Annotated in this window: 379 protein-coding genes and 8 pseudogenes (1 of these 387 cut by a window edge); 199 read left to right on the forward strand and 188 right to left on the reverse strand. The window is 63.3% G+C overall.

Annotated features, from left to right (window positions below; all coding sequences use genetic code 11):
- Nucleotides 1-95: the beginning of a LacI family DNA-binding transcriptional regulator gene (locus O6X71_RS04620; RefSeq protein ID WP_353464668.1), read on the reverse strand. The gene continues 922 nt to the left of window position 1, outside the view; the window shows 95 of its 1017 coding nt (coding positions 1-95); its start codon is at nucleotides 93-95; its stop codon lies beyond the left edge, outside the window.
- Between the two features lie 200 nt (nucleotides 96-295).
- On the opposite strand from O6X71_RS04620, the gene O6X71_RS04625 reads away from it, so the two are divergent.
- From O6X71_RS04625 to O6X71_RS04650, 6 genes are read left to right on the forward strand one after another with little or no spacing between them, the layout of a single operon-like run.
- On the forward strand, nucleotides 296-3247 hold the full coding sequence (locus O6X71_RS04625) for a TonB-dependent receptor (RefSeq protein WP_353464669.1): 2952 nt from the start codon (nucleotides 296-298) through the stop codon (nucleotides 3245-3247).
- 44 nt (nucleotides 3248-3291) lie between these two features.
- Nucleotides 3292-4845, forward strand: a complete 1554-nt coding sequence (locus O6X71_RS04630) for a tryptophan halogenase family protein (protein ID WP_353464670.1) — start codon at nucleotides 3292-3294, stop codon at nucleotides 4843-4845.
- The gene (locus O6X71_RS04635; RefSeq protein ID WP_353464671.1) at nucleotides 4842-6644 is read left to right on the forward strand and encodes an alpha-amylase family glycosyl hydrolase; all 1803 of its coding nucleotides are present in this window, start codon (nucleotides 4842-4844) and stop codon (nucleotides 6642-6644) included. Before O6X71_RS04630 ends, O6X71_RS04635 begins: the two co-directional genes overlap by 4 nt.
- Nucleotides 6644-8257, forward strand: a complete 1614-nt coding sequence (locus O6X71_RS04640; RefSeq protein WP_353464672.1) for an alpha-amylase family glycosyl hydrolase — start codon at nucleotides 6644-6646, stop codon at nucleotides 8255-8257. The genes O6X71_RS04635 and O6X71_RS04640 overlap by 1 nt, the downstream gene beginning before the upstream one ends.
- Nucleotides 8254-9786: a tryptophan halogenase family protein gene (locus O6X71_RS04645; RefSeq protein WP_353464673.1), complete on the forward strand. Its 1533-nt coding sequence runs from the start codon at nucleotides 8254-8256 to the stop codon at nucleotides 9784-9786. The genes O6X71_RS04640 and O6X71_RS04645 overlap by 4 nt, the downstream gene beginning before the upstream one ends.
- A complete protein-coding gene (locus O6X71_RS04650; protein ID WP_353464674.1) occupies nucleotides 9783-12263 on the forward strand; it encodes a TIM-barrel domain-containing protein in 2481 nt (826 codons plus the stop codon). The genes O6X71_RS04645 and O6X71_RS04650 overlap by 4 nt, the downstream gene beginning before the upstream one ends.
- 342 nt (nucleotides 12264-12605) lie before the next feature.
- Here O6X71_RS04650 and O6X71_RS04655 read toward each other — a convergent pair whose 3' ends face one another.
- Nucleotides 12606-12809 carry a DUF5818 domain-containing protein gene (locus O6X71_RS04655; RefSeq protein ID WP_353464675.1) on the reverse strand — a complete coding sequence of 68 codons (204 nt, stop codon included), beginning with the start codon at nucleotides 12807-12809 and terminating at the stop codon, nucleotides 12606-12608.
- 585 nt (nucleotides 12810-13394) lie between these two features.
- Between O6X71_RS04655 and O6X71_RS04660 the strand changes: the two genes are divergently transcribed.
- The 4 genes from O6X71_RS04660 (at nucleotide 13395) to O6X71_RS04675 (ending at nucleotide 19447) form a co-directional block, all read left to right on the forward strand.
- Nucleotides 13395-14411 (forward strand): aldo/keto reductase, encoded by a 1017-nt coding sequence (locus tag O6X71_RS04660; RefSeq protein ID WP_353464676.1) that lies wholly within the window; start codon nucleotides 13395-13397, stop codon nucleotides 14409-14411.
- A 330-nt stretch (nucleotides 14412-14741) separates the two neighbouring features.
- On the forward strand, nucleotides 14742-17261 hold the full coding sequence (locus O6X71_RS04665; RefSeq protein ID WP_353464677.1) for a TonB-dependent receptor: 2520 nt from the start codon (nucleotides 14742-14744) through the stop codon (nucleotides 17259-17261).
- Between the two features lie 8 nt (nucleotides 17262-17269).
- Entirely contained in the window at nucleotides 17270-18439 is a 1170-nt protein-coding gene (locus O6X71_RS04670; RefSeq protein ID WP_435368443.1) for a YdcF family protein, read from the forward strand.
- Nucleotides 18440-18457: 18 nt separating this feature from the next.
- Nucleotides 18458-19447, forward strand: a complete 990-nt coding sequence (locus O6X71_RS04675) for a nuclease (protein ID WP_353464678.1) — start codon at nucleotides 18458-18460, stop codon at nucleotides 19445-19447.
- A 64-nt stretch (nucleotides 19448-19511) separates the two neighbouring features.
- On the opposite strand, the gene O6X71_RS04680 is transcribed toward O6X71_RS04675, so the two are convergent.
- From O6X71_RS04680 to O6X71_RS04690, 3 genes are all read right to left on the reverse strand, one after another.
- Nucleotides 19512-21077, reverse strand: a complete 1566-nt coding sequence (locus O6X71_RS04680; protein ID WP_353464679.1) for an alkaline phosphatase D family protein — start codon at nucleotides 21075-21077, stop codon at nucleotides 19512-19514.
- A gap of 135 nt (nucleotides 21078-21212) precedes the next feature.
- Nucleotides 21213-22187, reverse strand: coding sequence for a FecR family protein (locus O6X71_RS04685; RefSeq protein WP_353464680.1), 975 nt, complete (start codon nucleotides 22185-22187; stop codon nucleotides 21213-21215).
- The gene (locus O6X71_RS04690; protein ID WP_353464681.1) at nucleotides 22184-22723 is read right to left on the reverse strand and encodes an RNA polymerase sigma factor; all 540 of its coding nucleotides are present in this window, start codon (nucleotides 22721-22723) and stop codon (nucleotides 22184-22186) included. The genes O6X71_RS04685 and O6X71_RS04690 overlap by 4 nt, the downstream gene beginning before the upstream one ends.
- Nucleotides 22724-22990: 267 nt before the next feature.
- Here O6X71_RS04690 and O6X71_RS04695 point away from each other — a divergent pair, with 267 nt between their 5' ends.
- A complete protein-coding gene (locus tag O6X71_RS04695; protein ID WP_353464682.1) occupies nucleotides 22991-25954 on the forward strand; it encodes a TonB-dependent receptor in 2964 nt (987 codons plus the stop codon).
- A gap of 132 nt (nucleotides 25955-26086) precedes the next feature.
- On the opposite strand, the gene O6X71_RS04700 is transcribed toward O6X71_RS04695, so the two are convergent.
- From O6X71_RS04700 to O6X71_RS04720, 5 genes and pseudogenes are all read right to left on the reverse strand, one after another.
- Entirely contained in the window at nucleotides 26087-27721 is a 1635-nt protein-coding gene (locus tag O6X71_RS04700) for a hypothetical protein (RefSeq protein ID WP_353464685.1), read from the reverse strand.
- On the reverse strand, nucleotides 27718-29424 hold the full coding sequence (locus O6X71_RS04705; RefSeq protein WP_353465065.1) for an Hsp70 family protein: 1707 nt from the start codon (nucleotides 29422-29424) through the stop codon (nucleotides 27718-27720). The genes O6X71_RS04700 and O6X71_RS04705 overlap by 4 nt, the downstream gene beginning before the upstream one ends.
- A gap of 115 nt (nucleotides 29425-29539) precedes the next feature.
- Nucleotides 29540-30313, reverse strand: coding sequence for a hypothetical protein (locus O6X71_RS04710; protein ID WP_353464686.1), 774 nt, complete (start codon nucleotides 30311-30313; stop codon nucleotides 29540-29542).
- Nucleotides 30314-30664: 351 nt separating this feature from the next.
- A pseudogene (locus tag O6X71_RS04715) lies at nucleotides 30665-30769 on the reverse strand (VIT1/CCC1 transporter family protein); the annotation flags it as partial.
- 1 nt (nucleotide 30770) lies between these two features.
- On the reverse strand, nucleotides 30771-31421 hold the full coding sequence (locus O6X71_RS04720) for a BON domain-containing protein (protein WP_353464687.1): 651 nt from the start codon (nucleotides 31419-31421) through the stop codon (nucleotides 30771-30773).
- Between the two features lie 171 nt (nucleotides 31422-31592).
- On the opposite strand from O6X71_RS04720, the gene O6X71_RS04725 reads away from it, so the two are divergent.
- The 4 genes from O6X71_RS04725 to O6X71_RS04740 all read left to right on the forward strand — a co-directional run bounded on the left by O6X71_RS04725 (nucleotide 31593) and on the right by O6X71_RS04740 (nucleotide 35361).
- A complete protein-coding gene (locus O6X71_RS04725; RefSeq protein WP_353464688.1) occupies nucleotides 31593-32411 on the forward strand; it encodes a universal stress protein in 819 nt (272 codons plus the stop codon).
- A gap of 225 nt (nucleotides 32412-32636) precedes the next feature.
- On the forward strand, nucleotides 32637-34250 hold the full coding sequence (locus tag O6X71_RS04730; protein ID WP_353464689.1) for a PAS domain-containing sensor histidine kinase: 1614 nt from the start codon (nucleotides 32637-32639) through the stop codon (nucleotides 34248-34250).
- Nucleotides 34243-34875: a response regulator transcription factor gene (locus O6X71_RS04735; RefSeq protein ID WP_353464690.1), complete on the forward strand. Its 633-nt coding sequence runs from the start codon at nucleotides 34243-34245 to the stop codon at nucleotides 34873-34875. The genes O6X71_RS04730 and O6X71_RS04735 overlap by 8 nt, the downstream gene beginning before the upstream one ends.
- Nucleotides 34876-34944: 69 nt before the next feature.
- The gene (locus O6X71_RS04740; RefSeq protein ID WP_353464691.1) at nucleotides 34945-35361 is read left to right on the forward strand and encodes a histidine kinase; all 417 of its coding nucleotides are present in this window, start codon (nucleotides 34945-34947) and stop codon (nucleotides 35359-35361) included.
- 72 nt (nucleotides 35362-35433) lie between these two features.
- On the opposite strand, the gene O6X71_RS04745 is transcribed toward O6X71_RS04740, so the two are convergent.
- The 5 genes from O6X71_RS04745 to O6X71_RS04765 all read right to left on the reverse strand — a co-directional run bounded on the left by O6X71_RS04745 (nucleotide 35434) and on the right by O6X71_RS04765 (nucleotide 41000).
- Nucleotides 35434-35718, reverse strand: a complete 285-nt coding sequence (locus O6X71_RS04745; protein WP_353464692.1) for a hypothetical protein — start codon at nucleotides 35716-35718, stop codon at nucleotides 35434-35436.
- Between the two features lie 128 nt (nucleotides 35719-35846).
- Nucleotides 35847-36884 carry an acetate/propionate family kinase gene (locus O6X71_RS04750; protein WP_353464693.1) on the reverse strand — a complete coding sequence of 346 codons (1038 nt, stop codon included), beginning with the start codon at nucleotides 36882-36884 and terminating at the stop codon, nucleotides 35847-35849.
- The gene (locus tag O6X71_RS04755) at nucleotides 36872-39256 is read right to left on the reverse strand and encodes a phosphoketolase family protein (protein WP_353464694.1); all 2385 of its coding nucleotides are present in this window, start codon (nucleotides 39254-39256) and stop codon (nucleotides 36872-36874) included. The genes O6X71_RS04750 and O6X71_RS04755 overlap by 13 nt, the downstream gene beginning before the upstream one ends.
- 2 nt (nucleotides 39257-39258) lie before the next feature.
- Entirely contained in the window at nucleotides 39259-40290 is a 1032-nt protein-coding gene (gene adhP / locus O6X71_RS04760; RefSeq protein ID WP_353464695.1) for an alcohol dehydrogenase AdhP, read from the reverse strand.
- A gap of 26 nt (nucleotides 40291-40316) precedes the next feature.
- Nucleotides 40317-41000: an NAD(P)H-dependent oxidoreductase gene (locus tag O6X71_RS04765; protein ID WP_353464696.1), complete on the reverse strand. Its 684-nt coding sequence runs from the start codon at nucleotides 40998-41000 to the stop codon at nucleotides 40317-40319.
- 404 nt (nucleotides 41001-41404) lie between these two features.
- Between O6X71_RS04765 and O6X71_RS04770 the strand changes: the two genes are divergently transcribed.
- From O6X71_RS04770 to O6X71_RS04805, 8 genes are all read left to right on the forward strand, one after another.
- Nucleotides 41405-41770 (forward strand): hypothetical protein, encoded by a 366-nt coding sequence (locus O6X71_RS04770; protein WP_353464697.1) that lies wholly within the window; start codon nucleotides 41405-41407, stop codon nucleotides 41768-41770.
- Between the two features lie 98 nt (nucleotides 41771-41868).
- Entirely contained in the window at nucleotides 41869-43302 is a 1434-nt protein-coding gene (locus tag O6X71_RS04775; RefSeq protein ID WP_353464698.1) for a mechanosensitive ion channel, read from the forward strand.
- 34 nt (nucleotides 43303-43336) lie between these two features.
- On the forward strand, nucleotides 43337-43621 hold the full coding sequence (locus O6X71_RS04780) for a CsbD family protein (protein WP_353464699.1): 285 nt from the start codon (nucleotides 43337-43339) through the stop codon (nucleotides 43619-43621).
- Nucleotides 43622-43811: 190 nt separating this feature from the next.
- Nucleotides 43812-44600: an aquaporin Z gene (gene aqpZ / locus O6X71_RS04785; RefSeq protein WP_353465066.1), complete on the forward strand. Its 789-nt coding sequence runs from the start codon at nucleotides 43812-43814 to the stop codon at nucleotides 44598-44600.
- A 282-nt stretch (nucleotides 44601-44882) separates the two neighbouring features.
- Complete coding sequence (locus O6X71_RS04790) at nucleotides 44883-46013, forward strand: LuxR C-terminal-related transcriptional regulator (protein ID WP_353464700.1); 1131 nt, start codon at nucleotides 44883-44885, stop codon at nucleotides 46011-46013.
- A gap of 183 nt (nucleotides 46014-46196) precedes the next feature.
- Nucleotides 46197-46379 (forward strand): hypothetical protein, encoded by a 183-nt coding sequence (locus O6X71_RS04795; protein ID WP_353464701.1) that lies wholly within the window; start codon nucleotides 46197-46199, stop codon nucleotides 46377-46379.
- 18 nt (nucleotides 46380-46397) lie between these two features.
- Nucleotides 46398-46541, forward strand: a complete 144-nt coding sequence (locus tag O6X71_RS04800) for an entericidin A/B family lipoprotein (RefSeq protein ID WP_353464703.1) — start codon at nucleotides 46398-46400, stop codon at nucleotides 46539-46541.
- 152 nt (nucleotides 46542-46693) lie between these two features.
- Nucleotides 46694-46846 carry a hypothetical protein gene (locus O6X71_RS04805; RefSeq protein ID WP_353464704.1) on the forward strand — a complete coding sequence of 51 codons (153 nt, stop codon included), beginning with the start codon at nucleotides 46694-46696 and terminating at the stop codon, nucleotides 46844-46846.
- Nucleotides 46847-46872: 26 nt separating this feature from the next.
- On the opposite strand, the gene O6X71_RS04810 is transcribed toward O6X71_RS04805, so the two are convergent.
- Together O6X71_RS04810 and O6X71_RS04815 are read right to left on the reverse strand one after the other, a co-directional pair.
- The gene (locus O6X71_RS04810) at nucleotides 46873-47808 is read right to left on the reverse strand and encodes an NAD(P)/FAD-dependent oxidoreductase (RefSeq protein WP_353464705.1); all 936 of its coding nucleotides are present in this window, start codon (nucleotides 47806-47808) and stop codon (nucleotides 46873-46875) included.
- Nucleotides 47809-47895: 87 nt separating this feature from the next.
- Nucleotides 47896-47970 carry a hypothetical protein gene (locus O6X71_RS04815; protein WP_353465067.1) on the reverse strand — a complete coding sequence of 25 codons (75 nt, stop codon included), beginning with the start codon at nucleotides 47968-47970 and terminating at the stop codon, nucleotides 47896-47898.
- Here O6X71_RS04815 and O6X71_RS04820 point away from each other — a divergent pair.
- Nucleotides 47963-48445: a hypothetical protein gene (locus O6X71_RS04820; protein ID WP_353464706.1), complete on the forward strand. Its 483-nt coding sequence runs from the start codon at nucleotides 47963-47965 to the stop codon at nucleotides 48443-48445. The two genes, O6X71_RS04815 and O6X71_RS04820, sit on opposite strands and share 8 nt — an antisense overlap.
- A gap of 463 nt (nucleotides 48446-48908) precedes the next feature.
- Here the strand turns inward: O6X71_RS04820 and O6X71_RS04825 are convergent, their stop codons facing one another.
- On the reverse strand, nucleotides 48909-49118 hold the full coding sequence (locus O6X71_RS04825) for a hypothetical protein (RefSeq protein WP_353464707.1): 210 nt from the start codon (nucleotides 49116-49118) through the stop codon (nucleotides 48909-48911).
- Between the two features lie 203 nt (nucleotides 49119-49321).
- A complete protein-coding gene (locus O6X71_RS04830) occupies nucleotides 49322-50086 on the reverse strand; it encodes a hypothetical protein (protein WP_353464708.1) in 765 nt (254 codons plus the stop codon).
- Between the two features lie 401 nt (nucleotides 50087-50487).
- Between O6X71_RS04830 and O6X71_RS04835 the strand changes: the two genes are divergently transcribed.
- Nucleotides 50488-50676, forward strand: a complete 189-nt coding sequence (locus O6X71_RS04835) for a hypothetical protein (RefSeq protein WP_353464710.1) — start codon at nucleotides 50488-50490, stop codon at nucleotides 50674-50676.
- Between the two features lie 273 nt (nucleotides 50677-50949).
- Here O6X71_RS04835 and O6X71_RS04840 read toward each other — a convergent pair whose 3' ends face one another.
- The 5 genes from O6X71_RS04840 to O6X71_RS04860 form a co-directional block, all read right to left on the reverse strand.
- Nucleotides 50950-53088, reverse strand: coding sequence for a TonB-dependent receptor (locus O6X71_RS04840; protein ID WP_353464711.1), 2139 nt, complete (start codon nucleotides 53086-53088; stop codon nucleotides 50950-50952).
- Nucleotides 53089-53258: 170 nt separating this feature from the next.
- Complete coding sequence (locus O6X71_RS04845) at nucleotides 53259-54233, reverse strand: ABC transporter substrate-binding protein (protein ID WP_353464713.1); 975 nt, start codon at nucleotides 54231-54233, stop codon at nucleotides 53259-53261.
- Nucleotides 54230-55066, reverse strand: a complete 837-nt coding sequence (locus tag O6X71_RS04850) for a class II aldolase/adducin family protein (protein WP_353464714.1) — start codon at nucleotides 55064-55066, stop codon at nucleotides 54230-54232. Before O6X71_RS04850 ends, O6X71_RS04845 begins: the two co-directional genes overlap by 4 nt.
- Nucleotides 55067-55077: 11 nt before the next feature.
- Nucleotides 55078-56016 carry an NAD(P)-dependent oxidoreductase gene (locus tag O6X71_RS04855; RefSeq protein ID WP_353464715.1) on the reverse strand — a complete coding sequence of 313 codons (939 nt, stop codon included), beginning with the start codon at nucleotides 56014-56016 and terminating at the stop codon, nucleotides 55078-55080.
- Nucleotides 56013-57179, reverse strand: coding sequence for an acyl-CoA dehydrogenase family protein (locus O6X71_RS04860; RefSeq protein WP_353464716.1), 1167 nt, complete (start codon nucleotides 57177-57179; stop codon nucleotides 56013-56015). Before O6X71_RS04860 ends, O6X71_RS04855 begins: the two co-directional genes overlap by 4 nt.
- 207 nt (nucleotides 57180-57386) lie before the next feature.
- Between O6X71_RS04860 and O6X71_RS04865 the strand changes: the two genes are divergently transcribed.
- The 10 genes from O6X71_RS04865 (at nucleotide 57387) to O6X71_RS04910 (ending at nucleotide 64356) form a co-directional block, all read left to right on the forward strand.
- Nucleotides 57387-58232, forward strand: coding sequence for a LysR substrate-binding domain-containing protein (locus O6X71_RS04865; protein WP_353464718.1), 846 nt, complete (start codon nucleotides 57387-57389; stop codon nucleotides 58230-58232).
- Nucleotides 58233-58408: 176 nt separating this feature from the next.
- Entirely contained in the window at nucleotides 58409-59209 is an 801-nt protein-coding gene (locus tag O6X71_RS04870) for an ABC transporter permease (RefSeq protein ID WP_353464719.1), read from the forward strand.
- A 3-nt stretch (nucleotides 59210-59212) separates the two neighbouring features.
- A complete protein-coding gene (locus O6X71_RS04875) occupies nucleotides 59213-59968 on the forward strand; it encodes an ABC transporter ATP-binding protein (protein ID WP_353464720.1) in 756 nt (251 codons plus the stop codon).
- A complete protein-coding gene (locus tag O6X71_RS04880; protein WP_353464721.1) occupies nucleotides 59968-60582 on the forward strand; it encodes a cysteine dioxygenase in 615 nt (204 codons plus the stop codon). The genes O6X71_RS04875 and O6X71_RS04880 overlap by 1 nt, the downstream gene beginning before the upstream one ends.
- Nucleotides 60579-61814, forward strand: coding sequence for a rhodanese-like domain-containing protein (locus O6X71_RS04885; protein WP_353464722.1), 1236 nt, complete (start codon nucleotides 60579-60581; stop codon nucleotides 61812-61814). The genes O6X71_RS04880 and O6X71_RS04885 overlap by 4 nt, the downstream gene beginning before the upstream one ends.
- Nucleotides 61815-61842: 28 nt before the next feature.
- Nucleotides 61843-62946: an LLM class flavin-dependent oxidoreductase gene (locus O6X71_RS04890; protein WP_353464723.1), complete on the forward strand. Its 1104-nt coding sequence runs from the start codon at nucleotides 61843-61845 to the stop codon at nucleotides 62944-62946.
- Entirely contained in the window at nucleotides 62946-63539 is a 594-nt protein-coding gene (locus tag O6X71_RS04895) for an ABC transporter substrate-binding protein (RefSeq protein WP_353464724.1), read from the forward strand. Before O6X71_RS04890 ends, O6X71_RS04895 begins: the two co-directional genes overlap by 1 nt.
- Nucleotides 63536-63787, forward strand: a complete 252-nt coding sequence (locus O6X71_RS04900; RefSeq protein WP_353464725.1) for a hypothetical protein — start codon at nucleotides 63536-63538, stop codon at nucleotides 63785-63787. The genes O6X71_RS04895 and O6X71_RS04900 overlap by 4 nt, the downstream gene beginning before the upstream one ends.
- A 12-nt stretch (nucleotides 63788-63799) precedes the next feature.
- Nucleotides 63800-64189 carry a hypothetical protein gene (locus O6X71_RS04905; RefSeq protein ID WP_353464726.1) on the forward strand — a complete coding sequence of 130 codons (390 nt, stop codon included), beginning with the start codon at nucleotides 63800-63802 and terminating at the stop codon, nucleotides 64187-64189.
- Nucleotides 64186-64356, forward strand: coding sequence for a hypothetical protein (locus tag O6X71_RS04910; RefSeq protein ID WP_353464727.1), 171 nt, complete (start codon nucleotides 64186-64188; stop codon nucleotides 64354-64356). Before O6X71_RS04905 ends, O6X71_RS04910 begins: the two co-directional genes overlap by 4 nt.
- Before the next feature lie 128 nt (nucleotides 64357-64484).
- Here the strand turns inward: O6X71_RS04910 and O6X71_RS04915 are convergent, their stop codons facing one another.
- From O6X71_RS04915 to O6X71_RS04935, 5 genes are all read right to left on the reverse strand, one after another.
- Complete coding sequence (locus O6X71_RS04915) at nucleotides 64485-65054, reverse strand: hypothetical protein (RefSeq protein ID WP_353464728.1); 570 nt, start codon at nucleotides 65052-65054, stop codon at nucleotides 64485-64487.
- Nucleotides 65055-65786: 732 nt separating this feature from the next.
- A complete protein-coding gene (locus O6X71_RS04920; RefSeq protein ID WP_353465068.1) occupies nucleotides 65787-66434 on the reverse strand; it encodes an alginate export family protein in 648 nt (215 codons plus the stop codon).
- Entirely contained in the window at nucleotides 66409-66744 is a 336-nt protein-coding gene (locus O6X71_RS04925; RefSeq protein ID WP_353464729.1) for a hypothetical protein, read from the reverse strand. Before O6X71_RS04925 ends, O6X71_RS04920 begins: the two co-directional genes overlap by 26 nt.
- A 93-nt stretch (nucleotides 66745-66837) precedes the next feature.
- A complete protein-coding gene (locus tag O6X71_RS04930; RefSeq protein WP_353464730.1) occupies nucleotides 66838-67029 on the reverse strand; it encodes a hypothetical protein in 192 nt (63 codons plus the stop codon).
- A 1017-nt stretch (nucleotides 67030-68046) separates the two neighbouring features.
- Nucleotides 68047-68622, reverse strand: a complete 576-nt coding sequence (locus tag O6X71_RS04935; protein ID WP_353464731.1) for a TetR/AcrR family transcriptional regulator — start codon at nucleotides 68620-68622, stop codon at nucleotides 68047-68049.
- Nucleotides 68623-68687: 65 nt separating this feature from the next.
- Here O6X71_RS04935 and O6X71_RS04940 point away from each other — a divergent pair, with 65 nt between their 5' ends.
- Nucleotides 68688-69377: a DUF1349 domain-containing protein gene (locus tag O6X71_RS04940; protein WP_353464732.1), complete on the forward strand. Its 690-nt coding sequence runs from the start codon at nucleotides 68688-68690 to the stop codon at nucleotides 69375-69377.
- A 2-nt stretch (nucleotides 69378-69379) separates the two neighbouring features.
- On the forward strand, nucleotides 69380-69952 hold the full coding sequence (locus O6X71_RS04945; protein ID WP_353464733.1) for a sugar O-acetyltransferase: 573 nt from the start codon (nucleotides 69380-69382) through the stop codon (nucleotides 69950-69952).
- Nucleotides 69953-69962: 10 nt separating this feature from the next.
- Here O6X71_RS04945 and O6X71_RS04950 read toward each other — a convergent pair whose 3' ends face one another.
- Complete coding sequence (locus O6X71_RS04950; RefSeq protein WP_353464734.1) at nucleotides 69963-70826, reverse strand: SDR family oxidoreductase; 864 nt, start codon at nucleotides 70824-70826, stop codon at nucleotides 69963-69965.
- A gap of 89 nt (nucleotides 70827-70915) precedes the next feature.
- On the opposite strand from O6X71_RS04950, the gene O6X71_RS04955 reads away from it, so the two are divergent.
- Both O6X71_RS04955 and O6X71_RS04960 read left to right on the forward strand, forming a co-directional pair.
- Nucleotides 70916-71302 (forward strand): winged helix-turn-helix transcriptional regulator, encoded by a 387-nt coding sequence (locus O6X71_RS04955; protein WP_353464736.1) that lies wholly within the window; start codon nucleotides 70916-70918, stop codon nucleotides 71300-71302.
- 59 nt (nucleotides 71303-71361) lie between these two features.
- Nucleotides 71362-71658: a YciI family protein gene (locus O6X71_RS04960; RefSeq protein WP_353464737.1), complete on the forward strand. Its 297-nt coding sequence runs from the start codon at nucleotides 71362-71364 to the stop codon at nucleotides 71656-71658.
- 92 nt (nucleotides 71659-71750) lie between these two features.
- Here the strand turns inward: O6X71_RS04960 and O6X71_RS04965 are convergent, their stop codons facing one another.
- From O6X71_RS04965 to O6X71_RS05005, 10 genes and pseudogenes are all read right to left on the reverse strand, one after another.
- Complete coding sequence (locus tag O6X71_RS04965) at nucleotides 71751-71933, reverse strand: hypothetical protein (RefSeq protein WP_353464738.1); 183 nt, start codon at nucleotides 71931-71933, stop codon at nucleotides 71751-71753.
- Nucleotides 71915-72040 carry a hypothetical protein gene (locus O6X71_RS04970; protein ID WP_353464740.1) on the reverse strand — a complete coding sequence of 42 codons (126 nt, stop codon included), beginning with the start codon at nucleotides 72038-72040 and terminating at the stop codon, nucleotides 71915-71917. Before O6X71_RS04970 ends, O6X71_RS04965 begins: the two co-directional genes overlap by 19 nt.
- 263 nt (nucleotides 72041-72303) lie before the next feature.
- Nucleotides 72304-72678, reverse strand: a complete 375-nt coding sequence (locus O6X71_RS04975; protein ID WP_353465069.1) for a phytanoyl-CoA dioxygenase family protein — start codon at nucleotides 72676-72678, stop codon at nucleotides 72304-72306.
- A 180-nt stretch (nucleotides 72679-72858) separates the two neighbouring features.
- Nucleotides 72859-73347, reverse strand: a complete 489-nt coding sequence (locus tag O6X71_RS04980) for a hypothetical protein (protein WP_353465070.1) — start codon at nucleotides 73345-73347, stop codon at nucleotides 72859-72861.
- A gap of 138 nt (nucleotides 73348-73485) precedes the next feature.
- Nucleotides 73486-73920, reverse strand: a pseudogene (locus tag O6X71_RS04985) (RNA 3'-terminal phosphate cyclase).
- Nucleotides 73921-73953: 33 nt separating this feature from the next.
- Nucleotides 73954-74621 (reverse strand): annotated as a pseudogene (locus O6X71_RS04990) (RtcB family protein).
- On the reverse strand, nucleotides 74531-74761 hold the full coding sequence (locus O6X71_RS20935) for a hypothetical protein (protein WP_435368444.1): 231 nt from the start codon (nucleotides 74759-74761) through the stop codon (nucleotides 74531-74533). The pseudogene O6X71_RS04990 and the gene O6X71_RS20935 overlap by 91 nt, the downstream one beginning before the upstream one ends.
- A gap of 321 nt (nucleotides 74762-75082) precedes the next feature.
- Nucleotides 75083-77425 carry a TonB-dependent receptor gene (locus tag O6X71_RS04995; RefSeq protein WP_353464741.1) on the reverse strand — a complete coding sequence of 781 codons (2343 nt, stop codon included), beginning with the start codon at nucleotides 77423-77425 and terminating at the stop codon, nucleotides 75083-75085.
- Between the two features lie 10 nt (nucleotides 77426-77435).
- A complete protein-coding gene (locus tag O6X71_RS05000) occupies nucleotides 77436-78410 on the reverse strand; it encodes a FecR family protein (RefSeq protein WP_353464742.1) in 975 nt (324 codons plus the stop codon).
- Complete coding sequence (locus tag O6X71_RS05005; protein WP_353464743.1) at nucleotides 78400-78918, reverse strand: RNA polymerase sigma factor; 519 nt, start codon at nucleotides 78916-78918, stop codon at nucleotides 78400-78402. The genes O6X71_RS05000 and O6X71_RS05005 overlap by 11 nt, the downstream gene beginning before the upstream one ends.
- A gap of 579 nt (nucleotides 78919-79497) precedes the next feature.
- Between O6X71_RS05005 and O6X71_RS05010 the strand changes: the two genes are divergently transcribed.
- The 8 genes from O6X71_RS05010 (at nucleotide 79498) to O6X71_RS05045 (ending at nucleotide 91377) form a co-directional block, all read left to right on the forward strand.
- The gene (locus tag O6X71_RS05010; RefSeq protein ID WP_353464744.1) at nucleotides 79498-80382 is read left to right on the forward strand and encodes a MipA/OmpV family protein; all 885 of its coding nucleotides are present in this window, start codon (nucleotides 79498-79500) and stop codon (nucleotides 80380-80382) included.
- A 1-nt stretch (nucleotide 80383) separates the two neighbouring features.
- Nucleotides 80384-80881, forward strand: coding sequence for a hypothetical protein (locus O6X71_RS05015; RefSeq protein ID WP_353464745.1), 498 nt, complete (start codon nucleotides 80384-80386; stop codon nucleotides 80879-80881).
- Between the two features lie 986 nt (nucleotides 80882-81867).
- Nucleotides 81868-84855, forward strand: coding sequence for a TonB-dependent receptor (locus O6X71_RS05020; protein WP_353464746.1), 2988 nt, complete (start codon nucleotides 81868-81870; stop codon nucleotides 84853-84855).
- A 171-nt stretch (nucleotides 84856-85026) separates the two neighbouring features.
- The gene (locus tag O6X71_RS05025) at nucleotides 85027-88068 is read left to right on the forward strand and encodes a sugar-binding domain-containing protein (RefSeq protein ID WP_353464747.1); all 3042 of its coding nucleotides are present in this window, start codon (nucleotides 85027-85029) and stop codon (nucleotides 88066-88068) included.
- Nucleotides 88069-88978: 910 nt separating this feature from the next.
- Nucleotides 88979-89818: a hydroxypyruvate isomerase family protein gene (locus O6X71_RS05030; protein WP_353464748.1), complete on the forward strand. Its 840-nt coding sequence runs from the start codon at nucleotides 88979-88981 to the stop codon at nucleotides 89816-89818.
- 33 nt (nucleotides 89819-89851) lie between these two features.
- Nucleotides 89852-89974, forward strand: a complete 123-nt coding sequence (locus O6X71_RS05035) for a hypothetical protein (RefSeq protein ID WP_353464749.1) — start codon at nucleotides 89852-89854, stop codon at nucleotides 89972-89974.
- Nucleotides 89971-90168: a hypothetical protein gene (locus O6X71_RS05040; protein WP_353464750.1), complete on the forward strand. Its 198-nt coding sequence runs from the start codon at nucleotides 89971-89973 to the stop codon at nucleotides 90166-90168. Before O6X71_RS05035 ends, O6X71_RS05040 begins: the two co-directional genes overlap by 4 nt.
- A gap of 615 nt (nucleotides 90169-90783) precedes the next feature.
- Nucleotides 90784-91377 (forward strand): hypothetical protein, encoded by a 594-nt coding sequence (locus O6X71_RS05045; protein WP_353464751.1) that lies wholly within the window; start codon nucleotides 90784-90786, stop codon nucleotides 91375-91377.
- A 612-nt stretch (nucleotides 91378-91989) separates the two neighbouring features.
- Here the strand turns inward: O6X71_RS05045 and O6X71_RS05050 are convergent.
- Nucleotides 91990-93006, reverse strand: a complete 1017-nt coding sequence (locus O6X71_RS05050) for an LLM class flavin-dependent oxidoreductase (RefSeq protein ID WP_353464752.1) — start codon at nucleotides 93004-93006, stop codon at nucleotides 91990-91992.
- 216 nt (nucleotides 93007-93222) lie between these two features.
- Nucleotides 93223-93444 (reverse strand): hypothetical protein, encoded by a 222-nt coding sequence (locus O6X71_RS05055; RefSeq protein WP_353464753.1) that lies wholly within the window; start codon nucleotides 93442-93444, stop codon nucleotides 93223-93225.
- Between the two features lie 633 nt (nucleotides 93445-94077).
- On the opposite strand from O6X71_RS05055, the gene O6X71_RS05060 reads away from it, so the two are divergent.
- Nucleotides 94078-94533: an SRPBCC domain-containing protein gene (locus tag O6X71_RS05060; RefSeq protein ID WP_353464754.1), complete on the forward strand. Its 456-nt coding sequence runs from the start codon at nucleotides 94078-94080 to the stop codon at nucleotides 94531-94533.
- A gap of 48 nt (nucleotides 94534-94581) precedes the next feature.
- Here the strand turns inward: O6X71_RS05060 and O6X71_RS05065 are convergent, their stop codons facing one another.
- Nucleotides 94582-95502: a LysR family transcriptional regulator gene (locus tag O6X71_RS05065; RefSeq protein WP_353464755.1), complete on the reverse strand. Its 921-nt coding sequence runs from the start codon at nucleotides 95500-95502 to the stop codon at nucleotides 94582-94584.
- Between the two features lie 206 nt (nucleotides 95503-95708).
- Between O6X71_RS05065 and O6X71_RS05070 the strand changes: the two genes are divergently transcribed.
- From O6X71_RS05070 to O6X71_RS05085, 4 genes are all read left to right on the forward strand, one after another.
- Nucleotides 95709-96443, forward strand: coding sequence for an SDR family NAD(P)-dependent oxidoreductase (locus O6X71_RS05070; protein WP_353464756.1), 735 nt, complete (start codon nucleotides 95709-95711; stop codon nucleotides 96441-96443).
- Between the two features lie 63 nt (nucleotides 96444-96506).
- Complete coding sequence (locus O6X71_RS05075) at nucleotides 96507-97274, forward strand: SDR family NAD(P)-dependent oxidoreductase (protein WP_353464757.1); 768 nt, start codon at nucleotides 96507-96509, stop codon at nucleotides 97272-97274.
- Nucleotides 97275-97300: 26 nt separating this feature from the next.
- Nucleotides 97301-97900, forward strand: coding sequence for an NADPH-dependent F420 reductase (locus O6X71_RS05080; RefSeq protein WP_353464758.1), 600 nt, complete (start codon nucleotides 97301-97303; stop codon nucleotides 97898-97900).
- A gap of 30 nt (nucleotides 97901-97930) precedes the next feature.
- Nucleotides 97931-98272, forward strand: a complete 342-nt coding sequence (locus O6X71_RS05085; protein WP_353464759.1) for a nuclear transport factor 2 family protein — start codon at nucleotides 97931-97933, stop codon at nucleotides 98270-98272.
- Between the two features lie 2 nt (nucleotides 98273-98274).
- On the opposite strand, the gene O6X71_RS05090 is transcribed toward O6X71_RS05085, so the two are convergent.
- Together O6X71_RS05090 and O6X71_RS05095 are read right to left on the reverse strand one after the other, a co-directional pair.
- Entirely contained in the window at nucleotides 98275-98502 is a 228-nt protein-coding gene (locus O6X71_RS05090) for a hypothetical protein (RefSeq protein ID WP_353464760.1), read from the reverse strand.
- A gap of 197 nt (nucleotides 98503-98699) precedes the next feature.
- Nucleotides 98700-99374, reverse strand: a complete 675-nt coding sequence (locus O6X71_RS05095) for an outer membrane protein (RefSeq protein WP_353464761.1) — start codon at nucleotides 99372-99374, stop codon at nucleotides 98700-98702.
- Between the two features lie 176 nt (nucleotides 99375-99550).
- Here O6X71_RS05095 and O6X71_RS05100 point away from each other — a divergent pair, with 176 nt between their 5' ends.
- From O6X71_RS05100 to O6X71_RS05115, 4 genes are all read left to right on the forward strand, one after another.
- A complete protein-coding gene (locus O6X71_RS05100; RefSeq protein WP_353464762.1) occupies nucleotides 99551-100246 on the forward strand; it encodes a response regulator in 696 nt (231 codons plus the stop codon).
- The gene (locus O6X71_RS05105; RefSeq protein WP_353464763.1) at nucleotides 100231-101376 is read left to right on the forward strand and encodes a sensor histidine kinase; all 1146 of its coding nucleotides are present in this window, start codon (nucleotides 100231-100233) and stop codon (nucleotides 101374-101376) included. Before O6X71_RS05100 ends, O6X71_RS05105 begins: the two co-directional genes overlap by 16 nt.
- A gap of 145 nt (nucleotides 101377-101521) precedes the next feature.
- Complete coding sequence (locus tag O6X71_RS05110; protein WP_353464764.1) at nucleotides 101522-101950, forward strand: DUF2147 domain-containing protein; 429 nt, start codon at nucleotides 101522-101524, stop codon at nucleotides 101948-101950.
- A 24-nt stretch (nucleotides 101951-101974) separates the two neighbouring features.
- Entirely contained in the window at nucleotides 101975-102799 is an 825-nt protein-coding gene (locus tag O6X71_RS05115; RefSeq protein ID WP_353464765.1) for a TauD/TfdA dioxygenase family protein, read from the forward strand.
- A gap of 189 nt (nucleotides 102800-102988) precedes the next feature.
- On the opposite strand, the gene O6X71_RS05120 is transcribed toward O6X71_RS05115, so the two are convergent.
- The 5 genes from O6X71_RS05120 to O6X71_RS05140 all read right to left on the reverse strand — a co-directional run bounded on the left by O6X71_RS05120 (nucleotide 102989) and on the right by O6X71_RS05140 (nucleotide 111486).
- Entirely contained in the window at nucleotides 102989-104620 is a 1632-nt protein-coding gene (locus O6X71_RS05120; protein WP_353464766.1) for an FAD-dependent oxidoreductase, read from the reverse strand.
- An 11-nt stretch (nucleotides 104621-104631) separates the two neighbouring features.
- On the reverse strand, nucleotides 104632-107613 hold the full coding sequence (locus O6X71_RS05125) for a TonB-dependent receptor (RefSeq protein WP_353464767.1): 2982 nt from the start codon (nucleotides 107611-107613) through the stop codon (nucleotides 104632-104634).
- Nucleotides 107614-107688: 75 nt separating this feature from the next.
- Entirely contained in the window at nucleotides 107689-108633 is a 945-nt protein-coding gene (locus O6X71_RS05130; RefSeq protein ID WP_353464768.1) for a FecR domain-containing protein, read from the reverse strand.
- A complete protein-coding gene (locus O6X71_RS05135) occupies nucleotides 108617-109171 on the reverse strand; it encodes an RNA polymerase sigma factor (protein ID WP_353464769.1) in 555 nt (184 codons plus the stop codon). Before O6X71_RS05135 ends, O6X71_RS05130 begins: the two co-directional genes overlap by 17 nt.
- Nucleotides 109172-109326: 155 nt before the next feature.
- Nucleotides 109327-111486, reverse strand: coding sequence for a TonB-dependent receptor domain-containing protein (locus O6X71_RS05140; RefSeq protein WP_353464770.1), 2160 nt, complete (start codon nucleotides 111484-111486; stop codon nucleotides 109327-109329).
- Nucleotides 111487-111575: 89 nt separating this feature from the next.
- Between O6X71_RS05140 and O6X71_RS05145 the strand changes: the two genes are divergently transcribed.
- From O6X71_RS05145 to O6X71_RS05160, 4 genes are all read left to right on the forward strand, one after another.
- On the forward strand, nucleotides 111576-112370 hold the full coding sequence (locus O6X71_RS05145) for a response regulator transcription factor (protein ID WP_353464771.1): 795 nt from the start codon (nucleotides 111576-111578) through the stop codon (nucleotides 112368-112370).
- Nucleotides 112370-113683: an ATP-binding protein gene (locus tag O6X71_RS05150; protein ID WP_353464772.1), complete on the forward strand. Its 1314-nt coding sequence runs from the start codon at nucleotides 112370-112372 to the stop codon at nucleotides 113681-113683. Before O6X71_RS05145 ends, O6X71_RS05150 begins: the two co-directional genes overlap by 1 nt.
- A gap of 296 nt (nucleotides 113684-113979) precedes the next feature.
- Nucleotides 113980-114198, forward strand: coding sequence for a hypothetical protein (locus tag O6X71_RS05155; protein WP_353464773.1), 219 nt, complete (start codon nucleotides 113980-113982; stop codon nucleotides 114196-114198).
- 119 nt (nucleotides 114199-114317) lie between these two features.
- Nucleotides 114318-115352, forward strand: coding sequence for a potassium channel family protein (locus O6X71_RS05160; RefSeq protein ID WP_353464774.1), 1035 nt, complete (start codon nucleotides 114318-114320; stop codon nucleotides 115350-115352).
- Nucleotides 115353-115428: 76 nt separating this feature from the next.
- On the opposite strand, the gene O6X71_RS05165 is transcribed toward O6X71_RS05160, so the two are convergent.
- Together O6X71_RS05165 and O6X71_RS05170 are read right to left on the reverse strand one after the other, a co-directional pair.
- The gene (locus O6X71_RS05165; RefSeq protein WP_353464775.1) at nucleotides 115429-115968 is read right to left on the reverse strand and encodes a TIGR02594 family protein; all 540 of its coding nucleotides are present in this window, start codon (nucleotides 115966-115968) and stop codon (nucleotides 115429-115431) included.
- A gap of 25 nt (nucleotides 115969-115993) precedes the next feature.
- Nucleotides 115994-116554, reverse strand: coding sequence for a GDSL-type esterase/lipase family protein (locus O6X71_RS05170; protein ID WP_353464776.1), 561 nt, complete (start codon nucleotides 116552-116554; stop codon nucleotides 115994-115996).
- Nucleotides 116555-116650: 96 nt separating this feature from the next.
- Here O6X71_RS05170 and O6X71_RS05175 point away from each other — a divergent pair, with 96 nt between their 5' ends.
- On the forward strand, nucleotides 116651-117187 hold the full coding sequence (locus O6X71_RS05175) for a metallophosphoesterase family protein (protein WP_353464777.1): 537 nt from the start codon (nucleotides 116651-116653) through the stop codon (nucleotides 117185-117187).
- Here O6X71_RS05175 and O6X71_RS05180 read toward each other — a convergent pair.
- From O6X71_RS05180 to O6X71_RS05190, 3 genes are read right to left on the reverse strand one after another with little or no spacing between them, the layout of a single operon-like run.
- A complete protein-coding gene (locus O6X71_RS05180; protein WP_353464778.1) occupies nucleotides 117184-117945 on the reverse strand; it encodes a sterol desaturase family protein in 762 nt (253 codons plus the stop codon). The genes O6X71_RS05175 and O6X71_RS05180 overlap by 4 nt on opposite strands.
- On the reverse strand, nucleotides 117942-118724 hold the full coding sequence (locus O6X71_RS05185) for a fatty acid desaturase (RefSeq protein ID WP_353464779.1): 783 nt from the start codon (nucleotides 118722-118724) through the stop codon (nucleotides 117942-117944). Before O6X71_RS05185 ends, O6X71_RS05180 begins: the two co-directional genes overlap by 4 nt.
- Nucleotides 118721-119212, reverse strand: a complete 492-nt coding sequence (locus O6X71_RS05190; RefSeq protein ID WP_274705218.1) for a sterol desaturase family protein — start codon at nucleotides 119210-119212, stop codon at nucleotides 118721-118723. Before O6X71_RS05190 ends, O6X71_RS05185 begins: the two co-directional genes overlap by 4 nt.
- A 249-nt stretch (nucleotides 119213-119461) precedes the next feature.
- Here O6X71_RS05190 and O6X71_RS05195 point away from each other — a divergent pair, with 249 nt between their 5' ends.
- Nucleotides 119462-120424: a phosphatase PAP2 family protein gene (locus O6X71_RS05195; protein WP_353464780.1), complete on the forward strand. Its 963-nt coding sequence runs from the start codon at nucleotides 119462-119464 to the stop codon at nucleotides 120422-120424.
- Here the strand turns inward: O6X71_RS05195 and O6X71_RS05200 are convergent.
- Nucleotides 120372-121679: a glycosyltransferase gene (locus O6X71_RS05200; protein WP_353464781.1), complete on the reverse strand. Its 1308-nt coding sequence runs from the start codon at nucleotides 121677-121679 to the stop codon at nucleotides 120372-120374. The two genes, O6X71_RS05195 and O6X71_RS05200, sit on opposite strands and share 53 nt — an antisense overlap.
- A 222-nt stretch (nucleotides 121680-121901) precedes the next feature.
- Between O6X71_RS05200 and O6X71_RS05205 the strand changes: the two genes are divergently transcribed.
- The 13 genes from O6X71_RS05205 to O6X71_RS05265 all read left to right on the forward strand — a co-directional run bounded on the left by O6X71_RS05205 (nucleotide 121902) and on the right by O6X71_RS05265 (nucleotide 142346).
- Nucleotides 121902-122267 carry a DUF4440 domain-containing protein gene (locus O6X71_RS05205; RefSeq protein ID WP_353464782.1) on the forward strand — a complete coding sequence of 122 codons (366 nt, stop codon included), beginning with the start codon at nucleotides 121902-121904 and terminating at the stop codon, nucleotides 122265-122267.
- A 301-nt stretch (nucleotides 122268-122568) separates the two neighbouring features.
- Nucleotides 122569-126594: a Pls/PosA family non-ribosomal peptide synthetase gene (locus tag O6X71_RS05210; protein ID WP_353464784.1), complete on the forward strand. Its 4026-nt coding sequence runs from the start codon at nucleotides 122569-122571 to the stop codon at nucleotides 126592-126594.
- A complete protein-coding gene (locus O6X71_RS05215; protein ID WP_353464785.1) occupies nucleotides 126591-127190 on the forward strand; it encodes a 4'-phosphopantetheinyl transferase family protein in 600 nt (199 codons plus the stop codon). The genes O6X71_RS05210 and O6X71_RS05215 overlap by 4 nt, the downstream gene beginning before the upstream one ends.
- The gene (locus O6X71_RS05220) at nucleotides 127187-127723 is read left to right on the forward strand and encodes a GNAT family N-acetyltransferase (protein ID WP_353464786.1); all 537 of its coding nucleotides are present in this window, start codon (nucleotides 127187-127189) and stop codon (nucleotides 127721-127723) included. The genes O6X71_RS05215 and O6X71_RS05220 overlap by 4 nt, the downstream gene beginning before the upstream one ends.
- A 198-nt stretch (nucleotides 127724-127921) precedes the next feature.
- Complete coding sequence (locus O6X71_RS05225; protein ID WP_136190876.1) at nucleotides 127922-128494, forward strand: sigma-70 family RNA polymerase sigma factor; 573 nt, start codon at nucleotides 127922-127924, stop codon at nucleotides 128492-128494.
- Nucleotides 128467-129408, forward strand: coding sequence for a FecR family protein (locus tag O6X71_RS05230; RefSeq protein ID WP_353464787.1), 942 nt, complete (start codon nucleotides 128467-128469; stop codon nucleotides 129406-129408). The genes O6X71_RS05225 and O6X71_RS05230 overlap by 28 nt, the downstream gene beginning before the upstream one ends.
- A 55-nt stretch (nucleotides 129409-129463) precedes the next feature.
- Nucleotides 129464-132202, forward strand: coding sequence for a TonB-dependent receptor (locus O6X71_RS05235; RefSeq protein WP_353464788.1), 2739 nt, complete (start codon nucleotides 129464-129466; stop codon nucleotides 132200-132202).
- A 98-nt stretch (nucleotides 132203-132300) separates the two neighbouring features.
- On the forward strand, nucleotides 132301-133836 hold the full coding sequence (locus tag O6X71_RS05240; RefSeq protein ID WP_353464789.1) for an alkaline phosphatase D family protein: 1536 nt from the start codon (nucleotides 132301-132303) through the stop codon (nucleotides 133834-133836).
- Between the two features lie 87 nt (nucleotides 133837-133923).
- Nucleotides 133924-136521, forward strand: coding sequence for a TonB-dependent receptor (locus O6X71_RS05245; RefSeq protein WP_353464790.1), 2598 nt, complete (start codon nucleotides 133924-133926; stop codon nucleotides 136519-136521).
- Nucleotides 136521-137339: a hypothetical protein gene (locus O6X71_RS05250; protein ID WP_353464791.1), complete on the forward strand. Its 819-nt coding sequence runs from the start codon at nucleotides 136521-136523 to the stop codon at nucleotides 137337-137339. Before O6X71_RS05245 ends, O6X71_RS05250 begins: the two co-directional genes overlap by 1 nt.
- A 593-nt stretch (nucleotides 137340-137932) precedes the next feature.
- Complete coding sequence (locus O6X71_RS05255) at nucleotides 137933-139399, forward strand: FAD/NAD(P)-binding protein (protein ID WP_353465071.1); 1467 nt, start codon at nucleotides 137933-137935, stop codon at nucleotides 139397-139399.
- On the forward strand, nucleotides 139396-140328 hold the full coding sequence (locus O6X71_RS05260; protein ID WP_353464792.1) for an AEC family transporter: 933 nt from the start codon (nucleotides 139396-139398) through the stop codon (nucleotides 140326-140328). Before O6X71_RS05255 ends, O6X71_RS05260 begins: the two co-directional genes overlap by 4 nt.
- Nucleotides 140329-140732: 404 nt before the next feature.
- Nucleotides 140733-142346 carry a family 43 glycosylhydrolase gene (locus O6X71_RS05265; protein WP_353465072.1) on the forward strand — a complete coding sequence of 538 codons (1614 nt, stop codon included), beginning with the start codon at nucleotides 140733-140735 and terminating at the stop codon, nucleotides 142344-142346.
- A 16-nt stretch (nucleotides 142347-142362) separates the two neighbouring features.
- On the opposite strand, the gene O6X71_RS05270 is transcribed toward O6X71_RS05265, so the two are convergent.
- The 8 genes from O6X71_RS05270 to O6X71_RS05305 form a co-directional block, all read right to left on the reverse strand.
- The gene (locus O6X71_RS05270) at nucleotides 142363-143355 is read right to left on the reverse strand and encodes an alpha/beta hydrolase (protein ID WP_353464793.1); all 993 of its coding nucleotides are present in this window, start codon (nucleotides 143353-143355) and stop codon (nucleotides 142363-142365) included.
- Nucleotides 143356-143434: 79 nt separating this feature from the next.
- Nucleotides 143435-146437, reverse strand: coding sequence for a TonB-dependent receptor (locus O6X71_RS05275; RefSeq protein ID WP_353464794.1), 3003 nt, complete (start codon nucleotides 146435-146437; stop codon nucleotides 143435-143437).
- A 666-nt stretch (nucleotides 146438-147103) separates the two neighbouring features.
- Complete coding sequence (locus O6X71_RS05280; RefSeq protein WP_353464795.1) at nucleotides 147104-148663, reverse strand: carboxylesterase/lipase family protein; 1560 nt, start codon at nucleotides 148661-148663, stop codon at nucleotides 147104-147106.
- Entirely contained in the window at nucleotides 148650-149657 is a 1008-nt protein-coding gene (locus O6X71_RS05285) for a sugar kinase (RefSeq protein ID WP_353464796.1), read from the reverse strand. Before O6X71_RS05285 ends, O6X71_RS05280 begins: the two co-directional genes overlap by 14 nt.
- Nucleotides 149658-149799: 142 nt before the next feature.
- Nucleotides 149800-150570, reverse strand: a complete 771-nt coding sequence (gene kduD / locus O6X71_RS05290) for a 2-dehydro-3-deoxy-D-gluconate 5-dehydrogenase KduD (RefSeq protein ID WP_353464797.1) — start codon at nucleotides 150568-150570, stop codon at nucleotides 149800-149802.
- A 130-nt stretch (nucleotides 150571-150700) separates the two neighbouring features.
- Complete coding sequence (gene kduI / locus O6X71_RS05295; RefSeq protein ID WP_353464798.1) at nucleotides 150701-151543, reverse strand: 5-dehydro-4-deoxy-D-glucuronate isomerase; 843 nt, start codon at nucleotides 151541-151543, stop codon at nucleotides 150701-150703.
- A 12-nt stretch (nucleotides 151544-151555) separates the two neighbouring features.
- Complete coding sequence (uxaC, locus tag O6X71_RS05300) at nucleotides 151556-152998, reverse strand: glucuronate isomerase (RefSeq protein WP_353464799.1); 1443 nt, start codon at nucleotides 152996-152998, stop codon at nucleotides 151556-151558.
- Nucleotides 152999-153088: 90 nt separating this feature from the next.
- Nucleotides 153089-154126 (reverse strand): LacI family DNA-binding transcriptional regulator, encoded by a 1038-nt coding sequence (locus O6X71_RS05305; RefSeq protein WP_353464800.1) that lies wholly within the window; start codon nucleotides 154124-154126, stop codon nucleotides 153089-153091.
- 98 nt (nucleotides 154127-154224) lie between these two features.
- Here O6X71_RS05305 and O6X71_RS05310 point away from each other — a divergent pair, with 98 nt between their 5' ends.
- From O6X71_RS05310 to O6X71_RS05335, 6 genes are all read left to right on the forward strand, one after another.
- A complete protein-coding gene (locus O6X71_RS05310; RefSeq protein WP_353464801.1) occupies nucleotides 154225-155715 on the forward strand; it encodes a UxaA family hydrolase in 1491 nt (496 codons plus the stop codon).
- A complete protein-coding gene (locus tag O6X71_RS20940) occupies nucleotides 155712-156608 on the forward strand; it encodes a hypothetical protein (protein WP_435368445.1) in 897 nt (298 codons plus the stop codon). Before O6X71_RS05310 ends, O6X71_RS20940 begins: the two co-directional genes overlap by 4 nt.
- The gene (locus O6X71_RS05320; protein WP_435368454.1) at nucleotides 156581-157153 is read left to right on the forward strand and encodes a hypothetical protein; all 573 of its coding nucleotides are present in this window, start codon (nucleotides 156581-156583) and stop codon (nucleotides 157151-157153) included. Before O6X71_RS20940 ends, O6X71_RS05320 begins: the two co-directional genes overlap by 28 nt.
- Before the next feature lie 73 nt (nucleotides 157154-157226).
- Complete coding sequence (locus O6X71_RS05325) at nucleotides 157227-158021, forward strand: 2-keto-4-pentenoate hydratase (RefSeq protein WP_353464804.1); 795 nt, start codon at nucleotides 157227-157229, stop codon at nucleotides 158019-158021.
- Between the two features lie 24 nt (nucleotides 158022-158045).
- Nucleotides 158046-159365, forward strand: coding sequence for an MFS transporter (locus O6X71_RS05330; protein ID WP_353464805.1), 1320 nt, complete (start codon nucleotides 158046-158048; stop codon nucleotides 159363-159365).
- Nucleotides 159366-159510: 145 nt separating this feature from the next.
- Nucleotides 159511-163296: a LamG-like jellyroll fold domain-containing protein gene (locus O6X71_RS05335; protein WP_353465073.1), complete on the forward strand. Its 3786-nt coding sequence runs from the start codon at nucleotides 159511-159513 to the stop codon at nucleotides 163294-163296.
- A gap of 207 nt (nucleotides 163297-163503) precedes the next feature.
- Here O6X71_RS05335 and O6X71_RS05340 read toward each other — a convergent pair whose 3' ends face one another.
- Nucleotides 163504-163989, reverse strand: coding sequence for a hypothetical protein (locus tag O6X71_RS05340; protein ID WP_353465085.1), 486 nt, complete (start codon nucleotides 163987-163989; stop codon nucleotides 163504-163506).
- On the opposite strand from O6X71_RS05340, the gene O6X71_RS05345 reads away from it, so the two are divergent.
- Nucleotides 163900-164901 (forward strand): DUF885 family protein, encoded by a 1002-nt coding sequence (locus tag O6X71_RS05345; RefSeq protein ID WP_353465074.1) that lies wholly within the window; start codon nucleotides 163900-163902, stop codon nucleotides 164899-164901. The two genes, O6X71_RS05340 and O6X71_RS05345, sit on opposite strands and share 90 nt — an antisense overlap.
- A gap of 333 nt (nucleotides 164902-165234) precedes the next feature.
- Nucleotides 165235-165726, forward strand: a complete 492-nt coding sequence (locus O6X71_RS05350) for a recombinase family protein (protein ID WP_353465075.1) — start codon at nucleotides 165235-165237, stop codon at nucleotides 165724-165726.
- A gap of 260 nt (nucleotides 165727-165986) precedes the next feature.
- Here the strand turns inward: O6X71_RS05350 and O6X71_RS05355 are convergent, their stop codons facing one another.
- Both O6X71_RS05355 and O6X71_RS05360 read right to left on the reverse strand, forming a co-directional pair.
- On the reverse strand, nucleotides 165987-166253 hold the full coding sequence (locus tag O6X71_RS05355) for a hypothetical protein (protein ID WP_353464806.1): 267 nt from the start codon (nucleotides 166251-166253) through the stop codon (nucleotides 165987-165989).
- Nucleotides 166254-166317: 64 nt separating this feature from the next.
- Nucleotides 166318-166904 (reverse strand): annotated as a pseudogene (locus O6X71_RS05360) (ferritin-like domain-containing protein).
- 74 nt (nucleotides 166905-166978) lie between these two features.
- On the opposite strand from O6X71_RS05360, the gene O6X71_RS05365 reads away from it, so the two are divergent.
- Both O6X71_RS05365 and O6X71_RS05370 read left to right on the forward strand, forming a co-directional pair.
- The gene (locus tag O6X71_RS05365; RefSeq protein WP_353464807.1) at nucleotides 166979-167266 is read left to right on the forward strand and encodes a hypothetical protein; all 288 of its coding nucleotides are present in this window, start codon (nucleotides 166979-166981) and stop codon (nucleotides 167264-167266) included.
- A 5-nt stretch (nucleotides 167267-167271) separates the two neighbouring features.
- Nucleotides 167272-167562, forward strand: a complete 291-nt coding sequence (locus O6X71_RS05370) for a hypothetical protein (protein WP_353464808.1) — start codon at nucleotides 167272-167274, stop codon at nucleotides 167560-167562.
- Nucleotides 167563-167663: 101 nt separating this feature from the next.
- Here the strand turns inward: O6X71_RS05370 and O6X71_RS05375 are convergent, their stop codons facing one another.
- Nucleotides 167664-167816, reverse strand: a complete 153-nt coding sequence (locus tag O6X71_RS05375; protein WP_353464809.1) for a hypothetical protein — start codon at nucleotides 167814-167816, stop codon at nucleotides 167664-167666.
- Between the two features lie 360 nt (nucleotides 167817-168176).
- Nucleotides 168177-168461 (reverse strand): hypothetical protein, encoded by a 285-nt coding sequence (locus O6X71_RS05380; protein ID WP_353464810.1) that lies wholly within the window; start codon nucleotides 168459-168461, stop codon nucleotides 168177-168179.
- A 102-nt stretch (nucleotides 168462-168563) separates the two neighbouring features.
- On the opposite strand from O6X71_RS05380, the gene O6X71_RS05385 reads away from it, so the two are divergent.
- Nucleotides 168564-168845, forward strand: a complete 282-nt coding sequence (locus O6X71_RS05385; RefSeq protein WP_353464811.1) for a hypothetical protein — start codon at nucleotides 168564-168566, stop codon at nucleotides 168843-168845.
- 20 nt (nucleotides 168846-168865) lie between these two features.
- On the opposite strand, the gene O6X71_RS05390 is transcribed toward O6X71_RS05385, so the two are convergent.
- The 3 genes from O6X71_RS05390 to dctA form a co-directional block, all read right to left on the reverse strand.
- Nucleotides 168866-170365, reverse strand: a complete 1500-nt coding sequence (locus O6X71_RS05390; RefSeq protein WP_353464812.1) for an alginate export family protein — start codon at nucleotides 170363-170365, stop codon at nucleotides 168866-168868.
- Between the two features lie 94 nt (nucleotides 170366-170459).
- Nucleotides 170460-171623, reverse strand: a complete 1164-nt coding sequence (locus tag O6X71_RS05395; RefSeq protein WP_353464813.1) for a mandelate racemase/muconate lactonizing enzyme family protein — start codon at nucleotides 171621-171623, stop codon at nucleotides 170460-170462.
- Nucleotides 171624-171656: 33 nt separating this feature from the next.
- Nucleotides 171657-172973 carry a C4-dicarboxylate transporter DctA gene (dctA, locus tag O6X71_RS05400; protein ID WP_353464814.1) on the reverse strand — a complete coding sequence of 439 codons (1317 nt, stop codon included), beginning with the start codon at nucleotides 172971-172973 and terminating at the stop codon, nucleotides 171657-171659.
- A gap of 163 nt (nucleotides 172974-173136) precedes the next feature.
- On the opposite strand from dctA, the gene O6X71_RS05405 reads away from it, so the two are divergent.
- On the forward strand, nucleotides 173137-174075 hold the full coding sequence (locus O6X71_RS05405; RefSeq protein WP_353464815.1) for a LysR family transcriptional regulator: 939 nt from the start codon (nucleotides 173137-173139) through the stop codon (nucleotides 174073-174075).
- Here O6X71_RS05405 and O6X71_RS05410 read toward each other — a convergent pair.
- The 3 genes from O6X71_RS05410 to O6X71_RS05420 all read right to left on the reverse strand — a co-directional run bounded on the left by O6X71_RS05410 (nucleotide 174056) and on the right by O6X71_RS05420 (nucleotide 176945).
- Nucleotides 174056-174799 carry an NADPH-dependent F420 reductase gene (locus tag O6X71_RS05410; protein WP_353464816.1) on the reverse strand — a complete coding sequence of 248 codons (744 nt, stop codon included), beginning with the start codon at nucleotides 174797-174799 and terminating at the stop codon, nucleotides 174056-174058. The genes O6X71_RS05405 and O6X71_RS05410 overlap by 20 nt on opposite strands.
- A 68-nt stretch (nucleotides 174800-174867) precedes the next feature.
- Nucleotides 174868-175584, reverse strand: coding sequence for a nitroreductase (locus O6X71_RS05415; RefSeq protein ID WP_353464817.1), 717 nt, complete (start codon nucleotides 175582-175584; stop codon nucleotides 174868-174870).
- 53 nt (nucleotides 175585-175637) lie between these two features.
- Nucleotides 175638-176945 carry an NtaA/DmoA family FMN-dependent monooxygenase gene (locus O6X71_RS05420; RefSeq protein ID WP_353464818.1) on the reverse strand — a complete coding sequence of 436 codons (1308 nt, stop codon included), beginning with the start codon at nucleotides 176943-176945 and terminating at the stop codon, nucleotides 175638-175640.
- Nucleotides 176946-177083: 138 nt separating this feature from the next.
- Here O6X71_RS05420 and O6X71_RS05425 point away from each other — a divergent pair, with 138 nt between their 5' ends.
- The 4 genes from O6X71_RS05425 (at nucleotide 177084) to O6X71_RS05440 (ending at nucleotide 179777) form a co-directional block, all read left to right on the forward strand.
- Nucleotides 177084-177689 carry a TetR/AcrR family transcriptional regulator gene (locus O6X71_RS05425; protein WP_353464819.1) on the forward strand — a complete coding sequence of 202 codons (606 nt, stop codon included), beginning with the start codon at nucleotides 177084-177086 and terminating at the stop codon, nucleotides 177687-177689.
- Nucleotides 177690-178081: 392 nt separating this feature from the next.
- Complete coding sequence (locus tag O6X71_RS05430) at nucleotides 178082-178504, forward strand: hypothetical protein (RefSeq protein WP_353464820.1); 423 nt, start codon at nucleotides 178082-178084, stop codon at nucleotides 178502-178504.
- A complete protein-coding gene (locus tag O6X71_RS05435) occupies nucleotides 178501-179349 on the forward strand; it encodes a hypothetical protein (protein ID WP_353464821.1) in 849 nt (282 codons plus the stop codon). The genes O6X71_RS05430 and O6X71_RS05435 overlap by 4 nt, the downstream gene beginning before the upstream one ends.
- A gap of 26 nt (nucleotides 179350-179375) precedes the next feature.
- Nucleotides 179376-179777 carry a hypothetical protein gene (locus O6X71_RS05440; protein WP_353464822.1) on the forward strand — a complete coding sequence of 134 codons (402 nt, stop codon included), beginning with the start codon at nucleotides 179376-179378 and terminating at the stop codon, nucleotides 179775-179777.
- Nucleotides 179778-179990: 213 nt separating this feature from the next.
- On the opposite strand, the gene O6X71_RS05445 is transcribed toward O6X71_RS05440, so the two are convergent.
- Nucleotides 179991-180419, reverse strand: coding sequence for an FAD-dependent oxidoreductase (locus tag O6X71_RS05445; RefSeq protein WP_353464823.1), 429 nt, complete (start codon nucleotides 180417-180419; stop codon nucleotides 179991-179993).
- Nucleotides 180420-180759: 340 nt separating this feature from the next.
- On the opposite strand from O6X71_RS05445, the gene O6X71_RS05450 reads away from it, so the two are divergent.
- Both O6X71_RS05450 and O6X71_RS05455 read left to right on the forward strand, forming a co-directional pair.
- Entirely contained in the window at nucleotides 180760-181749 is a 990-nt protein-coding gene (locus O6X71_RS05450) for an amidohydrolase family protein (RefSeq protein ID WP_353464825.1), read from the forward strand.
- Nucleotides 181750-181769: 20 nt separating this feature from the next.
- On the forward strand, nucleotides 181770-183191 hold the full coding sequence (locus O6X71_RS05455) for a M20/M25/M40 family metallo-hydrolase (RefSeq protein WP_353464826.1): 1422 nt from the start codon (nucleotides 181770-181772) through the stop codon (nucleotides 183189-183191).
- Between the two features lie 3 nt (nucleotides 183192-183194).
- Here O6X71_RS05455 and O6X71_RS05460 read toward each other — a convergent pair whose 3' ends face one another.
- Nucleotides 183195-183365: a DUF4880 domain-containing protein gene (locus O6X71_RS05460; RefSeq protein ID WP_353465076.1), complete on the reverse strand. Its 171-nt coding sequence runs from the start codon at nucleotides 183363-183365 to the stop codon at nucleotides 183195-183197.
- A 17-nt stretch (nucleotides 183366-183382) separates the two neighbouring features.
- Nucleotides 183383-183589: pseudogene (locus O6X71_RS05465) on the reverse strand (sigma factor-like helix-turn-helix DNA-binding protein); the annotation flags it as partial.
- A 264-nt stretch (nucleotides 183590-183853) separates the two neighbouring features.
- Here O6X71_RS05465 and O6X71_RS05470 point away from each other — a divergent pair.
- On the forward strand, nucleotides 183854-185944 hold the full coding sequence (locus O6X71_RS05470; RefSeq protein WP_353464827.1) for an epoxide hydrolase family protein: 2091 nt from the start codon (nucleotides 183854-183856) through the stop codon (nucleotides 185942-185944).
- Between the two features lie 205 nt (nucleotides 185945-186149).
- On the opposite strand, the gene O6X71_RS05475 is transcribed toward O6X71_RS05470, so the two are convergent.
- The 10 genes from O6X71_RS05475 to O6X71_RS05520 form a co-directional block, all read right to left on the reverse strand.
- The gene (locus tag O6X71_RS05475) at nucleotides 186150-186455 is read right to left on the reverse strand and encodes a cytochrome o ubiquinol oxidase subunit IV (RefSeq protein ID WP_353464828.1); all 306 of its coding nucleotides are present in this window, start codon (nucleotides 186453-186455) and stop codon (nucleotides 186150-186152) included.
- Nucleotides 186452-187078, reverse strand: coding sequence for a cytochrome c oxidase subunit 3 (locus O6X71_RS05480; protein ID WP_353464829.1), 627 nt, complete (start codon nucleotides 187076-187078; stop codon nucleotides 186452-186454). The genes O6X71_RS05475 and O6X71_RS05480 overlap by 4 nt, the downstream gene beginning before the upstream one ends.
- Nucleotides 187075-189174 carry a cbb3-type cytochrome c oxidase subunit I gene (locus tag O6X71_RS05485; RefSeq protein WP_353464830.1) on the reverse strand — a complete coding sequence of 700 codons (2100 nt, stop codon included), beginning with the start codon at nucleotides 189172-189174 and terminating at the stop codon, nucleotides 187075-187077. The genes O6X71_RS05480 and O6X71_RS05485 overlap by 4 nt, the downstream gene beginning before the upstream one ends.
- Nucleotides 189171-190067: a cytochrome ubiquinol oxidase subunit II gene (locus tag O6X71_RS05490; protein WP_353464831.1), complete on the reverse strand. Its 897-nt coding sequence runs from the start codon at nucleotides 190065-190067 to the stop codon at nucleotides 189171-189173. Before O6X71_RS05490 ends, O6X71_RS05485 begins: the two co-directional genes overlap by 4 nt.
- 127 nt (nucleotides 190068-190194) lie before the next feature.
- A complete protein-coding gene (locus O6X71_RS05495; RefSeq protein WP_353464832.1) occupies nucleotides 190195-190524 on the reverse strand; it encodes a hypothetical protein in 330 nt (109 codons plus the stop codon).
- Nucleotides 190525-190692: 168 nt separating this feature from the next.
- Nucleotides 190693-191034, reverse strand: coding sequence for a hypothetical protein (locus tag O6X71_RS05500; protein WP_353464833.1), 342 nt, complete (start codon nucleotides 191032-191034; stop codon nucleotides 190693-190695).
- A 307-nt stretch (nucleotides 191035-191341) separates the two neighbouring features.
- Nucleotides 191342-193894: a DNA ligase D gene (ligD, locus tag O6X71_RS05505; protein ID WP_353464834.1), complete on the reverse strand. Its 2553-nt coding sequence runs from the start codon at nucleotides 193892-193894 to the stop codon at nucleotides 191342-191344.
- The gene (locus O6X71_RS05510; protein WP_353464835.1) at nucleotides 193891-194067 is read right to left on the reverse strand and encodes a hypothetical protein; all 177 of its coding nucleotides are present in this window, start codon (nucleotides 194065-194067) and stop codon (nucleotides 193891-193893) included. The genes ligD and O6X71_RS05510 overlap by 4 nt, the downstream gene beginning before the upstream one ends.
- Complete coding sequence (locus O6X71_RS05515; RefSeq protein ID WP_353464836.1) at nucleotides 194067-194498, reverse strand: DUF1810 family protein; 432 nt, start codon at nucleotides 194496-194498, stop codon at nucleotides 194067-194069. The genes O6X71_RS05510 and O6X71_RS05515 overlap by 1 nt, the downstream gene beginning before the upstream one ends.
- Nucleotides 194499-194540: 42 nt before the next feature.
- Nucleotides 194541-194822 (reverse strand): GNAT family N-acetyltransferase, encoded by a 282-nt coding sequence (locus O6X71_RS05520; RefSeq protein WP_353464837.1) that lies wholly within the window; start codon nucleotides 194820-194822, stop codon nucleotides 194541-194543.
- A 261-nt stretch (nucleotides 194823-195083) separates the two neighbouring features.
- Here O6X71_RS05520 and O6X71_RS05525 point away from each other — a divergent pair, with 261 nt between their 5' ends.
- A complete protein-coding gene (locus O6X71_RS05525; RefSeq protein ID WP_353464838.1) occupies nucleotides 195084-197060 on the forward strand; it encodes a ferritin-like domain-containing protein in 1977 nt (658 codons plus the stop codon).
- A 73-nt stretch (nucleotides 197061-197133) separates the two neighbouring features.
- Here the strand turns inward: O6X71_RS05525 and O6X71_RS05530 are convergent, their stop codons facing one another.
- Nucleotides 197134-197769 carry a response regulator transcription factor gene (locus O6X71_RS05530; RefSeq protein WP_353464839.1) on the reverse strand — a complete coding sequence of 212 codons (636 nt, stop codon included), beginning with the start codon at nucleotides 197767-197769 and terminating at the stop codon, nucleotides 197134-197136.
- Nucleotides 197766-200837, reverse strand: a complete 3072-nt coding sequence (locus O6X71_RS05535; RefSeq protein ID WP_353464840.1) for a sensor histidine kinase — start codon at nucleotides 200835-200837, stop codon at nucleotides 197766-197768. Before O6X71_RS05535 ends, O6X71_RS05530 begins: the two co-directional genes overlap by 4 nt.
- Before the next feature lie 287 nt (nucleotides 200838-201124).
- Here O6X71_RS05535 and O6X71_RS05540 point away from each other — a divergent pair, with 287 nt between their 5' ends.
- The 5 genes from O6X71_RS05540 (at nucleotide 201125) to O6X71_RS05560 (ending at nucleotide 203507) form a co-directional block, all read left to right on the forward strand.
- Nucleotides 201125-201487, forward strand: coding sequence for a hypothetical protein (locus tag O6X71_RS05540; RefSeq protein ID WP_353464841.1), 363 nt, complete (start codon nucleotides 201125-201127; stop codon nucleotides 201485-201487).
- Nucleotides 201488-201849: 362 nt separating this feature from the next.
- On the forward strand, nucleotides 201850-202107 hold the full coding sequence (locus O6X71_RS05545) for a hypothetical protein (protein WP_353464842.1): 258 nt from the start codon (nucleotides 201850-201852) through the stop codon (nucleotides 202105-202107).
- 95 nt (nucleotides 202108-202202) lie between these two features.
- Nucleotides 202203-202355, forward strand: coding sequence for a hypothetical protein (locus tag O6X71_RS05550; protein WP_353464843.1), 153 nt, complete (start codon nucleotides 202203-202205; stop codon nucleotides 202353-202355).
- A 119-nt stretch (nucleotides 202356-202474) separates the two neighbouring features.
- Nucleotides 202475-202999, forward strand: a complete 525-nt coding sequence (locus O6X71_RS05555; RefSeq protein WP_353464844.1) for a DUF6438 domain-containing protein — start codon at nucleotides 202475-202477, stop codon at nucleotides 202997-202999.
- A 109-nt stretch (nucleotides 203000-203108) separates the two neighbouring features.
- Complete coding sequence (locus O6X71_RS05560; RefSeq protein WP_353464845.1) at nucleotides 203109-203507, forward strand: DoxX family protein; 399 nt, start codon at nucleotides 203109-203111, stop codon at nucleotides 203505-203507.
- 48 nt (nucleotides 203508-203555) lie between these two features.
- Here the strand turns inward: O6X71_RS05560 and O6X71_RS05565 are convergent, their stop codons facing one another.
- Nucleotides 203556-204035, reverse strand: a complete 480-nt coding sequence (locus O6X71_RS05565; RefSeq protein ID WP_333996595.1) for an Rrf2 family transcriptional regulator — start codon at nucleotides 204033-204035, stop codon at nucleotides 203556-203558.
- Between the two features lie 358 nt (nucleotides 204036-204393).
- On the opposite strand from O6X71_RS05565, the gene hmpA (O6X71_RS05570) reads away from it, so the two are divergent.
- Complete coding sequence (hmpA, locus tag O6X71_RS05570; RefSeq protein WP_353465077.1) at nucleotides 204394-205608, forward strand: NO-inducible flavohemoprotein; 1215 nt, start codon at nucleotides 204394-204396, stop codon at nucleotides 205606-205608.
- A gap of 267 nt (nucleotides 205609-205875) precedes the next feature.
- On the opposite strand, the gene O6X71_RS05575 is transcribed toward hmpA (O6X71_RS05570), so the two are convergent.
- The 10 genes from O6X71_RS05575 to O6X71_RS05620 form a co-directional block, all read right to left on the reverse strand.
- Nucleotides 205876-206400, reverse strand: a complete 525-nt coding sequence (locus O6X71_RS05575; RefSeq protein WP_353464846.1) for a GNAT family N-acetyltransferase — start codon at nucleotides 206398-206400, stop codon at nucleotides 205876-205878.
- A 42-nt stretch (nucleotides 206401-206442) separates the two neighbouring features.
- Complete coding sequence (locus O6X71_RS05580; protein ID WP_353464847.1) at nucleotides 206443-207486, reverse strand: LLM class flavin-dependent oxidoreductase; 1044 nt, start codon at nucleotides 207484-207486, stop codon at nucleotides 206443-206445.
- A 77-nt stretch (nucleotides 207487-207563) separates the two neighbouring features.
- Nucleotides 207564-207905: a UBP-type zinc finger domain-containing protein gene (locus O6X71_RS05585; protein ID WP_353464849.1), complete on the reverse strand. Its 342-nt coding sequence runs from the start codon at nucleotides 207903-207905 to the stop codon at nucleotides 207564-207566.
- A gap of 9 nt (nucleotides 207906-207914) precedes the next feature.
- Complete coding sequence (locus O6X71_RS05590) at nucleotides 207915-208682, reverse strand: SDR family oxidoreductase (RefSeq protein ID WP_353464850.1); 768 nt, start codon at nucleotides 208680-208682, stop codon at nucleotides 207915-207917.
- Nucleotides 208683-208767: 85 nt separating this feature from the next.
- Entirely contained in the window at nucleotides 208768-209421 is a 654-nt protein-coding gene (locus tag O6X71_RS05595; RefSeq protein ID WP_353465078.1) for a DsbA family oxidoreductase, read from the reverse strand.
- 81 nt (nucleotides 209422-209502) lie between these two features.
- Entirely contained in the window at nucleotides 209503-210699 is a 1197-nt protein-coding gene (locus O6X71_RS05600) for a bifunctional alpha/beta hydrolase/OsmC family protein (protein ID WP_353464851.1), read from the reverse strand.
- Between the two features lie 25 nt (nucleotides 210700-210724).
- The gene (locus tag O6X71_RS05605) at nucleotides 210725-211636 is read right to left on the reverse strand and encodes a pirin family protein (protein WP_353464853.1); all 912 of its coding nucleotides are present in this window, start codon (nucleotides 211634-211636) and stop codon (nucleotides 210725-210727) included.
- Between the two features lie 20 nt (nucleotides 211637-211656).
- Nucleotides 211657-212451, reverse strand: a complete 795-nt coding sequence (locus O6X71_RS05610) for an SDR family oxidoreductase (RefSeq protein WP_353464854.1) — start codon at nucleotides 212449-212451, stop codon at nucleotides 211657-211659.
- 115 nt (nucleotides 212452-212566) lie between these two features.
- Nucleotides 212567-213004, reverse strand: coding sequence for a cupin domain-containing protein (locus O6X71_RS05615; protein WP_353464855.1), 438 nt, complete (start codon nucleotides 213002-213004; stop codon nucleotides 212567-212569).
- A gap of 461 nt (nucleotides 213005-213465) precedes the next feature.
- On the reverse strand, nucleotides 213466-214443 hold the full coding sequence (locus tag O6X71_RS05620) for an oxidoreductase (RefSeq protein WP_353464856.1): 978 nt from the start codon (nucleotides 214441-214443) through the stop codon (nucleotides 213466-213468).
- 101 nt (nucleotides 214444-214544) lie between these two features.
- Here O6X71_RS05620 and O6X71_RS05625 point away from each other — a divergent pair, with 101 nt between their 5' ends.
- From O6X71_RS05625 to O6X71_RS05640, 4 genes are all read left to right on the forward strand, one after another.
- Nucleotides 214545-215459 (forward strand): AraC family transcriptional regulator, encoded by a 915-nt coding sequence (locus O6X71_RS05625; protein WP_353464857.1) that lies wholly within the window; start codon nucleotides 214545-214547, stop codon nucleotides 215457-215459.
- 295 nt (nucleotides 215460-215754) lie between these two features.
- Entirely contained in the window at nucleotides 215755-216387 is a 633-nt protein-coding gene (locus O6X71_RS05630; RefSeq protein WP_353464859.1) for an NADPH-dependent FMN reductase, read from the forward strand.
- A 59-nt stretch (nucleotides 216388-216446) separates the two neighbouring features.
- Nucleotides 216447-217085 carry an FMN-dependent NADH-azoreductase gene (locus tag O6X71_RS05635; RefSeq protein ID WP_353464860.1) on the forward strand — a complete coding sequence of 213 codons (639 nt, stop codon included), beginning with the start codon at nucleotides 216447-216449 and terminating at the stop codon, nucleotides 217083-217085.
- Between the two features lie 175 nt (nucleotides 217086-217260).
- On the forward strand, nucleotides 217261-217488 hold the full coding sequence (locus O6X71_RS05640; RefSeq protein WP_353464861.1) for a hexameric tyrosine-coordinated heme protein: 228 nt from the start codon (nucleotides 217261-217263) through the stop codon (nucleotides 217486-217488).
- Nucleotides 217489-217556: 68 nt separating this feature from the next.
- Here O6X71_RS05640 and O6X71_RS05645 read toward each other — a convergent pair whose 3' ends face one another.
- Nucleotides 217557-218330, reverse strand: a complete 774-nt coding sequence (locus O6X71_RS05645) for an SDR family NAD(P)-dependent oxidoreductase (RefSeq protein ID WP_353464862.1) — start codon at nucleotides 218328-218330, stop codon at nucleotides 217557-217559.
- Between the two features lie 114 nt (nucleotides 218331-218444).
- Between O6X71_RS05645 and O6X71_RS05650 the strand changes: the two genes are divergently transcribed.
- Nucleotides 218445-219404: a LysR family transcriptional regulator gene (locus O6X71_RS05650; RefSeq protein ID WP_353464863.1), complete on the forward strand. Its 960-nt coding sequence runs from the start codon at nucleotides 218445-218447 to the stop codon at nucleotides 219402-219404.
- A 177-nt stretch (nucleotides 219405-219581) separates the two neighbouring features.
- Here the strand turns inward: O6X71_RS05650 and O6X71_RS05655 are convergent, their stop codons facing one another.
- The 5 genes from O6X71_RS05655 to O6X71_RS05675 all read right to left on the reverse strand — a co-directional run bounded on the left by O6X71_RS05655 (nucleotide 219582) and on the right by O6X71_RS05675 (nucleotide 222527).
- Complete coding sequence (locus O6X71_RS05655) at nucleotides 219582-220034, reverse strand: carboxymuconolactone decarboxylase family protein (protein ID WP_353464864.1); 453 nt, start codon at nucleotides 220032-220034, stop codon at nucleotides 219582-219584.
- Between the two features lie 94 nt (nucleotides 220035-220128).
- Nucleotides 220129-220713: a glutathione binding-like protein gene (locus O6X71_RS05660; RefSeq protein ID WP_353464865.1), complete on the reverse strand. Its 585-nt coding sequence runs from the start codon at nucleotides 220711-220713 to the stop codon at nucleotides 220129-220131.
- Between the two features lie 59 nt (nucleotides 220714-220772).
- Nucleotides 220773-221237 (reverse strand): carboxymuconolactone decarboxylase family protein, encoded by a 465-nt coding sequence (locus O6X71_RS05665; protein WP_353464866.1) that lies wholly within the window; start codon nucleotides 221235-221237, stop codon nucleotides 220773-220775.
- 35 nt (nucleotides 221238-221272) lie between these two features.
- Nucleotides 221273-221683: a hypothetical protein gene (locus O6X71_RS05670; RefSeq protein WP_353464867.1), complete on the reverse strand. Its 411-nt coding sequence runs from the start codon at nucleotides 221681-221683 to the stop codon at nucleotides 221273-221275.
- An 82-nt stretch (nucleotides 221684-221765) separates the two neighbouring features.
- Nucleotides 221766-222527, reverse strand: coding sequence for an SDR family oxidoreductase (locus O6X71_RS05675; RefSeq protein WP_353464868.1), 762 nt, complete (start codon nucleotides 222525-222527; stop codon nucleotides 221766-221768).
- A gap of 311 nt (nucleotides 222528-222838) precedes the next feature.
- Here O6X71_RS05675 and O6X71_RS05680 point away from each other — a divergent pair, with 311 nt between their 5' ends.
- From O6X71_RS05680 to O6X71_RS05705, 6 genes are all read left to right on the forward strand, one after another.
- Nucleotides 222839-223570, forward strand: a complete 732-nt coding sequence (locus tag O6X71_RS05680; RefSeq protein ID WP_353464869.1) for an NADPH-dependent FMN reductase — start codon at nucleotides 222839-222841, stop codon at nucleotides 223568-223570.
- The gene (locus tag O6X71_RS05685; RefSeq protein WP_353464870.1) at nucleotides 223567-223905 is read left to right on the forward strand and encodes a hypothetical protein; all 339 of its coding nucleotides are present in this window, start codon (nucleotides 223567-223569) and stop codon (nucleotides 223903-223905) included. The genes O6X71_RS05680 and O6X71_RS05685 overlap by 4 nt, the downstream gene beginning before the upstream one ends.
- Complete coding sequence (locus O6X71_RS05690; protein WP_353464871.1) at nucleotides 223902-224873, forward strand: NAD(P)-dependent oxidoreductase; 972 nt, start codon at nucleotides 223902-223904, stop codon at nucleotides 224871-224873. The genes O6X71_RS05685 and O6X71_RS05690 overlap by 4 nt, the downstream gene beginning before the upstream one ends.
- 113 nt (nucleotides 224874-224986) lie before the next feature.
- The gene (locus O6X71_RS05695) at nucleotides 224987-225802 is read left to right on the forward strand and encodes an arylamine N-acetyltransferase family protein (protein WP_353464872.1); all 816 of its coding nucleotides are present in this window, start codon (nucleotides 224987-224989) and stop codon (nucleotides 225800-225802) included.
- A 286-nt stretch (nucleotides 225803-226088) separates the two neighbouring features.
- Nucleotides 226089-227024, forward strand: coding sequence for an SDR family oxidoreductase (locus O6X71_RS05700; RefSeq protein WP_353464873.1), 936 nt, complete (start codon nucleotides 226089-226091; stop codon nucleotides 227022-227024).
- Between the two features lie 43 nt (nucleotides 227025-227067).
- A complete protein-coding gene (locus O6X71_RS05705; protein WP_353464874.1) occupies nucleotides 227068-227724 on the forward strand; it encodes a TetR/AcrR family transcriptional regulator in 657 nt (218 codons plus the stop codon).
- A gap of 207 nt (nucleotides 227725-227931) precedes the next feature.
- Here O6X71_RS05705 and O6X71_RS05710 read toward each other — a convergent pair whose 3' ends face one another.
- Nucleotides 227932-228621, reverse strand: coding sequence for an alternative oxidase (locus tag O6X71_RS05710; RefSeq protein ID WP_353465079.1), 690 nt, complete (start codon nucleotides 228619-228621; stop codon nucleotides 227932-227934).
- Between the two features lie 565 nt (nucleotides 228622-229186).
- Between O6X71_RS05710 and O6X71_RS05715 the strand changes: the two genes are divergently transcribed.
- A complete protein-coding gene (locus O6X71_RS05715; RefSeq protein WP_353464875.1) occupies nucleotides 229187-229639 on the forward strand; it encodes a group III truncated hemoglobin in 453 nt (150 codons plus the stop codon).
- Nucleotides 229640-229723: 84 nt separating this feature from the next.
- Here the strand turns inward: O6X71_RS05715 and O6X71_RS05720 are convergent, their stop codons facing one another.
- The 5 genes from O6X71_RS05720 to O6X71_RS05740 form a co-directional block, all read right to left on the reverse strand.
- Complete coding sequence (locus tag O6X71_RS05720; protein WP_353464877.1) at nucleotides 229724-230941, reverse strand: condensation domain-containing protein; 1218 nt, start codon at nucleotides 230939-230941, stop codon at nucleotides 229724-229726.
- Nucleotides 230942-231134: 193 nt separating this feature from the next.
- Complete coding sequence (gene hmpA / locus O6X71_RS05725) at nucleotides 231135-232349, reverse strand: NO-inducible flavohemoprotein (protein ID WP_353464878.1); 1215 nt, start codon at nucleotides 232347-232349, stop codon at nucleotides 231135-231137.
- A 71-nt stretch (nucleotides 232350-232420) separates the two neighbouring features.
- Entirely contained in the window at nucleotides 232421-233392 is a 972-nt protein-coding gene (locus tag O6X71_RS05730; RefSeq protein ID WP_353464879.1) for a catalase family peroxidase, read from the reverse strand.
- The gene (locus tag O6X71_RS05735; protein ID WP_353464880.1) at nucleotides 233389-233967 is read right to left on the reverse strand and encodes a DUF1971 domain-containing protein; all 579 of its coding nucleotides are present in this window, start codon (nucleotides 233965-233967) and stop codon (nucleotides 233389-233391) included. Before O6X71_RS05735 ends, O6X71_RS05730 begins: the two co-directional genes overlap by 4 nt.
- 47 nt (nucleotides 233968-234014) lie before the next feature.
- A complete protein-coding gene (locus O6X71_RS05740; RefSeq protein ID WP_353464881.1) occupies nucleotides 234015-234284 on the reverse strand; it encodes a hypothetical protein in 270 nt (89 codons plus the stop codon).
- Between the two features lie 238 nt (nucleotides 234285-234522).
- Here O6X71_RS05740 and O6X71_RS05745 point away from each other — a divergent pair, with 238 nt between their 5' ends.
- From O6X71_RS05745 to O6X71_RS05780, 8 genes are all read left to right on the forward strand, one after another.
- A complete protein-coding gene (locus O6X71_RS05745) occupies nucleotides 234523-235473 on the forward strand; it encodes an SDR family oxidoreductase (RefSeq protein WP_353464882.1) in 951 nt (316 codons plus the stop codon).
- A 285-nt stretch (nucleotides 235474-235758) separates the two neighbouring features.
- Entirely contained in the window at nucleotides 235759-236601 is an 843-nt protein-coding gene (locus O6X71_RS05750) for an alpha/beta fold hydrolase (RefSeq protein ID WP_353464883.1), read from the forward strand.
- A 478-nt stretch (nucleotides 236602-237079) separates the two neighbouring features.
- Nucleotides 237080-238525 carry a PLP-dependent aminotransferase family protein gene (locus O6X71_RS05755; RefSeq protein ID WP_353464884.1) on the forward strand — a complete coding sequence of 482 codons (1446 nt, stop codon included), beginning with the start codon at nucleotides 237080-237082 and terminating at the stop codon, nucleotides 238523-238525.
- 328 nt (nucleotides 238526-238853) lie between these two features.
- On the forward strand, nucleotides 238854-240614 hold the full coding sequence (locus tag O6X71_RS05760; RefSeq protein ID WP_353464885.1) for a PAS domain-containing sensor histidine kinase: 1761 nt from the start codon (nucleotides 238854-238856) through the stop codon (nucleotides 240612-240614).
- Nucleotides 240615-240756: 142 nt separating this feature from the next.
- On the forward strand, nucleotides 240757-241404 hold the full coding sequence (locus O6X71_RS05765; RefSeq protein WP_353464886.1) for a response regulator transcription factor: 648 nt from the start codon (nucleotides 240757-240759) through the stop codon (nucleotides 241402-241404).
- Between the two features lie 276 nt (nucleotides 241405-241680).
- Nucleotides 241681-242430: an ATP-binding protein gene (locus O6X71_RS05770; protein WP_353464887.1), complete on the forward strand. Its 750-nt coding sequence runs from the start codon at nucleotides 241681-241683 to the stop codon at nucleotides 242428-242430.
- Between the two features lie 182 nt (nucleotides 242431-242612).
- The gene (locus O6X71_RS05775) at nucleotides 242613-243824 is read left to right on the forward strand and encodes an MFS transporter (protein ID WP_353464888.1); all 1212 of its coding nucleotides are present in this window, start codon (nucleotides 242613-242615) and stop codon (nucleotides 243822-243824) included.
- Nucleotides 243825-244349: 525 nt separating this feature from the next.
- Nucleotides 244350-245933, forward strand: coding sequence for a Na+/H+ antiporter (locus tag O6X71_RS05780; RefSeq protein ID WP_353464889.1), 1584 nt, complete (start codon nucleotides 244350-244352; stop codon nucleotides 245931-245933).
- Between the two features lie 83 nt (nucleotides 245934-246016).
- Here the strand turns inward: O6X71_RS05780 and O6X71_RS05785 are convergent, their stop codons facing one another.
- The gene (locus tag O6X71_RS05785; protein WP_353464890.1) at nucleotides 246017-246553 is read right to left on the reverse strand and encodes an RrF2 family transcriptional regulator; all 537 of its coding nucleotides are present in this window, start codon (nucleotides 246551-246553) and stop codon (nucleotides 246017-246019) included.
- A gap of 203 nt (nucleotides 246554-246756) precedes the next feature.
- Between O6X71_RS05785 and O6X71_RS05790 the strand changes: the two genes are divergently transcribed.
- A complete protein-coding gene (locus tag O6X71_RS05790; protein WP_353464891.1) occupies nucleotides 246757-248178 on the forward strand; it encodes a PLP-dependent aminotransferase family protein in 1422 nt (473 codons plus the stop codon).
- A gap of 47 nt (nucleotides 248179-248225) precedes the next feature.
- Nucleotides 248226-248864 (forward strand): FMN-dependent NADH-azoreductase, encoded by a 639-nt coding sequence (locus O6X71_RS05795; protein WP_353464892.1) that lies wholly within the window; start codon nucleotides 248226-248228, stop codon nucleotides 248862-248864.
- Between the two features lie 131 nt (nucleotides 248865-248995).
- On the opposite strand, the gene O6X71_RS05800 is transcribed toward O6X71_RS05795, so the two are convergent.
- Nucleotides 248996-250744: a PAS domain-containing sensor histidine kinase gene (locus tag O6X71_RS05800; RefSeq protein ID WP_353464893.1), complete on the reverse strand. Its 1749-nt coding sequence runs from the start codon at nucleotides 250742-250744 to the stop codon at nucleotides 248996-248998.
- A 22-nt stretch (nucleotides 250745-250766) separates the two neighbouring features.
- Nucleotides 250767-251156: a response regulator transcription factor gene (locus O6X71_RS05805; RefSeq protein WP_353447593.1), complete on the reverse strand. Its 390-nt coding sequence runs from the start codon at nucleotides 251154-251156 to the stop codon at nucleotides 250767-250769.
- A gap of 457 nt (nucleotides 251157-251613) precedes the next feature.
- On the opposite strand from O6X71_RS05805, the gene O6X71_RS05810 reads away from it, so the two are divergent.
- The 4 genes from O6X71_RS05810 (at nucleotide 251614) to O6X71_RS05825 (ending at nucleotide 256974) form a co-directional block, all read left to right on the forward strand.
- Nucleotides 251614-253383 (forward strand): ATP-binding protein, encoded by a 1770-nt coding sequence (locus tag O6X71_RS05810; RefSeq protein ID WP_353464894.1) that lies wholly within the window; start codon nucleotides 251614-251616, stop codon nucleotides 253381-253383.
- A gap of 319 nt (nucleotides 253384-253702) precedes the next feature.
- Complete coding sequence (locus O6X71_RS05815; protein ID WP_353447591.1) at nucleotides 253703-254617, forward strand: MBL fold metallo-hydrolase; 915 nt, start codon at nucleotides 253703-253705, stop codon at nucleotides 254615-254617.
- A gap of 358 nt (nucleotides 254618-254975) precedes the next feature.
- The gene (locus O6X71_RS05820) at nucleotides 254976-256238 is read left to right on the forward strand and encodes an NADH:flavin oxidoreductase/NADH oxidase family protein (protein ID WP_353464895.1); all 1263 of its coding nucleotides are present in this window, start codon (nucleotides 254976-254978) and stop codon (nucleotides 256236-256238) included.
- 109 nt (nucleotides 256239-256347) lie between these two features.
- On the forward strand, nucleotides 256348-256974 hold the full coding sequence (locus O6X71_RS05825; RefSeq protein WP_353464897.1) for a TetR/AcrR family transcriptional regulator: 627 nt from the start codon (nucleotides 256348-256350) through the stop codon (nucleotides 256972-256974).
- Between the two features lie 97 nt (nucleotides 256975-257071).
- Here O6X71_RS05825 and O6X71_RS05830 read toward each other — a convergent pair whose 3' ends face one another.
- From O6X71_RS05830 to O6X71_RS05885, 12 genes and pseudogenes are all read right to left on the reverse strand, one after another.
- Complete coding sequence (locus tag O6X71_RS05830; protein WP_353464898.1) at nucleotides 257072-257380, reverse strand: hypothetical protein; 309 nt, start codon at nucleotides 257378-257380, stop codon at nucleotides 257072-257074.
- A gap of 54 nt (nucleotides 257381-257434) precedes the next feature.
- On the reverse strand, nucleotides 257435-258037 hold the full coding sequence (locus tag O6X71_RS05835) for a plasmid pRiA4b ORF-3 family protein (RefSeq protein WP_353464899.1): 603 nt from the start codon (nucleotides 258035-258037) through the stop codon (nucleotides 257435-257437).
- Nucleotides 258034-259576: pseudogene (tnpC, locus tag O6X71_RS05840) on the reverse strand (IS66 family transposase). Before tnpC ends, O6X71_RS05835 begins: the two are co-directional and overlap by 4 nt.
- A gap of 61 nt (nucleotides 259577-259637) precedes the next feature.
- Nucleotides 259638-259985, reverse strand: coding sequence for an IS66 family insertion sequence element accessory protein TnpB (gene tnpB / locus O6X71_RS05845; RefSeq protein ID WP_056457044.1), 348 nt, complete (start codon nucleotides 259983-259985; stop codon nucleotides 259638-259640).
- Nucleotides 259982-260356, reverse strand: coding sequence for an IS66-like element accessory protein TnpA (gene tnpA, locus O6X71_RS05850; protein WP_353464901.1), 375 nt, complete (start codon nucleotides 260354-260356; stop codon nucleotides 259982-259984). The genes tnpB and tnpA overlap by 4 nt, the downstream gene beginning before the upstream one ends.
- Nucleotides 260357-260821: 465 nt before the next feature.
- The gene (locus O6X71_RS05855) at nucleotides 260822-261106 is read right to left on the reverse strand and encodes a hypothetical protein (protein WP_353464902.1); all 285 of its coding nucleotides are present in this window, start codon (nucleotides 261104-261106) and stop codon (nucleotides 260822-260824) included.
- Between the two features lie 314 nt (nucleotides 261107-261420).
- Nucleotides 261421-262152: a hypothetical protein gene (locus O6X71_RS05860; protein WP_353464903.1), complete on the reverse strand. Its 732-nt coding sequence runs from the start codon at nucleotides 262150-262152 to the stop codon at nucleotides 261421-261423.
- A gap of 46 nt (nucleotides 262153-262198) precedes the next feature.
- On the reverse strand, nucleotides 262199-263542 hold the full coding sequence (locus O6X71_RS05865) for an McrC family protein (protein WP_353464904.1): 1344 nt from the start codon (nucleotides 263540-263542) through the stop codon (nucleotides 262199-262201).
- A complete protein-coding gene (locus O6X71_RS05870) occupies nucleotides 263539-264165 on the reverse strand; it encodes an McrB family protein (RefSeq protein ID WP_353464905.1) in 627 nt (208 codons plus the stop codon). Before O6X71_RS05870 ends, O6X71_RS05865 begins: the two co-directional genes overlap by 4 nt.
- 242 nt (nucleotides 264166-264407) lie before the next feature.
- On the reverse strand, nucleotides 264408-265829 hold the full coding sequence (locus O6X71_RS05875) for a hypothetical protein (protein WP_353464906.1): 1422 nt from the start codon (nucleotides 265827-265829) through the stop codon (nucleotides 264408-264410).
- Between the two features lie 43 nt (nucleotides 265830-265872).
- Nucleotides 265873-267558 carry a hypothetical protein gene (locus O6X71_RS05880; RefSeq protein WP_353464907.1) on the reverse strand — a complete coding sequence of 562 codons (1686 nt, stop codon included), beginning with the start codon at nucleotides 267556-267558 and terminating at the stop codon, nucleotides 265873-265875.
- Nucleotides 267559-267661: 103 nt separating this feature from the next.
- A protein-coding gene (locus tag O6X71_RS05885; RefSeq protein ID WP_353464908.1) for an IS5 family transposase occupies nucleotides 267662-268419 on the reverse strand; the annotation gives its coding sequence in 2 pieces (ribosomal slippage) (nucleotides 267662-268086 and nucleotides 268086-268419; 759 coding nt in all).
- A 430-nt stretch (nucleotides 268420-268849) separates the two neighbouring features.
- Here O6X71_RS05885 and O6X71_RS05890 point away from each other — a divergent pair.
- The 4 genes from O6X71_RS05890 (at nucleotide 268850) to O6X71_RS05905 (ending at nucleotide 273186) form a co-directional block, all read left to right on the forward strand.
- Nucleotides 268850-269023, forward strand: a complete 174-nt coding sequence (locus tag O6X71_RS05890; protein WP_353464909.1) for a DUF465 domain-containing protein — start codon at nucleotides 268850-268852, stop codon at nucleotides 269021-269023.
- A 92-nt stretch (nucleotides 269024-269115) separates the two neighbouring features.
- Entirely contained in the window at nucleotides 269116-269565 is a 450-nt protein-coding gene (locus tag O6X71_RS05895) for a hypothetical protein (protein WP_353464910.1), read from the forward strand.
- Nucleotides 269562-270305, forward strand: coding sequence for a TorF family putative porin (locus tag O6X71_RS05900; RefSeq protein WP_353464911.1), 744 nt, complete (start codon nucleotides 269562-269564; stop codon nucleotides 270303-270305). Before O6X71_RS05895 ends, O6X71_RS05900 begins: the two co-directional genes overlap by 4 nt.
- A 1240-nt stretch (nucleotides 270306-271545) precedes the next feature.
- Nucleotides 271546-273186, forward strand: coding sequence for a Na+/H+ antiporter (locus O6X71_RS05905; protein WP_353464912.1), 1641 nt, complete (start codon nucleotides 271546-271548; stop codon nucleotides 273184-273186).
- 46 nt (nucleotides 273187-273232) lie between these two features.
- Here O6X71_RS05905 and nhaA read toward each other — a convergent pair whose 3' ends face one another.
- The 4 genes from nhaA to O6X71_RS05925 all read right to left on the reverse strand — a co-directional run bounded on the left by nhaA (nucleotide 273233) and on the right by O6X71_RS05925 (nucleotide 279359).
- The gene (gene nhaA, locus O6X71_RS05910; RefSeq protein ID WP_353464914.1) at nucleotides 273233-274639 is read right to left on the reverse strand and encodes a Na+/H+ antiporter NhaA; all 1407 of its coding nucleotides are present in this window, start codon (nucleotides 274637-274639) and stop codon (nucleotides 273233-273235) included.
- Between the two features lie 465 nt (nucleotides 274640-275104).
- Nucleotides 275105-276997, reverse strand: coding sequence for a BCCT family transporter (locus O6X71_RS05915; RefSeq protein ID WP_353464915.1), 1893 nt, complete (start codon nucleotides 276995-276997; stop codon nucleotides 275105-275107).
- A gap of 293 nt (nucleotides 276998-277290) precedes the next feature.
- Nucleotides 277291-278685 (reverse strand): sensor histidine kinase, encoded by a 1395-nt coding sequence (locus O6X71_RS05920; RefSeq protein ID WP_353464916.1) that lies wholly within the window; start codon nucleotides 278683-278685, stop codon nucleotides 277291-277293.
- Entirely contained in the window at nucleotides 278682-279359 is a 678-nt protein-coding gene (locus O6X71_RS05925; protein ID WP_353464917.1) for a response regulator transcription factor, read from the reverse strand. The genes O6X71_RS05920 and O6X71_RS05925 overlap by 4 nt, the downstream gene beginning before the upstream one ends.
- 164 nt (nucleotides 279360-279523) lie before the next feature.
- On the opposite strand from O6X71_RS05925, the gene O6X71_RS05930 reads away from it, so the two are divergent.
- The 3 genes from O6X71_RS05930 to O6X71_RS05940 are packed head-to-tail and all read left to right on the forward strand — an operon-like array spanning nucleotide 279524 to nucleotide 282573.
- Complete coding sequence (locus tag O6X71_RS05930) at nucleotides 279524-280768, forward strand: glycosyltransferase family 4 protein (RefSeq protein WP_353464918.1); 1245 nt, start codon at nucleotides 279524-279526, stop codon at nucleotides 280766-280768.
- A 5-nt stretch (nucleotides 280769-280773) separates the two neighbouring features.
- Nucleotides 280774-281766, forward strand: coding sequence for a lysylphosphatidylglycerol synthase domain-containing protein (locus O6X71_RS05935; protein WP_132833832.1), 993 nt, complete (start codon nucleotides 280774-280776; stop codon nucleotides 281764-281766).
- A 54-nt stretch (nucleotides 281767-281820) separates the two neighbouring features.
- Nucleotides 281821-282573: a hypothetical protein gene (locus O6X71_RS05940; RefSeq protein ID WP_353464919.1), complete on the forward strand. Its 753-nt coding sequence runs from the start codon at nucleotides 281821-281823 to the stop codon at nucleotides 282571-282573.
- On the opposite strand, the gene O6X71_RS05945 is transcribed toward O6X71_RS05940, so the two are convergent.
- Complete coding sequence (locus O6X71_RS05945) at nucleotides 282550-284340, reverse strand: chloride channel protein (protein ID WP_353464920.1); 1791 nt, start codon at nucleotides 284338-284340, stop codon at nucleotides 282550-282552. The two genes, O6X71_RS05940 and O6X71_RS05945, sit on opposite strands and share 24 nt — an antisense overlap.
- Before the next feature lie 76 nt (nucleotides 284341-284416).
- Between O6X71_RS05945 and O6X71_RS05950 the strand changes: the two genes are divergently transcribed.
- Both O6X71_RS05950 and O6X71_RS05955 read left to right on the forward strand, forming a co-directional pair.
- Nucleotides 284417-284827: a MarR family winged helix-turn-helix transcriptional regulator gene (locus O6X71_RS05950; protein ID WP_056059962.1), complete on the forward strand. Its 411-nt coding sequence runs from the start codon at nucleotides 284417-284419 to the stop codon at nucleotides 284825-284827.
- 45 nt (nucleotides 284828-284872) lie between these two features.
- A complete protein-coding gene (locus O6X71_RS05955) occupies nucleotides 284873-286480 on the forward strand; it encodes an MFS transporter (RefSeq protein ID WP_244187229.1) in 1608 nt (535 codons plus the stop codon).
- 355 nt (nucleotides 286481-286835) lie between these two features.
- Here the strand turns inward: O6X71_RS05955 and O6X71_RS05960 are convergent, their stop codons facing one another.
- The 5 genes from O6X71_RS05960 to O6X71_RS05980 form a co-directional block, all read right to left on the reverse strand.
- A complete protein-coding gene (locus O6X71_RS05960) occupies nucleotides 286836-288335 on the reverse strand; it encodes a tryptophan halogenase family protein (RefSeq protein ID WP_277984122.1) in 1500 nt (499 codons plus the stop codon).
- The gene (locus tag O6X71_RS05965) at nucleotides 288332-289366 is read right to left on the reverse strand and encodes a cupin-like domain-containing protein (protein WP_120298877.1); all 1035 of its coding nucleotides are present in this window, start codon (nucleotides 289364-289366) and stop codon (nucleotides 288332-288334) included. Before O6X71_RS05965 ends, O6X71_RS05960 begins: the two co-directional genes overlap by 4 nt.
- Complete coding sequence (locus O6X71_RS05970) at nucleotides 289359-290060, reverse strand: SapC family protein (RefSeq protein WP_120298879.1); 702 nt, start codon at nucleotides 290058-290060, stop codon at nucleotides 289359-289361. The genes O6X71_RS05965 and O6X71_RS05970 overlap by 8 nt, the downstream gene beginning before the upstream one ends.
- Before the next feature lie 55 nt (nucleotides 290061-290115).
- Nucleotides 290116-293388, reverse strand: coding sequence for a TonB-dependent receptor (locus tag O6X71_RS05975; RefSeq protein WP_277984124.1), 3273 nt, complete (start codon nucleotides 293386-293388; stop codon nucleotides 290116-290118).
- A gap of 137 nt (nucleotides 293389-293525) precedes the next feature.
- Nucleotides 293526-295847, reverse strand: coding sequence for a glycoside hydrolase family 3 C-terminal domain-containing protein (locus O6X71_RS05980; RefSeq protein WP_353464921.1), 2322 nt, complete (start codon nucleotides 295845-295847; stop codon nucleotides 293526-293528).
- Between the two features lie 134 nt (nucleotides 295848-295981).
- Here O6X71_RS05980 and O6X71_RS05985 point away from each other — a divergent pair, with 134 nt between their 5' ends.
- The 9 genes from O6X71_RS05985 (at nucleotide 295982) to cobA (ending at nucleotide 308413) form a co-directional block, all read left to right on the forward strand.
- Nucleotides 295982-297223: an MFS transporter gene (locus O6X71_RS05985; RefSeq protein ID WP_353464922.1), complete on the forward strand. Its 1242-nt coding sequence runs from the start codon at nucleotides 295982-295984 to the stop codon at nucleotides 297221-297223.
- Nucleotides 297224-297230: 7 nt separating this feature from the next.
- Nucleotides 297231-298247, forward strand: a complete 1017-nt coding sequence (locus O6X71_RS05990) for a LacI family DNA-binding transcriptional regulator (protein WP_120298889.1) — start codon at nucleotides 297231-297233, stop codon at nucleotides 298245-298247.
- Between the two features lie 223 nt (nucleotides 298248-298470).
- Nucleotides 298471-299049 (forward strand): ANTAR domain-containing response regulator, encoded by a 579-nt coding sequence (locus tag O6X71_RS05995; RefSeq protein ID WP_055876699.1) that lies wholly within the window; start codon nucleotides 298471-298473, stop codon nucleotides 299047-299049.
- Nucleotides 299049-300263 (forward strand): CmpA/NrtA family ABC transporter substrate-binding protein, encoded by a 1215-nt coding sequence (locus O6X71_RS06000; RefSeq protein ID WP_353464923.1) that lies wholly within the window; start codon nucleotides 299049-299051, stop codon nucleotides 300261-300263. The genes O6X71_RS05995 and O6X71_RS06000 overlap by 1 nt, the downstream gene beginning before the upstream one ends.
- 374 nt (nucleotides 300264-300637) lie before the next feature.
- Nucleotides 300638-302020, forward strand: a complete 1383-nt coding sequence (locus O6X71_RS06005; RefSeq protein WP_353464924.1) for an MFS transporter — start codon at nucleotides 300638-300640, stop codon at nucleotides 302018-302020.
- Nucleotides 302021-302058: 38 nt separating this feature from the next.
- On the forward strand, nucleotides 302059-304560 hold the full coding sequence (gene nirB / locus O6X71_RS06010; RefSeq protein ID WP_353464926.1) for a nitrite reductase large subunit NirB: 2502 nt from the start codon (nucleotides 302059-302061) through the stop codon (nucleotides 304558-304560).
- Nucleotides 304557-304895 (forward strand): nitrite reductase small subunit NirD, encoded by a 339-nt coding sequence (gene nirD, locus O6X71_RS06015; protein WP_200910655.1) that lies wholly within the window; start codon nucleotides 304557-304559, stop codon nucleotides 304893-304895. The genes nirB and nirD overlap by 4 nt, the downstream gene beginning before the upstream one ends.
- Before the next feature lie 115 nt (nucleotides 304896-305010).
- The gene (locus tag O6X71_RS06020; RefSeq protein ID WP_353464927.1) at nucleotides 305011-307605 is read left to right on the forward strand and encodes a molybdopterin-dependent oxidoreductase; all 2595 of its coding nucleotides are present in this window, start codon (nucleotides 305011-305013) and stop codon (nucleotides 307603-307605) included.
- Nucleotides 307595-308413, forward strand: coding sequence for a uroporphyrinogen-III C-methyltransferase (cobA, locus tag O6X71_RS06025; RefSeq protein ID WP_353464929.1), 819 nt, complete (start codon nucleotides 307595-307597; stop codon nucleotides 308411-308413). Before O6X71_RS06020 ends, cobA begins: the two co-directional genes overlap by 11 nt.
- 269 nt (nucleotides 308414-308682) lie before the next feature.
- Here the strand turns inward: cobA and O6X71_RS06030 are convergent.
- The 4 genes and pseudogenes from O6X71_RS06030 to O6X71_RS06045 all read right to left on the reverse strand — a co-directional run.
- A pseudogene (locus O6X71_RS06030) lies at nucleotides 308683-308864 on the reverse strand (cysteine--tRNA ligase); the annotation flags it as partial.
- 142 nt (nucleotides 308865-309006) lie between these two features.
- Nucleotides 309007-309981 (reverse strand): hypothetical protein, encoded by a 975-nt coding sequence (locus tag O6X71_RS06035; protein WP_353464930.1) that lies wholly within the window; start codon nucleotides 309979-309981, stop codon nucleotides 309007-309009.
- 381 nt (nucleotides 309982-310362) lie between these two features.
- On the reverse strand, nucleotides 310363-312282 hold the full coding sequence (locus tag O6X71_RS06040; protein WP_353464931.1) for a peptidase M61: 1920 nt from the start codon (nucleotides 312280-312282) through the stop codon (nucleotides 310363-310365).
- A 23-nt stretch (nucleotides 312283-312305) separates the two neighbouring features.
- Nucleotides 312306-313253: an NAD-dependent epimerase/dehydratase family protein gene (locus O6X71_RS06045; RefSeq protein ID WP_353464932.1), complete on the reverse strand. Its 948-nt coding sequence runs from the start codon at nucleotides 313251-313253 to the stop codon at nucleotides 312306-312308.
- 89 nt (nucleotides 313254-313342) lie between these two features.
- Between O6X71_RS06045 and O6X71_RS06050 the strand changes: the two genes are divergently transcribed.
- Nucleotides 313343-314227 carry a LysR family transcriptional regulator gene (locus O6X71_RS06050; RefSeq protein ID WP_353464933.1) on the forward strand — a complete coding sequence of 295 codons (885 nt, stop codon included), beginning with the start codon at nucleotides 313343-313345 and terminating at the stop codon, nucleotides 314225-314227.
- A 412-nt stretch (nucleotides 314228-314639) separates the two neighbouring features.
- Here the strand turns inward: O6X71_RS06050 and O6X71_RS06055 are convergent, their stop codons facing one another.
- Entirely contained in the window at nucleotides 314640-315533 is an 894-nt protein-coding gene (locus O6X71_RS06055; RefSeq protein ID WP_192239663.1) for a LysR family transcriptional regulator, read from the reverse strand.
- Nucleotides 315534-315635: 102 nt separating this feature from the next.
- Between O6X71_RS06055 and O6X71_RS06060 the strand changes: the two genes are divergently transcribed.
- From O6X71_RS06060 to O6X71_RS06070, 3 genes are read left to right on the forward strand one after another with little or no spacing between them, the layout of a single operon-like run.
- Nucleotides 315636-316274 (forward strand): NADPH-dependent F420 reductase, encoded by a 639-nt coding sequence (locus tag O6X71_RS06060; protein ID WP_353464934.1) that lies wholly within the window; start codon nucleotides 315636-315638, stop codon nucleotides 316272-316274.
- A 40-nt stretch (nucleotides 316275-316314) separates the two neighbouring features.
- Nucleotides 316315-316815 (forward strand): SRPBCC family protein, encoded by a 501-nt coding sequence (locus O6X71_RS06065; protein WP_192239665.1) that lies wholly within the window; start codon nucleotides 316315-316317, stop codon nucleotides 316813-316815.
- A gap of 46 nt (nucleotides 316816-316861) precedes the next feature.
- Nucleotides 316862-317635, forward strand: a complete 774-nt coding sequence (locus O6X71_RS06070; protein ID WP_353464935.1) for an SDR family oxidoreductase — start codon at nucleotides 316862-316864, stop codon at nucleotides 317633-317635.
- Here O6X71_RS06070 and O6X71_RS06075 read toward each other — a convergent pair.
- The 3 genes from O6X71_RS06075 to O6X71_RS06085 all read right to left on the reverse strand — a co-directional run bounded on the left by O6X71_RS06075 (nucleotide 317615) and on the right by O6X71_RS06085 (nucleotide 319979).
- Nucleotides 317615-317836, reverse strand: a complete 222-nt coding sequence (locus tag O6X71_RS06075) for a hypothetical protein (RefSeq protein ID WP_353464936.1) — start codon at nucleotides 317834-317836, stop codon at nucleotides 317615-317617. The genes O6X71_RS06070 and O6X71_RS06075 overlap by 21 nt on opposite strands.
- A 227-nt stretch (nucleotides 317837-318063) precedes the next feature.
- A complete protein-coding gene (locus tag O6X71_RS06080; protein ID WP_353464937.1) occupies nucleotides 318064-319215 on the reverse strand; it encodes an ester cyclase in 1152 nt (383 codons plus the stop codon).
- Complete coding sequence (locus O6X71_RS06085; RefSeq protein ID WP_353464938.1) at nucleotides 319212-319979, reverse strand: alpha/beta fold hydrolase; 768 nt, start codon at nucleotides 319977-319979, stop codon at nucleotides 319212-319214. The genes O6X71_RS06080 and O6X71_RS06085 overlap by 4 nt, the downstream gene beginning before the upstream one ends.
- 105 nt (nucleotides 319980-320084) lie before the next feature.
- Here O6X71_RS06085 and O6X71_RS06090 point away from each other — a divergent pair, with 105 nt between their 5' ends.
- Nucleotides 320085-321116: a cupin domain-containing protein gene (locus tag O6X71_RS06090; RefSeq protein WP_353464939.1), complete on the forward strand. Its 1032-nt coding sequence runs from the start codon at nucleotides 320085-320087 to the stop codon at nucleotides 321114-321116.
- A 162-nt stretch (nucleotides 321117-321278) separates the two neighbouring features.
- Here O6X71_RS06090 and hisD (O6X71_RS06095) read toward each other — a convergent pair whose 3' ends face one another.
- Entirely contained in the window at nucleotides 321279-322583 is a 1305-nt protein-coding gene (gene hisD, locus O6X71_RS06095) for a histidinol dehydrogenase (protein ID WP_353464940.1), read from the reverse strand.
- Nucleotides 322584-322675: 92 nt separating this feature from the next.
- Here hisD (O6X71_RS06095) and O6X71_RS06100 point away from each other — a divergent pair, with 92 nt between their 5' ends.
- From O6X71_RS06100 to O6X71_RS06110, 3 genes are all read left to right on the forward strand, one after another.
- Nucleotides 322676-323734 (forward strand): LacI family DNA-binding transcriptional regulator, encoded by a 1059-nt coding sequence (locus tag O6X71_RS06100; RefSeq protein WP_353464941.1) that lies wholly within the window; start codon nucleotides 322676-322678, stop codon nucleotides 323732-323734.
- A 314-nt stretch (nucleotides 323735-324048) separates the two neighbouring features.
- Nucleotides 324049-326730, forward strand: coding sequence for a TonB-dependent receptor (locus tag O6X71_RS06105; RefSeq protein WP_353464942.1), 2682 nt, complete (start codon nucleotides 324049-324051; stop codon nucleotides 326728-326730).
- A 34-nt stretch (nucleotides 326731-326764) separates the two neighbouring features.
- Nucleotides 326765-328015 carry an MFS transporter gene (locus tag O6X71_RS06110; protein ID WP_353464943.1) on the forward strand — a complete coding sequence of 417 codons (1251 nt, stop codon included), beginning with the start codon at nucleotides 326765-326767 and terminating at the stop codon, nucleotides 328013-328015.
- Nucleotides 328016-328048: 33 nt separating this feature from the next.
- On the opposite strand, the gene O6X71_RS06115 is transcribed toward O6X71_RS06110, so the two are convergent.
- The 8 genes from O6X71_RS06115 to O6X71_RS06150 form a co-directional block, all read right to left on the reverse strand.
- The gene (locus tag O6X71_RS06115) at nucleotides 328049-329794 is read right to left on the reverse strand and encodes a glycoside hydrolase family 13 protein (RefSeq protein WP_353464944.1); all 1746 of its coding nucleotides are present in this window, start codon (nucleotides 329792-329794) and stop codon (nucleotides 328049-328051) included.
- Between the two features lie 62 nt (nucleotides 329795-329856).
- Entirely contained in the window at nucleotides 329857-330744 is an 888-nt protein-coding gene (locus O6X71_RS06120) for an EamA family transporter (protein ID WP_353464945.1), read from the reverse strand.
- Nucleotides 330744-331490 (reverse strand): HpcH/HpaI aldolase family protein, encoded by a 747-nt coding sequence (locus O6X71_RS06125; RefSeq protein WP_353464946.1) that lies wholly within the window; start codon nucleotides 331488-331490, stop codon nucleotides 330744-330746. Before O6X71_RS06125 ends, O6X71_RS06120 begins: the two co-directional genes overlap by 1 nt.
- Entirely contained in the window at nucleotides 331487-332638 is a 1152-nt protein-coding gene (locus tag O6X71_RS06130; RefSeq protein WP_353464947.1) for a cobalamin-independent methionine synthase II family protein, read from the reverse strand. The genes O6X71_RS06125 and O6X71_RS06130 overlap by 4 nt, the downstream gene beginning before the upstream one ends.
- Nucleotides 332639-332683: 45 nt before the next feature.
- Nucleotides 332684-333448 (reverse strand): SDR family NAD(P)-dependent oxidoreductase, encoded by a 765-nt coding sequence (locus tag O6X71_RS06135; protein WP_353464948.1) that lies wholly within the window; start codon nucleotides 333446-333448, stop codon nucleotides 332684-332686.
- Complete coding sequence (gene hisD, locus O6X71_RS06140) at nucleotides 333445-334767, reverse strand: histidinol dehydrogenase (RefSeq protein ID WP_353464949.1); 1323 nt, start codon at nucleotides 334765-334767, stop codon at nucleotides 333445-333447. Before hisD (O6X71_RS06140) ends, O6X71_RS06135 begins: the two co-directional genes overlap by 4 nt.
- Nucleotides 334768-335204: 437 nt before the next feature.
- Complete coding sequence (locus O6X71_RS06145) at nucleotides 335205-335978, reverse strand: oxidoreductase (protein WP_192191437.1); 774 nt, start codon at nucleotides 335976-335978, stop codon at nucleotides 335205-335207.
- Entirely contained in the window at nucleotides 335975-336304 is a 330-nt protein-coding gene (locus O6X71_RS06150; protein ID WP_353464950.1) for a nuclear transport factor 2 family protein, read from the reverse strand. Before O6X71_RS06150 ends, O6X71_RS06145 begins: the two co-directional genes overlap by 4 nt.
- A 116-nt stretch (nucleotides 336305-336420) precedes the next feature.
- Between O6X71_RS06150 and O6X71_RS06155 the strand changes: the two genes are divergently transcribed.
- A complete protein-coding gene (locus O6X71_RS06155; RefSeq protein ID WP_353464951.1) occupies nucleotides 336421-337326 on the forward strand; it encodes a LysR family transcriptional regulator in 906 nt (301 codons plus the stop codon).
- Between the two features lie 116 nt (nucleotides 337327-337442).
- On the opposite strand, the gene O6X71_RS06160 is transcribed toward O6X71_RS06155, so the two are convergent.
- Together O6X71_RS06160 and O6X71_RS06165 are read right to left on the reverse strand one after the other, a co-directional pair.
- Entirely contained in the window at nucleotides 337443-337730 is a 288-nt protein-coding gene (locus O6X71_RS06160; protein ID WP_353464952.1) for a DUF1330 domain-containing protein, read from the reverse strand.
- 223 nt (nucleotides 337731-337953) lie between these two features.
- The gene (locus tag O6X71_RS06165; protein WP_353464953.1) at nucleotides 337954-338922 is read right to left on the reverse strand and encodes a zinc-dependent alcohol dehydrogenase family protein; all 969 of its coding nucleotides are present in this window, start codon (nucleotides 338920-338922) and stop codon (nucleotides 337954-337956) included.
- Nucleotides 338923-339111: 189 nt separating this feature from the next.
- On the opposite strand from O6X71_RS06165, the gene O6X71_RS06170 reads away from it, so the two are divergent.
- Nucleotides 339112-339741, forward strand: a complete 630-nt coding sequence (locus tag O6X71_RS06170) for a TetR/AcrR family transcriptional regulator (protein WP_056678353.1) — start codon at nucleotides 339112-339114, stop codon at nucleotides 339739-339741.
- Here O6X71_RS06170 and O6X71_RS06175 read toward each other — a convergent pair.
- Entirely contained in the window at nucleotides 339738-340133 is a 396-nt protein-coding gene (locus O6X71_RS06175; protein ID WP_056678355.1) for a tautomerase family protein, read from the reverse strand. The genes O6X71_RS06170 and O6X71_RS06175 overlap by 4 nt on opposite strands.
- Nucleotides 340134-340467: 334 nt before the next feature.
- Between O6X71_RS06175 and O6X71_RS06180 the strand changes: the two genes are divergently transcribed.
- Nucleotides 340468-341457 carry a zinc-dependent alcohol dehydrogenase family protein gene (locus O6X71_RS06180; protein WP_353464954.1) on the forward strand — a complete coding sequence of 330 codons (990 nt, stop codon included), beginning with the start codon at nucleotides 340468-340470 and terminating at the stop codon, nucleotides 341455-341457.
- 644 nt (nucleotides 341458-342101) lie between these two features.
- Here the strand turns inward: O6X71_RS06180 and O6X71_RS06185 are convergent.
- Together O6X71_RS06185 and O6X71_RS06190 are read right to left on the reverse strand one after the other, a co-directional pair.
- Entirely contained in the window at nucleotides 342102-343799 is a 1698-nt protein-coding gene (locus tag O6X71_RS06185) for a peptidase M61 (protein ID WP_353464956.1), read from the reverse strand.
- 192 nt (nucleotides 343800-343991) lie between these two features.
- On the reverse strand, nucleotides 343992-344468 hold the full coding sequence (locus O6X71_RS06190) for an Lrp/AsnC family transcriptional regulator (protein ID WP_353464957.1): 477 nt from the start codon (nucleotides 344466-344468) through the stop codon (nucleotides 343992-343994).
- Nucleotides 344469-344609: 141 nt separating this feature from the next.
- Here O6X71_RS06190 and O6X71_RS06195 point away from each other — a divergent pair, with 141 nt between their 5' ends.
- Both O6X71_RS06195 and O6X71_RS06200 read left to right on the forward strand, forming a co-directional pair.
- Nucleotides 344610-345563: an ornithine cyclodeaminase family protein gene (locus tag O6X71_RS06195; protein WP_353464958.1), complete on the forward strand. Its 954-nt coding sequence runs from the start codon at nucleotides 344610-344612 to the stop codon at nucleotides 345561-345563.
- Nucleotides 345563-347647, forward strand: coding sequence for an amidohydrolase family protein (locus O6X71_RS06200; RefSeq protein WP_353464960.1), 2085 nt, complete (start codon nucleotides 345563-345565; stop codon nucleotides 347645-347647). Before O6X71_RS06195 ends, O6X71_RS06200 begins: the two co-directional genes overlap by 1 nt.
- A gap of 6 nt (nucleotides 347648-347653) precedes the next feature.
- On the opposite strand, the gene O6X71_RS06205 is transcribed toward O6X71_RS06200, so the two are convergent.
- Nucleotides 347654-349171: a S10 family serine carboxypeptidase-like protein gene (locus O6X71_RS06205; protein ID WP_353464961.1), complete on the reverse strand. Its 1518-nt coding sequence runs from the start codon at nucleotides 349169-349171 to the stop codon at nucleotides 347654-347656.
- A gap of 38 nt (nucleotides 349172-349209) precedes the next feature.
- Nucleotides 349210-350445, reverse strand: coding sequence for an aminotransferase class V-fold PLP-dependent enzyme (locus tag O6X71_RS06210; protein WP_353464962.1), 1236 nt, complete (start codon nucleotides 350443-350445; stop codon nucleotides 349210-349212).
- 201 nt (nucleotides 350446-350646) lie between these two features.
- On the opposite strand from O6X71_RS06210, the gene O6X71_RS06215 reads away from it, so the two are divergent.
- The 8 genes from O6X71_RS06215 (at nucleotide 350647) to O6X71_RS06250 (ending at nucleotide 363613) form a co-directional block, all read left to right on the forward strand.
- Nucleotides 350647-352074 carry a S10 family serine carboxypeptidase-like protein gene (locus O6X71_RS06215; protein WP_353464963.1) on the forward strand — a complete coding sequence of 476 codons (1428 nt, stop codon included), beginning with the start codon at nucleotides 350647-350649 and terminating at the stop codon, nucleotides 352072-352074.
- A gap of 168 nt (nucleotides 352075-352242) precedes the next feature.
- On the forward strand, nucleotides 352243-355311 hold the full coding sequence (locus O6X71_RS06220; protein WP_353464964.1) for a TonB-dependent receptor domain-containing protein: 3069 nt from the start codon (nucleotides 352243-352245) through the stop codon (nucleotides 355309-355311).
- A gap of 76 nt (nucleotides 355312-355387) precedes the next feature.
- Nucleotides 355388-356605 (forward strand): pyridoxal phosphate-dependent aminotransferase, encoded by a 1218-nt coding sequence (locus O6X71_RS06225; RefSeq protein ID WP_353464965.1) that lies wholly within the window; start codon nucleotides 355388-355390, stop codon nucleotides 356603-356605.
- Nucleotides 356606-356607: 2 nt separating this feature from the next.
- Nucleotides 356608-358074: a S10 family serine carboxypeptidase-like protein gene (locus O6X71_RS06230; protein ID WP_353464966.1), complete on the forward strand. Its 1467-nt coding sequence runs from the start codon at nucleotides 356608-356610 to the stop codon at nucleotides 358072-358074.
- A complete protein-coding gene (locus O6X71_RS06235) occupies nucleotides 358071-359375 on the forward strand; it encodes an APC family permease (RefSeq protein ID WP_353464967.1) in 1305 nt (434 codons plus the stop codon). The genes O6X71_RS06230 and O6X71_RS06235 overlap by 4 nt, the downstream gene beginning before the upstream one ends.
- A gap of 536 nt (nucleotides 359376-359911) precedes the next feature.
- A complete protein-coding gene (locus tag O6X71_RS06240; RefSeq protein ID WP_353464968.1) occupies nucleotides 359912-361264 on the forward strand; it encodes an alpha/beta hydrolase in 1353 nt (450 codons plus the stop codon).
- Nucleotides 361261-362799 (forward strand): GMC family oxidoreductase, encoded by a 1539-nt coding sequence (locus O6X71_RS06245; protein ID WP_353464969.1) that lies wholly within the window; start codon nucleotides 361261-361263, stop codon nucleotides 362797-362799. Before O6X71_RS06240 ends, O6X71_RS06245 begins: the two co-directional genes overlap by 4 nt.
- Before the next feature lie 10 nt (nucleotides 362800-362809).
- Complete coding sequence (locus O6X71_RS06250) at nucleotides 362810-363613, forward strand: SDR family NAD(P)-dependent oxidoreductase (RefSeq protein ID WP_334001284.1); 804 nt, start codon at nucleotides 362810-362812, stop codon at nucleotides 363611-363613.
- A gap of 57 nt (nucleotides 363614-363670) precedes the next feature.
- On the opposite strand, the gene O6X71_RS06255 is transcribed toward O6X71_RS06250, so the two are convergent.
- The 5 genes from O6X71_RS06255 to O6X71_RS06275 all read right to left on the reverse strand — a co-directional run bounded on the left by O6X71_RS06255 (nucleotide 363671) and on the right by O6X71_RS06275 (nucleotide 368356).
- Nucleotides 363671-363895 carry a DUF2171 domain-containing protein gene (locus O6X71_RS06255; RefSeq protein WP_334001285.1) on the reverse strand — a complete coding sequence of 75 codons (225 nt, stop codon included), beginning with the start codon at nucleotides 363893-363895 and terminating at the stop codon, nucleotides 363671-363673.
- A 263-nt stretch (nucleotides 363896-364158) separates the two neighbouring features.
- Nucleotides 364159-365052, reverse strand: coding sequence for an SDR family oxidoreductase (locus O6X71_RS06260; protein WP_353464970.1), 894 nt, complete (start codon nucleotides 365050-365052; stop codon nucleotides 364159-364161).
- A 28-nt stretch (nucleotides 365053-365080) separates the two neighbouring features.
- The gene (locus O6X71_RS06265) at nucleotides 365081-366901 is read right to left on the reverse strand and encodes a glycoside hydrolase family 15 protein (RefSeq protein ID WP_353465080.1); all 1821 of its coding nucleotides are present in this window, start codon (nucleotides 366899-366901) and stop codon (nucleotides 365081-365083) included.
- Between the two features lie 5 nt (nucleotides 366902-366906).
- Complete coding sequence (locus O6X71_RS06270) at nucleotides 366907-367908, reverse strand: SDR family oxidoreductase (RefSeq protein ID WP_353464971.1); 1002 nt, start codon at nucleotides 367906-367908, stop codon at nucleotides 366907-366909.
- Between the two features lie 232 nt (nucleotides 367909-368140).
- On the reverse strand, nucleotides 368141-368356 hold the full coding sequence (locus O6X71_RS06275) for a hypothetical protein (protein WP_353464972.1): 216 nt from the start codon (nucleotides 368354-368356) through the stop codon (nucleotides 368141-368143).
- Between the two features lie 54 nt (nucleotides 368357-368410).
- Here O6X71_RS06275 and O6X71_RS06280 point away from each other — a divergent pair, with 54 nt between their 5' ends.
- Entirely contained in the window at nucleotides 368411-369802 is a 1392-nt protein-coding gene (locus O6X71_RS06280) for a hypothetical protein (RefSeq protein ID WP_353464973.1), read from the forward strand.
- Between the two features lie 576 nt (nucleotides 369803-370378).
- Here the strand turns inward: O6X71_RS06280 and O6X71_RS06285 are convergent.
- The 5 genes from O6X71_RS06285 to O6X71_RS06305 all read right to left on the reverse strand — a co-directional run bounded on the left by O6X71_RS06285 (nucleotide 370379) and on the right by O6X71_RS06305 (nucleotide 377145).
- Nucleotides 370379-371734 carry a S41 family peptidase gene (locus O6X71_RS06285; RefSeq protein ID WP_353464974.1) on the reverse strand — a complete coding sequence of 452 codons (1356 nt, stop codon included), beginning with the start codon at nucleotides 371732-371734 and terminating at the stop codon, nucleotides 370379-370381.
- Nucleotides 371735-372048: 314 nt separating this feature from the next.
- On the reverse strand, nucleotides 372049-372513 hold the full coding sequence (locus O6X71_RS06290; RefSeq protein ID WP_353464975.1) for an NUDIX hydrolase: 465 nt from the start codon (nucleotides 372511-372513) through the stop codon (nucleotides 372049-372051).
- Between the two features lie 88 nt (nucleotides 372514-372601).
- Nucleotides 372602-375208 (reverse strand): TonB-dependent receptor domain-containing protein, encoded by a 2607-nt coding sequence (locus O6X71_RS06295; RefSeq protein ID WP_353465081.1) that lies wholly within the window; start codon nucleotides 375206-375208, stop codon nucleotides 372602-372604.
- A 290-nt stretch (nucleotides 375209-375498) separates the two neighbouring features.
- Nucleotides 375499-375822 carry a hypothetical protein gene (locus O6X71_RS06300; protein WP_353464976.1) on the reverse strand — a complete coding sequence of 108 codons (324 nt, stop codon included), beginning with the start codon at nucleotides 375820-375822 and terminating at the stop codon, nucleotides 375499-375501.
- A gap of 24 nt (nucleotides 375823-375846) precedes the next feature.
- On the reverse strand, nucleotides 375847-377145 hold the full coding sequence (locus O6X71_RS06305; protein ID WP_353464977.1) for a M16 family metallopeptidase: 1299 nt from the start codon (nucleotides 377143-377145) through the stop codon (nucleotides 375847-375849).
- Nucleotides 377146-377676: 531 nt separating this feature from the next.
- Between O6X71_RS06305 and O6X71_RS06310 the strand changes: the two genes are divergently transcribed.
- Nucleotides 377677-377814 carry a hypothetical protein gene (locus O6X71_RS06310; RefSeq protein WP_165895571.1) on the forward strand — a complete coding sequence of 46 codons (138 nt, stop codon included), beginning with the start codon at nucleotides 377677-377679 and terminating at the stop codon, nucleotides 377812-377814.
- A 122-nt stretch (nucleotides 377815-377936) separates the two neighbouring features.
- Here the strand turns inward: O6X71_RS06310 and O6X71_RS06315 are convergent, their stop codons facing one another.
- Entirely contained in the window at nucleotides 377937-379001 is a 1065-nt protein-coding gene (locus tag O6X71_RS06315; protein WP_353464978.1) for a serine hydrolase domain-containing protein, read from the reverse strand.
- A 207-nt stretch (nucleotides 379002-379208) separates the two neighbouring features.
- On the opposite strand from O6X71_RS06315, the gene O6X71_RS06320 reads away from it, so the two are divergent.
- The 6 genes from O6X71_RS06320 (at nucleotide 379209) to O6X71_RS06345 (ending at nucleotide 385462) form a co-directional block, all read left to right on the forward strand.
- The gene (locus O6X71_RS06320; RefSeq protein ID WP_353464979.1) at nucleotides 379209-380045 is read left to right on the forward strand and encodes a DUF5694 domain-containing protein; all 837 of its coding nucleotides are present in this window, start codon (nucleotides 379209-379211) and stop codon (nucleotides 380043-380045) included.
- On the forward strand, nucleotides 380042-381487 hold the full coding sequence (locus tag O6X71_RS06325; protein ID WP_353464980.1) for a hypothetical protein: 1446 nt from the start codon (nucleotides 380042-380044) through the stop codon (nucleotides 381485-381487). The genes O6X71_RS06320 and O6X71_RS06325 overlap by 4 nt, the downstream gene beginning before the upstream one ends.
- Before the next feature lie 14 nt (nucleotides 381488-381501).
- A complete protein-coding gene (locus O6X71_RS06330; protein WP_353464981.1) occupies nucleotides 381502-382431 on the forward strand; it encodes an aspartyl protease family protein in 930 nt (309 codons plus the stop codon).
- A 16-nt stretch (nucleotides 382432-382447) separates the two neighbouring features.
- Nucleotides 382448-383272 carry a retropepsin-like aspartic protease gene (locus O6X71_RS06335; protein ID WP_353465082.1) on the forward strand — a complete coding sequence of 275 codons (825 nt, stop codon included), beginning with the start codon at nucleotides 382448-382450 and terminating at the stop codon, nucleotides 383270-383272.
- A 52-nt stretch (nucleotides 383273-383324) separates the two neighbouring features.
- Nucleotides 383325-384134, forward strand: coding sequence for an AraC family transcriptional regulator (locus tag O6X71_RS06340; protein ID WP_353464982.1), 810 nt, complete (start codon nucleotides 383325-383327; stop codon nucleotides 384132-384134).
- A 104-nt stretch (nucleotides 384135-384238) separates the two neighbouring features.
- Nucleotides 384239-385462, forward strand: coding sequence for a S41 family peptidase (locus tag O6X71_RS06345; RefSeq protein WP_353464983.1), 1224 nt, complete (start codon nucleotides 384239-384241; stop codon nucleotides 385460-385462).
- 129 nt (nucleotides 385463-385591) lie between these two features.
- Here O6X71_RS06345 and O6X71_RS06350 read toward each other — a convergent pair whose 3' ends face one another.
- The 4 genes from O6X71_RS06350 to O6X71_RS06365 form a co-directional block, all read right to left on the reverse strand.
- Nucleotides 385592-386722 (reverse strand): serine hydrolase domain-containing protein, encoded by a 1131-nt coding sequence (locus O6X71_RS06350; protein ID WP_353464985.1) that lies wholly within the window; start codon nucleotides 386720-386722, stop codon nucleotides 385592-385594.
- Nucleotides 386723-386951: 229 nt separating this feature from the next.
- The gene (locus O6X71_RS06355; protein ID WP_353464986.1) at nucleotides 386952-387755 is read right to left on the reverse strand and encodes a hypothetical protein; all 804 of its coding nucleotides are present in this window, start codon (nucleotides 387753-387755) and stop codon (nucleotides 386952-386954) included.
- The gene (locus O6X71_RS06360) at nucleotides 387752-388249 is read right to left on the reverse strand and encodes a DUF2306 domain-containing protein (RefSeq protein ID WP_353464988.1); all 498 of its coding nucleotides are present in this window, start codon (nucleotides 388247-388249) and stop codon (nucleotides 387752-387754) included. Before O6X71_RS06360 ends, O6X71_RS06355 begins: the two co-directional genes overlap by 4 nt.
- Nucleotides 388250-388365: 116 nt before the next feature.
- Complete coding sequence (locus O6X71_RS06365) at nucleotides 388366-389091, reverse strand: LytTR family transcriptional regulator DNA-binding domain-containing protein (protein WP_353464989.1); 726 nt, start codon at nucleotides 389089-389091, stop codon at nucleotides 388366-388368.
- A 462-nt stretch (nucleotides 389092-389553) separates the two neighbouring features.
- Here O6X71_RS06365 and O6X71_RS06370 point away from each other — a divergent pair, with 462 nt between their 5' ends.
- The 11 genes from O6X71_RS06370 to O6X71_RS06420 all read left to right on the forward strand — a co-directional run bounded on the left by O6X71_RS06370 (nucleotide 389554) and on the right by O6X71_RS06420 (nucleotide 402302).
- Nucleotides 389554-390471, forward strand: a complete 918-nt coding sequence (locus tag O6X71_RS06370) for a DUF5694 domain-containing protein (protein WP_353464990.1) — start codon at nucleotides 389554-389556, stop codon at nucleotides 390469-390471.
- Nucleotides 390472-390781: 310 nt separating this feature from the next.
- Nucleotides 390782-391882 carry a histidine kinase dimerization/phosphoacceptor domain -containing protein gene (locus tag O6X71_RS06375; protein WP_353464991.1) on the forward strand — a complete coding sequence of 367 codons (1101 nt, stop codon included), beginning with the start codon at nucleotides 390782-390784 and terminating at the stop codon, nucleotides 391880-391882.
- Nucleotides 391883-391911: 29 nt separating this feature from the next.
- The gene (locus tag O6X71_RS06380) at nucleotides 391912-392346 is read left to right on the forward strand and encodes a response regulator (protein ID WP_332756711.1); all 435 of its coding nucleotides are present in this window, start codon (nucleotides 391912-391914) and stop codon (nucleotides 392344-392346) included.
- A 259-nt stretch (nucleotides 392347-392605) separates the two neighbouring features.
- On the forward strand, nucleotides 392606-393955 hold the full coding sequence (locus O6X71_RS06385; protein ID WP_435368446.1) for a PAS domain-containing protein: 1350 nt from the start codon (nucleotides 392606-392608) through the stop codon (nucleotides 393953-393955).
- A gap of 91 nt (nucleotides 393956-394046) precedes the next feature.
- Nucleotides 394047-394397, forward strand: a complete 351-nt coding sequence (locus O6X71_RS06390; RefSeq protein WP_093401120.1) for a response regulator — start codon at nucleotides 394047-394049, stop codon at nucleotides 394395-394397.
- A 137-nt stretch (nucleotides 394398-394534) separates the two neighbouring features.
- Nucleotides 394535-395416: an MBL fold metallo-hydrolase gene (locus O6X71_RS06395; RefSeq protein ID WP_353464993.1), complete on the forward strand. Its 882-nt coding sequence runs from the start codon at nucleotides 394535-394537 to the stop codon at nucleotides 395414-395416.
- A 90-nt stretch (nucleotides 395417-395506) separates the two neighbouring features.
- A complete protein-coding gene (locus O6X71_RS06400; protein ID WP_353464994.1) occupies nucleotides 395507-396382 on the forward strand; it encodes an SDR family oxidoreductase in 876 nt (291 codons plus the stop codon).
- Nucleotides 396383-396730: 348 nt separating this feature from the next.
- On the forward strand, nucleotides 396731-398242 hold the full coding sequence (locus tag O6X71_RS06405; RefSeq protein ID WP_353464995.1) for an FAD-dependent oxidoreductase: 1512 nt from the start codon (nucleotides 396731-396733) through the stop codon (nucleotides 398240-398242).
- Nucleotides 398227-399570 (forward strand): alpha/beta hydrolase, encoded by a 1344-nt coding sequence (locus tag O6X71_RS06410; RefSeq protein WP_353464996.1) that lies wholly within the window; start codon nucleotides 398227-398229, stop codon nucleotides 399568-399570. The genes O6X71_RS06405 and O6X71_RS06410 overlap by 16 nt, the downstream gene beginning before the upstream one ends.
- On the forward strand, nucleotides 399567-401114 hold the full coding sequence (locus tag O6X71_RS06415) for a GMC family oxidoreductase (RefSeq protein WP_235527830.1): 1548 nt from the start codon (nucleotides 399567-399569) through the stop codon (nucleotides 401112-401114). Before O6X71_RS06410 ends, O6X71_RS06415 begins: the two co-directional genes overlap by 4 nt.
- Before the next feature lie 141 nt (nucleotides 401115-401255).
- Nucleotides 401256-402302, forward strand: coding sequence for an IS110 family transposase (locus O6X71_RS06420; RefSeq protein WP_353464997.1), 1047 nt, complete (start codon nucleotides 401256-401258; stop codon nucleotides 402300-402302).
- A 304-nt stretch (nucleotides 402303-402606) separates the two neighbouring features.
- On the opposite strand, the gene O6X71_RS06425 is transcribed toward O6X71_RS06420, so the two are convergent.
- On the reverse strand, nucleotides 402607-403818 hold the full coding sequence (locus O6X71_RS06425; protein ID WP_353464998.1) for a sacsin N-terminal ATP-binding-like domain-containing protein: 1212 nt from the start codon (nucleotides 403816-403818) through the stop codon (nucleotides 402607-402609).
- A gap of 453 nt (nucleotides 403819-404271) precedes the next feature.
- Between O6X71_RS06425 and O6X71_RS06430 the strand changes: the two genes are divergently transcribed.
- Nucleotides 404272-404454 (forward strand): hypothetical protein, encoded by a 183-nt coding sequence (locus tag O6X71_RS06430; protein ID WP_353465000.1) that lies wholly within the window; start codon nucleotides 404272-404274, stop codon nucleotides 404452-404454.
- On the opposite strand, the gene O6X71_RS20945 is transcribed toward O6X71_RS06430, so the two are convergent.
- The 4 genes from O6X71_RS20945 to O6X71_RS06450 form a co-directional block, all read right to left on the reverse strand.
- Nucleotides 404444-404770, reverse strand: coding sequence for a hypothetical protein (locus O6X71_RS20945; protein ID WP_435368447.1), 327 nt, complete (start codon nucleotides 404768-404770; stop codon nucleotides 404444-404446). The two genes, O6X71_RS06430 and O6X71_RS20945, sit on opposite strands and share 11 nt — an antisense overlap.
- A 957-nt stretch (nucleotides 404771-405727) precedes the next feature.
- Nucleotides 405728-407779 carry a TonB-dependent receptor plug domain-containing protein gene (locus tag O6X71_RS06440; RefSeq protein ID WP_353465001.1) on the reverse strand — a complete coding sequence of 684 codons (2052 nt, stop codon included), beginning with the start codon at nucleotides 407777-407779 and terminating at the stop codon, nucleotides 405728-405730.
- Nucleotides 407780-407781: 2 nt separating this feature from the next.
- A complete protein-coding gene (locus tag O6X71_RS06445) occupies nucleotides 407782-408111 on the reverse strand; it encodes a YfiR/HmsC family protein (protein ID WP_353465002.1) in 330 nt (109 codons plus the stop codon).
- Between the two features lie 347 nt (nucleotides 408112-408458).
- On the reverse strand, nucleotides 408459-410393 hold the full coding sequence (locus O6X71_RS06450; RefSeq protein ID WP_162236998.1) for a putative bifunctional diguanylate cyclase/phosphodiesterase: 1935 nt from the start codon (nucleotides 410391-410393) through the stop codon (nucleotides 408459-408461).
- 722 nt (nucleotides 410394-411115) lie between these two features.
- Between O6X71_RS06450 and O6X71_RS06455 the strand changes: the two genes are divergently transcribed.
- Nucleotides 411116-411622 carry a MucR family transcriptional regulator gene (locus O6X71_RS06455; protein ID WP_056413502.1) on the forward strand — a complete coding sequence of 169 codons (507 nt, stop codon included), beginning with the start codon at nucleotides 411116-411118 and terminating at the stop codon, nucleotides 411620-411622.
- A gap of 144 nt (nucleotides 411623-411766) precedes the next feature.
- Here the strand turns inward: O6X71_RS06455 and O6X71_RS06460 are convergent.
- Nucleotides 411767-412332: pseudogene (locus O6X71_RS06460) on the reverse strand (recombinase family protein).
- 419 nt (nucleotides 412333-412751) lie between these two features.
- On the opposite strand from O6X71_RS06460, the gene O6X71_RS06465 reads away from it, so the two are divergent.
- The 4 genes from O6X71_RS06465 (at nucleotide 412752) to O6X71_RS06480 (ending at nucleotide 416384) form a co-directional block, all read left to right on the forward strand.
- Nucleotides 412752-413843 (forward strand): TonB family protein, encoded by a 1092-nt coding sequence (locus O6X71_RS06465; RefSeq protein WP_107956066.1) that lies wholly within the window; start codon nucleotides 412752-412754, stop codon nucleotides 413841-413843.
- A gap of 159 nt (nucleotides 413844-414002) precedes the next feature.
- A complete protein-coding gene (locus tag O6X71_RS06470; RefSeq protein ID WP_353465003.1) occupies nucleotides 414003-414491 on the forward strand; it encodes a MarR family winged helix-turn-helix transcriptional regulator in 489 nt (162 codons plus the stop codon).
- A 3-nt stretch (nucleotides 414492-414494) separates the two neighbouring features.
- Entirely contained in the window at nucleotides 414495-415835 is a 1341-nt protein-coding gene (locus tag O6X71_RS06475; protein WP_353465004.1) for a S41 family peptidase, read from the forward strand.
- A 207-nt stretch (nucleotides 415836-416042) separates the two neighbouring features.
- Nucleotides 416043-416384 (forward strand): hypothetical protein, encoded by a 342-nt coding sequence (locus O6X71_RS06480; RefSeq protein WP_353465005.1) that lies wholly within the window; start codon nucleotides 416043-416045, stop codon nucleotides 416382-416384.
- Between the two features lie 502 nt (nucleotides 416385-416886).
- Here O6X71_RS06480 and O6X71_RS06485 read toward each other — a convergent pair.
- Nucleotides 416887-417273, reverse strand: a complete 387-nt coding sequence (locus tag O6X71_RS06485) for a hypothetical protein (protein WP_353465006.1) — start codon at nucleotides 417271-417273, stop codon at nucleotides 416887-416889.
- A gap of 333 nt (nucleotides 417274-417606) precedes the next feature.
- Between O6X71_RS06485 and O6X71_RS06490 the strand changes: the two genes are divergently transcribed.
- On the forward strand, nucleotides 417607-418434 hold the full coding sequence (locus O6X71_RS06490; protein WP_353465007.1) for a hypothetical protein: 828 nt from the start codon (nucleotides 417607-417609) through the stop codon (nucleotides 418432-418434).
- 63 nt (nucleotides 418435-418497) lie between these two features.
- Here O6X71_RS06490 and O6X71_RS06495 read toward each other — a convergent pair whose 3' ends face one another.
- Nucleotides 418498-419196, reverse strand: coding sequence for a LytTR family DNA-binding domain-containing protein (locus O6X71_RS06495; RefSeq protein WP_353465008.1), 699 nt, complete (start codon nucleotides 419194-419196; stop codon nucleotides 418498-418500).
- Nucleotides 419197-419426: 230 nt separating this feature from the next.
- Between O6X71_RS06495 and O6X71_RS06500 the strand changes: the two genes are divergently transcribed.
- Nucleotides 419427-421049: a DUF3108 domain-containing protein gene (locus tag O6X71_RS06500; RefSeq protein ID WP_353465010.1), complete on the forward strand. Its 1623-nt coding sequence runs from the start codon at nucleotides 419427-419429 to the stop codon at nucleotides 421047-421049.
- A gap of 96 nt (nucleotides 421050-421145) precedes the next feature.
- Here the strand turns inward: O6X71_RS06500 and O6X71_RS06505 are convergent, their stop codons facing one another.
- Complete coding sequence (locus O6X71_RS06505; RefSeq protein WP_353465012.1) at nucleotides 421146-421691, reverse strand: GNAT family N-acetyltransferase; 546 nt, start codon at nucleotides 421689-421691, stop codon at nucleotides 421146-421148.
- Between the two features lie 172 nt (nucleotides 421692-421863).
- Between O6X71_RS06505 and O6X71_RS06510 the strand changes: the two genes are divergently transcribed.
- The 3 genes from O6X71_RS06510 (at nucleotide 421864) to O6X71_RS06520 (ending at nucleotide 423659) form a co-directional block, all read left to right on the forward strand.
- Complete coding sequence (locus O6X71_RS06510) at nucleotides 421864-422364, forward strand: hypothetical protein (protein ID WP_353465013.1); 501 nt, start codon at nucleotides 421864-421866, stop codon at nucleotides 422362-422364.
- A 73-nt stretch (nucleotides 422365-422437) separates the two neighbouring features.
- Entirely contained in the window at nucleotides 422438-423148 is a 711-nt protein-coding gene (locus tag O6X71_RS06515; RefSeq protein WP_353465014.1) for a GNAT family N-acetyltransferase, read from the forward strand.
- 292 nt (nucleotides 423149-423440) lie between these two features.
- Nucleotides 423441-423659, forward strand: coding sequence for a hypothetical protein (locus tag O6X71_RS06520; RefSeq protein ID WP_353465015.1), 219 nt, complete (start codon nucleotides 423441-423443; stop codon nucleotides 423657-423659).
- An 89-nt stretch (nucleotides 423660-423748) separates the two neighbouring features.
- Here O6X71_RS06520 and O6X71_RS06525 read toward each other — a convergent pair whose 3' ends face one another.
- Nucleotides 423749-424069 carry a hypothetical protein gene (locus O6X71_RS06525; RefSeq protein ID WP_353465016.1) on the reverse strand — a complete coding sequence of 107 codons (321 nt, stop codon included), beginning with the start codon at nucleotides 424067-424069 and terminating at the stop codon, nucleotides 423749-423751.
- Nucleotides 424070-424401: 332 nt separating this feature from the next.
- Here O6X71_RS06525 and O6X71_RS06530 point away from each other — a divergent pair, with 332 nt between their 5' ends.
- The 3 genes from O6X71_RS06530 (at nucleotide 424402) to O6X71_RS06540 (ending at nucleotide 425851) form a co-directional block, all read left to right on the forward strand.
- Entirely contained in the window at nucleotides 424402-424560 is a 159-nt protein-coding gene (locus tag O6X71_RS06530; protein ID WP_334017630.1) for a hypothetical protein, read from the forward strand.
- A 620-nt stretch (nucleotides 424561-425180) separates the two neighbouring features.
- The gene (locus O6X71_RS06535; RefSeq protein WP_353465017.1) at nucleotides 425181-425453 is read left to right on the forward strand and encodes a hypothetical protein; all 273 of its coding nucleotides are present in this window, start codon (nucleotides 425181-425183) and stop codon (nucleotides 425451-425453) included.
- 53 nt (nucleotides 425454-425506) lie between these two features.
- A complete protein-coding gene (locus O6X71_RS06540; protein ID WP_353465018.1) occupies nucleotides 425507-425851 on the forward strand; it encodes a hypothetical protein in 345 nt (114 codons plus the stop codon).
- A 1005-nt stretch (nucleotides 425852-426856) separates the two neighbouring features.
- Here O6X71_RS06540 and O6X71_RS06545 read toward each other — a convergent pair.
- Complete coding sequence (locus O6X71_RS06545) at nucleotides 426857-427177, reverse strand: hypothetical protein (RefSeq protein ID WP_353465019.1); 321 nt, start codon at nucleotides 427175-427177, stop codon at nucleotides 426857-426859.
- Nucleotides 427178-427340: the final 163 nt, after the last annotated feature.

Below are 427340 nucleotides of genomic sequence, written 5' to 3' on the forward strand. Positions count from 1 at the left end.
TTGACCGACTTCGATCCGCGCAACGCACGCGACACGGTCGGTTGCGACACGCCCGCCAGTTGCGCGATGTCGAACGATGTCGGTCGGCGGCCCATCACCGGAACCTATGCGGACAAAAGTGGTCCAAAAGAGACAGGGTCTGCATGAACCAGTGAATACGTATGCCCGTCCCTTTTGCAACGCCCCCGCCCGAAATATAACAGTCCTGCGACAATCGACGCGAAAGCACGACGTCGAGGCTACCGACACAAGTTATTGAGGATGCGCGGGATCAGTCCCGCCCAAAGGGGTATTCATGAGCAATTTTGCACCGTGCCGCACGCGCGCCACGACCGGCGTTTCCGCGCATAGCCGCCTCGCGCTCCGCGTTAGCGCGACCGCGCTTGCCGCCGCACTGATCCTCCCGGGTCACGCAGCGTTCGCGCAGGCGACGCCGGGCACGGCAAATGCCAATCCGACCGCACCAGCGCAGGTCGACGCGGTCCCGACCGTCGCCGCACCGACCCCGCAGCCCGCCGATGCCGTGCCGCCCGCACCGCAGGAAGATGCCGCGGGCGGTGACGAGATCGTCGTCACCGGTATCCGCGCCGGCCTGGAATCCTCCGCCAAGATCAAGCGCCAGTCTGTGCTGATCGTCGACTCGATCTCGGCCGAAGACGTCGGCAAGCTGCCCGACGTGTCGATCGCGGACTCGCTCGCCCGCCTGCCCGGCGTCACCGCGCAACGCCTTGAAGGCCGCGACCAGCGCCTGTCGATCCGCGGTCTCGGCCCCGATTTCTCAACCACATTGCTCAACGGCCGCGAACAGGTGACGACCGGCGACAACCGCGGCGTCGAGTTCGACCAGTACCCGTCGGAATTCTTCAAGACTGTCAACGTCTACAAGTCGGCGGACGCATCGCTGATCGCCGCCGGCGTCGCCGGTACGGTCGACCTGCGCATGCTGCGACCGCTCGACCAGGCGCACCGCATCATCGCGGTCAGCGCGCGCGCGCAGATGAACGGCATCGACAAGCTGAACCCGGATGGCGATCGCTACGGCTATCGCGCGTCGGCGACCTATGTCGACAAGTTCGCCAACGATACGCTCGGTATCGCGATCGGCGTGTCGGCGACGCAGACGCCGTCGCAGGACGAGCGCTACAACGCGTGGGGCTATAGCGGCGCCGGCACCGCGGCCAGCCCGTTCCTGCTCAACGGCGCCAAGCCGTACGTCCAGTCGAACGAGCTGAAGCGCTACGGCGGCGTCGCGACGATCGAGTGGCAGCCGTCGGACAGCTTCCATTCGACGTTGGACGCGCTGTATTCGCACTTCGAGGAAACGCAGATCCTGCGCGGCATCGAGTTCCCGCTCGCAGGGCAGCTCGCGAGCGCCGGTACGGCTGGCGGAACAACCGCGACCGGGGTGACCGTCGCCGACGGCTTCGCGACGGGCGCGACGTTCGGCAACGTCTTCGCGGTGCAGCGCAACGACTATAACCAGCGCAAGGCGGACAATTTCTCGCTCGGCTGGAACAACGACCTCAAGCTGACCGAGACGGTTCACCTCAACGTCGATGCGAGCTGGAGCCGTGCCAAGCGCACCGACTTCCTGCTCGAGACCAACACCGGCACCGGCTTCGCCAAGAGCGGCGCGGCGGACACCGTCACCGTCAAGCAGAACGGCAACGGCACCTACACCTTCTCGCCGACGCTCGATTACACCAACACAAACATCTTCAAGCTGACCGATCCGCAAGGGTGGGGCAACAACGGCACGCAGCAGGTCGTCCAGTCGGGCTTCCTCAACCGGCCGAGCTTCAAGGACGATCTGAAGTCGCTCCGCGCGAGCCTGAACGGCGAGTTCTCCGACAGCGTCGTCAAGGGCTGGGAAGCCGGCGGCAACTACAGCCAGCGCAAGAAGACCAGCGCGTACACGTCGTACTTCCTGTGCCCGACCGGCGGCGGCACCAACTGCATCGTGGCGAGCAATTCGCCGCTGAGCGGCAACGTGCCGAGCGAAGCACTGCTCGGCTCTAACGTCGCGCTCGATTATCTCGGCATCCCGCAGATGCTGACGCTCGATCCGCTGTATCTCTACAATAATTCGCTCAACGCGGCGTTCGATGGCCGGCCCTCCGCGCTGGTGCGCGACAATGTCGTGCTCGAGAAGGTCTGGACCGGCTACGCCAAGGTCACGATCGACGGCCTGGTCGGCGACAAGCCGCTCAAGGGATCGATCGGTGCGCAGGTGGTGCATTCGGACCAGAGCTCGACCGGCCAGATTGCCAGCGTCGTCGGCGGCGCAGTGACGATCGCACCGGTGACGCAGTCGCTGAAATACACCAACTTCCTGCCGTCGGCGACGATGTCGGTTGAACTGATCCCGCTGGGCTTCGTCAAGGTCGGCGCCTCGCAGACGATGGTCCGTCCGCGTCTCGATCAGGAGCGCGTCACGCAGGATGTCGCGATCAACCTGACCAACATCGGCCAGACGCCCGCCGGGCTGTTCCCGGTGTTCACGTCGACCGGCGGCAACGTCAATCTGAAGCCGTACCAGTCGACCAACATCGATCTGTCGTTCGAGAAGTATTTCAACGGGGGCGGCTATGTCGCGCTCTCGGGTTACTTCAAGCACCTCACCGACTTCGTCGATCCAAACAACTCGCTGCCGTACGACTTCTCGGCGTTGCTGCCTGCGCTGACCGCGGCGCAGCAGGCGCAGGTGATCGCCGCGGGCCAGACGATCGGCAACGTCTCGTCGCCCGCCAATACCGGTCGCGGCGAAGTGCTGGGCGTCGAGGGTACGGTGTCGCTGCCGTTCAAGGCGATCACGTCCGCGCTAGACGGCTTTGGCATCTTCGCGAGCGGCAACTACACGCAGTCGACGATCAAGTATGGCAGCAACCCGACCGAGGCGATCACCCTGCCCGGCCTGTCCAAGTGGACCGGCAGCGGCACGATCTATTTCGAGAAATGGGGCTTCCAGGCGCGCGCCAACTATCGTTACCGCTCCAGCTTCCTCGCCGAGGTCGCGGGCCTGTCCGCCAACCCGACCTATCGCACCGCGCGATCGGAAGGGATCCTGGATGCGCAGATCGGCTATGAGTTCCAGAGCGGTCCGCTTGCGAACTTCGCGATCCTGGCGCAGGCGAAGAACCTGACCGACCGGCCGTTCGTGACCTACCAGAACGACGACCCGCGCCAGGTGATCGACTATCAGCGCTATGGTCGCGACTACTATGTCGGCATCACCTATAAGTTCTGATGTCGATGGCGGGGCGGTTGACGCCGCCCCGCATTTGCCCCGCGATGGCGGCACCTGACGGTTTCGAAGCGGGGACGCGGACGATGGCCAATCACCCTTTGCGTATCGTGATCGCCGGTGGCGGCACCGCCGGCTGGATGGCGGCGGCGACCTTCGCGCGGTTCCTGGAGACGGGATACGAGATCGACCTGATCGAGTCCGACGCGATCGGCACCGTCGGCGTCGGCGAGGCGACGATCCCGCAGATCCATCTGTTCAACGATGCTCTCGGGCTAGACGAGGACGCGTTCCTCCGCGCGACTGGGGGCACGTTCAAGCTCGGGATCGAGTTCGTCGACTGGTTCAAGCCGGGCCATCGCTACATGCATGCGTTCGGCGATATCGGTCGCGATGTCGGCTTGCTGCCGTTCCACCAATATTGGCTCCGCGCGCGGTCGCTCGGGCTGGCTGGCGATCTCGGTGCCTATTCGCTGAACACGCATGCGGCGCTTGCCGAGCGCATGCAGCGCGGCCCCGCCCGCACGTCGCGCGTGCTGCCGTCGATGCCGTACGCCTACCATTTCGATGCCGGACTCTATGCGCGGTACCTGCGGCGCTATTCCGAAACCCGCGGCGTCAACCGGATCGAGGGCAAGATCGTCCGCGTCGCGCGAGACGGCGAGAGCGGCGACGTCTCCGGCCTCGTGCTGGAGAACGGCACTACCGTCGCCGCCGACCTGTATATCGACTGCACCGGGTTTCGCGGGCTGCTGATCGAGGAGGCGCTCGGCACCGGGTACGAGGACTGGACGCACTGGCTGCCGTGCGACCGCGCGATCGCGGTACCGTCGGCGCGCAGCGAAAAGTTCACGCCGTACACGCGATCGACCGCGCATGCCGCCGGCTGGCAGTGGCGGATCCCGTTGCAGCATCGGACCGGTAACGGCGTGGTGTTCTCCAGCGCGCATATGAGCGAGGACGAGGCGACAGCGACCTTGCTCAGCGGACTCGATACGCCGGCGATGGCCGATCCGCGGACGATCGCGTTCCGCACCGGCCGGCGCAAGCGGATGTGGAACCGCAACGTCGTCGCGCTCGGGCTCGCCGCCGGGTTCATGGAACCGCTCGAATCGACCAGCATCCACCTGATCCAGTCGGCGATCGCGCGCCTTCTCAAGCTGTTGCCCGGCCGCGTCATCGCCGACGCCGATCGCACCGAGTTCAACCGCCAGAGCGACTTCGAATACGAACGTATCCGCGACTTCATCATCCTCCACTACAAGGCGACGGCGCGCGACGACACGCCGTTCTGGCGCCAGTGCCGCGACATGGCGGTGCCCGACACGCTCGCCGCGAAGATCGACCTGTGGCGCGGCAACGGACACATCGTCCGCGAGCATGAGGAGCTGTTCACCGAAGTCGGCTGGCTTCAGGTGCTGGCGGGACAAGGCATCATGCCGGCGGGCCACCACCCGCTGGCCGACGCGATATCGACGAGCGACCTGGGGGAATTCATGGACACGATCGACAAGCTGAACGCGCGCGAGGCGGGCCAGATGCAGGATCACGCCGCGTTCGTCGCGCAACATTGCGCGTCACCGGCAGGGCTCGGCGCATGAGCATTTCCGCCGCCATCCTGCTCGCGCTGTCCGGCGCGGCCGCCGCGCCGCCCGCCGACTATCGCGCGCGTGCGCCGCAGGACGAGGTCATCTATTTCGTCCTGCCCGACCGGTTCGAGAACGCCGATCCCTCCAACGATCGCGGTGGGATCGCCGGCGATCGGCTGAAGACCGGCTATGATCCGACCGCGAAGGGCTTCTATCACGGCGGCGACCTGAAGGGCCTGACCAAACGGCTCGACTATATCCAGCATCTCGGCGCGACCGCGATCTGGCTCGGACCGATCTTCAAGAACAAGGCGGTGCAGGGTTCCCAGGGCCACGAATCCGCTGGCTATCACGGATACTGGATCACCGACTTCACGCAGGTCGACCCGCATCTCGGCACCAACGCCGACATGACCGCCTTCGTCGACGCGGCCCACGCGCGCGGGATGAAGGTGTATATGGACATCATCATCAACCACACCGCAGACGTGATCCAGTACCGCGAATGCGCGGTCGGCATGCCCTGCCCGTACCGCGATCGCGCGACCTATCCGTACCAGCGCAAGGGCGGCGTCGGCGGCAAGGCGATCAATCCGGGGTTCGTCGGCGACGGTGTCCAGACCGTGGCGAACTTCGCCAGGCTGACGGACACGACCTATGCCTACACGCCGTACGTACCCGCCGCCGAGCGCAATATTAAGGTGCCGGCGTGGCTCAACGACCCGATCTATTACCATAATCGCGGCGACACGACTTTCATGAACGAGAGCTCGACGATGGGCGACTTCTCGGGGCTCGACGACGTGATGACGGAGAACCCGCGCGTCGTGAGCGGGATGATCGACATCTTCGGATCATGGGTCGACCGGTTCAAGGTCGACGGCTTCCGCATCGATACCGCGCGCCACGTGAACCCCCAATTCTGGGCGCAGTTCGTGCCGGCGATGCTGACGCGGGCGCAGGCGAACGGCATCCCGAACTTCCACATCTTCGGCGAGGTCTCCGACCACGAGATCCGCCCCGCGGTGCTCGCGCAGCATACGATCGTCGACAAGCTACCCGCGGTGCTAGACTTCGCGTTCCGCCAGGCGGTGGTCGAGACGGTCGCGGGTACGCGCGGCACCGATGCGTTCGAGGCGTTGTTCGACGGTGACGCGCTGTATGCAAAGGGGGTCGATACCGCGGCGATCCTGCCGACCTTCACCGGCAACCACGACGACGGCCGCTTCGCCACCTACGTGCGGAAGGCATTCCCGCAGGCGTCCGACGATGAGGTGCTGAAGCGAGTCCTGCTGTCGAACGCGATGCTGCTGACGTTGCGCGGCGTGCCGACGATCTATTCGGGTGACGAGCAGGGCTTCGTCGGCGACGGCAACGACCAGGACGCGCGGGAGGACATGTTCGCGTCGAAGGTGGCGATCTACAACGACAATCGCCTGCTCGGCACGACCAAGACGACCGCGACCGCGAGCTTCGGCGAGACCAATCCGCTGTTCCGCCAGATCGCCGAGCTGTCGAGGGTTCGCGTCGCGCATCCGGCGCTTACGCGTGGCCGGACGGTCATTCGCAGCCGTAGCGAAACGCCGGGCCTGCTCGCCGTTTCGCGCTTCGATCCGACGACGGGTGCGGAAACCCTGATGGCGTTCAACACCTCGGCCAAGCCGATCACACAGGCGGTGCAGGTCGAGACGGGTTCCACCCGCTTCACTACGCTCGCCGGCACATGCGCGCCCCGCGCTGCCGCCCCCGGCAGTGTCACACTAACCCTGCCCGCGTTCGGCTACGCCGTCTGCGCCGCGGAGACTCGTTGATGCCTGCACGATTGCCTGAGTCCGTTGCCGACCACCCGTGGTGGAAGGGTGCGACGATCTACCAGATCTATCCCCGTAGTTTCGCGGACTCGAACGACGACGGGATCGGCGACCTGCCGGGTATTACCGCGCATCTCGACTATGTCGCCAGCCTCGGCGTCGACGCGGTGTGGCTGTCGCCGTTCTTCACCTCGCCAATGAAGGATTTCGGCTACGACGTGTCGGATTACCGCGACGTTGATCCGATCTTCGGCACGCTCGCCGATTTCGACGCGCTGATCGCGCGCGCGCATGCGCTGGGCCTCAAGATCATCATCGACCAGGTCTATTCGCACACCTCGGAAGAGCATGACTGGTTCCGCCGGAGCCGCGCGTCGCGCAGCGGCGACAAGGCGGACTGGTATGTCTGGGCGGATGCCAAGCCCGACGGCACGCCGCCATCGAACTGGCAGTCGGTGTTCGGCGGCCCCGCCTGGACCTGGGACGCGCGACGCGGCCAATATTACATGCACAATTTCCTCAAGGACCAGCCGCAGCTCAATGGGCACAACCCCGCGGTGCAGGACGAGCTGATCGCAACCGCGCGGTTCTGGCTCGATCGCGGCGTCGACGGCTTCCGCCTCGATGCGATCAACTTCGCGATGCATGACCCGGCGCTGACCGACAATCCGCCCGCACCGGCGACCAATCGCGCACGCACGCGGTCGTTCGATTTCCAGCAGAAGCTGCACAACCAGAGCCATCCGGACATCGTCGGCTTCATCGAGCGGATCCGCGCGCTACTCGACGAATATGGCGCCGGGTTCACCGTGGCCGAAGTCGGCGGCGACGACAGCGACCGCGAGATGAAGCTGTTCACCGGCGGCAATGGCCGGCTCAACAGCGCGTACGGGTTCGACTTCCTGTACGCGGACCGTTTGACGCCCGAGCTGATCGTCGATGCGGTCGGCAACTGGCCCGATACGCCGGGTCTCGGCTGGCCGAGCTGGGCGTTCGAGAACCACGACGCGCCGCGCGCGGTGTCGCGCTGGACCACGCCCGACCAGCGCGAGGCGTTCGCGCGGATGAAGATCCTGCTGCTCGTCGCGCTGCGCGGCAACATCTTCCTGTACCAGGGCGAGGAGCTTGGCCTGACGCAGGTCGACATCGCGTTCGACGACCTCCTCGACCCGGAGGCGATCGCGAACTGGCCGCTCACCTTGTCCCGAGACGGCGCGCGTACGCCGATGCCGTGGATCGGCGCGGCGCCCGATCTCGGGTTCGGCAGCACCGAGCCTTGGCTGCCATTCGGCGAGGATCACCGCGCGATCGCGGTCGACGCGCAGGAGGCGGACGCCACATCGCTGCTGCATTGGACGCGGGCGCTGATCGCTGCGCGGAAAGCGCATCCGGCGTTGCGGTTGGGTAGCTTGCGGATCGTCCACAGCGACGACGCGGTGATCGCTTTCGAGCGTGAGTCCGAGAACGAAACGCTGCTCTGCGTGTTCAATCTCGGCGATGACGCGCGCGATTGGCCGACCGGCATCGCGACCGATGGCAACATGCTGTTCGCGACCGACGGCGCCGACACGACGACGCTGCCGCCGCTGTCCGGGCTGGTGTTGCGGCGGTGATCGACGGGCTCGGCCAGCACATCGTCATCCTCGGCGGGGGCACCGCCGGGTGGATGACTGCGTGCCTGATCGCGCATCGCTGGCGGGATCGCAGCGTCCGCGTGACGTTGGTCGAAAGCCCGGAGATCGGCATCGTCGGCGTCGGCGAAGGATCGACGCCGCAGTTGAAGCACTTCTTCGACACGCTCGGTATCGCCGAAGCCGAGTGGATGCCGGCGTGCGACGCGACCTACAAGCTTGGGATCGGCTTCGAGGGCTGGTCCGACCGCGCCGGGTACGAGCGCTATTTCCACCCCTTCCCCACCGCGCTCGACGGCCACACCGCGCCGCAGTTCTTCTACAACGCACGGGCAAGGCGGACCGGCCGCGATGTCGACGCGCACCCCGACCAATTCCTGCTCCCCGCCCGCCTGGCCGCAGCGCACTGCGCGCCGCAGCCAGCCGACAACTTCCCGTTCGAGGTCAGCTACGGCTATCATTTCGACGCGTACAAGGTCGGGGCGTTCCTCGCTGCGCACGCGATCGAGACGCTGGGCGTCGTCCATCTCCAGCGCCGTATCGTCAGCGTCGAGCGCACCCAATCCGGCAACGTCGCCGCGCTGATAGATACCGATGGCGAGCGTATCGCAGGCGACTCCTTCGTCGATGCCAGCGGGTTCCGCAGCACGATCTTTGGCGCGCTGGAAATGCCGTTCGTCAGCTACGCCGACGCACTGTTCAACGACCGCGCGGTAGTGATGCCGACCGCGCACGCGCCCGGCGCGCCGATCCCCAGCCAGACGCGCGCGACCGCGTTGTCGGCCGGCTGGGCGTGGCACATCCCGCTGACCAGCCGAAACGGCAACGGCTACGTCTACTCCAGTCGCCACCTGACCGAAGCACAGGCCGAAGCGGAGTTGCGCGCACAAATCGGCGTCGAGGCTGGCGAAGCGCGTCACCTCAGGATGCGCGTCGGCCGCGTCCGCGACAGCTGGTCGCACAACGCGCTCGCGGTCGGGCTCGCGCAAGGCTTTCTCGAACCGCTCGAGGCAACCGCGCTGCATCTCGTCATCGCCACCGTCGAAGCGTTCCTCGACATGGTCGATCAGGGCGGCGCTACCGACGCGGTCCGCACCGCGTTCAACACGCGCATCGCCGCACGCTACGACGGCGTCCGCGACTACATCGTCGCGCATTACCGGCTGAACCAGCGCCACGACGATCCGACCGGCTATTGGGCGGAAGCGCGCGGTATCGAAGCCCTATCCGACGACCTGAAGATGCTGATGTCGACCTGGTTCACCGGCGCGGACATGGTCGCGGCGATCGACCGCGCCGGGCTCGGCCGCTATTATTCCGCGATCAGCTGGCACTGCCTGTTCGCGGGCTACGGCACCTTTCCAGATGCCGTGCGGCTGATCCCGCCCGGCATCGACATCGATCCCATCGACCTACCGAAGATCGACGATTTCCTGACCCGTTGCGCATCGAATTTCGGGTCGCACGCCTCTCGCCTCCGCGCCGCCGCGGACCACAAGGATCACGTATGAAACGCATCGCCCTCCTGCTCGCCGCCACCGCTGGCCTGTGCAGTGTGCCCGTCCAAGCGCAGACGACCACGCTCGCCGCCCCCACGCTCACCCCGCGCAATGATGGTGTCGAGGTTCGTGCGGGCGCGACGACCATGCGGATCACCGCGATGACCGACGGCCTCGTCCGCGTGCGCGTCGCCAAGAACGGCGCGTTCGCCGAGGATGCGAGCTGGGCGGTGACGGCGGCGACCCGCAAGCAGACCGCAAAGGTGAGCGCAGCCCCCGACGGCTTCACTACCGCCAGCGTTCGTGTACGGATCGGTGCCGGCGGCGCGATCACCTTCGAGACGCTCGACGGCAAGATCATCTCCGCCGACGCCGCGCCGGTCGCGACCGACGGCAAGGCGTTCACGATCACGAAGACGCTGCCGATCGCCGAGCATTTCTACGGCCTCGGCGACAAGACGCAGGGGCTCGACCGGCGCGGCCACGGCTTCGTCGACTGGAACACCGACGCGTTCGGGTTCAGCAGCGCGGACGATCCGATCTACAAGTCGATTCCGTTCTTCATCGGGACCGGCGGTGCGGGCGGCAGCTACGGCATCCTGCTCGACAACACGTATCGCACCTGGTTCGACTTCGGCCACCGCGATGCCGAGACGCTCTCGTTCGGCGGCCCCGACGGTCCGATCGACTATTACTTCATCGCCGGTCCATCGATGGCCGAGGTCACGCGCCGCTATGCCGACCTGACGGGCCACGCGCCGCTCGCGCCGAAATGGGCGCTCGGCTATCAGCAGTCGCGCTACAGCTATGGCAGCGCCGACGAGGTTCGCCAGATCGCCGCCCGCCTGCGCAGCGATCGCGTACCGACCGACGTCATCTGGCTCGACATCGGCTATCAGGATCGCAACCGCCCCTTCACCACCGACGCCAAGACCTTCCCCGACCTTCCCAAGCTCGCCACCGAAATGAAGGCGGATGGGATCAAGCTAGTCGCGATCACAGACCTCCACATCGCCGCGGTCGAGCAGGGCTACGCGCCCTACCAGAGCGGGATGAAGGCCGACGCGTTCATCAAGAACGCCGATGGCAGCCCCTATGTCGCGCCAGTATGGCCCGGCCCGTCGGTGTTCCCCGACTTCACCAAGACCGCCGCGCGGACTTGGTGGGGGCAGCAGTATAAGGGGTTCCTCGACGCCGGGATCGCAGGATTCTGGAACGACATGAACGAGCCGGCGATCTTCGAGACGCCGACCAAGACGATGCCGCTCGACACCCGCCACCGCATCGACAGCGATGATTTCTCGGTCCGCATCACCGATCACCGCGAGGCGCACAACGTCTACGGCATGCTCAACACGCGCGCTACGTATGACGGCCTGCTCAAGCTGCGCCCCGACGAGCGCCCGTTCGTGATGACCCGTGCGAGCTATGCCGGCGGGCAGCGTTATGCGGTCACCTGGACCGGCGACAACAGCGCGACCTGGGATCACCTGAAGCTGTCGGTCCAGCAGATCATCAACCTCGGCCTGTCCGGCTTCGGCTACAGCGCCGCCGACGTCAGCGGCTTCGCAGGCGGCCCGAGCCCCGATCTGCTCACGCGCTGGACCGAGATCGGCGCGTTCACGCCGGTGTTCCGCAACCATTCGGCGACCGGCACGCCGCGCGTCGAGCCCTGGGTCGATGGCCCCGACCATCTCGCGATCCGCCGCCGCTTCATCGAGGAGCGTTATCGCCTGATGCCGTATTTCTACGCACTGGCGGACCAGAACGCGCGGTTCGGCGATCCGATCATGCGCCCGGTGTTCTACGATTACCCGGCCGCCGCGACCGCGTCGTGCGACCAGTCGATGGCGTTCACGCTCGGCAAGTCGCTGCTGATCGCGCCGCCGCCCAAGCCCGAGTCCCCGCAGACCTACGACGTCTGCCTCCCCGCGGGCGGCTGGTACGACTATTGGACCGGGCAGCGTGTCGGCACGCCAGAGCCCGCCGCCGCAGGTCCGATCCAGTCCGCGACGCAAGCCGTGCCGACCACGCGCACGCTGGGCGACCGCGTGACCGAGACGCCTCGGCTCGATCGCCTGCCCGTGTTCGTCCGCGCCGGCACGATCCTGCCCCGCCAGCCCCTGGTCCAGAGCACGAGCGAAACCCCGAACGGCCCGCTGCGGCTCGACGTCTATCCCGGCGCGGATTGCCAGGGCACGCTCTACGAGGATGACGGCCGCACGCTGGCGTACACCCGCCGCGGCTATTTTCGCCAGACGGTGCGCTGCACGATCACGCCGACCGGCCTGTCGATCGACTTCGCCACGCCCGAGGGTGGGTTCAAGCCTTGGTGGAAGACCATCGCGGTTACCGTCCACGGTCGGACCGGCACCGGCGTTGCCAACTTCAAGGGCAAGTCATTGGCAGTCGCCCTAAACGCGGAAGCTGGCACAGCGACCTTCGTCGTACCAACAACAACAACCGGTAGCGTGTTGCTAACTGAATAAAGCAAATCGGCCCCGAGCCTTGGCTTTTTAACAGTGACGAGTTTGCATCGTTTAATCTAAAGTCGATGCAGACTCGATCATGATGAAATGCAGAGACGACGGCTTCGTCTTTTTGTAGATAAGCTGAAACGCTTGCTATCGAACACCACCAACCAGTCCGCTCTCATGTGCCATCATTGGAAACAGCGCGGATTGGTTGGAGAGCGAATCCCTGCATCTGGTCATTCGCTTGGCTTGGAGTGTATTGATGCAAGCTACCCCGAGGTAACGTTGGTCAGGCCTGACTAAAACGGTTCTTGCGATCATCGACGGACGCATAATGCGATGGGTCGAAGCGACGGGTCAGGCGGGAGCAACGCCATCTGCATTCACGAGGTCTGCGCCAACCAGCGTACCGATCAGACGAACCCGCTTCTCGACCAGATCGACCGGCGTCCGATGAAGCTCAAGCTGATAGCGGCCACCCAGATCACGCCGCAGATAGAACGCGCCGCCATCACGCAGCAGCGTGCCGGTCTCGTCGACCCTGGAACCGATTATCGTCACACACTGATCCTCTTGTCGGGCATATGCCGCCAACCTGGAGCGGCGTTCCTTGCATTTCGTAATGATTGAAACAAGATAACGCCTGCTCCACACGAGAATATGCGGTCAGCAAGGCATATGCACAATTACTCGCGCTGGTCGGAATCGTGAATGCCTCACGTTGCTGCTCGCACCTCGTCCGGAAGACGGATAGATCGCCAGATACGTCGTATGAATCAGCGCGCCGCTCATGGCCGGGCGCGTCAGCCCGATCGCTGCCGCAACGCAAGGGTCGACTGGGGTATCGAGAACAGGTCGGCTAACGGCTTCTGCATTCAGACGCGGGAAACGCAAAATAATATGCTCGCGGAGACGAGCCCACCATCGTCCCGAAGCCGATATTGGACGTCCTTGGGCAGAATCTATGGCCTCGTCTACGTCGCCCGCAACCGGAAAGTGTCGCAACGGCTTCCGTCAAACGACAATTCCGACAAAGTCCCGCTGGTTGCAGATGCCGGCATCGCGCATACATCCCCACGACTGCTATAGGTTGCGCGCCGCCTCCCGCCCGGACTTGGGCTCAACTTCCCGAAAAGGACATCGATCATGGCCATCAACGATGTTCTCGCCGACAAGCTCGGCTTCGGTGCCGCACCGCTCGGCAACATGTTCCGCGACATCCCACAGGACGAGGCGCTGGCGACGGTCCAGGCGGCCTGGGATGACGGTATCCGCTATTACGACAACGCACCATTCTATGGCGCCGGTCTCGCCGAACTGAGGATGGGCGAGGCGCTCGCGGACAAACCGCGCAACGACTACGTCATCAGCACCAAAGTCGGCCGGGTCATCCTGGACGAATTCGAAGACGTCAGCGCACGGCAGCAGGGCGAAAAAGCCGGCGTGTTCGCGCACGGCCGCGCCAACACCGTGGTCAACGACTATTCCTACGACGCCACGTTGCGCTCGATCGAGGGTAGTCTCGAACGCCTGCGCACCGACCATATCGAGATCGCCTTCGTCCACGACCTTGCCCGCGATTTCTGGGGCGATGAATGGATCGGACGGTTCGAAGAGGCTCGCACGGGAGCTTTCCGCGCACTCGACCGCCTGCGCGACGAAGGCGTGATCAAGGCGTGGGGTCTCGGCGTCAATCTATGCGAACCGATCGAAACGTTGCTTGATCTGGAAGAGCCGCGACCGGACGCGTTTCTACTCGCCGGGCGCTACACCCTACTCGACCATAGCCGCGCGCTCCAGCGTGTCATGCCGTTGGTCGCCGAGCGCAACCTCGGTGTAGTCGTCGGTGGGCCGTACAGTTCGGGCGTGCTCGTCGGCGGCCCCAACTTCGAATATGCCCCAGCCACGCCCGCCATCCTCGACAAAGTAGCTCGGATCAAGACCATAGCGGATCGTCACGGCGTCACTATGAAAGCTGCCGGTCTTCAGTTCTCGCTGGCGAACCCGGCGGTAGCGGCCGTCATTCCTGGCGCGAGCCAGCCAAGCCGGATCGCCGAAGACCGGGCAGCGCTGACAGAAGTCATACCCTCTGCGTTCTGGCACGATCTCCGTCATGCCGGTCTGGTCGATCCCGCGGCGCCTCTTCCGGAAATGACTGACTAACGGGCCATGTTATCTGGATGAGTCGGCTAGTTACATGGCCGCGAACGTCAGCGTCATGATCAAGCCCGGATATGCGTCCGATGCCCTGGCGTCGCTGCCAAGGGCAGCACCAGTATCGCCGTCCCTTCCTGATAGGACGACGCGGCAGGGATCCGGATCGGCAGGTAGAGCGTGGAGCGAACTTTCACGGTCCGATGGTCGCCCGAGGTCGCGTTGCTTGGCCTAGAACGCGGCGAATTGGTATTTTTTTGGTTTTATAATTCAAGATGTAACATTGGCCCTCCAACGGGACTGGATTCTTGCTTTGCAAATCAGTTCCTGGGGGGACCAATGCTCAAATCCATTCTCGCAAGCGGCGCTGCGGTCGCTGCCTTGAGCGCAACGATCGCCGCGCCCGCCTATGCCCAAGCGGCCGACGCCGCCGCAGCGGCCGCAACCGATAAAGCCGCCGCCGCCGCTCCTGCTGCGGCCCCCGAGGAAACCAAAAGCGACATCATCGTCACCGGTTCGACGCGCGCGCAACGCCGCTTCGACGCGTCCTATGCGATCAACGTCCTCTCGCAGGCTGACATCGAGAAGATCGCACCGGTAAACTTTGCCGACCTCATCGGACAGTTGCCGGGCTTCCAGACCGAGATCACCGGCGGCGAAGTGCAGAACATCTACCGTATCCGCGGCCTGCCGAACGACGGCGGCTTCGTCAGTTTCCAGCAGGATGGCTTGCCGCTGTTCCATGAGAATGACGGCGTGTTCTTCCGCGGCGACGCGATCCTGAAGCCCGATCTGATGACCGAGCGAGTCGAAGTCGTTCGCGGCGGTCCCGCCCCCGTCTACGCAAGCTATTCGGGCGCGATCGTCAATGCGATCGAAGTGACGGGACGCGACGAGGTGCGCGGCAAGGCACAGGTCACGGTCGGCGATACCGGGCTCTACCGTGCAGACATCGTCCAGTCGGGGCCCCTCGGCGGCAAGACCTATTACGCGGTCGGCGGGTTCGTTCGCTATCACGATGGCTACCGTGACAACGGCTTTCCGAACGACAAGGGCGGCCAGTTCCGCGCCAACATCAAGCACGACCTGGACAACGGCTCGCTTCGGCTGAGCGTCAACTACGTCAACGATCACAACGTGTTCTATCTACCCATCCCGACCGCCGACCCGCGCAACCCGGCGGTCTCGCTCGATCGCTATATCGACTATTTCTCGGGCACGATGAACTCGCCAGCGCTGCGCAACGTCAACCTGCGCTACCGCGACGGTGCCGGCGTGGTCCAGAATGAGTCGAGCGACCTCGCCGACGGTCGCTATATGCGAATGATCAACATCGGTACGCAATATGATGCCGATTTCGACGGCTGGCTGGTCTCCGCCAAGGCCGGCTTCACGATGGGCAAGCTCGATTTCAACGCGTTCTACTCGACCACCAACCCGGTCGATGCGAACAGCTTTGCAACCGGCTATCGCGCCCGCGCGACAACTGCGTTCGGTCCGGTTGCGTCGCTCGGTTATGTGCTCGCCGGCACCAGCACGGTCTACGATCCCTACGCCGCCTCCGGCCTGGTCGTGCAGGGCCAGTACCGCGACATCCATTCGAAATTCTATTCGAACCAGGTCAACCTGTCGGTCGCCAAGAAGTTCGAGACCGGCTTCGGCAGCCACGATCTAAAGCTCGGCGTGTATGGCAGCCTCTACGGCGAGGATAGCCGGACGATCTATCAGAACTACCTGATCGAGGTGGCGGGCAAGCCACGTACGCTCGACCTGATCGCCTACAACGCCGCCGGAACGCGGATCGGGTCCGTTACGGATAACGGCGTACTCAACTACGCCGCGACGCTGACCCGCGGCAATTCCGATGCGAAGATGATCGCGCTCTTCGCCAACGACACCTGGGAGATACTCCCCGGCCTGCGGTTCGACGCGGGCGTCCGCCACGAGCGCTACAGCTACAAGGGCTATGCCGCGCTGACGGGACAAGCAAATCTTGGCAACGGCGCGACGCTGGCAGACGACACCACGCGTGCGTTTACCGGCAACATTATCAACCAGACGGGCAAGCCGCACGTCACCAACTGGACCGCGGGCGCCAACTACGACTTCAACCGGCATATAGGCGTGTACGGGCGCGCCTCGCATCTCGAGACGCCCCCGAGCGTGCAGACCGTGATGAGCATCAACCCGACCATCCTCACCACGATCGCCGATCAGTACGAAGCCGGGCTGAAGCTGGCGGCAGGCCGTTCGTACCTGTACGTCACGGGCTTCTATACCAATTTCGATCCGCTCAATGCGTCGTTCCTGGCGTTCGACCCGAGCACCGGACGCAACGACGTCAACATTCCCTTCATCGGCGAAGCGCAGGTCAAGGGCATCGAGTTCGACGGATCGCTCGCACTGACATCATGGTTCTCGCTTAACGGCGCGCTGACGATCAGCGATCCCAAATACAAGAACTTCCAGAGCTCGACCGGCGCCGATCCCGTCCAGGCCGAGGGCAAGCAGATCGTTCGCCAGCCGAAGATCTACGGCAACATCCGCCCAAGCTTCGACTTCGATCTCGGCGACAACGCGGTGTCGGTCTATGGTCGCTATACCTATATGGGGAAGCGCTTCGTCGACCTGTACAACAACACCGCACTGCCAGCCTATGGCACGACCGGCGCGGGCGTGACGGTGCGGCATGGCACGTGGCAGGTGCAGGTCGTCGGCGACAATCTGTTCAACGCGCACGGCCTGACCGAAGGCAACACGCGTACCGACCAGTTGAGCGGCCAGGGTAGTTCGGAGGCGATTTACGGCCGTCCGATCTTCGGTCGCAACGTCCGGCTCGTGGTCGGCAAATCCTGGTGAGATACGGCTTGGCCCTTGCCGCGGCGATCGTCGGCTTTGCGTGCGTACCGGCTAGCGCCGAGCCGGTGGTCGCGCAGGCAGTGGCCAAGCCGGTCGGCGACCGCGTCATTGGCGCTTTGTCGCACCAGCTATTCCCGCTGTTCGACGCGATCGGCGGAGATCCGGCGGCTGTCGAGCGGTTGAAAGCGAACCCTGCCGTTGCGGCAATGCTGGCGACCCGCGCCGGGCGGCGGACCGCCTGTGCCGACGACTTGACCTGCATCACGCAGGCGCTGGTCTGGACGCCGTCCGAGTCCGCAACTCTCGCCGAGGCAATCCCGAGGAGCATGTCGTCTGCCGACGACGGCGCCGCGGCGCAGGCCAAGCGCGAGATCGAGGGGATCAACGTCGTTCTCCGCACCTTCGGCCTGGGTCAGGTGCCGCGGTACCCACAGATCGACGGCACGGGGCCGATCGATCCGCTGGAGGCACGCGCACGATTGCAGGCCGCCGACTGGCTGTCGCGCACGCCGCGCGCGCGATCGGCCCAGGCGATCGACCCAAGTATGGACTTCGCACTGTCCTTGCTCGACGTCAGCGACCGAACCGATGCGATCGGCTTCGATCCACTGATCGGAGGCTTGAACGCCGCCGCCGTAAAGCGCGCGCGGTCGCTCGACTGGAAGCGGTGGCGGTTTAGCGCGATGATCGTCACCGGTGTTGGACCCGAGATGCCTGACACCGCGCTCAGCCCGTTCGGCAAATACCATGTCCGCCTCGCTGCGGATCGCTTCGCACGCGGCGACATCGCGCTGATCATCGTGACCGGCGGACGCGCGCATCCTCGTGCCACGCGCTTCACCGAAGCAGAGCAGATGCGCGCGGCGCTGATCGAGCGCTACGGCGTACCGGCAGACGCGATCGTCATCGAACCCTATGCCCGGCACACCACGACCAACCTGCGCAACGCGACCCGCCTGCTTGCCACTCTCGGCGCGCCGCTCGACAAGGACGCGCTGATCGTCTGCAATCCAGGACAGAGCGAGACGATCGCCAGCGCCGCGTTCGCGCAGCGCAACCTGGCCGAACTGGGCTACGTCCCTGGGCAAGTCGGTCGGCGATGGTCGCCAACCGAACTCGAGTTCCGGCCTTCACCACTATCTTTACGGGTCGACCCGCGCGATCCCCTCGACCCCTGATCCCGTCTGGAGCCTGTGATGCGCCCTGCCCTGTTCGCCACGATCGCCGTTCTTGCCGTGACCTGGATGCCCACGTCGGCGCAGGCCTGGGGCGGCACCGCGCACGCCGTCATCGACCGCGCGGCGATCGAGGCGATCCCCGACGATGGCCCGGTCTTCCTGCGACGCCATGTCGACTACATCGCCGGGTCGGCCTCGCTGCCGGACGCGTGGCGTGGGTCGTCCGAAAACTTCTCGAAGATCGAGGAGGATCCGAACCATGGCTGGTTCCGCGAGCAGTTCACCTTCCTGAAGCCGATCCCCCGATCGCGCTACGAATTCGTCATCGCGGTGTTCAAACAGCACGAGAAGATCAAGCACACCGATCCCGCAACCGCCGCACGGACCAACGTACGCTGGACCGGCACGCTCCCCTATGCGGCGATCGAGGCCTATGAGCGGATCGTCGTCTGCATGCGCGATGTCCGCGCTGCGCAGGCGACTGGTAGGGACGCTGCATTCGCCGAGCAGCATTGCGCCTTCGACGTCATCCGCCTCGGGCATTACATCGGCGACGGCGCGCAGCCTCTGCATGACTCGGTCAACAGCGACGGCTGGCGCGGGGCCAATCCCAAGGGGTACACGACCGACCGATCGATCCACGGTCGGTTCGAAAGCCGCTTCGTCGACGGAATGAAACTGACGTCGTCCGACATCACGCCGCGGATCGGGGCGCCAGGCCACCGCGATGGCGACATGTTCGACGCGATCCTCGCCTTTCTCGACAATGCCGGCAACAAGATGGAAAACGTCTACATCCTCGAAAAGCGGAACGGTTTCACCGATTTCGCCGACAAGGATGTGCGTGCGCTCGTCTACACGCAGACGACCGCTGGCGCGGCGATGCTCCGCGACATGCTATGCCGTGCCTGGAGCGAGAGCGCGACCAAACCCGCCGAGATACAACCTTCGCCGATCGATTTCGCGAACCCCCGGTTCAATCCTGAAACGGGCTCGGCGCCCGACTGATCGCAAGCAAACGGGCGATTATGGATGCCGCGTTGGCGTCGGTTTGCAGGGCGACCGCGGACCGTCAGCCCGGTTGTAAGCCGGGCTGCTTCGGATCCACCGCGAATGTCGCCAGCGTCGAGATCGCCCCGCCGGGCCGATCGACCTGGTCCATCACCTTGACCTCGGCGAGCCAGCTATCCGGCGTCACGGTGAAGAGTTGGTAGCCGCGTTGGTTGTTGAGCAGCGCTACGTTCGGATTGTTGTCCAGCGTCTGGGTTTCGCCCGCATAGTGCAGCCCGCCGGTGCCACCCGAGGAAATCGAGGTCGCGAGGAATTCCGTGGCAATCGCAGGGCCGCCGACGTCCTGCGCATCGCGTGGGACAGAGCCGACGACGTGCTGGTGAAGATCGCCGCTGCCGATCACGACGTTGGTCAGGCCGCGCCGAGCAACGCTGTCGACCAGCCGCTGACGGGACAGCGGGTAGCCGTTCCAGTTGTCCTTGCCGACGATGGGCGTCGTGGCGCCGTCCTTGCGCGCATCATAGGGCATGAAGAGAACCTGCTGCGCGATGAAGTTCCAGCGGGCACCGTTGGCCAGTCCCTGGTCGAGCCAGTGCTCCTGTACCGCCCCCAGCATCGTCCGCTCCGGCCGGTCGACGGGAACGCAGGCATCGAGCTCCGCGCGCGGCAGACCGGGGCGCTCGCAAAGCTGATCGCTGCGAGACGAGCGCGTATCGAGAACGTGCATCCGCGCGAGCGTACCGTAATCGAGCCGGCGATAGGCGTGCGCGCCGTTAGCTCCGGGCCGCTGCGCGCGCCGGACGGGTACATGCTCGTACCAGGCTTGCAGCGCCGCCGCCTTGCGGTGGGCGAATATCTCGGGCGGGTTGCCGTCCTTGTCGAATTCGCCCGCCCAATTATCGTCGATCTCGTGGTCGTCGAACGACATGATGAAGGCGACCGCGGCGTGCGCCGCCTGGAGATCGGGATCCGCCTTGTACTGGGCATAGCGGCGGCGATACGCGTCCAGCGTGTAGGTCTCCGCGCCGAGATGCTTGCGCGGGCTGGGCTCGGTACGCGCCGCCATCTCGTAGATATAGTCGCCATAGTGAAAGACCGCGTCGAGGTCGGGCTCACGCGCGACGTGCGCATAGGCGGTGAAGAAGCCGGTCTCGAAATCCTGGCAGCCCAGCATCGCAAGCCGCAACCGGTCTAGCGATGCGCCCGCTGCCGGCGCGGTCCGCGCGGTGCCGATCGGGCTGGCGCCGGCGCCGGCGACGAGGAAGCGGTACCAATAGGGGCGATGCGGCCGCAGCCCGTCGACCTCGACATGGACCGAGTGCGCCAGCGCCGCGTCCGCCACCGCCGCGCCGGTGCGGACGATCTTGCGGAAGCCGGGGTCCTCGGCGACCTCCCAGCGAAGCGGAACGTCGTGCGGCGGCATACCACCATCGGGGGTCTGCGGCTCGGGCGCCAACCGCGTCCAGATGACGAACCCGTCCGGCCACGGCTCGCCCGACGCGATCCCGAGCGTGAACGGATCGCGCGCGAACGTCGTCCGTGCCAGCAGGCGAGGCGCGCCCAATCCTCCCAGCAGCGATAGGGACAGACCGGCCTTGACCAGATTGCGGCGATCGAACTGAATCACGGCGGGCATACTCCCTTGCAGCAGGGCGCGGACTGCACGCCGGACCACGCCCGGCATCGCATCGCACCCTGTCATGCTCGGAAGACGGACCAGCCCGGCGAAACCCGACACGCAAAGCGGCCGGCAACGGTAATGTTAGTGGTCTTCTGCCCTGGCTCCGGGGCGAATGGAGATCGTCTTCGGACCATAAGCGACGTCGACATGATAGGCCGCCTGCACCGCCTGCAGCGCCCGGTCGGTATCGGCGATGTGGAAGCGGCCGCTGATCGGCAGCGCCTGCAAGCCGCGATCCTGCAACAGGATCGGCCGCGCCGAATAGCGCTGCACCTTGCCGATCAGCACGCCGAGCGGGATATCCGACGCTTCGAACCATCCGGACTTCCAATCGGGCGCGCCTTCCGCGATGCGCGGCTGCGCGACGACATGCCCGTCGACGACACGCGCGCCGTCTCCCTTGCGCACCACGAGATTAGCCGCGCCGTCCACGCCGACCTCCACCGCGCCGCGATATACCGACACCGCAGTCCGCGTCGGGCTTTGGCGGTCGACGTTGAACGCGGTGCCCAACACGCGCACCGACGTGGTGCCGCTGGTGACCCGGAACGCCCGGACACCTTCGTGGTGCACATCGAAGAACGCTTCGCCGCGCACCAGCGTCGCGGTGCGTTCCCATGGCAGGATGCGTACGCGAAGCTCGGTATCACTGCTCAGGTCCACCCGCGATCCGTCTGCCAGCACGACCGACCGGGCCTTGCCCTCGCCACTACGATAGGTGCTCGTCGACAGCATCGGCAGGAGCAGGACGATCGCGAGCAGCATCGCGCATGCGGCCGCCGCCAACCGGGGGGCCGTGGCCCACCGTCTGCGGATTCGAAGGTCTGGTTCGGGCGGAGCGTGAGCGGTGATCGGTGCTAGCTTGGCCTGACCGAGCGCTTCGACCAGCGCGTCCGATTGCCACAGCGCCTGGAGATCCGCAAAAACCTCGCGGTGGCGCGGCGACGCCGCCATCCAGGCATCGAAGTTCGGCCCCGCCGCCGCATCGAACGCAGGTTGGTTAAGCCGGTCGATCCAGCCAGCCGCCTCTTCCGCGATCTGGTTCTCGCGGCTCATCGCTCGCCGCCACGCATGACCGCGTTCCCCGGCATCGCCTTATGCAGGTCGGCAAGACCGCGGGTAATATGCTTTTCGACTGCCTTCGGGCTCAATCCCAGGTCCCTTGCTATCGCGGCACAGCTTTGCCCCTGCAATCGACGGCGGACAAGTACGTCGCGGCGCAGTGGTGGCATCGCCGCCAAGGCGTCGTTGAGGATCGCAAGCTCCTGACGGCCGACGAGCACCCGATCGGGCAACGGCGCCTGGCTGGCGGGCTCCTCCTCGCGTTCGGCGACGTATCTCTTGTCGCGGCGGTGATGATCGACCAGTAGGTTCGCGGCGATCCGAAAGCCCAACGCATAGATGCTCACCAGCTTTTGCAGGCGGCTTTGGTGCACCAGCCTCGACAGCGTCTCTTGCACGACATCCTCGGCGACGTCCGCGCGGTTCGTGCGCGCCCGCACATACCGGTTCAGCGTGGCGGCGATCGCACGCCAGTCCTCGGCCGGGGGTTCGCCCGCGAGTGTCTCGATGTGATGCGGCGACGCGGGCATGGACTATCCGGGATGTTCGTCCCGGCCATCTAGACTCCGTTTGTGACAATCTCGGACAGCATCATGAAGAGCGTGCGGACCAAGTATATTCAGAGGTTCGGACGCCTTGGTTAAGGCAACGATAGCCGCGCCGACATGTCATATAAATGAAACCAAATACTTTGTCGGGTTCTACGCGTATTTGTCGTCTTCCCCTCAAGCCATCCGGGGGAAACCATGTTCAACAAGCTCCGACTTTCAAATCTTCTGTTAAGCTCTGTCGCGTCATTGGCTTGCATTGCCACGCCGGCAACAGCACAAAGCGCGCAGTCTGCGCCGCGCCAGTTCACGTTCGACGTGCCGGCGCAGAGTCTCGGCGACGCACTACTGGCGTTTTCCCGGCGGACGGGGCTGCAACTGGCGTCCTCGCCAGCGCTGTTGAAAGGCGCGCGCAGCCAGCGCGTGCGCGGGCGGATGACCGCCGAGGCAGCACTCGAGCGGCTTACCGCGGGTAGCGCCCTCGACGGCAGGATCGTCGGCGGCACGGTGACGGTCGTGCGGCGCATGCCCTATGCCACGGCGGGGGCGAACACCCCTGCCGTGGCCTTCGGCTCTGCGGAGACACAGACGGCGACCGTACCGGTCTCGCTGGGTGAACGATCAACGGATGGCAGTACGGACATCGTCGTCACCGGGTACCGCGAGAGCATAGCCAAGGCGCAGCAGCTCAAGAAAGCCGCGACCGGTTCGCAGGACGTGATCCTGGCGCAGGACATCGCCGCATTTCCCGACCAGAACCTCGCGGAAGCGCTGCAACGCATTCCCGGCGTCGCGATCACGCGCGACAGCGGCGAAGGTCGTCAGATCTCGCTACGTGGCCTCGGCGCAGATTTTACGCGAACCCAGCTGAACGGCATGGAGGTACTCACCAACACCTCGTCGGGGCTCGACAGCCGGTCATCGGTCAGCCGCTCCCGCTCGTTCGACTACAGCATCTTCGCGTCCGAACTGTTCAACAAGGTCGTCGTCGAGAAATCCTATGCGGCCGAACAGGACGAGGGCGGCATCGGCGGCACCGTCGGGCTGCACACCGCCAAGCCCTTCGACTTCAACGGCCTTACCGTCGTGGCATCCGCCAAGGGGCAGTCGAACCAATATACCAAGACCGTCACGCCGCGGCTGGTCGGCCTCATCTCGGACCGGTGGGGCGATTTCGGGGTCCTCGCATCGGTGGCGTACAGCACCGCGGACACGGTCGAATTCGGCTATCGCAACTGGAACTGGTCGCAACTCAATTTCGGTGCCGCCAACGTCGGTCCGGGCGTCTCCGCGGCGGACCGGGCGGTGCTGGTCGGTGCGACCGGCGCCAACCGCGCATGGAACAGCCGCGCGCAGACCTATGCGACATTCTTCAACAAACGCGAACGCCTCGGCCTCACTACCGCGCTGCAATATCACCCGAACGACCGGACCGATCTGACTCTCGACGTCCTGTACGGCAGATTGACCAACGATCGCCGATCGGGCGTGATCGGGGCCGCGGGCACCAATGGTGTCGCCGCCAACAACGTCACCGGGACGCAGGTGCTGACCGGGGTGAGCTTCGACGAGTATAACGACATCGTCGGCGCGGCATTCGATCACGTCGACATGCGCACGGAATCGAAGGTTACGCGGGATCAGACGACTTTCTGGCAGGCCGCGCTGAACGGGCACACCGATCTGACTAGCAACCTTACCGTCAACTTTCTCGGCGGCTGGTCGCGATCGACGTTCAATTCGCACTATGCGCAGGTATATCTGGAGGCGGTCGACAAGAGCTATGCGTTCAGCGGCCTGAACACGGGATCGCCGCGAACCAGCTACGGCTTCGACATCGCCGATGCGTCGCAGTGGGATCTTCAAGGCCTGGAAACCCGCGCCGATCGCATCCGCAGCGAATTCTACAACAGCAAGGCGGAACTCGCCTGGACGGTCGGCTCGGGTTCGACGATCAAGGCGGGGGGCGGGTTCAAGCGCTTCACCAACGGCGGCTGGCAGCGCAAGGTGGCACCGAGCTACGAGGGCAAGCCCGGCGTGCCCGACGTCCCCACCAGCGTGCTGTCGGACAGCAGCCTGGCCCCCTATGTCATCGGCGACGTCGCGGGCACCTACGCGCTGCTGGGCCAGAGCTTGACCGTCGACGAGCGCAACACCGTCGCAGGCACCGCGTATGACCTGATCGAACAAACCTACGGCGCCTATCTGCAATACGACCTCGAAACGCAGCTCGGCAGCGTCGGCCTCCGCGCCAATCTGGGTGTGCGCTACTATCATACCGATCTCGGATCATCGGGTACCGCGCTGGTCGGCAGCGCGCTGGTTCCGGTCAACGTGACCAACCGTTACGACGGCTTCCTGCCCGCGGCCAACCTGGCGTTCGACCTCAGCCGGTCGCTTGTCTTTCGCATCAGCGGCAACCGCAATTTGAGCCGCCCCGCGCTCAGCGACATGCGCGCGGCAGGTACGCTGAACCTCGCCTCGTTCGGCGGTACGATCGCCGCGGGCAACCCCAACCTCGCACCGTTCATCGCCGATTCCGTCGAGGGGTCACTTGAATATTACGACGGCAAGCGCGGTTCGCTGGCGATCGGCGCGTTCTACAAGCACATGGACTCGTACATAACGTCGGAGACGCGATTGGTCGCGTACAACAGCACGGGGTATCCATCGTCACTACTGCCCGTCGGCGTCGACCCGTCGGTGCTGGTGAACTACACGCGGCCGATCAACGGTCCCGGCGCGTCGATCAAGGGCATCGAGATCGCCGCAAAACGGGACTTCGACTTCCTCCCCGCGCCGTTCGACAGGCTCGGCTTGCTCGGCAACGTCACCCTCGCCGAGGGATCGACCGATGTGTTCTACTCCGGCGTCGCGGTTCGCCTGCCGTTGCCGACGCTCTCGAAATTCTCGTCCAACGCGACGCTGTATTACGATACCGATCGCTGGGGCGTGCGAGGCTCCGTGGCGACCCGCTCGCGCTATCGCTGGGGCGACGGTGGCAACGGCAATATCGGCGAGTACATCAAGGGCACGACGAACCTGGACGCATCCGCCTATGTCAACGTCACGCGCCAGTTCAAGCTGTCACTGGACGTGATCAACATCACCGACGAACCGATCGTCCAATATGCGGACGGCACCGCCAAGCGGGTGATGACCAACACGGTAAGCGGGCGGACCGTGGCGTTTGGCGGGACGATGAGGTTCTAGCTCGGAGCGACAGCGGGCAAGTTTGGCGGAGACCTTAGATCTTCGTCGAGGCGTCGCAAAACCTGTCCGTCCTCGCAGACCATAATATCGGGGCGATCTGCTTGGATAGGGTCTCGAGCGCCGGCTTGTACCCTAGAAATGCCGCAGTATTTCGTTCCCTTGCTTGCCAGGGAGCGTCAACGCGGTCTCGCCCAGCGCGATCTTCGCCTTGCAGCGGGTCATTGCGTTGCCACCTTTGAGGACCGCCTTGACGAATTCGGCACGCGGCAGGCCGGAACGCTCGGCCGCCTTGTCGATCACGGTACCATCGACCTTGAAGGTATTGCCGAGAGGTTTGGCGGGAGGGTCACCATCGGTTTCCAGCAGCACGCGGGCGACGAGCGCGCTGCGACGCGCAGCGATATCCGGGGGTATCCGGCCCAGTGGCTCGGTGCCGTCCACGAAGAAGTCGTCGCACGCTTTCCAATCGTGACCACGGAGCAGCCGTGCCTTGTCCAGTCGCAAGGTCGCGATCTTGGCCAGCAGTTCATGCGGCGCGCGGTTCGAACCGGCGACGTAGCGATCGGACAATAGCCTGAACATGGTGTCGGCGAACGTTCTCGGATCGGTCGCGGTGTCGCGGGCCACCATCCAGTCAGCATGCAATTGTCCGTACAGCTTGGCATTTCCGCTGCGTATCTTCGCCATGGTCAGGTCGGTGCCGCCGAGCTGGGCAAGAACTGGATCGAGCGTTATCGCCGGACTAGCGTAGGCGGACGCCGATACGGTCGACGACGCTGGGGAGCGCGGCGATGTATCCGTGTCGTAGACCGCGCGCAGGATGAAGAACGCTACCGCACAAATGGCCCACACGGTTCGCCAGCTTAGCGTGAAGCGGGGCGCACGTTCCCAGAGCCCTACGCGGTACCAGTCCAGCTCCCGCTCCAAGCTCGGATGATGCGTGCGGATCTCGCGAAGGAGCCGCCATATCGTCGATCGGCGGACACCCCATCCTCTGCGGCTGGTTTCGGTGGCCGGCCTGCGCAACTCACGCCAAGCCCGATGCAGCGGATGCCTCCGGTTCTGCAACTCGGTCGCGAACGCGAGGGCATCCCGACGTTCGACGACTGCGGCGATCGCCGGCGACTGATCGATCCGCCCCCGACCAGCCAACCAGCCGAAATGCTCGATGACCTGCGTCAGGACCGGATCGGACCGTAACGGTGCCGACGCGATCACCTCGGCGAACCAGCGTTCCGCGTCGGCGTAGAATTTCAGTTCCTCCAAGCGTTCGTCCGCGAGCAGAGCGCGGACATGCTCGGCCAAGGTCGCAGCCGTGGGACGATCGAGCGCCGCCCCCTCCCGTTCGTCACCCGGAAACAGGATGGCGAGCACCGCATCGTAATGCCCCTGCATCGCTGCATCTTGGGTGTGTGCCGCGTCGCCTGCGGGGTGATCTGGCTGGTCGCCTGCGGATCGGAGTGACCCGGTGGACGTCGCGTTGACGCTATTATCAACGTCGCCCTCGAACCATTCGTCATAGCCGTCAGCAAAGTTCAGGTCTGCCTCTGGCTCGCCGGTAGAACCGATCTCGTCGCCCTCATCCAGCAGACCGCTTCGAGCCTGCGCGATCGCGGCGTCGCGGGCGTCGCGAAGCGCGCTGTAGCGCTCCGGGTCGTCGTCGATATCGAAAGTCTTCAGTACGCCTGCATAGGCCTTGCGGATTGCCGACGTGTCGACGGTCGGCGCCAGATCCAGTGTCCGCCAGATGCCCTGCAGCTCGGTCACAGGTAGCGGTCGCCTTCGAGGTCGTTCAGCGCGGCATCGAACTGGGCCCGCGCGGGGTCGATAATCCGCGGGTCTTGCGTCGCCAGTGCCGCTTCGAACTGCGTGATCCACGTCCCGATCAAGTCGCGTCGGTCGCCGATGAACGCTTCGTAGCAGCGCGACGCGCGGGCGAGGACTGCCCGATTGTGGCTTTCGTCGCGGGGATGGCGCTTCAGCGCGGCGAGCACGTCGCGCCGCGCCGCGATCTCGGCTTTGTCCGGCGCGTCTTCGTCGTCGACGATTACGAGATTGCGCTGCGTGCCCGATAGCGGCACGGCGACGTCAACCTCCAGCAGGCCACTGGTATCGTAGCTGAAGCGCACCTCGATACCGACTTCGCCGGCACGCCCCGCCGGCACCGGCATCCGGACCGTGCCAAGCTTGACGTTGCCCTGCACCTCGCGCGCTTCGCCCTGATAGATCTGGATCTCCAGTTGGCGCTGATTGTCGGCGATCGTCTGATACCAGCCGACCCGGCTCGCGGGGATCGGCGTGTTGCGTTCGATAATCGGCGAAAAAATGCCATGACGGAACCCGCCGCGTCCGTCCGCCACGCTGTGGTCGATGCCGAGGGTATAGGGGCAGACGTCGGTCATGCGGATTTCGTCGAGCGCGGCATCGCGAGCCTTGAGCCCGGCCTGCACCGCGGCGCCCAGCGCGACCGCGTGATCGGGATGGACCGCCGCGCTCGGAAACCGCCCGAACATCCGCGTGATCGTCCGCCGAACGGCCGGCATCCGTGTCGATCCGCCGACCAGGATCACTTCGCTCAGCGAGTCGACGCGGATGTCGCTGTCGCGCAGCGATCGCAGCACGGGCTCGCGCAGGCGCGCGAGCAACGGCGCGGCCTGCGCCTCGAATTCGCTGGTGGTAATGGTGGTCGAGAAATCCCGGCCCAGCGCAGTCACGGTAAACGGTGCTTCCTCGGCCTCGGTGAGCCTGCGACGACACCGTTCAGCGGCGGCGCGGAGCAGTTCGCGCAGCATCACCGGATCGATCGCGGCCAGCGCGCCGTCCGGGTCGATCCGCCGCTTCGCCAGATCGATCACCGTTTCGTTGAAGTCCTCGCCGCCCAACCGGTTGTCGCCAGCCGATGCGCGGACCTCCATCACCCCATCGAACATCTCGACGATCGAGACGTCGAACGTCCCGCCCCCCAGATCGAACACCAGGAACGGCTCCCTTTCCTCGCGGGTCTGGATTCCGTAGGCAAGCGCGGCCGCGGTCGGCTCGTTGATCAGCCGTTCGACCTTCAGCCCCGCAAGTTCGCCCGCCCGGCGCGTCGCCTTGCGCTGGCGGTCGTTGAAATAGGCCGGAACGGTAATGACCGCACCGGTCACAGGCTCACCCAGGAACGTCTCGGCATCGATCTTCAGGCTAGACAGCACGACCGCCGACAGATCCTCGGCCGTGAAAACGGTCGCGCCAAGCTGCACGGTCTGCCGCGTCCCCATGTAGCGCTTGAAGGCGGTCGCCGTGGCATTGGGATGCGTCGACTGTCGATCGCGGGCCGCCATGCCGACGATCACTGATCCGTCCTCGGCGACGCTGACCGCGGAAGGGGTCAACGTATCACCCAGCGCATTGGGGATGAGTTCGGCCCGCCCATCGCGCCAGATCGCGATCGCGCTGTTGGTCGTACCCAGATCGATACCGACGATCATCCTGCTCACGCTCCCTAATTCCTGGCAATTCGATAAGGGCTGGACCCGAAGACCGTCAAATGTTCAGACAGGGGTGACCGAACGGCAAAGCCCCGGCTGCCTGACGGTTACGCCCCTAGCGGCAGGGATAGGCTTTCTGAATCGCCGGAAGCAGCGTGTAAGCGGGGGGAGCGAGCCACTTTACCCGCGGCTGGCGCAGATAGTCGGCGGCGCCTGCGATCAGCGCCATGTCGGCATCGTCGAGGGTTGGGTGATCGCTTGGCGCGCCGCAAATGGCGCCCGCGCGCGCGAGCGCCGCGCGTCCCTCTAGAACCAGTCCCGCAAATTCCGAGGCTCCATTGGTTTCCGCCTCGGTGGGCGCGATCGGCCAAGTGAGCAGTTCGACCGTCAACCGGTGGCGCCGCGTCGCGGTCCAGTCCTGATGCCGCATCACCTTCGCAAACGCGGCAGCCCGCTGCATCAGCCCCGCACGCGTGTCGAGCGAACGGTCGACAGGCGCGACGCTGTAGAACCGCACCCCGAAGTAGGCCGCGATCATTACGACCGCGATCGTCGCTGGTGCCCATTTGACGATACTACGCCGGAGTGGGCTTTTACCGGCTTCTCGCTGGATGCGGGTGACGAGTTCGGTTTCGACATGGTCGACGACCGGCGCGTAATAGTCTGGCGTATCCGCGCGAATAGCCGCGAAGTCGTTCGTCACGACCTCGGTTGCCACGTTGGCATCCAACCCGCGCTGCAACAGATCGTAGACGACCTTGTTACGCGCCGCCTCGAAACTGCCTCGGGCCTTCAGTTGTGCGTTCTTCTCCTGCGTATCGAGGAACCCCTCAAACTGAAGCACCTCCTGCCCCAGACGCAGCAGATCGTCGTAGATAGTCTCGGCCATTTCCACCCCAGTGATCGCTTCGCCATCATCTGGTAGCGCTCGCTGGCGCGGATTGGCCGCACATCGTCACCTTGGCAAGTGGACCGATCGACGGCAGCCTGAAAGGCAGCACGATCTCCAATCGAAACACCTTCTCGATGCAGACAGGCGATGTGGGACGTAGTGCGCAGAGACCTGCTATTTCAGGACATGCCGAGTATGCGCTCGTCACTCCCAATCCCATAACAGCTACAACTCCTCCCAGGTTCACCGCTACGAACTACCACGTCTTCGGTCCGTGCATCAGGACGCTGAAAAGGCATACTGAACAGACTTTGCCTCGTCCGCCGCAAGATAATTGCACCCATGCGGAGCACCCGCGCCGACGATCCCGTCATTGGCGCCGAGCACCGCCGCGCGAAGCCACCCGATCCTGTCGGCGACGTGACGTTCGCGGTGCGACGACAGCGCGCCCATGTCAGGCGATTTCGAGCATGTTCTCGACCTTCACCGCGCCGGGTGCCGCCCAGGCCGTGCGCTCGGCAACCATCCGGTCATGCGGGGAATCGACCGAGCCGGTGAGCCGCACGGTGCCGCCGTCGACCGATACCTTGATCGTGTCGCCGTCGAAGAACCACGAGCGGTGCAGCGCGGTGCGGATGTCGTTGCTAACGTCGGTCACGTCGACGCGCGGTTTGAGCGTGATGTGGTTGATCACGCCGACGACGCCGGCGAGCGGTCGCACCGCCGCCTCGGCCGCGTCCTTCTGGAAATGCCAGCGCACTTCGCCGCGCAAGCTGACCCAGCCGTCCTCGACCTGCGCCTTGATGCTGTCGTGCGGCACGGTGGTATCCCAGGAAAGCCGCTCGACGATCGCGCTGGCGATCGCCTCGTCGCCACGCTTGAAGCGGTCTTCCAGCTGCACCTCGATCTCCTCGGCTACCGCCTTGACGCCATCGACGCGCCCCGCGGCGCGTTCGGCAGCGTATTTCGCGGCGTAGCTGCCGGCGTGGCCGCTCAGCGTGACGACGCCATTGTTCGCAGTGACGCCGATATGCCCGGCGGGGACGCTCGGATCCCAGTTGAGTTCGGCGAGCACGGCTTTCTGCAATCTGGCGTCGTGGGACATGACACTCTCCTGAAGACAGCGCGGAGAGGCCCGAGCCGATGACCGCACCCTATCGCCGCAAGCGGTTACCAACAGCGTCGGGAACTACGCAGCCCGCGCTTATGCGTAGTTCCCGATAGTTTCCCGAACCCGCCCGAACGCCGACAGCTTGGTGAAAGAGGGAGACCGCGCATGACCTATTCGACCCTGATGGTGCATCTCGACGGCGGCCGCGCCAACGCGACGTTGCTCGACGTCGCCGCGACGCTCGCCGACCAGTACGGCGCCGCGGTGATCGGCATCGCCGCGTGCCAGCCAGTGCCGATCGGTACGTGCGACGGGTATCTCGGCGGCGAATATGCGGTGATCGAGCGCGATATCGTCACCGACGAACTCGCCCGCGCCAAGACCGAGTTTTACGCACACGAGCGCCTCGCGAAGCACGTGCTCGAATGGCGATCGATCCCGACGCTCGCCAACATCGCGCACGTCGTCGCGGAGAATGCGCGGTCCGCCGATCTGGTCATCACCAGCGCAGGTCCCGGGTTTGCCGACCGCGCGACGCATGCCGACACCGGCGACCTCATCCTGCGCGCGGGCCGCCCGGTGCTGGTCGTTCCCGACGGCGCCGCCACCGCCACCTTCTCGACGATCATGATTGCGTGGACCGACACGCGCGAATGCCGGCGCGCGATCAGTGATGCGCTGCCGATGCTCCATGCCGCCGACCGCGTCGTGATCGTCGAGGTCACGATCGACGCGATCGACGCGCGGGAACCGATCGACGACGTCACCGCCTGGCTCGCCCGCCACGGCGTCGATGCGGACAAGGTCGTCGCGCGCATGAAGGGCACCAGCATCGACACGCTCGCCGGCATCGCGAACGACGTCGAGGCCGACCTCGTCGTCGCGGGCGCCTATGGACATAGCCGAATCCGCGAATGGGCGTTCGGCGGCGTCACCCGCGACCTGCTGCTGCGCGACCGGCGCTGCACGTTGTTGTCGCACTGAGCCATGACGGTCCGCGCTTTCCGCAAGTATATCGATCCGGTCGCGGCAGCGAACCGAAGAGTAGTCGTCGGCGCCACGATCCTGTCGGCGATCGCAATTGTCGAAGGACTATTAGCATATAGCAGGTCTTTGGCTTAACATGCGTCATGTTCCGAACGAGGGTATCGTATCATTGCCCCCCCCGGATTGGACCAATGTGTCGAACAAGGCCGGCGTCTCAATGACTTGCCTCTGCGCTCCCCGAGCCACCGCACCGCCCGCATGATCGCGTCGCAGTCGCCGCACGATACCGACCCCCAGGCAGTGGCGCGCGGCGATGCGGCGCTGGCGGAGGAACTGGGGCTGCTGATCGACGGCGCTACGACCTATGCGATCTACACGCTCGATCCCCATGGCCGCGTGACGATCTGGAATCGTGGTGCCGAACGGATCAAGGGCTGGGCCGAGGCAGAGATCATCGGCCGCGATTTCGCGATCTTCTACCCCGCCGACGATATCGCCGCGGGCAAACCCGCAGCCGACCTCGCCCACGCGCACTGCGATGGCCGGATCGAGGAGGAAAGCTGGCGAGTCCGCAAGGACGGCTCCGAATTTCTCGCGCACGTCACGATCACCGCGCTCCACGACGACGCCGGCGCGCTGCGGGGGTTCGGCAAGGTGATCCGTGACATCACGCATGAGAAGGCGGCCGAGGCCGCGATCGTGCGGCGCGAACACCACCTCCGTTCGATCCTCAACACCGTCCCCGACGCGATGATCGTGATGAACGAGAACGGCATCGTCGCCTCGTTCAGCGCCGCCGCAGAACTCGTCTTCGGCTATGCGGCGAGCGACGTGATCGGCCAGAACGTCGCGATGCTGATGCCGCAGATTGAAGCGCGCGACCACGACGCGCACCTGCGCAAATACCGCCACACCGGCGAGCGCCACGTGATCGGCAACGTCCGGCTCGAACGCGCGATGCGTAAAGGCGGCGAGACGTTCCCGATCGAACTGGCGGTCGGCGAGGCGTCGATCGCGGGCGAACGCATCTTCACCGGCTTCATCCGCGATCTCACCAACCGCCACGCTACGGAACGTCGGCTGCAGGAGTTGCAGTCCGAACTCGTCCATGTCTCCCGCGTCAGCGCGATGGGCACGATGGCCTCGACGCTGGCGCACGAGATCAACCAGCCGCTGACCGCGATCGCCAATTATCTCGAGGCAACACGGGCGATGATCGGGGACAGCGACGACCCGGTGTTGGCCCCGCTGCTGGCCGACATAGCGGAAGCATTGGAGTTGGCAGCGGCGCAATCGCTGAGGGCGGGCACGATCGTCCGCCGGCTGCGCGCATTCGTTGATGGCGGCGATACCGGGTTTCGCGACGAACGTCTGGACCTGCTCGTCGAGGAAGCGACCAGCCTTGGCCTGCTCGGTGCGCGCGAGGCTGGGATCACCGTCGTCAACACGGCTTCGCCGAGCCCGGTCATGGTCCGCGTCGACCGCATCCAGATCCAGCAGGTGCTGGTCAACCTCATCCGCAACGCGATCCATGCGATGGCCGCGTCGCCCGTCCGGACGCTGTCGATTGCCACCGCGCCTGAGCGTGAGGGCTGGATGCAGATCACCGTCGCCGACACTGGGGCCGGTATCGACGCCGACGTCCGCGCGCGTCTGTTCGAAGCGTTCGCGACCACCAAGGAGGACGGCATGGGGCTCGGCCTGTCGATCTGCCGGACGATCGTCGAGGCACATGGAGGGCGGATCTGGGCGGACGGCGTCGCGAACGGCGGCACCGCGTTCCACTTCACCGTGCCGCTTGCCGCCCTCTCGGAAGTAGGCGAACCCCATGACTGACATTTCGCGCACGGTGCATATCGTCGACGACGACGAGGCGATCCGCCAGTCGGTCGGCTTCCTGCTGCGCAAGGCGGGATATGCGGTCGAGACCTATCCGGCGGGCACGCACTTCCTGAAGTCCGTGACGCGCGAGACACGCGGCTGCGTACTGCTCGACGTCCGCATGCCCGATCTCGATGGCCTGGAGGTGCAGGCACGCCTCGCGCAAAGCGGCATCGCGCTGCCGGTGATCATGCTGACCGGTCACGGCGACGTCACACTTGCCGTCCGAGCGATCAAGGCCGGCGCTATCGAGTTTCTCGAAAAACCGTTCGAGCGCAGCGTCTTGCTCGCCGCGATCGAGATAGCACTGGCGCACGCGGCACGGTCCAACCGCGAGCATCTCGCCGCCGCGGACGCGCTCGTCCGGCTTGCCGCCCTCACCCCGCGCGAACGCGACGTGCTCGACGGCATGGTGCTGGGTCGCCCCAACAAGCTGATCGCCTACGACCTCGACATCGCCACCCGCACCGTCGAAGTCCACCGCGCCAATCTAATGGAAAAGCTTGCCGCACGCAGCTTGTCCGACGTCCTGCGCGTCGCGTTCTCCGCAGGCCTTGGCGAGGCCGTCGAGCCGGTCTGACACCTCGCTTTCTACGTACAGACGCGCGCACCCGTGGATGTCATCTAGGGTTCCGAGAGGGACCGCCCGATGACCGACCAACCTACCCAATTCCGTGACGGCATCGCCGTGTCGCTGGTCGACGGCGACCCAGCGATCCGTCGCGCTCGTCAGATCATGCTACTGTCCGAACGCTACGACGTACGCTCCTACGCGACCGGCGCAGCGCTGCTAGCCGACCCGCGTTCGCGCGACGTGTCGTGCATCGTCGTCGATGTCGACGAGATCGGCAGCAGCGGCATGGACACGCTCCACGCGATGCGTGCGTCGGGCTGGCGCGGCAAGGCCATCCTGCTCGACGATGGGATCTCCCCACCCGCGCTGGTCCAAGCCGCCGAGCGCCACGGCGACCATATTCTCGACCGCGCCACCGGCGACGCCTCCCTTCTCGCTGCGATCGCCGCTTCGATCGATCGCGGCTGGGCCGACTGGAATGCCGAGGGATGAACTGCGAGGACACCGTATCTGAAGGAATGGGTACAAGCTCAGCATGAAGCCCATTCCTATAGCGTCACCGCGCTAGCAGGCGAGCTTCAGCGTCAGGCGCGGCCGTGGTGTCGCATGCCGGAGGATCGGCGGCGTGACCGTACGATCCGGTCGAAAGATCCGCCGCGGGATCGTGGCCACTGGCTCTACGGCCAAGTGCGGCAGCGTCGCGGCGAGCGTGTCGAGCGTCTCGCCATACAGACGTGCGAGCGTCTCATGCGCAACCCGCGCGCATGGCCCGGCGGCGGCATCGGCCATCGCTTGCGTGGCATTCAGGCGGCGCTGGAAATAGAGCATTTCTGTGTGGATAGCGTTCATCACGAACTCCCCGCCGGCTTGCCCCGCTGCCGCACGATGCGGGTGCCGATGGGCTGATCCGTATCAAGACGATAGCGCGATCGGGCGACGGCGTCGGGACTCGGAAAGCACGTACATCGCGAAGTTGGTCAGGCGAGCGCGGCAGCATGGAGCGCGATCTGCACGTCCTCCTGCGAAGGAAGTATGCGGATCTCAAGACCCGGAACCCAGCTTAAACCTTCACGGATTGCCCGGCCGGTAGACGCGTCGTTCTCCCCGATGCCCCCCGTCAGCACGAGAATGTCGGCGCCCCCGAGCGATGCGATCATCGCCGCGATCTGCTTGCATACCGAGCGCTCGAACATGCGGAGGGCGAGGTCTGCGTCGTCGATGCTGGAACCGCGCAGGACCCGCATGTCCCCGGACAGCCCGGATACGCCCGCCATCCCCGATGCGTGATCGACCAGTCTTGCCAGCGCGGTCACGTCCAGTCCGGTCTCGCGCAGCAGATACAGCAGTACGCCCGGATCGATATCGCCCGTCCGCGTCGCCATCATCACGCCGCCGGACGGGGTCAGCCCCATGCTGGTGTCGATCGACCGCCCATCGCGCACGGCGCTAACGCTCGCACCGTTTCCGAGATGCGCTATCACCAGCCCTGCGGGCATGTCGTCGCCGAGTTGCCGGACGATCGACTCGCAGGACAGTCCGTGAAAGCCGTAGCGCCGCACGCCGGTTGCCTGGTATTCGCGCGGGATCGGCAGCGTCCGGGCGATGTCGGGCATGCCCGCATGGAACGCCGTGTCGAAACACGCGACCTGGGGGACGCGCGGATAGTGCGCCTCCGCGGCCCGGATCAGCGCCAGTGATACAGGCTCGTGCAGCGGCGCGAACGCACATGCCGCCTCCAGATCCGCCAACACCGCATCGTCGATCCGGCAATGCGCGTCGCGGTGCGGGCCACCGTGGACGATCCGGTGACCGATCACCGTGGGCGTCGGCCACCCCTTCAGCGCGGTCTCGATCGTGTCGAAGAAGCGCGCTTGATCGTCGCCATCATCGTCGTGCGTCTCGATCGTCCCACCGACCAGCAGGACCGGCTCGGTCTCCACCGCGTACAGCCCATATTTCAGCGACGACGAACCGCTGTTCAGCGCGAGAACTACGCCCCCCCCTACCGCGACCATTGCCAGTCACGCACCTCCGGCAGATCGTCGCCCTGTTCGGCGATATACAGTTTGTGCCGCTCCATCGTCGTCCAATACCGCGCCGTCTCGCGCGGTACCCGGTCCCGCAGCCGCGGGATCCGTTCGATCGCATCCAGCGCCAGCCGGTACCGGTCGAGATCGTTCAGCACGACCATGTCGAACGGCGTCGTCGTCGTCCCCATCTCCTTGTACCCGCGCACATGGATATTGGCGTGATTGGCGCGCCGGTACGTCAGCTTGTGGATCATTGCCGGATAGCCGTGGAACGCGAAGATCACCGGCTTGTCCGCCGTGAACATCGCGTCGAACTCGCGCTCGTCCAGTCCGTGCGAATGTTCGGAGCGTGGCTGCAACACCATCAGATCGACCACGTTGACCACCCGGATGCGGATATCGGGCACGTACGCACGCAACATCGTCACCGCCGCCAGCGTCTCCAGCGTCGGCACGTCGCCAGCGCACGCCATCACCACGTCGGGGTCCGCATCGTCACCAGCCCACGCCCAGATCCCCGCACCCGCGGTGCAATGCCGCACCGCCGCGTCGATTCCGAGCCATTGCCATTCGGGCTGCTTCCCCGCGACGATCACGTTCACATACCCACGACTGCGCAGGCAGTGATCGCCGACCGACAACAGGCAGTTCGCATCGGGCGGGAGGTAAATCCGCGCGACGTCCGCGGTCTTGTTCGCGACGTCATCGATGAACCCCGGATCCTGGTGCGACAGCCCGTTGTGATCCTGCCGCCAGACATGCGACGTCAGCAGGTAGTTGAGCGACGCGATCGGCCGCCGCCACGGGATCGCCTTGGTCACCTTCAGCCACTTGGCATGCTGGTTGACCATCGAATCGACGATGTGGACGAACGCCTCGTAACACGAGAACAGCCCGTGCCGCCCGGTCAGCAGATACCCCTCGAGCCAGCCCTGGCAGAGATGCTCGCTCAGCACCTCCATCACGCGCCCGTCGGGCCCGAGATGCTCGTCGACCGCCTCGACCTCCGCCATCCACACCTTGCCCGACACATCGTACACATCGGCAAGCCGGTTCGACGCGGTCTCGTCGGGGCCGAACAGCCGAAAGTTCACCGTCGCCAGATTGAGCTTCATCACATCGCGCAGATACTGTCCGAGCACCCGGGTCGCCTCCGCCTTGACCCTACCCGGCGTCTCCACCGGCACCGCAAAGCTGCGGAAATCGGGCAGCGACAACGGCACCATCAGCTCGCCGCCATTGGCATGCGGGTTCGATCCCATCCGCCGATGCCCCGTCGGCGCGAGCGAGGCATACTCCTCCAGGAACTTGCCGTTCGCGTCGAACAACTCCTCCGGCCGGTAACTCCGCATCCACGCCTCGAGCTGGCGCAGATGCTCGGGATCCTTGAAGTCCGCGATCGGCACCTGATGCGCGCGCCACGTGCCCTCGACCGGCTTGCCATCGACGAACTTCGGCCCGGTCCAGCCCTTCGGCGTGCGGAACACGATCATCGGCCAGCGCGGGCGTTCGGGCGTCACGCCCTCGACACGCGCCGCCGCCTGGATCGCATGGATTCGCGCCAACGCCTTGTCGAGCGCCGCGGCGAGCTGCTGGTGGACCGCCGCCGGATCGCTGCCGCCGACATAATAGGGCTCGTGCCCATAGCCGCGCAGCAACGCGTCGAGCTCATGCCCGTCGATCCGCGCAAGGATCGTCGGGTTGGCGATCTTGAAGCCGTTGAGGTGCAGGATCGGCAACACCGCACCGTCGCGCGCGGGATTGAGGAACTTGTTCGAGTGCCAGCTCGCCGCCAGCGCGCCGGTCTCCGCCTCGCCATCGCCGACCACGCACGCGACGATCAGGTCGGGATTGTCGAACGCCGCACCATATGCGTGCGCCAGCGAATACCCGAGCTCGCCGCCTTCGTGGATCGATCCCGGCGTCTCGGGCGCGACATGGCTCGGGATACCGCCCGGCCACGAGAATTGCCGGAACAGCCGGTGCATGCCGCTGCGGCTCCGCTCGATCGCCGGGTAGCGCTCGGTATACGAGCCCTCCAGATACGTGTTCGCGACCAGCCCCGGCCCGCCATGCCCCGGCCCGATGATGTTGATCATGTCGAGGTCATGCTCGACGATCAGCCGGTTGAGATGGACGTACAGGAAGTTCAGCCCCGGCGTCGTTCCCCAATGCCCGAGCAGCCGCGGCTTGACGTCGGCGATCGCCAGCGGCCGATCGAGCAACGCGTTGTCGCGCAGGTAGATCTGCCCGACTGACAGGTAGTTCGCCGCTCGCCAATAGGCGTCCATCCGCCGCAGCATGTCGGGAGACAGCGGGTGCGTCTTGGTCAGCGTCAGCGTTGCAATATCGGCCATGTTCAGCTCCCGAAGTCGAGGACGACGCGCGACGCGACCTGGCCATGTTGGAGCCGGTCGAAGATGTCGTTGATCGCCGACAAGGGCTGCACTTCGATGTCGGCCTTCACCTTGCCATCCGCGGCAAAGGCGAGCGCCTCGGCCATGTCCTTGCGCGTCCCGACGAACGATCCGCGCACCGTGATGCACTGCGCCACGACGTCGAACAGGGGCATCGGAAAGTCACCCGGCGGCAAGCCGACGAGCACGCACGTCCCCTTGCGCCGCGTCATCGCCACGCCCTGATTGAACGCGGTCAGCGACGGCGCGGTGATCAGCACGCCGTGTGCCCCGCCCCCCGTCCCGTCCTTCAGCGCCGCGATCGCATCCGGCTTGCGCGCGTCGATCAACAGTTCCGCGCCCAACGCCTTGGCATGGGCGAGCTTGCCTTCGTCGACATCGACGGCAGCGACCCGCAACCCCATCGCCTTGGCGTACTGCACCGCCAGATGCCCCAGCCCGCCGACGCCCGAGATCGCGATCCACTCGCCCGGCTTCGCGCCCGTTTCCTTGATGCCCTTGTAGGTGGTGATGCCCGCGCAGATGATCGGCGCCGCCTCGATCGCGGACAGGCCTGCGGGAATATGCGCGACGTAGTTCGGGTCGGCGAGGATATATTCCGCGAACCCGCCATTGCGCGTGTACCCGCCGAACTCCGCCTCGGCGCACACGGTTTCCCAGGCGGACAGGCAGTATTCGCAATGCCCGCACGCGGAGTATAGCCATGGCACCCCAACCCGGTCGCCAAGCTTGACGATCGTCACTCCGGCGCCGACCTCGACGACGATGCCGATACCCTCGTGGCCGGGAATGAAGGGTGGCGAAGGCTTGACCGGCCAGTCGCCATGCGCGGCATGCAGGTCGGTGTGGCACACCCCGCATGCTTCGGTCTTGACGACGATCTGTCCGGGCCCTGCGACCGGTACCGGCCATTCGCGCAAGGTCAGGGGTTTGCCGAACGCCTCGACGACGGCGGCTTGCATCATACGGGTCATGGACTGTCCTTGAAGATGCGAAGAACTCAACGCGCCATTCGCGCGACGAGCTTGGGATCGGCCAGCAAGGCCTCGTCCCCGAATGCGATCTGCGCACAGGTCCGCCGTGCCTGGACTGCAACCTCGCGCAGATACTGGTCCGCAAACCGCGCGCTTAGCCCCGGCACGATGTGCGCAAACCGGCGATGCTCCTGCGACCGCATCCCGAACGCGTGCACCAGATACTGATCGAAGACGCTGTTGAGCCCTTGTGCCTGTCCCTGTTCGTCGAGCCAGACCTTGCTCGCCGCCGATGTCGAGAAGCTCACCAGACGCTTGCCGCCGAGCAGGTCGGTCCGCACCCGCCCCTGCAACGACTCCGGCTGGACGCCGGCACCGAACACGCGCTCGACATAGCCCTTCAGCATCGCCGGCGGCGTCCCGAACCAGATCGGATAGACCAGCACGAACACATCGCAGCCGGCGATCGCGTCAACCTCGGCCAGCACGTCCGCCTCATATACCGCGGCGACGTTGGTCGGCCGCTCCGCCGCCTTCAGCACGGGATCGAACCCGATCGCATACAGGTCGCGCAGCACGACCGCCTGCCCCGCTACGCGCACCGCGCCGCAATAGGCGCCCGCGATCGCATGGTTGAAGCTCGACGGATCGGGATGACACAGGATCACCGCATGTCGGCTGGCTGTCGTGCCTCGCTCGTCAACTACCATCGTTTCGTCCTTGCCAAATCGTCATGACCGAGGTCGGCCGAAGCCAATGGCGGCGGTGTCTCACACGGTATCTGGTCAGGGGGTTTATCCGCCGACATCCCTCAAGGTGACCCTCGGGAACTACGCAGATCGTCAACGCGGCGGCGGTTCGTGTTTTGCGCGTGGCCGAAACCAGCATCTAGATCATGCGAGGACAGTCCGTGTTACTTCATCGCGCGCGCGCTGAAGTCGCCCCTTCCAAACCCGGGAATCCGTCGAGATTTACGTGATTAGTATTTAACCACCTGATAAACCGCCAATAATACTAGAAACTTTTGAACGAACTGGCTGGTTTGGCGCGTGGGATCAACAGATCATGGGCCACTCCGGCCCGACTGTGTGGCCCATGAAGAATGGGGCTTATTATGACACAGCAGCGTAGTTTTCCACGATTTACCGGGCTCGGTGCTGTCGGCGTGATCTCCCTATCGCTCGCGGCATGCGTAAATCCGTCGGCGAAGATCGCCACCTCGCTCGAGGGCTATGGCTTCCAGCCGGCGCAATCGCAGTGCGTCGGCGACCGGCTCGAGGCGAACCTGTCGCTTGGCCAGCTCCAACAGCTCGGTCGCGCGGCCAAGGCGTCGCGTGAAGGCGACACCACGCCGGGCCGCCTGACGGTCAGCGACTTCGTTCGCGTGTCGGGTCAGGTCAAGGATCCCAAGGTACCGCTCGAGGTCGGCAAGGCCGCTGCTGCGTGCGGCATCCTGACCGACCCCGCATCACCACTCTAATCCGGAACCGCGGCATCGGGGCCAAGGCGCACCCAAGGCACACGGCGCCGCGCACCGGCAGACGTCAGGCCCCGTAGAGGGTTTCAAGGGACACACACATGCAAGACGTAACCTATGCGGGCGATACGGTGGTATCGAACACCCGCGATTTCGGGGCGCAAGCCTGGAGCTATGTCGAGATCTGGACACCCCGGATCATCGCGGCGCTGATCATCCTCGTCATCGGCTGGGCGGTTGCCCGCGCCGTGAAGTGGGGTGTCGCCAAGCTCGTCAACAAGACGCCGCTCGCGATCCACGCCAACGAGCCGAACGCAAACCCGCGCAACCCGACGACGATCGGCGCGCAGGTCGGTGATGCCGCCTATTGGGTGGTCCTCCTGATCGCGCTGTTCCTCGCGACGCAGCCACTGGGGCTGACCGGCGCAACCGGTCCGCTCGGCGACATGCTGCAGGGCTTCGGCACGGCCATCCCGCGGATCATCGGCGCAGCGCTGATCTTCTTCCTCGGCTATGTTCTCGCCAAGGTAGCCAAGAAGGCGGTCGAGGCGGTCATCACGGCCAGCCATGTCGAGCGCTTCTCGACGCATGTCGGTGCGACCAAGCCGAGCGATCCGACCATGATGCCGCGTACCATCGGTGGCATCGTGTTCGCGCTGATCATCATCCCGGTCTCGATCGCGGCGCTCGACACGCTCAACATCGCGGCGATCTCGCAGCCGGCAACCGCCATGCTGCGCATCATCCTCGACGCCATCCCGCACGTCATCGCCGCCGGCATGATCCTGGCCGTCGCCTATGTCATCGCCAAGTTCGCGTCGCGTCTGTTGACGCAGTTTCTGGCAACGACCGGCTTCGACCGGACGATCGGGTCGATCGGCATCTTCGGCAACACGGAAAACCGCGAGCTCGGCACTACCGGCCAGTCGACCGGTCCGTCGTTCGTACCGTCGAAGACGGTCGGCACCGGCGCGTTCGTTGCGATCCTGATCTTCGGCCTGATGGAAGCGTTCCGGCAGCTGAACTTCGCGTATGGCTCGCAGATCATGGCCGAGGTGCTGACGCTGTTCGGGCAGGTCGTGTTCGGTGCGATCATCATCTTCGCATCGGTCGTCATCGCCCGCTTCGTGGCGCACGCCATCGAGCGTAACGGCAACCAGGGCACGCGCGTTGCCGCCCCCGTCGTGCGGATTGCAATCATCGTGCTCGGCACCGCGATCGGCCTCCGCTTCATGGGTCTGGCCGACGACATCATCAACCTGGCGTTCGGGTTGCTGCTCGGTGCGATCGCCGTCGCCTTTGCCCTGGCATTCGGCCTGGGTGGTCGCGATGCGGCAGGGAATGCCGTCAAGCGGATGCTCGACGGTGCCAAGTCGACCGATGACCGCGCCGATCGCGCGATCGACGGCGACCGTACGGCGACGTCCGGCACGGCATCGACGGACCGTCCCTCGGACAGCGATTTCGCCCGTAGCGACACCCGTCAGGACGACCGTGGCGACATGCGGGACCCGACCGACCGCCCCCTGATCTGACCTTTCCCTCCCTCGCAAATCAAAGGAAACTCTCATGAACACCGATACCCTCAACGGCGCAGCCACCAACGTCAGTGGTAAGCTCAAGGAAACGCTTGGCGGCGCGATCGGCGACACATCGCTGCAGAGCGAAGGCGCCGCGGACCAGCTTGGCGGCACGATCCAGAAGACCGTTGGCCAGGCCAAGGATGTCGTCGAGGACAATATCCGCCCGCTGCTCGACTATGTCCGCCAGTTCTCGAAGGAGCGCCCCTTCACCGCGGCCGCCGTGGCCGGCGTGCTCGGGATCGCGGTCATCAATACCCTGCGCGGCAAGTAAGCCGCCAGAGACGCCGCTTCTCAACGGCGGGTGGGGCAGCGATTGCTGTGCCCTGCCCGCCACCCCAAAGACCGACGGGCGCTCATCGATGCACCCCATGCTAGGCACGAACGACATGGCCGACAGTCCACACCTCCAGCGCGCGTCGACCATCGGTACGCCCGCTGGTCAGGCGCCCCGTCCCCGCCGTATCGCTACCGCGCGACGGCTGGCCGCAGAAGTCATCGGCACGTTCTGGCTGGTCCTGGGTGGTTGCGGCGCTGCGGTTCTTGCCGCGGGCACGGGCGTTCCCGGCACGATCGGCATGGCAGGCGTGGCGCTGGCGTTCGGCCTCACCGTCTTCACCATGGCGTTTGCCGTCGGCTTCATCTCGGGCGGCCACTTCAATCCGGCCGTCAGCGTCGGCTTGACGGTCGCCGGCCGCTTTCCCGCTCGCGACCTCCCGGGCTACGTCATCGCGCAGGTTATCGGCGGCATATTGGGCAGCGCGGCACTGGCTGCACTGGCATCAGGTACCGCAGGGTTCGACCTGGTCGCCAGCGGGTTCGCCGCGAATGGTTACGGCGTGCATTCGCCGGGCGGATACAGCGCGGCAACCGCGTTCCTTTCGGAGGCACTGCTGACCGCCGGTTTCCTGACGGTAATCCTTGGCGCGACCGACGAGCGCTCTCCGGCAGCGTTCGCGCCGCTGTCGATCGGTCTGGCGTTGACGCTGATCCATCTCATCTCGATCCCGATCGATAATACGTCGGTGAACCCGGCGCGCAGCACGGGTCCGGCGTTGTTCGTCGGCGGGTGGGCGCTGTCGCAGCTCTGGCTTTTCTGGATCGCACCACTGAGCGGCGCCGCCGTAGCTGGCCTTCTCGGTCGCTGGCTGTTCGCGCATACCGATGAAGATCAATCGCCTGGCCCGATCGGCGACACCCCGGTCGAACTGATGGTCGGCGACGACCGCAATACTGCACCGCGTGAAGGATAATCAGCTCCGCAGCCACCGGAATGGTAAGCAGTAATTCACGCATTCAACAACAACACATCACTCTGAGCATCAATACAAGAACCGGTCTGGGAGCATATCATAGTTAATGCCATCAAGATCGGCTTAAGTAACTAACACTGACCTTTCGACTCATCTGTCGTACAGATTGCGCGCCGATATACGGTCTCTTTAGTATCAAAATGGGGCGCTCGTGGTATGACGGATTTTTCACTCCATCTATCGATCAACTTGAGCGTATCTTCGTGACGACGAGGAACGACCATGACGAACGACTGCCTGGATATCTTCACACGACCCCACCAGACCCTCGCGAGCACCGTGTGGCATGCGCCAGATCGCATGACGCGGCTCGAATGCTCGATCGAGTCGCACCCCGCCCCAGCCATCGTCTGCGGCTTGCGGGACCTGCGCTACGTCATGGTCAATCGTAGTTTCCTCGCGCTCACCGATAGCGCGGACGAGGATTGGCTGAGACGCTCTATGTACGAGCGCAACATCCTCGAGGGCGTCGCGAACTACGCGGCGGTGAAGCGCGCGCTCGTCGACGCGCAGACGATCCCGCAGACCCGGGCCAGCTTGGCGATGCCTGACGGCACAAGCCGGCCCGTGATCGTTACCGGCCAGCCCGTCACCGTCGCCGGCCAGCCGTGCATGCTGTTTACGCTGACGGATATCGACGCATGGCAGCAGACCGAACGCCATTACGATCAACTCCGAACAAGCGTCGAAACCGCGTTCGCGACGTCGACGGCGTGCATGATGATCGTCGATCCGGCCGACAATTTCGTGACCGTCGCGAATGACAGTTTCTGTTCTCTGATCGGGTATTCGCGGAGTGACCTGTCCGGTCGATCGACCGACGACATCGAGATCTGGCCATCGGGAATTGCATCGGGCTTCGTGCGTACCAAGTGCGGGCAACGTCTCGAATGCCAGATTTCCGAAGCCACGATCATGATCGCCGACAAGGCCTACGCGCTCTGGACCTTTCAGGACGTCACCAATCGTCGGATCGACGAGCGCAATCTGGCCGCCGCGATCGAGGCGACGATCGCGGAATCCAAATGGCTCAGCCACGCAATCCTGGACAATCTTGCGCTGCAGTCCGAACCACCGCGAGCCGTTACGCCATCGGGCCTGAACGACCTGACCGCGCGCGAACGCGACGTGCTCGCACTGATTTGCGAGGGCATGGACGACAAGACGATGGCGCGCACATTGAACGTCAGCGGCAACACCGTTCGCAACCATGTCGCGCGCGTCTACAGCAAGATCGGCGTCAATCGCAGGGTGGCCGCGGCGGCCTGGGCGCGTGCCCGCGGGTTCGGCGATGGGGCCGATCGCAAGACGCTGCTGCCAAGCCCCGTCCCGGTCGTGACGCTACAGCCCTGATCGGCATTGGCCTGATCGATGACGCCGCTGATATTGATCGAACCAAGCAGGATCCGCCTGTCCGACAGTATCCGTGCGAGATGTCGAAAATACTATCGGGTTGATACAACCCGATCTGTTGCCGTCATTCGGATCACGTTAAATCACGGGACTTAACCAGACCCGGATGGAGAATGGGTGCTCATGAGTGATGATACCGGTGATTTTGCCGACAAGGCCAGAGTCTCGGTTGCGGAGGCGATCTTCAAGCTCACCGGGTCAGCCCCGTCCGAGGCTGACGTCGATGCCAAGGCCGCTCGTATCACGAAAACTTCACTGGCGGTCGGCCGCACTCGTCGCACCGGCACCATCCACCTCAAACACTGAACATGAGAGAGACCAAGTATGAAGAACGTATTTGCACTGGCACTACTTGCTGCAGGCCTGGCACTGACGGGATGTCACACGGTGAACGGCGTCGGCAAGGATGTGAAGTCCGCTGGAACGGCCGTCTCCAACGCCTCGGGTGAAAGCGGCAAGAAAAAGTAGCGTTAGGAGAGTTGGAGCGACGGGATCAGATCGTCGCTCCTGAACCTTTCACTCGCCCCGACGCTCAACGCGGTTGAGAACACCGATAGCTTGGCGCCGACCCGCTGGTGGCTGACGCCGGGTGCAGCATTGTCGCTCATCGCGATCGACGGTTGGGCATCTTCGCATCCAGCGCGGCGCGCCTACTTCCAGCCGACCTGACCGCGCAGGCGTTTCAGATGCTCGCCACCGTCGCAGTTTCTCACCGGGCGTTTTCAGGTGGATTGAACGACGACTGGCGCTGGGCGATCGTCGATCTCTCATGACCTGACGCGCTGGCGGATGCGCGGCGTCAGGCATGTTCCAGGATCTGCTCGGCGAGTTTTCTGCCAGACAACCACGCGCTCTCGATCCGAGGCCCCAACAGCCAGTCTCCCGCTGCACCGATCCGCTCGGTGGCATTCCACAATGACCCAAGATCGGTTCCTGAAGTGCGAGCGTAGCGCCAGCGATGGCCGGTACGAACGATCGGCATCGACAATCCAACCGGACTGTGCGCGGCCAAAGCCGCCTCCAACCGATCGACCACGGCCTCGACCGAGTCTTCCAGATGCGCGCTCGACCAGTCCGCCGTCGCCTGGACCACCCAGGATTCCAGGCCGCTTCGTCCTGGCTTCGCGCTGTTGCGTGCAGCCCAGCCGATGATCCCGACATCTTTCAGCACGTCATGCGGGATAGCCAGTGGTGTCTCGAACGCGAACATCGCCGTCCAGCATGGCGCTGACCGACACGCCAGCGCCTCGCTCGCCATCGCCGGGTCATGCGGCGCCAGCAACGGCGCAGCCTGTTCCGCGGGCGTCGCGATGACGACGGCGTCGAACGATGCGTCAGTGCCATCCGGATCGACTGTCCATCCCGCTGCGGTCCCGCGAACCGCCGTGACGCGGCAATTCCAGCGGACGTCCGCCTGCGCCGCGAGATGCTTGACGATGGCGTTCATGCCGGGCGTGCCGACCCATGCATCGGACCCGGCAGCAGGCCAGCGCGCGACCACGCCAGCCGCCTCCCATGCATGCATCGCCGCGCGAAAAGCCGGGTCGCGCATCGTCAGATACTGCGCCCCGTGATCGAACGCGACCTCGCCCATCGGCGTGTCGATACGCCGCGTCGCCATGCGTCCACCGGCACCGCGTCCCTTGTCGAACAGCGTTACCGCACAGCCATCCTGCTGGAGCCGCGCGGCACAGGAAAGCCCGGCGATACCGGCACCTACGATCGCAACCTTCACGCACTTCTCCGATCCGACGATACCGCAACAATCATGCTCCGGTATCGAACTCATGGCGATCTACTACGCTGGAAATCCAGCCGGCGATCAACCGGTTGGCAGCAGGACCGTGTAGATCGCATGGATCACGCCATTGGTGCACGCGATATCGGCGATGACCACGCGTGCGCCGTTGGTTTGCGGATTCGCCTCGCCACGTCGCAGGCCATATCGCGACCGACCTCCCGGCCAGCTTCCTCGACCAAGGATTATTCGACGGCCCAGTCGAATACCCCGTCGTCACCGACGCAGGCAATCCCGACCTGAAGCCGGTCTCGGCGTACCGGCCAACGCGACGTACCATCGCTCACGCGTCGAACGCGAAGGGCGCCCGACGGTCAATCTGGAAGACGCAGTACCGTTCTCCGCCGACGCCAAGCTGTTCTACGAAAAGCACGGAATCAACGCTTCGGTGTCGTACCAGTACCAGTCGAAGTTCGTGTCGTCGCAGTGCAGTTACATCGACACGCTGGCGATCAAGCGGACGCCATACCATGAACTAGCAGCAAGCATATCCTACGACATTCTTCCAAAAATCACCGTCTATGCCCAAGGCTCGAACCTGCTGGACTCGGCAACAAAACGCTTCTCGACCTAGAGCAACGCCCCTGCCTTCTACGACAATACGGGCCGCGCCTTCTTTGATGTGCGTTACCCGGTCGCCCGGTCCTTGGCGTCGGCCCAATTCATCGCATAGGCGTCGTCGCCGGTGCCATGCGACATAGGCTCTAAGAAACCTAGGCAGGCGTTGATCGCGACGCGTCGAGAGCCAACCCGCCTTGCCTTAGGATGTCGATCTCGACCTGAGGCATCAGCGGATGCACGTACCCGCCGCCGCGTTCAGGTTGCAAGCGACGCTTCGCGAAGCAGAACTCGCGCCGACCGGGTGGCCACCTACTCCGACGTCGGGACGAAGTACGCGGTCATCATCGGCAATCCAGCGGGACGGCAGCGCTTCGGTCGTGGATTGAGGCGCACCCTTGTTCAGGCCCGGGAGCACCTAGCCTTCCTGCGGCCCCCGGGTCCAGCTTGGCTGTCCTGCCTCATGCCCATGCCAGCTCTCAGTCGCGCGGAGCGCGGGCGATCACGCCTTGGGCTAAACGAAGACGGGCCTTCCAGATCTTGACCGACGGATGCCCCGAGGCGAGTCCGGCAAGCCGCCCTTCGATCTGGGCGACCTCTCGCTTGGCTGCATCAAGCTCGTTCGCTGTCGGTGCAGGCTGGATATTGGCGCGCGCGTGTGCGCCGGTGCGTCCCTTGCTCTTGGTCATGGACACCGCGATGGCCTCAGATGCCAAGTGCCGTCAATGGGAGACGGCATCGAGGACGCCACGTGTCGCGACACGACCCAACGGCTGACGCTCAGAAGGCCCCACCTCGTTCCAAACTTCGAACGCCCATTCATATCCAATGCGCGGGTCGAAGCTCCCACCATGGTGACAACTACCGCACAACCTGTCTAATTCCGGAGTAATCACAGGGAAAAGCTATCGCCCTTATACTTCAATTCGAGATACCTGCCCTGAATTGCGATTTCATCAAGCGTGCTCTGCCCAAGTAGGTCGTTTGCACGCGCGAGCTCTGCGTCGATAAGCTGCAGACCGTTGACCAAGTGATCGTCCGGCATACGGCCATCGGCATGCGCCACACGCCGCGCGGAGATGGGAACTATACGCCAACTGTCCACTAAAGCGGGCATCTCCACGGCAACCAGCTTCCGCACAGATGCCGCCGCAGGGCTGCGAGGATCGAGCTGACCGAGGCGCGGCGCCAGGTCACCCAACCGACGACTTATTGCATCGGCACGCTGAAGCGCGAGTGGCGGCATGCCACGACGTTGTGCAGCAAGCCAGATAACGGCTTGCTCGGCCAAGCTGGGAAGTGTGGCCTCTGCCAACGCTTCCCGTCCTGGTACACGCGGATCGGCGCGTAAGAGGACTGCCGTCATCAACAGCAGCAATAGCGCCGATGCGACCGCGAGAGCGACACTCGCTGGGGCAAGTAGAGCCAGCATCGCCCAGACGAGCAGCGAGGCCGTGGCGGCGGCGACCAATCGAACGATCAGGCGCTTCTGGCGCCGTGTCCTCGCCTCGCGTTCCCGGCGCGCTTGCTCGCGTCCTTCAGGAGACAGGCGGCGAAGCAGATCTTCGGCATGGGTAAGCCCTACATCGGCAAACCCAGCCGCGACGTTCCGGGCGCGGTGGACCATCGGTTCATGATGACCGGCATTATCGTTCATTCCCAGACGATGACGGTCTTTCCTAACCTGGTCTAGACCTCTTCGGTGAAGGAGGCGTCTGAACGCTAACGATGGTGGTCGAACCGGTTTCGGACATTCATGTGCCCTTCCCGCCTCCCAACTTCGGCCCAAGTTACGATGTAACGCCAGAACGCCAGTATCAGACCGTGCGTCCCCTCAAGTCCGCCCAATCCTGATGTATGTTTTCGGGAAGCGCCATCTGAGTGGTGAATGTCGACGATTGGGCGGAAGCGGAATGGAGAGGATCACGGACCGAAATCGGCGGCTATGAGCTAGGCGGTTCGCCGATAAAGCCGATCACCCTCGCGTCCGTCCCTTTTAAGTGTTTCACGAGGCATCTAGCTTGTTCTGCGTGGGGCGCTGCGTACCCTCGAAACCCAATGGCCTTCGCGTTCGATTCTGAAATATATGCATCTGTTGCGCCACAGGCCGATTTAGCCGTTTCGAAGATCGACGGCGTGAACGTGCTTTGGGAAGCAGTGCAGCCGCTTACCGCCATTGATACTGCGATGGCGAAAGCGCCGAACGTCGTTGGCCGTTTGGATCTATCCGTCACACGAGGAAACTGAACGAGCGATCGCTTTTGCGCAAGCGCCGTGAAGATCCGTAGCGACGCGAAGTGAGCTCAAGCATAATGGAAGAATTCGAGACGGTCCGCGTTAGGCGTCAAGCAGGCTGCTATCGAACCATACATACTCATATTCCGGCCCGATTAAGACTTTCCAGCCCGGCTGGCAATTCCGCGGCGGGACAGTCGTTGGCAAGAGGATGTGCATGTAGAGGTCGGAAAAATCGTCATGGTCCGACCTGCTGATCGATCTGCGACCTTTACGTAAAGCCATCTACCGGCTGAAGCGCAGCGTCAGCAACGCCGTCCGGGGATCGGGAAAATTCCGGTACCAAGCACCGATCGACGGGTTGTAGACCGACGCGACCTGTTTGCTCGTGTTCAGGACGTTGCGGACCGATAGTGCGACGTCGACATGCGGGTTCGGGGTATTCCACGTGATCTTACCGTTCACATAGGCTTGCCCAGGCGAGCGATCCTGCGGGCGGTTGAGCGCGGAGACGTAATAGGACGACTGGTAATTCGCGTCCGCGGCCAGCCTCAGCGAGCCCGCAGCCGCCAAAGGCAACTCATAGCTCGCGCCACCGGTGACGGTCCATTTGGGCGCGTTGGTCAGGCGGTTGCCATCGGCATTCACCCCTGCCCCGCCGGCGCCCTTATAGTCGTCGAACGTCGCGTGGAGATACCCGCCCGCAAGTTGCACGCTGAAACGATCGGTCAGGGTGGCGCTGTTCTCGATCTCGATGCCCCAGCTATGCGCCTTGCCTGCATTGCCGCGCCGCGATCCCTGATAGACCGGGTCGAAGAACGACACCTGCAAGTCTTGATAGTCGTTGTAGAACACCGCGATGTTGGACCGCAGCGCACGATCGAACAACGTCGCCTTCAGCCCGGTTTCGTAGGTGCTGACCTTCTCCGGCGCGAACGGCAACGTGGCCAGATCGAGCCGCGTCGCACGATTGTCGTACCCACCCGATTTGAAGCCTTGCGAATAGCTGGCATATTGCAGAAGCGCCGAGTTCCATTGCGCCTGCACCGAGGCTTTCGGGGTCAGCGCACGCCACGTCTCGTCCGCCTTCCCCGCGATCGACTGCGCGGTGGGCACGCGTGCGAGGTTGATGACCTTGTTGTCGAACACGAAATCCTTGTGCTCGATCGTGCCACGAAGCCCGCCGGTGACACTGAACACCGACCCGACCCGATACGTCGCCTCGCCAAAGATCGCGTAGGCATCGGTGGTCGTAATATTGTGTGCGCGCAGTCCCGATACGGCAGCCGTCGGCGACGTGCCGAGGCGTGTAAACCCGTCGCGTTCGACGAAGAATCGCTCGTGCAGATAGAACAACCCGCCGGTAAAGGTCAGTGCGCCGTAATCGCCATTCAACTGCACTTCCTGCGTCACGTAGCGATCATTGTAATGGATCAGGTTCTTCTGGATCAGCGCGGACTGGCCGTCATTGTCGTACGAGACCGGGTCGAGGTTGAACCCGCCGACCGCGGTGATCGACTTCACGCTGAGATGTTCGCCGAGCGCATATTTGACCCGAAGAGAGCCCGAACGACCATCAAGATCCTGAAGCGGCTCGACCTCGGAATAGGACGTGCGCTTGTCGAACACGACGCCCGGTTGGTTGACCGGAATATAGCTGCGCGAGTCGGATCGGTCGCGGACGAGGTTGGCCGTCAACAACACGTCGAGATCGGCGTTCGGCGTCCAGCGCAGCTTGCCCCTGAACGAGTCCACGTCGATCCGGTTGACGTCGTGGCCGAGCGTCGGGTCCTTCGTCACGCCGTCGCGACTGTGGTGAATATACGAGAAGCTGGCGGCCAGCGTATCGCTCAGCGGACCGCTGACCAGCGCGCGTGCATCGACCTCGTTCTTGCTGCCATAGCCGATCGCGGCCTTCAGATGCGTTTCCTGGTCCGGATCGCGGGTTATGATCCGCAGCGCGCCGGCGCTCGAATTGCGCCCATAAAGCGTACCCTGCGGCCCGCGCAGCAATTCGATCCGTTCGAGATCGTTGAACTCCACCATCGAACCGATCTGCCGCGGGATATAGACGTCGTCGACATAGACCGCGAGCACCGGCTCTTGGATCGGATCGCTCTCGCCGACGCCGCGCAACGAAAAGGTCTGCGTGGTGTGGCTGATGGAGGTGCGGGGTACGAACAGATTGGGCACCTGTCCTGCCAGATCGCGCACGTCGCGGATGTCGCGATCCTGCGCGAGCTGCCCGCCGAACACGGAGATCGCGATCGGAGTCTTCTGCAGGTCAGTCGAACGGCGCTCGGCAGTGACGATGATCTCGCCGCGATCCGAGGTCTCGGTCTTGTCGGACGTATCGACCGGATCCGTGATCGACGGGCCGCCCGTTGTCTGCGCGCTCGCGGACCATGCCAACCCAAAAGCCATGGTTGCGACGGATATCTTCAGCAAACGCCGTGTAGTACGACCCATCAATGCGACCCCTTATTATGTCGCTGAACTATGGAGTCGATCCGGTATTCGTACGAGTTGCTTTAGGTATCCAGCTTACAACTACCGATTGTTCGCCGATGCATATATGTATCATTGGCCGCTCTTCAGTATATGTCCCCAATCCGTGCATTGAAGGTGGTCGACCATAATGGCCGCACATCCACCTTCGTCGGAATGACCTTTGCCGTCGCGAACCGGTCCGCAACCTGTTGCTGCGAGGCGATCGCCGCATCGGTGACGGGCACTATGCGCGGATCGGAACTACGCTCTCGAAACTGCTGGAGCCAGATCGCTTCGGGAACTCCGGTATCCTTGGCGAGCGCTGTTGCCCAGGCTGCGGGGTTGGCCACCGACCATGCGAAGGTCCGCGCGATCTTGCCGAGATAGTCGCCGATCGCCTCACGCCGCAGCGGATCGGCGAGCGCTGCGGTCGACGCCGCGACGACGTAATTGCCCGACAACCTCCCCTTGCCGGTGGCGAGCACGCGCGCGCCGGTCGACCGGGCGAGACTGCCCTGCACGCCGTAGATCACCCATGCGTCGAGCCGTCCCTGCTGGAACGCGGTCAGCCCGTCCGATGGCGACAGTGCGATCGGCACGACGTCCGCGAACGTGAGGCCTGCCTCGTCCAGCAGGCGCAGCAGAATGTAATGCGAGGTGGTCGCGCGAACATAGCCGATCCGTTTGCCGCGCAAACCCGCCGCATCGCGGATGGTCGAACCGCCCGGCACCAGCACGACCTGATTGTTGACGTCGTACTGCTGCACCGCAATCAGCCGGAACAGCGGGTCCGCGGCGGCGGCGAAGATCGGCGGTATCTCGCTCATCCCGCCGAAGTCGATCGCGCCGGCGTTGATCGCCTCGACGATCTGGTTGCCGCCCGCGAACAGCGCCTTGCTTACCGTATAGGGCGGCGCGGCCTCGCCAGCCTGCGCGAAGAACGAGTCGATCTGGCCCTTGTAGGTGGCGACGCGCAGCGTGACGTCCTTCAGCGCGACCGGTTTGGAACCCCCGCGTCCGCACGCCGACAGGGCCAGCGCACCCCCGATCACCGCGCGGCGGGAAACCAGCGCGCTCAATCGAGCAGGTCCGGCTCTTGCGAGACGATCACATCCCAAGAGGGCTGGAACGCCCACAACGCGCCGACCTCCGTGCCGACCTGCGACGCGGTGTGCCGCGCGACCGCGTCGCTCATCGGCTTGGTCGTGCCAGCCGCCTCGGCGAGCAACTGCGCCTGGCACGCATTCTCCATCGCGAGATAGCGCCAGACCGCCGCCTCGACCGAATGGCCGACCGTCAGGATGCCGTGGTTCTGGAGGATCACCGCCTTCCGATGACCAAGCGCGTGCGCGATCTTCTCGCCCTCGCTCGCGTCGAGCACGACGCCGCTATATTCCTCGAACAGCGCGTGGTCGTCGTAGAAGGCCGCCGAATCCTGTGTCAGCGGATCGAGCAGTCGACCGAGCGACGACCAGGCCTTGCCGTACAGCGAGTGCGAATGCGCCGCCGCGATCACGTCGGGCCGGGCCTTGTGCAGCTCCGAGTGGATAGCGAACGCCGCACGGTTGAGGCGCGCGGGCACGCCCTTGGGGGGCTCGACGACGACGCCTTCGTGGCTGACGAGCATCAGGTGCGACACCTTGATCCGGCCGAAATGCACGCCGAACGGGTTGACCCAGAAATGATCGGGCCATTCGGGATCGCGCACCGTGATGTGCCCCGCGCCGCCCATGTCATAGCCGTTGCGCCCGAACAGCCGGTACGCAGCCGCCAGGCGCTGTTTGCGATACAGCCGCTCGACCGCGGGATCGGCGTGGACCGGGATCACGGACGACCCGAACTCAGGCAACAGCGCCTCGACGATCGCAGTCTCGTTCGGCTCCTTGCGCCGCAGGGGAAGCGGTTTGGTCATCGTCTGTCTCCTCAATAGCCGCGCGCGCGATCCACCACGCCGTCGAGCGGTTGCCCGCGGCGGAAGCGATCGAGATTGGCGGCGAAACTCAGCGAAAGATTACGCCGCGTCTCGGTCGTGTGAACGCTGGTATGCGGCGACAGGCGGACGCGGGGATGCGTGTAGTAACGGTGCCCGGCGGTCAGCGGCTCCGGGTAGGTGACGTCGAGCGTCGCGCGCCCGACCCGCCCCTCGTCGAGCGCGGCGAGCAACGCATCGTCGTCGATCAGGATGCCGCGCGCGATGTTGATCAGGTGAAGGTTCGGCTTGGCCAGCGACAGGAGTTTCGCATCGATCATCCGCTCGGTCTGTGCGGTCGCGGGCGCGGCGAGCACGACGTGGTCGGCCTGCGCGAAGATCGCCGTGGGATCGGCACGCTCGACACCCGCCGCGAGCGGCAGGTCCGAGCGGCGCGTGGCGATCACCCGCATCCCCAGCGCCTGCGCGCGCGGGGCGAGCGCCTCGCCGATCGCGCCGAACCCGATCAGGCCGAGCGTGGTGCCGGCGACGGTCGCGAGCGGTTTCGCCACCCAGTCCTTCCGATCACGGATCCAGATGTCGGGGAGATGTTTCGCCTCCGCCAGGATCGCGGCAAGCGCGAACTCCGCCAGCGCGATCGCCGATGCCCCGCGGGCGGTGGTGACGACCGGCCCCTCGAACAGCCAGTCCGGGTAGAAATCGATGCCCACCGAGACGAGCTGGATCCAGCGCAGATCGAACGGCCAGCCCCTCGGCTGCGCAGGGAACGCATCGCCCGGCCGTCGGAACGGCGCGGCGATCAGGACCTCGGGCCCGTGCGCGAGCCCGGCCGATCCAGGCGCGATGCTGACGATCTCCGCCGCCTGCGTCGAGGCTGCAAAGGCGTCGTTGAAGAGCGCCGGTAACTGGCTAACGACCTGGACACGCGTCACGCGCCACGCTCCGCGAACGCCGCGCGACCGGTGCTGCCCAGCACGACATCGCCCTGCGGCGTATGAATGCGGCCGCACAGCACATCGCGCAGATGCCGTTCCAGCGGGTTGTGTCGCGTCAGCCCTGCATTCCCAGTCACTGCGATCGCCTTCTCGACCGCGGCGATCGCGTTCTCGGTGACGAGGTGCTTGACCAGCCCCGCCTCCAACCCGCTTGTTGCACCCGACGTACCGGCATCGAGCAGCAACCGGTTCTGCAACAACAACCCGTCGATCGTCCCGACCACCTCCTGGAACCGCGGCAAGGTCGACAACGACGCACCGAGATTGGTCGGCTTGCGATCGATCAGCCAGCCGACCAGCCAATCGCGCGCATTCCGTGCGACGGCGTTATAGATCGCCGATGTCAGCACCGCGGACCAGTTGGCGAACGCGGCGGAATAGGGCGGCTGCTTGCCGACCGGCCGGGGCTCCAGCGCCTGATCGAACGGCACTAGAACGTCCTCGAACACGACATCGTGGCTGGCACTCGCGCGCAGCCCGAGATGATCCCAGCTCTCCTCGATCCGGATGCCCGGCGTATCGGCGCGCACCAGCCAGCCGCCGACCAGCGGCTCGGCATCGTCCGAACGCGCCCAGACCACCATCCAGGTCAGCGCGGTCGAGCCGGTCGAGAAGATCTTCCGCCCGTCGAGCCGCCAGCCCTCGGCCGTGCGCCGCGCGATCGTGCCGGGAAGGCCGCCGCGCGCCGGCGTGCCCAGATCCGGCTCTACCCGCAGCGCATTGATCAGCGCACCATCGCGCAACGCCTCGCCGACGACACGCGTCTTTAGCGCCTCCGAGAAACCGGACCGATCGTCGAGCCCGGCATGAAACAGATACTGCATCGTCAGGACGAGCGCGGTCGCCGGTTCGCCGCGAGCGACCGCTGCGATTACGCGCCGCGCCTCCGCCAGATCGCCGCCACCACCGCCAAGCCGACGCGGCGCGGTCAGCGCGAGCAGGCCGTGACGGTGCAGCAACGCGAAGTTCTCGACCGGCAACGTGCCGGCGCGGTCATGCTGTGCGGCGGTTGCAGCGAACGCGGCCGTCACCCCCGGCAGGATCGCATCCAGATCAAGCGTCGGAACCTGTGGCGCAATCGATAGGAGCTGCGCACTCATTGCAGGACCATGCCGGTCAGGTCGTTGACCGGCTTCACGTTAAGACGATCGGTCGCGCACTGCGCAAGGCTGCCGTGCTGCGATCCGGGTCCGGAATTAGGATATACCAAGGTTGCGCTCCTTCCCGCAGCAAGGAGCGCTTCATTTCCCATCGAATCAATGTAGATTGTCTGCTAACGCATATGAGCCTGGCTTCTAGGACCGATCATGGCCGTCAATATTCCCACCGATGTGGTGCGCAGCTTCGTCGCGATCGTCGATGCCGGCTCGATGCTCCGTGCCGCGGACCGCGTGTTCGTCAGCCAGTCTGCGCTCAGCTTGCAGATGAAACGGCTGGAGGAACTGCTCCAGGTCGCACTCTTTCGGCGGGAGGGACGCAGGCTCGTCCTGTCGGTGCAGGGTGAACGGTTCCTGCCGCACGCGCGCGAGTTGCTTGCGGTCAACGACCGGGCTTTGGCGGCGCTTGGCGACGGCAGCCTCGCCGGCCCCGCGCGGATCGGTTTCGTCCAGGATTTCGCGGAGACGTTGTTGTCCGGCGTCTTGTCGGTGTTCGCGTCGAGCAACCCCGACGCCTCGCTCGACGTTCGCGTCGCCGGGTCCGCCGAACTGCTCGATCTGCTCGCGACCGACCGCCTCGACATCGTCCTGTGCTTCGGCGAGGACACCGACAAGGCCGCCGTCGCGACCGCCGACATGCACTGGCTCGGCAATCCGCGCCTGATATCCGCGGCGATCCTGCCCTTGGCGGTGCTCCAGAAGCCATGCCGGTTCCGCGATGCCGCGATCGCCGCGCTGGAGGCGGCGGGCAGGCCCTACCGGATCGTCCTGGAGACGCCGAGCCTGTCCGCCCTGCGCGCGGCGGTGACCGGCGGGATCGGTATAACCTGTCGCACCGACGCCTTGATGGGGCTCGATCCGGAGATCCACGACGGGCTCCCCGCGCTGCCCCGCGTCGCCTATGTCCTGCGTATCAACGAGACGCGTCATCCGGTACTCGACCGGCTCCACGACGTCGTCCTTCGTTCGATCGTCGAATCCGCCAGTGCAGATTGACGCTCTTCACGGCCGCAAAGGCTTTCTTTCCCGGTCGGCTAACCTCCTGAGATCGATGCGGTTTTAGGCCAGTATTTGCAACGCTCATAAGGCTGGCAAGCCATTCTCTATTAAACCAATAGGAATTGAAGACGCATTGAAGGCGCTCCGGAAAACGAGCGTCCGAAAGGCTGTCCATGGCGAAGACGTCCCAACGATCCACCAACCGATCATGGCAGAGCAAGCTCCAGCGTAGCCGCTGGGTATCGCCGATAGCGCTCATGCTGGCATGGGAAGCGGCATCCCGGATCGGCCTGATCCCAACCCGCACGCTGGCGGCGCCTTCGCAGGTGCTGGGCACGCTGTGGGGCATGATCGTTTCGGGTGAATTGCCCGCCAACCTCGCCGTATCGCTCGGTCGTGCGGCGGCGGGCCTCGTGATCGGCGTCAGCCTCGGCATCGTCCTCGCTCTGGTCGCCGGCCTCACCCGCGAGGGCGAAGCGGCGGTTGACTCTCCCGTGCAAATGCTGCGGACATTGCCCGCGCTCGCGCTGTCGCCGCTGTTCATCGTCTGGTTCGGGATCGGCGAGACACCCAAGATCGCGCTGATCGCGTTCGCGACGCTGTTTCCGGTCTATCTCAACCTCTACAACGGCATCCGCGGCGTCGACGTCCGGCTGATCGACGCGGGGCGCAGCTTCGGCCTGTCGCGCGCGCAGATCGTCACCGACATCGTCCTCCCCGCCGCACTGCCGCAACTGCTGGTCGGCTTGCGCTACGCCTTCTCGGTCGCCGTGCTCATCCTCGTGGTCGCCGAACAGATCAACGCGTCGGCGGGTCTCGGCTTCCTGATCAACAACGCGCGCGATTTCATGCGGACCGACATTATCGTCGTCTGCCTGCTCGTCTATGCCGGGCTCGGCCTGCTCGCCGACCAGTCCGTGCGCCTGATCGAAGACCGTGCGCTCGCGTGGCGCCCCAAGCTCGTGGAGGCCTGAACCATGACCATCTCGCACATCATCCCGATGCCGCAGCCAGTCCGACCCGTCGTAAAGCTCACGCGGTTCTCGCGCAGCTTCGGCACCAACACCATCCTCGACAATCTCCATCTCGAGATAGCCCAAGGCGAGTTCGTCGCGCTGCTCGGCCGCTCGGGCTCCGGCAAGACCACGTTGCTGCGGACTCTCGCGGGACTCGATACCGCCGATGCGCAGGACGTGACGATCCCGACCTCTCGCGCCGTCGTGTTCCAGGATGCGCGGTTGCTGCCGTGGAAGCGCGTGTGGCGCAATGTCGGGCTCGGACTGAAGGGCGCGGACGTACGCGACCGCGCAGAGGCGGCGCTACGTGAAGTCGGTCTCGGCCACCGGCTCGACGTCTGGCCGCTGACGCTGTCCGGCGGCGAGGCGCAGCGTGTGGCGCTCGCCCGCGCGCTGGTCCGCGAGCCAAAACTGCTGCTGCTCGACGAGCCGTTTGCAGCACTCGACGCACTGACCCGCGTCAAGATGCACGGTCTCGTGATGGCACTGTGGCGCGCGCACAAGCCTGCCGTGCTGCTGGTGACGCACGACGTCGACGAGGCGATCGCGCTGGCCGACCGGGTACTGGTACTCGATGCCGGGCGGATCGTCGTCGAGGAGCGCATTTCGGTCCCGCGTGGACAGCGAACGGGAATCGCGACGGCGTTGCGCGAGCGGTTGCTGGGATCGCTCGGCGTCGAACGGGACGAGCCCCTGCCCTTCGTGAAGGCCGAATGATGGCGAGCCTCGTACAAGACCGCCCACGCCTCGACCGCTTGCGCGATTTCGTCACCGGAATCGGCACGCTGCTCGACCGCACCCGGGACGAACGCTCGCTGCTCGAGGAAGGCAGCACGGCGCTGGGCAGGCTGGTCGCGCAGGACGACTGGCTGCCCGACGCCTACGCCGCCCCAAACCCGGATCGTTACTCGCAATACCTCCTCCACTGCGACAGCCGCGAACGTTTTTCCGTCGTCAGCTTCGTCTGGGGGCCGGGACAGGCCACGCCGATCCACGACCACCGCGTCTGGGGCCTGGTCGGCGTGCTGCGCGGCGCCGAACTCTCCGAACGGTTCGCGCGCTACCCGGACGGTGGGTTGCACGCAGTCGGCGCGATCGAGCGTCTCGAAGCCGGCGAAGTCGAGGCCGTCTCACCCTCGGTCGGCGACATCCACCGCGTATCGAACGCGTTCGACGACCGCGTGTCGATCAGCATCCACCTCTACGGCAGCAATATCGGCGCGGTCGAACGCGCCACCTATGATGCGGCGGGCACTCCGAAGCGGTTCGTGTCGGGTTATGCCAACGCCGTGCTGCCGAACCTCTGGGACCGTTCGCGAGCCACCGCATGACCACCCCCACCGAGATCCGCACCGCGCTGCTGCTCGGGCACGAAATCGCGCTGCTCGATGTCCGTTACGAAGCCGCGTTCGCCACCGGACACCCGCTGTTCGCCGCCAATCTCGCCTTCGACCGGATTGATCTGGAAGCGACGATCCGCCTCCCGCGCAGGGACGTACCGATCGTCCTGTACGATGACGGCGAAGGCCATGTTCCCGCCGCCGCCGAGGCGCTGACCGCCCTCGGCTACACCCAAATCACCACCCTCGAAGGCGGTCTCGCAAGCTGGCGCGCGGCAGGTTTCGAAGTGTTCGAGGACGTGAACTCCTACTCGAAGGCGTTCGGCGAACTGGTCGAGGCGCGTCGTCACACGCCGTGGTTGGCCGCCGAGGACGTCGCCGCGCTGATCGAAGAAAAGGCCGACATCGCGATCCTCGATGCGCGCCGGTTCGAGGAATATGCGACGATGAACATCCCCGGCTCGACGAGCGTGCCAGGTGCCGAACTCGTGTTGCGCGTCGCCGAGGCGGTGCCCGATCCCGACACGACAATCATCGTCAACTGCGCCGGCCGCACGCGCAGCATCATCGGCACGCAGTCGCTGATCAACGCCGGCATCCCCAACCGCGTCGTCGCGCTGCGCAACGGTACGATCGGCTGGACGCTCGCCGGCCAGTCGCTCGCGCACGGCAGCAATCGCCCTGCGCCGGACGTACGAAAGAGCGACGAGACCGCCGCCATGGCCCGCGCCGTCGCCTACCGCGCGGGTGTAAAACGCCTGACGCCCGCCGAGCTTGCGGTGCTCGAACGCGACACCAGCCGCACGCTCTACCGCTTCGACGTGCGCCGCCCCGACGAATACGCTGCCGGTCACATCGGCGGCTTCCGCTCCTATCCCGGCGGACAGCTGGTGCAGGAAACCGACATCGCCGCGCCCGTCCGCGGCGCGCGGATCGTTCTCGCCGACGACATCGGGCCGCGAGCCGACATGACCGCGTCCTGGCTCGCGCAACTTGGCTGGAAGGTGTTCGTGCTCGATGGCGGGTTCGCCAATAGCACTGGGGGCGACCTCGAAACCGGTCCCGGCAAGACCATCCCGCCGGGCGACCCCGCGCACCGGTACAAGCGCCCCTACGAAGGCACCGACAACGCCGCCGCCGCGATGCAGGCCTATCTCGACTGGGAATACGGCCTGGTCGAACAGCTCGCGCGCGACGGCACGCACGGCTTCTACGTCATCTAATTTCCTCGAATATCACAGGAGACACGTCATGCCCGTCAAGTTCATCGGCTATATCGGTTTCAACGACGCGTCCGAAATCCACGGCGTCGGCAAGGCGCGCGGGCTCGACAAGGCCTATGTCGAGGCCGCCGCGATCGCGCAGGAAAAGGGCGGCTTCGACCGTGTGCTGATCCCGTTCGGTTCCGACAGCCCTGAAAGCCAGATCGTCGCCGCGCACGCCGCCGCGATCACGACCAAGCTCGGTTTCCTGATCGCGCACCGCCCCGGCTTTACCCAGCCGACGCTCGCCGCACGGCAATTGGCGACGCTCGACCACCTCTCGGGCGGACGCGTCGCGGTCCACATCATCACCGGTGGCGCGGACAGCGAAATGGCGCGCGACGGCGATCATTCGGTGAAGGACGATCGCTACGCACGCACCGACGAGTATCTGGAGATCCTGAAGCAGGAATGGTCGTCGGCCACGCCGTTCGATCACGACGGGCGTTTCTACAACGTCCGCCAGGCGTTCAGCCAGATCAAGCCGACCAATCTACCCGTGTTCTTCGGCGGATCGTCGCTGGCCGCGATCGATGTCGCCGGGCGCCATGCCGATGTCTACGCACTGTGGGGCGAGACGCAGGCGCAGGTCCGCGAGGCGGTCGGCACGATCCGCCACGCCGCTGCGCGCTATGGCCGAAGCCCTGGCTTCTCGCTGTCCTTGCGCCCGGTGATCGCCGACACCGAAGAGGCCGCGTGGAAGAAGGCCGACCAGATCGTCGAAAAGGTCCGCGATCTGCGCGTCTCGGCCGGTGCAGCGACCAGCGGCCACGCCCCACCGAACGCCGGTTCGCAGCGGCTCCTCGATACCGCCAACCAAGGCTACCGCGTCGACAAACGCCTCTGGACGGGCGTGGCAGCTCTGGGCGGCGCGCAGGGTAATTCGACCGGGCTGGTCGGCACGCCGGAACAGGTCGCCGACGCGATGCTGGATTATTACGACCTCGGCATCGATCATTTCCTGATCCGCGGCTTCGAGCCGTTGCAGGACGCGATCGACTATGGCCGCGACCTGCTGCCGGTCGTCCACGAACTGATTGCCGCGCGCGATGCCGAACGCGTCCTCGTCGAACCGCAACGGGCGGTAGGCTGATGCCGGACTGGACGGACGACGAAAGGGTGGCTTCGGCGCCACCCCCGCCCAAGGAAGGCCTGAAGCGATGGTGGCCGTTACTGCTCGCGGCCGTGCTAGCGGCAGGTCTGTACCCGTGGCTGGGACGCGGCACCGCGAGCGGCGATGTATTGCACGTCGGCAGCCAGCGCGGCGGCACCAAGCCGCTCATGCTCGCCTCGGGTGCGCTCGACGGCGCCCCCTACCGCGTCGAATGGTCCGAACTCCCCACCGTGCAGAATTTGCCGGAGGCGATCGGCGCGGGCGCGGTGGATGTCGGGATGGTCGGCGACGCACCGTTCCAGTTCGCTTACCAGAGTGGCAGCCCGATCAAGACGGTGGCCGTGCAATCCGCTACCTCGCGGCCGCGGGACAGCCTCGCGATCCTGGTGCCGGCGCGGTCGCGGATCGCCGATGCCGGCGGACTGCGCGGCAAGCGGGTCGCGACGACCCGCGGCTCGGTCGGCCACTACCTCCTTCTGGGTACGCTTGATGCGAAGGACCCCAAACCCAGCGATGTGCGCCTGATTTCCCCGCACCGGGCGATGCCAAGACAGCGTTCGATACTGGCTTGATCGATGCCCGGTCAATCTGGTCGACCTATAGCGGGACCGCGCTCGCCGAAGGGGCGCGCGTCGTCGCCGACGGCGCGGACGTCGGCGACGCAGCCCGGTTCGAGCATTACGACGACAGCGCGGGCAATACGGTCCGCGGCAAAGTCTCGACGCGCTACGAGATTACACCCTGCTTCGCCATTCGCGGGGGCGTCAACACCGGCTTCCGCGCACCGTCGCTCGCACAGACCGGATTTTTGACCACGTAGAACACCACGGCGATGATCGGCGACACGCCCGTCTCGACGATTGCGAAGTCTCTGCCAGTGAATAGCACCGAGGCGATCGCGCTGAATTCCCAACCGCTAGAGCCGGAAAAGTCGCTCAAACACATCGCGGAAATCACTTACGAAGCCGGTGCCCTGCACCTCACGCTCGACGCGTATCAGATTCGTGCCGACGACCGAATCGTGAAGGCCGAGTTCCTCGGCACGGCGTCCAATGGCAGCACCGCGATCCGCAACATCCTAATCGCCAGCGGCGTGACCAGCGTCAACAGCGCGCAGTTTTCCCCCAACGCGATCGACACGCGCACCCGCAGCATCGACGCGTCGCGGAATACACGCGGTGCACAGCTGGTCTCGGCGTTCCCGCAGCACTCAGTTCGTTGAACGCCGTGCTGTTCGGCCGCCAGGCACAACGCGATCTCGTGGCCGCGCTACCACATGCGAAGTTGGTGCTGACCAACGGCGGGTCGCTCGGCCGCGTTCATGCGCTCGCCCGCACAACGCGTTTCGGCCGTTACGACGCTCGCAACTTCGACATGCACGCAGGATAAGCTCGACGCTGCAGCGTCCGACAGCGCGACGAGGTGACGCTTTACCAGATGCGCTTAGTGTTTACTTACTGGGATCAGCTCGACACGGATCGATGCGCGTCCCGGCATCTGATCTGATCGGACGTTACCTATTTATCTCCCATGGCCTGGATGATGCGATGCGCGGCCACAACGTCGCGCTCGACTATAGCAGCCGTGAAGCGTTCGATGATGAAGCGCAGGCGACCGGTCGGCGCTGTTGCCGCGGTCAGAAACGGGCCATCGATCAGTCGGCTTCCCCACTCGCCGCCAAGGCGCTGTGTCTCGTCATCCGTGCCAACAACTAGCGAAGGGAAGGGCAAAACCATCTTTGGAGACGCAAAGCCCCGATGATTGAGGCCCGTCTCTTCGGGCGCTACTAACAAAGCGGCATAGACGTTTGCCGTGTATGACTTTGGTGACAATCGCGCCCACCACGCCGCCGCCGCACAAGCGTTTCCTTGCGCCAACAGCATGACTGCACGACCGGAGTCCGAAACCGCATCATCAATGCGCGCTCCCAGTGCCGTTCGCTCCGCGGCGGTACGGCCCCGAACCGCGACCTCCTGGATTTCACCGAACCGAGGAAATCCCCGGAACCGGTCGAAGATGGATACGGCATTTTCAGGGACAAGCGCGACCAGCTTCAGCCGTTGGCTATCCAAAACAGCAACAGACACATCCGATCTCCCGGTCCTTGAGCACGTATGCTGCCCATTTCAGTTCAACGACGCAATGCAGTTGACCAGATACAAGCCAGACCGTTGTATCCTGGCCCTTGGCTGATTTTGCTACGAGTTGCGCCCGTCACGATACGACTGTCCCATTCACCAGGCAGTAGCGCTCGGGTAGCTGACTGGAAGGATCGCGGAGCGGCCGCGACCGGCCACTACTCACCGCGATCAACAGGCGGGGCAGCAAATGAAAGCCAGTTGCGATGGCCACCGTCGACTCGACACGGATCTCGGCGAACAAACTCCACTGCGGAAATTCAGGTCGGCCAACCCACATTCCAACTTCGGCCATTCGTTAATGGGCTTTGAGCGGGTCGAGACGTGCGCCGCAAAGCGTCCCAAAATCGTAAGCTTGCCGGAGAGTAACGTACGACGAGTCCCGGTAACGCGCACTCCCTAGCCCCGTTTCGCGAATACGTGTTCTAGGCGTCCAGTCGACGATTCACGAAGACTGACAGTCTAGGTGGCGTTTAGCCGTGCCACGTCGACGGTCCGTTGACCAACAGTGCCTGTCGTGCCGGGGAAGGGCGTGCCGTTCGATCGGTAGACGGCATCGCTCGTCGTCTAACGACAAGTGAATTGGTACTCGTCTGTCAACCGAGCCGTCCTGTCAGGCGAGACGGTCAGGCTGGGCGCGATGGCGATGAGGTTGGTCGGGGTGAGATAGCCCTGATAGCTCTAGTAGATGTTGTTGCCGTAGGGCGCGAACGCCGTCTTCAGCTTGCCCTGCCCATCGGCGCCTCCCCCCGTCGCATAGTCGAAGTGGAGGCCGAAGCGGGGCTCGGTTTTGGCTTTGTGGAGGCGATACGTGCCGGCCAGCAGGACCTGCCACGCATCGAGATCGCGGCTGCCATAGCTGCCGCCCTGATGGTGGCGGTCCAGTCGATCGTGATCGGCCCCACCCCTCCCCAGACATGCGCGCCGACATAGATCAGCTCTTACGCGCCGTCTCGCCTCCCCATGTTGCCTCTCGGTTGCGCAAACGCCAGACGAACGGATCGAGATGTAGCTTCGAACCTGCGAACAGATGTATTGGAAGGACAATGCCCGCCGTGACGCGCTGAACCGGCGACCCCGGTCGACGGGGTCGCCGCCGATGCCGCCGTTGCCAAAGGTCGTGTAGTAGAGATCGAACACGTCTGCCCGCAGCGTCAATTCACGCGCATAAGCCCACACGCCGGTCAGACTGGTCTGCACCGTGTTGTTGTTGCGGTTCGCCAGCAGCAGGTTCGATCCATCGATGAAGACCTGCCGACCGACGCAAGCACCGACGTCGACCTGCCCGACCTGCCATGTGCGATCAACGAAGGCCTGCTGGACCAGCAGATCGTTCGAAACCGTGCCCGATGGGCAACCGGTGTTTTTGCCATTTCAGCCGATCGAAGACGTCGTCGCGCTTGGCGGGATCGCGCATGCCGCGCCAGTCTTCGGCCCAACGCAGCGGATTGCAACCCTGCTGCATGTTGCCGTCGCCGGCAGCTGCATCGGGATAGGGTGTCGCGACCGGTGCCGCCGGCACCTGCGTGTTCCGCGCCTCGATTGCCGACGGCGGCAGTTCCTGGGCCGCAGCGTGATGCGTGCCGGTCAGGCCCACGATCGCAAGGCCGCAGCCCCGCAACTGCGATAGCCGGTTCATGTCGTACCTCTCCGCCGCCGGGTTGATGCCACGTCGGTCCTCTGTCTCGGGTAGCACCGGCAAGGCAGCCTCATGCCGCCCTGCTATGCCATGTCATCCCGCGAGTTCGCGCATTACCTTGATGAGGTCGGATTTGCCCTCGAAGCGGATGCCGGGAAGCTCCGGCATGGTGATGTGCCTGTCGATGACGTTCACGCCGTCCGGGAACCCGCCATAGAGCTGGAACAGGTCGGGATAGCTCTCATTGCCCCCCAGCCCGAGCCCGGCTGCGATGTTGAGCGACATCTGGTGCCCGCCGTGTGGAATGCAGAGGGTGACCCGCCGAACTGCTTCAGCACGTCCCGCGTCCACAGATACTCGACCAAGCCGTAGGACAGCGCACAGTCGAACTGGCGCCAGTCGTGATTGGGGCGCATGCCACCATGCCGCCACAGGTTGCGCGCGTCCCGATGCGAGAACAGGTTTTCGCCGGTCGCCATCGGACCTGGGCAATTCCGAGATCGCCGCCTGCAGCGAGTAATCTAGCGGATCGCCGATCTCCTCGTATCAAGACAGCGGGTATTCGCGCAGCATCGTGGCATAGGCGATCAGATCTCGATATCGAAGCTGCTGTTGGCGTCGACCACCAGCTGCGCTTTCGAACCTATCTCTTTCAGGACGGCTTCGATACGGCCACGAGGCTTCCGGCCGCGCTGCTATCGATGGCGATCAACGGGCGCGGTGTCGCCTGGATGCCGCGGTCGCTGGCGCAGTCCGTGCTTGCATCGGGCAAGATCGTGCTGGCTGCCGATGACATAATATTCGACCAAGATAGCGATCGCACTCGTCAGGCCTGCCATACCGTTGTCGAAGGTATCCGAGGCGCTATGGGCATCCGCCTGCGGACCCGGCGGTTCCGACACCCCTAACCCTGCTCACCGTTAAGGCCCGCCACAGGCGGATCACCTCAAGTTCCAGGCATCGCCGAGCCGGGCCAACCTCATGCTTCCGGCCTGCGATCTGCTGGTGACATCGCGGAGCGTTTGATTCGATGAAGCCCTTGATCAAACCATCACGATCGGCCGATCGTACGTGCCATGTCCGCAGCAGATAACGCAATCTAAAGCTTAGGCGACGTTATCGGTGGTAGCTTGGGCAATCGGACGATCGAAAACGCCCCATGAAACACGAACGTCCTCTGGAACCTGTTGAGAAATGCATATGCCGTTTCATTATATTTACTTAGATTATACATTGCCAAAACGAAGATTTCCAGTTTGCGACGCAAGATAAGCGTCTCTTAACTATGGGCGTTGACTGTACTCACCTAAAAGTTGTTTGAAATTTATGCGTACTAGCCAATCTTTCGACGATCATACGGATCGCGTCCCGGTTGAGCGGTGCGGGGTCGATCGAATTGTGGATGCCGATCCCCTCGACAAGCGCATCTAGCGCCCGCGCCGTGAGCGGATCGAAGAACCGCCCGAGCGCCGCGCGACTATTGTCCATCCATTGCTGCATGACCACCGTCACCTCGGGATGGCGTGCCGCGTAGGCGTACAGCTCGTAGCTCAGCAATAGCGTGCGCGGATCCGCCCAGACCGACCCGGCAATGATATCGATGACACCCTCGATTGCCTCGACGCGCGTGGTGGCTGCGTCCAGTCTCGCCTTGAACGCGCCGGACGAGGTCGTTGCCAGTTGCAGGAACGCGGTCGTCAGCAGGTCCTCGAGCGATACGAAATAATAGGTGACGGAGCCAAGCGGCACCGCGGCCGCCTCGGCGATCCGACGATGCGTGGTCCCCGCGACGCCATGGCGTTCGATGACGATCAGCGTCGCGTCGACGATCCGCTGTCTGCGCTCCGGATCATTCCGCCGACGAGGTTCCACAGTCACTTTTTGCCTTTCCAGCATTATGTACATATGTACACATACGGGAATTGTAGCGAAAGGCATTGCTTATGAAGACCCTCGATATGTCGCGACGTGCGGTTCTTAGCGGGGCGGCGGCATTGGCGATCCCGGTAGTGACAGCAACGCCGCTCGATGCAGCAAGCAGCAAGCTGATACTGGGCCGGCATGACGGGCGATGGTTGAACGAACCGAAGAGCTGGACGGTCGATCCGAATGGCGACCTGTCGATCGTCACCGACCAGGGAACCGACTTCTGGCGGGAAACGCATTACGGCTTCACACGCGACAGCGGCCACTTCCTCGGTTTCACCGCGCCCGACGCGTTCACCGCACAGGTCCGCATCCGCGGCCAGTATGAAAGGCTCTACGACCAAGCCGGGATCATGGTGCGGGTCGACGAGCGCCACTGGGTCAAAGCCGGGATCGAACTGTCCGACGGACGCGCGATGCTCAGCAGCGTGTTGACCGACGGCAAGTCCGATTGGGCAACCGGGCCTTACGAGCATCCGGCGCAGGATTTCTGGATGCGTGCGACCGTCGCCAAGGGCGTGCTGCGGCTTCAGGTGTCGACCGACGGCAAGACCTGGCCGCTGGTCCGTCTCGCGCCGTTCCCGATCGCCTCGTCGTACCAGGTCGGCCCGATGGCCTGCACGCCCGAACGTAGCGGCCTGAAGATCCGGTTTTCCGATCTCCGGATCACCGCCCCGCTCGGCAAAGACCTGCACGATCTGAGCTGAGCATGACGACCGAGAAGCAGAAGATGTTGCGCGGCGACCTGTACACCGCGAACGATCGCGAGCTTACGGCCGACGCAGCCGCGGCCTCGGTCTGGCTCGCGCGCTACAACGCCGCGTCCGCTGCGCCTGCGTCCGAGCGGCACGGGATGCTCCGCGAAGCGCTGGACCACGTAGGCGACGGTGTCACGGTGCGATCGCCATTCCACTGCGATTATGGTTACAACATCCACCTCGAAGACGGCGTGTTTCTCAATTTCGGGTGCATTGTCCTGGACGTCGTACCGGTCCGGATCGGCGCGGGAACGCAGATCGGACCGGGTGTCCAGATCCTGACGGCAGATCACCCCCGAGATCCAGCGATCAGGGCGAAGATGCTGGAGTTCGGTCGCCCGGTTGTCATCGGCCGCAACGTCTGGATCGGCGCCGGCGCATTGATCCTGCCCGGCGTAACGATCGGCGACGATGCGACCGTCGGTGCCGGCAGCGTCGTCATCCGCGATGTGGCGGCAGGAACGACGGTCGTCGGCATTCCCGCACGCGTGGCGATCAAACGCGATCCCAACGCGCGCGCTTGAAGCGCCAGCCTCAGCCTTGCCTGATCTTCAACGCATCGGCCAGTGTCGTCCGCCAAGGCGTAGTCGGGCGACCGATCAACGCGCTGAGCACGCCACCGTCGTCGAACAACGAGCCGGTCGCCGCCTTCGCATCGCTTTCCGCAAGCATGTCGGCGATCGGTGTCGCGAGGCCGGCGCCTTCGAGGATCCGGCGATACTCGTCCTGCGGTAGATTCTGGTAGGTGACCGGGCGTCCCGCGATCTCACCGATCGCAGTAGCGAACTCGGCAAGCGTGAACGCATCGTCCCCGGCGAGTTCGAAGACCCGGGTCTCGGCGGAGCCATCGCTCAGCACCGCCGCTGCTGCGTCGGCATAGTCCTCGCGGCTCGCGCCGGAGATCCGACCGTCGCCTGCACTACCGACCAGCGCACCATGCTCGATCGCAGGCCCGGCGGACATAACGTAATTCTCGGTATACCAGCCGTTGCGAAGGATCGCGTACGGTAGGCTGCTCGCCTTGATGGCGGCTTCGGTCGCGCGGTGCTCGATCGCCAGGTTCATCGGATTGGCGTCGGCATGGAGGATGCTGGTGTACGCGATGTAGCCGACACCCGCCGTTTTGGCGGCGGAGATCACAGCGCCGTGCTGCGCCTCGCGCGAACCGACGTCGCTCGACGAGATCAGCAGCAGGCGATCGACCCCGGCGAGCGCGGGCTCGAGCGTATCCGGCGCATCATAATCGAATGCCCGCACGACGACGCCACGCGCGGCAAGGTCGCTCAGCTTGGCGGGATTTCGCACAAGCGCGACGATGTCGGATGGCCTGGCCGTCCGGAGAAGGGCGTCGATGACCAGACGACCAAGCTGACCGGAAGCTCCCGTTACCGCGTACATGATGTTCTCCACTTTCTCGCTGTTGATGAAGGCGAGGTAAGCGCCTAACTTACGAAAGAGAAGTACGCACAAAAAGGTTAGTTCTGGAAATGACCACCGTATCGTCCACGCGCCTCGCCGATCGCATGGAACGCGGCGACGTGTTCGCGCCCCGGTGTCCCTCGCGCGTAATCCTGCGACACGTGACGAGCAGCTGGGGCACGCTGGCGTTAATCGCGCTGCTACCGGGGACGCTTCGGTTCAGCGACCTGCGCCGCAAGGTCGCCGGCGTCAGCGAACGCATGCTTTCGCAGACATTGAAGCAGCTCGAAGGCGACGGGCTGGTCAGTCGCCGAAGCTTCCCGGTCGTACCGCCCCGCGTCGACTATGCGCTGACCGAGCAAGGCCAACAGGCCGCCCTCCTCGTACAGGCGCTGGCCGACTGGATCGAAGACACTCTGCCCGAACTTACCGGCGGCCAGGCCAGAACTGGATAGCGCGAGCTCCTGAGCACAGGCTACACCGAGCAGTTTCAACAGTCCGGAGGACACCAACCATGAAATATTATCTGTGCAGATACCTGCCGCCCCGCGCGGATTTCCTTGCGACGATGACCGACGACGAAAGGACATGGATGGGGCGGCACGGCGCGTTCCTCGACGACCTGCTCGCCAAGGGGCAGATCGTGGCGCACGGCCCGGTGATCGACCCCGACGGCAGCTATGGCGTTTCGCTGTACCGGATCGAGGACGATCAGGACATCGAGGCGATCACCGCGCTGGATCCGATCGTGCGAAACGGGATCGGACGCTACGAGCATTTTCCGATGCCCCATCTCAAGGCGCGCGATTGAACGCGAGCGCTTTCACCCACTCGTAGACGCAGGATCGGTGCGCAGTTTCTCATAAACTGCCGTTAATTCACATTCCGATTTCGCGCTCGAGTTTACTTGTTCGGCGCTGCCGCAAGGGTCGCGGGCAGGTGCTTGCTCACCTTGATCTCGAGAAAGCTGACCAGTTCCGGCTGCAGGAAAGCATAATCATCCGGTATGTCGAGGCAGATGACGCGCGTGCCGGCCAGAGCCTCTCGAAAGCGTCGCTGCAGCTTGCTTAGGTGCGTCCTCTCCATGACAAAATAAGGTCGGCCCAACTGACCAGTTCAGCTGTGAGTGGATTTTCAGCATCACGATTCGTCCCGGCAGAGTCTACCTCCAGTTCCTCTCCCGACGAGAACACCTGCTCGGCCGTTGGGCTTCGCAGCTTGTTTTGGCTACATACGAACAAAACCGTTTGGACGCGTAAGGCGGCTCAATCCGGCAGCTATATGCCGCGCCACGCGAGCGGGTAGGGCGCCACGTCAGCGGAATAGTAGATCTGAAGCACGCGGCGGCTGCGGTGCGAGTCAGCAGGGTACGTTGCGTGAACGATGGTTTAGCATAGAGCCAGACGTCGCCGCGTTCGGCCAAACAGGGCCGCTCACCAGAAATCGTCGCCACGCGTTAAACTTCGCCCTCGGGCAAGCGTCCGAGCCGGTGCGAGCCGGGCACGATCCGCAACGGCGCGTTACTCGCGTCTACTGGGTCAAGGTGCACGCGCACTTTCACCATGCGCTCAAGAGTTTTGAACGGCGGCTCGGCCTGGATAAGCCCGGACTTAACCGTCCATGGCCCGAAACCGGGGTCGTCGATCCGCTCCCTAACAACGATTGTGCGGTCCTGATGCCAGCAAAGCGCCCAGTGCCGCTCAGCCGTTTTGTCGAACAGGATCGCACGAACCGGGAGAGCCCGGGGTCCGATTGCGGTCGCAGCTATCGCACCGATTGGTCCGGTAATCTCAAGCAACGGCTTAAGCAACGCCCCCTCCCCGACCCGCACTCCGGTCGTGTCGATTGGAAGCGCTGCCAAGGCAGCCTCGAGGCGAACAAGCGCAGGTTCGTCCAGCGCTTTCGCGAAGAGTTCTGCTCCGTCCCGGTAGGGTTGAGATCGGAGGGCTGATCGGACCTTGCGAGCATGTCGATACAGGTAGCCAAGGCTCCCGCCGCAGTCGACCTAATGCTACGCATTGACAGTTGCTGACAGGAATCGATTACATAGCAGTTCGCACTTACCGCACGTCCAGACGATGAGCTTCGGAGGGCAGCTAAATGAAACCGCATAGGCGGTCGAGGAAACGTTCGATAACTGCTGCGGCCCTATAGCTGGCGCTGGCTCGGCTTTACGTCGTGAATGTGCCCCCGCCTGCCAACGCAAACGGTAGGAGCAGTGGTGGGCTAGATATGGGCCGGCGAACACGTCCGACGCGAGGTAGCCGGCCATGCGGCTCACGGCGGTCTGCGTTACCCTTTCTGTTGGCATGCCTAGCTTGCCAAAGCCGCTGACTACCTCGGTCACATGCTCGAACGCGGCCTCGAGGAGTAAAATGTTGCCCGGTACCTGGCTCTCCGGAAGTTCCTTGACGGCAAACGCTTCGTCCGGCCAGTCGAGCAGCTTGCGAGCGGTGGCGATTTCGCGGTCGTCGATCCCCGGCGGGATCCCCGCAAACATCGCCACCGCTGACCGATCGACCAGGGCACCCCCGTCGATGCACTCGATAACACGGAGCGGCGGGGGTGATTTCCACTTCGATCCGGCCGCCGCCGCGGATAGAAGCCGGGGCGCACAGCCGTGCAGTGACGGTCGGGGTCATTCGGTTGACAATCGGCAGGAAGCTTTTGACAATGAAGTCAACGGCGGCGCAAGCATGTTGTGGGTGCCGCCTTCGAGCACCAACCGCCACAGCCGGTCCGCGAGGACGAGGGGCATCAACACCGTCTGCAACACAGAACCGGTGGATCCCGCCGTTCCAACAGCGAAGTTACATTCCCCCACGACTACACGGCCGGGACGGAATACAATCTAGGACGATTTTACGGTCAGTCCCTCGCACGTTGCATTGCCTACGGTCCATGTAGCCTCGATCGCGGTGACGCGCGGGCGCAATAGCCCGGGCTTCTCGCGTCCACCGCGGACCTTAGTGATCCGGAAGGGCGTGTCGGTTACGAGCGACAATGCGCAGGCGTTGCGAACCACCTGCCCCCCACCCTCGCCCTCGCCCTCGGAGCCGTCGATCTCGATCATAATAGTTCTTTCTAGTTCGGATGGTGGTGTGCGTCAGCCTTTGACGCACACCACCTGCTTGAGCGTATGCACAATCTCGACGAGATCGGCCTGCGCTGGCATCACCGCCTCGATCGGCTTGTACGCGCGGGGGCTCTCGTTAATCACGCCCTCATCTTTGCGGCAGGCAACGCCCCCGGTAGCGGCGACGTGCTCCGCTACTGTGACCTCGCGCTTCGCTTGGGTCCGGCTCATCACTCGCTCGGCGCCATGCGAGCAGTTGTCGAACGACGCCTTGTTGCCAAGCCCGCGAACGATGAACGACTTGGCGCCCATCGATCCGGGGATGATCCCCATTACGCCGGTCACAGCGCACACCCCGCCCTTGCGGGTCACCAGCACGTTCTGACCGAAATGGTTCTCCTGCCCGACATAGTTGTGGTGGCAGTTGACCGCCTCCAGTTCCGCATCGGACGGCTTGGCAATCACGCAGCGCACAGCCCGGATCACGTTCGTCATCATCATCCGCCGATTGAGCCTGCATAGTCCTGCGCCCAGCCGACCGCATCGACATAATCGTCGAAGTGGTCGGTGCCCTCGGGGAGAATAGGCCAGATCCTCGTCGGGCAGGCTAAGGAACCACTGCGCATGTCCTGATTCGCCAACTCGATGAAGAACGTGCCGATCGCGTTGCCAACGCCGCGCGAGCCCGGGTGAAGCATCCCCCCTGTTCGGTATCCAGGCAGATCTCGATGAAGTGGTTGCCGGTGCCGAGCGTGCCGAGATGGACCAGATTGTTGGCCTTGCCAAGCTTCGGATATTTGCGACGATCTGGCGGAAATGCCCGGCAAGCGTCGCCCACGCCTCGACAATCGCGGCATGCGGACCCGCCCCCGATCCAGGAGTGAACAGTAACCTTGAGCAGCTTGGATAGACGGCGCCAGTGACTAGTGCTCGCCCCTGAACGGCCCGAAAGCGCTCAGGTTTGGCAATGGTCGGGATGAAAAGGTAGTAGTTTGGCGCCTTCTAGTGACACGTTTGTCAATAGCTAACCTTGCGGTATGAGATTAGCCTTCGTAAGATTAACGCAGCATTGGTCTGATGAATGAGACAGTCATCCACCTTTCAGACGCTTTGGCCGGGCTTGGACGGAACGTCTGACGCGGGCAAGGCCATGCGGTCGTCAGAAGCGGACGTCGAAACCCAGTCGGATGGTACGCGGTCTGAGCGGGGTCATCTGGTTGCGCTCGGCCACGCTGAACGGATTGCCGAACGCGAAACTGTTCGCGCGGACGTCGCCGATATTGTCGATGTCGAGCGACACGCCGAACCTGTCGAAGCCCAACCGCCCCCCCAGATCGCCGACCGCATATCGGCCTTGCGGAATATTCAGGACAGGGCCGACACCAAGTCGGGATTGACCGATGTAGCGCACCGACACGTCCGCGCTCAAATTCACCCCCTCGGCGATGGTCTTTTGCCAGGTAGCGGCCGCGCGCGTGCCGTTCCTCGGAACGTTGGGCAAAGTCTGCTCTTCCGACGTGCCGAAATCGGCCTCGGCCGCGTACAGCTTGCTGTTGTTGACGAACGCCGCGCCAGTGAGCGTGATCGCGGGCGACAGCCGCCCCGTTATCTCCGCGTCCAGCCCATAGACCCGCCCGTCCCCAACATTGGCGGTGTACGGCAAACCCGACGTATCGACGAGGTCGGCCTGGATGTGGTTCCAGTCGGCGAAGAAGATCGCGGCGCGAATACTCAACCGATCCTCCCCCCTGCGCCCCCACCGCACGCCGAGTTCGGTCATCGACAGATCGTCGGCCACGAATTTCCGGCTATCCAGCGCGCCACCCGATGGCGCCACCGCGAGACCGCCCGCCCTGAACCCCTTCTGGAAATGCACGAAGCTCGAGAACGACCGGGACGGCTGCCAATCCACCGCGAAGCTCGGCAGTGCAGGCAGCGCCGTACTGGAGGGCTCCTTTGATCCATTCTTGGACTTGTCGAGCAGGCTGCCCGCGCTTCGTGCCAGCGTGACGCGTACGCCCGCCGTCGCCGTCAGCGTTCGTGTTATGGGCTTCGACGCCTGTCCGAACAGTGCGAATTCCATCTGCCGGTTACGGACGCCGGCGATCTGCTCGAGCGCATCCGGCGCCCCGATCAAGCGTGACAATCGGCTGACGTTATGGATCCCCGCTACCCCCACTACCCAAGGCGATCGCTGGCCCCCGCCCGAAACGCGCGTCTCGTAGGCATAGGCACGGATCGCGTTCGTTTCTTCGAACTTGAGCGGCGACGTTGCGCCGAGATATCCCGTCGCATCGAAGACGGTCGTGAAATCATGCTCGACGACCGACGCCGTCGTGACGATCTCCCCTCGTCCAAGCGGACGTCGCGCGGTCACGTAGCCGAGATGATAATGATCGCGAAACGGCTGCGCGATCGCCGTCGCGCGGGTCAGCGGCGGATCGCCCCGGATCGTGTACTGCCCGTCGCGGCTGGTGATATTCTGCTCGACGCCACCGATATCGACGGTCCAGCCAGAAAGATCTGCGATGCGCAGCGTCACGCGCTGCCCAAAGCTTCGCGTCGTGTTGATGTCGCGCAGGTTGCGAGACGGATCGTCGATATATCCGGCTTCGCGCGCACCGAATGCGACGATGCGCAGGGCGATGCGGTCCGCCGCGATCGGGATGTTGAGCATCGCGGCACCGTCGCCCCCGACGCCGCCCGACCGGGTCGAACTCAGGCCGGCGGAAGCGGTCGCGGCGATGCGGTCGGTCGCCGGTGCGTTGGGGACGAAACGCATGATCCCGCCGAGCGCACTCGCGCCGTACAACGTGCCCTGAGGACCGACCAGGATTTCGACGCGTTCCATGTCGTACAGGTTCAGATCGGGATCGGGCGCACTGTAATTCAGGCGTACTTCCCCGAGATACTGGCCGACGGTCGCCTGGGTCTGGCCGCTGAAACTGCTGTCCGCAATTCCTCGGATAAACAGCTTGTCCCGCCCGGGGCCCAAATTCGTGGAGCCCATGGTCGGAAGCAGTTCGGCGATCGCCGCGCTACCGTTGCCGGCGTTGCGCGCCAGCCAGCCGGCATCGAATTCCATGAGCTTCACCGAACCCGGGAAACTGTCGAGCAGCGTTCCCTGCTTGCTGGCCGTAACGATGATATCGCCAGGCACTTCAGTGGTTTCGATCGGTGTCCTTGCCGGAACGGGACGTTTGGGTTCCTTCGGCGGGATGATTTTCCGCGCCATGATCCGGACGGTCTTGCGATCGTAGAAGACGAAGTCGGCACCAGTCCCCTTGATAGCCTCCGTCAACGCGGCGGACACCGAACGCGCACCCCGGACGCCCGGCGATCGCCTGGCGGCGATGACCGGATCGGTCACCGTTATCGTGATCCCAGCCTGTGCGCCGAGCGTCGCTGCTACGTCGCCGAGCCGTCCCGGTGAAACGTCGAACCTTTCGGCCTGAGCGATGGCCGGCATGGCGAGAACGAGCCCGGTACCGACCGTCGCCATCGACGCCCATCTAGCGCGCAGCACCGTCACCGGGTTTCATGATCCAGCCCGCGGACCCACGCTGCACGGTGACGCCCAGAGCCGGCGCCAGTCGCTCGAGCTGACCGGGGCCCGAACCGTCGAGGCGAACTGCACCGGAAAACGGGCGGTTCGCGATGGCCGGCGCCATGTCGATGCGAACGCCGAGCGCCCGGGCGAGGTCGGCTGCCACGCTCGACAGCGGCGCCCCACCATACAGCAATTGCCCTTTTTGCCACCCGCCGACGGACGCGACCGGCGTAGCGATCACGCGCACCGTCTTCGAGGACGACGGATCGATCAATCCCTGGCCGGCATGGAGGGAAATTCCCCTGTCGCCGGGGTTATACACGACCTCGCCTTCGGCCACCGTGACCCGCACCCCGCCTGCATCGTTCACGACGTTGAAGACGGTTCCGACATCTTCCACCCGGTTGCGACCGACGTGAAGCGTAAACGGCGCGGCATCGTCATGGCGAACCCGGAACAAGGCCTCGCCCCCGACGAGCGAAGCGAACCGCGCATTCTTGCGATCGAACGTCATTCGCGTCGAGCCGTTGAGCGCCACCACAGTCGTCGCATCCAGTGCGATCGTCCGGCGCTCGCCAGGGCCGGTCGCGACCTCGTAGCGGCCCGACTCGAACTGCGGGGCGACGACGATCGCCGCGGCGACCGACGCGGCCAGTGCGCCGCCGGCGATCAGCCAGCCGCGTACCCTGCGGTCAGGCGCGGGCATGACGGCATCATCGTTGGCGGCAGTTCGTTCCGCAGGCGCGAACGACACCTCCGACAATAACGGCGCGATCGCGCCATCGATGCGTTCGATGGCGTCATATGCAGCAGCATGCCGCGGATCCTCGGCAAGCCAGTCGGCGAACGCTTCCCATGCGCGATCGTCGCCATCGCGAAGCCGAACATGCCATTCGATCGCGCGCGCGTCGTGGCCATGGGCTGTCTCAGTCTCCATGATGCCCTCTTTCATGCCTGAGACGCCGCGGCATCGAATGATCCTCATCCAGATGAAGCCTCGCAGCAGCGATCGCTTCGTACGCGCGCGTCAGATGCTTCTCGACCGCGCTGACACTGACGCCGATGTCCGCGGCGATCTGCCGTTGCGGTTCGCCCTCTACCCGGAAGCGTCGGAATATTGTCCGGGTTCGCTCCGGCAGTCCGTCCAGCACGTGCTGCAAGATCGCGACCTGCTGGTTGGCGATCAGCGACGTCTCGGCCGACGGCCGTTCGTCGAGTTCCCGGTCCTCGCCGGTATGCGCATCGACCCAGTCGCCCTCGCGCCGCACGCGTCGTCCCGCCGCGCGACGATGATCGAGAAAATGACTGTTGGCGGTCCGGTACAGATAGGCGCGAGGCTCCGTGACCGGACCGATCTTTGCAGCCGAAAGAGTAAGATACACTTCCTGGAGAATATCCTCCGCCTCGTCCGCGGCGGCGCCACGGGAGGCGAGAAATCGTAGCAATGCCGACCTCAATGGAACCAGCATTCCCAGAATTTCTCTATTCGGCATATGCCGTCAACATCCAATACCGAACGCAAGCAATAGCGTTATCGATTTTGTGAATGTCTATCAATGCGCCTCGACAGACTCAAAATCACATTTTCGCGAGCACGATTGAGTCGTTTCGGTGTTACGCAAGGCTAAACCAAAGTCAATGACCTGACATTGCTCGATAATATATTTGTGATGGGGAATATCGATATCGTCGGCGTCTCAGTCAGGAAAGGAGGCACCTGTGGTCCAGCGCAATAAAAAGCACCGATATCGCAGATCCCTACTCATCTACTCACGCACTATACCCGATGCGTAGCGACGTATTCGGCAAAGACGTCTCGATTAAGCCGGTGATCGTCGCCGTCTGAAGATTTCGTCGATCGGCAATCGAACGCCACGGCTTCGGTCGACGAAATCTGCATTTCAAACAACCGCTCCGAACTCGTCCGACAGCGCGCCTCCACCTCGGTCACGAACCGCGGGCCGTGCCTCCATGCCCGGCGGACACCGCTCTGAGCGCGCTCGGCAGCAGCCATAAGGTCTTATATGAAAATCTCCGTCTGGTGCCGTTCCGCCGTCCTCTGCGCTGCTGCAACGCTGGGGGCCACGGCTTCATCCGCGCAGGAGCGTCCGCCGCTTGATCCCGACGCGATCCGTGCCGTCGGCACACCAGATGAGCCGCGGGACGATTGGCAGATTCAGCTCGGCGTGGGCGGCTTTTACAGCCCCAACTTCGTCGGATCCAAGGATTATCAGTTCCAGGCAGGTCCCAATATCGCGGTGCGTTACAAGGACCGCTTCTTCATTTCGGTCCTCGATGGCGTCGGTTTCGATCTGATCAAGACCGACAGCTTCAGAGCGGGTCCGGTCGTCAAATTCCAGCAGCAGCGCCGGGAGAACGGCAAATCCACGTTCATGATCGCGGGCAAGCGGTCAACCGCACTCCTCGGTATGGGCGACGTCGACGCGACCATCGAGGCAGGTGGCTATATCCGCTATCAGTCGGGCCCGTTCTCGGCGAACGCGGAGGTGCGCAAAGGGCTCGGCGGCCATGACGGCGTCATCGCCGAATTCGGCCTGCGATACACGACCCCGTTTGCCGGCCTGAGCGTCGGTGATCGGCCGATCATCCTTTCGGTCGGCCCGGGCGCGACGGTCGTCGATAGCAATTACGAGGCGACGTATTTCAGCATCGATGCCGGACAGTCCTCACGTACCGGTCTTGCACGGTTCGATACCAAGGGCGGGTTGCAGTCCTACGGCGTCAACGCGGTCGTCGTCGTTCCCATCTCCCCCAAGCTCAGCGCGGCCCTGATCGGCGGGTTCGATCGATTGTCGGGAGACGCCGCCAAGTCTCCCCTCGTCCGCGAACGCGGATCGCGCAACCAGAAGACGCTCGGCCTGGGCCTGACCTATCGGTTCGGACTTTAGCATGTTGGCATCCCTCATGCTCCTGTCGTCGACATCCACGCCGTATCTGTCTCACGCAACGGCCAATGCCCTGCTGATCATCAATTCATTGCCTCGGCGTAGAAGCTCTGCCCAACACGATCGGCGATTCCCACCAGCGCTGACCAACCGCACCCTCTTTTTCTCCGCGGAGAATGCGAAAACGGAGATACAGCCGTTCAATGCCTTGGAATTGATAGTTGTTCATATCGGTCGGCAAGACCGGCACTCCTTCCGCAAACCGGATAGTAAGCTCGCGATTCTTTGCAAAACTTTTTTGGGGGTCGCACAGGCTACGCGCCTAGCTGACCCTCGGCTCGAAGCCCTACGGGTACTAGTGATCGCGCTCGGCCAGCACCATCCGCAGCCTGCAACCTTCAAGGCTGCGCTCGCCGCTGGCATCACAGGGCAACAGCTAGAATTTCTCATCGCCTGCGAACGTTTGCCAAGTTGGCCTCACGGGATTTTTTCTGAGCAGTAAATTGGATGCGTTCAGCTACATTGGCCAGACGCACCTCTTTAGCCGGACACTGGACATGATACTCATATCGTTCAGTAACAGTGATGACGAGCTTGACCCAAGTGGCAGAATGTGGCTGCGTGATGCTCCTACCGACATGGACGGGAAGCCCCGCATCGCGGTGACGCAGGCAGGCAAGCCTTCGCTCGATGAGTTATACAAGCTACGTGTGGACCACCGGCGGAGTTTTACCGCCGCCGCGCACCCCCGGACTTCGGAACCCAAGGCTACCGCCATTACATGCGCACCGGGCATGCGCTGACGTTGGACGTGTTGCTGAACTTCGGATCATGTTCGATCCCCGCTGAAGACGGTGATGGCTGGTACAGGCGATCACGACTGAATGGGGGTACTACAACGTGCTTAACGGCATGACGGCTCCCAAACGCAAAATGGCGCCTAACGCGGAGCAGTGTTGCGGATATTCAGCTTGTCAATAGCGACGTTGGCGCGTTCTAAATCGGACCAGCTGGCAACAGATCGGGGGTGAACGACGCCTCGGTGTCCACGGAAGCCGCAGACCCGGCCTAAGTTCGCTCTGTGATGGTAAAGATCGTTCAGTGACGTCAAGCGAGCGTGCCCCACATCATAGTGAGGACGTCTCTAACTAAATGGCCTGATAAGGCGCCGTGGTTGCGACCCTGTCCTCCGGCTTTATCGCACTGCATCATATCGTTCTGATCCACTACATCGCCCCGCTTCTGGAGGATGCCGACGCGCCGGGCGATGCTCCGCGCGTAATGCCGGGTGACCGGTGTGTCCGAGACGATCGATATCTAGGGCAGCTATGCCCGCGGCGCACGGCTCCCAGTTGCTCCACGTCACCATCCTCAGAACGCCAACCAAAATTTAAACGGACTCGCCGTCAGAGCTGTGCTATATGGTTTATCGTCTTACAATGTGGAAACATGCCAAAGAGCTGGTCCACACCAAAGGGGAGGTTGTCCATGCACCGTACACATCTCGCGGCCCGTATCCGTCTCAGCACGTCAATGATCGCGCTGCTCTCCGCCGGATGCGCAAGTGCTTCTGCAGCACAGCAGACGGCACCTGTCCTGCCCACCCCCACGACCGATACCACCGTCGCAGCAACAGCGCAGACGCCCCCTGAGTTGAACCAAACCGACGACATCATCGTCACCGGGTTCCGCGCGTCGCTCACCACCGCGATCAACCAGAAGCGCAACGAAACCGCCGCCATCGACAGCATCGTCGCGGAGGACATCGGCAAGTTCCCGGACTCGAACCTGGCCGAATCGATGCAGCGCATTCCCGGCGTCGCGCTTGCCCGCGGCGACGGTGGCGAAGGCCGCAACATCTCCGTTCGCGGGCTGGGCGCGGCGTTCACCCGCGTCCGCATCAACGGCATGGAAGGCACATCGCAGACCGGATCGTCCGACATCTATGGCGGTGGCAACAACGGCCGCAGTTTCGATTTCAACGTCTTCCCGACCGAGATCTTTTCGTCGCTCGCGGTTCGCAAGACGCCCTCCGCCGATGTCGAGGAAGGCTCGCTCGGCGCGACCGTCGACCTCTCCGCACCGAAGCCACTGGCCGGCAAGCAGGACTTCACGCTCAGCGCGACCGTCCGCGGCGTCTACAGCGAACTCGCCAAGAAGGTGAACCCTCGCGCCTCGTTGCTGATCGCGAAGAAATTCGACGACGGAAGGTTCGGCGTCCTCGGCTCGGTCGCCTATCAGGAACGCGACATCCGCGAAGTAGGCTATTCCGCGGTCGACATTCTGTCCGCCAATACCAACGGGCTGTTCTGTTCGCCGGTCGGCTTCGCGCCCGCCACGCCGGCGATCGGCAGCAAGGGTGCCGATGCCGCGAACTGCTATCCCGGCACGCCGCGTACCAGCACAGCGGGGGCGTTCAACACGGTGCTCGCCGCGCGCCGCCCCGACCTGCCCAACACTGCCGGCAGCGGCGCGTTCTTCCCGCGCATCCCGCGTTATCTGAATTCGGAGCAGAAGCAGAAGCGGCTCGGCGGCACGCTCAGCTTCCAGTTCCAGCCTGACGCGGCGACCGATATTTCGCTCGACCTGCTCTATTCGCGCTTCCACGTCGTGCGCCGGGACAATTACATCGAAGCGATTTCGTTCGCGCGCTCGGCCGCGAACAACGGCCAGCCGGTGATGTCGATCAAGGACGTCCAACTGACACCGCAAGGCGGCCTGATCTACGGCCTGTTCGACGGCGTCGACGTCCGCTCCGAAGGGCTGGTCGACGATTTCACGTCGACGTTCAAGCAAGCCAATCTCAACATCAAGCACGACTTCACCGACAGCTTCGGGATCACCGCGCTGTTCGGGCTCAACCAGGCCAAGGCGTTCGGCAAGCGGCGCTTCCAGTATTTCATGGATGCGATCGACACGCCCAATTTCTCGATCGACTACCGCGACGGCAAGGATACGCCGAAGCTCGGCTTCGGATTCGACGTGTCCGATCCGACCCGCTTCAACTACGGACCTGCGCTCGGCGATGGCACCGTGCGCGGCGGCTACAGCTTCCAGGCGCGTCCCTCGACCAACACCAACAACGGACTGACCGCGGAAACGAACCTGCATTGGAAGGTCGCCGACGTGCTGACGCTGAAGGCGGGCGGCCAATATCGCCGCAGCGATTTCACACTGCGCAACGTCATTCCGTACACCGCCGACACGCTCACCAAGGCGCTACCCGCCGGCACCACGCTCGCCGACATCACGCACCAGATCAGCGGCGTCGGCAATCTCTGGGGCAATGGCGCGCCGTCGAGCTGGGCATCGCTCGATCCTGACAAGTTGATCAGCACGTTCAACCTGGATGCGGTGCGCTATTGCGGCACCGAATGCGGCGCACAGTCCAGCCGCGTGCTGGAGGAAGTCTCGTCGGCCTATGCGATGGCGGCGTTCGATCTCGGCGATCGGCTCGGCGGCATCGGCGTTCGCGGCGATGCGGGCGTCCGCTTCGTCCACACCGACCAGCTGTCGTCGGGCTTCATCTCGGTCGCGCTCGCAGGCTCGCCGACAGGCGTGACCGGACGGTTCGCCACCGCGAACAAGCGCTACAGCGACTGGCTGCCCTCCGGTAATCTCGTGATCGAACCGATCGAGGACCTGCTGTTCCGCTTCTCGGGCGCGAAGGTGCTTGCCCGACCGGAACTCGGCGTGCTGACTCCCACCAGCGGCGTCAACGCGATTACGCGCAACGGCAGCGTCCAGAACCCGCAACTCGATCCGATCCGCGCCAACACCTTCGATGCGGCGATCGAATGGTATTTCCGCCCGGGCGCGTTGTTGTCCGCTGCGTTCTTCTACAAGGATCTCAAATCCTACGTGCAGAGCGTCAACACGCTTATCCCGTTCAGCGATCTCGGCCTGCCGAACGAACTTCTCGCAGGCAGCAACACGTTGCCGAGCGAACAGTTCACGATCGCGCAGCCGCTCAACACGCCGGGTGGGCCGTTGAAGGGCGTCGAGGTCAACGCGCAGGTGCCGTTCACCTTCCTGCCGGGGTTCCTCAGGAACTTCGGCGCGCTGGCGAACTACACGCACGTCACCTCGCGGATCGACTATATCCTCGCCAGCGTGAACGGCGTGCCGACCGTCACGACCACCGCGAACCTGATCGGCCTGTCGAAGAACACCGCATCCGGCACGCTATATTACGAGGACAGCAAGTTCAGCATCCGGGGCACCGCCAATTACCGCGACGGCTTCATTCGCGGCATCCCCGCCTCCCCGGGCAGCGATCTCCAGGGCAACGACAGCACGTTGTTCGTTGACGCGTCCGCGTCGTTTGCGGTGACGGACACCGTGAAGCTCATCCTCGAGGGGACCAACCTGACCGACGAGCAGAACCGGCTTTATACCGACAGCGTCCGCCAGGACACGCTGTTCCAGACCCGGATCGGTCGCACGGTGACGTTCGGCGTCAACTTCAAGCTGTAAGGCCATTTCATCTGTCGGGGCATTTGCGATGCCCGAGGCTTCTGACGGTACGATCTAGAGGCAAGCGCCCCACCCGCCTTCGAAAGCCATACTTACCCGGAAGACCAGACAGACGTTCACGTCTGCAGATCAGCCATACGAGTGGGCCTACAACATAATCAAAGGATGATCATGCGCGCGCAATTCCTCGTGGCCACCGCCGCTGCTGCTCTTGCCAGTTCCGCCGCATATGCGCACGACGCGTCGAGCGTCGTCGCCTCGGCGCGCAGCACCTACAATCTCAACCCTGACTGGAAAATGACGGCGGGCGATCAACTTGACGCGCAGCAGCCCGGCTTCGACGATCGCCGCTGGACCAAGGTCACCTTGCCCAACGCGTTCAACGAAACCGAGGCGTTCGCGCGCGATATTAAGAAATTGTCGACGGGCATTACTTGGTACCGCAAGCGCTTCACCGCCCCGTCAGACGCGATGGCAAACAAGGCCTTCCTCGAATTCGAGGGCGTGCGCCAAGCGGCCGAAGTGTGGGTCAACGGCCAGTCGGTCGTACTCTCCGAGAGCGGCGCGATGGCGTTCGGCGCCGACATCTCCAAGGCGCTCAAGTCCGGCGAGAACGTCATCGCCGTGCGCGTCGACAACGACTGGCGCTACAAGGAGCGTGCGACGGGGAGCGGCTTCCAGTGGAACGACCGCAACTTCAACGTCAACTATGGCGGCATCACGCGCAACGTCCGGTTGCACCTGACGCCGCGGACCTACCAGACGCTGCCGCTGTTCGCGAACCTGGGGACTACCGGGCAATATGTCTGGGCGGACGGCTTCGACATCCCGGGCCATGCGGCGATGATCCATGCCGAGACGCAGGTGCGCAACGAGGAAACGAGCCCACGCACGCTGTCCTACCGCGCCGAGGTGCGCGACCGCGACGGCAAGCTGATCGGGACGTTCGACGGCGGCAGCTTCACGCTGGCACCGGGCGAAACGCGCGTGCTGTCCGCGCAGGGACGCCTTGCCGATCTGCATTTCTGGAGTTGGGGCTACGGCTATCTCTACCGTGTGACCACGAGCCTGGTCGAGAACGGCAAGGTCGCCGACGCAGTCGACACGCTGACCGGGTTCCGGTCGACGCATTTCGGCGACGGCATGATCCAGCTTAACGGGCGAACCATGCAGGTGCACGGCTATGCGCAGCGCACGTCGAACGAATGGCCCGCGGTCGGCGTCTCGATTCCGCCCTGGATCAGCGATTTCTCCAACGCGCTAATGGTCGAGAGCGGCGGCAACATGGTGCGCTGGATGCATATCACGCCGTCGAAACAGGACATCGAGTCCGCCGACCGCGTAGGGTTGCCGCAAGCGATGCCCGCGGGCGATTCCGAGCACGACGTCGAGGGCCGACGCTGGGACCAGCGCAAGGAACAGCTGCGCAGCGCGATTGTCTACAACCGCAACAATCCGTCGATCCTGTTCTACGAAAGCGGCAACGAAAGCATCAGCGAACCACACATGGCTGAGATGAAGGCCATTCGCGACCAGTACGACCCCAAGGGCGGTCGCGCGATCGGCTCGCGCGAGATGCTCGATAGCAAAGTCGCCGAATATGGCGGCGAGATGCTCTACATCAACAAGAGCGCACACATCCCGATGTGGGCGATGGAATATAGCCGCGACGAGGCCGCGCGGGCTTACCAGGATGCGCAGACGCCACCCTTCCACCCCGACTCCCCCGATTATAACCGCAACCAGGACAGTCAAGCCGCCGAGGATGTCCGGCGCTGGTGGGACTATTACCGCATCCGTCCGGGCACCGGTCGGCGCGTGAGTTCGGGTGGCGTCAACATCATCTGGTCGGACAGCAACACGCATTATCGCGGCGAGAACAATTATCGCCGGTCGGGCGAGGTCGACGCGGTACGCATCCCCAAGGAAGGCTTCTACGCGCACAAGGTGATGTGGAACGGCTGGGTCGACGTCGAACGCCCCGCAACGCATATCGTCGGCCACTGGAATTACGCGCCGGGCACGACGAAGGACGTTACCGCCGTCTCCACTGGCGACAAGGTAGAATTGTTCCTCAACGGTCGCACGCTGGGCCAGGGCAAGCGTTCGACCGGCTTCCTGTTCACTTGGCCGGGCGTCCACTGGCAACCGGGAACGCTGCGCGCGGTCGCAACAAACGTCGACGGTCGCACGTCCGAAAACGTCGTCGAGACAGTCGGCGCGCCGGTCGCGCTACGTCTCACGCCGCATACCGGTCCGCGCGGCTTCGTGATGGACGGCGCCGACATCGCGCTGGTAGATGTCGAGGTCGTGGATGCCAAGGGCCGGCGCGTGCCTACCGCCAACGACAAGGTCGCCTTCACGCTTGCCGGTCCCGCCGAATGGCGCGGCGGCATCGCGCAGGGCGACAGCTCGGGCAAACCGCGCGCCACAATCGCCAAGCAGGAAGACGCCGTTCCAGGCACGACGCCGACTGCAGGCACCGCGCGCGACGAGGACAATTATATCCTGTCGAAAACGCTGCCGGTCGAAGGCGGCATCAACCGTGTGCTGCTGCGCGCCGGCGCCCAAAAGGGGACCGTCACGGTGACCGCCACCGCGCCAGGCCTGAAACCAGCAACGCTGGTCGTGCCGACCGTGGCTGCCGCAAAGGTCGTGGGCGGCCTGTCGCGCGCATTCGCCGAAGATGCCCAGCCCGGTCTGCTCACGCGGGGGCCGACGCCCGGAACGCCATCATACCGCGTCAGCCGTAGGACGTTCATCCCGTCACGCATCATAGCCGGCTCACGCCAGGCGGATGCGGGCAAGTCGATTGACGACAACGAACTCACGCATTGGGTCAGCGATGGCACCCCCGCTGCCGCGTGGATCGAGTATCGCTTCGACAAACCCGTCACGCTCAGCGAAATCGAACTGAAGCTCGTCGGCTGGCGCTCGCGCGCCTATCCGCTTCGTATCACGCTGGACGGCAAGGAGGTGTGGACGGGGGAGACCGACCGCCAACTCGGCTATGCGAACGTCGCCTTCGCGCCTGTAACCGGTAGCATCCTGCGCCTCACCCAGATCGCTCCGACACAGGACCGTGACGCGTTCGGCAAGATCGTCGAGCTCGGCACTGCCAAACAATCAGGCGACACGGGCGCGGAAGCGGTGGCACCGGGCTGGCGGCTAGGGATCGTCGAGACGGACTTCCACGGCCCCGTCTCGCGATAATTCAGGTAATCGCGCTGCTCGCGGACTGATCCTAAATGTTGGACCGCAGTGCGATCCTCTACGTCTGACGCTAACTGATGTTCCTGCTCACGCTATCGCTCGCCACGATGTCTGACAACGGTACTGCCTGTTCACCCGGCCCCATAAGCGATCCGATGATCCAAAGCGCAATTAGGATGATGACAGCTATCAAGTAACCCTTTCCCGCCGTTGAATGCTGTCAGAGCAACGCGTGGGTCGATGCCGCGGGGTTCCGAGTCAGCGTAACAGACATTCATCGCGGGATCCGCTCATGAAAAGCGCTCCAGCACCATTCAAACCGACAGCGTGTTGTGATCGCACTAGCTGGACTCGGGCTTGCAGAGCTCATTTTCGATTGCACCCCGCTATTCACTGAGCTCGCTCCCGACTGCAATCCGGCTTGATCAATCACCGTTGCGATCTCAACCGATCACGCATACTCCGACTTGAGCAGTAATCGATCAAGCGTCGTCTGCACGCGCTTGAGAGCTATTCGATACCCCCTATGAATGATCGCGTGCCTCGCGTTCGTCCGACATACGGGGATCTCACCTAGCAGCGCATGCCACTTAGCCTAGTTGGCCAGTATGCCCGTCAGCGTCAGGCGAAGTTTATCTCGACGTCCGCGTGGGTATTCTTCGGACATCGCCGTAGCTCCATCATGTTTATAACGTCGGCATCTCCCAAGATTCTTGGACAGCCAGAGTCGCCTTGGGTGAAATACGCACAAATCCTTCATTTATTCAGGTCTTAATTGTATGAGCGCCGTAATGGGCGGGAGTGCCGCCCGTTACTTTTTCGTCCGATGGATAGGCGGATCCGGTCGCGGCGAACGGCTTCAAGTAGCAATACACCTTGCCGCCACTCCCTTCTCGATTACTGTGCAGGCATGATTACACGACGCAACGTCATCGCTTCTTCTTTCGCCATGTGTGCGACCTCCGGGACGGCTGCGACGCCTGCGCGTCGCGGCCGCCTGAAGCAGTCCGTGAGCCGTTGGTGTTACCAGAATATTCCGCTTGATCTGCTGTGTGCTACGGCAGCGCATATCGGGCTGGAAGGCATCGACCTGTTGCAGCCAGCCGATTACGAAGTGCCGCGCCGCCATGGATTGCGCTGCACGATGGGCTACGCTGCCGATATCATGACGATCCCCAATGGTTTGAACCGACGTGAAAATCACGCGGCGATCGAACGGGCATTCCGCATCGGTATCCCACAAGCCGCGAAGGCCGGCGTGCCTAACGTGATTGCCTTCTCAGGCAATCGTCGCGGCATGTCGGACGCGGAGGGCGCCGACAACGCCGTTGCGGGCCTCAACCGCGTCAAGAAGATCGCCGAGGATTATGATGTGACGATTTGCGTCGAGCTGCTAAATAGCAAGGTCGACCACCCCGACTATATGGCTGACCATACCGCTTGGGGAGTGCGTGTCGCCAAGGAGGTCGGTTCGTCACACGTCAAGCTGTTGTACGATATCTACCATATGCAGATCATGGAAGGCGACCTGATCGATACGATCCGGCAGAATATTCAGTGGATCGGCCATTTCCATACTGGCGGGGTTCCTGGACGCCATAACCTCGACGACACACAGGAGGTGAATTGGCATGCGGTTGCGCGCAGCATTGCCGATCTCGACTTCCAAGGCTTTTTCGCGCACGAATTCGTACCTGTTGGTGATCCATTGGCAGCCCTTGCGGAGGCGGTCCGGACCTGCACGGTGTGACCCACTTCCAGACCTTAGTTCAGGCTGCCATTCATGGGCGTCTGGGGCATGGCGGAATGCAACTTCGCCGGCCGCAGCCTGCCGATGCGTGATATCGACGCGCGCTACGTCAATCCCGATCAGCGATCGACGGTTATGCCGGCCAAGGCGCCGTGACCAATCTGGTCGCCGCGCGTCGCAGCTATTACCGCTGGTTCCCGTCGGGGAATCTGGTGATGAACGCCACGCTGCTGGCCCGCTTCGCCACCGCCAAAACGCTGACGGGTGCAGATATTTCGGTGATCGCGCCGGACGGGAGCCTCAGTATTTCAGGTGACAACCGCACATTCAGCAGCGGTAACCCCGATTAGCAGCCGACGGAATCGGCCAGAACCGGACGTTTGCTTGGTAGGAGTTGAACGGCTAGCTCTGGCCGACTTCCGCCGTAGCCGTCGCGATGGCCAAAGATCTACAAGCGGCCATCGGGCCGCGGTTCCGAGCTCACGAATTTCGAACGTTCTTTCACGTCCGCAGTCGATCTCGACCAGGCGTTATTCACGCTGCAAGCAACGACTTTTGCCAGTTTAAACCAGGCAGCTTTACGCTGTTGCATGCAATTTGCGCTGGCTCAGGCTGGCGGCCATCGCCTCAGCCATCAACATTAATGCCATTCGCGCCACATAAAGGCAGCAGTGCCGTCTATTCGGCGCCAGCCCTGCCTGAGCCCGCCGGCCCCATCATGGCTGCTCCCCACTGCCCCACAGACCCATCGACTGTCGGCGAATGTCGATCGGCTGGCCGATCTCGCCTGAAGGCAGGCGCGGAACGCCGCCGGAACGGGCTGGTACACAGTCAAAGTACAAGAGCGGTACCAGACGCCATAGTTGGTACTTTCTCCTTAGGCGTTATCATGGCTAACATAAGACAGACGAGATAGACGACAGCATGCGGGCCGCTCACCTGCGCCTGACGACAGGTGAGCGGGAGTGCTTGAAGCGTTGCTTAAATCATCAGACGGCCAAGGAAATGGCGCTGGATCTGGGCGTTCTCCTCAAGCTGTCGAAAAGCGTCTCAAGATGGCGCGTGCCAAGCTGGGCATGTCGTCTTCGCTTGAGGTGGCAAAGCTCGTGGCAACAGCCGACGAGTCCAACCTCTTGGTACCCCAAGCGTCCGCACTTTCCGGAACCAACGCGATCGTTGAGGAGGTTCCCGCCGCCATTCCGCACCCGTCGATCACGCGGGGTGAGCGGCGCCCCTCCACCTACGTGATTTCAGAAACAATCCTTATGATCTCATTCGCGGCAGCCGCCCTCATCGTCTGGCTCCAGGCCTCTGCCACTATCGGCCAACAGCCCTTTCAGCGCGCAGCTGCCGATACGGCGCAGGCAACATCAGCTACCACAGCGCCAATACCCGGTACCGAGGCTGTGCTACGGCAGCTTGTCGCCGGTCTCGCGAGCGGCTCACCGGATTACGGAAAACTTTCGCCGGTATTCGCTGAGGTCGTCCACCGCGATCTTCCCATGACACACCCCATGTTCAAGGCCCTCGGCGAGCTTAAATCCGTGACGTTTCGCTGACGTGGCGTGAAGAACGATGACATCTATAACCTAGTCTTCACCAACGGCGAGCAGCCATTTTTCCAGTGCAGCGAGGACCCACAAACGGACATTCAGGTGCCCTTCCCTGCTCCTAACTTTGGCCATTCGTTCATGGGACTGGACGGTAGCTCTCGGCGGCCGATCCGTTGTTTGGACGGCTTGAAAGATGAGGTTAGCGGAAAGTCAACTTTGACGCGCGTTGTTCCCGGATGGCAACCCAGACCAGCAACACCGCAAAATAACGGTTGCCCTCAAAGCAAGACAGCCGACAGCATACTGTTAGATGCTGTTAATACAGTGAATATGAGTAGCCCGATCAGTACCGGCAAGCCGGTCATAACGAAGAATTCTGTGACGCGGCTCCGCTTCCGCTCATGGTACATTAACGCCGAGTGTCCGCAAGTGGGCAAGAATGTACCATGCTCATGCATTCGGTCAGAACAAAAGGTCGCCACTCATATCTATGTCGTTAAATCCTGAAACTGGACACTCATCCTTAATCCGTTTTCAACTCATCGCTGACGTTCAAACTGCCCTCTGATATTTACTCTTAAATATGCAACCAGGCGAAGCGCGGTGACACCCGCCGTCTCAACGCCACCCAAGCGCTGGCGCGACGTGGGTTAGGACGGACTCGAGCACGTGCGCGTTGTAGTCGACGCCTAGTTGGTTCGGCACCGTCAGCAATACAGTGTCGGCTTCGGCAATGCCCTCGTCGGTGCGGAGCTGCTCGATCAGTTGATCTGGCTCAGCCGCATAGGACCGGCCGAACACGGCGCGCATGTTGTCGATCACGCCGATCTGGTCGCTGCTTTCACCACGCCCGAAATAGGCACGATCGCGATCGTTCATCAGCGCGAAAATCGAGCGCGATACCGACACGCGCGGCTGCCAATCATGCCCCGCATCCTTCCAGGCCTGGCGATAGAGCCGGATCTGCTTGGCTTGCTGGACGTGCAGCGGTTCGCCGCTTTCGTCCGCCTTCAGCGTCGAGCTTTGCAGGTTCATGCCGTTTTGCGCGGCCCAGACCGCAGTGGCGTTCGACGATGAGCCCCACCAGATGCGCCGCCGCAGGCCTGGCGCATGCGGTTCGAGGCGCAACAACCCTGGTGGATTGGGGAACATCGGGTTCGGGCTAGGCTGCGCGAACCCCTCGCCCTCCAGTAGATCGAGCAACACCTCGGCATGCCGACGGCCCATATCGGCGTCCGTCTCGCCCTCGGCGGGTGCGTAGCCGAAGTGGCGCCACCCTTCGACCACCTGCTCGGGCGAACCGCGGCTGATCCCTAGCTGCAAGCGGCCACCGCTTATCAGGTCGGCCGATCCCGCGTCCTCAGCCATGTAGAACGGGTTCTCGTAGCGCATGTCGATTACGCCGGTCCCTATCTCGATCCGACTGGTTCTGGCGCCGACCGCGGCCAGCAACGGGAATGGCGATGCGAGTTGCTGGGCGAAGTGGTGAACGCGGAAGTACGCGCCGTCGGCGCCCAATTCCTCGGCGGCGATGGCAAGATCGATCGACTGCAGCAACACGTCCGAGGCGGACCGCGTCGCGGATTGGGAAGATGATGACCAATGACCGAACGAAAGGAACCCGATCTTCTTCATGGCGCAATCCTGATGTTCATCGCCGTCAAGGCTGTCGCGGCGAGATGACTTCGTATCGTCTAGATAGGGTGTCGATGACGCCGCGTCGCGGCAACGGCGAGAAACGGAGCTATTCTGGTTTGGCGGCGACGAGCGACCACGCTGCGTGACCATCCCCGCTCATTTGCCGTACGCGGGGTCCATCACGGCAGACACACCTGCGCCGCCATCGGCAGGTTACCGCGAGCCGTGCAAGGCCAGACCCGCCGCCCGCATCGAACAGAGACGATCGGGCGAGGACATCGACAAGCTGTTCCAAGCGAACGCGGAACGGGATGCCGCGCCATCGGACCAGATATGCTGCGCGACGATCATCATCTCCTCATGCGTGGGCGCCCTGCCCTCGCCCATGCAATCGATCACGGCATCCACGAACAAGGGACTGGTCGATCGCGACATGCTGAGGCACCTCAATGGGACTGAGACCCGATGTAGGCCTCGCGGGCTTCACCAACATGGCCGGCTGCCCGATACGCGGCAGACGGACCATTGCGCGAGCCAGACGGCGCGACCGCTGTATCTCCCCAAGCCGCATCGGCGTATGCTGTGACATCGCCATCACCCTTGCCGCGAGCACGGTGACGATAGAGAGCTGGAGTCAGCTTCCGCCCGCAGTGCCGAGTGCCTGCCATGCCTTACGTTCAAGATTACGACATCGCCTACAGCAAGAAGCGCGAACAAGCCGAGCGGCAGGCGTCGGCCTTAGCGAACGACAGGAGCGCCAAAGCCGTCCATCGATCCTTGGCAATACTCTATGGCGATCGCGTTATCTCTGCCCGGCGCGCGATAAATGCGAGCGGTTTAAAGTCATAGCGTAATCGTTGGGCCACGCGCGCACTCGACGCCGACATCGCCGAGGCCTTGTGGATTACGGTGTTGCCGACGTCGATGTAACGACCCTCGCGCTTTACCGCAGGTAGCGCGGCAGGGCAACTTCGTCGTCGCCAACGCTGCCGGCGACTCGCAAGACGCTCGCGAAGGCGTGTAGCACCTCAAGCGCTACGTCATCCTACTGTGCCGAGGAGACAAACAATGAGCGATATCCGGGAACTCAGCGTCGAGCGACGCATCGTCGCCCCCGTGGAGACGGTCTGGCGGACTATGACGAACCGCTTCGAAGAGTGGTTCTGTCCGCGACCTTGGCGCGCAGAAGCACGCGATATCGAGTGGCGCCCAGGCGGTCGCAGTCTGGTGGTTATGCATGGACCCAATGGCGAGGAGATTCCCAACGAGGGCCTGATCCTCGAATATGAGCCGAACCGTCGCTTCGTGTTCACCGACGCCTTCACGGCCGGCTGGAAGCCCAGCGGGCCGTTCATGGTCGGCCTGTTCGAGATCGCGCCGGACGGCGGCGACACCCTCTTCACCGCCACGGCGCGCCACTGGACCGACGAGGCGTTGGAGCAGCATCGCTCGATGGGCTTTGAAGGCGGCTGGGGCGCGATGGCTGATCAACTCAAGACGCTCGCCGAAGGAGGCACGTTGTAACCGCCACCTCTATGGAGTTGCCTTCGCCGACCTGAGGACCGTCGGGCATCATTCGCCTGATACGGACATTCCCGCGAGAAGCGGAGCGTATGCGGCTAGCCTGCCGGAAACGTGCTCCGTGAACAGCTGCACGCGCTTCGTCTTGCGGGTCTCCCCCTGCGTGAGAATCCAAAGCGTTCCGTACAGGTGAAGGTCGGTGCCCGGAACTCTCGCGAGCAAAGGATCGGCATCGCCGACGAAGCATGGCAGCGTCGTGATGCCGAGCCCTTGCCGGACGGCGGCGATCTCCGCGCCTGCGTCGGTGACCCTGAAGGGAACCGCGGTGGTATGGACATCGCCTTCGCTCGCCCAATCCGGAATGCCGTGCGTGCTGATGACGATCCAGCGGAGGGTATCGGACGCGCCCGCGCGCTTGGTATCGGACGCGCCCGCCCGCCATGCAGCCAGCCGATCACGGGCTATGTAGACGCCGCCGAACAGCTCCGGACCCTTCAATCCGTGTAGATTGAGCGGCAGGGTCTTGCGGTCGTAGACGACGCGGATCGCGACGTCGGCCTCCCGGTTGGTCAAATTTGCGAGATCGCCGGAGGACTGGATTTCCATTTCGATGTCCGGATGCCGGCGCGCGAAATCGGCGAAATCCGGCAGCAGAAGGTGCGTTGCGAGGATCGGGGTCAGCGTCACTCGCAGGAGCCCGCGCACGCTCTGGTCGCGTCCGAAGACCCTCGTCTCCAACTGGTGCGACGAGGATTCCATTTGCAGCGCGAATTCGAGAACCTCCTCGCCCGCCGTCGTCAGGCGGTAGCCCGAGGGCAGCTTTTCGAACATCTGTGCGCCGAGCCGCTGTTCGAGATGCGCGATACGTCGCAGCACGGTCGCGTGGTTCACCGCGAGACGCTTGGCGGCAGCGCGCACAGACCCCTCGCGCGCGGCGGCCAGAAAGTAGCGAACGTCGTCCCAATCGATCATGGTGCATTCCCGCGCCGCAAGCTGCACGCTCCTCATAGCACGAGGCGCCGAGATCTGCGCACGACGCGTTCGGTGGATCGTTTCCGCACCACCGATGTGCGGAATTCCCCAATCCCTGCCTGACTTTGCCGAGCCCATGTTGAGGCTCGCGGGGGGGAACATCCCCGGACGGCCGGACACCCGGTCGGCGAACAAGGATGCACGACATGACCAGATTAGAAGGAAAGACCGCCGTGATCACTGGCGGCGCGACTGGTATCGGCCTCGCCTCGGCGAAGCGGTTCATCGAGGAAGGCGCTTTCGTCTTCATCTATGGGCGGCGACAGGATGCGCTCGATGCCGCGGTGGCAGAACTCGGGTCGAATGCCCGCGCGGTGAAAGGCTCGGTCTGCGACGAGTCCGACCTCGACCGGCTCTACGCCGCGGTGAAGGCCGAGCGCGGAACGCTCGACATCGTCTTTGCCAATGCAGGCGCGGGAATTCCGCTCCCACTCGGCCAGATCACCGCAGAACACATCGACGAGACCTTCGACACCAACGTGAAGGGGACGATCTTTACCGTCCAGAAGGCGCTCCCGCTGATGCGCGAGGGCGGTTCGATCATCCTGACCGGATCGAGCGCGGGCACCACGGGCGCACCGGGGTTCACCGCCTACAGCGCCAGCAAGGCGGCCGTGCGCAACCTCGCGCGGAGCTGGGCGGAGGACCTCAAGGGTACCGGCATCCGCGTGAACGTCCTGTCCCCCGGGGCGACGGCGACCGAACTCGCCAAGGCCGCGCTCGGCGAGGAGGGCCAGAAGGCCTACGGCGCGATGACCCCGCTCCTGCGCATGGCCGATCCGGCCGAGATCGCGGCGGCCGCGGTCTTTCTCGCATCGTCGGACAGCAGCTTCATGACCGCCAGCGAACTCGCCGTCGACGGTGGCCTCGCACAGCTCTGACGCGTCCCACCCGCCGATCGCTCGCATGATCGGCACCTGCACCCAAGTACGAAGGAACATCCTGTGGACCATCCTCTCAAGGGAAAAACCGCGCTCGTTACCGGGGCATCGCGTGGCATCGGCCGCGCGATCGCCGAGCGCCTCGCACGCGACGGTGCGACGGTCGCGCTGACCTACAACGCCAGCAAATCCGGCGCGGACGAAGCGGTCGCGGCCATCGAGAAAGCTGGTGGCACTGCGTTCGCGATCCAGGCGGACTTGGTGGACCCGGCAACCGTGCCCGTCTTGTTCGACACGCTCGACCACGAGTTCACCCAGCGGAATGGCAGCAAGACACTCGACATCCTGGTCAACAACGCGGGCAATGCCGGCTGGATCGGTTTCAAGGACGCGACGCCCGCCAGTTGGGACACGCTGATGGCGGTCTACCTGCGCGCGCCGCTCTTCATCGTCCAGGCCGCGATGGATCGCCTCGCCGATGGCGGGCGGATCATCAACATCTCGTCCGCCGCCGCGACGAAGCCGGTAACGACGGCGCCGATCTACTCGATGGCCAAGGCCGCGATCAACACCCTGACGCATGCGCTCGCGTCCGAACTGGGGCCGCGCGGGATCACCGCGAACGCGGTCGCGCCAGGCTTCACGCGGACCGACGCGAACGCGGCCTTCCGGGAGAACCCGGCACTCGTGAAGGCGGTCGAGGCCGACATCGCGCTCGGGCGCTTTGGCGAGCCTTCGGAAATCGCCGCCGTCGTGGCGTTCCTGGCATCCGACGACGGCCACTGGGTGACCGGCCAGACGATCGAAGCAAGCGGCGGCTACAAGCTGTGACCGCCCGAAATCACAAGGAGACTATCATGACCTACGCAATCATCGGTTTCGGCGAGATCGGCCAGACCCTCGCCAAGACGTTCGCCCGCAAGGGGATCGCGGTATCCGTCGCGACGACGCGCGATCCGGAAAGCTTTGCAGCGACTGCAGTAGCGATCGGTCCCGGCATCACGCCCACGACGCTCGCCGAGGCGGTCGAGGCGGACGTCATCTTCCTCGCCGTCCGTTTCCAATCGCACCCCGATGTCGCGAAGGTGCTGCCGGACTGGCAGGGCAAGATCATCGTCGACGTGACCAATGCGTACGGTGTGTCCGCGGAGGACATGGGCGGACGGCCCTCGGCCAAAATCGTCGCGGACGCCTTCGCCGGCGGCAGGGTGGTCAAGGGCTTCAACCATCTGGTCGCCGCCGTGCTCGACCAGGATCCGGCCGTACAGGGTGGCAGGCGCGTCGTGTTCCTGTCGAGCGACGACGACGATGCTGCAGCACAGGTCGGTGCGCTGGCGGAAGATCTCGGCTTCGCGCCGATCCAGCTCGGCGGGCTTTCGGAAGGTGGGCTGCTCGTTCAGGCGCACGACAAGAGCTGGGGCCGGCTGATCTTCAAGGACCTGGTCAGGTTCGGCTGACGGGCGCTGTCTGAAATAGGAGAGAATGCCATGGGCGCCGAAAAGAACGTCCAGACCGTGAAGGACTTCTTCGCCGCGATCGGACGCGGCGACAAGAAGGGCCTGCTGGCACTGGTCGCCGAGGATATCGAGTGGATCATCCCGGGCAAGGACTGGCCGCTGGCCGGCACCTACCGGGGACATGCCGGATTGTCGGATCTGCTCGAGAGCGCAGCCAGATCGATCGAAACGTCTGCGGAACCGGGGGAGTTCGTGGCGCAGGGCGACCAGGTCCTTGCGCCATCGGCAATGAGCGAGACGAACGCCGCGTATGGACGCTGGGACGCTGGGACGCTGGGACGCAGGGACGCAGGGACGGACGTCATGTCGTGATCTCACGCGGTGCGGGCGACTAGGGGCGAGACGAACGCAATCACGACGATACTGGCGATGAGCATGAACATCGTCGCGATCAGGTTATCGTCGAACAACGCGGCCAACCACTGCTCCGTCACGATGGCTACGGCACCGAACCCCAGAATTAAAACCGCCGCCGCTAGCTGCCGGCGGTGACCGCGCCGCGTCGATCGGAGTTCCGTCGCGCCTATTGACCGGCGCTTCACTGTGTCACCTGTTTGAACGATGGCCGACGACCTTCGATAGGCTCACTGTTCGGCAAGCTTGCGCCGTTTTCGTCTATGCCGATGGCGAGCGGGAGCGGGAGCGGGATCAGCATCTGCTGCCTCCTTCAGTTCGGAAAATCACTCGATAAGTCGCCTGGCTCGCATTCGAAGGCGAACCAGGCGAGACCCACCTGCCCTCAGAAGATGTGGCGCACGCCGATCGTGCCGGACAGCGTGCGCAGCTTGGGTTCATAGCGGGTGGCGGCACCGGCATCCTGGCCGTCGAACGCGAGCTTGCTGGTCTGCGAATACCTGCCGCCGACCTCGATCGTGGTCTTGGGTGCTACGTTGATGCCGATGCCCGCGTCGCCGTGCCACGTCATGCCCCAGTCCTTGCCCGCATAGCTGCTGCTCAGGCCGTTCGCGCCGGTCCGGGACAGGTTTGCGTCGACCCGCGACGCGCCGATGCCGCCACCGAGATAGGGCACGAATACGGCATGGAGCGGGATGTCGACATAGCCCGACACGCTGACGTTGTACGACCGGGTGCGACCCGACGCCGGCAGATTGTCCGTACCGAGGTCCTTCAGGTTGAGGCTGTTGCCGTTATAGCCGATCGTCTGTTCGACGCGGAACATCCCGAAGTCGTAACCGCCGCCGATCTCGCCGGTCAGCCCGGTCTTGTACTTGGTCTTGTCGTCGAACTGCGACGGCAGCGAGTCGACGTCGAACTTCTGCTCGGAATTGACCGAGGCACCGGCGCGCGCCACCGCATAGATGCCGCGCGCGGGTTCGTCCTGCGCCTGCGCGACGGACGAAAGCGACGCAGCCGCACCAAGAGCGATCAGGCTGGCGAAAACGAAACGAGTCATGGGATAGGGCCTTTCGAGTGGTTCCCGCCTCGGGCTGGCGGGGTCGAAAAGGCTGATGGCGGACGGCGATGAAGACGCGTCGTGGGTATGATGGACGAACGATGGAGCGCCGCCTCCATCGTTCGTCCACACTTCGCGGCAAAGCCCTGACAATCGAATGAGCCGAGGAACACCGCGTGACCGACCGTATCCTGATCGTCGAGGACGAACGCGAGATCGCCGAGCTGCTCGCGGCCTATGTCGAGCGCGCCGGCTTCGAGGTGGTGAAGGCGGGCACCGTACAGGACGCGATCCGCGCGCATGCCCAGTCGAACCCGGTGCTGATGCTGCTCGACATCGGCCTGCCGGGTGGCGACGGGCTCGACGTGCTGACGACGATTCGCCGCCGCGCCGACACGCCGGTCATCATGATCACCGCGCACGACGACGAAGTGACCAAGCTGTCGTCGCTGCGGATCGGCGCGGATGATTACGTGGTGAAGCCGTTCAACCCGTCGGAGGTCGTCGAGCGCATCCGTGCGGTACTGCGTCGGGCTCAGGGCGCGACCAACCGGCGGACGCTGTCGGTCGGCACGTTGTTGATCGAACTCGACGCGCGCGTCGTCAGCTGCCGCAACGCCGAGGGTGACGAGCCCGCCCGCGTCCCGCTGACCCCAAGCGAGTTCGAGATCCTTGCGCACATGGCACGCCAGCCGCGCCGCGCCTTCTCGCGCGCGGAACTGCTCGAGGCGGCGTCGCCCGACAGCGACGCTTATGATCGCGTCGTCGACAGCCACCTGTCGAAACTGCGCCAGAAGCTGGCGGCGGCGGGCTGCATCGACATGATCGAACCGGTGCGCGGAATGGGATATCGCCTGTGGCCCGCTTCCTGAACCGCATCGTAACGCGGATGGTCGTACTCGCCGCGGCGACGACGATCATCACGATGTTGCTCGGCATGGTCGCCTATGTCGCCGCCGTCCATTACCGGTTGAGCGTCACCACGCATCACATGCCACCCAAGGCACGCGAACAACTGGAGCTGCTGGTGCGAACGCATCAGGAGGGCAGCGATCGCTATTTCGACCTGTTCGATCGCTATGGCGCGAAGGCCCCCGCGCTCACCGACCTGGGCTTCGTCGCGACGATCGCGCTGGTCTCGATCCTGGTCGGCGGCGGGGTGGCGATGGTCTTCGCGCGCCGGATCAGCCGACCGATCACCGCCGTCGCGAACGCCGCCGCGCGCGTCTCCGCCGGAGACCGGTCGGTGCGGGTGGAGCGCGGCAGCACCTCGGGCGAAACCGGCGAACTGATCGAGAGCTTCAACCGGATGGCGGCAGACATCGACGCCTACGAACGCGAACGCACCGTCCTGACCGCGGGCATCGCGCACGAACTGCGCACCCCGCTGACGATCCTGAAGGGGCGACTGCACGGGCTGGCCGACGGCGTGATCGATCCCGCGACCGGCGAGGCCGACCGACTGCTCCGCCAGGTCGAGCACCTCTCGCATCTGGTGGAGGACCTGCGAACGCTCGCGCATGCCGATGCGGGCGAACTCGATCTCGACCGGCGCCCGGTCGATCTGGCGGTGTTGCTGGGACTGGCGGTCGGCGATCTCCGAGGATCGGCGAGCGAGCGCAGCGTCACGATCGTCGAGTCGTACGAGACGGCAATGGCGCACGGCGATCCGGTCCGGTTGATGCAGGTGATGACCAACATCCTCACCAACGCGATCAAGCACGCGCCCGATCGCAGCCGGATCGACGTCGCCGTCTTCACCGCGTCCGGCCACGCGATCGTCAGCGTGACCGATGAGGGCGACGGTTTCGCGATCGACGACGAGGCCCGCATGTTCATGCCGTTCTGGCGCGCCGGCAGCGACAGGCTGGCCGGTCGCCCCGGCAGCGGCGTCGGCCTGACGCTCGCCGCGAAGATCACCGAGGCGCATGGCGGGCGTATCATGGCGAAGAACCGTGTCGACCGGTCCGGCGCCTGCTTCTCGGTATGGCTACCCCTCTGACCTGACTCGTTCGCGGTTTCGACATCGTCGCTCCATCGCGCCTCCATCACCCGCTGCTTTGTACGGACCGCCGGGATCGTCCCGGTCGACAAACGGCGCGCCTCGTCTTGGCTAGTCTGGGCGGCCGCGCTTGGGAGATAGAATGATGGTGATATTCCGTAAGCTTGGCGCAGGCACGCTCGCGGCGCTCCTGATCGGCTCGGCATCGGGCGCGATCGCTGCGACGCCGGTGACCGGCACCTGGATCACCGACGAGGGCAAGGCGCTGGTCCGGATCGAGCCGTGCGGCCCGGCGGTCTGCGGCAGGATCGTCAAGATCCTCAAACACGAACCCGGCAAGCCGACCACCGACATCGCCAACCCCGACCCGTCGAAACGGCATAACCCGATCGAAGGCAGCTTCATCCTGACCGGGTTCACCGACGCGGGATCGGTCTGGAAGGGCAAGATCTACAATCCAGACAGCGGCAAGACCTACGCGGCGAAGCTCTCCCGCAACCCCGACGGCACGTTAAAGGTCGAGGGATGCGTCGCATTCCTATGCCGTGGACCGACGTGGCAGCCCGCCCGCTGACCCCCCGCATCGCAGGAGCATGACATGACGACGCTACGCACCGAGATCGTGAAGGACGCCATCGCCAGCCGGGTCCTCAACGACAAGACCGACCTACTTGCGGGTCATCTCGCCAAGGATATCCGCGCGCTGCTTCAAGCCCGCGGCGTGCTGATTTTCCCCAAGATTCATTTTACCGAAGCCGAACAAATCGCGTTCACCCGGACGCTCGGAATGCCCGCGTCGGAAGGCAGCGATGGCAAGACCACCGCAAAGATTTCGCTGGATGCGAAGCAGAACCCGGCGACGGCGGAGTTCCTGAAGGGCTCACTCTACTGGCATATCGACGGCACCAACAGCGACGTGCCGATCCTCGCTTCGCTCCTGTCGTGCGTCGTCCCGGCACCGAGCGGCGGCAATACCGGCTTCTGCAATACCTATGCGGCCTATGACGCCCTGCCCGCTAGCCGACAGGCGGAGTACGACCCTCTGCGCGTCGTCCATGCACCTTGGGCATCGCTGTTCTACTACCGCCCCGAACCCAGCCTCGACATGCTGATGGCGATGCAGGCGCTTGGCGAGAAGGAGTTGCCCCTGGTCTGGATACACGCCTCGGAACGCAAGTCGCTGATCCTGGGCTGCACCGCCCGCAACGTGGTCGGGCTGGACCCGAAGGACAGCACCGCGCTACTCGTCGGCTTGCGCGAATGGGCGACGCGCGACGAGTTCAGTTACAGCCATGCCTGGAAGACTGGTGACCTCGTCATGTGGGACAACACCGGAACGATGCACCGGGCCGAACCTTATGACCCCGCATGCGGCCGCCTGATGCTTCGGACCAAGCTCGAGGGTGACGAGCCATTTGCCTGATATCATGTGTCGAATTCTGTCGATAGTTCATCTCGATATTGCCGGTCAGGCGAAAGGGCGCAGCGGTCGTTCCACGTACTCAAAAGATGAGGGTGTTTGGCAGCACCGCCACTCAGGCGCGGCTTCCGTGCGACTGCTCGCGTCGAAACCTGTCAGGACTTCACGAACCGATATCCAATGATGAAGATATCAATTTTCAAGGTGCAACACCTGCCCTTCATCAGCAAGCCGGGCGCGTAGCTGAGCATAGGGCACATCCTGCACCGCTAGCTTGCCTCGGATGGCGAGATCTGCGGCGGCGGCGGCGGATTGGCCTAGGATCATGAAGACGGGCTCCATGCGGATCGTGCCATAGGCGATGTGCGAGGCTGAGAGCGCGACCGGTACGAGCAGGTTCGTCGCCTGCCCGCGCCTGGGTACGATCGCGTCGTAGCCGATCGGATAGGCCTGCTTGACCGGCACCTCGATATTGCCCTCGTTGCGCGCGAAACCGCGTGCGTCGACGATGCGCTGCACGTTATGCGAATCCATCTGGTACGATCCCATGCCGATCGGTCGAGGCGTGGACTTGAGGCCGCGCACGTGCGGCTCGGCCATCACGAAGTCCGACACCATCCGTCGCGCCTCGCGGACGTACATCTCGCGCGGCCAGCCGCCGTTGGCGACGAACTCGTCCCTGCACAGTCCCCAACTGGACATCGTCGTGCGCGTGTCTTCGGGAACGCCCGGATCGTTCGCCATGAACCAGAGCAGGCCCTGCTGGTAGCGCATGTGCTCCTGCGCGATCGCGGCGCGTTCGGCGTCATTGCCCTCGGGATAGCCGTAATTCATGCCGATATCGTCCATCGAGAACGCACCGAAATTGTTCACGTCGGCCTTGCCGTTTGGAATGCGGTCGAACTTCCCGAAGAAATCGCGATACCCCGCATCCATGTAGCGCTTGAGCAGCGCATACTGGCCCGGATCATAGCCCGTCGGCTTGGGCAGAGTGATGCGATTGCCCGGCACGTCGGTCAGGCATAGCCGATAGGTATACGCCTGGATCTTCCTATCCGCGCTGCCGTCGGGCGCGGTGTTCGCGGCACTGATCCTCGGCAACAGCCCGCTCTTCGGATCGCCCGCCACGCGGTAGGGATCGATATCGAGCATGAACTGATGGCTCTCCGCATTCTTCGCCTGCACGCCGTTGAGCGTTTCGCCGTACGTCGCATTCGCCTCCCGCCCGGTCGTGAACGAGACGCCGGCGCCGGCCATTAGGTCGCCTTCGTAGCTGGCGTCGATAACGACGTGCCCGGCGAAGCGCTGCCCGCCGATCGAGCGAAACGCGACGATCCGCCCGTCGCGCAAGTCGACGCCGCGGGTCCGATCGAGCGGCTGGTTGCGAACGACGGTCACCCCTTCGGTGCGAACCCAGTCCTCCAGGATGCGTTCGGCGACCTTCGGTTCGAACTGCCACATCGCCTCGTTATCGACGAAGTTCTCGCCGCGCGCCGGGCGCGGCGCCTGTACCCACGCTGCGGGATCGTCGTAATGATGCTTCACCCGCCGGTAGAATTCGAGCGCCAGTCCGCCGATCGCGCGGTGGTTGCCGGTATCCGACCAGCTCAGACCGTTGGTCGTCATCCCGCCGAGGTGACCGTCGCGACAGACCAGAGTGACGGACCGTCCCAGCCGGCGTGCCTCGATCGCGGCGATCACCCCGCCGGCAGTACAACCATAGATAACGATATCGACTATTTGGGGATCGATGGGCTTTGCGGACTGTACCGGAAGCGTCGCGCCGAGCAGGAGAGCGATCGTTGCGAGGAAGCGGATACGCATGGGGCTCATCCTCAAAACGTTGCCGCGACGCCGAAGAACACACGGCGGTCCTCGCGCGCCGAATAGAACAGGCGTTGCGGCGTCTGCAGATATTGCCGATCGACCTCGCGCGTCAGGTTGATCCCTTCGATCGTCAGCCTGACGGTCTTGGTCAAATTGACCTGCCCGGACATGTCGAGCTGCCCCCGTGCCGCGGCGTAGGGGCTGCCCCCAGAATTCGCGCCACCCTGGCCGATCAGATACTTGCTGCGCCGGATATAGGCGACCCGCAGCATGAACGTCTTGTCCTCGTAGAACCCGATCAGATTGTAGCTGTTCTTCGAAAGCCCGGGCAGTGGCAGCGCGGTCTTCGTCGCTTCGTCGATCAGCGGCGTCTTGCTGTCGACATAGGTATAATTGGCCTGGACACCGAGATTGTCGAACGGAGCCGGGAGAAACCGCAGCGACTGTTGAAACGCGACCTCGAACCCCTTGATCTTGCCCGAGGACCCGTTGATCGGCTGGGTGATCTGGAACAGTCCGTAAGGTTGCCCGGTGCTCGGCTCGATCTGGTCGGAGAGTCCGCCGATGAACTCGCTCTGCGTGACGTTGATCGTGAAAGAGTCGACGTTCTTGTAGAAGCCGGCAACCGTCAGCGCGCTGGACGGCGCGAAATACCATTCGAGCGTCGCGTCATATTGCGTCGCCTCGAACGGACGCAGCGTCGGATTGCCGCGCGATCCGGTACGCGAGACCAGCAAGGGTACGAAGCTGACCCCGACATCGTTCAGATTGGGCCGCGCCACCACCTTGGCCGCTGCCAACCGAAAAATCAGGTTGTTGCGCAGGTCGAGCGACGCGTTGGCGCTCGGCAACCAATAGTCGAACCGAGATTTCGCCAGCGTCGGCTGCGTGTCCGAAAGGTACCCGGACGATATCCGTTCGAACGTGATGTAGCGCACGCCCGCATTGCCGGCGAGCGGCAGGCCACCGATCGTCCCGGCGACATTGGCCCTTGCGTAGAAGGCGAGCGTGTCCTGTTCGACGTCCTTGATCGATACCCGCCCGAACGGAATGGCGTTGGCGCGCGGCACCGGCAGCCCGAAGGCATCGCGTGCGACATTCTTGTCGACCGTGCCGCCCAGGATATCGCGCGGAAAATCTCCGCCCACCCCGGGGAAGAAGCTGCCCTGCCTGTCGTTATAGTCGAGCCCCGGGAGTTCATCGACGGTGATGATCCCGTCGCCATTGCGATCGTGTTTACCGACCAGGCTCGCGGCGGAAGGCAGGCTTTGCGGGGTCTCCGAATAGAATTGGATCTTCTCGTAGCGACTGCCGACCTGGATCGATTGCAACGGCCCCCACCTGGACAGGATCGTGAAATCGACGCGTCCGTCATACCCGGTGTTGTTGGTGACGTTGTCGCCGTCGAACACCGACGCCAGCTGATATTGCGCGGGATCGTTGACGTCGAAGTTCGACGTCAACGCGAGGTTCGGGACCGCATTCCCCTTGCTGAAATCGATCGCGGCGCTGGCGACCCGTCCCGCGCGTGGCACGACGACATAGGTGAACGACGCCCCCGGCCCGCCATCGGTGCCGCGTCCCTTGCTGTAGGACGCATCCGCGCTGACCTTGACGATATCGCCGTCGTACTTCGTCGAGGCGCCGAGATTGGTCGATCGGAATTCGGTCGGTTCGTCGTAGACGAGCGGCCGGACGATGACGTTGTTGAACGTCCCGCTGACGATCGTGCCATCCTTGTCCGCGACCGCGCCGACATCGTTGTCGTTGAGCAGCACCTGATAGTTCGCGCTCTGCCGCTCGCGCTTCAGCCGCGAATAGGTGCCGTCGAGCACGATCTCCCATTTGTCGGCGGGACGATACTGGATCGAACTGTTGAGCGTCAGCCGCTGCTCCGCGCGGTCGAAGATCCGCGCCATGAAGCGGTTCGGCCGGAACAGGCCGGGATCGTTCACCCCGTCGCCATTGCCGTCGATATTGTTGGTCCGCGACCAGCCGCCGGAGTCGAATGAATAGCCGCGCGTGTGCGTGTTCGAATAGGCCGCACTCGCGAGCACCCCCAGCGTATCGCTGAAATTCTTCGAGACCAGCGCGGAGCCGCGATAGCCCAGATGATCCGCCTGATCGGTATAGGCCCCCTGCAGCCGACCGCTCACGACCAGATCGGCGAGATCGAGCGGGCGCTTGGTCTTGAGATTGACCGTCGCGCCCAGCGCCCCCTCCGGCATGTCGGCGGTCGGCGACTTCGAGACGACGATACTCGATATGATCTCCGGACTGATCGATTCGAGCGACGCGTTGCCGCCCGCGCCCGGCCCCAGCAGCGTACGACCGTTGATCTCCAGCCGGTTCTGAGAAATGCCGCGCACGGTGAAGGTCGATCCGTCGCCCTCGCGCCGCGTGATCTGCACGCCGCTGATCCGGCTCATCGATTCCGCGACGTTCTGGTCGGGCAGCTTGCCGATGTCCTGTGCGGTGATGACGTCGACGATATTGCTCGCCGCGCGCTTGACGTTGATCGACTCCTGCAACGAGGCGCGGATGCCGGTGACGACGATGTCCTGCTCCGTGGTGGGAGAGACGACCGCGGGCTCCTGCTGCGGCGGCGCCGCGATCTCATTCACGGGCGCGGCGATCTGCTGCGCCACGACGGGCATGAGGGCGATCCGGGACGCGACAGGTTGGCGTCGCTTGAGCGTGATCGCCCCGCCGGTCTTTACCGGAACCAGATTCGTACCGGCGAGAAGCATCTTCAACGCGGCGGACACGTCCATGGCGCCCTGCACGCGATTGGTCGTGACACCGGCGGCGACCGGCGTGGAAACGAGGATCTGGATGCCCGCCTGATGCGCGAACAACAGGATGCCCGAGCTTGCGGGTTGCGCAGGGACGTCGAAGCGGCGCGTCTGCGCGCTTGCCTCGACGCTGGTGGCAGAACAACAAATTGCTGCGGCGCTTGCGCCGAACAGCCACGACCGTACGATTCTCATCCCGGCATCCCCCTAATATGGAGGCGCCTGTTTCCGGCGCTCTCCACCATAAGAGCCTGACACCGGCGGTTTCCGTCAGTGCGTCGGCAGTTTGGTCCGATCGATCCGAATTTCGTCGGGCGAAACGGTCACCGCGACGCCGAGCGAGGCGGCCAGCGTCGCCGCGAAATCCTCCGGCTTGTCGATCTGGAAAAGCCCGATCAGCCGTTCGTGGGCAAGTGTCGGATCGACGACCACCAGTTGCTGCCGATTATACCGGTTGAACTGCTCGACCGCATGACCCAGCGTATCGTTCTCGAGCGATATTTCGCCGTTCCGCCACGCCAGCGCGCGCGTGATCTGCACCGGCGCGGTCCCCACTTCGGGCGATACGCCGCCGGCATGGAAACTGGCATATTGCCCCGCCTGCAGGATCGTCAGCGCGCCGCTCTCCCCGCTTGGCCAGACGGCGACGACGCCCTCCGTTACCGTCACCTGCACGCCGCTTTCGCTGCGATCGACCGAAAAGGCGGTGCCGACCGCCCGCACCTGCGCGATGCCGGCGTCGACGATAAAGGGACGCTTGCGATCCTTGGCGACCTGGAACCAGGCCTGTCCGCGACCGAGCACGACCCGGCGGCTGTTGCTCACGAACGCGACACGCAGATCGCTGTCGGTGTTGATCGTCGCCACCGACCCATCGACCAGTGGCAGACGTCGAATCTCCCCGCGTCCGGTCGCGACGTGCTCGCTCGTGACGCTCGACCAGCCGATCAGCCCGATCGCGGCCGCTGCGATCGCGCCGCCCATGCCGATGAGCATCCGGCGCCGTGCCGGGCGTGCTTCGAACGCATCGGCGATCTCGTCCGGCGCAGGCGCCAGCGCAGTATCGAGCGCGCTCAGCGCGGCCATCGCCCGCAACAGCATCCCCGCATGACGGGGGTCGCTGGCCAGCCACGCCTCGAGCTCGTGCTGCCGGCCGGGGTCCAGCGGATGGCGCAGCGCCCAGGCCGCTGCGGTCTGTTCAGCGCGATCGGACACGCGTCTCTCCGTTGGGCAGGAGGAAATCATTTTCCGCGGGCGGGTCTGTCAGCGTCTTCAGGATCGCGCGCAGGCTCCGGCTGGCCTCGTTCTCGACGATGGTCTCCGAGATGCCGAGCGTGTGAGCGATATGCTTCTGGCTGAGCCCGTCGACCCGGCGCATCACGAAGATACGTTGCGCGCGCGCCGACAGCTTGGCCAGCGCGGCCCGAACGCGCGCGAGTTCGTGCCGGGCCGCCACCGCGCGCTCGGGCGACGGCAGATCGCTTTCGAGCGTTTCCGCCAGTGCATCGGACATCGATTCAATTCGGACAACGCGCGTCCGTTTACGTTGCGTGTTGAGCAGGTTGCGCGCCATCACGAAGACATAGGCGCGGGGCGAGGTGATGTGCGAGACATCGGAAAGCTGCGCGAGCCGGCAGTAACATTCCTGCACGATGTCCTCCATGTCCTCCGAAACGACCAGCCGACGGCGCAGCCAAACGCGAAGGTCGCGTTCATGCGGCAGGATCTCGCGTCCCACCCATTCGGCCAGCACCTCGCGTTTCGTCGCCCGTCTCCTCTCCCTATACCATGAGCTTCGACGACTCCGTTTCCGTCACCGGAGCGGTCATTCGCGAAGACGTTACCGTCGCCAACATCTACCATTCGTTCAGCGCGCGTCACTTTTCTAAAAATGCCGCAACGCAGTAGTCAGAAGTCGACCGTTGCAGACAGCCATAAGCGGCGGCCTTCCTGCGGGTTGGCGTATTCCCCCGCGTACACCGTCGTCGCGCCGCTGCGATACGGCAGGTGATCGACGAAGTTCTTGTCGAACAGATTGAACAGCGTCGCACTCAGCTTGAACTTCTCCGTCACCTTTAGCGCGCCGCCGAGACTGAACAACGCATAGCCCTTGAAGCTGCCGAGCGCAGTCTGCGCCGCGCCGACACCGCGATAGCGATCCGAGCGGATTTCGGAGCGCAGCCACGTGCTGACCTTGTCGGCCGGGCGCCAGCGCAGATTGCCGTTGATCATGTGCTTGGGTGTATTGACGAGTGGCTGGCCGCGCTCGGTACCGCTCTTCTGCTCGCTTTCGGTGTAGGTGTAGTTCAGACCCAGCGACAACCGCCGGGTAAATTCGAACCGTGCGGCGACCTCGCCACCGCGCGTCACCGCCTCGTCGATGTTGATCGACTGACCGAACAGATCGACATTCGGGAACGCGCCGACATCGAGACAGCCGGGCCGATCGGGATTGCCGACGAAACGGCAGTTGAACGCGCCAGGCCCGCCGGCGATCTTGTCCTTGAACTCGTTGTTGAACACCGTGACGTTGCCGCTGAAGAAGCCGTCATTGTCGAAATAGATGCCCGCCTCGTAGCTGGTACTCGTCTCGGGCTTGAGGCCGGGGCTGCCGATCAGCGGGATCGTCCCCTGCCCGCCAAAGCCGGTGATGCCTTCCGCGATCTGTTCGAGCCGCGGCGTCTTGAAGCCCCGGCTGACGCCGCCCTTCGCGGTCAGTGCAGAACTCGCATTCCATACCAGATAGGCGCGCGGCGAGAGCTTGCCGCCGAACGTCGAGTGATCATCATAGCGCGCGCCCAGCGTCAGCCTCAACGTCTCGGCGATCTTGAGCTCGTTCTCGACGAAGCCGGCCCATTGCTGGAACTTGTATGGTTCGGGGGCGACGGCATCGATCATTTTGGCGTCCCAATATTGTCCGCCGACCGTGAAGGTGAACGGTCCGGTCGAGCCGATGAACCGCGAGTCGACGATGCTGTTGGTCGCCTCCAACGTGCGCGGCGACCCCGCCACCACGCCCGGCGTACCCGGTGGCACGGTACGGCCGATCGTCTCGGTCGTGTTGCGCGTCAGCGTCGTCTCGAGCGTGCCGAAGCCCGCGCGCCACGTGTGTGCGGCAACGTAATTGTCGCGATTGAAACGCTGCATAGGCCCATAGCCGCCCGCGACCGTTGCGGTGCCAAGCTGCCCCGCCGAGTTGTCGTAGGTCTGCTCGGAGCGATCATATTCGATCCACAGATCGTGGTCGGGGCTCGGCGTGACGCTGATCCGCCCACCATAGGTATAGATGTCGGCCTTGACCGGGCTGGGCCCGCGCGTCGACAGCGGCACCAGTGCGCCAGCGACATTCTCGTACTTCAGCGCCGACGCATCGCGGTGATACAGGCTGCCGCGTACCGACAGGCCGATCAGGTCGCGTACGACCGGTCCCTGCGCATAGCCATTGAGCGACTGGATATTGCCGAAATCACCATTGCCCTGAACGGTGCTTTCGGCACCGACTGTGCCGAGCCAGTGCGTGCCCACCTTTCGGGTGATCAGGTTGACCACGCCGCCCATCGCGTCGGAGCCGTACAGCGTCGACATCGGCCCCCGGACCACCTCGATCCGTTCGATCGCGGAGAATGGCGGCAGGAACCCGGACGAGGTTTCGCCGAAGCCGTTCGGGGTGACACTACCCGGTGCGTTCTGGCGGCGGCCGTCGAGCAGCACCAGCGTATAGTCCGCCGGCATGCCGCGGATCGAGATGGTCAGCCCCCCTGTCTTGCCCTGCGTTTGCCCGACATCGACGCCCTCGACATCCCCGAGCGCCTCGGCGAGGCTGCCGAAGCGCTTCTCCTGAAGTTCAGCGCGACTGATCACGCTGATCGAGGCGGGTGCGTTGACGATCTTCTGTTTGAACCCGGCGGCGGTGACGACGATATCGTCGGCGGTGCCCTCGACCTCGGCGGTGGCGGACGTCGATTGCGCCCGCGCCTGCCCGTAAACGGGCTGGCTCAGCACCAGCGACACCATCATGTACGCGGCGCTGCCCGCCAGCCGCGCGCGGCTCTCGCGAAAATACCCCATTGAAACCCCCGATTAATATTGCGAATGATTAGCAATCTCTGGGGCGCGATTGGTTGGTGTCGCCGGAATGGTCAATTCGGAAACCGCGCATGGACGTCGACTGCAACGCTTCGTTACAATCCGCACCTGTTGCGGGGATCGCTGCTGCGTCGCCATTCGCCGACCGCGACACGCCGCCGCATATCGTCGTGGTCGAGGACGATCCGGCACTCCGGGCGCTCTTGTCCCGAATACTGCGGGAATGCGGGTACGACGTGACCGGCGCGGCAGACGGGATCGAATTGCAGCGAGCGATGATAGAGCGACCGATCGACCTTATCCTGCTCGACATCATGCTGTCCGGTCCCAGCGGGCTCGAACTCTGCCAGACGATCCGCGAGCGTAGCCGCGTGCCGATCATCATGGTCAGCGCACGCGGTGAAGAGGGAGACCGCGTCGCCGGCCTCGACAACGGTGCCGACGATTATATCGCCAAGCCGTTCGGACGCGCCGAATTGCTGGCTCGTGTGCGTGCTGCCCTGCGCCGCGCCAGTGACACGCATGTACCGCTCGACATCCCCGTGCCAGACCGGTTCGACTTTGCGGACTGGAACTATCATGCGCGTCGCCGCGAACTGATCTCGCCACGCGGCGCAGAGGTCGAGCTTACCGCCGCCGAACACGAACTGCTGGTCACGTTCCTGCGCAACCCGCAGCGAACGATCGGACGCGAGCGCCTGCTGGAGATGTCGCGCAGCCGGATCGGCCATCCGAGCGACCGGAGCATCGACGTCATGATCAGTCGTCTGCGGGCCAAGCTGGGCGATGGACGACGCGCACAACCGATCATCCGCACGATTCGGGGCGTCGGCTACATGTTCGCGCCCGATGTGACCTCGTCCTGATGACGATCCGCCCGCGCGGGATGGTCGGCCGGATTTCGCTGGTGCTGTTGCTGGCGCTGTTGCTCGAACTGCTGGGGAACGTCGCGCTCGATCGCTGGGCGCAACAGGAATATGTGACCGCCGCCGATACGCAGCGGTTGGCCGAAAAGCTCGCCGACGCCGACAGCATCGCCAGCGGCGCACCGACCACGCAACGCGCCCGATTGATGGCCACGCTTTCCGCGCCCGGCATGACGCTGAACTGGGTGCCCCACACGGTGATCACCGACTTTTCGGATCCGCGCGAGCATCTGAGCGCGATGAAGCAGCGACTGATCAACGCAGCACCCGCGTTGGAACGGCGTCCGCTGCGGCTCAGCATCCTGCCGTCCGAATTGGCGGGACGGCGCGATCTGGTCGGGGCAATGCGCCTCGCCGATGGCTCGTTCGTCACCTTCCGCGTCAGTCCCTACATCGCGTCGGCGCCCGGGCTGGGCATCACGACGGCGGCGCATCTGGCGCTGACCGGACTGGTGCTGCTGATCGCGCTGCTGATGATCCGCGCGTTGATCCGGCCGCTTGGCGATCTTGCCGATGCCGCCGACGCTACGCGCCCCGGAAAGCCTGCTACCGTCCGAATCCAGGGGCCCGCCGAAGTACGCCGGGTCGCGACGGCCTTCACGGCGATGCAGTCCCGCCTGTTGCACATGGTCGAGGATCATACGCAGTCGCTGATCGCGGTATCGCACGATCTGCGAACGCCGATCCAGCGACTCCGGCTACGGACGGCGTTGCTCGACGATACCGATCCCCGCGACGCGATGACCGACGACCTGATCGAGATGGAGCGCATCATCGAGTCGACGCTCGCCTATATCCGTTACGATCGGCAGGAAGCCGCACGCCTCGTCGATATCGCGGCGATCGTTGCGACCGCGGTCGACAACGCCGCCGATGCCGGTGCCACGATATCCTTCCACGGCTGCGACGAATTGCTCGCGACGACGCGGCCGACCATGCTTCGCCGTATCTTGGCCAACCTGATTGATAACGCCACGCGGCATGCCACCCGGATCGAAGTCACGCTCGCGCTCGACGGACCGAACTACGTGATCGCCGTGGACGACGATGGCGCCGGTATCCCGCCGCATCGTCGTGCCGAGGCTGTGCTGCCGTTCCGCCGCCTCGAAAACGCCCATGGCTGCACAAGTGGCGGCGCCGGTCTCGGCCTCGCAACCAGCAGTAAAGCGGCATCTGCACTCGGCGGTACCCTCTTCCTTCACGATGGACGACTGGGCGGCTTACTCGCCAGGGTGACGCTACCCATGAGATGACGACAGATCGCGCGATACAATGGAACCGTCTTGCGCCGGTGCGCGGCCCCATAGTCGGCGATTGGAACTTCTTTCTCTTCTCCCCAACTTCGGACACGCATTCATGGAGAAGACACCGGACATGCTGCGTTGGCGATCCAACTATGGACGCTCACCAATCTCGCTCGTAGGCCGATTTCGGCGGCTTAACTCGCCACGCGTCCAGATGAAGCGAGGCGTCGAGCGCACCCTAGGGTGCAGCGGCCTGTTATAGCCCACGTGGCAATTCGACCATCAGACATACACTGGAAAATGACATGCGATTTGTTCAGATCGAGATACTGCCGCAAGGCAAGGCGCTGGTGGATATCGACAAGCTGACCCATGCAGTACCCGAAGGTAATGGATCACGCCTGTTCATTGGAGCGCAGCACTTAGACGTTCCCCATTCATTGGCTGAACTCGAGAACGTCCTGGCTGGTCGCGAGCGCTCCGACGATGGCGCAAACAGCACCGCGGGCTTCGGCGTCCGGTAGGCCGACACGACGTCGGACGCTCATACACGTTTGACCTGTCAGCCCTGGGTGCGAACTCACGATGCCTAAACTTGGCCGGCAGCCCTTCCGGTCGATCGGAACCATGCGTAGACCAAGCCATGATCCGTCCGCATCGACGCAGCTTTACCCTGAGACGTCGCGGCAGAACGCCGGTTTGGCTCCGGCTGCTATGGCGGGTGGGGCTTGCCGGCGCGCTCATAGCTATCGCGCTATCCGGTCATTGGTTCGACCGGGATGGCCTGCGCGACAACATCGACGGCGCCATCAGCTTCCTCGATGTGCTCTATTTCACGATGATCACGGTCACTACCGTCGGATATGGCGACATCGTACCGGTGACGACGCAGGCGCGCATGTTCGACACGTTCGTCGTCACACCGGTCAGGCTATTCGTATGGATCATCTTTCTGGGGACGGCGTATGACTTCCTGCTCAAAAATGTTTGGGACAAGTGGCGCATGACCATCATCCAGCGTCATCTTCACGGTCATGTCGTCGTCGCCGGGTATGGCACCAGTGGCGCCGAAGCAGTCGACGAGCTCGTCAGGCGTGGTGCGGATCCCGAGACGATCGTGGTGATCGACGATCGGACTGTCGCGCTGGACGCTGCTGAAGCGCGGGGCACGACCGTGATGCAAGGCGATGCGACCCGCAATGCGGCGCTGGAAGCAGCACAACTCGCGCGTGCGCGTGCGCTGATCGTCGCGGCCGGGCGGGACGACACATCGATCCTCATCGTCCTGACTGCGCGGGGACTGGCGCCGCACGTGCCGATAAGTGTCGTCATAAAGTCGCATGACAACGAAGCGATTGCGCGGCAGGCCGGGGCCGACACCGTGATCAACCCGGCAAGTCTGGCCGGTGTCCTGTTGGCGGGATCGACCCACGGCGCCCATATCGCATCGTATCTGGCGGACCTCGCCGCGGCCGACGGACAGGTCGTTTTGCACGAACGGACGGTGACCTCGACAGAGGTGGGCATCCCATTGTCGGAGATCCGTACCGGTCTCGGCCACCGTATCTACCGGGGCGACCGAAGCTTCGGGTTTTGGGAGGCAGAAACGCAGCGGCTCGAACCGGGCGACCTCATCGTCGAGGCCGTGCGGCGGGTTCAGGCCGAAACCGCCGATTGAGCAACCGCTTGCCGATATGGTCAGTGCTGGCAGGATCTGGCGTTACTGTGGGCATTCCGAACCAGCGCGTGGTGCATCAGGCTTCGTCGGTAGAGATCGGCTTCCTTGCCGCCATTTGGACGGGTTTGCCTATCACGGGGCGGCCGGTTGGCCATCGGCGCGCGATACAGCGATCCTTCGCTATCCGGGCTATCGTCACCGCGTCGCCCTGATTGCCACCGAGGACATGGTACGCGGTCGCGTCTTCGCCCACGTAGAAACCGACATGACCGCCACCCGGACGCTCGAACACCAGCACCGACCCCGGGGCCAACCGCTCCGGCCGTAACGCAGATCCCCATGTCGACCATGACGTCGCCCGCACCGCAATAGAGACCGGTTCGATACCGTCTTCCTGAAGGCAGTATGCAACGAACACGCCGCACCATGGGACGCTGTCAGCGTTGTAGACCATGCCCAGCACCTTCGTCCCAAGCCGTTTCGCCCAACCCAGGATCGTGGCGCTATTGGCTGATCCGGCAGCTTCCTTCGTGCCTAGCTTCGTGCGCGCGACTCTCAACCACTTCGGCTCCGTCACCATAGTCCACTCGGCTTTGCGGTTGATGCGCGGAAACATTCGCGGTCGTACTCAAGCGCGAGCATTACAGCATCTTCTCCACCGTTGACAGCATCGCCGCGACCACTGCTGCGATCGCCTTGGCGTTGGGATGCACTCGGTCCATCAGCACCATATCGGCGTGTCCCAACACCCCAGGCGGAAAGAATGGCCAAATCGTCGCGCCATGTTCGCCAGCCAGCACCGCGTGGATACCCAGGTACGCTGCTGCTCGGTCACGGATGAACGCCGGGGGATCGACGGTCGTCAGCAATACGGGAATGCCACAGCTGCTCAAGCTCAGCAGTATCTGCTCGAGTTGCGCTCGAGTCCGAGCCGCGGGTATTTGTCGCAGGACATCGTTCGGTCCCACCTGAACGATCGCGAGAGCCGGTCGCTGATCTAGGGCGGACAGCTGGCGGGGCAAGCGCCGCAGGAGGTCCGCGGTCGTATCCCCCGATACGCCGGCGTTCACCACGCGGACGTCGGGGAACCTCCCCTGCAGTGATGCCTGCAGCTGCGCCGGAAAGCTGTCGGCAGTCGGTAGGCCGTAACCGGCAATCAAGCTGTCGCCAATTGCCAGGATCAAGGGTTCGTCGGTTGTCATGCGCTGCTGCGAGATAGTTCACGTTGGACGCAATGTAAGGCGTCCGGGATAATAGCGCCGAACCTTTGATGCTGATGCTCGTTCGTTTGCGATGATATGCAAACCGACATCGCGGCTTTCATGAGCGTATTCTTTACTGCCGACACGCATTTCGGCGACCATCGCACCATCAACATCTCTCGACGACCGTTCGCCGACACGGCCGAGATGGATGAGGCGCTGATCGAACGCTGGAACACCGCTGTGCGCCCGGGTGACGTGGTGTGGCACCTAGGTGACGTGGCACGTCGTCCGATGGAGGTAGCCGAATTGCTCACTCGCCTGAACGGGACCAAACACCTGCTGCGTGGCAACAACGATCCGGATGCGACGCTGGCCGCAGACGGGTGGACGAGCGTTGGTGACTACGCGGAGATCGAGCTCGATGGCCGAAAGCTCGTTCTATGCCATTACCCGTTCCGGAGCTGGAATGGGCAACACCGCGGCGCGCTGAACCTGCACGGGCACAGCCACGGCCGGTTGAAGCCGATGCTGCGACAGTTCGACGTCGGTGTCGATGGTCACGACTTTACGCCGGTCCTGCTCGACAGTCTGCTCGGAGCGCGCCGATCCGCGCTCTTTGACGCCGACTAAGAGCTTGCCGCGGTAACCCGACGCGCAGCGCGTGCGTGCTCTCGCGTGAAATCGCCGACGCCGCGGTCGGTGTGGCACAGCCGGTCCCAATGGCGGAAATATAGGCCGTAGTTGCAGCCATAGAGTTCGTGGTGCCGCTGATGATGGCTGGCCGTAATCAGCCATCCGCCCAGCGGGCCCGACCACATGAAACGCGGGAAAATCTCCCATCCCATGTGGTTCGTGACCCCCATCACCGTCATGATCGTCAGCACGATGCCAAGACCGGCGATATGGATCGGAACGAAGAACACCAGCAATGGAATGACCACCGCGCCGGTCAACGCTTCGATCGGGTGAAACGCCATTGCGGCCCAGGCCGTCGGCGGGCGGCTGGCGTGATGCAGCGCGTGCGCGAGCTTGAACGGTTTGGGACGATGCATCCAGCGGTGCGTCCAGTAGAACCAGGCATCGTGCAGCAGCAGATACAGGAACACCGAGACCGGCAGGTACCAGAGCGGATAGGCGTGGATGTCGGAATATACCTTGGTCCAGCCATGATGCTGCCATCCCCAGGCGACGACGCCCGCGGGGATGCCGTAGAGCGCTGCGGACGCGAGGCTCCAAACGATCTCGCGGCGGACCTGCGGGTCAAGTCCGAGGTACAGCCCCGGATGCTTGCGGACCGTGATCCAGGCGAACGCACCCGACACGAGGAGATAGCGGACGCCGACAATGACGGTCATCGCGACGGCGGAGAGGATGATGGCGAGCGTCATGCTTGGTCCTTCACGACCCTGCGATCGGCAGTTCGTCCGGCAAGGGCACGGCGTCGCGATGGAAGGCCCCACCACGGCGTTCCCGGCGAGAGATGGTGCTCGTGATGATAACCGCCGAAGTGGAAGCAGGTCAGCAGCGACAATATGGGGCCCACGTCGATACTGTGCGCGCGGTGAGCGTCCGCAAAAGGAGTCTCGCTCTCCCGGTGCGGCAACCACGTCCCGAACACGAACAACTGCGCCACGGCACCCAGGGCTGGCAATGCCCAGAATATGACGATGTTGCCAAGCGGCGCCCCGAGCAGCAGCGTATAAATCAGCGCCACCGCGGTTATCCGGATAATCTGCCCGTGGGAATAATAGGTCTTGAAGAACTGCAGGAACCAGCCGCCGAGACTGGGGTCGCCGCCGTGAAAATCCGGGTCCCCCGCTCGTCCGGTTTCCTTGTGATGCAGATGATGCTGCGGCAACAGTGATGCATAGGACAGGCAGGCATAGAGCGAGAGACAGGTCGCACCGATCGCCCGGTTCAGGCGTGGTCGATCGGGCGCCAGCGCACCGTGCATTGAGTCATGCGCGACGATGAACAATCCGGTACTCAGCCAAGTCTGGACGATGACCATCACGATGGCCAAGGGAATGACATCCGGGCTCCATCGCCAGAAAAAGATGCCGGTGATGTGGATCGCCAGCCACGCGACGACGATCGCGGCGGACAACGACACGCCGACACGGGTCTGATGCCGCAGGGCCTCCGATTGGCGAACCGTAACGCTCACTTCTTTGCATCTGCCGAGACGAGGTTTCCGGCTTTGTCAGCACGTACCGCGCGTCGCTGCGGATCGGCGTTCGCGCGCAACTGCGCCTTCAGCACCGCCGGCTTGCGCGCGAACAGGAAGCCGTGGCTGACGGTGCCGTCCTTGCCCTCGACCGCATGGTGCAGGCGATGCGCTTGCAACAGGCGCTTGAAATAGCCCTGCTTGGGCACCCAGCGGAAGCCGCCGCGCTGATGCACGAGCATGTCGTGCACGAAGGCGTAGATGCCGCCGTACACGGTGATGCCGAGCGCTGCCCACCACAACGGCTCCCACCAGAGCCCGACGACGAACAACACAATCGGCACGATCGCGAAGACGACCGCATACAGGTCGTTCTTCTCGAACCAGCCCTCGTGATCTTCGTGATGCGACTTGTGCCAGCCCCAGCCCCAGCCGTGCATGACATACCGATGCGCTGCCCACGCGAAGCACTCCATGAACAGAACCATGAAGACAACGATCGCGAGTTTCTCGAACCAGGTCACTTTGCTCGATCGCGCGAGTTGACGATGGACGGGTGCAACGAATTCAACATGATGCACACATAACGGTTACCGCCTTCCGATGCGAGGGCGCTCCTCCACAAAATCTCGGGCCGCTGATCGTTGCCGCCAGCCTGACCCCGTCACCGACTGAGAAGCGCCGAATCGGATATCCGCGACCAGATGTCGCGGTAAAATGCTCGAAAACAATCACCCTTGGCACCGCAGAGTGGCCCGCTGCGTTCGACCGCGATGATCGCCCCAGCCTTACGCGCCGACCACCGGGACACGCCCTCATGGCTGCTGATCGCAGCCATGCTGATGACTTTTCTCGCGGCCCAATATCATCACCGCTTCACGGTAGATCCGATCCGAGCGGCACCCGCGATCGCCTCGCTGATAGCACTGGGTAGCGCGCTGGCGATCGGCAGGTGCACCGCCCGACCGCGTCTGGCGGCTGGCGCGACCGCGTTCCTCCAGATGACGCTTTTTACGCTGCTCGGCGTCGTGTTGGCGTACGCGTTGGCGGCGAATTCTGGACCATTGTGGGATGGGCACTTGGCCGCCGCCGATCGGGCAATCGGCTTCAACTGGCCAGTCGTTTTGGCGTTGCTCGACACATCCCCGCCTGCGATCTGGCTGTTCGGATTGGCGTATCACAGCCTCACCTTGCAGATGATCGTCGTCATCGTAGCTTTGAGCGGGATGCGCAAATTCGACATACTGAGGACGATGGTCTGTGCCGCGATCCTGTCAGGTTTTGTCACGATCCTGATTTCGGGGCTCACCCCGGCGATGGGCAATCTATTCGACCCATCCCGCTACGGGCATCTCTGGCCGTCCATAGCCTGGCTGGAACAGGGACTGATATCGGGGCTTCGCGACGGGTCGCTACGCGTACTCGATCTCACCATGCTCATGGGAATTGTCAGTTTTCCCAGTTTCCATGCGACGCTCGCCGCCATCTTCATATGGGCGTTTGGCGCGATGCCGCGTATTGCCCTAGCGGGCCGCACGTGGGCGATACTGACGATCGTCGCGACACCGGTTTTCGGCGGTCACTACGGGGTCGACGTCATCATGGGACTGATCCTCGCGCCGCCTGCCATCATTGCAGCGCGCCGCCTCACGCAGCGTAGGCAGCCGTCCCATCCGACGTGTTCGGCCGTGCCGGCCTGACGTCGGTATCGTCGCAAAGCACCGCATCGACCATCGCCGCTGCCTCGGCCGCGCCCCCTGCCCCGGCCATCTCCGTCGCGAGCAGCCGTGCCGCACGGCGGTATTGCGGATCGCGCAGTACGAGCTGCAACGCTGGTTCAAGGCCGCCCTTGCCGGCTCCAGCGGCAGAGATGACGCGCGCAGCCCCGATCCGCTTCAGTCGCGCCGCCGTCGCCGGTTGTTCGAATGCCAACGGCACGGCAACGATCGGAACGCCGGCCGCCAGTGCGTCCAGCACCGTGTTGAACCCGCCGTGCAGGATCGCGGCCGAACACCGTGGCAGGATGCGAGTCTGAGACCAGAATGCCCGTACCAGCGGGTTTCCAGGTAGCGAGTGGGCTTCGCGGTCGCTCAGCCCGCCGCCATGGGCCACCACCGCGCGGGCACCGACCGCGGCACAGGCCGCCGTCATCGCCGCGAACAGCGATCGGCGCGCCCCCTGCAATGATCCCAGCGAACAGTATATGAGCGGTCGCCCGTCGTCGTCCGGCAGGTTTGCCTCGGCCTCCGCCAGGCGCCACGGCGCGCCGTATCGAAAGCTCGGCGGCAATGCCGTGCGTGGAAAGTCCAGTCCCGCCGGACATTGCGCGATCTGCAAGCGGTCGGACCATTGATGCCGGGGGTCGGGATCGAGTCCCCAACGCCGCGCATAGGTCGACACCATATTCGTGATCGGCCGCATCAGCAGGTCGCTCACCGCGTACCCGCCGTTATTGCGATTCCGCCCCACCGCATCAGGACGATACGCCCACCCAAGGAAGGGTGGCGGTACCATTGGCTCCCTGAGCAACGGCAATCCTGTTACGGCAGTCACGAACGGCAGACGGAGGTGTCGCGCCACCAGCGCACCGGCCGGCTCGACCGAGTCCGCGACGACCGCATCGACTTCGAGCCTCGACAGTGCCGCCGGCAAGGTCTTCAGAAGCAGTTCCGTCATCGATGCGGTGCTGCGGATCATCCTGGGTAACCCGACCGGCCCCGACGGCTGCGCCAGCTTGTGGTAATGCTCTGCCAACAAGCCCTGACAGTCCGCGGGGTGGCCGAGCGCCGCGAAATCGACAACGCAGTCCGGTACCAGCGACGCGGCGGCGGCCATGTGAATTATCGTCACTCGACGCCCCGCTTCGACGAGCGACGTTCCCAATGCTGCTAGCGGGTTGATGTGGCCCGCGGTTGGCGGCGCGATGATGGCGATATGCCGCCTTTTGACCGTCAATGCAGTGGAGCTTTCGTCGCCGTCTTGTCTAATCGGTTACTATCAGCATGCGGGCGAAGAGCGATAGCTTCATTCAGTGGATCGATGGCAGCAGCAGCCCCAACTGATCGTCATCGGCTCGTGCAAACCGAGTTTCGGTGCCGACGTATCCGACGTTCCCACGCTGAGACGTCGGAACCGTCTTCCACCTCCCTGCGCTTGAGCCAGGAAGGAGAAATAATCGTGGACGATCAACGCGTGTGGGAATTTGAGGGTGGCCTCTGGGATGCCAGTAACGAACATTATCAGGAGCGGATCGACGAGGAGATCGTCATGGTTCTTCCCCGGCCGCCCTATGTCTTTCAGGGCCAGGACGCGAAGGATGCCGTCAAGGCCACACCCCGGTGGGATTCGGTCGAGCTGTCTGACAAGCGCGTGTCGCGGCCTCAGGAGGGATTGATTGTCGTGGCGTATACGGCCCGATGCGCGAGCGGCGACGAAAAGTACGAAGCGCATTGCTCTTCGACCCTGCGCATGCGGGGGCATGACGACTGGCTGGTCGTCCAGCACCAGCAGACCCCGCCCCTGACCGCCAGCGTCGCAACCTGACGCCTCTCACCCGTTCGTTTGAATGTGCGCCCGTTGCCTATCCGCAACGGGCGCGCATCGAACCGAGATTGCCGCGATCGACAGTCGGCATGAAGGAGTGAACTCCGATTTGCAGGTTACCTTGCCATTTACTCTTTTTCGCGCGGCCTTAGTGAAACGACGGATCGCGGTTGGACAGGCCGTTGTCGACGCCGCGCCTGCACCGAATGGCAGTAAAATACGCGCTCGAAATACTACTCGAAACATGGTGGCGATGACATGCCGGTAGCAAAGGGCGCGACGGTTCGGCTAAAGCCGCCGCATGCAGCACGACACTTCGGCAAGCCCTTCGGATCATACCCTTTTGCCAAGGCAAGGCGTCGCGTCGATCGCTCCCGCGCCGGCGCTGCGGGCAGCCGAGCCTTACGCCCGCGATGAACTGCTGCACGAACTGTTCGACGCCACGCGCGCGGCGCATCCCGACGCGACGGCGCTGCGGCTGATCGGCGCGGACGAGGAATACGACCGCAAGACCGCCTGGACCTATACCGACCTCGCCACGCGCAGCTTCGCGCTCGCACACCGCCTGCGGGCGATGGGGATCGGCCGCGGCGACCGTGTCGTGCTGTGCCTGCCGCGCGGGCTCGACCAATATATGGCGATCCTCGGCGTGCTGCGCGCCGGTGCCGCCTATGTGCCGGTCGACTGGGGCTATCCGCAGGACCGCATCGACTTCATCGTCGAGGACAGCGAGGCCGCGCTGACGATCACCGTCGCCAGCCGCGTCGCCAACCTCAAGGGGAAAACGCTCGCACTCGATGCGGCGCTGGGCGATCTCGCGGCTGAGCCGTCCGAACCGATCGGCCGCGACGTCACGCAGGCAACGCCGCACGACCTAGCCTACATCATCTACACCTCGGGCACGACCGGCCGCCCCAAGGGCGTGATGATCTCGCACGGCAATGCGTGCCACCTGGTCCGGTCGGAAAGCGCGATCCTCGACCTCACTCCTGCCGACGTCGTGTTCGGCGGGTTCAGCCTCGCGTTCGACATGTCGGTCGAGACGATGTGGAGCGCGTTCTTCGTCGGTGCGGTGGTGCTGGTCGCGACCGAGGCGCTGGCGACCAGCGGGCCCGACGTGGCGATCGCGCTCGCCGAGGCGAACACGACGATCTGGCACGTCGTCCCCTCGCTGATCGCACTGGTCGAGCATCCGGTGCCGACGCTGCGCCTGCTCAACATGGGCGGCGAAGCGTGCCCCGCCGACCTGCCGCGCCGGCTTGCGCGTCCCGGATTGCGGTTGCTCAATACCTACGGCCCGACAGAGACGTCGGTCACCGCGACCTGGACCGAGGTCTTCCCTGGCCAGCGCATCACGATCGGCAAGCCGCTCCCCGGCTACACCGCCTGGGTGGTCGACGAGCATATGCAGCCGGTTCCGGACGGCCAGGAAGGCGAACTCGTGATCGGCGGTCCCGGCGTCGGCGTCGGCTACGTCAACCGCCCCGATCTGACCGCCGAGAAGTTCATCATGACCCCGTTCGACGGGCCTTCCGGTGCCCCCGAACGCATCTACCGGTCGGGCGACCTGGTGAAGCTCGACGCGGCGGGCGACATCGATTTCGTCGGGCGCATCGACACGCAGGTGAAGATCCGTGGCTTCCGCGTCGAGCTCGCCGAGATCGAGGCGGTGATCGGCGAATGGCCTGGCGTCGCGCAGACCGTCGTCCAGCTCTTCACCGACGACGATGGCTCGGAGTTCCTCGCCGCGTTCCTGATCGCGCGTCCGGCGGAGGAGATCGACATGGTCGGCCTCAAGGCCCGCGTCGCCGAGCGTCTCCCCAATTACATGCGCCCCGCGGGCTACCAGCTGCTGTCGCACATGCCCACGCTACCCGCCTCGGGGAAGGTCGACCGCAAGGCGCTGGTCAAGCCCGAGATCACCGTGTCGTCGGACCGCGAGATGGTCGCGCCCGCCACGCCGATGGAGGAAAGCCTGCACCGCGTCTGGGCCGAGGCGTTCGCGCCGCAGCCGGTATCGGTGCTCGACGACCTGTTCGAGGATCTCGGCGGCCATTCGCTGAAGGCCGCACGTCTCGTCTCGGCAGCGCGAAAGGTCCGCGGGCTCGAAGGGCTGTCGCTGGAGGACGTCTATGCCGCGCCCACCATCCGCGCGCTCGCGCTGCGGATCGGTGGCACCACGCCCGTCGCGATCCTCGACGAGACCAGCTTCCACCATATCGCGCCGTGGAAGCGGCGGCTGTGCGTCGCCGCGCAGACGCTCGCGCTGCTGCCGATCTATACGCTGGCGGGGGTCCAGTGGTTCTCCCCCTATCTCGCCTACACGCATCTCGCCGGCGACATGCCGCGGGTCGACGCGCTGATCCTCAGCGGGCTGTTCTTCACGGTCGTGCCGATCGCGTCGATGTTCCTGTCGATCGCGCTCAAATGGCTGATCGTCGGGCGCTTCAAGGCGGGCGATTACCCGCTCTGGGGCAGCTATTATTTCCGCTGGTGGCTGGTCCGCCGGATCATCGGCGTCACCGCGACGCCGTATCTGGCGGGCACGCCGATGATCCGCGGTTATTACCGGATGATGGGCGCGAAGATCGGCGAGCGCGTCCATATCGGCACCGGGATCATCGACACTGCCGACCTGCTCCACGCGGACGACGATGCGATCATCAGCGACCAGTCGGTGCTCTCGACCAGCTCGGTCGAGCGCGGATTGCTCCGCCTCGGCACGGTAAAGCTCGGCAAGGGCGCGTTCGTCGGGTCGATGGCGGTAGTCGGCCGCAACGCCGCGCTCGGCGACGACGCGATGCTCGACGACCTGTCCGCGCTGCCCGCGGATACGACGATCCCGGCCGGCCAGCGCTGGGGCGGTTCGCCCGCGGCGCATGACGGCGATGCGCCCCGCCGCCCCGCCACCGCAGCCCCGCGCAACGCCGGCCCGGCGATCGGCCTGTTCCTGTGCGCGCTGATCCTGCCGTTGGTCGCGATCCTGCCGATCGCCCCCGGGCTGATCGCGCTGATCGAGCTCGACTGGGCGACCAGTGGCTATGCCTATGTCGCGGTCGCGCCGCTGCTCGCGGTCACCTATATCGTCATGATGTGCGTGCTCACGGTGGCGGCCAAGCGCCTGATCCTCGGTCGCGTCGGACCTGCGGTGTACGCGCTGAACAGCGGGTTCTACGTCCGCTACTGGTTCGTCCAGCAGATCAACGACCTCGCGCTCCGCCTGCTCCACCCGATCTTCGCGACGCTCTACGTGGTGCCGTGGTACCGTGCGCTTGGCGTGAAGGTCGGCCGTCGCGCGGAAATCTCGACCGCGAGCGCGATCGTGCCGGACTTGGTCGAGATCGGCGAGGAGAGCTTCATCGCGGACTCGGTGATCTTCGGCGCCGCGCGGATCGGCCACGGCACGATCGAACTCGCGCATACCAAGATCGGCCGCCGCAGTTTCATTGGCAATTCGGCACTGCTGCCGAGCGGCACGCAGATCGGCGACGAGGTGCTCGTAGGCGTGCTCTCGAAGCCGCCGAGCGACCCCGCGCTCGCCACCGAGGCGGGCAGCACATGGTTCGGCTCGCCCGCGATCAAGCTGCCGGTGCGACAGGTCAACACGATGTTCGACGAGGGCGCGCGGTTCAATCCGTCGCGCGCGCTGATCGCCACGCGCCTGTCGATCGAGGCGGTCCGTACCACCTTGTCGCTGACCGCGTTCCTCGTGTTCTTCAGCCTGCTTCTGTCGGTGGTCGGCGACCTCGACGATCTCGATAACGGCGGGCTGCTGATCGCGACGACCTTCCCCTTCCTGTACGTCGGCTTCTGCCTCGCCTGCGGGATCTTCGTCCTTGCGCTCAAATGGCTCGTCGTGGGTCGCTACAAGGTCACCACCGCGCCTCTGTGGAGCACTTTCGTTTGGCGCACCGAACTCGTCACCGCGACCTACGAGAATCTGGCGGTCGCCAACCTGCTCGAACCACTCCGCGGCACCCCGTGGATCGGCGTGTACCTCCGCCTGATGGGCGCGCGGATCGGCAAGCGCTGCTACATCGACACTACCGACCTGACCGAGCACGACCTCGTCGACATCGGCGACGACGTCGCGCTGAACGACTTCGCCGGCCTGCAGACGCACCTGTTCGAGGACCGCGTGATGAAGGTCGGCGCGATCCGCGTCGGTGACCGCGCGACGATCGGCTCGCTCGCGATCGTCCTGTACGACGCCGAGATCGGTGCCGACGCGCAGCTCGGCGACCTGTCGGTGGTGATGAAGGGCGAGACGCTGCCCGACGGCACGAGCTGGGACGGGAGCCCCGCACGGATCGCCGTCGCGACGTGACGCCGATCTGGCACGACGGTCCGCTCGACGCGCTCATCTGGGACGGGCGGTCGCCGGTCGCATGGAGTGTTGCCGAGACCGGACCGTATGCCGCCGGCCTGCAAGGCGATGCGCGCGCGATCCGTTACGGCCTGGCCTCCGCGCTGATCCGCAAACTGGCCGGCGAGTCCGTCGATGTGCGCCTGACACGCAGCCCAGCCGGCGCGCCGATCGTTTCCGCCCCCGAGGGTTGGTATCTCAGCCTCTCCAGTCGCGGTGCACGCGCCCTGATCGGCGTTGCGCGCGCACCGATCGCGGTCGACCGCGAGGTCATCGACGACCACCCGCCGCTCTGGGACATGCTCACCAAGACCGAAGCCGACGCGCTCCGCCGCCTGCCCGCCCTCGCCCGGCCCCAAGCCTGGCTCCGTCGCTGGACGATCAAGGAAGCACACGCGAAGCTCATCGGCGAACCCCGCCGCATCCGCCCCGAGTCCATCGACACCATCGTCACCGATCCAACCCACGCGACCGCGACGTTCGAAGGCACTTCGCGCTGCTGGAGCCGTTCCACAACCGACGCGATCGAAACCGTCGCGCAGTGGAGCCAGCCATGACCAGTATCCTGACCCGCCGCTACGAGGAGAAGGACCGCGCCGCCGTCCTCGCGATCTTCGACTCGAACCTCCCCGAGTATTTCGGCGCTGGCGACCGCGAATGGCTGGAGGAGACGCTCGACGAGCCCGACGGCCCGGCATTCGTGGTCGACGTCGACGGCGTTCCCGGCGCGTTCGGCGGCTACGAGATCTGGGAGCATTACAACAAGGCGCTGCTCTATTGGGGCATGGTCGCGCGGACGTACCATGGCTCGGGCCTCGGCAAGCTGCTGCTGTTCGAACGCCTGCTCCACGTCGCCACCTCAGCCGAACCGCCGACGCGCTACGTCACGGTCGACACCTCGCCGCAGGTCTCGCCGTTCTTCCAGCATTGCGGCTTCGAACTGACCAGCGTCTGGCCCAGCGGCTACCGCTCGGGCATGGACATGCACGAATTACGATTTGACCTTACCGGCGACCTGATTCCTACCCTTTCGCAAAGACGTGACAGAGCGCTGACATCAGTGCGGCTCCAAGCTACTCGGCAGCTATGACCCAGAAGCGGACTACGCATCTTTTCTGTTCACTGATTTCTGCCTTTCATTCACACTCCATCTTGAGCTCTACCCCGCTGAAGCCGCACGGCAGATCGGCCTGTCTACCGGTAGAGTAAGACGTCCCGTACCGGCATTCGTTCGTCACGCCCTCAAACTGTCACGCGCGGTTGGTAAGCAGGCCGTAAGGGGGGCGATTTGGCCTGGCTTCGTGACATAGACCGATGGTTGGTTGACGCGGTGCTCCCCGGCGCCCTGCGCTACCACGCTTTGGCAGCTCGACTTGTGGGTGCTGCCGACGCCGAGGATCTGGTTCAGGAGGCTTACGCAAAGCTGCTATGCGCTTCTGATTGGCGTTCTATCGTGAACCCGATCGGGTTCACGATGCGTGTCGTGCACAATCTGGCGCTCGATCGGCTACGCCGCGCGCGCATCGTCCGAATCGAACAGATCGCCGCTGCAGACCTGATGGAAATCCGCTATGACGGTCCGGACCCGCTGGCCGTGCTGTCCGGGAAGACGGAACTCGAAGCTCTGGTTGCGGCGGTGGATCGCCTGCCCTCGCAATGTCGCAAGGTCGTTAGAATGCGAAAATTCGATGGTCTTGCTCCGCAAACGATAGCGGACGTGCTCGGCCTGTCCGTCTCTACGGTAGAGAAGCATCTCGCCAAGGGCCTTGCCATGCTCGTGGCCGGGCGAACCGCCGACTTGGCGGCTCCGTACCAGGAAGATAAGGTCAGTCCATGGAAGGGACGCAAACGCCAAGTCTGACCGAGCAGGCCGCGGCCTGGCTCGTGGCGCTGGATGGCGGCAAGGCGGACCTACCGGCGTTCGAGGCCTGGCGTGACGGCGACCCGCGCAACGCCGCGACCTTTGCGCAGGTAGCGGCGGTTTGGACCAATCTGTCGGATGCGCGGTCGCTGGCGTCGACCAGCCCACCAGTCCCCGCGACGCAGCCGGCACGGCGCATGTCGCGTCGCCGAGTCCTGCAGGCCGCGTCGGTGATGGGCATGGTTAGCGTTGGCCTGACCGGAACGCGACTCTGGGCGCGATCGTCAGCAACGACAGCGGTCGGCGAACGGCGGACGATCCTGTTGCGCGGAGGAACGCGGCTGGATCTGAACACCGACACCACGGTGGAATGGATCGACGATGCCGACAACGCTCGAGTCTGGCTGAACCGCGGCGAGATCGCACTCGATATCGCGCACGGAGCCGTGGCACTGGCAACAGACAGCGTGAAGGCGAACCTGACACCCGGGCGATACAACGCGCGCGTCCAGGGGCCGAATAGCATTTTGCTGGTCCTGGCAGGCGCTCTGAACACGCCGGGATCCAGCCGGGTCGGTGCGGGGCAGCAACTGATCGTCGGCGCAGACAGGGCGATGGTTACGGCCGAGGTCGGAGGCAATGAGCGCGATCGTACCGCCGGCTGGCGACGTGGCGAGATCGTGCTGTCGGGCGAGCCACTGGACGCAATCCTCACCGACTATAATCGCTACCTGACCCGCAAACTCGCGATCGGCGACCCCCACCTTAAGGCGATCCGGATCGGCGGCCGCTTCACCTCGAACAATCCTGATGATTTCCTGGCAGCGCTGCACGCGTCGTTCGGGATCACGGTGCGTCAGCAAGGGGGCCTGACGGTCCTCTATTCGCAACCGCACAAAATAGTTCCTGCCTGACTGGCGGTTTCTCGAGCCTCCCCCGTCAGCAGGGTACAGGCCACGGGGGATCGACATGCGGAACTTGATGATGGCGGGCGCAAGCCTGGCGGCGTGCGTCGCGCAGTCTGCGTCAGCGCAGGACGCAGGGGAGAAGAGTTTCGACATTCCTGCACAGGATGCAACGCAAGCATTGAACAGCTGGAGCAAACAGGCGGGGATCCAGCTGTTGTTTCCGTATGCCGGACTGCAAGGTCGCCGCACCATCGCGCTACGCGGGCGCTACATGCCGCGCGCCGCCCTACTGCGGCTGCTGGACGGCCTGCCGTTGCAGATCGCGACTGAGAGCCCATCGACGATCGCACTGCGGACGCCCGCCGCCACCAGCAAGACGATCACGCGAAGCCCTGAGGCGGCCACCAAGCAGCCGCTGGAGGAGATTGTCGTCACTGGGACGAACACCCGGCTGAAGCAATTTCGCGCGCCTTACTCGATCAGCACGATGCGTCGCGAGGACATCGATCAACAGAGCCCGCTCAGCACCGCCGACCTTATCGGTTCGCTGCCCGGCTTCTACGCCGAGGCGACCTCGGGCGAAGTCTCCGCGACGGTGTACACCCGCGGCCTGCCGCTCGGAGGCTACCGCTTCGTCCAGTTGCTTGAGGACGGCCTGCCGATCTTCAACGAGAACCAGGAGGGCACGATCCTGCCCGACGTGTTCGTCCGCGACGACCTTATGACCGAGCGCGTCGAGGCGGTCCGGCTCGGCACATCGCCGATCCTGTACAACAACGCACCGGGTGGCGTGATCAACTTCATCACCCGCAAGGGCACCGACCACTTCAAGGGCGCCATCCGGCTGACCGCGCAAGACAACGACGCGCAGCGGATCGATGCCTATGTCAGCGGCCCGATTGCCGACAAACTGACGTTTGCGACCGGAGGGTTTTACCGGATCGGCGACGGCCTGCGGAAGACCGGCTTCACCGCCGACAAAGGCGGACAGCTGCGCGCCAACGTCACCTATCGCGACGATCGCGGCGAGCTGACGGTCTATGCGAAATACCAGAACGATCGGAACATCTTCTACCTGCCGATCCCGCTTAACGATCCGCGCGATCCCAGCAGCAGCCTGAAGGACCTGATCGACCCGTTGCGCGGGACGCTGGCGTCGACCAACGTCCAGTTTCCCCGGCTGCGGATGGTCGACGGTACGCCAACCGGCACGACGATGACGCGCGACCTGTCCGACGGCCGCCACCCGGACGTCATCACTGCGGGGGCCGACGCCACCGTGACGCTCGGCGGTTTCACGTTCCGCAACCTGTTCCGCGTCACCCACGGCACGCTGAGCGGGGACTCTCTGTTCTCGACCACCGCGGTGCAGGACGCGACGACCTATCGCAACGCCGCGCTGACCCGCGCGCGCGCCGCGTTCGGCACCAGCGTCGCCGGCATCCGCTATGCCTATGCCGACAGCGCCACGCCCGGGCAGCAGAGCTTCGACCCTGCGACGACCCGCAACCTCGTCGTCCAGGCGCAGTATCAAACCGCCGATACCAAGTTCAACAACGTGTTCGACAGCCTGTCTGCAAGGCGTTCGTTCGAGACCTGGTTCGGGTCGCACGAGGTCTCGATCGGCGGCTATTTCTCGCGCTACCATCTTGACCAGACGCAGTACGCCGCGGACATGCTGTTCGAGGTGCGCAACCGTCCGCGCCTGCTCGACCTGGTCGCGGTCGACGCCGCCGGCAATACGGTGGGCATGGTCACCGATCACGGGGTCGTCCGCTACGGCGCATCGACGTTCGTCGGTGGCGGCGTCGACAGTACCGCACTCGCCTTCTACGTCGCCGACACCTGGCGCCTCGGCAAGCTGCAGATCGATGGCGGCTTTCGCCACCAGTCCACCCGGCAGTCCGGCTATGGCATCAACACCGTCACGCAGAATCTCGGCACGCGCGAGACGCTTGCGGACGATGCGGTGATCGGCTCGGCGGGAACGCGCACCAACCGCCGGGAACGGTTCGCCGGCAACTCCTACACGATCGGCGGCCTGTACGATTTCGCCGACACTTTCGTGATGTTCGCCCGCTACACCCGCGGCCTCCTGACCCCCGCCTTGTCGAACATCACCCGCGGTACGGTCGTCACCAACAGCTATGTCGACCAGAAGGAGATCGGCGCGCGCTATCGTAACAGATTCCTGTCGGCGAGCGTGACCGCGTTCACCAACAGCTTCGACAATCTGTCGGTCACGACGGCGGTCGTCGATCCGAAAACCAATCTGGTCCGCAGCTTCGTCCTAGTCGGCAAGAGCGATACGCCGGGGTTCGAGGGCGAACTGACGCTGAACCCCACCTCGTTCTTCTCGCTCACGGGCAACCTGACCTACCAGGAACCCAAGCAGGTGAACCTGCGCGAACAGGGCAGCACGCAGCCGTTCGCGTTCAAGGTCGGGCGCAACGTTGCGCGGATCCCCAAGCTGATCTTCAACGTGACCCCGGCGGTGAACTTCGACGTCGCGGGCAGCGCGACGCGGCTTTACCTCAACGCTGCGCATGTCGGCCGACGCTTCGTCGATGCCGCCAACACCACCCTGCTGCCCGCCTATACCGAGTTGCAGGCCGGGCTGATCGTCGATCGTGGCCCGGTCCGCGCTCAGCTCAACGTCTCCAACCTGACCAACGCGTTTGGGCTGTCGGAGGGCAATCCGCGGCAGGACACGCTGACCGGTCAGGGCACGCCGGAGGCGATCTACGGCCGACCGCTGTTCGGCCGGCTGGTCAAACTGAGCCTGCAATACAGCCTGTAGCCCACCGCGACCGTCATCACGGTGTCGCCCATCCACGACATGCAACGGCAGACCGGCAGCGATACGCGCCGGTTCCTGTCCAAAGGGAGTGAAGTCTGATGCTCACCCGGCGTTCGATAATCGGCGCGGCCGCGGCCGCCCCTGCCCTACTCGGCTTCGGACGCGCGAATGCGCTGACATCGGAGCGGCTGTTCAGCTTCGGCGTCGCGTCGGGTGATCCGACACCCGACGGCGTGGTGCTGTGGACCCGTCTCGCCACGCGGTCGCTCGCCGGCGACGGTGGCATGGGCACTGCCCGTGTGCCGGTGCGGTGGGAAATCTATGACGACGACGGAGCGCGCCACCTCGTACGCGCGGGCGATGCAGTCGCCGAACCCGCATGGGGGCATTCGGTGCATGTCGAGGTGAACGGGCTGCACCCGGGCCGCCCCTATTGGTACCGTTTCATCGCCGGGGGCGAAGCGAGCGCGATCGGGCGGACGCGCACCGCCCCTGCCCGCCACGCGCTGCCCGAGCGGCTGCGCTTCTGTTTCGGGTCGTGCCAGAAATACGAGGACGCACAGTTCGGCGCCTGGGCCAACACCGTCGCCGAAGATCCCGATCTGATCGTCTTCCTCGGCGATTACATCTACGAAGAAGACCCTTCGATCGGCACGCCGCGGGTCCACCTCAATCCCGCGCCGGTCGATCTCGACGGCTACCGCGTGCGCTACGCGACCTATCGGCTCGATCCGCTGTTGCAGGCGGCACACGCGGTCGCGCCATGGATCGTGACGTGGGACGATCACGAGGTCATCAACGACTATGCCGACCTGGCGGACCAGCATAACAACGATCCCGCGATCATGGCGCGGCGGCGGGCAGCGGCGTACCAGGCCTATTACGAGTTCATGCCGCTGCGCGCCTATTCGCGTCCGCACGGTCCCGACATGCGGCTGTACCGAACGCTCGACTGGGGCCGGCTGGCGCAGTTCCAGGTGCTCGACGACCGGCAATACCGCTCGCCACGCGGCTGCCAGTCGCATGTGCGCGGCGAGATGTCGGTGTCGGTCGTCAAGGATTGCCCAGACCTCCACGATTCGAAGGCGACGATCCTCGGCATGCCGCAGGAGAAATGGCTGCTGGATACCCTGTCGGCGACCAAGGCGCGCTGGAATATCCTTACGCAACAGACCCAAATCACGCCCTATCCGCGCCGCGATCCGGCGCATCCGGATGGTCCTGCCGACATGCAGACGGTCGATACCTGGCAGGGCTATCAGGCCTCGCGTGACCGTATTTTCGCGCGATGGCAGGACGCCAATGTGTCGAACCCGCTCGTAATCGGCGGCGACATCCACGCCTTCGTCGCCAGCGACATCAGCTACCGCGGCAAGGCGCTGGCGCCCTGCTTTGTGGGCGGGTCGATCGCCACGCAGGCGGGGGACAAGCTGCTGGTGCAGAACACCGCCGACCTGCCGGCCTACCGTTTCGCGCGCAACGACGTCCGCGGTTATGGCCGCATCGACGTCACGCCTACCCAGTGCGACGTCGCGTTCCGCGCACTCCGCGACCCGCTCGATGCGCGGACCGAGGCGTACGACCTGACCAGATACGTCGTCGAAAACCGCAGGCCGAAGATGCAGGCGGCCTGAACCCGGCGCGCCACCGCGGCGACGCCTTACTCATCACCGACATCTTACCGGCAGCCGAATGCGCGCGCCGTTCCAAAGGGAACCATCATGAATCGCCTCCGTACCGCCATATCGCTGACCGCGTTGCTGCTCGCGCTCACAATCGCCACGACGCTGCAGGCGCAGACCGTGCCGACGACCGAAGACGCCCCCGAAGCCGAGATCGTCGTCACCGGCCAGCGCGCCAGTCAGGCCCGCGCGCTGGCCGCCAAGCGCGATGCGATCGGCGTGATCGACGTCGCCGCCGCGGACGATATCGGCCGCCTGCCCGACCGCAACGTCGCCGAGGTGATCGAGCATCTGCCCGGCGTCGGCGTTACCTACGACCAGGGCGAAGGGCGTTACGCCTCGGTCCGCGGCGTGCCCTCGACGCTCAACGGCTACACACTGAACGGGCTCGAGATCGGCAACCCCGACGGCACAACGCGTGCCCTGCCGCTCGACATCGTCTCGGGCCAGTTGGTCAACCGCGTCGAGGTCGCCAAGGTCAAGACCGCGGACATGGACGGCCAGGGCATCGGCGGCACCATCAACCTGGTCACCGAGACCGCATTCGACTTCAAGGAACCCTTCGCGCTCGCCGCCACCGCGAAGGCCGGGTATCAGGAGCTCAACGGCAAGGTCCCGTACCAGGCCGACGCCAGCATCGCGAAACGCTTCGGCGCCAACGAACAGTTCGGGGTCGTGCTCGGCGGCAGCTATTCGAAGCGCGATTTCGCCAGCGACGGCTTCTACCCCGACGACTGGCGCCCGGTGGTGGGCGCGGCGCGTGGCGGCGTCCCGACCAACATCAAGTACACCGAATACAACCTCACGCGCACGCGCATCGGCGGCGCCGGCTCGCTCGACTGGCACCCAAGCGACCACCAGAGCCTCTACGTCCGCGGGGTTTATTCGAAGTTCATCGAGGACGAGGTCCGCGGCCGCTACCGCCTCGATTTCACCAGCACGCCGTTCACGTTCGATGCCAACGGACTGACCGGCTCCGCACCGGGCACGCCCAGCTCGCAGACCGGCGTGGCGGGCACCGGCACCGAACGGCGGCAGGACCTGCGGCTCGATTACAAGGTGAAGACGATCGCGACCGCGATGGTCGGCGGCTCGACAGAGGTCGAAAGGCTGAAGCTCGACTATGCCGGCTCGCGCAGCCGCAACACCGTGCTCGACCGCTTCAGCACCTGGCAGTTCCGCTGCAACCCCGGCCCGGTCAGGTTCGACTTCACCGACACGATCTACACCGCCGCGCCGATCACCGAATGCACCGCCAACCAGTTGCAGTTCCGCCAGTACAACCAGCAGACGCAGCGCGGCGTCGAGAAGATCTGGCAGGGCAAGCTCGACGCGACCTATGACCTCGGTGGCGAGAGCTTCTTCAAGGTCGGCGCGAAATACCGCACCTCCGACCGCGACTTCGACCAGAGCAACCCGGTCTATGATCGCGGCGCCAATGCCGCCACCCGCTTCACGCTCGGCCAATACAACCTCCAGGGCGGGTCGGTCACCGTGCATCCCGACAACACCGATACCGACAAGGGCTATGTGAACACCCCGCTGATCGATCCCGCGGCGATCAAGGCGTTCACCGCCGCGCAGCTCGCCGGCAATCTGTTCGTGCTGAACCGCGCGACCTCGCCGACCAACGACACGATCGCCGACTTCCAGCTGAAGGAAGACGTCGGCTCGGGCTATGCGATGGCCAATCTGGCGTTCGGCGCGATCACCGTCACGCCCGGGCTGCGTTTCGAACATACCCGACTGAACGTCACCGGCTATCAGTTGCAGAACACCGCGACCGTCGTGCCGCTGACCCGCAAGACCGATTACAACGACTGGCTACCGTCGCTGATCGTGCGGGTCAGGCCGAACGAAGAAACCGTCCTGCGCGCCTCTTATTCGCGCAGCCTCGGCCGTCCCGAGTATAATTCGCTTTCCCCGGGCGGCTCGATCGACACGGGCAACGGTATCGTCGCGCTCGGCAACCCCGACCTCAAACCGTATCGCGCGGACAATTTTGACGTCTCGGGCGAATGGTATTTCGCACGCGGCGGGCTGTTTAGCGTCGGTGCGTTCGCCAAACTGATCAAGAACCCGATTTTCACGCAGACCACCACGCTGACCAACACGGTCTACAACGGCGTCAATTACGCGACGCTGGCGATCGCGCAGCCGTTCAACGCCGACAAGGGCGACATCGTCGGTATCGAGGCGCAGTTCCAGCAGCAGTTCACGTTCCTGCCGGGGGCGCTGTCCGGGTTGGGCGTCCAACTGACGGGAACGCTCACGAATTCGACCCTGCGGCTGCCGACCGGCCGCACTTCGACCTTCCCGAGCCAGTCGGAGTATCTCTACGGTGCCGAACTGTTCTACCAGCGCGGGCCGGTCGAGGCGTCGGTCGCCTATCACAATACCGGCCACGCGCTGCTCGCGGTCGGTGCGCTCGACTATCAGGACCAGTCGAACGACGACCTCAAGCGGCTCGATGCCAAGGCAAGCCTGGCGCTCCTTGAGAACGTCACGCTGTTTGCGGAGGCACAGAACCTGACCGACGCGCCGACCCGCCAGTATCAGGGCAACCGCAAGGACTGGATCATCCAGAACGAACGCTATGGCCGGACCTTCTACGGCGGCGTATCGGTGAAGTTCTGATGCGCAGCGCGTTCGCCCTCATCTCGACCGCGCTGCTGGCTACGGCGGGTAGCGCACAGGACACCGTGCCGACGCTCGCCCCAGCAACCGTGGTGTCGCGCTTCGCCGCCGAGGAAGCTCGGCAGGGTGTCGCCGTCGACGCACGATACTTCTACCCGATGAGCAACAACCGCATCGGCAAATACGACAAGAAGACCGGCAAGCGGGTCGCCCAATGGGAGGGACCGCGCGCGCTCTATCCGCACATGAACTCGTGCGTGGTCGACGGGGGCAATCTGGTCTGCGCCGCGTCCAACTATCCCGCGGTGCCGATGTCCAGTGCGGTTGAAATATTCGACACACGGACACTGCGCCACCTCCGCAGCGTCAGCCTGCCGCCGATGCCGGGATCGCTGACCTGGATCGAACGGCATGGCGACGCCTGGTTCGCAGGCTATGCCAATTATCCCGAAGCGCGCGGCGGCGAGCCGGGTCACGATCATCGCTGGACGCTGCTGGTCCGCTTCGACGCGCAGTTCCGCAGCACCGGATCCTGGCATTTCCCGGAAAGCGTGCTGGCACGCTTCGCGCCGATGAGTTGCTCGGGCGGATCATGGGGGGACGATGGCTTGCTCTACGTCACGGGACATGACCGCCCCGAACTCTACGCACTGCGCCTCCCGGAAGCCGGCAGCGTCTTGGAACATGTCGCGACGATCTCGTTGCCCACAGGCGGCCAGGCGATCGCTTGGGATCGCTCGACACCGCGAATGCTATGGTCCCTCGACCGCCAGACTAAGAACGTGGTGGCGAGCCGGATTGCGATGATCACACCGTAGGCCATTAGCCGAGGAGGCCCCATTTGCAGACGTTCGGAACTCACTTTCGGCTGCCCGACTTCCGCCATTCATTCATCTAGGCCATTGGCCGCTCCCGGTGACCAAATCCGTTTCTTCGAGAAATGAGGGAGGCGCGGCCGATAACAGGGGCCGTAGGACGAGAGTCAAACCCCCGCAGCGCCCTCGGTTTGCGCCCCTCGGGCCAGCCGATTGTCTTGGGATGGTTTACCACGGACGCAGTCGCATAAGGCTCTACCTGTGCTTTCAAGCCCACCACCACCGGTGCTTCTGTGCGACGGCACCGCTTGCGAGGCTTAAGACGCCGGCGGCAGCAAGGATCGTTTCATAATGTCTCCCGGATTATGATCGGGAGTGTAACCCCTGACAATCATGGATATCCGTGAGACGAGCAGCCGCGGCAATTCATTTGGATTCGAGCGATCAGCCTTGGCGCAACGTCTGACGGCCGCCGAACCGCACGAAGAACAAAATGACGAAAGTTTCACGTTCGCCGTGGCACGAAAGAGCGTCCGCGCGTTATGGCCGTTCCTCAGCGAACGGATATCATGCCGAAAACATTGACAATTATCGGCATGGGCGCTTGTGGCGTCGCAGCATTCGCCGAAGCGGTAACTCGGTTATGCTATGATCCGGGTGACGGGTGGTTCATCCATCTTGTCGAACGTGATGACGAACTCGCGCGCGGTTTGGCGTTCGGGACGAAGCAAGCGGGACACCTACTGAACACGGAATCCCGTCTCATGGGACTGTACGACCGCGAGCCGGGTCATTTCCGAACCTGGCTGGCGGCTCGGCGCGCAGCATCGGGCATGCCGCTCGATCCCGCTGGCGTGGAATACCCGCAACGCCGCGAATACCGCGTCTACATGCAAGAGGTTCTCGACCGTGCGCTCGATCGGGCGCGGACCGCCGGGATCGATGTCCACGTCCACCGCGAGGAAGCTATCGCCATCGAGGGCGATCATGCCGCGGCGACGGTTCGGCTCGCCAACGGGTCGACGATCGCGACGGACGTCGTCCTTCTGACGATCGGCACGCCCGATCCGGATCGGTTCGGCAATTTGAACAAAACGCCCGGCTACTTCGACTCGCCCTATCCCGCCCACCGCATAACCGAGGGGATCGAGCGGGATCAGTCCGTAGTTATCCTCGGCAGCGGCCTGAGTGCCATCGACGCAGTGATGACACTGCTCGACGATGGACATCGCGGCAACATCCACCTCATATCGAAGGAGGGGATGTTGCCGCGCGTCGAAATTCCGGCGCCCGAGACAGGTTATGACCGTCAGCACCTTACGCTTGGAAACGTCCATCGGCTGATCCGTGAGCGGGGCAGCGCCTTCTCTGTCGTGGATCTGTTCCGCCTGTTCCGTCTGGAAGCAGAGACGGCTGCCGGACGCGCGATCGATTGGCCGGCAGAGAATCGCTATGACGGCGACGCCGAGGCTGCCTTGCTGCACGACATCGCCGCTGCGAAAGCCGGAGACGAACCGTTCCAGCGCATCCTGACCGCCGCCCGCCATGACTCGACGGCAATATGGAACCTGTTGCGCCCCGCCGACCAGAAGCGATTCGGGCGATGGTTGGCGCCGCATTTCGCCGCGGCGCGCTTCGTCACGCCGATGGTGAACGCACGACGCTTGGCGGATGCGATGACGCGCGGACTGCTCAGCGTACGCGGACGGATCGATGAGACCGTTGCCAACGAGACCGGTACCGGCTTCACGGTCCGGTTCGAGAATGGCGACACGCTCGATACGCCGGTCGTCGTCAACGCCACGGGCCAGGCCACCACGCTCGACGAGATGAAGGAGACGCTGATCAAGGACCTGCTCGCGAAGGACTGGCTGCAAGCGCATCCGGTCGGCGGGGCCATCGCGCACCGGGCGACGTGTCGGATCATATCCGCCACGCGCGACGCACCTCGGTTGTACGCGCTCGGCCAATTGCTGAACGGCGAGTTGCGCGACACCAATGCTGTCTGGTTCAACGTCGAATGCGCCGGTCGAGCGGTCGACGATATCCTGCGCCAACAATGAGCGCTCTCGGTAATATCGCGGCGGCGCTGCTGCCACTCTACGGCGTGATCCTGCTGGCATGGGCCGTCGGCCGCCGCGTGCCCTGGGCAGCGAAGCTGTGTTCAAAAATTCTCGTCTTCGGCCTCATCCCCTTGCTGGTCGTCGACAAGGTGCTCGGTGCGGAAACACGACAGCTGCTGGTGATCCCGCCGCTAATGTTCGTCGTCTCCGCCCTGATGAGCATCCCCGCGTACCGGTTGGCAAAGCGGCTCGGCGACGACTTCGACCCCAAACTGCTGTCGGCGTCCTTCTCGTTCTTCAACGTCGCGTTCTTCGGCGTGCCGGTCAGCCAGGCGTTGTTCGGTGAGATTGGTGTATCGACGGTGATCTGCGCGTATATCGGCAGCGCCCTGTACGGCAACACGATCGGGTATTTCCTCATCGCCCGTACCAAGGAGGGCACGCGAACGGCCGCGACCAAGGCGTTGCGGGTGCCGCTCGTCTATGTCGTCATCGGCTCCTTCATCGCGAGATGGAGCGGCGTGACGATGCCTGAAGCGGCAGCGCCTATCGTCTCGATCGCCAGCACTTTGGTGTCGGTGCTCGGGATGGTGGTGATCGGCCTCAACCTCGCTGAAACCGGCCGTGACGATTGGCGGCCTAAGCTGATGACGCGCATCCTCGCGGTCAGGCAGGTCGCCGCCCTAATATTACTCGGCGCAGCGCTCGCACTCGAAGCGGCATTTGTCGGCGTACTAAGTCCACGCGACCGCGTGATTGTCGGACTTGTCGCCCTGTTCCCGATCGCCAGCAACGTGACCCTGTTCGCGACACTTCTCGACACAAACCGCAAAGAGGCAGCCATCCTTGTCGCGATGTCGAGCGCCGTATCCCTCGTCCTTGTTCTTCTGGTCGTGGGGCTCTTCCACTCGGCCATGCCAGCGAGTTAGTCACGGTTCCACTGTGCTGATCTCGCTTCTGGCAAACGCCGCTACGCCCAATGCGGGCTTTCGCAACGGCAGATAAATAAGCCATCATGACCGAACGAAGGTCGCCCACTTCGCCTACGGCGAACGAAGAATACTCATCGCCGATCGCATGGTCGAGATTACCGACACAGCTAGTCGAGGCGATCAACCTCACCGATCAGGTCAACGACCAGCACATCGACGAGATCACCTGCCTGAACGTTCTGACGCATAGCGGCCGTCAGTTCACGGCGGGAGTACAGTTCTCGTTCGGATGGTTCGGCGGAGAACCGATCGGTATTGCGATCATCGACCTCGGGCGCATCATGCTGGTACGACGGGCACGACATCCCGGTCACGACGTCAGATCAGAGCAGGACATGCGCATGACCTATAATCGCCGCGAAACCTTTGGACTGGCACTGGCGGGTGGTGCGGTTGCGCTCGTTCCGCCGACGCCCGCGGTTGCGGAGCCTGCTAAGCCGGAGGCATGCATACAACGGTTCGACGACGATTGGCGGCAAGGCTTCGAAGGGCAGCGCGTCGCCGATCTTGGCGACGCTCGTTTCCTCAATCCGTTGATCGCCGGGGACCATCCCGATCCCGCCATCCTGAAAGATGGCGCGGATTATTACATGACCTTTTCCAGCTTCGATTCCTATCCGGGGCTGACGATCTGGCACAGCCGCGACCTGGTGAACTGGCAACCGCGCAAGGCCGCGCTGACGAAGAACATCGGTTCGGTCTGGGCGGTCAGTCTCGAGAAACACGACGGCCGGTACCTCCTGTATATCCCGGTCAAGGCCAAGCCGAACGCGATCCACGTCATCTGGGCCGATCATATCGACGGCCCCTGGTCCGACCCGATAGACCTCGGGCTACCCGACCATATCGATCCCTGCCACGCGGTCGGCGAGGACGGATCGCGCTGGCTGTTCCTGTCCGGCGGCGACCGGATCCGGCTCGCCGCCGATGGCTTGTCGACGGTCGGCAAGGTCGAGCATGTCTATGATCCGTGGCGCTATCCTGACACTTGGGACGTCGAGGGCTTCAGTCCCGAGGGGCCGAAGATCGTCCGCCACGGCGGCTGGTTCTACATGATCACCGCGGTCGGCGGCACCGCCGGGCCACCGACCGGGCACATGGTGATCGTCGCCCGTTCGCGCTCGATTCACGGCCCTTGGACCAATGATCCCGCCAACCCCGTGGTGCGGACTGTCAGCACCGACGAGAAATGGTGGTCGCGCGGTCATGCCAGCCTTGTCGAGGCGCCCGACGGCAGCTGGTGGTCGATCTATCACGGTTTCGAGAACGGCTATTGGACGCTCGGCCGGCAGGCGCTGCTCGATCCGATCCGCTGGACCGCCGATGGCTGGTTCGCGATGACCGGTGGAGATCTGTCGAAGCCCTTAGCCAAGCCAAAGGGCGGCGCGGCCCTGCCCCACGGCCAACCGCTTTCCGACGACTTCCGCACCCTGCAAATGGGCAGCAAATGGAATTTCTTTCGTCCGGGTCCCACCGAACGCGACCGGGCACGGGTCGAAGGCGGTGCGTTGATCCTGAAGGCCAGCGGCACCGCACCGGTCGATTCGTCGCCGCTGATGTTGATCGCCGGCGACCAGGCCTATCGGTTCGAATGCGATATCGAGATCGAGGCTGGCGGCACCGCAGGGCTCGTCCTGTTCTACGACGACAAGCTGTACTGCGGTCTAGGCTTCGACGAACACCGGTTCGTCACGCATCAATATGGCGCCGAGCGCGGGCGTCCGGTGAATCCGCACGGGCGCCGCATGCGGATCCGGATCACGAATACGCGTCACATCGTTGCGATCCATACCAGCGGCGATGCGGGCAAGACCTGGCACCGCTTCGATCGCGGCATGGAGGTCTCAGGCTATCACCACAATGTCCGCGGCGGGTTCCTGATGCTGCGCCCCGGCCTGTATTCGGCCGGTAGCGGAGCGGCACGCTTTCGCGACTTCAGGTACGAGGCGCTCTGACCCCGACGCGTACGGCTCACCCAAGGCCTTGCGCGCGCGCCCATTCCTCGAACAGCGTCGGCCATGACGCCGCTGGCTTGCCGGCCGCTTTGCTCAGGCCGAAACCATGTCCCCCGGTCGCGAACAGATGCGTTTCCACCGCCACGCCGGCCTTTATCGCCGCCGCCCGGAACGCCAGCGTATTGTCGACGGCGACGCTCCGATCGTCTTCGGCGTGGACGAGGAAGCAGGGTGGCGTCGCCGGCGTCAGGTTAGAGACCGTCGAATGCGCGCGCTCCAAGGCCGGTGTCGGCGAAGCTCCGAGTAACAGCGCGCGCGATCCGGGATGGGCAAGCGGCAAGGCCATCGATTGGACAGCGTACATCAGCGCCGCCGCATCAGGCCGTGCGCTGCCTTGGTCGGCGGTATCGATCGGCGAGTAGGTTGGCTGCGCGAACCTCGTCGCCAGGTCTCCGCAGACATGGCCGCCGGCTGAGAACCCCATCGCGGCGATCCGGTCTGGCTTGATCCCGTACAGCCCCGCCCCTGCGCGGATCAGCCGCATCGCGCGTTGCGCATCGGACAACGCAACGTCCGGCCCGGCCGCCCAGCCATCACCGGGCAACCGATAGAACAGCACGAACACCGTCCAGCCACGATCCGCCAGCCGGCGTGCGATCTCATACCCCTCACGGTCGACGACGATCCGGACATAGCCGCCGCCCGGCATCACCAGCACCGCCGATCCGTTCGGCTTGGCGGGCCGGAACACGACCATGCGCGGACGGGCGATACCGGGGACGGCGCGATCGGCAGCCGCGGTACCGGTTGCCCGGTTCTCGACGATCTCGACCGGCAAGTTCTGCGGCGCACCCGGCGCTCCGGCTGGCCAGAGATCGATCGTTTCGGTCGGGTCGGTCGATCTCGGCTCCCGGCCACCGACCTGCGCGGGCGGCGGAGTCTGCGCATCGACGCCGGCCGACAGACCGACGGCCAGCGTCCCAAGGATTGCACTCCGACGATCGATCATACGCTTCGGCCCATCAAAAAAAATGGGCGCACTCCGTGAGGAATGCGCCCGAGGAGAGGAGAGACTATGCCCGGCGCGACTACATCTTGAAGCGCGCGCCGACGAGGAAGGTGCGGCCGAAGTGATTATTCTCGTAGTTCCGGTTCGCATCGAGATCGGTGTAGCGGGTACGATAATTATCGGTAAGGTTGGTCCCCTCGAGCGACACCTCGATCGCGGGAGTCAGCTTGTAGCGCATCGATGCATCGACGTTGGTCGTCGCGCCATAACCCTCGAACAGATTGCCCGTCGCCGATGCGCCGTCGATATACGGGCTGCGATAGCTGATCGATCCACGCGCGCTGAACTTCGCGTCCTCATAATACAGCGTGCCGTTATACGCGCGCTTCGACAAGCCGTAGAGCGTCGCCGAGCGGGTCGTGTTCGGCAGCGCGCCGAGCGTGCCTGCTGGGGTAACGATCGTGGTCGCCGGACCACCTTGCGAATAACCGGCGTTGGAGTCGACGAAGGTCGCATTAGCCAGCGCGCCGAAGTTCCGCAGGAAGCCGGGCAGGAAGCGGAACGTCGTCTGGAGCGAGATTTCCGCGCCCTTCAACGACGCGCCCGTGCCGTTGATCGGCGAGGTGATCTGCCACAACTGGCCTTCCGGAGCGCCGGCGGCCGGCGAGCTCGCCGGGATCACCGACAGCGGCAGACCGGTCGACGCGAACGTCCCGCTCCGCGTTGCCGAGACCGGGAAGCTTTCGACGTTCTTCTTGAACAGCGCGACTGAGAAGATCGACTGCGGCGCGAAATACCACTCCGCCGAGATGTCGAACGCGGTTGCGCGGAACGGATCAAGCTGCGGGTTGCCGAAGGTCACGCGGTAGTTGAATCCGTCGACCGACCCGCCCGGCGTCAGGCTGCCGAGGCTCGGCCGCGTCAGTACCTTGGCGATCGCACCGCGAACAATGACGTTCTCCGTCGGGAACAGCGCAACGTTGATCGCAGGCAACCAATCATCATAGCTGCGACCGACCGTGGCGGGTGTGTTGACGGTCACGCCGCCGACGACCGCGGACGAAAGTCCTGTCGAGCGTTGCTTGGTGCGGACGTAGCGAATGCCGGCATTGGCGGCGTACCGCAGACCGAGGATGTCGCCCTTGACGTCGAACTCGGTAAAGCCGCCGGTGACCTGCTCGGAGACGCTGCGGGTATCGCCAACCAGCACGGTCGCCGGACGGTTATACAACCCAGTATAGGCCGCCGACGCGTCGATGTTCGGGATGAGGAAGCTGGTCGTCGTCCCCGAGGGCTGGCCCGCCTTGCCGAGGTTGAAGATCTCGCCGAGGTTGCCGGCGGGGAAGCCGTAGACCGCGGTCGGCCCGAACAACGTGTTCGGCGAACAGGTCAGTGTTCCCAGCACGACGTCCTTGCCGCCGGCGTTGGGGCAGACGACCGCGTCGCGCGAGAAGCCCTGCGTGTCGAAGGTGAACTTGCGGTACAGCCCGCCCGCCTTGATCTGGAACCCCTCGGCGACGTCCCATTCGGTCCGCAACTGCGCGGTGCGAAACTTGTTGACCGTTTCCGATGGCCGATCGCGAATTTCGGCAAGCTGGAAGTTCGCCGGATCGGTGACGCTGGTGCCGAAGGTCAGCTTCGGGCTCTTCATGTCGGTATAGTCATAGCTATACCCCTGCGCGTCTCGGTCATCGAACACGAAGGTCGTCTCGACCGGGATCGTGGCGTCGGACTTCGAGATGCCGCCCATCAACGTGAAGCGCAGCTTGTCGGTCACGTCCTGATCCCAGCTACCGCCGAGCTGGTAGAATTCGGTCTGCGACTTACGCAGGTAGTGCTCGGTCCGCACCCAGGCGTCGTTGAGGGTCGCCTTGATCAAGTTGTTGTTCGAATCGATCGTGTAGTTGCTGATGTCGATCGACCGCTCGTTCGAGCGCAGCAGGACTTCGCCCCATTTCTCCTCGCGGGTTTCCTTGAACCGCGAATACAACCCGTCGATCGAGATCTTGGTCGCCTCGCTCGGCGACCATTGCACGCTGCCGGTGATGCCCAGCCGTTCGCGCTCGTGCCGGACCGAGCCGTAGCGCGGGATGCGCGGGTGGAAGGCGAGCGCAGCCGTGGTGCACGCGGTGCTAGGGACATAGACGCCGCCCCGGTTCTGCGTTGTGTAGCAGCGGGTGCCGTCGACCGAGTCGAACGGCCCCTGTGCCCAGCGCACCGTGTTGTTGCCCAGTTCGAAGTTGTTGGTCTTCGAATACGCCGCCGACGCTGCGACGCCGAAGCTGCCGTCGGCCGACTTCCAAGACAGCAGCCCGGCGAGGCGCGGCCCGGTATTCTTGCTCAAATCGTTGTAGCTGGCCTGCGCCGAGCCAACCGCGGTGAAGCCGATCTTGCCGCCGAGCGGGTTGCCCGTGTTCAGGTCAACCACGGCGCCGAGTGATCCTTCGTCGAGCGACGCCTCGGCCGTCTTGTGAACGACGATCGAGTTGAACAGCTCGGACGCGAACACGTTAAAGTCGAACGCGCGGTCGCGGTTCGAACTGGCGCCATCGGTCGAGGTGGCGACCGTCTCCATGCCGTTGACGCGGACGCGCGTGAACTGTGCACCTAGGCCACGCACCGTGATTGCCCGTCCTTCGCCGGCGTCGCGCTGGATCGAGATACCCGGAATACGCTGCAGCGATTCGGCGAGGTTCTGGTCGGGGAACTTGGCGATGTCTTCGGCGACGATCGCATCGACCGCGGCGACCGACTGGCGCTTCACGTTGAGCGCGGCGTCGAGCGACTTGCGGAAACCCGTGACGATGATCTCGGCGGTCTCGCCGTCCGCCGCAACGGTCTCCGGCGCAGTCTGTGGCGCGGTGGTGGCGGCAGGATCCGAAGCGGTTCCCTGGGGAACGACCGCGGTCTGCACCGGCGATGGATCGACCTGAGCCGGCGTTCCCGGCGTTACGCTGTTAGGGATTTGCGCCGCCTGTGCCGACGCGATCGACGGCAGTGCGAGCGCGAGAACCAGACTGCCCGCGGATACGCCACCGAGCCAGTTCATCCGTCGAATCGCAACCGTTGCTTGATCTTTCATTGCATCCACTCCCCGTCCGGCGATCGCCGATGACACCGGTTGCGCGATCGACGACCCGCCGCCGCGCTTCCGACCCGATTATTTTGGAGAGTTGGACCCGTTATCTACCACGGTGGCACCCGATCCTCTCCAGAAAAGCCAGCTCTTGCTGGTCCTTCCACGGTCACTTACCTGCCTAGGTAACCGGTGTCAGAACAATGTCGCAGGATCTTTGGCGTGTCAACATGCCGTGTCGCACGTCACGCGAAGCGGGAGATGCATGGATGACATGGTACGATTTATCGCTTCCTACCTCGCGGTGATGCTCTCCGCGCCTGGACTGGCGCAGTAGCCGGCATCCGACCGATGGCCATCGGCGACGAGTTCGATACGATGCGCCGCGAACCGCTGCCGGACGGCGCGATCGGCTCGAGCACCGCCTATCGGTCAGCGACCCCGTCCCCGCCCGGACGATGGAGTTCCGCAAGCGCATCGTGCGTTCCGGCAGCGTGATCGGCCTTCACCGGATCACGCACGACGAGATGTATTTCAAAATTTAGGGAACGGGCGCGGTCTCGTCGGGCGCAGTGACGCAGCCGGTACAGACGGGGGTCGCTGCCTATCCGTCGGCATCCGCCAGACCGGCAGCGAACCGCTCGTACTGATCATCGCCTATCCGGTGCCACGCTAAGTCCCAGGTTGGATATACGGTACGCGGGCGAACAGTTCGCGCTCCCAGCGGCGCGGATCGTCCTCGACCCTGGACCGGGCATCAAAGATCATCGTCGATCGTTTGGCGCGATCGTACCGCGGCCATTTCGGTGCGCTCGCATGATTGGGATCGCCAGAGATCGCGAACGCGACGAAACTGTCCTGCATCGCCTTTGATGCGGCCTGTGCATCCGCCGCCGTGCCGGTCTGCGATCCGGCTGCACCGAGCGTGCCGAACACCAGCGGGATATCCATCGTGTGGAACGCGCCGCGCCGCGGATCCGTCCGCGAGGTGAAATCGACCTGATAGACCCAGGTCGGCCTCCCTGCATCGGCGCGCGCCTCGGCCTCGATCACCTGCCCGCGCCAGCTCCGCCCCGCCGTGGTCGCGCCGTAGAATATGTCGGTCGGCGACCAGTCCGGATAGCGCGCGCGGTACTGCGCCACGACCCATTCGGGCAGGATGTCGATCTTGAGTTCGGGTGCCATCCGGGCCGCGAGGTTGCTCCAGTCGAGCCCCCTCACCTTGGGCGAGTCCGGCCCGATGAACGCCCGCGTCTCGTCGCGCGTGTTGCCGAGCATCATCGGGATGCGATTGCCGAGCGGGTTGGCGTCCGGCCAGAACGGGTGCCGCGTCAGCCATGTCATGTCGAGCACCGGCCCGAAATACACGCTGCCACCCATGATCGGATCGGTCGCCGACAGCGCTTCGACGAGTTTCTCGACCGGCATGGCGAGCAACGGCGCGAGATCGGTCTCGACCACCCCCAGCTTCGCCAGATACGCTTTCGCGCGCGACGTCGCGTTGAGAGGTCCGGACGCCGTCACCTGCTGCCCGCTCATCGTCGCCGCCCGGTGGAACAGACCGGCGGCGGCGGGCATCCCCATCATCGTCGCGATCTTCGCGCCGCCGCCGGACTGGCCGAACACCATGACGCGGGAGGGATCGCCCCCGAACGCCGCGATGTTGTCGCGGACCCATTTCAGCGCGAGGATCAGGTCGAGCTGTCCTGCATTGCCGCTGTCGGGAAACCGTGGGTCGAGCCGCGCGAGATACAGATAGCCGAGCGCGTTGAGCCGGTGGTTCACCGTAACGACCACGACGTCGCCGCGCGACGCCAGCGCCTGCCCATCGTTCTGCGGATCGGTGACGCTGCCGTTCGAATACGCGCCACCGTGGATGTAGACCATCACCGGTTTCTTCGCGCGGAGGTCGGCGTCTGCGGTCCAGACGTTCAGGAACAGGCAGTCTTCGGACTGCGGACCGTAAGCGCCGGACTGCGGACAGACCGGTCCGAAATCGCGTGCCGGTCGCGTCTCGCCGGGCATCCCTACGGCGGTCGGCGCACGAAACCGTTCAGCGCGACCATAGCGAATGCCCTTGAAGGCCAAGACGTTTTGGTCGGCGGATCCCACGAAATTGCCGGCCGGTGCGCGAACCACGAGCGGAGACGCTGCGCGCACGCCAGACGCCAGGATCAGCGCAGCGCCTCCACCCAGCACCCCACGTCGCGTCCAGCCGTCAGCGACGGACATCGAGTCCACCCGCCAGATACGCATCGATATCGGCCTGTCGGAACAAGCTCGCGTCACCCGGCAGAGAATGCTTCAGGGCAGCAAGCGCGAGGCCAATCCGCGCGATGTCGCCAATGTCCTCGCCGGAGCGAAGACCGTGCAGCACGCCTGCTGCAAAGGCATCGCCGCCGCCGATCCGGTCGACGATCCCGGCCAGCACCACTTCGTCCGTCTGGACATGCGCCGACCGCGTGTCGATCCGTGCCGACAGCCGGTGGAGATCGACGTGCTCGACGTGCCGCGCGGTCGACGAGATCATCTGCAGCCGCGGGAACGCTTCGAACGCCGCTTCCGCCGCCTCGCGCCGCCGGTTCTCCGCATCCCCTGAGAAATCGCGGCCGAGCAGGAGGGCGATATCGCGGTGATTACCGAACATCAGGTCGGCATGCGCGACTAGGTCCGTCAGGATCGCACGCGGGTTCGAATCCCAGCGCTCCCACAGCTTGCCGCGCCAATTGCCGTCAAACGAGACGGGGATGCCGCGCCGGGTGGCTGCCTCGACGGCGGCAAGCGCGCTTTCCGCCGACACTGGCCCGAGCGCCGGGGTGATGCCGGAAAGGTGGAAGCGATCGACGCCTGCCAGCAGCGTGTCCCAGTCCCACGCGTTCGTCGGCGCCTCGGCGAACGAAGACCAGGCGCGATCGTAGATCACTTCCGTCGCTCGCAAGCCTGCCCCGGACGTGACAAAATACAGCCCCATCCGCTCACCACCGAACGCAATGGCCGACGTGTCGACGCCATGCCCCCGTAAAGTCGTGATCGCCGCGCGGCCAAGGTCGTTGTCCGGCACCATCGTCGCCATGCCGACGTCGTGACCGAGCCGCGCCAACTGCGTGACGACGTTCGCTTCGGCACCGGCAACCCAAACGTCGAGCTTGGGCGTCTGCAACAGCAACTCGCGCCCCGGTGGGGAAAACCGCAGCATGATCTCACCGAACGCCAGGAATTTGGTCATATTGTCCTCTCTAATTCCTCCCCGGCACGGGGAGGGGGACCGTCGCCTAAGGCGGGGGTGGAGGGGGTTTTCCACGACCGTTATGCACGTGGAAGCCCCCCTCCGTCAGCCGGTAGCTGCCACCTCCCCGTGCCGGGGAGGATTACCGTGCTAGCCAGCCGCCATCGACCGCCAGGATATGCCCCTGGACATACTTCGCCGCCGACGACGACAGGAACACCGCCGCGCCGCCGAGATCGGACGCCTCGCCCCATGCGCCTGCGGGAATGCGGTCCATGATCGATTTGTTGCGCGCCGCGTCGGCCTGCAACGCCGCGGTGTTGTTCGTCGCGATATAGCCGGGTGCGATCGCGTTGACGTTTATGCCCTTGCTCGCCCACTCGTTCGCCAGCAGCTTGGTAAGGCCGCCGATGCCTGACTTCGACGCGGTATAGCTCGGCACGCGGATGCCGCCCTGGAAGGTCAGCATCGAGGCGATGTTGACGATCTTGCCGCCACCGTTCGCGATCATGTGGCGACCGGCGGCCTGGCACAGGAAGAACACCGATTTGAGGTTGGTGTCGATCACCGAATCCCAGTCCGCTTCGGTGAAATCGACTGCATCAGCGCGGCGGATGATGCCGGCATTGTTGATCAGGATGTCGAGACCGCCGAGCTTGGCGACCGTCTCGTCGACGACGCGCTGGACCGGCTCGATCGTCGACAGGTCCGCCGACACGATCTCCGCTTTCCGCCCGAGAGCGCGGATCTGCGTGACGGTGTCTTCGGCAGGCGTACGACCGACGCAGGCGACATCAGCCCCGGCAGCAGCAAGCGCAACCGCGATGGCCTGGCCGATGCCGGTGTTCGCGCCGGTGACGATGGCGATCTTGCCGGTCAGGTCGAAGGGGCCAGATACGGGAGGAGTGGTCATGCTTGTCTCCTCCCCTCCCGTATACGGGAGGGGCCGGGGGTGGGCTCGCGCTTTCCTCACGCGGATCGATCGAGGTGAGCGCGTGCCCACCCCCTGCCCCCTCCCGCAAGCGGGAAGGGGAGAAAGTCGGTTACGCGAGCTGGCAGATATCCAGGACGTTCATGTCGGTATAATCCTGGTTCTCACCGGCCATCGCCCAGATGAACGCATAAGCCTTGGTGCCCGAGCCCATGTGGATCGACCAAGGTGGACTGATGACCGCTTCCTCGTTCGCCAACACGATGTGGCGGGTCGCCTCGCCCTCGCCCATGTAGTGGAACACGCGATCCTTCTCGAGATCGTCGAGTTCGAAGTAGAAATAGATCTCGCTGCGACGCTCATGAATATGCGGTGGCATCGTGTTCCACACCGAGCCGGGCTTCAGGACGGTAAGGCCCATGACGAGCTGCGCGCTGTCGCAGATGCCAGGGATGACCATCTGGTAGATCGTCCGCTCGTTCGAGTCCTCGAGGCTACCGCGTTCCAGCGTGGTCGCATCGCCGACCGAGATGACCCGCGTCGTGAACCCCTTGTGCGCGGGGCACGACGCCAGATAGAAGCGCGCGCCGTCGCCAGAGAACTGCACGTCCTTGGCGCCCATCGTCACGTACAGGCAATCCTTGTTGCCGAGCGTGAACGTCTCGCCATCGACCGTGACGGTACCGCCGACCTTGCCGACGTTGACGACCGCTAGCTCGCGACGCTCCAGGAACGGATGCCCCGCCGCCGACGCCGGCTCGGCCTGGTCGGGCAGCTTCACCGAGCCGCTCGCGACGGCAACGCCGCCGATCACGAAACGCTCGGCATGGGTGTAGTTGAGCACGCATTCACCGTCGCGGAACAGGTCCTGGATCAGGTACCGGTCGCGCAGTTCGTCGTTGGAGACGCACTCCATCATGTCGGGATGCGTGGCGTAGTAGGTGCGTTCGTACATGGTAAGCTCCGGTCAGGCCGCTTGCGCAGCGAAATGGGGTTCGTCGATACGGTAGGCGCGGCGGACGAGGCCGCTCGTCAACTCGTGGGCAAGGTCGGCCGCTTCCCAATCGGCAAGCCGGTGTTCCGCCACCAGCCGCGCAAGAAATCCGCAGTCGATCCGCCGTGCGACGTCGTGTCGCGCCGGGATCGAAAGGAACGCCCGCGTGTCGTCGTTGAAGCCGACCGTGTTGTAGAACCCGGCGGTCTCGGTCGTCATCTCGCGGAACCGGCGCATCCCCTCGGCACTGTCGTGGAACCACCAGGACGGCCCCAGCTTGAGGCACGGATAATGCCCCGCCAGCGGCGCCAGTTCGCGAGCATACGAACTCTCGTCGAGCGTGAAGAGGATGATCGACAGTCGCGTGCTGGTGCCGAACCGGTCGAGCAGCGGTTTCAGCGCGTGCACGTAATCGGTCCGCGTCGGGATATCGGCGCCCTTGTCGCGGCCATGGCTCGCGAACAGGCCCGCATTGTGGTTACGCGACGAGCCGGGGTGGATCTGCATCACCATGCCATCCTCGACCGACATCGCCGCCATCTCGGTCAGCATCTGCGCACGGAACAGTTCGGCGTCGGCCGGCGCCCAGTCGCCGCGCGTCACCTTTGCGAACAGCGCCTCCGCCTCGACGCTCGACAGGTTCGCGGTCGCCGCGGTCGGATGCCCGTGATCGGTCGCGGTGGCACCTGCCGCACGGAAGTCCGCCCGGCGCTTGCGATGCGCGGCGAGATAGCCCTTCCAGTCGTAAACATCCTCGCCAGTCAGCTCGGCAAAGCGAGTCATCGCTGGTTTGAACGCCTCATGCTCGACGTCGATCACGCCGTCCGGGCGATAAGTCGTGACGACGCGCCCGTTCCATCCCGACTGGCGGATGCGGCGATGCGCGGCGAGATCGTCATGCGCGCCCTCGGTGGTCGCGAGGAACTCGATTCCGAACCGATCGAACAATGTGCGAGGCCGAAACGCTTCGGACGCCAGCTTCTCGCCGATGCGGTCGAAATACCGGTCCGCAGTCGACGCCTCGAGCGCGACGTCGATCCCGAATACATCGGCGAACACATGATCGAGCCACAGACGCGACGGTGTTCCCCGGAATAGCGTGTAATGCTCGGCGAACAGCTTCCATGCCGCACGCGGATCGGTCGCGGGCGTGCCGCTCAGCCGCGGGATCGCCAGCGCATCGAGGTCGACGCCTTGGCTGTAAAGCATGCGGTAGAGATAATGATCAGGCGCGAGCAGCAGCGAAGTCGCGTCAGTCCAGTTGGCATTGTCCGCGAACCAGGTCGGATCGGTATGCCCATGCGGACTGACGATGGGCAACGCCGCCACCTCGGCGTACAACGCCCGCGCGATTGCCCGCGTCGCCGGTTCCGCCGGGAAAAGGCGGTCCGGATGCAGTTCCAGAGCCCTTGCCATCGTCCATCCTCCTTGCCGCTTCACGCGATCCTCGCCCAATCTGGTAACCGGTGTCAGTAAAACACGCAACCGCGATTTAGGCTCAGCGTATCAAGTCTCCGCATCGGCCGGCGGCGAGACCGACGCGCGTCGTATGAGCGTCGAAAGGAACAGCGAGGGCTCCTCGACCATATCGCTGCCGTCCTCGGCGCCCGCAATCAACTTTAACGCGGCAGAGCGCGCCATCGATGCGATCGGCCATCGTACCGTGGTCAGTGGTGGCCAGACGTGCGCGGCGATCGGCGTGTCGTCAAAGCCGACGATCGAGAGATCGCGCGGGATGTCCAGCCCACGTTGCCGCGCGGCGTGAATGATCCCCGCCGCCATCTCGTCATTCGACGAGAAGATCGCGGTCGGCCGCGGCATGACGTCGAGCAACCGCTCTGCTGCGACCAGACCGGACTCGAACGTGTAATTCCCATCCGCGATCATGCTGCGCGGCAAGGCGATTCCGGCTGCAGCCAAGGCATCCTCGAACCCCAGGCGCCGCTCGCGTGCCGAGCGGAATCCGTGCGGCCCCGCCACCAACCCGATCCGGCGATGTCCCTGCTCTATCAGGTATTCGGTTGCGATCCGTACCGCCTCGCGGTCGTTCGACGCGACCATATGCTCGGTATCGTCGATCACGGCCGAGCCCATGCGTACGTAACGACAGCCGATCGAATCGCACAATTTAGCGACCGAGTCATTCTCGCTGACCGGCGGCATCAGCAATACGCCGAACAGCCGCTGCCGCTCGAGAAAATGCCGTAGGTCTTCGAGCATCGTCGCGGAACCTCGATCTAGCGGCCGCACCACCATCTCGAACTCGGTCCCATGCAATGCCTCGAGCATGCCCTGCTGCACATTCAGCACCGTCTGTGCGTTAGGATTGTCGTGTACCAAGCCGATCAGGAAGTTGCGGCGGAGGGCTAGTGCGCGCGCTTGCGGATTGGGAATATAACCGAGTTCGCCGATCACGTCCTCGACTCGCTTGCGCGTATCGTCGTTGAGCAACGGCGATCGGTTGATCACCCGGCTCACCGTCTTTTTGGAGACCCCGGCAATTCGAGCAACGTCGTTGATAGTCGGCTGACCGGTCTTCTGCATCGCAGGGACATAGCCCGGGCCGATCAAGCCGTCTTGCGGAAAAGCTGTCGCCATAGCATAATGCTGACACCGGTTACCGATATACATAAGAGGATGCGATGGCGAAGGCTCTGAGGGTCGATCCGCGCGACGGCGTGGCGACACTGCTTCACGACGCGCTGGCGGGCGACGTCGTGACGGTCGGCGAGGGCGCCGAAGCCGGCAGCCTTCTGCTTACTGCGGATATCGGGCGCGGTCACAAGGTCGCGCTCGCGCCGATCGCAGCTGGTGATCCGGTCGTCAAATATGGCTTCCCGATCGGCACCGCGACGCAGCGGATCGCCCCCGGCGCGCACGTCCATTCGCACAACCTCAAGACCGGCCTGGAAGGCACGCTCGCCTATCGGTTCGATCCGGTCGACACTGCGTCGAGGGCCATTGCATCCACGACGACCTTCGAAGGCTATGTTCGCGCCGACGGGAGCGTCGGTACGCGCAACGAGATCTGGATCCTGTCGACCGTCGGCTGCGTTGCGCGCACAGCCGAGCGCATCGCCGCCAAGGCCGCCGCGCTGGTCGGTGACAGTGTCGACGGCGTCCACGCCTTCACGCATCCGCATGGCTGTTCGCAGCTTGGCCAAGATCTGGAGGGGACGCGAACCATCATGGCGAGCCTCGCCTGCCATCCCAATGCCGGCGGCGTGCTGATCGTCGGGCTTGGCTGCGAAGAGAACCAGATCAGGGCGTTGCTGGCGACTATCCCGACGTCGCGCCACGGCATGATCCGGACGCTGACGACGCAGGCCAGCGGCGACGAGATCGCGGAAGGCTGCGCGCTCGTTGCCGAACTCGCCGCGCTGGCGAGGGCCGAGCGCCAGACGGTCGGCCTCGACAAGCTTGTCCTCGGGGTCAAATGCGGCGGATCGGACGGGCTGTCGGGCCTTACCGCGAACCCGCTGGTCGGCCGGATGAGCGACCGCGTGACGTCGGCTGGCGGCCGCGTGCTGGTCACCGAAATCCCCGAGATCTTTGGCGCCGAACAGATGCTGATGAACCGCGCGGCGAGCGCGCCCGTGTTCGACCGGATCGTCGACGTCGTGAACGATTTCAAACGCTACTTCCTCGATCACGGCGAGACGGTGTCGGAGAACCCATCCCCCGGCAACGTCATCGGCGGTATCACCACGCTCGAGGAAAAGTCGCTCGGCGCCGTCCAGAAAGCGGGTCGCGCCGCGGTTGCCGACGTGATCGATTATGGCGCGCGGGTCCGGATCGACGGGCTGACGCTGTTGGAGGCGCCGGGCAACGACGCGGTCTCTTCGACGGCCCTGGCGGCGGCGGGGGCAACTGCGATCCTGTTCACGACCGGTCGCGGGACGCCGCTAGGCTTCCCCGTGCCGACGATCAAGATCGCGTCCAACACCGACCTCGCCACACGCAAGCCCGGTTGGATCGACTTCGATGCGGGCGCGGTGCTGGAAGACGGCTTTCCGGCGACCGAAGACGCCTTGCTGGCGCGGATCATGGAGGTTGCATCAGGCGGCGAGACCGCTGCGGAGCGCAACGGCGAACGCGAGATCGCGATCTGGAAACGAGGCGTAACGCTGTGAACCGACTGTCTCTTGCCAGCCTCCCTGCCCTGCCCGCATCCGTCCGAAGCCCCAACACACGGTCCGTTAGCGGCGTCGGCATCGTCCATTTCGGCCCCGGCGCGTTCCACCGCGCGCACCAGGCGGCCTATATCGACGATTTGCTCACACACGATCCTCGCTGGGGGATCGCCGCGGTTTCGATGCGGACGCGCGGCACGATCGATGCACTGGCCGAGCAGGACGGCCTCTATACGCTGGTGATCCGTGACGCCGATCCGTCGCTGCGCGTGATCGGTGCGCACCGCCGCTTCCTGGGGCCGGAGGACGCGGCGGAGACCCGCGCGCTGCTTGCCGACCCGGCAGTCGCGCTGGTGACGACGACCGTGACGGAAAAGGGCTATTGTCTCGCGGCCGATGGCACGCTCGATATGACGCATCCCGATATCGTCCACGATCTTGCCGGAACGCGCGTTCCGCGCAGCGTCGTCGGCTGGTTGATCGCCGGTCTGGCTGCCCGCCGTACCGCGGGCGTCGCGCCCTTCGTGCCGATGCCGTGCGATAATCTAGCGAGCAACGGCGCCAAGCTGCACGCCGCGCTGGTCGCCTTTGCCGGGCGTAAAGACGCATCGCTCGCAGACTGGATCGCGGGCGAAGTCCGCGTTCCGTCGACGATGGTCGATATCTATCATGCCGGCGAGCGACACCGCGCTCTACGCCGATGTCGCCGCAACGCTCGGCGTCGAGGATCGGGGGGGCGGTTCAGCGTGAATCATTTACCCACTGGGTCATCGAGGACATCGGACGCCCTCTCGGCCCCGATCTCGCCAGCGTCGGCGCGACCGTCACCAACGACGTCAGCGGCTATGAGAAGGCCAAGCTGCGGATCCTCAACGGCGCGCATTCCACGCTAGCCTATGTGGGCTTGTTGCGCGGATCGACCAGTGTCGCCGACGCGATGCGCGACCCGGAACTGGCCGCGTTCGTCGACGCGATGATCGTCCGCGACATCATCCCGATGCTGCCCCCCGTCCACGGCCTCGACATTCAGGACTATCGCGCAGCCGTCCTCCAACGCTTCCGCAACCCGGTGATCGTCCACCGGCTCGACCAGATCGCGCAGGACGGCTCGCAGAAGCTCCCCTACCGCCTCGGCGACACGCTGATCGCCAACCGGCGCGCGGGACGCATGCCGACGCACGTCGTCGCAGCACTCGGCGCCTGGACCGCGTTCCTGATCCGTCGATCGCGCAGTGGACAGCCGATCGTCGACCCCGCCGGCGACAGGCTGGCCATACTCGCATCCGAGGGCAGCGCGGCGGATATCGTCACGCGCTTGGCCGACGAAGCCCTCGGCATTCCTCGCGAAGTGCTTGAAGACGCTGCGCTAATGGCAGCGCTCGGCCACGCCGCGACCGATGCTCACGACGAAAACTGGGGCCCATTGTTCGCGGGCTGAGCAAGTCGACTTGTCAATGACACCGGTTTCCCATACGCTTCGAAAAAATAGAACGACATCACAGGAGGGGTTCTTGGCGGCACAGCCGAACACGACCAACACGACACGGATCGCCCAGACCTTCGTGGAGGCGCGCCGCGACGGTGGCGTCGTTCCCGAATTTCCCGGCGACGTGCCGGTCACGCTTGACGAGGGCTATGCCGTGCAGGACGCGGCGCTGCTGCTCGCGGACGGCGTCGTGGCGGGCTGGAAGGTTGGTCGGATCAACCCGCCGCTCGACGGGATCGACCGCCTGACCGGCCCCATTTTCGCCGATCAAATCGTCATGGCCAGCGTTGATCCGGTCGCTATGCCGGTGTTCGCGCAAGGCTTTGCCGCAGCGGAGGCCGAGTTCCTGCTCAGGATCGGCACTGCGCCAGACCCCGCCAAGTCGACCTACACGATCGACGAAGCCCGCGCGATGATGGACGCGGTGCATGTCGGGATCGAGATTGCGAGTTCGCCCTTCCCAGGCATCAACGCCCTCGGGCCGACCGTCACAGTGTCCGATTTCGGCAACAACAATGGGCTAGTCGTGGGTGCAGATGCCGACGGGTGGCGCGACGGCGACATCAACGACTGGCCGGTCGAACTGTGGATCAACGACGCCTTGATCGGTGCCGCGACGAGTGCGACGATGCTCGACGGGCCGTTCGGTGCGGTACGCTATCTGCTCGAACATATGGCGGCGCGCGGGATTGCATTGTCGCCGGGACAATGGGTTTCGACCGGCGCGGTCACCGGCGTCCATCCGGTTGCGATTGGCGACCGGGTCGAGGCGCGTTTTGACGGACGGTTCGCCGTCCACTGCACCATCAAGGCCCGCTAGAGGCTGTCTTTAGGAGAGAAGCCAATGGCGAGTATGAACATGCCGGAGGTGGGCGCGGCCAAGGCGAACGGCGCGGTCGGTGACGCAGGGATAGGCGGCAAGATCGGCCGCTATCGATGGCTGATCTGCAGCCTGTTGTTCGCCGCGACTGCGATCAACTATGTCGACCGTCAGATGATCGGCGTGCTGAAGCCGACGATTTCCGCCGAACTTGGCTGGAACGAGACGACTTATGCCGACGTGATCTTCTGGTTCCAGGCTGCCTATGCGATCGGCTATTTGAGCTTTGGCCGGATCGTCGACGTGCTCGGCGCGCGGATCGGTTATTCGGTGGCGTTCGTGATCTGGACGCTCGGGCATACGCTGTGCGGGTTTGCTGGCAACGCGTTCCAGTTCTCGGCGGCACGCGTCGTGCTCGGCCTGGGCGAGGCGGGCAACTTTCCCGCGGGAATCAAGGCTGTCTCGGAGTGGTTTCCGGCCAAGGAGCGCGCGTTTGCGACCGGCGTGTTCAACGCGGGCGCCAATATCGGCGCGGTGATCACGCCGCTAATCGTGCCGATCATCACGATCGCGTTCGGCTGGCGGATGGCGTTCATCATCACCGGTGCAATCAGCCTGATCTGGCTCGTCGCGTGGATCGCCATCTATCGCCGTCCGCGCGAAGTGGTGAAGCTATCGCCTGCCGAGCTTGCGCATATCGAGAGCGATCCGGCGGACCCCGCCAAGAAGATCGGCTGGCTCAAGCTGCTCGGCTACCGCGAGACCTGGGCGTATGCGCTGGGCAAGTTCCTTATCGATCCTATCTGGTGGCTGTTCCTGTTCTGGACGCCCGATTTCCTCGCCAAGACCTATCATCTCGATCTCAAGAGCTTCGGCCCGCCGCTGGTCGCGATCTACCTCCTCTCCGACGTCGGCAGCGTTGCGGGCGGCTGGTCGTCGTCGAAGCTGATGAAGCGCGGCCACTCGGCCAATTTCGCACGGAAGATCACGATGCTGGCGTGCGCGTTCCTGGTGATGCCGATCTTCTTCGCGCAATATGTCGACAACCTCTGGCTTGCAGTGGGGATCGTCGGACTGGCGACGGCGGCGCACCAGGCGTTTTCGGCGAACCTCTACACGATCCCGTCGGATATGTTCCCGCGCGGCGCGGTCGGGTCGGTGGTCGGGATCGGCGGCACGGTCGGCGCGATCGGCGGCATGATGATGGCCAAGTTCACCGGCTACGTCCTGCAGACGACGGGAAGCTATACGCTGATCTTCGCCGTCGCCGGCAGCACGTATCTGATCGCGATCATCGTCGTTCATTTGCTCTCGCCGCGCTTGGCTAGGGTGAACGCGGGCTAGATCTGCCCTTCCTTGTTCTCCCGCGAAGGCGGGAGCCCAGACTGGGTCCCCGCCTTCGCGGGGAAACAAACTTTGGACGACGAACACCTGGCCAAATCGCTCAATGTCGATTGGCCGTTAGGAGAGAGACGTGAAGCGTTCGACGATGACGTCAGTCCTGGCCCTCATGGTCGCGCAAGTCACACCTGCCGTTGCGCAGGACGCGACCGGGCTTCTCTTCCGCGCCTCCGCCGACAAGAGCCTCACCGCCGACTACGCAGCCGGCGACCCTGTCCCCAACTTCCGCAGCGGCGTCGACATCACCCCGGATGGCGCGATCGGCGGTGCCGCACGTTGGGCGGACGACGGTTACGTCGCGTGGAAGGCCCCCGGTAACATCCGCGGCGACCGCGGCACGCTCGCTTTCTTCTGGCGTGCCCGCACACCCGTCGGCGAGGCCCCGTTCGTCATCTTCCGAACCGGGTTCGCAGATCATTCGAGTTGGGACATGGCGTTCCTGCGGATCGACTGGAACGGCCACGGCTTCGACGCCTTCGTCACTGACGCGAATCTCTCGCGCATCCGCGTCTCGTGGACGATCCCGCGAGCGCCAGCCACTGACGCATGGTCGCACATCGCGTTCGCCTGGGACGAGACCGTTGGCGTGCAACTCTACGTCGACGGTAAGCTGGTCGCGCGAAAGGACCAGAAGGCCGATCTCGACAGCGGCCTCGACCAGTTCGGCCTCGCCGGGCGCGTCGTGTCGCCGCACCAGGTCCAAAGCCGCTACAATTTCATGCGCGGATCGGACCTCGACGAGATCCGCGTCTACGACCGCATTCTCCCCGCCACCGACGTCGCATCGCTCGCGGAAAAACGCGAACCGTCCCTCGCCTCCGCGACCGACCCGACCGCCAGACGCGCTGCATGGCTCCACCGCTACGGCTGGGACAAGTCCACGCCACCGGTGCTCGACGCCCCCGTCACCCGAGTCCGAAAAGTCGAGTTCGCCGACGCTAAGGACCTGAAGCAATGGATGTGGAAAGGCGTCGACGGCATCGCCGAGACGACCTGGCCCGGCGTCTACAACCGCTCTCGCCTGCCCGGCCGCGACGATTATTTCGAGCTGCCCGACTGGAACACCTATGTCGAAGGCGGCAAGCGCTACGACCTGACCATCCCGCTGGGCGAACGCGTCAACCGCGTCGAGATCCGCGGCGCGGCGTACGGCCGTCTAGACTGGAGCGACGGAACCAAGCCCGTCCAGATAGCCACCCGTGCGCAAGGCGTAGTCCGCAGCGTCGACCAGTTCGCCCTCCGCACCGGCGGCACGCTCAGCTTCACGAACACGATGCAGGAGCAACCGATCCAGGAACTCTGGGCCTATGACATCGGCGCAGGCGCGGAACCCGCCGGTAACTTCAAGCTCTCCTATACCGTCGACGCAGCTGCCTCTCCCAACCTCGCCGCCCTCGCGCCCCTCAATACCTACATTGCCGGCCGGTTCGCGCCCGATGAACGCAGTACCGTCGTCGCCATGCCCTCAGCCGGCCTCAAAGCGGCCGTCGGCGCCGGCACTGGCGGCGCATCCGGCGCCCCGGTCCGCCGCGAAAACGCCGCCCCGATCGTCCACATCCTGATCCCGGCGAGCTTTGGCGACGCGCTTCCCGACCGCCCGCTAGCTCGCGCCTTCGACTACGGCTGGCAGAACCTCAACGACGGCCTCGACGGCATCGCGATCGACATCCCCGCGCTGAAGGCTAGGCCCAACGCCGCCGGCCTGATCGCGCTCAACATCCGCGTGCAGGACCCGATCTGGCCCGGCCGCGACATGCTCGACCTCTCCGTCTCGGTCCGCCCGAACGAAGCGCGCACGCTCTGGCTCGACCTGCGCGACCGCATCCTCCCCAACGACAGCCTGTACCTGACGATCGCCAGCGCAGCACCGGACTTCGACGCCACCGCGCTCAACGGCGCCAAGATTCGCCTCGTCTTCAAACCCCGCACCGCCGCCCTGCCCGAGCACATCGCCGACCGCATGGCGCAGGTGAAGGACAATTGGGGCTTCCTCGTCGAGGAGCATACCGCGTCGAAACGCGCCGGCCTCTACCAGCGCCTGTTCGCCGACATCTCCGACCTGCTACGCGTCGACCCCGACAATGCGCGCGCCCGCGCCTATTGGGCCGACATAAACTATCGCCCCGAAAACCTGCCGACCTTCGCCCAACCGATCGCCCCCGCCGAAGTCCCCCTATGGGCCTTCCGCCAGCTCGAAGACCTCAAGCGCGTCCGCCAGTTCGTCACCTGGTGGATCGACGAGCGCCAAGTCCCCTATGGTGATTTCGGCGGCGGTATCTCCGACGACACCGACCTGACGCAACAATGGCCCGGCCTCGCGCTGATGGGAGTCGAACCCGACAAGATCAACGCCTCACTCCGCGCGCTTTCCGACGCGGTCTACAAGAACGGCATGATCGTCAACGGCCTCGGCTACATCACCGCCGACGAACTCCACGCGTATGAGGAGGGCCTCAACAGCAACGCCGAGCGCCTCTACCTCAACTGGGGCGAGCCCAAGGCTGTCGAGCGCCTGATGGAAAACACGCGCGCCCTCCAGACCGTAATTCTCAAGAACCCCGCCGGCCACATGCACTTCGCCAGCAACTGGTATGGCGGGCGGAAAATGTACCGCGAGGGCGCGTGGGAATGGCAGAAGCCGTATGCCTTCACCGTCATGCATGGCCCGATGCTGGTCGGCCTATACAACGCCAACCCGCTCGCCCGCGGGCTCGTCACCGGCGTGATCGACGGCTGGATGGCGCACGGAAAACAGGATCCGGACGGCAGCTGGAGCTACCCTAACGAGATCAACTGGCGCACCGACGCCGAGCGCACCGGCGACGGCGGCGGGATCACCACGTCGCTCCAAGCGACCTGGGCCGCATGGCGCTACACTGGCGACGCGAATTACCTCCGCCCGATCGAAGCACGGCTCGCGAAAGCCGGCCCCGGCGCGCTGGCCGAATTCAACGAGAACGCCTTCGATGCCCTCCCCGGTGGCGCCGCAGCCCGGACCAAACTCGCGGCCAGCAAGTCCGAAGACCCGTTCGCGCGCTACACCGCGTGGACCGCGACCGGCGACACCACGCCGTTGGAAGCGCTTCACGCCGACGCGATCGCCGACAAATCGCAGCACATGGACATGTACACCGAGGGCCATTGGTGGAGCGACCGCGTCGACCAGCCGAGTGAGATCCTGCAACGCGAACGGCTTGGCGGCGTGGCACTCCGCCGCAACCAGAGCTGGCCCGGCAACACGGTAAGCTGGCGCTTCGCCGAGCCGGGAGCGGCTGAGCGAGTGGCGATCCTGCTGCCCGGCGCCACGCCCACGAAGTTCCGGGTGATCGCCTACAACACCACCGATCACGCCCAGCGCGCGACGATGTCCACCTGGACCGTCACCGCCGGTCGCTGGTCGATGCAGGCGTCGAGCAGCACCGACAGCGGCAAGACGCTCGCGCCAATCCGGGCTGCGCAGACCATGACACTCGAACGCAGCGCTGCTACCGACGTCGCGTTCGCACCGGGCACGACGGTGATCGACTTCGCGCTCGTCGAGCCGGGTACCCCGGTAGACGAGCGCGCTGACCTCGGCATCGGCACGGACGACGTGATCGTAAAGGGTCGGAGCGTAACGGTCACCGTCCACAGCCTCGGCGCGAAGGACGCAACGGGCGGCCGTGCGGAACTGATCGACGCGACGGGCAAGGGCGTCGCCGCCACGCGCATCCCCCCGCTAGCCGCCCCGCTCGATCTCAAGCCCAAAACCGCAACTGTAAAGCTTGCGGTCCCGGCGCGGCTCGATCCCGCGACGCTGACCGTCCGCGTCGCGCTTATCGGAGACGAGCCCGAGATCACCCAAGCCAACAACCGCGTCTCGCTGCAACGATGATGCGCGCCCGATGACGGTTCCCGAATCATGCAACGCCTGCTCTGCCCAGAGCCAGGGTAAGACCGACCCCACCCCGTTCGTGCTGAGCGAAGTCGAAGCACACGCTTCCCAGGGTTCACCGTTCGCTCAAGACGCTCGGAGGGGCATAGGATGACTCCAACCCGCAGGAGCATACTCGCCGGACTGGCTTCAACAGCCTTCGTCCGCTCAAACGGCCGCGCCCAATCCGTCCCGCTCCTTCGCCAAGCCCTCGACGCAGCCGCAGCGACCGATCCAGACGAAGCACTCCGCCTGCTCGCCCCCTTCGACCCACACGCCTTGCAACCCGGTGACCGCCTCGATCTGACGACCGCGCGCGCCGGTCTGGCGATCGACGCCGCTATCGCCCGGTCCACGTTCGGCCGCACCGGACGCAGCCCCTACCGCGTCACCCCTACGACCGGCGCGTGGAAGGCAGCACGTCCGGATCAAGCCAGGATCGACGCAGACACCACCGCGATCCTCGCCGACGCCGAAACCGACATCGTCCTTCCCCGCCTGTCTCTCGATCGCACGGTCGACGCTCTGCGGACGGCGCTCCCAAATCCCGCGATCGAACGACAGATCGCCGCGCTCGAAAGTCTCCGCGACACCGCCCCGTCCGCTCCCGGAGTCGGACGCTTCAGGGGCGGCGCGGACTGGTACGCTCTCCAACTGCAACGCTCGCTCGGCACCATGACGCCGGCCTATGCCGAACGCCGGCTTCTCGTGGAATTGAACCGCCTCCACGCCCGCGCCCAGCACCTGTTCGACCAGATCGGCGCATCCAGGGGGACGGTCGCAGCACGCTATGCCAAGCTCTGGCAGGACGAGCGCTTTCTGTATCCTGACACCGACGCTGGTCGCGCCGAGGCAATTGGCGACATGAACCGCATGCTCGCCACCGCGCGAGCAAAAATCCCGACGGCGTTCGACGCGCTCCCTCCATGGTGCCTGAACGCCAGCGCCCGCGCGTTATCCGCGCAAGAGATCGCCGCCGGCCGCGGCGGCTATCGAGAGGTCCCGACTCCGATCCGCGCCGGCGCCTATGTCGTCGATCTCAAGGACATCCGCCGCCGTCCACGCTGGACGCTCCCGAGCGTCGTGGCGCACGAACTGCTCCCCGGCCACATGATCCAGCTCAGCCTGGAGGGTGCCACCCCGCCTCACCCCCTCCGCATCGAATACGCTGCAGCGTTCGTCGAAGGCTGGGGCATTTACGCCGAGCAGGTCGCCGAACGGGCCGGCGCCTACACCGATCCCCACGACGCACTCGGCCACATTCACTGGCTCCTGTTCCGCGTCGCCCGCGCACTCGTTGATCTCGGTATCCACCTCCACGACTGGTCGATCGAACAGGCCCGCGAACGCCTCACCGAATGGCAAGGCGAACCCGCCTATTTCGCGCCGTTCGACATCGAGCTGGCTCGCATCCCCCTTGAACCAGGTACTCGCGTGGCAGAGGCGATGGCTTGGCTGGCAATTGCCGACAACGGCCGCAATAAATTGGCTACCTACTATCATCGCAAGATACTATTGTTGGGACGAACGCGATTTGATTTATCTACTTACAATGGAGAAGTTTGATTTTTCCATCAACGAACGCAAGTTTGCTTATCTAGAAACATCAGGTCGCTACCAATAAAGGTAGGCTGCCATCTTGACGACCTTCGTTCCGGATCCAGGAAGCACGAATGAAGGAAAGATGAAGCGGTGTGCGATATATGCGCGGTATTCGACGGACAAACAGGACGTGCAGTCGATCGAGACCTAGCTGATGATGTGCCGGCGCGACGTCATGCGCCAGGGTTAAGGAGGTGCTCCGCTTCACAGACGCGGCGGATTCGGCCGCTACGATGCACCGCCCCGGTATGAAAGCACTGCCAGCAGCCGTTGCGGCAGGCGGCGTTGACATTGTCTATGCCGACGCGAAGTGTCGCGCAGTCAGGCCGATATCGCGATATTGTTCGATCGTCTCAGGTTTCGCGGCATCATCCCGGCGACGCGCAGGAAGGCGTAGTCACGCTGCTGCACATCGGCATAATCGGTAGCATCAACGCAGAGCAGTTGAGCGCTACCAGCGACAAGACGCGCGATGCGCTCGTGCGAGGTCACGCGATGGGGAAGAATCCCGGTGGGTCTGCCTACGGCTACGAAAAACGCATCGAGCACCACGGTAATGGCGAACGCATCCGCGGCTTGCAGCAGATCGTGCCCGCCGAGGCGGCGGTCGTGGTGCGGATTTTCGAAGACTATGCCGCGGGACTGTCTCCCATCACCATCACGAGGCGGCTAAATACCGAGGGTGTATCGTCGCCGCGTAGCAATTGCAGCACGCGGTCCGCTAGCTCGAACGACCGATCCTACCGTAGGGCTATTCCGGGCAGGAGCGGCTCGCCACGCTGTTCCTGAAGAACGAGTCCGAGACGAATTTTGCCGATCCGCGACTCGCTCTCGCACAGACAGGCGTCAACGCAACAATGCAGTTATCACGGGACCGCGGCGACAGAGCGCGCGGCGTTACCGCGCAAGGGGAAGCCGCGCGCCAGCGTATCGCAGATAGTATCAGAACCGGTGGGACGCTTGACGTGGGCGTCGGTGGTCGCGTCCAGGACCGCAAACCTGTGCCCCCTGCCCCCGACAAGGGGAGCAGTGACCTAGTAGGGGAAGCTTCAATGCTCGTGGGAGTGCCGGTCTTCGGCCGGCGTGTAGTAGCGCGCGATATCCGCTTCGGTGAGCGCGTGACCGCTCGATTCTTCGACGAGCGCGGCGATTTCGCCATCGGTCTTCCCAGCGTCGCGCAGCTGCTCGATCTCGTCGCTGACCATGTTGATAAAGTCGGGGACTGGAAACCGTTCCTCACCCAGGCCCAGCGCATCGCGCTTGTGCTTTTGCGCCCGCAAGGCTTCGGGAAGCGTGAATGCGACATCATCGGCCATCGACCGTGCCTTTCATGGAAGCCGGAAAATGATCGGGGGATAAGGCCCCCCGACACCGAAACGCTTATGCGGTGACCGCTTTCGCCTTGGCGTTCAAGCTCGACGTTGCCATCGCCGTCAGCTTGTCGTCGGTCGCATATTTCTCGTCGAGCGTCTCTTTCAGGATCGCCGCGATATCGGCGCGGCCGAGCTGGTTCGCCCAGGCGATCAGCGTCCCGTACCGGGTGATCTCGTAATGCTCGACGGCCTGTGCCAACGCGATCAGCGCGGCATCAAGCACCGCCTTGTCCTCGACCTCACCGGCGACTTCGTTGCTTCCTTGATGATGCCGTCGATCGCCGGGCAGGTCACCGCCTTCGCCTTCTCACCGAGCAGGTCGAAGATGCTCTCGAGGCGCGCGATCTGCCCTTCCGTCTCAGGCAGATGTGTTTCGAAACCCTGCTTCAGGGCTGACGCCGTCGCCTTGTCGACCATCTTCGGCGAGACCTTGGTGATCCGGTTTTCTGCGTAATATACGTCCTGCAACTGGTGCAGCAACAGGTCTTCGAACGTCACGATGTCTTTGGAAAGCAGGCCCATGATAGTGTCCTCGCTGAGCGGACAGCCGCAAAGCAAACTGGTTGGCACCGCCGCAACGCGCCGCCTGGGCATGGCCCGGGCGGACGTAGAACATGCCCGATCGCCTGTGCTATTCTAGCCGTTGAACCCCTGTAAGGTGACTGACAATGACAGAAGCGACATGGGGCGAAAGCGCCAAGACCCCTGACATCAATTGGCGGATGAGTGCGTCGCTGGAAAACGTGCCCCGCGGTAAAACCGATATCGCCGAGGTGACGAACCTCGAGCGAGCCGTGCGGGATTGGGTAAGGCTGGATCCTGAACATAAAGAAGCGGCAACCTTGACCACGGATCATGCCGTTCAGATCGAAGGGGTTTCCAGTACGACGTTCACTGGCGAAGCCATCGCAGCGCTCGCCGAGCACCTGCCGCCCACTCCAACCGTAGAGGAGTAATTACTATGGCGAAATCCAGCGTTCGGTTCGAGCGCGGTGACGGATATTGGGTGGCGGAGCGTGATAGCATCGGCTTCACCGGCACGACCGACTTTGGCCCCGTCGAATTTCTGATCACTAGCGAAGCGTTGGCCGAGATGCTGAACCCCGAGCTGGAAGGAATTGATCCGGAAACTGCGGCCGAGGTCTTCATCGAGTTCGAAAGCGACATTCACGGCATCGCCCAACGTGAGTTTGTGAAACGCCTGGGTGGCGAGCCACCGATCCTGCTGACCACTGCAGATTTAGCGCTTTAGCGCAGAGGCACGTTTGCAATCTGAGCCCGTTATTGGTCCGGAGCAGGTTAAGCTCCGGACCCACATCGGCAGTATGGGCCGCCCCCTTGTCTTTCCTCGACTCATTCTTTCTGCGCGTCCTCTAAATCGCTTGGCTCTTGTTCGTCAGCGATTGGTTTATCCTCAAGGGTATCTTCCCGCCCGTTGTTGTCGTCCGGTAGTTCGTTGACGTCGGACTCAAAACCAGGTTCTTCGGCTTGCGGGGTGGTGACCATCGTCGCTCTCCTTCAGAAAAACTAAATGATTGAATAAACCACTCGGTTGCGAACCAGCGGACGATACCGGGCACCCGCCAGCGAGCGCTCGCGTTACCGTCCCTGACGAATTCGATGATGGTGTAGCTTCAGAGGACAGATAGCCGAATGCACTCACACCCGCACATTCGCGCACCCTTCCCCCGCTTCCCAACTTCAGACGCTCATTCCTCTCCGCACTGATCTCTATCCAGGTGCGATTTTCCAGCATCAATGTCGTGATGAGGAAGGAGTGCGGACCGCCCGCTCACGGAAACGCCGATGACGATAACAGCTGGTAAGGGTTGACTGATGCGCCGGGGAATAGAACGGTAAAAAGCTTTATTCGGCGGCGTCGGGTAGGAGCAGCAACTCGCCAGGTTCTACGGAGAGACTGGCCTCGCGCAGCACCGCCGATGGAACGCCTGGGTCTTTGCACCACGCCATGAGAGCGACCGCAAGCGCGTTGAGGGTGTTCGGCCCTTTTTGCACAAGCAGCTTGTCGATGACGACCTGAACGATGAGAGATGTGGCGAGTGCAAACAACTGCAGAACGAGGGAAGCGACGAGCACCCCCCGATCAGCACGCGATGTCCCGTTTTTCTTAGGCTCGATCCCGATCGCCATTCGTTTGGGCAAATTAAAGCGAACGGTGCTAGGATATTTTCTCATATCCAGGTCGTTCGCGTCGCGAACGCAAGGTTCAGAGGTGTAACGGGTTACGGTAACATGAGTGATCAAAAGCATGGTGTAGCAGTGCCGGCACGCCTGGTCCCATATCCTTCTTCCATAAGTCCTGAAGCCCGGACTAGTCTTGCACGTCTGGTGGGCGAGGATGACAAGCCGCTCAACGCGTCTTACACGATGCCCTTGCCGGAAGATCATGCGGGCTGGATGGCGATCAAGGCGGCGGCTGATGGGCAGTACGCGATGGCAGTTAAAAAGCTTGCCGGGACGCCCTTTCCGGCCCCCAACTTCGGCCGTTCGTTAATGTGCTTTGAAGCGGTTTGAGACGCGCGTCCCGAGGCCTCTCAAAATCGAAAACTAGCCCATAGAGCCGCGTAAGACGAGTCCCGGTAACCCGCAGTCTCCAGCCCACCTTTGGCGAAAGCGTGTTCCAACCGTCCGGTCAGCGACAGGCGAGGACTGACAGTCCAGATCGCTTGTAGCCGGGCGACGTCGACGGTCCGGCGACCACCGGTGCCGGCCGTACCGGCGAAAGGCGTGCCGTTCGATCGATAGACCGCATCGCTCGTCGTCTCGCGCCAGGTGAACTGGTACTCGCCGGTCACGCGGACCGTCTTGGCAGGCGAGACGGTCAGGCTGGGCGCGATGGCGATGAGGTTGGTCGGGGTCAGATAGCCCTGATAGCTGTAGTAGATGTTGTTGCCGTAGGGCGCGAAGGCGGTCTTCAGCTTGCCCTGCCCATCGGCGCCTCCCCCCGTCGCATAGTCGAAGTGGAGACCGAGGCGCGGCGCGGTGTTGGCTTTGCCAAGGCGGTACGTCCCGGCCAGCAGAACCTGCCACGCATCGAGATCCCGGCCGCCATAGCTGCCGCCCTGATGGTTGGCCGTCCAGTCGATCGTGACGGGGCCGGCATCGCCCCAGAGATGAGCGCCGACATAGGTTCGCTCTTCGCGGGCCGTTTCGGTTCCCCATGTCGCCTCCCGGTTGCGCAGTCGCCAGACGAACGGGTCGAGATACAGCTTCGAGCCACCGAACAGATGCTTCGGAAGGACGATGCCGGCCGTGACGCCGCTGAACCGGCGGCCCCAGTCGATCGGATCGTCGCCGATGCCGCCGTTGCCATAGGTCGTGTAGTAGAGATCGAACACGTCTGCTCGCAGCGTCGATCCGCGCGCCCAAGCCCGCACGCCGGTCAGGCTTGTCTGCACCGTGTTGTTGTCGCGGTTCGCCAGCAGCAGGTTCGAGCCGTCGATGAACACCTGCCGGCCGATGCGGGCGCCGACGTCGGTCTGGCCGACTTGCCACGTGCCATCGACGAACGCTTGCTGAACGAGCAGCTTGTTCGACAACGTGCCCGAGGGCGAGCCAATGTTCTTGCCATCCATAGGCCCGCGCGCGAGTTCGCCGTATGCGCGGAAATGTTCGCCCAGATGGAGGTCGGCGCCGAGGAAGATGCGGTAGCTGTCCTGGCGTTGATGCTCGGACTTGCGGCCTTGCGGGTTAGAGAAGTAGTTCACGCGCGCGCGCAGTTCGCCCGACAGGGTCAGGTACACGTCGTTCGATCCTATGGGGATGTACTTCAGGCTGTCGAAAATGTCGTTGCGCTTGGCGGGATCGCGCATGCTGCGCCAATCCTCGGCCCAGCGCAGCGGATTGTAGCCCTGCTGCGTGTTGCCGTCGCCGGCAGCCGCGTCAGGGTATGGGGTCGCGACCGGTGTCGCCGGCACCTGCGTGTTCTGCGCCTCGACCTGAGACGGAGGCCGCTCCTGTGCGGAAGCGTGGTGCGTGGCGCTCAGGCCTACGATCGCAAGGCCGCAGCCCTGCAGTAGCGATAGCCGGTTCATGCCGTACCTCTCCGCCGACTGGTCGATGCCAAGCCGGTCCTATGTCTGCTGGAGGGATCGGCAGGGTGGCATCGTGCCACCCTGCCGATCCGTGTCATTCCGCGAGTTCGCGCATCACCTTGATGAGGTCGGACTTACCCTCGAAGCCGATGCCGGGAAGTTCGGGCATGGTGATGTGGCCGTCGATGACCTTCACGCCATCCGGGAATCCACCATAAGGCTGGAACAGGTCCGGATAGCTCTCATTGCCGCCAAGCCCCAGGCCGGCCGCGATGTTGAGCGACATCTGGTGACCGCCGTGCGGAATGCACCGCGACGGCGACCAGCCGAACTGCTTCAACACGTCGAGCGTGCGCAGATACTCGACCAGCCCGTAGGACAGTGCACAGTCGAACTGCAGCCAGTCGCGATCCGGGCGCATACCGCCATGGCGCAGCAGGTTACGCGCGTCCTGGTGCGAGAACAGGTTTTCACCCGTCGCCATCGGGCCCGGATAATATTGCGAGATCGCCGCCTGCAGCGAGTAGTCGAGCGGATCGCCGATCTCCTCGTACCAGAACAGCGGGTATTCACGCAGCATCTTGGCGTAGGCGATGCCCGTCTCGAGATCGAAGCGGCCATTGGCGTCGACCGCCAGCTGCGCTTCAGAACCGATCTCGTTCAGCACGGCTTCGATGCGGCCACGATCCTCCTCGATCGAAGCGCCACCAATCTTCATTTTCACGATGTTGTAGCCGCGATCCAGATAGCCGCGCATCTCGGCGCACAGTGCGCTGTTGTCCTTGCCAGGGTAGTAATAGCCGCCCGCCGCGTACACGAACACGCGCGGATCGGCCTCACGGTCGTGGCGCTCGGCGAGCATGCGGAACAACGGCTTGCCCTCGATCTTCGCGACCGCATCCCAGATCGCCATGTCGAGCGTCCCGACCGCGACCGAGCGCTCGCCGTGGCCGCCGGGCTTCTCGTTGGTCATCATCACCGCCCAGATCTTGTGGGGGTCCAGATTGTCGCGCGCATCGTCGAGCAGGCTTTCCGGTGCCGCTTCGAGGATCCGGTCACGGAACCGCTCGCGGATCAGTCCGCCCTGGCCATAGCGACCGTTGGAATTGAACCCGTAGCCGACGACGCGCTTGCCGTCGCGAACGACGTCGGTGACGACCGCGACCAGGCTCGCGGTCATCTTGCTGAAGTCGATATAGGCGTTGCGGATGGGGGACGAGATCGGCTGGGTGATCTCGCAGACGTCGATAATACGCATGATTGCTCCTTTTGGATCGATGATTGTGGGTGGTCAGGAATGGGTCTCGGTGGGGCCGGCGGGATGAAGGGTGATGCTGCGTGGCACCTCGCCCTTCTGCTCCGCGATCACGGTCCGCACCGTCTCGGCATCGAGCGCGCCCTCCCATTTCGCGATCGCGATCGTGGCGACGCCGTTGCCGATGAGATTGGTGACGGCGCGCGCTTCGTTCATGAAACGGTCGACGCCGAGGAGCAGGACGAGCCCCGCTGCCGGGATGTCGGGGAAGGTGGACAGCGTGGCCGCCAGCGTGACGAAGCCACCGCCCGCAACGCCCGCCGACCCCTTCGAGGTCAGCAGCAGCACGCCGAGGATGACGATCTGGTGCCACAGCGTCAGCGGCGTATTCGTCGCCTGAGCGATGAAGATCGCCGCCATCGTCAGGTAGATGCACGTGCCGTCGGCGTTAAAGGTGTAGCCGGTCGGCAAGACCAGTCCGACCACCGGCTTGGCAACGCCGAGGCGCTCCAGCTTCGTCATCATCCGCGGCAACACCGCTTCCGTCGAGCAGGTAGCAAAAGTGACGAGTAGCTCGTCCTTAAAGTAGCGGAAGAATTGCAGGAGCGGAAAACCGGCCCAGCGCGCGACGCTGCCGATCACGAACACGACGAAGATGATCGAAGTGAGATACACCGCGAGCATCAGGTGGCCGAGTCCCCAGAGCGAGCCGAGGCCATGCTTGCCGATGGTGTAGGCGACGCCCGCCCCCGCGCCGATCGGCGCCAGCTTCATGACCATCCCGACGATCCGGAACAGCGTCTGCAACAGAGACTCGATCACCGCCATCAGCGGCTCGCCGCGCTTGCCGATCGAGACCAGCGCATAGCCCATGAGCACGGCGATCAGGATGATCTGCAGCATCGCGCCCTGTGCGAAGGCATCAGCCATCGTTTTGGGAATGATGTTCAGGAAGAAATCAACGACGCCGTGCTGCTCGCCGGCCGTCGGCTGATATTTCGCGATGCCGCTGGCGTCGAGCGTCGAGACGTCGATGTTCATCCCCACGCCCGGCTTCATCACGTTGACGACCACCAGGCCGATCACCAGCGCGAGCGTCGATACGATCTCGAAATAGATCAGCGCGCGCACGCCGATGCGCCCGACCTCCTTCACGTTGCCCATCTTCGCGATGCCGAGCACTACGGTGCCGAAGATGATCGGCGCTAGCAGCATCTTGATGAGCTTGATGAAGGCATCGGCAAGCGGCTGAAGCGAGACGGCTATGTCGGGGAACATAACCCCGATGAGTGCACCGATAGCGATGCCGATCAGTACCTGGATGTATAACTGGCCTAGAAGGCGTCGCGCCATGGCTTCTCTCCGGCTCTCTCGCTAAAACGACTTTTCTTTTTTTCTGCGAGCGTTCTCGACGCTGTGGCCGTCGCGATCAAATGCCGATGTGGTTGCCGGTTATGCTCGATCGGCATAAATGCATTGTGCGTTCTGATGTTTGGACCGCAAGTGAGGACGAGCCGTGCAACTGGATTGGCTGGAAGACTTCCTTGCGCTCGCCGAGGAACGCAATTTCTCGCGCGCGGCGCAACGTCGCAACATCACGCAGCCCGCTTTCGGCCGGAGAATCCGAGCGCTGGAGCAATGGGTCGGCGCTGCCCTGTTCACGCGTACGACGGCGGGCACCACGCTCAGCCCTGCCGGCGAGATGTTCCAAGGCTATATCCAGGTATCGGTACGCGACCTGTATCGCGCACGTGCCGCAGCGCTGGAAGTCGTGGATCAGGCGGCGTCGGTCCTCACGGTCGCGGCAACGCACGCGCTGTCGTTCACGTTCTTCCCGCATTGGATCGTCGAGCACGCGCCGCACGAGCCGATCAACTTGAAGTCCGACAGCATGCAGGCGTGCGAGCGGATCATGCAGCGCGGGGAAGCCTCCTTCCTGCTCTCGCATCATCATCCGCTCCTGCCGACGTCGCTCGACACGCAGGATTTCCTGCGCGTCGAAGTGGGCGAGGATCTGCTCGTGCCGTTGTGCCAGCCTGACGATACCGGCGCGCCACGATGGACACTGGACTCCCCCGAGGTGCCGTACCTGGCCTACAGTTCGGAATCCGGCCTGGGCGGAATCCTGAAGGCGGATTGGGAGGCCCGTAGCCTTGCCCCCCGCCTCGAAATGGTGCTGCAATCGAGGCTTGCGGCCGCGCTGCTATCGATGGCGATCGACGGGCGCGGTGTTGCCTGGGTGCCGCTCTCGCTGGCCCAGTCGGCGCTCGGATCGGGCAAGGTCGTGCTGGCTGCCGATGATATGTATTCGACCAAGATTGCGATCGCTCTCGTCCGGCCGGCTATATCGTTGTCGAAGGTGTCCGAGGCGCTGTGGGCATCAGCCTGCGAACCTGCCAGTTCGAAGGGGGGCTGCACCGCCCCCCTCTCCCACATCATCCCTGAGCCGCAGTGACCTCACGGTTACGGGCTACGATCTGATCGTGGCTGAGCGGAGTCTTCGTCTCCATAAACTGCTTGATCAAAACGTCGCGATCGACCGGCGCCCTTGCCTTGTCCGCAGCAGACACTGCGACCTGAAGCTCGGGCAAAGTCAGCTCGGTGCAATAGGCTGGCGTTCCCGGCTGCTGGTGCCAAGAGTGCGCAAGGTCGCCGGCATCCAGCGCATCGAAGCCGGTCTCGTCCACAAGACCGCGCGCGACAGCCATCGCATGCGCATCATCGGCCGCAACGGGAATGGCGATCCGACGAGCCGTTCCGGTCGGCGTACCGCCATTCGCCAGCGTCTCGGCAAGAACTGCGTTGAACGCCTTTACCACCGGCCGGCCGAGGTGCTCGCTGACCCAGACGCTCTCTGGCTTGCCGTTGTCGACGTCCGCGATGTTGCCGTCGCGCATCGGATAATAGTTGGACGTGTCGATCACGACCGTGTCGGCGGGCACATCGATAAAAACACCGGCGACATCTGGTATCTTCGCAAACGGGATCGAAAGGATGATCACAGCGACATCCTTGACCGCGTCCTTCGCAGCGACCGGGACAGCGCCGACTTCCGCTGCCTTATCGCGAACGGCTTCAGGTCCTTTTGACCCGGCAAGCTTCACCGTGTGTCCCGCCGCGGCGAACTTCCGCGCAAGCGTGGCGCCAATGTTTCCCGCGCCGATAATGCCGATCTTCATGGTGATACCTTCCAAATATTATTTGAGCTTCGCCTGCGCGACAGCGACGTCTTGGCGTTCGAGGTCGATTAACCGTGGAAATGCACGCTGTCGGCGACTGGTACGCGGTCCATCCGCATCCGATTTCCCGGCGCCGTTTCGTCGGGATAGCCGAACGATATGCCGAACAGCATCTTCATCTCCGCGGGGATGCCGAGAACCTCACGGATCGTACCTGCGTAAAAACCTAGTGACGTCTGTGGGATACCGCCCAATCCTCTGGCCGCCAGCGACAGCAGGAATGTCTGGCCATACATGCCGATGTCGCCGGCTGTTCGCACGTTGTCACCAAAGGACGGCATGAACAGCAGCGCGACCTGCGGTGCGCCAAAGAACGAAAGGTTGAGCGCGGCCGCACGACGCCGCCCCTCCTTGTCCTCGCGCATGACGTTCATCGCCTCGTAATAGGCCTTGCCCTGCGCGTTCTTGCGCTCGTCGTAGCAGCCGTAGAACGCACCCATGTCGAACGAGAAATCGGGCGAAAAGTCCGCCGCATCGTTCTTCTCATGCAGTATCCGCGAAAGCTCGGCCAGTTTCGCACCACGGACGATATGCACGTCCCAAGGCTGCGTGTTGCAGTTCGACGGGGCATACTGCGCGTCTTGCAGAACTGCGTCGAGAACGTCGTCGGGAACGACCTTGTCGAGAAACCCGCGATAGGAGCGGCGCGTGCGTGCCGTCTCCTGGAAGGGCAGCGTGCCGTCCGGCGATGTGCCGTTGTCGGAAGCGCTTAGGGTATTGGTCACGGGGTACCTCGTTGATTTTGATGGAACGGAGCCGGAGTTTTTGAGGCCGACAGCTACTGGAGGCGGGGATCCCGGCCATATTGCGCGGGCACGCCAAGATGATCGCGCAGCGTCGCGCCCTGATAGTCCCGGTGGAACAGGCCGCGCTCCTGCAGGATCGGCACCAGCTCCTCGACGAGCGGGGGCAGACCGTCCTCATAGACGTCGGGACACAGCCAGAAACCGTCTGCCGCCCCCGCTTCGAACCAGGTCTGCATATGATCGGCCGCTTCCACCACCGGCCCGACGATCATCGGGTGATAGTCGATGACGCCGTGCGCCAGTACGTCGCGCAACGACCAGCCTTCGCTTGCTACCTTGAGCGCGTACGTCGAGCGCGGGTCTTGTCGCGACGGACGCGCGGCGGCGAGCTGCGCTTTCGTCAGCGGCTCGCCGAGCTGCGCCGAATCGAGCGCCAATCCGAGCATCTGACCGAGATAGCCGACACGTGGCTCGAAGCTGAAACCCGACATCGCGATCCGGCGGTCGAGCGCCGCACGCCGGTTCGGCGCGATCGTCGTCATAAGGCCAGCGAAAAACTTGATCTCGTCCGGATCGCGACCGGCGCGTTCGGCCGCATCGCGTAGCGCCATCCGCTGCGCTCGGGCGTCTTCCATCGTGAAGACGGCCCCGATCACGCCACTTGCATACCGTCCCGCAACCTCCAGCCCTTGATCGCCTCCACCGGCCTGGAAGATCACTGGCTGCCCTTGTTCGGACGGGGGCAGCGGCAGCGGTCCGCTGGTCGCAAGGTGGCGGCCACGTAGATTGACCGGCTTGATCTTGGCTGGATCGGCGAAACGTCCCGACGCCTGATCGTGCAGCCAGGCGCCTTGCTGCCAACTCCCCCACAGGCCTTGAACGATCTGGACGAACTCGTGCAGCCGTTCGTACTTCTCAGAGCGCGGCGGCAAGGCGCGACCGAAATTGGCGGCGACCATCGGATCGCTCGTCGGCACGGCGTTCCAGCCTGCGCGGCCGTGACTCATCAGATCCAGCGCCTTGAACTGTCGCGCCAGGTTGAACGGCTCGCTGAACGTCGACGACCCTGTGGCCACCAGACCGATCCGTTCCGTCCCGCGCGCGACCGCTGCGAGCGTCATCATCGGTTCGATGTTCAATTGCTGTGCGTCGGTGGCGATGTCGGCTCTCAGCGCCGGAAAGTCGGGCATGAACAGGAACTGGAACTTGCCGCGCTCGGCGAGCTGCGCGTAGCGCACCAGAGTATCGAAGTTGGTGAAGCCAGTGGGATCGACGCCCGGCATGCGCCACGCCCCCGCCTGAGAGCCGTAGCCGTTCCCGAAGACCATGCCGATCAGCATCTGTTTGGACGTAGTGATGTCGCGTTGCTCCCCACGACGAATGATGCCTGTTCCCAGACACCGAAGTCGATTAATGGGGATACTCCCCGCTTACAGGTCAGATATGGGGAGCATCCCCGTTTATCAAGAAAGAATTTCGTGGCGCCATCATCGACCGCTCGCACGCCTCGCAAGGACGCTCAGGAAAATCGCGCGCATATTCTGGTCGTTGCGGGTCAGGCGTTCGACACCGAAGGCATCGATGTATCAATGGATGCGATCGCGAGACAGGCAGGCGTTGGATCTGCGACACTCTACCGCAACTTCCCCAACAAGGATGCCCTTCTCGTTGCCTTGCTGGCCCCGCATCATGACAAATTGATGCAGGAAAAGGCCGCGATAGACCAGGAGGACGGTCATAGCGGTCATAAGCTTCAGCGATGGATCGACGCCCTGGGCCACTGGATGCTCGCTTATGACGGCCTATCAGAGCCGTTGCGTGACGCCTGGTCCACTACGACCTCCCCGCTGAGGCCGACCTGCGCAGACCTGATCGAAACCACCGATCGGTTTTTACGGGATGCGCAGACCGAGGGTTTTGCCCGACCTAACTTTTCAGGCCAAGACGTCTTTCTGGGAGCTTTGGCTATAGCTTGGGCCAGCGGACGATCGACCACGCATCCAGAAACACGCAACGCCCTTCGGAACCTCCTAAGAAATGGATGGGCCGTCTCGTTAGCGGCGCCAAAACTAGACGATGCCTGAGAAATGACGTCCTCATCCGCGGTAGTGGAAAAGTGCCCCCTCTCGACGCCCACAAGCACACGCCCACGCCTCTTCACGCGCTTCCCAACTTCGGATATTGGTTCATCTTTGCGAACAACCGATTTTCAAGCCCGGCTATCCGCTCGCGAATGTCGTAATGGGGAAGGTGATCGGTGGGGCCGCTTTGGGCGCGCGGGCATCACTTAAGGGCCGCTCCAGCGGATGGGCTGCGCCGCACGGCAGATCGGCAGTTTACGCTTCCTTATGGCAATGACGCGGTCTACCTTCTCATCATGCGAGCCACTACGAAGTTGGTCTTGGCGGCCATCTGTTCGACCCTTGTCGGCTGCGGTCCGGCTGATGGCGTAGCGGAGAATTCCGGGGCGGCGACCGTGACGATCCTGGCTTCGGACGCGATCAAGGTGATCGGTACCACTGGAATCTACACCTATGGCGACGGCGGAACGAAGACGGAGATTCGGTTCCCGATTGCCGTGGATCGCGCCGATCCTGTCCTTTACCACGATGTCCAACGGATCGGCGAAGGCGGCGACGTTGTCGCGGTACTCGACAGCTATGGCAGCAGGAACGGTGGGGAGCGTTGCGCCAATGGGCGGGAATCCTGGGTCCGGCTCTTTTCGGTCGCAAAGCGTCGCCTGACCGATTCGATTCCTGTCGAAAGTTGCCTCGATCGACTTGTGGCGGCCGCGCCGCCGGTGACGTGGCATGGTGAAAGCTTCACGATCGGCGGCAAGCAACCGCGTCGGTTCACGATCGTGGAAGGCAGGGCTAAGCAGGACGAGGAGCGGCAATGACCGGGCAGACTGATCAAATCGTCATCGCCGATCGTGAAATGCTTGTTCGGATGTGGTTCGCAGAAGCGGTCGCGACCGGTAAAATGACTCAAGCTACGGCTGACAAGCATTGGAAGGGGTACTCGGACAACTGGCACACGGTCGCCAATTATTTTTCCGTCGCCGACGACGCGATGCTGATCCGCAAGCTGGTGCGGGAAACCGGCATCCGCGGTCGGTGTTACTTCAAGAGCTACAACGGCAAGTTGCACGTCGTGTTCAAGGGATATCCGGGTCTTCGTCGCGTGCTGACCGGATCCAGATACGGCGCTCTCCACGCCAAGGTCGTGGGCCTGGGGATCGGCAAGGCGGGCGTGGCGAAATCCGTCAAAGGCGGAACGATCGTTTCGGTCGTACTGCTGTCCGCATGGAACATCGTCGACTATGTCATTCGTGACGATGCCACGCTGGGGCAGTTGCTGGGTGGTATCGCTGGGGATGTCGGCAAGGCACTGGTCGCCAGCGGTGTGGGCTATGCCGCGGCGTCGGCGGCGGTCGCGCTAGGCATGACGGTCGCGGCAGGGCCGCTGGTGATCGCCGTCGTGGTTGGGCTGGGCGTCGGCTGGGCCCTTGACGCGCTCGATACGAAATATCGCTTTACCGAGCGCCTGCAAAAGCAACTCGATGACGGCATAGCCGAATTGGAGCGGCAGAGGCAGGTACTGGCGGCGCGCGGAAAGAGTACCGCGTTCCATGCCGTCGGAAACATGATCGATCTGATCCGCGATGCTGCAGTTGCCGAAGCCAAGCGACAAATCCGCGACATGTTCTGGAAACTCCTTCCGCGCAATCCGACCCTGCGATGACGCACGAGCGGCGTCGCGCGGCATTGATGCTGACGGGCATCGGATTGACGTTATCGGTGCTGTGCGGATGGTTGCTGGTAAGTTCGATAAGGGCATCATTCGCCGCGTGGCGGTCGGGTGCGGCGGAAGTGCGGATTTCGGGGGGCGACGTCGGCATGTTGACGTTGATGCCAATCCTCGTGGCGTTGACGATATGGGGAACGCTGGCGGTGTTCCGCAACGACGACGCCGTGACGCGAATCGGCAACGTGATCGCTGTGGTGGCAATGATCGCTGTGCCGGTCGCGTTGGGTGGATCGTGGATATTTCAGAACTGGGCGGCGCAGCGGCTTGCGGCAGAGGGCTATGTACAATGCCGAACAGAGCGGGTCGGCCGCTTTCCATCGATAACCCTGTGCGCACGCAAGGCGCCGCCAGCGCGGACCTAACCGCTTCTCAAGTTCGGCGCGGCAACGCGCGGGGCACAACATGCCCATCCTGTATGGGGCGTAGCTAGACAAATGCTCGTCGGTATATCGGCTTGGGACCCCGGCATCCGCGCTCGACTGTGCGTGGCAACGCTGTTTGACCACCGTTGCCACGCACAGTGTGAATCGGACCACTTCGAAGCCGAGCCGGTAGTTGATTTCGGTACAGATACATCAGTCGACGGTCGTGGTCGCGCGCTGCCCGTCGGTGACGACGTCGATGGTGGCCCCCTCGCCACTCTGCCGGATGCGCTGCACCTCGGTCGAAAAGCGGATCATGCCGTCGGGCAGGTGACGCGCGATCGCTTTCGGGATCTGCTCCATGCCCTGAACCGGCTGGAACATCGTACGCTGCTGTTCCCAGTCGGACACGCTGTGCAGCAGCCGACCGATGCCGCTGTCGAACACGTCGGTGAGCTTGTACGGGATCGATGGTTTGCCCGGGCCCGGACTGATGCCCGCGCCGGGCTCGACCAGGAAGCCCCAACCGGGGGTGCCGGTATATGCGAGGTCCTTCTTCGACAGATAGCCGAAGCTCACCAGGAACTCGATGAACTGCTCCGCGCCCAGATTATGTCCGCGCCAAACATCACTATGACTCACTGGCGCCCCGCCGTGCGCTCGGCATCGTCAAACCCGCCGTCTCGCCCGACGGTGCCCGGATCGCCTATGTCGCGCTCGGCGACGTTTGTCTCCAGTCCGTAAGGGGCGGCAAACCCGGGAACCTGACGAAAGATGCTTCGCTCGAAGCCGATGTCGCTTGGTCGCCCGACGGGAGCAACCTCGTCTACACCTCGGACAGTAACGGCGGCCTGCCGCAGCTCTATATCCGTGATCTAAAGACCAGCACCGAACGCCAGTTCACACATCTCGACACGCAGCCGCTCGACGCCGCTTGGTCGCCCGATGGCAAGTCGATCGCCTTTATCGACGTCGACGGCATGTGGGGCGTCGCTGGCGTCTGCATCGCCGACGTCGCGACCGGCAACGTCACGCGGCTGCAATCCTCGCTCGGCCAGCCCGGATCGCCGGCATCGAGGACCGCGAGGCGAACGACGCCGGCATCCGTATCGGCCCGCGTATCTACACCAACGGCCCGCTGCTCGAATGGCAGCGCGTCTATTACAAGATGGGCGTCGCGGTCGCCGGTCCCGCGCATCTCGAACGCGAACTCGAACGCGGCCGCCTGCTTAAATACGATCTGGTGAAGAGCTATGTCCGCATGCCGGACCTGTATCAGCGCCGCATCGTCGAGGCCGCACACGCGATGGGCGTTCCCGTGACGGGTCACGAGATTTTTCCCGCCGCGTACACGGGGGTCGACGCGACCGAGCATCTCGGCGCCACCAGCCGCCGCGGCTATTCACCCAAGCAAGGGCCGCAGGGCCGGGCGTACGAGGATGTCGTGCAGCTGTTCGGTCAGAGCCAGCGCTACCTGACGCCGACCAATTTCGGTGCGCTGATCCGTTACCTCGACAAGAATCAGGCCTACCGCACCGATCCACGGCTGGCGCTATACCCGCAATGGGCGCAGAAATCGGTGCTCAGCGATACGCAGGGGATGGCCGCGCTGGTGCGACCGCTGGTGCAGGGAAGCCTCGACGCGCTCAAGGCGATGTACGACGCCGGCACGAAGATTACCGCCGGCACCGACACCACGATCGCGATCAACCTGCACGCCGAGATCGCGTCCTATGTCGAGGCGGGCCTAACCCCGTTCCAGGCGCTGCAAGCCGCGACCAAGACCTCGGCCGAGGAATTGAACCTGGACGCGGGCACGCTTGAGGTCGGCAAACTCGCCGACATCACGCTGCTGGCGGGCGATCCGCGCGAGAATATCGCCAACACCTTCAACGTTAAGACGGTGATCGCCAACGGACGCGCCTATACGGTCGAACAGTTGATTGCGATGGCCGGCAAACCTTCCAGCTGACGGTAGACGAGGACCCGATGATGACCCGCATGATCCGCACGCTTGCCGCCGTCGCCAGTGCCGCCGCCGCACTGGCGAGTACCGCCCCCGCCCACGCGGCGCCCGACCCCGGAGAGGCGCAGTACCGCGTCATCTTCAAGGAAATGGTCGAGACCGACACTAGCGTAGAGAGCGGCAGTTGTACCGCGCTGACCGAGAAGATCGCCGCTCGCATGAAGGCAGCGGGCTACCCCGAGGCCAATCTCCATCTGTTCGTACCCGAGGGCAGTCCCAAGGCCGGTGCGCTGGTCGCGGTCTATCCCGGGCGCGATCCGACACTGAAGGCGGTGCTGCTGCTCGGGCATATCGACGTCGTGAATGCACGCCGCGCCGACTGGACGCGCGATCCCTACACGCTGATCGAGGAAGGCGGCTATTTCTACGCGCGCGGCACCGCGGACATGAAGGCGCAGGACGCGATCTATGTCGACAGCCTGCTGCGCTATCACGCGGCGAAGTACAAACCCCTGCGCACGATCAAGATGGCGCTGACCTGCGGCGAGGAGGGTGGGTTCCTCAACGGCGCACGCTGGCTGGTCGACAACCAGCGCGACCCGATCGACGCAGCATTCGCGCTCAACGAAGGCGGCTATGGCGAAACCGACGCGCAGGGCAATCGCACCAACCAGAATATCCAGGCCGCGCAGAAGGTCGTGATGGGTTTCACCTTCGCGACCATCAACGCCGGCGGGCACTCGTCGGTACCGCGCCCGGACAACGCGATCTACAGCCTCGCGCGCGCTCTCGACAAACTCAGCCGCTACGAGTTCCCGGTTCAGTTCATTGAGGCCAATCGAGGCTATTTTACCAAGATGGCGAAGATCGTCGGCGGCGAAAACGGCGCGGCGATGGCGACCATCGTCGCGCATCCCGACGATGTGCAGGCGAACGCGATCCTCAACAGGTCTCCAATCTGGCATTCAATGCTGCGCACCACCTGCGTTGCGACGACGATGACGGCAGGTCATGCCGCCAATGCCCTGCCGCAAAATGCCAGTGCGATGGTGAACTGCCGCGTGATCCCCGGCGTCGCGCCTGCGGACATCCTCGCGACGTTGATCAAGGTGGTCGACGATCCGGACGTCACCGTCACGCCGGGGCGGACGTCCTATTCGCCCTCGGCCCCTGCCCCGTTGACGCCCCGGATGATGGCTCCCCTGCAGGCCATGTCGCAGAAAATCTGGCCGGGGGTGCCGGTCGTACCCAACATGGCGACAGGCGCAACCGATGCGGTGACGCTGAACGCCGCGGGCATCCCCACTTACGGCGTGACCGGGCTGTTTCGCGATCCGGACGGAAACGGCGCGCACGGCCTTAACGAGCGGATACGCATCCGCTCCGTCCTGGAGGGGCGCCGCTTCCTCCACGGCCTGATCGAGGCCTATGCGGACCAGAAGGACTGACGCTCAGTCGTCGGCCGACGCCACCGCTTGCTCCGGTGCCGGCGGATAGACGGCTTTCAGCCGCTCCGCCTGTTCCCACGCCGCCTCGGCCGCGGCAAAGGCGACTGCGTGTTGGGGGCTTTCCTCGACCCAGCGATAGATCGCATCGCGCTGTTCGGCGCTGGGCTCACCGATCCTTCGCTAAAATGCTTCTCGATAGCGGAAACGGACAGACCCATTTCTTCCGCTATCTCAGCCAATGTTTTGCCGTAGACGCGGCGCGCTATGGACATTTTACGGCATTGGACCGGCAACGTCTCCAATAACGCCTGCAGTCGGCGGACTTCGTCTCTTGCATCGAGCTGAGCTCTAGACTGTATCCTGAGCCGCGTATGTCCTCCATTATGCCCCCCCGGTATAACCGATAGCCTCTCCCAAAGCCCCTTTGTGACAAGAGTGTCATGGTGCGCGTTTTACAGGAGGTTTAAGGTGATCAAAACTTGTTGGTTTGGACAACCGTCCAGATTGCTGCCCCCTTCCAGACGTTCAAACCGCCGTACCCGCTTCCCAAAAGCAGCCGTTCGTTCATCTCGCTTCGAAGCCCCTTTCGGCGACCTTCGCGCGTTCGACGTGAGGCTTTCAATCGGGGAAGCAAGATTTACCCCCATCGGTAGGATCGACACATGGCAGAACCCTTCTTCATAGCGGTACCCGACGACCGGCTCGCCGCCATTCGCGCCAAGGTCGAGGCGTTCGACTGGAGCCGTATGCCGGACGCGGGGGGCTGGCAGTCAGGCGTCGGCCTCGCCGATCTCAAGCGGCTCGTCGACTATTGGCTGGCGGACTACGACTGGCGCGCGCAGGAGCGGCGGCTCAATATGCTGCCGCAGTTTACGGCCGACGTGCAGGGGCAGAGCCTCCATTTCATTCATGCGCGCGGCGATGGCTCACGTCCCCCGCTGCTCCTGCTACACGGCTGGCCGGGGTCGTTCCTCGAATTCGAGGCGCTGATCGCGCCGCTCGTCGCCGATGGTCACGACGTCGTTGTTCCCTCGCTCCCCGGCTACGCGTTTTCGGGCCGCCCCGTGTCTCCGATCGGACCGAAGCAGACCGCAGAACTCATGCACGGCCTGATGGTCGAGCTGTTCGGCACGCAACGCTATCTCGTGCAGGGTGGCGACTGGGGTTCTGCGATCGGTGGCTGGATGGCGCACGCGCATCCCGATCCGATCGCCGGACTCCATCTGAACATGGTGCTGCTCCAGGCCAAAGACGCGGTGCCGAAAAAGCCCGACGAGGTCGCCTGGGCCGCGAAGCGCGCCAAGCTCGCCAAGGAAGAAACCGGCTATTCGCAAGAGCAGGGCACGCGCCCACAGACGCTCGGCGTGGCGATGTCCGATAGCCCGGTCGGCGTTGCGGCGTGGATCCTGGAGAAGTTCGGCGCATGGGCCGACGTGCCGCGCGACGCGCACGGCCGCCCCGACCTTTGGCAGGCGTTCGACGAGGACCTGCTCCTCACCAACATCATGCTGTATCTGGTCGAGGGATCGTTCGTGACATCGACCTGGATATACCGTGGCCGCGTGTTGGAGGGTTCGGGCACTTTTCCTGCGGGAACGCGGATTACCGTACCGACCGGTGTCGCGGTCTTCCCCGACCCGGTCTTCCCGCCGCCGCCGCGCTCGCAGGCGCTGAAGACCTACGACATCGTCCAGTGGACCGAGATGCCTGCGGGCGGCCACTTCGCCGCGCTGGAGCAACCCGAATTGCTGCTCGCCGACATGCGCCGTTTCTTCGCGTCCAGATCGGTTTCCGATGACACCCCGAAACGCTCGATCGCACTTCGCTCGGCTGGGATCATCGCTGCGACGCTGGCAGCAGCCGCGGTCTACACTCGCGTGGCGACCAGGCGGATCGAGCAGGACGTGCCCGCGGACGGTCGTTTCATCACCGTCGCGGGTGCACGGATCCACTATGTCGATCGCGGTGCGGGACCGCCGATCGTCCTGATCCACGGGCTGGGCGCGCAGCTCCGAAACTTCTCCTACGGCGTCGCCGATGCGCTCGCCGACAAGTACCGTGTCATCTTGGTTGACCGGCCCGGCTCGGGCTATTCGGTGCCGACCCGCGAACAGCCCGGTATCCTGGGCCAGTCGGCGATCATCGCAAGCCTCATCGACAGGCTCGCGCTCGACCGCCCGCCGCTGCTCGTCGGTCATTCGCTGGGCGGTGCGGTCGCCCTCGGCGTGGCCACGCACCATCCCGGCTCGGTCGCCGGCCTCGCGCTGCTGGCGCCGATGACGCAGCCCCCCAAGACGATGCCCGCATCGGTGGCAAACGCAATCGAAGGCAATTCCGGCGGGCGGGCGTTCTTCGCCAATCTGCTTGGCACGCCGATCAGCCGTGCGGCGTATGACCTGCGCTGGGGCAAAATCTTCGCGCCCGATGCGGTCCCAACCGATTTCGCCACGTGGGGCGGCGGCGGGCTTGGCGATCGCCCGGTTTCGGTCAATGCTGCGCTGGTCGAACTGGCTAGCGCAGACGTCGACCTTGCCGCAATTGTCAGCCGCTATCCTGAACTGACGATTCTGGTCGCGCTGCTGTATGGCCGTGACGACCAAGTGATTGCCCCCTCGATCGATGGCGAGCAGGCAGTAGCGGAAATTTCAGGCGCGACGCTGGAGATGACCGACGGAGGTCATATGCTCCCGGTCGCGCATCCACAGGCAAGCGCCGCCTTCGTCCATAAATGCGCCGAACGCATTTTGCAGTAGTACCGAGGGCAGTCAGGGACGGCGGCGACGTTCAGCGCTTCGGCGCCCACCGTACGCCGTCCCAAACACGAGGTGCCCCGCAATCGGACCTTTAGTGGGCGCTACAAGCTTCCCAAATTCGGCTATTCGTTCATGTTCGAGTTTCGTATTGGTTCAGCCTCACTCGCCTCCACGGAGATAGTAATGGTCAGGCTTCAGGTCTCCCTCACCCCATCATCCGCCCGCGCAGGTTGAACAGGATCACCAACGTTCCCGACACCATCAGCGCGATGATCAACGTCGAGAAGAGGATCAGTTGCAGGTCGTGCCGCGACGACCGCTTGAGGCTGATGTGGAGGAAACAGCGGAACTGCACCGCCATCTGCACGAGGCCCAGCGCCAGCACGCCGCCGAAGATCGCGCGCGCACCGAACGACGGCCAGCGGACCATCGCGAAGGCCGTCACCGTCAGCACGAGCGACAGGCCATAGCCGATCGCATAGGTTCTGAGTCCGCGGGTCCGGTCGCTCATCCGATGTTCCCTTGCAGATAGACGACCGAGAAGATCGCGATCCAGACGATGTCGAGCAGGTGCCAGAACAGCCCCAGCCGCAACAGGTTGATCCTTACCCGCGCATCGAGGCCGTACGTGCCGACCTGGGCGACCATCACGACCAGCCAGAAGCACGCGACCGCGACGTGCAGCCCGTGCAGCCCGACCAGCGCGAAGAACGACGACAGGAAGCCACTGCGCATCGGATAGGCGCCGTGCGAGAACATCGTCGCGAAATCGTTCACTTCGAGCGCGAGGAAGACGAGGCCGAGGCCCAGCGTCGCACCGAGCCAGCCGAACAGCACGCGGCGCGGTTCGTCGTACTTCATCGCGATCGTCGCGCGGCCGAACGTCGCGCTGCTCGTCAGCAACAGCAACGTCTCGACGAACGCGGGCAGCAGCTTGAACTCCGAGGCGGGGGTCGGGCCGCCGACGGTGCTCGCGATCATCGTGCCGTAGGTCGCGAACAGCAGCGCGAAGATCACCGCGTCGCTCATCAGGAATATCCAGAAGCCGAAGATCGCATTCTCCGCCTGGTCCTGCGTCAGCGCACCGGTGTCGCCGAGGTTGAGGCCGGCATGCGCCAGTTCGGGTTCGCTCACGCCACGATCTCCGCAAGGCCACGATTGACCGCGGCGGTCTCCAGTTGTCGCGGAATCGCAGGCGTCGCCCGGACGCGCGTGAGCCATGCCTCATGCTCACGCGCGACCTCCCCGGCCGGTATCGTGCGATGCTGGTCGCGACCGAAGCTACGCAGCACGACCGCCGCGACGATCACCTGCAGCGCGACGATGGTCAGCCCCCAGATCTCCCAGATCAGGCCGAACGCCGCCACAGCAGCAGCAAGCCCGATCACGACGCTGGTTGCGCTGCCGCGCGGCACGACGATGTCCTCGTAAGCCGGTGGTGAGGCGTAGGGATCGGGCTGGCCCTCGTCATGCTTGTGATCGTAGAACGGGTTGCGTCCGTCGATCAGTGGCAGGACCGCAAAGTTGTATTCGGGCGGCGGTGCGCTGACCGACCATTCGAGCCCGCGGCCATCCCACGGGTCGCCCGCTTCCACGCGTGTCTCGGCACGGTCGCGGATGCTCACCCACAACTGGATACCAAGCGACGTCAGTGCCGCCAGCAGGACGAACGCGCCGACGCCGGCGACGTACAGCCAGGGCCGGAACGACGGTTCGAAGATCGCCTGCGTCCGCCGCGCCATCCCGCTCGCGCCAAGCACGTACAGCGGGAAGAAGGCGAGGTAGAAGCCGACCACCCAACAGGTGAACGCGATCCGCCCCCAGCGCTCGTCGAGGCGGAACCCGAACGCCTTGGGAAACCAGTAATGATAGCCCGCGAGCATCCCGTACAGCAGCCCCGGGATCAGCATATTGTGGAAATGCGCGACCAGGAACAGCGTGTTGTGGACGAGGTAATCGAGCGGCGGCATCGCCAGGATGATGCCGGTGAAGCCGCCCAGCACGAACGTCATCATGAACGCGATCGCGTAGAGCATCGGCACGGTAAAGCGCACCTCGCCGCGAAACATCGTCCAGATCCAGTCGTAGATCTTGACGCCCGTCGGCACGCCGATCGTCATCGTCGCGATCCCGAACGCCGCATTGACGTTGGCCGACTGCCCCATCGTGAAGAAATGATGGACCCACACGGTGAAGCTCAGCACCGCGATCGCCATCGTCGCGATCACCAGCGAGGTGTAGCCGTACAGATCCTTGGTCGAGAAGGTCGACACGACCTCCGAATACACCCCGAACGCGGGCAGGATCAGGATGTAGACCTCGGGATGACCGAACAGCCAGAACATGTTGGCATAGTTCATCATGTTGCCACCAAGGTCGTTGGTGAAGAAATGGAACCCCAAATAGCGGTCGAGCGCGAGCAGCAGCGTGGCGACGGTCAGCGGCGGCATCGCGAAGATCATCAGGATCGACGTGCACAGGCTGGTCCACGAAAACATCTGCATCCGCATGAACCGCATCCCCGGCGCGCGCAGCTTGTAGACGGTGCAGGCGATGTTGATCCCCGCCATCGTCGAGCCGATCGACCCCAATGTCACCGCCCAGATCCAGTAGTCGACCCCGACGCCCGGACTGAACGCGCGCTCGGTATAAGGCGGATAGCCGCTCCATCCGCCGGTCGAGAATTCGCCGACCACCAGCGACGCCATCATCAGCCCCGCCGCGCCGATCGTCAGCCACAGCGCGATCGAATTGGCCCAGGGAAACGCCATGTCGCGCGCGCCGATCTGGAGCGGCAGGACATAGTTGATCATCCCCGTCAGGAACGGCATCGCCATGAAGAAGATCATGATCGAGCCATGCGTCGAGAATAGCTGGCCGAAATGGTCGGGCGACAGGAAGCCGGGGTTCTCGATCGCCACCGCCTGCTGCATTCGCATCAGCACCGCCTCGACCAGCGCGCGCGACAGCATCCCGAACGCGACGACGATATACATGATGCCGATCTTCTTGTGGTCGAGGCTGGTCAGCCACTCGGTCCAGAGATAGCGCCACTTGCCATAACGCGTCAGCAGCGCGGCGACGACGACCGCGCCGACCACCACCAGCGCGCCCGCGAACGCGCCGATGATCTCGCTGATCGTCGGGTTTTCCCATGCGCGCACGAACGGCAGGTCCTGCCAGCCGAACCGGCCAAGCACCGCTGGCCAGAGGGGAACGGAAACGGTCATCGAACGGCTTTCGGAGAAGAATGGGTCATGCCGCCGGTCGCGGCGACGACGTGCTCGAACAGGTTCGGCGTAACATGCGCGAACTCGATGGGGTGCGTGATGATCGACCGCGCGAACAGCCGCCGCCACGTCTGTGCATCGAGCGTACGCTTGCCGCTTCGTGCAGCCGCCACCCAGCGATCATAGTCCGCCGGCGACACGGCAACGACGTCGAACTTCTGCTGCTGGAACCCGGCGCCGTTATACTGCGTGTTCTCGCTGCGGAACCGCCCCGGCCGGTGCGCCTGGATGTTCAGCTCGGTTGTCATCCCGCCCATCGCATAGATCTGCCCGGCGAGTTGCGGGATCAGCATCGACTGCATCACCGTGCCGCTGGTCAGCTTGATATGCACCGGGCGCCCAGCGGGAATGGTCAGCCGATCGACCGACGCGACGCCGAGGTCGGGATAGACGAACACCCATTTCCAATCGAGCGCGATCGCCTGCACCTCGACCGGCGCCGCGCCTGGCAACCGCCGATACGGATCGTCGATCTGCGTCCAATGCCACAGCAGCACAGCCAGCCCGATGACGATCCCGGCAGGCGGGATCCAGATCAGCCCTTCCACCCACCACGAGAAATTCCACTTCGGCCGGTATGCGTCGCTCCGGTTGGACAGCCGGTAATGCCAGGCGAACAGCGGCGTCAGCAGCAGCACTGGTCCGGCAACGAACAAGAGCACGATCGATACGGTGATGAACAGGTCGCGCTCGTGCCCCGCGACCAGCCCCTGCGGGTTGAAGAACCCGTGCGACAGCGCCGTACAGCTCCCGAGGCTCATCAGGATCGAGAGCGGCGCCAACCGCGATAGACTCCACTTCAATCGAACGAACACCTGGCCCCCTTGTCGCACCGCCCGCCATCCTTAGCGGCGGATGCACCGACGTCTTTAACTTGCCGACCATCGTCCGCCGAAATAGCGGTGGATGGTCGCCCCCTCTAGCTACATGAAAACCTACGCGACTTGCTCGCTTTCGTCGTCACGTACGCGGCAACGCATAGGCCAGCGTGTAGTCGCCATACCGCGTTCCGAGCGCACCGTGCCCACCCGCGATGATCACAACATATTGCCGCCCGTCCGCGCCCCGGTACGTAATTGGCATGGCCTGCGCCCCGGCCGGAAGCCGTGCCTTCCAGACGACCTTGCCGGTCCTCAGGTCTAACGTGCGCAGATACTGGTCGGTGGTCGCGACGATAAAGGCGATCCCGCCGGCGGTGACGATCGATCCACCGAGGTTCGGCACGCCGGTCTTGATCGGCACGCCTAGATGCGATCCGAACAGGCCGGTATCGCGCGCCGTACCGAGCACCTCGCGCCACAGGATCGTCTTCGTCTTCAGATCGACCGCGATCAGATGCCGCCAGGGCGGCGCGTTGCACGGTACGTCGAAGATACCGATCCACGCCTGGACGACCGGCGACGTACGGCGTGTTATACTGCGCCTGCCGCGTGTTCTCGCCGCCCTGCTTCTGTGCCATCAGCGGGCCGCGACGCGCGGATCGTTGCGGCGCATCAGCCACAGCTTGAACGGCATCTCCATCGTGTTGACGGTCATGATGCCGCGCACCGGATCGACCGCCGCGCCGCCCCAGTCCGTCCCGCCGTCGAACACGGGATGGCCGATGATCGGCGTCAGGCCGATCCGCTGGGAGATCCCCGCCCCCTGCGAGCGGCGAATGTCGATCCGGCATGGCAACTGGTCGATCGGCGTCGCGCCCCAGGTTGCCTTTTCGCTTGGCGCGGGTGGGGTGAAAGACGGTATCCCTACCGAGAAAGGTTGCGTCGGCGATACCGTGACGCCGGGCGTGGCACCGTACATTTGCGTGTCAGACAGCGGACGAAGCCCAGGCCGCTGTCGTGCCAACTCGTGGCGTCCACCTCGTCGACGCCGACCGCCGTTATCGCTGTGCAGGCGAGAAGTAGCGCGACGCTGGTGGTAGGGCAGAGTCCCTCTCGCGATCGATCTACGTGGTGAGCATGCCTCGATACTGTCGCTATGTGCTGGAGCGGAAACGCAAAAAGCCTCCGCGGGAGATCCCTTGGAGGTGTTGCAAATTAGGTTGGTTGCGGGGACAGGATTTGACCGCTGTAGAACTCGATTTTGCCTGACGAGAAGCGCCATCGTGTCACCCGCCACGGTGGTTTAGTAGACGACTTAACAGAGCTATTTTCCGAGATTTTTGGGGAACGTCTTGTGGCCCAAACGCTTCAAAATCCCGAAGTTGTAAGGACGTGAAAATGGCCGCGCGTTTCAACAGCGCACCCGCATCGCCGATATGCCAGCCCGATGCGCGGTCGAGTTTTCCGAGCTCTTTCCACGTGATGGGTACGGCGACGGGCGCGCCCTCGCGAGCACGAGCACTGTACGGCATAACTGCCGTCGCCCCGCGCTGATTGCGCAGATAGTCGATGAAGATGCGCCCTGTTCGCTTGGCCTTGGCGAGGGCTGCGGTAAATCGATCAGGTTCGGACTGGGCCAGGACAAGCGCCAAGCGGTGCGCGAAATCCTTCACAGCCGGCCACTCGGCTTTCGGTGTCAGCGGCGCGATGACGTGGACACCCTTTCCGCCCGTCACCATTGGAAAGGTCTCAAGGCCCATCTGGGCCAGCACGTCGCGGACATGAAGGGCCGCGGAAATGACATCCTCGAAATCGAGGCCTTCATCGGGATCGAGATCGAACACCAGCCGGTCGGCCTTCTCGACGTCTTCGATCCGCGCACCCCAGCCGTGGAACTCGATCGTACCCATTTGGACGCAGGTGACGAGACCCTCGGCATCATCAACGAACAGATAGGGTTCGTCATGTCCGTCCTTCTCGGCGATCCCGACATGGTGGACATGATCGCCGAAGCTGCCGGCGTCATGCTTTTGAAAGAAGCACTTCTTCCCCCTGCCCTGCGGACACCGGACTAGGCTTATCGGCCGACTCCCGCACCAGGGCAGCATGATGCCCGAGACAGCCTGGTAATAGTCGGCGAGCTGGCCTTTGGTAATTGCGGACTCGGGAAAGATCACCCGTTCCCGGTTCGTCACCCGGACGACGGACGGCTCGGGTGCCTCGAGCTTGGCAACGGGCGCAGGCTTCTCGACGACGACCGCTTCGGGTTTCTTGGCCTGACGCAAACCCAGATAGCTGGAGTGGCGCAACACCCCGTCGCTCGTCACTTCCATGAACGCCACTTCGGCCACCAGCTGCGGCTTGATCCAGCGTGCGCCGCGTACGGCTGCGCGGGGTGCGGTGACGGTCGGCTTCGTGACGGCCAGCGGCGTCATCAGATTCATCAGCTTGTCGATCTCCTCGCCCGTATACCCTGTTCCGACCTTGCCGGCATAGCGGAGATGACCGTCCTCGTTGACGCCCAAGAGGAGCGACTTGAACCCTCGCTGCTTGTCGGACGGCAACCAGCCGACGATGACGAACTCCTGTCTCTGGATACACTTCGTCTTCAGCCAGCTGCCGGACCGCGAGCCAACATAGCGCGCGTCCGCGCGCTTCGAAATGACGCCTTCGAGACCTTCGGCGCAAAATGTGTCGAACAGATCGTCGCCGCGGCCAGCGATATGATCCGAGTAGCGGATTCGGTCAGTGCCACCCCCGAGCAGGGTCGCAAGCTTCGCCTTGCGCTCCGATAGCGGTAGTCCGGTCAGATCCTCACCGTCGAGCGCCAGCAGGTCAAACGCGTAATACAGGATCGCGTCCGGGTCTCCTTTGAGCGCAGCTTGCAACGCCTGGAAGTTAGTCTTGCCGTCGGCATCGACGATCACTGCCTCACCATCGATGAGAGCAGACGACGCATTCAGATCTGCAGCGTCAGCGACAATGCCGGCGAACTTGTCCGTCCAGTCCAACCCGGATCGCGTATAGGCCCGTCCCGTCCCCCCACCGACCGCCACCAGCGTTCGATACCCGTCATATTTCATTTCGTGCAGCCAGGCGTTGCCAGCGGGCACATGATCGACAAGCGTCGCGAGCTGGACAGGTTGGAATGGCGGGGGTGATCCTGCCTTCTTACGGTTTGTCGCTCGAGATTTTGCAGCTTTCGTCGCAGACTTTGCGGCAGGCGTCGCCGGCGCACCTGACTTGCCTTGCTTGCCTGCGGCGATCTCTTCCATAGTCAGGCCGCTGACGACGCCGGTGAGGTATGTTCCGACAAAGTCTTCCGATCCGCCGATCTCGTCGTCGGTGACCTTGCGCAGGATCCAGTTCTCGCCTTTTTCCTTCCCGCGGGGCTTTAATCTGAAGAGCATCCATTCGCCTTTGAGGCGGTCCCCATGCAGGAAGAAGTGGAGATGTCCCTCAGGCAGCGTCTTGCTCGGGTCCTTGCCAGCGAGCGGCTCCCAAGTTCCTGTGTCCCACAGCATCATCGTCCCGCCGCCATATTCCGACTTGGGGATCGTGCCCTCGAACGTGGCGTACTCGATCGGATGATCCTCCGTGCGGACTGCGAGCCGTTTGTCGTCGGGATTGATGCTGGGTCCTCGCGTGACGGCCCAGCTTTTGAGAACGTCGTCGAGTTCGAGCCGCAAGTCATAGTGTAGCCGAGACGCGGCATGCTTTTGCACGACGAAGCGGTTGCCCCCTGCTTTGGCGATTTTACCCTCAGGTTCGGCGGTTTTGGCGAAATCCCGCTTTTCCCGGTATTTCGCCAGTGGATCGCTGGAGGAGGAACCGGTCATGACGCTATGCCCAATTCAGCAGGGCGAAGCTCATGCTCCAGCTGATCCATGGTACACGCCTCAGGTGCCTTATCGGGACGCCAGCGCAGGATGCGCGTACCGTGCCGGAACCGGTTCCCGGTCACCTGATCGTACAGGACTTCGACGACGAGTTCTGGCCGCAACCATCGCATTATGCCGTCAAATCGAGGCGAGCCAGCGTCTCCTCGTCCGCCAGATTATCGAACCAGATGTCAAGCATCTCCCGCAGCGCCGACTCATTCGACGCTTCGGCGAACAGCGTCAGCGACGAATGGAGCTTCTTCCCATCCGTCGCGCTGAACACGCTCGAAATTTCAAGGTCTGCCAGCCAGGACAGGGCGCGGACGCACTCGCGGTAGCGATTTCCCAGGATTGGGTAAGCCAGATACGCCCGCGCCTCGTCCAAGGAACGGATGCCAAAACGGTCACGTGCGGACACATCGAGCTCGTCATCCAGCCGCGGAAAGATGAAGTCGATGTATGGCGAGCACATCATGCCTCTACGCAGGACGTCCAGCGCATCGATGTAGACGGGGTCCTGTGCAGCGACGAAACGCTGCAGATTGTATTCATCGTTGATCACTGCTGAAATCCTCTCGATTAACAGCGTTTTCCAGCGCTGATTTCAGCCGGCGACGACATCGGCATATTCGGGGTGGCGCGCAAAGAACGTCACCATGAAAGGGCAGCGTAGGATCGCCTTACGCCCGGAGGCCCGGATCAGATCGAACGTCCCCCGCGCCAGGCGGGAAGCAACTCCCTGACCGGCGTACTCCGATGGCACCTCCGTGTGGATGAGCACCAGGTTGTCGCCTTCAACTCGGTAGTAGGCGGCGGCGACGGCATCTTCGCCGATCGGCAGTTCGAACCGCCTTTGCACGGCGTTCTCGACCACATCTCCCACCATTGCTGTATCCCTTGGTTCCCAATATCGGCGTGCAGGACACTACTAGGCTCGCGGCCCAAAGGCTCCAGACCCAAGAGCAGACGATTCGGATGTACCGTCGGCTATCGCAGGCCGCTGGGCGCCGCTTACCCGGGACCTCCCCAGACCTTGGTATAGCGGGAACGATCGGTCTCGGTCCTTAAGCCTACGCGGCGGGACGGCTATGCCGTGGCTCAGAACAATGAGCGCGCTACGTGCGGCTTCACGATGGAATCGATACCTATGGACGGAACAGCTGACGTCGGAGCGGCCATCGGTCGCGAGAAGCTGATGCATTCGCTCTACGAGGCGGCTGAGCTCGAGCACAACCTGATGTGCACCTACCTCTACGCCGCCTTCAGCCTGAAGGACGGCTCCGAGGAGGAGTTGAGCGAACGCGAGGCCGACGCGGTGCGACGCTGGCGACGTGCCATCATCGACGTCGCCATCGAGGAGATGGGTCACCTCGTCGCGGTGTGGAACATCACTGCGGCGCTCGGCGGCTCGCCTCGCTTCGGCCGAACGAACTTTCCCCTTGATGCTGGGTATCTCCCAGCGGGCGTCGTCGTAAAGCTCGCGCCCTTCAGCGAGTCCGTTCTCCAGCACTTCGTGCATCTCGAGAGGCCTCACGGCTCTACCGAGCCGGACGGTGCCGGCTTCGCCCCCGAACTGAACGCGACCCGGACACCGCGCCCTCTGCTTCTGACTCCGGCGGCCTTTGACTACGAGACGGTCGGCATATTCTACGAAACCATGGGTGCGAACTTGAGGGCGATGGTCGAAAGCCACGGCGAGAGCGAGACCTTTTGCGGCGCCCCCGCCCTTCAGCTGTCGACCACCGAAGTCGATCTCGGTGGCGCGAAGGTCGTTACAGACCTGAGTTCGGCACTAGCCGCATTCGACGCGATCATCGTCGAAGGAGAAGGTGCCCCAACCGAGACGGCGGACTCCCACTACCAGCGCTTCGTGCGGATCCGTGAGGAGTTCACCGAGATGCGGACGGCAAACCCTAACTTCGCGCCTGCCTTCCCCAGCGCGCACAATCCGGTTCTCCGCAAGCCGCCCCGCCCCGAAGGCCGTGTGTGGATAGAGGAACCGGAAGCGGTCGCCGTCGTCGATCTGGCCAACGCGACGTACGGCCTCACGCTGCGTCTGCTCGCGGCCTCGTACGTTCTGCCAAGCCCCAGCCCTGAGAAGACCCTCTACGTCGACGTGGCCATAAGTCTCATGCGAGCGCTGACGCCGTTGGCGGAACACGCAGCACGACTGCCGGCGGGGCCTTCGAATCCCGACTGCAACGCCGGGGTCTCGTTCACTGCGCTGCGAGAGGCCGCTGCCCTCACCCCGGGTTCATCCGCCCGCCGTTTCTACGTGGAGCGGCTTGCGGAGATAGCAGCCGTGGCCGACGCGATGGCCGACAGGGCTCCCCGCATCGGCAAAGCGGCCCGCGTACTGCAGTCACTGCACGAGCGCCTGCGAGATGCCCCGGATCCGGTCGCGGCCGCTCACGTGGCCGAAGCGAATGCACCCCAGATGTCAAAGGCGCAATCGAGTCTGGCGCCGCCCCCACCCGCATCGCGAACTCCCGACGGAGTGGATGTCGTGGAAGGAAGGGAGATCGAGATCTCCTACGATGGTAAACGCTGCATACACGCTCGGTTCTGCGTCACGGGCGCGCCGCGAACGTTCCTCGCAAACGTCGATGGTCCATGGATTTTTCCGGACGCCACGGATTACGAGGACCTCTCTGCGATCGTCCGCAACTGTCCGTCAGGCGCGCTGCATTATCGCCGGAAGGACGGACACGACGAGAAGGCTCCCCCGGTGAACCTCATCGCGCTGCGCGAGGACGGACCGTACGCCGCCCGCGCCGAGCTCGTGCTGGACGGAAGTCCTGCCGGGTTCCGCGCCACGCTTTGCCGATGCGGCGCCTCGAAGAACAAGCCGTTCTGTGACAAGTCGCACAAGTACGTCGGCTTCAAGGCGACCGGCGAACCCGAGACGCGCAAGACGCCGCTTCTGACGACGCGCGACGGTCCGCTCGACATCAGGCCCGAGCTGGACGGCCCGCTCGGGATAAGAGGAAACCTGGAGATCGTGAGCGGTACCGGGCGAACGGTTGCCTGCCTTCAGAGCGCTCGCCTCTGCCGGTGCGGCGGCAGCGCGACAAAGCCCTTCTGCGACAGCACGCACAAGGCGATCGGCTTCAAATCCGGCTAACGGCCGTAGCCGCGGGCTGTCCGCCCCTCAGGTCCGTACGCTTACCTGCCATCGCATGGCGGCCAGCACCTGCTTAGATGTCAATGAAGCCGCGTTTCGCCGCGACTATGACGGCGTGGGTCCGATCGCGTGCGCCAAGCTTTGCGAAGATGCTTCGAAGATGTGCCTTCACCGTATCTTCCGAAATCTTCAACAGCCATCCGATCTCCTTGTTCGGCCGGCCTGCCGCGACGTGGCTGAGCACGCCGATCTCGCGGTCGCTCAGTGCCTCGCCGGCGGCATGAAACGTGATCTCCTGGGCAATCTCGGCAGGCACGTGGCGGCGGCCTGCGTGGATGGCACGAACCGTATCCAGTAGTTCCTTCCTGACGACGCTCTTGAGCAGATAGCCGGTTGCTCCAGCCTTCAGCGCGCGCAAAGCCTGCGCATCTCCAGCGTAGGTTGTTAGCACCATGATCTTGGCCGCCGGAGCCTCCTTCCGGATTGCGATGATCGCGTCGACGCCGTTCATGCGGGGCATCTGGAGATCCATCAGCACCACGTCGGGACGGGAAGTCCGGAACTTCTCGAGCGCCTCCGCTCCGTTGGCGGCCTCGGCGACGAGGCACATGTCGCTCTGTCCATCGATCATGGCGGCGATGCCGGCCCTGAGCACAGGGTGATCATCCGCGATCATCACGCGGATCTGAGCGCTTCCTACGGTTGTCATGATGATCGTCGACCCATGCCTAGGAAGCGCCGTACCGCAAGTCGCCATCCACCGCGACCGCGAACTACATACGCCACGCGGCCGGGTATCCTGACGAGCACTTCGGTGCCGATGTCGATGCGGCTCGCGATGGTGAGCTCCCCATCGATCTGCGCCGCGCGTTCACGCATGCCTACCAGTCCGAAATGACCTTGCCGCCCACCGTCCCGTATGATCTCCGGATCTATGCCGTCGCCGTCGTCGCGGATCCCCATCAGCAACGCCGACCCGTGATAGGATACGACGACCTCTATCAGACTCGCCTTCGAATGCCGGAACGCGTTGATCAGCGCCTCGTCGCCGATCCTTCGGAGCTCTTCGCGTACGACGGGATCCAGTTCGCGCCGGCTTCCCTCGATGACCATCTCGAACTCCGTAGGTTCGGCCGATTTCAATCGTGCGGCGGTCTCCGCAAGCATGGCGGGCAGATCATCACTTCCCGAGCTTCGGAGCTGGAGGACGCTTTCGCGCCCATCGCTCAGCACCTCGTCAGCGCTGTCGAGTGCCTGATCGATCAGTTTTTTCGCCGGCTCGTTCTGAGGGATGGCGTTGGCTACCGATTGGAACTTGAGAACCAGACCCTGGAATCCCTGAAGAAGTGTGTCGTGGAGATCTCGTGCGATACGCTCGCGTTCCGCGAGCCGTGCGGACTGTCGCCGTCGCATCCTCGCGGTGACGTGGTGCATCCGGGCCGAGTAGAGTGCCCAGAGCAGGCATGCCGCGCCTACGCCGCAGAGCGCAAGAAACCAGTTCGACTGCATGAAGGTCGGGGGTATGACGAAAGAGAGCGTAGCGCCGCTGCGGTTCCAGACGCCGTCATTGTTCGCAGCGACGACGCGGAACCGGTATCTGCCGGGTGAGAGGTTCGTATAGGACGCCTGCCGTTGGCCCCCTCCATCGATCCAGTTGGAGTCGACCCCCACTAGCATGTATCGGAACCGGACGCGTTTCGGCGTCGTCAGACTGAGACCGTCGTAGTCGATCTCGATTCGCGACACTCCCGCAGGAAGGACGAGCCCATCGAATGCCGCCAGCCGCCGGCTTCCGACGCGAACTCCCGTTATTACGACCGGAGGGGGTACCGCGTTATGCGGCAGCCTTGCCGGGTCGGCCCAGGCAAAGCCGTTGTTAGTGGCTACCCACACGCGTCCGGCCAAGTCCTCCGCCAACGTCGATAAGCTGAAGTACGGTCCGACACCCGGGAGTCCGTCGTCCGCGTCGAACGTCCGGACGGGAAGATCCGCCGTACGATCTTCGAACGCGCGGTCCAGATCGGCCGTCGACATGCGCAGGACCCCGGAGGCGTTCTGAAGCCATGTTTCACCTCTGCGGGTCTGAACACCACCGGAGAGATGGGACAGAAACGGGAACCGCGTGCTGGAGAGTACCCGTATCCCCTTGCCGTCGTAGCGCGCGAGGCCGGCAGGGCCGCCCATGAGAAGGTAGCGCGGCCCCTGGTACATGAACTCCACGAATTCGATGGCGACATCTCGCCTCTCCCATAGGCGTTCGACAACGGTCCCCTCCGTCCTCCACAGCGATCCACGCCCTACGTAGGCCAGGATGCCCCCGCCGCCGGCGGCGATGATCTCGTTCGGTATCCTTCCAGCCTCCGAACCCAGCCGGACTGCACCCTGCCCGCGCTCGGTGAGATATCCAAAGTCGTTGCGCCCGGCTTGCAGGACCCAGAGCCGCCCGGACGCGTCCTCGGCGCAACCACCTACGAGGCCGCGACCGCGAGAACCTGTTATCGGAATATGCCTGACCGCGGGATTGCCAACGAGCACCAACTCCCGGTCCGCTCGACGAATCCATACGCCGCCCCCGCCGCTGGAACAGGGCACATCGTCGGCTTCGACGGTGTGGGGCATGCGCACCGGACCTGCGCGACCATGAACCCGGAAGAGGCCGGAGCCCATTCTCAGGTAGACGTCCTGCAGGCCATCCTGGATCACCATCGTACCCGCCCACCGAGTGGTGGCCGGAAGTCCGCCCTTCCCGAACGTTCCGAAGCTGGCCGGCGCAAACTGCTCAAGACCGGACTCGCTGCCGACCCAGAGGTTTCCTTCCCTGTCGAACATCGCCGTAGACGGCATGAGCTGTCCCGAGCGCTCCTTCAGGAAACCGTCGGATGACGCCATGGCGGGGTCAGCTCCGCCGGACGCCGCGGACACGACGTAGCGCCCCACGCCGTTCGCCCGGCTGATACCCCAGAGGGATCCGTCGCCGTCCCAGGCGACGTTGCGTTCGCCCGGCGTGGCGGCGGTAGCCATTGCAACGGGCCCTATCCGCCCATCGGCCCCTGCAACTGGAGACGAGATCGAGTGGATACCCTTGGGCGAAACGAGCCAGATCTTGCCGGATGGGCCATGCGCGAGATGTCCGCCCGCGGTTTCGGGGTTCTGTACGCTTCGTAACCGGTCGCTCCGCTCGTCCAAGTAGAATGGGCGGGTCCCCAAGGTCATCCATAGCACCCCTGAGCCGTCGAGCATGGCCGAGCTGAAACGCTCCGCAGAGAGGACCTGGTTACGCGCGAACGTTCGCCAACGGCCAGCTCGGAAACGCGAGATGATAGGCGCGTTCGGCCCTTCCGCGATCGTCCAGATTGCACCGTCGCGGTCCCGGAAGATCCGTCGAACGGTACTTCCCATCGCATCGCTCGCGACCGCCGTATGGCGATCGCTCCGCAAGACCGAGAGACCTCCCCAGTCATGTCCCACGAGGACGGCACCGGAAGGGGTCACCGCCAGTGCGCCGATTGCTTCGGATTGGCGGCGGGCGCCCACCGAACGCGGCATGCGCTGAAAGATGATGCCGTTGAAGCGGTAGAGGCCGGTCGCCGACCCGATCCACAAATACCCGTCGGGCGTCTGTGCGATCGCTTGGACTGCGCCAGGTGCGCCCTCGCGCGCCGTCCAGTTTATCTGTCGCAGGCTCGAAGCGTCCTGGGCGATCGCCACGGCGCTCAAGCCGCCGCAGACGACGAGCAAGATGTAGCGCCAAAGGTGTCGAACGGAGATCGCGATCATCAACCTCCCCATCGCCGCGGCAAGCATGATGGCACCCGACCCTGCCTTAACGTTACGCTCTCCCCGAGGCAAAACATACCTGTAAGCGACGCCCCGATCGGCTCCTAGGCTGCGCACCTCCAAGCATTGCTGACGCTTGATGCCGACTCGTCCGAGTATCGCTGCCCCAGCAGGTTTCCCCTGCGTATCATAAACCCGTGGAACCACTTCGAGATGGCTCGAAAGAGCTATCGCAAACTAACTCTTTCGATGTTTGCGAACACCAACGTGCCGAATAGTGTTCCAGTATGCGCAGACACCGTTTCCTGCTGTTCCCCGCTGGCGCTCCAGGAGCCGGACTGCTTCTTCTGCGGCTTTCGGTGACGATCTTCCTAGCCACCTACCCAGCGGGCAGGTTCGCCAAGGACGACTGGCAACCCTTCGCCTTCTATCTCCTGGCGTTCGCCATAGGAACGGGGCTTCGCACACGTTCCGCCGCTACCATCGCCATGATACTTGCGGTGGTGGCGCTCGCTGCGGGCGGCCCAGATCTGAACGGCGCCTTCATCGCCCATGCGATCGACGCGCTCGTGCTTGCCATGGTCGGGCCAGGCGCGTTCTCGCTCGACGCCCGGCTCTTCGGCAGAATGACCGTCCGCCTGCCAGACTAGGACACTAACCCGAGTGGCACTCATACCCTCCACCTCACGTTCAGGGCTGGATCGGAAACGTAAACGGGGTCGACGGTACAGGACGATGGATAGGACATGGGCCTACCTCCGACGACGCGTCGAGCGCAGATAAACCATCAAGAAACGCACACCGCTATCGGTGAGCGGTCCGCGAACTGCATCCATAGATGCCGGAGGACGAGATGGGTCTGCCTAAGCTTGTCGAACCGCCACCCGCAACCGAACGTCGGGTCGCCGGGTATTCTTCAAATTCCGCTCGGCCGCCGCGAGGTGAGCCATCCCAGCCCGTCGTTCGATCCGCCAGTCTGAACAGTCCTCTGTCGGCTCTGGAACAGACCGTCGTGGCGCTGTCCCTGCATGACGACGCCAGAAGCTTTGCTCCACCGCACGGCCTACGCCTTTTCATCTTCCGACTGTTCGGTGGCGCTCTGCCGAACCGGCTCGCAGATCCGAAACTCGAAGCCCTACGACGGTTCGCCGTGATGTCCCGAGAAAGGTCCGGAGACGCTGACGACGAACGTCGCCGCTTCCTGGTCGCGGGCTATACGACCTGGGCCGAAATCGAGGTGGATCGGTTGCTCGACCGGGCGAAGCCATGACTACCCTTCACCGGCCCCGTCTGTCCGGCGGCGTATGCCAGAACCGGGCGCCGCAGCGTCCATGCGGCTCGATCCGTAAGCGAGCCGTACGGCAGTTGGCCAAGCTCATCGCCGTTGCCGTCGTCTGCGCTGGGATGGTGGCTATCTACAAGATCGTGGGCGCGGCAGTTCAGGACGGAATGATAGCGGCGATGCTTACGCTCCTGCTCTACCTGCCCTTCGTCACACTTTGCGCCAGGCGACGCTGAAGCTGCACCCTGCGCCTCCCTCATTTGAGCGACGTTTTTCGTCAAGGGACGAACTCGACGGCATCGTCTTGAGATCAGCGCCTGACCGCCGGCGCGATGCGACCTTCCAGGAGAGAATAATGACGCCGTATCTTTCGAAATCCGCCCTGCTCGTATCTCTGATGGCACTGGGAGCCTGTACCGGATCCCCCTCCGGCGGACTGGAGGTCAGTGCTTCGCATGACCCGGAATCGGTATTGGTCTCGGTCGGTCCGTGCTTTGGCTTCTGCCCCGTCTATGACGTCCGTATAGGATCGGACGGGATGGTCGCCTTCACCGGCAAACGCCATACCGCCGAACTCGGCGATCGCACACTCCGCGGACGCGCTAGCCTGTATTCGGACCTGAAGGCCGAACTGACACCTTTCAAACCAGCGGACGGCGAGACCGCGACCATCGCCTGTGCAGCGGCGATGTCGGACACGTCGACCTACACGATCACTTGGACCAACGGAGCCGGACTCCCCACGACGGCTGTTCTCAAAAGCCGCTGCCCGGCAGGGCCGGGCCATGCACTGGACGCGATATTGAACGGCCTGCCGCAGAGGCTCGGCATCGATGCCTGGGCGAAGCAGACGACGCGTCCGGACACCTCCCGAGGTTGATGCGGGCCGATCCGGGCAGCGCTCAAGAAGCCTGGCCGGGCGAGTGCGCAAATTCCTCAGTATCCAACGCTTCCGCGCGTTGCGCGTCACCTCGAAAGGATTGAAGACAATGACAACCTGGGCCCCACGCGTCCTTAGCGCGCTGCGCATCGTCGCTGCTCTTCTGTTCATGGAGCACGGCCTCATGAAGCTCTTCCATTTTCCGATCGCTCAGAGTGGCCTGCCTGACCCGCTACCAGTCCAACTGGTCGTCGCTGCGTTGCTGGAGGTCGTTGGTGGTGCACTCCTCACGCTCGGCCTTGGCACGCGCGCGGTGGCGTTCGTATGCTCCGGTCAGATGGCGGTCGCGTACCTTATGGCTCATGCGCCGGCGGGGTTCTGGCCAGCCGCCAACGGGGGCGGGGAGGCGATCCTCTACTGCTTCATCTTCCTCTACATCGCATTCGCCGGCGGTGGCGCGTGGAGTCTGGACGCATGGTTCTCGGCTCGCCGCAACTCGCCGGACTAACCGCGACCTTGTCCCGCAGAAGCTCGTGTACGTTCGTCGCCGTGCCGGCTACCGGACCTCCTCGGCCGCGGCCTTGCCGAGACGTACGACCGCCTCCCTGAGCGGCATGGGCTTGTCGAACAGACCACGAAGATCCGCTCTGCGCGCAAGGACGTCCTCGAGCGTGTAGCGGTCAAGGACGGCGAGAAACGCGAGAGTTGCCTCGTTCAGTATGCGCGGCATCGTGCACGCCCGGGCTATGATGCACGATCCGCAGTCGACCAGGTCGAAACCGGTTTCCGTGTGGCGGACGATCTCGCCGATCGTGATCGTGTCCGCGGAACGCCCGAGCTTCAACCCGCCATTCCGCCCTCGGACCGTGATGAGGAACCCCGCCTGTCCAAGATTCTGCACAACCTTCATGAGGTGGTTCTTGGATATCGCATACACCCGAGCAATCTCCGCGATTGACGAAAGGTCGCCCTCGTCGCGTGCTCCTACGTGCAGGAGCACTCGCACGGCATAGTCCGTATATCGCGTCAGTTGCATCGGCGTTCTCGAAGTGGGCGTGCGGCTGAGACCTTATGGATGGAGCAATCCATTCGCAAACCGTCCTGCCGCCCGGACGCATGACGCCCGTGAATCGTCAGCCTTCGAGCTCGAGAAAAGCGATCCGTCATCAGTCCCAGATGAGCCTTTCGTGCCAGCCGATCAATATAAAACATGTACTTGACGTGCATGTTATTTGGATTGAATAGGTGCATACGGAATGCATCTTAATTCACCGGCGACGAAGTGTCGTTTCGGGGGGGTGCGGCTCCGACAAGAGCTGAACCCCGCGTTCCGCGCGGCCCTCGAAATTCCGACGCCTCTGGGCGGCGGAATGCCAGCCAGAAGGAAGAACGAAATGTCCAAGCCACTCTCTCCCCAGACGATCGCCATCGTGAAGGCTACCGTCCCGGCGCTTGCCGAGCATGGCACGGCGATCACCGCGGCGATGTACGGCCGACTGTTCCAGGACGAGCAGATTAGCAAGCTCTTCAACCATTCGAACCAAGGCGAAAGTGGTGCTCAGGTCCATGCCCTCGCTGCGGCGATTCTCGCCTATGCCCGGAACATCGAGAACCTTGGCGCGCTTGCGCCGGCGGTCGAACGCATCGCGCAGAAGCACATCGGCTACCACATCCTGCCCGAGCATTATCCGTTCGTGGCCAACGCCCTCCTGGCCGCCATCAAGGACGTCCTTGGGGACGCCGCGACGGACGAGATCCTCACCGCCTGGGGCGAAGCATACTGGTTCCTGGCCGACATCCTGAAGGCACGGGAGGTCGTGATCCGCGAGTCGATCGTGACGTCCGAGGGCGGCTGGGACGGCTGGCGGGAATTCCGCGTGACCCAGAAGATACGCGAAAGCAGCCTGATCACTTCCTTCGTGCTGCATCCGACCGACGAACTTCCCGTGCTTCGACACAAGCCCGGTCAGTATCTGACCTTCCGTTTGAAGCCCGCCGGTCGACCTGACCTGAAGCGGAACTATTCGATCTCGAGCGGCCCTAACGGCGAGTTCTACCGGATATCCGTGAAGCGCGAGGACGCCGGCCACGGCGGTTCGCGGTTCCTTCACGACGACGTACAGATCGGCGACGTCCTTGAGACGACACCACCCGCCGGCGACTTCTTCCTTTCCGAGGAAGACCAGCGGCCGGTCATCCTCCTCTCGGGGGGCGTCGGTCTCACGCCGATGGTGAGCATGGTCGAGGCGATCGCCAGAGAGCACTCGGCACGTGAGGTGCACTACGTCCACGGGACGCTCAGCAGCGAGACGCACGCCATGGACACGCACGTGCGCGCCCTCAAGGAAGGCTGCCCCGGCCTGCACGTGGCGACGTTCTACAGCCACCCGACCCCGCAGGACGTGCTGGGCGACACCCATTCCGGCGAAGGATACGTGCCCATCGAATGGCTGACTCGTCATACGCCACTCGAGGAAGCGGACATCTACGTCTGCGGTCCCAAGGGATTCCTGCGAACCTACATCGCCGACCTCTCCATGGCGGGCGTCCCGAGCTCGCGGATCCACTATGAGTTCTTCGGCCCCGCGGACGAACTCATGGCGGCCTAGTTTATACCGCCGCATTCTGTGGCGTTCGGATCGGATTTAGCGAAGCCTCGTCGAAGTGGATCCGTGCGATCCACTTCGAACGGGCGCCGGCTCTCAGACTCAAGGACGGCGAGACGAGTGACCAACGGCGAACGGGCGTGGCCGTTGATGAAGCATTGGTCGCCCGCCATCTATTGAGTGGCAACGGCGATCCGCGAGCCGAGACCTTTCCAGGCTCGTTCAGACGAAGCCACCTTGCAAACAGCCGTTGCCACAGCCGCAGCTGGCCTACGCGGTCGGCTTCTCGTCTGGATCACTCAGGACCTTCAGGTACCCTTCCTGATAGGGCTGTACCGTCAGATCCCCAACGGGATCGCGGCCGTATCCGCAAGCGACGTAGAGGCGAGCCTGCCTATGTATTCCTCGCCGGGCGTGCAGGCACATGGCGGTTGCGCCGGCCGCACGAGCGTGCCGTTCGGCATGCCGGATCAACGAACCCGCAATTCCCCGACCTTGCGCGTGGCTGTCCACCGCGAGCAAGCCAAGATACCATGCCCCCTCGACCCATGCTTGGGAATGGGTCGAGGGTGGCGTGAGCGCGAGCGTGCCGACCACGAGACCGTCGAGTTCGCGAACAAAGGATATGGCGGAGGTCCGTCGGCCGGCTTGATCGCTTAGATAACGCCGTCTCTCTGCGGACATGCTCCCGCCGATCGTCGAGTAGAGACTGGTGAAGGACGCAATCAACAGATCTATGATTGCCGCATCATCGGACGGCTTCCCGCGACGTACGGTTTCAATGCCTGCAAACAATCAACCTTGCTCCTCAAGCGCTCAGCGGCGATCCAAAGACGATCATGCCTCACCGTCTCCGCCGGCGGACAGCATGTCACGGACCATCGGTATGACCCGCTGACCGTACAGCGCCAGCGAATCCATGAGCTTTTCGTGAGGGAGCATGCCAGCGGAATACTTCATCTCGAACCGCGACAGCCCCAAGGTCCTTACGGTCGATGCGATCCTACGCGCGACGGTCTCGGGCGATCCGACGTAGAGCGACCCACGATCCGCTTCGGCATCGAACTCCGCACGCTGCATCGGAGGCCAGTTCCGTTCCGCCCCGATCCGATCGCGCATCTGCCGATAGTCGGACCACAGCTCGTCTCGTGCCTCTTCGTCGGTACGCGCGACATGGCCGGGAGAATGCACACCGATAGGCAGTTCCTGCGAGCCGGATTTGCCGAGCGCGTCCCGATAGAGGTCGGCATACGGGACGAACCGAGCGGGATCTCCCCCTATTATCGCCAGCATCATCGGCAGACCGTAGCGCGCGGCGCGAACGACCGACTCCGGGCTGCCGCCGACGCCGATCCACGTCCTCAGCAAACCGTTCTCGACCGGAGGCTGAACCGACTGGTCGCGAAGCGGCGTGCGGAACGATCCTTGCCAGCTGACGGGCTGCTGACGACGCACCGTCGCGAAGAGGTCGAGCTTCTCTTCGAAGAGCCGCTCGTACTGCGACAGTTCGAACCCGAAGAGCGGGAACGATTCCGTGAACGATCCACGCCCGAGAATGACCTCCGCGCGGCCGTTGGATATCGCGTCGAGCGTCGAGAACCTCTGAAACACGCGGATCGGATCATCTGAGCTGAGAACGGTGACGGCGGATCCGAGGCGAATGCGTTCGGTCCGGCCCGCGATCGCCGCCAGCACCGTCTCGGGCGAGGAAACGGAGAAGTCCTCCCGGTGGTGTTCGCCCACTCCGAAGAAGTCGATGCCGACCTGGTCGGAAAGTACCCCCTCCTCGACCACGTCGCGGATTCCCTGGGCTGGCGACACGAGGGTGCCGTCAGGTTTCCTCGTGATGTCGCCGAACGTGTCGACGCCTAACTCAATCATCTTCACGTCGTTCTTCCCAATCATGAACCGCTGCAAACGCGGGTGCCTCGTCATGGCCGGATGTCGCCCGTCTCGCATCAGTTCAGCCGGACGCGCCAATCTTCGGGAACGCGACCCTCCGGCCCCGGGGTCGGCTGAGCGACGGGATGGCTCGTAGGGGATGCCAAGTCCGGAAGTTCGACCTCCTCTTCCCGCACGTAATCCCAGCCCCAGTCCTCCCCCGGCTCGAAGGACTGCATGAACGCATGACCCGTCTCGTGAAAATGTCGGGTGGCATGGCCGCTCGGCGACGAATCGCAGCAGCCGACATGACCGCATTGCGCGCAACGACGGAGGTGGAACCACCATCCACCGGCTGCCAGGCATTCCACGCAGCCGTCCCCGGATGGCGGGACGGTGGTGTCGATCGATGCGTTCATCTGTGAGTCCTATGCTTCGGCGAAATTTGGTTGAAGAGAGCTGCGCAGCCAGTCGTCGAACCTAGTAGACGCGAAGCGATGACCTCCGTCACCGACGAGGGGCTCGTCGCCCACGCGCGCGCCGAAGTAACGCGCCTCGACGTCGACCACGAGCGTGCGGGTGTCCTCGTTCGCGACGAGGATCTCCTCCGCGATCTCGGCCAAAAGGCGGACTTCCGGACCCGCCAGTTCGATCACGCCATGAGCCGGCCGACCGAGTGCGATCCTAGCAAGGGCTTCGGCGACGTCGTCGGCCGCGATGGGCCGTACGCGGACCGGCGGAAGACGGATGAGGTCGCCCTCCCCTCCCTCGTCGACAATTCCGTAGATGAATTCGAAAAAGGGCGTCGAGCGAACGATCGTGTGCGGGATGCCCGCGCCCGCGGCCAGGGCTTCCTGCGTCGCCTTCGCACGAAAGTTGCCGCGGTCGGCCAGGCGATCGGTCCCCACGGCGGAAAGCGTGACATGATGCGACACGCCCGACAGGAGCTCCGCCTCGAATAGGTTGCTCCCTGCGAGTTCGAAGAACGCGTTCAGGTCGTCGGCGTCCCCGTAGCTGAGGTTGCAGACGTCGACGACCGTCTCCGCCCCCAAGAGAACCTCATGAAGACCTTCCCCCGTTAGGAGATCCACACCGGTCGATCGCGAAGCTGCGATGGCCTCGTGCCCTTCGTTACTCAGTATACGGACGAGCTTCCTTCCGACGAGCCCGGTTCCACCCATGACGACGATCTTCATACGACGCTGTCCAATCTGGTTTTCCTGCCAGCCCCTACTCGATCATCGCCCTGCGCCGGACCAGCACCGAGACTCGACCAACGACCTATACCAAGCCCTGCGCAGCGATCTGCCGGAGCGCCTGAGCGAACACCTCGGCAGGCTGCCCGCCGGAAATGAGGTGCCTTCCGTTCACGATGATCGCCGGAACCGATGCGATCCCGCGAGCCTGCCACCGCGCCATTTCCGCGCGGACTTCGGCGGCGTACCGTCCCGAACTCAGAACCTCCCTTACCTGCTCGACGTCGAGTCCGGCTTCCTCTGCCGCGGCCACCAGCACCTCCGGGTCACCCGGGTTCCTACCGTCGGTGAAGTTCGCTTGAAGCAGCGCGTGCTTCAGGGCCAGTTGGTTGGGTGTCGAACGCGCCCAATGAAGCAGGCGGTGGGCGTCGAAGGTGTTGTAGATCCGGCTGTCGGCGTCGAGCGCCATATCGAACCCCACGTCCTTCGCACGTTCGATAAGCACAGACCTGTTCTCTTCGCTCTGTTCCCGCGTGTAACCGTATTTCTCGGCGACGTGCTCGACGATGTTCTGACCTTCGAACGGGATCGACGGGTTCAGTTCGAAAGGCTGAAAATCGATGTCCGCCTCAACGGCGTCCCCGATTTGGTGGAGTGCGTCCTCGAGACTCGCGAGCCCGATGGCACACCAGGGACATGAAACGTCGGATACGAAGTCGATATGCATCTGTGTCGTCATGATGATCATTCCTGGACTGTCGGGGGAGGACCTCGTCTCGACTACAGGTGCAACCGCTCGAGGATTTGAACGGGACGGACGTTACGGAAGGGTCAGGTCGTCGTTGACGGGTTCGAATCTAGCGCCCCGCTCGAGCGTCCTATGGACTGGACAGCGATCCGCCGCCGCCAACAGGGCGTTGCGCTGATCGGCGTCGAGATTCCCCTCCAGAGTCACCTGCCTCGTGAAGAGATCCGCCGGCTCCGTTCCTGCCTCCTTGCGATGCGCCACCGCCGTTCGGATCCGGTCCACCTTCCAGCCCTTCCGATCGGCGAGCATGCGCAGCGTCATGGTGGTGCAGGCAGCCAGCGCGGACGATAGCAAGTTGAACGGGGTGGGCCCGGATCCCAGCCCGCCCATGCTTTCCGGTTCGTCCGCAATGAAGCTGGCCTGGCCGGCGCGCATGGCCAGCTGGAACTTGCCCAGCCCCGTCTCTTCCGCCTCCGCGTCGAATACGCTTGCGCCGGCAGGCGCCGGCGCCGGTAGATAGCGTGAGGCCCACGCCGCGATCATGTCGGCAGCGAAGTCGGCGTCCCGGACTTTCGACAAGAGATGATCCGCTCCGTCCAGCGACACGAAACTCTTGGGATGCCGGGCGGCCACGAACAGGCGGGTGACATTCTCGATGCCGACCGCCTGATCGACTGGTGAATGAAGGAGCAGAAGCGGCCGTTTCAGTTCCGCTATTCTCGTCTCCTGATCCTGCTGACGCATGTCGTCGACGAGCTCGCGGCCGACTGTGAAAGGTCGCCCCGCCAGAAGAACGGCCGCGCTTCCTTCCCGTTCGATCTCCGCCAACGACTCAGGATCGAACTGCGCAAGCACGTGGGCTACGTCGAAGGGAGCGGCTATCGTCGCTACCGCGCTTACTCCGGGAAGCGAGCCGGCGGCCGCGATGACCGCCGCGCCACCCAGGCTGTGACCGATCAGCAGCGCCGGCTTCATTCCGGCGTCCGTCATGCTGCTCGCCGCCGCGACGAGATCCTGCACGTTGTGGCTGAAGCCCGACCGTGCGAAATCCCCGTCGCTTCGCCCAAGCCCCGTAAAGTCGAAGCGGAGCACGCCGATGCCGGCACCGGCCAGCCGCCGCGAAATCCGCACTGCCGCCACGTTGTCCTTTCCACAGGTGAAACAGTGAGCGAACAGAGCCCATGCCCGGGCAGGCCCGGCAGGAAGCTCAATGCGTCCGGAAAGCCTATGACCGGCGGAATTCTCAAAATCGAAAGGGCGCGTCGGCACGGAATGCTCCTTGTGTGAGGCGGGTTCAGGCCCGGGGCGCCGTATCGGCAGGCAGCGGTATGAACTCGTGCTCGCCCGGCACTGAGCCGAAGCGCCGTTCGCGCCAGTCCGCCTTCGCCTGTTCAATGCGATCCAACGAAGACGACACGAAGTTCCAGTACACGTGGCGTGCTTCGGGGAACGGCTCGCCACCGATGAGCATGAACCGGGCCCCGGCACGCGTCTTCAGGACGATCTCCTCGCCCGGTTTGAATATCACCAGTTCATGCGCTTCGAAGGAACCGGTTTGACCGATGACCTCGATCGCGCCCGTCAACACGTAGATCGCGCGCTCCACGTGTTCGGCACGAACACGGTAGCGGGCGTCGGCAGCTAGAGAGACATCCGCGTAGACCATGTCCGACAGCGTCGCGACGGGCGACGTCAGCCCGTCCGACGTACCAGCTATCAGCGACAGCGAAACGCCTTCGGCGTCGACCGAGGGAATCTCCGCGGCGGCATGGTGGAAGAACCCCGGTCTGGTCTCCTCGAGAGCCTTGGGCAGGGCCACCCAGGCCTGGATGCCGTAGAGAGAGCCTCCATCCCGCCGCACGGATGGGGGCGTACGTTCGGAATGGACGATCCCGGACCCCGCGGTCATCCAGTTTACCTCGCCCGGCCGGATCGCCTGCACCGCGCCCAGATTGTCACGGTGGATCACCTCGCCCGCCATCTGATAGGTCACGGTGGCCAGACCGATGTGAGGATGCGGCCGCACGTCGAAGCCGTCGCCCGCACGGAGAACCGCCGGCCCCAGAAGATCGAAGAAGATGAAGGGTCCCACCATTCGCCGATGAGCGGAAGGTAGAGCTCGCCGGACGGTAAAGCCGTCCACGTCGCGCACGGGTGGCAGGACAATGGCTTCTATGCCGTCGATGAGCGTGGATCGCATCGTCATCACGTAACTCGCCTTTCCGTTCAGTTAGTCAGTGCCGAAGCCGGCTCCGTGGCGGGCTCCCGGGTGGGTCGCCTTCGTCGAGCGAGCCATTGCGGGAAGCTCGTGTGGCCCATCGTCGGGGAACCACCGGGAACGAGGGTCAACTCTTCGAGCTCCGCGCCGAAGTAGCGCGCATGGACGTCGGGTTCGACGCGCCGGTCATCTCCGATCGCTTGCAGATACCTTTCGACGATCTCGTTCAGCCTGAAACTTCCGGGCCCCGCGATCTCGACGACGGCATCTTGCGGCTGCTCCGTCGCGATGGTGGCGATGATGTCGGCGACGTCGTCCGCCGCGATCGGCTGCACGAAGGCCGGTGAGAGTCGCGCGACCCCATCGGAGGTCGCTGCATCGGCGATGCCCGGGAGGAACTCGAAGAACTGCGTAGAGTGAATGATCGTGTGCGGCACCGGCGAACTGGCGACGATCCGCTGCTGCGCCATCTTCGCGCGAAAGTAGGGATTGTCGGGCAGGCGCTCCGAACCCACGATCGAGAGGACGACGTGGTGCTTCACCCCGGCCTTCAGCTCCCCCGCTATCAGATTCCGGGCAGTCGTCTCGAAGAAGTGCATCACCGCCCCCTCTTCGTATGACGGAGAGTCCGCGAGATCCACGACGACGGCGGCGCCCTCCAGCACCTCCGCGAGTCCCAAGTTGTTCAGGGTATCGACGCCGGTCTTCGGCGAGGCGGCAACCGCATCATGGCCTCGCCGGCGGAGCCTTTCCACCGTCCGCGAGCCAATGAGACCAGTTCCGCCGATCACGACGATCTTCATGGCATTCCGTTTCCTTGTAGCTTTCGGCGTCTCCACGGCGCGGGCTCTCGGCCCTGGACCGCGAGCGTCGAACCACGGACGGATTCCTCATCCGCCCGCATCGTCGAAGCGTGAGCTACCTGTAGGGGAGGACCAGGTCCTTCGCGGCGGTATCGACGACGAATACCGCCAGGAGACGTGCGGGCACGGTCTTGCTGGCGTTCGCGCTCACCCCGTGCCTATCGCCGGGATATTCCGAAAAGTTCTGGCCGGCGCGATAGACCTCGATCGGGCCGCCGTTGACCTGACTGCGGATCGCTCCCTCGAGGACGGTCGCATATATGAACGCCGAACCGGGATGCGTATGGGCAGGGGACGATCCGCCCGGACCGTATTCGACGAGAACGCCCTTGATGCTCTTGCCCGGAACGTTCGGGAGCTCGTGTTGATAGACTACGGACACCTTGGAGGGGGCGGAGTGCCCCCGGTGCGCAGATGACGTGCCCACTGCCGCGACCGCTGCCGAGGCAGCGAGAAGGCCGAGGGACAATGCGCCGGCTGCTCTGATATTCATGGGATTCTCCTTGCATGTGCATCCGACGCGCCTTGCGGCGAACGCCTGCGGACGAGCACGAGGCCAGAACCGCTCCTGCGACCGAAAGCGCGAAACCAGTTCATCCCGGACGACTTTCGCCTTTCAGCTCGCCGACCAGGTACAAGTGCTCGATCGCCCGCTGGCGACGTCGGTGGGAGAACCCTAGGGGATCGTCCGAAACGGAGTAGAACCGAGAACCACGCAAGCGAGTGGACCAAATGCGATTCTTGCAACGCACCCTGATCAGAGGTGCCGCCCCACCCCCGAGATGGCGCAGCGATCGGAGCGCTTAGCCTTCTCCGGTCGAGAGATGTTCCGAAGCGGCAATGCCGGCACGCGGAATCTTTCCCCACTCCCCAGCGTGCCGGCCGGCGCTCCGCCTCACTCTTCGTACCCGCCGATGACTCGCGGGATGGCGAGGACTTGTCGCAATTCTGCGGTCATTCTCCTTTGGGAATGTCGACGCCGGTCATGTCCACGCTCAACGCCCAGAGCCGTTCCGCGATTTCCGGATCGATCGCGCGAGCGAAAACGCCGAAACGCTCGGGCGCGTCCTCGGGCATGACGCGCGCGACGTCGCTATTCTCGCAATAGACGCCCCCGATGTCGCGCAGCAGCGGACTGGAAGCGCACCAGACCAGGGTGGATGCGCCCTGCTCCGTCGACTTCATGTCCCTGTCGGGGGCGACGATCGCTTCGCCGGAAGCGTGACGCGCCCCGAACGAATCGATCTCCTCGTCGGTCAGATGACGAGCCAGCGGTCCCAACACCGACCCGGGATGGAGCGAGTAGGCTCGCACCCCGTGTTGGGCGCCCGGTTCGTCCAATGCGACCGCGAAGAGGACATTCGCGGTCTTCGACTGACCGTAGGCGACCCACTTGTCGTAGTCCCGACGGTCGAAGTTGACGTCGTCGAAGTCGATACCGGCGATCTGATGACCACGAGAGGACACCGAGACCACCCGGGCCCCCTTCGCCGCGACCAGCGCAGGCCATAGGCGAGAGGTCAGCCGGAAATGTCCCAGGTGGTTCGTGGATAACTGGGCTTCGTTGCCGCTGGCATCGCGCGCCAGCGGGGTAGCCATGATGCCTGCACTGTTAAGAAGGATGTCCAGACTGCGACCGGTAGAAAGGAAGTCCTCCGCGAACGCGTCGATCGACGCCGGATCCATCAGATCCATCGTCGCGGTCTCGACGCCCGGAATGGTTTCCTTGGCCTGGACCGCGCCAGCCTCGGATCGTGTCGGCACGATGACGTGAGCCCCCGCCCCCGCCAGAACGCGTGCCGCCTCGAGCCCCAGATTCGAATGGCCACCGGTCACGATGGCTACCTTGCCGGAGAGATTCACGCCGGCGATCACGTCCATCGCCGTGCTGTAGGCATCGAAACCAGAATTGAGAGGATGCTGCTGCGTCATGTTTGGACCTGTTCGCTCGTTGACATGCAATACCGGTAGCAGGCGACCCGTGATACGATCTATGCTTGAAAAACCGAAATCGTGTCGCGATAGTCCGGACCATGGTTGATCCGCTCAGTGACGTGCTTGAACTACTCGGTGCGCACAGCCTCGTATCCACCGGCTTCAAAGCCGGCGGACCCTGGGCTCTTCAGGTCCCGAGCTTCCGAGGCCTCAAGTTCAATGCGGTGCTGAAGGGCGAAGCCCGCCTGCTTATCGACGGCCAAGTCGAACCGATCGTACTTCGGAGCGGCGACTGCTTCATGCTCTCGAGGGGTACGCCGTTCGTCCTCGGGAGCGACCTGGAGTTGCCAGCCGAGCCGGCCGACGGGGTATTCGCCGCGGCGAGGCACGGAACGGCCGTGCTAGGGTCGGGCGAGGACTTCCACGTCGTCGGCGGCAAGATGGTGCTGGACGAGCTGTCCGAACCGCTGCTGACCGGTGAATTGCCGGACTGCGTCCTTCTTAGACGGGAAACGGAAGGCGCGCAGGCGGTGCACTGGCTGCTCGCCCGGTTCGTCAAGGAGATCGAGGGCGGCGGGGCGGGCAGCGGCGTGGTCGCCGGTACGCTAATGCACCTGATGTTCATCGAACTCGTCCGCGCGCATCTGTCGTCGCATCGCGAAGGCATACGACCCGGTTGGATGGACGCTCAGCGGGACGATCGGATCGGAAGGGCGCTTGGGCTGATCCATGCGCGACCTGTGCATCCGTGGACGCTGGCTGAGCTTGCGGACGCCTGCTCGATGTCACGCTCGAGTTTCGCAGAACGCTTCAAGCGCAAGGTCGGTCTTACCGCCCTGGACTACGTGGTTCGGTGGCGCATGCAGCTGGCCCGCCGAGATCTGGGTCTGCCCATGGGCAATCTGGCGCTCATAGCCGACCGCTACGGATATTCCTCGGTTAGCGCCTTCGGGCACGCATTCAAACGCGTCTTCGGTACGACGCCCAGTCAGCTCCGCTCGCCTCGGACCTGATCCGACCCGGTCGAATCCGCGAGACCTTCCGCCACCACTTCCGAAGACCGGCGAAACGCCGCTGCGAGGACTCGGGGGCGGCTGCGATGTCCGTTGGTACATTCATCGAGCCACGTCTCGGGCCTTCCGGTCGGACCGACCCGCCGCGTAACCCGATGACCTGACCCGAGAGGTACCGCCGGAAAGGAAAGAGAAACCCGTCAAGGTGGCGGCGGCTCGCCGCCACTCCCCGCGCTCGATCTCAGCCCTAAACGGCCGCCGATCCGCACCCCAAGAACGAGGCCGGCATTCGAACATGCACGATGACGACACTTCGCCCATTCGCCTCAACGGATACGGCTCGCTCGATTCGGCCGCCATCATCGCCCTATCCGGCAGTTCCCGCGCCGGCTCGCGCAACGCGAAGCTCCTCAACATCGCGGTCGAGGAGGCGATCCGCCTCGGGTCCGACGTCACGCTGGTAGATCTGCGCGACCTGGATCTCCCAATCTACGATCACGATCTGGAAGAGGACGAACTACCTCAGGCCGTCCTGATCCTGCGACAGCTTCTCGGCGCGCACGACGGCCTCATGATTGCGACGCCGGAGTACAACGGTTCCGTTCCCGCGCTGCTCAAGAACGCGCTGGACTGGAGCTCGCGCCCATCCTTCGGCTTGGACGGTCTGGCGCCCTACAAAGGCAAGGCCGCCGTGCTGATGACGGTATGCGACGCTGCCACGGGGGGCGTCAGTGTTCTGAACCACCTGCGGACCATCCTGTGCCGGCTCGGCGTCCTCGTAATGCCGGAGGAGCTTCGCGTTCCAGGTCGAGCTGCGTCCTTCGGCGACGGAACCGACGACGGTGAAACCAGTCTCGGCGTTGCGAGGCTGATGGGCCAGTTCCACGCCCTGCTGCGACAGACGGTACCGCCCAACGAGATGCGCTGAGCGCTGCCGATCGCAGACGGGTCTCTGCGAAACCTTCCCCAACGTAAACGAGGTAGACCATGCCCAATCTCCTAGTCGTCGATTCCAGCCCGCGGTTCGAACAGTCCGTGTCACGAGCGCTCACCGCGTCGTTCGTCGACAAGTGGAAGGCAGCTCACCCCGACGGAACGGTGACGCATCGCGATCTTCCCAGAAGCAACATCCCGTTCGTCGATACCGCGTGGATCGGCGGCGCATTCACGCCCTACGAAGACCACTCCACGGAGCACAGCGCAGCCATCCGCATCTCCGATGACCTAATCGCCGAACTCAAGCATGCCGATCACATCGTGATCGGTACGCCGATGCACAACTTCTCCATCTCGGCTCTTCTGAAGGCCTATCTCGACCAGATCGTCCGATCCGGCGTCACGGTGTCCCAGTCCTACGAAGGCATGCTGAAGAGCAAGTCGGCTACGGCGATCATCGCGACCGGCGGCGACTTCGGCCCCGACGCGCCATATGCGTCGGCGAATTCGGCCAGCAGCTATCTGCGTCAGGTCCTGGGCTTCGTCGGCATCACCGACCTTACGATCGTACTTGCGGGGAAGACGTTGGCAATCGACGCCGGGAAGACTTCCCTTGCGGAGTACGTCAGCGAACATGATGCTGAGCTATCTGACGCCGTCACCGGCCGTTCCACCCTGTTGGCAGCCTAGAGGCTCGTCTGCCGGTCGCGAGAGCATTCTTGCGACCGGCCTGCCCGGACGGGTTGCCCGCGATGTCACCTGGTGCATCGAAACCGGCAGATCTTGGGCCTACCGCCGCGGAGCACCGTCGGCGACAGCTCCGACATGGACGCCGCCTCCCAGGCGTCCCACACGGAGAAGCCGCATGACCGGATACCTGCCGACACTGAAGACGGCATCCCCCGAAGAGGGGTTCGAGCTAGCGCTCAAGCTCTCCCGCCTCGCTGTGAAGTTTACTCAGCCCGATGAGGCCGTCCGGATGAAACTTCGTGCAATCTATGAAGCGGATGCCCAGGCGCTGATCGCCACCTCCCACGTGGTTTCCACGAACTTCCAGACCATAGCCGCCGCCAACGGATACTGGCTGTCCTGACTGTTTTCGATCAGGCTCCGACGTCGGATGCGAATCCCCCCGCCGACTGGCAAGCCGGCGGGGGAGTTTTAGAGGATCGTTGGGGTGATACCACCATCTACCCGCAATGCGGCTCCATTCGTGGCGGATGAAAGAGGGCTCGCTACGTAGGCCACCAACGATGCGATCTCCTCCGGCTCTATCATGCGCTGGATCAGGGAAGTCGGCCGATCCTTCGCAAAGAAGGCACGTTCCAGTTCCTTCGAAGGTGCGTTCGGGTCCGCGGCGACGCTCTTCAGAAAATCGACTATCCCGTCCGAACGCGTCGTGCCCGGCAAGACGGTGTTCACCGTGACGTTCGTACCCTTGGTGAGACCTGCCAGCCCTCGCGAGATCGCCAGCTGCGCCGTCTTCGTCATGCCGTAGTGGATCATGTCCGCCGGCACCATCACGGCAGACTCGCTCGCGACGAAGATCACCCGTCCCCAGTCGCGTTCGAGCATACCCGAGAAATAGGCTCGTGCGAGCCTTGCGCCTGAAAGCACGTTGATCTCGAAGAAGCGGCGCCAGTCGTCGTCGGTGATGTCGTCGAACGGCTTGGCCTCGTAGATCCCCAGATTGTTCACCAGGATGTCGACCGCGGGAACCGCTTCGACCAGCGTCGCCGCGCCTTCCGCCGTGGAAGGATCGGCAAGTACGCCCCGCGCCCCGATTGCAGCGGCCACGGTTGCCAGCTTCGTCTCCGTCCGGCCGCAGATGACGACGTCGGCGCCCTCTGCAGCAAGCCGCCGGGCGATTTCCAGTCCTATGCCCGCGGTTGAGCCGGTGACCAGGGCGACCTTGCCGTTCAGTTGCAGATCCATGAAACTTCCTTCTCGTTATTCCCGATCGAAAGGCACCCTCGGCGCCCGCCGATCTGAACGATGATATGGCTCCGTACGGCTCCGTCGATAATGCGCCACCGCTCCATATGAACTATGAACGAATTTCACAGACGGAGCCGCGAAATGGACAACAGGGTTGGCGAGATGCACGTCTTCGTGTCGGTCGTAGCAGCCGGAAGCTTCTCCGCGGCCGCACGCAGACTGACGACGACCCCATCGACGGTGTCTAAGCTGATCGCACGGCTCGAGAGCCGGCTCGGGGTGCGTCTGGTCGAACGATCGACACGCAGTCTGGCGCTTACCGCGGAAGGTCATCTCTACCACGAGCGATCGCAACGTCTGCTGGCAGATCTCGACGAGCTGGAGCTAGAGGTCGCCGCTGGCAGTGCCGGAGCGAGCGGCACCGTGCGAGTCAATGCGTCCGTGGGCTTTGGCGCGATTGCCGTCGAGCCTCTCCTACCGGCCTTCTGGCGGGCACACCCGAACATCGTCGTCGATCTCTCCCTGTCAGACGAAATGGCGGATCTGTACGTCGAAGGGACCGACATAGCGTTCCGCGTCGGAGGCCTAGTCGACTCCTCCCTGATCGCACGGAAGATAGGAACGGCTCGCCGCGTCATCGTGGCCTCCCCTTCCTACCTGGAAGCAATGGGCGTGCCCCAAGACGTCGACGACCTCGATCGACATAACTGCCTGGGCTTCAACTTCCGCCGGGCGCAGCCGGTGTGGCCGATGCGCACGGGTGGGCGGATCATCGATCGCATGGTGGCAGGCACCCTGCTTGCGAATAATGGGGAAACGGTTCGCCGTCTCGCGGTAGCGGGTGCCGGACTGGCGAGACTGGGCGACTACCACGCTCGCGCCGACATCGCCGCCGGAAGGCTTGTCGAAGTCCTTGCGGCGGCCGGTGTCGGCGACGAGGAGCAGGTCGCTGCACTCTATCTTGGTCCGCAGCGACTTCCCGCGCGGGTCACGGTCTTTCTCGACTTCTTCGTGCCGCGGCTGCGCGCCTTCATGGCTTCGGCATCGAACGCGTCCGCCGCCGGTGGATGACGCCGCGAGAAACCAGCCTCGAACCATAGCGCCTAGGCTGCCCGCAAGCCGTGCCAGTTCGTCTGTTATCGGTACGGCTCGCTCACGAAAGATCGCGCGCGAGCCGTCCATCTTACCCAACCGGCGACATATGGGCCGGGAAGTCGTCTCCGGAGGTCGTCCCTAGGAGATCGCGGATCACGCGCCCGCTGCGGCGACCGGAAGGCGAAAGGCAACGCCCAGCCGATTGTAGGCGGACATGAGACCGATCGCGATCGTAAGGTCCACGAGGTCCTTCTCCGACAGAGCCGAAGAAGCAGTCTCGTAGTCGGCATCCGGCACCTGCGTATCCGCAACGCGGGCCACGGACTCGGTCCACGCGAGCGCGGCACGCTCCTTGGCGTCGAAAAGGGCACCCGCCTCCCTCCATGCAGGAACGAGGACGAGCTTCTCGACCTCCATCCCATCCTTGAGAAGGTCCCGGGAATGCATGTCGATGCAATGCGCACACCCGTTGATTTGCGAAGTCCTGAGGAAGACCAGGTCGATAAGGGGCTTTGGAAGATCCGTCTGCGAGTGAAGGTACGAGTGCACGCCGAAGAGCGCACGCATGCCGGCAGGTGCGACGGTCCGACTGTCGATGCGGTTCATGAATATCCTTTCGGGGGAAAACGGTCGGTCCCCCCGATCACGGGAAGATCGAGAGGACCGGTTGGGAAGAGGGCTTTCGCTCCACGCGATATGGCTAGATCAAGCCCTCGGCCTTCAATGCTACCTGGACGGCCGGTCGCGCCTTAAGGCGAGCGAAGACGCCCTGCAGCGCGGTCGGGATGACGACGGCGAAGCGCTCAGCCCAAAGCATCGTCACCAGCAGATAGAAATCGGCCACCGTAGGCTGATCGCTCAGCAGGTAGTCACCCTTCACCCGGTCGGCGAGGTACTGCATCCGCTTCGTGATGTAGGCACTCGCAGCGCTCTTCTCCGCGTCGCTGCCGCCGCGCCAGAACGGTTTGAAGCTCTTGTGCACCTCGGTAGAGATGTAGGCCAACGCCTCGATGAGCCTCGTCCGACCCATCTCGCCGTCGAGGCCCAGCTTCGGGTACCGCGAGGCGATGAAGTCCAGCACCGCGATGTTCTCGCTGAGCAGCTCGCCGTCATCCAAGACTAGCGCTGGCACGTACCCCTTGGTGGTAATCGCCTCGAAGTCACCACCGGAGGCAGTGATCTTCGTGCTGAGATCGACCGTCTCCGTCTCGAACGGCGTTCCCGCCTCGTGGAGAGCGACGTGGCCTGCCAGGCTGCAGGCGCCGGGGCTGTAATAGAGTTTCATCGACTGTTTCCTCGTCCATTCGAAAGAGGAACGCCGGCGTCGCCGGCGCTCCTACAAGCTCAGGCTGCGGCCGCTACCGGCTTCAATGCCGGGTGCACGGCACGAAGACCGATCTGGAGCCGGTTCCAGAAGTTGATCGCACCGATCAGTACCGTGAGCGATGCGATGTCCTTCTCGTCGAACTGACTCTGAAGTAGAGCATAGTCCTCGTCGGACGCATGGGTCTCGCCGACGTTGGTGAGGGACTCGGTCCAGTTCAGCGCGGCGCGCTCGCGGTCGGTGAACGACGGGGATTCGCGCCAGGCCCCGAGCAGATGGATACGCATGTCCGACTCGCCGTGCTTGACGGCGTCCGTCACGTGCATGTGGATGCAGAACGCGCAGCCATTCATCTGCGAAGCCCGGATCTTCACCAGTTCAATCAGGCTGTGCTCGAGCGCGGAGCTGTCGATGGTCGCCTCGACGGCCATCATGCCCTTCATGGCTTCGGGTGCTGCGGCGAAGATGTTCATACGTTGCTTCATGTTCGTTTTCCTTGAAGTTGATCGTGGTAAGGCGGTCAGGCCGGATTCCGGCCGTCACGTGCGTCCGAAACCGCCCAGAGGGTGAGGAGCGTGGCGAGGATCGCCGGAAGCGTGACCGCAGGGAAATCCCGTGCGATCGCGGATGGCCCGCAGATGCCGACGGCGACCTCCCAGAAGTGGAAGAGCGCATGACCCCATAACCAGACCGTAGGTGCGCCCCACAGGAGGATCCGGTGGGGCGGACGGGCAGCACCAGCCAGGAACGATGCACCGAGGAGGAGGAAGATCAGCCCGATATCGCGGATGAAGTGCTGGTTGAACGGCCCGGTGGTCGTCACGCCGGGAACCGCGAAGTACCAGCCGGTGGGCGAGTAAAGCATGTACGAGCCGTTCGCGACGGCTCCGACGCCAAGCGCGATCGCCACGCCCAAGGCGAGCTTTTTCATATTCGATACCTTCATGATCATGCCGGCGGGACGCGCCCAGGGAGCGATCCGAACCCGTCAGGATCCGGATCGCGCGGCTTGCTTACCGCTTGGGTGGGGGAGCGACGTTCTCGATCCACCAGTCGAACTTGGTCGCACCCAGCTTGGCGTCGGGCCCTGGGATCAGCGAGCCCTCTTCGAGCTTCACACCGAAGTACGGAGCGTCGGGATCGGTCACGACCTTGCGGGGATCCTTGTCGAATTCGAGCACTCGGGCGATCAGCTCGTCCATGTGGAACTTCTCGGGGCCGCCGACTTCGACCGTGCCGTTCGCCGCCGGCGCCAGCGCCGCCTCAACGACCGCGTCCGCAACGTCCTCGGCCGCCATCGGCTGAATGTAGGCATGCGACAGCTTCACCGTATCGCCATCCGCGGCCGACTGCGCGATACCGCGGAGAAATTCCATGAACTGGGTCGCATGCAGCAGCGTGTAGGGAATGGGACCGCTCTTGATCAGCGCTTCCTGCGCGAGCTTGGCGCGGAAGTAGCCACTCCCCTGAAGGTGCTCCGTACCTACGACCGAGAGGGCGACGTGCAGCTTGACGCCGGCAGCCGCTTCGGCGGCGATGAGGTTCTTCCCAGCCGTCTGGAAGAAATCCATCACGGCCTGGTCCTCGAACGATGGCGAGTTCGCCATGTCCACCACGACCTGCGCACCCTCCAGCGCCTCGGCCAAACCCTCGCCGGTGATGGTGTTGACGCCCGTGTTCGGGGCTGCGGCCAATGCCTCATGGCCCAGTGCGGTCAGCTTGGTCACGACCTTGGACCCGATCAGTCCCGTTCCTCCGATGACGACGATCTTCATGACTTCTGCCTTTCGATGAATTTCCGAAAGCGCCGACCGCGCTTCACCCATCGATCACTACGAGCCGCCGAAACGCGGCACGAGAACCGAGAGCTGCGAACTTCACTGTACCAAGGCAGCCGGTGGTCGGGGTCTGCTGCCGTCGTCGTTCCAGGTTCTCACAAACGGCCTTTATTAAGCGCGCGGTCATCGCCTGCTGCGTCGCCAAAACCGCCGCGTCCCGCTTGGTATAGTGCGAGCGCCGCTTCTCGGACCTTACGGGTCGAGAGGCCGCCTCTAAAAAAGGAGACATGCACAACGAGGCGATCACTATGAAGACCACCGTACGTGACTGCGAAAGCGCTGCGCCGCGTACCGGCGTGCGTGGTCGAGGATTCCCCGGGCCGGGCTTTGTTCTGACCGAAGCAGACGGCGGCCGGCAAGACGATGCGGCTGCGGAGCTGAAGCGTTCGTTCGATCCTGGCGCCGCCATCCTGGCATTCGCCGGGAGTTCGAGACGGGGAACGTTCAACGGGCGTCTTATTGAGTCGGCGGTGCTCGCCGGCCGGACGCTGGGCGCGCGGATGTCGATCCTCGATCTTCGGGATCTGGACCTTCCGATCTACGACCCCGGCGTGCGCCCGGACGACGCTCCCGAAGGCGCCATGACCCTGCGACGGATCATTGCCGGGCACGACGGCTTTCTCATCGCCTCTCCTGAATACAACGGATCGCTTCCACCGATCCTGAAGAACGCCCTCGACTGGTGTTCCCGCGCCGCACCAGGCGAGCAGTCGGCAGCTCCGTTCCGCGGCAAGGTCGCGGCGATCATGTCCGCGTCTCCGGTGTTGGAAGGCGGAGCCTGCTGCCTCGACCATCTTCGCCTGGTGCTGTCCCGAATGGGCGTGCTCGTGCTTCCCGACGAGCTGTGTCTTTCGAACGCCGCAGAGGCGTTCGCTGGTGACACGCTCGCGGATCCGGACGTTCGCCACGTTCTGAACAAATCCGTCGCCACGCTGCTCGGCACATTGCGCATGTGTCGGTCCGGGGCCTGTGCGGAATGAACGCGGGGGACCGCATCGCGCACCTGTCTGCAAGCCCGGGACGATCGCTCGACTTCTATGCCAAATGGGCCACCGTCATGCTCACGCTGACCGGCTTCTCCTTGGAACAGGCGTACCAGCTGGTCGCGGTGCTGAAGATGCTGTTGTCATCGATCGGAGGCTTCCCGGTTCGTTGGAGAAGTTGGCGGGCGGCGCGGCGCACCTCGGGTGCCGTTTCCAGCCCAACCGTCACTTCCGCAAGGCGCGGTGCGCGCGAGCCGCTCGGGAGACGCGATCATCACCGCCGAGCAGGCGGCCAGTACATTCCCTTTTCTAGAGAAGTATCGATTCTATGACATCCATCTCGAAGGTCGTGATCGCCAGCCCAGCTTTGGACAAGCTCGTCCAGCCGCTCTCGCGTGACTACGCCGTCATCCGTGGATGGCTCGCACAGCACCCGGCGATCTACCTGGACGCCGGAGTGGTCGTAGCGGCCGGCGACGCGCCGCTGGACACTCAACTCCTGGCGATGATGCCCGCGCTCCGCCTGGTGGTCTGCGCTACGCGGGGGTACGATGGGATCGACGTCGACCGGCTGGCGGCGGCCGGCATCGCCTTCTCGCATGTCGAAAACGTGAACGAGCAGGATGTCGCCGATCATGCCCTCGGCACGATGATCATGCACCGCCGCGCTCTTCTGGAAGGCGATCGCCTCGTTCGAGGCGGGCGTTGGGAGCGGGCCGCCGAACTTCCCAACCGGTCATTTTCCAACGCTCGGGTCGGCATCGTGGGCCTGGGACGGATCGGCCGTGCTGTGGCCAACCGCGCCTCCGCGATGCGCATGTCAGTGTCCTGGTGGGGCCCGAGGGAGAAGCCGGCGAGGTGGCCGCGCGCCGGAAGCCTCATCGAACTGGCGCGCGAGAGCGATTACCTGGTCGTGGCGGCCCGACTTCATCACAACGTCGGCCTCGTATCACGCGAGGTCCTCGATGCGCTGGGCCCCACGGGATATCTCGTGAACGTCTCGAGAGGTCGCCTCGTGAACGAGGACGCCCTGATCGAAGCCCTGAGGGACGGAAGACTGGGCGGCGCTGCGCTGGACGTGTTCGAGCAGGAACCGACCCCCGCGGCCCGATGGGATGGAGTTCCCAACACGTTCCTCACACCGCACTCGTCCGGCAAGACGGCGGAGGCGTTCCACGAGATGAGCAAACAAGTCGGCACCGCGCTAGCCCGGTTCTTCGGCACCATCTCCCCCGAAAGCGAGTCGCTAAATGAGGACGTCGCCGGTCCGCGAAGGGCGGGTGCCCGGGCTGCCCGCTAGCCTCCCATTCATTGGCTGCAGCCCACGGCGAATCCGTCACGACCGGCGGATGCCAGGCCGACGCCTGCATGTGAGCCCGCAATTTGCCCCCCCAAAATGGAAGTTCTCCAAACGTGTTTAATCTCGCCCGCTATCTACAGCGCATCAACCTGTCCGACGTGTCAGTAGCGGACAGCGAGACGCTGTCCCGCCTCCAATTCGCACACCGGCTCTCGATCCCGTTCGAGAACATTGACGTCAAGCTAGGGAAGCCCGTCGAAATCGACAGCGGGGCGGTGTACGAGAAGCTCGTCGGACGTGCCCGTGGAGGATACTGCTTCGAACAGAACCAGCTCTTCCTCGATGCTTTGACGTCTCTCGGCTTCACGGCTCGGACGCTGCTTGCTCGGGTCTGGCTAGGATCTGATAGCACCCCACCGAAGACCCACAGCCTTATCCTCGTGACGATCGAGGACGAGCAGTGGATCGCCGACGCCGGCTTCGGCGGGAGCTTCGTGCCTCCCATGAGGCTCGTAGCCGGAACACGGGTCCAGGCTCCCGACGGCGCTCGATACCTCCTGCAGCAGACTGAACCGTCGAACTGGCTGCTCAGCCGAATCCCTGCGCCCTCCGACGGCGCGGCGGGTTCCGAAGGGGACTTCCAGGCGCAGTACAGCTTCGATCTGAGCGAAGTCTTCCACGCCGATCTGGCGCTTGCGAACCACTGGACGTCTACGGCGCCCGACAGTCTCTTCCGCAACCAACAGTTCGTGAACGCCGTGCTCCCTCAGGGATTCGTATCGCTCGTTGACCGCAAACTGCAGGAAACCGTGGGCCCGGAGCGCAGGACGACCGTCATAGACACCCGCCAAGCCTACCTGACCGTGCTCGCAGATAGGTTCGGCATCTCAGTCTCGGCGGACGAAGTCGAAGCCTTGGGGCTGTTCTGAAGTACGCCTCCGAGCCGCTTCCGGTGATTCAACGGAGTCGACGAGGACATCCGAATGTCTGGGCTCGAAATGAGGCGAGACGCGAATTCATGATCGACGAGCTCGGCGTCCACGTAGGCGCGAGCGTGCTCCCGCTTTCGGACACGCCGATGTGCTGGCGCCCCGGCTATTAAGACCCGCCCACTGCTCCGGTACGTCGCTGCCGAGCTTCTACCATCTGAAAGAAGACTATCTAGAAGACCGATGGTCTCCTATTGATGTCCCTCATCTTCCAGGAAATCGGCACATGGCGTTCGAGCTGAAAGACGTTCGTAATCTCGCGGGCCGGAGGGCGGTCGTCACCGGCGCCGCCGGGGGCTTGGGATACGAGGTCGCGAAGACCCTGGCTGCAGCAGGCGCTTCGGTCGTTCTGGCTGGGCGGGATGCGGAACGGGGGGCGATCGCACGCGCGAAGATCGCGACGACCGCAGTCGCCGAGGTCACGTTCGAGAAGTTGGATCTGGCGGATCTGACCTCCGTCGACGCCTTCATCGGGCGCGCATTGACCAAGGGGCTGCCCATCGACATCCTCGTCAACAACGCCGGGCTGATGGCGCCGCCCGAGCGCCGTCTCACCAAGGACGGGTTCGAAGTTCAGTTCGGCACGAACCATCTCGGCCACTTCGCGCTCACGGGGGGACTGATTCCGCTTCTGGCCGCAGCCGCCGATGCCCGCGTCGTATCCGTCGCGTCAGGTATCGCGGCGTTCGGAACCATCGATTTCGAAAACCTGCAGTCGGAACGCGCCTATGTCCCGAACACGGCGTACATGCAGTCCAAGCTGGCCAATCTCCTCTTTGCCCGCGGGCTGCAGCAACGCAGCGACCAGCAAGGCTGGGGCTTGACCGCAGCGTCGGCGCATCCAGGCCATGCGAGGACGAATCTCATCGAGAACGGTGCCGGGAAACCGACGGGCGGGAAGGCCCTCCTCATACATGCCCTGCAGGCGATAGCGTCGCACGATGCGGCGTCCGGGGCCTTGCCGATCGTTCAAGCCGCGGCGGCGTCGGACGTCGGGAAGCTGGACTATTTCGGGCCCACCAGAATGTTCCAGCAGAAGGGTCCACCGGGGCGGTTGAGGCTTCCGGCGAAGGCCACGGACGATCTGACGTCCGATCGGCTATGGTCGGTATCGGAAGAGCTCACTGGCGTCCGTTACCCGCGGCATGGGCTGAGACCCTGACAAAGCGCTTGCGCATCCAGGCCAGGTCGCGTGAAAGCGCCCCATGGCCGAGTTCATACGCGCAAGGCAGGCAGCTCAGAAGGACGTTCGCCGGCTGAGCATCCTCACCGCTGCCGCCGAGCTGTTCGACGAGATAGGGCCTTCAGGCGCCGGGCTCAACGCCATCGCCGCGCGTGCCGGGTTCACGAAGTCCAACGTCTATCGATACTTCGAGAACAGGGAAGATGTGCTGCTCGCGCTGTTCCTAGTCGAACTCGAACGCTTCTGCACCGATGCGAGCGCCCTGACTCGAGGCTGCCGTCCCGGCGATCTCGGCGGACTGGCGGCGTCGTGGGCAGACGCTCTCATCGCTTCGCCTCGGTTCTGCGAAATGGTCGCCATCTTCGGACTGGTCCTCGAGCGCAACGTATCAGTCTCAAGGATCGAAGACGTGAAGGTTGCGATGGCCGATCATTCCTCGCGCCTCGTCGGCGCGTTGAGTGAGCGAATGCCGGGCTCGTCACTCGAGGACTGCGGCTGGGTCTTCTCCATGACCATGTCGCTGCTTGCGGGAATGTGGCCAGGAGTTCGCCCATCGCCAGCACTCGCGGAGGTGCTGGCGAAGCCGCGTTTCGCTCATATGGTCCTGCAGATCGACCGCGAACTACGACGAGCCATCGACGCCCTGCTATCCAGCATCGTCGTTCCTCGTAGAGGGTAGGATCTCAAGCCGTTCGGTCTCCAGCATTTATCAAGCGGTCGCGCTCGCGTCCCGAGGACGGTCCGACGGCAGCTAACACACGAGCCTACGAAATGCTCCGCGTAGCGTGTCTGCCGTAGGCTCGTCGGTTGGCCCCAGGAACCGAAGGTCCGGGGTTTAGGCGTCAGAACGTACCTCAAACCAACCGTGGTTCAGTGTCGCACCCGATCACGCGACCTTACGGATCGTGTCGGCGTGCTCGGGATAAGGGGATACATGAGCAAACGCCGCGGCATCGCCACTCATCTCGCTTGCTAGACCGTGATTCACATCGCGATGATGCGCTTCGTCGGCACGCACCACCAGCACGACATCACGTAGCGTGGCATCGGCGGGGAGATTCCAATAGTGCTTTGCAATATCCGGCGCAGGGCCATTCGCGGCCCGGCCGTCGTCGATCTCCTGAAGATACAGCGTGTAGCTGTAGACGGCCTCCTCCTCGAAATAGCCGATGACGCGGTGGGCGGTCTTCGCGCTGGCAAGGTAGAGCAGGAAGTAGGCGAGGTAGAATACCCATTGCGCGGATATGATGACGAAACGCTCGAAGCGCGTTGGCTGTGCCACCTCGATGAAGGTCATCAAGTGCATTCGTTCGTTTTCGGCTTCCTCGAGGAGAGTCCGAATCCAACCATGATCGTCGGACATGTCGCGGAGCGCGCGTAGATGCTTGAGCGTTGCGCCAACCATGCCAGGCACTGCCGCGATCGTTTCGAGAACCACCGCGCGATGGCCGTATCGTTTGGCAAAGAAGGTGTCGGCACAGAACCGCATGGCCTTGGTGAACGCGAGTGCCACTCGGTCTGAGGCGTTCTCGGGCCGGTGGTGGACGGCCAAGTCGATATAGGGGGTGTTCGGCATCGTGATCGTCCCTGTTGAATGGGATGTGCAAGTGTCGCCTAAATAGACGACGGTGTTCACCTCGACAGACCCAAGATCGCCCAAATGAAGAGTACCATCGAGCTGGCGATCCTCCACCCCCGCACCGTTCGGTCCGACTTGGTACATCGTCAATTTCATCGCTCAGTTCTGGTAGTAGGACGCTAGCGCGCTGAAAGTGAGGAGAGAACAATAGATAAGGGCCAAGACCGATGCATGCTGAGCAGACAAGTGGTTCACCAAACCGACCCGCGGCCCGGCCGTTCGGCATTTCGAAGCCTCGGCGCGGCGCGCCGTCGAAAGCCTCCGAACAGCCGGGTGCATTCCACGACCTGGGCAACCTCATCCATATCGTCACAAGCGTCCCGAACGTCAGTTCGCGCGCACGGAGCGTCGCTGAGCACGATCACTGCGGTAGCCGCGTTGGAGCCGCGATGGTTGCACGGTTCGCCGGGGCAGTCGGCGGCAACATCCATACCGAAAGCGCTCGCGGCGTGGGCACGGAGATGACCCTCTCGATATCGTCGAGCGTTGCCGGCGCCTGCTCGTGAACGAAAGCAAACATGCTCGCGACGCGAGAGCCGCCAAGCGTGCACATGCACTGTCGCTCGGCATAGACGACACGTTCATCGCAACGATGATTGATCGCTTCTATACCAAAATTCGAAGCGATCTGATGCTGGGCCCGATCTTCGCCAGCCATGTCGCCGACTGGGCGCCGCACCTGGAGCGCATGAACCTTTTCTGGCGGTCGGTACTATTCAGTTCCGGCGAATTCACCGGGAACCCGATGCTGAAGCACGTCGTGATTCCGGATCTTGACCGACGTCAATTCGCACAGTGGCTGGCACTGTTCGATGAAACGCTCATCGAGATCGGTACAGCGCCGGCACGCACCCTCATACTGGAGCGCGCGCGCAATATCGCAAACAGCCTACTGAACGCGGTGAATGTTCATAGTGGGCGTGGCATAGGTCTATCCAAGGCTGACGAGCTCTGAAGATCAAAGCGTTCTCAACTTGGCTCGACTGGGTGTACCCATGCGGTCACCTTGGCGCCCCGTGGAGGCACCACCAAGCTCTGATCATGTTGAGCCTAAAAGACTCATCAACTCGTTGACCACCGACGGCATCAACTGCACGAGGGGAGCTTGGTTGGACAAGGTCAGATGGAGAGCTCCGTTCACCGTCAGGGCGCCGAGCACCTGCTCGCCAGGCGAACCGGTCAGGATGGCCGGCCCCCACATCCTCTCCAGATCGAACCGACCGTAGGAAGGGCTGAAGGGTAATGCTCCGACGTTGGTGACCATGCCTTCCGAACCGAACAGGGAGGTCATCACGCCCGCCGCCGTCTCTATGGTCGGACCAGAGCCGATCAACTCGGTCAACGCTGAGAGCGCGCCCCGAATGGTCGCCTGTTCCTGCGCCGGCAGAAGTTGACCCTTGAGCTCGGAAGCGAGCGCCCATCCGCTCTGAACCCTACCTCCGGCGGCCGTCACGACGTTGACGGTGATCGCGACGCGGGAATGGACGCCGCGTCCCGATGCAGGGTCCGTACTCACTGGGACGAGAATGCGCACCGGCCCGTCCCGCCACGCGGCAGACATGGCGGATCCCGCAGAGACCAGGGCGGCGCAAAGGGCACCTTGAAGCGTCGTGCCGTTTCGACGGCACGCAGCCAGCAGCGCGCTCGTATTCTCCCTGCTCAGCTCGACACCCTCGACCCTGATCTGTCGATCCGTCGCCGTGGGGGCCGGAGCGATCGGATCACCTTGGAATGGCGGAAGGCGGGATGGAAGGAATGTCGTCTCATGGGCCTCGGGGATCCGTGTCGAACCGAGCTCGGCACCGGCGACCGCCCGTAGAAGGTCATGTAGCGCGAACGAAATCGAGATTCCGTCCGCGATGGAATGGTGAGCTGCCAGTAGGATCGTCTGCCGATCGACACCGGATATGCAGGTAGCGCGGATCAATGGCATGGCGTTCTCGGAGAACGGCGTGACGAGCTCCCGCTCCATCTCCTCCTGCCACGTATACGTCTCCGCCGACACGCCGCGAAGCGGGATCTCGGCGTCGCTTGCCACGAAAGCTCTCGTCATCGGGTCTATGCGCATGCGCATCAGCGGATTTCGTATCTGCAGGGCGTTGAGCGCCCTGCGCCATTCGCCAACCTCCACCCGGCCCGTGATCGTCGCCGCCATCACGAAGTGGAACGGCGACGCGAAGTTGTAGAGCCAGAACAACTCTTCGGTAGCACCCAACCGTCGGCCCGTCCCGGTTGGATGCTCTGCGTAATTATTCATCTGCTGATCCTGCTCGGACTGTAGGTATGTGAGCGCGGGGTCCCCGACCTTGCAGAAGGTCGGCGCATTGGCCGCGAAGCTTGTCGGCATGAAGCGAGGACGAACGACGGGCCACGCAAGGGCTTCTCTTGGGATGGCTGGCTACGTGGCCCGGATGGTTGATCAGGCGGCGGAATACATCCGCCGCCGTCCGTCACGTCCCGATCAGCCCGTCCGCAGGGCCGAAGAACTCGTAGTGAATCCGATCGCTCGGAACCCCCGCGAGCGCCAGACCGCTCACGAATGCGCGCAGAAACGGTTTGGGGCCGCACAGATAGATGTCCGCATCGTGCAGCGGCGTATTCTCCGCGAGCCATTCGGTGGTCACGAAGCCGCTGGCATCATGTGTTTCACCAAGCACATCGCAGGCCCTCGGCTGGCTGTAGAACGTTGCGACGGTAATGTTGCCGTGCCCTTCCGCAGTGGCACGCACGTGATTGTCCATGGCGTGGGTCGCGCTGCTCAACGTGCCGTGGATATAGTGCGCTTCAACATCCGGATGATCGGCGGCGATCGCCTCCACCATGCTGATCATCGGCGTCAGGCCGACCCCTCCCGAAAGAAGGATGACCGGACGCTGGGGCGACTCTTCCAGGAAGAAGTCGCCTGCCGGTGGCGTAGTCTCCACGACATCGCCGATCTGGACGTCGTCGTGGAAGTATCGGGACCCACCATGTCCATCGGCCTCGCGCTTGACCGAGATACGGTAATGATCGTCGTTCGGACCGCATGAAATGGAATAGTTGCGCTTCAGATCGGGCTGATCCGGCGCATCCAGCCGGAACGTCAGGTACTGCCCCGGTTTATGCCGAATGACCGGGCCGCCGTCCAAAGGTGAAAGAATGAACGAGGTAATGACGCTGCTCTCGCGGATGCGGTCGGCGACGACGAAAGAGCGCCACCCCGTCCAGCCGCCGCTGCTGTGCTCGATCTCGTCGCGGATGACCACTTCTCTCGCCTTCAGCACCTCGGCAAGGAACCAGTATGCTTCGCCCCAGGCCCGTAGAATCTCATCGGTCGCGGCGTCGCCCAGGACCTCCTCGATCGCTCCGAGCAGCGCGGTCGCGACGTACGGATAGTGTTCGGGCAGGATGTGGTAGCCGATGTGCTTCTGGGAGATGCGCTCGACGACAGGCGCCAACGCTTCCAGATTCTCGATGTTCTGCGCATACCCGAGGATGGCGGCTGCCAACGCATGGACCTGCCCACCGCCCTCCCCCTGGTTGGCGTGGTTGAACAGCTTGCGGATGTGATCGTCGCGCAGCAGGCGATCGTACATGACCGCGGTAATCGTCGTGCCGTGCTGGACGAGCGCAGGAACCGTTGCCTTGACTAGCGCGATAGTCTGGGCGCTGAGTGGCGTCACCATCGTATAAATCCCATCGTTTCTTTGGAGCCACGCCGTCCGCCGGAACCGGCGTCGTGCGAATTCGTAAGGGGTTATTGGCGCTCGCTGAACGAGACCGGATAGGCCTCGGTGCGTACCGCGAGCATGGGGTCGGCCGCCGCTATCCCGTCCGGCATCCTCCCTGGAAGGAACATCAGCGCGCGGTCGGCCTCCGCGGTGTTCGCCGCCAAGGCGTCGATCGTGATCGTACCCAGCTTGACCAGCTTGCGGCTCGCGGGCCACGCGATCGACGGGTCGTCGAGCAGATCTCCGGGTTGACCCAGTTGCGCGTACCAGTCGAACCGGACTGGCGCTTCCTTCACACGCTTGGCGATCTCGGGCTGCAGGTAGTTCGGCGTCGGGCCGACTCCGGCGCCGAAGTACTTCTCGCCGGCCGCCGGCACGAAGCGATAGCGTACCGGTCGCGTGCGGCCTTTGCGGTCGGTGAAGGTGACCGCATTGACCCCGAAGTATGCGGTGGTCGCATAGCTGAGTGGGGCTGGATGCTGGGTCGTCAAGAACGTCTTGGCGTCAGGATGAGCCGCGAGAAAGGCGTCGAGCGGCGTCGGCGCGGCAACTCCTGGACCGCTGTTGCCGATCGCTCGCAGCAGCGCGCCGAACTCGGTTGCGGTGCGCGTCGGGAACCCGTCGAAATTATGCGTTACGATATCAAGAGAAGGATTGGTCCGCGAACCGAACTTGATCGCCATGCCGCGAGGATTGGCCCCCGGATCGTTGTCAGGGATGTCGGGAAAGCCGGTGAAATTGGAGAAGCGGACTGTGACTGGCGTGGTCTTCTCGAACAGCAGCGCGCGGCTGAGCGTTCGCGCCGCGCTCGTCGGCTCGAACCGGCCTTCCAGGATGATGCCTTTGGCGTGAACCGCCCGAGCATGGTGCTCGCCGAAGGCGGTATGAAGGTCCTGGACGAGGTCCCGAGCGGATTCCGCCGGCTTTTCCTGCGCGCTCGCGCGCTCTGTCGTGCCCAGCAGCAGTGCCGAAGCCGCGACAATTTGGAAAATCTTCATGAGTTTTGTCCTTGTGGCCGCGGCGTGCGGAGCATGGCGGCGGGGGCCAGCGCCTCCGCATCGCGGAGGAACTCCAAGTGGAATCGGACGGGACCGATCGGCGCGATGTGATGCAGGATCGTCGGTTCGACGATGCCTGGCGGCCCGCCGGCGGTCAGGACCACAGACGCGGATAGGCGTCGATCGTCCGTAATGTCGTACTGCAGTGCTCCGTCCAGCACATGGATGAGAGCCCACGTGCCGGCCTTGGTTCGGTGATCCTTGAGCAACGGGGCCGGGAGGGTTTCGCCGTTGAATTCCATCGTGCGGCGCTGGAACACCACGCTGTCGGGCAGCGCCAATGGATTGGGCTCCCTCGAAGGTGCCACGTGCGCCGCATCGCTGACCCGTTGATCGAGACCGCTATTGTTGCTGAAGAAGGCACCGGCGAACAGTCCGCATCCCAGCAGCACCGAGACGAAGACGCTGAGTGCCAGCATGCCGACCATCGGGGCCGTCAGCGACATAAACAGCGACATGTACCACACTGCAGCGGCGAAGAGAGCCGCGGCGGCGACGACGATCAATGTCATCATGCGCCGAAACTCCGTCCGAGCGTCTCCTATCGGGAAGTGCGTCGTGCTCATGCTGCCTTCCAGAGTTTGTCGGCGTAGGCGAGATAGGGCGCGATGATCGACCGCTCCGCCTGTTCGTTCCTTTGGCTGGCAAGCCCGTGATCGACTTCCCGGTGATGCGCTCCGTCCGCATGCGCGGACAGCCCAAAGCCGCATAGCGTGGCAAGGCCCGGTAACCCGGCACAGACGCGCCTCGCGTTGAAGGCGAGCGCAACGCGATCAGATCCGCTTTCAGGGCGTTGGCGGACGGCGAGATCAATGTACGGCGTGGTCACCATGACCAGACTCCCTGTGGCGGGGATGAGCGGTGCAGCCCAAGTAGACCGCGCCTCTGGAAACGACAGGCCCAAGATATCCGAAAATGATCGTACCATTCCCAGTCGCCATCCGATCCGATGGGCGGATGTGCTGGCGCACATGAACCAAATTTCAGCCGCCTTCAGGTGGCAGCCGCGGTCATGCCGAATGCACCACGTGAATTGCGGTCGCCATTCATTGGTCGATCTTGGCTAAGCGTTGCTGGCGGTCGCGGCGGTTACTGCCATCGGTGCGAGTTTCAACGTTGCCGAGGATGGCACCCGCACGCTTGGTATATCGCCTTATATCGATCTCGGTCCTAGCGGGACTTACTGCCGAGTTTACAGCGAGATTCGAGCTGCCAAATATCGGCGCATAAGTTCCAAGCTTAAACAAAGGCGAACTAATATGTCGGATCTAACGGGAAAGACGGCCTTGGTCACCGGCGCGAGTCGCGGGATCGGGCGCTATACGGCCCAACGACTTGCTCGTGATGGCGCTCGTGTCGGCGTGCACTATGGCAAGCAGGAGGCGGCGGCCATGGAAGTAGTTGCCAGCATCGAATCGGCTGGCGGCTCGGCATTTGCAATACAGACGGACTTCTCGGTTCCACACGCAGCGGAGACGCTTTGGGAAGCATTCGACCAGCATGCGGATGGGTTGGACATTCTCGTCAACAACGCCGGCGAAGTCATCTACGGCACGGTGGCCGAGGTCAAGGAAGAGGACTTCGACCGCCTTTTCGCCGTCAACGTCAAAGCTCCGATCTTCATCATTCAGCACGGTCTCAGCCGACTGCGTGACGGTGGTCGGATCATCAACGTGTCATCGGCAGCCGCCTACATGGCAAGCCCCATGGCAACGATGTACGCCACGACCAAGGGCGCCATCAGCACGCTGACTCGTACCGTGGCTTGGGACCTGGCCGAGCGGCTCATCACCGTCAACGCGGTCGCACCAGGATTCACCGACACGGACATGAGTACTTGGTTCGCGGAACCGGGTGCTAAGGCGTGGGCGGCAAGCATGAGCGCATCGGGCCGCGTCGCAGAGCCCCGCGACATCGGCGACATCATCGCGTTTCTCGCCTCGGACGATGCACGTTATGTCAATGGTCAGGTAATCGACGCGACCGGCGGCGGTCTGCTTGGGGTGACCAAGGCTTCCTAGGGAAGCGACTCGATACGGAGAGCGGCCATGCGGGTCACTCTCGCCAATCGCGACGATCGCCCCAGATGGTCCGGTCGCTGTCGTCACAGTTGCACCGGAGCCTGGCGGACAGCCAGAGCCGCCACAGCTACGCAATATCAGGACACCGGCATGCCAGACCTCACACGCGAGTTGTCCAGAAGATCAATGATCGTCGGATCCGGAACCGTGGCCGCGGCGACACTGCTACCACAGATAGCTTTCGCAGAATCATCTCCCGCCCCCAAACAAGACGGAGTAAAGAATATGAGCAGCGGATTCATCAAGGCCAAGGACGGCACCGACATATTCTACAAGGACTGGGGTCCGAAAAATGCGCAGCCGATCATGTTCCATCACGGCTGGCCGCTGTCGTCGGATGACTGGGACGCGCAGATGCTGTTCTTTCTCGGCGAAGGCTACCGTGTCGTGGCTCACGACCGCCGCGGACATGGCCGGTCGTCGCAGGCGGATAACGGCAACGACATGGACCATTATGCCGCCGACGCCTCAGCCGTGGTCGAGCATCTCGATCTGCGGAACACCGTGCATATAGGTCATTCGACCGGGGGCGGCGAGGTCGCGCGCTATGTGGCCAAATTCGGTCAGCCCCAGGCTCGCGTCGCCAAGGCCGTGCTGGTGAGCGCGGTTCCGCCGCTGATGCTGAAGACCGCGGCCAATCCGGGTGGCACCCCGATCACCGTTTTCGACGGGTTCCGAAAGGCGTTGGCCGACAACCGCGCGCAGTTCTTTCTCGATGTCGCGTCGGGGCCGTTCTACGGCTTCAACCGGCCCCACGAGAAGGTCTCGCAGGGCATCATCACGAATTGGTGGCGCCAAGGCATGATGGGTGGCGCGGTGGCGCACTACGAGGGCATCAAGGCATTCTCCGAGACCGACCAGACCGAGGATCTGAAGGCGATCTCCGTCCCCGTACTCGTGATGCAGGGGGATGACGACCAAATCGTGCCTTATGCGGCCGCGGCGATGCTTCAGGCCAAGCTGCTCAAGAACGCAACGCTGAAGATCTACAAGGGGTTTCCGCATGGCATGCCGACAACGCATGCCGACGTCATCAATCCGGATCTGCTCGCGTTCGTGAGGCGCTGACGAGTTCGCTAAACTCGGAACATACTTTCCTCGATAGCAGCCGCGCCGGCGACCCGACGGTTCAGGTCCCTTGTCCTGTACCGTCGGGTCGCCGGCGATCGGTCGCGGCGCGCCATAATGGCGGCGGGTCTCTTGCTCGAACAGGGGCGTCGATCGTGCACGGCAATGCTCGTTCCAGCGCCACCGGCAAGGCAAAGCAGGACGCAAATGACCGTCCCCGCAGGTAACACTTATGGGTGAATTCGATCGCTCTTTTACGGTGCAGACGGTCGCCCGCCACCCATCCAATCCTCCGGAAATGCCCACATTGCCTAATGTCGTCAGTAGCATAACGATCTGGTGACCGTCTGATGGAGCGAAGAGCAACAAGGCTCGACAGTATCAAAAGATAGCCGCGCAGTGCCATCGACAGAAAACGCCCGGTCAATCATAATGCGTCATCACCGGATATAACGTTCATAAACAGGATCTGAGCGCCATGCCCGAAGGTATCTCAGTAGCTGTTCAAGACATCGCAGTAGATCGAAGCATAGCGAAATCTTTAACTCATCAGATAACCGACAATCTGCGAGATGCCATCTTGAATGGTCATCTGAAAGAAGGGTCTCGACTTCCTTCGTGGCTTGACATGGCGACACAGTTGGGAGTAGCACGCGGAACGGTGAAAGCCGCCTACGAGACACTGGCCGACGAGGCGCTAGTCTTCTCCGCCGGCGCGGCAGGCACTCGGGTGGCTAAACCGCGTAACCAACAGGCGGGCGCTGCACCCGTCCGCATCAAGCGTCCGCTGGAGGGCTTCGAACGAGGGTTCGACCTTCCTCCCCTCCCCTTCCAGATGGGCGTTCCAGCTCAGGATGCCTTCCCCGCGAAACTATGGTCTCGCGTGCGGATGCGCGCGGTCCGCGAGGAGGCTTCGGCACCAGGCGGGCCTCCAGATCCCCGAGGCCACCCGATGCTCCGCACGCAGATCGCCAGCTATCTTTCGATTGCCCGGGGGATACGCTGCCATCCGGATCAGATCATCGTAACGAGCGGCTATCGGAATGGGTTGAGTGTGGCGCTCATGACGCTGCAGTGCCACGGCAGGAAAGGCTGGGTCGAGGATCCTGGCTATCCACTGGCGCGCATGGCGCTGCAGCTGGCAGGGATGTGCGCCCTAGCAGTTCCGGTTGACGGCGACGGACTGGACGTCGAGGCGGGCATATCGATGGCAGCCGATGCTGCCGTGGCCATCGTGACGCCGGGCCAGCACGCTCCGACCGGTGTCGCCATGAGTTCGGCTCGTCGGCGTCAGCTGCTCGACTGGGCGGCACGCGAGGACGCCTGGATCATAGAGGACGACTATCTGAGTGAACTCCAGCTCTCCGGCCGGGCACGGAATGCGCTGGCCGCGGAGGACGATCGGGGGCGCGTGATACATCTCGGAACGTTCAGCAAGACGCTGAGCCCCACGCTCGGCCTCGGTTTCGTCGTGGCGCCAATGGAGCTGGCGGAGCGGTTCGGAGAGGTCGCCGGCTGCCTCAACCCCGCATCCAACTCGACCACTCAGCTGGCCTTGGCGGAGTTTCTCGCCGACGGACACTACCTGCGGCATCTTCGTTACATGAAGACATTGTATCGGGAGCGAAGCCACGCCCTGCATTGCGATCTCGGTCCCGCGTTCGGATCCGACGCGATGGCGGGCTTGGCCGTCCTGACCCGACTACCCACCGGAACGGACGATGTGGCCCTTTGTCGGCTCGCGCTGGAAGCAGGTATAAACCCCGCCCCTCTCTCCCCATGGTACACTAGGGAAGCGGGACGGCACGCAGGCCTCCTCTTGGGTGTAACGAACCTAAATCGTGCGCGCCTGCAGCCTGCGTGCGAGGTGTTGAAGTCCCTCATCGCCAACGAGATAGGGCCGATCCCAAAGCGCCCGCACTGATGCTGCGACTGTTATCAGTGAGGTTCGAGCTCGAAAGTTTTTGCTGTCGGCGGGACGGCTTCCTGAACTGCGCCACGCCCTCAGTGCGACGGCCGGACGCAAATGGACTGACGCGAATTGCTAACACGTCCGATTTGATCCGTGTTAGAACGTCGACGAGTGCAAGCGGCGCTGAAGCTGCTAGCGTAACTGAACGAGGGACGATCAAGCTGAGTGTCCTTGAACCTTTCCATCACCGCACAATGGTCCGCGTTCCTTCTGAGATGCGGCCAATCGACCGCCACCGCCCTATGCGGCGGTCGGCTTCTCTCGTGGTGATCGACGTAAAGTGACAACGAACGCCGATGACTCGGTCCCTCATCTCCAGACACCGCCACAAGTCCGCGTTGGCGTGACGACGCACCCGCCCGAGTCCGCGAAATCGGATCGGCAAGCTTTCGGGTCGAGCGCCGTCTGGCATTTCGAAATCGGCGAGGCACATCCGCTTCTAGGATCCGACGGAGAGCGGACCGTCTGGTCATCCTCGGATGAACCCGACTGGCGCCGCGACGAGCTGGACACAGTCCTTGATTCCATCCGCGTCGTCGAGGTGAGCGACGCGGCCATAAGCCTGTTCGGCCTGCCTATGGACCGTGAACACCTGCTTACGTGGCCCGTGGCGAATCTATGGCCGGAACAGAGTCACGCTGCGCTCGCCGACATCCTGCGCGCCGTGAGCATCAAGGGAGACGACGCGCAGGAACTTCGACGTATCGGGACGGTGGGCTGGCTTGACGCCGTATCCCTGACCGCGCAGCGTTCGACGCAGACCGGCCTACACGGCATTATAGTTTTGACGATTAGTGGCACGGTCAGTGCGGCCAGCGCTCTACGTGAACTGCAATCCCGCCAAGATCGCTGGCGCAACATGCTTTCGGCCATGCCGATCCCGATCTGGCAGGTCGATGCAGTACCAGCAGGTAAGATTCTCGACCGCCTTGCTGAAAACGGCGTGACGGATCTTCCAAACTATCTCGCGGAGCACCCCGCACTCGTCGATCTGGCGGGGGAGATCGTTCTCGTGACGCAGGTGAACGATGCAGCCGTCGCGCTACTGCGTGCGTCGCATCCCTCCCAACTCATCAGGTCGGTGGAATATCTCTTCGCGGCAGCCCCAGGCTCGCATCTCCGCCTCCTGCAGGCGTACTGTTCGGGTCTGCCGACCTACGTCGAGGAAATACAGGTTCGCGACCTCGTCGGACATCTTCAAGACGTGCTGTTCATGGTCATGTTCCCTGGCCGCGGGCGCCGTCTCGAGTCCACGATCTTGCTGATGATCGACAATACCGAACGGATCGCGGCCGAGACGAAGGTGCGACGCGTCGAGGCGGACTTCGCGCACGCTGCGCGGATCTCGACGTTGGGCGAACTGACCGCATCCCTCGCGCACGAGGTCAAGCAGCCCATCTCGGCCATGTTGACGAATGCGGAGACCAGCCTGCGCTGGTTAGCGAAGGACCCGCCAAACCTGGCGAAGGTAGCGCAACTGAACCAGAGGATCGTGAGCAGCGCTCAGCACGCGAACGACGTCATCAACCGGATCCAGGACATGGCCCGACACCGGGCACCTCACCGTGGACCGCTCAACTTCAACGAAGTCGTCGTTCAGGCGGTCAGCTTCGTCAGGCATGACACAGACGAGCACGACATTCGCCTGCGCCTCGACTTGGCGGTAGGTCTGCCACCAGTTCGCGGTGATCGCGTTCAACTTCAGCAAGTTGTCGTCAACCTCCTCGTCAATAGCGCGCAAGCCCTGAAGTCCGTCGGCGATGGCCGCCGGGAAATCCATGTCAGGACTTTCGTTCCCGAGGCGGGCATCGGGTTGTGCGTGCAGGATACCGGACCGGGGATCCCGGAAGGCGACCTGGGCCGCGTCTTCGAAGGATTCTTCAGTACGAAGGACGACGGCTTGGGCATAGGGCTCGCAATCTGCCAGTCGATCGTCGCGGCGCACGGCGGCACCATCACTGCATCGAATGCGGCTGCGGGCGGCGCGATCTTCGACGTCGTGATTCCGGTCACCCCCGCCGATACCGCTGGAGGAGGTTGAACATGGGACGGGACCGCATGCGACAGTTGCTCCGGCGCTGTACTCCGGAAGTCGCCCCTGTCGTGGGTGGGTCACCCGCGCCTGCAGCCGAAAGGACCTCTTGGCGTCGACGCCCCGAAAAGCGCGGAATTGGATCAGGGCTATGAACGAACTCGACCAATCGCGATCCGATGGCCCCCTCGTCATCGTGGTAGACGACGATGACGCGGTCCGGGAATCGATCTGCGAACTCCTCCTCTCGGTGGGCACTGAGACCGCTTCCTTCGCGTCGACCGCGTCGCTGCTCGAGGCGGACGTGCTCGATCGTCCAGGGTGCCTGATCCTCGACGTGCGGATGCCCGGTGTGAACGGCCTCGAATTCCAAGGCCGTTTGGCCGCCACCGGGATTTCCGCTTCGATCATCTTCCTTACCGGCCATGGCGACATACCCATGACGGTCCAGGCGATGAAGGCAGGCGCGGTCGAGTTTCTGACAAAGCCGGTAAGGGACCAGACCCTTCTGGACGCCGTAGACCGTGCGATTGCCGTCGACCTCCGCAAGCGATCCGATGATCTTGCCGTGCGGGAAAGCATTCTCCTGTTCGAAAGCCTCACTCCCCGCGAGCGGCAGGTGATGAAGGCCGTGGTCCTGGGCGCTTTGAACAAGCAGATCGCGTTCGACCTCGGGATCTCGGACATCACCGTGAAGCTCCACCGAGCAAGCATGATGAAGAAGATGAAGACGACATTCGTCACCCATCTTGTCAGCGTGTGGCAGGCACTACCGCAGGCTATGCGCGACGCGATCTGATGGCCCACGGGCCACGGATCGCCCCCTGGCGGCCCTCGAACTCGGGAGCGGCCGAACTGGCACATCGTCCGACGTCGTTAAGGTGGCGGCCCCGGACCCTTCATCCGTCGTCGTGCCCCACCGCCGCGCGCTGTCGTCGAAGATGGCCGTGAAGGTCCTTCCCCCTATACCGCGGTATGGCTTCGCCACGTCCTTTCGCCGGATCGATCCCCATCAAAGTCAGGACTAACGTCGCGCCATGGCTCACGATTGGGCATGTAAAGCAGGGAGAACGTCGTGCTCGGTCTTGAACAGAACTCTTCCTACGCTCCGGTGATCTGCGGTGTAGGCGTCTACAAGCTCGCAGACGACGATGCCGGAGCCGGCATCGTTCACGACTTGGGCAACCTCATCCAGGTCGTGAGCGCGGCGGTCAACATCATCGGTCGGAACCCCAGCGTCATGGCGACATCATCGCTGCTGCCGATAGTAGCGCGTGCCCGGGTCTCACTCGAAAGCGCGAGTGCTCTCGTACGCCAGACGATGGCCTCGGCACGGGAGCGCACTGCCGAGACGAACGACGATCTCGTGAACGTCGACCTGGCCCTCTCGCCGCTCGCAGATGTGCTTGCCTCGCTCTGCGAACCCGATGTCGCATTCCAGATGGCGCTGCAACGGGACCTCCCCCCGATCCGCTGCTCCTCCGTCGGCCTGCGAACGGCCGTGCTCAACCTGGTGATGAACGCACGCGATGCGTCGGCCAATGGTGGCACGATCTCCATCGACGTCGTCCTGAAGGAGCTGCTCGGGCGAACGGACGTCGTGATCTCGATCACGGATCGAGGCGAAGGCATGAGCGAGGCAACGCGGGCGCGCGCTTTCGAGCCCCGCTTCACAACAAAGCAAGGGGGTCGGGGTACCGGTTACGGTCTCGCCATGGTGCACCAGTTCATGCGGACTTCAGGGGGCACGGCGGAAATCCACAGCCAGTTCGGGAGCGGAACCTCCGTCGCACTTCGGTTTCCAGCGGCGAGCGTCGCGCGGTAGTGTCGAATGCCCCGCTCGGTATGTACGCGCCCCGGACCGATGAACCATCATCCTGGTGTCCGATGGCGTGGCCGATCGTCCGCAATCCCGCTCACCGTCACGGCTCGCCGCCGATACGGCAGGTATGCCCGACCAAGCCGTCCGGCGGGTCGTCCACACGATCTTGAGACAGAGTCCGTAACATGCCGAATTCGCATCCTTGGGCCGTCACGGGCCTCTGTTTCGCCGCATCGATGGTGGAGGGGTATGACCTGCAGTCGGCGGGCGTCGCCGCGCCCGCGCTCGCTGCCGCGCTTCACGTCCCCAAGGACAATCTGGGCCTCGTCTTCGCCTGCAGCACCGTCGGAATGTTTGTCGGGGCGGCAATCGGCGGGTGGCTCTCGGACCGCATAGGCCGGAGGAACGTGCTGGTCGTCTCCCTGGCGATGTTCGGCGTCTTCTCGATCTGCACCGTCTCGGCCTTCGACCTGAATTCGCTTCTGATCATGCGCGTCCTCACGGGGGTGGGCCTCGGCAGCACCTTTCCCAGCCTGATCGCTCTGGTCGCGGCGCACGCGCAGGACGCCAGGAGGGCTGGCCGGGTGACGATGGTAAGTGCCGGAATGCCGCTAGGAGGCGCGGTGGCCGTTCTGTTCAGCCTGACGACCGTGCCCGGCGACTGGCGCTGGATATTCTATCTGGGAGGTGCCGGGCCCCTGGTCCTCGCGCTCGTCGTCGTCATGGAGATGCCTTCCGACCGGCCCAGTCAACGTTGTGCGGACAGGCAGAGCATGGAGATCGGCGGAGCGAGCACCCGCCGGATCCTGTTCGGCGAGGGACGCGCACGCGCGACCCTTTCGCTCTGGATGGCTTCGCTGTGCACGCTGCTCGTCCTGTACCTCATGGTGAACTGGTTGCCCTCCCTGCTCGTCAGCCGTGGCTCCGACAGGTCCGAGGCGCTGTTGGCGTCCCTGGGCTTCAACATCGCAGGAACGGCTGGCGCCGTGGCTTGCGGCATCCTCATGGGACGTGCGCGCAGGACCCGGACGCTCGTGCTCACGTACGCCGGCGCCATCGTCGGCACCGCAGCCTTGGCGATGTCGGGCAGTCTCGCAGCGACGGTGGCGTCGGCGTCCATCGTCGGCGCGTGCATCACAGCCGGTCAATTCGCCATCTATGGTCTCTCCGCGGACTGCTACCCTTCCCGATGGCAAGGAACGGGGGCGGGCGCAGCGGTCGCCTTCGGACGGATCGGCGCCGTCATCGGCCCGTTGCTGGCCGGCGCCATACTGGCCGAAGGAGGTTCTCCCACGGACGTGCTCGTCGTGCTGCTGCCGCTCATATCGGCGGCGTTGATCGCGCTGTTGTTTCTGTCTCGTACGGCGGGAAGCCCGGATAGTGCAACGGTGGGTTGATGCGGGGGCGGTGTCGGCCAGCTCAGGCCCGTCCCCGAAGCCTCGCAATTTACTTAGGCCCCTCCCCCCTACCCATAGTCGCTGAACCCACCGACGCGGCGAAAGCGGGGTCCCCATCGGCAGCCGGAACATGCGTCGTTGTCGAAAGAAGCGGATATGCGGTGACGCGTCGTCGCTCACGAATGCGAACACTAGCATTTTTCAAAGCGGCCCGTTACCGAAAACCTGACCGGCTTTCGATGATGCCGCAGCTCACGCGGACGGAATAGCGCAGACGTCCGAAGAGGTTTCGCACACCACCTCGGTCCAAATGCGGCTGACTGCAGCATGCGCGGAGCCTCGTTGCCCCTAGTTCGCGACAGGTTCCATCACGGATAACAGCCCATATCCATCTCGTCCGGGTACGAAATCAACCGTCTGGAGCCTACGAAACATCCTCGGTGGTCGGTCGCATTGTCATCTGGCGACGCTCGGTTATGAAGCTGCGCGAGCATGCGCTCTGCTCGCGATATCGGGAGGGGTATCATGCATCCGACGGCGGGCTTCGAACTGATCATCGCCATGTTTTTGGTAGTGGTCGGGCTGCACTATTTCGCCCAACGGCTTTCGCTGCCTCCCGCTGCAGCTTTAATCGTCGGCGGCGGCGCGCTCGCCTTCGTGCCCGGCCTTCCCGGCATAGAGATCGATCCCGAACTCGTCCTCGTCCTCTTCCTGCCCCCACTGCTGATGGACGGCGCCTGGTTCACCGCCATCGCGCCCTTCCGCCGCCATGTGGCCGGCATCCTCTCGCTGGCAGTGGGCGCGGTGTTCTTCACGACGGCGGTGGTGGCAGTGGTCGCGAAGTTGCTCCTTCCCGATCTCCCCTGGGCCGCGTGTGTCGCACTGGGTGCTATCCTGTCGCCGCCCGATGCGGTGTCCGCACGCGCGGTGCTCCAGCGCGTCAGGCTGCCCCGCCGGCTCTCCACGCTCCTTGAGGGCGAAAGCCTGCTCAACGACGCCGCCGGGCTGGTCTTGTTCCGCTTCGCCGTCGCCGCGGTGGTCACCGGGACGTTCAGCCTCGGCGCCGCTACGGGGAGCTTCTTCATGCTAGTCCTCGGCGGTATCGCGGTCGGTGCCGGAATCGGAGGGCTATGGGTGCTCCTCCTGCGCCGTTTGGGTGACGATACGTTGATGATCGCGGCTACCGTGCTGGTTTGCTGGAGCGCCTACATCGCGGGCGAGCTTCTCCATGTTTCCGGCGTCATAGCGGTGGTGACGGCCGGGCTGACCTGCGGCTGGTATCAGCATGTCGTATTCAGCGCGAGCGTGCGCATCCGGGCTTTCGCCTTCTGGGAGGTACTGGTGTTCTTGCTCGAGGCGGCGGTGTTCACTCTTATCGGTCTTTCGCTGCGTGGCTTGCTCAACCGCGTCGGCGGCGTCGGCGTCGTGATCGACACGATGGCGGCCCCCGTGATCCTGATCGTCGCAGCCGTCATCCTCGCGCGGTTCGTTTGGATCTTCGGCGCCGATGCGATCCTCTCGGTGTTGCGCCGCCTAGGTTGGAAGAACGCCCGTCCGCTCGGGCCGCGCGCCGCGCTGGTAATGAGTTGGGCGGGAATGCGCGGCGTGGTGACACTGGCGGCGGCGCTTTCGCTGCCCGAGACGATGCCGGCGCGAGATCTGATGCTGGTGACTGCCTTCGCGGTCATCCTCGTCACTGTTCTGGTGCAGGGCACGTCGCTCGGCTGGGTCATTCGGCGCGCAAAGCCAGCAGAGGATCCAGGCTCGCTGCCACCGCTCGATCTCTACGCCGCGGAGTCGGCGATGTTCCGCGCCCAGCTGACCGCGGTGGAGCGCGAGGCGTATGACGCGGATGGACGCCTCGTCCACGCACAACTGCTGCGACGCTACCAGACGCGCGCGACTGCGGGAGACGCCTTTGCAGGAACGTCGCAGGAGCGCACGCTGGCGATCGCGAGTCACTTCGACGTGATCATTGCCGCAGTGAAGGCCGGACGCGATCACATGGTCGAACTGCATCGTACCGGACGCATCGACGACGAGACGCTTCACGACTTGGAACATGATCTCGATCTTGAGGAATTGGCCGCCACCGCGGCGAAGGGCTGAACCGGCGGGCGGCCGCCGCGGACGGCTAGATCTCGCGTCGATCGTTCCGGCAGCAGACCAACGGCATCAATCATCGGCTGACGCTAACCGGAGTCGTTCTGCCTACGCTCGAAGCTCTTCTGGACGGCGTCGGCACGCGACGCCTCTCGCGCTACGCCGCGATCGGCGAACCATGCGTCGACCTCGGCGCCGAAGCCCGGCGGCGTCTTGAACCCTTGCGCGAGATCCAAGATCGTCGTGCGGGCAAGTTCCGACCGCATTGCGGCCTCGGCCCTGAGCATCACGGCGTGAATGCCGCAGACACCCCCCGTGATCCACTCCGGCGGATCCGATCTGATCAGCACGCAACCTCGTCGGACGTCGCGGCATTGGAAGATGGCACTCGGGCCGTCGATCGCCTCGACGACGTCCAGCATCGTGATCTCCCCGGGCGGCCGCGCCAAACGGTATCCGCCGTTTATGCCACTGTTCGAGACGACCAGTCCCGCCTTCTCCATTTTCGGCATGATCTTGCCTAACACAGACGGAGAGGCGCCCTGGAAGTCGGCGAGATCCCGGCTGCTGACCGAACGACCATCCTGCCCGATGAGCCACAGGATGCAGTGGAGGCCGGACTCCACGGATGGCCCGTAGAGAACACTCATGCTCGTCCGCTACCAACGCGTCGGGCGGGATCGAGCTCCGGCATCGGTCGCCATCCGCCTGTCCGGCCGCCTACCTGAACCAATGTATAGGTGGACCTATTCTCGACAGTCTCGGCACCCCTGATCATAACTCCTTCTACCGATCCGCTTTAGGAACGCCAGAACCGAGGCCTACGGAAATGACACTGCAACTGACCAACGACCGGTTCTCGATCGCGATCGACAGGTCCAAGCCGGTACCTATCACCGAGCAGATCACGACGAACCTCCGTAGCGCGATCATGGAAGGCCTTCTCGAGCCCGGCGCGCGACTTCCGTCATGGCTGGATATGGCGACGCGGCTCGGGGTCGCGAGAGGAACGGTGAAGGCCGCGTACGAACGGCTCACGGACGAATTCCTCGTCGTCTCCGCAGGGGCCGCAGGGACCCGCGTCGCAGGCCGCAAGCCGGTCACGCCTACCCTGCCGACACGGCAGATCGCTCGCCCGCTGCAGGGCATCGAGCGCGGCTTCTCGTTGGCACCTCTGCCGTTCCAGATAGGCGTACCAGCACAGGACGCCTTCCCCGCCAAGCTTTGGTCGCGTATTCGGACCCGGGCGGTCCGCGAGGACGCGATGGCGCCGGTGGGTCCCCCCGATCCTCGCGGGCATCCAGAGTTACGGGCGCAGATCGCCAGCTACCTCGCCATCTCGCGTGGCATCCGCTGCGTTCCCGATCAGATCATTCTCACCAGCGGCTACAAGAACGGCCTCTTCCTCGCCATCACGACGCTGCAGCTCCACGGTCGCTCGGTCTGGATGGAGGATCCCGGATACCCGATCGCCAAGATGGGTCTCGAACTCGCCGGCATGAAGGTCGTCCCCGTTCCGGTCGACGACCAAGGCATCCGGGTCAATCGCGGGATCGCGCTCGCTCCCGACGCGGGCTTGGCGGTGGTGACGCCTGGTCAGCAGGCGCCGACCGGCGTCACCATGTCGCCGTCGAGGCGCCGGGAACTGCTGGATTGGGCGAAGCGCGAAGACGCATGGATCGTCGAAGACGACTATCTCAGCGAACTGCAGCTCACCGGACGTGCTGCACCCGCACTCGCTGCCGAGGACACCCATGGGCGCGTCGTCCACGTAGGCAGCTTCAGCAAGACGCTCAGTCCCGCCCTCAGTCTCGGGTTCCTCGTCGCACCGCTGGCGATGGCGGAACGGTTCGGCGAGGTCGCGGCCTGCCTCAATCCGGCACCAAACCCTACGACGCAGCTCGCGCTGGCGAGCTTTCTGGCGGACGGCCACTACCTGCGTCACCTGCGCCATATGAAGGCCCTCTACATGGAAAGGCGGAACGCGCTGCGCGAATGCCTCGGCCAGGATCTCATCATGCAGGACGTGTCGGGTCTTGCCGTGCCCATCCGACTGCCGAAAGGGTTCAGCGACGTCGCCTTGGCCCAGCAGGCACTCGGTCGCGGGATCGCCCCCCTTCCGATGTCCGTGTGGCATCACAACAGGGAAGATGCCCAGCCAGGCTTCCTCCTGGGTGTCACCAATCTCCGCAAGGGCCACCTCGAGCAGGCTTGCGGAACGCTTCGCGAGCTTATCGCGGCGGGTGCCTGAACCGTCCCGGCCTCGTTCCACGAACCATTCATCGAAGAGGCGCGACAATGCGACTGCTGCACGTCGATTCCAGCCCCCGGGGCGAAATCTCCAAATCCCGCTCGCTCTCGCGGGGCTTCGTGGAAGCGATGCTTTCCCGATCCCCCGACATGTCCGTTGACCATCTGGATCTGTCACGGGAGGCCCCTCCGCACGTAACCGCGGAATTCATAACGGCCACCTACACCCCGGCAAACGACAGGACGTCCGACATGCTCGCGACGCTGGCTGTGTCGGACGCGCTGTGCGAGCGCCTGCTCTCGGCCGATTTCCTCGTCTTCGCGATGCCGATGTACAACTTCACGATGCCCTCCACCTTCAAGGCGTTCATAGACGCCATCGTGAGGACGAACGTCACCTACGACGTCGCTGCCGACGGACGTTACGTCGGACGGCTCGGCGGAAAGAAGGTGCTCTTCATCACCACCCGGGGCGTAGACATGCGAGCCGGATCCCCGCTCGCCCACATGGATGGCCTCACCCCTGCGGTTCGGGCCGCGTTCGGGTTCATGGGCGTGGACGAACCCACCTTCGTCGACGCGCAGCCGGTCCAGTTCGCTCAGCCGGAAGAGTGCGCGGAGGCCATGGATCGGGCGCGTCGACAGCTTGACCGCTTGGCGGGCCAATGGACGGACGATCGAGTATAGCACGCGGGATCACCGGCTGGGATCCGCGCCTGGCGCCCACAGGCGTCCAAACCTTCTGCCAACGCGGCCGGCGGTCCCGGCGACGCGGCGATCCGATGGGCGACCCTCAGCTATGGCGTTCCGATCCGGTATCAGGCGGTCTCGTCCCACCTCCCTGTTAGGATGGGGCCGCCGACACCTTCGGCGGGTATCGCGAAGTGGAAGCATGCGCCGCCATCGGCCATGTTGGATACTCCGATCTCACCGCCATGCGCAGCGATGATGGACTGGCATATCGTCAGCCCCATGCCCATGCCGTCGACCTTCGTCGTGAAGAAACCGTTGAACACGACGTCCATGTGCTCGGCATCGACGCCCGGCCCGCTATCCCGGATCGAGAAGGCGACGTAGCCTGCATCGTCGACGTATGTCCGCAGATGGACGCTTCGCTCGGAACCGTGCCCTTGGCTCATTGCCTGCATGCTGTTGATGATCAGGTTGACCATGACCTGCTGGATCTGGATCCGGTCGCACCGGGCCGGCGGTAGTCCCGCGGCGAACTCAGCGGAAACGGCGACGCGCTTCTCGTCCAGATCGTGACGAAGGAACAGCAGCACCTCACGCGCCACTTCGCTCATGTCCGTCAACCGCCTTTCGGCAGCGACGTTGTTCGCCATACCGCGGATCCGCTGGATGATCTGCGCCGCGCGATGGGCGTCGGTGACGATGCGGGCGATCCGATCGGACGCCCGGGGGAGGTTTGGCAAGGTTTTGTCGAGCCACCGCAGCGCCGCCTGTCCGTTAGCCGAAATCGCACCCAGCGGCTGGGTCAATTCGTGAGCAACGGACGCGGTCAACTCGCCGAGCATCGAGATGCGAGCTCCGTGGGCGAACTCGGACTGCAACTTCTGTAGCTGGGTCTCGGCGTTCCGCCGATCGGTGATATCCAGCATGCCCATCAGGCTGGCACCTAGGAAGGTGTCGGGAGATGGAAACGCCAGAGAGAAGAGGATGTCTATCGTGCGACCGTCCCGCGTCCGCATCCTCGTCTCCTCGGCGAAGTACGGGACCCCTTCGAACCGGGCGATGAGCGCACGTTTGAAGGTATCGGGCGAATCCACCCAGAGCGCGCGAACGGGACCGACCAGATCATGCGCCGACGCCGCTCCGAACAGGGTCGCGGCGTGGTCGTTGACCTCGGCGACGGCGACGATGTCCAAGGCCTGATCGAGGTATTCCGGGTTCGCCTCGACGTATGCGGCGGGGTCTTTGATTCCAGCCGCGCGCAGTTCACGAACGAGCCGCCCGATCCCTCGCCCGTCCGCGAGCATCAGCGCCACCGGCGCTCGCATGAACAGCTGCCGGTAACGCTCCTCTCCTGCCGTAAAACGCGCATAGGCCTCATCCTGTGAGACCAAGGAGCTGAACTCGATCGTGCCGTCGATCCGGCCCGATGCATCCGCATGCCGCGTCCAGCGCGAGTACACGACCCGTTCCTCCAGCCCCGTCGTCAGGCGTCGCAGCTGCCCGGACCAGCTGCCGGTCCGAGTGAGAACCTCGTACGCGGCATCGTGGGGAAGATGCCCCGGAGCGGCCAGAATGTCGACGTGGCTACCGATGGCCTCCTCGGCGGTGAACCCGTAGAGTTCGGCGGCCCGCCCGTTCCAGGCCCGGATGGTGCCGTCGAGGCCGAAGACTATGACGCTTTCGGAACATAGCTCGGCAAGGTCGTCGCCGGCGCGGAAGACAGCCCCTCCCGGCGTCTTGACGCTGCGTTCCGGCACGTCGAAAATCGATGACGAAGCGCTCATGGGCGAACGGCCGAACAGTGACGATCGCGATCGAAGCTCGTTCGGCTGATCGGCCAACGGGTGTTCAAACGTGGACTTCCCGGCTTCCATCCACTGCCGATCCCCGTCCGCATCAGCACCGCCCCACCGCCGCGCGGTCGTCGAGAACCCCCTGCAGATGCTTGAGAAGCAATCTGTCGTCGAGCGGCTTGGTCAGATAGGCCAACGCGCCGGTACTCATCGCGCGAGTACGGGTCGCGGCATCTCCCTGGGCGGAAATTATGATGACCGGAAACGACGGATCGATCCGGAACAGTCGCCTTTGAAGCTGCAACCCGCTTTCACCCAGCAGATTCAGATCGGTGATCAGCGCGACGAAGCGCTCGGGCTCGTACGCCTCCATGAAGCTCTCGCTTCCGTCGAAGGTGCGGCAGTCGAAGTCAAACACCTCGATGAGATCGGCGAGTGCCTCCCGCATGGCCTCGTCGTCGTCGACAACCGCAAACAGGGGCAAACTGGACAAGTTACTGGTCCCTCATAGCGGATATGCCGCTGCAGAGGTCACCCATCAGCCCAACGCCACGTTCGTCCTAGCTATACAAAAGGTCTAATTGGCGCGTGATGGGTCCAGAACCTCCTCCTGCCCGGTATGCAGATGGTTGCCGAACGACTTGGTACAGACCCATCTGCGCGTCTCGGTTCTGGAAGTCGCTCCCTGCCGAACCTACCCAATGAATGATGGACATCCTCATCAAACCGGACGGACCGGCGTCACGGCCCGAACGCCTTTGTCGCATGCCCTCCCGCGGCATCGAGGGCGCCCCCGTGGAGAGTCGTCCGAGAACGTCACCGCATGCGAATGGATGTTTCACGCCCACGCTTCTTCGCCGTTCGACAGGACGCCCGTCGTGATCGGCAACCCGGTCGGACCGCCTTCGGCTACGCTTCTTCCTTCATCGTCGCCTCGCATACACGTCCGTGTGCCGGCGGCCCGCCTCCTCGTCCTGCTGGGAACGTTGTTCGTCGCGTCGCTCGCAGCCGCCGCGCTGGCCTTGGTGGTGGCGCGCCATGCCGGTCGACTGGACGACGCCGAGCGGGAACTGCGGACCCTTGATCTTCTCTTGGCGGGCGAGACGGAGCGTTCCTTCCAGAGCGTTCGGCTCGTGCTCGACGGCGTCGCGGCACGACTTGCGGCCAGCGGCGAAATGACGGGTGGCACTGTCGCCAGACGGGCGTCCACGAAGGCCATGCATCAGGAGCTTCGGGCCCGCCTGTCAGGCCTTCCTCAACTGGAAGCGGTCACGATCGTCGCCGCGGATGGTAGGATAGCGAACTACTCGCGAGAGTGGCCCGTACGGTATTGGAACCTCTCCGACCGTTCGTATTTCCGTGCGATGATCGAAAGGACGAAGGACGCCCCGTACATCAGCGAGCCCCTCGTCGATCGATTCACCAAGCAGCCGACGGTCTACCTTGTTCGGAGGCTCTCAGGTCCGGACGGCAGTTTCGCCGGCATCGTGATAGGCGCGATCCGGCTGAACTACTTCAACCGGTTCTACGAGACCCTACGCCTTCTGCCCGGCGAGTTCATCGCGCTGCGCCGTCCGGGCGGCGACCTGATCACGGCGTTCCCGAACGAGGGTTCGTCGGATCCTCATCTAGCTTCCAGCGGACCGGCCGGCGCCGCAAGCGGCAACGTTCCAGGCGTTCGGCGAGAAGAGCCGACCGCCGCGGACGGGTCGTCGCGACCACGCCTCGTCGCGACGACGATCACGCACGACTTCTCGATCCAGGTCGCCGTCGGACGGGACGAGAAGACCCTGCTGGCGGGTTGGAGAAGTGAGGCGTGGGCGATCGGCGTCGCCGTGGCCCTCGTTGGGCTTCTCACCGCTTCGCTGCTGTGGGCTATCCTGCGACGGTGGCACGCCTTGGAGCTCGTCGCCATCGCCTCGACGGAAAGGGCCAAAGCCGTGCTAGCTCGTCGCGACGTCGAGGGAGCTCTCCTGCAGGCGCAGAAGATGGACGCCTTGGGGCAGCTCGCCGGCGGCATCGCGCACGACTTCAACAACATGCTTGCGGTCGTCTCGGGCTGTCTTGAGATGCTTCGGCACAGGCTAGGTTCGTCGGAGGATGGGATTGGGCGGTGCCTCGACCGATCCGACGAAGCTGTACGGCGGGCGACGTCCCTGACCACCCGTCTGCTCAGCTTCGCGCGCAAGGAGCCCGTCAGACACGTCGCGATCGAGGTGAACCCGGTGATCTCCGGGATCGTCGATCTGCTGACGCGAACGCTGGGGGGCGGTGTCACGGTGGACGTATTCCTCGGCGGCGACCTGTTGGACACCCGCGGAGACGTCAGTCAGCTCGAGAACGCGATCCTGAACCTCAGCGTCAACGCCAGAGACGCCATGCCCGAGGGGGGCGCCATTTCGATAACGACCGCCAACGTCGATATCGAACGCGAAGATCCGCGGGCGCCCGACCTCGACGCAGGGCGCTTCGTCCAGATCTCGGTCAGCGACAGTGGGACGGGGATGAGCCCGGAAACCGCCGCCAGGATCTTCGAACCCTTCTTCACGACCAAAGGTGCCGGCAAGGGTACCGGTCTCGGACTCAGTCAGGTGTTCGCCTTCGCCCGCGACGCCGGCGGGACAATCAGGGTCGAAACAGCCGTCGGACGCGGAACCACGTTCCATCTCTACCTTCCTACATGCAGCCAGCATTCCGTCCGTTCCGCCGCCGGCGCATAGATACGGTTCGTAGGGGCGGCGCAGGATCTCCCGAGCAGCGCGTCACGGATGCAGCCGCCCGCCTCGGCCGTAGCCGCGTCGGCATCGACCGATGGTACATCGTTCCCGCGTAGTCTCGGTTCTATTTCGATCGCGAAGGTCATGCGAGAGACGATCGGGCTGGTCGAGCTACCTGCTCTCGACGAACTCGATCCCTGCCCGCCCAGCACACGTACCGAACGATTCGTCGTCGATGCATCTACCCCGGTCGCGTCGACCAGTCTCGATCGTCTCGTGCCCTGTTCGCTCACTGCGACAAACATCCAGACTGGAGAATCAGATGAAGCACGCCAAGATTTCGCATCCCGGTCGAACGCAAGCCGAAGAGATGGTCTCTTCTCGCTACGCGCTACGCGTCGGAGAGATAGACGTCCTGGTGATCAGCGACGGCGTGCTGCCCTTGCCGACCACCACGCTGGCGACGAACGCCGATCCGGACAGCCGGGCAGGCTGGTTGAAGGAGAAGTTCCTGCCGCCGGAGGGACTCGACTGGCCTCTCAACGTGGTCGTGGTGCAAACCGGAGATCAGATCATCCTCGTCGACGCGGGCCTCGGCGGACAGTTTCCCGGTTTCCCCCGGGCCGGGCAGTTCCCGAAGCGGCTCGAGGCAGCCGGTATCGATCTCTCGTCCGTGACTGACATCGTGATCACCCACATGCACATGGATCACGTTGGCGGCCTTCTCGTCGATGACGTGAAGAGCAAGCTCAGTCCCGACGTGCGTATCCATGTCGCGCAGTCCGAGGTCGACTTCTGGAAGGCGCCGGACTTCACGCACACCGTCATGCCGGCGCCGGTGCCGGACGTGCTCAGGGAGACGGCAACCCGGTTCGCGGACGAATACCGCAGCCAGATCCACACCTTCGGCGACGAATACGAGGTTGCGCCCGGCGTGCTCGTCTCGCGTACCGGTGGCCACACCCCGGGGCACAGCATCGTCCGTCTCTCGTCGGGCGGAGATCGGCTGACGTTCGCCGGCGACGCCATCTTCCCGCCGGGCTTCGACCACCCAGACTGGCAGAACGGCTTCGAACACGATCCAGAGGAAGCGGCGCGGGTTAGGGTTCGGCTGCTCCGGGAATTCGCCGAGTCCGGCGAACTGGTCGTGGCCACCCACCTCGCCTTCCCGTCGGTCGGTCACGTCGCGGTAGACGGCGACACCTTCACGTACGTTCCGTCCTACTGGGACTACTGAGACCGTGGCACGGTTCACCTGACCTTCGCGCGGGGCTGCTTCCCCTGGCAGCCCGCGTCAAGCGCAACCGTGGCGCTGAATGACCGTTGGCCGGGTCCCCCGCCCCCCTCCGCCGGCCCCTATGTCCCGACAGTTCAAGGTCCGCAGATCCGTGCGGCTGGTCCAAACGAGGCGTCGGCGGAACACTCGCCCCCCGCCCCGGCTCACGATGACGAATTGGGCGGCGAAGCAGGGAATAACTTGTCCCGCTCGATGCTCGAATGGCGGGAACAGTCGCCACGGAGAAAAAACGCTAGATACCCATTGATATTCGGATACCGGTTAGTATTTCAAATAATCAAGAATTCGGAGATCAGATATGACCAGCCTGCTCGGTACCCCCGTCGTCCTTCCCAATGGCACTGTCATCTCGAACCGCCTCGTCAAGGCGGCGACCAGCGAGGGTCTGTCAGACTCGGAAAACCACGCCACGTCACGCCTCGTGACGCTCTACGAGCGCTGGGCGCGGTCGGGTGCGGGTCTCATTCTCAGCGGCAACATACAGGTGGATCGCTGGCATCTTGAACGCCCGAGCAACGTAGTACTTTCGGACGAGACCGGGCTTGACCGGCTTGCTGCAGTCGCTGCGGCAGCTACCAGCGGAGGCAGCGCCTTCTGGGCCCAGCTCAGCCATACCGGGCGCCAGGTCTCTGACCTCATCAACCCTGAGCCCCTGTCGTCCTCCGACGTCGACATCGACGTCCCCCGCGGGCTCGGGCTGACTTTCGCCAAACCGAAGGCGATGACAGAGGCGGACATAGCCCGCGCGATCGCGCAGTTCGCGACGGCTGCCGGCCTAGCGCAGAAAGCAGGTTTCACGGGAGTCCAGTTCCACGCGGCTCACGGGTACCTGATCTCGCAGTTCCTCAGCCCCCTTTCCAACCGGCGCACCGATCGTTGGGGCGGTTCGCTCGAGAACCGGTCGAGGCTCCTTCTGGAGGTGATGGCGGCGGTTCGCGAGGCGGTCGGGCCGGATTTTCCGATTGGCATGAAGTTGAACGCGTCAGACTTCCAGAAGGGCGGCTTCACCAACGCCGAGTGCATCGCGCTCGTAGGCCTGCTGAACGACAGCTCCCTAGACCTGCTCGAGCTCTCTGGCGGATCGCTCGAGCAACCTAAGGTCGTTGGCATCTCCGTCAAGGATGAGGGGGCGGATGCCATTCCCGCCAGCACCCGCAAGCGAGAGGCGTACTTCGTCGAGTTCGCAGCAGCCGTACGTGCGGCAGCGAACATGCCGGTCTTGGTGACGGGCGGGTTCCGGTCTGCACAAGGCATGATCGAGGCGATCCAGAACGGAGATCTCGATCTCGTGGGGATGGCACGCCCCTTCATCGCCGATCCGGAAATCGCCCGCAAACTGATCTCAGGCGAAATCGACACCGCGCCTACGCCGGAGAAGACGCTGGAGATCGGGCATCTGATGCAGTGGTTCTCGGTCCAGATCGATCGGATGGGCGACGGCCTCATGCCGGACCGGACTCTCGAGGGGGCCGCGGCCTCGGAGCAGTTCGTTAACCTAGAGACCGGCTACATGACCGCGCTGCTCGAACAACGCGGGCACGAGCGGTCGGTAGCCGCGTAGCGCCCGCAGCTGTATCGGAGACGAATGGGCGAATTTGTCCTTCGTCCTCCAGCCGGCGCGGTCTAGATCCGCGCTGGCACGACACTGCTAATGGATTATTGCCGGCATCATGGAAAAGCGCGTGCGGATAAGTCGGGCGGAGCGTCACGCGCAGACTCGCGAGCAGCTGCTCGACGCCGCTCGCTCGGTATTTGCCAAGCATGGGTACGGGGGCGCTTCGATCGACCGGATCGCGGCGGAGGCCGGCTATTCCAAAGGTGCGATCTACTCGAACTTCGAGTCCAAGGAGGCGATCATGCTAGCTCTCCTGGAACGCTATGCGGACGACGAGATCGCAGAGTTCAACCGGATCATGCAACTCGATCCGACTACGCTCAAGACGCAGCTCAAAGACCGGCTAGACACCTTGAACGCCGATCTCGACTGGGACGTCATGACAATGGAGTTGCAGCTGCATGCGCGGCGCAATCCCGCCTTCGCGGAGCGGTTCTTCGCGCACGAGGCTCGTCTGACCGAGTTTCATGCAGGCATCCTCGCCGAACGGTTCGCCCGCGAGAAGAAGACCCCCCCGATCGATCCGCTGACCATGTCTCTCGCTCTCCGGACCATAGCGTGCAGCCTGAACCTCAAAGTCCCGCCGGCTCAGCGTGTTGGCAACGAGGCAGGCAGGATCGTCCACCAACTCCTCGATCTCATGATCGAACGGGCGACTCCCTCTACCGGTGACCGATCCTGACCCGGTAACCAGAGGGCAGCCACCAAGTTAGGATGAACAACCTCGTGCAAACGATCCGTGCACCGCTGTGACACCCCGACGTTCAGGCCAGCAGTGGTTAATGAAGCCCGTCGGGCAGTCGCATGCCGCACATAGCCATGAGGATCGCCGCGGCCAGGACGATGCCGATCGCCGCGCCAGTCATCCAAATCCGATCGGCGACATGCCGCCGGACCCCATGGGCGATCAGGAATACGCGGACTGCAGAGCCGAGGTGCGCTATCACGAAGAACACCGCCAGAGCGTAGTGTGGGATGAGACGGACACTCCATGCGTCGTGGATCAAGCCGTTCGGCGCACCGGTCGCGAAGTCCCACCCGGTAGGAATACCTAGATAGGCCCGCGCGTAGACGAACACAGAGTTCATGTGCCCCGCGATATAGACCGCGAGATAGGTAAGCGTGGTCGGGAGGCCGCCTTGTTATTGAGCGCGGCTTTTCTGGTACGCGAGTTTGCCGGCGTGGCGGCGGATGGCGATGGCGGCGACGGCGCGGCGGGTGAGGCGTTCGTCGATGTCGTCGGCGTTGTAGGGGCCGCCATACCATTCACGTAAGCGGTCATGTTCCTCGTGTTTGGGGTCGGCCATGGCATCGAGAAACATCTCGAACCCGGGCAAGCCGCCGACATCCTCGGGCGGGCAGCGCCGGGCGCCATCGACGAAGCGCGGATATTTGACCTCGCGTTCGCCGGTACCGACCGTCTCGAGCGTGATGGTGTGCCGCCAGTCGTCGCCCATGTCGTAGGTGTAGACGAGTTCCCGCACACCCCGGTCGATGAGCGTCGCGAGCTTCACGTTCTTTGCAGCGGTCATGCCGCTCTCCGGCCACATCGGGTCGGGGATGCCGTAGCGCCGGTCGCCGGCTTCGAAATGCCATAGATGGCAATCCTCCCAGCCCATCGCGGCCTGGACGATGTCGTGGAGCATCTTGAGGCTGGCGGTGACCGGCACGTCGACCCGGCGCCAGATGGCGGGTTCGATGTCGTCGAGGACGATATGCAGACGGGCGATGGTCTCGGCGCTCATGCCGCCAGTCTGGCAGGTTCGGCGGACCATTTCCACGGCATGAGTTCGTCCCATTGGCTGGCAGGCCAGTCGCCCGCGACCTTGGCGACGACGTCGGCGATATAGGCCTGCGGGTCGACGCCGTTCGCCTTGCAGGTCTGGATGACGGTGTAGATGGCCGCGGCGCGCTCGCCACCTGCGCGCGAGCCGGCGAAAAGCCAGTTGCGGCGTCCGACCGCGACACCGCGCAGCGCACGCTCCGCGATGTTGTTGTCTATCTCCAGGCGGCCATCATCGAGAAAGCGCGACAGCGCGGGCCATCGCTTCGTGCCATAGGCGACGGCCTTCGCCATGTCGGACCTGGGCGACAGATGGCGAAGAGCCCCGTCGAGCACCTCGCGCAAGGCGTCGACCAGCGGCCAACTTTTCTCCTGTCGGGCTCGACATCGCACGTCGGGTGGTTGGCCGCGGACCTCGGCCTCGACAGCGTAGAGTACCAATCCGCTCGAGGATGTCGGTGGTCAGCGGCGTGGGCGACCGCTCGTGCAGATCGAAGACCTTGCGCCGGAAATGCGCCCAGCAGGCGACCTCGGTGACGCCGCTGCGGTACAGCCCGTCATAACCGGCATAGGCATCGGCTTGGAGGAAACTACGAAACTCCGCGAGATGCGCCAGCGGGTGCGCGGCGGTGCGGTCTGGCGTGAAGCGATACCAGGTCGCGCGCGGTGCCGTGCTGCCGGATGCCCGGTCGTCGGCCGAGTACACCCACAACCGCCCGGTCGCGGTCTTGCCCCGCCCGGGGTCGAGCACCGGCACGGGCGTGTCGTCGGCATGGATCTTGTCGGCCTTGAGCACCTCGTCACGGATGCGGCTGACGATGGGGTCGAGAAGTGCCGCGGCCTGTCCGGTCCAGCCCGCCAGCGTCGAGCGGTCGATGTCGAGACCTTGCGCCGCCATCATTTCGGCTTGGCGGTAGAGTGGCAAATGGTGGTCGAACTTCGAGACGACGATGTGTGCCAGCGTGGCGAAGGTCGCCTTGCCGCGAGCGATGGCGCTGGCCGGGGCGGGCGCCTGGACGATCTTCTCACAGGTTCGGCAACTGTATTTGGGGCGAACGTCGCGCACGACCCGCCAGCGCACCGGCACGATGTCGAGCATCTCATGCGCGTCCGAGCCGAGCGCGCGCAACGCACCGCCACAGTCCGGGCAGGTGCAGGTACCCGACGCCGGTTCGTGAACGACGTCCTCGCGCGGCAGGTGCCCCGGCAAGCCGCGGACCGGTCCCGGCCGCGCCGCTACGCTGGCCGCAGTGACATCGACCACCGGAGTGTCACGCTCCGTCTCCAGCTCTTCCAGCGCCAGTTCGAGCTGCTCGATCTCGCGCCCCAGCTTCTCGGACGAGGCGCCGAACTGCATCCGCCGCAGCCGGGCGATCTGTCCGCGCAGGGTGTCGATGAGCAGGTCGCGGGCGGCGAGTGCGGCATTGGCCCGGGCAAGCGATGCCTCCAGCGCGGCGATCCGCGCGGCGGCATCAGCAGAGGAAACGGGCGCTTCCGACACCCTGTTTCCATAGCAGATTGCAGATCGGCGAGCGAGGAAAAGTGGCGAAAAACCGCCGTTACTACCCCGCCAGCGTCGGCGTGAACGTCCGCTCGGGGCGGCGCCAGTCAATGCCCTCCAGCAGCATCGACAATTGCGCCGGCGTCAGCACCACCGTGCCGGTCGCGGTTACCGGCCAGACGAACCGGCCCCGGTCGAGCCGCTTCGAGAACAGGCATAGGCCTTGTCCGTCGAACCATAGCAGCTTGACCAAATGCCCCCGTTTGCCCCGGAACGCGAACAGCGCACCCGAATGCGGGTTCTGCGCCAGCACCTGCTGCACCAGCACCGCCAAACCATCGAACCCCTTGCGCATGTCGGTCACGCCGCACGCCAGGAACACCCGCGTCGGTAGCGGCACCGGGCTCACCGCAGCACCGACAGCACCCGTGCCAGCGCCCCTGCATCCACCGCGGCATCCACGCTCACCCGCACGCCGCCCGGCAACTCGATCTGGATAAGCCCCGATGAACACAGCGCCGGCTCTGGCGCTGGCGGTGTCGGCTCCGCCACCTGCACCTCCGCAAACACCGGCAGCGACGACACCGCCCCGGCCAGCTTTCCTTCGCGAAACTGCTTGCGCCACGTGTAGATCAGGCTGCTCGATACCTCGCGATGCGCGATGACATCGCAGACCCGAACCCCCGGCCGGAACGCCTCCGCCAAGATCTCCAGCTTCTCCGCGTCCGACCATCGCCGTCGACCCGACACACGGCCAACGACTTCCATACGACTGGTCATACGAGCGCTCGTATGACCAGTCGTAGAACCGACAACTTCCCGCACCGCCCGCGCCCTCGTCAAAGACGACAAGCATCCCGCCTACCGGCGCTACCGCAAGGCGGCCTACCGACCACGCTTACCGAGATAGAACCCGGATGAGATCTGAAACGTGCGGAAGAACTCGCTTCGGACTGCGCTCCACCGCCATGTCAGAACGAGGCCGCTGACAACCTGGAATAGCATCGCTGCGACGAGGATGGGCTCTCCTATGCTGGATCGGTAGACGCGACGGCCGGCGGTCATAAAAGCGGCGTGCGCAGCTTCTCCTTCCCAAGCCAGCAGATGGTTCGTCAGGTGGAAGCCCACGTAGACGACGAGTATCAGGGCGCTTACGCCATGAGCCACGCGAAGTCCGCCGCTCGGAACGACCGAAACTACGGCCGCACGTCGGACAGGCACGAGCATCAGCAGCAAAATGGCAGCCTACCACAGGACGGCCCACGCAGCCTCATCGGGAACGCGACTCCCCGCCAAGGCCTGCATCACGCCGAGCATCGTGTACAACGCAGGGGTCGCGACCGTTGCGAGCGCCAGCCTGCGCGCTCTCGTCTCGCTCGCGCTCGGACCCGGCACGCCGTCCGTGATGGAAACGGCCCACGCGATGCCGAATGCGGAAGGCACGAACGTCGCGAACAACGCCAGTTCAGCAAGCGCCCTGCTCGCTGCCGTGATCTCCTCGCCCGGTGCCCCGACCAGAAAGTGGAACAAGTCCAGGAAGCTCGGATATAAGAGTGCCGAGATAGCTGGTATCAGGCCTTTCACCGGCAGTTTCAGTGCCGGCTGCAGGCGCGGACGCGGAGCAGCTCGACGCGTTGGCGGGGGGATCATGGAACGTCTCTCAAAGGGGGCGGCATTCAGCGATATTGCAGGCCGACCGAAACCCGACAGGCCCGAGACTTAGCCAACCCGCTATACCGTGGCTGAAATGCATGGAGGACGTTACGCGCTGCTCTTACTTCGGCACGAGTCGGGCGCCCTGCGCTGCGCGAGCGGTATCCCTTTATCTCGCTGCCGAACGACCTTCATAGCGGCTTATAATACTGGTCGCAGCCCGTCAGCTCTGAAAATTCGGCACTTGGAAATGTGACGATCCTGCGGATCCACTCCTTGGGCAAGGCAACTCGGACGCGGTCATGCGGAAGACCATCGTAGCAGCGGCCAGCACGCCACGCAGAGAACTGTCGCGCAAGATGCGATTCGAACCCAAGGCTATCTGGAAAGAAGGCGATGGGTATCGCCGCCTCCACAACAGATGGGATACCGACCGATCTCAACACCGGTCCGAGCGTCGGGTCTCGGTCGATCGCCGCGTGCAGGGATTCCCCGCCCCAGAAGCGCAGAAAATCCTCGATCCCGGCGTCGTTATGCGGCCGGGTGAACAGAAACCAGATGCGTCCGACGCGTGTCGGCGAGTCCGCCTGGTGCCGTCTTTTGAACCCCTCGGCGATAGCCGCCGAGAAAGCCCCTTCCGCTTGAGCAGCGTCGATCCGCTGCAACAGTGCGTCGACACTAGGCAGAAACATACCATTGCTCAGAATGGCGTCTGCTTCGCGCGCCGTCAGCCGAGTGTTATGCCACGCAAGATTGTCATGAGGCTCGAGCACGGCGTATAACCTGCGGATGATATCATCATATTCATAGGGCGTCGCGAAGCGCTGGTCGCCGTGCCAGTCGTCTAGGATCGCCAAGGTCCCGTCGAGGAAATTGATGACCTCCGCCGGCCATGTGGCGGGTGCATCGTAATCAAGAATCATGGCGCCTTTCCGATCATCGTGGCGGGGCGGAAAGCCGAACCCGCTCTCACGCTGAGAAGGCTTCGCGAACATGGTTTGAGGTCGACCAGAGCGTTAACATGCTGAAGAGCTGGTCGAGGATGAGAGGTTCGCGCAGCCGCACGTCAACGCTTCGCAGATGAAGGCGATCCGCGCTGTTCAAAACGCGATACGGCAAGGTTAGGGCGGTCTCGCCCAATCCGGCGTGGTGCGGATAGAGCAAGACCAGCTCACGACAGTCGTACAATTGGCCGTAGGCCATCATCTGGTAGACATCGGACTGGCTGACACCGTGCTTGCCGTCCTCGACCAACGGAGACAGCCGTTTCCACTTGGTATCGATGATTGCGACAACTTTCCCGCCGTCCTGCGGACGGCGACGGACGATCAAGTCGGGCTTTGTCTGGAAGCGCCTGCGCCCCCCCTCCTCGATCAAACAGAACAACCGACCGCCTTGCGACTCCACGCTCAGATCGAGCGGGCGTATCGCCTTTCTCATCAAAGCGGTGACATAGGCTTCGAACAGATCATTCATGGGGAAGAGGAGCGTGATCCCTTGGCCAGCATGAGAGGCCCGGTGCGTCGCCTGCCAGTCGCGCTTTAAAAATAGCCGCGCGAGCCCGTAGAGTGTTTCCCATCGCCGATTGGTCCGGTCGATACGGATCGATCCCCAAGGAAGGACGGAAACGCCGACATCGCTAATATCTGCCAGTACGAAGCGCAACTCGTCGAGCTTACGGATTGTCTCTCCTGCCCGTGCATGGCGGCGGAGCGCGATCACACATGCCTTCATCACCTGCAAAAGCGGAATATCGTTGGAAAGCGCGTCAAACCGGCAAGCGAGTCTATCTGGCCGCACGGCATGAGCAGTAAATTGCCTCACGACGTTCAGCCGGCCACGTAAGGCTGGCAGGTCTTGCTCCTGTGCCAGATACGTCCGCGGCAACCCGCGTCGCGCCTCTGTCAGCAGCTTGTCGGCGAAAAGCCGGATTAGGATATCGAGCAGGCTCTCTTGTTGCCGTGCCATGGTCGCCACAGCGCCGTCGCCGATGTTCAATCCCAAGGCCACATCGAGCATTCGAACCAGACGCTGGCGCACCGTGCTCCGGGCTTCGGTGTCCTCCCCTTCCGCCGGGTCGATCTTCGGAAGGATTTCGAGGCTGCATCCCGGCGCAGCGATCACGCCGACCATCTGTCGTGCGGTCAGGTGACGATAGTGATCACTGAGGATCCTCGTGCCCTCATCACCGCCGAGCGGATGAGTGCGCGCAGCCGCGATCAGCGCATTGGCCTGCGCGCGCGTGAAGCCGGCCTCGTCTGGTTGATCGAGTACCGGGACACGTCCCCATTCGCTGACCGACAGATGACTCATTCGGCCCCGGACTCTGCTGGGGCTTCGCCTGTCAGGCGCCCAAAGGCATCATCTGCGAACTTGCCGCGGACGAACCAGCTATCGCGCTCCTCACCTTCAATTCCCGGGGGAGGTGGGAGCTTTCGCGCGCCGATGAAGCCATCGCCAAGCACGCCCTGTATCCGGCTCCAATCCTCAAAAAAATACTCTTGAAGAAGCGGAATGATCTTGTCCCGCATGACATTGTTAACAGCGGCTCGGTTGCTGCATCCCATGAAGAACGCGTGACCAATCCGGTGCTCGCGATCGATCAGATATTCGATCCGGTCGTTAATTTTCACAAGCACAGCCTTCAGGTCGATCCCGTCAACGGTTCCAAGCAACTCTGGTTTTGGCGCGATCTCCTGAAAAACGAAGCGTCGGCGTAACGCGGTATCAAGCAACGCGATCGAGCGGTCGGCCGTGTTCATCGTACCGATGATGTGAAGGTTGGCGGGGACGCCAAAGTCTCGCCTCTTCGAATAGGGCAAGGTCAGCGTCAGGGCATTGTCCATACCGAGCCGCTTGTCAGGCTCGATCAAAGTAATCAGCTCGCCAAATACTTTGGAGACATTGGCGCTGTTGATTTCATCAATGATCAGCACGAACTGGTCAGGCTCCCCCCTCCTTCACCAACCGGGACTGCGTTCTCATCACTAATCAAGCGACCGAGTGCCGGCAGGTTCACCCGCTTAGTCGCGATCGGATAAAGAGTGCGCGTCGTGAACCTACCATCGACGATGGTGTCGAGGGCTAAGGGCTCATCTAAACTGAGCAGCCAGCGCACGTCTCGTCGATGTGCGTAATGCCCCTCGGCGGAGGGCTCATACCGATAGTCGCCCGTTACCTAGGCGATGGCTCGAAAGGCCGTATTGCCGTAGGGAACGATGACGATATCTCCCACCTTCATCTCACAGCGGAAAGGCCACATCTGGGTCCAATTGCTGGGTGTGGGATCCCCGGGATTCCTTTTGAGCCACTCGGCTTTGATTGCCTCGAAAGTAGAGAATTGCTTTCCACTCCAGTCTATCATGCCTCCCCAACCTAGCGTGATATAGTTATTCGCTATCGCGGCATCGTAAACATCGGCCTCACTGCCAATCGCGCCTTGGCCCATTTTCCAGAACCGGCGATCACTAAAATCGAAGTCCGTTGCGCTGACCGATGGTACGGTGCGCGTTCGTGCCTGATCGGCAAGCGCACAAATTTCCCGGAATATACCAGGACGCGCCTCGAGCCGAAATCCAGTCGTGGCCCCTTCGTCATCTCCGGTTTCAGGGCGCAACCCTTCCACAAAGCTCTCGTAATCGTAATTTTGGTGGAAGGTCACGAAGGCGATCCGTCTCTCTGCCTCCAAGTCGCGGTATCGGCCCATAAGGCTTTTCCTGCCATCCCTGGTGTCGGGATAATCTGCACTGCCGTCACAAAGCGCCACGGCTTCTCGAACCGTCTGATAGGTCTTGCCGGTGCCCGGCGGTCCGAAGAGGATGAGGTTGGTTGGCAGTTGTTTCGGCTCGATCACGTTGCCGTCCTCCGATTTCAAGGAAAAGGTTAGTTTGCGGGTCGTGCTTTGCCGAGGACCCTCCGCTGCCGGACGCGGCACCATCGCGAGCTCCATAAAGAGACGGCCTTCAAGTGCCTGGCAAATGATAGGCCAAGCCATGTGCAGGCCCATCTCGTTGTTCAGCGGTCCAACGGTGATCGTTACCGTCGCCTTCCCCTCGACGCGCGCAGGGGCGATGTAATTGTCCAAGACATACCGACGAATCCTGTCCGCCTGGCTCTCGTCTTCCTCATCCTCGTCCGTCGTCCCGGACGTCGAATAGTTCGGATCACGACCTTCGCGAAAATAGCCATATTGCTTGAGGGCCGCGATCATGTTTCCGAGTTGGCCCCCCGGCTTCTCCGCTTTTGGCACCACGGCCCGCACGCCTTCCAGATCTGCTTCGGAATCGCTTCTGAGCGCAGACAGCTTGTCGAGAAGTTGCTGCCATTTCCCGGCATCGAACAGTTCGTCGAGCGTGTCTTCGGCAAAGCCGAGGCCGTGTATACCGCGTTCCGCCCGGAAGCTTCGACCGACCCGGTTGTCCGTCGCCTTTTTCGTCAGGGAATGTCCCTTCCAGAGGCGTTTGCCCAACCAGGCTCGAAATTCTTTTTCCTGCATCTGTACCCTGCCCCGACGTGTTTCATCGCCCGTGACGAACTTACCTATGATGCCGAAACGTCCTAACCGGTCTTCACGGTCTGAGGCACGCCGGTTCAGCAACATTAGGCCCCTGCACATCGTCGGTGTTAAGCACTGTCAAAGCCGATTAATTCGGCACGAAGCCAGCTCGATCGCGATCTGTAGCATCTGCTCCGGAAAACCATTCATAGTGTGTACCGGTCTGAACAGCTGCCGGGGGTTCCTTATTTTCGATAATAATGACCTGCAGGTCAGCGGATGTGTTTGGCATCGACGACCAAAATCCATCCTCTAAGCCTAGATCTACACCGTCATTCAATTTGACATCTCGGCCCCTTTTGTAGGACGTCAGCGGGGAGTCGATAACGATAAAACCTGGGTGAGGCCGACCGTTCGCGGCGCAATAACGAAGAAGACCTAAAACAAAGGCGGAATATAGTAGCGCCCTAACGCCCTTACCATGCGACTGACGAGCTTGGCCATCTACGACAATGTCAAAGGTTTGCTGGTCAAATTCGACGCGAGGCTCCGCGGAATGCCATTGCCACTCTTTTAGGACTGCTTCTACCTGACGGCAGAAGACCAGCAACGCCGCAGCAGGCAACGGTTCCCAATCGCGGGACTTAGGCCGACCGTCTTTAGCTGCGTCCTCAATCTGCTGACGCAGCAGCATAAGGCTGTCATATTGATCAAAGTCATTACGTATCGTCTCAAGCTGCAGTCGTTTATCCGATAATGACTCGAGACGTTCAACATCCCCCCTGAGCTTTGGCGCTAGATCGGATTTTAAACCGGTCTCGATCTGCTGAAGCGTCTGGGAAAGCTCTTTGACAATGACGACATGAGCTTTGCGACGGTCTTCAAGGTCGGCAATGGCGGCGCCCAGGTCCGATCGTTGGGCAAGGATCTTGGCGGCTTCAGCTTTGGCGGCGTCATAAATCGCAGCACTTCGATCGTCGGCGATATGAGCATGATCGGCCGTCATTACCTGGTCGCACAAGGGGCAGGTCACCTCCTGTAACTGATCGAAGAACTGGACGCCTTCCGCAACGAAATCCAGTCGCTCGAGATCAGAACTATACCGCTCATCCAGCAATTCGTAGCGCACTAGCAGCTCGTCAATCGCTATGATCTGTGAGTTCGAATGGTCCAGGCTTTCAGCCGCCAAAATCCGCTCCGACTGCAGCCGCTCACGCTGCAGTTCGACAATCTGGAGCCGCGCTCGCGTCGCGTCGATCGCCGCGTCGAGCTTTTCGACTGAATCCAACGACTCCGCTTGGCGGACTCCATCCAAGCGCTTCTGGAGAGGGGCCAAAAGGTCCTCGATAATCCCTAATTTGGCCGCGAGGCGCGCGTTGACGACTTCACGCTTCTCGTCCGCGACAACGCCTGCGTCATCTTTGCCAGTCAAAAGAAAGGAGAACATCCGCTTGCGGGTCGTGTCGCCGAAGCCCGTCTCTCCGAGAACGGGCGACTGCTCGGCGATCACAGAAATCTCGTCGACGAGGAAAATCGGTAGCAAATTTCTGACTGTGAGCCGCTGCACTTTGCCTTGCTCGTTCGTCCTCAGCTGGGCTTCCGCTATCCCCGCGAATGGGAACAGAACGGAAGTGACATCATCGCCGACTGACTTTCCATAGCGCCTCGGACTGATCGTCTGCCCGGCGCCGCCGATCTGATCAATCGAATAATGATAGGCAGCGAGATTGCCTCCGGAAAGGTCACGCTTGAGGGTCAGCACCTGCCCGTTGCTGGTACCAAACTCGACGTACAGGCTTGAATATGGCTCAATCTCGGGGACGCGCTTGCGCATTTTGTCTGAGCCGAGAATGTAGTCAAGGCAATGGAGAAGCAGGCTTTTGCCGGTATCAGACGCCCCGGCAAGAATATTGCCACCTAGGGTCAGGACTCGTTGATCAAAGCCAAAAGATGACAGTGGCAGCGAGGGCGATGGCGGACAAGAAGACCGTCGGACACCTGTCGTAGCGGGTCGCAACGCGGCGCCAGTCCTTCAGCCGTCCGAACATGATCTCGATACGGCTACGGCGCCTGTAGCGGCGTTTGTCGTATTTGATGGGCTCGAGCCGAGACTTCCGACCTGGGATGCATGGCTGGATGCCTTTGGCCTGTAAGGCATCCCTGAACCAGTCGGCGTCGTAACCGCGGTCGCCGAGCAGCCATTGCGCCTTGGGCAGATCGTCGAGCAATGCGGCCGCACCGGTGTAGTCGCTGACCTGTCCAGCGGTCATGAAGAAGCTGAGCGGACGGCCGTTTGCGTCGGTCACGGCATGGAGCTTCGTGTTCATGCCACCTTTGGTGCGACCAATCAGACGCCCGAGATCCCCTTTTTAACCCGCAGGCTCGATGCCGTGCGGTGCGCCTTCAGATACGTCGCGTCGATCATGACGGTCTTTGGGTCTGCATCAGCGGCAGACAGACCTTCCATCATGCGGAGGAACACACCCATCTCACCCCACCGTTTCCAGCGATTGTAGAGCGTCTTGTGCGGGCCGTAGTCGCTGGGCGCATCACGCCAACGCAGCCCATTGCGGTTCACGAAAACGATGCCGCTCAACACCCGCCGGTCGTCAACTCGCGGCTTGCCATGGCTCTTTGGGAAATATGGCCGCAGGCGTGCCATCTGCTCGTCCGTTAGCCAGTACAGGTCGCTCATCCTCAGTCTCCTCACGGAGCCTGAATCAGATCGCGTCTCTCACATCAATGGGTCCTGACCCTACCGCAACCGGAACGTCCAGAAAGTAATATGGAATAAATCCCAATATCAACGACATAGAATCGTAGATACTGGCTGTTCTTGTGCGGCTATATGACCTGAGTGATCTATAGTTCACTTAGTGAGGTGGGCTATACGTCATAATAACATCGTGGACCTGCACCCTAATGTCAACGCGTGTTGAGTTTTAGTTATATTGCCTTGACGCTCACCATGAAATGCCTAACATCCTTAGCGCGGGCCGGGCCCCTCTGACGATTGTCTTGTGACAGACGTGATGTCGGACCGCATCGGGCTATCTCGATGTCTAGGCCTGGCCTGCTTTCATCGCGACTGATCCGATCGTTCAATCATTGGTTGGAGAGCGGCTTTGCATATATTTTCCTACAAACTGACCCAGTTGCACGCGCGGCTGGACGAGCAGATTCGCGCCGAGATAAAGCGGCGCATCCCCAATAGCTTGCGGCTGTTTCGCCTGAAACGTCTGCGCCTCGAGGTGAAGGATCGGCTGCGCACCCGCGCGTTACGGCTGCAATTCAACTGAACCGACGCGCCGCAGCGTCGTTGTAGAATCATCGTCCGCAAGGACCAGCTTTACCGATCAGAATGGATCGGAATGGCAACAGGAGAACGAATATGGCCTATTTGCTAACCGCCGGTCTGGTGCTTGCCGCCACCGGTGCCGCCCTCGGTATGACCGTCGATCACCAGAACGAGGTGGATCATCGCAGCGGTCCGGTCGCCGTCAAATATCGCGGCAACGTCGTCATCACGCACAAACAGGTGGGCGCGGTCGCTCCCGGCGGAAGAGCGTCGTCGCTACGCTGCGATTGGGCGGCAAGCATGTCGGTCGCGCGTCACGCGGTCGCAGCATCGGGTACCAGGCTGGTGCGCAGCATCGAAAGCGAACCCGTAGTTTCGGGCACTCGACCGGGCTGGTGCGTCGCAAGCCATGGCGCCATCAAGAAGGAAGTCGCCAGAAAGGCCGCGGACATGCAGCAACATCTGCTGATGCTGGCGCAGGAAGACGAACAGATGCTGCGCGTCGAGCTCGACCGGGTCCACGGTCCGCAGCGCGCTGGATGATCCGCCGCGTTAGATTGGCGGGCGTGCTCGGTGCCGCGAGCTGCGGCCTGATCACGCCCGCGTTTGCACAGGATGCCGGGTCGGTAACCTTGGAGGTGATGAGCGAGGAGGAACGCCGCGGGCTCAGCTGGAGTGAGGGACGTGCCGCGCTGGCGGGCGATCTTCGCGTTTCACGCGGCCGGCTCGATGCCTCTGCGCGCGCGGTGACGCTTCGGAACAGCGTGCGACACGGTGGCGCTGATGCGGTCGTCGACCTGTCGGTGGGAACCGGCTGGGATCTGGGCGCCGTGCAGATACGCACCGACGCCACAGGACACGCATTCGCAGGCGCACGAGGGCGGATGGACTATGTCGAGGCCGGCGTATCGGCAAGCTATGCCTATGGTCCACTCTACGCCACGCTCGGCGTGATCGGCGCGCCCTCGCAGCGTGCAATCGGCGGCAGCAACGTGCATGTCTATACGACCGCTAATGCCGGTATTCCCGGTACGCCGCTTACGATGCTCGCCGAAATCGGCCACTCCTCCGGCAGCGTCAGCGATCCCGTCCGGGCGGAGCGTCTTCGTCCGAGCGGCAGTTACACCAACTGGCGGCTCGGCCTCGAACATCGTCGCAACCGTATGACAATCGGCGTCGATTATGTCGGTACCGATATTTCCCGCACAAACCCCGAAAGCCGATCGGCAGACCGGCGCAGTGATGCAGACAGAATTATAGGCCGTGTGCAGCTATCGTTCTGAAGCTTGCGTAGGCGCGCCGGTTTTTCGAAAGTCGCTTCACCGTACGTATCACGCTAGCTTTCCCTCACCAGCGCTTGGCGTCCCGGATCCCAATCCAACCGGGATACCGCCAGCCCTCCTGAAAAATAGTCCTGGTGGATCTACCTTGGTCAGACCGACGATCTGCTAGAATACGCCCGCGCCTATTCCAGTACAGCGCTTTGCCACGGTCGAACCTGATTTGCCGTTTCGGAGAATGGTAACCTGCGGAACGTGCTTGCTGAAGGGTTTAAGCGCACTGCCTCGCCCCGACAGGCCGAATTGATATCGGCATCTTGAAATCACCATCGAACAATAGGACCGCCACATTCATAGCTGAAGCTCAGCATTTGCTTTACAAAAGCCCCCTACGTCCCAGCCACTAGTACACAATATACGAGTACTGGGACTCCGACCGTAACGATCAAAAAAAATAGGTTCAGGCTCATAAGGCGATTAAGCCAGTTCGTACGTGTCGACTCCTCGCTTTCGCCATCCGCTTTTGAGAACTCCTCAATTATTACCAAATCGAACTTATTCGAGAAAAAGTGCCTTGGCGTCATCCGTAAATAATGCCGCGGCAAAGTGTCAGTTAAATTTTTCGCGCAGTCGGCTGGATGATCGTTCTCAGATTCTGTAACATTACCCACCACTGTGCGGCTCCGTTTACTCGAGACCATGGGCGCGCAGAGCACGTCCCAAAATTCAGATCGAATAAAGCCCGAACTCAAGCGGTGAAAAACCGCGAGCTCGGGCTAACCGCGTGCGGCGAGTTGGCCGGAATGGTCGCGGAAACGCTTATGTGTCGCAGGGGCGTACATCAGTGGAACATCGTCGCTTCCAGACGGGATGTCAAATCACCAGTAGGTTTCATCAAATGCTCTTCATTCTAGCTGGCGAAAGTCACGACCTAATATCAATGTCAGCTGACAGTAGCGCCTTTAGCCGGGTAACCGTGATATCGGACCGTATTAGGCAGGCGTCACGAAAATGGGCCGAGAACGTCATCTAACTTCGTATGACTGGAGCAAAATTATTCCATTATGCTCAGATCTTCTTGCGACCCTCCGGGCAAAGATTTTCGGCGTGATACGACCTAATTCAGGTTGAAAGTGCCGAGATCGACCGCGCATCGTCTACTGCGTAGTCGTTTGCAACGATGCACGGGGTGTCGTCGTATGCCTAAAACCGGTAACAGCAGAGCCAACTCAGGGAGTATCGCTTGGAATCCGTATCGATCGTACTCATCCTCCTGCTCGCTGTCGTGGCAAGCGGAGTAGTGTCCCGAATTTTGCCGGTATCCATACCCACGCCACTGGTTCAGATTCTTTTCGGCGCGGCAATCGGGCTATCGATGTCGTATCGTGTGGAGCTCGATCCCGAGCTTTTCCTGCTTTTGTTCTTGCCCCCGCTACTCTTTCTGGACGGTTGGCGCATACCCAAGGACGAACTCCTCAAGGATTTGTCCACCGTAGTCGAATTGGCGCTGGGTCTGGTACTTTTGACCGTGATCGGCATGGGGCTGTTCATTCACTGGATGATCCCCGCAATGCCTTTGGCCGTTGCGTTCGCGCTTGCGGCTGTGGTGTCTCCAACCGACCCGATCGCAGTTTCGGCGATCGCAGCGCGGGTCCCCATTCCCAAACGAATGATGCACATTCTCGAGGGTGAGTCGCTTCTCAACGATGCCTCGGGACTGGTCTGCCTGCGCTTTGCGATCGCCGCGGTCCTGACGGGTACGTTCTCGGCTACTACGGCCGCAACCAGTTTTGTCTGGGTGGCTGGCGCTGGCCTTGTCGTCGGAATCGTTGTTACGCTCGTCGCGACCTACATCAAGGCGTGGGTCTCCCGGCACTTCGGTGAGGAGCCGGGTTCGCAAATCCTTGTCAGCCTGCTGATCCCCTTTGGCTCCTATCTTCTTGCCGAGCATCTGCACGCATCCGGTATCCTTGCCGCTGTGTCGGCCGGCGTCACAATGACCTTTGCCGAGCGATCGCGTCAGGCGCTGGCGACGACACGGATGCGTCGCAATTCCGTATGGGACACCATTCAGTTCGCCCTCAACGGTATAATTTTCGTCCTGTTGGGCGAGCAACTTCCTGTCATTCTTTCCGGTGCCAAAGCGACCGTTCTGTTGACCGGGCATCACGGGCCGGCGTGGCTTGGTCTCTATGTTCTCGCGATCGTAGCGGGTCTCGCATTACTGCGCTTCGGCTGGGTGTGGGTTTCTTTCCGTCTCACGCTATTTCGGCGCCGCGACGAAAATACAATGACCCGGAAAAGCCCCAACTGGCGCCTGGTTGCTGCGATGTCATTAGCGGGTGTCAGGGGCGCGATCACACTTGCGGGCGTGTTGACCATTCCGCTGACGCTGAACGACGGATCACCCTTCCCTGCCCGCGATCTTGCAATTTTTCTAGCTGCGGGAGTCATCATCGTATCCCTGGTCCTCGCGAGCGTCGCGCTGCCGATCCTTTTGAACGGACTGAGCATGCCACCAGAGCCATCCCGTCAAGCTGAAGAGGACGCAGCCCGTATTGCGGCCGCGGAGGCGGCGATCTGCGCCGTTGAGCGAGCCCAGCATGATCTTGCGGAGCGTGACGGAAACGCTGACTTTTTCGCGGCAGCCGGCACCCGCGTAATGGATCTATACCGGGAACGCATCGAGAGCCGCAGCGGCTCGGCTAAGGCGACCGCAGAGGCTCGGCTACAGGATCAGTTGGAGAGGAAGTTTCGGTTGGCTGGTATCAAGGCGGAGCGCGCTTCGGTTGTCGAACGTGTTCGCGAGCGGCAAGTCGGTAGTGTCACAGCACAAAAGCTTATTCGCGAGCTCGATTTGCTGGAAACTCGCTACCGGGTTTGAAACGCCGGATTAGCGATGGGGACGGTCTCTCGAGTTTGATATCGGGTCAAGCGTTCCCTGACTCTTGTTCGATCGAAACAGCCGCCCACCGGAGGGCAACATACCCAAATCCCGCGGACACGAGTGATGCGACCAAGACAGCAAGCGATGCCATTTCGGTGCGTTGCGCGTCCGGGAAGGCGAGGTTGGCGATGAACAGCGAGATCGTGAACCCAATCCCCGACAGAGCACCGACCCCGAGCACCATCCGCCACGACACGGCTTCCGGAAGCTCGGCCACCCGCAACTTCACGGAAAGCCACGTCGCCGAGAGGAATCCGAGCGGCTTGCCGAACGCGAGCCCGGCAAACACACCCAGCCCGAGCAGCGAGCCAGCGGCGTCCGCGAGCAGATCCGCGGAGAAGTGAATGCGGACGGCCGAGAGCGCAAATAGCGGCAGGACCACGTAGGAAACCCAGGGGTTGAGCATCTGTACCAGACGCTCGGCAGGTTCGTCGGTCGCCTGCGTCATTTCCTGGAGGTAGCCAAGCTGCTTCTGCGTCCTGCGTTCGGCTTCTTCGGCATCTGCATCGCCATCGTCCGCCTGGCGGGCATCCTCGACGGCAGCCTGGAACCGATCAATCGGCTCCTGAACGCGGTCGGCGAACCGATGCTCGGACAATCGCGAGCGCGTCGGCGACAACAGTCCCAGCATGACCCCCGCGATCGTGGCATGAATGCCGGAGACATAGGTCCCGCCCCACACGATCAACCCCAGGAGCACGTACGGGATCGGCGACACCAGCCGCAGCTTGAGCGCGCCGAACATAGCGGCATAGGCCATGATCGCGACGATCAGGGCGGCCACGTGGAGCGCATCGGTATAAGCGACGGCGATCACGAGCAGGCCGCCGACGTCGTCGATGGCGGCGAATGCCAGGAGCACGGCGCGGACCGACGTCGGCAGACGCGTAGCGAACAGACCGATGATCGCTAGCGCGAACGCCGTATCCGAGGTGATGACGGTTCCCCAGCCATGCGCCGCCTCGGTTCCATAGGTGAAGGCGAGATAGACCGCGATCGGCACGACGATGCCACCGATCGCCCCCGCCAGGGGAAACGCCGCGGTCCTGACAGTCGACAGCGCGCCCTTGGTGAATTCCCGCTTCACCTCTGCGCCGATGATCAGGAAGAACAGCGGCAGCAACGCGTCGTTGACCCAGTCGGCCAGCGGATGCGCGGTGCGCATGACACCAAGGCTGATCGCGAGTTCCTTATCCCAGAACGCTTCATAGGCATGAGCGAGCGCTGAATTCGTGCAGATCAGCGCAACGACCGTTGCAACGAGCAACGGTCCGCCGACGACCTGATCAGTGGCGAAAAACGGCGCCAGGCGGTGGAAGAACGCAGCCGTTGCGGGGGAATGATGCGCGCGCGCCGCAATCTTACCAGATAATCGTGGCGTCAAAGACATGGGCAACCTTGATAAATCGAACGGATACTCAACCTCTCCCTCTCGATGAGCCGGCTTTTGCCAGTCTGCATGTGAGACGGCAAAGTTACCTGACCGCCTCGAACTTCGTTAATCGGTGCAGGGTCAATACGCGTATTTACGCATGCCCCGCTCTACAGTTCCGCTTGGGTCCGGCCGATACTGTCCGGGCATTATGCAGACTGGGGTATGAACGGGGCCGCTGGTGACGCCGTGAGCTCCGAACTGTCGGTACGATCGATACCCGATAGTCTCGACCAACTTCCAGCAATTCAGGGATCGTTCCCCCCGGCACCATGCTCGCTCCTACGAAAGATCCCGAGAGCACCTTGTGTAGCAATCTGGCCGATTGTCTGCCGTGGCGATGAATGCGTCACCATATGATGAGCATAAGCAGCTAAACTAAATCGGCGCTACGTCCGCTTTGCAAGGACCTGACGCCTCGGATCACCCGAGACGCCAGCGCTCCAACTGCCTGACGACGTCAGCAGTGATCTGATCCTGCGAAAACCCAGTAAGGTTTCGATACCCGGTCTCGGTCTCGGATTGCGCCGTAAGCGCCCAAGTCTGGCTGCGACCCGCTGCCCGTGCCTCACGAGCGGTATAGGCCGCCAGCGCGCGGGAGCGGGGGATCAGCTTGTACGTGAAGCTGCTTGCACCGCCGGCCCCTACGACAAGCGTGAGGTCGTCTTCCGTGCTGTCCACCCGGCTGTCCGTCCAACCCTCAGCGTGCATCAACTCACAGACGGATCGGAGCGCCGGCAAACCATTGCGCTCGATCTCTGCTTCGATATCGGCACGGGTTGATGGCACGACCAACCGCTTCAACCGCTGGCCGAGAGCTGCAGCGTCGTTCGACAGCGTCACGCCGGCAAGGTCGGCCTTCGCCTGCCGCAGAAGACCAAACGCGAGCAGGAGCATGATAAAACAGAACGGTAGCGCTGCCAGCAACGTCGCCGCCTGCAAGGCGCCGAGACCACCCGTTAGCAGCAGTAATGTCGAGGTAACCGCGAGCAGAAGGCACCAATAAACACGTTGCCAGCGGGGCGTGTCTTCCTGGCCACCCGATGCCAGCGTGTCGATCACAAGCGCCCCTGAGTCCGCCGATGTCACGAAGAACACGCCGACCAACAGGATCGACAGCGCGGACGTGAACCCGGCACCCGGCAGATACTCCAGGAACTTGAACAACGCCGTGGAGAGGTTCCCCTGGACCGCTTTCGCGATCCCGCCCGCCGCTGGCCCGAGATCGAGCGCGATCGCTGTGTTGCCGAACACGGTCATCCACAGGAACGTAAACGCGGTCGGTACGAACAGGACGCCGATGACGAATTCGCGGATGGTGCGGCCGCGTGAGATACGCGCAATGAACATGCCGACGAATGGCGACCACGCGATCCACCACGCCCAGTAGAACAAGGTCCAGTCGGCCATCCAGGCGCGCGGCTCGTAGGCGTAGAGCGTGAAGGTCCGCTTGACGAAGTGATCGAGATATAGCCCGAAATTCTGCACCAGCGCGCGAAGCAAGAAAAGCGTTGGTCCAACGGCCAGCACGAACAGCATCAACAGCACGGCAAGGACGAGGTTGAGTTCCGAGAGCCGCCTGATCCCGCGGTCTGCGCCACTCAGTACCGACAGCGTAGCAGCGCCCATCACCACGCTGATGACGATCACCTTCGTCAGACTGGTGTCCGCTACCCCGTAATTATAGGCAAGCCCAGCTGTCATCTGGGAAACGCCGAACCCGAGCGAGGTCGAAACGCCGAACACGGTCCCACAAATTGCGAAAATGTCGATCGCATCGCCAAGCGTGCCATCGACGCGCTTACCCAGGATTGGTGACAGACCGGACCGGAGAGTAAGCGGCATGCCCTTGCGGTAGGTAAAATAAGCAAGGCTCAGACCAACCAGCGCATAGATTGCCCACGCATGCACTCCGTAATGGTGGAACGTGATCGCCATGGCTTCGCGTGCAGCCAGAATGGTGCCGCTCTTGGCCTCAGGTGGTGAAATGTAGTGCTGAATTGGCTCGGCGACGGCGAAGTACATCAGTCCGATACCCATTCCCGCGGCAAACAGCATAGCCAGCCACGATACATACGGGAAGTCGGGCTCGGCATCGTCCGGCCCAAGCCGAAGCTTGCCCGCAGGCCCGAAGCCAAGTGTAAGCACGACAACCAGGAACGCGGCCACCGCTGCGATGTAGAACCAACCAAACGTATCGATCGTCCACGCCTGTGCAGCTTTGAAAGCGGCATCTGCGGTGCCGGGCATGGCAAGGGTGGCGGACAGCAGCAGCGCGATCACAGCGGACGCGCCCCAGAAAACGCGGGGATTCATTTGGCTTTTGAGCATCGCGCCCGCTTACAGACGTTTCAACGAAGCGGCCAGTCAATGGTGTTGGCTAACTGTCTGGCGCAAAGGGTTACTTCATTCTAGCGCTTAACGCCGACTGCCCTTTGCGATGACGCTTGTTGAATATGCCGCTGCTTCGGTCTCCCGTGCGGTTGTCCCACAAGTGGACGTTCAGGCCGCCTCTCTCGCTTGCCATACCCGGACATTCGCGCGCTCCTCTCCGCTTCCCCATTTCCGCCGTTCATTCAACGTCGATTGTTGATTCAATTTGTAGGCCGTCAGTCTTCAAAAGACCGCTTGCCGCATAGTCTCTCGGAGGCGACTGGCAGCAGCCGAAAGGCGATCGCGAACCTTGTTTGGCCCGGATTAGATGTCAGCATCACATGCGTATCGTGTGCTTCGGCAACCTGTGCGACGATCGCGAGGCCAAGACCGCTGCTGCCCCCCGTCGGGCGCTCCTTTTTCCAAAACCGATGGAAGATCGCCGCATGGTCCTGTTCGCGGATCCCGGGGCCGTCGTCGCAGACGGCCAGCGTCCCGTCCGTGCCGACCGAAACGTCGATACTGCTGCCGGTACCGCTATGCTTGACCGCGTTCTCCAACAGGCACCCCAGCGCCTTGGCGATCCAGGCCGCGTGCCCCGCGACCATCACGCTGTCCGCACCGGGTGACAACGCGATCGACTTGCCCGATCGAAAGGCGAGCGGTGCTATCGATGCCACGCCGTCCGTCGCGATCTGGACGAGATCGACCGATGCCGCGGTATCCAGTGCGACGGTCTCCAACTCGGCGAGTTCCAAGACCTGCTCGACGATCCGGCCGAGCGCGTCCAGGTCGCTGCAAAGCCTTGCCCGCAACGTCGCGTCGTCGACCGCCTCGACGCGCAGGCGGGCAACGGCGATCGGCGTACGTAGCTCGTGCGCGGCATCGGCGATGAAATCGCGTTGCATACGGTAACTCGACGTCAGCCGTTCGAGCAGCGCGTTGACGGCTAGCGCGAGCGGGCGAACTTCGGCAGGAAGCCGCTCGTCATGCAATCGAAGATCGAGTGGCACGCCTTCCGCGGTCTCCAGCGAAGCCGACGCCTTACGCACCGGCAAAACCGCGCGGCGGATGATCAACACGTCGATCGCGAGCAACAGTAACAGCAGCGGCGCCACGATCGCCATTCCGTAGAGCAGGAACTGCGCGAGCAGATCGTCGAGGATATAATCTGGATGCGTGAGGTTCTGGAGCACGGCGATCCACACCCGTTTGTTGCCAACCTGAGCCGGGCTGCTCGTCCCGGCATAGAAGGTGCGGCGCGACTGGCGACGAAAGAAGCTCTCCTCGTTCTCCAGCGGAATGTCCGCGGTCGGCAGGACCATCTTTGACGCCGATTGGAACAGGACCGTGCCGCGTTGATCGAGAATGCGGAACGAGAAGCCTGCACTGGGCGCGAACACCGCCGCGCTGGTATTGTCCTGCGTCAACCGGAGCCGGCCGGTCCCGTCGTGCGATAGCGCCTGCCGCAAGGCTTGCGCGTGGACGTGGAGCGTCTGGTGCTGGATCCGCGCCGCGGTCGTGTCGAGGAACAGGTACACGCTGCCGGCGACCGCGATGGCGGTCATCAGCACCGCGATCGCATGCCACCGCAGGATCTGCGCCATCAGCGACCGCGGCTGGCGTGTCATGCGGCACGCTCCATAATCATATACCCCACCCCGCGGACGGTGACGATCTCGACATCCGCCTCGGCCAGCGTCAGCCGCCTTCGCAACCGGTGGATATACACCTCGACCGCATTCGAGCCGAGATCGTCAGCGAGCCCGAACAGCAGTTGCTCGATATGCGCCTTCGTCACGACCCGGCTCGACCGGCGGATCAGCGCGGCGAGCACCTCCAGCTCGCGCGCGGACAGCACCGTCGGTACGCCCCCGATCGCAACCTCGCGCGTGGCGGGATCGAAGCTTACATTGCCGCAATCGATCGTCCGATCGACGATCGTCCCGCTACGCCGGAGCAGCGCTTGGATCCGGGCAAGCAGTTCCTCGGGCGCGAACGGCTTGGCGAGATAATCGTCGGCGCCCGCTTCGAGACCCGTCACCCGGTGTGCGACGCTCGCCCGTGCGGTCAGGGCGATCACCGGCGTGCGATCGTCGCGCTCGCGCATCGCACGCACGATCGATAGCCCATCGGCATCCGGGAGTCCCAGATCGAGGATCACGACGGCGTAGCGCGTGTAGGACAGCACGATCAGCGCATCCTCGGCCGTGGTCGTGCAGTCTGACGCATAGCCCGCCGTATCGAGCAGACGGACCAGCATCGTGACCAGCTCGGCATGGTCCTCAACGATCAGGATTCTCATCGCTCAGCCCGGCTCTGGGCGCGCTGATCGCGCGGCGCTTCACGCGGCGATCGGTCTGTAAGGCTCACGTAAGCCAGGCCGCGTAGCCCGGTCGATCCACGATCCAGATCTTGATCCCAATCGATGTCGCACGATGCGCCCTCAGCAAAAATCAGAGTGTCTCCATGTTCGATACCCTTCGCCCGTTCCGGCGACCCGCTACGCTTTCCGCCCCGGCGATATTCGATGTGCCACGACGGGTCGCGCTGTTTTCCGGCAACTACAACTATCTTCGCGACGGCGCCAACCAGGCGCTGAACCGCTTGGTGGCCTATCTCGAACGCCGCGGCACCGACGTCCGGGTCTATTCGCCGACCTCGGATACGCCGGCGTTCGAGCCTGCGGGAACGCTGGTTTCTGTTCCGTCGGTGCGCATCCCGGGTCGCGGCGAGTATCGACTGGGCCTGGGATTGTCCGCTGAACTGCGTCGCGACGTACAGGCATTCCGGCCCGATCTCGTCCATGTGTCCGCTCCGGACTGGACCGGCGTCGCAGCACAGGGGCTCGCGAGGACGATCGATGCTCCGGTCGTTGCCAGCCTCCATACGCGGTTCGAGACCTATGCGCAGTTTTATGGCGCAGGGCTGATCCGGCCGGCGATGGAGCGACACCTCGATCGCTTCTACCGGAGCAGCGACATGATCCTCGTTCCGACCGCGCCAATTGCGGACGAATTCGCCGAGCAGGGCTTTGCCGACCGCACGCGCTTATGGGGGCGCGGCGTCGACCGCGACCAGTTCTCGCCCCGCCATCGCAATCTCGCCTGGCGGCGATCGCACGGCTTCCGGGACGACGACGTGGTCGTCCTCTTCTTCGGCCGCCTCGTCCGCGAGAAGGGCACCGCATTGTTCGCCGATATCGTCGACCGGATCACCGCCTCGGGCGTCGCGATCCGGCCGCTGATCGTCGGCGACGGTCCCGAACGCCGCTGGCTCGCGAAGCGACTGGCGAATGCGCGGCTGACCGGCAGCCTGTCGGGCGACGAGCTCGGCCGCGCGGTCGCCAGCGCGGACATCTTCGTCAACCCGAGCATCACCGAAGCGTTCGGAAACGTCACGCTGGAGGCGATGGCGTCGGGCCTGCCCAGCGTGTGCGTCGACATCCCGAGCGGCCGCAACCTCCTGCGCAAGGGAACGGGCATGTTCTACGCCCCCGACGATATCGACGGCGCGGTCGCGGCCGTCCGCCGCCTCGCGGTCTTCTCCGATCTGCGGTCGACCATGGCGCGCGCCGCGCGTGCCGCGAGCGAAGAGTATAGCTGGGACAAGGCGTCGAAGATGGTCATGGACGCGTATCGCGCGCTCCTGAACCAGGAGCATGGGGAGACCGTACCGACTGCCAGGCCGCTGACCCGGTCGATCTCGGGCTGACCACGGTGATCGCACGGTGGCGTGGTCCGGCATGGTCGGGGTTGCGTCGCGCTACCTCCTCGCGGTCGGTTCGTACCGGCGTTGCCGTGGTGGCGATGCTCGCGATCGTCGGCATCGCCGTGTCGGCGTTGTCGCACCTGCTGGACGGCGTCAATGGGAGCGACATCCGCACGGCCTTGTCGCGGATCAATTGGCCACGCCTGTTCGCCGCCGCTGTCGTGACCGCGATCAGCTACGGGGTACTGACCGGATATGACGTGGTCGCGCTGCGGATCGTCGGGAAGCGCGTCCGCTATACGCGCGCCGCACTCGCGTCGTTCACCAGCTATGTCTTCAGCCACAATTTTGGGTTCGCGCTGCTGACCGGCGGCACCGCGCGATTGCGGATCTACCAGCCGGCGGGCCTGACGATCGGCGAAGTAGCGCATATCATGGTTCTGACTGGCGTAACCTTCTGGTCCGGCGTCCTGCTATTGCTGGGGTTCGGACTGATCGTCCAGCCAGGGACGGTGGCTGTCGCCGGCGTAGCGCTGTCCTATCCAGTGCACGCTGCGATCGGCGGGTCGAGCTTTGCCATTCTCGCTGCGGTTCTGGTTGGACTGAAACGTCGCGCAGGACGGACGCTCGTCCTATTCGGCCGCTCCATACCGCTGCCCAGCGTGTCGCAGGCGCTCGCTCAGATCATGCTGGCGAGTGTCGACATCGTTTTGGCAGCCACCGCGTTGTTCGTGCTGCTGCCGGGTGCGGAGGCAACGCTTTTTCCCGCCCTGCTGCTCGGGTATCTCGTCGCGATCGTCACCGGTCTGATTACGCACGCGCCCGGCGGGGTCGGCGTGTTCGAGGCCGTGATGCTCGTCAGCCTGCCCGAGATCGACCGCGCAAGCCTGTTCGCCGCGTTGCTCGCCTACCGCGTGGTCTATTACCTGATCCCGCTGGCGATCGGCATGCTGCTGTTCGGCATCCATGAGCTACGCGGCGCACGTGTAAGGTCGGCGTAAGTCGGGGACGCGATGAGGGCGCATCCATCCGCTCAGTCTATCGGAACCCTCAGCATGCCCATTCGCGCTCTGTTCTGCGCATCGGTCGTCCTCAGTGCAGTCGTCGCCACCGGCGCAGACGCGCAATCGGCGATACCAACATCAATTCCAGGCGCAACGTCGGCTGCGATCCCCGCCATTCCCGAACCGATGATCTTCGACATGGTGCGCCCGCTTGGCGCCCGTCGCGGCGAACTCGAAGTCAACGCGCTCGCGCAGGTCAATATCAGCGGCCCCGGCCGGCATGTCGAATGGGCACCGGAAGTCGAATACGCCGTTGCCGACGGCTTCGCGCTCGAGATCGAACTGCCGTTCACCAATAGTCGCCCGACCGATTACAAGATCGGCCTGCAAGGCACATTCGGCACGTTCCGCGGCGGCCGCAGCATCCACGGTGTCCAGTATCTGGGACTCCACAACCGCCGCGACGGCGGCTGGTCGAGCAGCCTGTTGTACCTGCTCGGCAACCGCTTCGGCGAGCGACTGAGTACGATGACGATGGTCGGCGCGGGCGACGTGACGCTCAAGAGCACGAAGGGTACCGGGCTGATCGTCAATCACACGACGTTCTGGGACGTCGATCCAGACACCGTGCTTGGCTTCGAAGTGAACCGCCAGACGGGGGCGAGCCGGTATTGGCTGCTGATGCCGCAGTTGCACCACGCGATCGGGCAGAAGGTGTCGGCGCAGATCGGCGCGGGTACCGAACGGAGCGCGACTGGTCCGTTCCGCCCAAGGGTCGGCTTACGCGTCATTCGCGAGTTCTGACATCTGGCTGGTTTTACGAGCGCTGGCCCGGCCGGTTTCAGACTGCCGTTGGGTCCGGCGAGCCTTGAGCAGATCCTGTCGCGAGAGGATGCCGACAACCTGTCGCGTATCGCGCTCTACGATCGGCACGCGTCCGACACCGGATTCGACCATCATGTCGGCCACGACTCCGATCGGCGTATCGGGATACGCGACGAGCAGCGAAGCGTCCGACAAGGTCTCGGTCAGCGATACGTCGGTGCCCGGTTGCATAGTCCGCCAGCGCAACGCGTCGGTCCGCGACACGAGGCCAAGTATGCGACCCGCATCGTCGACGACCGGATAGCTCCGATGTTCGGCGCGATCCGCGAAAAAAATCGCCGCGTCTGCGGTCGTCATCGAACCCGGCAGCGTCGCGGGCGCGCGTGACATCAACTGGTCCGCCTGCATCAGGTCAAGCGGATCGACGCTATATTCCTGCAGGATATGCCGGCCGCGGCGTGCGATCTTCTCGGTCAGGATCGACCGCCGCATCAGCAATACGCTGACCGCATAGGCCGCCGCTGCCGCTGCAATGGTCAGCGGCAAGGCATCGAAATGCCGCGTCAGTTCGGCCGCGAACAGCGCCCCGGTGATCGGCGCCCGCATCGCCCCGCTCATGATCCCGGCCATGCCAATCATCGCCCAGAACCCAAGACCGCCGGGCAGGACCTGTCCGGTCAGCGCGCCCGCGGCGCCACCAAGGATCAGCAACGGCGCGAGGATGCCGCCCGACGTTCCCGATCCCAGGGCAACCAGCCAGACGACCGCCTTTACGACCAGCAGCGCGAGGATGACACGCACCGCGAGGGACCCGTCGAGTAGCGCCTGGATATTGGGATAGCCGGCCCCCAGGACATGCGCGTCGACCAGTCCGCCAAGTCCGACGACGACCCCGCCGATTGCAGGCCACCACATCCAATGCACCGGCAGGCGATGAAACGCGTCCTCAACCGCATACAGCGCGACCGACAGCGCCGCTGCCAGCACGCCGGTGACGAGGCCTACTCCTGTTGCCATCGCGAGCGGCCAGGCGCCGGACGGGGTCGTGCTCGGGAACGGGAACATCGCACCGCCGTCGAGCAGCACCGGCCGCCACGCGAACGCGACCAGGACGGCGACCACGACCGGTACGAAACTGCGCGGCTTCCATTCGAACAGCAGCACCTCGACCGCCAGCAGGATCGCCGCGAGCGGAGTTCCGAAGATCGCGGTCATGCCCGCCGCCGCGCCCGCGACGAGAAGTGTCTTGCGCTCGGCGGCACTCATGTGGAAGCGTTGCGCGAACAGCGATCCGATCGCCCCGCCGGTCATGATGATCGGCCCTTCCGCCCCGAACGGCCCGCCACTGCCGATAGATACCGCGGCGGATAGCGGCTTGAGCAGAGCGACCTTGGCCGACATCCGGCTTTCGCCGAACAGGATCGTCTCGATCGCCTCGGGTATGCCATGCCCCCGGATCTTGTCGGAGCCGTAGCGCGCCATCAGGCCGATGATGAGACCGCCAATAACGGGAATGGCGACCATCCACGGCCCGACGAGCGTGTCGACGATTGCGGCTGACCGCGTGGAAAGTCGACCGAACCAGAAGAGGTTGGTCGCGAGCGCGATGAGTTTGATGAGCATCCATGCCGCAAGCGCCCCGCCGGTCCCGACGACGATCGCCATCGCCGCCAGCATCAGCATCCGCCGGTCGGCGCTATGGTCCGCGAGCTGGTGGTTTTCGATTGCTCGTACCGCTGCGATCATGATGAGAGTCTTTCGCCTCCGAGGAAGGCAGGCTATTATATCGTAGTACGATATATATCAACACGGGCTGATTGCGATGAGTGATACGGACGCATTGAATGACGCCGATTACCAGGCACTGGCGGATTTTCGCCATGCGCTGCGGCTGTTCACGACCTTCAGTGAGACTGCGGCGGCGGCGGCTGGGCTTGCGCCGCAACAGCATCAGGCGCTGCTCGCGATCCGGGCCGCGCCGGTCGACGACATCACGATCGGCTATGTCGCGACGCGGCTCGTCCTCAAGCCGCACAGTGCCTCGGGACTGATCGACCGGTTGGAGGCGTCGAACCTCGTCGTCCGCTATAATTCCGATGGCGACAAGCGCCGCTCGCTCCTGCGCCTGACACCCGAGGGAGAAACCATGCTCGCGGGCCTGTCGTCGGTCCACCGCGACGAGATCGCCCGCCTCCGCCCCATGCTTACGGAGATGCTCGATCGATTTGGGTGAAACATCGATATCGGCCGGGGAGGTTCTGTCGTAACGCGATCTAAAATGCCAGGTAACGCAAACGCGGATGGCTGGCTGTTGCGCAAAGAAGCGCTGGGTAACGAGGGGGGAATTCGAACGATGGTGACCGGTAGGCGGGGTCTTTGGGCCTTCGTGGTCGGCTGTATCGCGGTGACGATCGGGGTCGCGCTTCATCTGCCGATGTTCCTGATGGCCCGCAGCATGGGCTACCGGATGGCCGGCATGCCGATGGACGTCGGCATGCTGATCGGCATGGCGCTGATCGTCGGCGGGACCGGCCTCGCCGCCTATGGGTTGCTGCCGGGCGATGCGATGCGGTTGCGGCGGCAATTGACGCATATGACCGTCACCGGGCTGCAGGATGCACCGTTGCGCGCATCGCACTGGGTCATGATGGGCGCACTGATCGTGGCGTTGGTGATCGACGTCATGAAGCCCGCCGCGCTTGGCTTCACCCTGTCGGGCATGACGAGCGAATATGGCGTGTCGCGTGCCACCGCCTCGCTGGTGCCGTTTGCAGCGCTGTCGGGGACGGTCGCGGGATCGATCCTGTGGGGCTTCGTTGCGGACATATACGGGCGCAAGGCGTCGATCCTGCTCTCGGCGGTGATGTTCGTCGGCACGTCGATCTGCGGCGCGATGCCGAGCCTCGCCTGGAACATCGCCATGTGTTTCATGATGGGCGCGGCCGCCGGCGGGATGCTGCCGGTCACCTATGCGCTGCTTGCGGAGATGATGCCGAACCGACACCGCGGCTGGAGCCTCGTGCTCATCGGCGGCCTGGGCGCGGCGGGAGGCTATTTCGCTGCCAGTGGCCTGTCGGCGCTCCTCCAACCGATCTTCGGCTGGAGGATCCTGTGGCTGGCCAATCTGCCGACCGGACTGCTGCTGATCCTTCTTGGTCGGCTGATACCGGAATCGCCACGGTTCCTGGTCGTTCAGGGGCGCACGCACGAGGCGGAGATGGTGCTCGCGCGCTTCGGTGGCGGGCGCGTGACGAGGCAGGACGCGCTGTCGAATGATGGGGCGGACGTTGCGGCACGGCCGACCCTGCGCAACGCTGGAGCACTCGTCGCCTTCAGCATCGCCGCGCTGGCCTGGGGCTGCGCGAATTTCGGCCTATTGCTGTGGCTGCCCGCCGACCTCGTCGCTCGCGGTTATAGCGTCGGCGTGGCTAGCGGACTGCTCGCCAAGGCCTCGCTGATCGCGGTCCCCACGATCTTCGTCGCGGCGCTGCTCTACAGCCGCTGGAGCAGCAAGGGTGCGCTCGTCGCGGCCATCGCGATGCTCGCCTTGGGACTCATCGGAGTATTGTGGGTCGAGCGGCAGTCCGGCATCGTCAGCCCCGTACTGCCGGTCGCCGCACTGATCGTCGGCGTGAACGCCATCATCGCCATCTTGTTGCCCTACGTCGCTGAGAGCTTCCCGGCGCGCATTCGGGGGCGCGCCACGGGATGGGTGGCGGCCTGTTCCAAAGCCGGTGGCCTGGGCGCACAAGGGCTCGCGATCGCGGGCGCGGTCCCGCCGCTGGCGACGGTAGCGGGCTTAGTTCTGGTACCGACGGCCGCCTCTCTCGTGCTCGTGGCGTGGCTGGGTCGCGAAACGAAAGGACGAGATGTCGACGTTATCTAGTCAGCGATCTAAATGTACAATTCGCTGCGTGAAGCAAATGACGGCGTCTGACGACCTCAGACTTAACCAGCGCATTCGTGGTTAGCGTCTTCGAACTGCCAAACCTAAAACCGGGTTATACCAACTACAGAGACCCACTTCCGGACATTCCGGTGCCCATTTTCGCTTTCCAACTTCGGACGCTCGTTCATCTTGAGAGAGGGTGCGGCGCCGCCTTTTGAAACGGGAGCGCGGATGGCTGATAGAAATCAGTGGCCTGTGGATATGGACACTTTTTCTGGAGAACACCTTCTCCTCACATTAGAGTATTCCCCTCATGTGAGATATCCGTCCAAACAAGCGGCTACGTAATGCATCAGCCGTCAGCCGGGCAATACCGGGCTAGGAAGTCGCAATGTCGCGGTAGCAGCCGCACCGTACTTGCTATTCCTCTGGAAAGGTCTTCGAAGGAGGTTCGCAACTCCTGTCCCTTGATGATGCTGGCGATGCGATGATGCGCGCGGGGTACGACGCCTTGCCCGAGCATGACTGAGACCCAGGAATCGATCCTGAACAGGTCGTCCTGTCCCTGCCAGGCGCCAGCGGTCTTCGTGAAAAGTGCGATCCGCTCAGCAAGGCTGTCAGGAATGGTCATGCGCGCGCAGTCCCGCCAGAACGCCGAATCGTCGCGTTGGGTGACGTGGTAATGGAGGACGATGAAGTCGCGCACATGCTCCCACTCGTGTCGCGATTGCGCGTTAAAGCGCGAGGCCAGTGCACCGTGATCGTCGCCACGGAATGGGAACAGCTGGATCAGGCGAATCACCGCATTCATGATCAGATGGATGCTGGTCGACTCAAGGGGCTCGATGAAGCCCGCTGCCAGGCCCAGCGCGATACAATTCCGGTTCCAAGCCAGCCGTCGCATTCCCGAACGGAAGCGCAGCGGTCGCGGCTCGAACAGCGGGCGGCCATCCAAAGCACCTATCAACGTTTCGTGCGCCTCGTCGTCACTCATGTGCGCGCTGGAATAGACGAGACCGTTGCCCGTCCGCGTCTGCAGCGGGATCTGCCAGCGCCAGCCGGCACCGTGTGCGATCGCACGCGTGTACGGCACGGGGGGCCCGACCGTCTCCGTCTGCACGGCGAGCGCCCGGTCGGTCGTGAGCCATTCCGACCAGTCCTCGAATCCAGTCTCAAGCGTGCCTTCGGTCAGCAGTGCGCGGAAGCCGGTGCAATCGACGAACAGGTCGCCAGCGATCCGCTCGCCTGAGGCGAGGACGAGCGCGGCAATATCGCCCCCCTCGCCGTCACGCTCGACCCGCTCGATGCATCCCTCGACGCGGCGGACGCCCCAGGGTTCGGCCAGCGTGCGCAGGAACCGCGCATAGGCGGTCGCGTCGAGGTGATAGGCATAGGCCAGCGAATGCTGCTCGTCGTGACCGAAGAGGCCAGCGCCGGCTGCCTGCTGTTCGAGCGAATAGTCGCCGTACGCCCCACCGAACCCGCGTGCGCGTGCCTCCAGCCAGAAATGCTGGAAGTCGGCGATCGCCACCGACCTGCCGATGCTGCCGAACGGATGGAAATATCGGTCTCCGACCTGGCGCCAATTTTCGAATGCGATGCCCAGCTTGAAGGTCGCCTGCGTGGCACGCATGAACGCCGCTTCGTCGATGCCGAGAAAGGCGTGAAAGCTGCGCGCTGTCGGAATGGTGGACTCGCCGACGCCGACGGTGCCGATCTCGTCCGATTCGACGAGTGTCACATCGACTAGCGATCCCAGTTGCCGCACGATCGCTGCGGCGGCGATCCATCCGGCCGTGCCACCGCCGGCGACCACGACGCGGGTACGTGGAGGTTCAGACGTATCATTCATCGGTTCAGCCTGTGCAGCAGGTAAGCGCGCAACTGGCGTGCAGCATGCTCGTCGAGCGGCGCAAGCGGTCCGCGTGCCGGTGGCGGCAGATGCGCCGCGACCGCCTCCGCATCGCCGAACACGTAATGATCGAACATCACGCGCCACGCGCGCTTCTCCTGCGCTGGCCGGTCACGCAGGCTGAGCAGCGCGTGCAGTAGCGTATCCATCGGCGTGTCCATGAAGGCGGGCGCCGCGTTCCACCAATAGTTCACCAGCACGTTGAAGTCGTCGAGCGCCTCAACATGGTGCCACCACAAAGCCGGGTAGACGAGGACGTCGCCGGCCTCCAGATCCGCCACCGATCCGGCGGCGACAGCGGCAGCAAAGCGTGGATAGGCATCGAGATCCGGCGCGGCGAAATCGACCATGCTCACCACCTGCCCCCCGGGAGTCGGCGAGAGCGGGCCGGGATAGAGGTTGGCGACCTGATCCGGTGGGAACAGCGTGAAGCGTCGCCGTCCGACTGCGCAGATAGCCGCGTTGTTCGACATGTCGTGGTGTGCGGACGCGACCGTGCGGTTGCCAATCCAGATGCTGGCGAGCGGCGGGTGGCGATCGAAGACGTCACCGTGCGGCACCAGATCGTTCTCGGCGCGGAAGCCGGGGAGATAGGTGTCGAGATCGGTGGAGCCGATATAATAAGCGGGTGCCCCGGCGTCGCCGAGATGACCGAGCACATGATTGAGGAATTCGCCCAGAGCGATCCGCTTTGCGGCGAAGTTCATCGCAGTCGCAGTCTCGTCATAATGGAAGCGTCCCCTGATCGCGGGATCGCCGACATAGCCGGTGACGGGACGGCCAGCGTCGAACCGGCGCAGATAGGCGGCAGCCTCTTGCGGCGACCTGCGTCCGGCCTGGACCAGCGGCCAGTCGGCGGCGAGCCCGCGCAGGATCACCGGCTCTTCTGTCGCTATCAACGCGTCCAAATCGAGGACACCGGAGTGATCGATCTCGCGGACGGGTCGCGATACCCGCAAGCTCTCAGTCATGAAGCTCTTTCCGCAGCTTCCGATCGATCAGGTGGCGAAGATTGCCGAGCGATGAGGCAATCCAGAACGCAGGACGCAAGAAGTCGTCGCGGTGGAGCCGTGCCAGGATATCGCCGTCCAGCGCAGCCAGCTTCCCCGCATCGACAGTGAAGCGATCGGGAATGTCATAACGACGCCCGTCGGCGAGATCGAGTTGCAGCGTGGCGGGTTCGAGCAGGCCGGCGGCGGCGAACGCGTCGAACATCGCCTTCTCGGTCTCCAGACCGACATAGATCCGCTGCAGCATCGCTGAGACGTGATCGAGCAACGGCGCGTTACCGCCGAGCTCGCGGAACACCGGCTCGCCGTTATCGACGATGCGCGGATGGTCCGGATCGACGTGGATCATAGGTTCGCCATCGGCACCCGAACCGATCGAGAAGGGACCGCGGGCCCGTGCCGCAGGAACGTACCGCGCGTCCCACTTCTCGCCGTCCAAGAACAGATTCTCATCCGGATCGAGCCCCAACAGGACGGTCGAGAATAGGACGCCGTGCTCGTCGCGACGCAGCAGGATCGCATAGTCGCGCTGCAGTTCCTCGAACTCGGCCGGGAAGACGCGCGTCTGGTTGATTGCATCGCCGTAGCGCGCGTGATGACCGACCGCGACACGCAGGTCGCGGTGGTCGATGTTGTTAAGAAGTACCGAGGCCATGAGATGATCCTAGACGAGGAAGGCCGCTGTCGTCAGCGGCCTTCTCGCCGCTTGGTCAGAAGCGGTATCGCGCTCCGACCAGATACCGTGCGGACCCTTCCGACAGGTACCAGATGTTGCTCTTGTCGCGGCCGTAGGAGCGCACGCCCTCCTCGGTGATGTTGATCGCTTCGAACCCTAGCGCAAAACGCGAGGTGAGGTCGAAGTTCACCGACAGGTCGAGCTGACCATAGGGCGCGGTGAACACCGGATTGCGATCGCCGCCGCGGTTTATGCCACTGAGGAACTTGTCGCGCCAATTGTACGACATGCGTGCCGAGATACCGTTCTTGTCGTATATCAGCGTGGCGTTGGCGGTATCCGACAGACCGACCAGCGCGAACGTGTTCACGCTCGGATCGGCCGCGATGTCGATGCCGATGTTGCCGCGGACCAGCGTATAGCTCGCTGCCACGCCGAAACCTGTATCCCCAAGGAAATACTGCCCGGCGAGTTCGACGCCGTAGATGTGCGCGTCCTGGTTGTTGATCGGCGTATTGACCGCAAAGTTGAATAGCGGATCCTGCCCGTTGGCGGTGATATCGTACTGGCCGAGGATCTGATCGACGAACCCCTGGTTCAACGCGCGGCTCTGCGTGTTGTAGTTTGCCGCGAACTGGGCGTTCGTCGTCGCGACGTTGCCCGCATTCTGCTGCAGCAGCGCCGTGTAGGTGAACAGGTTCACGTCGGTGATGTCAGCGTTGAACGTACCGGCGAGCTGCTCCCGCGCGGTACCCGAACGCGTCCCGGCGGTGCCCGAGGTGGGATCGCGCAGACCGAACAGATTGCGGTTGACCACCGTCTGGCCGATGAAGTTATGGACCTTCTTGTTGAAGAAGCCCGCCGACAGGAACACGTCCTTGCGCGGGTACCATTCGAGCGAGACGTCGATGTTGTCCGACGACAACGGATCGAGATCGGTGTTGTGCGCAGTGCCGGTCGCTATGCCACCGATCGCCGTCGGGCGGCCCGGACCGGCGACGTTGGTCGAGGCGAACAGGTCGCCGTAACCGGCACGCGAGATCGTCTTGCTGTACGAGGCGCGGGCGAAGAGGTTGTCGACGACCTCGAACTTGGCATCCACCGACGGCAGCCAGTTGCTGTAACCGCCACGCGACGACAGCGTCTGCCGATCGGCGGTGTTCAACACGAAGAAGTCGTTGTCCGCAGTCCACACGACCGCGGTCGGCACCGGCTGGAGCGAAACCGCACGCACTTTGGTGTTCTCGTAACGTACGCCGGCAACCAACTGCGCGTTGTGATCGAACAGTTTGCCGTTCCAGGATCCCTGGACATAGCCCGACCAGATGTTCTCGCGAACGCGGTTGTCGTCGTTCGCGTCGATGTTGTCGGCATGGTTCACGCCGTCATTCGTCACGCCGAGATAATAGTCGTGCAGCGTATTGTAGAGCTTCGTCGCATCCTGCGTACGGAATGCCACAAGCGTATTGGCGTCCGGATTTCCGTCGTTGTGCTCGAACTTGCACACGTTGCAGAATTGGAACACCTGACCGGGCGCAAGGCGCGCGATGTCGGGCGGCAGCGAGTTGCCCCAGTCACCCAAGACCTGGCGCGTGTTGTACTGCGTCTGACGTGTGTTCGTGGTGCGATAATCAGCACCTGCGTCGAGGCGGAGCTGATCGTTCAGTGCCCATCCGGCGTCGGCGCGCAATTCCTTGACCCGCTGCGTCTGATTGGACGCGAACTGACGCTGGACCGCGCTCGACAAATCGCCGAGATCGATCACGCCGTTGCCGTTGCCCTTGATGAAGGACTGGCCGTTGGGCGTGGTGCTGACCGAACCGTCGTTGATCGCGATCGTCTGCTGCGGGAAGCCATCCTTGCCCAGCGTCAGCGAATGCGCGGCGACGACCGGAGCGTTGAAGGCGACGGTGGTCGAGGTCTGGCCATTGGGATTGTCAGGCGAGCTGTCCGCCCGACCGATGTGACCGTCGATCGCCAGCGAGAAGCGATCGGTCGGCTTCCATTCGATATTGCCGCCGAAGTCGTACAGCTTGTTCTTTTGCGCGCGATACGCCTGTTCGAAGGCCTCGTCCTTCACGCCGTTGATCGTTTCCGACAGGAAGCTCGTCGTCGCGATGCCGTTGCTTGCGTCGTCGAACGTGACCACGCCGAACGGGCGGTTGAACCAGTTGGACTGGGTCGAGCGACGTTCCGACTGGCGCAACTGCGCATAGAGGCCGTCTGCAGTGAAGGTCAGCGTGTCGGTCGGACGGAATTGAATGACGCCCGACCCGTTGATGCGCTCGCGGCTCGCCTCGGAGAAGTGATAGCGCGAGTCGTTCGGCACGGAGACCAGGACGTTGCCGTTGGTCGGACGGTTGTTGATTACCGTCTGACCGTTGACGAAGCCGTTGCCGGGATTGAGGAAGTCGGTCAGCGACCGGATGTTCCAGTTGTCCGGCGCGACGCTGGAGAAGCTGAAGTTGCGCTTCTGGTAGCTGCCGAACAGCGACACGCCGAAGCGCTGGTTGGGATCGCTCCAGCTGGCGGTGCCCGACACCTCTGGCGTTACCCGCGCGCCGCAGTCGAAACAGTCAGACGAGCTGTTGTCGTAGCTGCCCTTGACGCCGAGCGAGCCGAGCAGACCCGTGTCCTTCGAGTCGAGCGGACGACGGCTGACAACGTTCACGGCCGCGCCGATGCCACCCGAGGGGATCGCAGCGCGGCCGGTCTTGTAGACCTCCAGCGTCTTCACGCCTTCGGAAGCGAGGTTGGAGAAGTCGAACGAACGGCCGAAGCCGCCGGCACCGTCGCCGCCCTGGTCACCGCCCACCGCGACGATGTTCGACGTGGCGAGCTGGCGGCCGTTGAGCGTGACGAGATTGTACTGCGCGCCGAAGCCGCGAACCGTGACTGTCGAGCCTTCGCCGTTGCGGCGATCGATCGACACGCCGGTGATGCGCTGCAGGGATTCCGCAAGATTAGTGTTGGCGAACTTGCCGATGTCCTCGGCGCTGATTGCATCAACGACGCCGAACGAGTCCCGCTTGATCGCGATCGACCGCTCGAGCGAGGCGCGAACGCCGGTCACGACGATCTCGTCGCCTGGGGCCTGATCGGGCATCGCGTTGGTCGCAGTCGCGCCGGTCTCAACCTGCGGAGCGCCTGGCGACGTATCGGCTTGTGGTGTGCCCTGTTGGGCCTGAACGGTCGGAGTCGGATCTGGAGCGGCCTGCGCATTCGCGAAGCCGGGCATCGTCAGCCCCGCCACCAACGCGAATACCGACGTCGAGCGCGCGAACGCTGACGGAATAGAACCCCTCATACTCATCCTCCCTGACCGGCATGTCCCTACCGGTGTATGATTTTGGCGGTGTAACCCCGCGTTGCTCAACCGTGCTTCCGTCCGACATCGATGTCAATCGGCGCGTGACATCGACGTCATACATGGGCGGATTTGTTTCAAGGTGTGTCAAAAGCAGCACGGCCAGACGCAAGGCGCCGGTCAGTCAGAATGACCGTCCCTGCGCCGATCGTCGTCTGTGCGTCCGTTGCGAGTTTGAGCGCATACGCGCCGCCCTTCACGCGCCAGCCGGCGGCTTCCCACCGCGCCAACGCTCGTGGGTCAGCGGTGATCGTCACGTTTCTGGTCTCGCCAGCCGCCAGTGTCTGACGTGACCAGCCGACCAACCGAGGCGCTCCGCCGTCCGGCGACGTTGCGTACAGTTGAGGTACGGCGGTGCCGGTACGTGCAGTCTGATTGGTGACGGTGAACGTCACACTGGCATTGGTCCCGCCCGAAAACCGTGGGTTGCCGATCTTCGTGCTCGCATAGCTCAGTCCGAAGCCGAACGGGAACAGCGGCGTGTCCTTGCGGGTGGCATACCATCGATAGCCGACGTTCGCCCCCTCCTGATAGGTGACGGGATAGGCCGGAAGCAGGCTGGCATCTCCGGCACCGGCATTGGCCGAGGCATCGTTGCTGGTCGCGCCAGTCGGCGAAGTCACCGGCCGAGGACGGGGGAGCTGCTCGATCGTCCGGGGGAAGCTGATCGGCAGACGGCCCGATGCATCGACCTCGCCGAACAACACGCGCGCGATCGCCTTACCGCCACGCTGCCCAGGATACCAGGCTTCGACGATAGCCGGTACCCGCGCGGCCCACGGCATCAGCACCGGTCCACCGGTCTCCAGCACGACGATCGTGCGTCGGTTGGCGGCGGCGACCGCGTCGATCATCGCATCCTGATTATCAGGAAGCGACAGGGATGGCGCATCCTGCGCTTCGGTCTGCCAATGCGTTGCAAACACGATTGCGAGGTCGGCGGTGCGGGCCGCCTTGGCGGCGGCGGCCGGGTCGGTGCCGTCGACGAACGTCACCTGCGCGTTCGGCGCCAGGGCCTTGATGGCGCGCAGCGGCGATGACGAATGATAGGTAACCCGTGCGAAAGACGCTGCCGCGCCGGTCTTGAGCGGGATCTCGATCGGCACGCCGCCGACCGAGCGAACCTGGGACGAGCCGCCCCCGGACAGCACGCCGACGTCGGCATGGCCGCCGATGACCACGATCGACCGTACCGTCTTTGCCAGCGGCAAAAGACCGTTCTCATTCCTGAGCAGGACGATCCCGGCCTCGGCGGCACGCTGTGCAATCTCTGCGTTCGCGGCATAGTCGATCGGCTGTGCGGAAGTGGGCGTGGGATTGTCATAGAGGCCGCTGGCGATGACCCCGGTCAGGATGCTGCGTACCATGTCGTCGAGCCGTGCCGTCGAGACCTGCCCGGCAGCGATGGCATCCGCAAGCGGCGTGCCGAAGTAGACTTTGGCATCCAGTTCCTGGCCTGACTCCTGATCGAGCCCGGCGTTGGCTGCCTTCTCCGTTGAGTGTACGGCACCCCAGTCGGACATGACGAACCCTGGATATTTCCAGTCCCTGCGCAGGACGTCGGTCAACAGAAACTTGTTCTCGCAAGCATAGTCACCGTCGATGCGATTATACGCGCACATCACTGATCCCGGCTTCCCATCCGCGATCGCGATCTCAAACGCCAGCAGGTCGCTTTCTCGTAATGCCGTCGGATCGATCCGCGCGTCGAGAACCGCTCGCCCGGTCTCTTGGCTGTTCAGGACGAAATGCTTGATCGTCGAGACGATATGGTTTGACTGGACGCCTTGGATCGACGCCGCGCCCATGACGCCTGTGAGCAGCGGATCTTCGCCAAGATACTCGAAGTTTCGCCCGTTCCACGCATCACGCGTCAGGTTTACGCCGCCCGCAAGCAATACGTTGAATGTCTTCGCCCGCGCTTCGCTGCCGATCATCGCGCCCCCGGCATAGGCGATGGCGGGATCGAAACTCGCGGCGGTGGCAAGGCTCGCGGGAAGCGCAGTGGCCACATCTCCCTTGCGCTGCTCGACCTGATTGGCAACGCCCAGCGACGCATCGCTTTCGCGCAACGTAGGTATGCCCAGACGAGGGACTCCGGGCACGTAACCGGCGGACGGAATCATGTCGGACGTCATCGGCTTTGCCATCGGCGGAAATATGCCGTGAACATACCGCAGCTTTTCAGCCTTGGTCATCGCCTTCACGAGAGCGTCGGCTCGAACCGCCGCGGTCCTCGTCGTATCCCGCCAGATCTCGGACGTGCGTGTACCTGTTCCGCCGCCCGCCTTCGACGCCGACGTCTGCGCAGGCGCCACTCCCGGCAGAGTCTGCGCCGACAGCGCCATCGGCGCGACGCTCAGCAGCGCGCATGCGATGCGCGGAAATCCCGTGCTCATCGTAGATATCCTCCCATGCCGCATTTTCCCGAGCGGCTTGGCAGCGTGATCGCCAACTCCGACATCGATGTCAATGCGAAGCATGATGCCGTCGTCATACATTGCGCAGCAGCGCCGCCTTGCTAGGATGAGGCGTGAACACGAGCAGCATGCCCCTTGCGCCCGCTACCGGCGAACAGCGCGCAACTCTGCTGTTCCAGCTTTGTATAGGCGTCTATTTTCTCGGTGGATTCCTTAACTCGCTTGTCGGATTGCTGGTGCCCCGGTTGCGGATGATCGAAGGGCTGAACCACACGCGCTCGCTGCTGGTGCAGTTCGCGTTCCATTCGAGCTATCTCCTCTTCGCCGTACCGATCACCGTGCTGGTGGTGAAGTTCGGCTACATGCGAAGCATCGCGGCGGGGCTAGCCGTCATCGCGCTCGGTTGCGGCCTGCTGGCCGCATCGCTCGGGTCGCTTGGATACACGACGGTTCTACTCGCGCTCCTAGCCGTCGCCGGTGGTGTCACCTTCCTGCAGATCGCCGCCAACATAGTCGTCCCGGTTGTCGAACCAGCACGCCGCGCCGTTTCGCGATTGACCTTGCTGCAGGGCTTCAACTCGCTTGGTACCGTGCTCGCGTCTTTGGCAGGATCCACACTGCTTCTCGGGACGGGTCGGCAACGATCCGGCGATCTGGCAGACCACATACGGGTTGTTCTGCCGTTCCTTGCGGTTGCGCTGGTTGCACTTGTGCTTGCCGCAGCCTTTATCAGCCGACGCGACCTGTTGCGCGCGTCCTCAACGCCGCGTTGCGTGCCGCTCTCCGGCATCGTCGGCGTGCTGTCGAATCGACGGTTGCTGGCAGGTGGCGGCGCGATGTTCGCCTATGTCGGCGCCGAGGTCACGATCGGCACACTGCTCGTGGAATACCTGTCCATGCACGACATCCTGGACGTCTCGCCGGTCGCGGCGGGGCAACTCGTAGGTCTGTACTGGACAGGTGCGTTGGTCGGTCGACTGGTAGGCGCGCGCTACCTCACCCGCTATCGTGCGCCGACGATGCTGCTCGGTTGCGCGATCGTCGCCGTCGGGCTTGTTGCGGTGGCGATCGGTTTGCAGGGGCCGGTGGCCGCCGCGGCGCTGCTCGCAGTCGGGCTGTGCAACGCTATCATGTATCCAACGATCTTCGCGCTTTCGCTGCCCGATGATCATTCCACCGCCACCTATGCCTCGATGCTTTTGTGCATGGTCGTCGTCGGCGGCGCCATCATCCCGTTGCTGACCGGCGTCCTCGCGGACGCGGCCGGCTTGACGATGTCATTCATGCTCCCAGGCGCCTGCTACATCGTCATCGCGGCGTTCGCGTGGTGGCGGCATCGAACATGGGATTTATAGCACGATGATGCCGCCGGTCACCATCAAGGATGTCGCGCGCGCTGCAGGCGTGTCACCGAAGACTGTTTCTCGGGTGATGAACGCGGAGGCGCATGTTCGGCCAGCGGTGCGGGACCATGTCCTGCGGGTCGTCGCGGAACTGGGTTATCGCCCGAACGCCTACGCCCGCAGCCTGTCTAGTTCGCGGTCCTACCTCATCGGATTGTTCTTCGACGATCCGGCATCGGGGTACGCCGCGGAGGTACAGCTGGGCGCGATGGCCCGCTGCCGCCATCACGGCTATCATCTTGTGGTCGAACGGATCGACCGCGACGGGCTCGAGCCGCTCGACGAGGTATCGAGAACGTTGCAGGCATTGCAGCTCGCCGGGGTCATTCTAACGCCGCCGATTTGCGACTGGTCCGATCTCACCGACCTGCTCGATCAACGCGGCATCCCTGTCGTGAAACTGAATTCATCACGAACCGGCTCGTCGGCCGCGGTGATTCATATCGACGACTATCAGGCTGCCCGCGATATGACCGATCACCTCATCACGCTGGGGCATCGCGACATTGCGTTCGTTCAGGGAATCGTATCGCACGATGCGGCTGGCAAACGACTAGCGGGCTTTTGCGACGCGATGAGTTGCGCGGGGATCGGCATCAGGGAAGCTTGGGTTCAAGCCGGCGACTTCAGCTTCAGGTCGGGTATGGCGGCCGGCGACGCGATTCTGTCGACCAACGATCGTCCCAGCGCCGTGTTCGCCGCCAACGACGAGATGGCTCTGGGTGTTCTGGTCAGCGCCGCGCGCAGGAACATTGCCGTACCCGGGGCCCTGTCCGTCGTGGGCTTCGACGATGCGCCTATTTCTCGCATGGCGTGGCCTCAACTGACGACCATTCGTCAACCCAATGCCCTTCTTGCAAGTGTGGCCATCGATATCCTGGCCGACCCCTTGTATCAACAGGTCGGCGACCGGCCCGCACGATCGATTCAGGTACCATATACTTTTATCGGGCGTTCAAGTTCGGGACCGGCTTAACGTACGAAACCAGGCTAGCCGAAAGCAGCTCCAATATTTAGGTGCTTGGCATCGGCGACCAACCTTATGGTTACAGTGTGTCGCTCATGAGCCATGATCTGAAGCATCAAGACCCATACCCGGACGTTCGCGCTCCGTTCGCCGCTCCCCAACTTCAGACACTCATTCATCTCTGTGCGGGTGTCCCCTCGCCATGAGGATCGGTGCAGCATAAGACTGCGTGATGCGGATCGCGATCATCGACACAAGCACGACGCGTGCTGCGATCATTTCGGAAGGCCTGCGTGAGGCCGGCCTCGACGATATCGTCGTTATCGACGGCATGCTCGGGATGGTTGCGGCGTTGGAGAAGGCAGCGCCCGAAGTGGTGCTGATCAACCTCGAGAATCCAAGCCGCGACGTGCTCGAGGAGTTCTTTGCCGTATCGCGCGCCCTCGCCCGACCAATTGCGATGTTCGTCGATCAAAGTGACGCAGAGTCCACGAACGCGGCGGTTGATGCAGGCGTCTCTGCCTATATCGTCGACGGGCTCGCCAAGCAGCGGATCAAGCCGGTCATCGACCTCGCGATCCGCCGGTTCCAAGCGTTCGCGCGATTGCAGGCGGAACTGCACGAAGCTCGCAGCGCACTCGCCGATCGCACCACCGTCGACCGCGCCAAGGCGATCCTGATGAAGCGCCGCGGCATCGACGAACCGACCGCGTACGGCCTGCTCCGCGCGCAGGCGATGCGATCCAACCGGCGGATCGCCGAGATCGCCGACGCGATCATCACCAGCGACGCGCTCATGGGAGATTTGTGATGGCGCTCGACCGGGTTCGCATCGGTTTCCTCCCGCTCGTCGATGCGGCGCTGCCGATCCTCGCGCGCGAACGTGGGTTCGCCGAGGCCGAGGGGCTGGAGATCGAACTCGTCCGCGACATGACTTGGGCGACTGTGCGCGATCGGCTGCTGTACGGCCATACCGATGCCGCGCACATGGTCGCACCACTGGCGATCGCGACGGCACTGGGGCGTGGACGACCGGCAGTGCCGATGGCGGTACCGTTCGTGCTGGGGCTCAACGGCAATGCGATCACGCTGTCGTTGCCGCTCGCGGCGCAGGTGATGGACGGCGACGCGCTTGGCGATCCGGTGGTGCTCGGTGCGCGACTGAAGGCGGTCGCAATCGCGCGCGCCGCGGCGGGACGGCGGCTGCGGTTCGGCGTGGTGCATCGCTATTCGAGTCATAATTACATGCTGCGCTACTGGCTCGCGGCTGTCGGCATCCGCCCGGATACCGACGTCGAGATCGTCACGACCAGCCCGACCTTCGCCGCCGATGCGCTGGCGGCGGGCGAAGTCGACGGCATCTGCGTCGGCGAGCCCTGGAACGGCGTCGCGGTCGATCGCGGGGTCGGGCGGATCGCGCTGGTAACGGCACAGGTCTGGCAGCGTGGGGTCGAAAAGGTGCTGGCGATGCGTGCCGCCACGCTGGCCGAGTGTGGCGACGTCGTCCACCGGCTGATCCGCGCATTGCACGCTGCGGCTGCGCAGTTCATCGATCCGGATACGCTTGAGGAGAATGCGGCGATACTGTCTCGTCGAGAGTATCTCGATGCCCCGGTCGATGCAGTGGCGCGGGCGATCGGCGACCGAGTGCGGCTGGTGAAGGACGCGCTGCCAATCCACGTGCCCGACTTTATGTTCCAGTACCGCGAAGCGGCGAACTTCCCTTGGCGCAGTCAGGCGGCATGGCTGTATTCGCAGATGGTGCGGTGGGACGGCACGCCGTTCTCGGCTGAGGATGCGGACGTCGCGCAAGGTGTGTTTCGTCCTGACGCGTATCGCGCGGCGCTGATTGGCTCAGGCGCGCCGTTGCCGAATGCGAGTTCGAAGCTGGAGGGGGCGATCGGCGCGGACAGCATTGGCGCGGGATCGACACAGGGGCGGTTGATCCTTGGGCGCGATGCGTTCTTCGATCGGCGAGCGTTCGATCCCGACGATATCGAGGGGTATCTGGCCAGCTTGCCTTGAACTCTCCTCTCCCCCCCTGGAAGGGGGCGGTTGGGGGTGGATCGGCTGGCTTGAGCCCCTTCGGTTCGGACATGCGGAAGCCGACCCACCCCCTGCCCCTCCCTGGAGGGGTGATCCCGGAGTCAATTGCCCCGCCAAGCCCCAATCTGCTGCATATGCGAAATGACGCTTGCGCGATGGGGCCTCTTCGTTCATCTTCGCATTGTCCGGCAAGGGAGTCGGACACGAAATTATCGCGAGACCGGTTCCAACGAGGGGACCTGACCGCGTAGGGCGATCCACCGATCGTCCACAGGCAACGAAGCCGCTCCGATGCGTCCACAAGGTCGCCGTCGGGGCGGCTTTTTCTTTGTCCATCGCAGATGGGGGAAATCATGCTGTTCGCATCACCGGGAATCGACACCGCCGCGCCGAAAGCCACACGGATCGACCTGTTCAGCGCCGCCACGCCGCAGATGCGCGCGTTCCACGTCACGTGGCTGGCGTTCTTCGTGTGCTTCTTCGCATGGTTCGCCGCCGCGCCGTTGATGCCGCTGATCAAGACCGAGTTCGGCCTCAGCAAGGACCAGATCGCCAACATCAACATCGCCGCGGTCGCGGTGACGATTCTGGTTCGGCTGGTGGTCGGGCCGCTCTGCGACCGGTTCGGTCCGCGACGTGCGTATACATGGCTGCTGCTGCTCGGTGCGATCCCCGTGTTCGGGCTGGCGTTCGCGCAGACCTACGAGACGTTCCTGTTCTTCCGACTCGCGATCGGTGCGATCGGCGCGTCGTTCGTCATTACGCAATATCATACGAGCGTGATGTTCGCGCCCAACGTCGTCGGCACCGCCAACGCGACCGTCGGGGGCTGGGGCAATGCCGGCGGCGGCGCGGCGCAGAGCCTGATGCCGCTGGTCGTCGCGGCGCTGATTGGGCTCGGGGTGGAGCACGCGTTCGGATGGCGCGCGGCGATGTTCGTGCCGGGCGTCGCTATGCTCGCGATGGCGTTCGTCTATGCGCGCTACACGCAGGACACGCTGCAGGGCGACATCGTCGACCTCCGCGCCGCGGGCATCGAACTCGATGGCGGCAAGGCGACGGGCATGGCGATCTTCCGCCGCGCCGCCGCCAATTACCGCACCTGGATGCTCGCCGCGACGTACGGCGCCTGCTTCGGCGTCGAGATCTTCATCCATAACATCGCCGCCAGCTATTACGTCGACCGGTTCGGCCTTTCGTTGACCAACGCAGGCCTCGCCGCCGGGATCTTCGGCGGTCTAGCCCTGTTCGCCCGCGCGCTCGGCGGGATCGCGAGCGACCGGATCGCGCTCAGCAAAGGGCTCGACGGCCGCGCGCTGCTGCTGTTCGCGCTGATGCTCGGCGAAGGCGTCGGGCTGGTGCTGTTCGGTCATGCCGGCAGCGTGACGCTCGCGATACTGGCGATGACGATGTTCGGGCTGTTCACGCACATGGCGTGCGGCGCGACCTATGCGCTGGTGCCGTTCATCGACCGCAAGGCGCTGGGCGGTGTCGCCGGGCTGATCGGCGCGGGCGGCAATATCGGCGCGGTCGCGGCGGGGTTCCTCAACAAAGCGTCGGCCACCCCGCAGCAATGTCTCATCGTGCTCGGCTACGTCGTCGCAGGCACCGCGGTCTGCGCGCTCGCCGTCCGCTTCTCCGCCACGCACAAATCGAACGAGCGCGCGCTGCTCGACGCGGCGCTCGACGCACGCCGCACCAGCGACCGCTCGGTCAACGGCGCGCTCCCCGCATGACCCTCCCTTCCCCGGCTCCAACCCGACTGGATGATCTGATGGAACACCAAACCCCCTTCCCCGACACCCCCTTTTCCAAGCGGCGCGAGCATCTCGTCGTGATCGGCAACGGCATGGCCGGCTGTCGCGCGGTCGAGGAGCTGATCGCGCGCGACCCGACCCGCTACCGCGTGACGATCTTCGGTGCCGAGCCGCACGTGAACTACAACCGCATCATGCTGTCGCCGGTGCTGGCGGGCGAGAAGACGTTCGAGCAGATCGTCATCAATGACCACGCCTGGTACGCGACCAACACCATAGAGCTGGTGACGAGCGATCCGGTGCACGCGATCGACCGCACCGCCAAGACCGTCACCGCACGGTCGGGGCTGACGGTGTCGTACGACAGGCTGCTGATCGCGACCGGCTCCGATCCGTTCATCATCCCCGTCCCCGGCAAGGACCTGCCCGGCGTGATCTCGTTCCGCGACATGGCGGACGTCGACCACATGCTGGAGGCTGCGGGCAAGGGTGGAGCGGCGGTCGTCATCGGCGGCGGGCTGCTCGGGCTGGAGGCCGCACACGGGCTCACGCTGCGCGGGATGAAGGTCACGGTAATCCACCTGATGCCGACGCTGATGGAGCGGCAGCTCGACGAGGCGGCGGGGTGGTTGCTCAAGTCGGCGCTGGAATCGCGCGGTCAGGTCATTCTCACCGAGGCGAACACCGCCGAGATCGTCGGCGATACCCACGTCGAGGGCGTGCTGCTGAAAGACGGCACGCTGATCCCCGCCAGCCTCGTCGTCATGGCGGTCGGTATCCGCCCCTCCGTCGCCCTCGCGCGCGACGCCGGGCTGGAGATCGGCCGCGGGATCAAGGTCGACGACCACATGGTCACCAGCGACCCGTCGATCCTGGCGGTCGGCGAATGCGTCGAGCATGACGGCAACGTCTACGGCCTCGTCGCGCCGCTGTGGGACATGTGCCGCGCGCTCGCCGATGGATTGACCGACAGTCACAGCGGCTATCGCGGATCGGTGACCTCGACCAAGCTGAAGGTCGCCGGGCTCGACGTGTTCTCGGCGGGCGATTTCTCCGGCGGTGCAGGCGCGGAGGACATCGTCCTGCGCGATGCGTCGCGCGGCATCTACAAGCGCGTCGTGGTCAAGGACGACCGGATCGTCGGCGCGGTGCTGTACGGCGACACGACCGATGGCGGCTGGTATTTCGACCTGCTCAAGCGGGCGGAAGACATCGCGCCGATCCGCGACATGCTGATCTTCGGCCAGTCGTTCGCCTCGGGAGGAGGCACCGCGGACCCTAAGGCGGCCGTTGCGGCGCTCCCCGACGATGCGGAGATCTGCGGCTGCAACGGCGTCACCAAGGGCAAGGTCGTGGCGTGCATCGGCGCCGGCAACGCGACGCTCGACGCGGTCCGTGCGACCTGCAAGGCGTCGGCGTCGTGCGGATCGTGTACCGGGCTGGTCGAGACGCTGCTCGCAGTTACCTTGGGTGACGAATATTCGGGCGAACGTTCGGTGAAGACGATGTGCAAATGCACCAGCTTCGGCCACGACGACGTCCGCCGCGAGATCGTCGCGCAGGGCATGCGCTCGATCCCCGAAGTCATGCAGAAGATGAGCTGGTCGACGCCGGACGGGTGTTCGTCGTGCCGGCCTGCGCTCAATTACTATCTGCTCTGCGCGTTGCCGGGCGACTACAAGGACGACCAGCAGAGCCGCTACGTCAACGAGCGCGTGCATGCCAACATCCAGAAAGACGGCACCTATTCGGTCGTGCCGCGGATGTGGGGTGGGCTCACCAACCCGCGCGAGTTGCGCGCGATCGCCGACGTCGTCGAGAAATACGACGCGCCGATGGTCAAGGTGACGGGCGGCCAGCGGCTCGACATCTTCGGGATCAAGAAGGAGGATCTGCCAGCGGTTTGGGCGGATCTGAACGCCGCGGGGATGGTCAGCGGGCATGCGTACGGCAAGTCGCTGCGGACCGTGAAGACGTGCGTCGGGTCGGACTGGTGCCGGTTCGGAACGCAGGATTCAACCGGGCTTGGCGTGAAGGTCGAGCGGATGACCTGGGGCAGTTGGATGCCGCACAAGTTCAAGATCGCGGTCAGCGGCTGCCCGCGCAACTGCGCCGAGGCGACGATCAAGGATTTCGGCGTGGTGTGCGTCGACAGCGGCTACGAGCTGTCGGTCGGCGGCAATGGCGGGATCAAGGTCCGCGCGACCGACTTCTTGTGCAAGGTCGCGACCGAGGACGAGGCGATGCATTACTGCGCCGCGTTCATCCAGTTGTACCGCGAGGAAGCGCGCTATCTGGAACGCACCGCGCCGTGGATCGAGCGCATCGGCGTCGCGTATATTCGCGAACGGATCGCCGACGATCCGGAGGGCCGCGATGCGCTGGCGGCACGGTTCCTGTTCTCGCAGCAGTTCACGCAGGACAATCCGTGGGCGGCGCGCGCGGCGGGTGAGCATCGCGAGCAGCATGCGCCGATGGCGCGCTTCACGCCCATCGATCAGACGAGGGAAATGGCATGATCGGCGAATGGCTCGATATCGGCTGGGTCGACGAGATCCCGGTCCGCGGCAGCCGTACGGTGCAGGTCACCGGCGGCGACGACATCGCGGTCTTCCGCACCGGCGACGGCAAGGTCTTCGCGCTCGCCGATCGCTGTCCGCACAAGGGTGGGCGGCTGTCGCAGGGCATCGTGCACGGCGGCGCGGTGGCGTGCCCGCTGCACAACTGGCGGATCGCGCTGGATACGGGCGAGGCGCTGGGCGAGGACAAGGGGTGTACGCCGGTGATCCCAGTGAAGGTGTCGGGGGGCCGGGTTTTGCTCTGCCGCACCTCAACCATTAAAGCCGCCGCATGAGCGCGCCACTGCTCCCCCTCCCCTCCGGGGAGAGGGCCGGGGTGAGGGTTTGGGGCGTGTGCTGGCCTTCCCAACTACCCCTCACCCAACCCTCTCCCCAAGGGGGAGAGGGCTAATGGCCTCCGTTCGCACGACGTGCGCGTATTGCGGTGTCGGCTGCGGTATCCTCGCGACCCCGACCGGGGAGCGGTCCGTCACGATCAAGGGCGACCCTGACCACCCCGCCAATTCCGGCAAGCTCTGCTCGAAGGGTACGCATCTCGGCGAAACGATCGGACTCGAAGGCCGCCTGCTGACCCCCATGATCGGCCAGCGTCGCGCATCCTGGGACAAGGCGCTCGACCTCGTCGCGAAACGCTTCCGCGACACGATCGCACAGCACGGCCCGAACAGCGTCGCGTTCTATGTCTCCGGACAACTGCTCACCGAGGACTATTACGTCGCCAACAAGCTGATGAAGGGCTTCATCGGCTCGGCCAACATCGACACCAATTCGCGGCTTTGCATGGCGAGCGCAGTCGCGGGCCACATGCGCGCGTTCGGCGAGGACATCGTGCCCGCGAGCTACGACGATCTCGACGCCGCCGACCTGATCGTGCTGGTCGGGTCGAACACCGCCTGGTGCCATCCGATCGTCTATCAACGCATCCGCGCGCGCTGCGACGCCGGCGCCAAGCTCGTCGTGATCGACCCGCGCCGGACCGAGACCGCGGACGAGGCGGACCTTCATCTTGCAATCCGCCCCGGCACCGACGTCGCGCTGATGAACGGCCTGCTCGCGTGGTGTCGCGACGCGGGCGTGGTCGACTACGACTATCTCGCCGCGCATGTCGCGACGCCCGATGCGTTCTGGGACCAGTTCGACGAGGGCAGCGACCTGTGGTCGGTCGCGCGCATCTGCGACGTTCCGCCGCAGGATCTCAGGCGCTTCTTCGAACTGTTCGCCGCGACGCCGAAGACGGTGACGATGTTCAGCCAGGGTGTGAACCAGTCGCTGTCGGGCACCGATCAGGTCAACGCGATCACCAACCTGCACCTCGCCACCGGCCGCATCGGCAAGCAGGGTGCAGCCCCCTTCTCGATCACCGGCCAGCCCAATGCGATGGGCGGGCGCGAGGTCGGCGGGCTCGCGTCGAGCCTCGCCGCGCACATGGATTTCGCGCCCGAGAACGTCGCCCGCGTCGGCCGGTTCTGGGCCGCGCCCAACATGGCGACCAAGCCGGGGCTGAAGGCGGTCGACCTGTTCCGCGAACTCGGCAACGGCCGGATCAAGGCGCTGTGGGTGATGGCGACCAACCCCGCGGTATCGATGCCCGACGCCGGCCGCGTGCGCGAGGCTCTGGCGGCATGCCCATTCGTCGTCGTCTCCGACGTGATCGAGACGACCGACACATCGGTCCACGCGCACGTCCGCCTGCCCGCCGCGGCATGGGGCGAGAAGGACGGCACCGTCACCAATTCGGACCGCACGATCAGCCGCCAGCGCGCGTTCATGGCCGCGCCCGGCGACGCAAAACCGGATTGGTGGATCATCTCCGAAGTCGGGCGGCGGATGGGCTGGAAGACGGCATTCTCCTACGACCGCCCCGCCGAGATCTGGCGCGAGCATTGCCGGCTGTCGTCCTATGAGAATAACGGCACGCGGCTGTTCGCGCTTCCCGGTCATACCGCCAAGGGCAATGCGGAATACGGTGCGATGATGCCGTTCCGTTGGGGCGGCGCACCCTTCGCGGACGGCCGGTTCTCGACTCCCAATGGCCGTGCCCGCCTCGTGCCAGTGGCGCAAAAGCCGGTTGCCGCACCACTCGCCCGATGGCCGATGACACTCAATACCGGGCGCTACCGCGACCAGTGGCATACGATGACCCGTACCGGCCTGTCGCCCAAACTCGCGCGCCACCGCGAGGAGCCGCTGGTCGAGATTCACCCCCACGACGCGGTACGGCTGGGGATCGTGGATGGCGGCCTTGCGCGCGTACTCACGCCGCAGGGCGACAGCCTCTTCCGCGCGAGCGTCGTCGCGACGCAGCGGATCGGCGAGCTGTTCGTACCGATCCACTGGACAGACCGCACCGCGACCGGCGGCCGTGCCGGGCTGCTGCCTCGCCCGCTAGCCGACCCTGTCTCGGGTCAGCCGGGCTTCAAATCCACGCCCGTTCGGATCGAGCCCGTCGCGACTGAATGGCGCGGCTTCGTCGTGGTCCGCGACGAACTGGCGACGCGCCCCGATTGCCTGTGGGCGACGCGCGTCGCGGTACCGGGTGGAACGGCGTGGGACATGGCGGGCAACGGCGACGCCGCCGCACTCGACGCGTTGCTGCCGAAGGGCCAGCGGATCGAGGCGGTCGATGCGGCTCGGGGCTCCCGCCGGATCGCGATATTGGAGGGCGGCAAGCTCGCCGCAGTGCTGTTCGTGACCCGGGACGGTGCACTTCCGCCCCGCGACTGGCTCGTCGCGCAACTGAGCGAGGCCATCGCCGCGCCCACCCTGCTCGCCGGCCGCGCGCCGGGCATGCAGGTCGACCGTGGCCCGATCGTCTGCGCGTGCTTCGACGTCGGGCTGAAGACCATCCTCGCCGCGATCGCCGACCAGCATCTCGCCGACGTTCCCGCGATCGGTGCGGCACTTAAAGCCGGCACCAATTGTGGATCCTGCCGCCCTGCCCTCGCCAAACTCCTCGTCACGCAAGGATCAGCAAATGTCGCATGATTTCCCGCCCGGTTCGGTCTGGCTGGTCGGTGCCGGCCCCGGCGATCCCGACCTTCTCACGCGGAAAGCCGAGCGGCTGATCGCGGCGGCCGACATCGTGTTCTACGACGCGCTGGTCGGCCCGGGCGTCCTTGCGCTCATCCCCGCCCGCACCGAAGTCGTGAGTGTCGGCAAGCGATCGGGGCGACATTCGAAGGATCAGGTCTCGATCAACGTCTTGCTCGCCAGGGCAGCGCGCGCGGGCAAGCGCGTCGTCCGGCTCAAGGGCGGAGATCCGTCGATCTTCGGCCGCTCGACCGAAGAGCTCGACCACCTCGCCGCCAACGGCATCACGGTGCGGATCTGCCCCGGCATCACCGCCGCCAGCGCCGCTGCGGCGTCGGGTGGCGCGTCGCTGACGCTGCGCGGCCTCGCACGAAAGCTGACGTTCGTCACGGCACACGCCCGCGCCGGCGAAGCGCTCGATCTTGACTGGACCGCGCTCGCCGCGTCCGATGCCACGCTCGCAATCTACATGGGCCGCGCCGCCGCCGCCGAAGTCTCGCGCAATCTGATCGCCGCCGGTCGCGCGCCCGACACGCCGGTGATGGTCGCGGTCAACGTTTCGCTTCCGACCGAACGCATCATTCGAGGTCGATTGTCTGCGCTCGCCTTCCTGGTCGAAACGATAAGCGATTGCGATCCATCTCTGCTGCTGATCGGCGAAGCCGTCGCTGCGGCACCCAACGAAGGCACGGGGTATTCCGGATTGCTATCGACAGTGGCAGCTCGTGTGAATCAGATGTTGCCCGAGGGCAGTTTGCACTGAGAACTGACGATCTCTCTTGACGACTGGGACTTCCGGAATTGGGGGATCTACCACGAGCCGGCGTAGTACTCTGCTGCCTGCTCGGCAGGTGGTTGGGGTATGCGCTCCCGGTGGATTGGGTAGCACTGACCCATAATCGGACGCTCACGCCCCTTCCCCCTCCCAACTTCGGACGCTGGTTAATCTTCGCGACGAACCGATTGTGAAGGCGGCAATCCGGTCGCGAATGTCGTGATGGGAGAGGAAAGCGGTCCGGCTGCTTTCGAGGATTTCCACGTCAGCACGCGCCACAGCGTGGCGTGAAGACGTAGGCGCGCAAATTGCCGATATGCGCGTGATTGTAGACCGTCGGCCCAAGGGAATAGATGCCAACATTGCCCGGATCGATCGGTACGAAGCGCTCTCTTTGGCGGGAGAGGCTGTTGTAGAGCGTAAGGGGAGCACGGGTCATGCCGCGAGCCTTACCCGGGCGCGGGGCAAAGGGGCGAGAGAGCGCTACTCACGCGAACCGACGCGGCATATCGTTCCGGCGCCGGACCGTGCGAGAGGCGAAGCCGCCGCGCACGATCCCGCAACCGTGCTGCCGTGTCAGTCTAGCTTCTTTTACCCAAGCCTACGCCGGTGATGTGCGCCGTGCCGTCGTCGACTGCTAGGGTGAAGCCATATTCTCTGCCACCCGGACCGAAAAACCCGCCGCTCAGCTTGCCGGTCGCCCCGCTTGCGGTCGTCACGACGCCCTGGAACCGCGTCGTTCCGGGTATCAGCGTGGCCGTGAAATTCACGGTATAGGTCTTATCGCCCACCCCGGTCAGGGTCCCCTTCAGCACGCCGCTCGCGAGGTCGAAGGTGACGGTGGTGATGGTCCGGGCGTCGGTCGAGTCTTCCGGATTGTCGGAGCCGGTCGTCAGAATGCTGAGCGAAACCAATGAGCCGTAGCTGCCCGACGACAGCTCACTCAACGATATCGTCGGTGTACCGCCGACCAGGATCAGACCGGACGTATCCGCAGCAGGCGGTACCGGGTCCAGATTGACCGCGTACACCGCGGTCACCGTATAGGCGAGGGCGAGACTGGACGGAATGCAGCCAAATCCGAAAAGATTGGCGCCTGCGCTATAGGCGATACCTTCGTCACCGGGTTCCGGGATATTGCGCTGCGCCCCTGTGAATGAGGCGATTGTCGCGCCGTTGCGTACCAAACTCACGTTGCGGGTCGCGGCGTCGAGCTGGAAGGACGAGTTCGTTCCTAGATCTACGAGTGCAGCCGACGCGGACGCATACCGATAGGTGCTGGGCGAGGGGAACGTGGGTTTCGCCTGCACCTCGGCGCCAAACAGCAGGCTCACCGCCTGGCTGCGCGTGAAATCGCAAGGGGAGACATAAGAAGCCGGCGTCGGCGTAGGGGTCGGCGCGGGCGTTGGAGCCGGCGTCGGTGCTGGCGTCGGCGTCGGCGTGGCACCGGGGACCGTCGTGATTGGCGGCGTCGTAGCCGAACCGTCGTCGCTACCGCAGCCGGACGTCAGGACGATCAGGCTGCACGCGGCAACCCCAGACAACAGCTTACGCATTACGCTAACCCCCGAACACCGAGACTAATTCAAGATTTTTACAAAAATATAATTCGATAATTCATCGCGGCGGTCAACGTGGTCTTTCAAGATACATCGAAATGCGATCAATATTATTCCCTGCAATCAGGATGATGCGCGCCACCATCGCCAATAACGTTCGGGACTGGCCGCGTGCCAGCCCCGAAAGAAAAAGGGTAGCATAACGCGCCCTGCCCTACGGCTTCCGGCCAGACCCAATAGCGGCCGCTCGGCGCCGGCTTCGCGGTCCCCAACTCCGGACAGTTATTCATATTGCCTCACCGGCAAAACTGCGCGCGCAATTATCCTTGGGCGTAAATCTAAGACCTCGTTGGAGCAAGAGAGTGGCACACCGCGCCCTCATCGCGCAGCGAGTAGCGCAGTCAGCCCATCCCGATGACCGGGGACGCGTGTAAGGTGGGGGTATCGCAGTCCGCCACGATAATCGATCGTTCGTGTCACGGAATTTCCGTCGTGCTGCCAGGTGAGCGCAATCGGGTTCGCTGGGGTATTCCGTACTGCATCTTGGAGCGCGCCACGTGTGTATGGCGCCCCCGTGACCGCCGTAATGTGATCGCCGGGAGCCATCCCTGCGCGGAACGCCGGCCCGGCCCAATTCACCGCGCGCACCTTCCCGTCATCTGCAACCGTCAGGCCGATCGAGTATGAAAGGTCCGCTCCTCCGAGTTCCTGCTCGTTCTGCTGGAATGTTAGCGTCGGCTCTGCATCATAGGTGAGACGCCATCCATGCCGCTTGAGCCCTTCGGACGGGTTCATTTCCCCATGTCCTTCGATCCAGCGGTTGATGAAGCTCGGCCAGTCGAATGGCGCAACGCGTTGCAGAGCAGCGCAGAGGTCGTCGAAGGTATAGGTGCGAACAGGATGCTCCGCCGAGGCACCTGCGAGGAAATCTCGCGCGAAATCATCGACTCCACGGTGCCCGTGGGTCTGTTCGCGTAACAGCGCATCGATGTCGAGCCACAGCATCACGCCTTCCAAGTAGTAATCCTTGCGCCGCTGCCAGTCGCGCCAAGGGACCGATTGGCGGAGCATGAATGACGGGTAGTTCACGTCGTCCGACAGCGACCGCCACGCGCGTCCCGGTCGATTGACGACCTCGGCCGCATCGAGCGCAAGCTTGTCGAGCGTTTCCTCGCGGCTCCGCAGCCCCGAACGAGCGGCGAGCACGCGCGCCCAGAACTCGGTCTGGCCTTCGTACATCCAGAGCAGGCTGCCGCTTTGCGGAACATTGGGAGTGGGTGCCCACAGGTCCGCGGGCACGCGGTAGAGGCCGTTCCAAGCATGGACGAACTCGTGCGCGACGATGTCGCGATTGTTGAGCTGCCCGGCCCAATCGCGGAAGTAGGACGAGGCCATGCCGATTTCGGCCGACTCCCGGTGCTCGGTGCCGCCGGACGAGCCGTCGTCGCTCATCCGTGCCAGCACCTCATAGCGGCTGAACGGCGGCGGGCCGAATACCGCGCCCGCCTGCGTTACCATGCGACGCAGATCCGCGATGCGATCGGGGGGAACGGCAAGATCGCCGGCTTTTGTTGCAACGAGGTCGAGCGTTACCGCGCCTGCGCCGTCTTGTGCGAGCGGCACGCGTGCGGCGTGACGTCCTGCGAGGACCGGCGAGTCGAGCAACCGCTCCAGAGAAACCGGTTTAAAGCTAAGCTTGCCTTCTTCCGGATCGGCAACGTCAAGCGACGAAAATGCGCTCAATCCCGTCGGCAGCATGACCGACGGTGCTACCGCGATATTTCGAGCGTACCACCCGGCCGGGTACAGCAGCAGGTGCTGCCAAGCCACGGCGACCACGTCGCCCGACAGTCGATCTTCATCCGCGATGATCTGGAAGCTTACGTCGATCGTCTTGGTATCCTCGGGAACTTCCAGATGAAACGCGTGCGGCTCGATCGCGTCCCGCCGCCACGCGATCGGTTCTCCGTTCGCCGATACCGTCAGCCCGGCCAGCTCGGTAACGGTGAGACTTGGCCCGTGGCTTGCCGCCTCCCAGCGTGGGTAGAGCAGCGTCATCGCGCCCGCGTGTTGCACCGGCACGCGTTCGTGGACGACGAACACCCTGTGCGCCACGTCCCGCGCGTCCACTTCCAGCGCGATCGTCCCTCGGAACGGGTGATCGACGGGGGAAGTGATCGGTGTTCGATCGAGCGTCTGGACGGGAAGGTCCATCCGCGCCGCTACCTGTGGTGCGCCGGCAGCAGCGCCGGTTGCGCACAGCACAGCCGCCGCACCCGCCATTTTCCATTTTTGCATAACCGTCGCTAGCTCCGTTCTTCTCACTCGTAGCCTCCTGATCGACCGCCCGCAAAAGCGTGAACGGTCACGGGCACGCCGACCTCGAACGGAGTCGGGTCAAAGACGAAGCGGCGAGCAAACTTGCCGCCGTCGACGACGTAAGAGCGGTCCCAGGTAAAGCCGACATCGGCGACTTCCTTGGCAAAACGGTAGAACAACCCTAGCGGACGCAGCAGAGCCAGCGGTACGCCCCACACCCGCAACGTGTAGCCACGAGCGGCAGCTGCCATCGCCAGCAGCGCACGCGGCGTGCGGGTCGGCGCGCAGGGCATATTCCAAACCTGATCGAAATCCTCGTCCGGCGCATCCAGCAATAGCACTGTTGCGCGGGCGATATCGGGCACATACGCGAAGTCGTGCGGCGTGTCGGTCGGCACTAGCATCTGCGCGGGCTTGCCCTTCGCGATTTCACCGATGGCGAGCGCACCAAGGTGCGACACCGTTACGCCAGGTCCGTAGAAATCAGTGCAGCGCAGCGCCGCCACATGCACCCGGCCGCGCGCCGACTGCCAGATGCGCGTCACCTCGGCCAGGATCACGGGTTTTTCACCGACCGTGGTCAGCGGCATCTCCTCCGTGCGCGGCGTCGTCTGCGGTCCGAGCTGATAGAGGTTATCGATAAATACCAACCGCGCGCCGGCGACCGCACATCCCTCAACCATGTTGGTCATCGCCCGCGGCCAAACGGTGCGCCACAGCCGCGAATCGTAGGCAAAGCCGACTGCCAGAACCGCCTGCGCGGCACCCGCGAGCGCCGCTCGGACATCGGCGGCGTCGAGGACGTCACACGGCATGTGCTCGACGTTCGCAGGAAGGTTCGCAGGTAGGCGGCGCGTCGCGATTCGCACGCGGTCTCCACGAGCCACCAGTTTCTCGACAATTGGCCGGCCGACCGCCCCGTATCCGAACATCGTGATTTGCTGTGTCATCGTTTGTCTCCGTTGCCGTACGACCGAATTAATCGATCGCAACAACATCGAAAATTGCCCAAGAACGTTGATCCGCTATACAAAAACCAATGAGCGACGATCCTGATTGGGCCCTCTACCGCACGTTGCTCGCCGTTCTTGATGAAGGCTCGCTGTCTGCCGCTGCTCGAAGCCTTGGGCTCACGCAACCCACGGTTGCGCGTCATGTCGACGCGCTAGAGGCGGTTCTGGGCGCCGACCTGTTCGTCAGGTCGCAGCGCGGGCTGGAACCCACTGATCTTGGCCAATCGCTCCGATCGCATGCGCAGATTATGGCGACCACGGCCGCCGCGCTGCTGCGCACTGCCAGCGGTACGCTGGGTAGCGTCACAGGAACGGTGCGGATCAGCGCCAGTGACGTCGTCGCCGTCGAACATCTACCGCCGATTTTGACGCTGCTGCGACGCGACCATGCGGCACTTGTGGTCGAGTTGATGCTATCGGATCGCGTCGACGATCTGCTCGCGCGTGAGGCCGACATCGCCGTTCGCATGACCGAGCCCACACAGACCTCTTTGCTCGCGCGCCGCCTCCCGCCTGTCGAACTCGGTTTTCACGCACACCGAAGCTATCTAGACCTGCGTGGAACGCCGGCCAACATGGAAGAACTCGCCGCCCATGACCTGATCGGGCATGACGCCGAAACACCGGCGCTGCGCGCGATGGTCGAGCAGCTTCCGCCCCTTGATCGGCACGGCTTCGCGTTAAGGACAGACAGCAACCTTGCCCAGCTTGCTGCTATTCGCGCAGGGTTCGGCATCGGCCTGTGCCAATCCGCTGTCGCGCAGCGCGACAAGGCCTTAGTGCGCGTTCTTCCTGCAATTGCACTACACCTGCCGATTTGGATCGTCATGCATGAGGATCTAAAGACCAGCGCCCGCTTCCGCACCGTGTTCGACGCCTTGGCTAACGGGTTGGGCAACATGACTGTCTAACGTTCCTTGCGGAGCTGGCGCCCGATCGATGCTATCCCCCTCCTACGCTGGACGGCGCGGCACCGTAAAAGACCCAGAAAGTTGCCATTCCCGAAGCCTTTCCGCGTTCCCAACTTCCGACATCCACTCATCAGTCCGCGACCAACCGGCAGCGCTGCGGGAGCGGGCGGAAGGTGGGACAAACCCGTCGTTGAGTAGGGCGACAGCGAACGACCGTTTTGGGGTGAAGCGGCCGTTCGCGGCAACGAGCTGTATTCGAAGGAAGGGCATTTCCCGACGAACCATCGTGTTCGGTAACGTGGGAAGTCCCCAGCTGCGGCCATACCGCGCCGCTCGTTCGATGCCCACTTTGTAGGCATCGGCAGCGGAGTTCACCTCACCGGAGTTGGAACGCGTACCATCGAGTCTGCTGTCAGTTCTCCTTCCGCCGAAACGCCGCAACGAATGCGCCCATGACTGCGGCGAGCGCCGATCCTGCAGGACCCGGCGCACGCAACATCCACACGGCCCAAGGAGGCGGCGCGTAGGTTTCGAGCACCATCACGAGACCGCCAGAGGCCAGGAGCGTCGCCGTGCCTTCCGAGCCAGCCTGCACGATGCCTGCTCCGAGCGCCGCAGCTGCGCGCATGGCGTCTGATCCGTCGACGATGAGTGCGAAGTCAGGTTGAAGACGGCGCGTGCCACTAGGTGTGCGAAACAGCCAGGGCATCATGCGCCCCGTTGCCGGAAACCGCACCCCGACCAGCCGATGTCTTACTAGGTCATCCGGCGTCTGCGGCACACCGTGCTTGGCAAGGTAAGCGGGCGCCGCGAGGGTGACGAGCGGCAACGGTGCGAGGCGCCGTGCGAGGAGGCTCGCGTCGGCGATACGTGGCGCGATGCGCACCGCGAGGTCCCAACGTCCGCCGCCAAGGTCGGCAAGGTGGTCATCGAATGCAAGCTCCACACGCAGCGCGGGATGACAATCCAGAAGCGAAGCCAGTGCGTGCAGCAGGGTCGGAGCGAGCGAGGCGGCGGCGGTCACTCGCACCGTACCCGCGACCCCGAGCGGTGCGCCGAGCCGACTGGCGGCCGCTGCGAGCGCGAGTGCCGGGCCTCGGACCTCAGCGAGGAAGCGCTCACCGTCGGGCGTCAGGGAGAGTGTGCGGGTCGATCGACGGAACAGGCGCGCACCGTGCGCGGTCTCAAAGCGCCCGACGAGGCGCGCGACGGCGGCCGGGGTCACGCCAAGCAAGCGCGCGGCGCCAGCGAAGGAGCCAGCCTCGGCAACGCGGAGAACGACGACAGCGGCACGTAGAGTGTCCATCTCTTATTCAATACATTCTGTTGGTTCACTTACAACACCACCTGTCATTCCTCGAGCGACTGTCCGCTCTTACGTTGAGGGTATCACGAGCGGAGAAAGATGATGCGCATAGGGATCGTAGGCGTGGGGCAGGTTGGGGAAACCTTGGGGTCCATCTGGGCGCGCGCGGGTCACGAGGTCGCCTTCGGGTCGCGTGACTCAGTCAAGGCCGCGGCGACGGTGAAAGGCTTGGCCGGTGCTCACGCGATGACCCAGGAACAGGCGGTGGCGTTCGGCGATGTCGTGTTGTGGACGCCGCGCGGCGTGATGCCCGCCGACCCGAACCTCCTCGCCGGAAAAATCGTGCTCGATCCCAACAATCGCGAGCCGGATCCCGGCCGCGATTACGCCTCGCCGCGTCCTAATGGGCTGAGTTACGCCGAACGGCTCCAAGCCGCCGCACCGCAGGCGCGCGTGGTGAAAGTGTTCAACACCATCGTGATGCGGGTGCTGCGGGAGACTCCCGAACGGCTGGCGGCGTCGGGCACACAGGTGTTGCTGGCCAGCGACGACGGGGAGGCGAAGACGGTGGCCGCTGGGCTGGCGGCGGACGCCGGGCTGGGTGCCGTGGATCTCGGGGGGCTCGACGCATCGTGGCTGGCCGAGGCGATGGCTGACGCGTTCCGCCAGGGCATGCGAACCAGCCCTGCCGAATGGCGCCAGGCTTTGGTGTTCGCTGACCTGACAGACCGGCCCAACTGAGATGAACCTCCGAGTCCTGCCCAAGAAGGAGCACTGACGCATGTACGACCACGTCATCTGGCCTGAGCAGTTCCACCCCAAGATCTCGGAGATCTACGGGCTGAACGATATTGACGTTGAAGCGTCCGCCGAGACGGTCTGGAAACTGCTCGTCGATGCCGAGAACTGGCACCGTCACTTCCCCCCCGAGAACCAGGTGAAGATTCTCGGCGGTGAGCGGGAACTTGCCCTCGGGACCAGGCTCACCCGTGTGACTGCGGGCTATCCGATGAGCCTTGAAGTCACCGAATGCGTCCCTGGCAGGCGGCTCGCATGGGCCACCATGGTCGACGGTGACGACACGGGCTCCACCGCCTATCACGGCTGGGTCATCACCCCCACTGCACAGGGCTGCCACCTCCTCACCGAAGAGACAGAGCAGGGTTCCTTTTTCCTGGAGATGGTCGGACGCCAGAATCCCGGCCTGCTGTATCGCTACCACCAGGAATGGGTGGAAGCCCTGGCTCGCGCGGCGGAGGAAGCCAATCGCGCCCAAGCCTGACCGACCTTCGCGCCGGCTTTCCTCTTCGAATAAAAGAATATTTGTCATGAGCAATTCCGCATCAGTGCAAGTGCCTACGCCGACACCATCGTTCGACCTCACCGGCAAGCGGGTCGTCGTCGTCGGCGGTAAGAAAGCGATCGGCCTCGGGGTCGCGCAGGCCGCCCATGCCATGGGCGCTGCCGTTACGGTCGCCAGCCGCCGCAATACGTCGGTCGAGGAACATCCGGAGCTTGCGGCGTTCGAGCAAGTCGTTCTGGATATCAGCGACGAGACAGCCGTGCTGGCCGCATTCGAGGCGATCGGGCCCTTCGATCACCTCATCGTCACCGCCGGACCGGCGCTCGGTGCTTGGGGATCGTTCATGGACCCCGACATGCGCGGCGTCCGCAGCTATCTGGAGGCCAAGTTTCTCGGCACATGGGCCTGCGCTCGATATGCCGCCCCGCACCTGCAGGCTGGCGGCTCGATGACCTTCCTGACGGGCGGGACCGGCGCCCGCGCGAAGCTTGGCCTAGCCGCGGTCACCTCAACCTTTGCGGCGGTCGAATTGCTGTCACAATCGCTCGCGCTTGAGTTAGCTCCGATCCGCGTCAACACGATCCGGCCCGGCTTCATCGATACCAATTTCTGGGAAGTGCTGCCTCCGGCGGACGTGGAGGAAATCCGCGCCAAGGTACGCGCCAAGTTCCCGGCCAGGCGGTTGGGGACAGCAGGAGATGTCGGACACGCAGCTGTTTTTCTCATGACCAACCCATATGTCACCGGGACGGTACTTGAGGTCTCCGGTGGCGAGTTGCTAGTCGATTGGATTTTCTGACTTCGATTCCGCCGAAACGGGGGAAGCCTCGTCATCAACAACGATAATCGGAATAACGATTGGCGGGTTCCAGTAAAAGCCGTCGGTCACATTAACGTTACCAATGTCTCGAGTTGGTCGAAAGCTGCCGCCAGTTTCGCAGTGGCGCTGACCCACAAACGGACGCTTACGAACAATTTTGCCAATCCCAACTTCGGCCATTCGTTCATCTTTATTTTACCGCAACGTCCGTCAATACCGGTCCAACGGGAACACCTCAGCAAATCTTTGAAGCGCTCTGTCATGAATAAGAGCGACTGCGCTACATCGTTACAGGTACCGCTCAAACATTTGTCACGTCGCACCCCCTTCTCATCCGAATATATCGATAAGGCTGATGCCGCGAGGCCTGCCGATAAATGTCGCCAGGCCTCGTGCATTTAAAATATTTACTGCGAAGGTAAGTCTTTCTGCAATTCGGCCATGCGGATCTGCACCAGCATCGAGAACTCGTCGTACAGCACCCATTCGTCGACGATCTTCCCGTCGATGACGTGAAAGTGCGTAACGCCCATCACGAACAAGCGATGGCCGCTTGGCGCACCCAATGCGCCGTATCCCAGATGATGGCCGTCCATGATCCAGCGCACGGCGTATTTGCGGCCGCCTTCCTCGCTGTCGATCGAACATATGTGCTGCGGAACGAAAACGCAGTCCGGCATAAGGGCAACAAGCCGCATGGTCTGGTGAAGCACCGAGGCCGGCCCGTAGAGTTCGCGCATGAGAGGGCCGTGCCACTGGCAGGTCGGCGCATAGACCTTCTCGATCGTGCCGAACATACGCTGGTTGTATATGGTGTAGAGCCAGCGCAGGATCTCCGCCTCGCCATCGTCGTGGGCAAGGGATACGTCAGCCTGCGCCTCGGGCGGATACTGCCCGATCATCCGACGGTTTTCCGACAGCTGCAGCATCGTTTCGCCGTTCGCGATCTTCTGTCGCGCCAGCTTGTCTGCCAACTCGTGAGGGTCGAGCCCCAGTTGAAGGTACAGACCCATATTGTCGCGCACGACCCATTCCCGGTAGATCTTGTTTTCTAGGATCATGCAGTCTGCGACAGTCCGCGTAGTATAGGTCCGGCCGGTCGGCTTGCCCCAGATGCCGTATTCCGTATGCCGGCCGGTGCCGTTGGTCATGTGGCTCGTGTAGAACCCATCGACGTCGTTGCCGCGCCAGATCACTTGGATCGCCATACCGCGACGGTCCGGCAATTCGACTAGCCGCTGTATCGTTTCGCGCACTACGCTCTCGCGCTCGTAGACCGAGCCGAGCACGCCGTAGAGCACGCAGTTGTGGGTATAGTGCGTATAGATCAGGCCGACGTCCCGTTCGTCCCAGATCCGGTGCGTGCAGCGGATGATGTAGTCGACGATATCCGTATATTCGGGGTCGAAGCCCCGCAGAGACTGAACGCGCGGGCGGTCGGTCGGCACGAGTTGAGTGAAGTCGCGACGTTCGACCTGCAGCACGGCAGCAGGGTCGTCACCCGCTTGCTTGGTTTCGGTCTTCGGTGCCCGCGGCGGGGTTGAGGGTGCGTCACTCATCGCTGTCTCTCCTTGATCGTTGAAATATTCATAGCATCGACCTGACCGAGCCACGTCGCGACATGCGACGCAACGACCTCGGGCTGTTCGAGCGGCGTGAAGTGGCCGGAGCGCTCGATCAGGACGAGCGTGGACGCCGGAAGCGCATCTGCCATCTCGATCTGGACCGCGGGTGGATTGATACCGTCTTGGCCACCCCCAATGACGAGGACAGGCATGCCCAACGTTTGCAGCCAAGGCCGAGCATCGGGTCGCGACAGAGCTAATTCAGTCTGGTCGGCGAAACGATCGGCGCTGACCGTTGCCATCGAAAGAATGAGTTCGGCATGGTGGATCGCGGATGGATCCATAAGGTATCGCGGAAGGAGGGTCTGCACGTGAGCAATCATTCCCTCCGCTCGCACGCTCTCGACCTCTCCGCGACGGTCACGATGCATAACGGGATCGACGGGCCGCGCGGTGCTGTTGCTCAAGATCATCGCTGCGATCCGATCGGGCGCAGCGCGAGCCAAAGCCAAAGCGAGGATCCCGCCTAGTGAAAAGCCGAACAGGATCGCTCTGGGCGGGATGGTCTGCAGCAAATCTCCAATGGCTTCGTCAATGGATCGCGCGCCAATATAGCCACCGTGACTGACGGCACGATCCGTCAGACTCAATCGGTCGAGCAGCGGCCCGAACATCCTGCCGTCGCACAAGGTGCCTGGCAAAAATACCAAGGGCAGAGCGTCGCTCGCGCTATGCGCCTGCGGGTCAATTTCGACCATGCTAGTGCCGTTCATCCAGAATTGTCCCGCTCGCTTGTGTAGCGACGAGAAACATCGTACCGATCTTGCATCCGAATGCAACAGCCCCGCTAATTGGAGATCGTCGTGCCTCTTGCTCCTGATGCCATGGACCAGCGATTGGTCCGCTATGCCGACTTGGTGCCGTGTCGGACTGCGTTCCTCGATACTCGCACCCCAGGTTCGACCGAGAAGGAGAACTTCACGATTATCGGCGCCGGCGTTTCCGAAAGCGCCGAGCAGCACGTTCATATTACCGAGAAGCACGGTTTCAATATCGGCGCCGCCCGTCAGCCATTCGGGTGCGTTAACTCACAGCATAGTCACGACACTGCCGAAGTGTTCGTCGTGCATTCCGGCACGTGGCGCCTGTTGTTCGGGGCAAACCGCGAAGACGGCACGCTTGAGATCGGCCCGGGCGACGTCGCATCGGTGCCGATCCATATGTTCAGGGGGTTCGAAAAGGTCGACCAAGGCGTCGGGTTCCTCTTCACGGTTCTCGGTCAGGACGATCCGGGCAAAGTGACGTGGGCACCTGCGGTTTTCCAGGCCGCTCAGGGACATGGCCTCAAGCTTGCGAAAGGCGGACGGTTGATCGACACCTCGGCGGGCGAGGCGTCCGCAGACGACGTCGAACTCGATACCGGGCTGACGCAGGAACAGGCTGACGCTCTGGCGACACCGCCAATGGAGAAACTGGCGCAGTGCGTTGTTCGAGCAGGCGAGGCTGTCGCCAACCCGAATTCGCCGCTCGCGGCGCCGGGCGTCGAGGAAGCCGGCCTGATTGTACCGCAGGCGACCGACGACGGTTTCGAGCCCGGTCTGATTACCGGGTGGTGGCCGCATGGTTTCAACCTGCGACAGCTGACGCTCGCAACGGGCGCCTATGTGCCTATGCACGCGCGCAGCGAGGCCGAAGTGCTGATGGTACAATCGGGCACGATGGAAGTGAGCTGGGCGGACGGCAACGTCATCCTGGGGGCCGGTGATACGTTTACCGTACCGGTAGATCTGGACCACGCCTTCCGCAACACGGCGTCGGTCGACGCTGTCGTCTTCGTGGTTCGCGGCGGAGAGAACCCGGCCCGGCCGATCTTTCAGGCACGTTCTGCCGGCTGACGTTACGGCGCCCCGGCGTTGACCGGGGCGAAGGCAGAGCCAACCGGTCGGGCCAACGAAGCGCCGGACCGGACCTCGTGCGTTCGGCGATGCCGCTACGGGCGGACGATCTGCCAACCATTGCCGCCCCCGCCCCGGTCATCGACCGGGGCGGCAGCGTGTTCAGGCCGAAGCGACCTGGTGCAGGCGGTCGACGCGAACCTGCGCAGCCTTCATGTGGCCGTCGAGTCCCTCGCTGGCGCTCTGCCGAGACGCCGGCGGCCCGACCTTGAGAATGGCGCTTTCTTCAAGCCACTGATGCGTTGCGATCTTGACGTAGGATCCGACCCACAGTCCCCCGGTGTACCGCCCGGCACCCATCGTCGGCAGCGTGTGGTTGGTACCCACGGTCTTGTCCGAATAGACGACACTCGCGTTTTCGCCGATGAACAACGAGCCGTAGTTGCGCAGCTTGGCTGCTAACCCGTGAGGATCGGCAGTGTGCACCTGAAGATGCTCAGCCGCGACATAGTCGGAATAGGCGATCATCGCCGCTTCGTCTTCACACAGCACGATCTCGCCGTAGTTCTCCCAACTCGGTCCGGCAATCGCCGCAGTCTTCAGCGTTTCGAGCTGTCGCGTCACTTCGCGCGCGGTTGCTTCCGCTACCGATCGATCGGTGGTGATCAGACCGACGCGCGTGCGCACGTCGTGCTCGGCCTGCGCGAGCAGATCGGTTGCGATGAGCCGGGGGTCGCCGGTGCCGTCAGCAAGTACGAAGATCTCCGACGGACCTGCGAGCTGATCGATTCCGACGGGGCCGAAGACCTGGCGCTTGGCTTCGTTGACGAAGGCATTGCCCGGGCCGACGATCTTGTCGACGCGCGGCACGGTTTCGGTTCCGAACGCCATGGCCGCGATGGCCTGCGCACCGCCGATGCGGAAGATCCGGTCCGCACCCGAAAGATGGCAGCCTGCGATCATAGCACGGTGCGCGTTCGGCGGAAGGCAAGCAACCACCTCATCGCACCCGGCGACCTTTCCAGGTACGATCGTCATGATCGGCGCGGAGAGCAGCGGGAAACGACCGCCTGGGACGTAGCAGCCGACCCGCTCGATCGGGATGACCCGGTGGCCGAGATGGAGGCCAGGTAGCGGCTCCACTTCGAGCGGCAGAATTGTGGCCAGCTGAGCCTCGGCGAAGCGGCGAACGTTGTCGATGGCGAACTCTGTGTCGGCGCGCGTTTGCGCTTCCATCTCGGCGACCGCATCCAGACGATCCTGCTGCGTTACCTCAAACTGGTCCAAGTCGGCGGAATCGAACTTGATCGAATATTCGCGCACGGCAGCGTCGCCGCGGGTGCGGACGTCCGCCAGCACGTTTTCGACGATCGCAACCACGTCGCCGGTATCAACCATCGAGTCTCGGGCGGGCGCCTTGACATAGCTGGTGGTGTGTTCGAACCCTCTTGGCGCCGAATTGGCCATTTGCGTTGTCCTCCGTCACTCCGCCGCACCGTGCGGCGATACGCGATGATACTGCTAATGAATTCGAATGCAAATGTCACGGGGAGCGCTGAGTGGCCGAGCGTAAAGACGACAAGGACGGGCGGTCTCTCATAAACGCGGCGTCTGGCCGGCAGGGGCGTCGCGCGACCTCCTATGACGTCGCGCGTCTGGCCGGCGTCTCCCAGTCAGCCGTCTCAAGGTGCTTCGCGCCAAGCGGAAGCATTGCTCCAGCTACTCGCGAGCGTATCGAGAAGGCGGCTCTGGAACTTGGCTATCGACCGAACGCGCTGGCCCAAGCGTTGATTTCGCGTCGCACCAATCTCGTCGCCGTCCTGATTTCCAGCCTGACGGCGCTGAACTATCCTGAAGTACTCGCCGAACTGTCACACCGTATGCTGGCACGGGACCTGCGCATGCTCTTGTTCTCCCTGAACACCGAGAGCGATGTTGACGAGGTAATCGATCAGGTATGGCGTCACAGCGTCGACGGGGTGATCTGCGCAGCTCGACTTTCGGACGAACAGGTCAGCCTGTTCGTTGACCGCGAAGTGCCTCTCGTTCTCTACAACCGCGTCGCGGACCGCGCCCAGGCGGCGTCAGTAGGCTGTGACTCCGTCACGGGACAACGGCTCCTTGTTGATCGCCTCCTCGCCGCTGGGCATCGCCGGTTCGCGATCATTGCTGGCCCGGAAGACAGCTATGTCGGCGAGGAACGTCGCCGGGCGGCTCTCGGTCGTCTGCAGGAGGCCGGAATCAATGACGTTCCCGTGGTGCGTGGCGACTACGGTTATGAAAGTGGTGCAGCTGCTTTTGCCGCCTTGCTGGCGGACGGAGCGCAGTTCGACGCGATCGTCTGCGTCAACGACCTTATGGCAATCGGCGTAATAGACGCCGCCCGCGAAGAGTTCGGCATGCGGATCCCGGAAGACATCTCGGTAGTGGGCTTCGACGGATCTGGCCCTGCGACCTGGGCAGGATATCGCCTGACGTCGATCCGACAGCCCGTACGCCGGATGACTGAAGCTGCCGTCAATATGCTCGTGGAGCGTATCGAGGACCCCGACCTACCCGCCGAACGACGCTTGTTCAACGGCAGGTTGATCGAAGGGCGATCTGCTGTCCTTGGATAGCGACTTGGTCTTCCCACTCGAAAGGCTGGCCGAGCGATCCCCCACGTTTAAATCCGGATGCAAAAGCTTTGGTCTTTTGCCGGTGTTCCGGTTCTTTCGGCGATGCTGTGACGGTATTGTCACATGATGCGCCGCGTCTCAGTAAACCGTGAACCGGCAGAAAACCGCCGAAAATCCACGAGTTGCATCTCTGTAGCCGATCAAACGGCACGACATTGCGTCGAAATAAGCCGTGTAATCCGAATGCAATAATCGGTAGACAGTTGGTTTCGGTCGCGATAGCTTCCCTTAGCAAACAAAAATTAGGGGGCAGCATGACGGTTCGTCATTTCGTTACGGGGGCTTCGGTTTTCGCCATCGCCGTGTCCGGCCAGATGGCCTCGGCGCAGAGCACGACTGTCCCTGCTGCAACGCCTGCACAGCAGACTACGGCTCCGACCGCTACGGATGCCGCCTCCCCCCAGGCGCCGGCGCCTGACGCCGAGGGCATCGGTGACATCGTCGTCACCGCGCAACGTCGCGACGAAAGTCTGCAGAGCGTACCGCTGGCGATCACCGCCATCTCGGGCGAAACGCTTCAGAGCCGCGGCGTCGTCGACATTTCGCGTCTCAACGAATTCGTGCCCGGCTTCAGCTTCGGCCAGACGGGATCGGATGTTCGACCTGCCATGCGCGGCGTACGTACCGCGAACAACGGCGTCACAGGCGATCCGACGATCGGGTACTTCATCGACGGCATCTACCAGTCGCGCACGAGCCAGGCCGCACTCGGCTTTGCAGACGTCGCCACGCTGGAGGTCCAGCGTGGTCCGCAGGGCACGCTATACGGACGCAACACGTTCGGCGGGAACATCGTCGTGACCACGAACGCCCCGTCTCACGAACTCGATTATGGGTCGACGTTCACCGTCGGCAACTACTCGAAGATCCGCTACGAAGGGTTCGTCAACGTACCTTTGACCAGCAATCTCGCCGCCCGCATCGTGCTGGTGAGCGACCTCGCGGATGGCTGGGTCAGGAACAGGAATTTCTCACAAGCGGACCTGTTCGACGAGAACAAGAAGAACGTCCGCGGCGCGCTGAAGTGGGATCTGGGCGGTTTTTCGGCAACGCTGCGCGGTGATTACGTCCATCAGGGCGGCAACGGTGCATCGGCATTCGGCTACAAGCAGATCGGTAGCTATATCGATCCGGGCTCCTGCCAAACGCTGTTCAATGCCAGCTACATTGGTCTCAACGAACGCGCGGGCAACCGTGACGGCGTTGCCGATTGCCGGGTTACGACCGCCAGCCCATCGGCGGCCGTCGGCACCGGCGTGGATCTTGGCGTTCCCATCGAATATCCGGGCGACTGGCATACGATCGGAAACAACTACAAGCCGTTCCGCGACCTCAGTCAGGCATCGACGTCGCTGACAGCCAGCTACGACTTCGGTCCCGTCTCGGTGAAATCGATCACCGGCTATGTCCGATACCGTGGCCGCCGTACGACCGACTCCGACTTCTCAGCGTCGAGCATCGCCATCGATCAGGCGCGAACGCAGGCTGATACCTTCACGCAAGAACTGCAGCTCCTGTCGAACACCGGCAACAAGCTCGAGTACGTACTCGGCGGCTTTTTCCTCAACGACAATTTGGTCAACGGATTCATCAACCAGCAGTTGCCGCGTACTATCGTGTCGACTGCACTCGCGGCGCCGATAACGGCGCCCGCGAACAACGGCACCTACCAGTTCGAGCGTGTGAAGGTGTACTCACGTGCCGCATATGGCCAAGCGACATATCACCTGACCGACGCGTGGTCGGTCACCGGTGGTGTGCGCTACACGCACGAAAAGAAGACATATCTGAACGCCACGGGGTATTTCTACCTGCCTGCCGCCGCCCCGAACGGTGCCAATCCCCTGACTCTGATCACCATCGACGATCCTCTTCCGTCGAACGGCATTTTTCCTGCCGTACCGAATAACTGCGGGGAGAATGGCGTGACTGCCGCCACGGTGCTCAACTCCGCTGGCGCGCAGGTGTTGTCGACCTACTGCCCCCTGTCATTCAGCGAAGTGACGTGGAAGGGCGGCACGGAGTTCAAGCTCACCGACCGCAATCTCGTCTATGCCAGCGTGTCGACGGGTTTCCGCTCAGGTGGTTTCAATGCAGGCCTCGCAGCATCACAAAGCGCCCCGACGTTCGCGCCGGAGAAGGTCATCGCCTATGAGGTAGGGTCGAAGAACCGTTTCTTCGACAACACGCTCCAACTCAACCTCTCCGCCTTCTACAACCGCTACCGCGATCTGCAGGAAAGCCGCCAGATCATCGTCGGCGGGACCACGCTGCAGACGACCTTCAACGCGGCGCGGGCGCGGTCCTACGGCCTTGAGACGGAAGCGATCTGGCAGCCGACACGGGCGCTGACGTTCGGCGCGAACCTGTCGCTGCTCAACGCCAAGTACAGCAGCTTCAAGGACGTAACCCTGCCCTTCGGCGGATCGATCCTGGTCAACGATGCCACCCAGACGTCGGCGACCGTCGTCAACGGCGTCACAATCGCAGCAGCTGGTCAACGTCGGGTTTTCGCACCGGGATATGACTGCGGACCACAGAGCGGTACGGGTGGCCCCGGGCAGCCGGCGGTTGCGTTCACCTGTGATCTCTCGGGCAACAACATTCCGCACTCGCCGAAATACTCCGGCACGGCATACGCCTCGTACCGCTTCGAACTTGGCGGCGACAGCGCACTGACGCCCTTCGCCGCCATCTCGTTCGCCGGACATCATGACGAGCAGGCGTTTAACGATTGGCTGGCACGCGCGCCCGTCTGGCAGAAGGTCGATCTCAGCCTGACATACGATTACAGCAAGCAGCTCTCGGTCGAGGCGTTCGTCGACAACGTCACCAACGAGAAGGTCCAGACGCTGGTATCGTATGGCGGTACATCGCTTCAGGCGAGCTACAACCCGCCGCGCATGTATGGTCTCCGCCTGCGGTTCCAGCGCTGAGAGTGAACGGATGAGGGTGATGGGAGCTGTCGCAATGAAGATTCCCGTCACCCTTTCGGTGCCTGACGTCGCCGCCGCCCCCGATGCGGCGGTTACCGACACGGTGTTCGAACACAGCTTTGCGCGGCGCTGCGCGGCATTCGCCTTCGTACTGTTGGCCGAATTCTTCTATGGTTGGGCGTGGAACACGGTCGACGTGCTGCGGCCGTACCTGCGCGACAGTCTTGGGCTCAGCCTGACCCAGGCCGGCTCCGCCTATTCGGCGCAAGGTGCTGGGGCGCTGATCGGTGCGGTGGTGATCGGACAGCTGGCCGACAGGCTCGGCCGGCGCAACATGCTTGTCGTGATAATGGTCGGTTATGGCCTGATGCTTCTGGCCGGCGTCCTAGTCGCCAGCTATCCGCAACTCCTGCTGCAACGCTTCATCCTCGGGCTGTTCCTCGGCGGCAGCTTTCCGGTCGTCGTCGGGATTTACGTCAGTCTGTTTCACGCCAACGTGCGGGGACGGCTTGCGAGCGGCATCAACCTCACCTTCAGCAGTTCGATCGCGTTGCTCGGCATTGCGCTTGGCCATCTCGGCAATCACGACTGGCGCGTGCTCCTTTGGCTTGGCGGCGTGCCTCCTGTGCTACTCGCCGGACTTGCCTATCTCGTCGTTCCAGAGAGCTCGCGCGTCACGTCGCAGGCCTCGCGCTTCCCCGTCCGCGAGCTGTTCGCACCCTCGGTTCGGCGCCGCACATTGTTGCTGGCAAGCCTGACCGGCCTTAATTTCTTCGCGTACCAGGCGTTCAGCGGCTGGCTGACGATCTATCTCCACGACGTGCGCCACTTACCGCCCGACGTAACCGGGCAACTAGTCGCTGCGCTGTTCACCGGCAACATGATCGGAGGGTTCGTCTGGGGATGGGCATCGGACCGGCTGGGACGGCGTTTCGGTTCGTGGGGCTTCGCACTGGCCGCGGTAGCGATCGTGACCTACCTACTCGTCCCGACCATCCCCCCGCTGCTGATGGTCGTCGGCTTCGTCTATGGTTTCAGCTTCTCGTCGAGCGTCGTCTGGGGACCCTGGCTCGCCGAGCTGTACCCGCCGCATTTGAAATCGACGGCTGCATCGATCTTCAACTGGGGTCGCCTCATCAGCTTCTTCTCGCCACTCGTGACCGGCGCCCTTGCAAGCGCGTTCGGCCTGCAGGTCGCGATGCTCGCCGCGAGCGTGGCGTTCCTGATCGCGGCGTTGATCTGGCGCAGCCTGCCTGAAACGCTGGCGCGCTCCACGGCGGTTTAGACCCCCTCCTGCCGGGCAGGAGGAGCTTCTCATTCAGAGCTTATAGACGACCGCCTGCCATGGCCGGAGAGCCAGCCGGCCCGCAACCGGCAGAACATTCTGCTCCATGCTGTCGAGCGCCACCGAGCGCACCTGCAAGGTCTGCGGTAGGGTGTACGCTGCCGCTGTCCCCGAAAAGTTGATCACGGTCAGGTACCGCGCGGATCCCAAGGTACGCGTATAGGCGTAGACCTGCGGATGCGCAGGATCGATATCGTCATAGGCACCATATTGCAGCACCGGGGTCTTGCGACGCAAAGCAATCAGCGCGCGGTAATGGTTGAGCACCGATGCACGATCCGCCTGTTCCGACGCGACGTTGATCGTTGCGTAATTAGGGTTCACGGGAAGCCAGGGCGTGCCGCTGGTAAAGCCGGCATTGACCGACTTGCTCCACTGCATCGGCGTACGCGCGTTATCCCGACTGGTCTTGGCGAGTTCGGGCAGGAACTCGGCCGCGGTCACCTTGCCGCCGAGCACCTGATCGCGCCACAGGTTGCGCGCCGAGATATCGTCATATTGCTCGATCCGCGTGAACGGGAAGTTGGTCATGCCCAGTTCGTCGCCCTGATACAGGAACGGCGTGCCGCGTTGCGTCAGCATCATCGTCGCCAGTGCCTTTGCCGATGCCGGGCTGCCGTCGCCGAGATGCGACACCGCACGTGGCTTGTCATGATTGCCGATGAAACTGGTGTTCCAGCCATCGGTGCCCGCCGAACGATCTAGGTCGTCGTAGATCTTCTTGAGATCGACCAGCGACCAGGGCTTGGTCCGCCAGCCGTTTCGGTCGATGTTCACGCCCTCGAACCGAAAGATCATGTCGAGTTCGCCGCGGCTCGCCGCCGTGAACAGCGGTCCCTTTTCAGGCGTGACACCCACAGCCTCGCCGACGCTCATCGTGTCGTACTTCGACAGGACCTCGCGACGCATTTCTTTCAGATAGTCGTGAACGCGCGGGCCGCTCGCATAGACCTGATCTGGATGAAGCAGCTGCTCGGCGTTCAGATCGGGGAAGCGCGGATCCTTCGAGATGAAAGGTATCACGTCCATTCGAAAGCCCGATACGCCCTTGTCCAGCCAGAAGCGCATCAGGTCATAGACCTCGCCGCGAACCTTCGGATTGTCCCAGTTAAGGTCCGGCTGCTTCACCGCGAAATAATGAAGGTAATGCTCGCCACCCGGACCGACCTGCGTCCAGGCGGAACCCCCGAAAAACGCCGGATAGTTGTTCGGTGGTCCGCCGGCCTTGCCCGGTCGCCAGATATAATAGTCTCGGTACGGGTTGCCCGGTCCATTCTTCGCTTCGGTGAACCAGCGATGCTCGTCACTGGTGTGATTGACGACGAGGTCGATGATCAGCTTGATGCCGCGCGCCTTCATGCCGGCCAGCATCGTGTCGAAATCGGCCATCGTGCCGAACTGCGCGAGAACCTTGCGATAGTCGCGAATGTCGTACCCGTTGTCGGCGTTGGGGGAATCGAAATGCGGTGACAGCCAAACAACGTCAACGCCGAGCGACTTCAGATAGTCCAGCTTTGCGGTGATGCCGTTCAGGTCGCCGATGCCGTCACCATTGCTGTCCGCGAACGACCGTGGATAGACCTGATATACGACCGCCTCCTTCCACCAGCGGCGATCGGCCGCCTCCGTCTTCGCCGGTTGCGCGATCGCGGGGATGGCGCCGAAGCCGACCACCAGTGCGGCGGTGGCAAGAAGATGGCGGACGCGTGGAATGGGCAAAACACGAAACTCCCTGATACGTGAATTCGAATGCACGCGAAGCTGCGCGACTTGTCAATCCGTCATGCCGGCACGACCGCCGGACTACCGGCACCCGGCCTCGACATCGTCGACCCGATCGACGCCGCTACGACGCCGGCCATGCCGAGCCATTGCGTCATGCCGAGGCGCTCGCCGAGTATGGCGAAGGCAGCGGCCGCGCCGACCGCCGGCTCGAGACTGACGACTATTCCGAAGACCTGCTTCGGCAGGCGCTTGAGCGCGAAAATCTCGAGCGAGTACGGTAGCGCGCTGCACAGGATCGCGACGGCGAAGCCGATGAGCAGCACCTGTCCATCAAGCAGGGCGGCGCCGGCCTGCGCAATCCCCGCCGGCACCGCGATCAGCGATGCCACGCACAACCCCAGACAGACGATCTGCCGCTCCGGCACGTGCTCGCTCGCATGCTTGCCAGCGACGATGTAGAGCGCCCAGAACAGCGCTGCGAGAAGAGCAAAGCCGACGCCGACGGCACGGACGGGATGTCCGGAGGATCCCGGCAGGACCAGCGCGAGGATTCCGCAGACGGCCAGCAGTATCCACACCGCATCGAGGCGTGAGCGGGAATAGGCGACGGCGACACCGAGTGGTCCAAGAAACTCTATCGCGATTGCGACCCCCAACGGCAGACTCGTCAGCGCCGCATAGAAACTGAGGTTCATGAGCGCGAGAATGACGCCGTAGCCGACCACGGCGCGCGCCTGTGTCCCGTCCAGCCTCCACCGCCAGGGCCGCTGGATCACGACGAGCAACAACGCCGACAGGCCGATCCGCAACGCGGTAATCCCCGATGATCCGACGACGGGAAACAGCGTCTTGGCAAAGGACGTTCCGACGCAGAGGGAGACGATCGACAGGAGAAGCGGCGCGACAGGCCCGACTCCGGAGGATCCGTCACCCCGCCTGAACATCAGGCCTTCGCCGCCGCCATCAAAGCGGCGGCACCCGCCAGCATGAATCCATGATCGGATCCGAGCAGGAAAAGCGAGGCCCCCTTCTCGCGCCACAGCGGGATGTCGCCTGTGCGCGCCAGGAACATGCCGACCGGGCGCCCCTGCGCGCGTCCGGCTGCGCAGACGCGCTCCACCGCCGCGACGACGCGTGGGTCGTCCTGGCTTGCCGCACCGTAAGCGACCGTGAGATCGACCCGTCCTACGAACAGGGCATCGATGCCATCGACGGCGGCGATCGCCTCGATGTCCTCGATGCTTTCCGGATCCTCGATCTGGGCGATGACGATCGTCCGTGCCGAGCGCTCAAGATGATCCGCCATACTGCTGGTGGTGTACCCCGCCGCACGCGACGAACCGGCGTAGCCCCGGCCGCCTGCGCCATAGTGCGCCATCCGCACCAGATCGCGCGCCTCGTGCGCCGACCTGACGTGCGGTGCGACGATCCCCGTTGCACCGCAGTCGAGCGCGTTGAGGATGTGCTCGGGGGTCGCCACGGGGACGCGCACCAGCAGGTCCTTGCCCCCTGCTCTCGCCGCCATCGCGCAGCCATCTATTGCGATCCGATCGAAGGGCGCGTGCTCGGCATCGAGGCACAGACAATCCAGTGCCGACAGCGCCAGCACCTCGACGACGATCGGTGACGGCGTCTTGACGAAGGTGCCAACGATCAGTTCACCCGCCGTAAGGCGTTGCTTCAGGGTCATGTCGCTCGGCTCCACAATCGATCGCTCGCTCGAGATGCCCCTTCGGCGAGTGCGGCCAGTTTGGCATAGACGATGTCGGGATCCACCGCACCGAAACCGGCGAAGGTAGAGAAACCACAGTCCGTACCGGCGACGACCCGGTCGCGCCCGACCAATGCCGCAAACTGTTCGATGCGCTGCGCGACGACCTCCGGGTGCTCGACGAAGTTGGTGGTGGAATCGATGACGCCCGGGATCAGGATGCAGTCGTCAGGCACGAGCGCGGCGAGATCGCGGAACGCCTGCCAGTCGTGCTGGTGCCGCGGGTTCGACGTTTCGAACAGCAGCCCTTGCGGCTTGGCCTTCATCAGCACCGGCAGGATCGTGCTCATCTCGATGTCATGGGTATGCGGCCCTTCATAATTGCCCCAGCAGACGTGCATCCGCACCTGCTCGGGTGCGATATTGCGCAGCGCGTGGTTCAGCACCTCGACATGGCGTTCGATGAGGACCAGGTAGTCCGCGTCGCTACGATCCTTGTACATCATGTGCCGACCAAGCCCGAGGTCGGGACTGTCGAGCTGCAGGATCGTACCCGTCGCGGCAATCGCCTCATATTCGGGTCGCATAGCCTCCGCGAGCGCCTCCAGATAGGCATCCTGGGTCGGATAGTGCTGGTTGGGCTGGAACAGCGCGATCACGCCGGGAGACGCAGCGTTCATGAACGCGCCCGTGGACTTGTGCCGTTCCACTGCGCGCGTGAGATGCGCGAGATCGGCTTCCAACGGCGCGAGCGTCTTGGGTGCGACGGCGCCTACGCAGCAGGGCCGGCGGTAGGTCGGCGTCCCGCCGCTCGACGCCTGACGCGCGAGGAAGCTGGGGAATGCTTCCAGATCGGCGGGCGCCGACCGCGGGCTGTCGCCATTGAACCCGGTGACCCGGTCCTTGATATAGGTCGCGTAGGATATCTTCGACATCTCGCCGTCGGATACTAGGTCGACTCCAGCCGCGATCTGCCGTGCGACACAGGTGTCTACGGCTTCACCGATCACCCGATCAAAGGCCGCGGGATCGATTGGCTCACCGCGTTCGTGCGCGAAGACGAGATCGGTCACGGCCTTGCTGCGCGGCAGCGAGCCGACATGCGTCGTGAGAATGCGGTCGGTCATGCGTTATCCTGTTTGAGAAGCTATCGTGGCCAAGACCCGACGGCGTCAATCCGCGGTCCAGCCACCGTCGACGACCAGGCTAGTACCCGTGATCAGCGCCGAGGCGTCGGACGCAAGGAACAACGCCGCACCCATCAGGTCTTCAACGGTGCCCAGACGGCCCAGCTTGATCTTCGCCAATACGCTCGCCTTGAACGCGGCGTCCTCGAAATACGGCTTGGTGAGCGGCGTCTCTATGAATGTCGGCGCAATCGTGTTCGAGCGGATGCCACGTGCCGCGAGGTCGAGTGCGAAGCCTTTGCTCATTCCCTCGAGACCCCATTTGGATGCACAGTAGAGAGACCGATTGACTCCACCGACATGCCCCATCTGAGACCCCAGGTGGATCAGTGATCCACGAACGCTGTCGGCGAGCATTCGGCGAACACAACCTTGCGCCACGAAGAACGCGCTGCGCAGGTTGAGGTCCAGTACCGCGTCGTAATCGTCGCGCGTCACGTCCTGCATGGGTTTCGGCCGGTTGGTACCCGCATTGTTGACGAGCACATGAAACGCCGACTGTTCTGAGAAGAAGCTAGCCACCGCGTCGAGGTCGGCAACGTCGAGTATGCATGCCTCCGCCTGTCCGCCCGCCGCGCTGATCGCATCAGCGGCGGCCTCGACGTCGGCGCCGGTGCGCGCGACGAGCGTCACCGAGGCACCTGCCTCACTCAACGCTGCGGCGAGGGCGAGGCCGATGCCTCGGCCCGCCCCCGTCACCAAAGCGCGCCGGCCATCGAGGCGGAAGCTGGGCGTGCGCGGAAGCGTCACTCGGCAGCGACCAGGGGCGCCGCCACACCGGCGTACGGGATATTGCGGCCACCATAGCGCCGCACCCGGATGTTGGCCTGTTCGCCGTGGCCCGCAAACCCTTCGAGCGCGCACAACCGGCTGCAATATTCGCCGATCATCGCTGACGCCGCGTCGGTTGTGACGCGCTGATAGGTGCAGGTCTTGAGGAACTTGCCTACCCATAGCCCGCCGGTATACCGCGCCGCCTTCTTAGTCGGCAGCGTGTGATTGGTGCCGATCACCTTGTCACCATAAGCGACGTTGGTCCGTGGGCCGAGAAACAGCGCACCGTAGTTGCTCATGTTCGCGAGGAAATAATCCGGATCACGCGTCATGACCTGAACGTGCTCGGAAGCCAGGTCGTCGGCGATCCGCACCATCTCCTCATCCGAATCCGCGACGATCACTTCGCCGTACGTCTCCCACGCCTTGCGGGCGACATCGGCGGTCGGCAGGATCGTCAGCAACCGCTCGATTTGCGCCATCGTGTCACGCGCAAGCTTCTCCGACGTGGTCAGCAGGATCGCCGGGCTGTCGGGACCATGCTCGGCCTGCCCCAGAAGATCGGTCGCGCAGAGCTCCCCATCTACCGTCTCATCGGCGATGACGAGCGTCTCGGTTGGCCCTGCGAACAGGTCGATTCCGACGCGGCCGAACAACTGTCGTTTCGCTTCTGCGACATACGCATTGCCTGGACCCACGAGGATGTCGACCGGAGCGATCGACTGCGTGCCGATCCCCATCGCAGCGACCGCCTGGATACCGCCGAGACAGTAGATCTCGTCAGCGCCCGCCATTGCCTGCGCCGCGACGATCGCCGGAGCGGGCTTTCCCTGGAATGGCGGTGCACAGGTTATCACGCGAGCGACGCCAGCGACCTTCGCCGTGATGACCGACATGTGCGCCGATGCCAGCAATGGGTACTTTCCACCTGGCACATAGCAACCCGCGGCGTTCAACGGGATGTTCTTGTGCCCCAGCACCACGCCCGGTAGCGTCTCGACCTCGACGTCGGTCATGCTCGCGCGCTGCACCTCTGCAAAGCGTCGCACCTGCGTTTGAGCGAACTCGATATCGCTGATGGCCTGGGAATCCAGTTGATCGATACAGTCCTGGATCTCCGCTGGGGTCAGTCGGTAGCTCTCACGGTCCCAGTTATCGAAACGGATCGACAGGTCTCGAACGGCCGCGTCGCCTCGGTGCTCGATATCCTCCAGAATCGCTTCGACCGCAGTTTGCACTGCACGCCCCTGTTCTGCTCGTACGGACGGTAGCGTGCCGGTCTTCAGGTGCCGCATTTCTCTCTCCCTTGCATTCGGATGCAAGGCTACTATGATCGCTGCTCGACGACAAGGGCGTATCGCCGCGTTCCGGAGTGAGCGGGAGACTGACAGCTATGCATTCACGTCGCTCTATGATTTCGTTCGGCTTGATTGCCGTTGCGATCGCGATATTGATCATGGTCCAAACATTTGGCGGCCATCTCGATAGCTTGGACCCACACTTACTCGCCAGAGGACACTAGATTATCTATGAGGCTTAGCGACTTTATCGGATGGCTCAGTTCTAATAGCTATACCCGCGCACTTGTAGCTTACTCTGCAGTTCGAGAAGACCCACAAGCAGACGTTCCGGCACCTTTTCCTGCCCCTCAACTTCGGCCATTCGTTCATGAGCCCGCTTTCGATTTGCGAGCGGACGGATCAGGGCTTCGCGTCCAGAGCGCTCAGGAGCCTTACGCCGTCGGGACAGTGCCGCCATCAATCACGAATTCGGTTCCGGTTATGCTGCCTGCCCGATCAGAAGCGACGAACGCGATGAGGTTCGCCACCTCGTCAGGAGTAGCTGGTCGGCCGAGCGGTATGCCGCCCAGTGAGGCCATGATCATCTGCTTCCCCTTCTCAGCGCCGTCCTCACCGCCGAGACGTTTGGCCAGTGCGACGGAGGCCTCGGTTTCAATCCAGCCAGGCGACACGCGCACAACCCTTACCCCTGCTGGCGAAACCTCTTTTGACAAGCTTTTGCTGTAGGTAGAGAGCGCCGCCTTTGCAGCGGCGTAGGCGGTTGTCGCTTCCGGCAATGGCATGACGTGCTGGATCGAAGTCACATGGACGACCACCCCCGCGCCCCGCGAGACCATTTCCGGAACCAGCGCCCGATCGAGCCGGATGGCCGGCATCAGGTTGAGGTCGAGCTCCTTCGCCCATTCCTCTTCGCCAAGAGCGACGAACCCGCCTGCTGGCGCCGAGGAACCGCCTAGCATGTGAACGATGATGTCGACCCCGCCCATCCGCTCGCGGACCGCGTCGGCAAGAGCTGCGCAGCCCTCCACGGTGGTAAGGTCGGCCGCGAAGAAAAGCTCCTTAGGTAGTGTTTCTGGCTTGCTCCGAGCAGTAGTCAAAACGTGAGCACCCAGCTCACGAAACAGAGAAACCGTCGCAGCGCCAGCGCCACGGGTTCCTGAGGTGATGAGGGCGCGCTTGCCTTCCAGCGAAAGGAACGGAATCACAGCGCGATCTCCAGACCGGCAATCGCACCATGGGCAAGCGTAAACTGGTATCGCAGGTCGACGGGACTGCCCGGGAAGTTCCCAACTACATGGCTTGTCACGACGGCTTTATTGCCTTCGTCGGTAATGGCGAACGGCTCAGTGGCGCAGAGGTATTTTGCGAGATAGCCCACGGCCCACTCCTGGATCGCATCGCGACCAGTGTAGGTGTGTCCCTCGTCCTGCACGGTCGCATCGGCGGTGAAACATCCAGCGATCGCCGCTGCATCGCGTCTCCTGTCCGCGTCGAGGTATCTCGCAATCCCAGGTGGCAGATCGATGGCCATGACGTCCTCCATTTCGCAGCGAAGCGCTCGCTCCGCTCTCCCGAACCAAAGTATGGATGGACGGCCTGTAGGATAATCAGGATAGATAGGGATGAGGCGTCACGGAAAGCGGGACAATGTCACGGTCGGGACTGATTGAGCTGGAGGCGATCCTCGCCATTGTCCATCGCGGCTCATTCCGCGCGGCTGCGATTGATCTCGGCATGTCCACAACCGCGCTAAGCAACGCAGTCGGCAAGCTTGAGCAGCAGCTCGGCGTTCGTCTGCTCAATCGGACTACGCGCAGCGTCTCGCTAACAGACGCCGGAAGAACTTTTGTCGGCCAGATCGCGCCGGCGGTTCAAAGCATCCAAGACGCCATGAACACGGCGCGATCGCAGCAGAGTACGCCGTCGGGTATCCTGCGCATCAATTCCTTCGCAACCGCCGCTCGAGAAATCCTGTCTCCACTGGTTTTGGAATATATACGTCGGTACCCGCAGGTTCACATCGATCTTGTCACCGAAGGACGTCTTGTCGACGTTGTGGCGGAGGGCTTTGATTTTGGCATTCGCACCGCCGACCTGATCCCAAGTGATACGATCGCGATCCCGGTCGGCGCTCCTCGGCGCTTCTCCGTAGTGGCGTCGCCGGCATATCTTGAGAAGCGCGAGACGCCGCAGGTGCCGCATGATCTCCTGGCGCACGCCTGCATCCGCGTGCGGTTGCCCAATGGCGCGCCGTATCGTTGGCATTTCGCGAAGAACGGCGAGTCGATGCAGATCGATGTACAAGGCCCAATCACATTGGACGAGGCCAGCCTGTCTCGAATTGCCGCGCTGGATGGTGTTGGGATTGGGTTCTTCATGGAGGCGGATGTCCGCGACGATGTCGCATCGGGCAGGCTTGTCCAGATGTTGGAAGACTGGACCCCGCCCCTTGCACCGCTATGCCTCTACTACCCGGGCAGGCGCCATTCATCGGCCGCGTTCAAAGCGTTCATCGATCTCGCCCGGGAGATTGCTGCGGTCACACGACGCTAACCCCCGGTCGCGGATATCCGCGGCTTAAATAGGGCTTCTCGGAGCCGCTATCTGCTTATCGACTGGATGGCGCCGTCGGCGCGGAGTTTAGCCCGGAAACCGTGCATCTTGCATAGCTACTGGCCGACGACGATCAGACCGTTTGAAGTCGCTGCCGCCTGTCGGACGGCCTTTAACGGCTGGTATTCCGGCGCGTCGTAAAAGTCGCGAACAGCCTGGCGGTTCGAAAACTCCAGCACGACTAGCCACGTCGGGGACCAGTGTCCCTCGATGATCTCGGGCTGGACGTCTTTGACGAGCGGTTTGCCACCGAACTGCGCGGCCAAGGCGATCGCAGCGCCCTCGTAGTGGGTCATAGCCTGCAGATCACGTACTGTGAGATCGATGAGGACAAGGGCAGTCATAGGAGTTTTGCCTAGTGATAGAGGGTTGCGGGTGATCCGCCCGCGCTACCCGAACGCCAGTTCGCGACTGACGTCCGATAGCCTTGAGAAAGCGCGAATCTGAGCGGACGTGTAATGACCGGCTCGAGAACGACGCCCTCAAAGACGATCTGTACGAAGTGATTCCGGCTCAGACGTTGAGCCGGCCAGTCGATCAGGTCATCGGCCGGGCGGCTTAACGCAGTCAGATAGCCGTGAAGTCGATAATGACCTTGCCGCCGCGCTCAGCATGGATAGCGGCTTCGACGATTGCGGACGGCGGGTAGATGCCGCTGATCGGTGTGTGCAACGTCCCGCTGACGACAAGCGGCAAGACGTCTTTGACCGCGGCAGGAGCGGCAGCGGCGGAGTCCGGGTTGCCAAGGAAGAAACCGTGGACGGTCACCTGCTTGAAGATTGGCAACCAGGCCGGGATCGACATCGTCGCGCTGCCCAGAATGGAGTAGGCGACGACGGCCGCGCGGGGCGAGACGATGTCGGCGATAAGGCCAATCGCCTCGCCGCCGATCGCATCGATACCCAAACCAATGCGACCGCCCTCGACCGCCCTCTCTGCCTCAGCTTTGGTGTCGTCGCCAGCGACCAAGACCACGTCGGCGCCGGCGGCCTTCAATTCGTCGACAAGTTCGGGACGCCGGACAATGTTGAGCGTCTTCAAACCGCGAGCTTTCGCGACCCCGATCACCGATCGGCCCACCCCCGAATTTGCGGCGTTCTGGACAACCCAGTCACCTGGTTTCAGTGTCGTATATTCGCTGAGCAAAAGGGCCGCAGTCGGCGGGTTGATTCCCAGCATCGACAACTGATGCAGGTCGGCGTTGGGAAGAGCGAACAGTCCCTCTGCAGGAATGGTCATCCGTTCGCGCCATAGCCAGGTAAAGACTGGAAGAAGCACGCGGTCACCGATGGCGAGATGATCGACGTCCTCGCCTAGGCCAATGACGCGGCCAACCCCTTCGTTTCCAACAGGCCCAGGAGCGGTTGGCAGAACGGGAAATCCGCCTTTGATCACGTAGAGGTCATGGGGATTGAGTGGCGAGGCCTCGAGTTGGACCAGCACCTCGTTCACGCCGGGCGCGGCTGGCTCCGGCAGATCGGTGAAGCGCAACACTTCACGAGGCTCGCCGAAGGCGGAAATCTGGATCGCTTTCATCAGGATACTCCTTGATCGAGCGGCATGGCCGCAGCGGTTGGTTAGTGGAGCGGTGGCTCCATAAACAGGCCCTGGTCCGTGAATTTGCCGCAGTCAACGCAAAAGTGGAGCCGTCGCTCCGAATATGTTAGGTCGCAGATTAGAAGACCTGAGCGATGTCCGTTCACGTCGCAGGCAGGAAGAAACGCGATGACGACTAAGGTTGAGAGCCAGACCCCTCGCGGGCGCGGACGACCACGTCTGTTTGATCGGACAGCGGCGCTCGACCGGGCAATGCGCGTGTTTTGGGACAGGGGTTACGAGGGCACGACGTTCGACGAACTGATTACCGCGATGGGGCTAAGCCCCTCGAGCTTCTACAACGCGTTCGGTAACAAGGAGGCCCTCTATCGCGAGGCGGTCGGTGCATACCTCACGGGGCCGGGTGGCTTCTTCCCCAAGGCGCTCGCTGGCGAGGGCTCGGCACGCGATGCGTTCGCGCGGCTGATGATAGCTACGGCTGCCGCGTATACTGACGATACCGGTCCTGCGGGCTGTATGATCTCACTGGCCGGGTTGCACGACGCCCCCGAACGCGCCGACCTCCGCGACTTCATGCGTGAGGTCAGAGGCCGGTCGCTTGCGTTGATGGTAGAACGCCTCGACGAGGGCGTCCGAAACGGCGACCTGCCTAAGGGGACTGACGTCGCCCAGATCGCCGACTTCTTCGAGACAGTGTTCAGGGGCATGGCGGTCCGTGCGCGTGACGGTGCAGATCGCGAGATGCTTGAAAAGACTGGTGTCATGGCGCTTGACGCCTGGCCAGGCGGCCGGGCCTAGTCGTCGCCCTTGTCGAATGGACTGACACCTCGCCCGAACGAGAAGTTCTCTGATGGTAGGGGAATGAGAGTTACGAACACATCGTCCGGCCTGATCCCGACATTGTCGTGAAGGCGCTGGACGATCTCTTTTAGCAACACTCGCTTTTGCGACATGGGGCGCGATGCAGGGATGTGCACAGAGATGATGATCGCGCCCGCTGAGCGATCCACGTCCCCGTAGGTAGGATGGAGAAACAGATAACCTTCGGCATGCTCGTTGATCACGACAAACTTGTCCTCGGGAGGCAGGCCGAAGCTGGCCTGAAGCGAGTGCGCGAGGGCGTCCGCAATGGCCTTACGCTGATCCAGGGAAAACAGGTCCTTGGGCACATGGACGTTAAAAAAGGGCATGACGTGATCCTCATTGCATAGTGCTTACATGAAGCGTGTGTATTTGGAGTAGAGGCTCCACAAACTTGCTCTGCTTGCGATTTGCAGGATCGTCAACGAGTTTTGGAGCCAAGCCTCCAGATCATAGCGGAGGATGACCTTGTCCCAGACATTCCTGACGCTAGCGTTGGCATCAGTCTCAACGTGACGGGCCACCCGGCCCCCGAAAGAAACTGAAGCAGCATGACAACCTTAAATGGAGTTCTTACTCCATATTGTGTTGACGCTTGGCGGAACGTCGCTTATCGGTTTTTGGAGCACGCGCTCCCTAAAGCGATGCGCACGGAGATTCCTGATGACCCGAGTAGTCCGAATTCACGAATACGGTGACGCCAGCGTTCTCCGAATTGATGACGTAGACGTGCCGGCGCCGGCAGCCAACGAGGTTCAGATCAAGGTCAAGGCGATCGGAATTAACCGTGCCGAAGTGATGTTCCGCAATCACGCCTATCTACAGGAGGCACACTTTCCAAGCCGCCTTGGCTACGAAGCTTCGGGCGTCATCGAGCTGGTCGGTGAAGCAGTCGAAGGTTTCGCCATCGGCGATGTGGTCAGCGTCATTCCCTCACAGGATATCACTAACGGCGGCACCTATGGCGAACTGGTCAACGTGCAATCACGCTTGGTCGTAAAGCATCCGGAGACATTGTCTTTCGAGGAGGCCGCAGCGGTTTGGATGCCTTATGTCACGGCTTGGGGCGCGCTTATCGAACAGGCAAAGCTGTCCCAAGGTGAGGCCGTCATCATCTCGGCGGCGTCCAGCAGTGTCGGCATTGCCGCGTTCCAGGTCGCTAAACTTGTCGGCGCTACCGTCATCGCAACGACGCGAACCGGCGCTAAGCGCCAAGCTCTTTTAGATGCCGGCGCCGACCATGTCGTAGCGACGGACGAAGAGGACCTTGTAGCGAGGGTTCTCGAAATCACGGACGGGATCGGCGCTCGCGTCGTATTCGACCCGGTCGGCGGCCCTTCGTTCGAGCCACTGACGGCCAGCATGGCGCGAGGCGGGATCCTGCTGGAGTATGGGGTGCTCAGCGCCAATCCCACGCCGTTCCCGTTGCTTACCGTCCTCAGCAAGTCCCTAACGTTGAAGGGATACCTTTACACCGAAGTGGTATCCGACGATGCCATCCTCGAGCGCGCTAAGACGTTCATCACGGACGGTTTGGTATCGGGTGCCCTTAAACCCCTGATCGCGCGTGCCTTCGCTTTCGCCGACATTCAAAACGCTCATCGCTTCCTGGAATCCAACGAGCAAATCGGCAAGGTCGTGGTTACGCTCTGACCTGGTTCCGGCCACTCAGCCTACTAAAAGCGCTATTCGGAACCGGGCATCCATTCAGCTCCCACCGCGGAGCAGTGTTACGCTCCGTAGTATCGTTCGACCTCACCCAACTGGAGCGTGAGCGCTCTGCTGGGCAAATGAATAGTTAGTCTCTGCCGTTCGTCTTCGTTAAAACGAGCGGCCTTTCTTAACAAGTCACGGATGGCTGCGCGACCGACGACCCTGTCGCCGCCAAGCCAGCCACTGCCAAGCGCAATCTCAGGTGCTAGGATAAGGAGGCCATAAGCGTCAGGTGCGAAATGCTCGATTATGACGACGGTGTCCTTTTGCCGTGATCGCGGCTTGCCTTTATACCGAGGATCTATCCTTGGCGACCGGCGGTCCGTTGGACCCACAATCGGACGCTCACGTCCCGCCCCTCGCTTCCCAGCTTCGGACGTTCGTTAATGCCGAGAGATTGAGATCTTGAGAGTGATATGTCGAGCATGCGGACGAGCAAAAAATAAGACTTTCCCGCCGTTCGCATTCTTCGGAGAGGACAAGCGTCGGTGTTAGTGGTGGAATTGTTGGGCGAATGGCTTAGATTCCATAAGTCTGCTGTTAGCGCATCGACAATTGTAGAAACTTTCCTCAGCTTTGGCAGGTCACGATGCAGGTACCCACTGATAGGCCTGCACGATTTCTCCACGCGGCTGATAACGGATATGCTTAGTTTGGCTGGCGCGTTTAACGTCCAGCGTCACGTAGGCTTGCTGGTCCCCTTGCAACGCATCCTGAGGGAAGCTGTTCAGGATTTCGTCGCCCTCCTTCAGTCCAGCCTGATCGGCGTTCGAGCCCTTGACCAAACCGTGGACGATCTTTGGCCGCGCCTGAAGCGAGGCAATGTCGAAGCCTAGATCGTAGCGGCGCAATGGCTGCGAGACCCGACGGAACCCGGGGCCATAGGCGTCGGATGGTGGCAATACTGTCCCACCGGCGAGCATCGCATCGAACTCTGCCAGCCCCTTGTCCCCGAGTTCGGCCCTCAGCAACTTTCGGTATAGTGCCTCGTTCATTGGCTGGCCGTTCCGGCGCGTCGTCAGCATCGTCCGTACCAGGTCGTCGAGCGAGCGCTTGCCCTTCGAAGCGGCGCGGATCTGCGCATCGACCGCCTCGAAATACAGTGAGCCGCGATCATAGGGCAGCACGCGGATCCGCGTGTCGCGCCAGAAGCCCGCCGGGATCTCCGAGTTGAGCGTGGCGATCTTGATGTTCGTGTAATAGCGGGCGGCGGTCTCATTAAGGTCCTTGAGGAAATCGTCCGCGGAAATCATGCCTGATCGGTATGGCAGCGTGCGTTGATAATGCACCGCCAGTCCCTCGCCGAACCACGATCGATCAAGCCCGCCAGCAGCGTCCATCGACCCATCGAGCGAATTGACCCAACTGTGCAGCATTTCATGCGCGAGCAGCGAACGCAGATCGTCTGGTTTCGACGTATCGTTGAAGGTGTAGGCGAAACTGTCGGTCAGGCCGATGCCGCTGCCGGGGTTGCGGGTATTGGTACGGCCGAACACGCCGAAGCTCGGCGGGGCATAGCCGAAGAACCTGCCATAGAATTGGTGGAGTTTCCCGCCCCAGGCCATGAGCGGCGTCATGTCGAACGGCGGTGTGCCCTGCCACGCCGCGAAGAAGCCATCGCCAGCTGGTCCCGACACCCCCGGATGACCGCCCATGTAATAGATCGAGCCGAGCTTCGCAGCGGGCAACGGCGTGCTACCGACCGCGTTACTGACGCCCAGGCTGGACACCCCTACCCCGCCCGCGCCGTAACCTGTGAAGTCCCACTGAACGTGCGTGACGCGTGCAATCGTATCGGCGGGCTGCAGCACGAACGCATTGGCCGCAGCCGAGAAGGTGCCGTTCTCGGTGCGGATCTCGTATTGGGGCAGCGCGAGCGGCGGGGCGGCGGCATCGATCGGCACGCGGTAACGGACCGTCACGACGCCATCAATGGCACGACCCGCGCGCCAGCTACGCGTCGTGTTCGATCCGTCCTCAGCCTTATCCTGCACGGTGACGGCAATCGGTCCGGCACGATCGGCAAAACTGAGCTGTTGGAGGTCCTTGCCACTGGTGACGACGGTATTGGCGATGAGCGGTAGTTCGAACAGCGCATCGCCAGGCTTGGCGTGGACACCCTGCACGGTCAGCGCCATGTCGACGTAGGGAATATGCTGCGCGGCATCTGGAGCGCCGGGTGCGAGGCGGACGATCAACTGCGGTGCTGCAGGATCGGCAGCACCCGCGAGAAGAAGGAACGACGGCGCCAGGAGGCCCGTCAGCGCGCGATGATTCAGCATGATATCTCCCTGAGGTGGCCAGCGTAGACCGCCCGACGCGGTAAATCATCGCGGATTGCCAATGGCGCCCTGGCTCGCCTGCATTTCCTATGCGCCAAGTGTTCGATCATTCATTTTTTATGCACTGGCATCGTATGGCGGAAAACGATTTTCCCTTGCGGAATTTATGAGCTCAGGCTGGTCGACGTCACGTTATCCGGCGGATGGCAGCGGCAGGCGGTGCGTGCACTTCATCTCGGACAGCGTGGCGATCGACCGGATGTCCTCGACACCTGGTAATCGCAGCAGCGTGCGGAAGGTGAAATTCTGGTACCAGCCCATGCTTGGCGCAAGCACCTTGAGCATCACGTCCATCTCACCGAACAGCGTGTAGGCCTCGGTGATTTCGGGGATTTCGTCGACCGCGCGCATGAAGCGGTCGCGGCCCTCGTCGCTCAGCCGGCCCATCTTGAGCTGGGCGAAGATATACATGCTTTCGCCGAACTTCTCGCGGTCGAGCACCGCGACCTGCGCCTTGATATAGCCCTCCTCCTTGAGCCGCTGGATACGCCGCCAGCAGGGCGACTGCGACAGGCCGACACGATCGGCGATATCGCTGGAGGATTCGGACGCGTCGATCTGAAGGCGATCGAGGATTTTCAGATCGAGACGGTCAAGCACCTCAGCCATTGTTTATGCACCATCTTGCTTATGCGTGGATTGATATCGCACTGGCTCTACGGGCAGCGCACGTAATCGACAAGTTTCCGCCCGTCAGACGCTATAAGGTTGTCGTGGCGAACGGTCGTCGGTCGCATGCGGGAAATGACGATGACACGGGATGAACTCGCAATCTTCGATAGCCAAGCGGTTCGCAATGGCCTGAGCTACCCCGACTGCATCGCGGCGATGCGGGACGTGATGCTGGCATTGTCGGCTGGCACCACGCGGCAGTTGCTGCGCACGATGATCTCGCTGGGATCGGGACGCACGTTCGCGCAGATGCCCGGCGCGCTCGGCGACTACGACATGTTCGGGACCAAGACGATCAGCGTCTTCGCCGATCCAAACAAGCCTGGGCTCCGCCGTCACCGGGGGCTGGTCGTCCTGTTCGAGCCGGAAGAGGGGCGCCCGGTCGCCGTTGCCGATGCCGAGGAAATCACCCATATCCGGACCGCCGCCGCGACTGCGGTCGCGACCGATGCGCTGGCCCGTGCCGATGCGAAGACGTTGTTGATCGTCGGTACCGGTGGGCAGGCGCGCACGCATCTGAAGGCGCTGCCGTTGGTGCGAACATTCGAACGCGTGCTGATCTGGGGTCGATCGCCTGACAAGACCGAAACCCTGGTCGAGGAATATCGTCATCTCGGCGCGGAGCGGGCCGACGATCTGGAGGCGGCGACGCGCACGGCAGATGTGATCTGCACGCTGACCACTGCGTCCGAACCGGTGATCCTCGGCGATTGGGTGCAGCCCGGCACGCACGTCAATCTGGTCGGGTCGAGTGGCCCCGGCCCCGTCGAGGTCGACAGCGCACTTGTCGCCAAGAGCCGCTACATCGCCGACAGCGCGGCCTCCGCGCGCGATGCCGCCGCCGAGTTCCTGGTCGCCCGCGCCGCCGGGATCGTCGGCGAGGACCACATCATCGGCGAGATCGGCGACGTGCTGCTCGGCCGCATCGCCGGCCGCACCAGCGACCGCGACATCACGCTCTACAAGTCCCTAGGCCATGCGGTGCAGGACCTTGCCGCAGCCGCTCATCTCTATCGGAGTTCGCGTCGCTGATGTCGTTGTCCCCTTTTCGTTCGGCACTGGCCGCATCGACTCTGCTGGCCGGTTTCTGTGCCGCGCCTGCCTTCGCCCAGCATGAGCGCATGTCGGTGATCGCCAATGGCGAGAAGGTCGGCTTCGTCGACGTCGCGCGGACCGGCAACCATGTCGCGGTCCAGTACGACGTGAAGAACAATGGTCGCGGCCCGACGATGGTCGAGGCGATCGAGCTCGGCGCCGATGGCCTGCCCATCAGCTGGGCGCTGGACGGCAAGGCGACCTTCGGCGGCGATGTCCACGAACGCTTCTTGCGTACCGCCACCAAGGCGGAATGGAGTGATTCGATGGGTGCACGCACCGCGACGGTCCGCGGCACGGGCCTGTATATCGGTCAGGCCGCGAGCCCCTGGGCGCTCGGCCTGTACGCGCGCGCTCTGCTCAAGGCTCCGGCCTCGACTCTGACCGCGTTGCCGGGTGGGCAGGTTCATCTCGACAAGCTCGGGCCGGCGACGATCGGCAAGGTCTCGTACCAGGCCTATGCGATCAGCGGCATCGACCTATCGCCGGACCTGATCCTACTCGATGACAAGAATGCGCTGTTCGCCGTGCTCGACACCGGCGGCGCTGTGGTCCGCGAAGGGCATGACGCCGACGTGCCGGCGCTGGCGGACCTGGCGACCAAGCTGACCGCCAAGCGCTACGCCGCGCTCCAGAAACGGTTCGCGCACACTGTCGATGCGCCGGTTCGCATCCGCAACGTCCGCGTATTCGATCCCGTCAGCGGCAAGCGCGGCGAGCCGGTCTCGGTGGTGTTCGCCAATGGTCGGATCAGCGGCATCCAGCCTCTGGACGCTGTGGCTTCGCCGGGCGAAGCGCTGATCGACGGCCAGGGCGGGACGCTGATGGCGGGGCTGCACGACATGCACGCGCATATTAGCCTGGAATCCGCGATGCTCTACATCGCCGCGGGCGTCACCGAGGTGCGCGACATGGGCAACCACAACGCCTTCCTGCCCGACCTGATGCGCCGGATCGCGAGCGGCGAAGTCGCAGGGCCGCGGATCATGCCCGACGGGTTCTTGGAAGGCCGCAGTTCCTATTCGGCGCGGCTCGGTATCGTCGCGGACAGCGAGGCCAAAGCGCTGGAGGCGGTGCGCTGGTATGCCGCACGCGGCTATTGGCAGATCAAGATCTACAACAGCATGAACCCCGCCTGGGTGCCCGCCATCGCCAAGGAGGCGCATGCGCTCGGGCTGACGGTGACGGGGCATATCCCCGCCTTCACCAATGCCGATGCGATGATCGGCGCGGGGTATGACGAGGTGACGCACATCAACCAGCTGATGCTCGGCTGGGTGCTCGATCCGAAAGAAGATACGCGTACGCCGCTGCGGCTGACCGCGATGAAGCGCACCGCGACGCTCGATCTCGCATCGCCGCGCGTCCAGGCGACGATCGATCGGATGGTCGCGGGCGGGATTGCGCATGATCCGACCGCGGTGACGCTGGAGTTGCTAATGCTCAGCCGCAACGGTGTCGCCTCGCCATCGGTGGCCGAGTATATCGATCACCTGCCGATCGGCCTGCAGCGCCGCCGCCGTCAGGCGATCGCGCCGATCGCCAGCCCGGCGGATGCCGCAGGATATGACGGTGCGATGGCCAAGGTGAAGCAGACGCTGAAACTGCTGCACGATCGCGGCATTCGGTTGCTGCCTGGCACCGACGACCAGACCGGGCTGTCGGTACACCGCGAGCTGGAAATCTATGCCGAGGCCGGCATTCCGATCCCCGACGTGCTGCGAATGGCGACGCTTGGCCCCGAGCAATATATGGGTCGCGACCAGGAGCTGGGTTCGATTGCACGCGGCAAGATCGCCGACTTCATCCTGTTGCCGGGCGATCCGACGAAGGACCTAAGCGAACTGCACCGCATATCTATGGTGGTGAAGGACGGGACGATCTATTTCCCGTCCGAAATCTATCCCGCGTTCGGCGTGAAGCCGTTTGCCGCCGCGCCGAAGATGACGCTCCCGGCGACCGCACCGAAGCTGGTGGGATCGGGCCCGGCGAAAGATGCGATGGACGAGTTCCTGTACTGAGGGCGACTACTTCCTGCCGGCCACGACCTGCGCCACGAACTGGTGGAGGTCCGCACTGAGCGCTGCCAGCGCGGTCTCGTCCTCGAACGCCGAATGGCCCGAGGCGTAGCGGTGGAACGCGGTGCGATCGGCCGGGACACCCCTCTGTTCGAGTGCGAACTGGCCGGCATAGACCGGCGTAGTGATGTCGTAGTAGCCGCCCGCCGCGAACATGCGCAGCGCCGGCTTGGTCTCCATCGCCGCCTTCAGATACGGTGCGAACGCCATCGCGCGATAGCTGCCGCCGTATTCCTTGTCCCAGTTCCACTTGAAGTTGATCCCGAGGTTCAGGCTGCGATACGGGCTGGGCGCGGCGTAGCCGAGCTCGTCCTTGAGATAGGTCTCGACCGACGCGGCGGCACCCGTGTTCGATCCCAGCGACATCGACGGATCGTCGAACGGCGGGCGCAGCTTGCTCTCGGAGATCAACCGGGTGGCGCGACCGTCGAGTTGCCCCGTCCGCAGGCCCTTGGCGGCGAGCAGCCCGAGCATAAAGTCGCGCCGCTCGATCCGCAGGTCCTTGGCCTCGATCGTCGCGGCTGGAATACCGATCAGCGTCGAGAGGCGCTCGGCGACACGGTGTTTTTCCGCCGTCGGCAACGCGGCGCCCTGCATCAGCGCGGCAGCATAGTCGGTCTGGGCGAAATGCAGCGCATCGTCGAACTGCTGCGCGACGCTCCGCCCGCCGCGATCGATCGCGGCGTGATACCAAGCGACCGCGGACAGCGTCGGCAGCAGCACCACGTCGGAGACCACCGGTCCGTCGCTATCGCCGACCGACAACGACAACAGCACGACGCCGTCGGGCAACGGTTTCTTGGCCTTCATATTCTCGTTGAGGATCGCGAGCGCGCGCGCGGTGCCATAGCTCTCCCCGATCAACAGCGCCGGCGACCCGGTACGGCCGTTGGCGGCGAGCCAGCGTTCGATCATCGAGGATACGCCGCGCGCATCGCCGCCGACACCGAAATAGCCCGACGCGTCCTTGCCCTTGATCGGCATCGACGCGCCCGTGCCGACCGGATCGATGAAGACGAGATCGGCGGTATCGAGCAGCGTGAAGCGATTGTCCTCCAGATGCGCGGCATCGCCCTTGCCGACGATCCGGCGCGGACCGAAGGCCTGCATGTGCAGCGGCGAGGAGGACGCGCCGGGACCACCGTTGAAAAAGAAAATCACCGGGCGGCTGGCGGTCTTCACGCCCTCGGCGACATAAGCATAGCTGACCCCGACCGCGACCGGCGTGCCGTCCGGTCCCGCCATCGGCTGTTCGCTGACGATCGCGCGGTAGGCGAGCTTTCGACCGGCGATCGTGACAACGTGCCTGGTCGTGACGATGCGCGCGCTAGAGGCGTCGCGTGGCACCATCGGGTCCATTGCGCGCAGGAAGGCGGGCGACATCGGCGCATCCCCCTCATCCTGGGCATGAAGCGCGGCAGGTGCAGCGGCGACGAGCAGCGTCGAGATCAAAGCAAGACGGCGCATGGGCATGGGTCCTTCGTAAGATACGGGCTGAGACGGGCTTAAGCCTTGGGCAACGCGGCGAGCAGGCGTTCGATATCGTCTAGGTCGTTGAACACCGACGGGCTGACCCGGAACCGGTTGCGCGACAGCGTGATCTGGATCTTTGCCGCCTTCAACCTGTCGGCGAGCCTGGTATGCGCGCCTTCGAGCACGCAGGTGACGAGTGGCGTACGGCTCTCGGGCGGGGTGACGACGGTATAGCCAAGCGCGTCCAAGCCTTGGTGCAGGCGCTCGAGCAGCGGCTGGCGGTGCGCGACGATCCGGTCGACGCCGATTCCGAGGATGTAATCGAGCGAGAAGCCCAGCATCGCCGAGATGGTGTGGGCGTGCGTGCCGCCCGCGAACAACCCCTCCATGTCGGGGCGCGGCGTGACGTCGGCGATCGGGTAGTCGGGCTTGGTCGCCGGCGGATCGAACGGATAGACGTGCGGGGCGAACCCGGCGAGCTGGTAATAGCCGAAGCGGGTGCGCGTCAGCCGGTCGTGCAGGTCGGCGCGGACATAGAGCAGCCCCAGACCGAAATCGCCCATCAGCCATTTGTAACTGGCGCAGGCTGCGAAATCGACGTTGGTCGCGCGCACATCGATCGGTACGGTGCCGGCCGCATGGATGATGTCGGCATAGACGAGCGCCCCCTTGGCGTGCGCGATTTCGCAGACCCGCTTCAGATCGTGCTCGAAGCCGTTGTAGGTCGACACCAGCGACAGCGCGACGAGCCGCGTGCTGGGAATGATCGCGCGCTCGATGTCGTCGATCGCGATCCGCGCAACGCCTTGTGCGTCGCGAGGTCGTATCCAGGCGACGTCGACGCCCTGTCTTGCCAGTTCCTCGTACAGATAGAAGGAGCCGAAGAAGTGGAGCGTGTCGGTGACGATGCGCCCCTTCTCGCGCGGAAAACCAAGCGCATCGATGATTGCCTGCTCGCCGGCGGTCGTGCTCTGGACGAACGCGATTTCCTCCGGTTTCGCGTTGATCAGGCGCGCGAAACTCGCCTTCACGCGCGTCTCGACCTCGTCGGTCGGATAGTGGCCGTTCATCGTCGCACGCTGATCGAGATAGGCGCGTGCAGCGTCGCGTGCGCCGAGCGGCACCGGGTGCATCGTGCCCGAATCCAGATACACGCCCGGCATCGGCGCGAAGCTCGCGCGATCCGGGAGCGCGCCGGAAGCAGGCCGCGTCACCGCGCTCGCCGCCAGGGGCAACGCGCCTGCGCCTGCCAGTACGCCGCTTAGCACACCGCGCCTTGTCACTCCATTTTTCGCCATCATGCCCCTTCCGGTCGGCATCGAGCTTAGCCCGACTGCCACGCATAGTTTTAGCCGTTTTGCGCCAGGATGACGGGGCCGCTTCTCGTCTGCACGCGCTATCTGCGAACCACATTTGCGCATAAAAATGCCGCGCATTCCCGCCTAACCAGATTGCGAGGAGACGTATCGATGCTGAAACCAGGCCTGTCGTGCGCGATGCTGTTGGCGAGCATCGCGGCGATCTCCAACGCACGCGCCGCCCCGCGAAACTGCGCCGTGGACGCGGTCGAGACCCACCATTCCGCACAGATCGGCAGCCGCCGGATCGAGTATGTCGCCTGCGTCGGCACCCTCCCCGTCCGCAACCTCGAGGGCGAAGCACACGGCCGGATCGTCTACACCGCGTATATCGTCCCTGGACGCTCGGCACGCCCGCTGAGCTTCGTGTGGAACGGGGGCCCCGGTGCGGACTCGCGGACGCTGCAATTTCACGCGGTCGGACCGCGCATCCTCAAGGACGGCGTGCTCGTCGACAATGCCGCAACCCCGCTCGGCATCAGCGATCTCGTCTTCGTCGACCCGGTCGGCACCGGTTTCAGCCGCGCGGACACACCCGAGCACGCCACCGCCTTCTACGGCACCAACGCCGACATCGCTTCGGTTGCGGGTTTCGTCCGCGACTTCCGCGTCGGCTATGGCCGCGAAACGAGCGCACTTAATCTGGTCGGCGAGAGCTTCGGTACGTGGCGCGCATCGGGCGTCGCGGAGACGCTCGTAAACGAGGGTATCCGCGTCGACGGTGTGGCGATGATTTCCGGCGGGATCCCGCTCGGCGACGAAGCGCGCAGCGATCGCCGCCGCGCCGTCTCGATGGTCAACCGCACCGCGACCGCATTCGCGCTCGGCCGGCTGGCACCCGATCTACAGAGAGATGAGGCGAAGACGCTCGCCGAGGCGGATCGTTGGGCCAAGACCGTCTACGCCCCTGCCCTTTCCAATCCCGCTGCCCTGAACGACGCGTCGCGCGCCTCGGTCGTGGCTGCCCTGGCGCGCTATCAAGGCCTCGATCCCAAGACGATCGATGCCAAGACGCTATGGATTTCGCCCCGCGAATTCCGCACGCGTCTGTTGGCGAGCGAAGGCAAGACTCTCGGCATTTTTGACATGCGGCAAACCAGCGCGGCAAGCGAAGGCGGCGACGGCAAGATCGTGCTCGACTATTACCGCCGGACGCTGGGCTACACCCAGGGCAGCTATGCCGGGATCGACGCCCCCGACGCCGGCGTCGGCAACGACTGGCAGTACGACCAGTCCCCGATCACCAAGGAGTCGCTCGCCCGCGCGATGGCCGGCGAAGGCCCGCCAAGCGCGTCGCAACCCTGGATCCAGCGTGCCATGACCAAGGCACCGAGGCTGCGCGTCTGGGTCGCGGCGGGCCTCTATGACTCGCTCAACAGCTGCATCGGCAACACGCTGACGGTTGGCGGACTCCCCATTGCGCTGGCCAGCCGTTTCACGCTGAAATGCTATGCCGGCGGCCACATGATGTATCAGGATCCGCGCCAGACCGGGATATTCGGGCACGACTTAGCCGCGTTTCTCGAGAACCGCGCATAAATTTTGCGGCATATGCTGAAAAAGACGACCTCGTTGTTTCAATCGCGCGAATCCCGCCGCACCAACGACAAAAAAGTTCGGCTAGCCCGCGCTAAGCTGTCCACAGGTTGAAGCGAGAGCGGGTTCGGGGCGGACCGCACGCTGGGCAACGACATAATGGGGGGCTTCATGAACACCATACACGCCAAGATGGTCCGCGGACTGTTGGCCTCGACGGCACTGCTCGCCGCAGTGACCGCAGCACCAGCGCTCGCACAGGATGCGCAGTCGCCGCTCGACCAGTCGATCACCCCGACCGCGGACTCCGTCGAAGGGGGCGAGACCATCGTCGTCACCGGTTCGCGCATCCGTCGCGCCGGGCTCGACAACGCCGCGCCGGTGTCGGTCATCACGTCGCAATCGATCACCGATCGCGGCTTCATCACTGCCGCCGATGCGCTCAATAACCTGCCGTCCAACGCACCGACGCTGAACCAGGCCGACGGTAGCGGCAATTCGAGTGGTGCCGGCTATCAGGCGCCGAACCTGTTCAATCTCGGCGCCGGTCGCACGCTGACGCTCGTCAACGGCCGCCGTATGGTGACCAGCGGATCGGGGATCGGCGCGGCCGACGGCAGCGGCGATGCGTTCGTCGATGCGAACATTATTCCGGTCGGCCTGCTCGACCGCGTCGAGGTGTATCAGGGCGGCGGCGCGGCGGTGTACGGATCGGACGCGATCGCCGGCGTGGTGAACTACATCCTAAAGAAGGACTTCACCGGCCTGGAGGTCGACGCGCAGAACGGCATTTCCAGCCGCGGCGACTACGCCACGCACAGCCTGCGCGCCACCGCCGGCACCAACTTCGCCGACGGCCGCGGCAACGTCGCGATCGACCTCGGTTACTCGAAGTCGCCGACGCTGATGTTCTCGGCACGACCGCTCTCCAATCTCGGCCGGCTGACCGTCAGCAACGGTGCCGATACGGGGCCAGGCGACGGCATCCCGGCGGTCAAGGAGATCTTCAACGCGGCGTTCTGGCCGTTCAACAGCAACGGCGTGATCTTCACGCGCGCAGCGCCGGTCAGCCAGTTCCTCGCGCGGAGCGGCGGCAGCGCGCTCCAGTTCGACGGCAGTGGCAATGTCGTGCCGTACAACACCGGCGTGCTCCAAGGCATTCCGTTCGCGGCCGGCGGCGATGGCTTCAAGTACCAGGCGCTGGCGGGTCTACGGACGGGCGTCGAGCGCTACACTGCGAACATGGTGGGTCATTACGACGTCACCGATCACCTCACCATCTCGACCGAGCTTCTCTATGCCCGCACCAACGGCACCGAAATCCCGCAGGGCAACAGCTACACCACGCTGAACGCCGGCGCGTACAATGGTCCGATCGCGTTCACCCGGAGCAATCCCTACCTCACCAGCCAGGCGAGAACGCTGCTCGGTGCGGCAAACCCTGCGTTTGCGAATGGATCGCCGCTGTACCTGTCGAAATATTTCTACCACCTCACGCCTGCCAACGACCAGACGACCAACACCGACACCTACCGTGCAGCCCTGTCGGCGCAGGGCGACTTCGATGTCGCCAGCCGCAATTTCTACTGGTCGGTGGGCGGCAGCTACGCGCGGGTCGAAGGGCAACAGCGCAGCTGGCAGGTCGTCAATTCAAAATTCCAGAACGCGATCAACGCGGTGTCGAGCGGCGGGCAGATCGTGTGCGGGATCAACGCCGATGCGATCGCCACCAACAACGATGCCGCCTGCGCGCCGATCAATCCGTTCGGCGACGGCAATGTCAGCGCGGCCGCACGCAATTACGTGAGCACGCGCGCCGGGCTGGATTGGGCGAACGAGCAGGTAGACCTGCTGGCGACGCTCGGCGGCACGCTGGCCAGGCTGCCGACCGGCACGCTCGACTTCAGCCTCGCTTATGAGCACCGCGACGAGCAGGCGAGTTTCGATCCGCTTGACGCCAACCGGCTCGGCCTGTTCGGAACCGGCGTGCAGCAGGTTGCGCAGTCGGGCGGCTATAATACCGACGAATTCTCGGCCGAAGTGATCGTGCCGCTGATCGGCAAGGACTTCCAGCTTCCGCTGGTCAAGCTGCTCGAGGCCAAGGGCGCGTTCCGTTATGTCGACAACAGCTATGCCGGGCACCAGAACGTCTGGGATCTCGGCCTGCGCTGGGAAGTCCTGGACGGCATCACGCTGCGGGGATCGCGTAGCCGCAACTTCCGCGCACCGACGCTCACCCAGTTGCTCGCGCCCTCGTCGAGCGGGCTGGATTCGACGGGGTTCGATCCGTGCGACGCGGACCGTATCAGTAGCGGCCCGAACCCCGCGACGCGCCGCGCGAATTGCCTGGCGCTGTTCACCGCGAACCCCGGCTATGGCGTAGACGCCGACGGCACCGGCGCGGGATTGAGCGCGGCGGGCCGCCTCGCCCGCTTCCAGGATCCGTCCGAGAATTTCGCGCGGGCCACCGTCACCAGCGGCGGCAATGCCGCGCTGCGTAACGAAATTTCGAACACCTGGACTTATGGGATCCTGCTCCAGCCGCGCTTCGTGCCAGGCCTGACGATCAGCGCCGACCGGATCGAGATCGATCTGAAGAACGGCCTATCGGCGTTCACCACTGAAGATTTCACCGCGGCGTGTTACGACAACGCGGCCCCGGATCCTGCGGTGTGCAACGCATTCACCCGCCTCGCTACCAGCGACGGCATCAGCCCGGGCGGCACGATCGCGACCGGCACGTCGACCACCTTCAACGCCGGCATGGTCCGCTATCACGGCGATAACTACATGGTGGATTACCAGTTCGGGGTTGGCGACCTGTTCCACGGCGGCGACCTCGGCCGATTACAGCTAACCGCGACGGCGACGCACAACACCCTGCTCACGACCTCGGTCACCGGTGCGACGTTCGTGCGGACCGACGATACGTATCTGTCGCCGGAATGGGTCGGCCGGTTCAACGTCGCCTATGCCAGAGGGCCGTTGCGGCTGACCTATCAGCTGCAATATTACGGGCGCACCGATGCGGGTTCGAACGTGTCGATCGAGACCACGCCGAACCCAACGCTGGCGAAGAACATCGTCCACGACGTCTCCGCGCAGGTCGATCTGGGCAAGGTCGCGGTCCGCTTCGGGATCGACAATCTGACCGACAAGGACCCGTCCTATCCGCAGATCGCATATGGCGATATCCTGGGCCGGCGTTTCTACGTCGGCGCGAAGATCAGGTTCAAGTGATGGCCCTGCCCGGCGCTCGCCGCCGGGCGGCCTCTCGACATCGCCCCATGCGTTCCAGTAAAAAAAGACATCACCGATGAACCGGCCCGAGCTCCCTGATCTCGCCCTTTCGGTTGCCGAGGCCGCACGCATCGACGGCGCCCGGCCGCTCGGTACGGACTCCTATTCGCAATGGGTGCGAAAGGTGATCCGTACGGTGCGGTCCGAGCGCAACCTGCTGGTGAGCCTGTTCGACAGTTCGGTGCCGGAGCCGATCGAGCTGCTGCGCCAGTTCGTGGTCGAGGGTTTTTCGGAGACGATCACCTCGCGCTACACGAGCGCGTTCGCGAACGGGAATCCGTACGTCGTCGAACAACTCGCGCGACGCTACGCGGTGCCTGCGGACCAGGTGGTGTGCACGACGGGCGCCACGGGCGCACTGTCGCTGATCTACCGCGCGCTGCTGAAGCCCGGCGACCGCGTGCTCGTGGAAAACCCCGGCTTCGACCTGTTCCACAAGATCGCCGAGACCTATGGCTTCGGGGTCGATCGCTTCGAACGACGCGGCGATGATTTCGCGATCGATCCGGTCGAGGTGGCGGCGGCGATGACGCCCGATACCCGGCTGATCGTGCTCGCGAACCTGCACAATCCCTCCGGCATGGCGATCCCGCCCGAGACGCTCGCGGCGATCGGCCGGATCGCGGAGGCGCGCGGTGTGCGTGTGATCGTCGACGAGGTTTACGGCGACTATGTCGATCCCGCACTCCGCCCACCCCCGGCGATGCAGCTGTCGCCGGCACTGATCAGCGTGAGCAGCCTGACCAAGTCGCACGGGCTGAGCACGCTGCGGTGCGGCTGGATCGTCGGCGCGCTGGAGCCGATCGGCCGCATCCGCGCGCTGGCGGAGGAGATCGACTTCGGCATCTCCAATTTGTCGCATGCGATCGCGGCGCTGGTACTGGAGCGCCCGCAGCCGTTCGACGACTTCCGCAGCGAGATCATGCGCCGCGCACGGCCGATCGTGGAATCCTACCACGCGTATTGGTGCGAGGAGGGACTGGTCGCCGGCACGCTGCCGCCGTTCGGCTGTATCGCTTTCCCGCGACTGATCGGGGTGCATGATACGATCGGCTTCTCCGAATGGCTCGCCGATCGCTGCGGCGTGATCGTCGCGCCGGGCGAGTATTTCGGTGCATCCGGGCATATCCGCATTGGCTTCGCCCGCGCGCCGGCCGATGTCGATTACGGCTTGCAGGCGCTCACCGATGGGCTGATCCGGTACCGCGACCACCAGGCGAAGGACACCCGATAGACATGACACGCCTCCTGATCGCAGCGCTGCTCACCGCATCGAGCTGGACCATGCCGGCTGCGGCTCAGGCAAAACCGCCCGCCCCGGAGGTCAAGGCGAAGCGCGAACAGGTATTGACGGTCCGTGGGCATAAATTCGCGTACACCACCGAGGTCGGTCTGGTGCCGGTGTCGAGCAAGCCGAGCACCAGCGATGCGGCCGCCGGCTACATCTCGTACAGCGTCGCAGGCAATCCCGATCGCCCGGTGATGTTCATCTTCAACGGCGGCCCAGGCGCGGCATCCGCCTATCTGCAGATGGGCGCGCTCGGCCCGGCGCGCGTGCATGTGCCGCAGGATCCCGCCGCGGTGCTGCCGACCGCGGCACCGGTCGATGCCAATACCGAGACCCCCCTCGACCTCGCCGATCTCGTCTTTCTCGATCCGCCCGGCACCGGTTTTTCGGCGTTGAGTGCCGGTGCCGACCGCGACTTCTATCAGTCGGTGAAGGGCGATGCCGACGCGGTGTCGCAACTCGCGCGCGCCTGGCTCGCGGCGCATGGTCGCACCGGCGCGCCGATCTACATCCTCGGTGAAAGCTATGGCACGATCCGCGCCGCGGCGATGGTCGATGCGCTGCGAACGCAGGATCCGGCACTGAAACTGCGCGGGGTGGTGCTGCTCGGTCAGGCGCTCAACATGATCGAGACGTCGCAGCGCCCGGACAACGTCGTCACCTACCCGGTATCGCTCCCCGCGCTTGCCGCGATTGCCTGCTACCACAGCAAGCGCGCCGCCCCCTGCGATCCGGCGGAGAGCGCGCGGGAAGCCGCGGCGTACGGCCCGACCTATCTCGACGCGCTCTACCGGGGTCAGGCCTTGGACGCGGCGACGCGCGATGCTGTCGCGACCAGGCTCGGGGCCCTCAGCGGCATCCCCAAAGCCTATTATCTCGCGCACGACCTGCGTATCTCGAAAGAGCAGTTCCGCGTCGAACTGCTGCGCGCCCAAGGCATGGTGCTCGGCCGCTACGACGCGCGCTACACCGCGCCGCGCGCAGCCGACGCGGGCGAAGTGGTCGGCCCGGATGCCTTTTCGGCCGTATCCGATCTCTACGGAAAAGCCATCGTGAACCAGCTGGCGGCAATCGGCGTGAGCGATTCCGCTGCCTACAAGGTGATCGTCCGCGGGGAAGGCGACTGGCGGTACGGCGCGGGCGACTCGCCTTTCAACGACTGGCCGTTCATGGCGCGCCTTGAAAAGGCGATGGCGGCGACGCCCGACCTGCGCCTGCTCGTCGGCACGGGACTGTTCGACCTCACCACCACCGTCGGCGCCGCCGACTATCTGTTCGCACAATCCTCGCTCGCCCCGGCGCGCTATCGCAACGAGCGCTATCCCGCCGGCCACGTCTTCTATTCGGACGACGTCAGTTGGCACAAGTTCATGGCCGACCTCCGCACGTTCATTGCCGCCGGAGCACCGCATTGAGCGACGCGAAACTCGCCAAGGGGATCGATCTCTGGGGCGTCGTCGCGCTTGGCCTCGGCACCGCGGTCGGCGTTTCGATCTTCTCGGCGATCGCTCCCGCGGCGAAGATGGCCGGGCCGGCGATGCTGTTCTCGGCACTGCTCGCGGCGCTGCCGATGTACCTGATCGCGATCAGCTATGCGTTCCTCGGCTCGGCCTGCCCCGTATCGGGTGCGTCGTTCGTCTGGCCGGCGCGGTTCCTGCACCCCGCCTGGGGCTTTTATATCGGCTGGGCGCGGATCGTCGCCAATGTTGGCGCGATCGTCGTGCTAGCGCTGGTATTGGTCAAATACGCGTCGATGCTCGTGCCGCTGCCGACCAAGCCGACCATGCTCGCGGTGCTGCTGCTCGCGCTGCTGGCCAATCTGTTCGGGATCAATATCGCCGCCCGCGTGCAGAAAATCCTGCTCGCGGGCATGCTGGTGCTGTTCACGGTGTTCGTGGTCTGGGGCGGCGCCACCGCGGTCGACGTCGTACGGCTGCAACCGCTGTTCCCGCACGGGCTGCACGGCATGATCACCGCGACGCCGTTGCTGATGGGCCTGTTCTTCGGCATCGAGGCCGCGACCGAGGCCGGCGCCGAGGTAAAGGACAGCCGCCGCACCATCCCGCTCGGCATCGCGCTGTCGATCGGGTCGGCGACACTGTTGTACCTCGCGGTCGGCTTCGTCGCGTTGGGCGTGCTCGGCGGCGATGCGCTCGGCGCCAGCGATGCGCCGATCCTCGACGCGGCCAAGCGTTTCATGGGCACCGCCGCGACGCCGATCGTCGTGCTGGCCGCGGTCCTGTCGATCGGCAAGTCGCTCAACGCGCTGTTCGCAATGTTTAGCCGCAGCCTGTACGCGATGGGCCTCGCCGGCTCGCTGCCCACCGCGCTCGGCAAGATTCACCCCCGCTGGCAAACCCCGCACATCGCGCTGATCGCGGTATTCCTGCTCGGCTGCGTTGGCCTGCTCCTGCCGATGGAACTCACCTTCCTGTTCCTCGCGGTGAACATCCCCAACCTCCTGAAATACGGCAGCATCTGCCTAGCCGCCGCGCGGGTGACCGAGCACCATCCCGACCTGTACGAGGCGGCAGCGTTCAAATTCTCCAAGCCCCGGATGCGTGCGCTCGGTTACACGGGCGCCTTATGTGCACTCGCGCTGATCTTCGTCGGCCTCGAGGCCGATTGGCGCCCCTATGCACTGCTGATGGCGTGGATGATCATAGGCATCCTGTATCGCACCTTGGTATCCCGTGCATCGCCAACCAAACCGTAAGTTATCGATATATCGACCGTTTTCTGCCTATCCGACTACATCTTCAACCACGTGACCCACATCCGGTCATTCGCGCGCCCTTCCCCTCTCCCCAACTCCAGACATTGGTTCATCTCCGCGTAACGCCCGCTTTGGCGCCTGACCTGCGAACTCGAATGTCGCAGCTGGGCGATAGTTTGGCAGGAAGGCTGTCCAAGTTTACGTTTTACTCCCTATGAGCTGCAGACGGCTTTTGCAGGAAGCTTAGGTACGGGATTAGTGGGGACGCTGCGTCGGACTGTAGATGCCAATCCGGGTTCCTCCTTATACAGAACCTGGATTGTAGCGATCGGTGCGGCGGTGAGGATCAGCAGGAAAAGGCCCATCAGTTATTCGTTGGTCTCTAGCGGCTTGACGGAAAACGCTCTCAGTCGGTTTGACACCGAGAAGCCATCATGGTCGCCGCCTTATCGTGAGATAAATCAACGAAATACGCATTACACCGGAACGGACTGACCGTTGCAACGTCGGGCATGCAGTTGATTTAGCGAGGATGCATGACCGGACCGACGTTGGTATTTCTTCATGCCCTCGGCGCCAGCGCGGGAGAGTGGAAGCAAGTTCTTGATCACCTGCCAAACCAAGCGTGCGTAGCGCTAGACCTGCCAGGATTCGGCGCCGCGGCGGAGGCGGGGCATTGCGATGTCGAAGTGATGGCGGACTGGCTGGCGGACGAGATCCGCTCCCGTGCGCGGACCTCATGCGTGCTCGTCGGTCACAGCATGGGCGGCAAGATCGTCACGCTCGTCGCGGCCCGCGCCGCAGCCGGCGAAATCGGCCTGTCAGGCGTACTTGGGGTCGTACTAGTCGCGGCATCGCCACCGTCACCCGAACCGATGGACGAAGAGCGCCGTAACCAGATGATTGACTGGTTCGCCAACGGCCAGATCGCAGGCGTCAATGCCGCGACCTTCGTCGACGCCAATACCGCCAGAACACTGGCCAAACCTCTGCGCGACACCGCGATCGACGACGTGCGACGGTCAAGCCGAGAGGCGTGGCTCGGCTGGCTGGAACGTGGCAGTCGCGAGGATTGGAGCGCCGAGGCTGGACGCATCGCAATCCCGGCGCTGATCCTCGCCGGCGCCGAGGACGGCGATCTTGGCGAAGATGCTCAGCGCCGGCTCAACCTGCCACATTACATCACCGCGGATATGCAGGTCGTGCGCGGCGCGGCGCACCTCATCCCGTACGAACAGCCGCAGGCGCTCGCCGCGCTGATCGACGGTCACGCGACGAACGTCGCGTTAGCCGCCCTCCCTGCGCATTTCGCGACCCTGCTCGCCTCCGATCGCGTTAGCCACAGGACGCGCGCAACGCTGCTGGATCGAATGCGCGCGCCGGCGTCCAGCTCGGTCTGGACGACGGAGGAGCAGGGGACCGTCGCCGCGCTGGTCGCGCAAATCCTGCCCGATTGCGCCGGCGAGGCCGTCCTGGCGGGTCGTATCCTCGCTGGCATCGCCGACGGCGCGGGCGACGGCTGGCGCTTCGCGGCATTGCCACCCGATCGCGAGGCATGGCGGCGCGGACTTGCGACTTTGACAAAGGCGGCGGGCGGTTTCGCCGCACTCCATCCTGATGCACAAACCCGGTTGCTCGAACGCGTCGACGGCGGCGAGGTCGGCAGCACCGGCGACATCACACAGCTCTCGCCTGAGCAGATGGTCTTGTGGTTCGAGGACGTGCGCGCCGAGACAGTGCGCGTCTGGATGTCACTGCCAGCCACGATGGCGGCGATCGGCTATGACGGCTTCGCCGTGGGTGGCGATGGCCGCCGCAAACAGGGCTATATCCGCACCGGCGCTGACGATCCGGAAGCATGGCAGCAGGCGCGGGAGCGCCTGTCGTGAGGGCGAAACGCTACGCGCGAACCGACGTCGTCGATGCCGTGGTGATCGGGACGGGCGCTGGCGGCGCGCCGCTCACCGCGCGGCTAGAACAAGCCGGTTTGTCGGTAGTGGCGCTGGAGGCGGGCCGCGCTTTCCGGCCCGACGATCACGTCGCCGACGAAGTCGCGGCCGACATATACTGGATGGAGGAACGGCTGAGCGGCGGGGCGACGCCGACTGCGTTCGGTTCGAACAATTCGGGCATGGGGGTCGGCGGATCAACATTGCACTGGGGCGCCTTCTGCCCCCGCCCCGATCCGCGCGACCTGCAACTCAAGACGCTGACCGGCGAGGGCGCGGACTGGCCGATCGATCACGCCGAACTGATCCGCTACATCGCTGAGGTCGAGCATTTCACCGGCGTATCCGGCCCGCCTGACTATCCGTGGGACGCCGCGCGCCGCTACGCATATCCGCCGGTCGCCCGCAACGCTGCGGCCGATGCGATGGCGCGAGGCTGTGCGGCGGTAGGCATCACCGCCACCGACGCACCCGCCGCCTTGGTCTCGCGCGATCGCGACCAACCGTATTGGGGACAGCGGCAGGCCTGCATCAATTGCGGTACCTGTCACCAGGGCTGCCGCACCGCCGCCAAGACCAGCATGGATACCACCTATCTGCCCCTTGCAGTCGCGCACGGTGCCGAGATCCGCGCGGAGGCGCGCGTGGTGTCGTTCGAGTTCGACGGCAGCGGCCGGATCAGCGCGGTCGTCTATCGAAAAGGTGACGAGGATCATCGCCAGCGCTGCGCGGCAGTCTTCCTGTGCGCCGGCGGGGTGGAGACGCCGCGGCTGCTCCTCAACCTTGGCATCGCCAATGCGAGCGGCCAGATCGGACGCAACTTCATGGCGCATGTCGCGACGCAGGTCTGGGGTCGATTTAATGCCGACATGCGAATGAACCGCGGCTATCCTTCGTCACTCATCAGCGAAGACATGATGCGGCCCGGCGATGCGGGCTGCGCAGGTGGCTATCTGATCCAGAGTCTTGGCGTACTGCCCGTCACCCTCGCCACCGGGCTGGCGCGCGGCGCTGGCATGTGGGGCGAGCGGCTCCAGGCCGTCCTGCGGGGCTACAACCGGATGGCGGGGATCGGGATCAACGGCGAATGCCTGCCGCATCCCGATAATCGCCTGACGCTGGCCGACGAGGTCGACGCCTTCGGCCACCGCAAGGCGCGCATCGACTTCAGCTATCGGGCCAACGAACGCGCGATCGACCGCCACGCCCGGCGCACGCTCACCGAGATCTGGGCCGCGGCGGGGGCCAGTGACATCTTTGCCGTCGACCGCTCCGCCCATGCGATCGGTACGTGCCGCATGGGAACAGACGGCGACGCGGCGGTGGTCGATCCCAACGGCCGCAGTTTCGACGTTCCCAATCTGCTGATCTGCGACAATTCCATCTTTCCCAGCGCGCTGGCGGCGAACCCCGCGCTGACGATCATGGCGCTGTCTCTGCGTACCGCCGACCGTTTTCTCGCATCCCACCGTTGAGGAGTTCATTATGGATCTAGGCATCAGGAATCGTATCGCGCTGATCAGCGGCGCGGACTCGGGCATGGGCAAGGAGACGGCACGGCTGCTGCTCGAGGCGGGGGTGCGCGTCGCCATCACCGATCAACCCGGCGGCACGCTGGACGAGGCAATTGCGGAACTCTCCCCGCTCGGCGAAGTCATCGCGGTTACCGGCGACGTGACCAGCCCCGATGACGTAAGATCGATCTGGGCGGAGGTGCGTGAGCGGCTCGGCAATCCGGACATATACGTCAATGCAGCGGGCGTGACGGGGGCGACCGGCGACTTCCTCGATGTCGATGATACGGGGTGGCAACAGACGCTCGACATCAACCTGATGGGTGCGGTGCGGATGTGTCGCGAGGCGATCCCCGCGATGCGCGAGAGCGGCTGGGGGCGGATCGTCCTGTTTGCGTCTGAGGATGCGGTGCAGCCCTATGTCGACGAACTGGCCTATTGCGCATCGAAGGCGGGCATCCTTGCGCTCGCGAAGGGGCTGTCCAAGGCCTATGGCTGCGACAATGTGCTGGTGAACACCGTCTCGCCAGCCTTCATCGCGACGCCGATGACCGACAAGATGATGCGCAAGCGCGCCGAGGAACGCGGCGAGAGCTTCGACGCGGCGATCGAGAGCTTCCTCGAGGAGGAACGGCCGGGCATGGTCCTCAAGCGCCGCGGCCGCGCCGAGGAAGTGGCGGCGGCAGTCGCCTTCCTGTGTTCGGAGCGAGCCAGCTTCATCAACGGCGCCGGCATCCGCGTCGACTCCGGCTCGGTCTTCACCATCGCCGGATAAGCAAAACGCCGCGGCACCGATGGTGCCGCGGCGTTTTGCCGGTCTGCGATCCGGTCGTCAGGACAGGACCATCTTCGCCTCGGCTTTCGTAACATTCAGGTAGATACGATTGTCCTCAATCCGGTCGATCTGGTCGAGTGCAATGTAATGATGCTGATGATCTGCGGCGTCCGTCTTGGTGAGCTTAATCTGCTCGCCCTCTACCTTGTCCACGGTACCGACATGTTCACCGTCCGAACCGGCGATCTCCATGTGTTCCTTGATGCGTAGCTTCTCGAACATGTAGATTTCCTTTTTGAGAATGCGAAGTCCCAACGCACGGTGATGTATCCGTATGCAATGAAAAAGCTGATTTTCTTCATTGTGCGGGTCGATCAATTGTCGGTCACGTGGCCGAAGTCGGCTATTGGATAACCCACATTATCGAGTTGGCGCGACGATCGGGACGCTACAGATGACCTTTGCGAGCCCTCCTCTTTGGGGCAAAAGATGCCCTATCATATTGAAGGCCCCAATCAGTATGGACTGACCGGGGCTCTGTACTGTCAGGCGACGCCAGCACCACCAGTGACGCCGTACACCTCGCCGCTGATATAGCTGCCTTCCTGGCTCGCAAGCAGCACATAGACAGGGGCGATTTCGACAGGCTGACCCGGACGGCCATATTGGCTTTCCGAACCGAACTTCATCACCGCCTCAGGCGGCTGACCGCCGGATGCCTGGAGCGGCGTCCAGAACGGGCCAGGAGCCACGACATTGGCGCGGATGCCCTTCTCCAGTAGCTGCTTGGCGAGCGCCTTGGTGTAGGCGACGATCCCAGCCTTGGTCGTGGCGTAGTCGAGCAAGATCGCGGAAGGCTCATAGGCCTGCACCGAGGCGGTGGTGATGACGGAGCCGCCTGCCGGCAGGTGCGGCACAGCCGCCTGCGCGATCCAGTGCATAGCATAGAGGTTGGTCTTCATGGTCTTGTCGAAATCCTCCGACGTGACCTTCGAGACGTCCTCACGGTTCTGCTGCCGTCCGGCGTTGATGACGAGGATGTCGAGCCCGCCAAGCTTCTCGACAGCTTGCGCGACGAGCGTCTTGCACCACTCCTCGTCGGTGATGTCACCGGCAAGGTCGACGGCGGTGCGCCCCTCTGCCCCGATCAGCTGGATGACCTCGGCCGCGTCGTTCTTCTCCGACTCGAGATACGACAGGGCAACGTCGGCGCCCTCACGTGCGAACGCGATAGCAGCCGCGCGACCGATGCCGCTGTCGGCGCCTGTGATCAGCGCCTTGCGCCCGGCAAGCTTGCCTGAGCCCTTGTAGCTCGTTTCGCCATGGTCGGGCACGGGATCCATCTTCGACGCTTCGCCGGGAACGGGCTGCGGCTGTCGCGGGAAAGGCGGCTGAGGGTACTGCGAGCGAGGATCCTGCATAGTCAGACGGTCGGTCATGCTTATCTCCGTTGCGATAGGATCAGGGTCAGTTGCAGGCCGCTGCCTCGTCGAGGACGGACAGCGCCATGATGTGCGCTAAATGGCTGAGGCCTTGAGGAAGGTTGCCGAGAAACGCGCCACTCGCCGGATCGATCATCTCGGCCAGGATGCCGTGTCCGTGAGACAATGCTTCGTTCAACTTATCGAACCGATGGCGCGCTTCAGGCCGTTGACCAAGTTCCGCCCGGGCCTCCACCATCCAGAAGGAACAGGCGAGGAAGCACCCTTCTTCCTTGTCCATGCCGGTATAGCGGTAGTGAAAAGCACCGCTGCCGAGCTCACGATCGATCGCATCCATCGTCGCCAGCAGGCGATCATGACCATCAAAGCCGAAGCGAACGGCGAGCGCCAATGAGGCATCGAGTTTGTCGGTGCCCGGGTACATGACGAAAGCCTGCATCTTCTCTGACCAGCACTCAGCCTCGATCCAGTCCTTGATCCGGTCACGCTCGCGCGACCAGCGTTCCCGGCAGGTGGTCGGCAGCTGACCTTGGTCCGCGAGTTCCACGGCGCGGGCCAGAGCCTGCCAGCAGCTGACCTTGGACATCGTGTAGTGCTGCGCCTCCTCCAGCTCCCACATACCTGCATCGGGCATACGCCAACGGTCAGCACATTCGTCGGCGAGGTGTGAAAGCAACTCCGCGCTCGCGGGGTCGAGGATGTTGCCGCAGCCGACGAAGCAGGCGGCCGTCTCGAAGATGTCACCGTAGACGCCGTGCTGACTTTGGTCGGTAGCCTGATTGCCGGTACGGACCGGGGTCGAACCGCGATACCCTGGCATTGCCCATTCGGACACGCCGGGCACGACCTTGCCGTCGAGGGTATAGACCACACGCGTGCCCACGCTGCGAAGCTGGTCGAGCAGCCAGCTGAACGCAGCCTTCGCCTCGGCTTCAAGGCCTGCCGTCAGGAACGCCTTGATCGTGTAGCCGGCATCCCTGATCCAGGCGTAGCGATAGTCATAATTCTTTGCTCCGCCGATACCTTCCGGAATCGACGTTGTTGCTGCGGCCGCGATGGCGCCAGACGGCGAGTAGAGTAGCAGCTTCAGCGCCAGTGCACTGCGTAGGAATGCTTCGCGGTCTTCACCGAAGTAGGAGACATGCTCGCACCAGTCTCGCCATTCCCGGTCCGATATGTCGATGCGTGCATCAATCTGTTCAATCGTTGGGGCCACCAGCGGCTCGTCACGACCAGCCACGACTGCGACGGTTTGACGCTCGCCGGCAGCCACCGTCACTTCGCCCGTGATGCCTTCGTCGGCCCAGTCATAATGTACCGTGTCGCTGTGAACGAATAGACCAAGGACGCGCTCGACATGGAAAACTGTGTGGCCCCCAATCTTCGAGTGGTACGGACTGACCGTATCGCCTCGCCGACCGGGCTTCATCGTCAGCCTAAAGCGAACGGTGCCATCCAGCCCATCGACCCGCCGCGCCAGCTCGGCCCATGGCAGACGCCCCGCCGTGCCACTGTTGAGAGACTCGGTCAGTTTTGCTCGCCCACTCGGCGTCGTAAAGATTGTCTCGAGTACATTACTGCCCGGGCGATACTGGCGCTCGACCGTGAAGGGGCGATCGGGCTGTAGCGTAAAGCACCCACCATTCTCGCCATCGAGTAATCGATCGAACAGTGGAGGCGAGTCCATGTTGGGTACGCACCACCAGTCGATTGATCCATCGGCACCGGACAATGCGACGGATCGGCCATCCCCAAGCGCGCCATATTGCTCAAGCGGCAGATAGCCGTCTTTGCGAACGCCGAGTTCGATACGCTCATGATGCTGCGGCAGCAGCCGCTTTAGTATCCCGGTCAACGAAGCAGACGCGGCAGCGCGCGTGACGCACCGACACCCATCAAAGCACCCGCACCCAGCAGACCACCCACCACGCCTAGCTTTAGCATATCGCGCTGACGGCTCGTAAAGAACTCGCGGCGGCTTCCTTTTACTCGGTCCTTTCCGTCGCCGTCGATCTGCGCCGGTCCTGGAACCGCCTCGTCGAGATTGCCAATGCGATCGGGCATCGGATCGCCCTGCTGCTTGTCGAGCATTCCGGCTGCCTCACGATCGGAGAAGCCTGGTGCGACCGACTGCCCGAGCGCCATCATCAGTGTCGAACGCCCAACCCAGAACTCACGTTGAGGATCGCGTGCTGCGGTCCAAATTGCTTCGGCACAGAGGCGCGGGTCGAAAAGTGGATCGGGAATGATTTGCTCACGTCCCGTGTGGGTGCGTGTCCAGCTTGTCTGCGGCGTGTTGACGCCGGGCAGATACACGACGCTGAGCGTGATCTTTGATTTGTCCGAGATCAGCTCCGAGCGCAGCGAGTCCGTAAACCCGCCCACCGCAGCCTTCGCGCCACAATACGCGGCCTGCAAGGGAGCGGCCCGGATCGCGAGGCCGGACGACACCTGGATGATTGCCCCCTGATCCCGCGTACGCATGTGACGCAGCGCGGCAAGCGTTCCGTAGACCTGCGACAGATAGGTTGTGGCGGTGACGCGGGCATATTCATCCGGCGTAATGTCGTGCGCGCGAGCAACCACCGTCGACATGGCGTTGTTGATCCAGGCGTCGATCGCGCCAAATTCGGCGACCACCTTATCGGCGGCCTCGTCGACAGCCTTCGGATCGGCAACGTCTGCCGGGATCGCCAGGACTCGACCACCATGCTGTTCGAGCATTGCCCGAGCCTCATCAAGACGTGTCGGTTCCCTTGCGATGATTGCAACCTGCCATCCGCTACGTGCAAAGCGATCCGCAGTCGCGAGGCCGATGCCGGCGCTCGCTCCCGTTACTACGACGGTCTTCATAAGGTTGGTCTCGTTCCTAACAAAAAGCTTGCTCGACCGCTAAACGCCCAAGTGGCGAACTGGTCGCCGCCTACTGCTTTGCTCTTCAGTTAAATGCGCGGGCGCTGCGGCCTTCGATGGTGAGACCCAACAAGGCCGCGCGACCGGCAAGTCATTAAGCTGATGTAGCCAGCGACCAGTTTTCGATTGAAACTCAATCGGAGTTCGGACGGTTGCCGCGACCCAGTTCCGGTCATTCGCCGCCTGTTCTCCGCTCCACTTTCGGCCATGCATTCATGTTTGCAGCGAAGGAGTTGCTGAGCTCGGCCTGCCGGCTGCCCCCCGGCTGCCTCAAATCGATCAAGAGACCGGAAGCGGGATCCCTTCTCGAAATCACAAAGGGCAAAGACTTTTTTAAAAACGGGATGCTGTATGCAGTAATTTCAGGCGGGCAACGTTCAGCGGCCATAAAGCTGTCGCCCTCTCCTATCGAGGAGAGGGGGACGAATACATGTTGCTCATAATGGCGATCGCCGCACAGATTGCGGCGTCGAAGCACAAATTGCATGAACCAGCTTCAGCCAGTGTCACACACAGGAATGGCGCTTGGCAGGTGGACTATACGCTTCGCGGCGACTCGCGCGGCTGGATTTTTCCTGTGTCTGCGCCAAAGCAGGCCGATCATCGAGCCTGGCGCTCGGAAGTTTGGCGGGTTGTGACGCCCGGCGTGCGGATCGAGCGTCACGGGGCTTATGACGTACTAGTCGCCGATCATGGTAGTACGGTTCCCCGAAAAGTCCGGATAACCTTTACACCGACCAACGCCACGCTGGAACGGGAATACGATCCAGCCATCTCCTTCAGCAACGGCGCGACAGCGCTCTATTCCGACCAGTTCGACCTCGTTCCGATCGATCATCCGGCAACCGTTGACGCGAAAGAGGCAGGACTGTCGGTCCAGGATTTGGGTGGCCGCGCATTGCCGGTGCGCTTCCATGACAATGCCGGTCCGGTGTTCGTGCAGGGCAAACGGCAAAGTGACCCGATCCTGACCGGGGCGGCCACCTACGTCGTGTTCGGATCTGGGGAGGTACAGACGCTTGGAGGCGTCGCCATACTCGCCGATCCTGCCTTGCCAGCCTGGTTGAAAACCGACGTATCGCAGTTCGCGCCGCGCGTGGCATCAACCTATGTGGCGCGCCTCGGCGCACGGTCTGATCCTCGGCTACCGTTGCTCATCATGGGCTGGCGCGGCGCGACTCCCGGAAAGGTCATCAACGACGGTGGCGTGCGCCCCGGCGAAATCGTCCTCAATTTCGAGGGCGAGGGCCTGCTGGAGCGGAACGAGCGCGCGGCGCGCCGGACCAGGTGGTTCATCGCGCACGAAATGGCGCATTTCTGGCTGGGGTCGGAGGGCGTGGCCTACAGCGCGCCATCGGACGCATGGATCACCGAGGGCGGCGCCGAGATGATGGCCTACACGTTGCTGGCCGACGCCGACCATGAGTATGTGATCGGCGAGCTCCAGCGGGCGGTCGACGATTGCGTGAAGCTCGGCACGAAGCCGATCGCACAAGCTGCCGATCGCCATGAAAGCCGTGCTTTCTACGCCTGCGGGACGGTATTCGCATTGGCGGCATCCGGCGTCGCGCGACGCCACGGCGGTTCCAATTTCTTCGACTTTATCAATCCGCTGCTTACCCGCCATCAAGCCGATCGACGCTTGGGCGGGACAGAGTGGCTCGATTATTTCGATGGTTTGAACGATGACAAACACGCAGGCGATGTCATGCGTGCGATGATCCAGCGGGGGTCGAGCCAACCGCTAAAAGACGTGGAGACGATCCTGAAATCGGGCGACGTCCCGCTGACCGTCACTGGTAACACCCTTATGCTTTCATCAGCGGCAATCTGACGACAGAGACACGCTCCGGGCCTCACTAATATAGCGACACGGCCGGAGCCGCCGCGACGTCGGCGCGGGCTTTTTCAATGAGCCGAACGACTTGAATAGACCACTGAAGGGGTAAGTCTTATGATGGCGTTCGCGCTTCTACTTTCGCAGGCTCAGGTGGTACCTCAAGCACCGCCCGAGACGGATATTGTCGTGATCGGCAAGCGACTGGCGGCTTGGCGGGGAACGGTTGCGACCACCATCGGCGTCACGACGTGCAAGACGACGATATCGACTGGGGACAAAGACGTCGACGACGTGGGATGCACGGCCCTCAAACGATGCTGGTCCGAGTACCGGCCTCAGCTCGCATCCGCCCGGAAACGACATGACAAAGGGGAGATCACAGACGTTCGTGGTCTTGAGGCGGCTTTTGGACAGTGCTTTAAATCGAGCCGGGACGAGTTGGTTGGCCAGCTTGTCGCACGTCGACGCGTTCCGTCATCCTGAACTTGCATCCCGGATGACGAACGACCAGCGAGATGACCTGGCCGTCGTCACCAGCATGGCGGCAGGGGCCACCGTGAAAGCGGCAGCTCAACCATGAGACGACAGGATTTGCGCTACCTGCCGGATCATGGTGCGATGATCGGGTTCGAACGGGGGTAGGGATCGTGCGGGTTCGACGCCGATCCCTTCCGCCGAATACCCATAGGGATCGCGATACTTCTCGGCGGGCAGCGTGAGCGTCCAGCCGTTTGGCAGCGGCTTGCTGAGTTGATCGGACAAAGCTCCTCTTGTCCGGCTGCCGATATGCACCACGTTCGGCAGCGCCCGCATCGCGAGGGTAAACGTCTCACCGGCGCTGACCGTCACGTCGCTGGTCAGTAAAGCGATTCTACCAAGATAGCGGACGCGCTCGGACGGCATGACTTCGAACTGCTGGTAGGGACCGTTCGCACCTATGGCCCTCTTCGAGAAAGCCAGATGGCGCCCGTCGGCGAAACGACCGGCGATACGGAGGCTGATCGCATCGTACCCACCACGATTGTTAGAGACATCCACGATAACGCCGGGAAGCCCCTGAAAGGCAGCAAGCGCCTCGTCCAGCGCGGCGTCCAGCACCTTTGTGCTATTTGGAAGAGCGTCCTTGTCGAACGCGCCCATGGCGACGATGTTGATATAGCCGACCCGCCCGATCGTCCCCCACAGGATGCGGCGGTTGGCGACCTGATGTCCACCGCCATCGAGAAGGGCGGTGATCCCGTCGTGATAGGACTTGGACCAGGCCCGCTCCCGCGCGGCGGGATCGGAACCCAATGCAGAGTCTGCTCGAGCGTTCTTGATGGTTCGGGCTTCGCCACCCTCGAAATCGTGATCAACGCCGTCGATCTTGGCCTCAAGACCGACATGGGCATCGTCGAGGCTCGCCAGCGCCCGGGTGGTACGTTCGAAGAAGGGCAATCCGGGGGGGGAAGCGTCGCTGGTCGCAAGAGCAGCAGTCAATGCATTCAGCGTCCGTCCGCGCCGGCCGAATCCGGGATAGAGGTCAGAGAACGTCGCCGCGATAACCTCTGCTATGTCGTGAGCCGTCCAATCGCGTTTCGTGGTGCAGCGGCGTGGCAGCGCATCTATGCGCTCGAAGGAGTAATGGGTCTGATCGGGCGATGCGGCGAATGCAAGATGGGTCCGTCCTGTGACGGACACCAGCCGATAGGCATCGTCGTCGAGGTCGTCGCTGGTCCCGCGATAGCAGAACGCGCCGGCCTCATGGTAGAGTGTACGGGTCCCGCCTCGCACGACGAGGATATGCCCATAGCCGCGCGATCGCCAAACGCCATCGATAACCTTACCGGCCGTCGCTACCGGCACCCACGGCTGCGCCGGAGCAAGGGAGAAGCCCGCTACAGATAACCCCATGCCTCCGACATATTGAATAAATTTGACGACCAATGTCCCCACCATTGCTTAATATAAAACGCCATAGGCCAGCAGGCTTCTGCCCGTCGATACGATACGATCACCGATTGAGGTGACGCAGGACAATAAGCAAGACGACGCGACTTACGCTGGCGTCGAGGGGCATTGTCGACATCGCCACTCACGAAAGTTCGTGCTTTCAGGTAGCATCCATCGGGCGGAAAGGACGTCTGCTCAGACCCACAACCGGTCATTCCCAAGCGAATATTGACCTCCCAACTTCCGCCATTCGTTCATGTCCGCTGCGACCTGAAGCCAGTCTTTACGGCGATAGCGTAACTGACCAATCACTGCGGGGCCGAGGTCCACTCCCCGGTTTCGATGAGCATGTGGCACAGATGTTCAGGCCAGACCTGTTCGGCGGTTACCTCAAGTTCTGCTTGGCTCCACCACCGGTGGACGGATATCACGGTATGCTCCATCTTGGTCCAATTGGCGGTCGACACGGTACTTTGATGGACCCGAACAACGAAATATCGCTCGTCGGCCTCAACTATCTCGCCAGTAGGTAGTACAAAGGATGCGAGCCGCTGTGCGACTTGGCGGCCCGCTGTTTCGACCACGACACCTGTTTCCTCAAACAGCTCACGGATAGCCGCCTGCTCAAATGCCTCCCCTTCGGCAAGGCCGCCTCCGGGCGTAGCCCAGAAGGTTTGCCCGATAAGGGCGCCCTTTTTATGCTCGAAGCGAAACAGCAAAACGCGATCGTCTGGATCAAGAACCAACAATCGGGAGGACGGTCGTCGAAGCATATTGTGCTCTAAAGCCGCAGGAACCGATCCAGCAAGCTAGAGCCGCGTCAAATACCCACCGTTTGCAGTAATCCACGAGGCTCACGTCTCAGAAGAGCTTGCGCAGACCGAGCCGGACGGAGCGACCTAACGGATCGATGTACGCGGCTTGGAAACGGTTTGGGACGCGGTCGAGCCGATCGCGCACGTTGATCCGATCGTTCAACAGGTTCTCGACCGTGAACTGCAGCATCATGGCTTTTGCCCAGGGACGTTTAACGATCTGATCGACCTTGAGAGATGCGTAGGGCACGAGCCACGTCCGGCCCGAAAAGCGGAGGTCCGACGCTGCCAGGTCACTGCGGATTCGGGTCGGCCCCTGCAATCGGCCGTACAGCCCAATGTTCGCAGCCCCGAGCGATCCGCTCAGGTTCAGTTCGGTTTCCCAGCGGGGCCGCCCGCCGGTGCCGGTCAGCGTGTCGCCATCCAGCAGGTCCAGCGCCGGTAAATCGCTGCGCAACGACAGGCGATTGTCGAGCCGCCACGTCGTGGTCATCGACACATAGATTTGCGGTCTGGGCTTGGGCGCGGCTGGCGGCGGGCCGTCCTTCGCGGCGGTGCCGGCGGGCGGCGTCGGCCGGGGGGTACGACCGATCGGCGTCGACAGGCTGAGCGTGACCTGCATCTTCTTTTCGCGTTCGCGCGCGATGTTAACCGGCCTGAGGTCGGCGCTGACGAGTTGCCCTGCGGCATTGCGCTGAAACGCGTCGGCAAACGCGCTCTGGAATGCCGCTGTGGCGCTGCCCAACGTCGTCGTCTGATTGCCGATGCGCGTTTCGAGATAATTTGCGGTAAGCCGCAGATCCTTTGCCTTAATCGGCGATACGGCCACGCCCAGCGTGACGATCCGTCGTCGCTCCGGAGCCAAGGCAGGGTTGCCACCGGCGATCGTCGTGACGAGCACGCTAGTGCCGGTGGTGAAGTCGAAAAAGGGCGTGTTTGGCGTGGTGACCGTCGGATTGGTCAACAGCGCGATCGCCGGCGGGGTCTGCGCTTCGTTGACCGACGCGATCAGCTGGATCGGTCGCACCGGCGACCATGTCAGACCGTAGTTGGAACTGACCAGCCGACCGTAATCGGATACGTCCGACACACCGATCATGCCGTTGACCGACAGTTGCCCGAGGAACGCGAGCACGTCCTGATTGGCGGAGGCGATCGGAAGATCCGCGTTGACGCTTGCCCCCTTCGTCGTTCGCGTGAGATCCAGCGTCGATTGCTGCAAACCCGGCAGGTTGCCCGAACTGCTCGACCGTGCGTAATCGCCCGACAGCGTGATCTGCGCGTCGCCGGCCGGCAGCTTGACCAGCGGACCGTTCGCGACCGCCTTCGTCAGCAATGTGCCGGTCACAGTCCGGCTTCGATAGTCCTGACGCAGCGCGGTCGCTTCGGGGGTCAAGATTGCCAGCGGATCACCGCCCGCATCGATCGAGGCCTGCAAGTCGTCGATCGGGACGCCTTGTTGCGAATGTGCCAGCCCCCGCACCCGGTCGTAGCTGGTGGTGACGTTCCACCCCCAGCGCCGGATACTGCCCTGTACCAGACCCGAACCGTGCAGAGTCAGGCTAGTGTTCCGCTGCCGGAGCACCGCGTCGGGCAGATAGCGGTAGAGCAGAACATCATCAGCAAAGGGCAGCACGCCGCTCCCTCCCGGTATCGTGAGCAGGGCGGGCGCCAAGCCGTTCAAGCCAGTGTTCCTTTGCGCCTCCATCGACAGGTTGAGCGACCCGCTCATCGACTTGCCGATCGGCGCGGCGACCGTGCCGTCGACGGAGATCCTGTCGTTTCGCTGCTGGAGCGAGCGATAGCGGCCGACATCGATGACCGCCGGCACCCCTGCGCCGGCGACGTATCCCGCCAGAGTCCGCGGGCTTGCCGGGTCGTTCGGCACCGCGGCGATCGTAACCGGATTACCGACCAGAGCATCGAGCGCTGGATCGATACTCCCCCCGCCTACCCCCGTGATGTTGCCGCCAAACGCATACAGCGTGTCCGGATCGGGCACGATCGCCCGTTCGCTTTGTAGAATCGGGTTGAGCCTCAGATGCGACATCGTCAGCGTTGCGCGGCGCGGGCCGTCGATGCGGGCGGCGGTTACCTCGACATAGTTCGTCTCACCGCCGCCTTCCGTCGTGGTGCCGGTGGCCTGCTGGTACGTGACCGCACGAAACTTCTTTTTGGTGATGAAGTTCATCACGCGAACGGTGGCAGGAAAACCGAACCGTGCAGCCTCGGACTCAGGCAAGACCTCGATCTTCTCCATCGCCTCCTGCGGCAGGCTGTAGAGCTCGTTCATGCTCGACATCCGTCGGCCATTGAGCAGATAGACCGGATCCCCGCCGCTTGCGGACGTCGTGAGCGTTTTCAGGCGTTCGAGGAAAGTCTTCAGATCGGTCGCGCCCAGCGCCTGGATCGCCGCCTGGTCTAGGGTCGCAGTCGGATCTACAGCACCAACCGCGCTACCGGCGGTCCGTTGACCCGTGATGACGATGTCGTCCTTGCCGGACGACGGTGCCTCCGGAGGTATCTCCTGAGCCGTTCCCGCCCCAGGACATGCCGCCCCCCCTGCCAGAAAGGCGAGTGCCGTCCGATAAGCAAGATTCTGTAGCTGGCACCTTATGAGTCGGGGATCACGAAGGCTGTGGTATTCGATCATCGTCACGGTCTCACGAATGGGCTGTTCAGAGTAGAGCGAGCCATCGTGTTCGGAATGCGGCGCTTTCAGGAAACAGGAAGGGTATGAGCAGACTTTGGTTCGTTCTCGATGCATTAGCGGGCCAGATGGTCTTCCATTCGGTCTTTGATGTCATCTGATCGAAGCACCGTGGAGACACGTCTTGGCGGACGCACCACCGCCATAGTCAAGATCGTTCTGCAGTTTTCGACGGCAGATACGGTTCAGTTTGAATTGCAGTCGAACACGGGATTTTCCCGCAACCAGGAATATCAGAAACGCCATTTGAATGTCACAGCCGCTGCCGGGGTCGTAGCAATGGGACTCTTTTGCTGAATGACGTGGATGGTCGTCTCGGCGTTTAACGGCCCTTTGAATTCGGCATTGAGGGGCTTGGCAGCAAATCCGCTTACGTCACCCAGCCAGATGTCCATCCCCTTTGGAGCGCACACGATGATCTCGTCCGACTGCCCTCGGTCCAGGCACGTCGGTTCTCTGGGGCGCACCTTGGCAAGGTCAAAACCGACGACATTTGGAACGACCGTCGTGGGCCCGGTCTGCGACACGAGCGCTGCGATGATGAGGACGATGGCCATCCGTGTCTCCCTGTTCCGGCTCGGTTAGTGCCGCAGTGGGCGGCAGGCGGCCCCCAACGATGCTGCATCGAGCGCGGTCCGTATCGCCTGACGGGGGTTCACGACCCGGGCGAGCTCCGGTGCTTCGACCCGGACATGTTCGTGGCCGCTTTGCCATTGCCGACGCCACCAGGCACTCCCGGTGCTCGCATTGATCGTCGGCAACCAGATCCGAGCACGCCGCAGCAAAGCGCTCGGTGCGATCAGTTCCTTGTCCACGGCGATGGCGTGAGATAGATCCTTTGCCAGCTCGACGTTCTTGGAGTGGCCCATGTCTCCGGTAATTTGCTCGAGCTTCTGGATCAGGTCACGCCTCGCCCTGTCCCATTCGTCCGCAGAAAAGCCCGCCAAACCCAGTCCGCATGTGGTACGTTTTAGGGCGACCAGTGCGGGCTGCCATGCGTCGCCCGTGAAGTTGTCCCACAGCATGATAAGCCGGTGGCCTTGCTCGCCATTCTCAATGAACATTCCGACCTTTCCGGACGGACTGCCTGGCTGAGCTCTTGCCAGTCGATTGTTGACCGCGCGGATCGCCAGCCTGTCCATGAGCTCTGCGTTCATCTGCGATCTTTTGGGGCCGCGTGACGAAAGTGTCGGCATTGCCACGGTGATCAGCGCTGTCCTGCGCCCCTGCGGCAGAGCCGAGAAACTGATCGGCGCGATACGATCGTAACGCAAGCGCGGAACAGGGACGTGGACGACCGGCGACCCGATGCTTTTCCAACTTCCGAAACGCTGGGTGATAAGAGCCTTCGCGGTGGTCGGATCGACGTTTCCGACGATCACGACCATCATGTTTTCTGGTCGGTACAGGCGGCGGTATAGGGCGCGGATAGTTTCCACGCTCGCTGTTGGTACATCGTCAGAATTCTGCCCATCGATCACGTCGGTCGGAGATCCAGGTGCTACGTCCGCGATGTAGTCGGCGTAAATCACGTTGCCGGGCTTCCTGCCGGCCATCTCCCGCATCACGTCCGCACGCTGGTCGTCCACTGCATCGGACCTGAACGTGAGATCGGTCGCGACCTCGCGGAACAGACGCAGCAATGTGTCTAAGTCGGCAGTCCGCGTCGTCTTGGTCGACACGAAGTAATTGGTCTCGCGCCAGCTCGTCGTACCGGCGGAAGGTGCGGGGAAAGTCAGCGGCAAACCGATCTTCGGCAGATAATGCAGTTCGTTCGGCGCGTTTAACGTTGGACTGACGAATACGAGATGCTCGATGAGGTGTGTCAACCCGCGCTCGCCCGGCCGCTGCTCCTCGATGAAGCCGCCTTCGTTTCGCATGAGCAGGCCTATGCCAGGTTCGTCTCCCTGCCTCGGGAGGATCCCATAACGTACACCGTTCGGGAGACGCCCACTAACTACAGGCGCCCAATCAACTTTCTGTGCAGCGTTCGATTTCACAGCGGTTGTCGCGGTACGATGCCCGTCGCCCGCATGTATGGCGGACCCGCTGGAGGATAGGGCAACGACGCCTAGTCGTAGAAGTCTGCTCGCGAATACTCTGAAGCGCAACTTCCAGCCTCCTACCGACGTCCGGCCTGCCTTCCTTCGCCGGCCCGGAACGAAACTTGGCGGATCATCCAAGGTCTTTAAGGCGACAAGGTGGCAGATCGCGCGAGGCTTCCGGACAGGACCTTGCGTCAGCGGATACCCATTCTCAGATGTTCAACGCAACAGCACCGCTGTCCATAAGCAGACAACCATCCATCTCGTCTTCCGATGCTATCATTCCGTAAGAACAAGTCAGGAACCAATCTACTAATAGACAGTTTTCCAAATGCATCACAAGATGGTGTCTGATGGAGCCAAACGATGGCGAAGAACGAGCATACGAGCGAAAAGGCTGGCAAGGCCGCCTCGAAGGTCCTCAAAGACGGACGAACCGGGAAGGACTCAAAAACAGCTGCTGGATCTGCTTTATCTCAGCGCCCCGACAAGAAAAAGAAGTGACCGGTGGGGCCGGTCGGTACCGGCCCTACTCATCACCACGTCGACCCACAAGCCGCCATTTAACGGTACTAAGACGGTTCCCATCTTCGGACACTCATTCATCGGCCCGCCCTTTGCTCTGGCTATGTGCTTGGTGATCTGAGGGAGATGCGTTCGAGGATCTGCGATGTAATTGCGACCCCTCGTTCGCCGCCGCAGTTGGTAAGCGCCCCGTACCCATGACCGGACTTGCGGTCGATAATCGCACTCGCAAACCATAGGGTGTTCGACCCATCGTGCGTTAGTCTGCTGGCCGGAGAGTCGGATGGTCCGTCAAGGCTCCGGCCCCCGGCATAGCCCAAATCCGGCTGGGCTGGGGTAAGCAAGTGCTTTAGCGTCGTTGTACGAAGAAAAGGTGGCCCGCCGCCCAAATAACTGGCCAGGAATTGCGCGTAACCCGAGGCGCTGATGTGTACGCCGCCGGATGGCCATAGTACCGCCGGATTGTCAGTCTCACGAAGGGCCGGGTCAATGGGTTTCAATATGCCACCATTAGCTTCCCGCCCCCACGGCCCTGTTCGAGGAGGTGCCCCAAACCCCGCTTCGGCAATACGCAAAGCTCTGAAAACTTCGCCCCGCAGTGCCTCCTCCCACGTAACGTTGACCGCCTCTTCAATAGCTGCGCCCACCATCACGTAGTTCAGATTGCCGTAGCGATAGACACCCCGCCTTTCCGGCGGAGCACTGCTAAGAACGCGCTCAACCAGATCGCGCCGTTGTTCATTGGCAGATTTTGGATCGGCGCGCCTCGCGTCCAACCACCGAGGGTCAACGAAGGTATCGGTTAGGCCTGCTGAATGACTTAATAGTTCCTCGACACGTATGTCGACCCAAGCAGGATGCGATGCGATTGCGGGGAAGAGACTAGGTACGCTTGCGCCCCATCGGCACCGTCCGCGATCGACCAAGCGAGCGTATAGGGCGGCTGTCATTGCCTTGGTATTGGAACCGATGTGCCAACGGAAAGACGGATCGAGAATTGCGCCATCTTCGCCCTGCGAGATAATTCCCGATACGCCCGCCTTCGAACATGTGAGGCCCACCGCTCCATTGGGTATGACGTCCGCTCCACGCACAGCGCCTGATAAAGCGGCCCCCGCTGCACCCACGAGGAAGCTACGTCTTCTCAACTGCCCTCGCCCCATCATAATCTGACTTGGCGGATTGTTAGGGCATGAGATCAACAGGGGATATGATTAACTCGGCCTGCTCGCAAACGTACCGATTCCGGGACTGGTGTCGTTGCCAGCTGTCGGACCAACCTCATCTACAGCGGCGTCCAATGCAGCAAATCCAGATAGACAGCTGCCGTTCGACGTGTATTGTTTGAGCACCACACCAAGGAGGACTCCTGCATGCTGCTACCCATACTCGCTGCGGCAGCAACGCCTGCTGTGACCGCTGCACAACAGCAACCTGTCCAAGTGATGGTGCTGGGTAGCTATCATTTCGGCAACCCTGGTCGTGACAAGGTGAATGCCCATGTCGACGATGTCACCACGCCGCAGCGCCAGCGCGAACTGGAAGCACTGGCTGATGCCATCGCTGAGTTTGAACCGACGCGGGTCATGGTCGAGGCGCAACGCCCGGGCCCGACCCACGATGTGACGGACTTCGCAAGGTTTTCCCCAAAAATGCTCAAGATCGACCGGGACGAGACAACCCAGATCGGCTACCGCATCGCTGCTCGCGCCGGCCTTCGGTCCGTTCAAGGTATTGACGAGCAACCCGACAAGGGTGAACCGGACTATTTCCCAATCGGCCGGGTCGAAGCTTATGCAAAAGCTCACGGGCAGCAGGCCTATCTCGACGCCGCCTTTGAAACGGTCCAGGCGTCTGCCAAAAAGTTTGAGGCTGAGCAGGCAACCACCAGCATACCGCGGATGCTGATCCACTATAACGACCCCTCCACGCCCATGGGTGGACAGGATTCATACTACTCCCTGCTCCGACTTGGTGACGGTAACGAGCAGCCCGGCGCAGATCTGAATGCCATGTGGTACCTGCGCAATGCGAAGATCTTCGCAAAGCTCATCAATGTGGCCAAACCGGGCGATCGCATCCTCGTCGTGTACGGGGCTGGACACGGGTACTGGCTGCGACACTTCGCCTCGACGACACCGGGCTACAGTTCGGTTGATGTCAGGCCCTATCTTGAGAAGGCAGCCAGCAAACTGGCCGCGCCGAGATGAACCCGTCGCTCCTTGCCATACCAGCGGCGGTTCTGCTGATCGGTGCGACCAACGTACCTCGCGACTGGGCAGCGACCTTGCGAATGGACGCCAAGGCCTATCACAACCAGATAGCCGACAATCACCCTGGTCCCTACAACAAACTCGACCCCGGCTTTGCGCGTCGCAACGATGCCGGTCTGGCGTTGGCCCTGCGTCGTGCTGCAACCGCTGGAGACTACCCAGGATATCTATGGGCGATGCGCGGTTACGTGGCGAGCTTCAACGATGGGCATGTCGCGCTCGACCTCGATCAGCCAGCGCCACTGCCGATCCGCTGGCCCGGCTTTCTGACCGGCTTTGACGGCACCGGACGTCAGGTCGTGATGACCCGAGCGGATGACGCTCCCTTACCGCTCGGAGCAGTACTCGTAAGCTGCGATGGCATTGATGCCGAACACCTGGCTGCCCGCAACGTCGGCGCCTTCCGAGGCAGGTGGGAGTTGGTCAGCCAACGAGCGACCAATGGTGGTCGGTTGTTCCTCGACGCCGCCAACCCCTACATCAAGCGTCCAGTCCGCTGCCGCTTCAAGGTCGATGACAAGCTAAAGGACGTGACGCTCAGTTGGCGCGATCTGCCTGATGCAGACTTCGACGCACGTTTTGCCGCTACCGCACCGCGGGCACGTCCAGAGTTCGCGGCTCGAACCCTTGCTGACGGCACGCGCTGGTTCTCGCTCCCCAGCTTCAACGGTGACCCCGACAGCGCTGATGCCAAGTCCCTAACGCCAATCATCAAATCGATGAGGAAGGACGCCCTCGCGATCGCAGCGGCACAGCGCATCGTGCTCGACCTTCGAGGCAATGGCGGTGGATCGTCCGACTGGTCGTATCAGATTGCGGCTATCCTCTGGGGCCAGGCTGCAGTGAACGCGCTGCCATCAGGATCGGAAGGCGTCGACTGGCGCGCTTCGGCGGGAAACATCGCCACGCTTGAAGGCTATCGTACCGCCTGGCAGAATTCCGCCGATGTCTCGCAGGCGGTGAAAGACTGGGCCGCGCGTACCGCGAAGGGCATGACATCTGCCCGCGCCCTCGGCCAAGCGCTCTGGCGTGAAGTGGATGCCGACGAAGCTAAGCCAGCGGCAACCGGCGCTGCTCACATGCTGAAAGCGCGGGTATTCGTGCTGACGGACTGGGGATGCGGATCGGCATGCCTTGATGCGGTCGATCTATGGACCGCGTTAGGCGGCATTCACGTCGGGCAGGAGACGAGCGCTGACTCGCTCTACATGGACGTACGGCAAGTCGCTCTGCCCAGCGGTTTTGCCCGGGCCGTCATTCCGATGAAGGTGTATCGCGGCAGGAAACGCGGTTCGAACGTCCCGGCCAGGCCGGTACATGCTAACACCGGCGACATGCGCAATACCGATCAGCTCGAGCGCTGGATCACTGCCCTTTAGCCTTAAACAGTAAAATGCATCGTCTGTTCGACTACTTTGATGCCTGCGCATCCCACCATGAAAGGGGCATTCTTTTGAAGAAGCTATTATCGGCTGGGTTGCTCATTAGTTTGGCGTCTGGAGCGAATGCTGCCCCAACGGGTCCGGTGCGGCTGCCGTTGGAAAGTTACCGCAAAGGCGTAGCGGCACGAGTGAAGGTGGCCGGCCGGGAGCGGCTTTTTCAACTCGACACTGCAGGCGGACTGACGGTGATCTCACCAGCGCTCGCGAAAGAGATGGACTGCCAACCCTGGGGATCAATCACCGGGTTTCATATGACCGGCACGAAGATCACCGCCCCACGTTGCGACAATGTTGCAATCCACTGGAAGAACCAGACCCTACAGAGCCCTGTTGCAATCGTCATGGACGTGGGGTCTCCCGACACACCGATCGATGGTCTGCTTGCCCTCGACGCATTCGCCGGACGCACTATAACCATCGATTTCGCAGGTCGCGAACTCACGTTGGAAACACCTGAAAGCGCGGCTGGGCGCAAGGCGAACGCGGTGGAGCTTCCTGCTCATCTGGCTCGTGAAATAGGCGGCCTGGCGCTGTCTGTGTTCATTGACGTCCCCACCGAACGTGGACCGGCGCGCCTCGAGCTGGACAGTGGCAATGGCGGCACGATCCTGGTTGCACCAAAACTTCTTCCTCTACTCGGCTTGAAGAAGGTTGCCGGCGAGGGGCCGCAACAAGGCCACTTCCAGATCGCTCCCGGTGTCGAAGCGTCCGGGATGATCTTCAGCCCCGACATCGTGATCGATGGAAACCTTGGCATGCCGTTTCTCAAAGATTGGGTGGTCACCATGGATCTTGCTCAAGGACGGGTTTGGCTCAAACGCAGTGCCGTTGCAGCACCCGCCGGTATGGGGACCCCGCCGCCAGTGAAGCCTGCGGGGTAAGGGGATGCTAGTGAAAATGTTAATGATGGGCGCGTTGCTCGCCGCCCTTCCAGCCGGACCATCGCAAGACCGCGGCCCACAAACGATAAGCCTCGAGCTTTTTCAAGGTAAGCAGTTCACTGTTCAGGCATCGGTTGGCGGCCGCGAGCGGACCTTCTTGTTTGACACCGGCGAGGGGGTGACAATGATTACGCCAGCCCTGGCCCGCGACCTTGGCTGCGAACCTTGGGGCAATGTCACGGCGTTCCGTATGACCGGAGAGCGCCTGGATCTACCACGCTGCGATGACGTTGCTTTTGAAATGGGCGAGCACGCCTACACAGCACCGACGACGATCGTCTACGATCTCGGCAAGCTCGATGCCGACACTGCCAGGCTGGACGGCTCGATCGGACTAGACCTCTTCGCTGGCCGTATCATCACTATTCGCTTCGCTAGTCGCCAGATCGTGATCGAAACACCGGGCTCCCTCGCGGCGCGTATGAAGTCCGGTCTTGAAGTGCCGGTTCGGCTGGTGCGGGGAGCAGAAGGTGCCGCCCTCGATGTCAACATCGGGGTAAACACCCCCCGGGGCCGTGCCTGGATGGAACTGGACTCTGCCAATGCAGGGCCGACCATCTTCGTGTCGCCGCAGATCGCGCCGCATCTAGGCTTACGCGCGGACATTCGGACGGCTCAGCCGGTTAGCGCAACGATTACGCGCGACGTGGTATTTACCGGGCAAGCACGCGTATTTCCGAATATGATAATGGACGGCAATATCGGCATGCAACTGATGGGCAGGCGCGATCTGACGGTCGATTTGGGATCCGGCCGCGCGTGGATCGGTAAGGCGCAATGACATACTTGCTTGGACTGATCGGCGTTCGGCTCTCGGTAGGCGGCGCGTTAACATGAGTGAGCCAGTGAGAAATGATGCCCACTTCTCCCGCCCCTCCTACCTACCAGGCGTCGAACTCGTATCCGTCGAGTATAACGAGCGAGCCTTTCCCGAGCACAGCCATGCGGAATGGGTAGTCGGCGCGGTCATGGCAGGCTGTGAGGCCCTCGCTGTTGGCGGCAGAACCTACAACGTCGAGGCAGGTCAGGTACTGCGTCTTCATCGCGACCAGCCGCATGCCAACCGAACGACGGGAGGTGAGACCTTACGCTATCGCGTCGCGTACATCCCCGACGAAGCGATACGTCCCTACATCGCCGCGCGCCTGAACGCGCCGCGGTTTGACTCCCCCGTGTTGGCTGGCGATCGGTCTCACTCCATCGTTGCTGATGCGCACACTTTATTGTGTCGCGACGACGCGGGGCGATTGGAACAGGAAAGCGCGCTCGCCGATTTGGCTGGGGTCCTGTTCGCCGACCAGGTGAAACAATCGTCGGATGACACCCGCGTATCCAGCGATGCCGTTGCGCGCGCTCGAAGCTACATCGACGCCCACTTCGCCGACGGCTTTGGGTTGGGCACGCTCTCGACCGTATCCGGGATCAGCGTCTTCCATCTTGCGCGTAGCTTCCGCAAGGCAGTCGGGATCACCCCCCTTGCGTACCGCAATCAGTGCCGCATCGTCGCAGCACGACGCCTGCTTTTGGCAGGTCAGCCAATCGCGGAGGTTGCGCTTGATGTCGGCTATGCCGATCAAAGCCATCTCACACGGCAATTCCAGCGTATCGTCGGTGTATCGCCGGCACGCTACGCAAACAGGTAAGCTCGCACCGTTCGCGCGACAGCAATATCGTTCAAGGCGGCGAGATTTCATTCAGCTAACCGCATGGAAGACCACCAGCGAAAGCCGATCACATGCACCACCCCATGACCCGTCGCTCGCTGATTCATGCTGGTATCGCCCTGGGTACGGCTGCGGCATTCCCGCCGGGTATGGCCCAGGCGGGAGAGCCGGCTCATGACGTGACCTATGTCGAGGACTTCGACGAGCTCTGGCGGACACTGGACGAGCGCTACTGCTATTTCGGGGAGAAACGCACCGATTGGAGGGCAGTAAGGCGAATGTATCGCCCGCTCGCCGCTGCCGCCCAATCGTCTGAAGCGTTCGCCGGCATTGTTGGCCGGGTGATCGGCGAACTGTACGACGCGCACACCCACTTGAATGATCCGGCACCGGATGCGGCGCGCGGGCCATATTTTGATCTGCGGGTCGAACCCAACCGCGATGGTACGGCGTTTGTCACAAGCGTTCGCGATGGGTCCCCCGCAGCGGATGCGGGCATTACGCCTGGCCAGAGCGTGCTTGCGATCGACGGCCGACCGCTTGGGCAGATCGCTTCGGATATAATGCCGCGTTGTCTTAGCCGTCCAGATCCAGCGGCAACGGCGTTTGCGCTTAACGTGGCGGTGTCGGGGCGGCGCGGCATGCCAAGGACGTTAACGGTGCGGTCGACGCCAGGTTCGGAACACGTCGTTCCCGTCCGCGTGAAGCAACCTGTTACGCTCCCCAATGTCGAGAGCCGGATGTTAGGTCATGACATCGGTTGCATCGTCGTTCGCAGCTTTGCTGACGATGCGGTTGTGACGGCCTTCGACGCGGCGCTGGCAAGCTTCCGGAATGCACCCGGACTCATCATCGATGTGCGTCAGAATGGTGGCGGCGACACCGCGGTAGCCCGCCCGATCATGGGACGATTTATCACCGAGACGATGCCCTATGCCCGCATGCGCAGGCGCGAGGGCAACCGACTGAGTGCTGCCTGGACAGAGACCGTCGAGCCGCGGGGCCCCTTTACCTACACCGGTAAGGTCGCTGTCCTCACAACGCGGTGGAGCGCCAGCATGGCGGAAGGCTTTCCCATGGGCTTGCGTAGTCTCGGGCGTGCGGCTATCGTAGGAACACCAATGATGCGGGTAGGTGCCGCAGTCTTTCCGTTACGGCTCGACCGCACTGGTCTGGCGCTGCAATACTCAGCAGAGCCAGTTTACGACGTCCAGGATAACCCCAGATGGGAACTGGAACCCGATGTACCTGTCCTCATGGGCGATGACATTTTGAAGGCTGCGATGCGCTATCTGCGATCAGCGTGACCCATGCCGGCCACTGGGAGCGTCTCGTTCATGCTTCAGAAGACGACTGAGACGCGCCGGGTGACAGGGTTGCAACCTTAAAGCGGCTGCCTTTCCCATATCGCAAGCAGACGGATGGGCCGGCGGAGGTCACTTCAGCCAAGCGAACGCATCGAACTCGCGTGCGAAGACAGTGCGGGCAGCACGCTCGAAAACTTTGCGCCCAGCGTCGCCGTTGGTGAGCACCACAACCGCTGCGCCCGATGCGAGGTCCACGACAAACAGGTTCGCGACGCCGTCGTTGGCACCCCAGTGCCAAGCGAAACCCCGCCCACCGTCACTCTCCATCCCCCAGCCTAGTCCCCAGTCGAGCGCTCCCTTTACCCGAGTGGTCTTCGTTGAAAGCGCCGGATAGCGCTGTGCGAAAGCCAGGAACCGCGCGTAGTCGCTGGCGGTGGTCCACAATCCGGCCGCCATGTTGGGCATCATGAATATTGGCATTGCCGGTTTGCCAAGTGCGACGGCCGCTTTCTCCCGTTCGCCTAACGTCCACCGGTCGACTGGTTTCGGCGGGCCAGCATCGCGACGCATCGCATAGCCCGCCGGTCCTTTGTCGATGAGTACACCTCCACCTCCGTCGTGCGCCCACGCGACTGCTGGCTCGGCGCCCCTTGCCCATCCATAGGTGCTTCGGCTCATTCCCGCCCGTCGCAGGACCCGCGTTTCCACCACCTGCGCGGCGGTCTGGCCTGTAACTGCCTCGACCAACCGGCCGAGCAGGACGAAGCCCTCGCCAGAGTAGCGAAATCGCGTGCCGGGAAGGAACGCGGCTGTTAACGGCTCGCCCGCTTCGTCGCGCCAGTTAGGCAGGCCACTAGAGTGGGAGAGCAGGTGGCGAGGCGTAATCGATCGCGTCGCAGGATCATCCGTGAACGCGACATGCTCCGCCACCGGCCGGTCGAGGTCGATCAGGCCTTCCCGCACCATGTCATGGACCGCGACCGCAAGAACCACCTTCGACAGCGATGCTGCTTCGAACAGTGTTTCGGGTGTCGCGGGCACCGCATTAGCCTTTGCGTAGCCGACCGCACCAGACGAGATGGCGCCGGAGCGGTCCAGCATTGCCCAGCTCGCGCCCGGTACGGACGCCAGGTCCATCCAGGTCGACAAGTTGGCGAGAATGCCGGGCGTCGTCGCGGTTGTTGCACCTGCCGCCACGGCTATGGCGAGCGTCCCGAAGCACGGGGCCGCGAGCATCGTCCGCCTGGACACCAAATCCATTATCAACCCTCGTAAGCAACCTACTCACTGGCATACAGATTCGGCGCGACTAGGCTAGCTAAGACCACCGCCGCGGAAGTCCGTCAGCCGATCCGCGTTAGTAACGACCCATAGCACGTCATTCGCGCGTCTCTGCCCCCTTCCAGCTCAGACACTGGTTCATGTCCAAGGGGGAGGCAGTGCCGCAGGCAGTTCCCTGACCACTCAGCGAAGCCCCTAGTCCATTGCGTTACAAGGCGAACCCCGGCCCGAGGATCGCAACAAACGCTACCGTCCCGACGAGAGCAGCCACGCGCAGCAACCAACTTGGCGAAAGCGTGGTCGCCGATGCGGCAGCCGTTGGCTTAACGAACCGCCCCATGCTCAACAGGCCGGCATTACCGCCGAGTGCGACCCCAATCGACGCGCCGATCGTAGACCGCCAATCGCTACCCGCTGCCAGCGCCGCAGCCAGCGAGATCACCCCTGTCGTCATCCACACAATGACCGCACACCGCCGTGCCTGCGCCGCCACACCTTCACTGTCGAGCACGCGCGACAGCATTCCCGCAGCGAGGCGGACGACGGCATAGTAACCTGCGATGCCGACGACCGCGAGCGCAACACGCGCGAGAACAGGATCGGTCACCCCCGCCATCACTCCGTGCCCGTTCCAATCACCGATGCCGAAGACTGCGGAGAAGACGAGATAGCCGAAGCTGGTCAATCCGTTGAGTGCGAACACGATCCAACCGGCGAGCCGCCCCCTCAGCGAGCCGCTTCCTCGCCAGACGAGCCAGCCAAGAGCGGCGAGGATGACGTTGACCGCGGTTCCAGCGCCTGCGACGATCCGCCCGCCCCACAGCGACATTGCTTGTGAATTGCATCCGAAGTGAAAGGTGCTCCAGTTCGTTGGATCGCCCCCCATTGCAGAGCACGTGAGGCCGTGCCCCATTCCCTCGTGCAGCGTGGCCGCCGCGACCCACGCCAGCGCCGCCAATGCGACGACGTCCGCGAGTGGCGCGCGCGGATCGGTAGACGACCGCGGCGTCATGCCCGCACCGTCGTAGCGGTCAGGCGTGTCCGCACTAGCCAGCCACCGGCGCCGAACAACGCGAGGTTCAACGCGATCATCAGGAGCCAGTGACTTCGCGGGTCGCTAATCCGGCTTATACCTAGCATTGGGTTGACCAGCAGTTCGGTGACGAACGCCATCCACAGGCCGACATAGTTCATTGCCATCCGTCGCTGGTGAGTGACAAGATCATCAGGCTCGCGCGTCCGGCGCCAACGACGTAGCGCCAGCAGCCCCATTGCCAACGTCGCGAGATTGACGAGCGCGATAACGTGAAAGACGTTGGGCCGCCCCGTGAGGTCGTACATCGACAATGCGGTACCGTTGATCGCGAGGATCGCGGCGGCATAGACTCTGCCAACGTGCCTGTGCCGCGCTGTCCCCTTGGGCAACGTCACCACGAAGGCGCCGCTGACCAGCGCCACGCTTCCCATTGCGACATGCGCCGCGCCTATTGCCGATATCCCACCCATTATCCGTTCCCTATCTCGAATACAGGACCGGTGATGGTTGGCGGATCGCGGTTCGGTAAGGTGTGATTGCGCCGGATAGGCACAGATTTCGCGAAACCGGTTTGGCGTTACGCGAGTCAGCCGCGTTCCAGCCAGCCCCGCGCTCGACACAACGCGATGCGCGTCTCGCTGACAGGCACGCGCGACCCGTCGGCGAGGTGAAGCGACCAGCGCCGCCCGGTGCGCTCACTGCCCGTAATGGCGCAATCTGCAACCCAGGCCCCCCGGTGGACCTGCGCGCCCTGCACGTCGGCGAGGTCGCCGACTGCATCGCGGAAGCGATAGTGCACCAGCAGCGTCCCCCCACCGCGCACTGAGAGGCGGCAGTAATGATCTTCGGCGCGAACCGACAGCAGGTCTGCCGGGTCTATGCCTGCGCGGGCTAGAATGCCGAAACTCGTGGTCGGCGTCGCTGGCGAGCAAGCAGTGTCTTCTACGTCGCTGTCTTGCCTGGCCAGGGTATGCCGTGCCCGCGTGGCGCGGAGCAGGACCATGACGAAGCCTGTCACCAGCAGACCATAGGCGAACGGTTTCCAGTCCACTGAAGCGTCGCCCCGCCCCATCAGGCGGTAGAGCAGCGGCACCTCGATCGCGAGCAGCGAGTTAAGGACAAGGGCACTTAGCGCCGTCCGCCCGGCATGGTCACGCGTCCCCGGCAGCGATCGTCGCCAAGCGGACCAGCCGAGCATGTTTACGCCGACCAGTGCGCCCCAGAAGGCGAGCCCGAGCGCAAATCCGAACGTTGTAGAGACACCAAAGGCGTCGACGATCGTGAGAATGATCGTGATGCCTAACCAGATCACCGGTGGCATTCTGCCTGGCGGCGCAACGGTCGCAAATCGTATCCTGGCGGACCCTGTCACTTAATCCTGCACCCCGGATAGCTCATGGTCGCCGTTTAGACGCGCCATTCGCTGACGTCGATGGCCTCGCCACGACGCCGGTTCGGCGGGCGGGTCTGATGTTCGGTAAACGGGTTCTGGTAACGGGCTCCCTTAAATCCGGTCCGGTTGCCCTCCCCCACATTGGCAGCCGCCAGCAACGCTTCCCTGATCGCCCTTGCTGTATTAGGTGAGTGTCACAGCTATACCGAAGGGTCAAAAATGCGTTGGTTGTCGAGGTTCCTAGTAACGATCGCGGCGGTATCAGGCGTGTCGGTCGCGGTGGCGCAGACGTACCGCCCGTTCGACACAAGCCGGTTGAAGGGACCGCGGTCCGGACCGCAGAACCAGCTGGTCGTGCTTGGGAGCACGCACCTTTCTGCCATGCCTGCAACGTTCCGACCTGAACAACTCGGTCCGGTCCTCGACAAGCTGGCGGCGTGGCGTCCTCAGGCGATCGCGATCGAGGCGGTGTCCGGGTCTCAGTGCGATTTTATGCGGCACTACCCAGAACGCTACAAAGACAGCGTCGAAAGCTACTGCTGGGACCCGGTACCCGCCGCCAAAGCTACTGGGCTGGACGTGCCAGCGGCAACGGCCGCCTGGAACCGGCTGCTTGCGACCTGGCCCGCAGCACCTTTGCCCGCCGATCGACGTCGCCTCGCCGCCGTGTTCCTTGCCGGCGGCGAGAGCGCCTGCGCGCTCGTTCAGTGGCTTCGCCTCCCTGAGAACGAGCGTCACGCCGGTGAGGGCCTTGACACTGTATTAGTCGCGAGGCTCGAACGCCTCCGCACTCGGAATGACGAGAGCCTGCTAATAGCTGCCGCCTTGGCTGCCCGGCTCGGGCTTGAGCGCGTGTACGCGATGGACGATCACACGGCCGACGCGCCGGTTGCCGACGAGAAAGGCTACGAAGCTGTTATCTCGAAAGCGTGGGACAACGCCGCCATGGCCAAGCGCAAGGCAAGAGATGCGGCACTGTCCGCCAGGCTCGGGCAGCCCGGCGCAATGCTTGCGATGTACCGTGACTTCAATCGGGCTGCCCAAGCGAAGCTCATATTTACCAGCGACTTCGGCGCTGCCTTAGCAGAGCCGTCGGCAGACCGTTTTGGCCGCGGCTATGTCGGCTATTGGGAAACGCGCAACCTGCGCATGGCCTCGAACATACGTGACATGTTTGCGATGCAACCAGGTATCCGCGGGCTTATCGTCGTTGGCGCCTCGCACAAGCCATACCTCGAACGCTACCTCGACCAGATGCACGACATGACGGTCATCGACGCCGAGGATGTGCTTCGCTGAGCCGCGCGCCTTGGTTGCTGGTAGGTGGCCGCAATACGAATGGTCGCAGTTTTTCATCAACCTCAGACGACCCAGAACCGGATACTCACGAGCCATTTCCGCTTTCCCCATGTCTGCCATTCGTTCAGCTTCCAGCCTGCAGACGGGTCGCCGATTTTCGAACTCAAAGAGGCTTTCTACGCGCGAGCCATGCTGCCCAATGGTCATGCCTCAATGAGACGAACTCGATCTCTCAGCGGAACGGAAAACGATCAGAACGATTTAGTCCCGGCACGGAGTTCGGCTGGTCGGCACGCTCCACGGAGGCGTGATGAAGCAGCGGGACGATTGGCATCTGACGGAAGCGCTTGATTACGAGCACGGACGAGCGGACCCTTTTGCTGCGGCTGTTCGGGCTACCCGAATGCCTATGGTCATTACGGACCCCGCGCAAACCGATAACCCGATCGTCTTCTGCAACGAAGCCTTTCAAACGCTGTCGGGCTATGACCGAAGTGAAATCATTGGCCGTAACTGCCGCTTCCTGCAGGGTCCCGACACCGACCGAGAGCAGGTGGCTAAAGTGCGTCGGGCAATCGACGCCCAAGCCGACATTGCCGTGGACCTTCTAAACTATCGAAAGGATGGATCTGCGTTCTGGAACGCGTTGTATCTGAGTCCTGTACGCAATGACGCTGGCAAGGTTGTGTTCTTCTTCGCCTCCCAGCTCGATGTTACCGACCGCGTCAAGGCGCAGGCTATCATCTCAAAGCAGAAGTTATTGGTCGAGCAGGAAGTCGAGGCGCGCACGTCAGACCTGGAGGCCGCATTAGATGCAAAAACCCTACTGCTTCACGAAGTCGACCATCGCGTAAAGAACAACCTTACAATGATTGGTTCGCTTCTGCGTTTGCAGGCGCGTAGCATATCAGACCCGGCCGTTTCATCAAAACTTGAAACCATGCTCGAACGGGTTGATGCTCTGGCGACAGTACATCGCCGTCTTTATCAGTCGGACGACGTCACCCGGTTCGATGTCGGGGCGTTTACCGAAAATCTAATCAGCGACGTCGTTGGTGCCAGCCGACGCAACGACATCAAGGTGGTTTCGAACATTTCGCAAATAGAGGTGCCGTCCAGTAAGGCGGCATCGCTTGGGTTGATCCTCAACGAGATAGCGACCAACGCCATCAAGCATGCATTTGCCGACGGGCGAGCCGGTACGATTTCTGTCCGCACCGCCCCAGAAGACAATCATGCTATGATCGAAATCACCGATGATGGGCATGGGCTAGCCAGCAATGACGTTCAGCTGGGCGGCATTGGCAAAATGCTTATCTCCCGCCTCGCCAAGCAAGTCAGGGCCGACGTCGTGTGGTCCGACGCCGCCCCCGGTGTTCGGGTATCTCTCTCATTCCCGGTGGACGATTAATGAGTGTACGTGCCCAACCGCCGTTGAACGTGCTGATCGTCGAGGACGAAGCTCTTTTGGCGATGGATATTGAAGCGATGATCGAAGACGCCGGTCACCGTGTCGTCGGCGAGGCCGCGTCTCTCTACGAAGTTGAAGACCTGGCAAGCGATCTCCATCCGGACTTGGCTTTTGTCGACATACAGCTTGCGAAAGGCACCAGCGGCCTAGATGTCTGTGCACTGATCCGGAAGCGATGGGCGGACGCAATAGTCGTCTTCGTCACTGCAAACCCACTTAAGATCCCAGCCGACTTTGCCGGTGGCCATGGCGTCATACCCAAGCCCTTCTCCCGGAATGGTCTGATGTCCGCAATGCGCTACATTGAAGAGGGTGTCTGCGATCCACCGCCCGTATCCCCGCAGCCAGCGAGCTTCATTGCGGCGCCCGCGTTTGCCGCAGAGTGGTCCCAGACCAGTCCCTGATTTCCGGGTGATAAGCGACAATCCACGGCTTCACGAAGTGGGACGACAGATGACAGAAGTTATACATAAATTCGATTACGTTGATCCATCAACGTCTTACCGCTAGGACGTTCCCGCTTTGGACCGTCAGCCACTCCCACCTTCGCCTATTCGACCGCACGATGCCTCAGGTGTCGTACGCGAGGCTGTCGACGCATTTGCGTCCCGCCTCGACGAGCATGACCCCTTCGTTGCGGCGTTCGATCACTGCATTACGCCGATGGTCGTCAGCGATCCAACGCTACCGGATAACCCGCTGGTTTACGTCAATCGTGCGTTCGAGGCTCTGACGGGGTTCTCGGCGGTCGAGGTCGTTGGCCGGAACTGCCGTTTCATGCAGGGACCGTTAACCGATCAGGCCGACGTCCGACGTATGAAGGATGCGGTCGCTAGCCGCGAGCCGATCGATATCGACCTCCTGAATCACCGTCGTGACGGCACGCCGTTCTGGAACCGCCTCATGGTCGCGCCCGTGCATGACGCGACTGGCAGCCTACGCTACTTCGTGGCATCTCAGCTCGATGTCACGCTCGAGCGGCACGGGCTGTTGCAGTTGGAACGCGACCGCGACACGCTGAGTGCCGAGCTTGCGAAGCGTGAAGTCGCTTTGGCCGAACGAGAAGCGCGCCTGGCGCTTGCGCTCGATGCTGGCGGACTGGGCACTTGGACCATCGACCTGCCAGAATGGCGGCTTAGCTATTCGCCAAGCTGTCTTGCAAACTTTGGAAGGCCGGCCGAAGAGATATTATCGGCGGAAGGCTTGTTGGCTTGCGTGCACCCAGAGGATCGCGAACTCGTCAGATCTTCGCTGAACAGCGCTATCGAGCATGGCACGCGTTATAACGTCGAATACCGCATATTGACGCCTGAAGGCGAGCAACGCTGGATCCATTCCCAAGGCTCGCTGCAGCGTCGCGCGGATGGCACACCGTTGGCGGTTTCGGGCTTTTCGAGCAATGTTTCAGCTCGAAAATTCGCCGAGGAGCAACGTTCGGTTCTGGCCCATGAACTGACGCACCGTGTGAAGAACACGCTTGCCACGGTAAGTGCCGTTGTCAGTCAGACGCTACGCGATGCTGGGTCCCTTGCTGAGGCTCGGGATGCGGTGTCGGGCCGCATCGCCAGCCTAGCGTCTGCGCACGAACTGCTGCTCAAGGACGAGATCGAAGGCGCGGCAATAGGTGAGATTGTCGAGCGGGTGCTGGCGCCGTTCATGGACAGCAACGGTCGACGGTTTTCCGCTGTCGGCCCGACGATACGGCTGACCCCGGAAGTGACACTTGCGTTGTCTATGGCACTGCACGAGCTGGCGACCAATGCGATCAAATATGGAGCGCTCTCGGTACCGGAGGGTCAGGTGAGCATACGCTGGGACCTGAACGGCAATGCAACCGAACGCCGACTTACCTTCTCCTGGGCGGAGCAGGATGGACCTATCGTTGCTATGCCAACACGTGTTGGATTTGGTACGCGAATGATTGAGCGCGTCCTATCACGCCACATCCGCGGCAAGGCGGAAATCCAATATTTGCCGGAAGGTGTTCGCTTCGCAATCGAAGCGCCGATCTGAGCTCTCGACCTTGTCTGACATTTATTAACGCCGTGGCGGGCCCATTGCGTGATCACATTGGTTAAGAGCTCAGCTTATCGGGATCTGTCATATGTGCCATGTGCTCGTCATCGAGGATGATTTCCTCATCGCCGATCACATCATCCAGCTGATCGAGCGGGCTGGCGGCACATCCTTTGATCAGGCCGCCTCGCAAGATGAGGCAATCGATGCCGCGAGATTGCGGCCTCCCTCCATCATCATGTCCGACGTCAATCTCTCAGCCGGTACCGGCCCTGCCGCGGTGGAAGCCATCATCTTGGAGCATGGGCCGACGCCCGTGATCTTCGTTACCGGCACGCGCGAAGCATGCCATGTAAGTCGGCCATCGATGATCGTTCTCGACAAACCGATCAACGAACAGGCTCTTATCGCGGCGTTCCAAAGTCTGGCGCCCGCCTGAGCCAGCGATCGCCGACGGTCAGTGAAGCAGTCGCCCCATCGGCCTTACCTGTAATACCGGGTACCTCATCAAGTTGTCTTAGCTCACTGAACCCGCCACGTTCCTTACGATATCCAACAATCATCATGGGACTGTAGATGACCCTTCGTTCGATAGCCGCGCTCGGAGTTGCCGTATTCTTGGGGGCGACGGTGCTGGCAAAGCCAGTGCCGATCGCGCCTGCGGCGGTGCCGTTCAGCATCGGCTCGATGCGTACTGTGGCCTTGCGGGACATGATCAACCGCGTTCCGAACTACGGCAGCGTGTTCGGCAAGAAGGAAGGCCCGGCAGCTGTCGCGGATATATTGCGGAAAGCAGGCGCGCCAACCGACGCGCTATCGCTCGGTGTCGATGCGCTGCTTGTCCGCATGCCGGGCCGTATGGTCCTTATCGACACTGGCCTGGGCCCCAAGGTTGGTGGCGTCCTGATGCAGAGCCTAGCGCTCGCCAAAGTATCGCCGGCGGACATTACTGACGTCCTCATCACGCATTCGCACGGCGATCATGTCGGCGGCCTGTCGAGCGCGGACGGCAAACTGGCGTTTCCCAACGCGACGATCCGTATGACGCGCGCCGAATGGGCGTTCATGCAGAGCCAGCCCGACAATGCCGCGCTAGTCGCGACGATCACGCCGAAGGTCATGCCGTTTGATCCTGGCGCGGCCGTGATCCCGGGTATCCGCGCGGTCCCGCTGGCGGGGCACACGCCCGGCCATAGCGGCTACGAAATCACGTCAGACAGCCAGAAGCTACTCGACATGGGCGACACTGCTCATAGCGCTATCGTGTCTCTCGCCAGGCCCGAATGGATCATCGGCTACGACACTGACGGCGAGCAGGGGCGCCAGCGGCGGACGGCCGAGCTGGCCAAGTTGGCAGCGAGCGGCGAACATGTGTTCAGCCCGCATTTTCCGTTCCCAGGGCTCGGCCAGATCGTCAAAGCCGGCACTGCTTATCGCTGGCAACCGGTGAAACGCTGACACCGACGGGATGCCGTCGTCACGTGCGGCCGCCCGGCACGTTATCCCTCCTGAGCCGTTTGCTGCTGATATCCACCAGCAGGAACCGCTATGACCGACGATCCGCGTACCAGCCAGCCGACAAGTTTTCCTGATGAGCCGCGGCAGCCAAGACCCGGTTTGACGGCGAAGATGCGAACCAAACCCGATCACGGCGAGGAGAGCTACGTTGGCAAGGGCCTGCTGAAGGGCAAGGTGGCGCTGATAACCGGAGGGGACTCCGGTATCGGCCGGGCAGTGGCGATTGCTTATGCCCGTGAGGGAGCCGACGTTGCGATCTCCTACCTTGCCGACGAGCAAGCCGACGCCGAAGAGACACTGACGTGGGTAGAAAAGGCGGGGCAACGTTGTGTTTTGCTTCCGGGCGATCTTCGCGACCGGGATCACTGCATAACCCTGGTTGAGCGTACGATCGCGGAATTCGGTGGCATCGATGTGCTCGTCAACAACGCTGCCGCTCAGACAATGAACGAGGGCCTTGATAGCATCGACGACGACGAGATGCAGGCCGCGTTCGCCGCTAACGTCTTTGCCATGATCCGTTTGGCCAAGGCAGCAGCGCCGCACATGAAGCCTGGTTCGGCGATCATCAACACGACCAGCGAACAGGCAAAGGTCGCTGGCAAGAACATGATTGTCTACGCAGCAACCAAGGGCGCTATCTCTAGCCTAACGGTGGGCCTGTCCAACCTTCTATCCGGCGAAGGCATTCGCGTAAACGCGGTGGCGCCAGGCCCGATCTGGACGCCAATCCAGCCGATCGCCAAGTCACCGGAAGAACTGGAAACGCTCGGCCAGAACACGCCGCTCGGCCGCGCTGGACAGCCGGGCGAGCTCGCTCCCGCCTATGTGATGCTCGCGTCGGCGGAGGGGAGCTACATGTCCGGTAATGTCGTGGCCGTGAGCGGCGGGGTTCCAATTTCCTGATTCTGATGGCTAAACCTCAGCCGGCTGCACGTCCGCAGTCAGCTGAGGTAGCCATAGGATCTATGGTGCACCAAGGCTTTCAGGACGCCACGATTGGGCCAGCGTCAGCCGCTATTACCAGAGCAGAGGGGTCGGTGATCCAGCTTGCCCCAGCTAGCGGGCCCAGAACCGGTTCTAAGCACGCTTGTTGTAGCAGACGGTTTCCGAGCGCGAACCATCTTACTTGGCGAGCTTGGTAATCGTTGATGCAAAGCACCTTTGCAGTCGAAGCTGCTGACCGAGAACGAATTTCCACGGCACCGGATGTTGATTTGCATCGTTCACTCCGGAATTTCGGAGATTTGGAACATGGCAAAGATCGATCTCGGCAAGGGCATGCCCGCAGCGGACCTGCACGACGACAAACCGGTCGCGGGATCATTCGGCAGCGAGGACGTCATTCTGGTCCGGCATCGCGGCAAGGTCTGCGCGTTCGCTGGCAAATGCACCCATCAGGGCGCACCGCTGGAAACCGGCCTCGTGATCGACGGGACAGTGCGCTGCCCGTGGCACCACGCGCGCTTTTCGCTCAGTGACGGCGAGGCTGTCGCCGCCCCTGCGTTCGCGCCGCTCGACACGTTCACCGTGGTCGAGAAGGACGGCGTCGTCACCATTACCGGCAAGGAGGAGCAGACGCGGGCCACCCCGTCGACCCGGTCGATCGGCAAGGTCGTCATCGTCGGCGGCGGTGCGGCGGGGCACGCCTGCGCCGACATGCTCGCACGCTCGGGTCTCGGCGGCGACGTCACGATCCTGTCCGACGACGCCGATGCGCCCTATGACCGGACCGCGGTTTCGAAGGACTATCTCGCAGGCGATGCCGAGCGCGACGATACCGCACTCCCCGAACCCGGCCTAGGTCGCGGTCCTGCGCCGAACGTCCGGACCGGCGTTGCTGTCGCGTCGATCGACGTAGAAGGTCACGCTGTCGTCACCGCCGACCAAGACCGCGTCCCCTACGACGTTCTCATCCTCGCCACCGGCGCGACGCCGGTCACGCCGGACACCGTGAAGGCCGCGGATAACGTGTTCGTGCTGCGCACGCTTGCCGACGCTGACGCAGTCAAAGCCGCGGCAAAGGACGCGAAGCGCGCGATCGTGCTGGGCGCGAGCTTCATCGGGCTCGAGGCCGCCGCATCGCTTACCCAAGCCGGGCTTTCGGTGACGGTGATCGCCAGGGACAGCGTACCGCTCGCCAAGGTCGCAGGGCCGGAAGTCGGTAAGTTCGTGCAGGCGCTCCACGAGGAGAAGGGCGTGACCTTCCGCCTCGACTGCGAACTCGCGCAGTACGACGGCCACACCGCGATGCTCGACGATGGCACGGCTATCGAAGGCGACTTGCTCGTGGTCGGCGTCGGTGTCGAACCACGGATCGACCTCGCCAAGGCGGCAGGGCTGATGATCGCAGAAAAGGACGCTGGCGGCGGCGTCTCGGTCGATGCGCAGTTACGGACCTCGGCCGACGGTATCTACGCGATCGGCGATATCGCAAGCTATGCCGACCCAAGGCTCGGCCACCCGATCCGCGTCGAGCACTGGGTCCATGCGCAACGCCAGGGCCAATGGCTGGCGCGCTCGCTACTCGGCGCAGTCACCGGCGGCTATGGCGACACGCCGTTCTTCTGGACCGGGCAGTATGACACCAGCCTCCATTATGTTGGTCACGTAGCCAAACCCGACGACCGCCGGATCGAAGGCGATGTGGCCGCTGGCGACTTCGCAGTCTTCCTGAAGGAGGACGGCAAGGAGCAGGCCGTGATGACCTGCGGCAACCACGACGAGATCGCGCTCAAAAAGGAGGCCGCATGGGACGCGGCGTGATGCGCCCGACGCTGTTCTTCCTGCATGCGCTGGGCGGCAGCGCCCGGTCGTGGGACGCGGTGATCGCGCAACTCGGCGCGTTCGACTGCCGACCGCTCGACCTGAACGGCTTCGGCGATGCGTCCGACGCGACCGGGTTCACGGTGGAGGAGATGGCCGACACCATCGCCGAAGAGATCCGCGCGGAAAACGCGGACCGATGGATGCTCGTCGGCCACAGCATGGGCGGCAAGATCGCGACGATTCTCGCGCAGCGATCAGAAGCGGGACGCCTCTCCGGGCTGGCCGGCGTAGTGCTTATGGCCGCGTCGCCCCCCTCGCCCGAGCCGATCGACGACGAACGCCGCACGACGATGATCGACTGGGTGAAGCAGGGCCCAGTCGGTATCGAAGACGCCCGCGACTTCGTCGACCAGAACATCGCCGCCCCGCTGCCGCCTGCTGTCTATGACGCCGCCGTCGCCGACGTTCAGCGCGCCAATCCCCAGGCATGGCGAGCATGGCTCGAACAGGGCTATCGCGAGGACTGGTCGGATCAGGTCGGCACGCTCAACACCCCTGCCGTGATCATCGCCGGCGCCGAAGACGGCGATCTGGGCGAGGCGAACCAGCGCAAGCTCAACGTGCCGCATTATACCCACGCCCGGTTCCAGAGCATCGCCGGCGCCGCGCATCTTCTCCCGTTCGAACAGCCGGACAGCGTCGCCCGCCTGATCCGCGATCACGCGCACGCCGTCGGTGCAGCGAGCATCCCCGCCGACTATGAACGCCTGATCGCCTCCGACCGCGTGAGCGCGCGCACCCGCGCGACGCTGGCCGAACGCGCGATCGCAGACGACCCCGACTATCAACCCAAGATCGTGTCGGCGAAGCAACTCGAAACCCTGCGCGCGCTCGTCGACCGCGTGATCCCGCAGCACGGCATCGACCTCGCCGCGCGGATCGACACGCAACTCGCGGGCGGCGAAGGCGATGGCTGGCGGTTCGCCGCGCTTCCCGTCGACGCCGACGCCTATCGCGCAGGGCTCGACACGCTCGACACACTTGCGAACGGGGCTTTCGCCAAACTCGCTGGTGAAGACCGCGACGCCCTGCTCCACACGATCGAAGCCGCCGACTGGTCCGCCAAGACCCCGCTTACCCCCGAGCAAATGACCTTGTGGTTCGAGGACGTTCGCGCCGACGCCGTGCGGTTGTGGCTCGCGCATCCGGCAACGATGGCGCGGGTCGGCTATGACGGCTTTGCCATTGGTGGCGATGGCGTCCGCAAGCAGGGCTATGCGCTGACCGCCGCCGACGAACGCGAAGGCTGGGAGCCCGCACGATGAACCTCGACCAGATGCGCGCCTATGCCGAAACCGATGTCGTCGATGTCGTGGTGATCGGCACCGGTGCCGGCGGCGCACCGTTGCTGGCCCGCCTCGCCAAGGCCGGGCTAAAGGTGGTCGCGCTCGAAGCCGGCCCCAACGGCGAACCCCAACGGCACACGCCGGATGAACTCGCGGCGAGCGACATCTACTGGATCGACGAGCGGCTGAGCGACGGCGCAATGCCGCAGGCGTTCGGCGGCAACAACAGCGGCACCGGCGTTGGCGGGTCGACGCTGCACTGGGGCGCGTTCTGCCCTCGTCCCGATCCGCGCGATCTGCGCCTAAAGACGCTGACCGGCCAAGGCGAAGACTGGCCGATCGAGCACGCCGAGCTGATCCGCTACATCGAACAGGTCGAGGCGTTCATTGGCGTTTCGGGCCCCGCCGATTACCCGTGGGACGCGGCCCGCCGCTATCAACTACCCGCGGTCAAGCGCAATGCGCCCGCCGATGCGATGGCGGCGGGGTGCGCCGCGGTAGGCATCACCGCGACCGACGCCCCCGCTGCGCTGGTCTCGCGCGACTGGCGGCAGGAAGGCGGCGGGTTGCGTCAGGCCTGCGTCAATTGCGGCGCTTGCCATCAGGGGTGCCGCAACGGCGCGAAGGCGTCGATGGATACCACCTATCTCCCGCTCGCGGTCGCCGCCGGCGCCGAGATCCGCCCCGGCTGCCGGATGACCGGGGTCGAGCGCGACGCCGCCGGCCGGATCGTCGCGGTAGTCTACCGCAACGGCCGGCAGGAGCACCGTCAGCGGTGCGCCGCGGTCGTGCTCAGCGCAGGCGGCGTTGAGACCCCGCGCCTGCTGCTCCACATGGGGATCGGCAATGCGAGCGGTCAGGTCGGCCGCAACTTCATGGCGCATGTCGCGACGCAGGTCTGGGGTCGATTCGATGCCGAGATGCGCTGCAACCGCGGCTATCCCTCGTCGCTGATCAGTGAGGACATGCTGCGCCCAGACGGTGCCGATTTCGCGGGCGGCTACCTTATGCAGAGCCTCGGCGTTCAGCCCGTCACGCTGGCGACGTCGTTCGCGCGCGGCGGCGGGCGCTGGGGCCAGGAGCTGGTCGACGTGATGGACAAATACCTTCATTTGGCCGGCATCGGTATCAACGGCGAATGCCTGCCAAGCGACGACAACCGACTGGTGCTTGCTGACGAAACCGACGCGTTTGGCATCCCCAAGGCGCGTGTGACGTTCGGCTATGGCGCCAACGAGCAGGCGATCGACAAACACGCGATCGCGACGATGACCGCGATCTGGCAGGCGGCGGGCGCCCACGACATCGTCACCCTGCCGCGCGCCGCGCATACCATCGGCACTTGCCGGATGGGCGAGAGCGGCGATACCGCGGTCGTCAATCCGTGGGGCCGCAGCTTCGCGATCGACAATCTGTGGATCTGTGACAATTCGGTCTTCCCGAGCTCACTCGCCGCCAACCCCGCGCTGACGATCATGGCGCTGAGCCTGCGTACCGCGGATCGGATACTCGGGAGCGGTTGAGGATGGCGAGTACGGCAGGACCACAAGATGGTGTATCGCGGTGGCTGCATTTCGACAGTAGATGAGATTACAGCCCCTTCACGTACGATGCCTGGACCGGGGTCGACCTGACCTCGTGCATCGAGGGAAGGAGTGAGAGCGATGGCGCATTTCGTGGGTCTGGACGTCTCGGTGAAGGAGACGTCGGTGTGCGTGGTGGACGATGCGGGCAAGGTGGTGTGCGAGCGCAAGGTACCGACCGAACCCGATGACATTGCCGTGCTGTTGACGTCGGTCGGTGGCGATTATGTTCGGGTCGGGATCGAGGCCGGGCCGCTGTCGCAGTGGTTGGTCAATGGCCTTAGCGAGGCGGGGCTGCCGGTGATCTGCGTCGAGACCCGCCACATGAAGGCGCTGTTGCAGGCGCAGCAGATCAACAAATCCGATCGCAACGATGCCCGCGGGATCGCTCAGATGATGCGGGTCGGCCTGTTCAAGCCGGTGCACGTGAAGACGCTGGCCGCGCAGGAACAGCGGATGCTGCTGACCAGCCGCAAGCTTGTGCAGCGCAAGCTGATCGACATCGAGTCCGACATGCGCGGCACGTTGCGCAACTTCGGCCTCAAGGTCGGTGTCGTCAGCACGATCGGTTACGAGGCCCGGATTCGTCATCTAGTCGAGGGCTTTCCGAGACTGGCGGCGATCGTCGAGCCGTTGCTGACGGTGCGGCGGGTGATGCGCCAGCAACTGGCCACCCTCCACGAGATGCTGCTCGACACGGTCCGGCATGATCCGGTCTGCAAACGGTTGATGACCGCGCCCGGCGTCGGCCCGGTGGTGGCTCTCACCTACCGTGCCTCGATCGACCAACCTCAGCGCTTCGTTCATTCCAGAGCGGTCGGCGCGCATCTCAGGTTGACGCCTCGGCGGCATCAGTCGGGCGAGGTCGACTATGACGGCGGCATCTCCAAGTCCGGCGACACCATGCTCCGAACGATGCTGTACGAAGCGGCGCAAATCCTGATGACCCAGAGCCGGCATTGGTCGTGGCTTAAGGCCTGGGGGATGAAGGTCGCCCAGCGCCGGGGTATGCGGCGCGCCATTGTCGCCGTCGCGCGCCGCCTGGCCGTCGTTCTCCACCGCATGTGGACGGACGGCACCGACTTCCGCTGGGGAAGCGAACCCGGCACCGCGGTCGCGGTCGCCTGATAAGATCTCACAAAGGAGCTTTCACGGTTCTGCCTCGGCAGAAAGAGGTCCTCACGGGGACGAAGGTGGTGTGAGATCGTAACGTCCACAGCCCTGTTGCCAGCGACAAGGGCGTCCAAAAGATTGATCCACACCGCTTTCTCTTACCCCATCATGGGGCGGCTACGTGCCGACCCCGGAGAGAAGCACGAACCCCGTGTGGCGATCTCAAGCCCGGTAGAAAAACAGTATTTGTATTTCGTCGCCTACCAATTCCTCAAACCGGCGCACTCGCGGCGGCGGGGAGTGGTCTGCTCCTGTTGACTCAGGCCGCGGCGTCGATCCAGTCGTCCTCTCCGCCCGCCTCGCTCGCGAGCGGGACGTGGGTCCAGCCGATCGCGGTTTCACGTGCGAAGGCGTCGAGCGCGGCCCACCCGACCAGTCGACCGAGGTCCTTCATGCGGGCGAGGTTCCAGTCGTTTGGTATCAGCGTCGAGCGGGCGGCGTCCGGATCGAATTGCGCGTTGAGGCCGATCAGCAGCCCTGTAGGCATCGGCAGCGGCATCCGGTCGTAGAGCCCTCGTGGACGCCCGCCGGTAAGCGGGGCGCAGATCCCGAGTGGCGTGGTCGCTCCCGTCTCCTTGTTGGCTCGCGCCTCGCCAGCCGGCACTGGCCGCCTGATCGAGTAGCGTCGAAACGAGGGCGCGAGGCCGCTGGTCGCCCCCGCGACCACACGGACATCGTGGACCGCCACCTCAGTTGGAGTGCCGTCGAAGTCGACGCTTCCTTGGTGCACGTGTTCGACCTCCACGGTGAAGCGGAGGTTGCAGGCGGGATCCTCGAGGTCGTTGTAGGTCAGCTCTCGGATGCTAGTCAGGAAGATTAGCGACTCTGCGCTGAGCTCCCCCACCGCGCCGGCGATCGCCTCGCTCGTGACCTTCGGCGACAAAGGTATGACGAGCATCGTGTCGCGGCGCGACCCGTCGTATACCCTGGGGACGTCTGATTCTGGATCGCAGGGCCGCGGCCCGTCGGTGTCCATCACCAAGTGGAAGGGTGATGCATGGAGTTCGATGGGGCCGCCTAGGGCGTTGAGCGTCCTCTGCCCGATGCCGAACCTTCCGGCAGCGTCCGCGTCACCATCCTTGGTCGAGAGCCATGGGATCATCATCGCGCCAACGTTGGCGAAGGTGACCGGCTCGCCGTCGTGGACGATGAGCAGTTCCGGTCTGCCGCGGTTACGGAAAGCGACGCGAAGTTGCTGCGCTCCGAGATCGTCGGCGTTCTGCAGGCACTCGAGTATGCCTTGGAACGGCCGGGGGCTCAGCGTGCTGGCACCCTTGTCGGCGCGCTTCATGCTGGCCTGGAAGATCGAGGGTTGCTCGGCCATGATCTCGCCGAAGCGGATCACCGCGGCCCGTGCCCACACCGGCGATGGCGAGACTGGGACCCAATCCCGGTTCTCCCAGTCGTTCGCCAAGCGGTCGGCCGCCTTGCGGCCGTCCACTTCATCCTCAACCTCGACGATCGCCGCCACCATCTTGTCCGTCCCCCATTCCGGGCGCAGGCTAGACGCGACCCGGCTTGGCCCGCAACTCGATAGATCGGTGCGCGTCGGCGACTGGGTTCGGTTCGATGATCGGGGGTCCCGATCCTACGCTAGGCGCTCAGCCCTTAGCGGCCGAGCATCGATACCTGAATGGATGGCTACTTACGGCAACCTGATGCCCGAAAGCGGCCAGGCCGCTCTCCACCAGTTTTGCCATAGATGCGGACAGTCCGCAGGAACCTCGATTACGCCGTATACCGTTACAGCTGTCCGTTCCTGCCGCTTCGACATATCTCCGAACGCGGTGCGGTTCTCCATTGGAGAAGCTTCTTTCGCCTGCAGATAGGGTGCATTTTTGCCGAACGACCTCAGCCAACGGGCGTAATTGCCCCTGCCGCCCCCGCGGCGTTTATGATAAAAGGCGACATGCTCAAGACAAGAATGAAGCGGATCGCCGGTCGCGGCGATCACGCCGTGCGGCGGCTTGCCGAGATCGAAGCCTCGATCGCGAACCTTTCCAACGAGGATCTGCTCGATTTGGCCGACATCTTTAAAGCCGAGCCCCGCTCGCCAATCGGGGATATGGCATTCGTTGAAATGGCGCGACGGAATATCAGTCTTTAGAGACCGGTCGGGAACGAATTAGCAGGATCAGGCGACTACCAAGGAGCATCGGCTGCCTTAAGGATCTCCCGCAATTTTGCATGATCATCAACGGAGCGACGACATAGCGATTGGTACCAGGATCAATGAGATAGGCACCTTGGTCCGCGATGGCGGAGCCTTCTATCTTCGCCGCGATGTCGGTGGCCGCTACGAGCTGGAATTGCATCGAACCCCCGTAGATCTGGTAGAGAAGCGCGTCCGGCTCATTCGCACATTGGTTGGCCCGGATCTGGTGAACGCTGACGGCGTTGCGCCAGCTTAGTTGGCTGGACATTTGTCCCGTTCAGTCGCCAGCCACTGGCCGCAATTCTGATTCAACCTGACTCATTGGCGTTGCGCACAAACCACGAGCGGGCATCATCCATACCATGGAACAGCGGATCATTCATGCCTGCGGTCATGAGCAGGCTCATCATCTCACCGGCTTTGAAAGCCAGCAGGAACGTAAGGCCTAGTGGCTGAAGACGACTATCTGTCGTGACTGCTTCGTTGCGGAGAAGAAGGCTGAGGAGGTCGCTGCGGCAGCGTTAAGCAGCGCAGCCGTCTCACACCTTGTTCTTCCGCCGCTGACTGGGACCGATCGGCAAATCAGCTGGGCGTCAACGATCAGGAACACGCGGCTCGCAGCGCTAACCAACTCAAACAGCGACGCCGACTGTAACGCATGCCTTCGGATCACCGATGCCAAATGGTGGATCGATTGCCGCGATGTAGGTGACGTTGATCTGATGGCAGCCGCGAACCGAGCGTCAAACATGCAATGCGTGCCGACGCTCATTCCATCGACTACAAATCCTACGATCGCCCTCCGAAGGCATAGGCCGACCTCGCGATCCACGCCGGTAAGCAAGACGCCTATGTGTGCAAGCAGGGTTTAGAACTCCAGAATGAAGTGTTCAATTTCGCTGTTACCGACCCTGTTTGAACGGGATTTGTGTTCAAATAACATGCTCACTCAGGGTATACCCCGATTGACGCTAAGCGTGACTTCCCGCCCTTTTTGGTAGGTGACGGAAAACCTCCGGATCTTGGTTTCCGCACGATCGGACAAAGCGACAGGGTTTGTCGCATGTGCCATCCACAGATTGGGGCAGCCCTGGTCGCCTGACCTGCCGCCTGACGACAATCGTGTGGTTTCGAACAGGTGGGGTGATGATCAAGAACGTCGATCGATGGGGAGCGAAACCGTCGCCCTTCCGACCATTCATCATGCAACCAGCTACGTTTTAGCTTATATCTTAGCACTTACTCCCAATCTAAGTCGACGATCGGCCGGTATTGGAGAGCCGTAAGCACCACGAGCCTGTGTCAAGTTTTCTCCTGCCACATGGATCGACACCCTTGGTGTTAGCATCCGGGCAATTTTAGCGTCGACCGTAATGGCTGCCGGTACGCGTATCATCGCCAATTCTGTCGACGGAAGAAAACTGCTTTGGCGACTGGCGCTTGTGAGATGCGCCAATGTGGTCGCTGACCATCCACCTGCGGCATAATCGAGGCTCAGATTGGCCCGATGCTGCGGTGTGGCCGCCTTAGGAAAGAGAGCATAGAAGGTGGTATTACGGTTGGCCGGGATGTTCTCATCCACCCGGGTCACATTGTAGTTAAATGACCAACCGAAGTTGGTCGCGATCTTACCGGACGCTGACAGCTCAACGCCGTAGCTTTCAAAATTTCCCACGTTGGCAAACCGAGTGACGGCGATCGGTTCCGGTGTCAGCACTACCGTTACATCAACAGACCCCCCTGGCGAGGCGATCAACTTGTCGGTCCGGGTATAAAAGAGGGATGCATCAAACCTTAGGCCTGACGCCAAGCTATGCGAATAGCTCGTCTCAGCATTCCAGACGGTGACTGGAGCAAGACGGGGATCGCCAGTTAGATATACCGGGATCGGAACTTCAGGCGCCGGAACGGTCACGCGTAGGCCAAAGCCGATCAGCGATGGCAACTGCAGGCCACGTCCGCCGTTAACCCGGAACCGGCCATTTTCGCTGACCTGGATGGTTGCAGCGGCGTTGAAGCTGACCGGCGTAATCGTGCGGTTATAGGCTGAGGCAGGATCAATCTGAGGTGCTGCCGGCGCCCCCCCCTGACCCAACCAAAGATGATCGAGCCGCAAAGCGCCCGTCAGCGAGAGGCGGGCAAGCGGACGAATGTCGATCATTCCGCTGACCGCTGCAACCTGATAACCAATGCGATGTGAAAACAGACTGTCGGAGCCGAGCTGGTTGTTGCGGTATTCGGTACCAATTCGAAGGGTGTCTGCCGCGCTTATTCTAACGAGCGCCGACGCGGACATCACGGTGATGCGGTTGCTCGTACGAAGATCGGCAACGCTGCTGTAGGGGTCAGAAATGGGCGTGGTAATCCCATAGTCCGCCTGCAACCAATTAGTGTAGACGCGGCCAGAGAGATTGCCCCAGTTGGTGTCGTGGTTCACCTGTAGTCCGGCGGTCTGATTGCGGAACCGTTGCTCGGTCAGAATCTGGCTCGGCAAGAATTCCAGTTGCCGGTTGCCGGTCAGCCCACCATTAAGTTCGATGGAGGTTGAGGCGCCAGCCTGAATTGCCAGCGTCGCGCTCACCTGATCGGCATAGATGCCCAATGTACGTGGCGGCTGGTAAAGTGCACCTGGGATCGCGCGCTCGTCTTCCTTTTGATGTCCGCCAGTTACCTTCAAGCCGATAGTTGGGCTAACAGGTATGGTGAACGATCCGCCAATGCGGGTATAACTATGGGTACCAAGTTCTGCAGTTGCACCAAGATGCGGATCTGAACCAGCGTTAGTGGTGATGATGTTGACGACACCACTGGCGGCATTGAAGCCAAACAGCGCAGTAGCAGGACCTCGGACCAACTCGATCTGCTGGATGTCATCGAGCTGCACACCAAGTAGGTTCCAGTTTGTCATGCCGTAATGATCAAGATAGACCTGTCGCCCGTCGACTAGAACAAGTAGCCTGGCGTTATAGGTCTGGACACCGCCGCGAACGGCAACGTCACTCTGGCCCGCGGTCCAGCGATTGACATCAATTCCGGCATAAGCCTTCAAGAGATCCGGTACACTGCGGGCTGGTGACCGCTCGATCTCGTCATGCGTAATAATAGTAATTGAGGCGGGAGCTTCAGACGCTCGCTGAGGCTTGCCAGTCACGCTGGTCGTAATCGGCTCACCGAAGGCGTCACCCAACGCAGCATAGTCGACGATCTGTGCATCGAGCCCGGTGGGTACAATCGCACCGATTGCGGTGGCGACCACAAGGGTAAGAAGGCGCCCCATGATCAGATTTCCTTGACGAGCATGAGGAAAGCGGACCCAAACCTGATACCGCTTCGACGCGCCGCAGCCTTATTCACGATGATCTGTGTTTTGCTCGCTCCGCTGATGCCCACAATGCATTTTCCCGCCACGACGCAGCCAGCGTCGGCGGTGATTGTCAAAATAGATTGCGCGCTGGCAGCTGCGGCCACTTCGTCCTGGTGCGCGCGTAGACCCATGGTAACGAACGCAGCCTTCGTGCCAGTCAGCTGGCCTAGGTTACTCACTGCCACCCGCCGCGTGCGGAGCGTCGCACGGCCCAGCGTGAAGCCACCAGTCAACATGCGCTCCATGTCAGACGCCTCCGCCTCCGAGGCAGCGTTGCCGGGCTGATAAACAATGCCGACCGGTACCAGTCCGACAGGCGATGGTTGAACGAATGATATGATACGGGCGGCAACGGGGACGTTGAGAACAGCCGACGGGGCCGTCGCCCCTGGCCAAATCATGCTAGTGACGAGGACTGGCCCCGCGAGGAAAGATAGATGTTTCACACGTATCCCGATCGTTTGTCCCGCCGGATAGCAACGGGATGTGTGCCAGTGGTTAATACCCGCCGGGAATGTGGCGGCGGATCGAATGAACCGTTCTGGCCTGTGGCTATGTCTTTTCGAAACCTATGGACGGCACCTGTTTTTGCTCAGGCGGCCACCTGACAGGCTGTGCTGAACAATCGGACAGTTTCAGTGAATGATGCCGGTTTGCCGAATAAGTAACCCTGCCCCTGGGTACATCCCTTTAGTGAGAGCATCGCTGCTACCGCCGCGTCCTCGATACCCTCGGCCGTAACCTTCATGCCGAAGCTGAGCGCCAGCGAGATGATCGCATCGACAATCTTCTCGCTCTCGACGCTGTCAGTGAGCGATGTGACGAAACTTTGGTCGATTTTGATCTTGTCGAACCGGAGGCGTCGCAGGTTGGATAGGCTGGAATACCCAGTACCGAAATCATCCAGTGCCACGGATATCCCGCTTTGGCGGAAGGTTGCCAGCACACGTTCGGCCGCGACGATGTCATCCATCACCGCATCCTCGGTAATCTCGATCTCAAAACGCGATGGCGAGACGCCTTCAGCGAGGATGATGGCGATCAGTGCCTCGGCCAGTCCCGGTTCTTCGAACTGGGTCGGCGAAATGTTCAAAGCCAAACGCAAGTGAGCGGGGATCTGGCGCGCATCAATACACGCCTGTCGCAGGATCGAATTGGTCATCGCCGTTATCTGGCCAGTGCTATCGGCAAGTCTGATAAAGGCGTCAGGCGCTAGTAGCCCGAGACGAGGATGATGCCAGCGCGCCAGAATCTCAAAGCCGCATAGCCCCCCATCTGAGAAACGGACGATTGGCTGATAGAACGGCTTTACTTCGCTGCGGCCAATACCATCGCGCAATTCCTGCTCCATGCGTCGGCGCTCGAACCGCTCGGCTTCCATTGAAGGGGAAAATAAGCAGACGCCGCCCTTGCTGCCCCGCTTGGCTTCATACATCGCGATGTCTGCTGCATGCAGTAGCTCGCTCCCAGCGACCCCATCATTCGGGAAGCGGGAGACCCCGATGCTGGCACCGACCGTAATCGTGTTACTGCGCCAGGCGAGCGGTTGATGAAGCACGTGACTAGCTTGGTAGGCCAACGCCATGGCATCGCCTGTGCTCCCTTCGTCTGGCACGATTATAGCAAACTCGTCCCCGCCCAGGCGCGCAATAGTGGCATAATCCCCACAGACGCTATGCAGTCGGTGTGCAACCGTCATGAGCACCGTGTCGCCGGCAGCGTGTCCATGCATGTCATTGGCATCTTTGAAGCCATCGAGATCAAGCAGCACCACTGATAATCCTCTGCCAGCGGTCATGGCAGCGTCAATGGCAATCTCAAGCGCGTTACCGAACTCTCGTCGGTTAACGAGACCTGTCAGCGCGTCAGTGCGTGCGAGCTTCAGCGCCTCCTGCTCGGCGATACCGCGGCGCGTGATCTCCGCTGTCAGTTGGACACCACGTTCGGCTGCCAATGCGAGCCAAGCATAGGATAGGCCGGCGACGATCAGCACCGCAGCCGTAACTAATGCGACAAGCCATCGCGTCCGCCACGCAGCATCCTCGGCATGACGGTGCGCATCGGCAATGCCGGAGGCTGCGATTGCCTTGACCTCGGCCAGCACACGGTCTGCATTGGCACGAAACGGGCGCAGCATGGCAACGCTAGTGGAGAAGTCGACTTCCAGCATCGACGACACCACTCCAACCGCTTCATCATATTTGCCGAGCTCTGCAACGACCCGGGTAGCACGAGTGATGTCCCGAGGGTCGAGCGCCTCCCGCTGCCTGGCCAGATCGGCGCTGATCTGACTGATCCTATGGCGGATATTGATCAGGCGTCGGGTGCTGTCAGCGGCGCGGCCGTTAGCCGACGCATCAACCAGCAGGCGGTACAGGTTGCCATCTTCGTGGTCGAAGCGCGCGGCAAGCTCGCTCAATGAGACTGCCGTCTGCATGTCATGGTCAACGATGAGGCTGTTGGCATGTTGAACGTAGATGAGCGTGCCAAGGCAAAGTGTCACTGCCAGCACGAGCAATATGATCACGGCCTTGGGGCCAGCTATATACTGCGGTAGCCGCGACTTTCGTTCGAGCTCGGAAACAGCGCTAAGGCTGGTCAACCCATCATCTGGTTGAACAAGGTCAGCAAAGCATTGAGCGCGAGCTTCTGAACATGCAAATTGCGGCCCCGGACCTATCTCGTTTTGCGCGAGACGCGAGGCACGGCGACCGATGCGAAAGGCGGCGCCTCGGATGGTTCGTCGTTCCAGCATGTTCAGCGCCTATGCCGCTGACAAGACTAACAAATCCTTTTGCGATCAAAAAAGATTTGCAATCCGCCCAAGCTTGATACCTCACGCGCAGGATCGGCGGTATGTCATCCCGAATCTACCGAGGAAACTATCAGCGCGAGCTAATCCCGCCGTCGCAAAAATGGGCGCATACCAGAGTGCCTCGTGAGCAACCATTCCGGTCATACAAAGCCGGGCCGGCGTGGCCAGTAGTGAAGCCGGACCAACCGGTCCGCCACGATCGAGATGCAAAGCGGAGAAGTACGTTACTGTGCCACTAAACGTCCGATGCGGCGCGTTGCTAGCAGGCCCGACATCAAGTGGGCGGTGAGTAGGATCTGCATATCGAACCATTTGTGATCACCGCATTTTCCGGTCCTTCCATGCACCAATCTTAAATATGTGGCCTCGGGTAAACTAAGATTGCCAGCAACCAATCAAATACCTAGATGCGCCTCCAGAAATGGAGCCCTGCTATGTCTGACACTACCCTCGATCTGAACCCCGTTGAGCTCGCCACGGAATTGACCATCGCGTGGTTAGCAAACCCCAACACGCGTACCAATGCTGACGACGTTCCGGCCTTCCTGAACAAAATGTACGAAACTGTTTCGGTACTGGTCGGCGGAAACGCTACGGCTGCTGAACCCGAGGCACCTGCTCAAGAATACACCCCGGCCGTGACGGCGCGTAAGTCGCTTGCCAGCCCCGATCACATCATCAGCATGATCGATGGCAAGCCGTACAAGACGCTGCGCCGCCACCTTGCGACTAACGGCATGACGCCAGTGGAGTATCGTGAGCGTTATGGCCTGAAGGCTGATTACCCCATGGTCGCTCCGACCTATTCGGAAGCACGTCGCACGATGGCGAAAAGCATTGGCCTGGGTCGCAAGCCCGGTCAAACCAATGCAGCCAAGGCAGACGCCAAGCCCACCCCGGCTCCGCGCAAGCGCAAGACCGAAGAAACGGCAGCCGAATAAGCCATGGCATAGCTTCCCGGAAAACGGGAGCCGAGCCCCTGTGGAAATGCAGTCTACGTCCCTGGAGGCGCGTCCTCAGGGCCTCCAGGGTCATCAGACGGCGATCATGGCCACTAAAGGGCACGATGCGCAGGTAGCGGTTCTTCAAGGGCCCGGCTCGCTGCCACCAGCCGGAAAATGCCTGTAAAAGGTTGCGACCGAGACGCCGATCGCCTCGGCTACGTCCCGGGGACGATCGCCCGCAGCGAGCAGCTTCATAGCCGTGGCCCTCTTTGGCGTCAGGACCGACTTGCGCCCCCTGCCCGGCCCGTTCTTGCGACGGGCCGCCAGTAGCCCGGCCATTGTGCGTTCGCGGATCAGCTCACGCTCCATTTCTGCGATCGACGCCAGAATGTGAAGGAGCAACCTGCCGGTCAGCGTCGCTGTGTCGATCCCGTCGGTTAGGGACCGTAACTCGATACCGCGGGTAGCAAGGTCAGCTGCCAGTTCGACAAGGCCCTTCATCGAACGGCCAAGGCGGTCGAGCTTCCAGACGACGAGCGTGTCTCCCCGGCGAGCGACGTTCAACGCTTCTGACAAACCCGGACGGTCGGTTTCGCGCCACTCGCCTTGTCACTGCAGATCCGTTCGCATCCCGCAGCGGTCAGAGCGTCCGTTTGCAACGTCAAATTCTGGTCAGATGTCGAGACCCGGGCATATCCGATGAGCATCAGCGGGGAATCCGCCATGTTAGGGCGCCTGCCTCGGAATGCGGCGAAGCGATCTGCGCTCTCACGCAGCGCGTCGCCGTCGGGGCCGTCGAAGGCGGGCGGTGGTACGCGAAGGTTTAGCCGGCCAAGGCCGTCTAGGACTTGAACATAACCCAGCCCGGTACGGTCCTTCGTTTCCTTGGCCGAACGGTGTCCGGAGGCATAGGCGCGCAGTGCGTCGTCGATCGTCATGGTTCGACCCTTCTCAGCTAGTCAACAAAGTTGGCGTTCAATGAGAATGAACAATGAGAACATATTTTGAGAAAGTGGAATTCCAGGCCGGCTATCATCTGTGCTCGCCGAGGATTATTCATTGGTGAGATCGCTAGGCACGTTGCCGCCAGCGGGATAATCGATGTCGTAAATTTGGAGATCACGCCATGCCTGGTGCGCTGCTCGCGCTGCTCAGTGTCCCTGCCCCTCCGGTACCGTTCGCCACACAGCGGACGGAGGTCGTTGCGTTCACCGCCAGCGATGTCACCTGTTCAGGCGAGCCGATAGTAGCCGCTAACATCGTTCGGCCTTTCACAGCCGTTGCAACGCGTTACGGTCCCGCCGTTACCGAAAGCCCCTCACCCACATATCGGTTCTCCTTCGTAATCGATGCGCAGGGGCGCGCCCGCACGATCCGCCGTGATAGGACGGAATCGCCGGGTTGGTATGTCGACACGAGCGATCTTGCCCCTGCGCTGGCGGCTTCGAGCTTTCCAACCGGAATGCCGCAGGCAAAATGCAGCGTGTCCTTCAAGGTATCGGTCACGCCGATCGAGAAGGCGTCGATGCCGGATTTGTACGAACTGGCGAGCCGTCCGGACTCCATAGGATTCGCGCCTGCCCTGTTTGAACGAGTTCGCCCCGCAGACTCAAACTGCCCCCGCGAGCCAGGCCAGTACCGGCGTCTTAACCTGCCGGCCTTCGAAAAACTGTCGCAACCGGCGCGCCGACCATCTTGGGTGTTTCTGGCATTCGACGTGAACGCCGCAGGTAAGCCTGGCAACGTCCAGACATTGGGTACGTCCGGCGATACAGGGCTCGAGCGAGCCGGCCGAGAAGCTTTGCTGGCCAACCGCTATGAGCCGGGAGCGGGTTTTCACGGATGCACCTATCACTTCTACCATAACGGAAGCGCCAACCTGGCGGCCCCCGTACCGGTGCCAGACACGCCCCTGGATACTGGAGACCAGCCCGGTTGTATCGTGGATCCCAAATCGATCCCGGGTCTTCTCGACGGAAGCGCCTACCCCAGAGCGTTCTGGCGCCGCGGAATCGAAGGGGCGGCCGTAATTGGCTATGATACGGCGCCATGGGGAGCGGTAGGGAACGTAAGGGTTCTAGGTTCTGAACCGGACGAGGCGTTCGGCGATACCGCGCGCAATGCGCTTTCCAATGCGCGGGTAGTAGAAAGCGATTCAGGCCGTCGAGGCTGTGTTCAGCGGGTCAAGTTCAAGCTTCCGCCGAAGAGCACCCGGTAACGAGCACTGCCTGGCTGGCGTTCCCGATCGGGAACGCCATAGGCTTCTCAATTGGCGTTCGTTTTTAGGAATTTGAAAGCGGAAGAACCGGCCCCAGATAGGTCGGCCACCCAATATCCGTAACTTGACACGTACCCTGTTACTGAACATCCTTTGACGATGGCCGACTATATCGAGTCTCACGGAAGCGCATTCCTAGCGCATCGACTGCGCCGCTCGTCGGACCGTATCGTCGATCAGATAAGCGGCGTTCTTCTCCAGCTAGGCCTCGACGTTCCACCGCGCGGCGCTTCAATGCTGTTGCTGATCGTTGAGCATCAACAGATCGGGGTGGTGGATATCTCGCGACGCCTGCGATTGTCGCACCCGCTCATCGTCCGCATGGCGCGGGAATTTGAAAGCCGCGGTTTGGTCGAGATCAACGCGGATCCGTCCGATGGTCGGCGGCGAGTTCTAAGCCCGACCGACAAGGCGCGTTATGAGGCTGCCGCGCTTCGGATTTTCAATGCGAATCTGGAAGCGATGTTCGATGACCTGTTTGCAAACATTGATGCTTCTTTGATCTCGGTCCTCGATCGCTTCGACGCTCAACTTGATGCTTCACCGATCCCAACGCGCCTTGCCAACCTGAAATCGACCAAGGAGTAATCGATGTCCCGTCGTCGCGATGTTCTCATGATACTCCTTCCTTTGCTGGCTATACCCATGCCGCAGTCTGCCAATGCCCAAACGGCTCCGCCTTCACCGGCTCCGATCCTTGACGCAGCCACACGTCGTGAGATCGTGAACACGTTCGCCCGCGAGATGCGAGAGCGGTATATTTATTCGGAAAGAGGTGATCAGGTAGCGGCACAGGTGACTGCGGCGCTAGGCGCAGGCAAGTACGACGGCGCCAAAACGGCGACAGATCTTGCACGCAAATTGTTCATCGACGCGGTCGCTATCACGCACGACGCGCACTTGGAAATTTTTGGTCCGGAGGGGCCGCATGCACCCCCGGCACCACAGACCAAGCCCCCGGAAAGTGCTGAAGCAGGGCTCACGCGCGCGGACAAGTTGGCGGGAGGCGTCGGGTACATTGAAGTGGTTGGCTTTCCCCAGTTGGACTCGTTCAAGCGGGTTATCAATGCTGCGATGTCTGGTCTTTCTAGCAGTCGCGCGCTCATCATCGACGTCAGGAGGAATCATGGCGGTGACCCGGAATCGGTCGCTTACCTCCTGAGCTTCTTGGTTGCGCCTGATCTGCCGATCAGCGACATCGTTTTTCGAACCGCAAAGACGAATGAGACAACGCGGCTGAGCTTCCGAAGCGTTCGCACGCCAGTGTCTTTCCTGAGAGTACCTGTCTACGTGCTCACGAGCAGAGATACCTTCTCGGGAGGAGAGGAGTTCGCCTACGACATTCAAGCGCTCAAGCGGGGAACCTTGATCGGCGAAACAACAGGAGGTGGGGCCAATCCGGCAGGGCTGAGCGACCTAGGCCATGGTCTCACTGCAGTTATCCCGATCGGCCGAGCGGAAAATCAGATAACCAAGACCAACTGGGACGGCGTTGGCGTTCGGCCAGACGTGGCCGTCACCTTCGACTCCGCCCTAAGCACAGCGCTATTGAAAACAGGGTCAAAGCCCGTCGCAGACATCGCCACTGCCTCTACACAACGGGTTTTTAGTCCGCGAACCGCTCCTCTACCCCAATCGGAGGCGGCGTTGCGTAAGCTACTCGGCGCTGTCGCCAACGGCGCCCCGATCCAGGCCATCGTGGCACCGCAATATGCTTCCCGTATCGAGGAGACGCTTCCTAAGCTCCGCGCCGAACTTGCCGAACTTGGAGAACTGCGTTCGGTGATTTTCTACCGAGCGGCCAGATTTACGGGAGGCGACGTGTTCAAATTGTCGTTCGCCAATGGTCAGAGAAATATGCAGCTTACAGTAGGACATGAGGGTAAAATCGAAGAGGTGTCACCATTGTTGCCGCTTGATCCTGGTCAGTAAGCTATACTTGGGCCTTTCACGAAACCCGATCGTTGATCGGAATGGAGGCACGGCGACTGCGGACGGAGACTAACCAATAATTTTCCTCAAGCCAGAAATGTTATTGCCCCGAATGATGCCGAAGATGGATGCAACATGGCCGCCCTCAATCAACGCAGTAATTAACACCGTGTTGGGAGGTGAGGTCGTGCTAGTATGGAATGCTTCGTGGTCATTGACGTGATCGCTACGGTCGTGACTGCCTTTTTTGCAGCATCTAGTGGTCAGACTGTCATTACACCGAATATTACTGAATTCGATCTTGAAAAGGTTCACCACAAAAACGCAACTTGCGCCGACCGCAGCCCGTCAGATGACATAATCGTTTGCGCTCCTAAAAACATGAACATTTGGATATTTCCAGCCGATGAGGCCAGATATGCACGGAAGCCACTTCGCGGAGAGTTCACCGGCCCGCTCAATTCAGAAACAAAGGTCCATATTATTCAGGGACCAAGCCCAATTGTCGTGGCACCTGCTGCAGCAGTAACCTTTAAGTGGCGGTTTTAGTAAGAGCCTTTAAACAAGTTATATAATATTAAATAACCTGAGTTTCGAACGAGAAAATGTAAAGTCTGATGCTGGCTGGTATACCTGAAAGTTACTTAGCACATGGTTCTTTGGATACTTGTCGCTCTACAAACAGCGCCGGCTCTATCCGATGCTCAAAATTTCGACCTTGCAAAGATACCGAACCGTCGCAGCGCCGCGCTGTCTGCCCTCACGTTCGAACGATGCAACGATGACGTGTCGGGAGACGAAATTGTCATCTGTGGAAGAATAAAAAGGAATTATAGATCGCCGCTTCCAGAGGAACGGGTAAGCGACCGAGGTCGATCCGTTGGTGAAGCAATGACAGGTTCAGATGCTTTAAGACCTGCTGGCCGATGTGGCATCTTCGAAGGCGAGAGGCGCTGCAACAGGCAGGAGGCGGCTCAGTACGGATATGGTAACGGTCGTGATCCAATTACGGTGCTAAGCCGCATCGCCGGAAAGATATTTAATCCAGAAGCTAACTAGGCTTTGATCCACGAATACCTTGGCGCTGTTTTGCAAGCTCTCCTATAAAAACTACCCGCTTATCGGCAACACAGATAGAAAGATCGCGCTTAACGCTTTCCTTCATCGAAACGCGAACATCTTTTGGAAGAGATTTTTCGTCGGTTGCGGCAATTCGGGATGCCAACTGATCGGCACAGGCCTCAAACGCTCTACAACCAAGAGTGTCGATATCCTGATCGCCACTCGAAGTTTTGGTAGAACAGCGTAGCTTGCTCCCCCGGATTGCATACCTACCTGTCCAATTTGACAACCGCTGCCCAATGACCACGATTTCCGTTTGTTCGGATCCGACTATGGCTTGTTGAGCCACGAGCAAAGCGGCCGTTAGGATCAGCATGTACCCTCCAGGTTACCCGCCTGTTGGCTACAAGCGACGATGCGGCAAACGATATCAGGCGCGGCATCGAATGCCAGCTTTCTCGATATTCGATCAATTTCGGGAATGCCATCCGGCCACTTCCGCCCACCCCAGCGGTTGGCGCGTGTGGAAGATATACCGATAACAGCGACGCGTCGATATTGACGCCCTCAATCTTTCGGCCAAGATCGCTTAGTGAAAATGCTTATCCAGTTTTGTGTTACCGTTTTGGCGGTAATCGGCGGTGCTGCACCAACGTGCGCAGCGGATGTTGCAGGTATATGGGCACTCCGCGCACAGGGCTCTACGCTAATGCTTCTTGAAGTGTCGCGCAGTCGCAAGGGTTGGACAGGATCGTGGACGCAGCCAAGCAGCTACGACACCAACGGTGAATATTTCAACGACATCAAAGCTGACACTACTACTCGACGCTCTCGCGAGGCGCGTAAAACTGAAGATGGCGTCGAGCTTGTCTTCGATAATCCTTGGCCTGGGGGTGCGCCGGATCATATCGCGATCCATGCGGACGGCGAGAATCACGCCAGCATGCAGTGGGCAGCCTTCAATTCAAATCGATATGAACTGACGCGGGTGGCGTCACCTATTGGACTGGGTCCGTGGCAGACTGATCGAGGGTATATCCCTGACACCATTCGATCGACCAGCGACGCTATGACCGCCATCTTTGCTGCCGACCAAGCTGATCGCGTCGATCCGGCGCACATTGACTGGAAAGTCGTTCTCCCTGCGGATCGCGCCCGGCGAGAGCAGACGCAAAAACTACTTGATAGTGGTCGATTGTCGAGCGGAGACGACTTTTATCATGCTGCGTTCGTTTTTCAGCATGGCGAGAAGCCTGACGATTTCATGAGAGCACACGCATTGGCGATGATCGCTATTGCACGCGGACGCTCGGACGCGACGTGGATCGGGGCGGCAACCCTCGACCGTTATCTTCAGTACAGCGGCCGACCGCAGATATATGGCACGCAGTTCACGCGGCCGACCTCCACATTCACACAGGAGCCGTACCAACGCGGCTTGCTATCCGATGCCGTCCGTAAGGCCAGCAATGTTCCACCCTTAGCCGCACAAGAAAATCAGCGGGCGGCATGGGATCGTCGTATACAGCGCGAATAGACGACCAACCCATCAACTCCCATTTCTCGATCGTTTTCGAGATAGCCAATCGCGCCATGCGCCCTAGGCGACACAGCCATCAGTGTCCCTGATCCATCCAGCCGCCTTGAGGCGCGTCACAGCGGATCGCGCGACAGGTGCGACCATGCCGTTGGACAGCCGCAGACGCATCGAGCGGGCGTCTCCTTCAACGGCTGCAACCGCATGGGCCGCAACCCACCACGAGCGATGCGTGCGTAACCCATCTGCCTCGACCGCCTCGATCGCACGGCTGAGAGGCATGAGGATCAGCTCGGAACCGGCGGGGCGATGCACGCGGACGTAATGATCCTCCATTTGCAATGCCAGCACCTCCCCGCCCAGCGGTGTTGCGATCGGATCGATCGGGGGCGGCGAGACGGGATCGTCATGAGATACCGACGCGGAGCGACGCAGGACGAAGCTGACACCTGCCATCGCAATCACCCCGATCGTCGCCGTCTGCGCGAACCAGCGCGGGAGTGAGAGGTCGAGCCGCGCTAGCTCGGGCCATAGCCAGAACGCTGCCACACGCGTTGCCAAGGCTTCGGGTATGCTGGCGAGCAATGTCGCCCCGATCAGGGCGAGCCACCAGGTTCGCGAACCGATGGTGGTCCATATGCCGACGATCCTGAATGCCGCGCCGTAGAGCCCGAGTCCAAGCAACATCGCGCCGATCCAGTAGGCGAGCAGCCGGACCGGGCCACCGTTCAAATAGCTGCCGAACGGTCCGAGGATCGCCAAGAGAGCGCCAATAGCGACAGCTAAGCCAACCCAGCGGACGACGGGCGTCGCCATTCGGCTGCGATCAAGAACGAGGGAAGGCGGGTGGGTCACTCTACCTTCTAACGCGATCACGTTAGCGAACGAAACCCGTTTGCCGACTGACGTACCCGTTCGCCCACTCGCGAATAGACAGCTTCCGCAAGAGTTTGTGCCGCGTCATCGAGGCGCACGCCATTACGGAGTTCATTATGTCATTGCGCCTCGCCATTGCCGCACTGTTCCTCGCCGCTACCACTCCTGCGGCCGAAGCCCAGTCCGTGCAGGTCGGCTTTGAGCGCCAGGTGACAGCGGAGGGCATCGAAGTGGGTATCTGGTATCCGGCGACTGGCACGCCTGTTCACCAGCGGCTCGGCCTCTACGCCCAAGATGTGCTGCCTGATGCGCTTGTGCCGGGTGGCAAGCACCCCCTGGTCGTCATCTCACATGGCACCGGAGGCGATTTCGCCGGTCATGTTGATACCGCCGTAGCGCTCGCTCGCGCTGGCTTCATCGTCGCCGCGCTCACCCACCCCGGCGACAACTGGCGCGACAACAGCCGAGCGACGCTGATAGAGGGGCGTCCGATCGCGCTAAGTGCTGCCATCTCGTACATGTTGCAGGCTTGGCCGGGGCGCGCTGCCATCGATCCCGACCGCATAGGAGCCTTCGGTTTTTCAGCAGGTGGATTCACGGTTCTGGCGGCTGCCGGAGGGAAGCCGGACATGACCCGCTTTGCCGATCACTGCGCGAAGCATCCCGCCTTCTTCGTATGTACGCTCCTCAAGTCGCAGCCTCGAACGCTGTCGACCGCGTGGCCGCCGATGACGGACCCGCGCATCAAGGCGATCGTCGTCGCTGCACCGGCAATAGGCTTTACTTTCGACCATGCGGGACTGGAAAAGGTCCGCATCCCCGTGCAACTTTGGCGTGCCGATAACGATCAGATTTTGCCGGCTCCCTTTTATGCGGATGCGGTTCGCGCGGCATTGCCGATCAGGCCCGATTTCCATGCCGTCTCCGGCGCGGGGCATTTCGACTTCCTTGCCCCGTGTGCCGAACCCGCTACTATGCCGCAGCTATGCGCCAGTGCGCCGGATTTCGACCGCACGATGTTTCATGCCCGCTTCGACACGGAGGTGGTACGGTTCTTCGCGGAGAAGCTGAACCGGCCGGGCTTGGCGGCTATACCCGATGGTACGCGGTTGAGGCCCTATTCAGCCTGTTACGCCATCGTAGGATCATCGGCCGAAGGCTCCCCCGTGATCGGTTCGACGTGGCAATCTGTTCGCAAGGACAAGTTGGAGGGCCGGCCGATCTGGCGGATCGTGATACATCAGCGTCTCGCCAACGGCCGGTTCGATCTGCGCGACGCTTTCGCGCTTGATGCGCGCACCTTGCGACCGATCAGCCTGACGACGACGCGCGACGGCAAACCCCACGCCGAACTGTCCTACGGCTCCGATCGTGTCACGGGGTACAAGTTAGATCGGCAACGCAACCGTGTGGCGGTCGATCAGGCTTTCACGAGTCCCGTTTGGGACGGCAACCTTTTCGGCCCGACCTTTGCCGCGATGCCGCTGGCTATTGGGAAGAGCTTTACACTGCCCTTCTACCAGTATGACCGTGGCGTAGGTGCATTCACGGTCGCCGTTACGGAAACCGAAGTGGTGAAGACGCCGACAGGACGGGTGGAGGCTTGGGTGATCGACGCAGGGTCAAGCGTGGATCGGCGTCTGAAATATTTGATCGCCAAGCAGGATGGAAGGGAGATCGGCTATAGCTCACCACAGGGCGGGCAACGGTTAGGGGGGGCGTGCGCGGGCCTAGAATAACCTTTCCGTCCCTGCGGCAGAGGGTTTTGAGAACGCCAGCGGTTTCTCGAATTCGATCGTTGGCGGGAACGCTGCATAAGCGGCCTTTGCCCGTAGTTATCCTCGCGTCGGGTGCGCCAGTTCCATCCTTATCGACGGCACCTCGCCACCTGCCGCAAGGCAAGGCCGCATGACGCGCCCGACTTCCACGAAGCCGAGCTTGCGGAGCACCCGACCCGAAGGGGGATTACCCTCGAAATAGCCAGACGTGAGGACGGGAAGACCGAGACTTTCAAAGCCAAAGGCAACGACGGCCCTTGCGGCTTCGGTCGTGATGCCACTTCCCCATTTGGTAGGGGATAGCCAATAACCCAACTCAGCGGCGTCAGCGCCTTCTTCCGGCGTCAGGCCGATCGCGCCCAGAAGCGTGTCGGCCCCTCGCAGAGTGATAGCCCATACCCATTCGGCAGGCACGACATGATCTAGAAAAAAGTGGGCTTCGGCCGGGCCATACGGATGCGGAACACGCGCCAAGCGGCGCGCCACTTCCCAATCCCCGACCACGTCTACAATGGCGTCCATGTCGCGATCGTCAGGACGTCGAAGGGATAGGCGTTCGGTGGCGAGATCGGGCCGATTGCCCAATGACAGGTCGGTGTTCATTACTGTTAGATAGACCGGCGTGCGTGGCCACCGCAACTATTGGCCGGCTTCCTAAATCTCGATCCCAAACGAGAACGGGCGTATCCTTCTCGACCTGTCGAAATTGCAGACGTACTATCGGCCTATCAAACATAAAGGGGGACCGTCTGTGGGGGCATGGGGCGCGCTGATTATGAGCTTCTTCGGAGCGGTGTTCGCGGCGTTGACGCTTTACTGGCAATGGCACTTGTCCGGGATCACTCTGGCGCTGCCCTTCTTGGGATTCATGGTGATCGGTCTTGCCGCGAGCTATGTCATCCGTACCCCTGGCGAGGGCATCAAGCCGTCACCGAAAGAAGAACGAGCCATCATGTGGAGCAGCATTGGTGAAGGCGTCGGCCTTTTCCTAGCCGCTAACATCGTAGTGAACCTGCACCGACCCGACCTTCTGTTACCATCAATGGCGTTGGTCGTCGGCCTCCATTTCCTGCCAATCGCCTTTACTGGCGGCTTTCGTCCGTTCTATGCTCTTGGAACGGCGCTAATTGTTGCAGCGATCATGGGCTTCATTGTCGACGCCCCCACAGGCGGCAAGGTCGCTGGATTAATGGCCGCTGGTGCGCTCTGGCTCGCGTCTAGCATCGCAGTTCATCGTGATTGGCTCGCAAGGCGACAGACGCCAGCCACGGTCTAACCGTGTCACAAATCTTGATCCCACCGGGAAAGTGGAGTGCCGGGGCAGTGAGCCGCTATGGTAGTGCAGCCTCATGACGATATTCCCCAAGCCCATTCTGGACTACTGGCATGAAGCGTTCGCTGGTGACGGCAGCTCGACGTGGGCGGTAAGCGAGAAATTGAACCCCAAACGCCCGGCGATGATGCTGGAAGGGATTGATGGCCGGGTGCGAACCGTATTGCGACCCGAGCTGATCGATCGGGTCAATCCTAATGCGCCAGGTGTCACGTCGATCGCCGACATACAGGACCTGTTGGAACGCGGGGGCGTCAGCCTGCACGATCCCGACTATCTGTTCTATCTTCCCGCGGATACGCGCGTCGCGTCCGGTCAATCAATGACCGCACGCCAACTTACGATTGAGGATCGGGATGCGTTCGAGGCGTTCCATGCCGATGCATCAGAGCAGGACCGCGACGATGCGTTTGTCGAACTCGATCATTGGGCGGTGTTCGGTTGCTTTGAGGGCGGTCGGCTGGTCAGTGCCGCCAGCGCATACCCTTGGGAAAGCGGCATGTTCGCGGACTTAGGAGTGCTGACGCTTCCCGATGTTCGGGGAAGAGGTTTGGCACGTGCGGTCGTCCTGACGATCAGCGAATTCTCGCGGCGAAACGGATATGAACCGCAGTATCGTTGCCAGATCGACAACCTTGCATCCGTCGCCCTTGCGAAATCGTGCGGCTTTGCGCTGTTCGGAAAGTGGATAGTGGCATCTGACGTGCTCGATCGAACTGCGGCTTAGAGACTTGCACATTCCCGACTGACCGTCCTTTCGCGAAAGCGGCAGTCTCGATCGCCCTTCCTTTTTGGGAATGGCGGTAAGGTGGCAAGGCGCAGCAATCGACACCTATGTCGCCGAAAGCTACGTATTACGACAAGGCCAGGGTCCGTCGTTCCGACGCGGGCGTTTTCGCGCGAAGCTAGGGCAAATACCGTGAACAAGAGCCGTCAGACCGACACAGCTCTATGAATGAGCCCGGACGAACACTGACCTTCGAAAGGCTGGTCTGGATCGATGACAGGAGTTTATCGGGGTGAGCTCCGGTAACAAACACGACGAAGAAGCCGTTCCCGATCTCGTGTCCCTGGATAACGCCAGCAGGCTCTATGGCAGCGCCTATCGCGTCCTCGACATCATAGAGTTGGAACGTCTCGCCTTCGATGCCAAAATCATCATTCGCCAGTTTCAAATGGATAGAGAACCGTTGCGGGTCAATCGCCTGAGTTGGGATCGGGCTGTGCATGAACGTTAAACCTGCAACTGGTAACATGGCAGCTAAAGCTCTTACCATCTAGGTCGTCGCCTTCCGGTCAATCCCGCCATCTGATCGCTACGGACGGGCTATGTCCGTGCCCAGCCGCTATAAGAGGCAGCGCCGGTCGTCATATCGATCACAAAGGTATCACCGCCGATCCGGCTCGCATAGAACCTTCCGTCGATATTGCTGATGGCGGAGAAGGTGTCAGTCGCGGGGCGGGTCGCATCGAAATTCCGGTGCATATCGTCCGTCGCGCCCTGTTCCGGCGCAATCTGCCACACAGGCCGGTTGCTGGCGTCGAACAGGAACACCTCTCGGCCCCAGATCTCCCGATGAATGACATTTCTCGCCGGATACGCTTCGAACAGAACCAGACGCCCCAAGCCTGGCACCGGTAAGATCATGCCTATTGGGTAAGACTGCACAACTTGGTCCGATATCCTCGTTCGATACCACCATACGACGTGGCGGTTAATTCCCGAAATTCGATCCCTCGCGAGAATGCGGGATCGTACTAGAATCGCCCAATTCCCGACGCTCGACGATGGTTGAGGCGTTCCCGCTTGCGGCCGTTTGTTCAGTAATCCGTCATTACGCTTTCTTCTTCAGTCCGTCCGTTCGGGATACAAAGTCAAACCTTTGGCATTTATTTAGTTTGCAAACCGCCCAGCATGCCGTAGCGCAGGGATGCTGATTTGGTATTTCCGCATCAGGCGTTCGAGAAAGAACCCACGCGATGCACCAGACCGAAATTCAGCGCAGCCGTATTATGGCTATCAGCCTCATGCTGGACGGGGCGCTCAAGCTTACCGACTTAGTGGGTGATGATGTGCTCGCCGCGCACGTTGAGCATGCTCGCGCCTGTGCAGCTGAGCGCCTCGACTCGCTTAAGTAGAGCTACTCGCCATCAGCCTCTTCTGTCCATTTCGGCCATTCCGCTTACGCCCAATCCCGGTCATGGCTGCGCCTTGGCACCTTGCTCAATAGCTGCCGTTCGTTCACGATCGGCCTGATCAATACTTTGTAATGAGTGATGTAAATGTGGCGGGGGTATGTTCGCTGGATTGATGCCGACTTAGGAACCGGATGGCCTCGGGTGAACGGTCTGTCGTCGCTGGTGGCATTTCTACCCCTGATATTGGGACTAAGCTATGCTTCGATGTTTCACCCAAACGACAAGCCCGGCTTTATCGAAAGCCTGCTCGTTATAACGCCGTCGATCATCTTGTTTTCGGTTTGGGGATGGCGTGTCTGCGTTGGGGGTAAGCGGCAGTTCTGCGAAATCCGAACGGCTCGGAAAAAAGATTAATCTATTGCAGAGCTTTCGGTTCATTGCTTGCGCCGCTAGTTATCTGCCCTTCCGCTTTCCTCCCCATTCCAGACGTTCCCTTAATAGGAATCCGTCGCAAAATGGATGAGCTAACAGGCTGATGGTGTGCAAGGTGTGAACCGCAATCAGCGAAAGTCTGAAAACGCCCAATAGCGGACGTCGACCTGTTCGGTTATTGTGCCAACATGGCGACACTTCTGCATGAATATTGGGCGAGCGACGATGGGGCTGAGTTCGCCGTCGTGAGGGAGCGTAATGACGAGTTGCGACCCGCAACCATGCCAAACGCTCGCTTTGTTTTCAGCGTTTCGGCGGACTCTTGGCACGAAGCTATGCAGCGTCAATACGACGAATTAGACTTCGGTTCCTACGAGCCTGTGGCGGGCGCGGAATACGTTTATTCCGACGAAGAAGCCGCTGAACAGCAAGCGTACCTCAACCGGCGGAACGTCCGCTGACGCCCAGATGTTGTCGTCCGCGAGTCTGGACGGGGTGCCCGATAGTCGCCATGATGCCGTCGATGATTGAGGTCAGAGCCCCGTTAGAGATCAAGGTTGATCCACAAGGCGGTTGGGAACTCGCCTTCTGGGTGTTGGACAGCTTCAACTATGCGACGCCGTTCCGGGCCATGCTAATTGAGATCGCTGAGGCTTTAGCACAACACCCGATCCGCTCCGTCTCGCTTCCTGACTATATTGTGGACGAGGATTTCGTCGAGGGAACCCTCCTATTTAACGGGTCGTCGCTGCGGGTATACTACGAACATGCTCTTAGCTATTTGACCTTGGCAAACGACGATCGCGGAGTGCTGACGATCGTGGCTCAGCGCGTGCAGTCACGAATCGCTCTCATATAGGCAGTGGCCGCTTCCGGCTTCTCGCGCCCGAAAGCAGTCCGTCCGCTTTCCTGCCCATCCCGGCCATTCCGCTGACGCCCACTTGCGGTCATAGAGCACATGCGGGATGCTGCCCGGATGAAGCCATGGAATATGACTGTCGGGATAGCCATTGGATCGGTGATCGGGGCTTTCCTCTGGTGGGGTAGCTATGTTCCAAGCGAGGGCGTGTTTCAGAACCCGCAGCTTGTTATCGTTCCTGCCGCCATTGGAATTCTGATCGTCGACGTGCGGAACAGGCGAAAGCAGGTCGGCCAGTACGATCCCAAAGTCACCGCTCGGAATAAGCGCGGGAGGATGTAAGAGAGGGCAATAACCTCTAATGCCGCCCGAAAGCCGCTTGTCCCCTTTCCTTCCCGTCTCGGACATTCCTCTAACCCGATACTAATGGGAAAGGCTTGCTGGCCGGGATCGCCCAATTGTCGCCGTTCGTGAACCTTTATGGTGAGCTTGGAAACGGACATTAAAAATGCTTTCATGCTTTTATGAACAGGGCATCCAAGATCATCCTCGCCTCACTTGCGATCGTAGGCACATTTGCGATTGGTTTTGAGACCGGTGAGTGGCGTGCGCTTGAGCGTGAGAGGCGGTTGCCTAGTTGGAACGGGTCAATCGCACAGGCACAGGATGCCGCTCAGCGGTGGGCAACGAAGGTGCACGAGACCCCATCAATGGCAATGTCGAACCGATATCCCCGTTATATTTCTTTCCCCAAAAAAACTTGCATTCAGTTGAGGTTGAAGGGTGGCGTCGGAGGAGTTCCGATTTACTGTTACCGGGGGAATACGATCCATTTATTGGAAGAATATAGCGATGTATAGTAAAAACGAATGACGGCTTACCGCCCGATTTGCGCTAAAGCGGCCCATCCGCTTTCCTTCCCAACCCAGACATTCCCGAATTCGATTGGTTGTGGGAACGCTCGCGCGAAGATCGACAATCCCGCGATCTGATCGCTACGAAGGGCTATGTCCGTGCCCAGCCACTATAAGAGGCAGCGCCCGTCGTCATATCGATCACAAAGGTGTCACCGCCGATCCGGCTTGCATAAAATCGTCCTTCGATATTGCTGATGGCGGAGAAGGTGTCGGTCGCGGGGCGGGTCGCATCGAATTTCCGGTACATGTCGTCCGTCGCGCCTGGTTCCGGCGCGATCTGCCAAACGGGCCGGTTGCCGGCGTCGAACAAGAACACCTCTCGCCCCCAGATTTCGCGGTGAATGACATCCCTCGTCGGATACGCTTCGAATAGAACCAGACGCCCCGAGCCGGGCACCGGTAAGATCATGCCGATAGGGTAAGACTGCACAGCCTGATCCGATATTCTTGTTCCACACACCACAATACGAGGCAGCGGTTAATTCCTCAAACTCGATCCAGACTGTGCGAAAAGTCGCGTCTGTGATTCCGCCGGGCTGCAGATCGGCGTATGCTAGTGGCATGGCGTATAT

The sequence above is a fragment of the Sphingomonas faeni genome (assembly GCF_040407505.1).
Classification (GTDB): Bacteria; Pseudomonadota; Alphaproteobacteria; order Sphingomonadales; family Sphingomonadaceae; genus Sphingomonas; species Sphingomonas faeni_E.

Excerpts from the sequence above, each read along its gene's own strand:
- O6X71_RS04625 (WP_353464669.1), top strand. The coding sequence starts at position 296 with ATGAGCAATTTTGCACCGTGCCGCACGCGCGCCACGACCGGCGTTTCC.
- O6X71_RS04630 (WP_353464670.1), top strand. The coding sequence starts at position 3,292 with ATGGCGGCACCTGACGGTTTCGAAGCGGGGACGCGGACGATGGCCAAT.
- O6X71_RS04635 (WP_353464671.1), top strand. The coding sequence starts at position 4,842 with ATGAGCATTTCCGCCGCCATCCTGCTCGCGCTGTCCGGCGCGGCCGCC.
- O6X71_RS04640 (WP_353464672.1), top strand. The coding sequence starts at position 6,644 with ATGCCTGCACGATTGCCTGAGTCCGTTGCCGACCACCCGTGGTGGAAG.
- O6X71_RS04650 (WP_353464674.1), top strand. The coding sequence starts at position 9,783 with ATGAAACGCATCGCCCTCCTGCTCGCCGCCACCGCTGGCCTGTGCAGT.
- O6X71_RS04660 (WP_353464676.1), top strand. The coding sequence starts at position 13,395 with ATGGCCATCAACGATGTTCTCGCCGACAAGCTCGGCTTCGGTGCCGCA.
- O6X71_RS04665 (WP_353464677.1), top strand. The coding sequence starts at position 14,742 with ATGCTCAAATCCATTCTCGCAAGCGGCGCTGCGGTCGCTGCCTTGAGC.
- O6X71_RS04675 (WP_353464678.1), top strand. The coding sequence starts at position 18,458 with ATGCGCCCTGCCCTGTTCGCCACGATCGCCGTTCTTGCCGTGACCTGG.
- O6X71_RS04685 (WP_353464680.1), bottom strand. The coding sequence starts at position 22,187 with ATGAGCCGCGAGAACCAGATCGCGGAAGAGGCGGCTGGCTGGATCGAC.
- O6X71_RS04690 (WP_353464681.1), bottom strand. The coding sequence starts at position 22,723 with ATGCCCGCGTCGCCGCATCACATCGAGACACTCGCGGGCGAACCCCCG.
- O6X71_RS04705 (WP_353465065.1), bottom strand. The coding sequence starts at position 29,424 with ATGATCGTCGGTATCGATCTGGGTACGACCAACAGCGCGATCGCGATC.
- O6X71_RS04710 (WP_353464686.1), bottom strand. The coding sequence starts at position 30,313 with ATGGCCGAGACTATCTACGACGATCTGCTGCGTCTGGGGCAGGAGGTG.
- O6X71_RS04720 (WP_353464687.1), bottom strand. The coding sequence starts at position 31,421 with ATGTCCCACGACGCCAGATTGCAGAAAGCCGTGCTCGCCGAACTCAAC.
- O6X71_RS04725 (WP_353464688.1), top strand. The coding sequence starts at position 31,593 with ATGACCTATTCGACCCTGATGGTGCATCTCGACGGCGGCCGCGCCAAC.
- O6X71_RS04735 (WP_353464690.1), top strand. The coding sequence starts at position 34,243 with ATGACTGACATTTCGCGCACGGTGCATATCGTCGACGACGACGAGGCG.
- O6X71_RS04740 (WP_353464691.1), top strand. The coding sequence starts at position 34,945 with ATGACCGACCAACCTACCCAATTCCGTGACGGCATCGCCGTGTCGCTG.
- O6X71_RS04745 (WP_353464692.1), bottom strand. The coding sequence starts at position 35,718 with ATGAACGCTATCCACACAGAAATGCTCTATTTCCAGCGCCGCCTGAAT.
- O6X71_RS04750 (WP_353464693.1), bottom strand. The coding sequence starts at position 36,884 with ATGGTCGCGGTAGGGGGGGGCGTAGTTCTCGCGCTGAACAGCGGTTCG.
- O6X71_RS04755 (WP_353464694.1), bottom strand. The coding sequence starts at position 39,256 with ATGGCCGATATTGCAACGCTGACGCTGACCAAGACGCACCCGCTGTCT.
- adhP (WP_353464695.1), bottom strand. The coding sequence starts at position 40,290 with ATGACCCGTATGATGCAAGCCGCCGTCGTCGAGGCGTTCGGCAAACCC.
- O6X71_RS04765 (WP_353464696.1), bottom strand. The coding sequence starts at position 41,000 with ATGGTAGTTGACGAGCGAGGCACGACAGCCAGCCGACATGCGGTGATC.
- O6X71_RS04770 (WP_353464697.1), top strand. The coding sequence starts at position 41,405 with ATGACACAGCAGCGTAGTTTTCCACGATTTACCGGGCTCGGTGCTGTC.
- O6X71_RS04775 (WP_353464698.1), top strand. The coding sequence starts at position 41,869 with ATGCAAGACGTAACCTATGCGGGCGATACGGTGGTATCGAACACCCGC.
- O6X71_RS04780 (WP_353464699.1), top strand. The coding sequence starts at position 43,337 with ATGAACACCGATACCCTCAACGGCGCAGCCACCAACGTCAGTGGTAAG.
- O6X71_RS04790 (WP_353464700.1), top strand. The coding sequence starts at position 44,883 with ATGACGAACGACTGCCTGGATATCTTCACACGACCCCACCAGACCCTC.
- O6X71_RS04795 (WP_353464701.1), top strand. The coding sequence starts at position 46,197 with ATGAGTGATGATACCGGTGATTTTGCCGACAAGGCCAGAGTCTCGGTT.
- O6X71_RS04800 (WP_353464703.1), top strand. The coding sequence starts at position 46,398 with ATGAAGAACGTATTTGCACTGGCACTACTTGCTGCAGGCCTGGCACTG.
- O6X71_RS04820 (WP_353464706.1), top strand. The coding sequence starts at position 47,963 with ATGACCACGCGTGCGCCGTTGGTTTGCGGATTCGCCTCGCCACGTCGC.
- O6X71_RS04825 (WP_353464707.1), bottom strand. The coding sequence starts at position 49,118 with ATGACCAAGAGCAAGGGACGCACCGGCGCACACGCGCGCGCCAATATC.
- O6X71_RS04830 (WP_353464708.1), bottom strand. The coding sequence starts at position 50,086 with ATGAACGATAATGCCGGTCATCATGAACCGATGGTCCACCGCGCCCGG.
- O6X71_RS04835 (WP_353464710.1), top strand. The coding sequence starts at position 50,488 with ATGGCCTTCGCGTTCGATTCTGAAATATATGCATCTGTTGCGCCACAG.
- O6X71_RS04840 (WP_353464711.1), bottom strand. The coding sequence starts at position 53,088 with ATGGCTTTTGGGTTGGCATGGTCCGCGAGCGCGCAGACAACGGGCGGC.
- O6X71_RS04850 (WP_353464714.1), bottom strand. The coding sequence starts at position 55,066 with ATGACCAAACCGCTTCCCCTGCGGCGCAAGGAGCCGAACGAGACTGCG.
- O6X71_RS04860 (WP_353464716.1), bottom strand. The coding sequence starts at position 57,179 with ATGAGTGCGCAGCTCCTATCGATTGCGCCACAGGTTCCGACGCTTGAT.
- O6X71_RS04865 (WP_353464718.1), top strand. The coding sequence starts at position 57,387 with ATGGCCGTCAATATTCCCACCGATGTGGTGCGCAGCTTCGTCGCGATC.
- O6X71_RS04870 (WP_353464719.1), top strand. The coding sequence starts at position 58,409 with ATGGCGAAGACGTCCCAACGATCCACCAACCGATCATGGCAGAGCAAG.
- O6X71_RS04875 (WP_353464720.1), top strand. The coding sequence starts at position 59,213 with ATGACCATCTCGCACATCATCCCGATGCCGCAGCCAGTCCGACCCGTC.
- O6X71_RS04880 (WP_353464721.1), top strand. The coding sequence starts at position 59,968 with ATGGCGAGCCTCGTACAAGACCGCCCACGCCTCGACCGCTTGCGCGAT.
- O6X71_RS04885 (WP_353464722.1), top strand. The coding sequence starts at position 60,579 with ATGACCACCCCCACCGAGATCCGCACCGCGCTGCTGCTCGGGCACGAA.
- O6X71_RS04890 (WP_353464723.1), top strand. The coding sequence starts at position 61,843 with ATGCCCGTCAAGTTCATCGGCTATATCGGTTTCAACGACGCGTCCGAA.
- O6X71_RS04895 (WP_353464724.1), top strand. The coding sequence starts at position 62,946 with ATGCCGGACTGGACGGACGACGAAAGGGTGGCTTCGGCGCCACCCCCG.
- O6X71_RS04905 (WP_353464726.1), top strand. The coding sequence starts at position 63,800 with ATGATCGGCGACACGCCCGTCTCGACGATTGCGAAGTCTCTGCCAGTG.
- O6X71_RS04925 (WP_353464729.1), bottom strand. The coding sequence starts at position 66,744 with ATGAACCGGCTATCGCAGTTGCGGGGCTGCGGCCTTGCGATCGTGGGC.
- O6X71_RS04930 (WP_353464730.1), bottom strand. The coding sequence starts at position 67,029 with ATGTCGCTCAACATCGCAGCCGGGCTCGGGCTGGGGGGCAATGAGAGC.
- O6X71_RS04940 (WP_353464732.1), top strand. The coding sequence starts at position 68,688 with ATGAAGACCCTCGATATGTCGCGACGTGCGGTTCTTAGCGGGGCGGCG.
- O6X71_RS04945 (WP_353464733.1), top strand. The coding sequence starts at position 69,380 with ATGACGACCGAGAAGCAGAAGATGTTGCGCGGCGACCTGTACACCGCG.
- O6X71_RS04950 (WP_353464734.1), bottom strand. The coding sequence starts at position 70,826 with ATGTACGCGGTAACGGGAGCTTCCGGTCAGCTTGGTCGTCTGGTCATC.
- O6X71_RS04955 (WP_353464736.1), top strand. The coding sequence starts at position 70,916 with ATGACCACCGTATCGTCCACGCGCCTCGCCGATCGCATGGAACGCGGC.
- O6X71_RS04960 (WP_353464737.1), top strand. The coding sequence starts at position 71,362 with ATGAAATATTATCTGTGCAGATACCTGCCGCCCCGCGCGGATTTCCTT.
- O6X71_RS04965 (WP_353464738.1), bottom strand. The coding sequence starts at position 71,933 with ATGGAGAGGACGCACCTAAGCAAGCTGCAGCGACGCTTTCGAGAGGCT.
- O6X71_RS04980 (WP_353465070.1), bottom strand. The coding sequence starts at position 73,347 with ATGTTTGCGGGGATCCCGCCGGGGATCGACGACCGCGAAATCGCCACC.
- O6X71_RS04995 (WP_353464741.1), bottom strand. The coding sequence starts at position 77,425 with ATGGCGACGGTCGGTACCGGGCTCGTTCTCGCCATGCCGGCCATCGCT.
- O6X71_RS05000 (WP_353464742.1), bottom strand. The coding sequence starts at position 78,410 with ATGGAGACTGAGACAGCCCATGGCCACGACGCGCGCGCGATCGAATGG.
- O6X71_RS05010 (WP_353464744.1), top strand. The coding sequence starts at position 79,498 with ATGAAAATCTCCGTCTGGTGCCGTTCCGCCGTCCTCTGCGCTGCTGCA.
- O6X71_RS05015 (WP_353464745.1), top strand. The coding sequence starts at position 80,384 with ATGTTGGCATCCCTCATGCTCCTGTCGTCGACATCCACGCCGTATCTG.
- O6X71_RS05020 (WP_353464746.1), top strand. The coding sequence starts at position 81,868 with ATGCACCGTACACATCTCGCGGCCCGTATCCGTCTCAGCACGTCAATG.
- O6X71_RS05025 (WP_353464747.1), top strand. The coding sequence starts at position 85,027 with ATGCGCGCGCAATTCCTCGTGGCCACCGCCGCTGCTGCTCTTGCCAGT.
- O6X71_RS05030 (WP_353464748.1), top strand. The coding sequence starts at position 88,979 with ATGATTACACGACGCAACGTCATCGCTTCTTCTTTCGCCATGTGTGCG.
- O6X71_RS05035 (WP_353464749.1), top strand. The coding sequence starts at position 89,852 with ATGGGCGTCTGGGGCATGGCGGAATGCAACTTCGCCGGCCGCAGCCTG.
- O6X71_RS05050 (WP_353464752.1), bottom strand. The coding sequence starts at position 93,006 with ATGAAGAAGATCGGGTTCCTTTCGTTCGGTCATTGGTCATCATCTTCC.
- O6X71_RS05055 (WP_353464753.1), bottom strand. The coding sequence starts at position 93,444 with ATGTCGCGATCGACCAGTCCCTTGTTCGTGGATGCCGTGATCGATTGC.
- O6X71_RS05060 (WP_353464754.1), top strand. The coding sequence starts at position 94,078 with ATGAGCGATATCCGGGAACTCAGCGTCGAGCGACGCATCGTCGCCCCC.
- O6X71_RS05065 (WP_353464755.1), bottom strand. The coding sequence starts at position 95,502 with ATGATCGATTGGGACGACGTTCGCTACTTTCTGGCCGCCGCGCGCGAG.
- O6X71_RS05070 (WP_353464756.1), top strand. The coding sequence starts at position 95,709 with ATGACCAGATTAGAAGGAAAGACCGCCGTGATCACTGGCGGCGCGACT.
- O6X71_RS05080 (WP_353464758.1), top strand. The coding sequence starts at position 97,301 with ATGACCTACGCAATCATCGGTTTCGGCGAGATCGGCCAGACCCTCGCC.
- O6X71_RS05085 (WP_353464759.1), top strand. The coding sequence starts at position 97,931 with ATGGGCGCCGAAAAGAACGTCCAGACCGTGAAGGACTTCTTCGCCGCG.
- O6X71_RS05095 (WP_353464761.1), bottom strand. The coding sequence starts at position 99,374 with ATGACTCGTTTCGTTTTCGCCAGCCTGATCGCTCTTGGTGCGGCTGCG.
- O6X71_RS05110 (WP_353464764.1), top strand. The coding sequence starts at position 101,522 with ATGGTGATATTCCGTAAGCTTGGCGCAGGCACGCTCGCGGCGCTCCTG.
- O6X71_RS05115 (WP_353464765.1), top strand. The coding sequence starts at position 101,975 with ATGACGACGCTACGCACCGAGATCGTGAAGGACGCCATCGCCAGCCGG.
- O6X71_RS05120 (WP_353464766.1), bottom strand. The coding sequence starts at position 104,620 with ATGCGTATCCGCTTCCTCGCAACGATCGCTCTCCTGCTCGGCGCGACG.
- O6X71_RS05125 (WP_353464767.1), bottom strand. The coding sequence starts at position 107,613 with ATGAGAATCGTACGGTCGTGGCTGTTCGGCGCAAGCGCCGCAGCAATT.
- O6X71_RS05140 (WP_353464770.1), bottom strand. The coding sequence starts at position 111,486 with ATGGGGTATTTTCGCGAGAGCCGCGCGCGGCTGGCGGGCAGCGCCGCG.
- O6X71_RS05145 (WP_353464771.1), top strand. The coding sequence starts at position 111,576 with ATGGACGTCGACTGCAACGCTTCGTTACAATCCGCACCTGTTGCGGGG.
- O6X71_RS05150 (WP_353464772.1), top strand. The coding sequence starts at position 112,370 with ATGACGATCCGCCCGCGCGGGATGGTCGGCCGGATTTCGCTGGTGCTG.
- O6X71_RS05155 (WP_353464773.1), top strand. The coding sequence starts at position 113,980 with ATGCGATTTGTTCAGATCGAGATACTGCCGCAAGGCAAGGCGCTGGTG.
- O6X71_RS05160 (WP_353464774.1), top strand. The coding sequence starts at position 114,318 with ATGATCCGTCCGCATCGACGCAGCTTTACCCTGAGACGTCGCGGCAGA.
- O6X71_RS05165 (WP_353464775.1), bottom strand. The coding sequence starts at position 115,968 with ATGTTTCCGCGCATCAACCGCAAAGCCGAGTGGACTATGGTGACGGAG.
- O6X71_RS05170 (WP_353464776.1), bottom strand. The coding sequence starts at position 116,554 with ATGACAACCGACGAACCCTTGATCCTGGCAATTGGCGACAGCTTGATT.
- O6X71_RS05175 (WP_353464777.1), top strand. The coding sequence starts at position 116,651 with ATGCAAACCGACATCGCGGCTTTCATGAGCGTATTCTTTACTGCCGAC.
- O6X71_RS05180 (WP_353464778.1), bottom strand. The coding sequence starts at position 117,945 with ATGACGCTCGCCATCATCCTCTCCGCCGTCGCGATGACCGTCATTGTC.
- O6X71_RS05190 (WP_274705218.1), bottom strand. The coding sequence starts at position 119,212 with ATGGTTCTGTTCATGGAGTGCTTCGCGTGGGCAGCGCATCGGTATGTC.
- O6X71_RS05210 (WP_353464784.1), top strand. The coding sequence starts at position 122,569 with ATGCAGCACGACACTTCGGCAAGCCCTTCGGATCATACCCTTTTGCCA.
- O6X71_RS05220 (WP_353464786.1), top strand. The coding sequence starts at position 127,187 with ATGACCAGTATCCTGACCCGCCGCTACGAGGAGAAGGACCGCGCCGCC.
- O6X71_RS05230 (WP_353464787.1), top strand. The coding sequence starts at position 128,467 with ATGGAAGGGACGCAAACGCCAAGTCTGACCGAGCAGGCCGCGGCCTGG.
- O6X71_RS05235 (WP_353464788.1), top strand. The coding sequence starts at position 129,464 with ATGCGGAACTTGATGATGGCGGGCGCAAGCCTGGCGGCGTGCGTCGCG.
- O6X71_RS05240 (WP_353464789.1), top strand. The coding sequence starts at position 132,301 with ATGCTCACCCGGCGTTCGATAATCGGCGCGGCCGCGGCCGCCCCTGCC.
- O6X71_RS05245 (WP_353464790.1), top strand. The coding sequence starts at position 133,924 with ATGAATCGCCTCCGTACCGCCATATCGCTGACCGCGTTGCTGCTCGCG.
- O6X71_RS05250 (WP_353464791.1), top strand. The coding sequence starts at position 136,521 with ATGCGCAGCGCGTTCGCCCTCATCTCGACCGCGCTGCTGGCTACGGCG.
- O6X71_RS05255 (WP_353465071.1), top strand. The coding sequence starts at position 137,933 with ATGGGCGCTTGTGGCGTCGCAGCATTCGCCGAAGCGGTAACTCGGTTA.
- O6X71_RS05260 (WP_353464792.1), top strand. The coding sequence starts at position 139,396 with ATGAGCGCTCTCGGTAATATCGCGGCGGCGCTGCTGCCACTCTACGGC.
- O6X71_RS05265 (WP_353465072.1), top strand. The coding sequence starts at position 140,733 with ATGACCTATAATCGCCGCGAAACCTTTGGACTGGCACTGGCGGGTGGT.
- O6X71_RS05270 (WP_353464793.1), bottom strand. The coding sequence starts at position 143,355 with ATGATCGATCGTCGGAGTGCAATCCTTGGGACGCTGGCCGTCGGTCTG.
- O6X71_RS05275 (WP_353464794.1), bottom strand. The coding sequence starts at position 146,437 with ATGAAAGATCAAGCAACGGTTGCGATTCGACGGATGAACTGGCTCGGT.
- O6X71_RS05280 (WP_353464795.1), bottom strand. The coding sequence starts at position 148,663 with ATGTCCGTCGCTGACGGCTGGACGCGACGTGGGGTGCTGGGTGGAGGC.
- O6X71_RS05285 (WP_353464796.1), bottom strand. The coding sequence starts at position 149,657 with ATGACCAAATTCCTGGCGTTCGGTGAGATCATGCTGCGGTTTTCCCCA.
- kduD (WP_353464797.1), bottom strand. The coding sequence starts at position 150,570 with ATGACCACTCCTCCCGTATCTGGCCCCTTCGACCTGACCGGCAAGATC.
- kduI (WP_353464798.1), bottom strand. The coding sequence starts at position 151,543 with ATGTACGAACGCACCTACTACGCCACGCATCCCGACATGATGGAGTGC.
- uxaC (WP_353464799.1), bottom strand. The coding sequence starts at position 152,998 with ATGGCAAGGGCTCTGGAACTGCATCCGGACCGCCTTTTCCCGGCGGAA.
- O6X71_RS05305 (WP_353464800.1), bottom strand. The coding sequence starts at position 154,126 with ATGCAGAAGACCGGTCAGCCGACTATCAACGACGTTGCTCGAATTGCC.
- O6X71_RS05310 (WP_353464801.1), top strand. The coding sequence starts at position 154,225 with ATGGCGAAGGCTCTGAGGGTCGATCCGCGCGACGGCGTGGCGACACTG.
- O6X71_RS05330 (WP_353464805.1), top strand. The coding sequence starts at position 158,046 with ATGGCGAGTATGAACATGCCGGAGGTGGGCGCGGCCAAGGCGAACGGC.
- O6X71_RS05335 (WP_353465073.1), top strand. The coding sequence starts at position 159,511 with ATGACGTCAGTCCTGGCCCTCATGGTCGCGCAAGTCACACCTGCCGTT.
- O6X71_RS05350 (WP_353465075.1), top strand. The coding sequence starts at position 165,235 with ATGCCGACGCGAAGTGTCGCGCAGTCAGGCCGATATCGCGATATTGTT.
- O6X71_RS05355 (WP_353464806.1), bottom strand. The coding sequence starts at position 166,253 with ATGGCCGATGATGTCGCATTCACGCTTCCCGAAGCCTTGCGGGCGCAA.
- O6X71_RS05365 (WP_353464807.1), top strand. The coding sequence starts at position 166,979 with ATGACAGAAGCGACATGGGGCGAAAGCGCCAAGACCCCTGACATCAAT.
- O6X71_RS05370 (WP_353464808.1), top strand. The coding sequence starts at position 167,272 with ATGGCGAAATCCAGCGTTCGGTTCGAGCGCGGTGACGGATATTGGGTG.
- O6X71_RS05375 (WP_353464809.1), bottom strand. The coding sequence starts at position 167,816 with ATGGTCACCACCCCGCAAGCCGAAGAACCTGGTTTTGAGTCCGACGTC.
- O6X71_RS05380 (WP_353464810.1), bottom strand. The coding sequence starts at position 168,461 with ATGGCGATCGGGATCGAGCCTAAGAAAAACGGGACATCGCGTGCTGAT.
- O6X71_RS05385 (WP_353464811.1), top strand. The coding sequence starts at position 168,564 with ATGAGTGATCAAAAGCATGGTGTAGCAGTGCCGGCACGCCTGGTCCCA.
- O6X71_RS05390 (WP_353464812.1), bottom strand. The coding sequence starts at position 170,365 with ATGAACCGGCTATCGCTACTGCAGGGCTGCGGCCTTGCGATCGTAGGC.
- O6X71_RS05395 (WP_353464813.1), bottom strand. The coding sequence starts at position 171,623 with ATGCGTATTATCGACGTCTGCGAGATCACCCAGCCGATCTCGTCCCCC.
- dctA (WP_353464814.1), bottom strand. The coding sequence starts at position 172,973 with ATGGCGCGACGCCTTCTAGGCCAGTTATACATCCAGGTACTGATCGGC.
- O6X71_RS05410 (WP_353464816.1), bottom strand. The coding sequence starts at position 174,799 with ATGAAGATCGGCATTATCGGCGCGGGAAACATTGGCGCCACGCTTGCG.
- O6X71_RS05420 (WP_353464818.1), bottom strand. The coding sequence starts at position 176,945 with ATGCTGATCGGCATGGTCTTCGGGAACGGCTACGGCTCTCAGGCGGGG.
- O6X71_RS05435 (WP_353464821.1), top strand. The coding sequence starts at position 178,501 with ATGACCGGGCAGACTGATCAAATCGTCATCGCCGATCGTGAAATGCTT.
- O6X71_RS05440 (WP_353464822.1), top strand. The coding sequence starts at position 179,376 with ATGCTGACGGGCATCGGATTGACGTTATCGGTGCTGTGCGGATGGTTG.
- O6X71_RS05455 (WP_353464826.1), top strand. The coding sequence starts at position 181,770 with ATGACCCGCATGATCCGCACGCTTGCCGCCGTCGCCAGTGCCGCCGCC.
- O6X71_RS05470 (WP_353464827.1), top strand. The coding sequence starts at position 183,854 with ATGGCAGAACCCTTCTTCATAGCGGTACCCGACGACCGGCTCGCCGCC.
- O6X71_RS05475 (WP_353464828.1), bottom strand. The coding sequence starts at position 186,455 with ATGAGCGACCGGACCCGCGGACTCAGAACCTATGCGATCGGCTATGGC.
- O6X71_RS05485 (WP_353464830.1), bottom strand. The coding sequence starts at position 189,174 with ATGACCGTTTCCGTTCCCCTCTGGCCAGCGGTGCTTGGCCGGTTCGGC.
- O6X71_RS05500 (WP_353464833.1), bottom strand. The coding sequence starts at position 191,034 with ATGTACGGTGCCACGCCCGGCGTCACGGTATCGCCGACGCAACCTTTC.
- ligD (WP_353464834.1), bottom strand. The coding sequence starts at position 193,894 with ATGACCGGTTCCTCCTCCAGCGATCCACTGGCGAAATACCGGGAAAAG.
- O6X71_RS05510 (WP_353464835.1), bottom strand. The coding sequence starts at position 194,067 with ATGCGATGGTTGCGGCCAGAACTCGTCGTCGAAGTCCTGTACGATCAG.
- O6X71_RS05520 (WP_353464837.1), bottom strand. The coding sequence starts at position 194,822 with ATGGTGGGAGATGTGGTCGAGAACGCCGTGCAAAGGCGGTTCGAACTG.
- O6X71_RS05525 (WP_353464838.1), top strand. The coding sequence starts at position 195,084 with ATGGACGGAACAGCTGACGTCGGAGCGGCCATCGGTCGCGAGAAGCTG.
- O6X71_RS05530 (WP_353464839.1), bottom strand. The coding sequence starts at position 197,769 with ATGACAACCGTAGGAAGCGCTCAGATCCGCGTGATGATCGCGGATGAT.
- O6X71_RS05535 (WP_353464840.1), bottom strand. The coding sequence starts at position 200,837 with ATGATCGCGATCTCCGTTCGACACCTTTGGCGCTACATCTTGCTCGTC.
- O6X71_RS05540 (WP_353464841.1), top strand. The coding sequence starts at position 201,125 with ATGCGCAGACACCGTTTCCTGCTGTTCCCCGCTGGCGCTCCAGGAGCC.
- O6X71_RS05555 (WP_353464844.1), top strand. The coding sequence starts at position 202,475 with ATGACGCCGTATCTTTCGAAATCCGCCCTGCTCGTATCTCTGATGGCA.
- O6X71_RS05560 (WP_353464845.1), top strand. The coding sequence starts at position 203,109 with ATGACAACCTGGGCCCCACGCGTCCTTAGCGCGCTGCGCATCGTCGCT.
- O6X71_RS05565 (WP_333996595.1), bottom strand. The coding sequence starts at position 204,035 with ATGCAACTGACGCGATATACGGACTATGCCGTGCGAGTGCTCCTGCAC.
- hmpA (WP_353465077.1), top strand. The coding sequence starts at position 204,394 with ATGTCCAAGCCACTCTCTCCCCAGACGATCGCCATCGTGAAGGCTACC.
- O6X71_RS05580 (WP_353464847.1), bottom strand. The coding sequence starts at position 207,486 with ATGATTGAGTTAGGCGTCGACACGTTCGGCGACATCACGAGGAAACCT.
- O6X71_RS05585 (WP_353464849.1), bottom strand. The coding sequence starts at position 207,905 with ATGAACGCATCGATCGACACCACCGTCCCGCCATCCGGGGACGGCTGC.
- O6X71_RS05590 (WP_353464850.1), bottom strand. The coding sequence starts at position 208,682 with ATGAAGATCGTCGTCATGGGTGGAACCGGGCTCGTCGGAAGGAAGCTC.
- O6X71_RS05595 (WP_353465078.1), bottom strand. The coding sequence starts at position 209,421 with ATGACGACACAGATGCATATCGACTTCGTATCCGACGTTTCATGTCCC.
- O6X71_RS05605 (WP_353464853.1), bottom strand. The coding sequence starts at position 211,636 with ATGACGATGCGATCCACGCTCATCGACGGCATAGAAGCCATTGTCCTG.
- O6X71_RS05610 (WP_353464854.1), bottom strand. The coding sequence starts at position 212,451 with ATGAAGATCGTCGTGATCGGCGGAACTGGTCTCATTGGCTCGCGGACG.
- O6X71_RS05615 (WP_353464855.1), bottom strand. The coding sequence starts at position 213,004 with ATGAATATCAGAGCAGCCGGCGCATTGTCCCTCGGCCTTCTCGCTGCC.
- O6X71_RS05620 (WP_353464856.1), bottom strand. The coding sequence starts at position 214,443 with ATGACGCAGCAGCATCCTCTCAATTCTGGTTTCGATGCCTACAGCACG.
- O6X71_RS05625 (WP_353464857.1), top strand. The coding sequence starts at position 214,545 with ATGGTTGATCCGCTCAGTGACGTGCTTGAACTACTCGGTGCGCACAGC.
- O6X71_RS05630 (WP_353464859.1), top strand. The coding sequence starts at position 215,755 with ATGCACGATGACGACACTTCGCCCATTCGCCTCAACGGATACGGCTCG.
- O6X71_RS05635 (WP_353464860.1), top strand. The coding sequence starts at position 216,447 with ATGCCCAATCTCCTAGTCGTCGATTCCAGCCCGCGGTTCGAACAGTCC.
- O6X71_RS05640 (WP_353464861.1), top strand. The coding sequence starts at position 217,261 with ATGACCGGATACCTGCCGACACTGAAGACGGCATCCCCCGAAGAGGGG.
- O6X71_RS05645 (WP_353464862.1), bottom strand. The coding sequence starts at position 218,330 with ATGGATCTGCAACTGAACGGCAAGGTCGCCCTGGTCACCGGCTCAACC.
- O6X71_RS05650 (WP_353464863.1), top strand. The coding sequence starts at position 218,445 with ATGAACGAATTTCACAGACGGAGCCGCGAAATGGACAACAGGGTTGGC.
- O6X71_RS05655 (WP_353464864.1), bottom strand. The coding sequence starts at position 220,034 with ATGAACCGCATCGACAGTCGGACCGTCGCACCTGCCGGCATGCGTGCG.
- O6X71_RS05660 (WP_353464865.1), bottom strand. The coding sequence starts at position 220,713 with ATGAAACTCTATTACAGCCCCGGCGCCTGCAGCCTGGCAGGCCACGTC.
- O6X71_RS05665 (WP_353464866.1), bottom strand. The coding sequence starts at position 221,237 with ATGAAGCAACGTATGAACATCTTCGCCGCAGCACCCGAAGCCATGAAG.
- O6X71_RS05670 (WP_353464867.1), bottom strand. The coding sequence starts at position 221,683 with ATGAAAAAGCTCGCCTTGGGCGTGGCGATCGCGCTTGGCGTCGGAGCC.
- O6X71_RS05675 (WP_353464868.1), bottom strand. The coding sequence starts at position 222,527 with ATGAAGATCGTCGTCATCGGAGGAACGGGACTGATCGGGTCCAAGGTC.
- O6X71_RS05680 (WP_353464869.1), top strand. The coding sequence starts at position 222,839 with ATGAAGACCACCGTACGTGACTGCGAAAGCGCTGCGCCGCGTACCGGC.
- O6X71_RS05685 (WP_353464870.1), top strand. The coding sequence starts at position 223,567 with ATGAACGCGGGGGACCGCATCGCGCACCTGTCTGCAAGCCCGGGACGA.
- O6X71_RS05690 (WP_353464871.1), top strand. The coding sequence starts at position 223,902 with ATGACATCCATCTCGAAGGTCGTGATCGCCAGCCCAGCTTTGGACAAG.
- O6X71_RS05700 (WP_353464873.1), top strand. The coding sequence starts at position 226,089 with ATGGCGTTCGAGCTGAAAGACGTTCGTAATCTCGCGGGCCGGAGGGCG.
- O6X71_RS05705 (WP_353464874.1), top strand. The coding sequence starts at position 227,068 with ATGGCCGAGTTCATACGCGCAAGGCAGGCAGCTCAGAAGGACGTTCGC.
- O6X71_RS05710 (WP_353465079.1), bottom strand. The coding sequence starts at position 228,621 with ATGCCGAACACCCCCTATATCGACTTGGCCGTCCACCACCGGCCCGAG.
- O6X71_RS05720 (WP_353464877.1), bottom strand. The coding sequence starts at position 230,941 with ATGAATAATTACGCAGAGCATCCAACCGGGACGGGCCGACGGTTGGGT.
- hmpA (WP_353464878.1), bottom strand. The coding sequence starts at position 232,349 with ATGGTGACGCCACTCAGCGCCCAGACTATCGCGCTAGTCAAGGCAACG.
- O6X71_RS05730 (WP_353464879.1), bottom strand. The coding sequence starts at position 233,392 with ATGAAGATTTTCCAAATTGTCGCGGCTTCGGCACTGCTGCTGGGCACG.
- O6X71_RS05735 (WP_353464880.1), bottom strand. The coding sequence starts at position 233,967 with ATGATGACATTGATCGTCGTCGCCGCCGCGGCTCTCTTCGCCGCTGCA.
- O6X71_RS05740 (WP_353464881.1), bottom strand. The coding sequence starts at position 234,284 with ATGGTGACCACGCCGTACATTGATCTCGCCGTCCGCCAACGCCCTGAA.
- O6X71_RS05750 (WP_353464883.1), top strand. The coding sequence starts at position 235,759 with ATGAGCAGCGGATTCATCAAGGCCAAGGACGGCACCGACATATTCTAC.
- O6X71_RS05755 (WP_353464884.1), top strand. The coding sequence starts at position 237,080 with ATGCCCGAAGGTATCTCAGTAGCTGTTCAAGACATCGCAGTAGATCGA.
- O6X71_RS05765 (WP_353464886.1), top strand. The coding sequence starts at position 240,757 with ATGAACGAACTCGACCAATCGCGATCCGATGGCCCCCTCGTCATCGTG.
- O6X71_RS05775 (WP_353464888.1), top strand. The coding sequence starts at position 242,613 with ATGCCGAATTCGCATCCTTGGGCCGTCACGGGCCTCTGTTTCGCCGCA.
- O6X71_RS05780 (WP_353464889.1), top strand. The coding sequence starts at position 244,350 with ATGCATCCGACGGCGGGCTTCGAACTGATCATCGCCATGTTTTTGGTA.
- O6X71_RS05790 (WP_353464891.1), top strand. The coding sequence starts at position 246,757 with ATGACACTGCAACTGACCAACGACCGGTTCTCGATCGCGATCGACAGG.
- O6X71_RS05795 (WP_353464892.1), top strand. The coding sequence starts at position 248,226 with ATGCGACTGCTGCACGTCGATTCCAGCCCCCGGGGCGAAATCTCCAAA.
- O6X71_RS05800 (WP_353464893.1), bottom strand. The coding sequence starts at position 250,744 with ATGGAAGCCGGGAAGTCCACGTTTGAACACCCGTTGGCCGATCAGCCG.
- O6X71_RS05815 (WP_353447591.1), top strand. The coding sequence starts at position 253,703 with ATGAAGCACGCCAAGATTTCGCATCCCGGTCGAACGCAAGCCGAAGAG.
- O6X71_RS05820 (WP_353464895.1), top strand. The coding sequence starts at position 254,976 with ATGACCAGCCTGCTCGGTACCCCCGTCGTCCTTCCCAATGGCACTGTC.
- O6X71_RS05825 (WP_353464897.1), top strand. The coding sequence starts at position 256,348 with ATGGAAAAGCGCGTGCGGATAAGTCGGGCGGAGCGTCACGCGCAGACT.
- O6X71_RS05830 (WP_353464898.1), bottom strand. The coding sequence starts at position 257,380 with ATGAACTCTGTGTTCGTCTACGCGCGGGCCTATCTAGGTATTCCTACC.
- O6X71_RS05835 (WP_353464899.1), bottom strand. The coding sequence starts at position 258,037 with ATGAGCGCCGAGACCATCGCCCGTCTGCATATCGTCCTCGACGACATC.
- tnpA (WP_353464901.1), bottom strand. The coding sequence starts at position 260,356 with ATGACCAGTCGTATGGAAGTCGTTGGCCGTGTGTCGGGTCGACGGCGA.
- O6X71_RS05860 (WP_353464903.1), bottom strand. The coding sequence starts at position 262,152 with ATGATTCTTGATTACGATGCACCCGCCACATGGCCGGCGGAGGTCATC.
- O6X71_RS05865 (WP_353464904.1), bottom strand. The coding sequence starts at position 263,542 with ATGAGTCATCTGTCGGTCAGCGAATGGGGACGTGTCCCGGTACTCGAT.
- O6X71_RS05875 (WP_353464906.1), bottom strand. The coding sequence starts at position 265,829 with ATGTTGCTGAACCGGCGTGCCTCAGACCGTGAAGACCGGTTAGGACGT.
- O6X71_RS05880 (WP_353464907.1), bottom strand. The coding sequence starts at position 267,558 with ATGCGCAAGCGCGTCCCCGAGATTGAGCCATATTCAAGCCTGTACGTC.
- O6X71_RS05895 (WP_353464910.1), top strand. The coding sequence starts at position 269,116 with ATGGCCTATTTGCTAACCGCCGGTCTGGTGCTTGCCGCCACCGGTGCC.
- O6X71_RS05900 (WP_353464911.1), top strand. The coding sequence starts at position 269,562 with ATGATCCGCCGCGTTAGATTGGCGGGCGTGCTCGGTGCCGCGAGCTGC.
- nhaA (WP_353464914.1), bottom strand. The coding sequence starts at position 274,639 with ATGTCTTTGACGCCACGATTATCTGGTAAGATTGCGGCGCGCGCGCAT.
- O6X71_RS05915 (WP_353464915.1), bottom strand. The coding sequence starts at position 276,997 with ATGAATCCCCGCGTTTTCTGGGGCGCGTCCGCTGTGATCGCGCTGCTG.
- O6X71_RS05920 (WP_353464916.1), bottom strand. The coding sequence starts at position 278,685 with ATGACACGCCAGCCGCGGTCGCTGATGGCGCAGATCCTGCGGTGGCAT.
- O6X71_RS05925 (WP_353464917.1), bottom strand. The coding sequence starts at position 279,359 with ATGAGAATCCTGATCGTTGAGGACCATGCCGAGCTGGTCACGATGCTG.
- O6X71_RS05930 (WP_353464918.1), top strand. The coding sequence starts at position 279,524 with ATGTTCGATACCCTTCGCCCGTTCCGGCGACCCGCTACGCTTTCCGCC.
- O6X71_RS05940 (WP_353464919.1), top strand. The coding sequence starts at position 281,821 with ATGCCCATTCGCGCTCTGTTCTGCGCATCGGTCGTCCTCAGTGCAGTC.
- O6X71_RS05945 (WP_353464920.1), bottom strand. The coding sequence starts at position 284,340 with ATGATCGCAGCGGTACGAGCAATCGAAAACCACCAGCTCGCGGACCAT.
- O6X71_RS05950 (WP_056059962.1), top strand. The coding sequence starts at position 284,417 with ATGAGTGATACGGACGCATTGAATGACGCCGATTACCAGGCACTGGCG.
- O6X71_RS05955 (WP_244187229.1), top strand. The coding sequence starts at position 284,873 with ATGCCAGGTAACGCAAACGCGGATGGCTGGCTGTTGCGCAAAGAAGCG.
- O6X71_RS05960 (WP_277984122.1), bottom strand. The coding sequence starts at position 288,335 with ATGAATGATACGTCTGAACCTCCACGTACCCGCGTCGTGGTCGCCGGC.
- O6X71_RS05965 (WP_120298877.1), bottom strand. The coding sequence starts at position 289,366 with ATGACTGAGAGCTTGCGGGTATCGCGACCCGTCCGCGAGATCGATCAC.
- O6X71_RS05970 (WP_120298879.1), bottom strand. The coding sequence starts at position 290,060 with ATGGCCTCGGTACTTCTTAACAACATCGACCACCGCGACCTGCGTGTC.
- O6X71_RS05975 (WP_277984124.1), bottom strand. The coding sequence starts at position 293,388 with ATGAGGGGTTCTATTCCGTCAGCGTTCGCGCGCTCGACGTCGGTATTC.
- O6X71_RS05980 (WP_353464921.1), bottom strand. The coding sequence starts at position 295,847 with ATGAGCACGGGATTTCCGCGCATCGCATGCGCGCTGCTGAGCGTCGCG.
- O6X71_RS05990 (WP_120298889.1), top strand. The coding sequence starts at position 297,231 with ATGCCGCCGGTCACCATCAAGGATGTCGCGCGCGCTGCAGGCGTGTCA.
- O6X71_RS05995 (WP_055876699.1), top strand. The coding sequence starts at position 298,471 with ATGCGGATCGCGATCATCGACACAAGCACGACGCGTGCTGCGATCATT.
- O6X71_RS06000 (WP_353464923.1), top strand. The coding sequence starts at position 299,049 with ATGGCGCTCGACCGGGTTCGCATCGGTTTCCTCCCGCTCGTCGATGCG.
- O6X71_RS06005 (WP_353464924.1), top strand. The coding sequence starts at position 300,638 with ATGCTGTTCGCATCACCGGGAATCGACACCGCCGCGCCGAAAGCCACA.
- nirB (WP_353464926.1), top strand. The coding sequence starts at position 302,059 with ATGGAACACCAAACCCCCTTCCCCGACACCCCCTTTTCCAAGCGGCGC.
- nirD (WP_200910655.1), top strand. The coding sequence starts at position 304,557 with ATGATCGGCGAATGGCTCGATATCGGCTGGGTCGACGAGATCCCGGTC.
- O6X71_RS06020 (WP_353464927.1), top strand. The coding sequence starts at position 305,011 with ATGGCCTCCGTTCGCACGACGTGCGCGTATTGCGGTGTCGGCTGCGGT.
- cobA (WP_353464929.1), top strand. The coding sequence starts at position 307,595 with ATGTCGCATGATTTCCCGCCCGGTTCGGTCTGGCTGGTCGGTGCCGGC.
- O6X71_RS06035 (WP_353464930.1), bottom strand. The coding sequence starts at position 309,981 with ATGCGTAAGCTGTTGTCTGGGGTTGCCGCGTGCAGCCTGATCGTCCTG.
- O6X71_RS06040 (WP_353464931.1), bottom strand. The coding sequence starts at position 312,282 with ATGCAAAAATGGAAAATGGCGGGTGCGGCGGCTGTGCTGTGCGCAACC.
- O6X71_RS06045 (WP_353464932.1), bottom strand. The coding sequence starts at position 313,253 with ATGACACAGCAAATCACGATGTTCGGATACGGGGCGGTCGGCCGGCCA.
- O6X71_RS06050 (WP_353464933.1), top strand. The coding sequence starts at position 313,343 with ATGAGCGACGATCCTGATTGGGCCCTCTACCGCACGTTGCTCGCCGTT.
- O6X71_RS06055 (WP_192239663.1), bottom strand. The coding sequence starts at position 315,533 with ATGGACACTCTACGTGCCGCTGTCGTCGTTCTCCGCGTTGCCGAGGCT.
- O6X71_RS06060 (WP_353464934.1), top strand. The coding sequence starts at position 315,636 with ATGCGCATAGGGATCGTAGGCGTGGGGCAGGTTGGGGAAACCTTGGGG.
- O6X71_RS06065 (WP_192239665.1), top strand. The coding sequence starts at position 316,315 with ATGTACGACCACGTCATCTGGCCTGAGCAGTTCCACCCCAAGATCTCG.
- O6X71_RS06070 (WP_353464935.1), top strand. The coding sequence starts at position 316,862 with ATGAGCAATTCCGCATCAGTGCAAGTGCCTACGCCGACACCATCGTTC.
- O6X71_RS06075 (WP_353464936.1), bottom strand. The coding sequence starts at position 317,836 with ATGGCCGAAGTTGGGATTGGCAAAATTGTTCGTAAGCGTCCGTTTGTG.
- O6X71_RS06080 (WP_353464937.1), bottom strand. The coding sequence starts at position 319,215 with ATGAGTGACGCACCCTCAACCCCGCCGCGGGCACCGAAGACCGAAACC.
- O6X71_RS06085 (WP_353464938.1), bottom strand. The coding sequence starts at position 319,979 with ATGGTCGAAATTGACCCGCAGGCGCATAGCGCGAGCGACGCTCTGCCC.
- hisD (WP_353464940.1), bottom strand. The coding sequence starts at position 322,583 with ATGGCCAATTCGGCGCCAAGAGGGTTCGAACACACCACCAGCTATGTC.
- O6X71_RS06105 (WP_353464942.1), top strand. The coding sequence starts at position 324,049 with ATGACGGTTCGTCATTTCGTTACGGGGGCTTCGGTTTTCGCCATCGCC.
- O6X71_RS06110 (WP_353464943.1), top strand. The coding sequence starts at position 326,765 with ATGAAGATTCCCGTCACCCTTTCGGTGCCTGACGTCGCCGCCGCCCCC.
- O6X71_RS06120 (WP_353464945.1), bottom strand. The coding sequence starts at position 330,744 with ATGTTCAGGCGGGGTGACGGATCCTCCGGAGTCGGGCCTGTCGCGCCG.
- O6X71_RS06125 (WP_353464946.1), bottom strand. The coding sequence starts at position 331,490 with ATGACCCTGAAGCAACGCCTTACGGCGGGTGAACTGATCGTTGGCACC.
- O6X71_RS06130 (WP_353464947.1), bottom strand. The coding sequence starts at position 332,638 with ATGACCGACCGCATTCTCACGACGCATGTCGGCTCGCTGCCGCGCAGC.
- hisD (WP_353464949.1), bottom strand. The coding sequence starts at position 334,767 with ATGCGGCACCTGAAGACCGGCACGCTACCGTCCGTACGAGCAGAACAG.
- O6X71_RS06150 (WP_353464950.1), bottom strand. The coding sequence starts at position 336,304 with ATGGCCATCGATCTGCCACCTGGGATTGCGAGATACCTCGACGCGGAC.
- O6X71_RS06155 (WP_353464951.1), top strand. The coding sequence starts at position 336,421 with ATGTCACGGTCGGGACTGATTGAGCTGGAGGCGATCCTCGCCATTGTC.
- O6X71_RS06160 (WP_353464952.1), bottom strand. The coding sequence starts at position 337,730 with ATGACTGCCCTTGTCCTCATCGATCTCACAGTACGTGATCTGCAGGCT.
- O6X71_RS06165 (WP_353464953.1), bottom strand. The coding sequence starts at position 338,922 with ATGAAAGCGATCCAGATTTCCGCCTTCGGCGAGCCTCGTGAAGTGTTG.
- O6X71_RS06170 (WP_056678353.1), top strand. The coding sequence starts at position 339,112 with ATGACGACTAAGGTTGAGAGCCAGACCCCTCGCGGGCGCGGACGACCA.
- O6X71_RS06175 (WP_056678355.1), bottom strand. The coding sequence starts at position 340,133 with ATGCCCTTTTTTAACGTCCATGTGCCCAAGGACCTGTTTTCCCTGGAT.
- O6X71_RS06180 (WP_353464954.1), top strand. The coding sequence starts at position 340,468 with ATGACCCGAGTAGTCCGAATTCACGAATACGGTGACGCCAGCGTTCTC.
- O6X71_RS06185 (WP_353464956.1), bottom strand. The coding sequence starts at position 343,799 with ATGCTGAATCATCGCGCGCTGACGGGCCTCCTGGCGCCGTCGTTCCTT.
- O6X71_RS06190 (WP_353464957.1), bottom strand. The coding sequence starts at position 344,468 with ATGGCTGAGGTGCTTGACCGTCTCGATCTGAAAATCCTCGATCGCCTT.
- O6X71_RS06195 (WP_353464958.1), top strand. The coding sequence starts at position 344,610 with ATGACACGGGATGAACTCGCAATCTTCGATAGCCAAGCGGTTCGCAAT.
- O6X71_RS06200 (WP_353464960.1), top strand. The coding sequence starts at position 345,563 with ATGTCGTTGTCCCCTTTTCGTTCGGCACTGGCCGCATCGACTCTGCTG.
- O6X71_RS06205 (WP_353464961.1), bottom strand. The coding sequence starts at position 349,171 with ATGCGCCGTCTTGCTTTGATCTCGACGCTGCTCGTCGCCGCTGCACCT.
- O6X71_RS06215 (WP_353464963.1), top strand. The coding sequence starts at position 350,647 with ATGCTGAAACCAGGCCTGTCGTGCGCGATGCTGTTGGCGAGCATCGCG.
- O6X71_RS06220 (WP_353464964.1), top strand. The coding sequence starts at position 352,243 with ATGAACACCATACACGCCAAGATGGTCCGCGGACTGTTGGCCTCGACG.
- O6X71_RS06225 (WP_353464965.1), top strand. The coding sequence starts at position 355,388 with ATGAACCGGCCCGAGCTCCCTGATCTCGCCCTTTCGGTTGCCGAGGCC.
- O6X71_RS06230 (WP_353464966.1), top strand. The coding sequence starts at position 356,608 with ATGACACGCCTCCTGATCGCAGCGCTGCTCACCGCATCGAGCTGGACC.
- O6X71_RS06240 (WP_353464968.1), top strand. The coding sequence starts at position 359,912 with ATGACCGGACCGACGTTGGTATTTCTTCATGCCCTCGGCGCCAGCGCG.
- O6X71_RS06250 (WP_334001284.1), top strand. The coding sequence starts at position 362,810 with ATGGATCTAGGCATCAGGAATCGTATCGCGCTGATCAGCGGCGCGGAC.
- O6X71_RS06255 (WP_334001285.1), bottom strand. The coding sequence starts at position 363,895 with ATGTTCGAGAAGCTACGCATCAAGGAACACATGGAGATCGCCGGTTCG.
- O6X71_RS06260 (WP_353464970.1), bottom strand. The coding sequence starts at position 365,052 with ATGACCGACCGTCTGACTATGCAGGATCCTCGCTCGCAGTACCCTCAG.
- O6X71_RS06270 (WP_353464971.1), bottom strand. The coding sequence starts at position 367,908 with ATGAAGACCGTCGTAGTAACGGGAGCGAGCGCCGGCATCGGCCTCGCG.
- O6X71_RS06275 (WP_353464972.1), bottom strand. The coding sequence starts at position 368,356 with ATGGCCGCTGAACGTTGCCCGCCTGAAATTACTGCATACAGCATCCCG.
- O6X71_RS06280 (WP_353464973.1), top strand. The coding sequence starts at position 368,411 with ATGGCGATCGCCGCACAGATTGCGGCGTCGAAGCACAAATTGCATGAA.
- O6X71_RS06290 (WP_353464975.1), bottom strand. The coding sequence starts at position 372,513 with ATGCTTCGACGACCGTCCTCCCGATTGTTGGTTCTTGATCCAGACGAT.
- O6X71_RS06295 (WP_353465081.1), bottom strand. The coding sequence starts at position 375,208 with ATGATCGAATACCACAGCCTTCGTGATCCCCGACTCATAAGGTGCCAG.
- O6X71_RS06300 (WP_353464976.1), bottom strand. The coding sequence starts at position 375,822 with ATGGCCATCGTCCTCATCATCGCAGCGCTCGTGTCGCAGACCGGGCCC.
- O6X71_RS06305 (WP_353464977.1), bottom strand. The coding sequence starts at position 377,145 with ATGCGAAACGAAGGCGGCTTCATCGAGGAGCAGCGGCCGGGCGAGCGC.
- O6X71_RS06310 (WP_165895571.1), top strand. The coding sequence starts at position 377,677 with ATGGCGAAGAACGAGCATACGAGCGAAAAGGCTGGCAAGGCCGCCTCG.
- O6X71_RS06315 (WP_353464978.1), bottom strand. The coding sequence starts at position 379,001 with ATGATGGGGCGAGGGCAGTTGAGAAGACGTAGCTTCCTCGTGGGTGCA.
- O6X71_RS06320 (WP_353464979.1), top strand. The coding sequence starts at position 379,209 with ATGCTGCTACCCATACTCGCTGCGGCAGCAACGCCTGCTGTGACCGCT.
- O6X71_RS06325 (WP_353464980.1), top strand. The coding sequence starts at position 380,042 with ATGAACCCGTCGCTCCTTGCCATACCAGCGGCGGTTCTGCTGATCGGT.
- O6X71_RS06330 (WP_353464981.1), top strand. The coding sequence starts at position 381,502 with ATGCATCGTCTGTTCGACTACTTTGATGCCTGCGCATCCCACCATGAA.
- O6X71_RS06335 (WP_353465082.1), top strand. The coding sequence starts at position 382,448 with ATGTTAATGATGGGCGCGTTGCTCGCCGCCCTTCCAGCCGGACCATCG.
- O6X71_RS06340 (WP_353464982.1), top strand. The coding sequence starts at position 383,325 with ATGAGTGAGCCAGTGAGAAATGATGCCCACTTCTCCCGCCCCTCCTAC.
- O6X71_RS06345 (WP_353464983.1), top strand. The coding sequence starts at position 384,239 with ATGACCCGTCGCTCGCTGATTCATGCTGGTATCGCCCTGGGTACGGCT.
- O6X71_RS06350 (WP_353464985.1), bottom strand. The coding sequence starts at position 386,722 with ATGGATTTGGTGTCCAGGCGGACGATGCTCGCGGCCCCGTGCTTCGGG.
- O6X71_RS06355 (WP_353464986.1), bottom strand. The coding sequence starts at position 387,755 with ATGACGCCGCGGTCGTCTACCGATCCGCGCGCGCCACTCGCGGACGTC.
- O6X71_RS06360 (WP_353464988.1), bottom strand. The coding sequence starts at position 388,249 with ATGGGTGGGATATCGGCAATAGGCGCGGCGCATGTCGCAATGGGAAGC.
- O6X71_RS06370 (WP_353464990.1), top strand. The coding sequence starts at position 389,554 with ATGCCTGCAACGTTCCGACCTGAACAACTCGGTCCGGTCCTCGACAAG.
- O6X71_RS06375 (WP_353464991.1), top strand. The coding sequence starts at position 390,782 with ATGAAGCAGCGGGACGATTGGCATCTGACGGAAGCGCTTGATTACGAG.
- O6X71_RS06385 (WP_435368446.1), top strand. The coding sequence starts at position 392,606 with ATGGTCGTCAGCGATCCAACGCTACCGGATAACCCGCTGGTTTACGTC.
- O6X71_RS06390 (WP_093401120.1), top strand. The coding sequence starts at position 394,047 with ATGTGCCATGTGCTCGTCATCGAGGATGATTTCCTCATCGCCGATCAC.
- O6X71_RS06395 (WP_353464993.1), top strand. The coding sequence starts at position 394,535 with ATGACCCTTCGTTCGATAGCCGCGCTCGGAGTTGCCGTATTCTTGGGG.
- O6X71_RS06400 (WP_353464994.1), top strand. The coding sequence starts at position 395,507 with ATGACCGACGATCCGCGTACCAGCCAGCCGACAAGTTTTCCTGATGAG.
- O6X71_RS06405 (WP_353464995.1), top strand. The coding sequence starts at position 396,731 with ATGGCAAAGATCGATCTCGGCAAGGGCATGCCCGCAGCGGACCTGCAC.
- O6X71_RS06410 (WP_353464996.1), top strand. The coding sequence starts at position 398,227 with ATGGGACGCGGCGTGATGCGCCCGACGCTGTTCTTCCTGCATGCGCTG.
- O6X71_RS06415 (WP_235527830.1), top strand. The coding sequence starts at position 399,567 with ATGAACCTCGACCAGATGCGCGCCTATGCCGAAACCGATGTCGTCGAT.
- O6X71_RS06420 (WP_353464997.1), top strand. The coding sequence starts at position 401,256 with ATGGCGCATTTCGTGGGTCTGGACGTCTCGGTGAAGGAGACGTCGGTG.
- O6X71_RS06430 (WP_353465000.1), top strand. The coding sequence starts at position 404,272 with ATGAAGCGGATCGCCGGTCGCGGCGATCACGCCGTGCGGCGGCTTGCC.
- O6X71_RS20945 (WP_435368447.1), bottom strand. The coding sequence starts at position 404,770 with ATGTCCAGCCAACTAAGCTGGCGCAACGCCGTCAGCGTTCACCAGATC.
- O6X71_RS06440 (WP_353465001.1), bottom strand. The coding sequence starts at position 407,779 with ATGGGGCGCCTTCTTACCCTTGTGGTCGCCACCGCAATCGGTGCGATT.
- O6X71_RS06445 (WP_353465002.1), bottom strand. The coding sequence starts at position 408,111 with ATGGAGCGCATGTTGACTGGTGGCTTCACGCTGGGCCGTGCGACGCTC.
- O6X71_RS06455 (WP_056413502.1), top strand. The coding sequence starts at position 411,116 with ATGTCTGACACTACCCTCGATCTGAACCCCGTTGAGCTCGCCACGGAA.
- O6X71_RS06465 (WP_107956066.1), top strand. The coding sequence starts at position 412,752 with ATGCCTGGTGCGCTGCTCGCGCTGCTCAGTGTCCCTGCCCCTCCGGTA.
- O6X71_RS06470 (WP_353465003.1), top strand. The coding sequence starts at position 414,003 with ATGGCCGACTATATCGAGTCTCACGGAAGCGCATTCCTAGCGCATCGA.
- O6X71_RS06475 (WP_353465004.1), top strand. The coding sequence starts at position 414,495 with ATGTCCCGTCGTCGCGATGTTCTCATGATACTCCTTCCTTTGCTGGCT.
- O6X71_RS06485 (WP_353465006.1), bottom strand. The coding sequence starts at position 417,273 with ATGCTGATCCTAACGGCCGCTTTGCTCGTGGCTCAACAAGCCATAGTC.
- O6X71_RS06490 (WP_353465007.1), top strand. The coding sequence starts at position 417,607 with ATGCTTCTTGAAGTGTCGCGCAGTCGCAAGGGTTGGACAGGATCGTGG.
- O6X71_RS06500 (WP_353465010.1), top strand. The coding sequence starts at position 419,427 with ATGTCATTGCGCCTCGCCATTGCCGCACTGTTCCTCGCCGCTACCACT.
- O6X71_RS06505 (WP_353465012.1), bottom strand. The coding sequence starts at position 421,691 with ATGAACACCGACCTGTCATTGGGCAATCGGCCCGATCTCGCCACCGAA.
- O6X71_RS06510 (WP_353465013.1), top strand. The coding sequence starts at position 421,864 with ATGAGCTTCTTCGGAGCGGTGTTCGCGGCGTTGACGCTTTACTGGCAA.
- O6X71_RS06515 (WP_353465014.1), top strand. The coding sequence starts at position 422,438 with ATGACGATATTCCCCAAGCCCATTCTGGACTACTGGCATGAAGCGTTC.
- O6X71_RS06525 (WP_353465016.1), bottom strand. The coding sequence starts at position 424,069 with ATGATCTTACCGGTGCCAGGCTTGGGGCGTCTGGTTCTGTTCGAAGCG.
- O6X71_RS06530 (WP_334017630.1), top strand. The coding sequence starts at position 424,402 with ATGCACCAGACCGAAATTCAGCGCAGCCGTATTATGGCTATCAGCCTC.
- O6X71_RS06535 (WP_353465017.1), top strand. The coding sequence starts at position 425,181 with ATGGCGACACTTCTGCATGAATATTGGGCGAGCGACGATGGGGCTGAG.
- O6X71_RS06540 (WP_353465018.1), top strand. The coding sequence starts at position 425,507 with ATGCCGTCGATGATTGAGGTCAGAGCCCCGTTAGAGATCAAGGTTGAT.
- O6X71_RS06545 (WP_353465019.1), bottom strand. The coding sequence starts at position 427,177 with ATGATCTTACCGGTGCCCGGCTCGGGGCGTCTGGTTCTATTCGAAGCG.